Origin of the sequence: Acinetobacter sp. LoGeW2-3, from assembly GCF_002688565.1 — a bacterium.
Lineage (GTDB): Bacteria > Pseudomonadota > Gammaproteobacteria > Pseudomonadales > Moraxellaceae > Acinetobacter.
Genome location: NZ_CP024011.1, coordinates 2,130,329 through 2,591,701 on the forward strand (window position 1 = coordinate 2,130,329; position 461,373 = coordinate 2,591,701).

The window sequence follows — 461,373 nt, forward strand, 5'->3', positions numbered from 1 at the left end:
CTTTCTGGTACCGCTTCCAGCCTATGAAATTGAATACCGTAAACGCTGGGCAACACGCCAAGAAGTTTTTCTGAAACACATTCCAAGTACTGCAGTGTTAGGAGCGTAACTCATGAGCGAAATCGAAAATAAAACTCCAGAAGTCCCAGCTTACCTGCAGTGTGAACCACGTACTTATAAAGTGAAACTAAATCATTGGCATGAGGATACATGTGAACTGGAATTCACTGTAGTCATCAAATGTACAGATGAAGAACTACATGAACACAATAATTTTTGGTCGAATCATCAATCTCGTCTTGAAGAAAACAAAGGAGATATTGCAGCCGTAATCTTAAAAATGATTGGAAGCAGTGTCTTCTGGTGGTGCTATGAAAATAACTCTAATTCATTGCATGAAAAATATGGCGTTAATTCTATTTTCCACCAGGAAGGTTGGTCATCGAAATGCTTTGAAATTATCAAACTTTATTTTTCAAACAATGTAAGAGATGAAGATTTTGAATTTGAACCTGTAGTGGTGGAGGGTTAAGCCATGTCTGAACAAACAAATTTAGCCAAAGTTATGGCCATGCATGCAGAAATGCTTCAAACCAATCATTACTGCTACTTTGAATTAGCTTATACGCGCTACACGGAATGGATGGTCTGGATTTGCAGCAATGCTCGTGAGCAGGATCCGAACCGAAAAGTTTTATTGCGTGGGCAAGGCTCAACACCAGAGGAAGCTTGTACAGATGCTTTAAATAATTATGAACGGGAACAAAACCCATGAGCTTCAATTTTAAAAGTGCCTTATTCATCAACCTGTTTATTTCATGCCTTGCAGCATCTTTAACGCTTATCCTGGGAGATACCCTGTGAAAAAATTTCCAAAAAATCTATTAAATGACATGTATGACAATAATGTGCGCTTTGACAAGATTATGCACATTCCAACTTTGATTTGTTCTATTTCAGAGCGTGTATCTGATGAATTTCAGGATTTCTTGGGGGATGCATACCAGGAAAAACAAAGTGCAGATATTCTAGCTCAGTGCCCAACTCTTGAAAGAACTTTAAAAGAAATTCGTGAAAACGATGACATTGAAGACTTCGCTGGGGAAGTTGCTCAGGATCTCTATCGTGAATGCGGGGACTTTGAATTCCTGATCAATATCGAGATAGCTATTCCTTACAACTTTAAATTTAGTGAAGAAGGGAAGTATTTCTCTAATAGTCTAGGCGGGATTTATCAGATGCAATGGATCTTAGCCAAAGACATGGTAAATGCTGCTGAAATTGCGATTGAACGTGCAACAGCCCTTTGGGAAAAAGAATGTGAAAAAGCAAAACGTGAAAAAGGACTGGTGTAATGATGCAAAAAATAACAATGCCAGAAGTCCGCGAACTTCTTAAATCAGTAGAAACAATCGCAGTTCGTCCAGGCATGACAGTCGCAGGGGACTTACTCAAAGCACCTGCTTTATTTAAAAAGCTTATGGAATCACGTACTGAAGGTCTGATTCAGATCCAGGTTTTCATCGATGGCAAAGCAGTCGAATTTGAGGTGGCATGATGGGTATTAAAAAATTATTAACGCTAACCGTTGAAGTTGAGATTGAAATTGAACTTCCTGAACAACTAGCAAATCCATCTGCTGAAGACATTGAAGGCATTAAATACTGTGGTTTTGATGTTGAGAATGCTGACGATGTCTACAAGGAAGCTGCTCGCTTAATTCTTCTGGGGTATGACGACTGCAATAATGATGTATTTGGTTTTTTTCACCCATCTTGGAAAAAAGGTCGTATAGAAAATTCTGAAAGAGAATGCTTTTTCAATCTTAAAGAACTGTATGTCGAAGATTTTGAAATTGAAGAAATTAAGGAAAAGAAATAATGAAAACTCAATATCAAATGCGCGTACGCAAAGACCGTACAGCCGATTATCAGGACTTGCCTTTAGGAATTGGCAGTGCGACAGAAATCAGAACGTTCACTGTGAACCTGCCAAGCATCGAAGAAGTACTGCAAAAAACCAAAGACCTGGAAGCCATACAAGGTTATGAAATTATCTCAATTATTCTAATCCATGAGGATAACCGCGAGCAGCTGGGCGAAGACTTTGATTGGGAGGATGCCTAATGCAAGTCGTACTTGAACTCGTAGCGGTGACCAAAGAACAAATGCTGGCACTTTCCCAGTTTCTAAAACAGATCGGTCCTGAACAATGTGCTGTAAATGCTGAATCAGACCAGAAAGCTGTGCAGATCCACCTGGCAGTTTTGGCCCTACGTGAAGCACTGGAAAATGCAGGATATAAGGTGGCGTGATGGATATTCAAAAAGATCAAATTCTTGAAACTCGTGTTCGTTTAGAGCTTGATGCTAAAGACTTAAGAAATTATGCAAAGAAAGCTACTGGGTACTCATTTGCGCTTGAAGATATTGCTGAGCATCTTGAAAGTACTGTTGAGTTATTAAAATCAATTGAAAAACTCAAATCTCAAGAAGAACAAGATCAGTATCAGATCGGGCAACAAGTCGTTTATGTTGATGAATTCATGCCAGATACCGTTGAAATCATCACTTCTATAGTCGATGGATGGGTGTCTTTTAATAATGGTTCCCGTGGTTGCATCGCTGTAATGATTCGTCCGGCAAATCAGGATGAAATTAAAGCCAATAAAAGATTAATGGTGGCGTGATGGATACTAATAACAGAAAGAAATTTGAAGCTGAGTTTGTGAAAACTGCTTACTTTGCTACTGCCTATCGTATTAAAGGAATACATAATCCTTTTTCTTGGAATGATCAGGCCAATCGCTATGTATGGCATGACATACAAGCTGGGTGGGAAATGTGGGAAAAAGCTCAAGCGGTGCCGGAAGGCTTCATTGTTGTGCCAAAGGAATTAAGTACAGAAGAAGCTCGTAAGCACGCTGAAGCAATGTTCAATGAAGTTGAGCACATGATCAAATATGAACACCGTGATTTAAGTGAAGCTGAGTTCGAAACTTTTAAGAATCGCTGGCTTAATGCAAGAACCTTAAACATCCAGTTTAATTGGAAAGCCATGATCGAAGCTCAGGAGCAAAACTTATGACAGCTCTGATTTTTGATACTGAAACCCATAAGTTGCATGGCGAAATCATCGAAGCAGCTTGGATGAATGTGAAATTACAGGATAATCGCCTTTCATCTGACTTCCAGTACTACGGATCACAACGCTACAAACCGAGTGAACCTATCAACCTGGTAGCTATGGCAGTGCATAATATTGTGGATGAAGACCTGGAAGATTGCCTACCTTCATCAAAATTCCAATTTCCTGCAGGTGCAGAGGTTGAATATCTGATTGGTCATAACATTGATTACGACATCGAAGCTGTAAAACGTGTCGGTGTGGACACCAGTAACATTAAACCTATCTGTACCTTGGCCATGGCCCGGTACTTATGGCCAAAACTGGAATCATACAAATTATCTGTCCTGGCATACTTCATTCATCCAAGAAATGAACATAAAAATGCCCGGCAGTTAATCAAAGAAGCACACGGGGCTTTTACAGATGTTCAAATGACCTTGCTATTACTGGATGAAATCCGCAAACAGCGTGGCATTCATACATTTGAGGAACTTTACGAGTTTTCAGAAATGGCCAGATACCCAACCCATATATTTTATGGGAAATATAAAGGCTGGGCGATCAAGGACATGGATGACAAGGATATTCACTGGTTAATGGGCAAAACTGACGATGAATATCTGCGTACTTCATTAGAAAATGAACTACTGGAACGTTCTAATATTAATGAAAATGAGGAGCTTCCGTTCTAAGTTTTCCACACCTTTTATGCACCTCCATCCGGAGGTGCATTTCTCTAAAATATCTCTCAATATCTTAAAATTCTTAAATATAGGCTGAACTATGTCTGCAGGACTAGAAATCCGTGGCAAAAGCATGCGGATCTGGATGAAACCCATCTCGACTGAACCACCAGTCAAAGAAACCTTGAACTGGCCATTTACGCCTGAAAACGTAGAAAAAGCCAAAAAACTGGCCGGTTTGATCAAATTGGAAATTGAACTGGATCAGTTCAACCTGGCAAAACACTTCCCGCACTCAAAACATCTGAAAAAGAACCAGATGTCCTATTACATCACTCAATACAAAGAGATGATCCGTTTTGAAGTGGCACCAAGTACTTACGATGGCTATAACAGCCATATCAAAAGGCATGTATACCCACGCTGGGCCAAAACCCATCCAAAAGACATCGATACAGCTGCAGTAAAAAAATGGGTAAATGAACTGCATGAATACCTGGCACCAAAAACGATTCGTGAAGTGGTCACCCGTCTGGCGTCTATCCATGATTTATGGAGACAGGAAAATAAAGTCCCATATAACCCTTTTGAAACCATCGTGGTGAAGCAGCTGGACAACTTGGAGCCAGATCCGTTTACCAAAACAGAGATTTCCTTAATTTTAGGGACTGTATCCAGCTCAGATATTCAAAATTTACTGCCATGCGTATTCTGGACCGGTCTTTCTATTTCAGAACAGATCGCCATTGCCTGGGAAGATGTGGATCTCGAAAAGGGCACAATCCAGATCAACCGGAACTATGTCAAAGGGGTGTATAAAGTCACCAAAAACCGACGCAGAAAACGTGAAATCAAGCTTTTACAGCCAGCAATTCAGGCGCTCCGGAGACAATATGCGGTGACCGGCAACCGTTACAGCCAGGTTGTGAGCGTATTGCAACGGGATAACCGGACTCACAAACAGGAAAGGCTACATTTTGTCTGGATCAACCAGGAATATGACGAACCATTTAATTATTATGAGCTGCGTTATATCTGGAGAAGACATTTAAAGAAAGCCAGCGTACGATACCGAGGAATTAACCAGGGCCGGCATACCTTTGCCAGCCAGTTATTATCATCTGGCCAAGTCCCTCCGGAGTGGATCGCGGACCAGCTTGGCCACAGTGATACATCAATGATCTATAAGCATTACGGTAAATTGATTGCTGAAGACATTCCGGACTACCTAACCAAGATCAATAATTACATTAACCAGTAATTCCCGTTACTTTATTATTACTCCATTTATTACATTCAGATCCTGATCTAAGTGCTTAATTGTTTAAGCACTTTTTTTTGTGCCTTACTTTATTACTCCATACATTTACATAGCCCAAAACAAGAAAAATAAGCTCAAAGCCAGGTCACCAGAGCATATGGCCAAAATATGCATACAACAGAGAATCTATGCATTCCATTCCCATATAAGCCACATTTCAAACAGTTCAATCCGCTAAATCATTAAATTATATGAGCAATTATCAAAAATTATCTTGGGTTCGAGTCCCGCTGAGCGCACCATATTTTTATATTATTCTCTAGTCATCCTAAAAATATTCGTATTGATGATCTTCTTTGCTTAATTAATCTTAAAACTATTCATTTTAAATTTTTATATGTATAGGAAAGATTTATATAAAAGAACTTTATTGGTAGAAGAAACAAAATAGTCGTTAGTGATAAATAATTAATTTGAGTGGAGCAAAAATTAAAATACAAAAAAAGGAAGTCATCTATAAGATACTTCCTAATCGAAAAATAAATTCTATCGCAATCATTCATCAAAAATAGATCACGATTTAGGTTCAACCTTCTCTTTTAAAAGAAGGAAGTATACTTTAGAAAGAATTACATAATTCTTTCTTTAAACTTAAACAGCTCATTAGTTTGCGTATAGAAAGAACGACCATCCATATTTAAATTAACTTCAAGTCCTGACTGTAATAGAACTTTTTTACCAACTTCGACCCATTTAAAGCCTTGGCGGGTATTTTGCTGTTTATTTAAAGGAATAAGAGAAACCAGGATTTCAGTGCCATTGGCTGCTTTTGCAATTAAATTATTAAATTGATTCATTGTGTTACCTATTATTTTAATGTTTCTTCTATTTTTGGAAATAGAATAAAACTAGGGATTTTAAAAAGTAAGAGGGAGCCTGATTAAAGGCTCCCTCTTATGAATGTTGTCGATTAAAGAGCGACAATATTCACAGCATTCGGGCCTTTTTGACCTTCAACGATGCTGAAAGAAACCTGTTGGCCTTCAAATAGAGTTTTGAAACCTGAACTGCTAATTTCACGGAAATGAGCAAAAACGTCTGGACCTGATTCTTGTTGAATAAAGCCAAAACCTTTAGTTTCGTTGAACCATTTTACTGTGCCAGTAACTGTATTAGACATAAAATAACCTTATGATTTTTAGTATTTTTCGAATTAAATAAACGAAAATATGCTGCGGAATAGGAAAGAATTGAAATGATAATCTGAAAAAAACGAATGCTTAAAAATAATTAAAAACGACGATACTTAAAGAAAATAGAATAACAATACTTTGTATTTGATATCCATCATACACGTTATATCAAATTACTCAATAAAAATTTAAATTATTATATAAATAATTTATAAGGTATTGCTTATATACATTTTAATTCCCCACCTCATTTAAAAGATTCTAACTTAAAAAAGTTAATGACTAAATTTAGTTGGTTGAGTATCAGGACATTAAACTGATGAAAAGTTAAGAATAAAAAACGAAAAGAGCTATTTATACAATGAATCTACTCACGCCATGATATTAATTATCTTATGAACAGACTCTACATTATTGCTATTAAAACTATTCAAAGTCCTTTTTCAGTATGTCCTCCAATACAGACCTCACCTTAAACATTAAGTGATCTATACACAGTGTCACAAAGCGCTACAACTTTCTCAGATGCCCCATAGTATTTTAGATAGGCGCCTAATAAGCGATATAACTCCTTTGAATGTGAGTGAAGAATCGCAACCATTTAAATAATAGAAGATAAAAAACAAAAGCTTGAAGCCGTATTTGTTTTTTATCAAAAGGGTAATAATAAGGAAGTCACATGAAAGAGACCAAGAGTGAGCTAGCAGGTACTGATCGTCCGGACTTGAAAAATCATAATGAGAAGAATGCCCAGCTGGATGCATATCGTCGTGATGCAACGGGGCAGGCTCTGACCACCAATCAAGGGGTAAAAATTTCTGATAATCAGAATAGCCTGAAAGCTGGTGTGCGTGGCGGAACTTTACTGGAAGACTTTATCTTTCAGGAAAAAATGACCCATTTTGACCATGAACGTATTCCTGAACGTATTGTCCATGCTCGTGGTGTTGCAGCACATGGTGTATTTAAGGCTTATCCTGGAAATGAGCGTTTTACCAAGGCTGGATTCCTGACTGATACTGAGCGCGAAACGCCTATGTTTGTGCGTTTCTCGACCGTACAAGGTCCGCGTGGTTCCTCCGATACCGTCCGTGATATCCGTGGTTTTGCGATGAAGTTTTATACCCAAGAAGGGGTATATGACTTGGTGGGAAATAATGCACCAGTATTCTTTGTTCAGGACGGAATAAAATTTCCGGATTTTGTGCATGCGATGAAACCTGAGCCACATACTGAGATTCCTACTGCCCAGACTGCACATGATACATTCTGGGATTTTGTTTCCTTAGTGCCTGAAACTGCACACGCAGTAATGTGGGCGATGTCAGACCGTGCAATCCCACGTAACTTCCGTTCAATTCAAGGCTTTGGCGTCAATACCTTCCGTATGATCAATGCTGATGGTGAAGCAGTCTTTGTTAAATTTCACTGGACACCAAAACAAGGCTTAACGCAGTTGACTTGGGATGAAGCACAAAAACTGGCAGGCCGTGATCCTGATTTCCATCGCCGTGACTTATACGATGCAATTGAGTCAGGTAATTATCCGGAATGGGAACTGGGTGTACAGATCGTACCTGAAGAGGATGAGCATAAGTTTGATTTTGACCTGCTAGATGCAACGAAACTCATTCCTGAAGAACTTGTGCCAGTGACACCAATTGGTAGTTTTGTACTGAACCGTAATGTTGATAACTTCTTTGCGGAAACTGAACAAGTAGCATTCTGTCCTGCGCATATTGTTCCGGGGATTGATTTCTCGAATGACCCGCTATTGCAGGCACGTGTATTCTCTTATACGGATACTCAGTTGATCCGTTTGGGTGGACCAAACTTCCACCAGATTCCAATCAACCAGGCAGTTTGCCCATTCCACAATAATCAACGTGATGGTTACCATCAGCGTGCGATTCACCGTGGACAGGCATCTTATGAACCGAATTCGATTGATAATAACTGGCCAACGGAAACTACCCCGGCAGCATCGAATGGCGGTTTCGAAAGTTATGCAGAGCGTATTGATGGTCGTAAGATTCGTGAGCGCAGTCCATCATTCAGTGACCATTTTACCCAGGCAAGATTGTATTACCGCAGTCTGACTCCATATGAGCAACGACATGTGGTAAATGCCTATGTGTTTGAGCTGAGCAAGGTACAACGTGTAAATATTCGCGAGCGTGAAGTTCTAGAAATTCTGTGCAATATCGATTTAGATCTGGCACAGCAGGTAGCAACCAAACTGGGTATCGTGATTCCGCCAGAAAAACTGAATGTAGAGTTGCCAGAAGTGACCCCATCTCAACGTATTTCTTTGGAAGCGTTCCCGGCACCAGACATTAAAGGCAAGAAAATTGCTGTCTTGGTACATGACAAGGTCAATCAGGCCAATGTTGATGCGGTACTGGCATGGGCGAAAGAAGAAAGTGCGATTGCTGAAGTATTGGCACCAACACCAGCACCTGTGGTCAGCAATACTAATGTTACAGTGATAGCAGATGGTATGCAGCGTGGTGAGCCTTCGGTACTTTATGATGCTGTTGTTATGGTTGATGGCGATAACTATGACGTAGTGCTCAAAGATGGTACGGCGAAACATTACATCATTGAAGCTTATGTGCACTTGAAGCCAATTGTGTTATTGGGCGAGAAATTTGATTTGATTAATACCTTGGGCCTAGTCACAGATGAAGGTACATTAACTCATGAAGATTTTAAAGCAGTTGCTATGGAGTTTAAGCAACTGATTATGAAACATCGGGTTTGGGCGCGTGAACCAGTGTCTGAAATGATTCCTGGCTAAGACATCCAACTAAAAACTCCCTCAATTGAGGGAGTTTTTTATTGTGCCAAATTCTGTTAATCAATTAGATCGAATCTATATCTATCATAAATATGTTCTATTCAACGTCGATCTAATTTAAGTCAGATATCGCCTAATTCAAGGTGAATAAAATTGTATGATGGATGAACCTCTTTATTATCCCTTAATTGGCCAGCGGCGGTTTACCGAACCACCCGCATTATTGTAATGAATCACCTTGGCATAATTTCCTACAGCGGTTGCATTTTCAGGAATGTCTTTGGTCACCACGCTGCCTGCACCAATCGTGGCATTATTGCCAATTTTTACATCATCAATAATGCAGACATTCGGACCAATATAAACATTATCCCCGATATAAGCTGCATGTTTACCACCATTAGCACCAATGGTTGTAAATTGAGATAGATTCACATTATTACCAATCACTGTAGTGGGATTGACCACTAAAGGTCCACCATGGCCGATGTATAACCCATAGCCAATTTGTGTAGTGCAATGAATATCGATCCCGTATTTCTTTTTCTTATAATAAAAAATCGGGTAGGCCAATTTTGCAATAAATGATTTGGAAGATGCTAGACGCAGCCAGAAGCTGAAGTTAAAGCCGCGATTGAAAAGATAATTTTTAATGAGAGATTTTGCTGAAGTATTACCGCAATAGCGATACAGATCACTGAGAATAAGTTGCCAGATCATGACTGAGCATCGGATAGAAAAGACAGCGTATTTTGCGCTGAAATGAACAAATTCGGAAGTCTGCAAGACTAGCGGATTTTATATAAATCTCAATTGAAGAATTGTATGAATCTACTTTTAGAAATGTAATCAGGGCTTGCGCAGGGGAGAGGGGCAGCCTATATTAAGCTTACGGTAGGTCAAAAAACCATGCGACGCTACCATTAAGTTGGACGGATCAATGACAGTTAGTTGAGCTCGAACTTTGGTTCAGGCAATAAATCTAGCACTAGCCATCCAACACAGAGCCCGCAGCGATGCGGGCTTTTTAATGCTTAATTTTAACACTGTTTCAATTATATTCGCTGGATGAAAATAAATATCAGACTAATCATTTGATTCAGTATTCCATCTCATAATTAAAAAATACCTTGCTAAAAAATCTTACATATTCGTTTGAAAGGCTTCTAAATAACTATGTTATAAGAACTCTGATGACCAAAATTAATAAATCCAAATTAAAGAGAGGGCACCACGATGACAGAAGAGATGATTGATGTGCAAGTTAAAAATCAGTATGGCAAAATTCTTGATGTAAAAGCATTACTGCGTGCCGGTGCCCAGCACAGAGATCCCTCCCAACGCTTGGAACAGCAAGTTGAATATATTATGGTGGATGATGAAATTATCCGACCGTCGATTGAACTATTATTTGCTAGTGAGCAGACGGACTGTATTTACCGTGTCATAGAGCCAAAATAGAAAACTGTTTTTATTTAAGCCTAGAAATATAGAAGCTATAGCTCATCTTAGGATGAGCTATTTTTTTAATTATCTGGTTTCAGAGCAACTGATTAAAAATAAATGCTAACAGGTGATAACGAACTAAGGGATAGGGATCTGCTACTTCACTGCTGTTCACACGGATCTGTTGAAATACCTGTCCTAAATAATGTTTTTGCACCAGAAGATGTTCTTTGGATAAAGGGTCTGGTTTAAGCCTGATCTTACGATGCTGGGATTCTAAATTAAACGCATTCAAGCATTGTTCTATGCTTGGATAAAGCTGAAACAGGGCTAGGGCCTGAGTATTATGTTGATGAGCATAGCGCATAATTTTAATTGTATTTTTAGTTGTTATTATGCGCTTAGCTTAACGCAATTTTTAACTAAATGCCTGAATAATAGATAGTTCAAACATTTAGTAAAAAGCTCATAGATATGAGCTTAAGCTTAAAAACTTTTCAGAGTGACATTTACATCATAACGTCCGAATTCTTCAAGAATCTGCTGAAGAGTTTGTTGCCCCAGTTCATCTGAAGGTGCAATCTGTACTTCCTGGTTGGACTGGCTGTCAAAACATTCAATGGTCTGAATCAACCATTGATGTTCATGGAAAGTTTTTTCAATTAATACGCGGCGTGGTTGCAGGGCATCACTGATCTGGCGTGGCAAGACATAAGTGATTGCCAACTGAATATGATCATCATCGGCAGCACTAATAAAAGTAATCACCCAGTTTCCCACTTTACTGAGTTGCATGGGATTATCAAAAGCATCGAATTCAAGATAGTGTTGCATGAAAGTGATCTGAGTTTATTTGCATTGTTCTTTATATGAACCTGTTTAGGCAGATATGCTATGACGCTAAAGTATGAGAAAGACCTAATAGAATTAAGGAATAAAATTTAACTTATATAAAAACAATAATTTAGTATTTTGAGACATAAGATTTTTATTAGAGTTTTGAATCAGATCAGAGTTTTAAAGACTTAAAATACTGGCTTGAAGATTTAATGTTTTAGTTCAAAATACTTGGTTTGGAATAATGCCAAAAAGACTTCATTTCCTATGAATCATAACAACTGTTATCGACCTAGAATAAATAATGCCGCTTCTCCTCTGAATATGAAATAAAAATATTCAGAGGAAGGATAACCAGCTTTTATAAGGTAAGGATCGCCGTATTTTCTAGTGCTTTACGTAGGTAAGGATCCAGGTCCTCCTGACGGAGCAGCCATTGAACATAATCAGCAGGCAGTTCAGCAATCGCAGTACCACGGTGTTTACCGAAATTGATGGTACGAGGAATACGGGCATCTTCAGAAGCTTCATACAGTTCCTCAATACTGCTGATTTTCAGATGATGCACAATATGCATCAAGATATTGGCAGTTAAGATAATGTCCATATCGGCACGATGCGCTTTACGGATCATTTCACGGGCACGGTTACTACCACGTGTGATCATATAAATCAGTGCAGAGATATTATGTGCTTCAGCATCTGGCCAAACGCGACGAGCCAATGCGAGTGTACAAATCGCTTTAATATTGGATGAATCTACACCGCATTTTTCCAAGGCACGGATATCGTAATCAATATTATGACCAATGATATAAGTGGTTTCTTGGGGAAGTTTAAAGCTGCTGTAATGTGGCTGTCCTTCCAGATCTGATTCCAGAATATGATGCACAGCCATGGCTGCAAAAGAAATCGGTTCATCACAGCTATACAGCTGATCGAACAGTCGGCTTTTATCCAGACTGATTTTATGATCCAAGATGTCTACAGGCGCATAAGCAATTTCAATCGGCTGACCGTTCAGCGTATGGGTTTCAGTGTCGAGAATGATGGCCTGCATGGACGTATACCAGAAGAGAGAAGAAAGACAGTTAATATTAACTATAAATGACGGGAAAGATGGACTACAAGCCAGAATGAAAATTTATTGTAGGAAATGAGGACTAAACAGCCTTTTCTTGCTGATCCTATGATAAGAAAATGGATAAACCTCTATGATAACAATATTTACCTGACTTTATTTTAAGGGAACAGGCGTGTCGTCGAATAAAAAAAGAAGGAAAAGCGGGTTGAGCTTGAAGAAAACAAAGCATGTAAGACCTTCATTAATTAAAAATCATACAATGCTGATTATAAAGTTAAAGTAACTAAAATCTTCACAAACAATTCAATAATTTGATTTTACTGTATTTGGTTCAATTTTCCGGGGAAATGAATAAAATTTATAGAAAACTGAGTAAAGTTCGTGGTCGAAAATGGCAAAGTTCATGCTACAATACGCGCCAATCTTAGCACGGCTTAAAAGCCCTAATTTAATAGGACCTCGCTAATGTTTGCCAATATCTCTATTGCTGAATTTGATCCAGAAATCGCTCAAGCAATCTCTAACGAAGATGCTCGTCAAGAAGCGCACATCGAGTTAATTGCTTCTGAAAACTATTGCTCACCAGCAGTAATGGAAGCTCAAGGATCAAAACTCACTAACAAATACGCAGAAGGCTACCCAGGCAAACGCTACTATGGCGGTTGTGAATATGTAGACGTCATTGAACAATTGGCAATTGACCGTGCTAAAGAATTATTTGGTGCTGATTACGCTAACGTTCAGCCACATGCTGGTTCTCAAGCAAACTCTGCAGTTTACCTAGCGCTTCTTAACCCAGGCGACACAGTATTGGGTATGAGCCTGGCTCACGGTGGTCACTTGACTCACGGTGCGAAAGTAAGCTTCTCTGGTAAAACTTATAATGCAATTCAATACGGTCTAAACCCGGAAACTGGTGAGATCGATTATGAAGAAGTTGAACGTTTAGCGGTTGAACACAAACCACGTATGATCGTGGCTGGTTTCTCTGCGTACAGCCAAATCGTAGATTGGCAACGTTTCCGTGAAATCGCGGACAAAGTTGGCGCTTACCTGTTCGTAGATATGGCTCACGTGGCTGGTCTGGTTGCTGCTGGCGTTTACCCAAGCCCAGTTCAAATCGCTGACGTAACAACAACTACGACTCATAAAACTCTTCGTGGTCCACGTTCTGGTCTGATCCTTGCGAAAGCAAACGAAGAGATCGAGAAAAAACTTCAATCAGCTGTATTCCCAGGTAACCAAGGTGGTCCTTTAGTTCACGCTGTAGCGGCTAAAGCGATCTGCTTCAAAGAAGCAATGGCGCCTGAATATAAAGCTTATCAACAACAAGTTGTTAAGAACGCGCAAGCAATGGCTGAAGTTCTAATTGAACGCGGTTATGACGTTGTTTCTGGCGGTACGAAGAACCACCTGTTCTTGTTATCTCTAATTAAACAAGACATCACTGGTAAAGACGCTGATGCTTGGTTAGGTGCTGCTCACATTACTGTGAACAAAAACTCTGTACCAAACGATCCACGTTCTCCGTTCGTGACTTCAGGTATCCGTATTGGTACACCTGCTGTGACAACTCGTGGTTTCGGTGAAGCTGAAGTACGTGAACTTGCAGGCTGGATCGCTGATATCCTTGATGCAAAAGGCGACGAAGCTGTAATCGCTGCGGTTAAAGAAAAAGTTGCAGCTGTATGTGCAAAATTCCCTGTATACGCTAAATAATTTTAGCTAAAGCAGTAAAAAGCCCCCAATATGGGGGCTTTTTTTATTCTCAAACTTTTAATTAAAAAGCTAATCAGTCCTAGGACTTAATTATCCATCGCTATCTAGAAACTAAAGAATTCTCTTCTAACAAGTCATCCTTTAAATTTGGAATGTCGTAGAGTAATCGTGTTGATCATTGGCCTGCTGATGTTGATAATTAAAAATAAAAGTATGAACGTCTTCACTGATACTGGTCTGTGTTTCCATACTGAAAAAATGCGTCAAGACATAATCAATCGGAAACACGATCTGTCCGTGAAGCTCTAGACCATAATAATATTTCGAATTAGCAAACTCGGTACTTGGCGTTAAAGCCATCATCTGGAGTTCTTTTAGACTCAGCCAGTGTTCAGGACAGCCCAATTCAGAACTTATAAAATGGCCGATCTGGCTGGTGATCAAGAGCACGGTATTCAGCTTTTGAATAGACTTGTTAAAGTCAGCTGCCAAAGTTCCCAGATGCTTTTTAAATGCTAGGAAAAACTGGTCAAGACGATGCAAGCTTTCTGGACTATTATCAAAATTAATCGTCTGCAACGCTTCACTGACATAAAAGTTATATTCAGCATTCGGATGATGCAGCTGAACACGCAGACCTTGCATGAAATCCGTGGTACTGTATGTTGAAGTAGATTGTGCAACCGCCATCTTATTCTTCTTTTTATTTCGTTCTTATAGTTTTAAATATATTGCAAAGATTTTTAAATCAAGAATTTAATTTTAATGTATTTATGAAAATTCATTGAATTGCCCGATCAGGAGAGATTGCATGCAAAAAACCAAGATTATTTTGTCGGAACAGGATCTAAACCGTCTGGAAACGATGCTTGAGAATCAATCCAAGCTGACGCCCACTATGCAGCAGCTCGAGGATGAGCTGGCACGTGCGGAGGTGGTGAAACCCCAAGATATTCCTGCCAATATAGTCACCATGCATGCACGCGCCTTAGTCACCATTGCTAACCAGACCACTGAGATTACCCTGGTCTATCCGCATGAATTTAAGGGCGAACCGGGACAGCTGAATATTGTAGCGCCTGTCGGTGCTGCGATCCTTGGACTCGCTGAAGGTCAAACAATTGAATGGCCACAGCCGGATGGTGAAATAATGAAAGTCAAAATAGAAAAGGTGCTATATCAACCTGAGCGTGAAGGGGACTATTTATAAAGTCACTCTGATTCCTCGCATAATAAAAAAGCCCCGTATCAATGGGGCTTTTTGCAATTTGGCTTTAGTGTTTTGAGATTTTATTAAGATAGCCCATGATAAATGCTGAAAGAACAAAGGTCAGATGCATGATAACGTACCACATGATTTTGTCATTCTCGATATTACGGGCATCCATAAAGATCCGCAGCAAATGAATTGATGAAATAGCGACAATAGAAGCAGCAACTTTCAGTTTTAGTGAATTGGCATCCATAGTGCCTAACCAATTAAGACGGCCTTTATTCTCATCAATTTTGAGTTGCGAAACAAAGTTTTCATAACCTGAGAACATCACCATCACAATCAGACCACCCACCATAGTCATGTCAACCAGTGAAAGAATCACCAAAATCAGGTCTGCTTCGGTATATTCAAAGATATGCGGCAGGACATGCACCACTTCCTGAAAGAATTTAAGTGCCAGCAAGAGCAGGGCAAATGACAGCCCAAAATAGACAGGGGCTAAAATCCAGCGTGCTGCATACATCGTATTATGAAAAAACGTTCCATTTAACCCTCAAAAAATCATGCTTTATATTTTGCTTTGATCATAAAGAATCCAGTTTGAGAATTCGAGAATTATTTATGTTTTATAATGGCTTGCCGTTATTCATTTAGTTGTGGTTAGGGGGTGTAAATAGTGTGAAAAAGACTAAATCATGAAAATAAAATAACTCAGCAGCTATTGTGCTGATCACTGTCAAAGATTTGACAGTCTTTTATCCTCAGGCAATGCAAACTCTGTTTCAGTAAGTGAGTCAACATCATCATTGAATATACAGAGAACAGCCATGAGCCAAACACAATTACAGCACTATGATCCAAATTATCAATATCAACATATTCAGGTAAAACCTGTTACTGCACGAATTGGTGCAGAAATTTCCAATATCCGTTTAGGCGGCGATTTAGCAGCGGAAGTCGTTCAAGAACTTCAACATGCACTGGCTAAATACAAAGTGGTTTTTGTTCGTGAACAGCAGCATCTGACTGATCTGGAACAGGAAGCCTTTGCACGACTACTGGGTAATCCGCAGAATCATCCCAGTGTTCCGTTAAAAGATGGAACTTCACATACTTTGGCAATTGATTCACGCGGTGGACGCGCTGATTCATGGCATACCGATATTACCTTCTTACCGAATTATCCAAAGGCGACGATTCTACGTAATGTAATTGCCCCTGAAGTTGGGGGTGATACCGTTTGGGCCAATACCACAGCAGCTTATGAACATTTACCGGTTGAGTTAAAGGTATTGGCGGATAACCTGCGTGCAGTACATAGCAATGACTATGATTATGCCGCACGCGCTACAGATCAGGTGAATCTGGAAAACCGGAAATTATTTACCACTGCTGTCGAAATTGAAACGGAACATCCATTGGTTCGTGTTCATCCTGTAACGGGTGAAAAGACGTTGTTGCTCGGTCATTTCTTTAAACGTTTTGTAGGATTCAACAGTTCAGACTCACGCCGTTTGTTCGAACTGTATCAGGATCATATTACGCAATGGGAAAATGTCGTACGTTGGCGCTGGGCTGTCGGTGATGTGGCTATTTGGGATAACCGTGCTACGCAGCACCGTGCCATCAATGATTATGGTCAAGCGTTGCGTGTCGCGACCCGTGTCACGATTGAGGGTGATATTCCAGTCGGTGTAGATGGCCGACCAAGTGAAGTACTGAAACATATTGTTAATCAGGATATTTCTCGTTTACGTGCTGATAAAGGTGAAATCTACGAAAAAGCTTCTTAATCGACAACTCAGCTTTTAATAAAAATAACTATATAAAGATAAAAATATTGGTTCGAATTGAATCGATATAAACCTAGTATCAAGTGATATTAGGTTTTTTTACTTTTAACGAAGTCATTACAAACTGCGCAACAAAAACTAGAAAAACTTCTGCATGAAGCTGAGCTGTTTCAGGGCTTTACTGAGGTTGAAAAACAGCGCTTATTATCCTTATCTAAAATAGTTCGCTATTTGCCTGGTCAGCAAATTTTAAGGCAGCAACAGCAACTGGATTATCTTTATATTCTGCTTTCCGGAAGCCTACAGATTGGATGGTTGCAGGCCAATGGGGAATTAAAGACCAATGATTTTCTGGGGCATTATACCGCCTTTAATTTAGTGGCTTTATTACAAAACCAGCCAGTTAGTTTTGACTATTTCACGTTGGGGCGGGTGGAAGTCGCAATCATCTGCAAAACTGAGTTTTTGCAAATCTTGCAAACTAATGCCCAAGCTTCCTGGAGCATTCTGCAGGTATTGAGCAAGCGCATGTATAACCTGTTTGAGCAGAACCGTTATCTAAAAACGGCTAGTCTGAGTCAACGTATGGCACGGCATCTGCTCAGCTTGCAAAGCCAGTACGGTATTAAGCAAGGACAGAAAGGATTGATCCAGTTTAAAATTTCCCAGCAGGAATTTTCTGAACTGTTTAATGTCTCGCGGCAAACCATTAACAAACATCTGCAATATCTGATGCAGGATGGCTTGATCGAATGGAATTATAGTCAGGTCAAGATTCTAAATCTGGATAAATTACAGCAACTCAGTGAACTTTCTTAGAGGCTTGATACTTTTATCAAGATGGAGAAAATTCAGCGCTTCAAGGCATTCCTTTGCAAAATGCTACATGTTATGTTCAAAGAAAACACGTACTATAAAAATCGATTCAACTGAGTTTAAAGGGCTATGTCACAAATAGATGTTTTGATCCCGATCCAGGATATTGCAGCAGATCCGAGTGAGATTTTAAGCATCAAGCGTAATGAGCTTGTCCCGTTGCTCAGTGACCAGTATAGGCTGAATCACTATGCCGATCAGTTGATTCAGGCCCAAGCAGTTCTATTAAATGGAGTCGATCCGCAACTGACCCAGCAGCTCAGTCAGACTATTGAGAAAATTATTCAGGCATTGGCGGATTCTAAAAAATATCTGAAACAGCGTAAATTTAATGCCCTGCAAAAATGGCTTGGGATTGACCTGGATTATGGTTCCAGTCAGGTTGAATATTATAAGAATCTGGATCGCTTGCTGGATCAGGCCAGTCAGCTTAGTCGTAAACTCCAGATCGAAATCCAGAAATCCCAATCGCGTTTTCAACAACTGACTGGTTTACGTGAACAGATGGCTAAACACATTTTGGCGGCTGAAGAGTTCCTGCAGGAATATCCGCAGTTTGTGAAAAATCAGCATCCATTGGATAACTTTTCAGAGCGTTTATCCAAGAAAATCCATACCTTAAAAACCCTGCAAGCCAGTAATGATATTGCCATTACCCAGATGCAGCTGTCCCAACAGCTTTCCTTTAGCCTGCTGGACCGGTTTAAGGAGGCGCAACAGGTACTGATTCCTGCCTGGCAATATCATGTCAAACAAAGCAACAGTAAACACTCGACAAGTGATCTGGAAAAACTTGATAATAGTCGGGAAAATCTAATTAAAACGTTAAGAAAATCGCTCGAGAAACCCTCGAAAACATAACAAAATAAGGTGAACTATGACCAATCCTGATACTGTGAATCTGCCTGTAAAAAAAGACAATGAAATTGCTGAACAGAAATTTCAGCAAATGGACCTGAAAGAACTGGGCTTGCAGCCTGAAGACTTTCAAGAAGTGTTGGCAGTGCGCAAGGAATTGCAGGAGATGAGTCATAACGCCGTAGCAGAGTATGGCAAGAATATTGCCAGTAAGACTGCGACTTATACCGATGAGCTGCTAAATTTAGTTCAGAATCGTGATTTAGATGCGACAGGCCAGAAACTGAATCAGGTGGTTCAAGTTGCACAGCAACTGAATGCCTCCAGTATCTTGAGTAAAAATAAAACTTCGGGTTTCTTTGGTAATTTATTGAACAAGTTTAAGGGCGCCAAACAGAATTTTGACGCGCATTTTAATACCACCAAAGAACAGATTGATGTACTGGTCAAAGAGATTGAAACTTCACAATCTGGCCTTAAAGCACGTGTATCTACTTTGGACAAAATGTTTGATGGCGTGCAGGATGAATACAAACAGTTGGGGATTCATATTGCAGCAGGGCGTATTCGTGAACATGAGCTGCAACAGGACATTGCTGCATTGACAGCATTGCCACAAGATCGGACTACCACTCAGAAAATTTATGATCTGAATCATCTGGCAAATAATTTGGAAAAACGTATCAGTGATTTGCAGGTATTACAGCAATCTGCGATGCAGACTTTACCAATGATTCGCATCATTCAGTCAAATAACCTGATGCTGGTCGATAAGTTTTATGCGATTAAGAACATTACCTTGCCAGCCTGGAAAAACCAGATCAGCCTGGCGATTTCCCTGCATGAACAGAAAAACAGTGTCCAGCTAGCGAACAGTATTGATGATGCCACTAATGAGCTGTTGCGCCGTAATGCTGACCTACTACATCAGAACTCAGTAGATACCGCGCGTGCCAACCAACGTTCAGTCATTGACATAGAAACACTTGAACATGTCCAGAATACCCTTATTAATACAGTAAATGATGTGATTCAGATTCAGAAAGAAGGTATGCAGAAACGCACTGAAGCAACAGCGCGTTTAAAAGCCTTACAAGATAATCTGAATTATCTGGTCATTGAATCAAGTTCAGATAGGTCAGAATAATGTTGAAGACCTGTCCCCGGATCTAGAAGAGGAGTCAGGTTTGCCACCATTAGATGAGTATGCTGTAAATCCTCGTGAGATCGAGCAGGGTGTGGTTGCATTGAAAAAGCGTCAGAATCGCCTGACTTTGCTCAGTGTAACGACTGCCACTGTAGGTATTGCCTCCTTAGTGGGACTGTTTCTACATCAGGAACTGGTCTATGGATTTTTCGGGCTCAGTACCGAAGTTCAACAATTACATCTGCCGGTCAGTGTAGATGCTAATCTGGCCAGTATTGGTGATAGTCCAGATTATTTTTTCAGCTTACTAAGCTGGTTTGGCTGGCTGATCCTGAAACTGTTTGCTTCCTTCATTGGTGCATTTTTTGTGGTGCACTTCCTCAAAAAAATCCGTTATTTCTACGTCCGCTTTCAGTCCTTTGTGATGAAATTTGTGGGCTGGCTGATTGCTTTTATTCTGATTTGGGGTGGACTGAGCTATTGGCAGCATGACCTGAATGGTGATCATGATGACGCCTATCAAAAGGCGGTGTATTACGACAGTAATATCAATGACAGCGATGTGGCACGTTATTTAGCAGATGCAGAGGATATTGAAGCACCGGTGAAGTCTTATTTGCTGGCACAGACTGCATTATTGCATGAGCCAGCCGATTTATCGGCAGCTCGACCGCATGTACTACGACTGATTGAAGCGGAGAAGAACGACAAGCAGTTTGAGCAATATGGCTTTAAGTCAGAACAGCTGTGGACCATGCAACAGCAGGTCTATGGTAAGACCATGACGCCTGCAGCTGAATCAATCAGTACTCAGGTACAACAAGCCAATCAGCTGAGCGATATTGTTCAAGTGGTCATCAGCATTGTCTTGGCAGTGTCTGTAGTAATGAGTTTAATTTTCTTGGCATTGGCCAATACTATTAAAAAACGTTCTCTGCGAATTGAACAGCGGTTGCATTAATAAAGATAAAGCTCCAGTTATGGGGCCTTTCTTTTTTAAAATTTATCTTTATTGGAAAATAGATGAAATAAAACTATTTACTGGAATGGTTGACCTGCAATTTATTGAAGTTTAATTGACAATAAAACTATGATCTAAAAAAACGATCATTTGTATAAAAACAAACTGTTTTACCTGTATATTGATTTGGCCTATTATTCTTTTATCGAATAAATATTTACTCCCTTGGAGATGTTAGCAATGTTAGATCAAAATACAACAGCTCAATTAAAAGCCCTTTTAGAACGCCTTGAAGGTCCTATCGAACTGGTTGCCACTTTAGATGCTTCGGATAAATCTACAAAAATCAAAGAACTTGTAGAGGAAATCGCTGCACTGTCTGATTTAGTCACTGCCCGTTTCGATGGTCAAAATAAACGAGCACCAAGCTTTGGTGTGGCTAAAGCCGGTGAACAGCCTCGCGTGTTCTTCGCAGGTTTACCAATGGGTCATGAGTTCACTTCTTTGATCTTGGCATTGCTACAAACTTCTGGCTATGCACCGAAAGTGTCTGCTGAAGTTCTGGAGTCTATTAAAGGTTTAGGCATTCAATCTGACTTTGATGTATTCGTCTCTTTAAGCTGTCATAACTGTCCAGACGTGGTACAGGCACTCAACCTGATTGCGATCTACAACCCAGGCACAACTGCAACCATGATTGATGGTGCATTCTTCCAGGACGAAGTGGAAGAACGCAAAATCATGGCGGTTCCAATGGTATTCCAGGACAACGAACACATTGGTCAAGGTCGTATGACTTTGGAAGAAATCGTAGCAAAGTTAGACACTAACTCTGCTGCCAAAGATGCTGAAAAGTTAAATGCCAAAGAAGCGTTTGATGTCCTTGTGATTGGTGGTGGCCCTGCAGGGAATACCTCTGCGATCTATGCAGCACGTAAAGGCATCAAAACAGGTATCGTGGCTGAACGCATGGGCGGTCAGGTGATGGATACCATGGACATTGAGAACTTCACTTCAGTGCAGAAGACTCAAGGTCCTAAGTTTGCTGCTGAGATGGAAGCACACGTGCGTGAATATGGTGTCGATATCATGAACCTGCAACGTGTATCCAACATTAAAGGTGCTGATGAAACTGCCAATGGTTTAGTTGAAGTTACTTTGGAAAACGGTGCGAAACTTGAATCTAAAACCGTGATTCTATCTACCGGTGCACGTTGGAGAGAAATGAACGTTCCAGGTGAAGCAGAATACAAAACACGTGGCGTGGCTTACTGCCCACACTGTGATGGTCCACTGTTCAAAGGTAAACGCGTTGCAGTAATTGGTGGTGGTAACTCAGGTGTCGAAGCGGCGATTGACCTGGCGGGTATTGTTGAACATGTAACCTTGGTTGAATTTGACACTAAACTTCGTGCGGACCAAGTATTACAAGACAAACTGAACAGCTTGCCAAATACCACTGTGATCAAAAACGCGCTTTCTACAGAAGTTGTTGGTGATGGTTCACAAGTGACTGCACTGAAATACAAAGACCGTGCGACTGATGAAGAACACACTGTTGAACTGGCAGGGATCTTTGTGCAAATCGGTTTGTTACCAAACACTGATTTCTTAAAAGAAACAGCGGTTGAATTGACGAATCGTGGTGAGATCGTGATTAACGAACGCAACGAAACCAATGTAAAAGGTGTATTTGCTGCAGGTGACTGTACCACAGTGCCTTACAAACAGATTATCATCGCTACCGGTGAAGGCGCGAAAGCATCACTGTCTGCATTCGATTACATCATCCGTTCTGGTCAGTAATAAAGGAAAGCACCTGGGTTCCCCAAAACCCAGGTGCTAGAACATCAATCGACTCTATTTCTTATTCCCTTTTTACAGGAACTCCGGACGCTAACACCAGAGTTCCTTTTTTTATACTTGCTTTCCTTTATTTTAGATCAGCCAGAAGCATCCCCAATTGCTTCTGGCTGTTCCTTTCCTCTGCGCTGTTTTTGTTTTTAATTATTATTATGCCTTCTCCAAGGTTGTACTTTAGATGAGCATAAAATGTGCCATCTTTAAGATTTATTTAAGAGTTGAATAAATTCAGTCCCTTAAATTTCTCTATCAATTGTTCTTTGGTCTCCACATGTTCTGGATGAGGCACAATGCACTCAATTGGACACACGGATACACAAGTCTGATGATCATAGAAACCAACGCACTCCGTACAGCGATTGATATCAATTTCATAAATCTTGTTGCCTTCATAGATTGCATCGTTTGGACATTCCGGCAGGCACATATCGCAGTTGATGCATTTATCTGTGATCAAAAGAGCCATGCTTAGCTCGCCTGATAAGCCAGTGAAGAGGCGGAAATATCAGCAGTCGAAGTCGGCAGGTTACGGATCAGCAGGGCATACTGCATATCGACATCTGCTGGAACCGGAATTTCCACCACATGACCTGAACCTTTGGCATCTTCAATCAGATTGCCTTTACGGTCTTTGATCTCCGTCAAGCTAAAGGTGATGTTGCCTTTGGTGGTCATCAGTTCCAGTGAATCACCGACCACAAAACGATTTTTCACATCAATCTTGATGTAATCGCCATTTCGCTCTAATACTTCTCCGCAGAAAATTTGATGATCAAAACTGGAAGAACCATTTTCATAGTTTTGATATTCACTATGTACATGACGGCGTAAGAAACCTTCGGTATAACCGCGGTTTGCCAGGCCTTCAAGTTGAGTCATCAGTGAAGGGTCGAATGGCTTACCAGCAAGCGCATCATCAATGGCTTTACGGTAAATCTGGGCAGTACGCGCGCAATAAAAATAAGATTTGGTACGGCCTTCAATTTTCAGGGAGTGCACGCCAATCTTGGTCAGACGCTCTACATGCTGCACCGCACGCAAATCTTTGGAATTCATGAAATAAGTGCCATGTTCGTCTTCTTCTGCAGCAAACATGTCTTCATCATTGCGCTGGAGTAGAACCTGCTCGTCAAACTGGTGTTGTGCTACTTTATGAGTTTCATCCATGTCTTTAGAGCAGCAGCCTGAATCCAGATTTTTGACTGGAATCACATCGCCAGTTTCATCTTCCTTGGCATCCAGTACCTTGTATTCCCAGCGGCAGGCGTTGGTGCAAGCACCTTGGTTAGCATCTCGCTTGTTCATGTAGCCAGAAAGCATGCAACGGCCAGAGTAGGCCATGCACAGTGCACCATGTACGAAGACTTCAATCTCCATATCCGGCACTTGCTGTTTGATTTCTTTGATTTCTTCAATGGATAACTCACGTGACAGGATCACACGGGTCAAACCCATGTTTTTCCAGAACTTTACAGTTGCCCAGTTCACGGCATTGGCCTGTACAGACAGGTGAATATCCATGTGCGGGAAATGCTCACGTACCATCATAATCAGGCCGGGATCAGACATGATCAGTGCATCTGGCTGCATTGCCACCACAGGTTCAAGGTCACGGATAAAGTTTTTCAGCTTGGAGTTATGCGGCTGAATATTTACCACCACATAGAATTTTTTGCCAAGTTCATGCGCTTCTTTGATGCCAATCGCCAGATTATCATGATCAAATTCATTATTACGAACACGCAGGCTATAACGCGGCTGACCAGCATAGACAGCATCTGCACCATAAGCGAAAGCATAGCGCATGTTTTTCAGTGAGCCAGCAGGTGAGAGAAGTTCAGTAACAGTGGTTATGCTCATGATGAAATCGAAAGACATATAAAAAGTACGGCTTTATTTTATTCATCTAAAAAAAGGATTCAACCTAGTAAATCACTCGGAAATCATGGTTTTTGTTGATATTTTCAACATTATCAAATAAGTAAAATTGAAATAAAAATCGCTTTTATGCTTCCTCCGAATCGGTCTGTTCGAGCGTTTTTAGAATCTGGCAATGATCGACTGTGGTTGGTGTATTGCAGCTGTTGCGAAGTTCCGAAAGCTGGTTTTTAAAAGCCTCTAATTCTTTCATTTTTCTGGTGATATGCTCAAGATGCTGATCAATAATCTCGTTAACTGCTGCACAGTTCTGGTCAGGATTTTGCTCCAGTTCAATCAGGGTTTTGATTTCCTTTAAGGACATATCCAGATCTCGGCAACGCTTAATAAAAAGTAACCTTTTCAACGCTTCATCATCAAAATAACGGTACTGGTTGTTTGCTCGAAAATTAGGCTTGATAAAGCCACGTTTCTCGTAAAAGCGCACTGTATCCGTACTTAAATGGGCCTTTTTCGCCACTTCAGAAATTAAATAATAAGCCATGCGTACCTCGTGCTTGACCTTGGAGTTACTCCATAGTTTCTAATGACTGTATCGCATTAAAGATAAAAAATTATCGGAGAATAATATGGCCTGTAGCTGTAGTCATGAACCAGCACCGATCAAGCCAAACAGCAAGTTTCGTATGGCATTATGGATTGCCTTGTTCATTAATTTATTAATGTTTATTGTGGAACTCGTAGGTGGGGCGTATGCACATTCCTCTTCATTGTGGGCGGACTCACTGGACTTTTTTGGAGATGCTGTGAACTATGGTATTTCTCTCGCGGTACTGGGGGCAGGGTTATATTGGCGTGCCACTGTAGCTCTGGTCAAAGGGTTGACTATGGCTATCTTTGGTTTAGTCGTGGTAGCTAAAGTGATTTATGCCTATATGCTGGGCATTCCACCTGAAGCCATTATCATGGGGATTATCGGTGTTTTTGCTTTACTGGCGAATGTGATTACCGCCGTAATTCTATATGCCTTCCGCGAGGGAGATTCCAACATGAAGTCCGTATGGCTGTGTAGCCGTAATGATGCAATTGGCAATGTCGCAGTCATTCTGGCGGCGGTTGGTGTCTTTGGCACTGGCAGTTTATGGCCAGATATGATTGTCGCCGTGATTATGGCAAGCCTGGGATTAACAGCCGGATATCAGATTGTGAAGCAGGCGTTGGTCGAACGGGCAACAAGCCAACAATCCATTCGATTTTGATTTAAGAGAAAGCCACCTTCGGGTGGCTTTTTTATGGGCTATAGGGTTCAAAATAGTTGATAAATAAAGCTTTACAAATCCACTAAATTTAGAAAGAATCATCCGCGAAATTTATAGAATAGCTATATAACTAAACGATTTTAATTTTTATTGTTTTTGAGGGGGAATAATGAACTTCATAAAACTATTTTCAATTTCAACAATTGTGCTTATGACAGGCTGTAGCTCAATGGTTGTTACCTATGATGCAGCAGGTCAGGTGATTGGGTCATGTAAAGCAACACGTGGTTTACTTTCTACTGCGAGTGCTCATTGCGGTGGCTCAGGTGACGCGATCGGTGTGAATTACAATGCTGTAAATACAAAGACTGGTCTATTACCAGTACCACCAAGCAAAAATCAGATCAATTTAAAACCTTAATTATTCAGGGGGAATATTATGAAACTTACAGCACTTATCGCACTTGCAGCGACAGTTTTACTTACAGGTTGTGCATCTTCAGTTACCACATTTGATTCACAGGGTCGTATGATCGGTTCATGTAAAGCAGAGCGTGGTTTTATCATTGGTGGTGGTGCAGGCTGTTCTGGTTCTGCAAACCAGGAAGGTGCAAATCGTTAATTTGATTTTGATTCACTCTATATAGAAAAACCGAAGCCTAAGCTTCGGTTTTTTCTTTAACAGTCAAAAATTATTTTTGATCAGGTAAAGCAAAGGCAATGATATAGTCGCCCACATCTTTAGAGTGGCTTGCACCACCTGCAGAAATCACAACATATTGTTTGCCAGTTTTTGGAGATTTATAAATCAGCGGTGCAGCAACAGCAGCAACAGGAAGCTCAGCTTTCCACACTTCTTTACCAGTTTTTGAATCCAGTGCACGTAGGTAATAATCTTGAGTACCTGCGAAGAACACCAGACCAGAAGCGGTTGAAGTAGGACCACCCAGTGTAGGCATACCTAAAGGAATTGGCATATGGGTTTTTACACCTAATGGACCCAATTCTTTTGCTGTACCCATTGGTACTTCCCAAACGACTTTTTTAGATTTCAAGTCGATGGCAGTCATGGTACCAAACGGTGGTTTGTTACAAGGCACACCCAGTTTAGACTGCATGATGTCAATTTTCACACCGGCATAAGGACCAGCCAATTGCGGACGTACTGTACCCATGAATCCTGGAACTTCGTCAGTTGAGATATGGTATTTGCTCATATCTTCTTTACGAACAAGAGACATACGAAGTGGCATACGCATATCGTTGACGTACATCATGCCAGTCGATTCATCAATGGAGATACCACCCCAGTTGAAACCACCAAGCAGGCTAGGCCATTCAATATATGGTTTTTCACCAGGTGCAGTGTATAGACCGTTATAGACAGAGTCCTTAAAGTCGATACGACATGCCAATTGGTCAAAGGTTGAGATCCCCCACATATCCTGTTCAGTCAATGTGGCATTCCCAATTTGTGGCATGCCAACAGAGAATGGTTGGGTAGGAGAAAGTTTTTCGCCTTCAGCACCATTGGTGTCGACTGGACGTTCTTCAACTTTAGTCACTGGTTTACCAGTACGGCGGTCAAGAACGAAGATTTGACCCATTTTGGTAGTTTGAATCAACGCTGGAACTTTTTTGCCATGATTATCAGTCATGTCATAAAGCACAGGTTGTGACGGCAAGTCATAATCCCAGACATCATGGTGAACAGTTTGATATGTCCAAACAGTTTTACCAGTTAAGGCATTTACCGCAACAATCGCAGAACCGAATTTTTCTTTGGCTGTGTTACGGTCACCACCCCAGTAGTCAGGAGGACCATTACCTGTAGGCAAGTAAACCAGATTCAGGTCTTTGTCATAAGTCGGGATGGTCCACATGTTTGGTGTTTCTAAAGTAAAGCCTTTGCCATCTTTAGGTTCACCTACAAGTTCAGGATTACCGACATCCCAAGCCCAAGCCAATTTACCAGTACGAACGTCATAGGCACGTACGACACCAGATGGTTCGCCATGCACAATATCACGTACCCAGCCACCTAATACAGCAACATGACCTGCAATCAGTGGAGTAGAAGTTGGGTGGTAACGTTTACTTTGTTCGGTAGGACCCATGTCATGCAGAACATCGACTTGACCATTCACACCAAATTCTGGACATAAAGCACCAGTTTTAGCATTTAAGGCAATTAAACGACCATCAACAGTAGAAGTCAGGATACGTTGTGGACAAGCTTTAATACCAGGTGCTTGTAGGTCTACTGCAGTTAAAGATTTGTCTTTAGTTGCATCATAGTAACCGACACCACGGCAGGTAATATGCTCTGCAGTTTTTGCATGTGGATCATATTTCCAAAGTGCTTTACCGCTGTCACCATCAATTGCTGAAATGATGTTAGTTGGTGTACATGAATACAATGTGCTGCCAATTTGAATTGGTGTATTTTCATCGACACCGGCAGAAGTATCACGACCAGTGTGATAAGTCCAAGCCACTTTCAGATCTTTGACATTTTCAGGGGTAATGTCAGTGTACGGTGCAAAGCGGGTACCGTTACCATTACGACCGAAATATTCCCAGTTGTCCGGGTTTTCTGCATTCGGTTTAGCCAGTGCAGGGTCTTGTACGATATCCACTGGATTGAGAATTTTGCCGTGTGGGAAGAACGCAGCAATCAGGGCTGCGACACAGGCAAAGAAACCGGCAAAGCCAATGATATTGGCAGCTTTGATTTTTGCAGCATTGAGTGCTGGCAGATTTTTACTTGCCCACATGCTGAGGACAAATAAAATAGTTGGAACCACCAGACGTGGAATATATTGCCAGAAGCTTAAACCTTGAACTTCAGCAATCGCCCAGAGGATGGTTGCAATAAAAGTAACGATAGAAAGCCAGAAACCAAGGGCTTTTTTCATAGCATAGAAAATGGCGATTGCAACATAGGCAATCCCTGCAATGAGATAATAACTTGTACCACCAAGGCTGAGTAATTTAGCGCCTTGAATGATCAAGTACAGCGCAACAAGTAAAGTCAGTACGACAACAAAATATCGATAGACTTTAGATCCTGTACGCTCGATAGAGGAGGGTTGTTCAGTGCTCATACCTTGCCTATAAAAAACGGCTTGGTTGCATAAACGGTGAAACAGGAGAATGGGATCAAAACAGATCGAATTAAAAGTTTACAGAGTTTATGTAACTAAGTCTTTAGCGAGGATAAATCCTCAGGAGAAATCAATTACAGTTACATATTCTAACATTTAAGAAGGAATTTTTGACTAGAAAATATAATACAGGCATTGATATTTATCATTTATTTTATTGTTTTAACCAATTTTATTTTCCTAAATACGTTAATTATAAGAAATTTTAAGTAGAGAGTAGGTTGGGTTAATTCTTTCAGATTAAGACTTACTGGATATAAAAAACGCATGCTTTAAGCATGCGTTTTGAGTTGCAAAAGGTTTTTTTACAGTTTATTTTTCAACGAATGCACGTTCAATTACGTAATCGCCCAGAACCCCCATACGTGGAGATTCTTTCAGACCATGTTGGTCAAGAAGTGCAGCAACATCGTCAAGGAATGCAGGAGAACCACAAAGCATTGCACGGTCAGTTTCAGGATTGAAACGCGGCAGACCGATTTTCTCGAATAATTGACCAGACTCAATTGCAGTGGTTACACGACCTTGGGTATGGAACTCTTCACGAGTAACAGTTGGGTAATACACTAATTTTTCTTTAGCACCTAACTCACCAAAGAATTCGTGATTTGGAATTTCGTTCAAAATCAAATCTTGGTAAGCCAGTTCTGAAATGAAACGTGTACCGTGAACGACGATGATTTTTTCGAAACGTTCATAGGTTTCTGGATCGCGAATCACAGAAAGGAAAGGTGCAAGGCCGGTACCAGAAGAAAGCAGGTACAGGTTTTTACCTGGGTTTAAATCATCAAGAACCAGCGTACCTGTAGGTTTTTTAGAAACCAGAATTTCATCGCCTACTTTAACTTTTTGCAGGATAGAAGTAAGAGGACCATCTGGCACTTTAATAGAGAAAAACTCTAGCTCTTCTTCATAGTTTGCACTTGCGATTGAATACGCACGCATTAAAGGCTTGCCATTGACTTCAAGGCCGATCATCACAAACTGACCGTTTTTAAAACGTAATGCAGTGTCACGAGTCGTTTTAAAAGAGAATAATGTGTCATTCCAATGGTGGACGTGAGTAATCTTTTCGACGTTAAAAGCAGCCATTAAAGGTCTCAATAAGTTATCAAATTAGAACAGGTTGCTATTCTAAACCAAATTCATTCTCTATAAACTGAATATATTTAATTGAGCTTATCAAAAAAAGTGATTATGCAAGAATTAACCATACCCATAATTGGTATAATGAAATCTCCCTATAAAGAGAAGTTTGGCATCCCGCGTCAACCTAATCTGGTGGAGGTGGAATCCTATATTGAAATGCAGGGACCATACAATGACTTACTTGCTTTTGAAGGGATTGAGGCGTTTAGTCACTTATGGCTGCTGTGGCAGTTTCATGACAATAAGCATCAGGAAAACAGCAAGTTCCGTCCACAAGTCCGCCCGCCACGTTTAGGCGGTAACAAGAAAATTGGTGTTTTCGCTACCCGTAGCATGTATCGACCAGCACCGATTGGTTTATCGGTGGTGAAATTAAATCGTGTTGAGAAAGTCGGTAAATCGGTACACATCTATGTCACCGGCAGTGACCTGTTAGACGGCACCCCGATTATCGATATTAAACCTTATATCCAGTATTCCGACGTGGTGCTAGATGCACAAAGTGGTTATGCCCAGGATGAGCCAGTACGTAAATATGTGGTCTGGTCAGAACAGGCAGAGCTGGAAAGAGATCAGTTGATTAAAACCAAGGGTCTTTCAGAGCAGATTATTCGGGAACTGGCGGAAGTTCTATCCCTTGATCCGCGCCCGGCTTATCAGGATGATCCGGATCGGGTCTATGGGATGTCATTTGCTAATTTGAATGTGAAATTTCAGGTTATGAACGATACTTTAATCATAAGAGAGCTAATATAGCTCTCTTACAGGGTGAATATTATTGATAATTTACTAGCGTATTTTGAATAGCCGTTATGGCAGTTGGGTTATAAAGTGCGCATGAATTTTCAGCTAATAGTATTTGGTCATCAATTCTTGCATTCACTTCTGCTGGATTTGAGGATGATTTAAATGAATTCCATTCATTAATAATGTCACTTAAGTTGAATTCAACACCTTTTTTATAATATGTTGCTTCATAATATTGCTCATTATATTTCGCGAAGCCTTCATCATTTTCATCATCACTAAAATAAGCAATTGTGTTTTTAAAGACTTTCTGAATAGCATTTGGATCTGTGGCTAAAGTATTCCATGCCGCGGCAAGGAAACTTTGATTTTCGGGTTCATCAATTTCTAAATCTACATATTCTTCTGAATTTGAAATTTCTTGTAGTTGTAAGCAGGTAGATCCTTGAGGAAATTTAATAGGTTTTATACTGTTTATATAATTTGCAGCTATTGCAGATAAATCTGATTCATTCAGATTATATTTAAGATCTATATATTCTTGTGGAAGTATAGTTGGGAAAATTTCTTTATTACTAATATCTAATAATTTGTAAGTTGTCGTGATTTTTAAGTCTGTTGAGTTAATACTGGAATATGGACTATGAATCCATTGGTTACCATTAACAGTCAGAAGGCCTTGATAAGTTCCATATTGTGGATGTTCTTCACCATCTTCATAAACTCCATTAGGGGTTACAATAAAGCTATTATCTGCTTCACCAACAATTTGTTTAGAATAAGCCTTTCCATTATCAATCGTATTTTGTGAAATATTGATATCTAGATCATCAGAACCAGTAGACAAGTCTACAGCTGCCCATTGTTGAAAAGTAGTGCCTGGAATAGGCGTATTTCCAGTATTACTATTATTTGTACTAGTTGTAGATGATGAGCTGCTATCACTTCCACCACAGGCAGTTAACATACAAGCTGAAATTATCGACAACGAAAGTAGTTTAAGTTTCATTTATTATGACTCTATTAAATTTATTATTTTTAGAAGAAAAATAGACAAGAATAAAATTTGTCTATGATTATTATATAAAAATTGGTCCTTTTTCTAAAGCGCCCACCACAAAATCCCGATCAAAACCGCCATATGTAGAATCTGAATTGGTGCAAAATACATGGCGTATTTAAACCCACCGCTCAGACCTGCATTAATCGATTTCGCCAAAGCATGGGTACCCAGACCTATCAGTAATGCCTGAATTAGTCGGGGAGTGGAGGGATCACCTTGGATAACGACACTGGCCATGGCTGCATGAATTTCAAATAGTGAAGCGAACAGAGTGCCCACCAGTAACCCGGCATCACCAAGTAATAATTCCAGCGCATAAACTCCAGCCTGAATCAAGGTTAAGGTAACCGCAATAATGACTGCTTCTTTCAGACTAAACATCCGGCTATCTTCTTCTTTTTCACAATTTTCTTGCGGTTTGGCTTTACGTAATAGAAGAAATGCGCAGGAAGCCAGAATAAGAATAGCAACCAACGAAGGAAGAAAAAGAAGTTTAAGCCAGTCAAAAGACACGCCACCGACTACAATGAATAGCAGTACCAATGTCGAAATACAGGACATCAGGGCTGCACCGGCATTAGATCGGGCATCCATTTCACCTTTACGGACTTGTAGTCCCAACTGGGCAATGGTAGCGGTACTGGACACAAAGCCTGAGGCAATCGAAGACAGTATTAGTGCGTTTTTAGTTGAAAGTAAGCGTTTGGCGATATGTGCTAATGCTTGTACGACTAAAATTAAAGTTAAGAGTTTAAGAATCAGATAAGGATTAAGTACCTTACCCCAGAGAGGTGTATCTGGCGTTAGCGGTAAGCCAATAAGTACCAAGGCCAGTAACAATAAACCATCCCGGAATTCTGCTTCAGTAATCCATTTCCCAGCAATATTGTGCATGGAATGCTTGGCCATCAGAATGACAGTGATGAGTACTGCAAGCCCGGCCGCCAACGGAATATTCCATAGACAAATCGCCCCAATAAAATAGGTCATGACAAAGGCAAGTTCTGTCGTAATGCCGGGATCACTGGACTGATGCTGTATGGAAAAAATCACCATACCTCCAGTAATCAGCGCACCCACCAGACCAATCGCAGTTCCGAATAAAAAGCAGATAGCACCCAGCAAGGCACAGATGGCAAAGGAACGTAAGCCAGCAAAACTCGGCTGTTGCTCACGCTGTCTATGACGTTCCCGCTCCAGGCCGATCAATAAACCACAGCCCAATGCTGAAGTCAGAATCGTGAGCAGTTCCTGAAAAGAACTGTCATTCATAGGCATTGCGCTAAAATCCATACCTGACCTCAGCTGAGTAAATAATTATTATCAAATGTATATCTGAAATATAGGCGATAAGCTAAAGCATGAACAAGAGAGAAATGTGCGAGATGATGTAGGGGGAAGACAGCAGCTATGTTAAAGATTTACCTCATGCAGCAGAAACAGGCAGATGACGCAGCAGGATAATGCGAAAAATAGTAAAAACTTGTTATAGTGAAGGCAAGTTTGGGGACCTATAACAATGAAATTTGACTTTGAAATTGATACCGCCTGGTGTCTGGAGCAACTTTTTAAAGACGGCAAGATTACTGAGCGCGACCGTATGCTGGTACAAACCACGCATCGTCAGCGTGAACAACTGAAATGGCATCCTTTACAGTGGATTGCCAATTTTAATCTGGTCGATCGTTCCCATCCTCAAAGCACCCTTACTTTGAACCGTTTATGCCAATGGCTGTCAGAAAAAACCAATCTGCCTTTTTATATTATTGATCCTTTAAAAGCGGATGTTCAGGCACTGACCGCAGTGATGTCACAGGAATATGCACTGCGTAATCGTATTCTCGCTGTTGAAATCCAACCCGATAAAATTCTGATTGCTACAGATCAGCCTTATAAAACTGAATGGATGTCGAATCTGCAGCAGAATATCAGCCCACGCCGCATCGAGCGGGTACTGCTCAATCCAGAACAGTTGCAGCGCTATATTGTCGAATATTATCAGGTTAGTCGGGCAGTCAGTGGATCACAGAAATCTTCAGCCTATGACCGTGAAAACAAAGGTGTAGAAGCACTCTTACAGCTCGGTGATTCACAAAACCCAGATGCCAATGATCAGCATATTGTTAAACTGGTGGACTGGGTGCTGCAGTTTGCCTTTGAGCAGGGTGCCAGTGATATCCATATGGAACCACGCAAAGATACCGGGAAAATCCGTTTCCGTATTGATGGCGTTCTGCATACCATTTACAACATGCCAGCCAATACGCTGACTGCCGTCATTTCGCGGATTAAAATTCTCGGTCGGATGAATGTGGCCGAAAAGCGTAAGCCGCAAGATGGTCGTTTAAAAACTCGTACACCTAAAGGGCAGGAAACTGAGCTGCGTTTATCGACTTTACCGACAGCTTTTGGTGAAAAGTTGGTGATGCGTATTTTCGATCCAGAAGTCTTGGTACGCAGCTTCCAGCAACTCGGCTTTGAAGGGCATTTACTGAATGAATGGAACGCGTTAACCAGTCATAGTCATGGGATTATTCTGGTCACCGGACCGACCGGTTCGGGTAAAACTACGACTTTGTATTCGACTTTAAAGCAATTGGCAACGGAAGAGGTTAACGTTTGTACCATTGAAGATCCGATTGAGATGCTAGAGCCAAGCTTTAACCAAATGCAGGTCAATAACGGAATTGAGCTGGGCTTTGCCGATGGTGTAAGGGCGCTGATGCGTCAGGATCCAGACATCATCATGGTCGGTGAGATTCGTGATCAGGATACGGCGAATATGGCAATTCAGGCAGCTTTGACTGGGCATCTGGTATTATCAACATTACATACTAATGATGCGCCGTCGAGTCTGACTCGTTTGCATGATCTTGGTGTGCAACCGTTCTTGACTGCAGCGACGATCCTGGGTGTATTGGCGCAGCGTCTGGTACGTAAACTCTGTCCACACTGTAAAGAAGAAGGCTTTATGGATGAGCAGGAGTGGCAGCATTTAACTGCCGATTATCCATTGGCCCGCCCAGAATTCGTGTTCCGTCCAGTCGGTTGTGAAGAATGTCGTCATACTGGCTATAAAGGACGTGTAGGAATTTATGAGTTTATGCCACTCAGTTTGGCAACCAAGCAACTCATTGGTGCAGATGCTAACCTGAACCAGTTGCGTGCTCAGGCGAAAAAAGAGGGTGTAGAGCCCCTCAGAATCGCGGGTGCTCGAAAAGTCATTGAAGGCGTGACGACGCTTGAAGAAGTGCTGCGTGTGGTGCCACTGAATTAATTTTTAAAACACATTTTTAAAAAATGAAGATTTCTTAAGATTCAATTCATCTTCAGCTGTTTTAATGGCTTCATCGAAACAAGACAGCTCTAAAGGTACTGAATATGAAAAGTATGATGAAAGCATTTATCACAGTGGCATTAATTGGTTCAGCAACAACTGCAACTATGGCAGAGACTGCAGTAAACCAAAGCGCTTTTGCCAAAACTGTAACAGTAAAACAAGCCTTGACCATGAAAGATGACAGTAAGGTGCAAATCAAAGGTCATGTCGTGAAATCTGTAGGCGATGAGAAATATCAGTTCCGTGATAGCACTGGTACCATCAATGTCGAAATTGATGATGAATTATGGCAAGGAAAACCAATCTCTGCCAAAACCCCAGTTACTATCATTGGTGAAGTCGACATCGACTACAAACCAGCGAAACGTGTTGAAATCGATGTAGATGAAGTCCGTTTTAACTAAGTTAAAGATTTAGGCAGAAAAAGCCTGGACGAAAAAAGCCATATGCGATATTACACAAAGCATATGGCTTTTTTTATTGTCATTTCATCATGATAGCTTAAAACATCAGGGAAAAGTTTATGCGTATTCTTTTGGCAGAAGATGATGCCTCCCAGGCAGAAAGCATCCAGACCTGGCTGGAAATGGATGGCTATGTGATTGACTGGGTGGAGCGTGGGGATCATGCTATTCTGGCGATTGAACAGCATCAGTATGAGTGTGTGTTACTAGATCGTGGTTTGCCACAGACCAGTGGCGATCAGATTCTGACAACATTGCGTAAGCTGCAGAAAGATACGCCAGTCATTTTTATTACTGCACGCGACAGTATTGATGACCGGGTAAAAGGACTGGATCTGGGTGCTAATGATTATCTGGTCAAGCCTTTTAGCTTGGAAGAGTTATCTGCACGAATTCGTGCCCAGATTCGGTTGCAACAAAAAAATCAGAGTCATTTACTGATTTGGGAAGACCTGCAACTGGATATACAGGCCAAAACCCTGACCAAAGCCGGTAAATTGGTCAATTTAACCGCCAAAGAATTTCAGATTCTGCATAAGCTGATGCAAAAGCCAGAGCATGTCGTGACCCGGGAACAGCTGGAAGAATCTCTCTATGCTTGGGGTGATGAAATTGAGAGTAATGCCATTGAGGTATTTATTTATCAACTGCGTAAGAAGATCGGCACTCAGATGATCAAGACCATACGTGGTCTGGGTTATCGTATGCATAAGGCTGAAGGTTAGACTTATTTATGGCTCAAGTGATTTCACTGCAATACAAGCTGATCAAGAATGCCATGTATAGCTCCATTCTGGCCGGCTGTCTGGCCTGGTTGCTATTGCTGGGTATTTCTGGTTATCAATCGATGCAGATGCATGATGAGCTGATGGAAGAAATCTCGGAACTATTACTGGGTGATGTAACTCAAGCGCAGGGTCGAAATGTAGATGAGATTAGTGAAGAATTTGATATCCAGTATCGACTTTGGCTGGATCAGGATCTGCTAACCACTTCCGAAAAACAAGATCTATTGCAACATCAGCTGCGTCATTCTTCAGGTATCCATTTCCAGTTTGAACACGGTCAGTTATTACGAACCTTAGTCGCTGAAGATGAAGGACTCAAGGTACAAGTCATACAGCCTGTATCGATACGTTTTAAACGGATTTGGAATATTATTCTGGGCTTTGCAGTGATTCTTATCCTGCTATGGCTAGTGCAATGGTTGTTATTGCATTTATTGATCAAGCGTCAGTTAATGCCACTCAACCGGATTTCACAGGATATTGCTTCCAAGTCAGCGCAGGATTTGAGTCCAGTCCAATCGCCAACACCAGAAATTGCCGAACTGCAACCGATCATCAGTCAGCTCAACCGGATGCTGGGTCGGGTAGAACAGTCCTTGACTGCGGAACAGCGATTTACTGCGGATGCTTCACATGAACTACGCTCGCCACTTTCTGCAATTCAGATGCGCTTGCAGGTATTAAAACGCAAATATCAAGCACATGAAACATTGCCTCAGGATCTAATGCAGATTCAGAAAGATGTGAGTCGTGGGACACAGATTCTAGAAAATCTTTTATTACTAGCTCGATTGGATCCGGAACAGAATCAAAATCTGCCTCTACAAAAGGTTAATTTACCTGAACTGATTCAGGATGCATTAAAAACACTTGCGCCGTTTGTAGAAGAAAAACAGCTAAACCTAAAACTTGAGCTTAATCCCGCTGATATTTCAGGAAATGCTGAACTCATCTTTAGTTGCCTTCGAAACCTGATTGATAATGCCATTAAATATACGCCGTCTACTGGTACAGTGTTGATCCAGTGTGATCATCAGGGCAATAAAGCAGAGATAGTGATCGAAAATTCAGGAGAGGGAATTTCTGAGGAAACCTTACAGCGACTCGGTGAACGGTTTTATCGAGCTTTGGGCACTAAAACTCAAGGATCAGGTTTAGGGCTATCGATTTGTCAGAAAATCATGCAACTGCATCAAGGCGAGATCCAGTTTACACACTCTGAACTTGGTGGGCTCAAAGTAGTATTAATTTTTGATCAAAATTATTAAATTGATGGAATAAAAAAGCAGTACGCGCTGATTCATACTGCTGATTACCACGTTTGCTCTGGGCGTTATTTTAAATTATTTAGTGAGAATAAGGCGATTATTTCGGGTCAGACGTAAGCGGTATTCTTCACCGGCATGCATGATACGAATCTCGCGACCGAGGGCGAACAGATTATTTGAATGCAACATTGGTAAAGCATGCTGAGTGTCATTATTACGTGTAAAAAGGCTAAATGGTGCGTTCATTCCATCGACTCCGTGGTATGTTTTTGGATTGGTTTAAATGATAATCATTATCGAATAGATATGTCAATGCCGAACTTTTGTAATTCCTAAAAAAGCCATGATCGCTTACAATTTGTAATATTTCCAGCCATTTTAACTTCTTATGTCCAAACCAAATATTCATGTCGCAATTGCCTTATTATTTCATCAAAATCAGGTATTAGTGGGCTGGCGGGAAGCGAAACTGCATCAGGGGAATAAGCATGAATTCCCTGGCGGCAAAGTAGAGGATAATGAAACTCCTGTTCAGGCCTGTCGTCGTGAGATCCAGGAAGAAGTTGGCATTGATATCGAGCTTTGGCATGCTTTTGACTTTATTCGGCATGAATATGAAGATGTGATTGTACATCTGCATTTATTTCATGCCAGTGTTGCTGAGGCACAATTGGCCCAGATTCAACAGCCATGGAACTGGTATAGCCGTGAACAATTGCAACAGCTGAATTTTCCGAAAGCCAATGATGTGATTTTAGAAAAGCTGTTATGGCCGCAGATGATTAAAATCAGCAGTGAGCTGGTAGATCTGCAGCAATTAAGTTCAGAGCAAATGTTGTATTGGCGTGTAGATGCAAATCCAGAACAGACAGAAAAGCTAAAAATGATAGCTCCAGAACAATTATCAAAATTAATTATTAATTATGAGCTATATCTCCTGTTAAATGAACAGCAACAGCAAGGTATTAAAACTTTGCATCTTAAACAAGGACAATTGAATCAAGTGAGTGATAATGATCGGGTCATCGGTAAGCGTTATATTGCTGCCTGTCATGATCTTGAATCTGCACAGCGAGCAGAACAGCTTGGCTGTGAAGCAATTTTCCTGAGTCCTGTGCTGCCAACAGCAACCCACACGGAAGTAGAACCATTGGGTTGGGCTGCCTTTGATCAGATTACTATACAGATTCAGATTCCTGCCTATGCACTTGGTGGCATCAAAAAAGAAGATTTGAATCTAGCTCAATCCCATCATGCCTACGGAATCGCAGGCATTCGCGGAATATAGGTAAGTTAATTACTAAAAGTAATTAAGAGTTAAAGAACGCTTAAGGCCTTCTGTGCTTTTTGAATGGTCTGAGGATTCTTTTGCAGCTGACCTGCTTTAAGAATCACCTGCCAGAGCTGTTTTTTCATGGCATTACTTTGTGCATAAGTAAGACCACGCTGGGCAAAAGCCTGTGCATTGGCTGGTTTATTTTTGCGATTCGCTACCATACCTAAATATAGATAGGTTTCAGACGACTGCGGCGCCAGTCGTTGTGCCTGGGTGGCATAGGCTTCAGCCTGATCAAACTTTTGTGCTTTATATGCCGCCTGAGTTTGCTGCATCAATTTCTTGAAAGCAGGTAACTGACGGCCATCATCAAACTGCTGTGCTTTAGGCTTCTGCTGCGGCACCACCACTTTTTGGCGTTTGATTTCCGGATGATCATAAGGCGTAATCACCACGCCATCTGATTTCTGTACCCGTGGTTTTGCAGGCGCAGGTTTAGCGGGAACAGGTGGTTCCGGCTCTATTGCCTGACAGCCGACTAAAGCAACTAAAATTGTACCAATCAGGATTTTATGAAACATATATCTCACTCAATTAGTGTGAATAACTACCGCTTGAGATAATACGTGTATCTTGTGAAGAATCCCGTTGGTTTTCCGTTTCAGTTTCTTCAATCCAGATCCCAATTTCATCACTTTGATCAGAAGGGCCTTGTGGCTCCTCTGAATCGATTGTATGTGGAGCAGGGGCATAATGTGATGCACCACATGCAGTGGCCTGATTTGGCATGCTGTGACGCGTCAACGGAATATACATGGCACCTTCACAGCCTTGGGCAGACAAATGACCTGTCGCGCGATCGACCCATTGCCATTGCACTTCACTCGGTTGATGCAGATTCACTGGCTTCTGACGCAATTGCTTCATGACATTGGTCCAGACTGGTAATGCACCTGATGACCCGGTTAGACCAGTGACTTTATTATCATCTAGACCTAACCAGACCACAGTTAAATAATTACCTGAATAACCTGCAAACCATGAGTCACGCGTATCATTGGTAGTACCTGATTTACCTGCCAGACCCAGATTACGTGGTAGAGCGTTATAAGCAGATTGACCGGTACCACTGCTCATCACCTGTTGCAAACCATTGTTCAGAAGATAGGCATAAGCAGGATCAATTGTTGGTTGAACTGTCAGACCATAACGATCAACTAGACGACCATTAGCATCGACCACCGAACGAATAGCTTTGACTGGATATTTGAAACCGCCAGTAGCGAAGTTGCCATATAGGCTCATTACTTCCATCGGCGACATATCTACCGCACCCAGATAAATTGAAGGGTAGGATGGAATATCAGAGGTCACGCCAAATTTCTTCAGATGATTGATAAAGGTCGACATGCCAAATTCCTGCGCCAAACGTACTGCAGACAGGTTATAGGAATTTGCCAATGCCTGTGACATTGGAACCACACCATGCGGACGGCCACTATAGTTCTTTGGCGTCCAGGCTTTACCATCACTTTGAATGCTCAGCTCGCTATCTTCGATCGGACTACCCCAATGATAACGATTCGATTCAAGCGCAGTCAGGTAAATCACGGGTTTCAATAATGAACCGACCTGACGTTTAGCATCCAGGGCACGGTTAAAACCAGTAAAGTCTTGAGTCGAACCAACTGCGGCAATCAGTTCACCATTTTCAGGATGCGTTACCAGTACTGCGCCTTGTAGGTCCTTTAAGCGTTTCGGATTTGATTTGCTTAAGCTCGCAACAGTATTTTTAAAACTTTCCTGAATACGGGTCTGGGCTAATGGATCTAGCGTAGTAAAGATACGCAGGCCTTGATTGGTAATGTCACCTTCCTGATATTCAGTACGTAACTGACGACGCACGATATCCAGGAAGTCAGGGAAACGCGCTGGACCCATGGTTGGTTTTGTAATGACATTGAGAGGGCGTGCTTTCTCGGTTTCATACTGATCCTGGGTCAGATAACCCATCACCAGCATATTGTTTAGCACGATATCACGGCGTCTTTTCGCTGCTTCAGAATTACGCCAAGGGTTATATAGGGTAGGACCTTGAACCAAGCCAACCAGATAAGCCTGTTGAGCAATATTTAATTCACGCAGTGGCAAACCGAAGTAGAACTGGGAAGCTAGACCATAGCCATTAATGGAATAATTACCATTTTGACCCAAATTCACTTCATTTAAATAGGCTTCAAGGATTTCATCCTTGTCATAATGCAGTTCAATTAACAGCGCCATCAGCGCTTCATTGACTTTACGTTTGATGGTGCGTTCTGGTGTCAGATAGAAGTTCTTCACCAGCTGCTGGGTCAGAGTTGAACCACCCTGACGGGTACCACCAGTGATATTACTTACCACCGCACGTGCTAGTCCACGGATGGAAACACCATGATGACGATAGAAATTACGGTCTTCTGTCGCGATCAGGGCTTCAATTAAAGGCTTAGGCACTTTATTCAGCTTAATCAGTACCCGATCTTCATTATGTTGGGGATAAATTCCGCCAATTAATAAAGGCTCTAGACGGGCAATGCCGGAAGTCGATGGCTTGGTGGCACTGACATCATTAATCTGTTCAGCATTAAAGCTGACTTTCAAAATCTGCTCAGGTTCAACCCGATCACCGAAGTCAAAACCACGGGTATGGACATACATCGTATCGCCAGAAGTGACATAACTTCCGGACTGGGTATAGCTTGCAGCACTCTTATATCCGAGCAGTTTTAGCTCTTCCTGAAGATCCTGTTGGCTGACTGGTGCATTGACATAAATTTCCATCGGGCGTGCAAAGACTTTCGCAGGAATGTCCCAACGCTGGCCTTCAAATTTATCACGTACAATATTATCTAGACGAATCAGATAGATACTAAAGGCAACAAAGGCTGATATGACCAAAACGGAAAAGATTAAGGCAATAAACCCCAAACCACGTTCATACTTCATAAATTATGATAAGAGTCTGTAAAATTCTGCTAATCATGCGAAGCTTTTAGGGAATTTGCAATATTTAATAAGAAATTGGTTAAAAAATATCAATTAAAAAATACACTTAGTCTATGTAATATTATTTCGAACTTGCTCTACTTATACATAAAACCAAGGGAAAATTGTCAACCAACCAGAGCTTAATGCTATTATAGGGACGATTCGTAGCGGAGCGACGAGACTGGTGCTAATTTCACATAAGACATTTCGAAATATCGGGTTAGTAGGACGTCCTGATAAATCTTCAGTAGTTGAAACCTTATGTCTTATTCATGATCATTTGTTGAACCTGGGCCTGCATCCCGTTTTCGATGCAGATACCGCTGCGCTGGTACCTTATGAAAATACCCAGACGGTCAGCCGCGCCTTGCTGGGCGAAGTGGTCGATCTGGTAATCGTGGTCGGTGGTGATGGTTCATTGCTACATGCTGCCCGGGCACTGGTTAAATATAATATTCCTGTCATCGGTGTGAACCGTGGTCGCTTGGGCTTCCTGACCGATATCAAGCCGACAGAAGTGATCTTTAAGCTAGATCAGGTGCTCAAAGGTGAATTTCAGCTTGAGCGACGTTTCCTATTAGAACTGGAAATCCGGTCTAAAGGCGAGATCATTCATGATGCGATTGCCTTGAATGATGTGGTACTACACTCAGGTAAGTCCGTGCATATGATCGACTTTGAGCTGAATATTGATGGACAATATGTCTATCGTCAGCATAGTGATGGTCTGATTGTATCGACACCAACCGGCTCAACAGCTTATGCACTTTCCGGTGGTGGTCCAATTGTGCATCCAAGTATGGATGCGATTGTGCTGGTGCCGATGCATCCGCATACCCTGTCATCCCGACCAATTGTGGTTGGGGGGCAAAGCGAAATTAAACTGGTGATTCGTAAAAATCGCGTGATGCCGATGGTTAGTGCAGATGGACAACACAGTATCTCTTTGAATGTGGGAGATACGGTCCACATTCGCAAACACCCATTTAAACTGCAACTCTTACATCCACCGGGTTATGACTTCTATATGGCGTGTCGAACCAAGCTCGGCTGGAACCAAGACTTTGATTATCAGAATCGGGATTAAATCATGAATATTGAACAAATGCTTTCTATGCTCAATCCTGAGATTGTAGACCGACTGCGTACTGCGATTGAAATCGGTAAATGGCCAAATGGTGTGGCACTAACGGATGAGCAACGTAAGACGTGTATGCAAGCTGTGTATGCCTGGGAGATCAAACATCTGCCTGAAACTGAACGCAGTGGTTACATCGACCGTGGTACTAAAGAAGAAGGTGAACAATGTGATGATGACCATCACAAGAATGAACCGGAATTCAAGCCAATTCGTTTCGTTTAATTGAAACCCAAAAAAGACCACATTGGTGGTCTTTTTTAATGTCTGAAATAAATGACTTTGGTCAAACCGCAAGACGCGTATTCCAGAGCTCTTTAGCTTTCTGCATCGCTGCTTCGTAACTGTTACATACTTGCATCGTATATAGCGCAATACCGATAGTTTCAACCACCGCGATTTCGCCATACTCGTGTGAACGCTTGCCATCCCAGACTTCTTTAAAGATTGCCAGGTCCAGCTCTTCTTCAACTGGGCTACGGTTGTCGGTTAGTTTAGGCAATTCATGTTCATAAAGCTCACCATTCTTGATACCACAAATTAAAGTCTTGGCATCTGGATTACGCTCAAATTCACCACCTTCACCTTTAATCACGGCACTATTCTGATAACCGAGCTGGAAAGCAGCACGTTGATGTGACCCACGATAAGCCGGATGGAAAATTGCCTGTAAAGTCACCTTGGCATTAAATGGATTAATCAGACGAGCCAAAGTATGAATCGGGGAGCGCAGGCCCATGACATTACGTAGACTAATTAGCTCAGCCAGAATTGGTGAAATTACGTCTAAAGGCAGATAAGCAAAATGTCTTGCTTTAAGCTGTTGTTCAACTTCAGCATCACTCTGGCAAATTGAATAGCCTAAGTAGGCTAATACCTGTTCGGTATAGACCCGATTCAGGGTATGGCCTGAAGCGCCATGCATCACAATATTATAACCATGCTTGGCTAAGGTGAGGGCAGACAGAATAAACCATGGATAGTGCTTACGCTTACCTGCATAAGATGACCAGTCCAGATCTACATCCAAAGTTTTAAAGTTAAGCTGATCCTTGGTTGCTTGAACAAAACCTGCCAGTTCTTCAACTGATTCTTCTTTTACCCGAAGAAGCATCAGGAAGGCACCGAGTTGAACATCCAGCACTTCATTTTTCAAAATCATACTGAAGGCTTGATAGGCTTCATCATAGCTGAGCGAGCGTGCACCATTCTTTCCTTTGCCAATAATGCGGATAAATTGTGCAAATGGGTGCTCAGCATCTTTATAGATATTTCGTTTCGTGGTCATGATCATGCATCGATTATATTCATTAAATATCAACATATTTTACGCTGATATTGGTATTTCACTGCCTTATTTTGCAGGTTTATTATAGGGTAATAAGACTATAGTCTAAGATATATTGTTTATTATTTAATCAAATTTAACATTTAGGCTAGAACTAAAGTTGAAAAAGCAGGTAAAATTTATCCTAGTTATTTGTGTTTGCTTCATCTCCTGATCGATGCACTGACTTTTTGTTAAGCGTAGTGCTCCTGTGATTGTTAATCACACATACACATTCGATTTTTTAGTATCAGATTTTTCTCGGTACTTAGGCGCTTTTTGTCTCCGACAATCAAGGCATAGGACGTTTGTTATTTTTTAATAAACGAAAACTAAATATTACTTCCTCTCGAAGTAGATCGTGAATGAATATCATGGCTAAAAAACCTATTTATAAGTCACTTTATTTTCAAGTGATTGTTGCCATTATTGCCGGTATCCTTGTGGGTCACTTCTCACCAAGCGGTACGCAAATTATCAATGGTGCTGAGCAATATGTTCCGGGTCTAGGCGAACAGCTAAAACCGTTGGGTGATGGCTTTATTCGCTTGATCAAAATGATCATCGCACCAGTCATTTTCTGTACCGTGGTAAGTGGTATTGCAGGTATGGAAAGCATGAAATCTGTCGGTAAGACCGGTGGTATTGCTTTACTGTACTTTGAAATCGTATCAACGATTGCCTTGGTGATCGGCCTGTTCGTGATCAATGTGGTTAAGCCTGGTGCAGGCATGAACGTTGATCCAGCATCGCTAGACACTGCCGGAATTTCTAAATATGTAGAATCTGGTGCATCACAGTCTACGGTTGATTTCTTTATGAATATCATTCCAAACACCGTAGTGGGTGCATTCGCTGAAGGTGAAATCCTTCAGGTATTGCTATTCGCGATTCTGTTTGGTTTTGCCCTGCATCAATTGGGTGATAATGGTAGACCAGTACTTAAATTCATCGATCAAATTTCACATGTATTCTTTAACATCGTGAATATGATCATGAAACTTGCGCCAATCGGTGCATTCGGTGCTATGGCATTCACGATCGGTAAATATGGTATTGGTACTCTTGCGCAGCTGGGTCAATTGATCCTGTGCTTCTACCTGACCTGTGTGCTGTTTATCTTCCTTATTCTGGGTTCGATCGCACGTTTCACTGGCTTCAGTATCATGAAAATGATCCGTTTGATCCGCGAAGAGTTGCTGATTGTACTGGGTACCTCATCTTCTGAATCTGTATTGCCACGTATGCTGAAAAAGCTGGAACTGGCAGGTGCAGAAAAATCAGTCGTAGGTCTGGTGATTCCAACAGGTTATTCATTCAACCTGGATGGTACGTCTATTTACTTGACCATGGCTGCAGTCTTTATTGCACAAGCAACCAATACTCAGCTTGATGTATCACATCAGATCACTTTATTGCTGGTACTGCTGATTTCTTCTAAAGGTGCAGCAGGTGTAACAGGTTCTGGCTTTATCGTGATGGCTGCAACATTGTCTGCTGTAGGTCATATTCCAGTTGCTGGTCTGGCACTGATCTTGGGTATTGACCGTTTCATGTCTGAAGCACGTGCGCTGACTAACTTGATTGGTAACTCATTGGCAACGCTTGTAGTAGCAAAATGGGTAGGTCAATTAGATAAAGAAAAACTGGATTATGCATTGAATAATCCAGCTGAAATTGATGAATTAATGCAGCAAGAAGGCATTAAATCTCACTGATTTTAGTCTGTGTATAAAAAGGAAGCTTCGGCTTCCTTTTTTAATTTTTATTAAAATAAATTGACTGTAAAGTTTGAAAATAAATCATATCAGCCCATGACACTTCGACTAAAAATCGCTAGCCTGTCAGTGGAAGTATAATGATAAACACAACAAGGATAGAACAATGCTGGCATATGATGCAGACCTGGAATTATTCCGCGATAACTTTAAACGCTTCATGAGCGAACAGATTGCGCCGTACTATGAGCAATGGGAGCGTGAGGGCAAGATTCCACGTTCGGTCTGGAGTGCGCTGGGTGAAAATGGTTTTCTTTGCGTTGATATTCCAGAAGAATATGGTGGCTACGGCGTACCTACCCATTACTCATTAATGCTGCTTGAAGAATCTGCACGCGCAGGTTTTAGTGCCATCTCGATTGGTTTGTCATGTCACTCTGATATTGCTGCACCGTATATCCTGCATATCGCCACTGAAGAACAGAAGAAATACTGGCTGCCTAAAATGGTTACAGGTGAGGTGGTCGGTGCGATTGGTATGACCGAGCCGGGTGCCGGTTCTGATTTGCAGGCGATACGTACCAGCGCCATTTTGCAAGATGATCACTATCTGCTAAATGGTTCTAAAACCTTTATCTCTAATGGTCAACATGCAGATCTAGTCGTGCTTGCAGTGAAAACCGATCCACAGGCGCGTGCTAAAGGCGTTTCATTACTTTTAGTGGATACGCATCTGGACGGTTTTAAAAAGGGCACTAATCTGGACAAGATTGGCCTTCATTCACAGGATACTTCCGAGCTATTCTTTGATAATGTCAAAGTGCCGAAAGACCAGCTACTGGGGCAGCCAGGACAAGGCTTTGCTTATCTGATGCAAGAGTTACCACGTGAGCGTACTGCCATTGCTGCAACTGCTTTGGGGGCAATTCGTGGTTCGATTGATATCACCACAACTTATGTAAAAGAGCGTCAAGCTTTCGGTCAGCAGATTGGTCAGTTCCAGAATACCCGTTTTGTCCTAGCTCAAGCCAAGATTGATGAGCTGGCGACAGCGGCATTTTATAATCAGAATGTTGAGCTATATATGCAGGGCAAGCTTGATGTAGAAACGGCAGCGGCTTTAAAGAGCTTCTCGACCGATATGCAGATGAAAATCGCAGATAATTTGCTACAGCTGTTTGGTGGTTATGGCTATATGACGGAATATCCGATTTCACGTTTCTTTGTCGATGCGCGTATTCAGCGTATTTACGGCGGTACCAATGAGATCATGAAAGAGATCGTGGCGCGTAGCCTGTTAGGGCGCTAAGAGCCTTTAAAATTATATTTAATAAAAATGAGCCTATAAGGGCTCATTTTTATGCGAGGGAGCAAATCACTTTTATCATGTTTAAGACCTTAATACTTCCAAACACTCATCGATAAATACCGGTAAATCATCTGGTGCACGTGAAGAAATTAACTGATTATTGTCATTGACCAGCTCCACATCATAATAACGACCGCCGGCATCTTGCAGCCAATGTGCATGGTCACGAATGCTGGTAATGATTCGGTCTTTAAGGACATCCGCTGCACCCAAAAGCAGTGAGCCATCACAAATACTAAAAATGGTTTTATTGGCTGCATTAAATTCCTGAATCAGCTTGAGAACGACAGCATCTGAAGTGAAGCTAAGAGGTGATTCTCCGCCCGGAATCAGTAAAGCATCAAAATCATCGACGCAGATCTGGTCAACGCTTTCGTCTATCGTCACTGAAGCTGTATGTTCCCGACCATAAATCACTGTGCCTGCCTCATGGTCAATGTTACAGATGCTATGACTTGCAGCACGAAATGCTTCTACAGGTTCAAAATATTCCTGATCATCAAAATTATGCGTGACCAGCACGGCTATTCTTTTTGGCATGTATTTACTCCCGCCTAAGTTTTAAACAGACTAGCGAGAGAAGGTTTGAAAATCGTCTCTACTTTGTAAAGAAATACGTGTTAAATGTAAAAATGTCTGTTAAAACAAGTAAAAATCGCATAGAGGCAGGATTTTCAGCGGTGATTTTTAAATGAACTATGGATTATGTGAGAACTACCGTCTATCGCTGATTTAGAGCTGTGAGCATGATTTTTCTTATAGTTAAAACCGTTATATAGATTAAGAAATAGTGATAATTCATCTATCCTAAAATCAGTTAAGATGCTGAAGCAAACTTTACAATTTGATAATGTAATTTTTGCTGAAAATGCTGTGGAAAATGTTACCAAACATTGCAGATACGATGAGTGGTTAGGCGACGCATAAATAACTGACTTTTATAAGACAAAGTCATATTGCGTAACATTTCAAAGCTTACTATTGTTATACTGAAACAGTTACGGTTTATGAAGGGCGACATAACAATGATCAACGACGATCAAAACACTACGACTTCTCTTGATTTGGCTAAGATTCGTGAAGATATCGATTCAGTTGATCAGCAAATTCAGCAACTTATCAACCGCCGTGCGCGTTTAGCAGAAGCTGTAGCAAAGGCAAAGTTTGCTTCGGAAGAGAATCCACTGTTTTACCGTCCTGAACGTGAAGCGCAGGTTTTGCGTAATGTTATGGAACGCAATGAAGGCCCATTGTCAGATACGACCATGGCCCGTCTGTTCCGTGAAATCATGTCAGCTTGTTTAGCACTTGAAGCACCACAAAGTATTGCTTTCCTAGGGCCTGTTGGTACCTATACACATTCAGCAGTTTTAAAACACTTCGGTCATGATGCTGTGGTACGTCCATTGCCAACCATTGATGAAGTGTTCCGCGAAGTAGAAGCAGGCAGTGCGCATTATGGTCTGATACCTGTTGAAAACTCATCTGAAGGTGTGGTGAACCATACTTTAGATTGTTTCAAGACTTCGCATTTGAATGTGATTGGTGAAGTTGAACTACCGATTCACCATCAGTTCCTGATTTCCGAAAATACCCGTAAAGACAGCATCAAACAGATCTATGCGCACCAGCAAACACTTGCACAATGTCGTAAATGGTTAGATGCCCATTATCCAGGTGTGGAGCGTGTAGCGCTTAGCTCAAATGCTGAAGCAGCACGCCGTATTCAAAATGAGTGGCATTCTGCTGCGATTGCCTCTGAAATTGCTGCGAATATCTATAATCTAGAGATTATGCACAGCAATATCGAAGACAATCCGGAAAACACCACACGTTTCCTGGTGATTGGTCGTGAAAAAGTGCCACAAAGCGGTAATGACAAAACTTCACTGCTGGTGTCAGCACATGATCGTGCCGGTGCATTGCTTGAAATTCTTGCACCATTTGCCAAGCACAACATTAGTCTAACAAGTATTGAAACTCGTCCTGCACTTCCTGAAAAATGGGCTTATGTATTCTTTATCGATCTGGAAGGTCATATCGATCAGGAGCATGTTAAAGCTGCGATTGAAGAAATCCGCCCATTGGTGAAAGAAGTTCGCGTATTGGGTTCATATCCTCAAGCTGTACTTTAAGTCAGCCATCTGTGGTCAGTGCGAGGGTGCTGACCGCTGTTTCACACGTAAATCGGAAGTATAAAATGTCGTTCGTGCCAGCCAATCAAGGCATCTCAAAGTTAAAGCCATACCAACCAGGTAAGCCAATCAGTGAACTTGAACGTGAGTTAGGTATCACTGATATCGTGAAACTTGCTTCAAATGAAAACCCATTGGGTTGTTCCGATAAGGTCAAAGAAGCAGTCGCTGCAGAACTGGCAGAAATTGGGCGTTATCCTGATGGTGGTGGTTTTATCCTGAAAGATCAGATTAAGGCACAATTTGGTTTTAATCATGACCAGATTACTTTGGGTAATGGTTCAAACGACCTGCTGGAAATTTTTGCGCATACTTTTGTCTCAGATAAAGATTCAGTGATTTATAGCCAGCACGCCTTCGCAGTTTATGCATTGGTAACTCAAGCGATTAATGCTGAAGCGATTGAAGTGCCAGCAAAAGGTTTCTCGCATGACCTTGAAGCAATGGCGGCTGCAGTTAAAGACAATACCAAACTGATCTTCATCGCAAACCCAAACAACCCGACAGGGACATGGTTTGAAGAAGCTGAATTTGAAGCGTTCATGCAGAAAGTTCCTGCGAATGTGATCGTGGTGCTAGATGAAGCGTATGTAGAATATTTCCCTGAGAACTTCAACAGCCTGAAATTCCTTCAACAATATCCAAACCTGATCGTGAGCCGTACCTTATCTAAATGCTATGGTTTGGCTGCGCTTCGTGTTGGTTTTGCACTGGCATCTGTTGAAGTAACTGACTTCTTGAACCGTATCCGTCAGCCATTCAACGTTAACCATTTGGCGATGGTTGCTGCCGTTGCTGCACTGAAAGATGAAGCATTTATTGAGAAATCTCGTGAAGTGAATAAAGCGGGTATGGCACAGCTAGAAGCTGGCTTTAAAGCTTTGGGCCTGAACTATGTACCATCTCGTGCTAACTTCATCTTGGTCGATGTACAAGCTGATCCAGCAGAAACATTTAACAAGTTACTCAAAGAAGGTGTGATCGTACGTCCAGTCGGTATTCCGAATCACCTGCGCGTATCGATTGGTACGGAAGCTGAAAATGCCAAGTTCCTGACTGCATTGGGAAAAGTACTAGGTTTAGAGGCGAAAGCTTAAGTTATGTCGCAGCCACTGTTTGAAAAAGTTGCCTTTATCGGACTTGGCCTGATTGGTTCAAGTCTGGCGCGTGTCATCAAGGCCGAGCATTTAGCCAATGACATCGTGGCATCGACCCGCTCACAAAAAACCTTGGAAGATGCCAAAGCCTTGGGATTAATTTCCCAGGCATATGCGGATCCTGTGGACGCCGTCAAAGGTGCAGATCTGATCGTTCTGGCTTTACCGGTACGTGCAACGCAAAAGGTATTGGAAACCATCAAGCCATATTTAGCTGAAGGTACCATTATTACTGATGTGGGCAGTACCAAAGGCAATGTGGTAGATGCAGCCAAAGCTGTATTTGGTGACGCATTACCAGCAGGCTTTGTGCCGGGGCATCCAATTGCCGGTGCGGAACATACCGGTGTGCATGCAGGTAAGGTCGATCTGTTTGCCAATCACAAGGTGATTTTGACGCCGTTACCGACGAGTGCAGCGTGGGCCGTCGATAAACTGATTCAACTGTGGCAAGCGGCAAAAGCGGAAGTGATTTGCATGGATGTGGAAAAGCACGATGAAGTGCTGGCCCACACCAGTCATCTTCCGCATCTGATGGCCTTTAACCTGGTCGAACAACTGGCCAAGCGCGAAGACAATCTGGATATTTTTCGTTATGCTGCCGGTGGCTTCCGCGACTTTTCGCGCATCGCTGCCAGTGATCCACAAATGTGGCATGATATCTTTTTTGCCAATAAAAAAGCAATTCTCAGTGCCGTGGATGGCTTTGAGGCACAGCTGGCAATTATCCGCAAGCTGATCGAAGATGAAGATTCCCAAGCATTAATGGGCTTATTGGGACATGCACAGGCAGCTCGCCAGCATTTCAACCATATGCTCGCCAAGAAACCTTTCATGGAGAAAAATAACGTGACACAACAATTTACCATTCAGCCGGGTGCCAAGAAATTCCAAGGTAAATTTACTGTGCCAGGTGACAAATCTGTGTCACACCGTTCCATTATGTTTGGTGCCATCGCTGAAGGCACCACGCATGTGACCGGGTTCCTTGAAGGTGAAGATGCTTTAGCAACATTGCAAGCTTTCCGTGATATGGGTGTGAGCATTGAAGGCCCGAAAAATGGTGAAGTGACTATTCACGGTGTAGGCATGCAAGGCCTGAAAGCACCACAGTCTGCGCTATATATGGGTAACTCTGGTACGTCGATGCGTCTGCTTTCTGGCATGTTGTCAGCGCAGAAATTTGATTCGGTGATGACTGGTGATGCATCGCTGTCTAAACGTCCAATGGAGCGTATTGCCAAGCCATTACGTGAAATGGGTGCGCAAATCCAGACTACGGGTGAACGTGGTACACCACCAGTATCGATTACCGGTAATCAGAACTTAAAAGGCATTCAATACGACCTGCCAATGGCATCAGCTCAGGTGAAATCAGGGATCTTGCTGGCTGGTCTATGGGCGGAAGGTGAAACTTCTGTGACAGAACCAGAACCAACCCGTGACCATACTGAACGTATGTTACGTGCGTTTGGTTATGATGTGAAAACTGAAGGTAACCGTATTTCACTGCAAGGTGGTGGCAAGCTGGTAGGTACTAATATCCAAGTGCCATCGGATATTTCATCTGCGGCTTTCTTTATGGTCGGCGCGGCAATCACTGAAAATGCTGACGTGACTTTAGAAGCGGTAGGCATTAACCCGACTCGTACTGGTGTGATTGAAATTCTGAAACAGATGGGTGCCGACATCACAGTTGCAAACGAACGTATTGCCGGCGGTGAACCGATTGCTGATATTCGTATTCGTGGTACACGTACATTGAAAGGCATTCATATGCCGGAAGATCAAGTACCATTGGCAATTGATGAATTCCCGGCACTGTTCATTGCTGCGGCATGTGCAGAAGGTCAAACGATTCTAACTGGTGCGGCTGAGCTGCGTGTGAAAGAATCAGACCGAATCCAAGTTATGGCAGATGGCCTGAAAACCATGGGTATTGACTGCACACCAACTGATGACGGCATCATCATCGAAGGTAAAGGTAAGACAGGCGACTGGTCACCAATCTTTACTGGTGGTGAAATCGAATCACATCATGACCACCGTATTGCGATGAGCTTCTCGATTGCAGGCCTGCGTAACTCAGGTGAAATTAAGATTGTGGGCACTGAAACCGTCGCAACCAGCTTCCCGACGTTCACTGAACTGACTTCTCAAGCCGGACTGGCGATTGAAGTGACAGAATAATTCTAAAATTTATATGAAACAGCCAAGCTTTTGCTTGGCTGTTTTGTTTATATTGGCTTATGCTAAACCCATACAAGAAAAAAGCCATTTGGATGTAGCGATGCGAAAATTAAAATTTATGGCCAATACTCAAAGCCAGCAACAATTACAGGACAGTCGTGAGACCCAGGAGTATGTCGCGCAATTTCTTGCGGGCGAACTCGGAAAATATGGCTTTCAAACGCTGCCACAAAGTGGTGGACAAGTCGCTGTTGCAGTCGATGAGCATGCATTACCACTTTCAGTGAGCTGTGAAAGTCGTGACAGTGAAGGGCATTTTGTCTGTGAAATTGCATCTTATCCGGATGAAGGGCAAGATTGGCTGGATCGAATTACCGAACAGAGCCTGCTTAATCAGTTAGCGCAGGCAGTAGAAGCTTCACTCAAGGAACAAGAAAGCTTTACTGAATTCGAGTGGAAGAACTAAGTCTTTTCAAAACAAAAAAGCGGCCGTTAAGCCGCTTTTTTTATTGATATCATTTTACAACGTTAAAAAGCGCGTAATCGCAATACGCATCTGTTTTAGATAACCAGTAAAGAAATGGTTGGCACCAGGCAGGATGGTGAGCAAGTGGCGCTGCGGCTTGGCCCATTCGATCAGATCTGACAATAAGGTCACATCGTCGGCTTCGCCATGCAGGAATAGAATGTCACCTTTAATATGCGGTGTCACATAGTGGCGCAAACCTGCCACAGTCGCAGTTGGTAAGCCACATAAAATCATCTGCTTTGGTTGCAGTTCTACAGGCAAAACTGCATAGCTTTTGGCCATTACATGTGCACCAAAGCTAAAACCACCTGCATAAAATGGCAGACCGATATGCTGGCTACGAGCAAATTTAATGATTTCAAGCGTATCTTCAGTTTCACCATAGCCTTCATCGTGAACGCCTTCACTTTGACCGGAACCACGGAAACTTGGACGATAAACAACACAACCACGCTCTAAAAACATTTGTGCCAGCAATACTGGAACCTTATGTTGGGGCGTGCCGCCTTGCAATGGATGGGGGTGGCATACAACCGCGAATCCTTTCACTTCACCCTGAGGATAATCCACAAAAACTTCTATTTGACCTGCAGGACCCTGAAGGAAAATTTGCTCGGACATAGGAGAATCGATAAATGAGGGAGAGAAAGGTATATTTTAACGATTGTATTAAGCAAAAACATGAATTGGAATTAAAATAACTTGACTGATATAGTTTGATTAATCACTTTTTAACCAGGTTGGCTATGCTCGCATTAATTTCCCCTGCAAAAACTCTCGACTACGAAACATCTCTACCAACAGATCAGCATACCCAAGCAAGATTGCTGCAACATTCCCAGGAATTGATAGAAGTTGCTAGCAAGTTATCAGCAACAGAAATTGCCAGCCTGATGTCGGTAAGTGAAAAAATTGCCAAACTTAACGTTGAGCGTTTCCGTGACTGGCAACCAGAATTTGATCTGTCGAATGCACGACAAGCGATTTTTGCTTTTAAGGGTGATGTCTATACTGGCTTAGATGCTTATAACCTGAAAGATGATCATATTAATTATGCACAGGATCATCTGCGTATGCTTTCCGGTTTATATGGTCTGTTACGTCCACTTGATCTGATGATGCCATATCGACTGGAAATGGGAACTAAACTTGCTAATCCGCGTGGTCATAACTTGTATGAGTTCTGGGGGCATACCATTACTGAGCTGATTAATCATGATCTTGCAGCTGCGAATTCAGAGCTTTTGGTGAATATTGCTTCGGATGAATACTACAAATCTGTGAAGGAAAGCAAAATTCAAGCAGAGATTATCAAGCCAGTATTCCTAGATCAGAAAAATGGCAAATACAAAGTCATTAGCTTCTATGCCAAAAAAGCCCGTGGCCTGATGGCGCGTTTTATTATTGAAAACCAGATTGATCGGGTAGAAGGCTTGAAAGGTTTTAATACTGAAGGTTATTACTTTGATGCGGAGAGTTCCCTGAAAGGTGAACTGGTCTTTAAGCGTGATGAACAGCTGGCTGCTTAAGTAGACATAATGAATTAAAAAAGGATCACCTTTAGGTGGTCTTTTTTTATGCATGAATAATAAAGTATTAAAAAAGTGCATATTTTGAATTTTTATTTCTTGGAAATAAGAACTTTGCTATAAAAAGATGCATTAATTTCAAAGGGAAGCATTTAACTTTTGTTCAAATATCAGAGGGTAATGGTTGAAGATTCAAGTAGCACAAGGTAAATGGCTCTGTTAACGATTATGGCAAGCAATTAGAAGGGGATTAATTTAGTGCCCTAAAATAAATCAAATTACAGATTCATAACATAGATTACAATTCATATAAATTCTCACCTACTTTGTCACATGATTAATTGATAATTTGTCCACACAATCTTAAAAATGTAAAAGAATGCATATAATTATGAAAAGTTATGTAATCCCTGTTTGCGCGCTAGTGGTGGGTATTCTGGGGTATTGTGTCTATAAACAAATTGAAAATAAGCGCCAGCAAGCAGTGCTTCGCATCATTGAAGATGCCAAGAGTTCCTTGCAGGCAATTGAAGCCAAGCATATTCGTCATTAAGGTTTTATAGGGTTTAGAAGGCTGTTAACTGCATAAAATTAATTGCATTTATTAGATGACTGAACAGTTAAGAAGTGAATAGATAATTAAATTTAAATTTTAGAAACAATAAAAAATCAATGTGTTATAATTCTGAAAACGAAAAATTGGATCAGGTTTAAGTTATTGTAAATAATTGATTCAATTCATTTATTAATGAGCTGCATAAGGTTATGCAGCTTTTTTGTTTAGTTTTTTTGGATCTTAATTCACGGTTAATTTTTCACTGTGTTTTAAGATTACGTGACCCGTCGAATAGCGATGCTGGCATATTCGTTGCTAACTCATCCGCAAAATCCTTTACTTATAAAGTATATGGATTTTAAGGAATGCTCAGGCATAAAGTTTACTCAATAGGGGCTAGGTCATGACGACTCCTAATCCATCTTCCGAAAACATGCTGGAACGTCTGTTCAAACTGAGTGAAAACAAAACCAGTTTCCGTACAGAAGTTCTTGCAGGTGTGACTACATTCTTAACGATGTGTTACATCATTATTGTCAACCCGATGATCTTATCCGAAACAGGAATGGATCATGGGGCTGTCTTCGTTGCAACCTGTCTTGCAGCCGCGATCGGCTGTCTGGTGATGGGCCTTGTAGCGAACTATCCAATTGCGCTTGCACCCGGCATGGGCTTGAACGCTTTCTTTACCTATTCTGTGTGTTTGGGAATGGGTGTGCCATGGCAAACTGCATTGGGCGCAGTTTTTGTGTCAGGTCTGGTATTCATTGCCATCAGTATGTTCAAAATACGTGAGGCGATTGTCAATGCCATTCCAATGTCCTTAAAACTGGCGATTGGTGGTGGTATTGGTCTGTTCCTGGCGTTAGTTGCCCTGAAGAATGCAGGTATTATTGTTGATAATCCAGCGACCTTAGTCGGTCTGGGTGATTTGAAACAGCCAACAGTTATGCTTGCGCTATTAGGCTTCCTGCTCGTAGTCGTGATGCATCACTTCAAAGTGCGTGGCGCAATTATTATCAGTATTCTGGTGATCACTGCAATTTCTACAGCATTAGGCTATAACCAGTTCCAAGGCGTAGTTGGTGAGATTCCTTCACTTGCTCCGACCTTCCTGCAAATGGACTTCCAGGGGTTGTTTACTGCCAGCCTGATCGGCGTGATTTTCGTGTTCTTCCTGGTGGATCTGTTTGACTCGACTGGTACGCTGGTCGGTGTTTCACACCGTGCAGGCCTGTTAAAAGATGGCAAATTACCACGTCTGAAAAAAGCACTATTTGCCGATTCTTCTGCAATTGTTGCGGGTGCGGCACTTGGTACTTCATCAACAACACCTTATATCGAATCTTCTGCGGGTGTAGCAGCAGGTGGCCGTACTGGTTTGACTGCTGTTGTTGTTGGCTTACTGTTTATTGCCTGCTTGTTCTTGGCACCATTGGCACAATCCGTACCAGGCTTTGCAACTGCACCAGCCTTGCTGTTCGTTGGTGTGTTGATGATTCAGGGTATCGTTCATATTGATTGGGAAGATATCACTGAAGCAGTTCCAGCATTCTTGACCATTGTGTTTATGCCATTCACTTACTCAATTGCAGATGGTATCGCAATGGGCTTCATCAGCTATGCATTGATCAAATTGCTGACTGGTAAAGCATCAACTGTACCGTACATGGTATGGATTATTGCCGTATTATGGGCATTGAAGTTCTGGATGTTTGGCGGCTAATTTTTGTCAAATTCAGAAAGGGTGTAAACTCAGTTTGCGCCCTTTTTTATTTTTCTCAGGTTTAATCAGGAGTAGCGATGAACCGTCTTGAGTTGATTCAGGCGATGCCGAAGGCAGAGCTGCATGTGCATATTGAAGGTACTTTTGAACCTGAGTTAATGTTTGCGATTGCACAGCGTAATGAAATTGCCATTCCTTATCAGTCGGTAGAGGAAGTGCGACAGGCTTATAACTTCCATAACTTGCAATCCTTTTTGGATATCTATTATGCCGGTGCCAATGTTCTGATTCATGAACAGGATTTTTATGATCTGGCATGGGCATATTTTGAAAAATGCGCCGAAGACAATGTTGTGCATACCGAAATGTTCTTCGATCCACAAACCCATACTGATCGTGGTATTGCTTTTGAAACGGTACTCAATGGTTTGCAACGTGCCTGTGTGGATGCAGAGAACAAACTTGGCATTACTTCACATCTGATCATGTGTTTCCTGCGTCATCTCAGTGAAGAAGCAGCATTTGAAACATTAGAACAGGCTTTGCCATATAAAGATCAAATCATTGGGGTAGGGTTGGATTCGAGTGAAGTTGGCCATCCACCCTCTAAGTTTGAGCGTGTCTTCGCCAAAGCACGTGAAGCGGGTTTTCTGATCGTGGCGCATGCGGGTGAAGAAGGCCCGGCTGAATATGTTTGGGAAGCTTTGGATCTGCTGAAAGTGAATCGTATTGATCATGGTGTGCGTTCTGAGGAAGATCCGGCATTAATGCAACGTCTGATTACAGAAAAAATGCCACTGACGGTATGTCCACTATCCAACCTAAAGTTATGTGTAGTGGATGATATGAAAAAGCATAACATTCATCGCCTGTTACAGCAGGGTGTGCATGTAACTGTCAATTCAGATGATCCATCCTATTTTGGTGGTTATATGAATGACAACTTCATTGCCATTGCTGAGGCTTTAGATCTAAGTAATGACGAGCTAAAACAGTTGGCAATCAATTCATTTGAGGCTTCATTTATTAGTGAAGCGGACAAGGCAAACTGGATTAGCAAGATCAAAGCTTTAATTTTTAATTAAAATTGTTATAAAAGGTGGAGTTTGCTCTGCCTTTTTCTGTTGAATGAGTAGATTGATGAAAAAATATATTATGGCATTGTCCGTGGCTGGTTTGGCTTTCTGGACCAATAGCCATGCCGATATGAGCCTGACCCAGAAAGCTTTAAAACCAGTGATTGCCTATCAATGTGGTCAGGAACTAAAAGATTCCAAAGTCTGGAAGGTCTCGACCTTTCTAATGCAGGATGCCAATAAAGCTAAGCTGGAACACAATGTCTGCAACTGTGTCGGTGAAAAAGCGCTGAAAGATATTCCTGCAACGACTTTGCTTAAAGCCACGGTAAATGAAGAAGCCAAAAACCAATTGGCGCGTCAAGCCGTAGCGAATAGCCTGAAAGGCTGTGTACAGGAATTGATGAAATAGGGTGCTTTTAATACGAGCATTGTTTAATTGTGCAACTGACTGGCTAGACTGAAATAGTGATTTATTCACGCTGTAATTTTCGGCAAAATAGTGCATCTTTAATTCACCACATAGGATTTACAGTGAAAAAATTAGCAGCTGTACTTGCACCGATGGCTTTTGTTTTAACTGCTTGTGTTACCACTGACGGTACAACAGGTTCAACTGCTGCATCTACAGCGAACGGCTTGGCAATGGCTGCTGTGAAAGTAGGCGTGCAGGCAAAATGCGTCACTGAAATCAATAACAATACTTATTGGAAAACTGCTTCTAAAATCATGACTCAGACTCAACAGTCTGAACTGCAAACAGAAGTGTGTTCATGTGTTGCTGAAAAAGCGACTACCAGCGTAACTGCAGCGGATCTAGTTGTAGCAGCAATGGACAAAACTACCCAAGCAACTCTGGCTGCTAAAGTTGTGGCTAACTCGCTCAATGCTTGTGTTGTTGAAGTTTTGAAAAACTAAGCTGAATTTGCTTAAATTGGCGGCCACTTCGGCCGCTTTTATATTTGGGCTGAATAATTGAAGGAAAGATGATGCGAATTGCAGGTGTAGATGAGGCAGGGCGTGGCCCATTGGTCGGTTCAGTGGTGGCGGCTGCGGTCATTCTTGATCCAAATAATCCGATTGAAGGTCTGAATGACTCAAAAAAGCTCACCGAAAAGAAACGTGAGAAGCTGTTTGTCGAGATTCAGGAAAAATCGCTGGCCTGGGCAATTGCTGAAACATCTGCTGCAGAAATTGATGAGCATAATATCCTGCAAGCTTCCTTACTGGCGATGCGCCGCGCTGTAGAAGCTTTAAATATTCAGCCTGATCATGTACGGGTCGATGGCAACAAGATTCCTCAAGGTCTGGCGATGAGCTGTGATGCAGTAGTCGGTGGGGATGCACTCCATGCCGAGATTTCAGCAGCGAGTATTCTGGCTAAAGTGACTCGTGATCATCAGATGATTGAGATGGATCTGAAATTCCCACAATTCGGTTTCGCCAAGCACAAAGGTTATCCAACCAAGGCGCATTTTGAAGCAATTGCCTTACATGGGGTGATTGACGAACATCGACGCAGTTTTGGTCCAGTACGTAAAGCCATTGCAGCCATGCAGGAACAGAGTGAATTAGAGCTATAAGGTGTTTATAAAAAATACTTTATAAATACATATAATGTCTAAGTAAACTACGGTAAAAGTGCATAAAAAATTAAAGCGGCCTAGAGCCGCTTTATGGTTTTCCGCAGAAATTAACGATTAAAGTTATTCTGAGAAGAGGTATCGTCTTCGAATGAAGGTTGATAGTCCTGGTCAATATGTTGAAGATGTTCATGCATTGCACGTTCATGCTGAATACGTTGGTAAATTTCTTCACGGTGGACAGAAACTTCCTTTGGCGCATTCACCCCAATACGTACCTGGTTACCTTTTACGCCAAGCACAGTCACGCTGACTTGGTCTCCAATCATCAAAGTTTCTCCGACACGGCGAGTCAGAATCAGCATGTTTATCTCCTTGCAAAACGCTAAACGTGCATTCAATTTAGAATGTATGTTGAAACACAACTTGAAATCACAAGAGAAAATCGAACAGAGCACCACGCACCATCTTGGTTGGGATTATCATCTATTTAAATTTTCTATAAATCCTCGCCCTTAATATAACAGAGCCACTATAAAAAAAACTATAGTGGCTCTGATTTTTTATGAAGTTTTGCAAAATAATGTCTGACAGCGACAATAAATTACAAATCAATCATTAAGCACGTGCGCTTGATTCACCATGCTCGCGGTCAAGACCGAATGCAGTGTGTAGTGAGCGTACAGCAAGCTCCAAGTAGTTTTCCTCAATAATCACTGAAATCTTGATTTCAGAAGTAGAGATCATCAGGATATTGATGCCTTCATCCGCAAGTGATGTAAACATTTTGCTTGCCACACCAGCGTGAGAACGCATACCTACACCTACGATTGACACTTTCACGATGTCATCACGAGTTGCAACTTCACGTGCACCAATGTTGCGTGCAGTTTCTTCAAGAATCGCTTTCGCTTTCGCAAGTTCACCGCGGTTTACAGTGAATGTGAAATCAGTCGTACCATCTTCTTCTACGTTCTGGATGATCATATCGACTTCGATATTGGCATCACCAATCGGTTTAAGAATTTTAGAGGCAATACCTGGCTCATCTGGAACACCCAGAATAGTCAGTTTAGCTTCGTCGCGGTTGAACGCGATACCAGAGATAATTGGCTGTTCCATGTTGTCTTCCAGTTCAGTAGTAATAAGAGTTCCGACGTTATTTTTGAAGTCTTCGTCAAATGCACCATCATTGTCATTATCGAAGCTTGAGAGTACACGTAAAGGCACTTGGTACTTACCAGCAAATTCTACTGAACGAATTTGCAGGACTTTAGAACCTAGAGATGCCATTTCCAGCATTTCTTCAAAAGAAATTCGGTCAACCTTTTTCGCTTTTGGTGCAACACGAGGGTCAGTCGTATATACGCCATCTACGTCTGTGTAAATCTGGCATTCATCGGCTTTTAGGGCAGCGGCAAGTGCCACACCTGAAGTATCAGAACCACCACGGCCAAGCGTTGTTGTATTACCATTAGCATCAAAGCCCTGGAAACCAGCAACGACAATTACACGACCTGCATCCAGATTTTCAGTCAATACGTCAGTATCAATTGATTCAATGCGGGCTTTAGTAAATGCGCTGTCGGTTTTAATACCAACCTGGCGACCAGTCAAAGATTTAGCTTCAACACCGATCGAATTCAACGCCATTGCGAGCATGGAAATCGTTACCTGTTCACCCGTAGAAACCATTTGGTCAAGTTCACGTGGGTCAGGGGTTTCGGTAATGGCCTTCGCGAGAGCAAGCAGACGATTGGTTTCGCCACTCATTGCTGATACAACAACCACTACCTTGTGGCCGTGGTCATGCCAGCGCTTCACACGACGAGCAACATTGAGAATGCGCTCGGGAGTACCCATTGAGGTACCGCCATATTTTTGAACGATTAATGCCATAGTTGTTCCATATAAACCATGACCCTGATTTTCCGATCAGGGTCAGTTACACAAAATGAAGTTTTTATTTTGCTTCAAGCCAAGCTGCTAAATCAGCCATCACTGGAGCAAACTTCTCGTTAAGTGGCGCGCCACCTTGTGCCAAGTCAGGTTTACCACCACCTTTACCACCCAGCTCAGTTGCCAAGTGTTTGATGATGTCACCCGCTTTAATAGAAGCAGTAAAGTCTTTAGCCACAGATGCAATCAAGCTAACCTTGTCACCCTCTACACCTGCAAGAACAATGACTGCATTTTCTAATTTTGATTTCACACCGTCGTGCAGGTTACGTAGTGCTTTCGCATCCATACCCTGAACTGTAGTGATTAATGTTTTACGACCTGCAAGCTCTTGAACCTGACTTAAAAGTTCACCGGCTTGTAGGCTAGCAAGTTTTTGGTTCAGCTGTTCGATCTGTTTTTGCAATTGATGCGCAGTGTCCACCACAGCTTCAACTTTTTCGACTGTTTGATGGTTCTGTGCTTTTAACAAACCATTGATATATTGAACATCACGATCGACTTTCTGTACGGATTCAACAGCTTTAGTACCAGTTACTGCTTCAATACGACGTACACCTGCTGCGACACCACCTTCAGAAGTTATTTTAAACAGACCGATGTCACCAGTACGTTTGACGTGAATACCGCCACACAGTTCGATTGAGAAGTTTTTCTCGTCAATCACTGAACCCATAGAAAGTACGCGAACTTCTTCACCGTATTTCTCGCCGAACAGCATCATCGCACCTTTCGCTTTCGCAGATTCGATGTCAAGCAGTTCAGTGGTTACAGCTGTGTTGGCAATCACTTCGGCATTTACAAGACGTTCAATTTCTTGCAGCTGTTCAAATGTTACAGGTTGGTCGTTAGCAAAGTCGAAACGTAATACGTCAGAAGCTACCAATGAACCTTTTTGCTGTACGTGTGAACCCAGGATTTGACGCAGGGCAGCATGTAGCAAGTGAGTTGCAGAGTGGTTACGTGCAGTTGCGGCACGAATCTCAGCTTTAACCGTTGCTTCAACGTTTTGAGTAACTTTTAGATTACCCATAGTCACGATACCTTGGTGAACGAACGCACCACCAGATTTCTTGGTATCTTGAACTTCGAAAATGCCAGTATCGTTTTTGAAGAGTCCTGTATCACCGATTTGACCACCGCTTTCAGCATAGAAAGGAGTCTGGTTCAGAACGATTAATGCTTCGTCGCCTTCAACCACTTCGTCAACTTGCTCGCCATCTTTATAGATCGCGATGATTTGACCTTGACCTGCTGTCGCGTCATAACCTTCAAACTGAGTTTCGCCTTCAACTTTGACAACGCTGTTATAGTCGATTGCGAATTTACCTGCATCACGTGCACGTTGACGCTGAGCCGCCATTTCTTTTTCGAAGCCAGCTTCGTCAATGGTTAAATCACGTTCACGTGCGATGTCGGCAGTTAAGTCAGTTGGGAAGCCATAAGTGTCATAAAGTTTGAACACCACTTCGCCTGGAATCACAGAACCTTTCAGGTTGGCTAATTCACCTTCAAGCAATTTCAGACCTTGCTCAAGAGTTTTAGCAAACTGTTCTTCTTCTTTCAGTAAGGCAGCTTCGATCCGTGCTTTGTTTGCTTCAAGTTCAGGATAAGCAGCGCCCATCACATCAATTAAAGGCTGAAGCATTTTGTAGAAGAATGAACCAGTCGCACCCAGTTTGTTACCGTGACGAACTGCACGACGGATGATACGACGCAGTACATAACCACGACCTTCATTCGAAGGGTTCACGCCATCTGCAATCAGGAAGCAGCATGAACGTGCATGGTCAGCAACTACTTTTAACGACGCAGGGTATTCAACTGGTTTATTTTCAGCTTGTGCTTTTGCTTCAATGTCTGAAGTATCTAAACCAATGATTTCAGCAGCAGCCTTCAATAAGTTTTGGAACAGGTCAATTTCATAGTTTGAGTTCACGTGCTGAAGTACAGCAGAAATACGCTCAAGACCCATACCGGTATCTACAGAAGGCGCTGGAAGAGGGTGCAGTACGCCATCCGCAGTACGGTTGAACTGCATGAATACGTTGTTCCAGATTTCGATGAAACGGTCGCCATCTTCTTCAGGTGTGCCAGGCAGGCCACCCCAGATGTGATCACCATGGTCAAAGAAAATTTCAGAACATGGACCACAAGGACCTGTATCACCCATTGCCCAGAAGTTGTCAGAAGCGTATTTTTCACCTTTGTTATCACCGATACGGATGATACGGCTGGCATTTAGACCAACTTCTTTATTCCAGATGTCAAAAGCTTCGTCATCTGTGTGGTACACAGTTACGTATAATTTGTCTTTAGGCAGTGCTAGCCATTTGTCGCCAGTCAGGAATTCCCAGGCAAATTTGATTGCATCATGTTTGAAGTAATCACCAAACGAGAAGTTACCCAGCATTTCAAAGAATGTGTGGTGACGAGCTGTGTAGCCAACATTATCTAAGTCGTTGTGTTTACCACCGGCACGTACACATTTTTGTGATGTTGTTGCGCGAACATAATCACGTTTTTCCAGACCCAGGAAGCAGTCTTTAAACTGGTTCATACCAGCATTGGTGAACAATAATGTTGGGTCGTTGGCAGGAACCAGAGAACTCGACGCGACACGTGTATGCCCTTGCGATTCAAAGTAGCTTAAAAAAGCTTCGCGAATTTCAGCTGATGTCATAAAACGAGTACTCACAACCAAGTCACTCCATAATTTTCGATTTGGCAAAAGCAAGGCAGTCTGACAAGACGGTTGGTTCTTTGCTGCTATGCGGGGCTTAAATTTTTAAAAACGCCAAATTATAACGGAAAATGCCTGTTCGACCAATGATTTTCATATTTATAGATCATAAAACTCTAAGGAATGAATACCGGTGAATTCTGGAAAATGACCTGTAAAATCAAAAGCTATTGTCAGAACAGCGATTTATTTCAAATCTACCATGATGAAAGAGAGAATTGACTGTTGAAAAGCATGAATTATTCGGTGAAATATTGGACATGCTGTGTAAATTTTAAGGGATTTGGCTGAATAGTTATCAGTCAGCTGCATAATTCCATTAATATAGGGCGCTCAAAGTTTTATGCTGCTTAAGGGAATGTCGATGCAACGTATCGCAATTAATGGTTTTGGGCGAATCGGGCGCAATGTGTTACGTGCATGGTTTGAAAATCCGAAAGATTTTAATTTTAATATCGTAGCCATTAATGACATTGCTGACGTAGAAACCTTACTGCATTTGTTTAAATACGACACCACACATGGTCGCTTTCCAGGGCAGGTTGATCTGACTTATGAACAGGAACGTGTTTATCTGCATGTGTCTTATCAGGATGCCAGCTTAAAAGTCGAAGTTCTGCGTCAAGCCAGTCCAGCTCAGATGCCATGGCAGGAACTCAATGTTGATGTGGTGCTGGAATGTACCGGCCTGTTCCGTTCCCGTGAAGCGGCGACCCAGCATATTACTGCCGGAGCAAAACGCGTGATTATCGGTGCGGCACCGTTTGACAGTGTCGATGCCGCCATTGTTTATGGTGTAAACCATAATGATGTTAAAGACAGTGACCAGATCATTTCCAGCGTATCCTGTACTACACAGGCACTAGTACCACTGGTTAAAATTATTGATGATGCTTTTGGTATTGATACAGCATTGATGACTGAAATTCATGCGGTGACTGCGGATCAGTCTGTGCTGGATCACGCGCATCGTGACCTGCGTCGTGCCCGAGCTTCAGGGCAAAATATTATTCCGACCACATCTTCGGCTTTGGGTGCCTTAAAACGTGTCATGCCGAAAATGGAAAACCGTATTGATGGCTATTCGATCCGTGTGCCGACCATTAATGTGGCGGCGATTGATCTGACTTTTGTGACCCAAGCCAATATTACCGATCACCAGCTGAATGATGTATTAAGCAAAGCAGCGGCTCAGAATTATGCCGAGATCATGTCGATTACGGATGAGCCTTTGGTATCTTCAGATTTTAATCATTCCCCGTATTCACTCATTGTTGATATGACCCAGACCATGGTGGTGGGCAAGCAGGCAAAAGTGTTTGCCTGGTATGACAATGAATGGGGTTATGCCAACCGTTTACTGGATTTATGCCATTCTTTTAATGCATAAACCTCTTTAAGCTATGACTTAAGTAAATTCTGTGCTTAAGTATATTGATGTATAAAGAAAATTAAATTTCTATGCCAGTCGATATACGGGCTGGCATTCCGATAAAATCGTTACAATACCGCCGGTTTTTTTGATTAAGATAAAACTCAGGCGACTAACTAAAAGAGCAAAAGCAATGTTATTAATGTGGGGCTTTATTACACTCCTGACGCTGGCAGTGATTTTCCTGATCTGGTTGCAGTTCAATCAGGTTGATACTGGTCCTGAGTTTGAGGGAGTTGCGGTCGAGCAAAAGGTCGCAAATCTGGAAGATAATCTGAAAAAGACGCTGGAAATTATGCAAGATCTGGCAAAGAAGATGCATGTTCAGCAGGAAGTGCTGGATCAGACCACGACCAAGCTAAAACAGGTTGAGCTACAAAATGCCGAGCTAGTACATCTGCTGGCAAAAGTGGTAGAACCCAAGCAATAATTGATGGAATTAATATTCTGATTGAGCAGCCTAAATGAGTAGGCTGCGTAAAACTGCTGCGGAAATCATACTGATCAGGATGGTGGGCAGCATACCAAAGCGTGATGCAACAAATAAGGTCAAGACAATTCTAATCAGATCCGCCGGATTGTCCTTTAGAAAATATGGGGTAATCATCGAAATCAGCACACAGCCTGGCATGATTGCCAGAATTTTACGTTGCCGATTGTTTAAGGTTTTATTCTTTAATAAGGCATAGCCGAGTATTCGAGTGCAGTAAGTCGTCAGAGCAATCAATATGATTGCGATAAAAGTACTCATCTGAATCATGCTTCATCCTCCTGAATCAACCAGAAAGCAGAAGCAATCCCAGCAAGTGCACCAATCAGCACATACCAGTTGCCAGGCAGGTACAGATAAGCTAGCGCGGCGCAAATAAAACTGACCAGCCAAGGCCGGGCTTCACTAAAACCTTTCCACATGCCTCTCAGCAAGACCAGCACAATCGCAGGGAAGGCCATATCAAAACCAAAAAGGTTAATATCGCCTAACACTGGTCCCATCAAGGCACCTAGCGTGGTAAAACCAACCCACGCCAGATACAGCACAAAACACAGCCCGGCATAATAGGCCATACTAAAAGCATGACGTAAACCAAACTGTGCCAGTCGACGCTGTGCATCTGCCAAACCAAAGGCCCAGCTTTCATCTACCATGAAGAATAAAGCGGAATAAACTTTTCGGTTGGGAAGATGTCTTAAATAAGGCACCAAAGTTGCACCGAGCAGGATATAACGGCTGTTAATCAGAAAAGTAATAAAGATTAGGGTTAGTAGATGTGGTGGATCTGTCCAGGCTTCTAAGATCGCAAACTCGGAACCGCCAGCAAAGTTCAGCCCGGTTAGTAAAGGCACTTCAATCAGGCTAAAACCTTTCTGATTTGCAAGTGCACCCAAGACCAGTGCTAGAGGAACCACACCCAGCAGAATAGGCATACAGTCTTTCACACCACGTTGGAATTCACTCATAGGTGTTGCATCAAAATGAGTGGACTGTGGTTGAATGGAAGACATAGATGTGGTCTGAATTTACTGTCATAAAGAACTATTATTTTATAAGAAGTGCAGGGAGGTTGTACGGTTAATTTAAATCCTGCCTAACGCATGCTGTTTTCTTAGACATTCAGCTCCGTCTATAGAACTTTAGAACTTTTATGCTGGATTATTTTTAAGCATTTAAGGTTATTTTTGTGAAGTGCTTCCTGGTTGTTTAGGATAGAAAATAATTTAAGACGAGAATATGAAGTTTATTTTTATGGCATAAATATGATTTAAAAACATATTGATAGAATGGGTTTTTATATTTCAAAAATAGGATTAACTTCAGCCTTTATGGCTTGATTTAAATTATCGATATAAGTCATTTGATCAGTCAGAGAAAATTATAAAAATTGCGATGCACAGCCTAAACGATCGTGCTAGACTAGGAGAAATCGGGTGTGCTCCCGATTTTTTTATGCGGATTTGTTCCGCGCTGACAAGAATTTAGGTTTACAACATGCCCATTTCAGAGACATGGTTATTACCTGATGGTGTAGCTGATGTATTACCAGAACAAGCGCAAGTCATAGAATCTTTGCGCCGTAAGTCACTGGATTTCCTCGCATCTCGAGGTTATCAGCTGGTGTACACGCCATTCATTGAATACATTGAATCTCTATCTTCTCTCTCAGAATCGAATCAGGATTTAGACTTAGCCACTTTTAAAGTGATCGACCAGCTTTCTGGGCGTTTACTTGGTGTGCGTGCCGATATGACACCACAAGTGGCTCGTATCGATGCGCATGTACATCCAGTTGAAGGTGTGGCTCGTTACTGCTATGCAGGTACGGTTCTCCATACTAAACCGCAGGGTTTTAACACGACACGTGCGCCGCTACAGCTGGGTGCAGAATTGTTCGGTTCAGACAGTATTGATGCTGATGTAGAAATGATTGACCTGATGGTGAGTCTGATTCAGGAATCAGGTCTGGCGGATGGCATTCATCTTGACTTGGGTCATGTCGGTCTGTTCCGTAGCCTGGTTGCTCAAGCGGGCTTAAGCAAGGCTGCTGAACGTCAATTGTCTGATCTGTATCAGCGTAAAGCATTGCCAGAGCTGCAAGAGTTCACTGCAACACTGAACCATGGTCAAGATTTCTATGTATTGGGTCGCTACGCAAGTGACTTGAATGCATTACAAACACAACTCAGTGCAGAAGTACTGGCAAATCCAGACTTTAAACAGGCACTGGATGCATTGATTACCACTCAACAGGAAATTCAGGCACGCTGGCCGAATCTGGAAATTGGCGTCGATGTGGTTGAACTGCGTTCTTATCATTACCACACTGGCCTGATGTATGCCGTGTATGCACCAAACCGTGCTGCACCACTGGCACAAGGTGGTCGTTATGACGGTATTGGTCAACATTTTGGTCGTGCCCGTCCTGCAACCGGTTTCTCTTGTGACTTGTACTCATTGAGCGCAGGCAAGTTTGAAACTGCACAGATTATTGTTGCACCTAAAGGCAGTGATGCAGCGTTACTGAATGCGATTCAGATAACACGTGCACAAGGCTTAAGTGTAATTCAGTTATTGGGTAATGATGATTTAAACTCGGTACCGTATGCAACTCACCAGCTGGTGAATGTGGACGGTGAGTGGACAGTCGAAACAATTTAATGGTCAGGCTCAGTATTCATGTCGCTGAGCCAGGCTTTTCAACTTTAACAGCATGATGTAATGAGGCTATTATGGGCAAGAATGTTGTGGTACTTGGTACCCAATGGGGCGACGAAGGTAAGGGTAAAATCGTTGACCTGCTCACAGATCAAGCGGCAGCGGTCGTTCGTTACCAAGGCGGACATAACGCAGGTCATACACTTGTAGTTGGTGGTAAGAAAACTGTATTACACCTCATTCCATCGGGTATTTTACGTGAAAACGTATTGTGCTTAATTGGTAACGGTGTGGTTCTTTCACCTGAAGCGCTCATCAAAGAGATGGATATTCTTGAGAAAGAAGGCGTGCCAGTACGTGAACGTCTACGTATTTCTCCAAACTGTCCGTTGATTCTTCCTCACCACATCGCACTTGATCAAGCGCGTGAAATCAAACGTGGTAATGCGAAAATCGGTACAACTGGTCGTGGTATCGGTCCTGCTTACGAAGATAAAGTTGCTCGTCGTGCAATTCGTGTTGCTGACTTGGTACGTGGTGGTGAACATCTGAAAGCTCAGCTTGAAGAATTGCTTGAATACCATAACTTCCAATTGACTCAATTCTTCGGCGTTGAAGCAGTTAAAGTTGAAGACGTACTTGCGCTTTGTGACGAATGGCGCAAAGTGATTGCCCCTATGGTAATCGACGTAACTGGCGAACTTCATGCTTACCGTAAAGCTGGCAAGAAAATCATGTTTGAAGGCGCGCAAGGTTCATTGCTTGACGTTGACCACGGTACATACCCGTACGTGACTTCTTCAAATACAACTGCTGGTGGCGTAAGCTCTGGTTCAGGTCTTGGTCCATTACACCTTGACTATGTACTCGGTATTACTAAAGCGTATACGACTCGTGTAGGTGCAGGTCCATTCCCAACTGAGTTGGTATATGACGCTGCAACTGATACAGGTGATGCGATTGGTAAACACTTAGGTACTGTTGGTTCAGAATTTGGTGCGTCTACTGGCCGTCAACGCCGTTGTGGTTGGTTCGATGCTGAAATCCTGCGTCGTTCAGTAGAAGTGAACTCACTTTCTGGTATTTGCTTGACTAAACTTGACGTTCTTGACGGTTTAGAAGAAGTGAAAATCTGTGTAGGTTACGAAGCTGCTGATTCTGGTTGTGTAGGTTCTTCTGATGCGCTTGCATTCGAAACTTTAAAACCGATCTACGAAACTATGCCAGGCTGGTCTGAGTCTACTTTCGGTGCGAAATCACTAGATCAGTTGCCACAAGCTGCAATTAACTATGTGAAACGTCTTGAGCAATTGATTGAATGTCCAATCGACATCATTTCAACTGGTCCAGATCGTGAAGAAACGATCGTTCTTCGCCATCCATTTGATGCTTAATTCTTTAAGCTAAAAATGAGAAAAACCCTGTGAATTTCACAGGGTTTTTTTATTGCATAAACATAAGAAAATGCTAGCTCGCGACTAAAGTTGCATCGCAGAATGATGTGTATTGTCGCTGTGCTTGTTAGAATAAATATTAAAGAAAATCTAAGAGTTTGCAGGATGCAAAAAAATATCTCGGCAACCATGTTCTATTCGTTGCTGTTTGCCATGGGTGGGGCACCAACCATTGCCATGCTGATTATTCGTGCCCAAACTGATAATCCTGAAATTATTTATAATGCGCTGGTTGGCTTAAGTGTGATTATTGCCTGCATCTTGGTGCCAGTAATCCTGATCCAGAATGCGATTTTATATGCCAAGCGTAAAAGTGAAACTCTCGAACTGAAGATTAAACCCTTGAGCCAGTTTTATCTGGTTTTAAATGTACTTTGTCTAATTTATTGGCTTGGCATACAATTCATCACCTGAAATATTACATAAATGCTAAAAAGATGAAGTAATTACACGTTTAAGCTATAGCGATGTTTCAATTATAATTTTTATCAAGTATTGTGCCTTGAAACTGGGGTGGAGATTCGATAATGAAAAATAAATTTTTGTTTGGCATGTGTGCGGCAACAGTAGTGACTTTATCAGGTTGTACCACTGTTGCTGATATGGCGGGCGCGGATACATCAACGTTGAATGCTGTAGCGACCCAAGGCTTCAACAAGACCGTTCAGGAAGCGCGTGCTGCCAATACACTGGATACGTCTTCTGCTACCTATAGCCGCATCAATGCCGTATTTAATAAATTACGTCCTTATGCCGACCAGCTGAACCAGACCGGAACCAAATTCGACTGGCAGCTGGCTGTGCTGAAATCTGATCAGGTAAATGCTTATGTAGCGCCAGGCGGTAAGGTGGTGTTCTATACAGGTATCGTCAGCAAATTGAATCTGACTGATGCCGAAATTGCTGCAGTCATGGGCCATGAGATGGTGCATGCGTTAGAAGAGCATTCTAAACAAAAAATTGGCGCTCAAGCTTTAACTGACTTGGCTTTAGGAATCGGCTTAAGTGCAGCAGGTGTGGGACAGGGTGGTGCAGCAGCTGCACAGTTGGGTAGCCAGATTGGTATCGGCTTACCTTACTCACGTAACCTGGAAAGCCGTGCTGACCAAGGTGGCTTAATGTTGATGGCACGTGCGGGTTATAACCCGAATGCAGCGATTACCCTTTGGGAAAAAATGAACAAGCAAACCAGCAGTGGTGTTGCGTTCTTATCAACTCACCCATCAAACAGTCAGCGTATTGGCGCAATGCGTCAAAATCTGCCAGCGGCAATGCAGATTTATAATCAACGTAAATAATCGTTGCTTGAATCATAAAAAGCAGGGCAGTCGCTCTGCTTTTTTATTGCCGGATAAAAGATACGGGCAATAAAAAAGGCAAAGTTTTCACTTTGCCTTTTTCACTTCAGATCAATAGATCTTAGTGGTGGTGACCGCCTGCACCGTGTACGTGACCGTGGTCAAGTTCTTCTTGAGAAGCTTCACGGATTTCTACGATTTCAACGTCGAAAGTCAGGTCTTGGCCAGCAAGTGGGAAGTTCGCATCAACCACAACGTTTTCGCCTTCAACTGCTTTAACAGTTACGATTTGAACGCCGTCATCAGTTTGTGCTTGGAATTGCATACCAGGTTGGATGTTGTCCACGCCTTGGAACATTTTCGCAGGAACTTCTTGAACTAGTTCTGGGTTGTATTCGCCATAACCTTCAGCTGCTGGAACAGTTACAGTGAATTTGTCGCCTACAGTTTTACCAAGTAGTGCATTTTCAAGGCCAGGAATGATGTTGCCTGCACCATGCAAATATGCAAGTGGTTCACCTTGAGATTTATCGAGAGTTTCACCCTCTGCGTTAGTCAATGTGTAGTGGAAAGAAACCACGAGGTCATTTGCAACTGCAGTCATGATATTGATCCAATCAAATTTTTTAAGTGATACATCATAAAGTGAAATTGAGTTTTTGTAGACTAAAATTAGCAAAAAAAATGCAATTTCATTATATAAATGCTGGTTTTTTCATTAATTGGGGCGTATCTGTAAATTTCAATGCAATTTTAACTTCGGAGAGATTTTTCTTGTAACGAAGTCCTTTACCGTCAGTACCCCAGCCTGAGTATAGCCCAGGATTGTGGCCTGATGCAGCCGGTATAAGGAAACATACATCGACTTGGCGACGAAGCCCTGCACATTGACCTGACCCAGTAATTCACCTACGGCTTTATTTTCACTTAAGGACACCAGGGAGCCTTTATCTGAGAAATTGAACATGGGTAACTGAGTCTCACCATTGACCCGTAACCGCAAAGAATTAGCAAGGAAACTGGCCTGCTGACTGGCAACCTGTGCACGTGGTCCTAAGACCGGTTCATCGGCTCTTGGTTTGCAATGCGCGCAATCTCCAAAGGCAAATACATTCGGATCTGTGGTGGTCTGTAAAGTCGCATACACTTTCAGACGGTTGATATTGTCTCTTTCCAGTCCTTCCAGTTGGGTGAGTACCTCAGGCGCTTTGATCCCGGCTGCCCAGACTTTGACTTCTGCTTCCAGACTCGAGCCATCTGCAAAGTGAATATGATCTTCATCCACCTTAGCTACACGATGCTGAGTTAGTACATCAATACCCAGCTGTTTAAGCTGCTTCATGGTGTGCTCAGCAACTTTGGGAGATAGGGCAGGAAGAATACGATCTGCAGCTTCAATCAGGGTGATTTTGACCTTGTTCGGATCGATCTTGTTGAGACCATATTTATGAAAATTATTTTTGGTTGAAACCAGTTCTGCCGCCAGTTCAACGCCTGTCGCACCGGCACCAATAATGGCAATTTTCAATTCACGGCTATCCGCTTCATGCTGGGCATTTAAGTAAAGGTGCAGCAGGTCCTGCTGGAAAACATCGGCCTGTTCACGGCTGTCGAGGAAATGACAGAACTGTTTTACCCCTTTGGTATTAAAATCGTTTGAAGTTGAGCCTAAAGCTAACACCAAGGTGTCATAGTCAATATTTCTATTTTTGGTCGGTTGTGCTTTTTTAGAGAAGTACTCAGTTTCCACTAAGATCTGTTTGGCTTCACGATCGATATTTTTAAATGTACCCAAGACAAATTCATAATGATTTGCTGCAGCATGGGCAAAGTAATTGGTTTCTTCTTCATGCGGATTGAGCGTACCAGCTGCAACTTCGTGAAGCAGAGGTTTCCAGATATGAGTCAGCTTCTGGTCGATCAGCGTGATCTGTGCCTTGCCATTTCTGCCTAGAGTTTGTCCTAACTGAGTCGCCAGTTCCAGACCACCGGCACCACCACCTACAATCACAATTTTATGTGCTGTCATACGTTATTAACCTATTTATTTTTTTAATGAAATAGAACGAAAACATACTATGACAGGCAGAAAAGAAGGTCTTGATAAGAATTGTTATACAGCTTACAAAATGTAGCAATTCAAGGATATAACCTAATAGTATCTATGGAAAGGATTGTTTATTGCAAAATGAGTAAGAATACTAGGCAATAAAAAAGGATGGCTTATTGATAGAATTGCCATCCTTTTTAATCACAAATTTTATTTTGTAATTGGATACAGTTTGACGTCTGCAGTACTGCTTGAGAACAGGCTAGATAACCATTGCAGGAACTTTTCAAAGAAATTGGCTTCTTCAATATCAACCTGATCTTCAATTAAAATGGTACGGATCAGCTGATCATTCTGATAGACATTTACTGTCGCCAGTTGCATGACTTTCGCTAATGGCGCAGTCAATTTGTTTTCAGTCACTTCAATGTTTAGGTGAGTCTGAGTTTCACGTAATGGCTCAATGCTTTGCAGAACACCGTTACCTGTATCCAGCATCACACGTTGCGTGCTTTGGTCAAACTGGTTCAGGTCAATGCTATAGCTTTGATCATAGAGTGAAGTGGTAATCAGTTCTGGCTGTTTGGTCTCCACCTTAAACATTTTTAAGGTAGATTGAACCACAGGAAGTTCAGCTAGCACCTGCTTGTCTTTAAGTGCCACTTCATTGCGGGTATAGGTATACGCCAGGTTCATGAGCTTATGTGCAACTTCAGCTCGTTTTACACCGCTTTTAGTGCTCAGCACCACCACAATCAGGCGACGGTTAGGCATGTTCATTTCGATGCTTGGACGGATCGCAGTTGCAGCCAGGTTATAACCTGCGGCACGAGTAAAGCCAGTTTTCAAACCATCGACTGTAGGGTCCATCTTCAGCAATAGGTTTGTAGCACGGTGAAAGCGCTGGTTATAAGTGAAACTTGGTTGCTTGGAATAGTATAGATAGTCCGGGGTTTCATTGACTAAGGCTTGAGATAGTTTGGCTAAGTCAGCTGCCGTGGAGTAGTGCTCAGGCATGGTTACACCGGGTGGATTCTGGAAATGGGAATGGGTCATTCCTAAAGCTTGTGCTTCCTTGTTCATACGCTCGACAAACTTGGGTACGCTACCAGAAATTCTTTCTGCCAAAGTCACTGCAGCATCATTGGCAGACATTACAATCAAGCCAGCCAATAACTGATCTACGGAAATTTGCTCACCTTCTTTCAGGTACATCTGGGATTCATCCCACATCACCATATTCACCACAGGTGTCGCCGTAATTATTTCACTTTTACTTAATCTTCCTGCCTGAATTTCTTTTAAAGTGATATAGGCCACCATCATTTTGGTCAGGGAAGCTGGGGCACGTTGCAGGTCTTCATTGTGCGATGCAATGGTCTGACCGGTCTGACTGTCCAGAATGGTCCAAGCTTCGGCTTCAACGCTTTCAGGATTAATATTCAGTAGGGCAGCATGCGAAATTGCGGACACAAAAATGCACAATGTCGCAATCAGTGAGATGATAAATTTCAAGGGGGTTCCTTATTCGACCAATCCGTTGGCGAGCAAAAAAATTTTAGGCATGCTAAGCCTTTTTTTTTGCAATGACTAGTGCTCATTGTAGACATTTAAGACACTTCCGCAATGTATTGGAAAAAAATGTTAAGCTTAGCCATAACACATTCTAATTTATTTTGAATCGCCCATTATGTTGCATTATCAAATCGAATTTGACGATTATCGTCAGCATCTTGTTCACGTGACTGTTCGCTTTTTAGCAGACCCTACACAGGTGTTGTCTTTGCCAACGTGGATTCCGGGCAGTTATCTGATTCGTGAATTTTCTAAACACATTGAAGGGGTAAAAGCCTTTGATGAAGCTGGCCGTCAGCTGAAAATTCAGAAATTTGAAAAGAATAAATGGCGTCTGTTCAATACCGACCATGAACTAATCACGGTTGAGTACGATGTCTATGCCTATGACCTGTCGGTGCGCGGTGCTTATGTTGATGAAACGCGTCTATATGTGAACCCAGCCTGTGCCTGCATAGGACTGGAAGGTCAAGAAAATAAGGCCATTGAAGTTGAAATCTTCCTACCGGATGAATTGAAGCACTTCCAGTTGGCTACGGGCATGGCATCCAAGAGTCTGGTCAAAGGCCGTTATACGCTTAAAGCAGAAAACTATGCTGAACTGATCGATTCGCCATTTGAATTGGCAGAACAGAGCCGATTCAGCTTTGAAGCCAATGGTATTCCACATGAGTTCGTGGTTTCTGGCAAACATGAGATGAATGCTGAGCGTATGCAGCAGGATCTGGAAAAGATCTGTAGTACTGAAATTTCCATGTTCGGTTCAGTGCCATTTAGTAACTATACTTTTATGACCATGGCAACGGGCAACAGTTATGGCGGTCTGGAACATCCAAACTCAACTAGCCTGATTACGCCACGTGGTGATCTACCGAAAGCCAATGAGCCGGAAGAGCCATCTAAGGATTATCAACGTTTCTTGGGGCTATGCAGTCACGAATATTTCCACTCGTGGTTGGTAAAATTTATTCGTCCTGAAAACTTTGTGAATTATGATCTGAATCAGGAAGGCTATACCTCTTTGCTTTGGATCTTTGAAGGCTTCACGTCTTATTATGATGACCTGATCCTGCTACGCAGTGGCGTGATTAACCAAGAGTCATATATTGCTTTGCTGAAAGCTCAGATTGACCGTTATTTGCAAAATCCAGGTCGTTTTATTCAAAGCGTATCTGAGTCGAGCTTTGATGCTTGGGTGAAATTTTACCGTCAGGATGAAAACTCAAATAATGCTGGCACCAGTTACTACAACAAAGGTTGTTTGGTTGCGCTTTGCTTGGATTTAGGTTTGCGTTTACGTGGTTCAAGTCTTGATGCCTTAATGCGTAAGCTGTATGAAAATGCGCAAAATGGCGTTCAGGTCAATGAGCGTACTATTTTCGAATTATGTGAAGAATTGACTGGCGACAACTGGTTAGAACAGATCAATCATCTGATCAATACCACAGAAGAATTACCACTAGATCAGTTATTCCCTGAATTTGGTCTGTGCTATACCCTGAAAAATGACAAGTCTCTGCCATTTGGTCTAAAATTGGTTGATAAGCCTGAAGGTGTATTAATTCAATCGGCTCGTCGTGATAGTGCCGCCGCGAAAGCCGGCCTGTCAGCTAATGATGTGATCATTGCGATTGATGGTCTGAAAGCGACAATAAAACTTGCTGAGAAATATGCGAAGCAGGAAGGGACTTATACTGTTCATGCATTCCGTCGTGATGAGCTAATGACTTTTGAAGTTCCAGCGGCAGGTTCTGAACTGACTGAAGTTGAATTGAAAATTGAAGATCAAGCTAAAGCTGAGAAGTGGTTGAAAGCTTGATTTAGCATTTGCTGATTTAAAAAACCGGTGTTGATGCACCGGTTTTTTATTGCTAGGTAGAAATTTTATGACAATATAATAAGGATTAAAATTAATTAATTATCAATTATTTTTTAATAAATAATTTAGAAAAATAATAATATTATTAGTACAATATTTGTGTGATTTTGGGGGTCAAATGAAAATAATCGCTTTAAAAAAAATGTTTTTAATTAGTATGGTATGTGCTTATGTTCCAGTAGCTGGAGCTAGTAAGTGGTCTGAAGCTTTGGCTCAAGCGGGTAATATATTGCAACAGGTTAATGAAGTTGCTCAATATGCAAATAAAGTAAAAAGTGGAGCTATAGCGCCTAATGGAATGGATGAAATTGGAGCTTTATCATCAGTTAAAGTTGCAACAGATGCTAATGCTCTAAACAAAGGGTATTTTATAGATCCTTTAACGAATTTAACTTGGAGTCGTTGCCCAGTTCCGATGACATGGAATGGTTCGGGCTGCGTAGGTGAAACTGTTTATGCTATTTTTAATTATCGGCAGGTATTGGCGACAGTGAATGAAATGAATGCCAAAAACTATGCAGGTTATTCGGATTGGCGCTTACCTACTCTCAATGAAGTTTTATTAACTACATATGGAACTACAAAGCAAGGAACAGTTTTAAATAAAAGAAATGTTCGTGGGCTTGATATTTGGAAAAATAAGCTGATACGAGTTGGTCAAATTATTAATGGTGAATGTACGATTGGTTGTACATGGGGGAATCCATGGACATCATCAAATATGGTAACTGGTGCAGGACAAGAGTTTGCATATTTAAATTTATCACGAGCAGATTTATATGGAGAAATCTATGATCCCAATGAAACTGTTACAGTAGGCGATGGTATTGAATATGCGACGTATGATAGTGGACGAAGTGCACAAGAAGCTGTAGTTCGCTTAGTGCGTGGTGGAAATGGTCCTCAAGACAATGGTTTGAGTGCAGTAAAACAATATCAAACAGAACAAAGTGCTCGTTCAGCTGCATTTAATCAGGCATATGATCAAGCACAAGCTGAAACGAAACAATGCCAAAAAGAAAAAAACGCAGTGTGGCGTAAAAATATCAAAGTAGGCGATGTTTCTGATAAGGGAGGAGTAATAGCTGTTAATGGACCAATTATTACTGTGAATCTTAAAGATGGTAGCTTTAAAAACTTCACTCCATCACAATTGGAGAATGCACTAGAAAATACATTTTGTATGAGTAAGCAGTTCGAAGTGATTAAGCAATTTGAATAAATCAAATGTATTTTCTGAAGAATTTATGTGTTGATAACCGATGCCTATTCATCGGTTTTTTATTAAATATAGGAGGCAGACAATAGAGTAAAAAACACACTTACGTGGGCTTTAATTTAAATACTAAAAATTAACCGCGATTATGTCCATCTAGTGCCTTGGTATTTGAATACGTTGAACCATTGTTTCATGCTGGAGTTGGTGATGGTTAGATAATTAATATTTCTTAGCATTAATTAGTTTAAGTCCTTAATTCCCTCGATACGTTGAATATCCATAAGAACTTAACAACAGTGGAATATGGTAATGCTCCAAAGTACCATCGATTACAAATACGACCGGTACTTCAGGAAAGAATGTCCGTTGATTCTTTTCCTTAAACCAGTCACCAGTTTTAAAAGTGACTTTATAGATACCTTTTTGTAGGGCAGTGTCCTTCGGATAAAACTCTTTAATCCGGCCATCCTTATCTGTTTTGGCTTCATTGAGCTTGACCCATTTCTCACCTTGTTGGGCTTCTAAAGTCACTGTGACATTGGAAGAAGGCAAGCCAGTTTCCTGATTTAATACGTGAACACTTAGTGGATTGGCAAAGCTAAAAGTTGAGAGGGTAGTTGCAGTTAAGGCAAAAATTATTCTTTTCATGAGACTCATCGCAAAATGAATACTTAAAATTATTCTAATAGACTGAAAAATAAAAACTATTGAAGTTGTGTAATAAAAAAGCCCACCGAAGTGAGCTTTATAGAGAAGCTATTAAAACTTAGCCACGACCGCGTCCGCGACCACGCGGCGCTTTGGTATTTGGACGTGTTGTACCATTGGTCTTACGACGCGGTTTTTCACCTTCTTCCAGTTGCCAAACGCGTGGTGTACCGGTTTTTTTCTTGGTACCGTCTTTATTCACTTTTTTGTTGATTGGCTTGCCGCCTGTACCACCCGGTTTTTTCACATAAGAACGTGAACGGTATGGCTCTTCTGCAGGCACCTCTTTAAAGTCAGGGTAAAGCAAAGGTTCGATTTCTTTGGTCTCACCCGGTTGCAGACCCAATTGTACCAAATCAATAGAACCGATTTTGGTACGGATCAAACGCAAAGTAGGGAAACCTACTGCTGCAGTCATACGACGTACCTGACGGTTACGGCCTTCACAGATTGAGATTTCTACCCATGACGTTGGTACTGAAGCACGGAAACGAACTGGAGGATCACGATCCCATAACCATTCTGGTTGCTGAACCTTGATTGCTTTTGCAGGTAAGGTAATGCCATCTTTCAGCTCAACACCTTTACGTAACTGCTCAAGCGCTTCTTCAGTCACGTCGCCTTCAACCTGAACCAGGTAAGTCTTGAATTTTTTATTGGCTGGGTTGGTAATGAACTGGTTTAAACCACCATGATCGGTCAGGAATACCAGACCTTCCGAGTCCATATCGAGACGACCCGCCAAACGCAGTGTTGGATCATCTACGAAATCAGACATCGTCATGTGTGCTTCGTCTTTACGAAACTGGGAGAGGACGTCATAAGGTTTGTTAAGAATGACGATTTTCATAGGAAAAGACTTCTATAATTACAAAAATTTGAAAATAAGCAGATTTCTTCGATTGGGGATAGTCGTGATCTCCCATTGAAATCTAAAAAACGGTGGATTTATATATGGGTATTATGAGGGAAGACGGCTTTAAAGTGTTGCTTATCTCGAAATATTTTTGAAACAGCTGGCATGTGAATCAACTTTTATTTCATTGAAGAAGGACCTAATTCAGTAATAAGCGTAAATAAAATTAAAGTTGAATCTGTTTTAAAATTAAACGAAACAGCTCTGCCTGAAAGATCGCATCCTGAAGCGCATTATGATTGCCTCTAGTTTGAGGCTTTAAAATTTCAATAATATTTTTTGCTCGTGTCTCTGACCAACGTCCACCAAATGCACCTAAATACAGAGATTTAATATCCAGAGAGGAGACTCCGAAAGGATTGTGACCTATAAATTTATGGAAATAATAGTTCATAAAAGACCAGTCAAAACCGGCATTAAATCCGACAAATATTGGTGTTTCAGATTTTGATAGATGCTGCTCAAGCCATGTAGCGCAATTCTGCATAGCTGTGATGGGATCTATCCCATTTTTTGCCAAATCTTCTAAATTGAAACTGGCCACTGCTAAAGCTTTCGGATCAGCTTTATAGGAAATAGGCTGTAATTCACAATAAAACTGGATATCAGGATGATCCACCAGGCACATGCCTATAGAAAGTAAATCGTATTCACCGGGGATCGGGCCAGAAGCTTCGATATCGACGGAAATAAAAATTTCTTTTTTCATGTTTATTCTTCTGGTGATGAATCATAGCTGGGGTGACTTTATTATGAGGGTATCGAACTTCACTATCTATTTAATAATTTTTACTCGCTTTGCTTAAGCAATTGATTTATTTTTGTTTAGAAAATTAGTATCTTAAACATTCAATAATAAAGAAGAATTTCTATGAAAAAATTAATTTTAGCTGGGGTCATTGGGTTAATTTCTGCATCTTCTCAGGCAAATTCACCTGTATATGGTTATCAAACCAAGCCATACAATATTGGAGTAGCTGTAGGTTACTCGGGCTTTAATTTAAAGTCACATGACTGGTTTGAAGATGAAGCTTTTAATGGAGCATTTATCAACTTGGAATATCACAGTCATCCACGCGCAAGTATCTGGGCTGAATATAGCTATCTGAAAGATAAGTTTTGGCTAAGTGAGGGGACAGTAGGCTATAAATATAAATTTTATGAAAATAATGAGGTTTATACCGCAGGCTCTTTAGGGGTCGGCTATGCATATATGGAAGATAAATTTAGTGAGGCAGATATTGGCAGAACCAAAGTTGAACTCAAATATATTACTGTTCCGCTTTATGCCGAGCTAGGTTTTAAACCTTCATCACAAGTCGATCTGTTTGGCACACTGGGCTATAAGTGGATGTATAACCGCAAGACTCGTATTTGTATAGATGGAGATTGTGCAGAAGGAAAACTGCATGAAGTCGATCTGAATGGATTAATTTATAAACTGGGTGTGCGTTACAACTTCTAAGATTAAAACCATTTTAAAAAGTTCAAATATAAATAAGTTGAATGAATGAGAAACAGGGAAATTTTGCTCCCTGTTTTTTCATGTAAGAACATGTATTTTACGTAACTTTAGAAATTAAAAATAATATTAAAGTCATTATTTTAGTTCTTTGACCTATTACATTCACGTATTTTGATACAGCTATACGGTTGGAATATTTTGCATACAAGCTAGAGTAAATCATGCAACTTTAAGTGATAGAGAATTCTCTCTTAGGAGCTTTTATGGCTAGATCTCAGGCAAAACATAAGCAAGTTCAGCAGAAGGACAAAAAGGATTCTATGCAGGACGAGGATCAACAGCAACAGCAGCAACCTCAAAAATCTAAACCATCACGGGCAAAAAAACGTAAATAGTCCATGATCTTGAATCGGTGATAATTACAACAAAACCCTCTTTTAGAGGGTTTTGTTGTAATAGGTGGAAATATTCTTCAAGGGAATCATCAACAAAAATTACAAGAACAGCACGTGTGATCAGATTGAATTGAATAAGATTATTTTAAGAAGAATGAATGAGAAATTGTAGTGCCGAATATAAGAGCTTCCTTAATCCTGATTGCAGTATTGATACTCTTGAGCGGCTGTCAGCCGCCGCCGTCTGGTGAGTCGGCAGGTTGGAAAAGCCCATATCTATATTGGCAATTGAGGAAAGAAGCTTTATCTCAACCTTTAACGATTCCAGTAGAAGGGGTAACGCAAAGACAGCTCAATGATACGTGGGGTGCTGCACGGAGTGCAGGCCGCAAGCACGAAGGAATAGATATCTTTGCCAAACGCGGTACACCTGTACTGAGTGCCACCAAGGGCATTGTCAGGAATATTGGAACCAATAATTTGGGTGGTAAAGTGATCTGGATAACCGGGCCGGAGCTGAGCCAACACTATTATGCGCATCTGGAGGATTATGCCGAACATATACAGGAAGGTGACTGGGTAGAAGCGGGTGAGGTAATTGCCTATGTGGGCAATACCGGTAATGCCAAAACCACACCGCCACATCTGCATTATGGGATTTATTTTAGCGGGCAAGGCGCGACCAATCCTTATCCTTATTTAAAAGCTGAAGAATTAAAATAAACGCTGCAATGTAAGATAAATGTAAAAGAATGCAATCTGAAAAGTGAAAAGCATAAAATAGCTTATCTCCCGCTGTTCCTGTTTTTATGAGTATTGCCTACCGTCCAGATATCGATGGCCTACGTGCTATTGCGGTATCTCTGGTTATTTTCAATCATTTAGGCTGGTCACTATTTTCTGGTGGCTACATTGGTGTAGATATCTTCTTTGTGATTTCAGGTTATCTGATCACTATTATCTTGACGCGTGATATTCAGTCCAAGCAATTCTCAATCGCCCGATTCTATAAAAAACGTGTAGTCCGTTTGGCACCGGCATATTTTACTGTACTCGCCGTTGTCAGCTTGATTGCCTGGCAGGTGATGCTGCCGGGTGAGCTGACTGAATATTTTAATAGTGTCATGTATGCCACGGTGCTCATTGCCAATATCTATATGCGTAATGAGGTAGGGGATTACTTTAGCCCGAATGTAGAAAATGTGCCGCTGCTACATTTATGGTCACTGGGGGTGGAAGAGCAGTTTTATATTTTCTGGCCTTTACTGTTATGGCTGTTTCTGGCCAAGGCATCACGTAAATATCTCTGGTTAATGATCAGTACCTTCATCATCGTTTTACTGGCTTATGCGCAATATCAACTGACTCAAAATCCAGCCAAGGCCTATTACAGCATGCCGGTACGGGCGTTTGAGTTACTGATTGGTGCACTGATCACCTGTCTACCACAGCCAAAACTACCGAAGAAATTACTGCAAAGTCTGGTCTGGTTTGGGGTGATTGTTCTATTTGCAGCAGCGATTTATTTTGATCAACAGACGCCATTTCCCGGTGTTATGGCACTGATTCCATGTCTGGCAACAGCAGTGGTTATTTATCTGGGACAATCTGTACCTTCAAGCAATTTCTTGCTGAGTAATCAGCTGAGTACCTGGATCGGGAAAATTTCATATCCGCTGTATTTATGGCACTGGCCGATTATTGTGCTATTCGGCATTTATATGCTGCCACTCAATACAGAAAATCAGATCATCATTATTCTGCTGTCGCTGCTGTTAGCTTTCCTGACCTATCGATTGGCTGAAAAACCATTAAAACGCTTTGTAATGGCGGCGAATTACAAAGTGATTATTCTGGGCTTTCTGATTCCTGCAACCAGCTTTATCGCCATTGCTCAAACTATTAAAAGCAATGAAAGTTTTCCGGATCGGTTTCCACCGTCAGTTTATGCTAAGCAGGAAGCATTGCATGCCTATGCGCATGTGATCCGCAGTAATTGTATGGATACTGATCCAAAAACTTTACCAGATGCTAAAGATTGTGTATTGGGGCAGAAAAAAGAGGATATTGATTTCCTATTAATTGGGGATTCGCATGCCAATGCTTATACTGCAATGCTGGATGAATGGGCCAAAGATGCAAATTTACGTGGTTATGACATTGCCCAAAGTTCAACTTTCTATTTGCCGGGCGTGCAGCGTTCTGAGTTAAAGCTAGGACGTTGGGAAGAACTGTCTAAGTTCCAGAAACGGAATGGTGCCATTACCGAGCATCTGTCTAACACCCATTATCCAATGATTATTCTAGCCGGTTCCTATGCGCCGTATTTTGGCGATGAGGTCAAACTCAAAGATGGCATTCATCAGAATAATGAGGAGATCTTTAAAGCAGGTTTGATGAAAGCTTTGGAAATTGCCCACAAAGCTGGTGATCATATCATTCTATTGAATGATATACCTCGTCTGGATTGGGAAGGTATACCATCAGATTGTAATATCCGTAATGAGATTCTACATCGGCATGCGCAATGTACGGTTTCAAGGAAGAGTTATGAAAATCATCTCAAAGTATTTAATCAGATTCTGGTTGAAGCAAAGCTGAAATATCCTGATTTGAAAATCATTGATCCGACCCAAGTCATTTGTGATCAGCAGAACTGTAGAATAATGCTGAATGATGTGCCTTTATATCGTTTGAAAGATGACAATCATATTAATGATCAGGGTTCACGCCAGTTAGGCATTGAATATCTGAAACAGTTTGGCAATCCATTGAAAGATTTAAATACCGAATAAAAGGCGTAAAAAAACCGCGTTCTTAAACGCGGTCTTTTTATATTTTGAATTAACGCATTTTCGCCAGGAAGCGACCTAAACGGTTAATGGCTTCACGCAGTTCGTTTTCGGCTGGCAGGAATACCACACGGAAATGATCCGGAGTCGGCCAGTTAAAACCTGTACCTTGAACCAGTAATACTTTTTCAGCACGTAGCAGATCCAGCATCAGTTTCTCATCATCTTCAATCGGATAGATTTCCGGATCTAGACGTGGGAAGCAGTACATAGCACCTTCAGGTTTTACACACGTCACACCGGGGATTTCATTCAGCATTTCCCAAGCAATATTGCGCTGTTCATACAGGCGGCCACCCGGACGGATCAGATCATTAATCGACTGATAACCACCAAGCGCCGTTTGAATCGCATATTGAGCCTGATGATTGGCGCATAGACGCATAGACGCCAGCATGTCCAAACCTTCGATATAATCTGCTGCACGAGACTTATCGCCAGTAATCGCCATCCAGCCAGAACGGTAACCAGCAATACGGTAAGCTTTAGACAGACCATTGAAAGAAATACACAGCTGATCACCAGCAAGTGATGCAACCGAAACATGCTCAATACCGTCATAAACGATCTTGTCGTAGATTTCGTCAGCAAACAAAATCAGGTCATGCTTCTTCGCCAGATCCACGATTTGTTGTAAGACATGACGTGGATAAACTGAACCTGTCGGGTTGTTTGGATTGATGATCACGATACCACGGGTATTTGGCGTGATCTTGCTTTCCATATCCGCAATGTCTGGGTACCAGTAATTTTCTTCATCACATTTATAGTGAATCGCAGTACCGCCAGATAAATTCACGGCTGCAGTCCAAAGCGGGTAATCCGGCATTGGAATCAGCATTTCATCGCCATCATCCAGCAAGCCTTGCATTGCCATGACGATCAGCTCAGATACACCGTTACCGACATACACGTCATTCACGTGCATATTCAGAATGCTTTTTTGCTGGTAGTACTGGCAGATCGCCTTACGTGCCGGGAAAATACCTTTAGAGTCGGTATAACCAATCGCATTTGGCAGGTTCAGTGCCACATCATTAATAATTTCTTGTGGTGCTTCAAAGCCAAATGGGGCAGGGTTACCAATATTCAGCTTGATAATCTTATGTCCCGCTTCCTCCATCTCGTTGGCCGCTCGTAACACAGGTCCGCGAATGTCGTAGCATACATGCTCAAGCTTAGACGATTTTTTGATTTCGCGAGGTTTTTGGAAAGTGTTCGGCATTTTGATGTTCTCTGAAAGAGTGGAGGTCACTTTTGCATAACGATATAAATAACTTTTAAATGTCTCAGTTGTGACTAGATCGAGATCGTGCTCATCTCGGAGTAATGCAACAATTTTTTCATGCGTAAATCCAAGCTGTTGATATTGTTTGATCACCGGCAATAGATTTTTAAAAATTACGCTTTTTTTTTGCGACATTTTTTAATCCTGAGCAAATTTAGGACTAAGTCTACTACTAAAATTGCTCACAAAAAAGCATTTAATACATAAATTGCTTACTTTTATCTTCTATATTTGCTTACTTTTTGCTTTTTTGGGAATTATATGTCTTTTGTAAAATGTTAAACAAACACTAGAATTTTTAAAATGAATCACGTAAATATAGAATTATCCTATTTAAAATAGCAAGATAGAAAGGGCGGTCATCATGGGAAAACTCAGTAAATCAGACAGAGAATGGCAAAGAGAGTTATCACCTGAAGAATTCCGTATTACACGTCAAAAGGGAACTGAGCCAGCATTTACCGGTAAATACTGGAATACGAAACAAGATGGTATTTATGTATGCCGTTGCTGTGGTGAACCTTTATTTACTTCAGAAACCAAATTTGACAGTAGCTGTGGTTGGCCAAGTTTCTACAAGGCGATTAACGGTTCTGCGATTGAAGAGCATTTAGATACATCTCATGGTATGGTCAGAACAGAAATTGTTTGCCACCATTGTGATGCACACTTAGGGCATGTTTTCACTGACGGACCACAGCCTACAGGCTTGCGTTACTGTGTAAACTCCGCTTCATTAGAATTAAAAACACAAGAAAAAACCGATGAGGAAACTTATCCATGACCAACATATATCAGTTTGAAGCTGAATTGTTAGATGGAAAAAATAAACAATTTGCAGACTACGAGGGAAAGGTGCTACTGATCGTAAATACTGCGAGTAAGTGCGGTTTTACGCCACAGTTTGCCGGCTTGGAAAAGCTCTACGAGAAATATAAAGATCGTGGTCTGGAAGTGTTGGGTTTTCCTTGTAACCAGTTCGGCGGACAGGATCCGGGCAGTAATGAGCAAATTGGCGAATATTGCCAGAAGAACTATGGGGTAACCTTCCCAATGTTCTCCAAGATTGATGTGAAAGGTCCTGAGGCACATGCTATTTTTCGTTACTTGACTAATAATTCTAAAGGAATTCTGGGTAATGGTATCAAGTGGAACTTTACCAAGTTCCTGATTGGACGTGATGGCAAGGTGCTGAACCGTTTTGCCCCGACCACCAAGCCTGAAGACCTGGAAGCTGAGATCGAAAAAGCTCTATAATGAGCTTATTCCGGGCGGTCGCTGGCCGCCTGTCACGCTCTCCTCAAGTACTCCGCCATGCTGCAATCCAGAATCTTCATTCAAAGCCTGCTATTTAGTGCGTGTATAGGGCTGTTTTCATCTTCTGCTTATGCACAGGATGAAAAGACCCAGCAATTGTTAAAAAGACTGAAGCAGCCTGTTCCAGCTTATCAGCCGCCCACAGTTAAGAATGCTGTTCCGCCTCATCTACTAGCGAAGCATGGTTTTGAGGTTAGCTGGTTAAAAGCACCCTATCTCAGATTTAACGATGCGGAACTGCAACGTGCCAAGACAGCAAAAGTGAAAATGACCGTCATCGCCCATACAGGACAGATTACCGATGTTGAGATCATTCAAAGTTCTGGCGTGAGAGTGGTCGATGCCAAAATTAAAGAAGCAGTACTGGCTGCCAAGCTAGAGCCGATCAAAGGGGTAGATCGCAATCTGGTGTATAGCTTGGAGCATGAGATAGAAATAAAAAATCCACTGTAAATACAGTGGATTTTTTATTGTAAGGATAGACTTAGAGAATGGCTTTTAAGCGCTCAATCACTTGTTCACATTGTGCCAGATCCGCCACCAAAGCTAGACGTACATGGTTTTCACCTGGATTGCCTTGCTCAGTATCACGAGACAGGTAACGACCAGGAAGTACCTTGATATGTGCCTGTTCCATTAGACGTTTAGCAAATTCTTCATCATTATCAACTTTCAGCCAGTAGTAGAAACCTGCATCCGGTTTTTTCAGTGGTAGCAGATGCCCCAGTTCTTTTTGGAATAGGTCAAACTTGGCACGGTACTGTACGCGGTTTTCTTCAACATGCGTTTCATCATCCCAGGCAGCAATTGAAGCCAGTTGATGTTGAACCGGCATTGCCGCGCCGTGATAAGTACGGTATTGCAGATAAGGTTTTAACAGAGCTGCATCACCCGCAACAAAGCCTGAACGCATCCCTGGCAAGTTAGAACGTTTAGACAGTGAGTGGAACACCACGCAGTTTTTGTAGTCATCACGTCCGATTTCCGCACAGACTTCTAGTAAACCTACTGGTGCTTCATCAAACCATAATTCTGAGTAGCATTCATCTGAAGCAATCACAAAATTGTATTTATCAGAAAGTGCAATCAGCTTTTTAAACTGTTCTTTAGACAGCACGGCACCTGTTGGGTTACCCGGTGTGCAGACAAACAGTAATGCAGTTTTTTCCCAGACTTCAGCAGGCACTGTATCAAAATCACCCAGGTAATTATTTTCCTCAGTACAGTTGATGAAGTACGGTTTAGCACCTGCAAGCAGCGTTGCACCTTCATAAATCTGATAGAACGGGTTTGGCATCACCACATAGGGTGCATCTTCACGATTGATCAGAGCTTGAACAAAAGAGAAGATCGCTTCACGTGTACCTGATACAGGCAAGATATTGTTGTCTGCGCTGATGCTATTCAGTTTAAAACGGCGAGTGAGCCAGTTAGCGATACTGGTACGCAGTTCAGGCAAACCTTTAGAGTTCGGATAGGTCGACAGATGCTGGAAATTATCAATAATCGCCTGTTTCACAAACTCAGGAGCCGGATGCTTTGGTTCACCAATCGATAGGGGGATGAGTGGCATATTCGCAGGCTTGATATCCGCAAAAAGTTTATTCAACTTTTCAAATGGATAAGGATGCAATAAAGACAAGCTAGAGTTCATGAAAGAGTTACCGCGTTTTAATGTGAGTGTTGACTGTTGACCTGATGAGAGGCTTCATCCAGCGCTGCTTTTAAGGCAGCGGCAAATTCAGAAGATTCTTCAGGGTCCAACGGCATGCCATCTTTTTTGGTGACGAAGAAAATGTCTTCGGCACGTTCGCCAAGCGTGGCAATTTTGGCAGAGTGGATATCCAGACCACGCATCATAAATAATCCACCAACTTTAGCAAGCAGGCCGGGTTGGTCGAGCGTAGCGATTTCCACCATATTCTGGTTCAAAACAGGATTCAGGCTGATATCCACTGTATTTTCAATATCAAAATGACGCAGCTGGCGTGGAATACGACGCTGCATCAGACCTGGATATTTATCGGAATGGCTTAAGGCATTCTTAAGTGCATCAATGACTTTCAGTTCACGTTCCGGATCAGTCAACAGAGTGCCGAAACGGTCGAGGACGACATAGGTGTCCAGACTGAATGCTTTGGTCGCTGTAATAATTCGCGCATCCTGTACGTCCAGATCCATACGGTCCAGAACGGCTACTGTAGTAGCAAACAGGTTTGGCTTATCCTGGGTATAGATAAAGATCTGTACCGCATCTTGCGCATATTTACGATGTGGACGCATCAGCACCAGTGGTTCAGAGTTATCACCATGCTGCAAAATGGCACGGGTATGCCAGGCGATTTCATCTGGAGATTCTTTCAGGAAGTAGTCATCACCCAGTTCCTGCCAGATGGTTTCGACATCATACAAAGAGAAGTCCTGTACCAGTAGTTCGCTGGCAGCAAACTTGGTGTCTTCAATCAGCATTTGATAATCCACTGGACGACCTAGACCTGAACGGATCACATCACGTGCATGAGTATATAGCTGACGCATCAACGAGGCACGCCAGGTATTCCATAGTTTTGGATTGGTCGCATTGATATCAGCAACAGTCAAGGTATACAGATAATCCAGGTGTTCCATGTCACCCATTTGCTCGGCGAATTCTTTGACGACATCTGGATCGGAAATGTCTTTTTTCTGTGAAGTTACAGACATGATCAGGTGGTTTTGAATCAGCCATGCAACCAGATTGCATTCACGCTCGGTAAAGCCATGCGTGCGGCAGAATTCAATTGCATCAGTCGCACCGAGTTCACTATGGTCACCACCACGACCTTTGGCAATATCATGGAACAGGGCAGCCAAATAGACGATGTCCCGGCGAGCCAGACGCTGGAACACCGAACTCACCACCGGGAACTCTTTGGCGAATTCAGGTTCTTTAAAACGATTTAAGTTACGGAGCAATAATAAGGTGTGCGCATCTACGGTATAGATATGGAATAGGTCATATTGCATCAGCCCCATGATCTGACCAAAGGCTGGAATATAGTTTCCGAGCACGCCATAACGTTTCATCGCCACCAAGGTTTCATATAAACGATGTGGTGAACGGATAATTGCCATAAACAGCGCTTGATGCACAGGATTATTGCGATAGTCCTGATCAATTCGTTTTGCTGCTAGGGTTAATAGACGCAAGGTACGGGCACGGATGCCTTCAATCTCTGGACGATTTGCCAAGAGATAGAAAATTTCCAGAATCGCGCTTGGATTTTCCGAGAAAATTTTATGGTGTTGTACCGCGAGCTTGCCATCAACCAGTTTAAAGTTCTGGTTAATCTCTTCGATGTTACGTTCATAGTTGGGCAGTCGGGGGGTAATCACCGATTCATTGAAATAAGCCAATAGCATTTCATTCAGCGTCGATACCTGCTGGGCATTACGATAATAACGCTTCATGAACTGTTCAATCGGATAGTTTTGTGGCTGACCTTCTTCACGTACATAGCCAAACTTCGCAGCAATATCACGCTGATAGTCGAATAGCAGGCGGTTTTCATCACGTTTGGTAATGCGATGCAGATGATGGCGGATTTCCCACAGGAAGCTTTCAGCTTCTTCTAGAACGGCCAGTTCAAATTCAGAAATAAAACCCAGATGCACCAGGTCATAAATGCGGTTCACACGGAAATGCCGCTTGGCAATCCAGCCGATCTGGTTAATATCGCGAATACCCCCCGGCGCATTTTTAATATCCGGTTCGAGATTACTTTCAGTATTGTTATGTTGAGCATAGCGTTTTTGCTGCTCTTCCATTTTGGCATCAAAAAAGGTCTTATCGGTCCAGGACTGGGACACAATACGACGTGGCCATTTTGCCAGATTTTCATTACCAGTAATCAGGCGGGCTTCGATCAGGGTAGTTGCTACAGTCAGGTCACTGCTGGCCTGATTGACACATTCACTGATGGTACGGACGCTGATGCCCGGCTTGAAATTACCGACATCCCACAAGGATGAAATAAAGGTGGAAATCAGTTGTTCCTGTTCAGAAGTAATTTCATCTTCTGACAGAATCATGATATCGACATCAGAATAAGGCAGCATTTCGCGGCGGCCGTAGCCACCGACAGCAAATAGCCCCAGATCAGTCTGATCAAGTTCTGCATGCTTCCACAGGAATTGTAGTGCTTCATCGATCAGATTAGATCGGGTCAGGATAATGTCACGGATCGGTTCGCCATTTTCAAAACTTTCCTGCAACTGATGCTCAACATCACTTCGCCATTCATTAATGGCTTTAATGTCATGGTTACTTTTAGTGTAATTCAGCAATGGCAGGGTATTGATCATGAACAGTCGTCCGTTTGGTATTTCAGCTTAGTTTTGGTTGACACTGACTTGTTGAGCCACCTGTTGTGCAAGTTCACGTGCCTGATCTGTTGTTTCAGCACGTGCAGTTGCCACACCCATACGACGTCGTTTGAAGCCTTCAGGCTTGCCAAACAGGCGCAAGTCTGTGTTGCCGTCTGCTAAAGCAAGATCCAGGCCAGAATAAGAAAGATTCTGATCATCTACACCCGCATAAATCACAGCACTGGCTGCAACGCTATGACGAGTGGTATTCACCGGAAGACCCAGAATTGCACGTGCATGCAACTCAAATTCACTTTGGAACTGAGAAGCCAAAGTGACTAAACCAGTGTCGTGTGGACGAGGTGATACTTCACTAAACCATACTTTGTCGCCTTTGACAAAGAGTTCTACCCCAAAAATACCGCAACCACCGAGTGCAACGGTTACTTTATTGGCAATTCGCTTGGCTTCTTCCAATGCAACAGGTGTCATTGGTTGTGGCTGCCAGCTTTCTACATAGTCACCTGAGTCCTGACGATGTCCGATAGGATCACAGTAAGAGGTTTCGATTTCACCTGTTTTTGGGTTTTTGGCACGAACCGTGAGCAGGGTGATTTCAAAATCAAAATCAATCTGTGATTCAACAATGACTGTGCCTTGATTTACACGACCGCCAGTTTGGGCATATTCCCAAGCAGCATCAACTTCATCAAAGCTTTTGACACGGGATTGACCTTTACCTGAAGATGACATCACTGGCTTCACAAAGTTTGGATAACCAATATCATCACAAGCGGCACGGAAAGACTCTAAAGTATCGGCAAAGCGATAAGCAGACGTTGGCAGACCTAGTTCTTCAGCCGCTAAGCGACGGATGCCTTCACGGTTCATAGTCAGATTGACTGCTTTAGCCGAAGGAATCACAGTCGCAATATTCTGTTCCTCAATCTCAACCAGCACCTGGGTGGCAATTGCTTCGATTTCCGGAACAATCAGGTTTGGTTTCACCTGATCAATCAGTTTACGTAGTTCTTCAGGATCCGCCATATTCAGGGTGTGTGATTGATGGGCAACTTGCATTGCTGGTGCATGGTCATAACGGTCAGCAGCGTGAACCTCAACACCCAACCGTTGCAGGGAAATTACCACTTCCTTACCCAGTTCACCTGAACCCAGTAATAAGACTTTGAAGGCAGAAGCCTGTAGTGGGGTACCAATCGTCACGCTCATGTAAATCATCCATGCTTGATTTTATGGGCTTTTAGCATAGCAGAACTCTTTGCAGAGATAAGCCAAGTTTCATACAAAATTGTGATATTGACCAACAGTTTTATTTATAAAGTTCGTGAAATTTATATTAAGAAATCAGGCTGATATTTTCACTGGATGAGTTTGAGGATTTAAATGATAAATACGGCTTTGCGGATTCAATTTTTCCATTTTCAGAATCTGCTCCGGACTTAGATCCAGCAAGCGCAGAAGTTTCATGGTGTGATAGCGTTGCCAGTAAAGATATGGAGCGACAAAAGGGATGATGAAACCAACAGTAAATAATCCGAGTCCCATTAGACAGAGCATTAAAGCATCCAGCATTACTTTACCCAACTGAAAATGGCCGACAGAAAATGCTGCAAGGGAAAAGAAGAACGTTAGTAGGGCAAATACAAAGCCAAATAGTTGTAGTGCATTCGGTAATACTCGGTGTTTTAAACTCCAGAAACCAAAGATTAAATTCTGTGGATGCAGATGCACAATGTTTTGGGTTTGATTGAACATCGCAATTATTTTATTTTGGCCATTTTTCTGGATGTAGATAATGCGAACCTGATCTGCTGGTTCAGCATGTACTTCAATAAAATGACCGCTAAAATTCTGAGCATGAATAAAACATTCAAAATAACAGGCAGGAAAGCTGAATCGGGAATATAGCAATGGTTCATTCTGTCGCTGATGAATAAAGATTTTTCCTTCAATAAGCTGCTTTGGCTCAAACATGCCCATTTCCTTATTTTCTTATTGTCATTAAAAAAGGCTTATACCTGAATGTAGCATAAGCCTTTATTTATTTTAATTTAAGTTTTAGAAATGAATCGGCAGATAGGTATAGATCAAGCCATAGGTTAGGGCAGCTGTTAAAGTTGCCATCACAATGCGCTTAAACTTGAAATAAAGTACTGTGAGTACAATAAAACCAACCAGCATCGCTACACTTTTATCTGGCGTTTCTAGCAAAGGCGGCAGTGTCGCCACCACCAGCATTGAACTGATCGCTGCAATGCCAATTGCACCTAAGGCAATTTTCAGCCACAACGCACCACGTTTTTGTGAACCTTGCTGCAACTTCTGGATCACAAAGAAAGGACCAAAGCGGGAAGCAAAATTGGCAATCCCGACAATAATACCGACCAGAATAATCTCTAAATTCATAGTTCTTCTCCGATATGCTCAGGATCGGGACGTTTCAGTACATAGTGCTTGAACAGGCCTGCCAAAATACCGGAACTGATGCCGATAAAGATTGCAGCAGACAGATCAATCATGTAACAGGCAATCACTGAAACCACAATCGTTACAGCAACCACAAAAGTATGTTTCTTCTCAAACGCTGCCAGCAGAAAACTTAGGAACAGGGCCGGTAACAGGAAGTCCAGAGCTGCCTGTAGAAATTGCGGTAAGTTGCTGACCTGATCTGCGAATAATCCACCTAAGAATGACCCTGTTGCCCAAGACAGCCAGCTAAAAAAACTCAGCCCCAACATCCAGGATTCAGACCATTCCTGACGACGCTGGGACAGTTTGATCATGCCTGAGGCAAACACTTCATCGGTCAGGCCCCAAGCCCAGACGGCAGTTTTCTTCAGATTGAGCCGGTCTTGAATTAAATTCTGTAGGGCAGGACCATAAAGCAGATGTCGGATATCTAGCGCAATAACGGTTAAGGCGGTCATCCAGATGGAAGTGCCACTACCTAAGAGTGCAACAACTAGAAATTGACTGGCACCAGCATACATGGAGCAGGACAGGAACAGGGCTTCCCAGGCAGTAAAGCCAAACTGGGTCGCAGAAACCCCAAAGGCAAAAGAAACGGGCAAATAGGTAAAAATAATCGCCTGGCTGTCTTTGGCACCTTGCCAAAAACTGGCAGGTTTTACAGCGTGTTGATTCAGTTCGGACACAGCACACCTTGGAGGGAGAGTTGAACAAGGGGTCAAATGGTAATTGAGTATTGTACGTGAATTTAATAGCATAGTGCCGAATTGTTTAAGATGGCGAGCCTGATAATGTTAATGTTCAAGACACGTTACATACTGAGTGTTGCTTTAGTTAGCACAGCATTGTTGTTACAGGCATGTGGAAATGAAGGTGCGGGGAATCCAGCACCGGAAATTAAACCGGCTCCGAAACTGAGCAATGATGCGACTACTTATGCCCATGAAGCTTGGACATTTATGAATGAAGTAGATCCACTAGTCTACAATAAACAACTTGATCAGATTGAAAAACGCGTCCGTCAGCCTGCGCGTAAGTTGAGTACGGATTGGCGCATTAATGTGAAAATGACGGATTCCGTGACTGAAGGTAAATATGCATTATGCCGTAAAGCATTGACCAGTCTAGAAATCTGGGCACGTACCACGCTTGAAGATGGCAATGGTCTGGCACAAAAGCAGGCCGACTACGAGCGTGACAAAAAGCAGTGTGAAGGCGCCATTGCCCATCCACAACTGGGTAATACTGACCCGAAACAGGTGGGTGTGGCAAGCTAGCCCATATTTTGAAAGTATCAACTTAAGGCTGGGTCATGTACTCAGCCTTATTTATTTCTACGCCTAAAATTAATGCAATGGAACACCAGTTAATTGATGCAATCGTTGTACATCCAGAATTTCAATTTGCTTAAAAGCCGTTTTCAGGATATTCATTTTTTCCAGTTGTTGCAGTTCCTGATTGATGGTCTGGCGAGAACACATCAGCATTTGTGACAACTGTTCCTGAGAGAGCTGAATGGTACGGTTTTCGATAACCAGATGATTGCCATAACCCTGCAAGATAAACAGTAAACGTTGGGCTAGTCGTTGCTGCAAGGTCTGGGTTTGAATGGAAAATAATTCCAGAAAAACATAACGTAATTTCTGACTCATCAGTTGAGAGATGTGAAACCAGAATGTAGGGTGTTCAGTGACTAGTTTATAAATAAATTGCGCGGGGATATGTAAGAGTAGGGATCTCTTGCACGCAATAGCATGATGGGAACGCGGCTGCTCATCGACCAGTGAAATTTCACCGAACCAGACAATAGGTTCCACAATTGCTGAAACTGCTTCCTTGCCCTCAATATTGGTAGAACCTAGACCAATTGCCCCTTCTAATACAGCATAAATCCCATCAAACAAATCACCTGAATAGAACACGGCTTGGTCTTTATCGACGGAGAAGATAACGGCATGTTCCAGCAGGACGTTCTGGAAATGAGAAGGTAATTTTGAGAACCAGACATTCTTTTCTAATTCAACAAGATATTTTTCTTCCACTGGTTTTATTGCTCCATGCTTTATCAGTTGTCGTCCAGCTGACAACTTATCTTTTATTGTTGCGCTATAGTCCAATTCTATGGCCAGTCAAGGAAGAATAATATGACCAGAGTAGAACGACTATTAAGCCAATATGCAGCTTATCATTTAGACCGTAAGAATGTCATGACACATTTTATTGGGGTCCCACTCATTGTCTTTTCCATTATCTGTTTGACTGCGCGTGTATCCCTGATGATGTCTGGCTTTGAGGTGACTTTAGCCTTAGGACTTCTAATTGTTTCAATTCTTTATTATTTAAGTATTGACGTATTTTTTGCATTGATCATGGCTTTTATTTTTATGTTTGCCTACCCATATGCCTATAACGTGGCACAGTGGGATACTGGAACCTGGCTAAGTACCAGCGTTGGAATCTTTGTCATAGGGTGGGGTTTCCAGTTTGTGGGACATTTCTATGAAAAGAAAAAACCAGCATTTATGGATGATCTAATTGGGCTGGCAATTGGACCTTTATTTGTCCTGGCAGAACTAATTTTCCTGTTGGGCTTTCGCAAAGAACTAGAAGCGAAGATGTTACTCGAAGCACGTAAACAACGCTTGCTAATGGAACAGAATACACAATATGCGGAAGTTACAGCAGATTAATCTTTTTTAAAATATATAGAAAAGCCCCGATTATTCGGAGCTTTTTTTGATTTCAACTTATACGTTGAAACGGAAGTGTAGAACGTCGCCGTCCTGAACGATGTAAGTTTTACCTTCTAGACGCCATTTACCTGCTTCTTTAGCACCGGCTTCGCCGTTGTACTGTACGAAGTCATCGTAAGCAATACATTCTGCACGGATAAAGCCTTTTTCGAAGTCAGTGTGAATTACACCAGCCGCTTGAGGTGCTGTTGCGCCCACTTTAACAGTCCATGCACGAACTTCTTGTACACCGGCAGTAAAGTAAGTTTGCAGACCTAACAGTGAGTATCCTGCACGGATCACCACGTTCAGACCTGGTTCTTCCATACCCATTGCTTCTAGGAATTCAGCGCGGTCTTCATCTTCAAGCAATGAAATTTCAGCTTCGATCTGGTTACAAAGTGGAACAACGATTGCATTTTCAGTTGCCGCCAGTTCACGTACTGCATCAAGATGTGGGTTATTTTCAAAACCATCTTCCGCTACGTTGGCGATGTACATAGTTGGTTTTAAAGTTAATAAACCAAAACCACGAACCAGTTTACGTTCGTCATCATCAAGATCAGCTGCACGAGCAGGTTTGCCTTCGTCTAAAAGAGGAAGAATTTTATCCAGAACTGCTTTGGTTGCGATTGCTTCTTTATCGCCACCTTTTGCGGACTTCGCCAGACGAGTTACTGCTTTAGTGACAGTTTCCAAATCAGCAAGTGCAAGTTCAGTGTTGATGGTTGCGATATCATCAAGTGGGTCAATTTTACCATTGACGTGAATCACGTTTTCATCTTCGAAACAACGTACTACATGAGCAATTGCATCCGTTTCACGGATGTTTGCTAGGAACTGGTTGCCCAGACCTTCACCTTTAGATGCACCAGCCACTAGACCAGCAATATCTACGAATTCCATAGTTGTCGGAATCACGCGTTGTGGTTTTACGATTTCAGCCAGTTTGTCCAGGCGTGGATCTGGTACAGGCACAATACCGGTGTTTGGTTCAATCGTACAGAATGGGAAGTTTTCCGCAGCAATTGCAGCTTTAGTTAATGCATTGAAAAGCGTAGATTTACCAACGTTAGGCAGGCCTACAATACCACAATTAAAACCCATGAAATAACTCACAAAGCGTTATATAAAAATTGCCAGTGATTTTACATGAAAGCGGAGATAAAGTCAGTGGATATAAAAGGGCATTATTGCAATCAAATCCATAGGTGATATGTATTGCATATACCTTATTCATTGAATTCAATATTTGAAATGATCTAAAAGATAGAACATTTCCTTATCCGATTATCTGTATCGTGAAAATGATAGAAAAGCCGATTGTTTTTGTCGGATTGAATCACTAAAGTATTCATTATCATAAGGTCTGATTCAGACCATTCAGTCACGCTCAACAGGAGTATGCATGCGCACCTTATACCAGTTTCCTTTATCACATTTTTGTGAAAAAGCACGTTGGATGCTTGATCATAAAGAACTGGAATATGTCGCACAAAACTTAATGCCGGGTGCTCATCGTGCTTTTGCTCGCCTCAAGACTGGACAAAATCGTCTGCCGATTCTGCGTGATAGGGAAAAGTGGATTGCAGATTCGACGCAAATTGCACTATATCTGGATGAAAATTATCCTGAACATCGTTTACTGCCAGCAGAAGGGCGTTTACGCGAGAAAGTGTTGGAAATTGATGGAATGACTCAAGAACTGGGACGTCATGTTCGTCGCTGGATGTTGGCCCAAGCTTTATCCTATGATCATGAATCGATGGAGATCCTGATTGGTGAAAAAGGCTATCTGCGCCAGTTCGAAAAATTCTCCAAGCCTTTGCTCAAAACCATTCTCAGTAAAGGTTATGCCTTGACTGAAGATACACTTGCTCAGTCGCGAGAATATATTAAAGAAACCGTTGAACAACTGAATCAGATATTAACCGAGAATAACGGTGCTTATATTGCTGGTTCACGTTTTAGTCTGGCGGATATTGCAGTCTGTTCGATGTTGGCACCTTTGCTCGCGATTCCGGGTACACCGTGGGAGCGGGACAGTTTTGAATCTATGTCAGATGAATATCGGGATTATCAAACCTATCTGTCTGAATTGCCTTTAGGTCAATATATTAACGATATCTATCGTCATGAACGCAATGCTCGTGTCGATTGGCGCGGTGTATAAGTCAAAATGTGAAATAAAAAAACGCGCTTGAAGCGCGTTTTTTTATGAGATTAAGGTCACCCCCAAGGATTAGTATGATCAACATCACTCTGTTTGTTGAAGCTACTGAAGAGTGAGCTAAAGTCAAACTTCGGTAATGAACTACCGCTCGAGATGTTGGAAATTTTATCTTTAATGCTTGGAATGATTTCAGTAATACTGATATTCGAACTAGTATTGGTATTGCCAATACCAGAAATCAATTCACTCACATCAGGCAACTGTAGAGTCGAGTTTTCACCGATTAAATTGCCAAGACTATCTGTAAATGCATCCAGACCTAGACCATCTCCCAAGCTAGGTACGCCAGAACCGAGTGATCCGAGCAAGTCACCAATTTCAGGTAATTGAACACCATCCAGAATATCTGAGAATTGACCTTCACTATCAATAAGGGCAATAATTGGTTTCAATGCGGTAATCACATTGTTGATGTCACCGGATAAATTAAGCAGTGATGGGCTGCTGACAAAATCGAGTACCACTTGAACGCCATTCAGGACATCGTAAAGCGTATTTACGATTTCTGCTTGATCAGTATCAAGAACATCACTATTCGCTAACAGATTCAACAGTGGATTCACACCTTTTAGTACATCCGCGATGGTTTCAGGAATATTACCTGAACCAGCAGAACTGATTGCAGATACTAATGTCGTGACACTACCTACAACTGTTGGTAAAACCTGAGTGAGTTGTGCCATATCAATGGATGAATTGCCTGTATCGATAGAGGCAAGCAGCGACATCAGACTTTGCGTTACCGTTTGCGCAATTGTGCCTGCATCGATACTGCCTGAATTACTGATTAGGCCACTGAGTAAATTGGTAATTGCACTGATATCAAGATCACTTGTTGCATTGCTCATTAAGTCAGTTGCTAGCAAATTAACAGAGTTAGTATCTAAGGCACCCGTAGAGCCACTGATCAAGCCGCTCACCAAGTCAATAATTGCGCCAATGTCGAGATCGCTACCGGCATTACCACCAATGAGACCACCTACAAGGTTGGCAATTTGACCGATATCCACGCCATTGAGACCGCCAGAACCACCAATTAAGCCACCAACTAATTCAGCAATTTGAGCGATATCGATATCTCCATTACCGCCAATCAGATTGCCTACTAAACCTGCGATTGCACCAATATCAACACCACCGAGACCGCTAGATCCACCGATTAGACCGCCAACCAGTTGAGCAATTTGAGCGATATCAATATCACCGTTACCACCAATCAGGTTGCCGACCAAACCTGCGATTGCACCAATATCAATGCCATCAAGACCACCAGAGCCGCCAATTAAACCGCCAACCAGTTGAGCAATTTGTGCGATATCAATATCACCACCTTGGATCAAGCCACCAACTAATCCTGCGATTGCGCCAATATTAACACCACCGAGACCGCTAGAACCACCGATTAAGCCACCGACCAATTGTGCGATCTGAGCGATATCGATGTCGCCATTACCGCTAATCAAGTTACCAACTAATCCTGCGATTGCACCAATATCAACACCACCGAGACCGCCAGAGCCGCCGATTAAACCGCCAACGAGCTGAGCGATTTGAGCGATATCAATATCACCGCCTTGAATCAGACTACCAACAACGCCAGCAATTGCACTGATATCAACACCATCGAGACCACCAGAACCACCGATCAGGCCGCCAATGAGTTGTGTAATTTGTGTGAGATCAATGTCACCACTTTGCAGAAGGTTGCCGGCCAGATCAGCAATTTTTCCGAGATCTAAATTACCTGAGCTGCCACCAATTAATCCACTGACCAATTTGATCACGGCATTTAAATCTAGGTTTGATGTATTGCCACCCATTAAACCGCCAAGCAGATTACTGATCGAACCTAGATCAAAACTGCCACCATTAGCTTTCGTCAGTTGGCTAATTAAACTATTGATATCGAGTTTAGACGCATTTGAACCGGTGAATTGGGTAATTAAATCCGTGAGGGAGCTGGAAGTTAAACTTTTACCTGAAAGTAAGCTAGTTAAGAGGGAATCGAGGGAAGGCGTAGAGGGGGTAGAACCTGTAATAGATCCAATGATGCCAGAAAGACTGCCACTCAATAAACCGCTAAGTAAATTCGTGTTTTGTGTCTCTGTCGTGAGCACTGGACTGAGTTTACTTTTAATTGAACTAAGAAGACTGAAAGCCATAACCATTCCTTGCGTTTTTTATCTTGTTTTGATTATTTTGTTTTTAAATAAACGCTCAATTTTTATTCAATTTTTATACAAGTGTAAATTCAAGTATGAATAATCACATTTCGAAAACAGTATGATTAGACGGACTATGGTTTTGGAAAAATTAATTCATTATAAATAATAAGGATTTGTTAAATATTTACGTTTATCTAAAATGTAGTTTATTCGACGAATGACCATCAAGCTGACTTAAAGCCTTGTAAATCCTTATCTGGTATTATTTTTCAATTAACTAGTAATTTATGAAAAAAATATCAATACTATGCGTAGAATAATTATGTATTTTAATAAAGCGGCCAGAGATTAAAGATGGAATTAGATCGTTTTGATAAGCATATTCTTGAAATTTTGACCCATGAAGATGTCAATCTGAATGAACTCTCTGAACGGGTAAATCTTTCAGTCAGTTCGGTCCATCGCCGTATTAAGCAATTGATTGATCATAATATTATTAGCGGCTTGAAAAGAGAAATTAATTATCAAAAGCTAGGTTTTAGTCTGCATGTGTTGTTACAGGTATCTTTGAGCAAGCATGACAGTGATACTTTTGCCAAATTTCTGGGCGAGCTGGAAAGTATTCCTGAAGTGATTAATGCTTTTCTGGTGACAGGGCAGTCGGCAGATTTTATTGTAGAAGTGGTTGCACGTGATATGGAAAACTATAGTGAGATCTTGCTCAACAAGATTGGTAAAATTGAACATGTGGTCGCACTGCACTCTAGTTTCGTAATTAAAGAATATAATGTTTTTAACTGTAGCGGCTTACTCAATAAAGTTTAATGGATAGGGCGTAGCATCACCTAAACATTTAGCCTGTATGGGTAAGTGGATGTATTGAAATCAGATACAAGATCCTCCAATAAGTTAGATAGAAATAAAAAAACGCACCCGAAGGTGCGTTTTTGTCTTTATGAAGATTAAGCGTCTAGCTGAGCCAGTACTTCGTCAGAGAATTCAACATTGGTATAAACGTTTTGAACATCATCAAGATCTTCAAGCATATCAATCATTTTCATGATTTTTTTCGCTTGATCGATGTCAGTGATTTCAGCTTTAGTAGAAGGGCTCATGACAACTTCAGCATTATCAGATTTTAGACCTGCAGCAGTTAAAGCATCTTGAACTGTACCGAAGCTTTCTGGAGTCGTAATTACCAGAATTTCATCTTCATCAACTTCAATATCTTCAGCGCCAGCTTCCAGTGCAACTTCCATGATTTGATCTTCTAAAGACACATCTTCAAAAGTGATCTCACCACGTTTAGTGAACAGGAAGGCAACTGAACCGTTGGTACCTAAGTTGCCATCAGTTTTAGAGAAGCAGTGACGTACGTCAGGTACAGTACGGTTCAGGTTGTCTGTCATTGTTTCTACAATAACCGCAACACCACCTACGCCATAACCTTCATAGGTTACTTCTTTAAGATCGTCGTTATCTTCGCCGCCTGCACCACGTTGAATCGCACGGTTGATCACATCACGTGTCATGTTTACAGACAATGCTTTTTCGACAACAGCACGTAAACGTGGGTTGCTACCCGCATCTGGACCGCCGAGTTTTGCAGCAGTGGTTAATTCACGAATATATTTGGTAAAAAGTTTACCGCGGCTAGCATCTTGTTTTGCTTTACGATGCTTAATATTGGCCCACTTGGAATGACCCGCCATGCGAAATATGCTCCTTGTAGATTGGCTGTATGCCTATCGAATTGGGCAAATTCTACCATAAGGGCTTTTTTTAAAAAAAGAGCTTGGTTTTTAGATTTAACGATAATGACAAAAAATAGACGGACTGAGGAATCTAATTGAGCATCTAAAGGCAATAATTTAGCTTAAATATAGAAAATGATGATTTTTTAATAGATAGTAATAATGAGAGGAAAAAGTGAGATGTCATGTCATGCATAACATCTCATAGATATAAATTATTTCTTTTCAGGGATCACAATATCCAAACCAACATTGTCTTTATATAGCTGTTTAATTAAAGCCAAGTCATGTTCAAGGTCTGTTGGATAGATTTTTCCGAAAATACCGCCCTGTTTGGTTTTAGAGTTTGCATACAGTAAAACAATTGGTACATTCGCCGCTTTGGCAATATGCCAGAAACCGGTACGAATTGGTCGACGTTCTTCACCATTTTTGGCACGGGTCGCTTCAGGTGCAATCACCAGATTGAATTTTTCATTACTCTGAAAAAGTTCAACCATCTGGCTCACAATATCCTTGCTAGATTTGCGATCTACCGGAATACCACCAATGCTTTCTAACAATGGCTTAAATGGGCCCTTAAACAATTCTTTTTTAATCAGGGTATGAATTTTGATGTCGTACATTTGAAATAAAGCCAGAGAAAGCACGGCATCCATCATTGAAGTATGTTCGAAACCAACAATCACTTGCTTGTCTTCAAGTACATTTGGTTCAACGTGATACTGCCAGCCTGCAAGTTTAAACGCAGATTCGCCAATGAATTTCTTAAACATAGGGGAAGGAGTGTATGAAAAAACACATAATTTGTGCTTGTTCTTGCATCTCGTCAAGTAGAATTGCTTTAAAAGCCTTAAATACGTTCAGAAGCAAGTAAATAAATATATGTACTAAGGGATAATTAAGACCTAAAAGCAATAACTGATTTAAATTTAATCAACAGAATGTCTTATAAGAGATAAAAAAACTCTTAAAAATGCTAAAAAATGACTGTTCAGCACAAAAAATACTTATTAGACTTTTGTCGAAGCCGAAGGATATGTTTTGGCTTCAAGACACTTCCGATCATGTTTGCTAGAGATGATAAAGAATGACTTACTTAACGGCTTTGGTACTCTCATTGTTCATTTTTGCACTCATTGTTGTATGGTCTTTAATCGAAATTTATATGGATATACGCAAAGAAGAAAATTTGGAGCGCAAAGCTTAAGCTTTTAAATAATTAGATAGCTGAATTGATCTTAATATAGAAATTAATTCAGCCATTAAAATTGTCTGAATATTTAGATGTAAAAAGTATAAAAATATAGTCGAAACTTGATTTTCAAATATGCCCTTAACCCTCCTTTATTTTTAAAAGAAATGGAAATATTTCTTTTAAAGGATCATAAGGCTACTCCTAAAGTATTAGAAATTTCCTTGAAGATTTTTGTCCAGATTTATAATTGTCGATGAAGTGTGCAAGCAGGCACGAAAAGGCTTGTCTTTTAAAAAAATCTTAGCTAGTATTCTTGTCGCCTAAACCTATTGATAAATAAGGTTTTCGGCATATAGGGCCTATAGCTCAGTTGGTTAGAGCAGCGGACTCATAATCCGTTGGTCGACAGTTCAAGTCTGTCTGGGCCCACCATATTTTATAATCATATACACTCATATGAAATCTAAACCCTTAATTCTTAACGGATTAAGGGTTTTTTTATACTTAAAATAATCTTATATACACTCATACAGGAACTGCTCGTTTGTATCCTTGTTTGTATCCTAAATTTAAAATATAACTCAGGATACAAATTTTAAATAAATGTTAGGTAAATAAAGCGTTATGAGCAGAAATAAACTTTTATCTGATGTGGCATATGCTGCTTTAAAAGCAAAAGATAAAGAATATCGAAAGGCAGATATTTCGGGACTTTATATGAAAGTTCAAACTTCAGGTAAGAAGTCATGGCAACTTCGTTTGAAGAATAATGAAGGCAAATGGACATGGGTAGGTTTAGGTTCTTATCCAGAGGTCTCAGTTAAAATTGCTCGTTCACAAGCATTAAAATATCAGTCGGGTGAACTTCAAATTGTTACTCGTGCAGAACGTTTAAAACAAGCTTTATGTGATGAAAGTGAGTTGTTCGAAAACTTAATGCGGGATTGGATTGATACTAAGAAAAATACATGGGATCCAGCAACATTTAAGAAAGAGGTTCAATCTATTGAAAAGCATCTTCTGCCCGTTTTTGGTCAACGTAAATATAAAGATATTACTTCTGGAGAATGGCTTGAATTTTTCCAAACAAAACAACGTGAAGAAAAAATTCTTAATCGAATTGAAAAATTAATCTCATACTGCCGTAACGCATATGACCTTGCCCTGTTCAAAGATAAAGCACACCATAATCCACTTGTGGGAATTGGTAAGTTTTTAGATAAAGATAAATCTGAGCCTATGAAGCATGTCAAAAAGCATGAGCTACCTGAAATGCTTCAAAAAATAAGAAATTATTCTTCAGAGCAAATTAGTATCGCTTTAGAGTTATTGATCCTAATGTTCCCGAGACCTGGAGAATTAAGACAAGCTAAATGGGAACATTTTGACTTTGAAGAACGTGTTTGGATCAGACCAGGTGCAATGATGAAAATGGGTATAGAACATGGTATTCCGCTTTCTAATCAATCAATTAATTTATTGAAAAGGCTTAAGGCGATCTCAAATCGAGAGAGTGAGTACCTTTTTCCAGCACGTGACAGTGTGAACAAAACAATATCAAATTTAACTTTTAATGTGGCATTAAATCGACTTGGATATAGAGGTAAGCAAAATCCACATGGTTACCGCCATATCGCTTCAACGGAACTGAACGATCTTTATAGTGATAAAGCGCAAGTAATAGAATCAGCGTTATCTCACTTAAAGGCTGGAGTAAAGGGAGCATACGACAAGGGTGCTCACCTAAGGGAGCGGTATGAAATTATGCAAAATTGGGCAGATCAAATAGATCAACTTTGTGGACCGAGAGTGTTTCCTAAGGTTCATGCAAGCTAATTTTTGAGCAGTTTTTTTACTATTTTTCCATTTTTTTAACGTACAACAGGCCTTTTTTTTGAAGCATGCTAGTTTTGAAATTATCTATTAATCATTAGGGATAGAGATGATTTCAAATACTGCATTTGACATTGTTGTAAATGGTATCGTGTTAAAGCCTCTCAGATTAAAAAAGAAAGAAGTATGTGACTATCTGAAATTTTCAGTAGAGCAGTTAAGAAAAGTTTCGATGAATGATGAAAGCTTTCCAAGACCAATCAAAACTGGTAGTACACGACAATCTGGTGTTTATTATGATTTTAACGAGATCATGTTTTGGAAAGAGAAAAATTTATAATTAGTAAATTTTATCAAATAGGTCCTACAGGGCCTATTTTCTTATATAAAGATCTGGGACGTACTTTGAGTAGTTAATAATTAAACGAAAATGGTTTATTTTTTCCTTTTTTTAACGTCACGCAGGGATATTTTAGAGTTGATGCTAGATTAAATCTTTCAACAGATTTCAATTTAAGCAGGTTTAATAGTATCAATGAGTTCATGTAAAACGCATACTAAGTCTAAGGAGATTTGTCAGTTTTTGAATAAGAAAACAGTTTGTAAGCTCCTTAGAATTTCGATTAATGAGCTTCGAGAACAAGAATTAAATGATAATCTTTTTCCACGAGGAATCAAAAGTGGAACGAGCAAGCAGTGTGGAGTTAAGTATCGTTACGATGAGATTATTAATTGGCATTTAAGAAAGTTGGAGCAGCGTTGAATAATATCAAAGCTCACTGTTAAGTGGGCTTTGTAGCATAAGGCTTGTTGTTAACTCTAATTTGAATGCTTTGAGTTATCGTCATTTCAATATCTTTTATTGCATTCTGGGTTGCAAAATCGAGGGTCCCTGCTTCTCTCATAAATTCTAAATAAATCTCATCATTAGTTGAATATACTAAAGCATCATTACAACTAGCCTCAAAAAATCTATCTTCAATAGAAATATCCGAGGTGCTTAAATCACGGATAAAAAAAGTTGAACCAACTAATAGTACCTTGCTGATGATTAAAGCTGTCATGCAGAAAGTAGATAAGTTATACCAAGAAGGGACTCAATATAAGAAATGCGGAGTGATCTTAACCTGTATAGAGCTGAAATCATTTCATATACCAGATTTGCTAGCAGATATTGAGGTGATAGAAAGGTATGATTCTCTACAGAGTATGATTGAAGAAGTGAAGTCTAAATTTGGCGATCGCAAATTAGGGATTGGATCAGCTAACTTGCCTAGCCGAGACTGGATAATGACCCGAAATAATATAACCCAAAACTACTTCTCAAGAGATGGTCTATTAGAAATTACCAAATAAACCATATTTGGTACTGCTATTCACTGAAATGCTCAGGAATATCGGTTTTAAGCGCCGTATTACTTACACGCAGCGGCTTTTAAAGCAACAAAGTTACATAATTCAAAGTTACTTTTCCATCGGTGTTTTACCTTTAAAAGCTGAATGCGGTCTCATCGAGTTATAGTAATGTTGCCATTCGCCTAGCTTGTCTTGGATATCATCAGATTTTTGAACACTACCAAATAGTTGCCATTAAATAATATTTTGATAATTAATCAGTTCTTATAGGGAATATATCCTAGGTTTTTAGTCATATTGTATTTTTTTAGATATCTCTTTGATCAAGGCTTTTTAAAGGTTGAAACTTGAGCCTATGAGTTTTAATTTTCTCTATTGGATTCTCATAAATGACATTCCTTTCCACAGTAACTTCAAATGCGTTTCATAGAGAGATGCTCAGTTGTTAAAAGTTTATGCTGTTTAAGAATCACGACTGATGATCTCTTCACTATCTTCAGTTGTGATATTTGCGATATAGGATAAATTAAAATAAAGCATTCACTTGGTGCAAAATGGTGAAAGATTTTTGAGCGTGCTTCTATTTTTTGCATAATGGTAGGGCGAAATAAAATTTAAGCAATGCATCAAAAAAAAGCATAAAAAATAATTTAAAAAAATAATAGAATAAAAAACTAATATTTTGAATAAAATAAAATCCATTAATATTTTTTAAATAATTTTAAGTTATTGTATTTAAAAAAATAAAAATATTTATGATAATTTTTGGTGCCATTTTTTCTAACTCGTGCACTATTATTTTCGTCATAAAAAATAGTTGACATTTCAATCAAATAAATTAGTTTATTGTTTAATAAATCCACAATTTAAAAAACTTTTGGTGGGATATGAACAATATTTTTTTTGAAAAAATACAGTCAAAAAATAGTGGTCTGAAAGCCGCTATCAAAGATTCAATTGATATATCGGGGTACAAAACTGTTGCGGGTAGTCGAGCTTTATTAAATACAGAGCCTGCTATAAAAAATGCTGAGATTGTCGATCTACTTGAACAGCATCAGTGTCAAATTGTGGGTAAAACCAATCTTCATGAGTTGGCATTTGGTATTACGGGGATCAATCAATTTACCGGTACAGCAATCAACTCTAAATATCCAGAATTAATACCAGGCGGTTCATCAAGTGGTTCAGCGGCTGCCGTTGCAGCAGGACTTGTTGATTTTTCAATCGGAACTGATACAGGCGGATCAATTCGTATGCCGGCAGCATGTTGCGGTGTATATGGATTGAAACCAACCTTTGGCCGTGTGAGCCGCGTCGGTGTTTTGCCAATGGATACGACTTTGGATTGTGTGGGACCTTTTGCCAATTCACTCGACATGATTGTTGAAGCAATGGCGATTATTTGCCCGAACTTTAATAAATCATTAGCTAAGCAACGTATGGAGCCAAGACTTGCTGTCTTGGCTGTGGATGCTGATGCTGAAGTACAAAATACGATCCGATATTATCTTGAACAAAAAGAGATCATAGATCTGCCAGTTGTTGAATCTTCTTTATTTGATCAAGCCTATCACGCTGGCATGCAAATCATTAATGCTGAAACTTGGCAAGCTTATGGTGTGCTTACCGAAACTGGCCTGGTGGCCGAAGATGTCAATGTTCGCTTATTAAAGGCTGCATCAACTTCAGAAAAAGATGTAGCACAAGCAAATGAAATTCGTACCCAATTTACTCAAGAAATTGAGGCATTGCTAGATCAGTACGATGCGCTGTTGTTGCCTACATTACCGCAAGTTCCACCTTTACTAAAAGATGCAGCAAATACCGCAGCTTTTTTAAATATGACCGCTTTAATTCGACCTTTTAACTTGTCTGGTCATCCTGCAATCAGTATCCCGTTAGAGAGCGATACAGGCTTACCAGTAGGGTTGCAAATAATCACTAAACATAATGATGACGAAAAATTATGTGCAATAGCTCAATACATTGTGAATAAAAAATCGTCCCCAAAAGAGGAGTTGGATAAATGAGTGGTTTATCTCGCATGAGTATCAATACCCAAGTAAATAGCGATATCAATTTGGACGATTTGTGCAAAGAGATTCGCGATCGTGCCTGTACAGGAGAATTTGATGAGCAGGGTTATGTCTCTATAGACATTATCGATAAATTAAAAGCTCTAGGTGTTTATCGTGCTTTGGTGCCAATGCGCTTTGGTGGGGAAGAAGTTTCACCTCGTCAATTCTGTGAATTGATTGAACGTATTTCAATGGCTGATGGATCTGTGGGTTGGGTGGCAAGTTTTGGTATGAGCCCAGCTTACTTAGGGTGTTTGCCAGAAGAAACACTACATGAAATTTATCAGAATGGTCCAGATGTGGTTTTTGCGGCTGGTATTTTTCCACCCCAAGCTTCAGAAGTGACTGAAGAAGGCATTTTAGTTAAAGGACGTTGGAAATTTTCAAGTGGCTGTTTAGGTGCAGACATTATCGGTGTAGGCGTTGCGCCAATTAAAGACAACGAAACCCAAGGTTTGCCTCGTATTGCTGTATTACCTGCTGATCAAGTACAAGTTGAAATGACTTGGGACACAGTGGGCTTAAAGGGTACAGGCAGTCATGACTTAGTGGTAAATAATGTCTTAGTTAAAGAAGACTGGACCTTTGTGCGCGGTGTTGCATCAAGCTTGCCAGAACCATTTTTTAGATATCCATCATTGTCTTTTGCAACCCAGGTATTAACTGTTGTGGGCATTGGTGTTGCACATGCAGCATTAGAAGAATTCAAAATTTTGGCACCCGGAAAATCGTCTATTACAGGCGGTGCAGAAATTGCGAATCGTCCTGTAACCCAATATGAGTTTGCCCAAGCTGAAGCAGAGTTCCTAGCAGCTAAATCCTGGTTCTATCAAAGTATAGATGTGACTTGGGATACGATCTTAAAAGGTCAAAAGCCAACACCAGAACAGATCAGCAATATGCGCCTGTCTTGCACACATGCAGCACGTGTCGCAGCAAAAGTAACGCGCAAAATTCAAATGCTGGCAGGTATGACAGCCATTTATACAAATAATCCATTTAGCCGTTTTGTGAACGATACCAATGTCGTGACACAACATGCCTTCATGGGTGATGCCACTTTATTAAACGCAGGTGCAATGAGCTTTGGACTTAAGCCAACACCTGGCTATCTATAAACATAAATCAATAGGGGAAATTTCATGGAAAAAAAATCATCTTTACGCGTGTTGTTCTGCATGGGTATTAACCAAAACTTTTTCGATGCACAGCCAGATGAGGCTAAAGCGGTATGGGCTGCTTTCGGTGAAATGTGGAATGGTATTCATGACCTACCAGGTGTTCAGGTGTATGGCAACTTAGATGACGACCAGAGCATGGTAGGTCCAAGTACAGGATTCCCTTGGACGACATATCTCCTTGCGGATGTACCTGATATAGAAACAGTCCATGCAGCGTGCAATCTATTCCGCACCACGGTGGTTGGAGAAGGTCCTTACAAACTTTGGAAATATTGCAAAGTAGAAGCACGTGTAGGACGTGAACTTATTATTCAGCGCTAATGCAGTTTGAATCAAAGGGCTATCAAACATGACAGATCAACACATTTTAAATCGATTGGCGCAATTAGAAGCGGTGAATGAGATTCGCCACTGTCTAACCCGTTATATGGAAATCTGTGATGGTTTGAATGCCAACACTGACCTAGATGAGCTCATGGCACTGTTTAGTGAAAAAGCCATTTGGGAAGGTATAGGAGAGCGTTACAGCAAGGCATTTGGACGATATGAAGGCAAAGCCAAAATTGCTGCAATGTTTGAAAGTTATATGCGAAAAGATGCGCATTTTACCCTAAATGCCCATTTTCTAAATTCTGAAAATATACAGGTACAAGGACAGCAAGCAGTTGGTAAATGGCTCATGTTGCAAACATCGGCTTTTCATCAGGGCGGTGCACATTTTACTTCTGCCAAGCTGCATATCGATTTTGGTCTGACTTCAGACAATCGATGGGTAATGACGCATTTCCGTACAGAAAATATTTTTAGCCGAACCGTGAGCCACTGGAGTGATCAACAAGATTTACCTGTGCCTCAACAGTCCGCTGCAAATTAATTGGAGAAAAAGATGAACAGTTTGATTCCAATGACAGATGTCACGATGGATTATAATAGTTTAGTGCAAGCAGATCGTGTCCATACGTCTTTATATAAAGATGAAAAGATCTTTGATGAAGAGATGGAAAAAATCTTCTATAGCACTTGGGTTTGGGTTGCACATGCCAGTGAAATTCCAGAAGCAGGTAGCTTCAAGACCATCAACATTGGTAAACAGCCTGTCGTTGCTGTTCGTGACCGTAAGAAAAAAGTACATGTATTGCTAAACCGTTGCCGTCATCGTGCTGCGACTGTTTGTGAGCATAAAAAAGGAAAAACCAATAGTTTCGTTTGTCCATACCATGGCTGGAGTTATGCGCTTGACGGTACATTACGTGGCGTGCCTGCACCAGAGAGCTATGGCGAATGTCTAGATAAATCAGAACTGCCTTTAGTCAGCCTTCGTGTCGAAGAATATAACGGCATGATCTTCGCCTCGTTTAATCATGATATTGAACCTTTAGTTGATTTCCTTGGTCCTGCGAAAAAATGGATTGATTTATTCATGAAACAGGGTGGTGGCTATCCAATTAAAGTATTAGGTGAACACCGTTTCCGCTTCCCAGGGAACTGGAAAATTCAGCTTGAAAACACCACAGATGCTTATCACTTCCCATTAGTGCATAAATCTTTCTTGAGTTCTGTTGATGAAGAAACAGAACGCATGCTTGATTTCGTCGGTGGTCCAGGTTACGTCGAAGATCTAGGCAATGGTCATAGTGTCATGGTAATGATTCCTGAGCTGATCGATCTTGAAGAAGAATTAATGGAACGTCCAATTCCAGAACGCTTCACAGAACTGGCAGAAGAACTTCGTAAAGAAGGTCATGAAGAACTTCAAGTTCGCCGTATTGTTAGAGCAGTGGGTGGTTCTGGATTTAATTTAAATCTGTTCCCAAATATTGCATGTTCAATGGCATTTTTCCGAGTGTTACAGCCAATTTCTGTGACTGAAACTGAGATTCATCACTCTGTAATCACAATGGATGGTGGCCCTCAAATCGCCAACCAATATCGTCTACGTTTACATGAACATTTCCAAGGTCCATTAGGCTTCGGTACTCCAGATGATTCGGAAGCTTGGGAGCGTGTACAGAAAGGCTCATATGCAGGTAATGATTTATGGATTATGCTGCACCGTGGCTTACCAGGCGAAGTGAAAACTGAAGATGGTTTAAAAAGTGATGTAAGTGCAGAAACAGGCATGCGCGCTGCTTATCAGCAGTGGAAAAAGATGATGACGGCTTAAGGGAGAATAATAAACATGAATAGCACTTTAGATTTATTACATGAAGTTACTGCGTTTATTTGGACTGAAGCAGACATGCTTGACCATGCCGAATATGAAGAGTGGTTGAGCCTCTGGGATGAAGCAGGTAAGTACATTATTCCGATTGATCCGAGTTTGACAGATTACGAAAACAATCTGAATTACGCTTACGATGATCATCACATGCGAAAATTACGTGTCGAACGTCTGGTGAATGGGGAGGCAATTTCAACTTCACCGAAAGCCAATACAGTTCGCAGTATTTCTCGCGTACGCATTATTCATCAAGATGAAAATACAGTTCAACTTCGTTGTGCACAGAACTTACGTGAGTTCCGTAAAGAAAATTTACGCCACTACACAGCAGATGTGAATTATGTATTGCAACGAAAAGAAGATGGCAACTTTAAGATCCAACGTAAGATCATCAATTTAATTAACTCAACTGATACCTTGTCTGGTATCAGCTATATCTTGTAATGGAGTAATGATGAAACAAGTTGCTTTAGTTACAGGCGCTGCTTCTGGTTTGGGATGGACAATTGCTGAATATTTGGCGCAAGAAGGCTATCAGGTCGTAGTTTCGGATATCTCTCTTGAAACTGCTCAGCACAGTATTGCTCAAAGCCAGTATGCAGACCATCTTCATGCGCTGAAATTAGATATTGCACAACCTGAAGATTTTCATCAGGCATTGAATTGGATTAAGACTACTTTTGGCCGTCTAGATGTTGCAGTTAATAATGCAGCTGTAACCAAAGCAACGCCTGTACTTGAAATCAGTGCAGATGAATTTGATTGGGTCACCCAAATCAATCAACGCGGAACATTTACAGCATGCCAGTTGATCGGTCAGTTTATGGCTGATCAAAAGTACGGTCGGATTATTAATCTTGCCTCTTTAGCGGGTCAAAATGGGGGCACAGCGACAGGTGCACATTATGCAGCATCTAAGGGTGCTATTGTGACCCTCACCAAGATCTTTGCAAAACAGTTTGCAGCTCAGGGTGTAACTGTAAATGCGATTGCGCCCGGTCCTATGGACTCACCGATGGTTCATGAAGTTGTTGGTGCAGCGAGAATGCCGCAATTTATTGAAAATATTCCAGTCAAACAATTGGGTTCAATGCAGTTTATAGCCCAGACGGTAGCGTTATTGGCTAAACCAGAGGCTGCGTTTGTATCGGGTGCCACTTGGGATATTAATGGCGGCTTATTTATGCGTTGATTGCGCATCGTTTGGGGGAAAGAACATGACAGAACATTATGATGTAATTGTAAAAAAGCGCCAGGTTCAAGCAGATAACGTGGCGGTACTTGAGTTTGAATCAGTAAATGCATTGAAGCTACCAAAGATTGAAGCAGGGGCGCATATCGATGTGCACTTACCGAATGGTTTAGTGCGTCAGTATTCTTTGTGCCAGAATCCAAAACAGGAAGGTATATTCCGCTTAGGTATTTTGAAAGATCCAGAATCTCGTGGTGGCTCAATTTGTGCATTTGACGAGTTACAAGAAGGCATTCAGCTTAAAGTGAGTGCTCCACGTAACTTATTTGCTCTTGAGGATGCAGAGCATACAGTCCTCATTGGTGGCGGTATTGGTATTACACCGCTAATCAGTATGGCTTATGCACTGTATGAAGAAGGAAAATCCTTTGAGCTGCATTATTGTGGAAGCAGTATTGAGCGTGCGGCATTTGTGGAAGAATTACAACAAGGCCCATTAGCAGCATTCACAAAATTCTATTTTAAGCAGTCTGGTGATAACCATCGAGAGAGTTTATCGGCTCACTTTAAACAGTTAAAGCATACTAGTCATGTGTATACCTGTGGTCCAAATGGTTTTATGGACTGGGTCATCGATTTGGCTAAGCAAAACCAATTCGACGACAGTCATATTCATAAAGAATATTTCCAGGTTGAAACTGATGCAACAGGTGATGCCTTTGAAGTATATGCACAGCGAAGCGATAAAATCATCATGGTTTCTGCAGAAGAGACATTAATTGATGCTTTAGCTCGTGAAGGCATCAAAATTGAAAAGTCATGTGAACAAGGAGTTTGTGGAACATGTTTATGTGACGTACTTGAGGGTGAACCAGATCATCGAGATGTATATCTGACGGATGAAGAAAAGGCTGAGAATGACCAAATTCTAGTGTGCTGTTCGCGTTCTAAATCAGCTCGTCTTGTTCTCGATATTTAAGGAAATGCTCATGATTGAAACAAATGAATTTCGCAATGCCATGTCATTGTTAACTGGAGCAGTCAACGTTATCACAACGGCTGGAGCAACTGGACGTTTCGGTTTTACCGCTTCAGCAGTATGCAGTGTCACAGATAATCCGCCTACGTTATTGGTCTGTATGAATAAAAGTTCAAACTCCCATCAACATTTTTTGAATAACAAAATCTTGAGTGTGAATGTATTGCGTGCAGAACAGCAAAATGTATCACAAGCATTTGCTTCTAAACTCAGCGCAGAAGAGCGTTTTAATACGGGCGAATGGAGAACGTTAGAGACGGGGGCACCAATTTTAGAAAATGCATTGGTGAACTTTGACTGTAGCATTGACCAGATTCAGGAAGTAGGTACACATACCATTTTCATCTGTAAGATTGAGGCGATTCAGCAAGGTGAATGTGCTGAAGGATTGGTATATTTCAATCGTGCTTACCATCCCGTTGGACATTGCCAGCGAGCTTAATGCTCAAGAAAATGCTTTTTTATAGTCCTCCTTTTGACCACCAGTAATGGTGGTTTTTTTAATGAAAAATAAAGCATTTTTACAGTGCAGCAATAAATTAAATTATCCTCTATATGTAACCAAATATTACATAAAAATAAGTATTTTAAAGGATTTTAGCTTATATAGAGGCTTTTATTTACACTGAATATTCAATAAAAAATAAAAGGCTAATTAAGTGCACCAAAATGAAAATTAAATTCTTTTAATGCATTATTTTGATATTAAAAACAGTGATTTATAAAATTGACACCGTGCATAAAACAGCCCATATTTTGGTTGAAATATCTACTTTAATACTGTTTTCCCAGGGGGCATAATGAGTAATAACAAACAGGTGAATACGATATTCAAAATGAGCTGTATTGCACTGGCTTGTGCTGTGGTTGGTATTGAGCAAGCATCAGCTGCTTTTGTTGAGGACAGTAAAACGTCATTAAATTTTCGTAATTTTTATATTGAACGTGAATACCCAAATTCAAATGCTGAAAATATTGGAAGCTGGTCACAAGCGGCTATGTTACGTTTTGAATCAGGCTATACAGATACTCCGGTGCAAGTCGGACTTGATTTAAGTGGGCAATATGCTTACCGATTGAATGATCACAATGCGGAACGTTTAGACACGATCTTACCTTATGATGCTGATAAAGGAGAGCAGTACCAAGACTATGGTAAATATGGAGCAACCTTAAAACTGAAATACAGCAACACGGAACTGAAAATTGGTGAATTACGTCCAATGACTCCAGTTGCTTTCATTGATGATTCACGCCAGCTAGTGACAACTTATGCGGGTGTGATGCTTGAAAGTAAAGACATCAAAGACCTTAAAATTACAGCAGGTAAATTAACGCATATCAATTCGCGTGAAGATGACGATTACGAAAAATTAAGCTTATTTGCGGGTAATGCACCACGTTATGAAAGTGATGGGTTAAATTTTCTGGGTTTGGATTATAACTTTACACCAGCTGTATCTGGGGCATACTGGTATGGTCAATTAGAAGATATCTATCAACAGCACTATGCAAACTTGGCTTATGGAACCAAAGTCGGAGATACCAAAATCAAGTTAGATGCACGCTATTTTCATAACTCCGAAGATGGAGAAGCATTTTACGGAAAAATTGATAATCAGTCTTATGGCGTCATGACCACCATTGAAGATGGCAATCACCTACTTATGACGGGTGTACGTAAAAATGACGGTCCAAGCACTTTCCCAACATTGGCTGGCTATGCACCTCAACCATTTTTACATGCCTGGGCAAATCTTGGTTTTGTAAAACCAGATGAACTAACTTGGCATATTCTGTACGCTTATGATTTTAAAGGGCTAGGTGTAAATGGCTTAAGAGCGACAGCACGTTATTTACATGGTAGTGAAATTTCTCGTCCAGGTCTTGAAGATAATAGTGAAATTGAAAAAAGTTTAGCATTACGTTATGTGGTGCCTGAAGGTAAATTAAAAGGATTAGGTTTAGAGTTGATGCATATCCGTACCGATATCAAATATGGTACAGTTTATCAAAAAGGAACTGAGTACAATGAAAATCGTGCAATTGTGACTTATAACTATAAGTTTTAAAATCTAAGAATGAATAAAAAAGCCTGCATTAAGCAGGCTTTTTTTATGGGCATAAGCAATTAAATTTGGATTATAAAAGTGCGCTTTTTTTGATCATTTTAATATTATGAGATTATTATGATTTTATAATAGTTTCTTTAAACTAAGTTATTGATAAATATAGATAATAAAAATTTAATTTAAATTAATTTCTGGCATGAAAACTGCATTTTTAATCATGAAATAATTGCACTTTCAATTGATAGTTCAATTAATAAATTCGAAAAATTGAGTAGGGGTAGAATATGAAATTAAGCAAATTAATCACATTGGGAACTACAGCGCTTGTAGCAACACAAATGAGTTATGCCGATATCAAAATTGGTGTCGTTACTTCATCTACAGGTCCAGTTGCAATGGTAGGCATTCCACAGAAAAATACAGTGGCATTATTACCAAAACAAATTGGTGGTGAAAAAGTTCAATATATTTCACTTGATGATGGTAGTGACCCTACTGCGAGTGTAAAAGCAATTGCAAAGTTAATTACTGAAAATAATGTAGATGCAATTATTGGTCCATCAGGTTCGCCAAATGCAAACGCAGTTATTGGTGCTATTGCCAAAGCAGGCGTGCCATTGCTAGCACCAGTAGGGACTTCAACTGTTGTATTACCAATGGATGAACAGAAAAAGTGGGTATTTAAAACTACTCAAAATGACGAAATCATTGCTGAAGCATTAGTTCAGGATATGGTAAAGCGTAAAATTAAAACGCTTGGTTTTATTGGAACCGCTGACCCATATGGCGAAAACTGGAGCCGTGTGATCAGTCAACTAGCAGCTAAAAATGGCATTACTGTCGTACAAAAAGAGTCTTTCCAACGTCAGGATACGTCTTTAACAGGACAGGCACTCAAATTAATTTCAAAGAAACCACAAGCAATTTTGGTTGCTGCACCTGGCAGTTCAGCAGTTCCACCACAAACAGCATTATACGACCGAGGCTTCCGTGGTCAAGTTTATCAAACGCATGGAGCTGCACTTGACCAATTCCTGACCATGGGTGGCAAGAAAGTTGAAAATACAATTCTGGCTGCGAGTTTGATGTTGGTTTTGAAGGAGGTTTCGAGTCAACATCCTTCTAAAGCAATCGCAACTAAGTATATGAATGACTATAAAAAATTATATGGATCATATCCTGCAACTTTTGGTGCAAACGTTTATGACGCAGGTATTTTGTTAGAAAAAGCAATTCCGACAGCTTTGAAAGGTGGAAAACCTGGTACTGCAGAGTTTAGAAGTGCACTTCGTACTGCTTTAGAAAAAACTAAAAATGTGGCGGGTACACAAGGTGTATATAGCATGACACCAATGGATCACAGTGGTTTTGATAAACGTGGACGTGAAATGATCATTGTTAAAAATGGTACATGGAAGCTACTGAAGTAATTTTAATTTCTTCTTAAAAATCAAACAATTTTTTATTTGAGATGAAAATTCTCATTGGGGATTTTCGTCTCTAAAAAAAGCAAGGCAAAGTGTTATGGATCTAAATATCGCTCTAATACTTGGTCAAGACGGCATTACCAGCGGTGCGATTTATGCATTATTGGCACTCTGTATTTTGTTAGTCTTTACCGTTACTCGAATTTTACTTATTCCTTTAGGAGAGTTTAGTGTCTATGGCGCACTGACACTTGCTTCTATTCAGGCAGGGCAGCCAAGTAACGTCATTTGGCTACTTGTTGCCTTATTTATTACAAATGCCTTACTTGATGTTTATGTGAGTGTAAAAACAGGTAGTGCGTTCAATATTAAAGCAACAGTCATATGGGCGATCTATATTGCAGTAGTTGCAATAGCGCTTTTAATGATGCCATTAGCGACATTACCTGCAGTTCTCCAAGTCCTGTTAGCACTTGCGGTTATTACTCCCTTAGGGCCGCAAATATATCAATTTTTTTTCCAACCTTTGGTTGCAGCTAAACCACTAGTACTACTCATTGTATCTATTGCAGCACATGTGGCATTGGTGGGTATTGGCCTACTCCTATTCGGTCCAAATGGTGCACAGACAAAACCATTTAGTGATGCAAGTTTTGAGCTGGGTGTACTGAACATCAATAGCCAAACTTTATATATCTTATTTGCTTTCTTCCTCATGATTGCAGTGCTTTGGTACTTCTTTGGAAAGACCTTATACGGAAAAGCATTACGTGCGACAGCAGTTAACCGTGTTGGTGCCCAATTGATGGGGATTTCTCCAATCTTTGCAGGAAAAATCACTTTCGCCATGGCGGCATTTATGGGTGCTTTAGCAGGGATTTTAATGGCACCGATTACCACTTTGTATTATGACTCTGGTTTCTTAATCAGTCTAAAAGGCTTCGTAGGCGCCATTATAGGTGGCTTGGTCAGCTTCCCAATCGCTGCTGCTGGGTCAGTCGTCGTAGGCGTTATTGAATCTTTCTCCATGTTTTGGGCAAGTGACTATAAAGAGATCATTGTCTTCACATTAATTATTCCTTTTCTGCTTTGGAAATCCCTTACTTCCCGTCAAGTTGAGGAGGATCACGAATGAAATTCAAAAGTTTATTTTTAATTTTCGTAGCCATTATGGCGATCAGCCCTTTGGTGCTACCTGCATACCAAGTGACGTTGCTGAACTATATTGGCTTAAATGCCTTAGTGGTCTTGGGGCTGGTTTTATTGACAGGTGTAGGGGGAATGACCAGTTTCGGTCATGCAGCTTTAGTCGGGATCGGGGCTTATACCACCGCGTATATTACTGCTAGCCATGATTTACCCCATTTCTTACAATGGACAAATGGAAGTGTTTGGGTAGCACTCATTGTGGGAATTATCATTACTGTTATCTCTGCTCTGATAGTAGGTGGATTAACTTTAAAGTTATCAGGACATTATTTACCACTCGGGACTATCGCTTGGGGTATTTCACTGTACTACTTCTTCTCGACCATTGAGACATTAGGCGGTCACTCTGGTATTTCAAATATTCCAAGTATTGAAATTTTGGGTTATGCCTTAAATACCAGTAATAAGATGTTTTACCTGATTTGGTTGATTTTATTCATTGCCATTTTACTCACACGTAATTTACTTAATTCACGTGAAGGCCGTGCGATCAGAGCGCTAAAAGGTGGTCAGGTCATGGCAGAATCAATGGGTGTGAATACCTTTAGATCAAAAATGGTCGTATTTATTATTTCTTCTATTTTTGCATCGATTTCTGGTTGGCTATATGCGCATAACCAGTCTTTCATTAACCCAACTCCTTTTGGTCTGCAAATGGGTATTGATTACCTGTTTATGGCTTTGCTTGGTGGTGTAGGCAGTATTTGGGGCGCTATTCTGGGCTCAGGTATTTTCACCATGATGCGTCAGTGGTTACAAGATTACTTACCTATTTTCCTTGGCGATGATGGTCATTATGAAACCATCGTTTTTGGTTTGTTGATTGTGCTCATGATGCAAAAAGCACCTTCAGGTTTGTGGCCATTAATTCTGAAATTTGTTCCTGATCGCTTTAAGGCAAAAGATCAGCAAATTGTGATCACAGAACCGACTCGTGAATTACCGTCATTAGAATTGCCACTCAAAGGCACTCTGATTTTAGAAGCCAAAAATGTGACAAAACGCTTTGGCGGTTTAGTTGCAAACAATCAAATGAATCTAAAAATTCATGCAGGAGAGATTCTGGCACTGATTGGTCCTAATGGTGCAGGTAAAAGTACCATGTTTAACCAGATTTCAGGTGTTGATGTTCCTACAGAGGGCGAAGTACTGTTCAATGGGGAAAAAATAAACGGTATTCCATCGCGCGAGATTGCGAAGTTAGGTCTGAGTCGTACTTTCCAGCACGTCAAAATTCTGCCTGAAATGACAGTACTCGAAAATGTAGTCATCGGTGCTCATTTGCGTGGTCAAAAAGGGGTAGTGACTTCTTTGCTTCGACTGGATCGTGAAGAAGAAAATAATTTACTTAATGAAGCTAAGGCACAGTTAGAGCGTGTAGGTTTAGGCGACTATTTATATACAGAAGCTGGAAATCTAGCGCTTGGACAACAACGTATTTTAGAAATTGCGCGTGCTTTATGTGCTCGTCCAACATTACTTCTTTTAGATGAACCTGCAGCAGGTTTACGTTTCAAAGAGAAACAAGCCTTAGCAGAACTCTTAAGCAAATTACGTGCTGAAGGTATGGCGGTATTGCTTGTTGAACATGACATGGACTTCGTTATGAACCTCGTCGACCGTATTGTGGTCATGGAGTTCGGTCAAAAAATTGCTGAGGGCTTACCTGAAGAAATCCAGAAAGACCCAGCTGTATTGGAAGCTTATTTAGGGGGTGCCGCATGAAACTTGTAAGTGCAAATGATCAAGGCACATCATTGCTAGAAGTGAATAATTTGAGTGTTGCCTACGGTAAAGTCGAAGCACTCATGAACTTTAATATGCGAGTGAACCAGGGGCAAATCGTTTCTGTCGTTGGTCCCAATGGTGCAGGTAAAACAACGCTACTTTCTGCCATCATGGGTGTATTGGGTTCCAATGGCCAAGTTGAATTTGACGGCTCAGTAGAATCCAGCCCGCAGATTGAACGCATGGTGGTACGTGGATTAAATCTGGTACCAGAAAAACGCGAACTTTTTGGCACCATGAGCATTGAAGATAACTTACTCTTGGGCGCATTCCAGCGGTATCGACAAGGGGATAAAGCGTATAAAGATACCCTTGATGAGATTTACACGTTATTCCCACGTTTAAAAGAACGTCGTTTGCAAGAGGCGGGAACACTCTCCGGTGGTGAGCGTCAAATGCTCGCCGTAGGCCGTGCACTGATGGCCAAGCCTAAATTATTAATGCTTGATGAACCAAGTTTAGGTTTAGCCCCATTAATCACCCGTGAAATTTTTAAAATCATTGACCAGCTTCGTGGACAAGGTGTTTCTATTCTCTTGGTGGAACAAAACGCCCGAGCAGCATTAAAACTTGCTGACTATGCTTATGTACTTGAAATGGGTGAATTATCCATGGAAGGCAAAGGTAAGGATTTGGTTGAAGATCCGCGGATCATTGAAAGCTATTTAGGAATCAGCAGTAAACATCAGGCTGTCTTAGATATTTAGGGGTGAAGCGGTATGGATAAATCAGCATGTATTGCAATATTAGGTGCAGGCGCAATTGGTTGTACCGTTGCTGCTCGCCTAATTTTAGCAGGCTATTCCCGAGTGACCTTAATCGCTCGGGGGAGCAACTATGAGGTGTTAAAAACTAAGGGCATTCATCTGCAAGATTTAACAGGTGAATATCAAGTTCAGCCTTATTCAGTAGTTGAGAAATCTGCGGATTTAGAAGAGCAAGATATTATTTTTATTGCCACCAAAGCAGTATCGCTCAGTAGCTTAATTCCAGATATGGAAGTGTTATTGCACGAGGAAACATTACTGATACCGCTCATTAATGGGATTCCTTTTTGGTATTTTTACAAGGGGCAGAAGAAACAGTCAGAGATACGTGCTGTTCAAAGTTTGGATCCACAGCGAGTGCTGATTGACCATTTTCCATTAAAGCATTTGATTGGTGCGGTGGTATTTATTACTGCTGAACTGATTGAGTATGGAAAAGTCTATTCCAATAATCCTTATTTACTCATTTTTGGTGAGCCGAATGAAAAACTGAGTAAGCGTTTAAAAGCATTACAGTCTGTTTTTCAGGATACAGGCATTGAAGCACGTATCAGTAAACAAATCCGGGATCAGATTTGGACTAAAGTTATTGCCAATTTAAGTTCTAATCCTTTGTCTGTGATTACAGGTGCAACGTTAAAAGATATCTATTCACATCCGTATCTGCACGAAATCACTTTGCAAATGACACATGAAATACGGCAAGTGGCTGCTAGCTATGGGGCGAGAGTAAGTATTGATCCGCTGTCATTTTTACAGCTCGGCTCGGAGATGGGAGAAATTCACACCTCAATGTGGCACGACTACCAACGTAAACAGCCCTTGGAATTATCTGGTATAGCCGAGGCAGTTTTAGAACTTGGGGCTGAATTTGAGTGTGCTATGCCAATGACCCGACATATTTATCAACTGACACAATATTTAAGTGAAAAATCTCGTAAAGAGACTGCTGCATAATAGGAAAAATTGAATGAACACAGCATTTCAAAACCCTTTAAATGTGAGCGCAGAAGAGTGGGAGCTGCGCGTTAAATTAGCGAATTGTTATCATCTTGTTGATTATTTTGGCTGGACAGAAACTATTTTCAATCATATTTCAGCACGTCTGCCTGGTAATGAACATTATTACCTTGTGAATCCCTTCGGACTCAATTATGACGAAGTAACACCCGAAAATTTACTAAAAGTGGATTTAGACGGCAATAAAGTGATTGAATCTGAGTTTGATGCCAATCCTGCAGGTTTTGCGCTACACAGTGCTGTGCATGGTGCGCGAGAAGATATTCGTTGTCTTATTCATACGCACACCACACCAATTAGTGCCATTGCTCAAAAAAAATCGGGCTTTACTCATGATAGTTTTTACGGTGCGCAACTGTACGGTCGAGTGGGTTATCACAATTTTGAAGGTATTACGCTGTTCAAAGAAGAACGCGAACGCATGATCCAAAGTTTGGGTAACCATCACATTTTAGTGCTGCGCAATCATGGTATCGCAGTGGGTGAAAGCAGTATTGAGAAAGCCTTTTTCCTACTTTGGACAGTGCAGCGTGCTGCTGAAATTCAATGTCAATCAGATGCTATGGGAGGTGAGAACGTAGAACTTTCTCAAGAAGTCATCCAAAAATGCACTGATCTAACAGCAATGTTGATTCGTGAAAGTGGTTTTGCTACCAAATTCTTTAATGCCATGGTGCGCAAAATGCGCGCAGCGAAATCACCCGCGGTGTAGGAGAGACGATGAATACTATTTTAAAAAATCCTATTACTGAAAAATGCGCATGGTTAGGGACAGAATTAAAACAGCGAGAAGATTGGATTCATCATTTGTCTGATGAAGCGCTTCAGCAATTAGATCAGGCCCTACAGCAGCTACATGAGAAAGGCTTAAATGCTCCACATTTTAGCCAGCAGGATTTTAAGATTGAATCGGCACCAGTATTGGCTGAATTTGCAGCAATCATGGATGAAATTGAGAATGGCTATGGTTTCATTGTCATTCGTGGTTTGTCTAAGGACAAGTACAATGAACAGGATCTCACAGATTTATATTATGGTTTAGGTCTCTATTTTGGTCGTCCAGTGACACAAAATGCGCGTGGTGACTATATTGGTTATGTCGAAAATGTAGGTGATAAAAACAATAAATCAACACGTGTTTATGAAACCAACTCTTATTTGCCATACCACACTGATTTGTCTGATGTAGTGGGTTTAATTTGTATCCGTAAAGCTAAAGAGGGCGGTTTAAGCAGCTTAGTGAGTGCAGCAACGGTTTATAATAAAATTTTGCAGCATTATCCTGAATATTTAAGCTATTACTATCATCCCGCTTTTTGTGACCATTTGGGTGATGAAAAACCTACACTGACTCCTATCTTTAGTTATTACGATCAAAAATTAAGTTGTCGATACATGCGGGCTTATATTGAACTTGGCCATGAACGTTCAGGGATGCCCTTGTCTCAGGTACAAAAAGAAGCACTCGATATTTTTGACCAATTTATTCAGGATCCTGAATTACGTCTGGATATGATGCTTGAACCAGGTGATATGCAATTTTGTAACAACTACAGTGTGATGCATTCACGTACAGGTTTTGAAGATTATGATGAACTGGAAAAACGTCGTAAATTACTACGTCTTTGGTTGAAAATGCCGAATGCACGAATTTTATCCCCTGAATTCCCTGGTCGTAATGGAATTGCAGCTAAAGCTGCTTAGTCCTCTATCAAACTGTCACTTCTTTAGTGGAAGTGGCAATCACTTCAAATGAAAAAAATGATAATATCCATTTGGAAATAACGTGAATTATTAAGGAAAATGGATCACCCATGGCAAATAAGTTTTCAAAATTTTTTCCTGCACATAGTGAATTCAATCTTCACGAGTTTCCCTATTATTGGATTTCTCAAGTCCATGGTTTATACATTGCTAAAATGGATGAAGCACTTAAAAAATATGGCTTAGATAATTCACGTCGACGTATTTTATTGGCTTGTGCTGCAGAGAAAAATGCAAGTATTTCTACACTTGCCGATTTGGCAATTATTAAAATGCCAACAGCCACTAAAATTGTCTATCGTCTTAAGGACGAGGGCTTGGTTGATACCCAATTATGTGAAGAAGACAACCGGGTTACTCGCGTAAGTTTGACCGAGCAAGGCTGGAAAATGGTGAAAAAAATTAATGAAATTACTTCATTGCTTTTAGACGATAGCTTTAAAGGTTTAAAACCAAATGATTTGAAAAAATTAACAGAATTTTTAAAAGTCATTCGAACAAATCTAAGTTAAATAAGATGGTTTTTTTAAAATAGATAATTGAAATATCAATTAAATATTAAGCTAAAAATAGCGGAGAAATTAATCTAAATGGCTTAAAAATTGCTTGGTTAGCTCTATTGTATTGTGTCTTCAACAAGAGCTTCAAAAGTTATGAGTCAATACGCTAGAGCAGAAATTGAAAAATGGCATCAGCATATCCAACAAGTCTGTGGTCATTTTGAAGCTGATTTTCAAGGTGCTGGACAACTGTTTATTGGGGATGTGGAATCATATCTATTAGGTAAGACTGAAGTTGCGTTTATACGAAGTAATGCCAATAAAATTATACGCTATGCGGATCAACCGGATCGAGTTAGTCAGCGCTTCTGTTTCTTGATTTTACAGTATTCAGGCAAGATGCTACTGAAATATCAGGACCAAATGATTCAACTTAATGAAGGCGATATTGCATTACTTGATCCTGAGCAAGATATTACGATGTATCCACAAGGCTTGTTTAGTCACCTATCCATTCATTTATCGCGGGATAAACTCTTTGAACGGGGGATCAATCAGGCATATTTTGGGAAGTTGAATACTCAAAATATGAGTGGTTTTATGTTGCGTAATTTGCTGAGCAATATGTCAGCCGAAAATATTCGCTTGTGGTATGCCAACCAGGATGGTGATGCATTTGAGGAGGCGATTATTCCTTTAATTAAACCGACCATTCTTTATTCAAATATAGAGCACCAGCACCAATTTAAAATAAAAATTGAGCGCTTTATTATGGAGCATCTTACGCATCCAAATTTGTCACCCAAAATGATTGCTGAACACATGGGTGTGTCACTTCGGCATTTATATCGTTTCTTTGAAGAAAAGCAGCAATCAATTCATGGCTACATTCAGCAAAAACGCTTGGAAAAAATTGCTTATGAATTAAAGGATCAAAAAAATAAACATGTCTCTATCACAGAGATCGCAGGTCGTTGGGGTTTTAGTGACAGCTCTCATTTCTCAAAGATTTTTAAAAAATATTATCTGGTCACACCCAAACAATATCGTGAAAAACCGTATAGTTAAAACGATAAAATTCAATCAAAAAAGATGTCATTTTTTAACCATAAATCTGGCACAGATGAACAAGTTTTAAAGCCAGTTCCATGGTGCAATCGAAAGATAAAATTTCTTTTGAGTGTATGAAAAATGGAACAAATTTATGACTATGTTGTCATTGGGGCGGGTTCTGCTGGGTGTGTAGTTGCGACACGTTTATTGGAAGCAAAAGCCGGCTCTGTTTTATTACTTGAAGCGGGTGAAGTAGATAAAAGTATCTTGCACACCATTCCAGCGACAGTGGTAAAGGTCTTTCAACAAAAATCATGGCCATATATGACGGTTCCACAGCCACATTGTAATAACCGTCAAATGATTCTTGCACAAGGCAAAGTATTAGGTGGAGGCAGCTCTGTAAACGGAATGATCTATTGTCGTGGTCAGCGCCAGGACTATGATTTATGGGCATCGGAATGGGGTTGTGATGCTTGGGAATATAAGAAGGTCTTACCTTATTTTAAAAAATCTGAAGCGAATGAAGCTTTAGCAGATCAATACCATGGACAAGATGGTATTTTGCCTGTCAGTGAAAGCCGTTATCGTCATCCTTTGACTTTAGCTTGTATCCGAGCAGGTCAAGAAATGGGAATGAAATATATTACTGACATTAATGGTCATGACCAGGAAGGTGTCGGTTTTTATCAGACCACGACAAAAAATGGTGAACGCGCAAGTACCTCAAAGACGTTCCTTAAATCTGTCATCAATAAACCAGAATTAACGCTGCTCACACAAGCACTTGTCCATAAAATTGAAACCCAGAATGGTACAGCGACTGCAGTGCACTTTAGCCAAGAAGGTAAAGCGGTACAAACTGTAAAAGTCCGTAAAGAAGTGATTGTATCTGCTGGTGCGATTGGTAGCCCTAAAGTACTGCTGCTGTCAGGTATTGGCCCTAAACAACACCTCGATGAAGTGGGTATTGAATGTGTCAAGGAACTACCAGTAGGTGAAAACTTCCATGACCATTTGCATATGTCTGTGAATGCAACGATCACGACAGGAAATAGTATTTTAGGTGAGGATAAAGGTCTTAAAGCGATTAAACATGGTCTGCAATGGCAAATTGCTCGTAGTGGCCTGCTGACAAGTAATATTTTAGAAGGGGCTGGTTTTATTGATACATCAAATTTCGGCCGTCCAGATGTTCAATTCCATTTCTTACCAGTACTCGATAATTTTGATAATACCCCAGGTGAAAAAGTCGCGGCTGCGGAGCATGGTTTAACGATTAAAGTAGGGCATCTACAACCCAAAGCACGCGGTACTGTACGTTTAAGTAGCGCGAATCCAGCTGAACTGCCAGTGATTGATCCTAACTATTTAGGTAATGAGGATGATATCGCTGCCAACATTCGTGCAGTTCAGGCGGGTCTTCGTTTATTACAACAACCCGCACTCAAAAGTATTGTTAAAGAAGTAGTTGAGCCAGCCAATATTGATCCAGACGATAGTCAGGCGATTGATAAATGGATGCGCCAAAATATTAAAACGGTTTATCACCCAGTGGGTAGCTGCAAAATGGGGAATGACCCTAAGAATGCGGTAGTTGACCAAGAGTTAAAAGTTCATGGCTTTAATAATTTACGTGTAGTGGATTGCTCTATTTGTCCACAAGTACCAAGCGGCAATACAAATGCCGTTGCCATTATGATTGGTGAACGTGGTGCTGACTTTATTTTAAATCCTGTAAATCACTAATTTAACAGAAAATTAAAGAGTTAATAAATTCAGGAACATTGAAACCATGAGCAAAATCGAAATTCTAAATGAAGTAAAAACGTTTTTAGCACGTAAACACGGACATTTTATTGCAGGGAAAAGTTATGTTGATGAACACGAAGCACGTATAGATATTATTAATCCTGCTACAGAAGAATGTATTGCTACAGTTGCAGATGGATCAGAAGCGAGTGTAGCACTGGCAGCTCAAAGTGCCCATGAAAGCTTTAAAAATGTTTGGTCTAAGATCACACCCTATGAGCGTAGCCTGAAACTCAATAAATTAGCTGATTTAGTAGAGGCAAATGCTGATGAATTAGCACAACTTGAAACTTTGAGTGCGGGTAAACTCATTACCATTGCACAGCACTTGGAAGTAGCGCAAACAATCATTTTTTTACGACATTTCGCGAGTTGTGCCACTAAGATCGAAGGTAAAACGATACAGCCATCATTACCCTCTATGCAGGGAGAACAATATACTGCCTTCACCGTTCGTCAGCCCATCGGTGTAGTTGCTGGAATCGTACCATGGAATTTTAGTCTGATGATTGGCGCCTGGAAAATTGGTTCAGCGCTATCCACGGGTTGTACTATTGTTGTGAAGCCAAGTGAGTTTACAACGCTTTCTGTATTACGTTTGGCAGAACTTGCGATTGAAGCAGGTATTCCGGAAGGCGTGATTAACGTAGTGACTGGCTTAGGTAAAACAGGTCAATACTTAATAGACTCACCACTCATTAAAAAAGTTTCATTTACTGGGTCTGTGTCTACAGGTATTCGTATTGGTCAACAAGCAATGCAAAATGACCTCAAACGGGTTAGCTTGGAACTAGGTGGGAAAAATGCAGCAGCCTTACTCTCGGATGTGAATATTGACGAAATTTTACCAGTACTGATTCAATCAACTTTTGTTCATCAAGGACAAGTATGTGCAGCACCTGAGCGAATTTTTGTACATCAATCAAAATATGATGAATTCGTGGCTAAAGCATCAGCAGTATTAGCTAGTATGCCAATGGGTTCTCCCCTAGATGCATCTAACGTTTTTGGTCCTCTTTCAAATAAACCACACTACGAGAAAGTTAAGCATTATTTAAATTTGGCGCGTGAAAAAGGCCAAATTATTAGCGGTGGTGAAGCGGTTGAAGGTACAGGTTATTTCGTTAAACCTGCATTAATCAAAGTTGACGATTGTAAGGATCCTTTATTCATTGAAGAAACGTTTGGACCATTGATTTCAGTCATTCCTTTTGAAGATGAAGACAGCTTAGTCACTATGATGAATGACTCAAGATTTGGCTTGGCTGCAAGTGTTTGGTCAAATGATATGAGTAAAGTGTTCCGACTTATCCCACAAATTGATGCAGGTAGTGTTTGGATCAATATGCATACTTTCCTTGATCCTGCGGTTCCTTTTGGGGGAATGAAGGCTTCGGGAATCGGTCGTGAATTTTCCGATGCATATATAGATGATTACACAGAATTGAAATCTGTAATGATAAGGTTTTAAACTAGAAAATTCCGATATTCCTTTTTAAAATTTGAAGGGACACTGTAATAGGTTATGATAAAATTAATCTATTACAGCCTCTTTAATACAAGTTGATAAGGTTTAAATCTTCCGGATACCGCAGTAGAAACTAATCAAATAAAATTTCAGTCTTTCTGCACGCCATCCATTGATCAAGTATCTCATAGTAGGCTTATCGCCTTTCTACAATAATCACACAAGACGGATAGCCAGATTTAATTAACGCTCTCTGTGCTTATGTTATCCATTTGGATTGTGCTGGTGTGTGGGGTGTTCAAGTTCATAGAGAAATAGACTTAAACTAAAAATGATAAGAAGGCCCATAAATGGGCTTTGTTTATACAAGTTTTATTATTTTAAGTCTGTCTCAATGATAAAAGTGAAATATAGCCTATGAAAGCATAATCAAAAAACTTGGTAATAAAGGGACAGGTTTTTGTTGAAAAAAATTGTGTTTATAAAGTAGAAACAGTAAGACTTAAAATATTTATTTGCATTTATCATTTTGAAAATGAATATTATTTTAAATAAAAAATCTCTTTGGTTTTTAACCATATTGTATTTTACTCAAGCAACCAATAAATCAAATCAAAATTATCCTTTCCTTCTATCAAGGAGGAAAATATGGGAATTTTTCAAAAATATTTTAAAACTGCTCAATATGGTATTGAACTGAAATGGATGCAGGATTGCTCGTATAAGTTACAGCAAGATCTTAATAAGTTTAACCTGTTGCTACAACTAGCTTCACAAAAAGCAAATGATGAATTGTATTATTCCCAAGTCTTTGAACAGTTCTGTATTATTCTTATTCATCATAAAAGTGAATTAAAACTCGATAAAATTATTAAATTACAGCTATTAAAAGAGATTTCTCGCTGGATGCAATTGGAACAGGCAAATACTGTACAACGCTCTCTTAAATTATTAAGTGAAGAATTTATCTCTAACAATATTCATGAGGCCTATTCAGCTGAAGAGATTCAGGACTTATATTTTTTTTCTTATTTAGATGCCAATGATTTAGTTGATAGTTTGGCTGTGCAAGAACGCTTTATTTATAAACATGATGCACGACTAGAAATTTCCAGTGAAATACTCAATTTAACCCAACAGCTAAAAATCATTTTGTCTGCCCAAAAGCTTTCACTATTTTATACCCAACATAAGAAAGCACTCTTAAAGCATTTAATACAACCTGAATATAAATTTAATCATATTTATCAAGATATTAATTTTTTAATCAAATATCTAGTTAATTCATATATCACTCATTTAACCGAAACAAAGCTAGATCAGATTTAGAGGGTGGTGCACATGGTGCACATAAATACCAACTATTCTTGTCTGATTAGAAGAGGATTTGCCATGATGGCGCAGTAAATCTTGTATCCAGGACGGAACTATGACTGCGTATTTACATTGCATGTCACATACCCCTTTGGTTGGGATAGTTGATCCAGCCCAGACAATTTTAGATGCAATCACACAGACTGAAGCTAATATTCGTCAGCAGATTCAAGCTTTCGATCCAGAGCTCGTTATTTTATTCGGTCCAGACCATTACAATGGTTTTTTCTATGATGTGATGCCACAGTTCTGTATTGGCATGCAAGCTCGTGCAATTGGCGATTTTAATACCGCGGCAGGTGAACTTAGTGTACCTCAAGCTGATGCAGAAGCTTTAGCTACCCATATGATAGAAGCAGGTTTTGATTTGGCTGTATCTTATCAGATGCAAGTTGATCATGCCTTTGCTCAACCTCTTGAAACTAATTTCAGTTCACTGACTTCTGTACCAGTCATTCCTATTTTTATCAATTCAGTTGCTCCACCAATGCCGACATTCAAGCGTGCAATCGAATTTGGCGAAGCGCTAGGGCAGTATTTAAAAAATCTGAATAAAAGAGTATTACTGCTGGCCTCAGGTGGTTTGTCACACCAGCCGCCTGTACCTGAATTGGTCACCGCGAATGATCATATGAAAGACAGATTATTAGGTAGTGGAAAGAATCTACCAGCAGATGAACGTCAATTGCGTACCCAGCGTGTAATTGATGCAGCTCATGCATTTATCAAGGATCAAAACTGCTTGCATCCTCTAAATCCTGAATGGGATCAGATGTTTATAAAATGTCTGATCAACAGCGATTATCAAACACTTGCCAATATGAGCAATAAAGAGGTGTCTGAGATTGCAGGAAAGTCGACTCATGAAGTCAAAACATGGGTGGCGGCTGCCAGAGCATTCCAAAGTTTTGGCGATTTCAAAGTGCAATCACAATTTTATGAACCTATTCCAGAATGGATTGCTGGTTACGGCATTCTCTCAGCCAAATTAGTTTAAGGATTCTATTCATGACATATAGCTACGAGTCGACCTCGCGTTTTTTGCCTGTCCAAATTGAAGATAAAACCTATCAAGTCCATCTCAATGATATTGGTCAAGGCCAAGAGACGATTGTGATGCTGCATGGTTCTGGTCCAGGTGCGAATGGTTGGAGTAACTTTAATAAAAACGTAGACCATTTTGTGAATCTTGGCTATCGGGTGGTTCTGCTCGACTGTCTTGGCTGGGGTGAAAGTGACAGCATTCTATGTGCTGGCTCCCGTTCTCATTTAAATGCAGAACAACTGAAACAGGTTTTAGATCAGCTTGAGATTGAGAAAGCCCATTTGGTAGGTAATTCAATGGGAGCACACTCGTGTACGGTGTTCACCTTATTACATCCAGAGTGTGTGGATAAGTTGATTTTGATGGGCGGTGGTACTGGTGGTGTGAGCCTGTTTACTCCAATGCCAGCTGAAGGTATCAAACAGATTCAGAAAGTTTATCGTCAACCAACTCTTGAGCATTTGAAAGATTTAATGAATGTCTTTATTTACGATGCGAGTCAAATGACAGAAGAGTTATTGCAAGGTCGTTTAAAAAATATTTTAAGTAACCAAGCTCACCTCGATAACTTTATTGGTAGCTTTAAAGCTAATCCAAAACAGTTCCCTGATGTATCTGCACAGCTCGATCAAATCCAACACAAAACCTTGATCGTATGGGGACGTGATGACCGCTTCCTCCCACTCGATATTGGCTTACGCTTACTGAGCCTAATCAAAAACTCACAAATGCATATCTTTAACCGTTGTGGACATTGGGCACAGTGGGAACATGCGGCCGATTTTAATGCATTACTTACTCAATTCTTAGAGGATGAAAAGTAATGTTAGAAAATAGTCAGAGACTTGCAGATCTTCTCGCTTCAGTTGATAAAGATCCGATTGAAGTCGAAATCGTAAAACAGCTCTTAATTTCAGATGCAGAAGTTGAAGCCTATGCCATTCAAGCTAGAAATATTGAAAAGCAGTTACAGCAAAATGCCACGGTGACGGGTAAAAAAATTGGTTTAACCAATCCCAAAGTTCAGCAACAACTCGGTGTAGATCAGCCAGATTTTGGTGTGCTGCTCAATCATATGGATCTTTCTGAAGAGTCGGCGATTCTAGCAGAGCATTTTATTCAACCGAAAATTGAAGCCGAGTTAGCTTTCTTAATTAAAAAAAATATTGAGCAACCGATTCAAACGATTGAAGAAATGCAGCAATACATTTCCTATGTCATTCCATCTTTCGAAATCGTCGATAGTCGTATCCAGGATTGGAAAATTCGTTTTGTAGACACCGTTGCAGACAATGCTTCAAGTGCAGCCTATGTCCTATCAGGTGAGCGTAAAGCCATTGCAGAAGTGGACTGTGCAACAGTCAAGATGACACTGACACAAAATGGTGAACTGGTTTCTCAGGGTTCAGGTTTGGAATGCTTGGGTAATCCACTCAATGCTGCAATGTGGCTTGTGAACAAGATGTTGAGCCTTGGTACCCCAGTACAAGCTGGAGAAATTATTTTATCAGGTGCATTAGGACCAATGGTGAACGTGAAAGCCGGAGATGAGTTTGAAACTCAAATTGATGGCTTTGCACCCCTGAAGGTTAAATTTATCTAATTGGATACAAGAATGAGTAAGAAGCTAAAAGTAGCCATTATCGGTTCAGGAAATATTGGTACAGACTTGATGATCAAAGTGATCCGTCATGGTCAAAACCTTGAAATGGGTGCTTTCGTTGGAATCGACCCTAAATCAGAAGGTTTGGCACGCGCTGAACGTTTAGGTGTTAAAGCAATTTCGACTGGTGTACAAGGTCTTATTGCTGATCCTTTATTTCAGGAGATCGACATTGTTTTTGATGCAACATCAGCAGCAGCACATATTGAAAATGACAAGCTGCTCCGTGAAGTAAAACCAAATATCAAAATGGTAGATTTAACACCTGCTGCGATAGGACCTTACTGTGTGCCTGTCGTAAATGGTGAAGATCACCTGCAAGTCAATAATGTCAATATGGTGACTTGTGGCGGTCAGGCAACCATTCCAATGGTGCATGCAGTATCCCGCATTGCCAAAGTTCATTATGCAGAGATCATTGCATCGATTGCGAGCAAGTCTGCTGGTCCAGGTACTCGTGCCAATATTGATGAATTTACAGAAACTACATCTCAAGCGATTCAAGCAGTTGGTGGGGCAGAGAAAGGTAAAGCAATCATCATTATGAATCCTGCTGAACCTCCTTTAATGATGCGTGACACTGTCTTTGTTTTATCTGAATTAGCGGATCAAGAAGCCATTCGTGCATCTGTACAAAATTTAGTCGCCCAAGTTCAAGCTTATGTTCCTGGCTATCGTTTAAAACAAGATGTTCAGTTCGACATTATTCCAGAAGATAAACCCGTTCGTATTGAAGGCTTGGGCTATCGTTCAGGTTTAAAAACGTCAGTATTCCTTGAAGTTGAAGGTGCTGCAAACTTCCTTCCTGCCTATGCAGGGAATTTGGACATCATGACATCAGCAGGATTGGCTACAGCTGAAAAGATCGCGCAAGCGATTATGGCATAAGGAGATCATCATGGATTTAAACAAGAAAATTTACATCTCAGATGTAACCTTACGTGATGGTAGCCATGCCGTACGTCATCAGTATTCACTAGAAAACGTACGTCAGATTGCGCGTGAAGTGGATCTGGCGAAAGTTGACTCTATTGAGGTCGCTCATGGTGACGGCTTACAAGGTTCGAGCTTTAACTATGGCTTTGGTGCTCACAGTGACATTGAATGGATTGAAGCAGTTCGTGACGTGATTTCACATTCCAAAATTGCGACCCTGCTACTACCGGGCATTGCTACGATTCATGACCTGAAAAATGCTCATGCAGCAGGGGCATCAATTGTACGTGTGGCAACCCACTGTACCGAAGCCGATGTATCTAAACAGCACATCGAATATGCCCGTAATTTGGGAATGGATACTGTCGGTTTTTTGATGATGAGTCATATGCAGACTCCACAAGGTTTGGCAGAACAGGCAAAACTGATGGAAAACTATGGTGCGACTTGTATCTACGTTGTGGATTCGGGTGGTGCTATGGGCATGCAGGATATTCGCGATCGTTTCCGTGCTCTGAAAGATGTATTGAAACCTGAAACCGAAACAGGTATTCACGCACATCACAACTTGTCACTTGGTGTTGCCAACTCAATCGTAGCGCTTGAAGAAGGTTGTGATCGTGTTGATGCAAGCCTGGCAGGTATGGGTGCAGGTGCTGGTAATGCACCTTTAGAAGCATTCATTGCTGCAGTAGACAAAATGGGTGTAAATCATGGCACTGACCTATACCGCTTAATGAATGCGGCAGATGACATTGTGCGTCCATTACAGGACCGTCCAGTACGTGTAGACCGTGAAACTCTGGCACTTGGCTATGCTGGTGTGTATTCAAGCTTCTTGCGTCATTCAGAAATTGCAGCAGAAAAATACGGTGTGTCGACTGTAGACATTCTTCTTGAGCTAGGTAAACGCCGTATGGTCGGTGGTCAGGAAGATATGATTGTTGATGTAGCGTTAGATCTGCTTTCTAAAAAATAACCTTTTCTCTTTTCTCCAAACTTCCTCGCATGAGGGAGTTTGGAGCTTTTTTACTTTTTATTTTCAGGGAACGATGTATGTTGTTTAAAAAGATTGTATTAGCTGCTTTTATAGTAGCGGCTTCAGAGGGTGTTTTGGCAGAGGATAATCTTGCTCAAGAAATCCAGGTACTCAAGGAAAAACTGGAGTTTTTAGAACAAAAATCCAAGCAGCAAGAGTTGGAGTTGTCACAAGTTCAGGCTACACAGCAAGCAACTAAGCCAGCTACAGTAGCTAAGAATATAGAATTTAAACCTTATGGTTTTATTCGTGCAGATGTGGCTCATCATTTTGAAGGTGCAGATGCAATCTTCAATAAGATCAGTACAGTGCCTTTAGATTCTAGTCCAAACAATGTCAATGGACGTACATTGTTTAATGTCAATGCGAGTCGTTTTGGCTTAGATATTAATACCAAAGTTAATGACCAAGATATTAACGGGAAAATTGAAGTCGATTTCCGTGGTGGTTCAACTCAGGATCAACTGCGTATTCGTCATGCTTATGTGAAAGTAAATAACTGGTTATTCGGTCAAACTACATCCCCATTCGTTTCTGCTGACGTACTTCCAGAAATGGTAGATTTTATGGCTAACGTGGGTGGTGGTATTCAGCGTAACCCAATGATCCAGTACCAACACAGTTTCGATAAAAACCTTAAATCCTGGATTGCACTGGAAGATGGTAGTAATAGTAAAAATACCGATGACCAAACCCGTTTACCCGCTTTAACAACCAAAACCCAAATTAAGTCTAATGATGGCAAAAGTATCCTGAACTTCAGAACTTTGGCAATGCAAAAGAAAACCAGTGAGGACGAGGCGTTTGCTTGGGGCTTGGGATTAGGTGGAATCTATCAGTTAAATGAATCCAATAAGCTGCATGCTGACTACTACCATGTGAAAGGCGACAGTAAATATATGCTGTTTGCCAATGATGCCTACGTCTTAGACCAAGACAAGGATATCGTGGAAAACGAGTATGATTCTCTAGCACTAGGCCTTACCCATAACTGGAATGCAAAATGGCGTTCTACACTTGGTGTTGGTGCAATGCTTGCTGAAGATGGTGAATATGCGCGTTTAAAACCAGAAGCGAATGAAAGCCTGTACCAAGGTTGGGCAAACTTGTTCTATGCACCAAATAAATCGTTAAGCTACGCTGTAGAATACGTCTATGGTGAGCGTAAAGATTTCCTAGGTCGTCAAGGTACAGATAGTCGTTTAGAAGGTATGGTGAAATATTCATTCTAAGTTATATGCGACTAAAGTTTAATGAGTTTTTTCTTAGCTCATCTTGCAATTTTTGAACATAAACCCTGCATGTATGCGGGGTTTATTTTTTCTACAAAGTATGGTGCACATAGTGCACCACTATTGCTGAATTGATTGAATGATAAGTCCTAGCTTTCTAGTATGAATTAACCCCAGTCAAACCAAATCACCAAAGTTTTCGTGCTTGGTTAACAAGGAAGCGTAGTATGAACATTAAGTTAATTGAGTCACCAGTGCTCGGCATTGTAGATGAAAAAGAAGCAGAATTTCGCGTAAATACGGCAGCATACCGTGGACAAGAAATCTTTGAATTAGAGATGAATAACATTTTCTATAAGACCTGGATTTATCTATGTCATGAAAGTGAAATTGCTAAAGCAAATGACTATAAGTCTACGCAAATTGGTACACGTCCAGTTGTAGTAACCCGTAGCCGTGATGGCAGTATTTCTGCATTTTTAAATGCCTGTCCGCATCGTGGTGCAACTGTATGTCGTACTGAAAAGGGTAATACCCGTGCTTTTGTTTGTCCTTACCACGGCTGGTCTTTCCGTCCAAACGGTGAATTGATTGGTATTCCAGATGAACAGCGTTACCACGACTGTTTCGATAAGTCTGATAAAAACCTGAAAATGGTGCCACGTATTGCATCTTATGGCGGTTTAGTATTTGGTTCTTTCAATGAAAATGTTGAGCCTTTGGAAGACTTCCTAGGTGGCATTAAAGAACATATTGATATCTGGTTACAACGTACTGCAGGTTCAACTTATAAAGCATGCACACCACATCGTTATGGCTATGATGGTAACTGGAAATTCCAGGCTGAAAATGTATATGACGGCTATCACCCAGGGTTTGTACACCGCTCAGCATTTAACACAGTAAAAAAATTCGCAGGTTCTTTTGAAAACCGTGCATTAGATGTAGCAGTTCGCCAAGAAGGATATACACGCGGTTATCCAGAAGGACACGGTACATTAGAAGCGGGTGCGCCTTTAGAATCAGGTAATGTTGATCCACAAGCACGTGCTGAATATAGCCAAAAACTGGTTGATTTATTCGGTGAGCAAGGTGCAGCGGATACTCTAACAAACCGCCAGTTCCTGATTTTCCCTAACCTAGTGATCTTTGACTTCAATATCCGTGTGATTCAGCCAATTTCTCACGACAAAACTGAAGTGTATTCATACCCATTGATGATTGACGGCGCTCATGAATCGATCAATGCGAACCGTATGCTCGATGCGCAAACACGTGTTGGTACAGCAGGGATTCTGTCTGCTGATGATACTGATGTCTTCAATGGTAACCAAAATGCATTGAATGCTATTGGTATGGATTGGATTACCTTAAGCCGTGGCTTAGGTAAAGAAGAAGTCAAAGAAACAGGTGAGCGTGTAGGTGTTTACAGTGATGAAGCTCCTCAACGTGCGTTCTGGCGTAAATGGACAACAATGTTATCTAAATAAGGGACTGAAACTGTGAAAAATGAAATTCAAGCACTAATCCATAAAGAAGCAGCTTTACTTGACCAGACTAAACTGGATGACTGGTTAGAGCTTTATGCTGAAGATGGCAGCTACTGGATTCCAATGGATGAAAACTGTGATCCATTAAAAGATTCATCCATTATTTATGATGACATCGAACGTTTGAAAATGCGTGTTGAACAGATTATGCGTCAACACCGTGTTGCTCAAGATCCAGCATCACAAACACTTCGTATGATCAGCAATATTGATATTCAGGTTGTAGAAGGTGAAGAACAAGCATCTGCAACATTCGCAATGTTGTTGATGGAAATGCGTTCAGGTGACTGGCGTCAACGTGGCTTGGGTAATATTAACCATTATCCAGCGCATTGCACGGCAACTTTTACCAAAGTAAACGGTGAATGGAAGATCAAAGACAAAGTGATCAAACTGTTAAATCGTCATCAGCCAATTTTTGGTTTGTCTTTCCTTATGTAATTTCTATTGCTGGGCATTTTGCCCAGCATCTTTTTATAGAGAATTTTTATGCTCGCGCTAAATAAAGTAGCTAGCGGAATGGGGAATATCACACTTCAACATGTGGATGTGCGACAACCAAATCCTGGCGAAATGCTGATTAAGATCAAGGCAAGTGGTCTCTGTGGCACTGATATGAGTGTCTATAAAGGTGCAGGCACTTATGCTCAGCGTATGAATTTTCCAACCACTTTAGGTCATGAAGCTGTTGGGGAAATTGTTGAATTAGGTGATCAAAACAGCGGCTTAAAAATTGGTGATTTGGTCAGTCTGGAAAGTCATATCCCATGTTGGGTATGTCCTGCATGTAAAGCGGGTGACACTCACATCTGCCCAAATACGCGTTATCCAGGGATCGATATTAACGGTACATTTGCTGAATATGCAACAGTTCCGACCTGTATTGCCTGGGTTAATCCACTTGATATTTCTATTGAACATGCAGCACTGCTTGAACCTTTAGGTATTGCGGTCAATGCCACGCTAGAAGGTAAAGGTGTCGCGGGTAAAACTGTAGTCGTTAATGGCTGTGGTCCGATCGGTTTAATGAATATTGCGGTCGCCAAACACTTTGGTGCATCTAAAGTCATAGCAGTAGACACCAATGACTATCGATTGCAAGTCGCTCAGGAAATGGGTGCGGACGAAGCAGTCAATCCTCTGAAATTTGATGCTGTAGCCACTGTAAAAGCTTTGACTCAGGGCTCGGGTGCTCAAGTGGTATTTGAATATACAGGCAGTGTGGAAGGAGCTAAAAATGCCTTTCAATTCCTTGCCATTGGTGCAGAGCTGAAATGGTGTGCGACACCAAATCAGGCTTTTGAATTCGATTTTGGCATCTGGCGTAAATCACGTCCGACCATTTACAACATTCATGGCCGAAAAATCTGGAGTACGTGGCAAGTCGCGTCCCAATTGGTCTATGACAAAAAAATTAATCTGGATCCTGTGATTAGTCACCGTCTTGAACTCAATGATGCAGCACGTGCATTTGAGCTGGTGTTGGCAGGTGAAGCGATTAAACCTGTAATTATTTGTGAGTAAGGAGGATATATGGAACACAATATCCTATTGAAAGTTGCAAGCATCAAGGATGTAGCACAAGACATTCGTGAGATTGAATTTGTTTCAGCTGATACAAATTTTGAATTACCAAAATTTGAAGCTGGTGCACATATTGAGATCAAACTAAAAGAAGATCTTTACCGTAGTTATTCATTAGCGAATGATTGCAGTGAAGCACATCGTTATGTGGTTGCAGTACATCGTTCTCCTGTAAGTAAAGGTGGTTCATCTTATATTCACCAATCGCTAAAAGAAGGCGATCTGATATTTTCAACTGCTCCACGTAATAATTTTCCCCTAGATGAAAGCACAGAGAATTATGTCCTGATTGCCGGTGGTATTGGTATTACTCCAATTTTGGCCATGGCTTATCGTTTAAATGCTTTAGGTAAAGCTTGGACTGTACATTACTGTGCACGTACACGTCAGCATGCAGCATATCAAGATCAACTTACTGAATTATCTGAAAAATCTGGAAATAAAGTACAGTACTACTTTGACCATGAAGCAGATGGTCAAAGCTTAAACTTGGCTGAATTGGCACGAAGTACGGCGGCTGAATCACATTTTTATTGTTGTGGTCCGAAAGGCATGTTGAATGCATTTGAGGCAGCAACTGAACATCGTAAAGATACTGCACATTTAGAGTACTTCTCTGCAAAAGAAGAAGCTGCTCTAGATGGTGGTTATGAAATCGAATTAGCGAAATCTAATTTGATTTTAAAAGTGCCTGCTGGAAAGTCTATTTTGGATGTGGTGTTTGAAGCGGGTGTGTCAGTTCCATCTTCATGTCGTGAAGGTATCTGCGGTAGCTGTGAAACCACAATTATTAGTGGTGAAGCAGACCATCGCGATGCACTTTTATCAGATGAAGAAAAAGTAAGCAATCAGACCATGATGATCTGTTGTTCAGGTGCAAAATCTAAGAAATTAGTACTTGACCTTTAAACACTTCAAATGGATTTGACTATGTCTTCAAGTGATCAAGAAAGTCCGTATAAAACCTGTCAAACCTTACAACGAGGTTTACAGCTAATCCAGTGCTTTAACAATATGACCAATACGGCGAGCCGTGTTTCAGAACTGAGTAAAGATACTGGGTTACACCGTACAACTGTCAAGCGATTACTAGAGACATTAAGAGAAAGTGGTTTCGTTAAATACGATTCAATTACAGGGTTATATAGCTTGACCTATCAGGTTAAAAGCTTGAGCTGTGGTTATCGGGATACGGTGGAAGTGGTTGAAATAGCATGGCCAATCATGAAGGAGGTTTCTAAACAGATTGTTTGGCCGTGTTCAATATTAACCTTTGATAAAGATGAAATGGTGGCGCGTAACAGTACACGTCCATATAGCCGTTTATCTTTTCACTCTGCGATTCCTGGTCGTCGCATGCCTGTGCTAAAAACAGCTGCAGGTCGTGCATTTTTATCATTTGTATCCCAACAGGAGCGGGAGCTAATTCTACAACTGTTGCAAGATAAAAATGATGAGTACTCAAGTTATGCTAAAGACCCTGAATATATCAAGAAAGTAATTAATGAAACTCGAACAAGAGGGTATGGGATTAATAGTGGGGATTGGGAAGATGAGCCGAAATTTGGTGCCATAGCTTTCCCGATTATTAAAAACCATGAAGTGATTGCCTGTTTGAATTGTGTCTATCTTCTGAGTGCTGTTAAGAAATTGAAAAATTTCCAGACGTTGGTAGATACAATGAAAGCAGGTAAAAACCAGATAGAACAGTTGATTAATTCAGAGTAACTGTTCTGTGCAAAGGATTTTGCCAAATGGAAAACAATCAAATGATAGATTCGAGGGCTTTGGATAAAAAAGTGGCATTAAGGTCGATGCCACTTATTATCCTATGTGCAATTTTTGCAAATTTAGACCGAATGAACGTCGGTTTCGCAAAACTGCAAATGACATCAGATTTAGGATTCAGTGAAACCATGTTTGGTTTCGGTGCTGGTCTGTTCTTTATTGCTTATGCAGCATTTGGTCTGCCGAGTAATATAGCTTTAGACAAATTTGGCGCAAAGCGTTGGATTTGTACCATTATGATTATTTGGGGTGCTTTGACTGCCATTATGTATATGGTCCAAACACCTGAACAGTTCTATGCAGTCCGTTTTCTTTTAGGTGCGGCAGAGGCTGGTTTCTTCCCAGGTATCGTTCTATATATTTCACGTTGGTTCCCTAAGCGTCGCCGTGCAACCATGACAGCCTGGTATACGATTGCTATTCCAATTGCAGGTATTATTGGTGGACCGATTTCAGGCCTCATTATTGATAGTATGGACATGACCAATGGCTTACGTGGTTGGCAATGGATGTTCATCCTGGAAGGTGTACCTGTAATCTTCCTTGCTTTAATTGTATTAAAGTATCTTCCAAACACAGTTCAAGATTCTCACTGGTTAACACCTGCTGAGAAACAATACATCTTGAGTGAACTGCAATCAGAAGAAAAAGCCAAAGTTGAATCGATCACTTCATTCTCAGCAATTTTCTTCAACAAGTATATTTGGATTCTAGTGCTGATTTACTTCTCACTACGTCTAAGCTTAAATACATTGCAACTATGGACACCGACGTTTATTCACGGTGCGGGTATCTCAAGCAACTTCTCTGTAGGCTTGTTAAGTGCTTTACCGTATATCGTAGGCGTAGCATTCATGTTCTACATCGGTAAATCCTCAGATACAAAAGGTGAGCGTCGTTGGCACTTATTCATTCCAATGATGTTGACTGCTATTGGATTGTGTCTTGCAGGTGCGATGTCAACAAATGTTGTATTTGTTGTGATTGGCTTAATGTTAGCTGGTATGGGTTCCACAGCTGCATTACCACTATATTGGCAGTTCCCTCAATCCTTCTTGTCAACAGCAACGTTGGCTGCAGGTTTAGGTATTATCAGCTCGTTTGGTAGTGTTGCATCATTCGGTGCACCATATATGATTGGTTGGATGCGTGACCATATTGCCGATCCTGGTATGGCACTGTATGTAATTTCATTTGTCATTGTATTAGGTTCATTAACTATCTTTACGATTCCTGCTAAATCAGTAAATCAAAGAGATGCGAAAAAAACAGCTGATGAAGCAGTATCTGGTGCTGAATCTAAAGCTTAAGAATCAAATGCTGTATGCATAATACAAATGCCCAATGTGAATTCATTGGGCATTTTTAATTGAGACGGTCATGACAAATTTAAGAAAACAACCACTTTCTAATTACCTGGTTCTGATGATGGCGATTGCCTGTGGACTCTGTACGGGAAGCAATTATTACAATCAACCTTTGTTAAGTTCCATCGCTCATGATTTTGATGTGACTATGACAGTGGCAGCATATTCTAGTGTTATTGCACAGACTATGTTTACTATAGGTTTAGTATTACTTGTACCATTAGGTGACTATTTCGAAACTAAAAAAACAATTACTGGGTTTATGGCTATAGCAGCCCTTGGCCAATTAATTTGTTACCTATCATGGGATATACAGGTATTTTTCATTGGTACAGCTATCAGTAGTTTATTTGTGGTCGCAGCACAGATTCTGATCCCGTTTTCTACGATTCTTGCCTTACCTCAGCAATCCGCCAAAGTGGTAGGTACGCTTATGAGCGGTTTAATGATGGGGATTTTGCTGGCAAGAACTGCAGCGGGTTTTATTTCATCAATTGGGGAGTGGCATTATGTGTATTTGATCAGTGGTGTCTTGTTGCTTATCTTTGCCATGATTTTACAATTGAAATTACCATCACATTTTCCAAAAAAGATTCAATACTTTTCTATCTTTCATTCGATGTATGTGCTGATTAAAACTAAACCTTTACTACGTCAGCGTTCAATTCTAGGTTTTTTATGTTTTGGCACAGTGAGTACAGTATTCACTACGATGGCATTATTATTATCAGAGCAACCATATGAGTACAGTGATTTTCAGATTGGTTTAGTAGGGCTGGTGGGAATTGCAGGAATCATCATTGGACCCTCTATTGGGAAGTTTTTCCAGAAGGGCAAAGAACAACAGCTCACTCATTATTCATTAATTTTATTAATTTTGAGTTGGTGTGTTTTATATTTTGCCCAGGTTAATCTGCTTATTTATGTGATCGGGCTGATCATGATATATATAGCCTTAACTGTATTGCACATTACTAATCAGAACGTGGTATATGGAATTGATCCAAATTCAAAATCACGTCTGAATGCCATTTATATGGGTTTGTACTTCAGCGGGGCTGCTATTGGCTCAGTAATTGCAATCTATCTATGGAATCATTTTGGCTGGGTAGGGTGCTGTTCGTATGGAATGATCTGTGCTATCGCATGCTATGTAATTAATAAAATAGCTGAAAACAAATAATATGTATATTTCTTAAAGGCGACTTATGAAAGTGAAGCTTAAATCTAGGTCTAAGTCTAGGTTTAAGCAGAATTATTAAATCTATTTTTAAAAATCTAATTTATTCTTATTTAAAATATTTATTTCGAAATAATTTCCAGTTCTTTCTGTGTCTTTATCATATTGAAATTTTGCTTTTCCCATTAGCCAGAAATAATTCATCAAATCATCAATTTTTTTTAAATTTTTTGAAATCATCAATTTTAATTAGATAATTTTATTTAAATATGTTTTAAAAACAAATACTTATTTGTTGGCACACTCCTTGCGAAGTACCTAAAAGCTTAGATAGGAAATTTAAGCAAAAGGATAATTCGAGAACATTGGAGAAGTTTCATGGACAATTTAAATATTTTAATGAAAGGTGTTGATACATTAGTAACGGTAGTTGGCGCAGGATTCACTGGACTATATTCATTATATAAACTGCGTGATCAGATGAAAGTGCCTGTTAGAGTTTTTGAAAGTGCTCCGGATGTTGGTGGAACATGGTACTGGAATAATTATCCTGGCGCACGCTGTGATATCGAGAGTGTGCATTACTCTTATTCATTTGATCAACAGTTACAGCAGGAATGGACCTGGAGTGAGAAATTTGCGGCCCAGCCAGAAATTCTAAAATATCTCAACCATGTTGCAGACCGTTTTGATCTTAGAAAAGATATTACTTTTAACACTAAAGTAAATTCTGTAGTGTGGAACGAGCAGGAAAAATACTGGCTGGTTACTACCAATCAAGGCGAAGCCATTAAATCCCGCTTTTTTATTTCCGGTGTAGGTACATTATCAGTACCTAAAAAACCAGAGTTCCCAGGTGTAGAAAACTTCAAAGGTCCTACCTTGATTACAGGCAACTGGCCTAAAGAACCAATCAGCTTAAAAGGTAAGCGTGTAGGTGTAATTGGAACTGGATCTACAGGTATCCAGCTGATTACAGAAATTGCCAAAGAAGTAGGTGAGTTATATGTTTTCCAGCGTACACCTAACTATTCAACCCCTTTGGGCAACGGACTGAATCAGCCAGCAGAAGACCAGGCCAATAAGAAACAGTATTCCCTGATTCGTTCTAACTCGCGTAATCATTTTCTAGGCGTCCCTTATAACGAAGTTCAGCCGTCTGCCTTGGCTGTACCGGAAGAAGAGCGTCTAAAAGTCTATGAAGATCGCTATCGCCGTGGAGGATTCCGACTCTTTATCGACAGTTATCAGGATATTCTGTTTGACCCAAAAGCCAATGAGACTGTGTCAGAATTTATCCGCCAGAAAATTCACCAGCGTGTGAAAAAAGCAGAAGTGGCTGATCTACTTGCTCCGAAAGACTATTGTTACGGTACAAAACGTCCACCGATGGAAAGCGGCTATTATGAGGTTTATAACCAAGACAATGCCCATTTAGTTGATGTGAAAAAAACACCAATTACCCGAATTGAAGAAAATGGTGTGGTAGTAGGCGATAAGCTTTATGAAGTGGATGTCCTGATTTTAGCGACCGGCTTTGATGCCATGACTGGGCCACTGTTCGCCTTAGGTCTGCAAGGCAAAAATCAAGAAAAGCTAACAGATAAATGGAAAGACGGGCCGCGTACCTATCTAGGCCATACGGTTAACGGCTTCCCGAATCTGTTCTTGGTGACGGGTCCACAAAGTCCTTCCGTGCTGTATAACATGCCGCTTGCGATAGAAGACCATGTCGATCTGGCTACAGGCATTATTAAGCACATGCTGGACCAACAGCTGCTGGAGGTAGATGCTGAGGCTCAAGCGGAAGAAGAGTGGGTCAACCATGCCAATGAGCTGGCGCAAGCGAGTCTGCTACCAAATACTGATTCCTGGTATATGGGGGCTAACATACCGGGCAAACCGCGCCGTTGTTTAGTCTATTTAGGCGGTGCTCCAAAGTATCGTGAGATCTGCGATGAGGTGGTTTCAGCAAATTATAAAGGATTTAAATTTGTTACCGCCGATACTCAGCGCACTTCACTTCAACAAGTATCTTAATTTGCAGGGAGCAAAAAGTTATGCCAATTACCGCAGAAATTGAAACATTATTAGGCCAGATTCAGGCTGCAGGCATTAAACCTTTTCATCAAAGTCAGGTAGACGAAGTAAGAGGGGTAGTCGCTTCTTTTCAAACCATGCAAAAACCGGTGGAGAGAAAAAGCCAAACTATGGATATCGAATACCGGCCCGGGACGTATCTACGCATTTATCAGCCAAACATATCTTCAGAGAATTTACCGGTACTAGTTTATTACCACGGCGGTGGTTTCGTCGCAGGTAATTTGGAAGTTGCGGATGAAACCTGTCATGTGCTTGCAGAAATGAACCAGCATATTGTGGTGTCTGTTGACTATCGTCTGGCACCAGAACATCCATTTCCCGCTGCGCACTTGGATGCACGGGAAGGATTAGTTTGGACGTTGGAAAACATTCAATATTATGGAGGCGATCCTAAGCAAATTTCACTCATTGGTGACAGTGCTGGCGGAAATCTGGCAGCAACAACTGCTTTGTGGGCAAAATCTGAAGGCATTGCAATTAAAAAGCAAATTTTAATTTATCCAGTAATTCAGCCGGATATGGAATCTGCCTCACGGACCGAGGAAAATGGTTATCTAATTTCACAGCAGGATATGGATTGGTTCTGGAAGAACTACCAGGTACAGGACGGTCATACCGTCCAATATTCTCCACTGCAATTCAAAAATTTGAATGAGGCTCCGGAAACACTAATTATTACCACTGAATATGAAGTCTCACGGGATGATGCTGAATATTATGGCCTGTGCTTAATCGAAAAAGGAGTGAGCACTACGATTAAACGTATTCAGGGTGGAGTGCATGGCATTTTCTGGCTGTCTGCTGTGGTCCCGGAACATCAGCTGATTCGGGCAGAAATTGCGAAATTTTTAAGATAGTTTTCCCTAAGATAGAAAAACCAGCATTCATTGAATGCTGGTTTTTTATTATTTGAATGTCACTAAATGCAAAGTAAAAGTCTTGACGCCGTCGTTATCTGAAACAGATTTAGTAGAGATGTTGAAACGTTTAAATTTGTAATTTTAGACCTAGGTCGTCTGTATTTCCATATAACCGACCGATACACTAGGTTTTGGAAAATAGTATTAAATTAAAATAAAAACAAAAAGATATTAATACATTTTAGGTGTTTTAAGGTTCGATTGAGGTATGGAGAAATACTCAATGAAAAATTATATGGATATTTCAGTAAATGATTTTATTAGTAAAATTTCTTTCGACAGTGAAGATGGAAAAATCTGGTTCGATGGCGACCGTTCGTTGTTATTCAATGCCAACAGTTTGTATACCCTGAAACAATTTTTAATAGATGAATATGGCTTAGATGTCGCTAAAAAAATCATTTACCGCTGGGGGTATGAAATTGGTATTGAAGATGCTGTACGTGCTTTAAAGCTCCGCGCCGATGACCTTCTGTCTGCCTTTGTCGCTGGACCACAGCTAGCGAAAATACGCGGCATGGTGAACGTAGACATTGAAACTTTAGATTTCAATCCACACCAGAACAAGTTCAAAGGTATTTTTAAATGGAATGATTCTTATGAGGCTTATGCGCAAATCAAAAATCGCTCTTATGCGCCATACTGTTGTTGCTGGTGGCTGACCGGATATTCCAGTGGCTATACATCAAAGTTTTTGAATACGCCATATCACTATATTGAAACCCATTGTGTTGCCAAAGGCGATGAATGCTGCCGGATTGAAAGTCATGAAGGGCAAGACAGCCATTATGGGTTGAAATCTGAATATTTTATAGAAACTATAAAGCCATTATTTTTAAACAGCTATTTTGATGCTATTGGCAAGTCCAAGACCTTTGCTCGGGTATGTCAATTACTGCTGAAAGCCGCTGAATCTGATATTACAGTACTGCTGCAAGGAAGTACCGGCGTCGGTAAAGAAGCTTTTGCACGGGGTATTCATCAGAACAGTGCACGTAAGGACAAAGAATTTATTGCAATCAATTGTGCCTGCCTGCCAGAACAATTAATCGAAGCTGAGTTATTTGGAAGCAACAAAGGCGCATTTACCGGCGCAACAGAAAACCGCATGGGGAAATTTGAACGGGCAGATGGCGGTACTATCTTTTTAGACGAAATTATTGAACTTTCACCGAAGGCGCAGGCTTCTTTACTACGTGTACTGCAAACTGGCGAGTTTGAGCGAGTAGGGGATACGAAAACCAGAAAAACCAATGTTCGGGTAGTGGTGGCCTGTAATGAAAGCCTAAAAAAAGCAGTGGAAGAAGGCCGTTTCCGTAGTGACCTATATTACCGCTTAGCTACCTATCCGGTTTTGATTCCTTCTTTGAAAGAACGTCGTGAAGATATCAATCTGCTGGTTGAATACTATATCCACTTCTTTGAAAAGCAGTATGACAAGACATTTAATGGCTTCAGTGACCGGGTGTATGCCTTTTTTAACAGCTATGACTGGCCGGGAAATATACGTGAATTAAGAAATATCTTGGAACGTTCGGTGCTTTTATCTAATGATACGGCACTTGATTTAGAAGATTTAATGCTGGAGGAACAGATCATTCAGGATTTCCTAAGCCAGAATAAACAAAAATTTAATGAGATTCAGGGTATTGTGACTAAAAGCGATTTAAATCAACTGATTGAACACTTGATGCAAAGTTCTGAACAGGTTGATATGGAATATGTTGAAGCGACCATTTTACAGACGGCATTAAATAAATACCGAGGTAATGTTTCCAAAGCTGCCCGCTATTTGAATATGACACGCAGTGCACTGGAATACCGTTTGAAAAAGCATGAAGTGATTTAATCCTCTTCTTGAAAAAAAGTATGAGGATACTTTTTAAAGTAAGAGCCGTAATTTAATTAGGCTCTATATTTCTTCAGACGGTAGTCCAAGGTCGCACGGCTGATTCCCAATATACGTGCCGCTTCAGACACATTATGCTGGCTTTGATGTAGCGCATGTAGAATGATCTGCTGTTCATATTTTTCTAATGAAAAATCCGCTTTGAATAGTTCAGATATTTTCTGCTGTTCTTGCATAGAAGAGGTGTGTTCTAGAGTATGCATAGAATCAGAAGAGTTAAATTCTGGAAATAAATGGCGCAGCTTAATTTCCTGTTGGTCATCAGCAAGTAGGGAGGCTCGTTCTAGGACATTCTCCAGTTCGCGAATGTTGCCGGGCCAGGAATAATTCATAAAATAATGCGTAGCTTTGTTGCTGAGTCCATTGAATTTCTTGTCATACATATTTTCAAAGCGTTTTAAAAAATGTTTGACCAACAATGGAATATCTTCCTTACGTTCACGTAAAGGTGGAATTTTGACTGGAAAAATATTTAAGCGGAAATATAAATCTGAGCGGAAACGTCCTTCTTTAACTGCTTGCTCAAGATTTTCATTGGTAGCTGCCACTACTCGAACATCTACTTTCCGAGTCTGATAATCACCTACACGTTCAAATTCGCCTTCCTGCAACATACGAAGAAGGGCAGCTTGTGCGCGTGGAGATAATTCGGCCAATTCATCCAGGAAAATGGTACCCTGATGCGCTCGTTCAAATTTGCCGATACGCTGACTAACAGCACCTGTGAATGCTCCTTTTTCTACGCCAAATAACTCGGCTTCAATTAAGTCATGTGGGATGCAGGCACAATTGACCGCAATAAATGGTTTGTCTCTTCGTGGGCTTGCATAATGAATGCCGCGGGCAAAAGCTTCCTTGCCAACACCGGTTTCTCCAGAAAGTAAAACTGCGACTTTGCTGCCGGCAGCTTTTTTCAGCAGATCACAGACATAGCGGTAAGCAGCCGATTCGCCTACTGCATTAAACATGCTGTAGTCAGCTTCAGCTCGAGTATAAATGTCTTGTTTTAGCTGGTTCAGCTCGGCTCTTAGCGCAATAATTTCATCTGAAATAGGGTCAGGAGACATGAACTGAATTAGTTCATCGGCATTCTCCCATTCACTCAGCGGTTTGCCGATAATACGGCAATGGTCGTGCCCTTGTGCAATGCACTGGGTTTCTTGGTAAATAATAGTTTGGCCCATCACATAGCTGCTGTAGCCGCATGCATAACCTAGCTGCAGCCAGCAAGCGGGTTCATCCGATTTGCCAAATTCATTAAGATGCACCTCACCTTCGAAGGAGTGCAGCCAATTAAAATCGGCATAAAACTCATGGTGCTTATGACTTAATTCTAAAGCATTGACTTCTACCTGAACCATACCGCGGATCCCATGCATTTGCGGTCCGGCCATAAAAGCTTCAGTTTCATTTAAGTCTGGTCTAAGTTGGGCGGTGGCTTCTGCGTCTCGCATACCAGCTTGATAGCCACATCGAATAAAGAAGCGTTTAGCGGGTTCATAGCCCAGCATGTCGTGCAGATCTTTGCGTAAAAAGCCAAAAATGTCGGTATGCAACAATAGCATACGATTTTCCTCGAACCAGATCTGGCCATGATCTGCATCAAATTTGATACAGTTGATGAGGTCCTGAATTTCATGCTTCGGCTTTAAATAATTCTGCATTGTGCTATGTCCTTTGCCTTCTTATTGTTCTCAAAATCCCTTGAGTAACCCTTTTAATCTACAGGGTTATGGCATAAGAATGTACTGCAAAAAACGCCAATCACCATACTGAAAAAATAGGCATTTGGGAATTCAAAGGCTTATCTCAAACTCTTATTGCATCCGATCTTTTCTACAATTCACCATTTGATGAATCTATCAAAAAAAAATTCATGGATTGATGAAATTTTATAGATAAATTTAACTTAAATTTTAAATATTTTAATAAAAAACAATCACATAAAATGTTGGCATGCTAATTGATATATATCTTATAGCAAGGAAATTTGTCCATGAAGAAGGATTCTCAGCCATGACAAATCAAGCAGCGATGCCACAGCTGACCAAATATATTCGGGTAACCGGTGACCGGAACGCAAAATTTGTAGAGTTCGATTTTGCCATTCACGATCCGACTTTATTTGTTGAGCTGGTACTGCCGCGCGATGCGTTTCAAAAATTCTGCGAGGTGAACCATGTCGTTGAAATGAATGAAGCGCAAAAAGCCAGAAATGATGCGGAAGAAGAAAAATGGCGCTACGGGACTGAAGCAACTTTAGTCGGTGCGCAGCGATATATCCCGGATCATGAAGATCCATTGAAATAGCTTAAGGAGATAGCCATGTCATTAGAAATTAAAACTTCCAGCATTGAACCGATACGCCAGAGTTATGCTTATATCGAACGCCGTTTTGGCAATAAGCCGGCAACTCGCTATCAGGAAGTGAGTTTTGATATTCAGGCGGAAACCAATTTTCATTACCGACCTTTATGGAAGCCGGAAAAAACTTTAAATGATAAAACCCATACTGCGCTGGTAATGCAAGATTGGTATGCATTTAAAGATCCACGCCAGTTTTACTACGGAACTTATGTGCAGCACCGTGCACGTTTACAAGATACCGCTGAAGCGAATTTTAGCTTTTTTGAAAAGCGTCGGTTGGCAGAACATATTTCTGAAGAAGTCAAAGCCAAAGTTATTGCCTTGTTTATTCCGTTCCGTCATATCGAACAGACTGCCAATCTGCATATGATGTCTGGCAGTGCTTATGGTTACGGCACAGTACTGACACAAGCCTGTATTTATGCCGCTATGGACCGATTAGGCATGGCACAGTACATCTCACGGATTGGACTTGCGCTGGATGGTGGCACAGGGGAGTCCTTAATTCCAGCCAAGCACGCCTGGATGCAGGATGAAGCTTGGCAAGGACTACGTAAGTTATGTGAGCAAAGCCTGACAGAACAGGATTATTTCAAACTGTTTTTATTGCAGAACCTAGTAATTGACAGCTTTATGTCAGAGCTGGTTTATACCCAGTTTGATCAATGGCTGGGAGAGCATCAGGCGCGTGATTTGGCGATGCTGACCGAATTTATGCAGGAAGCACTAGTAGATTTACGCAAATGGTCGGACAGTGTTTTTAAAACTGCTGCAACAGAATCTGTCCAAAACAAGCAATTACTCAGCCAGTGGCTAGCAGAATATCTGCCGGTAGTAAAAGCAGCATTTACGCCGTGGGCAGCACAGGTTTTACCATTAGATGCCATAGAAGTAGCAGAACAAAAACTGCTGGAACGCAGTAAAAAATTGGGCATTGAACTCGAACAAATTGAACAGGCTTAAGGAGAAGCAGCATGTCTAAAGTTTATCTCGCATTACAGGACAATGATACTTCACGCTACATCATCGAGGCGATTGAAGCAGACAATCCTGAAGCCAACATTCAATATCTACCGGCCATGATCCGAGTGGAAAGCGAAACAGATTTGATTGTCCGTGCAGAAACGGTTTCAGAGAAGCTGGGACAGGATTGGGATATTCAATCCCTTCAACTCAATATGATTACGCTGGGCGGCAATGTTGAAGAGGATGATGATACCTTCCGCCTGCATTGGAACTGAGCCCTAAATAAGAATTGCACCGCATAGAGGCCGTGCATCTGAAAAAGACATTAAGGACGACAAGAATGAACTCTAAAATCAATGCGATTGGCAAAAAGCTGAATGCCAAAGACCGTTACCGTGCACTGACCCGTGATCTGGACTGGGAGTTTTCTTACGCAGACCGTAAAGAAGCTTTTCCTTATGAAGAATTTGAGGGTATTAAAATTACAGACTGGTCCAAGTGGGAAGATCCATTCCGCTTAACCATGGATGCTTACTGGAAATATCAGGCGGAAAAAGAGAAAAAGCTATATGCCATTTTTGATGCTTTTGCACAGAACAATGGCCAGCTGAATGTGACCAATGAGCGCTATTTAAATGCCATTAAACTATTTTTAACTGCTGTAACACCTTTGGAATATCAGGCTTTCCAAGGCTATGCACATGTCGGACGCCAGTTCAGTGGGGTAGGTGCACGTATTGCATCACAGATGCAGTCGATTGATGAATTGCGTCATGTGCAGACCCAGATCCATGCCATGAGCCATTACAATAAATTCTTTGATGGTTTTCAGGACTGGTCACATATGCATGACCGTGTTTGGTACCTGTCTGTACCTAAATCCTTCTTCGAAGATGCACGTTCTGCAGGTCCGTTTGAATTTTTACTTTCAATCAGCTTTGCCTTTGAATATGTGTTGACGAATCTTTTGTTTGTGCCATTCATGTCCGGTGCTGCTCATAATGGCGATATGGCAACGGTGACTTTTGGCTTCAGCGCACAGTCTGATGAAGCTCGCCATATGACATTAGGTCTGGAAATTGTGAAATTCCTGCTGGAACAGCATGAAGATAATGTGCCGATTGTGCAGGAATGGATTGATAAATGGTTCTGGCGGGGTACACGCCTGCTGTCGATTGTCGGCATGATGATGGACTACATGTTGCCAAACAAAGTTATGTCGTGGAAAGAGGCCTGGGAAACCTATTTTGAAGAAGCCGGGGGCGCACTGTTCAAAGATTTGAGCCGTTACGGCATTCGCATGCCGAAATATTCGGAAGTGATTGAAAAAGAGAAAGAGCACGTTTCACATCAGGCCTGGTGGATTTTCTATAACTTTGGACATGCGGCAGGTTTCCATACCTGGATTCCAACCGATGAAGAAATGGATTGGTTATCTGAAAAATATCCGGACACATTCGATAAGTATTACCGTCCACGCTGGGAATTAGCGCGCAAGATGGAAGCCGAAGGTAAACGTTTTTACAGCGCCGGGCTGCCGCAATTGTGCCAGATCTGTCAGATTCCAATGACATTTACCGAAATGGATGGTGACCCAACTGCGTTCAGTTATCGCAGTAGTGTGTATAAAGGTGAGCGCTACCACACCTGTTCCGATGGCTGTCATGACATCTTCGAACGTGAACCAGAGAAATATATTCAGGCTTGGCTGCCAGTTAACCAAATTTTGCAAGGCAACTGTGGCGGACCTGATCTTGAAGTCATGCTACGGGAGTACTACCGCTTTAATGTCGGCGCTGACAATCTGGACATTGAAGGCTCGCCAGATCAGGAACGCTGGAAAAAATGGAAAGGCGTGGCTTAAGCAACGCCATAGATCAGGATTGTCTGTAGAGATTTGGGGCAATCCTTCTTACTCAAGGAATTTAGGAGTTTACTGTTATGCCTGTTAAAGCGATTAACGACCAATACCAATTTGAACCACGCGATCTGCAATTCCACTATGGCGACAATATGCTGATTTATGTGGGCTGGGATCAGCATACCTTGTTCTGTGCAGCGCATGCCCTAGTGGTATCGCCGAAGCAGAGCTTTCAAGATCTGATCGACCAACAACTTCAAGGTGGATTCCATCAGCATCCAGACTTCGTAAATATTGACTGGTCCAAGGTGCAGTATTTACTGGATGGTCAGGCCTTTACGCCTGTTTTGGATCAAACGTTAGAAAGCCAAAATATAGGTCATAAGTCTCTGTTGCGCTTTGCTACGCCAGGTCTAGACGGCTACCAACATAGTCATGTCTAAGGAGAGTGCTCATGAGTTATCAAGTAACAATTGAACCGGTGGGAATGACCATTGAAGTAGAAGAAGATCAAACTATTCTAGATGCGGCATTGCGTCAAGGCGTATGGCTGCCTTTTGCTTGTGGTCATGGCACTTGTGGTACTTGTAAAGTCCAAGTGACAGATGGTTTTTATGATGTGGGTGAGGCTTCACCTTTTGCTCTAATGGATATTGAGCGTGAGGAAAATAAAGTCTTAGCCTGCTGCTGCAAGCCTGAGTCTGATATGGTCATTGAAGCCGATGTGGATGAAAACGAAGACTTCCTTGGCTATCTGGTTCAAGACTACGATGCTGAAGTCTTAGAAATAAAAGATCTTTCTCCAACCATTAAAGGTATACGCCTGTCCATTGACCGCCCAATGCAGTTTCAGGCCGGGCAGTACATCAATGTCCAATTTCCGGGCATTGAAGGTACCCGAGCTTTTTCCATTGCCAATCCACCGAGTGAAGAAGGCATTGTTGAGCTGCATATACGCCAGGTTCCGGGCGGTGCAGCAACCACTTATGTACATGAGTCATTACAGCAGGGGGATAAGCTCGCAGTCTCTGGACCTTATGGACAATTCTTTGTGCGTAAATCAGATACACAGGATGCTATTTTTATTGCAGGCGGATCAGGTCTATCCAGTCCTCAATCCATGATTCAGGATTTATTGGAGCAGGGAGATACTCGCACCATCTACTTATTTCAAGGCGCACGTGATGTAGCCGAGCTGTATAACCGTGAGCTGTTTGAAACTTGGGTGAAGCAATATCCAAACTTCCGCTATATTCCAGCTTTAAATGCTCCGAAGGCAGAAGATGACTGGCAGGGCTTTACTGGTTTCGTGCATGAGGCAGTGGCTGATTATTTTGAAAATAAATGTGCAGGACATAAGGCTTATTTATGCGGCCCACCCCTGATGATTGATGCTGCGATTTCAACCTTAATGCAAAGTCGATTATTTGAGCGCGATATCCATACAGAACGTTTTTTAAGTGCAGCTGATGGTGCAGCTGATCAATCCAGATCAGCATTGTTTAAGCATATTTAATCTATTCAATTATTCTAATTTTTTGCTAGAGCAGCTGATACATCATTCTGTCTCACTGCCTTAGCTCACACTCACTCAAGGAAAAGAGTATGAACCATCAAGACATCGAAAATTTAGTTAAAAGAATTAATGTAGATACTGCCAATGGTCCTGTAGATCAGCGTGTTCAGCAGGTGGTAGTACGTTTAGTTTCAGATTTATTTAAGGCTATTGAAGACTTAGACTTGCAGCCTTCTGAAGTATGGAAAGGTCTGGAATATCTGACTGATGCCGGACAGGCCAATGAGTTAGGTCTATTGGCTGCCGGTATCGGGCTGGAGCATTTCCTGGATTTGCGTGCAGATGAAGCGGATGCAAAAGCAGGTGTCACTGGCGGCACACCGCGGACAATTGAAGGTCCACTTTATGTTGCCGGAGCACCTGAAAGTGTGGGTTTTGCACGCATGGATGATGGCACTGAGTCAGATCATGTTGATACATTAATTATCGAAGGTGTCGTAACAGATACTGAAGGCCAAATTCTGCCGAATGCAAAAGTTGAAATCTGGCATGCTAACAGCTTGGGGAATTACTCCTTTTTTGATAAATCCCAGTCAGATTTTAATTTGCGACGTACCATTTATACTGATGAAAATGGCCGTTATACCGCATTAACTACAATGCCAGTAGGTTATGGCTGTCCGCCAGATGGTACTACACAAGCTTTATTGAATAAGTTGGGACGTCATGGAAACCGACCGTCACATGTGCATTATTTTATTTCTGCACCTAGTTTCCGTAAATTAACTACCCAATTCAATATTGAAGGCGATCAGTACCTGTGGGATGATTTTGCCTTTGCGACACGTGATGGATTAGTTGCTACAGCAGTAGAGGTGAAAGAGCCTGCTGAAATTCAGCGCCGTGGCTTAGACAAACCATTTAAACATATTCAGTTTGATATCAAGTTAGTTAAAGAGGCTGCGCAAATACCATCTGCGGAAGTAGAACGCCGCCGTGCCAGTGCTTGAACTGAAGTAAATAAAAAAACAGCCAATAGGCTGTTTTTTTATTTGGACTATATTTTAAGACTGTATTTAAAAATGGTAACCCAGCGTTAGGCTGTATAGGCTAGGATCAATTTTTAAATTGCCTGCATATGCGCCGTCAATTTTGACATCGCTGTCGACTTTTACATAACGGTAGTCAAAACCAAGACTGAACTTTTTATTCACGAAATACTCAAAACCGGCATTTAATGCTACACCATGGGAATTGGATAGATCGACATCCGAACCATCTACTGTTTCAGTATCATAAAAATATACGTAGTTATAGCCAACGCCAAGATAAGGATTGAATGATCCATTCTTATTGAAATGGTATTGTAGACTTAACGTCGGTGGTAAATATTTGGTACTACCCAACTTTACACCGTCACCATAAAAATTATGCTGCGGCGGGACACCAGCCAATAAATCTACACTAATATGTTCATTCAAAAATATACCCATAGCTAAAGTCGGTCGGTAACTTTCACTGATGGACGTTTCTACACTATTGAATAACTGACCAGGATGATCATCAGCTTCAATTTTAGTGATGCCGAAGCGCAGATATTTATCATTTTCAAGCAGAGGGGCGGCATGTGCTGCCGCACTGACCGTTAAGCAAAGACTAAGACACAGCATTGTTTTTTTCATCGGGTTTATTCCTTTAAATATTCAATGTTCCAACTCTTTAGAACATAGGGAATATTGCAAGGCCCATACCACTTATATAAAGTTTTTAAAAACAAAAACTTATATTTAAATGACTTTTAGAAATTTCATTATTTAATTAAATATGAAGATTAAAATAATTTTTTTTCTAGAAATGATTAAAAATTTTAAAGAAGTTTTTGTGTTTTATCGGACATTTTCTCAGCGGGATATTTTTTACTTTAAGGGCTGCATTTGTAGGCATGGCGTAGTATCTTTCAAACAATTAGCACCACTGTAGATATGCTGGCATTTTTCTTGTTCCGTTTTCCACCGGCAGAGCCTTATATTACAGCATTATACTATTCCAAACCTCTCGAAAGTGTGGTGCATTTACGTTAAGATTCTGATGATCTGGGCCTGATTAAATACCTGTATCTATAATAATAAAAAAAGCCACGATATTCCGTGGCTTTTTGATTTTCTAAAACTAATCAGACTGAAATAAATTCTTTTACTGCCTGATTAAAGGCTTCTGGCTGTTCAACATTGGAAATATGCGAAGCATCTATTCCATATAGCTGGCTGTTCGCAATACGTTGCTGCATAAACTGGCCATCTGCAACGGTGGTCACCGAATCCTGCTGACCCGCAATAATCAGCACAGGCACGGTGATACTGTTTAATTGATCACGGACATCCGCTTTAGCCAGAGCTTCACAGCAGCTTGCATAGCCTTCTGGGCTGCCAGCTCCGAGGTCGTTTGAAAGCTCTGCTACGACTGCCGGGTTGCTCTGGATAAAGGGATTGGTAAACCAGCGTGATGCCGCAGTTGCGGCAATTGGTGCAAGGCCTTGCTCACGGACAAGCGCAGCACGATCTTGCCATGCCTGTTCCTGGCCAATTTTGGCTGCAGTATTGCAGACAATCACGTGGCTAAAACGTTCTGGCTTATGAATCGCTAACCATTGACCGGTTAAGCCACCCATAGAAATACCACAGAATGTAGCTTTTGCAATGTTCAAATGATCCAGTAGATTCACGACATCCTGACCCAGCTGCTCCAGGCTATATGGGCCTTGCGGCGCAGATGATGCACCATGACCACGGGTGTCATAGCAGATTACATAATAATCCTGCTGGAAATGTTCAATCTGTGGCTGCCACATGCTGTATTTGGTACCCAGTGAGTTGGAGAAAATCAGAGCAGGCTTACTAGCGTCACCAAAGGTCTGGTAATTAATCTGGGCATCATTCGATGTAAATGTTGGCATTAAAATTCCTCCCGGCCTCCCTTTCTTGCATTTGATTCAAAGCCGTACTTTGAATCTACATTCAGGGAGGGGTTCATATTTTTAATTGTGCATTACACATGTTCAATAATCAGCGCGATCCCTTGACCCACACCGATACACATAGAGCAGAGAGCATATTTACCACCGGTCTGTTCCAGCTGGTTCAAGGCAGTGGTCACCAGACGCCCCCCGGAAGCACCGAGTGGGTGGCCTATCGCAATGGCACCACCATTCGGGTTGACATGTGCGGCATCATCAGGAAGTCCAAGGTCACGGGTCACGGCCAGTGCCTGTGCCGCAAAGGCTTCATTCAGCTCAATCACATCCATCTGATCCAGCGTTAGCCCAGTCTGAGCCAGCAACTTTTTGATCGCCGGTGCCGGACCAAAGCCCATAATGCGTGGCTCAACACCGACAACTGTAGAGCCAATCACTTTGGCACGCGCTTTCAGGCCATATTCTGCAACTGCTTCATCGGATGCAATCAGGAGTGCAGCAGCACCATCATTGATGCCGGATGCATTGCCTGCCGTCACCGTACCATCTGCTTTGACGACTGGTTTTAACTTGGTTAAACCTTCTAGTGTTGTAGAAGCACGAGGATGTTCATCGGTATCAACAACCACAGGTTCGCCTTTACGCTGTGGAATAACTACCGGAATGATTTCATTTTGAAAGAAACCTTTGGCTTGTGCCGCTGCAGTACGTTGCTGGCTGGTCAGGGCAAACTTGTCCTGATCTTCACGGTTGATATTGAACTGTGCTGCCACATTTTCCGCAGTTTCTGGCATGGTTTCCACGCCATACAGTTCTTTCAGTTTTGGATTGATAAAGCGCCAACCCATGGTGGTGTCTTCAATCTTTTGTGTACGACCATAAGCCGTTTCGGCTTTACCCATGACAAAAGGGGCACGTGACATGGATTCCACACCGCCAGCCACAATCAGATTCGCCTCACCAGCTTTAATCGCACGAGCAGCAATGGCTAATGCATCCAGGGAGGATCCGCAGAGACGGTTAATCGTGGTTGCTGGCACTTGATAAGGTACACCAGCAAGCAATGCTGACATACGGCCCACGTTGCGGTTATCTTCACCGGCCTGGTTGGCACAGCCGTAGATAATGTCATCAACTTTTTCCCAGTTGATACTTGGGTTGCGTTCCATCAAGGCTTTAATTGGAATCGCACCCAGGTCATCGGCACGGACAGGTGCCAGACCGCCCGCATAGCGGCCAAATGGGGTACGAATGGCATCGATGATATATGCGTTTTTCATTTATTAAATTCCTTGTTCCTTTAAATCCCTCTAAATCCCCCTTTATAAAAGGGGGACTTTTCCTCTCTTTCTTGCGCTGAGTTTTAAAAGCGGTGCTTTAAAACTCGCTCAGGGAGGTTAGGAGGGATTATTAACCCTGTGTCGCATCAATTAGTGGTGCACCGGTCATAGACTGCAATTCTTCAAATGACAGGCCTTCAACTTTTTCAATGACTTTCATGCCTTCAGCAGTGACATCAATCACACATAGGTCGGTATAGATGCGGTCCACACATTTCAGGCCAGTGGCCGGATAAGTCAGTTCAGCCACAATCTTAGGTTCGCCTTTTTTGGTGACATGATCTGTTGTGATAAAGACTTTCTTGGCACCGACGGCCAGATCCATGGCTCCGCCGACGGCAGGAATTGCATCCGGTGCACCGGTATGCCAGTTGGCCAGATCACCATTGGCCGCGACCTGGAAAGCTCCGAGTACCGCAATGTCCAGGTGACCACCACGCATCATCGCGAAAGAGTCTCCATGGTGGAAGAAAGCACCACCGGTCAACATGGTCACGTATTCTTTCCCGGCATTGATCAGTTCAGGGTCTTCTTCACCTTTGGCTGGAGGGGGACCGAAAGCCAGCAAGCCATTTTCAGAATGCAGGAAAACATCCTTGTCTGCTGGCAGATAACTGGCAATCTTGGTCGGCAGGCCGATGCCGAGGTTGACATAGGCACCATCCGGAATGTCCTGGGCAACACGTTCAGCAATCTGGTCACGGGTCAGTTTGTTATAGCTCATCTTTTATCTCCTAATCCGTGATTACTGTGCAGGCTGTACTTGTACAACGTGTTGAACAAAAATACCCGGGGTAATGATGTGTTCAGGATCGAGTGCACCGAGTTCAACCACTTCGGATACTTGAGCAATGGTCACATCTGCCGCCATCGCCATAATTGGACCGAAGTTACGGGCAGATTTTCGATACACCAGATTGCCCCAACGGTCACCTTTAGAAGCCTTGATCAGTGCAAAATCTGCCTTGATTGGATTTTCTAAAACGTAATCTTTACCTTCGTAGTTCATAGTCTGTTTGCCTTCAGCCAGCAAAGTACCAAAACCAGTTGGTGTGTAGATTGGGCCTAGGCCCATACCCGCTGCCTGAATACGACAAGCCAGATTACCTTGCGGAACCAGTTCCAACTCGATCTTGCCCGCACGATACAGTTCGTCAAATACCCAGGAATCAGACTGACGTGGGAAAGAACAGATAATCTTACGTACTGCGCCAGCTTTAAGAAGCTTTGCCAGACCATAGTCCCCGTTACCGGCGTTATTATTGACAATGACGAGATCTTTAATACCCAGCTCAATTAAGCCATCAATCAGTTCAGCCGGCTGACCTGCTGTACCAAAACCGCCAATCATGATGGTTGAACCATCTTTAATTTGGGAAAGAGCTGCTCGTAATGATGCTGATTTATCAATCATAAAAATTACTCAAACAAATATAAATTTATATTTAAATCATTATTAATCATTATTAATCATTATCTTATTAATAGTGATTAGTAATGATTTAATTGAATTAGAGTAGGGGGAAAGAATGGATAGTGGAGACTACCCATTCTTGAAGAATGATTAAGCGCTTACGCGGCGACGCTCAATTTCAGTCGTAGGTGCAGTCTCTGTTTCTTTTACAAGTTCAACATTGAACTGAATGTGTTTGAATGGTTTGTCTACACCGCGACGAGCAATTTCAGCTTCATCGGTCACGTCAACAGCAGTTGCCACCAGACCATCACGTGTAGCGAATGCAAAATCGTCCCAAAGATATTCATCACCTTCAATATTAAATTGAGTTGTCAATTTTCGGTAACCTGGTGCAGATACGAAATAATGAACATGAGAAGGACGGTTACCGTGTCGGCCAAGTTTATTTAACACAAACTGGGTGGTCCCTTCTGGAGGGCAACCATAACCGACTGGCATAGTCGTTTGAGCGACATATTTACCATCTTGATCAGTAAAAATTGTGCGACGGAGGTTAAAGTCTGATTGAGACTTATCAAAGAAGGAATAATTCCCTAAGCTGTTGGCATGCCATACTTCAACTTTAGCACCTTCAATAATATTGCCTTCAGCATCCGTTACGGTACCTTCAATAAGTAAGGTATCGACTGTATCTGATTCTGATCCATCATCCATACGTGCGAAGCCTACAGACTCAGGTGCCCCAGCAACGTAAAGAGGGCCTTCGATGGTACGTGGTGTACCGCCAGTAATACCTGCTTTAGCATCCGCTTCATCCGCACGAAGGTCTAAGAAATGTTCTAAGCCTAAACCAGCAGCAAGAAGTCCAAGTTCATTGGCTTGGCCTGCATCTGTAAAATATTCAAGACCTTTCCAAACTTCTGATTGGGATAAGTCTAGATCTTCAATTGCTTTAAATAGATCTGAAACCAAACGAACAACAACTTGCTGTACACGCGCATCTACAGGTCCAGTTGCAGTGTCTACGTTCATTTTTTTAACTAAAGCATCGATTTCTTGATGGTTCATGCTACTTACTCCTTAAGTATTTTTTGTTAATTAGGACAATTTTTACTTTTGAAAAAAATCTTGTCCTGGTCCTTATTGCTAACTGTTTTTCGTGTTTATAAAATGATCTCAAAATTTTGAAATAAATTAAGTATCATCATCTCGAATTGAAGATGGATGACGATTTAATGCCATGACTTCAATCTTCATAAACGGATAAAGTGGCAAACCTTGTAAAAGGTTATGTAGCTCTTCATTACTTTCGACATCAAAAATACTGATATTCGAGTACTGCCCTGTAACTCGCCAGATATGACGCCATTTGCCTTGGCGTTGCAACTCTTGTGAATATGCTTTTTCAACAGCTTTAATTTCGTTGACTTGCGCTTCAGGCAAGTCACGAGGAATATTTACATCCATTCGTACATGAAACAGCATGTTCCACTCCTTAATCCGTTATGTGTCGCTTATATGCGGCGAAGGTTATCGATTTTGTCTTCATCCATTTCAATGCCGAGCCCTGTGCCTTGAGGCAGGTGTAATGCAAAGTCATGGTATTGCAATGGTGTTTTCAGAATTTCTTCAGTGAGCAGTAATGGGCCAAAAAGTTCGGTACCAAATGCCAGATTTTCAAAGGTCGAGAACAGGTGAGCAGAAGCAATCGTTCCTACAGAACCTTCTAGCATGGTGCCACCATACAGGTCGATTCCTGCAAGGTTAGCCACAGTGGCTACATCACGGCCTTCAAGCAAACCACCAGATTGCGCCACTTTCACTGCAAATACCGATGCTGCATTGGTACGCGCCAGCTTATAAGCACTACTTGGCCCCATTAGTGATTCATCGGCCATGATGGCAATATCAAAGCGACGAGTCAGACGCTCCATGGCATCAATATTGTCAATCGCACATGGCTGTTCAATCAGATCGACACCACCGTCTTGTAGCAGGGTAATGCCTTTAATAGCATCCAGTTCTGACCAGGCACGGTTCACATCAACACGGATAGATACTTTATCGCCAAGGGCTTTTTTAATCGCCAGTACATGTTCAACATCGGCTTCAACCGCACGGGAACCAATTTTTAGCTTGAAGAAGTTATGGCGTTTCGCTGCCAGCATTTTCTGTGCTTCTGCGATATCTTTTTCTGTATCCCCAGAGGCCAGTACCCAAAGCACTGGAACACTATCACGCAAACGGCCACCGAGCAGTTCAGATAAAGGCAAACCTAGACGCTGTGCCTGAATATCTAGCAGGGCTGTTTGAATAGCACATTTTGCAAAACGGTTACCATTGATGTTCTTTTTTAGAACTTGCATGGTTTGTGCAATATTCTGTTTATTCAGCGACTTCAGTAGTGGGCTAAAATAAGTATCAATATTGGTTTTGATACTTTCTGGGCTTTCTTCACCATAGCCCAGGCCACCGATTGTGGTTGCTTCACCCCAGCCAATCAACCCGTCCTGAGTTTCAATTTTGATCAGCACCAATGTCTGGGTCTGCATTGTCGCTACTGCCATTTTATGAGGGCGGATGGTTGGGATATCGATAAGCAACGTTTCTATTGATCTGAACATATCGCTATATAATCCATTATTCGATATTACATACCATATTTGAATTTATTTTGCGAAAATAGGCTATAAATAGTATTTTAATATACTTAAAAGGTATTTAATGGGGCGATTCAATGGAACTGAAAACTTTAAAATATTTTGTAGCAGTAGTAGAAGAAAAAAGTATAACTAAAGCTGCCTCGAAATTGTGTATGGCACAACCTCCTTTAACTCGTCAAATTAAAAATTTAGAGGCTGAACTAGGGGTAACGTTATTTGAACGAGGAATACGTCCAGTAAAAACAACAGAAGTAGGACAATATTTTTATCAGTATGCTGTTCAAATATTAACCTTGTCTGCACATGCTAAATCAATGGTAAATAGATATAAAGTAACCGATAAAACAGTACGAATAGGATATGTAAGCTCTTTATTTTACTGGAAATTACCAGAATTAATTGATTATCTAAGAAGCCACATTGATGGTATTAAAGTTGAGTTGGTTGAGTGTGGAACAAGAGATCAAGTTGAAGCTTTAAAACTTGGAAAAATTGATATGGGATTTGGAAGACTAGGAATTAGTGATCCTTCAATAAAAAGAAAAATTCTAGAACATGAAAAGCTTTTACTTGCAGTACATAATGATCATGCACTAGGCCATTATCATAATGAAGGCATTTATTTATCACAAATATTAAATGAAATCATATATATGTACCCCAATACGCCTAAACCAAATTTTTCAACTTTTATTCAAAATATTTTCTCCGAATTAGATCTAATACCACAAAATTTGACTGAAGTAAGGGAAATTCATATGGCACTCGGATTGGTTTCATCAGGAGAGGGAGTATGTATTATTCCAAAAAGTGCAAGCGCGATTGGTATAAAAAACTTAAAGTTTCTTCCCATCCTAGATGAGGAAGCATATAGCCCAATCACATTGGCTTATCGAAGTATAGATAATAATGAATATATTCAGCAGATTTTAGAATACATGAGTGATTTTTAGAAATATTTGAAATTGTATTTCTACTATTTAATAAACTCTATGAAGGAGCTGTTGATATTTCATAATGGTAACTAGTCAATTGATAATCTAAATTTTATAAAATCTTAAGCTTTGTTATGAAACTAGGAAGGAAGAGTATTTAATCTTCCACTTTATATTTAAGCAATGATGATAAAATTCCTATAATGTTGATTTTATTTATTAAATTTAGTGGATATTCAAAAATTACACTTTTATGAAACGCCTCCCTTAAGCGATCCCCCAGAATTCATGCTAAAAAAATGTAGGTTTGAAGCATGGATCTAAAGAGTTTAAGAAATTGAGCTCGCAGCGTATTACATTTTTTGGCACGATTTCCTAAGTTATCCAAGGATTTCATGCTTAAAAATGTAATATTTTTCTTGTAGAAAAGCTGTTTTGAGAGGACTTGCTGTATTTAATTACTAAATTTTAGATTGAATAGCCACCGATTTTGTAGACACCTTTTAGTTAGATATGGACTGCCACCACTCTCCTAGACAAATTTCGTCTATTCTTTTTGCATAGGAGAGAACATTATGAGTGGACAACGATACACCCCAGAATTTAAAGATGAAGCTGTTAAATTGATTACTGAACGTGGATATTCTGTCACCGATGTGGCAGAACGTTTAGGTGTATCACAGCACAGCATTTATAAATGGCTAAAGGCCGTACAGCCTTTACGCAACAACCCTGATGAACATGAACTACTCGAAGCAAAGAAAGAAATCCTTCGCCTTAAAAGTCAGCTCAAACAAACTGAAGAGGAACGGGATATTCTAAAAAAGGCCGCAAGGTACTTTGCAAGCCTGCCCGAGTAAAGTATCAGTTTATCCTGGAATACAGCCATCAATTTAAGATTAAAACGATGTGTCGGGTTCTTAAGATTGCTCGTGCTGGCTACTATGCTTGGTTGCATGAACCCGAATCAGGCAGGACTATTGAAGATAAGCGGTTATTACAGCTCATCCGTTCTTCTTATGATGCCAGTTATGGCATCTACGGTTATCGTCGCATTACGCTGGATCTTAAAGAGCTAGGTGAAAGCTGTGGACCTAATCGTGTGCTGAAGATCATGAAGCACAATGGTATTGCCGCTGTTCGAGGATATAAGAAGCATAAAAGCTATGGTCGTGGTCGTCCTCAGATTGTGCCACCTAACCATTTAAATCGAGAATTTGTTGTAAACACACCGGATACCTCTTGGGTGACTGATATTACCTACATCCGCACCTGGCAAGGCTGGTTATATCTGGCTGTGGTTCTCGATTTATATTCGAGAAAAGTCATCGGTTGGTCAATGAAACCTACGCTTGCCAAGGATATCGTTTTGGATGCACTTTTAATGGCGGTATGGCGACGCAGACCCAATGAACCTGTGATCATACACTCAGACCAAGGCTCACAATACAGTAGCGGAGACTGGCAGAAATTCTGTCAGAAGCATAATTTAGTTCCGAGTATGAGTCGTCGTGGAAACTGTTGGGACAATGCTGTTGCTGAATCCTTTTTTAGCAGCTTGAAGAAGGAAAGAATTAAAAAGAGGATCTATAAAACACGAGAAATGGCTCGTGCAGATGTATTTGATTACATCGAGATGTTTTACAATCGAATCAGGCGTCATTCGCATCTCGATGGGATGAGTCCGGAAGCCTTTGAGGCAGCTTCAAAATGAGGCCGTCTCGTGTCTAGGATACTGGGAGCAGTCCAATAAAATGGCTAATTAACGAGGTGCTTATGAGCAGTAAACGATACCCTGAAGAATTCAAAATTGAAGCAGTAAAACAAGTCACTGAGAAAGGTCATAGTGTGGCTGAAGTTGCTACACGTTTAGGAACCACTACACATAGTCTGTATGCTTGGATCAAACGTTATGATCCACAGCAGCCCAAGACAACAGAATCTAGTGATCCAACTACAGAATTAGCGAAATTAAAAAAAGAGCTGCAAAGGGTCACTGAAGAAAGGGACATATTAAAAAAGGCCGCGGTGTACTTCGCAAGCCAGTCCAAATGAGGTACGCCTTTATTCGGGACAACCAACATATATGGTCTGTTCGTCGTTTATGTTCAACGTTAGATGTTCATCACAGTGGTTATTACGCCTGGTTAAAGAAACCTACCAGTATAACTGCGAGGAAGCGGCAACAGCTTTCAGGATTAATTAAACAGTTCTGGTTGGAATCTGGCGGAGTCTACGGTTATCGCAAGATTCATTGTGATTTGAAAGACGTTGGCGAAAGTTGCGGTATCAATCGAGTACATCGACTCATGAAGGCGAATGGTCTCAAGTCACAGCGTGGCTATCGCAAACCTAGAGCTAATGTTAGTACTCCATCGATTGTGGCTCGAAATACTTTAGACAGACAGTTTAACCCCACCCAGCCCAACCAGTTGTGGGTGACTGACATCACTTATATTCGCACTCATGAAGGATGGCTGTATCTTGCAGTAGTAATCGACCTATTCTCACGGCTAGTCGTTGGCTGGTCTATGAAGTCGAGAATCACAACAGATCTGGTTTTAGATGCTCTACTGATGGCTTTGTGGCGAAGAAGCCCAAAGAACAAAGTCCTGATTCATTCTGATCAAGGTAGCCAATACACCAGTCATGAATGGCAGACATTTCTCAAGCATCACAACCTTGAAAGCAGTATGAGCCGGCGTGGAAACTGCCATGATAATGCTGTTGCTGAGAGCTTCTTTCAGCTGTTAAAGCGAGAGAGGATCAAGAAGAAAACCTATGTGACAAGAACTGAAGCAAGGTCGGATATCTTTGAATATATAGAGATGTTCTATAACTCAAAACGCAGACATGGTTCCAATGGTCAGCGTTCTCCATTAGATTATGAAAAGGCCCATCAAAAGATGGTTATGTGTGTCTAGAATTTTGGTGGCTATTCAGATGCTAGTAAAGGATATAATTTAATTGTAAATTAAATTATAATTAAGAGAATTGTAATATTTAAAATTATGAATTAAAAAATGGTAAATATGGAAGAAATTTTTTTACAAATTAAAAATATGGAAGAAAGTCAAGTTTTTACTATTAATGATCTTAATTATTCTTGTTCTAAAAGTAATTTATATAAAATCTTAAGAAAACTGAAGAAAGATAATATTATTAATTTAGCATTTAAGGGTATTTACTATAAGGTATATATTTCTGATTTTTTAAATAAACCAATACCTCCTAATATTATGGATGTGGTAAGGAAGATAGTAGAAAAAAATGGAGAAATAATACAATATCATGGTGCCGATATTGCAAATAAATTTCGAATAAGTACACAAATGCCATTAACTTATGTATTTCTAACAAGTGGATATTCAAGACAAATAATAATATGTGGAGGAGTAGTGAAATTTATACATACAAGTAATAAGAAAATTTTACAGTATTCTATGCAGCCTTTAGGTAAAGCTATCTCCTGTTTATATTATCTGGGAGAAGATATTGTTAATGATGAAATCATTTCAAAAATTAAGATTAGTATTGGGGAGAAAGATTTTGAACATTTAAGAAAATTAAATTTAGAAAAATGGATAAATGAAAAGTTGGAAAATTATGAAAATAGTTAATATACTAAGGTTATATTTATTTATCTTTGATACCTTTTATAGAAAGATAATAATTAAATCTTACAGGGTAAGTAGATTTTTTAATTTTTATACTGTAGTGAACGAATCTAAAGCTAAACTGTGTAATATCTGAAACAAAGTGAAGTTAAGGGTGGAAAAAAGTATAACTTTTATGTTTATTAACTGATATAAAAGCTTAGTAAATCTGTGTCAAAAGTGTGCTGAAAATTTTTTTCAAAATTTTAAAATGTAAATGAAGTGATTTAACTTATTGTAAAAGAATAAAGGTATAGGTTTAAATCATTAAATATTTTTATTTATTATTTTGGTTTTATGTGGTTGTTGGTAAATTACATATAAAATAAGGTTGTTAATAAAAAATATAATTTATGAATTATATTTATGTTGTTAATTTAAGATTTTATGTGATTTAAAATATAGTCGTTGGTTTAAATTTAAATAATGCTTATTTGGTGAATAATAATAGGTGCTTATAATAATCTCATAAATTTTGCTAAATTTTATGACGTAACACTGCTCGATATTTGATCTGTTTATGACGTAACAAAACTTTTTTCTCAATTTTATGACGTAACAAAGATTACTTTTTATACAGTTTATGACGTAACACCGATTAAAATTTAACCTGTTTATGACGTAACAAAAAAAATGTAGAAAAATTTTTCGGTGAGTAACAGTAGTCTTGGTTATTATTTAATCAATAATGTTTCGACTACAGCTTAGATATGTGAATTGCCTAATCAGTACACGAGTTGTGACGAAATTGGAGTGATCTGGAATCAAAGTGTAAAGGTTAGTCTTGCTATTAGATAATATATTATTTAAAATTTTATATAAATAAAATTTATAGTTAAAAATTGTTTTTTATTAGTATAAAAATATAATTAAAAATTTTATTATTTATAATTTTAACTAATGAGATAAATAAAATTTGAGAGTTTTGGTAATGTATTTTTTTTATTTTTCCTCTTTTGGTTAATGTGTATATCTATAGTTAGAACAATAATTTAAATAAATAAAATACTGTATAAAATTCAATGGAAAATGTTTTTTAAATTAAAAATTTCATAAGTAAATAAGTAAAGATGCGACACCACGTCGCATCATTATAAAGAGTGAAGATATAGGTAGGTGAATGATCCTATAAAAAATAAAAACAAAACATAGTGAAGCAGTATACTAACTTTACCTGATAAAAAAGGAAAAATTTTCTGACCAAGCCATCATTCAATACATTTTAAATCTATTTTTTTTATTAGAATAAAAAGCATGTGACTTGGTGTGGAACTTTGATTTTATTTATTTTTAATAATCTTAATTATATTTTATCTATAAAACTAATATTTTTAAATCATGAATAATTGTTCATAAATAAAGTCTGGTAATTCTTGAAATGGTGGGTTAATGATTTCTTGCTTTGTTGATTCCTTTAGATTTCATCAAATAATCTGCCAATACAAATTAAGATTGCGCTATAGTTGGTGTGATAGCTATTAATCTATAGGTATTTATTTAATTCGAAACCATTTTGAATGTTTAGTTCATTAATTGATTAAAGTCTATCTTTTTTGCTTGTATATTAATGAAAATTTGGTTTTTAATATTTAATTCCTGAATTAATAAACTTAAAATTTAAACTGATTTTCTAATATTTTATTCGTATTATGATTTTAGAGATTAAAAAATACAAAAGATAGAAAAAAGAATCGATTAAAATTTTAGTAATTGTAGTTTTTTATAATTTAATTTAAATTTCGATGGATCTACAGTTATTTATTAATATTTTAAGAATCATCAATACTTATGAGAATATTTTTTAAGAAATTTAATATAGATAAAAATGTTTCACTGATTAAAAAATTTTGTAGAATTGATAGTACCTCACAGGACGATTTGGAAAAATGAGCACTATCGACTATTACAATAATTATGCTTCTCAATTTATTGAAAATACGCTTCACGTAGATATGGAAAGTCTATATCAACTATTTTGTGAGCAACTTCCAATGAATGCTGTAATTCTCGACCTAGGGTGTGGATCTGGTCGGGATAGCTTAGCATTTAAAAAAAAAGGCTATACTGTTGAAGCGATTGATTATTCTAAAGCAATGGTTGAGCAAGCTACGGCATTAACGGGGCTCCAAGTACGTCATGAAAGTTTTTATGTGCTTTCAGCTTCGAATCAATATGATGGTGTGTGGGCATGTGCATCATTACTTCACTGTGAGCGAAGTCGACTCCCTGATGTATTAAAGCGAATATATAAAGCGCTACGCTGTGGAGCTGTTTGCTATATGTCTTTTAAATACGGTACACATGATCGGGAAAAAGACGGTAGAACATTTACAGATCTAGATAAACAACAAGCTCAGGAATTGCTGGATCAGCTGGGAGGGGTTACGGTATTAAAACAGTGGATCACTGTAGATAAACGTCCTGATCGCAATGAAAATTGGTTGAACATACTTTGGAAGAAAATAAAATAACAAGGAATCATTTTTATGTCCGAGTTCTATGAGATTGAACCATCATTAGAAAATTATTGGCGTGCCATTATTCTATTCGGACGTAATGTTGCTTCCTACAAATTTGCCTTAGCCAAATCACTGTATGATCTGAAAATTGAAGGCAATACAGTCATTACTTTGGATCAATTGGCAGATCCCTTTAGCCAGCATATTTGTGAACATTTAAAACTCGTAGATAAACAAGCGACTTCAAGTTCAAGTCGATTTTTAGATTTTTGTCGTTCTTATAATGCAGGTGAAATTGATCAGCAAACCTTGATTGCAAAAACTGTGCAGTTTGGCTTTGCCAATGTCATCGATGCTTTTCATAATGTGCATGGACAAGAGTTACCGAAAAGATTCTTTATGGATGCCCGTAAAACCCATGGTGGCATTATTCTGACAGATGAAGTATTTCAGTTATTTCAAACTCAAAATTCCAAAGATTTAGTTGATGAAACTGAAGCAAGATGGCGTCTAGTCGAAACAGCCTGGGACATGAATTTGCCAAAGCATTTGGTTCAGATCGAGCATGATGACCATGGAATTTTGATAGCTAATAATAAGATTCGAAGAGTTAATGTTACAACGGCGAAGTCAGCTTTAAATGGATATCAAAAGAGTAGATGCTTTTATTGCTTTTCGCCTATCATAATCGAACAGATGCAAGAACTATCAGCAGATGTTGATCACTTTTTTCCTCATAAACTTCGTGAGTGTGATATTCAAAAGCCTATTAACGGCGTGGCTAATTTAGTACTCGCTTGCCCTTCATGCAACCGGGGGCAACAAGGGAAGTTTGATAGGTTGCCATCAGTAAACTTGTTGGAAAGATTACATAAGCGTAATGAGTATCTTATAACTAGTCACCATCCTTTGAGAGAAACTTTAATTGCTCAAACAGGATTTACAGAGCAAGCACGGCGAGGCTTTCTACAGGATGCCTATAACTGTGCCAATTTAACTATGGGGGGAGGAATGAAATGGGAGCCTCAGCGACAGGGGCTGCAACTTTTTTAATTATTTATTATTGATAGCATATCTTTCAGTGGTTATAGGACGTATAAACAGTATTCTTGTAGAGTGCCAAAGGAATTTATGTGCAAGCATGAAAAAATAATTATTCTATTTGGTCTATAGGCTGCTGAAAACAATATTTAAAAGAAGAAGAAAATTATATTATTTGATACTTCAGATAAAAAATTTAAATACGTATTAAGAGCGGTGGGTAAATTAGGAATGGCTTCGTTATATCTAAACAGATTGAACTTCAATGAAAGAGAAAAATTAATTCATGATCTTCATTTAGCACAAAAAGGAATGTGTTTTATTTGTGAAAAGCCAATTGATTTAGTTATTCACTCTGACAGTCTCGATATCGATCATGTGATCCCATCTGCTCATAATGGTAAAGATGATCCTAGTAACTTTGCAGTAACACATGCAAGTTGTAATCGGTCAAAACAGGCAAGCAACCTTGAAGTTGCTCGAATATTACAACGCTTTAAACAATTAAAAGAAGACTTACAGCAGGATAATAAAGTTCCGAATTTAGCGCATATTCTAGATAGAGCTAATGGTGGGAAGCATGAACTTAGTTTTAAAATTGAAGGCGACAACGTTCAGTTCAGCTTATCTAGTATAGGTGATGAAAAAATTTACCAATTGCCACTCTATCAAGATGACCTAAGTGGATTCAAATATTTTTTCGCGAAAATGCCAATAGAATATTTACATCATGATCAACGAATTAATCCAAGATCAATTGGTCCTAATATTGGTAAATTGGTTGAAGAGTTTTATCAAAAGAGACCACAACTACATATTCCTTTAGCATGGATGAAGAGTGAAAATAATAAATCAGGTATCTTTATCTTTGATGGTCAACATAAGGCGGCGGCGCAAATCATGTTAGGGGTACGTTCATTACCTGTACGGGTTTTTGTTGATGTAGATGCTGATGTTTTAATAACGACAAACTTTAATGCTGGGACAACTTTAAAGCAGGTAGCTTTTGACAAATCAGTTCAACGACATTTAGGTAGTACGTTATATCAAGATAAATTACAGCGTTACCGTATAGATACGGCACGAGACGTAAATGATTTCACCTTTTCAGAAAAGGATTTAGCTGCTCACTTTAAAGGTCAGTCTCGAGAGATCAAACGCTATGTTCTAGATGCCGTTCGTAATGCTGTGATTACTAGCCCAGACAATAAGTTGCGTGACTATATTGATATGGCAGGTAAGGCAACTGAAAAACCAATTTCATATAGCAGTGTAGAACGGACATTCTATTCATTTTTTATTCATTCAGATCTATTAGAAACGCGCTTAGATTATAAAACTGATATAGGGGAAAATCCTCGAGAGCTTGAGATTAGTCAATTGGTTCAGTTGATGAATATCATTGCTGAGGAGTTTTATATCGATAAATATAACTTTGATATTGGAACAGGTCAGATTGAAAGTAAAATTCAAAAAGGTCAGGTCATTCCACTCGAGCACTTAAAAGCTTTTCGTTTGAGTAAAGAAGAGATTGTTTATAACTGGCTGTCATTTGTGAGAGATGTAATAAATAATTATTACAGTACGGTAGGTGGTGCTTATTATTCCAATAAACCGTTTCAAACAAAGTTCCCTGATCAACTTTGGGTGAATATCCGCAATTTTCTAAGAAATTTTGCAGCGCTTCCATTTTTAGTGAATACACAACTGTCATCTACGATTTTTAGTGGAAAACGTTCTACTGATTACTGGCAGACGATTTTGAAAACTGGTGAAAGTAATGATGGTATTAAAGTGATGCCTCATGGGATTATTATTATCCAAATGCAACAACCAAGCTGATTAGATGCCCTTTGTAGCCTTATGACTGCAAAGGGCAATACTTAAAACTTGGAAATACCACTAATATTTTTTAGTGCTGTTGCTTCTATGCTGGTGGCTTTTCTCAAGCCAGGTCTTTTGGTCAGGAATTTTTGATGGATTAGCTGCCAGTCTTCATTTGATTTATTCCATTCTATAGGTAAGGTTAGTAGAGATTTTTTGCCTGTATAAGCATACATAAAATCATCCGAAACCATAGTAGGTGGTGTTGTTTTTGCATGAACGGTAAAACAATCAACTAAGGTATATCGAGTTTCTTTATTACTTATTTTGTCGCCCTGAATCATCCAAATGATATCACCTGCATTAAGGTGAAATTCTTCTTTCGAGTAGACAATAGATTGCTCAAGAGCAGCGTAAGGGAAGGGATTTTCTTCAGAATGTGATTGATGATAAGCAAGCCAATGTTGAGCCATTTTATTAAGACCTTTGAGGTTACATTGTAATATTAAGCTATTCATTATAATCGACTTAAATAGTGAAAAATTATTCAATCATTCATCTTAATTTTGTTGACTAAATGACTGTAAAAATAACTCAAAATAACAGTTGTCCTATATGCTCAAATTACCGAGAATATGGGCAATTGATTGGTCTGAATTGACAGACTATAACCTTTTTTAAGCATCTTAGAATGCTCTAATATTTGATTAAATGTAGACCACCTATGAACAAGCAACAACTCGCTTCCAAAATTTGGGAATCAGCCAATAAAATGCGCTCAAAGATTGAGGCAAATGAATATAAAGACTATATCCTAGGGTTCATGTTCTACAAATTCTTGTCTGATAAAGAACAAAGCTTTTTAGAAGCCAATGACTTTGCACAATCAGATATTGAAGCACTGACAGAAGAAGATGCTGAAACTGTAGAATTTATTAAAAATGGTATCGGTTATTTCATCGCTTATGATGACCTGTTTTCAACATGGCTTAATAAGGGCTTAGACTTTACTGTTGCCGATGTTCGTGATGCGCTTTCGGCTTTTTCACGCCACATTCACAGCTCTCACAAAAAAGTATTTGATGGTATTTTTAAGACATTAGAGACAGGTCTGAGCAAGCTTGGCGATAACTCAAATAGCCAGACCAAAGCGATCAGTGATTTGTTGCAATTGATCAAAGTCATTCCAATGAACAACAAGCAAGACTATGACGTGCTTGGATTCATTTATGAATACTTAATTGGATCATTTGCTGCGAATGCAGGTAAAAAAGCAGGTGAGTTCTATACACCACATGAAGTTTCAGTTCTCATGTCTGAAATCATTGCGCATCATTTAAAAGATCAGCCTGAAATCAAAATTTACGATCCAACAAGTGGTTCGGGGTCGTTGCTGATTAATATTGGTAGCTCTGTGGCGAAGCATGTGAATGATGCCAATAAAATCAAATACTATGCACAAGAGTTAAAGGAAAATACCTATAACTTAACCCGTATGAACTTGGTGATGCGTGGTATCTTGCCTGCCAATATTGTGGCGAGAAATGCCGATACTTTAGAAGATGATTGGCCATTTTTTGAAGACAATGATCCAATCAATACTTACGAACCACTTTATGTAGATGCAGTGGTATCCAATCCACCATATTCACAGGCTTGGGATCCAGCAAATAAAGATGCAGATCCTCGATACAAAGAGTTTGGTTTAGCCCCTAAAACCAAAGCGGATTACGCGTTCCTGCTGCATGACTTATATCATTTAAAACCAAACGGTATTATGGCGATTGTCTTACCACATGGCGTGTTGTTCCGTGGTGGTGAAGAAGAGCGTATTCGTACCAATTTGATTAAGAAAAATCATATCGATGCGATTATTGGTTTACCTGCCAATATTTTCTTTGGTACGGGTATTCCAACGGTCATCATTATTTTAAAACAACAACGTCCAACCACAGACGTGTTGATCGTTGATGCGTCTAAAGGCTTTGTGAAGCAAGGTAAAAACAACCATCTACAAGCATCGAATATCAAGAAAATTGTCGATGCTGTGATTGAGCGTAAAGACGTTGAACAGTTCTCACGTGTAGTGACGCAAAAAGAAATTCAAGATCAGGGCTATAACCTCAATATTCCTCGTTATGTGGATTCTTCAGCAACGGCTGAAACATGGGATATTTATGCCACGATGTTTGGCGGTATTCCGAAAAAAGAAATTGATGCACATGTTGCATATTGGAAAGCATTCCCACAGTTACGCCAAGACTTATTTACCGACAGCGATACGCCTTATGTCAATTTAGCGACGGCTGAAATTAGCCAAGCGATTCAAGGCCATCAAGATGTGAAGGGCTTTGTAACTCAGTTTAATACCGCATTTGCTGATTTTCAGGATTACTTGAAGGGTGAACTCATTGGCAAAATGCAAAGCTTGCATATTGCTCAGCAAGAAGATGTTTTAAGTAAAGACATCTTTAAACGTTTAGCCGATATCCCACTAGTGGATAAATATCAGGCCTACCAAGCTTTAGATGATCAATGGCAAGGTATTGCAGGTGATTTGGAGATTATTCAATCTGAAGGTTTGAATGCTGCCAAAATCGTTAATCCAAATATCGTGATTAAAAAGAAAGATGGTAAAGAGCATGAAGTACAAGAAGGTTGGGTAGGCTATGTATTGCCATTTGATCTAGTACAGCAGCGTTTATTGTCTAAAGAGTTGGAAGCATTAAAAGCCAAAGAGCGTGAACTTGCAGAAGCCAGTGCAGAGATTGAGTCTTTGATGGAGTCTTTATCTGAAGAAGATAAAGAGCAGTTGTTAAATGAAGCCAATGATGCTTTTGTGCCTGCCGAAATTGCTAAAGCCTTAAAGCAAGCTTATGCGGAAATTGAAACGCCTGAAATTGTTGCACTCAATGAGTATCTTGAGTTTTTAGGTACAGACCCTAAACCGAAAAAGCCTCAAAAAGAGCAGTTTGTAAAAGACCATACAGAAGTGCAATGGTCAAACATTGAAGCAAATAAAGATGGCACTTATGCAGCCCCAAAAGTTAAAGCGTATTTAAAGCAATTACGTTCAGGCTTTAGTTTTGAAGAAGGAAGCCTAGAAGCGACTTTGGTGCAGGTAGATGAGTTACTTGCACAAGAGAAAGAGTTAAAAGCACAGATCAATGATGATGCTAAAACACTTCATCTTTTAACGAAAACCACTATTGAAGCTCTAGAAGAAACTCAAGTGAAAGCGTTGCTAGAAGCGAAGTGGGTTGAACCAATTGTGTCTGCGATTTTGGCATTGCCTAATGAAGTGATTGAGCATTTGACTGATACGGTACAGGCTTTAGCAGATAAATATGCAGTGACTTATACAGAAACTACGCAAAAGCTGACTGAGGCAGAGCATAGCCTTGCAGACTTGATTGATGACTTAACTGGTGATGAGTTTGATATGAAAGGCTTGGCACAGTTTCAAGCATTGTTAAAAGGGGCGTAATGTGGAAAAGCAAAAATGCCCTGAATTAAGATTTGAAGGTTTTGATGATGGTTGGCAGCAAAAAGCTTTGAATGAAATGTTTATTCCATTGCCAAATAATACGCTTTCAAGAGCGGATTTGAATTATGACAATGGAGATATCAAAAATATTCATTATGGGGATATTCTTGTAAAATATACAGCTGTGCTGGATTACAAGAAAGACAAGATACCATTTATTACAGATGGGAAAATTTCCGACTTTAAAAGCCAATTTTTACAGAATGGCGATGTTATTTTTGCTGATACGGCAGAGGATGAAAGTGCTGGAAAAGCAATCGAAATAAGTGGAGTAGACGATAATTATATTGTATCTGGTCTGCATACTATGGCATATCGTCCGAGAATAAAATTATCACCTTATTACTTGGGACATTATCTCAATTCAAATGCTTATCACCATCAACTTTTGTCATTGATGCAAGGTATTAAAGTACTATCTGTTAGTCGGACTAATCTTGCTAAGACGATTGTTAAATATCCTGCTTCTGAAAAAGAACAAGCTCAAATTGGTGAATTTTTCCAAAACCTTGATCAATCAATTGCTTTACATGAAAAAAAATTGGCACAAACACAAAACTTTAAAAAAGCGATGTTGGAAAAAATGTTTCCAAAACAGGGAAGTAAGCGTCCTGAAATTCGTTTAAACAGTTTTAGAGGGGATTGGTATAGCTCAAAATTAACAGATTATATTTCGATTAAGCATGGTTATGCATTTAATGGTGAATTTTTTAGCGATAAAGAAACCGATTATTGTTTATTAACGCCGGGTAACTTTATGATTGGTGGTGGATTCAAAGCTGAAAAATTTATCTATTACAAGGGTGGAGTTCCTAAGAATTATATCCTTAAGGAAAATGATCTTATTGTAACTATGACTGACTTAAGTAAAGAAAGTGATACTTTAGGTTTACCTGCATTATTACCATCAATTGAAGGAAAAATCTTACTTCATAATCAGCGATTAGGATTAATTACTTTTGAAAATTTAGAGTTAGAAAAAGAGTTTCTATTTTACCTATTACAGACCAAATCCTACCATAAATATATCGTACTATCGGCAACAGGTACGACAGTAAAACATACTTCTCCAAGTAAAATTTTAGGATTTACTTGTAAAATTCCAGAGCCAACTGAACAGAAAAAAATAGGTGGATTCTTCAAAAAAATTGATGAAAAGATCAATTTACATCAGCAACAGCTGCAAACTTTAAAAAACCTAAAACAAGCATTTTTAGAAAAAATGTTTGTTTAATCACTGCTATATCCCCCTTTATTTAAGGGGGATTTAAGAATCTAAATACTGACTTTATAACACCAAACAAATATGACTTTTAAAAGCGAAACAGCATTTGAACAAGCACTCATTGACCTCCTTTTACAAAAAGGTTGGCAAGATGTCATTAAAAATCCAACGCAACAGGATCTCATCGATAACTGGGCAGAGATTCTTTTTCAAAATAACCGAGAAATTGATCGACTGAATAATCAGCCTTTAACTCAAGGGGAAATGGATCAGATTATTGAACAGATCAATACACTGCGCACGCCTTTTGCCCTCAATGGCTTTATTAACGGTAAAACCGTATCCATTAAACGTGACAATCCAAATGACGAACTACATTTTGGCAAAGAAGTCAGTTTAACCATTTACGACCGTCAGGAAATTGCAGCAGGTAAAAGCCGTTATCAGATTGCTCAACAACCAAAATTCTTAACCAAATCTAATATTCTCAATGACCGTCGTGGCGACTTGATGCTCCTCATTAATGGCATGCCCGTGTTTCATATCGAGCTAAAACGTTCAGGCGTACCTGTCAGTCAGGCAGCACACCAAATTGAAAACTATGCACGTTCGGGCATCTTTACAGGCCTATTTGCATTGGTTCAAATCTTCGTAGCAATGAACCCAGATGAAACATGGTACTTTGCCAACCCAGGGCCTGATGGCACATTTAACTCAGACTTCTATTTCAATTGGGCAGACTTTAATAACGAACCCGTGAACTATTGGAAAGATATTGCAGGGAAGCTGCTTTCGATACCAATGGCACATCAACTTATTGGTTTCTATACCATTGCAGATAAAACTGATGGGGTTCTCAAAGTGATGCGTAGCTATCAGTGTTTTGCTGTACAAAAAATTACCAATCGGGTAGCTATGATTGACTGGGATGGTCGAGATCGTTTAGGTGGCTATATTTGGCATACCACAGGATCTGGTAAAACCATGACTAGCTTTAAAGCAGCACATTTGATTGCTCTGAGCAAAGATGCAGATAAAGTGATTTTCTTAATGGATCGTATTGAATTGGGTGTACAATCACTTGAGCAATATAACAACTTTGCTGATATCAAAGACTTTGTCCAAGCCACTGAAAATACACATGCTTTGGTGAGTAAACTCAAAAGTACAGCTGCGAATGAAATCTTGATTGTAAGCTCAATCCAAAAAATGAGTAATATCAAAGATGAAGAGGGTGGTTTAAATGCACATGACATTGAACTGATCAACAAAAAACGTATTGTCATCATTGTAGATGAAGCACATCGAGCTACATTTGGTGAAATGATGATGACCATTAAAGACACCTTCCCAAAGGCTGTATTTTTGGTTTTACAGGGACACCGATTCAAGAAGAAAACGAGAAAAATATGAATACCACGGCAACGGTATTCGGCAATGAATTGCACCGTTATAGTATTGCAGACGGTATTCGAGATAAAAACGTTTTAGGTTTTGACCCGTATTTGGTTGCAACCTATAAAGATGCTAAGTTGCGTGAAGCAGTTGCATTACATCAAGCAAAAGCCAATACGGTAAAAGAAGCCCTAGATGATCCTGAGAAAAAAGCAGTCTATCAACACTTCATGGACAGTAAGCAAGTTGAAATGGCAGGGCGTACAGATAAGTCAGGAAAATACATCAAAGGAATCGAAGACTACCTACCAACATCACAATATCATCGTACTGAGCATCGCAATAAAGTGGTCGAAGATATTAAAGAAAATTGGATGCAGTTTAGCCAAAATCATAAATTCCATGCCATGTTTGCAACCAGTAGTATTCCTGAAGCGATTGAGTATTATCGACTGATTAAAAAGGCGATGCCAGAGCTAAAAGTCACAGCCTTATTTGATCCAAATATTGATAACAATGGTAATGCTGCCTTTAAACAGGATGGCTTAGTTGAAATTATTCAAGACTACAATGCACTTTATGGTGTGGACTTTAGCTTAGCTAATCATGCCAAGATGAAGAGAGATATTGCAGATCGGCTATCACACAAAGAAGCCTATAAACGCATCGAGAATACGCCTGAAAAACAGCTTGATCTGTTAATTGTAGTGGATCAAATGCTGACAGGTTTTGACTCAAAATGGGTTAATACGTTGTATTTAGATAAGATGTTAGAATATGCAAACCTAATCCAAGCCTTCTCACGTACCAATCGTTTGTTTGGCAAAGATAAGCCATTTGGCATTATTCGTTATTATCGTCGTCCGCACACCATGAAGCGTAATATCGACGCTGCAGTAAAATTATATTCAGGTGATAAGCCATTGGCTTTATTTGTCGATAAATTACCAAGCAATTTAAAAAACATCAATGAAATCTTCGAAAAAATTGATGATCTATTTAAAAATGCCCATGTGTCTAATTTTGATAAGTTACCAGAAGATGACCAGTCATGTGCATTATTTGCAAAACTGTTTAAACAACTCAACGAATATCTTGAAGCAGCTAAAATTCAGGGCTTTAAATGGGATAAGTTGAGTTATGAATTTAGTGATGAGCATAAAAAGAAATTAAACATTCAATTAAAGTTGGATGAACAAACCTTCTTAATTTTGGCACTACGTTATAAAGAATTGTTCTCGAATGGTGGCAGTGGTGGTGGATCTGATGGGGGTAACATACCTTTTGAAGTAGAAGGCTACTTAACAGAAATCGATACAGATAAAATCGATTCAGATTACATGAACAGTCGTTTTGATAAATATCTGAAAGCACTGCGTAATGGTGATTTAGAGCTTACTATTGAAGATGCTTTAAATGAATTGCATAAGAGTTTTGCAATGCTCAGTGCTGAAGAGCAGAAGTTTGCTAATATCTTCTTGCATGATGTACAGAGTGGAGATGTGACTCTTGTTGCTGGTAAGTCATTCAGGGATTACATCACTGAGTATCAATTCCAAGCACAAGAAGATGGAATTCATGATCTTGCAGAAGCACTAGGACTAGACGAGACAAAGTTAAGACAACTCATGAATACTCAGGTTACGGTAAATAACATCAATGAGTTTGGACGTTTTGATGAACTTTTAGCTACGGTAGAAAAAGTCAAAGCAAAACAGTATTTAGAAGCTAAAGATGGAGCAACCATTCCTCCCTTCAAAGTGAATATTCGACTGGATGCAATGTTGCGAAAATTCATATTAAGTAATGGCAAAGAATTAGCATAGTAATATAAGACAAGGCCATATGGCCTTGTCTTATTTTGATTCTATTGTTATTGCTTCAGCTTCTAGTAGGTATAACTCATTGATCAATAAAAACTCTCGGTATTGATGAATTAAGTTTTCATCTTTTTCTCGATGTGCACGAGCGTTCCGGAAAGCCATATACGCACCTGTAAATAAATTTACTCGACCTTTGATCTCAGCACTGTCTGGTACATCCCAAGTGAGAAGAGCATTTTCACCTTGAAAGGCTTGAGCGAATAGTTTGGTGCTATGCTCATGAATACCTGTACGTGTACGAACAATATCTTCAAGACGCTTATATGCTTTTGTTAAAGCAGAGTCGGGATCTTGCTTAAACAGTAATGCTAATTCAAAAATTCTGTCATCAATAATCGAGTAGGGTAGTTCTAATGGGTAGTAACGCTTTGACTTGACGGTTTGAGCTACTTCATTTTCGAAAGGATAAATATAGTCGTGCAAGCGGATAGGGCGAATAATCTTCTGTTGAAAAATAAAATCGATATCCTGATCACTCAATGATGAGCTATTCAATCTATTGAGAAATTTCGTGGGTATTAGAATTTCTTCAGTTTTAATTCGATGGTTACTTAAAATAGCTAATGCTTTCGCTAGACCTTTAGGTCCTTCTCCGAAATAACCCGATGTAAAGCCAGAGCGAATGACATAATAATTTTCGGTTAGATCTTTCAGGATAAAGGCATGAGATTGTTCACTGGTAAGCAATAGAGCGTAACTTAGATCTGCGTGAGTTTGGATTAAATTGTGCAGGCTAAAGAGACATGATTCAGTAATTCCTGCTTCACCTAAATAATCGACATGAAAGTAGTTTTTAGTTCTGAACATTTTTGAATGATATTTTAAAAATTTAGTTAATCATGAGATATAAAAAGATAGAAATCTAGAATTTATATCAGATAATTTAAAAATTTAATTAAATTATAAATATTGAGAGTAGTTGATAAACAGTATTTATTTGCAAATAGATAGAAGATATTCAAGAAGGAAGATAAATTAAAATTAGAAGATAATTATATATTTGAATTGCGATATAAGAAGAGATTGGTATGAGGCACTTTAATTAGTAATTTATTAATTAAAGTGCTGAATACAAATAAATAGGAATTAAAACCTATGAATAAGTTCCAAAAATATTTAATTTTGGTTTTTTAGGAATGGGTAAATGACTAGGATATATACTAGTTATATAATTAATCATTAGTCTAAAATAAATCTTATCAGGTGAGTTTAAATCAATTTTAGTGATGAGATGGAAAGCTATATAGAGATTTACAAATAGTGAAATCTCATAGTAATTATCTCCTAAAGCAGCCAAAGGATCATTTGAATAGAATTTAAAACGTTGTTCTCGATTAATCATTAAAAGACCATTTTTATCAAAATAACATTCAGTAGCTCTAAGAATAAGAAACTGGTCAGATTGCTTAATACATTCTTTTGCAAGTGTTAATGCATGATGAGCATAAGGTATTGTGAATTCCCTCCACAAAAGATTTGACATACTTTCTTTGGGTTCAGCTTGATACCAATCAGATAATGAGCCCGTAATTACAGGATTCAGGTGATGTAAATTAGAAATCAGTTGCTCTATGATATTTTTAGATAAATTTTTAGTTGTATCTTCAAGATTTATAGCATTATCGATAGCGGTTTGTGTCTTGTGAGATACTAAATCATATTCTATATTAAGCTTAGGACATTCTTCTCTTTTTTTGAATTCTGTAAGCATTGCATATAATCGTGGCCCGATGGAAAAATTGATTTTAAGCGAAGATATATTATCAGATCCTGAATAAGAATAAATATTAAGTTCTTGGGTATTAACTTCATTATATAAATGGGAATTCCTTTCTATGTTGGGTAATAAATTTAATAATTTGACATAATAAAGATTAGATCCGATTGATAAGTCATTGAAAAATTCTGCAATATCAGTCAGAAAAACATTGCGATTTATATTATTTCCAAAAAAATGGGAAATTGGTAAAGAGATTTCAGAATAAATAACGTTTTTAATACAAACTCTCGCATGTGATAAAAGCTGATTCAAAATATTTACGCGAATTAAGCGATCTATATATGAATATTCATAAATATCATGGTCAGATGATCTAAAGTCTGGATTAACAATTAATGGTTTTAATACAGGATCCCATTTGTTTATTTGAAGATAGCGCATAGTTAATAAGAAACTAGATTTTTGACTATCTGAATCCAGACAGATAAAAGAGGGTAGGTTTGATTTTTTGAAATAGTCTTTTAGAGTCTTGAAAGAAGCTTTGATAAATAGATGCTCTATTGGTAACTTATAAATTCTAGACAATCGATATAAAATTTTTGAGTCAATGTTATTAGAAGGCTTTATAACCGCTGTTTTCTTAACAAACGATGTCAGTGCACCAAAATCATTGAAACCATACTGAACAGAAATTAACACTAAACAATTACAAAGTGTCGCTGAATTAGCAATAGCCAAATCTTCATGGCAAATATTAAAAGCTTCTTGTGTAAGTTTAAGAATCTTTTTTAGAGATTGTGCATGTTCTTTTATTAAAATTAATGAAGGATGTTGAATTTCTAAATCATTCATAAGTCAATCCATAAAATTTTAGCTAGATGGTGTGAAGTTTTGTCATCAGCTATTACAATGAATAGACTAAAGGAATTCGAGAAATCAGAAGTTGCAATGCGATTTAGCTCTCACACAAGCTCGGCTCGCTAAGCCGAAATAGGAATAGAAAATAATATTTTAAATTTAAAAAGTCAACAATGTTGGTGAAGGGAGAAAGTTTTTTTTTAATAAAATAGGAAATTCTTAAAGTAAAGTCGGACATTAATTACACAAGGATCTATATAGTTTTAATCCCTATTTTCTTAATTGAGGCGATCTAGAGCAGCAGGAAGTGTTACATAATTTTTAATTTCAGTTAGATAATGACCCTTTAACTAATATTCTCTGCTCTGTGTACGAAATTTTTACGTATATATTAATTTAGTAAAAACAATAGAGTAAGGGGGTATTTTCTTCCGATGGGGAACCTATCTTATTCGTTTATCCAGGCCATGGTTAAAATATAAAAGTAGTGCTTAGAGCTGTTTCATCATATTAAGACTAATCAGATTTCGATCATGCGGGAAAATGTAAATTGTGTAGGTAAATTAGTAGTTTTATAATATAAAGTTAATAGAAGTGATTTAATGGTTTGAAAAAATCTATTATTTTAAATTAAATGTTTTTTAGGAATTAGTTAAATATTTTAAGTTGTTGTGAAAAATGAATGTACTAAAGATTAGTAATAAAAAATTTAATTCATGTTTTATTGTTGGGGATCTCCATGGCTGCTATAGCCTATTGATGCAAGAATTAAAAACAATAAATTTCAATTTTGATAATGATTTACTCATTTGTACAGGGGACCTGATCGATCGAGGTAATGAAAATCTTGAGTGTATTTCTTTATTAGAGCAGCCATGGTTTCGTGCTGTGCGTGGAAATCATGAAGAGATGTGTATTAAAGGTCAATATGACACTAAGATTAGAGAAATACATATGCGAAGTGGAGGGGAATGGTTTTACGCGTTACCTCTCCAAAAGCAACTAGAAATTAGTAATCATTTTATAGAATTGCCTCTAGTCATAGAAATTGAATTGGAAAGCAAAAAGATTGGTATAGTTCATGCTGACATTGATATCCATGACTGGAATATCTTTAAGCAAGACATTTCTAAAGGTGACTATAAAATTCCAGGAATTACATCATCATATTCAAATACACTTTGGGGTAGAGGGCGAATACGTAATTACTCAAATCAATATGATATTGTAGATAATATCGATGAAATCTATTTAGGTCATACGATCGTAAAAGAACATACTCAAATTGACAATTGCCATTATATTGATGTTGGATCATCCTTCACTTCTAAGCTCTGTATTGTGAAAGTTCAATAAAAGAATTGGTGTAGTGGGGGAGTAAAGTGGTGCTAAAAAGTTTGATTGCTCAAAAAAACAACACTTAAATCGTGTATCCTGCTTTGTATCCTACTTTTTTTATTTATTAAATAATTTATTAAAAACAATAGGGTAGGTAATTGTTTTCGTCCGTGTGGGCCCACCTAATTCTTAAGCATCTAGAATATTCATTCTAGATGCTTTTTTATTTTTTGAGCTATTAAAAATAAATACCTTAGAAATTTAAAAAAATAATGAAAAACTCTAATCCTCATAAAAGGTAGGATTTTGGTAGGTAGGATTTTTTACTGCTTTATTTAATACTTCTATTACGGTGAAAATCTCCAGTAATAAAAGACGAATAGTAGAAGGAATCAAGCTAAAACTCTTAAGAATGTCGCAGATTAAATAAACGGTTTTTATATCCCTTATGTCTATCTCATAAGGCCTGATATTTACAAGTAGTAAAATTTGTTAAAACGGCGCTGTAAGCCTCTATGTAAGTCCTCTCTCCACTCAACTGACTTACATTTTCATGCAACCCTGTTCACACTTCTTGATGAAGTATACCAAGAGAAACGTATCCCCATTCGATGATCTTGGTTTATCCTTGAGCCCTTGAAAGGATAAAGAGCAGGTGTTGTTATTTTTTTTGCCAAATATATTGTTAGCTTAAAGAATAGATTGTAGATATTTATATCTTGGTTTAATTATCCAAATAGAATGAACTCTATAAGAATGAAAATGATTTCACTTGATATAAGGTCAATCTCAGTACGGGCTTAAAAATAAAGCTGTATATTATATTTTTAAAGTAACTCATATTTATAATGAGTAGGAAATTTTCTATCTATGGTTGACTTAAAAGATAACAGCTAAATTTATCCCAATTTTTACATATCCTGAATGTTAATGAGTGTCTGATGTACAGGGTGATTTTTCGGCATTAATTCAATCAGACGTTCCACTGCATTAATTGCTTCAGGAAAACGTGCCACATGCTTGAGTAGGGCCTCAGATTCATTAGCTTTAAAAATCGCATCACTAAGACGAGATTCCAGAGAATCCCGCCATGCACATAAAAATGGACTTTGCGTTTTTGCCAGGAATATCCCCGTATATAATTTCAAGGCAGAATCGATATAACCGGCATCTAAGGATTGCTCTGTTTGTAGGAAATCTGCTTCCACATGCGCGAGTAGGCGATAAGGACGGGAACCGAGCATACCGCCTAATACATCTCTAAGCTGTGACATTTCCGCTTTTAAGGTGCCGATACTGACTTTACGTTCGCCATAAAGAGCCCGATGTAGACTATCCAAACTTAAACCTTGTGGGCATAAAGCTAAAATTGCCAGAATTTCGGTCTGACGTGGCGTTATTGTCAGGGCCTTTCCATTAAAAATGACCTGAGGTACGGTAAAGGCGCGAATATATAAATGCTGTCTTTGAGATTCCAGTAAAGCTGACTGAATAATCGAGGCACAGCGTTCCGCTGCTAATAAACCCAAGCTATTATGCTTTTGCCAGTCAGTGGATAGAGCAATTACACCCAGAATTTGTTTGGAATACGGATCATTAATCGGTGCAGCATAACAGGCCATATCTTGGACCGAAGGCATGTAATGTTCACTGGAAAATACACAGCTAGATTGTTGAGTTTTGATCGATAAGGAAATGGCATTAGTACCGACTAGTTCCTCTCGCCATTGACCACCTTCCACCAGGTGCACATTTTCTGCAGTTTTATGTAATTCGGGACAGGAGGCTGTCCAAAGAACAGTACTACCAAGATCTCCCACCGCTAATACCATAGAAGACTGTTCGGCAATATGTTTTAAATTTTCAGCACAATATTGCAAAGCGTGACTTAAAGCCGAGGAGGATCTAATTTTCTTGATATCGATGAGCGGGGCTGCCAGACGATCTTCGGGTATATTTGCTGATGATGAGCGTTGCCAGGAGCTGGCAATGCTTTGCTCTAATTGTGCGGCATGTGCAGGCGATAAACTGCTGCTTTGACGAAGCTGGTCAATTTTTTGCCTGTGTTCTATTAAGCTTTGTTTTATCATCATTCTTTATTCTCACAATAATCATTCCTGATTTACATCCGATGTAATCGTTATTGTTTTTATGAAGAATCAAAAGAAATGCAAACCTACTGAGACCTAACCTTTTCCAATCTAACGCTGGATATTTTAATCAAATAATGTACTGCTGTCCCTTATACCAAAGCTGTAAATGCTGCTTTTTTAAATATTAAAATATGCAAAGGAAATACATAGATGTTATATCGATCAGAATCAGCACGATTCAAACGCTCATTCCAACGTTTAGTATAAAAATTTCATAGGAAATTGATGGATCGCTTTAATCACAGAGGCATATAACTCTTGAAAATGGATAATTGCGACATACATCACATGAGAGGATTAAAAGTAGGAATTAATTGAAAATTAACTTTATCGGAAAGTTGAAAAAACGCATGAAATTGATTTTACATTTTCAAAAAAGATGTTTATAAGTAAGAGGTGGTTTTTTAATCAAAACAACAATGGACACTCAGGAAGAGTGGGCTACAGAAGCGTATTTAAATAATGATGAAACGGGAGTTTTAACAATGCTTCAGCTTTTGAAAAAAATATTTTGCTTGCACATTTATGAATATCAACACATGGAAGAGATTGGCACACATCGAGAATGTCGTAAGTGTGGCGTCAATAAAGATTAAAATCTACCCTCTAGAAAAAGTGAGCATCTGCTCGCTTTTTTTATGCCTGAAATTAAGGATATTCCGTTAAAATAGAACATATATAAAGAGCTTAAACGGGTGTGCAATGAGCAAAGACTTTCAGGCTGAAACCTATATCGTTGATGAAAATCTGGCAGATACCTTGCACTGGCTGAGCCTGCATCAGGAGAGTTTCGACTCATTGCAATATGATGCGATTACTCAGACTCTTACCGTTGACCATGCTAATGGCAGCGATGTGATTCGAGTGGGGGACTATCTTAATGCGAAATATGGCATCCTGATTACGGCACATAATTTTGCTGCTATAGAAAGCAAAGAATAATTTTCCTGATTCAGAAAAAGATATTTATATGAAATTTGAATCAAGTTTTTTATAAAATTAATTTCTTATCATTAGGTTTTTTCTTTCTTAATCAATAAACAAAGCCCGCACAAGGCGAGCTTTGAAAAAGAATAGTCTGAGATTATTCACGATGATTTCCGTGAATATTCTGATTTTGCAGATCACTACGATGCTGTTTATTAAACACACGTTGATCCTGTTCGTGTTGATTATTTTTTGGTGAATTTAGGGGTCCATGTTGAGGCTGCTGCTGTTGCTGCATTTGATCTTTTTGATGCTCCTGCTGCAACTGTTCCAATAGCTCTTGATTTGGATTTTGTGATGACATCATCGTCCCTCCATTTCATTCCTGAGACTATTTAAATTTATGCCATAGTCTGAAACTTAGGTGTGTAAGGCTTTGAAGGGAATCTGTGACACGAAGTAAAGATAGAAAATTATCTGGATTTGGAAAGTTGTTCCTGAATCGCCCAACCGATATGCACCTGTACAATCTCATCATGCTGAGCTCGGGAATCTTGCAAGGCTTCAACAATTGCCGGATTAAACGGGGCATTGCCTAAACCAATGGCGATATTACGCATAAAGCTTTGATAACCGGTACGCCGTAGCGGGCTACCTTCAGTCGAAGCTAAGAAAGTGGTTTCATCCCACTGCCATAAATCCAGCAAACTGGCCTGATCCAGTCCATGTCGTGGATGAAAATCAGCAATGGTTGTGGTTTTTGCAAAGCTGTTCCAAGGGCAAATCAGCTGGCAGTCATCACAACCAAAGATACGATTGCCAATGCCACGTCGCAGTTCTTCAGGAATAATGCCTTTGTATTCGATGGTCAGATAGGCAATACAGCGTCTCGCATCCAGTAGATAAGGTTCTACAATCGCCTGTGTCGGGCAGATATCAATACACGCTGTACACGAACCACAATGTTTGCTGGCTGGCTCATCAAAAGGCAAATCCAGTGAAGTAAACAGTTCACCCAAAACAAAGAAAGAACCAGCTTTTTGATGAATCAGCAGAGTATGTTTTCCGGTCCAGCCCATACCGGCATTTTCTGCCAAAGACTTTTCAAACACGGGGGCAGAGTCGGCAAAAGGGCGTGATTCAAAATCTCCGACCTTTTCCCGGATTTTCGCTGCCAGCATTTTCAACCGGCCACGCATGGTTTTGTGATAGTCACGACCACGAGCGTAACGGGCAATGATGGCAGAATTCGGTTCTTCAGGCACGGTTCGTGGTTCTGGTATTTCTACCAGATAATCTATACGTACACAGATTACTGATTTGGTATCTGGAATCAACAAAGTAGGATCAGCGCGTTTTTCCAGATTTTCTTCCAGAAATTTCATATCGCCATGATAACCACGATCCAGATATTCTTGTAGACGTGGCAATTCTGCTTGAGCATCCGGACGTGCAATGACACAATCAGAAAAACCCAATTCCAGCGCCTGAGCCTTGATCCATGCTTTAAGAGCTTCTGAATCCTCTTGAAAAACCTGAATTTGCGCGGGAGAATCGGGTGTAGTCATAAACCGGGAATAAGGAATAAAAAATGCAGCGACAAGTTTACCATAGCCCTGTTTATCATAGCCAAAGTATTCAAGCATGGGAGCAGCGCTGGTTTGCTCAGCAAAATAGTTCTTATGGTTTGATGCAGCAGGTCGCTTGGGGAATTACACAACATTTGATTCCTTTATTTGCCCAAGGGAATATTCAAAAGATCGCAGTTTGCTGTGGACAGGGAAATAATGCTGGAGATGGCTATCTGGTTGGAAAATATCTGAAACAGGCCGGTTTTCAGGTTGAGATTTATGTAGCTGAAAAGGGTTGTTCGCAGGATCTGGCTTTAGCTTGTCAGGAAGCGATCGATGCTGGAATAACAGTCTATCCAAATTTTGAATTTCAAGCTGAATATGATGCCTATATCGATGCACTGTTTGGGATTGGTCTGAACCGTGAGCTGAATGAAGAATGGCAACGAATTATTCAAAGCATTAATCCTCAAAATGGCCTAAAAATCGCGGTGGATATTCCAAGCGGTCTCAATGCCAATACCGGGCAGCCTTTACCAGTCTCTATTGAGGCGGACTATACTTATACTGCACTTGGACTTAAGGTGGGCTTATTTACCGGGCAGGGTCAAGCCTACGCGGGAAAGGTGGAATGTATTTCTGCGATTCCAATCGATGCGGAATTAAAGCCAGTCGCTTATTTATCTAATACTCACATCCATTTACCAAAACGTTTGGCTTTTGGGCATAAGGGCAGTTATGGGCATGTACTGGTCATTGGTGGTCATGCCGATATGGGGGGTGCGGTGATCATGGCAGCTGAATCTGCATTTGCAGCAGGTGCGGGAAAGGTCACAGTAATCTGTGATGCCAAACATCATATGGCGATTCTGTCTCGTGCACCAAATATTATGCTACGAGATATTAATGCTATAGATGAAGATCAACGGGATCACTTGCTACAACAAGTTGATGCAGTTTGTTTTGGCATGGGCTTGGGACGTGATCTATGGGCTGAGCAGCATTACCAGTTCTGGTTTTCTGCTATTCAGCAGTCCGATCTGGAAATTGTCCTGGATGCTGATGCATTGTGGTTTTTATCAAAGCAACCAGAAAAGCTAAATTCACGAACCTATTGCACGCCACATCCAGGTGAAGCTGCGACTTTATTAGGATCTAAAACTCAGGACATTGAGGCCGATCGTATCACTGCCATTCATGCCTTGCAGCAGAAGTATGCGGGGCAGTGGGTGTTAAAAGGTTCAGGCAGCCTGATTCTGGAAGATCAGTTGTATATCTGTACTGCAGGTAATCCGGGAATGGGGACAGGTGGTATGGGAGACGTACTTGCCGGCATGATTGCCAGCCTGAAAGCCCAGTTTCATGAGGATATTCATCTGCATGAAATCGTGACTTTACATGCCTTGGCTGGAGATGAATTGGCTAAACATGGTCAGCGTGGTCTACAGGCACAGTACATGAAGCAGGCAATTTATAAAGTGGTTAATCTTTAAGGATGGAATGATGCAGGCAGTCAAATTAACCATTTCAGGCAAAGTACAAAAAGTGGGTTATCGTAATTGGTTCGAATCTCATGCACTAGAACTTGGGCTGAAAGGCTATGTGCGTAATCTTCCTACAAGTCAGGTTGAAGCCATTGTTGTCGGAGATAGGGAGAAAATTCAAGAGATGATTTCGCGTAGCAAACAAGGACCGGTTCACGCAGATGTAACTGACATCCAGCGACTTGAATTAAACTCAGCTGAATATCAGTTTGAAGATTTTCAGATCAGGCGTTAATTCAATGATTAACGTCGTCTGCTGACACGGCTACGTCCGCGTGCCATACCGCCTAAGGCATTCAGTACCGCCATTTTACTCATGCTGCCGGAAGCATGAGCATGACAAATCGCTGCAGCCAAGGCATCGGCAGCATCCTGCTGCGGTTTGATGCTCAGATTTAGAATCTTCATGACCATCATCTGCACCTGTTCTTTTTCTGCTGCGCCGTAGCCGACTACAGATTGCTTGATCTGACGTGCCGTATATTCAGCGACTTGCAGATCCAGATTAACCAATGCCGCAATGGCTGCGCCACGGGCCTGACCGAGCTTCAGGGCAGAGTCCGGATTTTGAGCCATAAATACCTGTTCTACAGCCGCTTCCGTCGGACCATAGAATTTCACAATACGTTCAACCCCGGCAAAAATTCTCTTTAATCGTTCAGGCATTTCCGCAGTTTCTGTCCTGATGGTTCCTGCATCTACAAAAGACAGTTTAGAACCTTCTTTCTGAATAATGCCGTACCCCGTAAGACGTGAACCTGGGTCAATCCCAATAATTAATGACATGCCTGCACTTTAAAAATAAAATAATGCCCATATTGTTACATAAGCGTATCAAAAAAGCTTGATCCTGATGAAGCAGTTGATTACATCCTTAATTATTGAATAGAGATTAGATTAATTTTCATGAAATTATTTCTTATTATCCTTGCTGGCGTAATCCTGGAAGTATTTGTGTGGATTGGCGTGGGCGACCTCGTCGGGAGCATGTGGTACGTATTTTTCTGGTTCGTGGCCGCATTCTTTATTGGTATGAACCTGATTCGCAAATATTCCACCGGACTCATGCCGCAAATGCAACAAATGCAAATGGGCCAGATGAGTACCGATCCGGCGATGACCAACAATCTGCCCAAAATTCTGGCGGGTTTCTTCCTGCTGGTTCCAGGTCTGATTACAGACGTGCTGGCGGTATTGATGCTGATTCCACCTGTACAGCAGGCATTTAAAGCAGCAATGATGAAAATCATGATGAAACGTCAGCAAGCCATGATGGAAAAAATGATGGGTGGCATGATGGGCGATATGGGCGGTGCTCAAGGTCAAAACCCATTTGCGGAAATGATGCGTCAGATGCAGGACATGCAAAACCAGCAAGGTGGTCGTGGCGATTCAACCATTATTGACGGTGAAGCACGTGAAGTGACACCAGAAGCGAAAAAAATTGAAATGAAAGATGTAAATCCAAAATAATTCAGATTTACACAGGTGAAGCCGGATCACATGATTCGGCTTTTTTATACGAGTAAATTAAGATAAAAGTACTGCGAAAATTTAAACAAAAGTTATAATGCTGCAGTCTTAATAGTTACTAAAAAATATGTCTTTGCTATTAACCATTTGCGGTTTACATTTTATTGCTCAACTGAGTCCGGGCCCGGACGTACTCCTGATTGCAAGAAGTGCAGCGTCTACTTCGCGTGCTAATGCCCTGAAGATTATTGCCGGTATCTCAGCTGGAATTGTGGTTTGGGTGGTATTAACCTTGGCTGGTTTCACCGTGCTGATTGACCAATTCCCGTGGATTCAACAAGTCCTCATGATCGTGGGTGGAGTGTTTCTGGCGAAGATGGGCTGGGCAATGTTAAATGGTGGACTACAGGCATTTAAACAACGTCATGAAACTAGCGACGATCAGATAGTAATGAATGAACCGAAAAATTATTTTACTTTGGGTTTATTGACCAATCTATCTAATCCTAAAACACTAATTTATTTTAGCAGTGTATTTTCGCTGGCATTGAGCTCATCTGCTTCAGATTATTTGAAATCACAACTGGCGGTGATTATTCCATTACAAACCTTTTTGACTTTTGCTTTACTGATGCTGCTTATTTCACAGCCTAAAATCAAAGTGCTGTACCAACGTGCGGGCAACTATATTGATCTGATTTCAGGCGTACTGTTCCTGATCTTTGCGATCTGGCTTTGGTATGATGCATTAGTATTGATGAATTAAGACGATCAATCCTGACGAGATGAATCTTGATCAGCCGGAACAGGGGAAACCGCAGTTTCCTCTTTTTTTTCTTCTGTTTTTTGTGAATTGCTGTATCGGTTTGGCTTGAGCGTGGCTTCTGTATTTTCTGAACCCTGATAGCTACGACTGCGATTGGCACGTTCTCTTAAACCACCTTTGCGAATTAACTGCACCATACTCAATACCTCAATAAGACTCGCATTATTGTAAATCAACTAGGCAGAGTGTTGCTGAATTTCTAAGGGATATAGCTAGGCTTTTGAGAATCAGTGTTTATAAAATGATTAGGCCTGATACTCAATATCAGGCCCCTGAGGAGAACGAACCGTGAAAATGAATCGTTATTAGAATTATGAAGATTGTTGTTTTACTTCAAGTTGTAATGCATTAAAAATCACATCTTTGGTGGGTACATCCTGATGTTCTTGTGAATAGACATGAACCACTTTAAACACGACTGCTGCAGCTAAGCAGGTCAATAAGCAAAACATCCAGAAACCATAGGGACTTCTGATGCTATGTGAGCCACAATTCGGGCATGAAGTATCAGTGGATGTAACAGCTTTATTGCAGCATGCACAATGATATTGATACTGCATATTTTTCTCCTTATTTTACTAGTTTTTATGATTATTATTTTTAAACATCAATCCTTGGATGTTTGTTTATATTATGTGAGAGATTGTTTGTATTCGATAGCGTGTAATGAGGTTAAACGTGTAAGCGATTGTGGACAATCCTTTATTCAGAAAGAATGCTGCTTGAATTTAATGATTTGATAGTTAAAAGAATAATTGCCAAGAAATTATAGTCACTTAATTCAATTATGTCGTCCATTTAGCATGATCTCGAAATAGCAAAAAGCCTGCATAAAGCAGGCTTTTTGTTTCGCTCTGGCTTATTGACCAGAACGGATGATGTAATCAAATGCAGACAGTGATGCTTTAGCACCTTCACCTGTAGCGATAATGATCTGCTTGTAAGGCACTGTGGTACAGTCGCCTGCAGCAAATACACCTTTCACATTGGTTTCGTTACGTTCGTTAATCACAATCTCGCCACGGTTAGTTAACTCAACTTTAGTTTCTTTTAAGAAATCAGTGTTAGGTAATAAACCGATCTGAACAAAGATCCCTGCAAGCTCAACAGTGTGCTCTTCATCAGTCGCACGGTCTTTGTATTTCAATGCAGTCACTTGTTGACCATCACCCACCACTTCAGTCGACAAGGCATTTTTAATGACTGTTGTGTTTGACAAACTGTTCAATTTGTCTTGCAGTACTTGGTCAGCACGAAGTTTAGTGTCGAACTCCACCAGAGTCACATGCTCAACGATACCAGCCAGGTCAATCGCCGCTTCTACACCTGAGTTACCACCACCAATCACGGCAACACGTTTGCCTTTGAACAGTGGACCGTCACAGTGTGGGCAGTATGCTACACCACGAGTTTTGTATTCCGTTTCACCTGGAACATTCATTTCTCTCCAGCGTGCACCAGTAGACAGAATCACAGTTTTGGATTCAAGTTTTGCACCATTTTCTAAAGTGACTTCAACCAGACCGTTGGCAGTTTCATCTGCACCTTTGATGTTCGATACACGTTGCAGGTTCATGATATCAACACCATATTCACGAACGTGTGCTTCCATCTCAGCCGCAAATTTAGGACCTTGAGTCTTTTGCACTGAAGTGAAGTTCTCAATGTCCATGGTATCCATTACCTGACCGCCCATGCGTTCAGCGACGATCCCGGTTTTAATGCCTTTACGAGCAGCGTAGATTGCAGAGGTATTCCCTGCAGGACCACCACCGATCACCAATACATCAAATGCTTCTTTGGCATTGAGCTTTTCAGCATCTTTGGCTGCAGAGTTGGTATCCAGTTTGGCTACGATTTCTTCCAAAGTCATGCGGCCTTGACCGATATGTTCATTGTCCTGGAACACCATTGGCACTGCCATGATTTTGCGTTCTTCTACTTCGTCCTGGAAGAAAGCACCATCAATCATGGTTGCTGTTGTACCTGGGTTATAGATCGCAATAAGGTTGAGTGCTTGAACCACATCTGGACAGTTATGACAGCTTAAAGAGACGAATACATCAAAGTCAGATTTGATGCCTAGACCTTTGATTGATTCAAGTACTTCTGCGGAGACTTTTGGTGCATAGCCTGAAGTTTGTAGCAGTGCCAGAATTAAAGACGTGAACTCATGACCCATTGGTAAGCCTGCGAAGAACACGCGAGGTTGCTCTCCGGCTTTAGCCACACCAAAGCTTGGTGCACGTTTGTTAGTACCATCAAAACGGGCAGTTACTAGATCAGACAGTGCAGCGATTTCCTCTACAAGTTCTTTGATTTTTGCAGATTTATCTGAAGCATCTAAAGTGGCTACCAGTTCGATAGGACCTTCAAGGCGTTCTAAAAGGGCTTTTAATTGAGCTGTTGTATTTTGATCTAACATTGCTAACTTCCCCATAGGAGTAATAATTCATTCGATGAAGTCATATTACGTGAAATAGATGAATAGGTAAAACAGGTAGTTTTTATTTATTCAATCGGATTTACAGATAAAGTGAAAATTTCATCATTTATTTCAATCTCCTATATATGGGTAATGTTGGAAATTTCAAGTGTTCTGCTGGTCTGAAACGGATTTTCAGTTAAGATGAGCACTATCGGAATTAACGAGTATAACTATGGAACTTCAGCGCGGCATTTATCAACATTACAAAGGTAAACTTTATCAGGTCTTGCATGTAGCGACCCATAGTGAAACCGAAGAAAAGCTGGTAGTTTATCAATGCCTGTATGGTGATTATTCGATTTGGGTACGTCCACTCAGTATGTTCACTGAAACAATCACTTTAGATGATGACCGTGAATTAGAGCGCTTTAAATTGATCAAGCCACTATAAAAAATAATTTGAATAAGAGAGTAAAGCATGGAGCAGCTAAATAATTTTCAGAACTATGTCAGTGAATTATATGCACGCTTTAGTGCGCATGATGCTGGCCTGACTGACCGACTACAACGCTATCGTAATATCGAGCCGGAATCAGCGCAGTTCCTCTCTATTCTTATTCGTGCTCAGCAATCTAAACGAGTTTTAGAAATTGGAACTTCTACAGGTTATTCCACTTTATGGCTGGCTGAAGCCTTATCGGATACCCAAGGTCATATGGTGACTTTGGAGATTGATGCCGAACGCTCGAAAGAAGCTGAGCAACATGCCCAGCATCTAAAGCTGGATCATTGTATTGATTTTCAGGTAATGGATGCTTTGAACTATTTAAAGTCCTGTCAGAAACAGTTTGATTTTATTCTGCTCGATGCTGAGCGTAATGCGTATGTCGAGTACTGGAATTACCTGCCGCAACTGTTGCAACGGCAGGGTGGTTTATTAGTGGTAGATAATGTCCTTTCCCACACAGAACAAGTGGCAGAATTTAAGGAACTGGTCGATCAGGATAAGCGCTTCGTGTCTTCTACACTTAATATTGGTGCAGGATTACTGCTGATTACTTTCCAATAGTAGTATTTAATAAATGACCGGTTTTAATCACTATAAATCCGGGTGAAATTAAGATCATATTCTAGGTATTTTTTCACAAAGGCAGCTTTATCATGACGCCTGAGCAGATTGTCATAAATATATTCAGGCACTGGATGATAGAGCTCGGTCAAGCCATTGTCGTAGAAAATTTTAAGGTGGCGGCTAGAAGAATTATATTTCCAGGAAATTACCGTTAAAAGTAGAGCCATACTGCACCTCCAATAGATAGGAAGATTTAGATTTAATTCTTATTGGTCTATATCTTGAACTTAATTCAAGGGCACTGATTTCTATATAGTCGCTTTGTAAATTGTGTATCTTTCTCAGACTTTCCAAAATCATTAATTCAATAAATACAGCATGGCAAAGTCTTTATCAAGAAACTATACATTTCCATTAAGAAAAAAATATGCAAACTCTCGATACCTATTGCAAGAAAATGCTACAAAAAATTTAAGGTAGGTCAAAAAAACTGCTTTAAGATGAAGGGAAAACAAGAACGAATCAGAGTTTTTTAACATGCAATTATTCAAGTGCTCCCACTGTCATCAACCTGTTTATTTTGATAATAATTACTGTACTGCATGTCAGCATATGCTGGGCTTTGATAGCTCAACTATGTTGATTGTGGCCTTAGAACCTGATGCAGATGGATCAATTCTGACAGAGCCGGATACGCAGGCTAAATACCGTTATTGTTCCAATGCTGAATATGCTGTGTGTAACTGGGTCATTCCGCAAGAAGATCCACATGATTTCTGTCTGGCTTGCCGTTTGAATCGTGTGATTCCTAATTTAAATGAACCGCAGTATCGACTGCGCTGGCATAAAATTGAGCTCGCGAAACATCGTCTGGTTTATTCCTTATTACGCTGGAAGTTGCCGTTGCAGTCCCGACAGGAAAATCCTGAATCCGGTCTGGCCTTTGATTTTAAAGCCAATCCAAATAGCCCGGATGAACCCAAGGTCATGACAGGACATGATAATGGCGTGATTACCCTGAATATTGCAGAAGCTGATGATGTTGAACGCGCCATGGAACGCAAGAATATGGAGGAGCTTTATCGTACCTTGCTTGGGCATTTCCGGCATGAAATTGGACATTATTATTGGGATGTGCTGGTTGATAACACCGAATTTCTGGAACCATGTCGGCAACTGTTTGGTGACGAACGTATGGATTATCAGGAAGCTTTAGACCGACATTATCATCAAGGGCCCCCTGCAGACTGGATGGAGCGTTATATCAGTACTTATGCCACCATGCATCCATGGGAGGATTGGGCAGAAACCTGGGCACATTACCTACATATCGTTGATGTTCTGGAAACGGCAGATTCCTTCGGCATGCAGATTCGTCCGCATGTCGTCGAAGAACGTGATGATCAGTTAATGACATTAACGAAACGGATTAATCCTTATTACACCTCTAGCTTTGATGAAATTTACCAGGCCTGGTTACCCGTAGCATTTGCCATGAATAGCCTAAATCGCAGTATGGGGCAGGAGGATTTTTATCCTTTCCTGATCAATCCGGTGGTGCAACAGAAATTGAAATTCATCCATGATGTGATTCAGAAAACAGCGGGTGCGCAGCGTAAAGTTGCTTAAAATCTTGCCAATAAAAAAGCCACGCAAAATGCGTGGCTTTTTCGAATCAGTTTAATCTAATACAGATTAGATTTTACCAACTAGGTCGATTGAAGGAGCAAGAGTTGCATCGCCTTCTTTCCATTTAGCTGGGCAAACTTCGCCTGGGTGAGCGTGTACGTATTGAGCTGCTTTAACTTTACGAAGAAGTTCTTGAGCATCACGACCGATACCACCAGCGTTGATTTCAACGATTTGGATTTTACCTTCTGGATCGATAACGAAAGTACCACGGTCAGCAAGGCCGTCAGCTTCGATTAGTACGTCGAAGTTTTTAGCAAGAGTCCAAGTAGGATCACCAACCATTACGTATTGGATTTTTTTGATTTCTTCAGAAGAATCGTGCCAAGCTTTGTGAGTGAAGTGAGTGTCAGTAGAAACTGAGTAGATTTCAACACCAAGTTTTTTGAATTCTTCGTAGTTGTCAGCAAGGTCACCAAGTTCAGTTGGGCAAACAAAAGTGAAGTCAGCTGGGTAGAAGAATACTACAGACCATTTACCTTTAAGGTCAGCTTCAGTAACTTCAACAAATTGGCCATTTTGGAATGCAGTTGCTTTAAATGGTTTAACTTCAGTATTAATCAAGCTCATCATTGTCTCCATGATTGAGGTTAGTCTTTAATTTTGAATAAGAATAGCGAACTTTGGGTCTTAGCTAAAATGGTATTTTTACATTACAAGAATCGGAAAAACCGAATTATGTAACTGACGCCAGTTTACCCAAGTCTTCTTTATGTACATTCGGCACAGCCAAAGCTGTCTGGATGACAAATCATGTTCGGTCATCAACCCGCATAAGAACATGATGTTTTACGAAGCAAAATTCAAGGGTAAAACTTAAAAAATTCATATTTTTTTTAAATAAATTTATCGGATTTGGAAATATTAATAGATACAAACTACTGATTTTATAAATATATTTCATTGTTATAATAGGTGAAAAGTGAAGTATGTTAGACGTAAGCAAAGGTGTCTTATTTAAATAGCCTAAGCATTATTATCGCTTATTTCAAATTTTGACTTGAAATGAATAGTTCGAGGTATTGAAAAAGAGGGTGGAGTATTTGTTTACTTGCTGTAATATTTTAAAAATACGAATCAGCTCCAGATCCAAGCGCAATGTAAATCATGGCTTTTAGTCACGCGGCGACAACTGAATTACGATCTAAGTGCACATAAGTACATTGGGAAAATGCATGAAAGTGAGTAGAATACTGTGTTTTAGAATAGTTGTAGGGCGCTGACTTGGCTGCGAAAGGTTTAAATGTCGAAAACTGGGTGATGGCACGTGACCTTCATCGTTTAAATCGTTTACGTAAAGGTAAGGACGCCAATGAAAAACAATACCAAGAATTATTCGAAAAATCGCATTTAAAAGTTTTGGAACGTGTTGAACGCATTCCCAATATCAAGCTGAATCAGGATTTGCCGGTTACCCAATATGCCGATAAACTGATTGAAGCCATTCAAAAGCACCAGGTCATTATTGTTGCCGGTGAAACCGGTTCTGGTAAAACCACGCAGTTACCCCAAATTGCCATGCTGGCAGGACGAGGCCTGACTGGTCTGATTGGTCATACCCAGCCACGTCGTCTGGCGGCACGTAGCGTATCACAGCGTATTGCGGAAGAAGTGGGAGAAAAGCTCGGTGAGTCGATTTCCTTTAAAGTCCGTTTTAATGAGCAGGGTTCACAGGACTCTTTAGTTCGTTTGATGACAGACGGTATTCTGTTAGCAGAGCTGGCGAATGACCGCTTCCTGACCAAATATGACACCATCATTATCGATGAAGCGCATGAACGTTCATTAAACATCGACTTCATCATGGGTTATCTGAAGCAGTTGCTGCCACGTCGTAAAGACCTAAAAGTCATCATTACGTCGGCCACGCTGGATGTAAATCGCTTTAGTAATTATTTCAATGGCGCGCCAATCTTTGAAGTAGAAGGCCGTAGCTATCCGGTTGAATTGCGTTATCGCCCAATTTCAGAAATGACCATCGGTGGCAGTGATGACGATGAATTTGATGATTTCGAAGAAAACCTGCCCCGTGCAGTCGTAGCCGCTGTAGAAGAATGTTTTCAGGATGCACAAGATAAAGGTCATCCGGAACATGCAGATATCCTGATTTTTGCCAGTACTGAACAGGAAATTCGCGAGTTACAGGAAACCCTGATCAAGCATGGTCCAAGACATACAGAAGTTCTGCCTTTGTATGCACGTCTGGCTTTGGCTGAACAGCAAAAAATCTTTAATCCATCTGGTGGCGGGCGACGCATTATCATCGCGACCAACGTGGCAGAAACTGCGCTCACAGTTCCGAATATCCGTTATGTGATCGATAGCGGTTTTGCTCGTATTTCGCGCTATAACTATCGCTCACGTGTTCAGCGTCTACCGATTGAAGCGATTTCCCAAGCAGCAGCGAACCAGCGTAAAGGCCGTTGTGGTCGTATTGCACCGGGTGTGTGTATTCGCCTTTATTCCGAAGAAGACTTTTTAAGTCGTCCGGAATTTACTGAACCGGAAATCAAGCGTACCAACCTGGCATCGGTGATTCTGCAAATGCAGAGCCTGAAACTGGGTTCACTGGAAGAATTCGATTTTATTGAACCACCAGATCACCGTCTGGTGAATGATGGTCGCAAACTCTTAATTGAGCTTGGGGCGATGACGGAAAAGAATCCCCCTAAAGTTGCCGACGAAAAGCAGTCGACAACTTCTTCCCCCTTTAACAAAGGGGGAACACAAGGGGGATTAACCAAAATCGGCTATCAAATGGCGAAAATGCCGATTGATCCACGCTTGGCGCGAATGATTCTGGGTGGAGCACATTTCGGTGTTTTAAATGAAGTGCTGGTGATTGTTGCTGCGCTTGCCGTGCAAGATCCGCGTGAACGTCCCGCTGATAAGCAGATGCAGGCTGATCAAAAACATGCACTTTTCCGTGAAGCGGATTCCGATTTCCTGTTTTATATCAAACTGTGGGAAACCTTACATAATAACCGCGAAAGTATGAGCGAGAATAAACGCCGTACTTTTGCGCGTAATCATTTCCTCAGCTGGCTGCGTCTACGTGAATGGAAGAAAACCCATGAGCAATTGGTTGACCTCGCGAAGGGACTGAATCTGTCCTTTAATGAAAAGAAAGCCAGTTATGAAAATCTGCATCGTGCATTGTTAACTGGTTTGTTATCTTTCATTGCCAATAAGACCGATGAGCGTAACGTGTTTATGGCCGTGCGTCAGCAGAAGGCGCGTGTCTTCCCGGCATCTACTTTGCACAAGACCAATACCCCTTGGGTGATGGCTTTTGAAATGGTCGAAACCTCGCAGGTGTATTTGCGTACGCTTGCCAAGATTGAGCCGGAATGGATTTTGCTGGCTGCACGAGATCTGGTCAAACACCATTACTTTGAACCACATTGGTCGAAGAAAGCCGGTGTAGTGAATGCCTATGACCAGATTTCGCTCTTCGGTCTGATCATTGAACCGAAACGTCAAATTAATTATGAGAAAGTGGATCAGGAAGCTGCGCATGAAATCTTCCTGCGAGATGCACTGACCACAGGGTATTTGGGTATTACTCCGCCATTTTTAAAGCATAACCTGCTCAAACTTGAAGAAGTGGAACGGGTAGAAGACAAACTGCGCCGTCGCGATCTGGTGGTGGATGAAGAAACTATTTATCAGTTCTATGCCTCCAAAGTACCGCCAGAAGTGGCAAGTCGTCGTAGCTTTGAGGACTGGCGGGCTACGGTAGAACCGCAAGATCCCCGTTATCTGTTTATTGATGATGATGCCTTGTGGCTGAATGATCGTCCGACCACACAGCAATTCCCGGACTATCTGCGTAATGGTGAATTGCGTCTGGCGGCCAGCTATCGTTTTGATCCAAGCCATGATGAAGATGGGGCGACCGTTCGTATTCCGCTACAGGCCTTGCCGCAGGTAGATGAAAACCTCTGGTCTTGGGGAATTCCAGGCTGGCGTCAGGATCTCATTGAAGCCTTGTTAAAAGCTTTACCAAAAGACAAACGCCGTAATCTGGTACCGATTCCGGATACAGCACGTAAGCTGATGGCACGCATTGATGCGACCGATTTGCAAAAGCATATCTTTAGCTTCCTGGCATTCCAGTTGCGTGGTGAACAGATCACCGAGAAAGACTTTTCACTGGAACGTGTCGAGCAGTATCTATTGCCTTTAATCAAGGTGATCGATGAGAAAGGTCGTGTAATTGAACAGGGCCGTGATCTGGAAGAGTTAAAAGCCCGTTGTCGTACAGAAACGCATAGTCCAGTCAAACAGCTGAAAGGCGAACACAAAACCTTCCCGGAAAGCTTTGTCTTTGAAGCATCGCAAAAAGTGACAGGCGTGGTGGTGAAGCAGTATCAGGCACTGGTACCAACTAAAGACTTTGCTGCGCTAGAACAGAAAGATGAATCTGGTGTGGTCATTCAGACCTTTAATGACCAGGCTGAAGCGATTCGTCAGCACCGTGCCGGTGTCATTCGTCTGGTGCACATGCAGCTGGGTGATCTGATTCGTCAACTGAAAAAACAGATTTCCAAGCCATTGGCATTGGCATATTCCCCATTGGGTGATAAAGCCAAATTGGAACAAATGTTAGTTTATGCCACACTGCAGATGGCAATAAAAGAGCTTCCTGTCAATGCGCAAGAGTTCCAAAAGTTGTTGGAAGATGTAAAAAAATCTTTCTTAACGCATGGTCAAACTGCCTTGCGCGATATCACTGATATCTATACCCAGTGGCAGGAAATACGCCGGAAATTGTTGGTTTTAGACGGTTCTGTCTTTGGCAAGAACATTGATGACATTGAGGATCAGCTGGATTTGATGAATCTTTCTGACTTTGTTTATTCAGTGCCAGCGGATGTCTGGATTGAATTTCCACGTTATCTCAAAGCACTGATTTTGCGTCTTGACCGTTTGCCAAATAATTTACAAAGGGATGATTCTGCCATTGATCAAATTGACCCTTGGATGGAAAAATTGTTCCAGTTTAAAAATGACGCTCGCCTGAAAGAACTGTATTTCATGGTTGAGGAATTGCGGATCTCTTTATTTTCACAACCGATGAAAACTAAAGCACCAGTTTCTCCGAATCGCCTACAAAAAGTATGGGATCGTCTTGGAATCAGTTAACATATAGGTAATTTCTAAAAGGAGTTTTACATGGGCATCCGCATTACAGGTACTGGTCTGTTTCATCCGACAGATTTCATTACCAATGAAGAGTTAGTTGAAAGTTTAAATGCTTATGTGGAACAGTATAACCAGGATAATGCTGACAAAATCGCTGCGGGCGAAATTGAAGCATTGCGTGGTTCAAGTGCAGAATTTATTGAAAAAGCTTCTGGCATCAAACGCCGTTATGTAGCTGAGAAAACCGGTATTCTGGATCCAAAACGTCTTCGTCCTTTGTTACATGAACGTTCAAATGAAGAACTGTCTATTCAGGCAGAGTGGGGCGTGGCTGCAGCAAAACAGGCGATGGAAAATGCAGGTGTAACTGCAGAAGACATCGATGTTGTGATTTTATCATGTTCAAATATTCAACGTGCTTATCCAGCGCTTGCCATTGAAATCCAAACCGCTTTGGGCATCCAAGGCTATGCATATGACATGAATGTTGCATGTTCTGCAGCAACTTTTGGGATCAAACAAGCGGCTGATGCGATCAAGTCTGGCGCGCGCCGTGTATTGCTGATCAATGTTGAAATCACCTCTGGTCATACCGATTTCCGTTCACGTGACTGTCACTTCATTTTCGGTGATGTAGCGACCGCTTCAATCATTGAAGACACTGAGACTAAAACTGGTTTCGAAGTTGAAGATATCGAACTATTCACGCAGTTCTCGAATAACATCCGTAACAACTTCGGCTATCTAAACATGAGCGAAGTGGATGCTGATATCGACAATAACCGTTTCCGTCAGGACGGTCGTAAGGTGTTCAAAGAAGTTTGTCCACTGGTTGCCAAGATGATCACCAAGCAACTGGAAAAGAATCAAATTGAACCAACCAATGTAAAACGTTTCTGGTTGCACCAGGCGAACGTGAACATGAATGAATTGATCCTGAAACTGATCGTGGGTAAAGAACACGCCAAGTCAGAATTGGTTCCATTGATTCTGGATGAGTTCGCAAATACATCTTCAGCGGGTGTGATCATTGCATTACACCGTACTGCACATGAAGTGAATGACGGTGAATATGGCGTATTGTGTTCATTCGGTGCGGGCTACTCTGTAGGCTCAATCCTGGTGAAAAAGCACGTCGCTTAAGCCGGAGCAGACATCTTGCAAGTGAAGCATGATGCAGCCTGGATCAAACGCCTAAGCGGATTGTCCAAGCTGTATTTCACGCCGACCTTTTTGGGCGCTGAGCATATCGATGCTTCACGACCTGCAATGTATGTCGGTAATCATTCGATCTATGGGGTGTTTGATTCACCGATGATTATTGATTACCTGTACAACGAACATAAAGTGGCTGTGGTTAGTATTGCGGATCACAGCCATTTTTATATTCCGCTGTGGCGTGAAATCTTCAAGAAGTTCGGTGCGATTGATGGCGTGCAGGAATATGTGCGCAAAGTCATGCGTCAGGGCTATTCGATTCTGGTCTTTCCGGGCGGTGGACGTGAAGTCCTGAAACGCGAAGGCGAGCAGTACCAGCTGATCTGGAAACAGCGCTATGGCTTTTTAAAGCTGGCCCAAGAGTTTGACTACGATATCATCCCGTTTGCCGCGCTTGGCGGTGATGAAATATTCGAGATTGGTTTTGATGCCCGTCAGGTCGTAGAAAATAAATATTTTCAGAAACTCCTCAAAGTCCCTACACTGAATAAACTTTTGCGTAAAGGCGATGTCATTCCTTCCTTGCCGAAAAATCTGTTTCCCAAGCGTCTACCTTTCTATTTTCAGTTTCAGCCATCGTTATCAATCTCTGCTATACAAAACCAAGACGATATGACCCTATTCCGGGATCAGATTCAGCAACAGATCTATCAGGCACTTGAAGAATTAAAAAATATCCGGGAATCTGAGCTGCAATCGAATTCCTCATAAAATAAAAATGAAGGCTAAATGCGTGTTGTTTGTCTGATTTATTTTATTTTGTGATTTATCTTTCTATCTAAACTGCATTACTGGTCTGTGTCAGGCGGCTCGAATATGCTTAAATGGGTTCATAGTCCATTTTAGGTGCGTGTATGGAACAGGAGAGTTTAGTACCGCAGTATCAGCAGCTCGCCCGGCAGTTGCTCCGTATTTCACATCGCTTACATGATATTTATCAGGATCAGTGGGATATTGTGGGGGATTTAACCGCTCAGAATATGTTTAAACTGGATCATGAGCAATATCGGATTGTCTTGGCAAATGGTCTGTTTCATATTCAGCTGAATACACCTCAGCATGTTGAGCAGGGTATAGCCCAATGTCTGGCTGAACCCCATTTCCGTGTGCGGCATCATAAGTCAGAAAGTCTGGAAGAATTTTTTCTACAGGATATCTATTTCCTGACTGGTGATTTAAAACCTCAGCATTCTCTATTCTTGCGTGATAAAGCCCAGCAGTTACGCAAGCTATTGATCGAACAAGTCTATGAATGGGTCAATGGATCTGCACGTGTGCTGAAATTCTTACAGCAACTCTCCGCGGTACAGGCGGAAATCATTGATCATCTGATGATAAAAGCAGGGCTATATACCACGCCCGTGATGAGCGATTATGTCTTACATGGACAGGATATTCCTCAACATATCTTGCAGCAAATGCAGAAGATTTTTTCCTTAGAATATTTAACGCCTCCTGACTTTCTCTCAATTCAAGGACTGATGTGCAGTCTGGATGAATTCTGTTTTAGCGCAGCACAGTTCTTGCATCCTGCAATTTACCGGATTATGAGTTTGTCCTTTGAGGAGCGCTTTAATCTGCATGAGCTCAATGATCATGTAAATGACATTGAGCTCTTGTTTAGACATGCGCTAGAGCATCGCAATATGCTGGGTTTTGTGCGCTTGATGAATCGTGATACATGGGGACGAGATGATCTGCTCAGCAAGAAGCATTTCCTAGAAAATAATCATCAGCTCTGGCAGAAAAAAGTCGCGAAATTGCCTTTGTTTGACTGTAATCGGGTGGTTAACTGGCTGTTTAAGCAATCTGCTGAAGTACTGGACTGGATTAGTATGAATATCCAGCACAGCAGTGTGCGTGTTGCTGTTACAGCGATCAGCTTTGTGGATACGCATCAGATTCATCCACAGGTCCTACTGTCGACTTTGCAATATTTTCAATATGCTTCGGCACGGTTATTTATTCATAGCGCGCATCAGCATGCCATACAGCATAAATGGTTTACTCATTCTGATAATCAATCCGTAGTATTAAAAGGAACACGTCAGGCGATTGATGATCAGCGTGTCGCGATCAGTCCTTCAATTCTGTATCTGGATGAATGGATCGGCTTGATGCGTGATGTGGTCAAGATGGATGACTGCGCGACCAAGAAGGTTTATCTGGGCTTAAGTCGAGTGATGCAGGCTTATATGCAGCATTTGCATAAAGCGACTGCACATTTGCCTGAAGCAGTACAGCAATATATCTGGCCATCTACCCAGCAGAACCGCGATTTTTATACTGAGCTACAGCGTTATCGGATTCAACTGACTGAATTTCGGCAGCTGTTTTATCTGCAAGATGCCAATGTGCGTGAATCGCTCTTTGATAGTTATGTACGTGACTATCTGGCTGAATATTTTATGATTCATAAGGACATTCCAAAGAGCCTGACCTGGAAAGGATTATTTATTCAAGCAGTTGCCTGGCATGACCAGATCCAGAAGCAGGAAATTATTGCCCGGCTGAAAAAGGACTTTGCACTTAAAGACTGGAAAAGTCTGACGGATGAAGCAAGTTTTTATTATTTTGACTGGAAATTTGAGGAGCTGAAAAATATCGATCAGATTATTGAGGAAGCAAAGATATTCCGGAATTGTCTGGCGGCCAGTTATGCACAGCGAATCATTGAAGGGGAGTATGTCGCTTTCCATGTCAGCCATACAGAGTTATCTTCACCACTGCTCTTGGGCTGTCATGTGCGAGATCGGGAAATTATTTTCGATCAGCTGGAATATCCCAATAACCAGAAAGCAGATCTGCAATATATCAATATGGCAATTCATTTCACTACCTGGTTTAACAGGCGACTGCATACGTCGTGTCAGACTCCCGATTTGAACCTGAATACTTAACTTTTGCTAGAAAAGTCGTTAGGCTATAGCCGTTCTTTCACGGTATAGGTCATATGAAACAGGAAACTGCACTCAAATTACTCAAAGCGGGCGAAAATGTATTTTTAACAGGCTCGGCTGGTGCGGGGAAAACCTATACCCTGAATCAATATATCAATTATTTAAAAGCGCGTAAGGTATCTGTCGCTATTACAGCCTCTACAGGGATTGCCGCCACGCATATGAATGGCATGACGATTCATACCTGGGCGGGTATCGGGATCAAGGATTTCTTGTCAGAAGAAGACCTGAAACGCATGAAAGAGCGCAAATACCTGAAGGAACACCTGGAAAATGCGCAGGTATTAATTATCGACGAGATTTCCATGCTGCATGCCAAGCAGCTGAATCTGGTCAATCAGGTACTCAAATATTTCAAAGAATCTGATGAAGCTTTTGGTGGGATTCAGGTCATTGTGGCCGGGGATTTCTTTCAGTTACCGCCTGTAGGCAAAAATGATGAACGTAACCGGGATAAATTCTGCTTTATGTCGGATGCCTGGGTCGAAGCGAAATTCCGAGTTTGCTATCTGACTGAACAGCACCGTCAGGGCAATGACTATCTGAATGATATTCTGAATGCGATTCGTGCGCAGGCGATTGGTACAGAGCACCGAACTGCCTTGCAAGGAACGCGTCATCAGGAGATTGGCGAAACCTATACCCGTTTGTATACCCATAATATGGATGTGGACAGCATTAATTTCCGACACTTAAATGAAATTGATAATGAACCACGCCAGTTTGATGCTCAGTGTGATGGCAATGACAAGCTGATTGAAACCTTGAAATCTTCAGTGCGTGCCCCAGAAACCCTGACTTTGAAAAAACATGCCAAAGTGATGTTTGTCAAAAACAACTTTGATCTGGGTTATATCAATGGCAGCTTGGGTGAAGTCATTGGCTTTGAAGAAGACGATGAATTTGGTGTATTGCCTAAAGTCAAACTGACAGATGGAACGACTTTGCTGGTAGAGCCAGAAACCTGGTCTGTGGACAATGAAGCGGGTAAGACCATTGCCAGTTTTCAGCAGATTCCATTACGTCTGGCATGGGCGATTACTATTCATAAATCACAGGGGATGACGCTGGAAGCTGCCGAAATTGACCTGAGCCATACCTTTGAAAAAGGTCAGGGCTATGTGGCACTTTCCCGGTTAAAAACTCTAGATGGTTTACGCCTGAAAGGCTTTAATGAACAGGCACTGGAACTGGATAGTCTGGCCATTAAGGCAGACCGTCGTTTTCAGGAATTATCGAGTGAAGCCGAAGAGCATTTTGAAAATATCGATTTAACCAAGCAGCACAATGCCTTTATTCGTCATTGTGGCGGTACGCTGAATGAAACTGAAATTCAGCGTAATGAGAAGAAACTGGCGAAAAATGGTGGTAAGCAAAATTATGCGGCTGCAACGTTAGATGAAACTCGCGAGCTGTTTGAATCGGGTTATGATATTGCTGACATCGCTACTGAGCGTGGCTTAACCCCGGCAACGATTATTAATCATCTGGGCCGACTGCAAAAAGAGCAAGGTTTAGATATCTCTGTGGCTCATCCAGGTGAAGAAGTCGTTGAGCAGGTACGTAAGATTTATAAACGCCTGACTAAGCGTCAAAATTCGGATCATTTCAATGATGATGGATCTATTAAACTGCGTCCGATTGTGGAATTGACCAGTCCACGTATGGGTTATGATCAGGTGCGTTTGGCTTTACTGTTTGTTGAATAAATTCTATGAGGTTTAAGGTTAGATGCGATGACCTTGGTTATTAAAAAGCTCTAAGCAATCACTCGCGCATAATAAAGGGATTAATTTTAAGTTGTGATGGGTAGCGACCTCTTACTTTTGAAAGATGAACGGTACTGCTGTGCAAGGTAACAAAAATCTTTTGTTAGATTGAAGGCGCATCCTAAGCTAGCTTTAAGCACTGCTTTAAAGCTCGCGCAAGGCAATTCAACGAGCGACCTCCATGTCGCTAATCATGTGATTTGATATCGAAATATTTTTAGAAATTCTAGAAGGATGGATGTTTGAGTTAGTGTTAACTAAATAGGAATTTTATTTCAAACTTATTGCGTACTAATCAATAACGACAAAATCCCAGCGGCAATCAAAGGTCCGACCGGAACACCTCTTAAAAAAGCCACACCTGCAACAGTCCCAATCAATAAGCCAGTAACCACATTGGGTTGATTGGTCATCAGTTTCACTCCACGGCCACCTAACCAGGCGACAAAGATCCCTACTGCAATTGCCAGTAAAGATTTCCAGCTCAAAAAGGATTTTAGAATACTGTCACCTGAAATTTTGCCACTGGCAATTGGCGCCAATACGCCAATAGTTAAAATAATCACCCCGATATTCAGGCCATGCGTCTGGACATAGGGTAGCATTTCATTCAGTGGGGTAATTTTTAAGACTAATAACACACCGGCCGCAATGGTCACAGCGGTATTGTGGCTGAAGATACCACAGGCCAGTAAAATCAAAAGAACCAGCAAATTCAGATCAAATTGAGGCATAAGAGAGGAGTTGAGAGAATAATCACGCTATTGTAGCGATTTTCAGCAACCGAGACTAACCCTATATAAAGCTGAATCGAGCACACAGTTTCAGTATAGAATAAAGCCTGAATGAAATAGTAGAGATTGAGATTCATGCTTCTGGAAAAGATGTTGCAGTCACAAGGTTTTGGCTCGCGTAAGTATTGCCAGCAACTGATCAAGAATGGCGCTGTGAGCATCCAGGGGGAAGTGATCGATAATCCAAAGCATAAACTGGATCTGAATCAACTGGAATTCAATGTGTATGACGAAACATATCAATACCGGGAAAAAGTTTATATTGTCTTAAATAAACCACAAGGTTATGAATGTTCGCATCAGGCAACCCATCATTTCAGCGTGTTTGATTTGTTTGATGATCTACTCATGAATCGTGGTATCCAGTGTGTGGGGCGATTGGATCAGGACACAACAGGTTTGCTGTTACTGACTGATGATGGTCAATTTTTGCAGGCATTAACCCATCCTAAAAAGCATGTTGCCAAGGTTTATCAAATGGAGACGGTTGATCCTGTTACAGATGAACAGATCCAGCAATTGCAACAAGGTGTCGAGCTGCGCAATGAAAAAGGTATTTATGCGGCAACTGATGTGATCCGCTTGGATGAAAAATCCTTACAAATGACAGTACATCAAGGTGTGTATCATCAGGTGAAACGTATGCTAGCCGCCGTAGGCAATAAAGTAGAAAAGCTGCACCGTGCTCAAATCGGACAACTCGTACTGAATGATCTACCTGAAGGCGAGTGGATCTATCTGACTGAAGAGCAAGTTACACAAGCTAAATTTCGAGCTGAATAAGCACTAGGGTTTATTTAAGGAAACAATGGAAAGTAACAAATTCATCATCCCGCATAAATCCCATGGATTCATAAAGTTGATGCGATTGATGGTTGTTTTTCTGTGTTTCCAGGCTAATGCGTAGTGCATTTTCATGCCGGGCAAATAAAATTGCAGTATCAATCAATTGTCGTGCTGCGCCATGACGACGATAAGGCGGGCTGATATAGACATCATCCAGTACATAAAAGCTTGAACACGCCACTGAGGAAAATCTGAGATAAAGTAGAATAAATCCAGTAACGATATCATCCTTGGTATTGATAAAAATCACCGTTTGCTGATCTTCAAAACGCTGTTTTAGAAACTGATAGGAAAGTTCCTGATTCGAAGAAGCACCATAAAACTGGCGATATTCATCAAATAAAACTGAAAGTTTTTGTAGGTCTTCTACCTGAGCACGTCGAACAAGCATCCATTACTCCATGTCTGTTTATTATTATGTATGCATGGAGCATAACGAAGTTTGGGGAGATGTAGCGTACGAAATTGTTTGAAAATGCGACAGTGTTAAATTTTGTCACTCTCGCCAAGAATGGCATTCAGTTCTTCAAATAAATCAAAATGATCGTCATCAGCATGCAGATCCAATGCTTCTTGTTCTGCACTGTCTGCAATCAAACCAGCAGAGGCAGGTTTAGATTCATTTTGTTTTAGTTTACGTAACTTGATCAGTTGTTCAAGGTTGATATTTTGATTCTCAATCGAGAAGGGGATAGATTTCGTTAGTACCACCTGCTTGAAAAACAGTCGAACTGCTTGTGCTGGTGTGATCCCTAATTGCTTAAATACGGCAAAGGCTTGTTTCTTTTCTTGAGAATCTAGGCGTATTTGGTAGACTTCAGTTTTTCTCATAATATATTCAAGACTTTAAAATACTTAACTTTTCGCATTCATTTTAATCCATTACATTTGAAATACAATCCTTATACGAAGCAATTCTGAAAATAAATCGTAATGACAGCTACATTACAGTGTCAGCACTTGCTCGGAAGAAAATTGCATCAATTGCTGGGTGATTGGGTCAATAAACTCGATATGTTTGGCTAATAATTGCAAAGGCGCAGAAAAATCATCTTCTGCTTTATGTGCAACACTAGGATAAAACGGATCATTCAGAATCGGTATACCCAAAAAGTTTAAGTGCACGCGTAATTGATGCTGTTTCCCGGTATGTGGTTTTAATTCGTATTTGGCTAACTGATCTTGCTGTTCTAATAACGTGATTTCGGTTTCACTATTGGCTTCCCCTTCCAAAACCTGCATCGTATAGAAAGGTTCTCCTTTATCCATACGCAGACGCACAATCTGTGGAAAGTTAAGTTCCTTGCGGTGACCTGCAATGGCATGATAGGTCTTTTGTACTTGGCGTGTTGCAAATAGCTGTTGATACAGTCCGCGTGAGGCTAAATTTTTGGATATCAATACCACCCCAGCAGTTTCACGATCCAGTCGATGTATTGGGGTTAAATGTTCAATCCCAGTCTGTTTCTTTAGGCGCACCAACAAGGTTTCCTGTACATATTGTCCAGTCGGACTCATGGTCAGAAAATGCGGTTTATCAATCACCATAAAGTCATCATTTTCGAACAGGATTTGATGTTCAAAAGGCACATGAATTTCATGTGCTAAAAAGCGATAATAAAAACAGTGGCTATTCGCCTGAAAAGGGCTATCTATATTTAATTTATTTCCCTGCGCATCATATACCAGACCGTCCTGGAAACGGGATTGCCATTCGCTGGCTTTAATATGTGAAAACTCTGTACATAAATAATCGTAGACTGTTGCAGCAGTTGAAGGTTGCAAGAAAACTTTGCTGGCACTGACGCCATTCATCATCGGTGGGGTAAATTCAGCAGCAGTATTCATGTAGGTCGGTGAATCTCGGTCAGGAAACAAATGCTATGAAAAAATACAGTTTCTCATGCAGTGGAATAGGCTTTTAAACTGCGGCGATGCTATCATATTTGTTCCTTTGAATCATGTCGTGAGTCATATGCCTTATTCATTTACCGTCACTTTAAATCATGAAGAAGACACCCAGCAGCTGGCCAAAGTATTGGCAGCCAATTTTAGTACGGGAGTGATCTATCTGATCGGTGATCTGGGGGCAGGAAAGACAACATTGACACGCTATTATTTGCAGCAGCTCGGTCATCAGGGTTCAGTCAAAAGTCCAACGTATACACTGGTAGAACCTTATAATATTCAAGGGAAAGATATTTTCCACTTTGATTTGTACCGTTTGAATGACCCCTATGAACTGGAACTGATGGGTATTCGGGATTATCTTGAAACGCCAAATGCATTATTCTTGTTTGAATGGCCTTCTAAGGGCGGTGATGAAATACCTGAAGCCGATCTGGTCATTGAAATCCTTAAATCCGAAGATGAGTTAACCCGTACAGCAACGTTGACTTCATCAAACTCAGCATTACAACAGGCCTTGGAGCAGCAATTCCCACATGTCGAATGATTTAAGCGTACGCCGTATCCGTTCACTTGACCCTGCGTTGGCGAACCAGATTGCAGCAGGTGAAGTGATTGAACGACCTGCATCCGTAGTGAAAGAGTTGCTCGAAAACTCGATTGATGCGGGCGCGACTGAACTGATTATCCGTGTGGAACAGGGCGGCAGTACACTGATTGAAATTATTGACAATGGTCGTGGGATTCATCCAGAAGACTTAGCGCTAGCGGTAATGCGTCATGCCACCAGTAAAATTCAGACGGCTGAAGAATTGCATGCCATTACCAGTCTGGGCTTCCGTGGTGAGGCACTCGCTTCAATTGCAGCGGTATCGCGTTTAACTTTAATCAGTAGTCAAAGTGAAGATGGCATCGGCTATCAGGTTGAAGTTAATGGTACTGCTTTTGACCATCAGGAAATTCAGGCGGTTGCCACTTCACGCGGTACGCATATCCGGGTGCAGGATCTGTTCTTTAATGTCCCGGCGCGCCGTAAATTCCTGAAAAAACCGGGAACTGAATTTGGGCATATTGAAGAGATTGTCCGCCGTCTGGCGCTGACCCATTTCGATATCCGGTTTGTGCTGGAACATAATGAAAGTATCAAGCTGAATTTGCCTGTTGCAGACAGTGGTGCATTACGTTTCCAGCGTGTACAGCAATTATTGGGTCGCCAGTTTACTGAAAATGCTTACTGGATCGATGCAGATAGTATCAACATGCGTTTATCAGGCTGGTTGGGTCATCCTTCTGATGCGCGTGCGCAAGCCGATATGCAATATGTCTATGTAAATGGGCGTATCGTACGAGACAAGACTATTTCGCATGCTTTACGTATGGCTTATGATGGAATTCTGCATGGGCATCAGCATGCAGCATATCTACTGTTTCTGGAAGTGGATCAGGAAAATATTGATGTCAATGTGCATCCGACCAAACATGAAATTCGTTTCTTAAATCAGCGTGAAGTACATGAATTTGTACGTCACTATGCCAAGGAAACTTTGGCACAGTTCCAGACCGCAACAGCTGATCTGGCTGAAGCCATGAAAACTGAGCAGGAATCTGTACAGCTTACGCCACAGCCACGTTATCAAGAACAGTTTAGCCTGCATCAGGCTGCACAACCGTCCCATGCAGAAGCTTATGCAGTTCAGCAGCATGCGCATCCGCAGAATACTCATCAATATGTAGCAGCCGAAACTTCGGATGTGTTGACTGATTTTGAATCATCTCGACCGCAGACCGTACATTATGCACAGGATTACACCAAGTCTTATGGTGGTTCACAACAGCTGAATAATGCTTTGAAAAGTTATTTAGCGCCACTGAGAGAAAATTCTGAAACTGAGCAGCAGAGTTCTGAGCAGTCTTTCCAGGCGCATGTACAGACCAAAGTCGATGAGCATCCTTTAGGAATTGCGATTGCCCAGTTGCATGGGATTTATATTCTGGCACAGAACACAGAAGGCTTGATTATTGTGGATATGCATGCAGCGCACGAGCGTATCGTACTACAACAAATGAAATCTGCATGGGATAAACCGGAATTCTGGACCTCACAACAGCTTTTGATCCCAAAAGTGGTGTCTATCAGTCGTATGCAAGCTATGCGCGTGGAAGAGTTGAAAGAGCAGCTGGCCCGATTTGGTCTAGAGATCGACCAATATGGTGATGAGCAGGTGATTGTACGTGGCGTTCCAGCGATCCTGCATAAGGCTGATTTTGATGCTCTGATTCCTGAATTGCTCGATGATCTGGATCCGACAGATCAGGCACAAGGTCTGTTGCAAAAGCGTGACCAGATCCTGGCAGGTATGGCCTGTCATGGCGCTGTACGTGCACATCGTATTCTACGCTTGTCTGAAATGAATGCTTTATTACGTCAGATGGAACAAACCGAATTTGCCAGCCAGTGCAATCATGGTCGCCCGACTTGGCGTGCTTTCCCACTGGCACAACTAGATAAACTTTTTGCTCGAGGAGAGTAGTGGTACATGTCAAATCAATTGCCGGTCATCAATTTAATGGGACCAACTGCAAGTGGTAAAACCGCTTTGGCATGTGAACTTTATGAGCAAGGAAATTTTGAACTGATTTCTGTCGATTCTGCGCTGGTTTACCGTGAAATGGACATAGGTACAGCCAAGCCCACTAAAGCTGAACTGGAGCAGTATCCGCATCATCTGATCGATATTATTAGCCCGCTAGAAGTGTACTCTGCAGCAAACTTTGTTGAAGATGCTTGTTGGCTGATTGATGATATGCATGCACGTGGTAAAACCCCAATTTTGGTTGGTGGTACTATGTTGTATTTTAAAGCTTTACTCGAAGGTTTGTCTGATAATTTGCCAAGTGCAGATTATGCGGTGCGTGCAGAAATTGAAGCAAAGGCCGAGCAAGAAGGCTGGGAAGCGGTCTATGCGGAATTATGTGCTGTAGACTCACTTGCAGGTCAAAAATTTAAAGTGAGTGACAAACAGCGTATTATTCGTGCTTTAGAAGTCTATAAACTGACAGGGCTACCAATAACAAAACTACAAGCAGAACAACCAAAAAATCAACCATATCGATACAGTTTTCATAATTACGCGCTAATACCAGACCGAGTAGAATTACATAAGCGTATTGAAAAACGATTAGAGATTATGTGGAAAATCGGTTTTTTAAATGAAGTAGAAAACTTGATGAAAAAATACGATTTCGATGAGAATCTTCCATCTATGCGTTCCGTTGGTTATCGTCAGGCGATCGAATTTTTAAAAAAGCGTGATCGAAGTATTGAAAAACAGCGAGAAATGGAAGACAAGGCATTGTTTGCAACACGACAACTTGCTAAACGTCAATACACATGGTTAAGATCTTTGCAAGATAAGCATAAATTTACTACATATTTTACCGCACAGCAGGCTCAAGAAGACTTGCGAAACTGTTACGGATAAAGCAAAATTTACAGACTATCTTTTTTATAATTTTTAATTGAAAAATAAAGATAGTTTTTTGCGCTGATTTTAAAATTTTTTGGAGTTATAACATGTCTAAAGGTCAAACTTTACAAGATCCGTTCTTGAATTCCCTACGTAAAGAACGTATTCCTGTTTCTATCTTCCTAGTTAACGGTATCAAACTACAAGGTCATATCGAATCATTTGATCAATATGTTGTATTATTAAAAAATACAGTAAGCCAAATGGTTTACAAACACGCGATTTCTACAGTAGTTCCTGCACGTAACCCACGCCCAGCTGGTGCTCCTGCTGGTCCTCAAGGCGCTGGCTTTGGTGGTCAAGGTGGCTTCGGCGGCGGTCAACCTGGCGGCTTCGGTGGTCAAGGTGGCTTCGGTGGCGGTCAACCAGGTGGTTTCGGTGGTCAAGGTGGCTTCGGTGGCGGTCAACCTGGTGGCTTCGGTGGTCAAGGTGGCTTCGGTGGTCAAGGTGGCGGCTTCGGCGGTCAAGGCGGCTTCGGTGGCGGTCAACCTGGTTTCGGTGGTCAAGGCGCTGGCTTTACTGACGATGCAAAATTCGAAGATTCTCAAGATGACGAAAATAATCGTTAATCTGATCTAAGAATCTAAAAAACCTCTCAGTAATGAGAGGTTTTTTTTATTACGAGGCTTTTATAAAAATAATAAAAAACCGGCATGAAGCCGGTTTTTAAAAGAACTGAATATCAATTCTGTTTACGATCCAGTTGAGGATCTTTAATCTCAACAAAGGCATTACTACGTGTCTCACGTAACCAGCTATCTAGTTCTGTATCAAATTGACGTTCGCCTAAAAGCTGGCGTGCCATACGTTCTTGATATTCTGATGTCATATCCTGTTGGCGCGTATCTGTCACCTGTAGAATGTGCCAACCAAACTGAGTCTGGAATGGTGCGCTGATTTGACCTACAGGCGTCTTTTTCATTTGTTCTTCAAACTCAGGCACCATCACACCGGGGCTTACCCAACCAAGGCTGCCACTGTCGCGAGCTGAACCTGGATCATTGGAGAAAGTGGCTGCCAATACCGCAAAGTCTTCGCCATTTTTTAGACGGGTATATAGGCTGTCAATCATCTGCTTGGCATTTTCAGGACTCACCACTTCTGAAGGCTGAATCAGAATATGACGGGTCTGATACTGCTGTACCAGAGCTCGCTTTTCACCTGCTTTACGATCAATCAGTTTAAGAATATGCGCACCATCACGAGCTTCAATCAACTCAGAAGTTTGACCAGGTTGTAGGGTAGTGACACGCGATGCAAGCTCATCCGGAATATCGGAAATATTACGGAAACCCATGTCAGCAGCTTCAACTTTAACGCCATCTTTAGAATATCTCTTCTCAATTGCCTTTAGATCAGTAGAGCTTTCTAACTCTTGCTTCACTTCTGCTGCAACTTGAGTTGCATTAGTACCGGAAACACGAATGTGTTGAACATGAACCTGGCTGCCAAGCAGTGCCTGACCTTGAGGAGTTTTCAGGAAGTTTTCTACATCCTGATCGCTGATCTTAATACGTGAGGTTACAACCTGTTGACGTAAACGGTTAATCACTAGATCTTCTGCAATACGATTACGTAGAGAAGCATAGGTATTTGGTGCAATTGAATCCAGTTTTTGCTGGAAAGCTTCTAGGCTAGAAGAACCTGAATCACGTGCAACTTTTAATACAGCATCATTCAGTGCTTTTTCATCAGGACGGATGTTATAGCGCTTAACCTGTTCAAGTTGAGCCTGACGCACAATCAGTTGTTCTAATGCCTGTTGTTGTAGAATTTGTTGTGGTGGTGCAGGCTTTTTTTGCTTCTCGAGTTGATGAGAAATCTCCGCAACACTTTGCTCTAGGTCACTGCGAAGAATCACGCTACTGTCGACAACAGCTACAACTTCATCCTTGGTCTGTGCAACAGCAAAAGTCTGTATTGCTGCAGAAAGGCATAGCGCAAGTGTGGTTGCTTTAAAAAAATGTTTTAACTGTTTTGTCTTCATTAACGTTCTGTCCAAGTCTGATTGATATTATTAAAGCCCAGAATACGGTTTTCCAGTAGTGATGCCAATTTATTATTGAATCCACCCAGGCCTCTCAGGCTGAGTTCCGCCATAATCATGCGTTTTGGTTTAACGCCAGCTTCATTGACGTCATCCAGGTCATTGTAATATGAGCGACCATATACGGAAACACCCCAACAGCATGACTCATAGTTCACGCCAAGTAAATATTCACGTGCAACGTTGTTGTCCAGATCATATTGGGCATGGCCAATCAGACGCCAGTTGTTGAAAACAGGCTGAATGAATGAACCAACGACCTGATCATAGCTTTTTTGACGGTCTGTAATTTCATTGCGGTAGAAATAGCCCACATTGTAGAGATTACCTTGTTCGCCCGTGTAATAGGCTTGAACGTCACGCTGAGCATTCTGACCATTCGACATCCATGCTGAATTAAGATTGACATGGAAGTTGTTAGAGAGCTGGCTTGATAATTGAATCACAGGACCAGTATGCGTTTCACGATCATATTCATCAGCATCGCGTTCCAAAGTTACACGACGGTCTTCAAAAAAGAAGCTTTGGCCAATACTGGCACGCAGACGTTCTAGACCGATATCATTGAACAGGCTATAGCTTAAGCCTACTGATGCAAAGTTATTGTCTTCTAAGCGGTCATGACCATAGAAACGACGTGGGCTAAATAGCTGATCATAACTGATTGAGGCATTCACAGAATCGAAGTTCGGTTGACCTACTTGATTTTCGTAAGGCGCGTAGGCATAAAACAGACGAGGTGTTAGTGTCTGTAAGTAGCGTCCTTCTTTTTCAAAAATCAAACCGGCATCTAAGGTGAATTCTGGCACGACAATTGAGGTACTTTCGCTTGAACTATTGATGCTGTTTAAATTGTCTCGTGTATCCTGATCATAAAAAGTATTCACATTACGCAATGAGGCTTGTGGAATCAGGAAAGCGCCTGGCGTGCGATAGTTATAGCGTACAGCTAAATCATTATAGATACGGGTACCACTAGGTTCATAACTCTCAAATGCTGGGTTGAGATTGCGAATATCTTTTTTGAAATAAGCAGTATCGTGATTGGCCTCGAATTGCCAACCAAGTGGGTTGCCAGTTTTATAGTTAACCAGGAATTGTGGCAAACGCGCATATGGACGATCTTCATCATCTACATTTGGATCAAGCGTTTGGAAGTCCTCAACTTTAAGCTGAGCTTTTAAGCCTGGAATGCCATTTTTATAGTTAACTTCCCACGCACGACGTAAATTCAGGTCGGTCTTAGAGTCTGGACTATTATTTAAATCAGAGAAGAAATCTTTATCTGAAGCATAGTTATATTCTAGATTGGTCGAGAATTGTTCATTAATCTGCCAGTCATGGCGGAAATGCAGATTTTTTCGGTCCTCATCATTATAACTTTTATCTGAAGGTAAAATGCCTCCCCAGATCTGACCATAACCAAAATTTTCGGTCAGATAACGGAATTCACCGTCCAGCATGGCACCACGATCTGCAATAAAACGTGGGGTGATTGTTGCATCATAATTTGGTGCCAAGTTTAAATAAACGGGAATACCAAGTTCTAAACCGCCATCATTGGTAAAACCAAAACTTGGTGTCAAAATCCCTGTAGTACGACGGTCATCAATTGGGAAGTTGAAATACGGTAATGATAAAACTGGAACTTCTTTTACATAGATTTTGGTATTACGAGTTTCACCGCGACCAGTTTCCTGATTTAACTTGATTCGATCTGCTTGAATCTTCCAAGTTGGCTTCTGATCTGGCGGGCAGGTGGTATAAGTGGCATTTTCCAGTTCGACAGTTTCAGTTGAAGTTTTGGCAATTTTTTCTGCACGACCATGTGCATGTTGCTCTTCTGAAATGTAAAAACTGTTGTTCAGGTCGCCTTGCTGGGTTTTCAGGTTGTAATTAATATCATCACTTTGAGACAGTAGACCTGCTTGTGCCAGCTGTACCCGACCTTGAGCTTTTGCGTAGGTCTGGGTTTGGTCAATGGTGACTTTGTCTGCACGAATCTGGCGACCTTGCTGGTCAATGACGACATTACCTTCTAAATAAGAATCGCCATTTGGATTATAGTGACCATAATCAGCAGTTACGGTAGAAGTGGCTTGATCTGGGTCAACGGCTTCAACTTCAGGGGAAACAGGCGTAATCCAAGTGCCTTTACAATAGGCTGAACTTAAATATTGTCCCTGACGTTGTTGTGCTTCAGGTGTGGATTTGTCGACATAATATTGAGAGAAAAATGCTTCACCAGGATAGGTTTCCTGCAGGCTTTCGTTAAGCTGCTGATTGTTGATGTTGGATGAGTCATTTTCTGCAGCATAGCCTGAAATTGAGCTACCACATAACAAAGTTAAGATCGCAGTCGCTAAAGGATTGTATTTAAACTGATGCTTCATTTGTCTCATTAACCAATCATGCTTAATCGCAATTAATTATTGTCGCATCATAGAGAAAAAGTTGATAAGTAGCTACACTTAGCACTTTAAAAACTCAGCCTGTACTAGAATTTATTGCAAATGAATACTCAACGCGAACAATTGATACAATCTTGGATTGCTTCTGTACTCGGTTCAGATCAATTTGAAACTCATTTTTTAGCAGGCGATGCCAGTTTTCGTCGTTATGCACGAATCAAACTGAATAATAAAACATTTATGCTAATGGATGCACCACCAGAAAAAGAAGATTGTGTGCCTTTTGTGACCATAGATGAATTTTTTGATGCGAATGGTGTTCGCGTGCCGCATATCGTGGCAAAAGACCTGGAAAATGGCCTGTTGCTACTTGAAGACTTCGGTAATGTTATGCTGTCTGATCTGCTCAATGACAACACTGTAGATTCTTATTATGAACAAAGTTTTAAACAGTTAGTCCAGTTGCAGTCTATTCAAGGTGTAGGATATTTCCCTGAGTATTCTTATGAGAAGCTGATCTCGGAAATGGAATTGCTCACCGACTGGATGTTGCCGGCTTTAAAAGTGATTCCGACCGAAGCTGAAAGTGCGCTGATTAAACGTACTTTTGCCATCCTTGCGAATACTGCGTTGGCTCAGCCACAAGTGATTGTACATCGTGATTTTCATAGTCGTAACCTGATGCAGATTGCGGGTGAAACTGATCTGGGTGTGATTGATTTTCAGGATGCTGTGATTGGTGCAGATACTTATGACCTGATCTCAATCACCCGTGATGCTTATGTGCAGTGGAATGCGGATCGTGTATATCGCTGGTTTGAAGCTTTCTATCACTTGTTGCCAGCTTCTGCTAAAGAAGATCGTGACTTTGAACAGTTCAAGAAAGATGCTGACATGATGGCGATTCAGCGTCATATTAAGATTCTGGGTATTTTTGTGCGCTTGTTTGAGCGTGATGGTAAATCAGGTTACCTCAAAGACTTGCCACGTGTGATGTGGTATCTGCTGGAAGAATCTAAACCTTATTCTGAATTGCAGCCATTTATGCAATTTATCAATGAGCGTGTACTACCTGCCTTTGAAGCCAAATATGGTACTTATGAGGTGGCTGCATAAATGAAAGCGATGATTCTTGCTGCTGGCTTGGGCAACCGCATGCGCCCTTTGACACTGCATACCCCAAAACCACTCTTAGAAGTAGGTGATAAACCTTTAATCGTCTGGCATATTGAAAAGCTAGCAGAGATTGGTATCACTGAAATTGTCATTAATACCGCTTGGCTGGGTGAAAAACTAGCTCAGGCCTTGGGTGATGGTTCGCAGTTTGGCATCAAGATTTTATGGTCACATGAAGGCGAAGGGTTGGAAACGGCCGGCGGTATTATTAATGCCTTGCCTTTATTGGGAGATCAACCTTTTATTCTGGTTAATGGCGATGTCTGGACTACTATGGACTTTGCGCCATTATTACAAGTAGATTTAGGCGAAAACCTGGCGCATCTGGTATTGGTACAAAACCCATCTCAGCATCCTCAAGGTGACTTTAGCTTGGCTGAAGGTAAGGCTTATACCTTCGAACAGAATGTTCAGGGTGAAAACCTGACTTTTAGTGGTGTTTCAGTGATTAACCCTAAAATGTTTGCAGGTCTGGAAGCTGGTAAGCGTCCACTCGCACCATTACTCAAGGAAGCCATGCTGGCAAATCAAGTTGCTGCTTCTAAACTCATCGGTGACTGGGTCGACGTAGGAACGCCAGAACGCTTATCCGCACTGGATGCTGCAATTCGTGAAGGGAAATATGTTTAAGTGAATATTCACTAAGCACTCCCTACTGTGCCAATATAGAGAAAGCGGTATACTTTCTTCTAATTTTTTCGAGCGTTTATTGTTTATGCATACGTTTTTTCAGGAATTAAAGCAGGGTAGCCAGGCTTTAGGTTTAGCATTGAGTGATGAAACTTTAAATTTATTACTCAAGTACCAGGACGCTTTGGTGCTGTGGAATAAGGCATACAATTTGACGGCCATTCGTGACCCGAAGGAAATGCTAGTCAAGCATCTGCTGGACAGTTTAAGTATTTTAAAGGATCTGCCATCTGGTCGTTTGCTCGATATTGGTACCGGTGGCGGGATGCCGGGCATGATCATTGCATTGTGTCAGCTTGAGCGTGATTGCGTGCTCTTAGATTCAAATGGTAAGAAGATCCGTTTCTTAAAACAGTTTATTGCTGATCTGAAACTGCAAAATGTGATTGCAGTGCAAACACGCGTTGAAAATGAAGACAGTATTAATGAGCTTGGTCAGTTTGATGTGATTACCAGTCGTGCCTTTGCATCCCTGACCGATTTTGTTGATGCATCAAAACCTTATATGCATGAGCAAAGTATTATTGCTTCCATGAAAGGGCTAATTCCACAAGATGAAGTTAATGCTTTAAAAGATGAATTCAGTTGTGAGATTATTGAACTAAAAGTTCCGCGCTTAGACGAACAACGTCATTTACTTTTATTAAAACGTATTTAAGATTTTCAAAGGAATTGGGGTCAACATGGCACAAATTATTGCGATTGCAAACCAGAAGGGTGGCGTTGGCAAAACCACAACCGCAGTAAATTTGGCGGCATCTCTCGCAGTATTAAAAAAACGTGTGCTGCTTGTAGATATGGATTCACAAGGCAATGCCACAATGGGTTCGGGCATTCAGAAGAATGACTTAATCTATTCAGTCACAGATGTGCTACTCGGTGAAGTGCCAATTGAAACGGCAATTACCAAGGCGGAAGTGGGTTATAAAGTATTAGGTGCTAACCGTGATCTGGCTGGGGTAGAGCTGGCAATCGCTGAACAGGAAGGTCGTGAGTTTATTCTGCGAGGTGCTCTGCAGGAAATTGAATCTTCATATGATTATATCATTGTCGACTGTGCACCAAGTCTGAGCCTGATTACTGTAAATGCGCTTGCAGCGGTAGATGGGGTGCTCATCCCAATGCAATGTGAATATTATGCATTAGAAGGTTTAGCGGATTTGACGCAAACTATCGACCGCATTCAGCAAGCTCTTAATCCAGATCTACAAATTGTAGGTGTATTGCGTACCATGTATGATGCACGTAATGCGCTGACACGCGATGTTTCTGAAGAATTACAACAATATTTTGGCAAGAAACTTTACGATACCGTGATTCCGCGTAATATTCGTCTGGCTGAAGCACCAGCGCATGGTTTACCAGTAATCTATTTTGAAAAAAGTTCAAAGGGTGCAGTTGCTTACCTTAATCTGGCGGCTGAAGTGTTAAAGAAAAGTAAAGTGAAAAAAGGAAGTAAAGCATGACCGTGAAGAAACGTGGACTCGCCAAAGGTCGTGGTTTGGATGCATTACTGGGGTCAATTCAAAAAGAAAAACTACAGCTAGAAGCACAAGGGCTGGATCATGGTCAGCTAAAACAGATTGATGTCAATCTGTTGAAACGTGGTGAATATCAGCCACGCCGCTATATCAATGAACAGGATTTGCAGGAACTGGCTGCTTCAATTGAGAAGCATGGCATCATGCAGCCGATCGTAATCCGTCCAGTGGATGATGAACGTCATCCTTATGAGATTATCGCCGGTGAACGTCGCTGGCGCGCAGCACAACTGGCAGGCTTAACTGAAGTGCCTGCGATTGTTCGTGAACTTCAAGACCAAGTTGCAATTGCATTAGCATTAATTGAAAACATTCAGCGTCAGGATTTAAATCCGATTGATCAAGCAATGGCACTACAGCGTTTCCATGAAGAATTTGGTCTAAGCCATCAGGAAATTGCCGATACTGTTGGTAAGGCACGTACCACTGTTAGTAACTTACTGCGTCTGTTAACCTTAGCTGAAGAAGTTAAAGACTTCATGCAACAAGGTCTGCTAGACATGGGCCATGCCCGTGCGATCCTGACTTTAAAAGCCAAAGATCAGCTTAAAGTGGCTGAAATGGTCATCGAAAAGAGCTTATCTGTGCGTCAGACTGAACAATTGGTACGTGATTTCAATGCACCAAAACAGGATAAGCCGAAAGCAGTTGTAGCACCGGATATTCAACAACTGACACAACGTTTGTCAGAACGCTTTAGTGCAGAAGTAAAAATTGATTATAACAAGCAGGGCAAAGGAAAGCTCGTCATTAGCTATCACTCATTGGAAGAGCTGGACGGTATCCTTTCGATCCTGGATGATGAATAAGATTATTCTTGATTGGGGGTAAATCAGATGTGGGAATTGGTAAAAGCAGGTGGGTGGCTGATGCTACCCTTGGTGTTGTGTTCGATTTTCATGGTGGCTATTTCATTAGAGCGCTTTATTCGCCTGAAAAAGAACTTGGTATTGCCTAAAACACTTCTGATAGGTCCAAGTCAAAATGCTCGTCAGGTGATGCAAAAGCTAAATGCAGATGCATCCCTGCAACGCAGTACATTAGGGCGTGTTTTTGCAGCAGGTGCTGCAAGTCAGCAACAGACTGAGCAATATGCACGTGCCCAGATGGAAGTGGTTGCTTCACAGGAAATTGGTTATCTGGAAAGAAATATTAATTTTCTAGGAACCTTGAGTGCAGTCGCACCTTTGCTGGGTTTGCTCGGTACTGTAATCGGGATTATTGAATCTTTTCTGATGATCGATGTAGGTACGACTAGTGATCCAGTCTTGATGATGCCGGGTATTTCCAAGGCATTGATTACCACAGCTGCCGGGATGCTGATCGCCATTCCAGCCTTGTTTGCGCATCGTTATTTTCAGCGTCTGGTACAGGAATATGTGGCGGAGTTGGAGCAGCAGGCAACTCTATTCCATGCTGACCTGTTTTATTTGCATGGTTCAAAAGCTGATGAAAGCATTCAGAAAGCGAGCTGAGGTGAGTAATGAAATTCAAACGCAATCAGGTTGAAGATGTTCATATCAATCTCACGCCGATGATTGACTGTCTGTTATTCATCTTGGTGTTTCTATTGCTTTCTACGACTTTTAGTCAGCTCAGTCGGATGAACTTAACCTTGCCAGATGCACAAGGGGTGCCACCAAAGAACTTTGATCAGAAGGTTGAAGTTACTGTGGATGCCAATGGACACTATGCGGTAAATGGGCAGTCATTGGCGAGCAAAGAAGTGGCTGATTTAAATACTGCAATTAAACAGATTTCCAACGAACGACGTGATTTAATGTTCGTGATTGCAGCTGACGCAAAAGCAGCACATCAAGATGTAATTCGTGTGATGGATGTTGCAGGGCAATTGGGCTTTGTGAATATCAATATCAGTACCAAGGTACCAACTAGAGGTTATTAGTGAAGCAAGATTTTAAAGTCTATTTTCGCCTGCTGAGTTATCTAAAACAGTTTTGGGGAATAGCGTTATTGGTCGTGCTTGGCTTCTCGATTAATGCCGCTACAGAGGTTTCTGTCGCCAAGTTGTTAGAGAAAATCATTGATGCGATTCAACATCGAGATCAAGGTTTTACAACACTATTTCCCTTCTTAGTTGTACTGTTGATGTTTTTCCGAGGACTTGGTTTGTTCTTGGGGGGATATTTTACTGCAGTCATTTCTCGTAATTTAGTCTTTAATATTCGTCAAGAAGTCTTTGGCAAGCTACTCCGTTTACCATCACAGTATTATTTAGATAATACCAGTGGTCATATTACCGCTAAAATTATGTACAACGTTGAGCAGTTGACTGCTGCTTCAACAGAAGCACTCAAAACCTTAATTCAACAAGGTTTAATTACACTCGCACTATTGGGCTACTTGTTGTATACCAATTGGCGTTTAACCATGTGTATTCTGATCTTTGCGCCAGTGATCGGCTTTATTATTCGTAAAGCTGCAAAGCGCATGCGTAAATTATCAAATCAAGTACAAGACACCATGGGTGATGTCAATCACGTGGTGCAAGAAACGGTCAATGCCAATATGGTGGTCAAAGCTTTTGGTGGTCAGCACTATGAGCAAGAACGTTTTCGTCAAAATTCACTTGAAAACTTACGTCGTGGTTTGAAAATGGTAGTGGTACAACAGCTGAATAGTCCGGTTGTTCAGCTCATCATGTCATTTTCACTCAGTATTGTGATGTTTATTGCATTGCGTCCGGAAATTCTGCGAGATACCTCTGCCGGTGAGTTCGTGGCTTATATTACTGCAGCAGGGATGCTTGCGAAGCCAATCAAAGCATTAACCGATGTCAATGAAAAAATTCAACGAGGTATGGCTGCAGCGCATTCGGTGTTTGAATTATTGGATTTACCAGAAGAAAAGAACCAGGGCATCTTAACCGATACGCTCAAAGGTCAAATCCAATTTAAAGATGTGGGTTTAACTTATTCAGATGGTCATCAAGCGATTCGAGGCTTTAATCTTGAGATTCAGCCGGGTCAAACTGTGGCTTTGGTCGGACGTTCCGGTGCGGGTAAGAGTTCCCTAGTAAACCTGCTGATGCGCTATCAAGAGACAACCTCTGGTAAGATTCTGTTTGATGGCAAAGATATAACCGAATTTGAATTGAATGCATTACGTACCCAAATTGCGATGGTGAATCAGCAAGTAGTGTTATTTAACCGCACAGTGCGTGAAAACATTGCTTATGGCCAGCTAGAAGGTGCTGCAGAAGAAGATATTATTGCTGCAGCTAAAGCAGCTTATGCACATGATTTTATTATGGTATTACCACAGGGTTATGATACGCCACTGGGTGCACAAGGTTTGAATTTGTCTGGTGGTCAGCGTCAGCGTATTGCCATTGCACGTGCAATTTTAAAAAATGCACCGATCTTGATTTTAGATGAAGCGACAAGTGCGCTGGATAATGAATCTGAATACTTTATTCAGCGTGCCTTTGATACTGCAATGCAAGATCGAACCACCATTGTGATTGCTCACCGTCTGTCGACTATTGAAAATGCCGATGTGATTGTAGTGATGGATCAAGGTCAAATTGTGGAGCAAGGCTCACATCAAGAACTGATGACACGACAAGGTGCTTATTACCAATTACACCAACGTAATTTCGAGGAACATTAATTCATGTCCTTGGCACAGGTGATTCAAGATGCATGGAATGCGCAATCTAAGTGGTTAGTGTTACTGCGCCCATTGTCATGCTTGTACAGTACGGCATTTAATCTGAATAAATCTTTGTATCAGCAAGGCATTAAAAAGTCTTATACAGCACCTGTGCCGGTGATGGTAATTGGGAATATTACGGTCGGTGGAAGTGGTAAAACACCTCTCTTGATTCATTTGGTCGAATACTTGACTAAGAAAGATGTCAAGGTAGGCGTTATTAGTCGTGGTTATGGTGGTACGGGCCCATTTCCATGCTATGTCGATACGCTAGCAACCGCAGAAACTGTTGGAGATGAGCCGGCACTCATCGTACAGTCTACGGGTGTACCGATGGCGGTCGGACCAAATCGCCAGCAGAGTATTGAGCTTTTACTTTCCAAGCATGAATTAGACTTGATCATTTGTGATGATGGGCTACAACACTGGGCTTTAAACCGTCAGATTGAATGGATCGTACTGGATAATAATCGTGGTCTGGGTAATCAGAAGTTATTGCCGGAAGGTTATCTACGTGAACCGGTTGAACGTTTAAAAACCGGAACCGTGATTGAGCATACCGCTCAGCCAGAATCTGATTTACATATGCATTTGGCTCCATCGCAGCCATATTTACTGAATCGGGCAGAGTTGCAGGACTTCGATCCTAATTTACCTTTTTATGCTGTTGTCGGCATTGGTTTTCCACAACGTTTCTATCAGACTTTGGAAAGCTTGGGTATTCAGCAGTTCCAGTGCCACGAATTCCCAGATCATCATGATTATGAAATTGAAGATCTAGAGTTTGAAGATCAATATCCGATCATTACCACTGAGAAAGATGCAGTAAAAATCATGGCATTGCTTAAACAGAATCCGGAATTTAAACGTGATATTTGGGTGGTGCCTGTTGAGGCAGTGTTATCACCAGCCTGTTATGAAGTTTTGCAGCAACAACTTAATGAACATGGTATTTCTATTTCTTAAGGCTTATTCACTATGAAACATATTGTCATTCCCGCACGCTTTGCCAGCTCCCGCCTGCCGGGTAAACCTTTACTGGAGATTCATGGTAGCCCAATGATTTTACGTGTGGTGGATCAGGCACGTAAAGTGGAAGGCTTTGATGACTTATGTGTGGCGACGGATGATGAACGTATTGCAGAAGTATGTCGTGCCGAAGGTATAGATGTTGTCATTACATCGCCAAATCATCCATCAGGTACGGATCGTTTGAGTGAAGTCGCTCGGATCAAAGGCTGGGACAGCAATGACATTATTGTCAATGTGCAGGGTGATGAGCCTTTATTACCTGCGCAACTAGTACAGCAAGTAGCCCAGTTGCTGGTAGATCAACCAGAATCATCTATGTCGACACTATGTGAGCCTATCCATCAACTTGAAGAGTTCCAGCGTGACAGTATCGTGAAAGTGGTGATGTCAAAGCATAATCAGGCGCTGTATTTTAGTCGTTCGACAATTCCTTATGACCGTGATGGTGCTAAACAGGCAGAACAAACATTGCATGATCAAGCCTATCGCCATTTAGGCTTGTACGCTTACCGTGTAAAGCTGCTTCAGGAATACGTAACTTGGGATATGGGTGTGCTAGAAAAGCTAGAATCTCTAGAACAGTTGCGTGTGCTGGAAAATGGCCATCGTATTGCCATTTCAGTTGCAGAAGTCAGCCTGCCACCTGGGGTAGATACCCAGCAGGATCTGGATCGTCTAAACCAACTTGATCCATCTGTATTTGCCTAATTTGAGAATTGACTATGCCGCTTGATGCCACCGCACAAATCTATCCCTGGCAACAACAAGTTTGGGATACGCTCACTGGGCGTTTTCCCCAGCTGGGGCATGGTTTGCTGTTTTATGGCAAAAAGGGCTGTGGCAAAGAAGCCTTTACTCAACAATTTCTAGCATGGGTGTTGTGTCAAAATCGTCATGCACGAAATTTACCTTGTGGTGAATGTGGTAGTTGTCAGTGGCTGAAGGCAGATACCCATCCCAACTATGTCTATATCAGTACCGATGAAGAAAACAAAAAGCAGAATGCCAAAATCAAGATTGAAAAGATCCGGGATTTATTACCATTTGTGCAACAAACTGTAGATGGTTGGCGGGTTATTGTGATTGAACCTGCTGAAGCACTGAATATTGCTTCTTCTAATGCTTTGCTGAAAACACTGGAAGAGCCGGGTGAAACTATTGTCATTATTCTCCTGGCGGATCATTACCTCAAATTACCAGCTACGATTCGTAGCCGTTTACAGCATTTTGCACTGGACCGTATTACGCCAGATCAGGCGACAAATTATCTAAGTGAAAATCTACCGGAAGCAGGATCTTCACAACAACAATTATTAATGAATCTGGCAAATCAGATGCCGTTACAAGCCATCGAAGTGGCACAAAGCGCTTGGATGCCAATGCGTCAAGATTTTCTGCAAGACTGGAAAAAACTGGTCATAGAAAAAAATATGCCGATCGCAATTGCAACTCGATGGAACAAAAGCTTAAGTTTTAGTGACTTCGGGCAGATGTTTGAGTACTTGTTGTCGGATTTGATTTGTGTCAAGCTAAATCAAGCCATTAAAAACATCGATTTAGAATTTGATGTACTGGCTGCACAATATTCATTAGAACAGCTTTTTGATATTTATGGGGAATTTCAGCAGTCTAAACAGTATCTGGAACAGAATGTACAAAGCAATCTGGTTCTGGACCAACTCTGTATTCGACTGATGAATCTTTAAAAGAAGGAGAAGAATATGCAATCACGTATGGGGGGATTATTCAGGCGAATATTCCTGATATAGAAACTCTATTTGCCAGCTATATGCCATTTGTTGCAGGCGGCGGTCTTTTTATTCCTTCCAAGCAGGCGGTGAATCTGGGGGATGAAGTTTTCGTCCTGACCACTTTGCCTGAACAATCTCAAAAAATTCCTTTAACTGGTAAAGTGATCTGGGTATCACAAAAACAAAATGGCATTAAACCACAAGGTTTTGGCATCCAGTTGAGTGGGGAAAAAGGCGTTTTCTTTAAAAATGAGGCCGAACGATTGGTTGCGGGGCTTAAATCTGCAGGGCGTAGAAGCTACACTATGTAGATTCTCCCTGCTGAAAGGACTGCACCGTGTTTGTAGATACGCATTGTCATTTAACCTTACTCGACTTAACGCCTTACAACGGTGATCTGGATCTGGCGCTGGCACAAGCGCGTGAAGCAGGTGTCTCCAAATTTATGAGTATTTCGGTAGATCTTGATGATCATATCGAACTGGCCAAGATTGCCGCACGACATGCTGATGTGGGTTATACCGTCGGTGTGCATCCTTGTGAAGATGCCACAACCATGGCGCGTGCTACCACTGATTATCTAGTTGAGCTGGCGCAGCCGGAAAAAGTCTGGGCCTTAGGTGAAACAGGTCTGGATTATTTCCATAGCACCGATTTTATTGCAGAACAAAAAGATTGTTTTGCACGTCATATCCATGCATCTCAAATCGTGAAAAAACCAGTGGTGGTTCATACCCGTTCTGCCAAACATGACACGGTAGATATTATTCGTGCGGAAAAATCTACACATGGTATTTTGCATTGCTTTACTGAAGATTGGGAAACAGCCAAAGCAGTTTTGGACTGCGGTTATTATGTGTCTTTTTCAGGTATTGTCTCTTTCAAAAATGCCCAGGATTTACGTGATGTCGCGAAGCAAGTTCCACTGGATCGTGTGCTAATTGAAACTGATAGTCCTTATCTGGCACCCGTACCGTATCGTGGTAAATCTAATGAACCGAAATACGTTCCATTTGTAGCCAAAGCCTTATGTGATGTATATGATAAGAGCTTGGAAGAAATGGCTGCAATCACAATGCAGAATTTTGAAAATCTTCTAAATTTTAAGTAATACATGAATTAAATAAGAGCAGAAGAGAGTTTATAGGGTGAAGATGGATCGTCAGGCTCAGTTTCGAGCAAGAGAAACCTTAATTTTTCAAGTCTCAGAACAGCTGTTACTGGAAAATGGTGAAGCAGGTATGACGCTAGATGCGTTGGCTGCAGAACTGGATTTGGCCAAAGGTACACTCTATAAACATTTCCAGAGTAAGGATGAGCTGTACATGCTACTCATCATTCGTAATGAACGCATGCTACTGGAAATGATTCAGGATGCGGAAAAGGCTTTTCCAGAACACTTGGCTTTCTTTATGTTGCACCATCTTCACCATCCAGAACGTACGGTATTGTTCCATCAGATTGAGGAACGCTTATCAACGACTGGGGTGGGTATTCAGCAACTATTTACTGAGCTTTACCAGATTCGTAAACAGCGTTTGCGTTTAATTATTCGTATGACAGAAAGCTATCTGGAATCGATTCAAAGCAGTATGCCGGTGCGTGATTATCTTGCTTCGATCTGGTCACTTACGCATGGTGCAGCCGCAATTTTGAATTCAAGTTTCTATCAACGTTATCTCGGTTCTCGTGATACGTTACGCGTGGCCTATATCGACCAGGCACTGGCTTTGCCAAAGAAAATCAATTCGGTTGAGCAATTTGCTTAAAGGCATTCCATGAAAATCCAGTCACTGCCATCAAGTCGTGGTTTTACGCTCATCGAATTGATGGTGGTGATTGTCATTATGGGGATTCTGGCCTCCTTGGTGATGTTGAATATTGGTGGGGTGGATCAGCGCAAAGCTATGCAGGCACGTGAAGTATTTATGCTGGATCTGCAACGTATTTTACGTGAAGCCAATGATCAGGCTCGGGTGCTGGCCTTACAGACTCAGACTGCAACGGATGTCAGTCCATTTCAATATACTGTCGTGGAATATCAGAAGAATCCACCCAACACAGATTTTAAATTGAGTAGCACACCGCAGAAGTGGATTCCCTATACCGAATTTAAAACCCAAACTTTGCCAGATAAAGTATCTTTGCAGATTCAGCCTTTGGATCAGCGTTATAAAAATGCACAAAATCGCGATCTGACCATGCAGGATGCGCCAAAATTGATTTGGCTAGGTAATGGAGAAGTGAAGCCGGTACGGATTCAATTTTATTTTGATAATAATGAAGTCGGTTCTGCGATTGAAATCGACCACTTGGGTAAGATTGTTGATGAAGAATAAATCACTTTCAGCTAATTCATCCTCTTTTCAAGCTAAGAAAGAAAATAGGCTTGTTTTATGCTCCTCAAACACAGCTTTCGGACTTTCGCCACGATCGAGCAGTGCTCGACGTGGCTCAGGCTTTACCTTACTAGAAGTCATGGTCGCACTTGCTATTTTTGCGACCGCAGCAATGGCATTAACCAAAGTGGCGATGCAATACACTCAGTCAACAACGCATGCTATTTTACGCACTAAAGCCCAATTTGTTGCTTTAAATGAAGCTGCGCAGATGGAAATTAATCAGGAATGGCTCACGGGAACTTCATCCCGGCAAATTACCCAGCAGGGTGAGACCTGGCAGATTGATAAGAAATCTGAACCAACCATCAGTCCGAATGTGCAGCGTGTCGATATTCAGGTTGGTATTGTGAATGCTGATACTGGTCAACTGGAATCCGGCGTCAGCAGTCTGGTGTTCTTTAATCATCGGGTGAATCAGGTACAATGAAAAAGAATGGATTTACCCTGGTTGAGCTTCTGGTTGCGATTGCGATCTTTGCTATATTGTCTGCATTGGGCTGGCAGGTCTTTGACCATATTCGGGTTACACGTGATCAGAATACCGTCCATGAACAAAAACTGAATCAATTACAGCAGGGCTATCAGCAGATTCTGCGCGATACGGTGCAAACTGTGCCATTAACCGCAAATGTGAATGGTGATATCCAGCCAGCTTTGGTGCTGCAAGATGGTCGTTTAAACTTTAGTAAAACCGGAGTTACCGATCCACTGGAGCAGGGCATCGCACCGGATGAGCGAGTGGAATATCAATATCGGGCGGATGAGCAGAAAGTTTATCGACTTAAATTCAGAAATTTGAACCAGACCGGACGTGACCAGCCTGAATCGAGCGTGTTACTGAATGATGTGGAGCAGTTTCAGATTACCGTACTTAATCCCAATGAACTCAATCAGTGGCCGGACAGTGGGCAAGATTTAAATCGAATTGAAAACAAGCAGATTTTACCGAAAGGCATCAAGATCAATCTGATTGTACAGGGTGTGCAGTATGAGTGGCTGTTTAGTTTGCTGAATACAGACTATCTTTCAAATAATACCAATAATATGGGCGGCGCTTAGAGTATAAGTATGAAGCAGCAACAGGGCATCGCATTAATAACTATTCTGGTGATGGTCGCATTAGCAACCATTCTGGCAGCAACGATTGCCAAACGTCAGGCAGCGACCGCTGAAAGCACAGCTTATCTGATGCGCCAAAATCAGTCCCTGATGTACGCAAAAAGTGCTGAAGCCTTTTTTTCTGAGCTGCTTGTGGATGATGCTGAAAATGCAGCAGATGTGGATCATCTGAATGAAACCTGGGCACAACAGATGCCACCTTTTCCGGTGGATGATGGTTATGTCGCTGGCAAGCTTGAAGATGAATCAGGTAAGTTTAATCTGAACAGTTTGGTGGCTGAAGATGGAACCGTAAATGAACCCGCCAAGAAGTGGTTTGAGCTGATTCTGAAACGGGTAGGTCTATCCGAACAATTGAGTGAAGCAGTAATTGACTGGCAGGATCAGGATGAATTGCCAATTGGACCGATGGGGGCAGAATCGAATTATTATCAAGGTCTGCCGAATGCTGCATTGCCACCAAATGCCAAGTTTCATAGTGTGGAACAACTCAAGCTGGTACGTGGGTTTGAAGAAAATCGCTATAAACTGCTCCTACCATATGTAACAGCAGTACCTTTGAGTGACACACAGGTGAATATCAATACGGCACCAGCCGCTGTACTGGCGAGTCTAGATGACAAACTGGATGTCAATGCAGTACAACAGGCATTAGATCTTAAATTTGGCAATCAGGAACACTTTGCTAACGTGTCTGAGCTTTGGCAAGTGGCTCCTTTTGACCAGGTCGCTGCTGAAAATCGCAACCTGTTTGCCAATCTATTAGGGGTGAAATCCCAGTTCTTTAAAGCGCGGATCGAAGTGATGTTGAGCGAACGTAAACGTCAGTTTAGTAGCGATCTGGTTCGGGAAGATAAACAGGTATATGTCTCGTACCGTAATATGGCGCCATTTTAACTCATCTTCATACTTAAGCCTGAGTGCGTAGAAGCTGTATGTGATCCGTTTTGTCTATTAACGTGAACTGCAAAATTAATCCTCATCCCTATAGTTTTGCTTTATAATTGCAGTGAATTCACCTATTTTTTGACGACATTACGGCACATGTTAATTCGTAAGTTATTTAAGTTTGAAAATGCTCATATCGTGCGAAATTGCACATCGGATCGCTGTAAGCGTTCGATCCATGGTCATAGTTATAAAGTAGAATTACTGCTGAAAGCCTCTAAGCTCGATCATGGCCAGATGGTATATGACTTTGGCTTGCTCAAAGGTGTCATCAAAGACTTTTTTGATTCATTCGATCACGCCATCTGTTTTTGGCAGGATGATAATGCCGAATATATTCAGGCTTGTAAAAATTTTAGTGCACGTTGGGTGTCATTACCGGTATCGCCGTCCGCTGAACAGTTCTCCCGTATTTTCTTCTTTATAGCGCAGCAAGTGTTGGCTTCAACCATTACCCAAAATGGTGAAGGCGATGTCGAGGTGTATTCAGTGATTGTTCATGAAACCGATACCGGTTATGCGCAAAGTTTCCTGGAAGATATCGAGAATGAGCAAATGGGTTTACTCAGCCTGGATCAGATTGAATTCTCTGAACAGGTGCAAATTGAATGGACTGATCCTGATATGTTCAATAAATTGAAGCAGGGTACGCCGTTCCATAATCCAACTGTAGACCTACAGGTAAAAGTTTAAGCTGTTTTAGTTTTAAACTGCATGACATCAATTTAGGATGAACTAATGTCTTTATTAACTGAACAGCAAATTGCAAAACTCAATAAAGTACAGCTAGATGAAAGCTGGAAATATGGACTGAGTGATTTTCTGCTTGGTCCAAAAATGGATGCGCTTAAAAATTTTCTGATTGAAGAAAAAAAAGCAGATAAAGTTATTTATCCACCGAACCACATGATTTTTAATGCACTAAATACCACGCCGCTAGATCAAGTGAAAGTGGTGATTTTAGGACAAGATCCTTATCATGGACCGAATCAAGCGCATGGCTTGAGTTTCTCGGTGCAAAAAGGGGTTGCATTGCCTCCATCTTTGCGTAATATTTTTCATGAGTTACATTCAGATTTAGGCGTAGCGATTCCTAAACATGGCAACTTGACCCATTGGGCAGAACAGGGTGTATTACTTCTGAATGCAGTATTGACTGTAGAAGCAGGTCAGCCAACCTCGCATCAAAAACGTGGCTGGGAAGAATTTACCGATCACGTGATTGATGTCATTAATGAACAACGTGAAAATGTGGTCTTTATTCTTTGGGGTGCTTACGCGCAGCGTAAAGGACAACGCATTGATGAGAATAAACACCTTGTACTTAAAGCCGCACACCCATCGCCTTTGTCGGCAAACCGTGGCGGATTCTTTGGTTGTAAAGTTTTTTCCAAAGCAAACAATTATCTTAAACAACATGGCATTGAGCCTATAGATTGGCAGCTGGACGCATGACATATTCTCCCGTATCAAAACAATATCACTCGGATCTGATTGTCGAAGAAGCCCAAAATGGATGGCGCATCGTTCGATTAAATCGTCCAAAATCATTACATGCATTGGATGAAACCATTGCAACTGCCTTGCTTGAGGTCTTTGAAGATTTTCATCACGATGACAATGTAAAGGCAATCTGGTTCGATTCGACCACACCTAAAGCATTTTGTGCGGGTGGAGATGTACGTAAGTTGCGCCAATTGGTCATCAATGACGAAGTTGCAACTGCGAACAAATTCTTTGAACAGGAATACGCATTAGACCTATTGCTACATAACTATGCTAAACCCGTATTAGTTTGGGGCGAAGGTTATGTGATGGGCGGTGGCCTAGGTCTGTTTATGGCGGCACCGTTCCGTTTAGTAACCCCATATTCACGTTTAGCAATGCCGGAAATCAATATTGGTCTATATCCGGATGTAGGCGCAACGCGCTTTCTGGCAGACCGTGGTGCGATTGGCTTGTTTACCGGTTTGACTGGTTCAATCATGACTGCGGCTGGTGCTTATGGTATCGGTTGGGCAACCCATATCTGTGATATTCAGCGTGATGCAGTACTGGATAAAATGGTGAATATTGACTGGGATCATTATCCTGCAGGTGATTTCCGTGCCATTGATGACACGCTCAACAGCATGCATCGTCCAGTCGGTCCTGGACCGCTACAAAACTCACTCGATGTGATCCACAGTGTTTGTCGTGGTGTGAACTTCGAGCATGACTATGAAGCCATTGTTGGTTTAAAAGATGCGCGTAGTGACTGGTTACGTCAAGCCAGTGAAAATTTGCAAAAAGGTTCTCCGGCGACTGCTGCATTAACCTGGTTGTTATGGCAATGGGGTAAGAAATTACCTTCTTGGAATGAAGTGTTTGAACTGGAAATCCAGATTTCGGACTGGAAAATTCGTCATCCTGACTTTGTGGAAGGGGTACGTGCACGTCTTGTCGACAAAGACCTGTCTCCAGAATGGAATAAAGGTAGTGATCTAAGCCTGAAAGGTATCCTTGGCGATAATCCCCCAGTGACTAATATTGATAGCTGGAATGCTCTGTTAAGACAGTATGGTGTGATCAGCTGATTCATGACTGAACACATTAAAACCGATGAAGAATGGATGCAGTTTGCCTATGAGCAGGCTGCATTAGCGGCAGCACAGGGAGAAATCCCTGTAGGTGCTATCATTGTCAGTAATAACAAGATTATTGGTCGAGGCTTCAATTCTCCAATTTCATTGAATGATCCCACTGCACATGCGGAGATCGTGGCGATTCGTGAAGCCTGTCAGGCGATTCAAAATTACCGCCTTCCTGAAGATGCTGTTCTCTACGTCACCTTGGAACCTTGCACGATGTGTGTTGGGGCACTGGTACATTCACGTATTTCTAAAGTCGTGTTTGGTGCTACGGAGCCAAAAGCGGGTTCATTGGTCAGTGTGCGTCAGTTGTTCGAAACTGGTTATTACAATCATGTATTCGAATTTTCAGGCGGCTGTTTGCAGGAAGAATGTTCGCAGCAATTAAGTGCATTTTTTAAAATGCGTCGGGAACAGAAAAAACAATTAAAGTTACAAGAAAGGCAAGTCAATGATCAGAATCAGGCATGAATTCTGTTTAATATGAGCTCTTGAAAATAACAACCCTAATCAGGACTTACGATGAACGCTATACAAGTAAAAAAAGAATTTCCTGCACCTTTAGCACAGGTGTTTGATCTGCTGTCTAAACATGCAACTTACAATGTCGCCTTTGCACCGATTCAGGTGGAACGTATCAAGGATTCTACTGATCCAGAACGTCCTGATGGTTTGGGATCAGTACGCAGCTTAGGTATTGGTCCGATTAAACCGTTAAAGGAACAGATCACGCTGCTTGAACCGAATTCTCGTATTGAATACAAAATTATTAAAAATCCTTTAGTGAAACATCACTTGGGAATTATCGAGTTTGAAGCCGTTTCAGAGGATAAAACTCTAGTGACCTACACCATCGAATTGCAGGCGCGTGCACCTTTTGTTAGTAAATTAATCCTTGCACAGCTGAAAGCAGGGATTAAACTAGGCTTCGCAAAACTCGCAAAATCTGTATAAACAACAATGGAAAAGCAATGACAGTTCAAATTATTACCATTGATGGACCAAGTGGTTCGGGCAAGGGAACACTCGCTGCAAAAATCGCAGCGCATTATGGTTTCCATCTGCTAGATTCAGGTGCGCTGTACCGTCTGCTTGGATTGTCATTGCATCAGCAGGATTTACTTGAATCACTGGATACTGAACTGGAAAAATGCGTACACATTGCTACAAATTTAGACATCCAGTTTACAAGTACTGAAACCGGGATCCAGGTGTGGTTAGAGGGTGAAGATGTGACCCATACTATCCGTACCGAACGCGTGGGGGAGTTTGCTTCAAAAGTTGCGGCAATTCCTGAACTTAGAGCAGCTTTAGTGGGTCGTCAGCATGCTTTTGCACAAGCACCTGGTCTGGTTGCAGATGGTCGTGACATGGCGACCAGCATCTTCCCAGATGCCCAAGCCAAGATATATTTGACTGCATCGGCTGAATCACGTGCGAACAGACGTGTAAAGCAGTTGCAGGGTATGGGGCTGGATGCTAAAATAAACGACATTTTAGCTAATATACAGGCTCGAGATAAACGAGATATGGAACGCACAGTCGCTCCGCTCAAGCCGGCAGCAGATGCTTATATCATCGACAGCTCAGAACTGGGTATCGATGAAGTATTTAATCTGATGACCGCTTATATCGACAGCCAGTTAGCTCGTTAAACCGAATTATCAAATTCAGCAGAAGCATAGCTCGATCAGATTTATATGGGACTATGTAGACGCTTAACTAAACCGGCCTTGTCTGATCCAAGACCGCTGACTTTATCGGATATATCATGACCGAATCTTTTGCAGCCCTCTTTGAAGAAAGCGAATTAAACCTCAACGTTGAAAAGGGTGCAGTCATCCAAGGCGTTGTGGTAAGCATCGACTCTGACTGGGTAACTGTTGACACTGGCCTTAAATCTGAAGGCGTTGTTGACCGTGCTGAGTTCTTAAATGAACAACGCGAACTTGAAGTTCAAGTTGGCGACACTGTAGACGTAGTTGTTGAAGCACTTGACAATGGTATGGGTCAAACTGTTCTTTCTCGCGAAAAAGCTAAACGCGCTGAGACTTGGACTAAACTTGAAAAAATCTTTGAAGACGGCGAAATCGTTACTGGTGTTATCTCTGGTAAAGTTAAAGGCGGTTTCACTGTTGACATCGGTCCAGTTCGTGCGTTCCTTCCAGGTTCTTTAGTTGATACTCGTCCTATTCGTGATACTACTCACTTAGAAGGCAAAGAGTTAGAATTCAAAGTAATCAAACTTGACGCTAAACGTAACAACGTTGTTGTTTCACGTCGTGCAGTTATGGAAGCTGAATCTTCAGCTGACCGTGAAGCTCTTCTTGCTCAGCTTGAAGAAGGTCAAACAGTTACTGGTACGATTAAGAACCTTACTGACTACGGCGCGTTCGTTGACCTTGGCGGTATCGATGGTCTTCTTCACATCACTGACATGGCTTGGAAACGTATCAAGCACCCATCAGAAGTTGTTGAAGTTGGTCAAGAAGTTACTGTTAAAGTACTTAAATTCGACCGTGAACGTAACCGCGTATCTTTAGGCCTTAAACAATTAGGCGAAGATCCATGGTTAGCGATCATGAGCCGTTACCCTAAAGGTTCTATCGTTAAAGCTCGCGTAACTAACCTGACTGACTACGGCTGTTTCGCAGAAATCGCTGAAGGCGTTGAAGGTCTAGTACACGTTTCTGAAATGGACCACACTAACAAAAACATCCACCCATCTAAAGTTGTTCAGATCGGTGACGAAGTTGACGTTATGGTTCTTGAAGTGGACGAAGAGCGTCGTCGTATCTCTCTTGGTATCAAACAAACTCGTGCTAACCCATGGGAAGAGTTTGCTAAGAACCACGACAAAGGCGAAAAAGTATCCGGTACTATCAAGTCAATCACTGACTTCGGTATCTTCATCGGTTTACCAGGCGGTATCGATGGTCTAGTTCACTTGTCTGACATTTCTTGGAACGAACAAGGCGAAGAAGCGATTCGTCGTTACAAGAAAGGTGACACTGTTGAAGCGGTTATCCTGTCTGTAGACGCTGAAGGCAACCGTATCAGCCTTGGTATCAAACAATTGAACAGCGATCCATTCAACGATTTCTTAGCTGCTAACGAACGCGGTGCGCTTGTTAAAGGTACTGTAACTGCTGTTGACGCTAAAGGCGCTACAGTTAAGTTAGCTGACGAAGTTGAAGCGACTCTTAAAGCATCTGAAATCAACCGCGACCGCGTTGAAGATGCAACTAAGTTCCTTGAAGTTGGTCAAGAAGTTGAAGCTAAGATCATCAATGTAGATCGTAAATCTCGCTCTATCAATTTGTCTATCAAAGCGAAAGACGAAGCTGAAGAGAAAGAAGCTGTAGCTAACTTGAAAACAGCTGCTGCTGGTCAAGAAAATGGTCCTAAGACTATTGGTGACCTGATCAAGGCGCAAATGAGCAACTAAGTAAGCACAGGAAATGTATTGTTAATGTAAGTTAACTAATATTTTCTGCACGATTACTGTAAACGGTAGCGTAGTATTTAATTATTGCGCTACCGTTTTGTATTTAAACAGGTTATTATCGGAATAGAGAGTCCAAGTAGCTTGATAATTAAAGAGGTCGCAGATGACTACTGAAGCACTTAATAAGTCTGATTTAATAGAGCGTATTTCCCTAAAGAACCCGCATTTAGCTGAGCCTTTAGTTGAAGAAGCTGTGAAAATCATGATCGATCAAATGATCGAAGCATTGTCTACAGACAATCGTATTGAGATTCGTGGGTTTGGCAGCTTCGCATTGCATCATCGCGAGCCACGTATCGGCCGCAATCCGAAAACTGGTAAGTCTGTTGAAGTCGCAGCAAAAGCGGTTCCACACTTCAAACCAGGTAAGGCATTACGTGATGCTGTAAACGAATCGGCAAACAAATAATTCAAGGGGCGTTCTATGCGTTACGTACTCGTCGTTTTATTACTCGTCGTCTTTGGGTATTCACTGGCACTGGTATTGCAAAATGGAACTGAACTATCTGTAGACCTGTTATTTACCCAGGTTCCTGCAATGCGTTTAGGCCTGTTATTGTTGTTGACACTGTCATTGGGTGTCATTCTTGGCCTACTGCTGGGTGTACAGGTATTTAAAGTTTTCCAAAACAGCTGGGAAATTAAACGACTGCGTAAAGACATAGACCACCTGCGTAAAGAGCAGTTAAATACAGCGAAGCTGATGGCAGCAGAAGCAGCTGCTCATTCACGCCATGAAAAGACAGTTGTTGATATCCATCCCCAGGATCGACCTTCTACACCTTTATAAGGATGTGATGTCATAACTTTGAATATTTATAGTTCTCCTGACTGTATTTAAGGCACTCTGAGTCATGCTCAGGGTGTTTTTTTATACTTGAAGATTGATAAGTCTATTAAAATTATAAGAAATTAGAATAATCGCATTAGGAATAAGATACTTAAATTGAACTAAGGAGCGGTTTTTATAATTTATATATTTGTTCAGGCAGTTGAAATCCGTATAATGCCTTAATTTTGTCAATTTGAAGGGTCTTGTTATGAGTATTATCGTTGCCTTGGATGCAAAAAGCCAATATGACGCATTAACGATTGCCGAGCAATTAGACCCTGCGCTTTGCCGTGTCAAAGTTGGTAAAGAACTATTTACCCATGAAGGTCCATCTGTTGTCAAAGCACTGCAAGATAAAGGCTTTGAAGTGTTTCTTGACCTGAAATTTCATGATATTCCAAATACCACTGCACAGGCAGTGTGTGCTGCTGCTGATTTAGGTGTATGGATGGTGAATGTACACGCATCTGGTGGCCGTAAAATGATGGAAACCTGCGTGGAGCGTCTTAAAGCTGGCAACTACAATACTCAACTGATTGCAGTGACAGTATTAACGTCTATGGGCCGTGAAGACTTAAAAGATATCGGCCTAGATATTGAGCCATTCGAGCATGTTAAACGTCTTGCAAGTTTGACTAAAGATAGTGGTTTGGACGGTGTAGTCTGTTCAGCACAAGAAGCAAAAATGCTGCGTGAAACTTTAGGTAAAGATTTCGCATTGGTAACGCCAGGCATTCGTCCAGAAGGCTCAAATGCAGATGACCAGAAACGTATCGTAACGCCGAAACAGGCAATGCTGGATGGTTCGACTCATTTAGTGATCGGTCGTCCGATTACCAAGTCTGAAAACCCGCGTCAGACATTAAAAGATATTCTGGCAACTTTGTAATTCTGCCAATCCGATGAAAAGCCTTTCATGTGAAAGGCTTTTTTTATACATTCAGAAAGGAAGGATAAAAATAAAAAAGGAATTAAAATGAAAACAAGGAAGACGCCAGAACAAAAATGGTTAGAACAAAGTATTGAATTGGAAAAAATAGCTGAGCAGCTGGAACAACAGCAATTCCAGAAGCAGTATAACCCAGCAAGTTCATGGAATTGGATGTCAGGGCTTGATGGCATTGACCTTGTGGAACTTGCTTCAGAGATGATGGATACGGCAGGGGATTCTTTGGGTAGGGTTGATTTGAATTTTTAATATTTCGCAGTTTATTTTTCTTTCTAATTGAATCCCCCTAAATCCCCCTTTATGAAAGGGGGACTTCTCCTCCCTTTTTTAAAGGGAGGTCGGGAGGGATTTTTAAATCACCGCCAATATACTCACCGCCACTGGCGCCAATACCGATAGAATAAAACCACTCAACATGGCATGCGGGATAAAATCATTACCACAGGCCTGTTTTACCATCGGTAAGGTGACATCCATAGAGGTTGCACCTGCTGCTGCAATTGCAGCGCGTGGATAACGCCAGCCGATACAATACATTAGCAAAATCGCAAAGATTTCCCGGAACAGATCATTCATCAGTGCAATGCTGCCTAGTTCGGCATTTCGTAGTTCGGTCACCACAATTCCACTCATAGAATAGAAGCCGTAACCTTGGGACAGCATGATTAGATCTTGTAGTTTAATATCAGATTGCCAAGTTGCATAAAGCAGCACACCCAGTAATGAACCGAGAATACAACCGAGTGGTACCAGTAGAATCTTCCAGTTTATCCATGACCGATCCAGTGGTGAAAAAGCAAGATCTAGTCCGATCAAGAACATAAATACCAGTAGTAAATGCCAGGTACTAATCTCTGCCTGAATATTAAAGCTATTTAAACCTGCATTTAGCAAATAACCTATAGCGAGCGCAATAAAAGCATAACTGATATTGAGCAGGGATTTAATCACTAGCTCTGAAGATACCCGTCCGGATGAGGGTTGATAACCTGCCCACTTAAACAGCAGATAACAACAGGCAAAAGCGCCGAGAGAGGTTATCGCTGCAATATTGAGAGAGGTACTCAGTATCTGATAAGGATGCTGTAACTCATCTAGCAATTGAGAGAACTCAAAGGCAATAGCGATTAGTAGTACATAACTAAAATAGGGCAGAACAGCGAAAGAGACTTTAAGAACAGCTTGAGGTAACTTTTTGGCAAATAGAAAGCCGATCGCCAGACAGAACAGTAATTGGAAGATAAGCCAGAAGGATTGCATAATTAGGAAAAATAAAAATTTTCTGTATTATGCCATTCCTTTAATGAATATGTTGTTGCTTTAACTGGCTTTGCTCAGCAAACGGTAATCTGCTGGATTAGCCCATTTGGTTTTCAGCCAGTATTTCCAGGTATAAGTTGGCCATAAGGCAAAATTCTTACCGCTATCCTGTTGATACCAGCTGACACAGCCGGATTGCCAAACCGTATTCTCCATCATCTGTTGTACTTGATCATTAAAGTGACCATGAACTTCATCTTTCACTACGACCGCTTCTGTATGTGAATGATCTACCATCTGGATCAGCTGCAGGATATATTCCACCTGTGCTTCGATCATGAATAACACCGAGTTATGTGCCAGCACGGTATTTGGACCGAGAAGCTGGAACAAGTTCGGGAAGTTCTTGATACAGATACCATAATAGCTTTCTGCTCCATCTTTCCAGACTTCATTTAACTTAATGCCATTCAAGCCAGTACATTCAAAGTTCTTTAGGTAAATACGTGGGTCAGTAATAAAGCCCGTGCCATAGATCAGGCAATCAATCGGACGTCTTTTGCCATCCGCGGTAATAATACTGTCTTCAGTAAGTTTCTGAATTTTGTCTGTAACTAGCTCGACATTCGGCTGGTTAAAAGTCGGGAAATATTTATTGGAAACCAGAATACGTTTACAACCCATGATGTAATCTGGAATCAGCTTTTGGGCAAGTTTCTTATCTTTAATCTGATAACGGATATAGGCTTCAGCCAGTTTCTGGGTATATTTCATCACGGTCGGTTTTACGATGGGGACAACGCGTGATTCATTCGACCAGTACAGACGAACACGATGTAATTTCCGAAACCAGTCGTATCGCGTAAACAGTTTCTTTTCCAGATTATGATACTGTCGCTCATCCCGCGGAATCACCCATGCTGCGGTGCGCTGCATCACATACAGTTGTTTACATTGTGGTGCGATTTCTGGAATGTATTGAATGGCACTACCACCCGTTCCAATCGAAGCGACATTCTTGCCGGTCAGATCATAGTTGTGATCCCATTGTGAGGAATGGAAGGCCTTACCTTTAAATTTCTCGATTCCCGTAATATGAGGAATATGTGGTACATGCAAAGGACCGGAAGCAAAAATGACATATTGTGCTTCCAGCTGTTCATCTTCATTTAGCGTCAATAACCAGCGACAGCGTTTCTCATCATAATGTGCAGCTTTGACTTCAGTATTGAGTTGAGTAAAGGCGGCAATATTAAATTCTTTGACCAAGTGCTGAATATAGGCAAAGATTTCGGGCGCTTCCGCGTAACGTTTGGACCAGTCGGCTTTCGGTGCATAAGAAAGGGAATATAAATGTGATTGCACATCACAGGCTGCGCCGGGATACTGATTTTCACGCCAAGTACCACCAAAATCATTAGATTTTTCTAGAATTATAAAGTCAGTAATTCCTTGTTGTTGCAAACGAATTGCCATTGCAATTCCGCCAAAACCTGTACCAATAATGGCAACTTTAGTTGTGTGATTTTTCTGTGCCGTTTTCATCTTATGCCTGTCTATGTTGATTTGTAATTTTAAATATTGCAAATATCAACTTTCTAGCTCATTTCATAAGATGACAAAATTGATCAGAACGGCAATAGAGAATTTGTAAAATTTATAGTAAAACAGGAACAATCCTATTTAATTCAAATCGCAATGAAGAGATCTATACTCAGTTTGATGTACTTGATTCAGGGGATGCGCAAGGCAGGCATTGCATTGGAGCATAAGCTGGACAATATCGGGCTACGTATAGACGATCTTGATCCTACGTCGATCATTCATCCCAGTCTGGAATATGATGTTCTTAAAGTGGTAGGTGAAGGAATTGCACCAGAAACGGGGATCTCGATTGGACAGCATTATGCATTAGCAGGATATGGTCCCTTGTTAATGCTATTGGTGACCAGTCCTACTGTGAAAGATGCACTGATCCACGGTATCCGTTTTCAACAGTTAACACATTTGACTGGGAAAATGAGTTTTAAGCAAGCAGAACATCGCATTGCACTTTGCTACCGTCCTAATAATATGCAGGATTCATTAGGTCAATTAGTTGCCCAAGCTGAAATTTCTGGCACTTATAAGTTTATTCAGGACCTGTACAAGATGATGGGTCTTTCGGTGCCTGAGGTACGGATTGAATTGCCATTTTCTAAACCAGAGGAAATGCAACAGTTACAGCTTTACTATGACTATTATGGTCATCAGGTACAGTTTGATGCTGAACAGGCTGCTTTTGGGTTTGATGAAGCGGTGCTGGATGTCAAGATTCCATCTGCGGATGAAGCAACCTTCAAGCTGTATGAAGAGAAATGTATCGCAGAACTGGAACGATTACATGAAGATGAGCAGACACCCTCACTGATTCAACGGGTGCAGGATTATCTAGAACTGCAAAGTGGTGGCATGCCGACCATGGCGGAAACCGCGCAGGCACTGAATATTCCTGAACGTACCTTACGGCATCAATTGCAGCAATTGAATACCAGTTATAAGCAAATCCGTGAAGATATCATCAAGGATAAAGCTTTAAGAATGATTGAATATAAACAATATTCAATTGAAATGATTGCGGAATTGCTGGGATACTCCGAGCCGGCAGCATTTAATCATGCATTTAAACGCTGGTTTGGGCAGAGTCCGCGCCAATATGTAAAATAGCCTAAGTTTGCTAATGCCAAAGTGTTATGGCTTGAAGTTAAATCTTCGCTATAATTTTTATGAATCTCAATAGTAATGAACCTTATGTCCGACTTAAATTCACATCAGCACAATGCCTTTAGCCCTATATCTCCTGCAGAACGTTATGCACAGGCGCTGTCTTCGGGACAGTTCATGCCTGATGATGCACAGGCGGTCGCAGTACATGAGCTAGACCGTGTCTGGGTGGAGTTAATTCAACGCTTTAAGGCTTCTAAGAAAGCATTCCGCCGTTTCCGCCGTCAAACTTCACCGAAAGGTGTCTATATGTGGGGTGGTGTCGGTCGTGGTAAAACCTGGCTGATGGATCAATTCTATGATTCCATTCCATTCCGCCGTAAGACCCGGATGCATTTCCATCACTTCATGCAGCATGTGCATCGTGAACTAAACAAGCTTTCTGGTCAGCGTAACCCATTAGATATGGTGGCAGATCAGATTTATAAAGATGCGGTCGTGATCTGCTTTGATGAATTCTTCGTATCCAACGTAACCGATGCTATGATCCTGAGTGATCTGTTCCAGAAACTATTCGAACGTGGCATTACTTTGGTCGCAACCTCGAATATTGCACCAGATGGTCTGTATAAAAACGGTATCCACCGTGACCGTTTTATTCCAACGATTGAGTTGGTAAAAAAGAACTGTGTGATTCTGAATGTTGATGCGGGTGTGGATTATCGTCTGCGTGTGTTAAAGCAAGCTCAACTGTTCAAGTTCCCATTAACACATGACAATAAAAACTGGATGGCACAGCGTTTTAGCGCCTTGACTCAGACTCAACAAAAGTCTGATGAACCGATTATCATCAATAACCGTATTGTAGAAACCGTAGCCCATACCGAAGATGTATTGTGGTGTGAATTTTCAGAACTGTGCCTGAAACCGCGTAGTCCGGCAGACTTTATTGAAATCGCCAACATCTACAATACTGTACTGGTTAGCAATGTACCGCACCTGACTGACTTCCTGAATGATGGTACGCGCCGTTTTATTTATATGGTCGATGAATTTTACGACCGTGGTGTAAAACTGTTGCTTACTTCTGAAGATAATATCATTGATATCTACCAAGGTGAGAAACTGGCTTTTGAGATTGAACGGACCCGTTCGCGCCTGCTGGAAATGCAATCAGATGAATACTTGCATTCAGAGCATCGACAGATTGAGAAACTTGCCTCCAACACTGCTGAATAAAGCATCAAAAAGCGCCAGTCATCTGGCGCTTTTTTCATCTAAAATTACTGGTCAGTTTATCGACAACACGTGCATTTCATGGCTTAATCGGGCTTCAAGAATGACAATGTATATGGAAATGCGTGATTTTTGCGCGAAAATCTGAACTTAAGTCTAATTTCTACATTTTGAAAACTTTATACACTGTCATTAGGGTATTTACTGAATTGATGACTACATATTCTGATCACAATTAGCGGACATGAGGGTGACGCTAAATAAAATGATCATTATTTAGGAATGTGATAGTACTATTCAGCTAAATTTTAATCGTTATACTAGAATCTCTTGTATAAAAAGTAGCAATATCAGGAAAGACAATGACTGCACGTATTCAAAAAGGCAAGTTAGCGATTGCTAAAGAACTTTACGATTTCATCGAAAATGAAGCACTACCAGGTTCTGGTTTGGACAGCGAAACGTACTGGAAGAACTTTGAACAAGTCGTTGTTGATCTTAGCCCTAAAAACAAAGCACTTTTGGCTAAGCGTGATGACATTCAGGCGAAAATCGATGAATGGCACCGCAATAACACATTTGAATTACAAGCTTACAAAGCTTTCTTGACTGAAATTGGCTACTTGCTACCAGAAGTAGAAGATTTTCAAATCACCACTGAAAATGTAGATGAAGAAATTGCATTGATCGCGGGTCCACAGCTGGTGGTTCCTGTACGTAATGCACGTTACTGCTTGAACGCTGCCAACGCGCGTTGGGGTTCATTGTACGATGCACTTTATGGCTTCGACGTGATCTCTGAAGAAGATGGCGCAGAAAAAGGCAAGGGCTATAACCCGAAACGTGGTGAGAAAGTCATTGCGTTCGCGAAAAACTATCTCGACGAAACTTTCCCACTAGCGCAAGGTTCACATGCCGATGCAACTCAATATGCAGTTGAAGGCAATGCACTGGTTGTAACGCTGAAAGACGGCTCTACTACAACTGTTGCTGATGCATCTAAATTTGTTGGTTATAACGGCGAAGCTGCTGTACCGACTGAAGTTGTACTGAAAAATAACGGCCTACACGCAATCATCCAGATTGATGCAGCAAGCGCGATTGGTCAAACAGACGCAGCTGGCGTAAAAGACGTAGTACTTGAAGCAGCTGTAACAACAATCCAAGACTTGGAAGACTCTGTTGCAGCAGTTGATGCTGAAGAGAAAGTAGAAGGCTACCGTAACTGGTTAGGCTTAATGCGCGGTACGCTTGAAGAGTCTATCGAGAAAAATGGCAAAACTATTACTCGTAAACTCAATGCTGACCGTACTTTCAAAAATGTTGAAGGCGGCGAAACCAAGGTTCACGGTCGTTCATTGATGCTGCTTCGTAACGTTGGTCACTTGATGACGAATCCAGCGATCCTTGTAGATGGCGAAGAAATCTATGAAGGCATCATGGATGCATTAGTAACTCCGCTGCTTTCAGTTGCTGATATCCGTGGTGAAAACACCATCAAGAACTCACGCAAAGGTTCAATGTACATCGTTAAGCCGAAAATGCATGGTCCTGAAGAAGTGGCATTCGCAGTAGAATTGTTTGAGCGTGCTGAACAGGCGCTTGGCTTGCCAGCAAAATCAATCAAAATCGGGATCATGGATGAAGAACGCCGTACGTCTGTTAACCTGAAAAACTGTATTGCTCAGGCCAAAGACCGTACTATCTTCATTAATACTGGCTTCATGGACCGTACGGGTGACGAAATACATACCTTCATGGAAGCAGGTCCATTCGTTCGTAAAGGCGAAATCAAAGGCCAAAAATGGTTCCCAGCTTACGAAAACCGTAACGTGATGGTTGGTCTGCAAACCGGTCTACGTGGTAAAGCACAGATTGGTAAAGGCATGTGGCCAAAACCAGACATGCTATTAGACATGTACAAAACCAAGACTGAACATCCAGAAGCTGGTGCAAGCTGTGCATGGGTTCCATCTCCTACAGGTGCGGTGATCCACGCGATTCACTACCATCAAATCAATGTGGCAAACCGTCAGCAAGAACTTCTTGCCACTGAAGCTTTACCGCTTGAAGATTTGTTAACTCCACCATTGGCGACAAATACCAATTGGACTGAAGAAGAGAAACTGAAAGAACTTGAAAATAACTGTCAGGGTATTCTGGGTTATGTCGTTCGTTGGGTTGATCTGGGGGTAGGTTGTTCAAAAGTACCTGATATCAACGATGTTGGCTTGATGGAAGACCGTGCAACTTTACGTATTTCTTCTCAGCACGTTGCAAACTGGTTACGTCACGGTATCGTGACACGCGAACAGGTTGAAGAAGTAATGCAGCGTATGGCGAAAATCGTGGATGAGCAAAATGCCAATGATCCACTGTACACGCCAATGGCTGCTGACTTTGCGAACAGCATTGCATTCCAGGCAGCTTCTGACCTGATCTTCAAGGGTGGTGAGCAACCTGCAGGTTATACCGAGCCGCTTCTACACGCAGCGCGTTTAAAATTAAAAGGTTATACAGGTGATTAATCCTGTCTGATCTAAAAAAGCCTCTTCGGGGGCTTTTTTATTGTCTGGCTAAAATAGAATCTACCCGTAAAAATAGTGAACATATAACTTTGTCTATAAAAGCGTAACATTTCGTCGCTCAACTCTGATCTGTAAATTTGTTCTGATAAAGTAGAGGAAAATTGACAAGTTGCAGGGATGGAAATGACAGCCTATCAAAATCTAGATCAACAATTTATTGGCGGGCAATGGCAACAAGGCGGCTCGATCCACACCATTCAAAACCTGAATCCCTATACTCAACAGGAAATTTTTACCCTACAGGCAGCAAGTCCAGAAGATGTAGATGCTGCTTATCAAGCAGCGCTTGAGGCATTTGAACAAGGTGCCTTAACTTCGGTAGAGGTGCGTAAGGGCTTGATTCAAAACCTGTCCACTATTATTCAAAGACGCCGCGAAGAGATTATAGATTGGTTAATTCAGGAATCAGGGAGCACTCGGTTTAAGGCGAATCTTGAAGTAGATGCATCGCTGGGAATTATCCAGGAAAGTGCCAAATTCCCAGATTTGATTCAGCCAGAGGAGCTGGAAAGCCGAGATCCTGAACGTAGAAGCATTGTGGTACGCAAACCACTGGGTGTAATTGCAGTAATAAGTCCCTGGAATTTCCCATTTCATTTATCTATGCGTTCAGTCATTACTGCAATTGCATGTGGTAATACAGTAGTCCTTAAGCCTGCCAGCGATACGCCTGTTACAGGTGGAACGTTACTTGGCAAGCTTTTGGAAGAAGCCGGTACGCCACATGGGGTATTCAATGTTGTAGTCGGTGCGGGTAAAGAAATCGGTGATTACTTTGTTGAACACCCGATTCCAAAAATGATTTCCTTTACCGGATCAACTGAAGTTGGGCAGGGCGTTGGTAGTAAGGCGCTAGCCAGTTCCCGGATGAAACGTCTCGCTCTAGAATTAGGCGGTAATGCACCATTGGTGATTCTGGATGATGCAGACCTAGATCTGGCAGTAGAACTCACGGTAATGGGCCGTTTTATGCATCAAGGGCAGATTTGCATGAGCACTAACCGTGTCATTGTCGATCAAAGCCTGCATGATGCCTATGTAGATAAGCTGATAGAGCGCGTCAAAACCATTCCAGTCGGTGATCCAAACCTGCCAGATACGATTATTGGTCCAATTATTAATCAAAGTCAGGTCGAGAAACACCGTAAGATTATTGAGCATGCCAAACAGCTAGATGCACAATTGGTTTATGAGGGTGGCATCGAAGGGAATGTGGTCGCACCGCATATCTTTACCCATGTCGATCCATACTTTGATATCGCTCAGGAAGAAAGCTTTGGTCCGATTTTACCCATCCTAAAAGCAGACGATGAAGAGCATGCTTTAAATCTGGCCAATAACTCTCGATTCGGTCTTTCTAGCGCAGTCTGTACCTCAAATATTGAACGGGGTGAACGTTTTGCAGCGCAAATAGATGCAGGTATGACCCATATCAATGGGATTACCGTAGCTGACCAGCCAAATGCGCCTTTTGGTGGAGAGAAAAACTCAGGCTTAGGCCGTTTTAATGGACGCTGGATTTTTGAAGAGTTTACCCGTACGCATTGGATGACCTTGCCAAAGCAATAACTCTGGTAGCAAAAACACACAGGCTTAGAATCACCGAAGCGCTATAATACTTCGGTGATTTTTTGTTTTTAAAGACTCTATGTGCGCTAACTTTAAACCGCTCACCTTGCAGCAATTGCATGCTCTGAACCTACCTGAAATTCCTTTTGAATACCCAGAAGAAGTCTATCCAAATTATCAGCTGCCTTTATTGTTTAAATCGGATCAGGGCTTGGAATGGCGCTCAGTCAATTTTGGTCTGATTCCTAAATGGGCTGAAGATAAAACCATTGGTACACGCACTTATAATGCGCGGAATGAAACACTGTTGCAGAAACCCAGCTTTGCCGAGGCGACATCGAAATGTAAGTTTGGCGTGATTCCGGTATCGGAGTTTTATGAGTCTAAATATTTTGACAATAAGCCGCAGCGTTGGGGTGTAAGACGTAAGGATGGACAGGCGTTTTATATTGCTGCCTTATATGAAATTGCACGCGTTCAAGATGAAATCGTTCGTTCAAGTACTATGATTACCATGGACGCAATTGATCATCCCATGATGAAGGATTTTCATGAGCCGGGAAATATCAAACGCTCTGTTATCGTGATTCCACATCAGCGTATGGATGAATGGCTAAATCTGAAATCACCGAATATACAACCTTTCGTTGAGGGATTTCCCGTCGAGGAGTTCGAATGTTTACATGTACCCAAGGAAGTGGTCAAAAAAACCAGTCCCCAAATGAATTTCTTTGACTAATCCCTTGAGAAGCAGAAAGATAAATCTAGCCTAATGAATTTATCTTTCTGCTAAATCACGCTAGTACCCGTTTAGTTTTTTATTTTGGGGATTAGCGCGCAAGGTTTTTAAAGATGTGACGTAAACTTTCCATGGTCTTTTCAATTTGAAGCGGTGTTAAGCCTTCAAATGATTGCTCCAGAACAACGTTGGTCAGGTCGTTAATCTTATGGGTCATTTCCTGTCCTTTATCTGTGAGAACTACACGGGTAATACGTGCATCATCTTCACAAGAATAAGTATCGACCAAGCCTTCATCTTTTAGACGATAGACAATTTTTGTGGTCGTCGACATTTTAGAAACCACCATCTCTGAAAGATCAGACACACTTGCATGAGGTTTTGCTTTAAGGGCAAGCAGAATACGACGACGTGAGTTATCAACGCCATATTTCTTAAGCGCGTGATCAACATTTAAAACATATTGTGCGTGGACTTGAGTAACCCAATAATAGGGAAAATTTTCTAAGGTAAATTCTTCAGTTGAAGGTAAAAACTTCGCATACTTTTTGGTCATGGTAGATTCCTTGTTATTTATTTTTGTAAGGCAGTTACATTCTATGAAAATGTTTATATAAGTTTCAACCATTATTTAAAAAAAATGCGACAAAATGTGAGTCAATGTTTTTAATAATGCTAATCATTGACAAAAATTGTCGAATGGTCGAGAAAGGCTTAAGTTTACCTATTTTTAACCCGACTATTACATAGTCTTTTCTGCCATACGTCGGGAAATTTGAAATAAAGTGTGAATTAATTTGCAATAAGTTTATAGGAAATAAAGACTTAGTAATCAGACTGACACTAAATGGTGCATTAAACCCGATGAATGTCACTTTGATTTTTTAAATTAAATAAGCAAAGCAGAGAGAGAATCACGGATTCGCTATCAGTATTATCTTTGTTTAGCTCTTCTTTATCTCAATACTCAAAAACTTGTGATTTGGAATCATGGTTAATATATCTTCAGGCATTATCTATGTTTAAGGATATCTCTTAGAAAAGCGTGGATTGATATTTCTGATAAGTTAATGATTGTTTATGAAAACTGATGAATGACTTGGAAAGCAACACAATTTTTTTATTGCATTAACTATACCAATATTATGAGGCAGACTTAATAAAGAATTTATAAATAATCCTAGCTTTTATAGCTGTCTACCAACACAGACTTCCGTATAAACAAGCATTTACCTAATTCATATAAAAAGGCCATTACAACTTAAAGGCTTTATGCATAATAAGAAGGTCTTAAGTCAAAAAGGTTAAAATTATGGATCCCTCGCCGTGCGTAGGTTTCTGCTCTATATTTCCAGTTAGTCAAAACGGAGTGTGTATCTAGTGGAATTTTTATTAGATCCTTCGATTTGGGTAGGTTTAATAACTCTTATTATTCTGGAAATTGTCCTTGGGATTGATAATCTCGTTTTTATTGCCATTCTTGCTGAAAAACTCCCTCCAGAACAACGTGATAAGGCCCGAATACTTGGTCTATCTCTTGCCTTGTTTATGCGTTTGGGTTTGTTGTTCGCAATTTCGTGGTTAGTGACTTTAACCCAACCTCTGATCAATATATTTGACTTTAGTTTTTCCGGGCGGGATCTGATCCTGTTAGGTGGTGGTCTGTTTCTGCTGTATAAGGCCGTTACAGAACTACATGAAAAAATTGAAGGAAAACCAGAAGTTAATCTTTCTACCAAGGTAGCTTATGCCAGCTTCGCAGCAGTAGTAGCCCAGATTGTGATCCTGGATGCGGTGTTCTCACTTGACTCAGTGATTACTGCAATTGGTATGGTCGACAATATTTACGTCATGATGGCGGCAATGGTGATTGCCATGGCAGTGATGCTATTGGCATCCAAACCATTAACAGCCTTTGTGAACCGTCATCCAACCGTGGTTATTTTATGTCTCAGCTTCCTGTTACTGATTGGTATTAGCCTGATTGCTGAAGGGTTTGGTTTCCATATTCCGAAAGGCTATATCTATTCCGGTATTGGCGTCGCTATTGCGATTGAAGCCTTTAACCAGTTTAGCCAAAGAAATGCGGCGAAACATGAAGCTAAAATTCCACTGCGTAACCGTACTGCGGACTCTATTCTGAAACTGATGGGTGGAAGAATTGAAACTCATGCCACAGAAAAAAATGAAGCACAACAAACCTTTGCTAATGAAGAACGCTATATGATCGGTGGTGTGCTGACTTTGGCGGAGCGTTCCGTTGCTTCAATTATGACACCGCGTGGCCAGATTTCATGGGTAGATCTGGATGACAGCCCAGAACAGATCCGTGAAAAAATCCTGTCGGTACCGCATAGTCTGTTTCCAGTTTGCCGAGGTAGTCTAGATAAGGTAATTAGTGTGGTTCGTGCCAAAGAGTTACTGGACGTACTGGAAGAGCCAGAAGCGTTAAAAGCATTGTTAAAGCGTCATCGTCCAATCTATATCTTTGAAAAGATGAAAGTTATTGATGCAATTAATACTTTGCGTACTTCAAAGGGTTCTTTGGTTCTAGTCAGTGATGAATTTGGTCATGTACAGGGGTTGATTTCACCGCTGGATGTGTTTGAAGCGATTGCCGGGGAATTCCCTGATGCAGATGAACAACTGGATTTGGTTCGGGTTGATGACATGCATTGGATCGCTTCAGGCATGTTGGATCTGTATCAGCTGGAATTAGAGCTGGGTATGCTGGATCTGATTGAAGAAGATGCAGGTTATATCAGCGTTGCAGGGCTAATACTGGATAAAACTAATGGTCATGTTGAAGTTGGAACCACACTGGAATACCAACAGGTTAATTTCCAAGTGACTGAAATGGAAGGTAATCGTATTAAGTCGGTGAGTATCCATTATCAAGCTTAAATCTTATGCTCTGACTTAATTTTGTTCAGAGTTAAGAAAAGCCGGTGAGGAGCTGCTCACTGGCTTTTTTGTATCCAATTACTGTGATACAGGAAGCAGAATATTTTTAAGACCAAAATAAATCATGCCAATAAAAAACTTTAAAAATGGCTTACTTCATCTGGAAAATTTAGACTCAAGTTGCTTAATTGATAAAAAGCTTGATGTAAGCCACATTAACTCTATATAATAGCTATTAATTTCAATAACTTAAATTTATAGTGAACTATTTGGTAACTGGTGAGTTTTATATTGTGTATAAGAACTTAAAAATCCTGTGCTAACCTGCCAAACCAGAAGATTTACTAATCACACGCTTTTAGCTCAGAAACAGTAGAAAAGTATCATGAATTAAATGATGCAACTGCCGCTTCAATGGATGAAATACATGAAAATCAGAGAAACCGTCATTGATTTTGCAACATTGCCAGCCCAGCAGAAACATGATTTTTTTCAGCAGATGCTGGAATTTGACCAACTGATTTTTCCCTTTGCATCGGTCGAGCAGCTTTATCAATATGTTTATGATCCGGAAGCGGTATCTGTGCCTGTCATACAGTATTTCGTCGGAGAACAGCTGATTGGCCAGAATATTATGCCGATTCTCAAATTACAGCTGCAGGATAATCCGATATTTGTAGTGACGTCTCGTGCTGGTGTGCTGGAACAATATCGTCGTGGTAATTTGACTTTGAAGACTGCCATTCGTGTAGCTGTGCGTCATCGTCTACGCTATCCAGGCATTCCGATGTGGTTTGTCACCACCTTGATGCAACCGAAGGTCTATACCTTGTTTGCATCACGCAGCCGTTATTTCTATCCAAGAAAAGGCTACAACATGCCGACAGCTCATCAATCTGTACTTGAGTTGATGCATAGATATAAGTCTCAGGTAGATGAGCGTGGGCAGGGCATTCATGTTGCACCAGCGCTAATGCCTAAAGTTACTCCTGATCAGTTGATCCGACTGCGCAAACGCAGTGATGATCATTACCAGTTCTTTATGCAGCATGTGCCTGACTATTTTGACGGGAAAGGATTGATGTGTGTTTGCCGGCTAGATTTTAAAACGATTTTTGAAACTACAATGAATCTGGCTTTTGGGAAATCTGTGCACTAGGCACAGTTTCCCTTAATGAGGATAAATAAATCAAAGCAGTTTGAAGTCTGCATGTTGACGAATGATTTCAGGATTCAGTAAATGAATCTGATCAATAAACGCCACATTAAAACTGCCTAGTGTAGATGTTATTTCAGCAGCTCGTTTACCGGCAATCGCAAAATGTAGATGTGCAGCAGTTGCAGCAATGACCGGTGTCGCCACAGCACTATAAGCTGCGATCAATGCACCCAAGGCACAACCTGTTGCAGTCACGCGCGGCTGTAACTCTGATCCACCTATCACTTGAATCACCGGATAATCTTGCGAGATGATGTAATCGGACTCTCCGGAAATAGCCACGCACCGGCATTGTGTCAGTAATGATTGAGCCTGCTGGTAGACTTCTGAACTGTCCAATGTGGTACCTACACCTTTGCCTGTGACCTGCTTACCTGCGAGCGTACCAATCTCAGAAGCATTGCCACGCAGGATCGTTGGTTCAAATGCCATCAATTGATCAGTCACTTCCGAGCGCCAGTGCAGAATTGCCCCATAACCGACTGGATCTAGCACCCAAGGGGTTTGGGTGGTATTTGCGGTCTGTGCGGCAATCAACATCGCTTGGACTTGTTCAGACGTTGGTGTGCCCAGATTCAGACTGACTGCTGCTGCAATGCGGGCAAAATTTTCAGCTTCAAACGGATTATCAATCATGGCAGGCGCAGCATTGGCAGCCAGTAGTACATTGGCTACATAGTTGCTGGCGACTACATTGGTCATGATATGCACCAAAGGTTGCTGTTGTTGCAATGCTGTCCAGGCATCACAAACGTCATTTAGAATGTCATGGTGCAGTTGGGAAAGGTTTGTATTCATGTTGATATTCACAGTGCATCTGAGCTGAATCCATCAGCGGGTAAAATAATGATCTTGGTGTTTGCAATTACGGCAGAATAAGCTGACATAATCCGTCGCATCATAATCCACGGTCAGTTCTTCGGAACCACAATGAATGCAGCGTTTATTGGAATAGAATTTTAAACGAGGCTCAATCTGTTGCCAGGAACGCCAGATCGGCTGGAAGAAAATATTTTCATCATAGCCAAGAAAATGGAAGAATAGAATTGCACTCATTTTGCTTAAAGGCAATTGCGGTGGACGCGGCAGGGTAGAGGTTTCCCATTTTTCGGTGATTGCGCGTTCACGATACTGCTGCAAGGTCTTTTTCAGCAAATTGGTATTAATGAAATTTTCATTACGTGGTTGCAGCGCTTTCTGTTTGTATAAGTATTCCAGCGCTGTTTGCACCAAATAATAAATCTGGCCTACGGCTAATACATCTAGCATGCGGTAGCAGAAGGTTTGAAAGCTTTTATTACCGGCAATTTGGATACCCCAGCTACGACAATAGAATTGGGCAAACTGGATCACTTCTTGATACAGCAGAAAATAAAGCGTCTCTTTGACTTCATCTGCACTTTTAAAGGGCACGCCTTTGCTTAAGTTTTCATAGAACCAGTGACGTAATTGCTGGGTAATACTAAAGAGACTTGGTTCTGAATAACCATCCAGACGTACATTAATATAATAGTGCTGCTGATCAGCATTAAAGTCTTTCAGACTGAGAATATTTTCCTTGCTGAGTCGTTTCACCAAGGCATTCTGCATCAGATAATTGGGACTGATGTTGTGATATTTGATGCTATCCCAGTCAATATATTCGGCGTGCTGACTGTGTTCATGTACCTGATCATCCAGAATGGCGAGGAGAAACAGCTTGTTTAAAAAGCTGAGCTGCCCCAGTTCATATTGATGCACATCCTGTTTGCTTTTTTGATGCTGACGATTTTCCTGTAGACGTGTTTCCTTCATTTGACGTCTACGATTGGCCAGGCATTTTTCACAGAAACAATTGTGCTTTTGATCCGGATAAAGCTGATGATGACAGTGACTGCATTCATGATAATTCAGTTCCTGATCAAATTGTTCTGCTTCAACCCAGTACATCGCTGCCTGACACAAGGGGCATGCTGTACTTTCATCAAGCTGTTTCTGCAAAACATTAAGCGTCATATCAACTAACAATCGAAAAATGAAGAAGGAAAATCATTATACACAGTGCAGCTTGAGCGGGTGAGATTCAGGATAAAGATTTCATTATGAACTGAACATCTGATACAAAAAAGGACCACTCAAGTGGTCCTTCATTTATAGTTAAAAATTGGTCTTTAGACTGGGCAAGGCAGGGTATCGTCTTCTTCACCCAGATGTTTGGCATTGATGAGCGCCTGTACTTTTTTAGGCTGAATCTTCTTGGAACCGAGTGCATCATAGCTATTTAGAATGGCGCCAACTTCATAGTCTTTCATTTTGATGCCTTCACAGCTCATGAACAGGGCAATTACTTTATGGTCAATATTGGCTTGATCGAGTGCTTGTAGTGTCTTGATATTTTCAACACGTACGATATGGTCTTTTAAATACATGTGTTACCTCATTTTTTGTTGTATTCATTCAATGTATTGTCGTATTTTTTTGCCTGTATTGGGTGGGCGAGTACGTCATACTGCTACGTGTATTAATCTAGCAAAAACCATGCTCAAAACTTGATAAAAAGATCTGCATAACTTATTCATCTATATTAAATAATTTAAAATCATTTATTTATCTAAGTGTAAAAAAATATGACATTGTCAAAATGATTGCTATATTCAACATTTAAGCAAAGTAACTGCTGCTGTTTTAGGCAGAATGAATTGAAACTGGTGCAAAGAATGCCCATATTAGTTTCAAACAGTGAATGACACAGACAGTGTTTGCAACTTGGCGTATGATTTAAAGACTATAAATGTCGATTTCGACAAGATAATCAGGACATGATATGAATATTGCGGCTAATCCAGCGATCGAAGCAGATCAAACCATTTATTTAAAAGACTATCAAAAACCTTCTTATATCGTTGACTCGATTGAGCTGAATATTCAGGTGTATGCAGATCATACACTGGTCAGCTCTACACTGGTAATGCAGCGTCAGACTGAAGGTGATCTGGTTTTACTCGGACGCGATCTGGAACTGCAATCTATTCATCTTAATAGTAAGCCACTTTCTGAAAGTGAGTATAAGATCGATGCTGAACAGCTAGTGATTAGCAATGCACCAGATCATGCCACCATTGAAACTGTTGTCCGTATTCATCCTGAATCGAATACCCAATTAGAAGGTCTGTATCAAGCCAGTTCGGATCTGTTCGTAACCCAGAATGAACCAGAAGGTTTCCGTAAAATTACCTTCTATCCAGACCGTCCAGATGTCTTATCTGTTTTTACTACACGCGTTGAAGCAGATAAGAAATTCCCGGTTCTGCTTGCCAACGGTAACCTGATTGAAACTGGTGATGCAGGTGAAGGCCGTCACTATGCCATCTGGCAAGATCCGACCAAGAAACCAAGTTATTTATTTGCCTGTGTGATTGGTGATCTGGCGGTAATGAAAGATCGCTATACCACTTCTGAAGGTCGTGATGTAGCACTGGAAATTTACGCTGAAGAAAAAGACATTCCAAAATGTAAAATTGCCATGGAAGCCTTAAAGCATTCTATGCGTTGGGATGAAGAGCATTATGGCCGTCCTTATGACCTTGACAATTATATGATTGTTGCCACCAGCGCGTTCAACATGGGTGCAATGGAAAATAAAGGCTTAAACATCTTCAATACCTCATGTGTACTGGCAGATGAAGAATTTACCACTGATGCTGCAATCATGCGGGTACAGTCCGTGATTGCGCATGAATATTTCCATAACTGGACTGGTAACCGTATTACTTGTCGTGACTGGTTCCAGCTCTGTCTAAAAGAAGGTTTGACTGTATTCCGTGATCAATCATTCTCGGAAGATTTACAGTCTGCAGCTGTTCAGCGTATTGATGATGTTGCTGTACTTAAGGCACATCAGTTCCCTGAAGATTCTGGTCCATTGTCACATCCGCCACGTCCAGACCATTTTGTTGAAATTAACAACTTCTATACCGCGACGGTGTATGAAAAAGGTGCGGAAATTAACCGCATGATGGCCACCTTACTTGGTAAGGCTAAATTCCGTATGGGCACGGATGAATATTTCCGCCGTCATGATGGGGAAGCGGTAACAGTAGAAGACTGGGTTGCAGCATTAAGTGCAGGGTCTGGTGTCGATCTGTCTAACTTCCTGATCTGGTATAACCAACCGGGTACACCAAAACTGGAAGTACATGGCGAGTATGATGCAGAAGCACAGTCTTATTGCCTGAACTTTAAACAAAGTTTGAAGTCACATCCGAAATATCCAAATCTGAAAGCTGTCCCGATTCCAGTGGCATTGGCGTTATTTGATGCAGAAAGCGGTGAACAGCTAACCTTAAATTCAAAGGCACTATTTGAAAATGGTGTGAAAGATGGGGTGTACCTGTTTGATCAGGATCAGGCACGTATCGAGTTTACGGGCGTAAAAGCTAAACCTATCGTGTCTTTACTGCGTAATTTCTCGGCGCCGGTGAATCTGGAATTTAACTATTCTGATAAAGAACTCGCTTTCCTGCTGCAGCATGAAACCAATGGTTTTAACCGCTGGCAGGCGACCCAGACTTTACTTGAACGTATTCTTTTGAATGATCAGTCTGCAGCAGACATCTATGTTCAGGCAATGCTGAATACTTTACCGGGTGTTATTGAACAGGATCCATTACTGGCATCACGTCTGTTTGATGTACCTACTGAAGGCTATCTGGGCAGTCGTATCGATGTTGATTATCGTCCAAGCAAGGTTCAGGAAAAACGTAATGCCTTGCTGAATAAACTGGCGCGTGCTTTTGGTGATACGGCTAAAGAAATTTACCTGTCTCTTGATCCGGATCTGCAATCCGATTTTTCTCAGGCGATGGGTACCCGTGCATTAAGAAACATCATGCTGACTATGATGGCACGCCATGGGGATGAATCTGCCTTTGATTTAGCTTATGAGCAGTATCATACTGGCAATATGTCTGAACGTTTGGGAGCGCTTAAAGTCCTGGTTTGGAATGATGCACCACAAGCCCAAGAAGTTTTGGCAGACTTCTATAGCCGCTTTGAAGATGAAGCTTTATCTCTAGATCAATGGTTCATGGTTCAGGCTGCACATCCTCAAGCCACCGCTGAAACAATTGCTTATCTGACCCAGCATCCTGATTATGATCTGGCTGTGCCAAACCGTATCCGTGCAGTGAGCGGTGGCCTGAATGCAAACCCAGTCAATACATGGAGCTTTGGTGTACAACATTACATTACACTGGCGAAGTATCTGGATGAGAAAAACCCGATTGTTGGTTCACGTCTGCTGCAAGTATTATCTCGTTGGTACACTTTGGCTGAACCACAACGTGGTGAAGTGAAGGCGCAACTTGAAGCATTAAAACCTTTGGTAAAATCTAAAAATGTCTGTGAAACCCTGAACAGTATGCTTAGTGTTTAATTTATAAAAAGTAAAAAGCCGGATTTAATATCCGGCTTTTTTATTTCGTTAATCAGTAATATTTATTCAATATGTTATTAAAGAAAGCATGTATTAAATTTTGCTTTAACATGGGAACACATATCGGAGTATGTGTGACGCCATTTTCAGGCGCTCACGATGTAAAGATCAAGATGATCTGATAATTGGGCGAATTGAAATGTTATTGAAAATTGAAGATGGATTTTATTTAAATACGCAACATATTATTGGTGTGCGAGTTATCAAGGATAGTACGCGTGGAGTGTTCGAGGTTCATTTAGAATACACACCAAATTCGGTACAGAAGTCTGGCGAATATATCAAAGTGTTCAGCTCCCAGTTGGAAGCGGAAATGTTCCTCAACCAATTGAACCAGAAAATTCGCTAGCTTCTAGAAATGCAAAAAGCCTGTCATTTGAGACAGGCTTTTTGTTTAGAAAATAAATTTATTCTTTCACGATCAGTACTGGAATATCAGCCAAGCCAAGTACATTTTGTGCCACGCTGCCTAAAATCAGTTTTTGCAACCCTTTACGGCCATGTGAACCCATTACAATCAAATCCACAGGTATTTCATGGCTGGTTTGCAGAATACCATCCGATGGTGAAATGCCATGCAAAATCCGAATATCCAGATCTATACCTTCACGGGTAAAGGTATGTTTTAAATCATTGAGCCGATCCAGCGCATTTTGCTCAGCCTGCATAAAATAATCGGTGACTGCTGGTGCAACCTTGTAAAAATCCACTCCAGAAAAAGGGTCAACCGCAATGACGCTGATCAAAGTCACTTTGCTGCTAAACACTTTTGCAATATCGAGTGCATGTTCCGCAGCAGCATATGAGATAGGCGATTCATCAATTGCGACCAGGATGTGGTGATAATGTGCCATAAGAATTCCTGATAATGATGCACGCTTGGAAACAGAACACAGCTGTAGCTGGCGTGATGAATGATTGCAGTGCGTTAAACCATAATTTTTCGTACTGCGCATCTAGTGACACGCACATACTGATTATTTTTTAATGATCAGCACAGGGATTTCAGAAACACCCAGAACGTCTTGTGCAAAGCTACCCAGAATGATTTTTTGGAAGCCTTTACGACCATGTGAACCCATCACAATCAAATCTGCACCCGTTTCTTCTGCAGTGTTTGAAACATGTTCGGCATTGACCAAACCGGTCACAATATGTGATTCAGCTTCCACACCTTCCTCTTGAGCAATGATGGTTGCTTGCTTCAATGCTTTCTTGGCATTGGCATGTGCTTCTACAAAATATTCTTTCATAATGGCAGAGCTATAGTAGAAATCTGCCTCAGTAAATGGGTTTTCTGCAATCAGACTCACGACTGTCAGTCTGCTACCAAATGCTTTTGCAATTTTCGCAGCATGACGTACTGCTGAAAAGGAAATTTCTGAACCGTCCACAGGGACTAAAATATGTTGATAGGCCATCTTATTTATACTCCGCTTTCGTTGTTGTCTTGCTTTAAACTATTGATAGCACAGTGATGATGGGGGTTCAATTGCAAAATATAAAAAAATCTGAAAATTCATTAAATTACAGTGATATATTTACAAAAAACTGTAGACTGCTTGGCAGATAAAATAGACTAAAACACCCGGATTTTTAGCAGATTTCATAAATCTGTATTAAGCTGGCTGGGTTTAAATTTATAGAGCATTGAAACTTAGAAAATTATTACTGGAAATATTTTGAATATGGTTAAAACGCATATCATCAGTGGAAGAACAGGACTATTGAGTCTCATCTTTTTATGGGGATTATATGGCTGTCAGAGTACAGCGCAGAACAGCAAAATTATTGCGACTGCTTTTAATATGACTACCGCCGTTCAACAGAAAATCATGGACCGTTATGCACCGGATGATGTCATTGTGCAGCAAAATATTCTCTATGATTCTGATCGGCAGCTGGGTCTGGACCTATATCAGCCACCAAATATTGCTCAACTTGAAACGCGTCCAACGGTGATCTGGATTCATGGCGGTGGCTGGATTTCCGGATCGCGGGAACATGCACGAGGTTATTTTAAGCTGCTGGCATCAAAAGGGTATAACGTAGTATCTGTACAATATCAGCTTGCTCCAAAGTCACAATATCCAAGTCAGCTTCAGCAGATTAATACAGCTTTGGCTTATTTGCAGAAACATGCAGATCAATACAATATTAATCCAGAACAACTCTATTTGGCAGGAGATTCGGCAGGTGCCAATCTTGCCAGTCATTATGCCGCCTTGTTGACTAATCCAGTGTTTGCGCAAAATTCTAATTTTATTCCTTCGATTCAGCCTGCACAACTCAAAGGTCTGATTCTGCACTGTGGTATTTATGATCTGAATGCGTTTGTCGATACAGCACCGGAAGAAATCAAGCTGGTCGAATGGGGTGTTTATAATATGGTGCAGGCCTATACGGGTGATCGACGACAAGATGCAGCCTTCCTGAAACAGATTTCACCGATTCAGCATATTACCCCGAATTATCCACCTGTGTTAATTAGTGGCGGAAACAAGGACTTTCTCACTGAAACGCAATCTTATCCATTTGTGCAGGTCTTGAAAGCCAATCAGGTGCCGGTACAGGAAGTCTTTTATCCAGAATCGAAAACCTGGCTGATTCATGAATATCAATTTTATATGGGCAAAAAAGAAAGCCAGCAAACCTTTGAGCGGACACTACAATTTCTGCAATCACCCATTGGTGTGTCATCTACACCTAACCGAAGATAAAGATCTTAATAGGTTTTACGCCATTTAAAGAACAGGTGTACGACCAGGCCAAATAATAGTCCCCAGAATGCAGAGCCAATTCCAAGGAACTGCACCCCTGAAGCGCTGAACAGGAAGGTCAATAACGCCGCTTCACGTTCATCTATCTGGTTAAAAGCAAGCGCAATGTTATGACCAATGGTGCCAAGCAGGGCAATACCGGCCAGCGCAGTAATAAATACAGCCGGGAAGGCTAAAAGAATACTGGTGAGGGTTGCTGCAAATAATCCCATCAAAATATAGAAGAAACCACAGCTCATGCCTGCGATATAACGCTTCTTGCTATCTGGATGGGCCTGATCATCAAGACTGATGGCGGCACTGATCGCAGCAATATTCACGGCAAAGCAACCGAACGGAGCCAATAAGGTTTGAGCAGTACCGGTCCAGCCAATCAGCTGATTAACATGTGGGGTATAACCATAACTTTTAATCATCGCCAGGCCGGGTAGATATTGCGAGGCCATGTTGATAACAAAGAGTGGCAAAGCCAGACCAAGAATCGCAGTCCAGGAAAATTCAGGATTCACCCAGGCTGGATGAGCCAGTGACCAATGCAGGCTTGGTGGATGAAAGTCCAGAAATATTGGACATAGGGCTACACCAGCAATCACGGTAACGACAATGCTATAACGCGGTGACAGGCGTTTGGCAATGATATAGGCAGCCAGTAGAGACAGGATAAAACCCAGTTCATGCTGCAAGCTGGCAAACAGACCAATCCCGAATTTAAGCAAAACCCCGGCTAACATTGCGCTGGTTAAACTTTGTGGAATGGCATGCAGGACTTTTTCAAAAATACCCAGAAAACCCAATACTGCGGTGACGAGTCCGCAAATCAGAAAAGCACCTAATGCTTCAGGTAGGCTATAACCCGTTCCAGTCGCCAAGATTAAGGCCAGACCTGCCGTCGACCAGGACGTCGCAACTGGATATTTAAACTTCCAGGACAGAATCAGTCCACAAAGACCAATCCCGATGCCTAAGGCCCAGAACCAGGAGGTGATTTCAGCTGTATTCGCGCCCAAGAGCTGTGCGGCTTGAATCACCAGCACGGAGGAAACACTGATACCCACTAAAAAAGTAATAAAACCAGCAAAAACTGCGGGTAGGGAGACGTCTTGAAGAAATTTTTGCATATCCATTGCAGAGATAATCAGTATGAGTGAAAAGTGCACTCATCATACGCCCATCAGGAATATCCTTAAAGGCAGAAACAACCTAAATCACGTGTGATTTAAAGTTGTTGGAGTGTGATGCAGTTTATAAAGTTGAGGTTGCCAGTTTAAGGCCAAAGCCACAAAACAGGATCGCTACGCTGGCTACACAGAGCGAAGTCAGGCGATCACGATGACCAAAGAATTGGGCCAGACTGGCACCTGAGAAAATCAGAATACTCAGATAAGACATGCTAATCATCTGTAATATGATGGCCAAAATGGTAAAAGTCAGCGCTGGATAGGAATAGGCGGGATCAACAAACTGCACAAAGAAGGAGAGATAAAACAGAATCGCTTTGGGATTCAAAATACTGATGGTCATCGCGGTACGGAAAGGATGTAGCTGTTCTAGACTCTGTTCAGCTTGCTGGATATGTGCATTGCTATGTGTGGTATTCCAGGTGTGGTAAGCCGCAATCAGCAGTTTAATACCCAGATAACTTAAGTAAATTGCACCGATTATTTTCAGAATAGTAAATAAGACCGGAAAGGCATGCAGTAAAGATGCAGCACCGAGTGCGGTCAGGAAAATTAAGACCATATCTCCGGCATAGACGCCGAAAGCGGCCCGATAGCCAGTTTTAATCCCATAGCGAGAAGCTACCGACATGACATACAGGGAATTTGGTCCGGGTAACATCACAATTAACGTTGTGCCAATGATAAAGGTCGTTAAATCAGTGATACCAAACACACAAAAACCACATACAAAAAAGCCGATGCGGCATTATACCCGCATCGGCTCATGACTGAATTAAGATTTAAGCCTTAATTTCTGAATCTGCTGTAAAACTTTGCTTTAACAGGGTAGACAGCTGTTCACGTGCCTTAATAAAGCCCTGAATACCAGCCTCCAATAACTGAGATGCCATTGGATCTTGTTGCAATTGTTGCTTAAAGTCTTCTTGGCTAATTGGCGTTAAAGAGCCTTGCTCTGTCACATGATTTGCAGATAACTGTGGCTCAACGACACGGTTATCCTGTTCCAGCTGATCAAGTAGGTTTGGCGCAACAGTCAGTAGATCACATCCAGTCAGACCAAGAACCTGATCAATACTCCGGAAGCTGGCACCCATCACTTCAGTCTGAATACCGTGTGATTTATAGAAGTTATAAATACTTTTCACCGATAACACGCCAGGATCTTTTTCAATCGGGTAGTGATCTACGCCTTCGGCTTTTTTGTACCAGTCCAGAATACGGCCAACGAATGGAGAAATCAGGGTAACTTTGGCATCTGCACAAGCTTGTGCCTGATGCTGACCAAAGAGTAGGGTCAAGTTGGTATGAATACTTTCAGCTTCAAGGGCGCGGGCAGCCTGAATACCTTCCCAGGTCGATGCGATCTTGATCAGAATACGGTTTGAAGAAACACCGTATTGTGCATACAATGCCAACAATTCTTTGGCTTTGGCAATTGTTGCTTCAATGTCATAAGACAGGGATGCATCCACTTCAGTTGAAACACGGCCTTCAATCAGTTTAAGAATTTCTACACCGAATTTAACGGTCAAAATATCAATTGTGCGTTCAATCAGTTCATTGCCCACATAACCTTCAGTTTTAGCTTGAGCGTAAGCATCTTCAATAAGCGCCTTGTTTTCAGCCTGATTCGCCGCCGCAGTAATCAGTGAAGGATTGGTGGTCGCATCGAGTGGACGGAACTTTTCAATTGCAGCTAAGTCACTACTGTCTGCAACAATGGTGGTGAATTGTTTTAATTGGTTTAACGCACTTTGAGTCATTTGGATCTAGTTCTTAGGTTATTGCTTATGCATTCTGTTATATCACAAAGTGCTTATTTCCCAAGCGTTCACCGACTAATTTCGGTAACTAAACTGTGTTTTTACGTTGATTTCTGATGTGATTAATCAAAAAATGTGCAGCTTTGCCGAGTTTAGTTTCACGGCTCCAGACCAGATCGACAAAATAGTCAAACTTTGGTGTGAAATCATACAAATCCAGAATATGCAGCTGTTCCCGAATATGCGGATGCTCCTGCAGCATTTCTATTGGTAAAATTCCCCAACCCAGCCCCTGTTTAATCTGTCGATAGGCTGAATGATGATTGTCAGTACGCCAATAATGTTTTGAAAATAACAGTTCCGGCTTGATCTGACGATCACGGCTAGCCACTACAATCTGGCGGCTATTCAGAATCTGCTCATAACTGACCTGTTCAAGCTGACTTAAGGGATGGGATTTCGCTGCTACAGCGACCAGACTTTCTTTTTTTAACTCGACAAATTGTTCTCGGGTTTCCAGTTGTTCCCGCTCAAACATCAATGCCAACTGTGCCGAGCCTTCAAATAGCATCCGATGCGCATCTTCCTGCGGGGCAGAGAAAACATTGATCTGTAAATCCGGAAATTGTTGCTCCAGCAATACCACATAATCGGTCCATCGCGTATGTAATAGCTCAGAGACGATCACAATATTCAGTTCAGATTCTAGACCTGAACTTAATGCTTGAGCATGTTGCTTCCACTGATTCATTTCCACCAATAGCTGTTCTGTTTTTTTATACAGCGCTTGAGCAGCTGCTGTTGGTTGCGGCTCACGACCAATTCGTTCAAATAATTGTAGATCTAGATCAATTTCCATATTGGCAATCGCCATACTCACGGCAGAGGGCACTTTGCCGAGCTTACGTGCAGCCGCAGAGAAAGAACCAGTTTCTATAACCGCTTTAAATAACAGTAATTGTTCTTGATTGATGTTCATCTTTTAATCTATCAATATTTTTGAAAGATTCTAACTCGAATAATCAAATAATTGGAAATAAACTAACCAACATCATTTAAGTTATTTGAGTAAGCAGAGATGTTAATTTCAAGCAGAAGGATTGTGCATGCGCTGAGCTATGAGATTATTCTGTTGGTCATTATTGCGATTGCCCTGAGTTATATTTTTCATATGCCGATGGAAGTGACTGGAACTTTAGGTATTGCCATGGCAGTTACTTCAGTCTTCTGGAACATGCTGTTTAACCATTATTTTGAAAAGATCGAAGCTAAACATCAGCTGAAAAGAACCATTAAGATACGTATTGCCCATGCCATCGGTTTTGAAGGTGGTCTGATGTTGGCAACTATTCCAATGGTGGCTTATGCCTTAGAGATGAGCTTGTGGCAGGCAATTTTGACTGATCTAAGTTTGACGCTGTGTATTTTGGTTTATACCTTCATTTTCCAGTGGTTTTATGACCAGATTGAGCTAAAAATGGGAATTCGCCCTGAATATGCTAAAAGTTAATCTGCTTTAAGGCATTTCATAACCCATAAAAAAGCACCTTAAATAAGGTGCTTTTTTAGTAAAGTTTAAAGATTATTTTTCAATAATCGCAGTGACACCTTGACCACCCGCTGCACAGATCGATACCAGTACACGACCTGAACCTTTCTGGTTTAATAATTTTGCAGCAGTCGCGATGATACGACCACCTGTTGCAGCAAATGGGTGACCCGCAGCCAGTGAAGAACCTTTTACGTTCAATTTCGCGCGGTCAATTGAACCCAATGGTGCATCCAGGCCTAAACGTTCTTTGCAGAATTTCGGATCTTCCCATGCTTTCAAGGTTGAAAGGACTTGAGATGCAAATGCCTCATGGATTTCATAGTAATCGAAGTCTTGAAGTTTCAGGCCAGCACGTTCCAACATACGTGGAACTGCATAAGCAGGTGCCATTAATAGACCTTCTTTCTTCTCAACGAAATCAACTGCAGCAGTTTCCTGGAAAGTCAGGTAAGCAAGTACTTCATGACCATTGGCTTTTGCCCATTCTTCAGATGCTAACAGTACACAAGATGCACCATCAGTCAGTGGAGTAGAGTTACCTGCAGTCATGGTACGTGCATCGCCCTTACCAAAAGCTGGTTTAAGTTTTGCCAGTTTTTCAACTGAAGAATCTGGACGCAGGTTATTGTCACGTTCTAAACCTAGGAAGGGGGTGATCAGGTCATCAAAGAAACCTTCTTCATAAGCAGCAGCCATTTTCTGGTGAGAAGATGCAGCCAGTTCATCCTGTGCTTCACGAGAAATGCCCCATTCCAGTGTCGTAATCGCCTGATGATCACCCATAGACAGACCAGTACGCGGCTCACCATTTTTTGGTGCATCCATCAGGTCTTTCACATTAATTTTTGTTAAAGCTTTCAAACGGTCTTTTGCAGTTTTTGCAATGTTCAGTTCAAGTAAAGCTTTACGTAAACCATCACCAAATGCGATTGGCGCATCAGAAGTAGTATCTACACCACCAGCCACACCCACTTCGATTTGACCTAGGGCAATTTTATTGGCAACCAGAAATGCAGCTTGCAGACCCGTACCACATGCTTGTTGAATGTCATAAGCAGGGGTTTCAGGTGCTAGTGCTGTATTCAATACGCACTCACGGGTCATGTTAAAGTCACGGCTGTGTTTCAATACCGCACCCGCAACCACTTCACCCAGGCGTTGACCTTGTAAATTAAAACGTTCAATCAGGCCATTCAGGGCTGCGGTGAACATATCAGTATTGGATGCCGTAAAGTAAGCACCGTTAGAACGTGCAAAGGGAATGCGGTTACCACCGATAATAGCAACGCGGCGAACTGTGTTTTGGCTCATGTTTTGGTCCTGTTGAACAGAAATCTGTGTTTTTGGTGTTGAGGTTTTATTGCTTGAAGTCGTTTTTTCCGCACGATTAGACGCAGCACGGGTGCGCGTGGTTTTCGTCGGACTTTTTTCTACAGGCGTTGCACTCGTCGTTTTGCTGGTGCGTTTGCGTGCTGTTGATGGTTTTGACACGCTTTCGACTGCAGGATTCTCGACCGCTGGATTTTCTTGAGTTGTTTTGCTCATAAGGCTTAACCAGGCAAATTGATCATCTTCTTGGCAGGTACATTAGCATAGAAGGCTATAGGCTGAATTGACTAGAATGACATTACAGACTGCGCTTAGGTCAAGTCATCTGCTTATTATCTCAAGTATTATTGACCGGAATCTGATGGATCTATTGAAATATAAGTATCTGACATCATATTGAAGTTAAAGGATAACTTTAGATCAATCAAAAATTAATTTGTAAGAGAGATAATAATCATGACTGACCAGTACCAAGCGTTCGCAAAATCTCCTATTGGTAAATTTGTCATCAAAAACCTGGGGCTTCCATCCCCAACTTTTCTTGAGCGCTATGAGTCTGCAACGCCTGTAGTAAAAGGTGCTGTTTTAGTAGGTGCTGCACCTGGTAGTACTTTGACCGGTTCAATTGCACATGTTTTGGCAAATATTCATGCCAATAGTTATGCAGGTAATAATGCTGAGCTTCAGCAAGCAGCAGCACAAGCAGGTCTGAATCTGAGTGCATTTAACCAGGGTGATAAAGAGTCAAAATTCAAAGTGGCAATTTTTGATGCGTCAGGTATTCAAAATTCTGATGACTTAAAAGCACTATACGATTTCTTTAATCCGATTGCGCGTCAAATTCAGGCATCTGGTCGTGTGGTGATTGTAGGAACAACTCCTGAATCTGCAACTTCAGTGAAACAGGCAATTGCACAACGCGCACTTGAAGGTTTTGTGAAATCAGTCGGTAAAGAATTCAAGAAAGGCATCGCAGCGAACCTGATCTATGTCGACAATGGTGCTGAAGCAAATCTTGAGTCTGCACTACGTTTTGCGATTTCTCCGCGTTCTGCTTATGTGTCTGGTCAGGTGATTCGCGTATCTCCAGCAGCAACTCAAGATGTAGATTGGACTAAACCATTGGCAGGTAAAACTGCAGTGGTGACAGGTGCAAGTCGTGGGATCGGTGAAGCGATTGCACATGTACTTGCACGTGATGGCGCGCATGTAATCTGTTTAGATGTTCCACAACAGCAAGCAGATCTTGACCGTGTAGCTGGTGAAATTGGTGGATCTACACTGGCAATCGACATCACTGCAGCTGATGCAGGCGAGAAAATCAAAGCTGCTGCAGCTGCACAGGGTGGTTTAGATATCATCGTACATAATGCTGGTATTACCCGTGACAAGACACTGGCAAACATGAAGCCTGAGCTGTGGGATCTGGTGATCAATATCAACCTGTCAGCAATTGAACGTGTAAATGACTATCTATTGTCGAATGATGGTCTGAATGCCAATGGCCGTATTATCTGTGTATCTTCAATTTCTGGTATTGCAGGTAACTTGGGGCAAACTAACTATGCAGCGTCTAAAGCGGGTGTGGTCGGTATTGTGAAATATACAGCACCAACGTTAAGCAATGGCATTACCATTAACGCTGTTGCTCCTGGTTTTATTGAGACTCAAATGACTGCAGCGATTCCATTTGCGATTCGTGAAGCTGGCCGCCGTATGAACTCGATGAGTCAAGGTGGCTTGCCGGTTGACGTAGCAGAAACAATTGCGATGTTTGCTTCAACGGCATCTACAGGTCTGAATGGCAACGTGGTTCGTGTTTGTGGTCAGAGTCTGTTAGGGGCTTAATGGAATCTCTCCCGACCTCTCTTTTATAAAGAGAGGAGAAGTCCCCCTTTTATAAAGGGGGACTTAGGGGGATTAAAACTCCAAGCATTCTCAAAACCTCTCCAGTACTTCACTTTCATACAATGATTGAAGTATGCTCAGGAGAGGTCACTTTATAAAGATAATATTTCCAAAGGTTCAGTATGCATACTCGCCATTTTAGTCAACTTCCAAAGCCGTATCTTGCTTATCCAAAAATCATTCAGGGCTTGATTGCGAAAAAGCCAAAGGGTGAAAAAGTTCTGCTGCAAGTTGAATATGTGGTGGATTCATTCAAGGTCGATCAAAAGCATTTAAAAGCTTATAACGCTGTATGTGGCTTTAAGAACAATGGCTATATTCCAGCGATCTATCTGGCGGTACTGTCACAAAGCCTGCAAATGCACATGATGACCTCTGAAGCTTTCCCATTCCCAATTTTGGGTCTGGTACATATTCGTAATCAGGTCAAGCAATACCGTAAAGTGGGCTTAAATGAACAGCTGACTTTGTCTTGCAAGTTTGGTGAATTACAGCCACATGATAAAGGCGTACAGTTTGATTTCATCACTACCGTGAAAGTGGGTAATGATGTTGTAGTAGAAGCATTGACGACTTATCTGTCACGTCAGAAAACTGATGGTAAAGCGGCTGTAAAAGCTGCTGAAAGCAAGACACCAAATTATGAAGTGAATGCAGAATGGGACATCTCTGAAAACACGGGCCGTCGTTATGCCATGTCTTCAGGCGATTTCAACTTGATCCATATTCATGCGCTAACAGCTAAAGCTTTTGGCTTCAAACAGGCGATTGCACATGGCATGTGGAGCAAGGCAAGAGCCTTGGCGAGCCTGACTTTACCAGATGCTTATGAAGCAGATGTCTGGTTCAAGTTGCCAATGTATCTGCCATCTAAAGTACAATTCATGACCGAAAAATCAGGTAATGATACCGAGTTTCTAATCCGTAACTCGAAAAGTCAGAAACCACATGTTTCGGGAAGCATCAAAGCACTGTAAAGATTTAGAAAAAGCCTAAACTTGATTTAGGCTTTTTTATTTGGATTCCTAATAAATATTCGATTTCAGTTACAACATGAGCCAAGGAAGGACACATGAAACCGATTAAAGAATTTTTGACTGTCAGTACTGATAATTATCAGGGCTATGTATATCCACGTTTTCATGATTTGGCAGTACAGTTTAGCTGTTTTCAGGATGCCCGTGCCGGACAGGGTGGTGCAGCATTAGTGGTCTACCATCAGGGTGAAAAGGTGCTAGATATCTATACTGGCAAGAAATCTGAACAGGAACCGTGGCAGCCAGATACCATGTCGGTATGTTATTCCACCGGGAAAGGTGTACTCGCGACTTTGGCACATATTCTGGTGAGTCGTGGATTAATCAGTTATGACACGCCTGTAGCAGAATACTGGCCAGAATTTGCCCAGCAGAGTAAAGGCCAGATCACGCTGGCACACATGCTGAGTCATCAAAGTGGTCTTTATGATATTCGCAATATCATTGATGATGCCCGCGAGATGCTAGACTGGTCGCATATGCTGGAACGGATTGCTGCAACTAAGCCACGTTTTGAACTAGGTACAGCTGCGGCTTATCAGCCCTTGACCTTTGGTTGGCAAGTGGGTGGAGCATTAGAAAAAGCCACCGGCAAAACGCTAGCTAAATTGATGAACGAATATCTGGTAAAGCCATTACAGTTGGATGGCGCTTATTTTGGTGTGCCTGAACATGAGTTTTCACGTGTAGCGCGACCAATTCATCGTAAGAAAACAGAGATCCAACCACGAGCAGAAAAGACTCAGCCGAGAGCAAGAAAACCAAATCTGATGGAACGAGTCTTGCAATGGAGTGGGCAGAATCCACAGGATTTTCAGGATGCCATGATTCCCAAAGGCATGAAGAAGCTGAATTTCTTTAGTGATGAAGGGTTAAAAGCCATTATACCTGCTGCAACGGGTGTATTTACGGCGAACAGTCTGGCAAGAGTCTACGCCATGCTGGCACAGCAAGGCCAATGGCAAGAACAAGAACTGATTTCACAAGATATTTTTAAGCGTTTAAGCACGGTGAAATATACCCATCGTGACCGGATCATGCCACTTCCGATGCATTGGCGTCTGGGTTACCACCGTATCTTAACTTTGGGCAAATCGACTAAAGGCTTTGGTCATGTCGGTTTTAATGGTTCTGGAGCTTGGTGTGATCCAGATCGGAACCTGAGTTTTGCCTATACCCATAATTTTCCAGTAGCTTCCATTACAGGGGATTATCGTCTTTGGGGGTTAACCCAGGAAGCTTTACGCTGTGCTGATCAGATCCAGACTGGACGAAAGGGTTGGTTTTAGGATTCTAGATAAATTAATGCAATTTACCTAACGCTATTCACTATGCTATGTTGCCGCACAATGAACTTGCTGAATCTAGAGTCATGAAGAAAGTTGTTTTGATTCCATTGGTCGCAACTGCTGCACTGTGGGGTTGTCAGGAGACAAAGCAGGATAAGGCCCAAACTGCAGTTGAAGCAAAGGCAATGCAAACAGCTTGGGCAGGTGAATATCAAGGGACCACACCCTGTATGGGATGTTTATCCAGCTGTGAAGATTGCCCGGGCATGGCAGTGAAACTTCGACTGAATGAAAATGAAACCTTTGTGCTGGAACGTGAAAGTCTAAGTGGTCATAACGAGATCGAAATCATCACCGGTAAAATCCGTTTCCGGGATGATAGTCGCCAGAAGATTGAGCTGGTCAATGTCGCTAAACGTAATTTACTGTTTGTTGATCTGGAAAAGGGCTTGCTAGAAATACGTGAAGATCAAACAGGCAAACGCTACCAGATGCAAAGTGATTTTATTTTAGCTGAAAGTCTCAATTCTTAATAAAAGCTTCTGTTTTATATCCCTTTTTTAGTCTGAATAGAAAAGGGATTTTTATTTATTCAATTCCTGCATTTATTTCACTATTTATCAAAAAAACAGTATGCTTAGACCTGTAAAAAGGAGCATACATGTATCAGGTACTTGCGCGAAAATATCGTCCTCGTAATTTCAATGAATTGGTGGGTCAAAACCACGTTTCTCGTGCTTTAACCAGTGCACTAGAACGCGGTCGTCTGCACCACGCCTATTTGTTTACGGGCACGCGCGGTGTGGGTAAGACTACAATTGCACGTATTCTTGCAAAATGTCTGAACTGTGAAACTGGCGTGACTTCGACCCCATGTGAAGTATGTCCAACCTGTACAGCAGTAAATGAAGGCCGTTTTATCGACTTGATCGAAATTGATGCTGCTTCACGTACAAAAGTTGAAGATACACGTGAACTGTTAGATAACGTTCCCTATGCACCGACTCAAGGTCGCTTTAAGGTCTACCTGATCGATGAAGTGCACATGCTCTCCACCCATTCTTTCAATGCCTTGTTAAAAACGCTGGAAGAACCGCCTGAACATGTGAAGTTCCTGTTTGCAACCACAGATCCGCAAAAGCTCCCGATTACCGTGATTTCGCGCTGCCTGCAGTTTACTTTGCGCCCATTGGCAGTCGATGAAATTACCGATCACTTGGGCCATATTTTACAAAAAGAAAGTATCCAGGCGGATCAAGATGCGATCTGGCAAATTGCCGAATCAGCACAAGGCTCGCTCCGTGATGCACTGTCTTTGACTGATCAGGCGATTGCCTATGGTCAGGGTGCGATTCAGCATCAAGACGTGAAAGATATGCTGGGTCTGATTGATCGTACCATTATCTATGACCTGATTTTGGCAATTCACCAAAACCAGAAAGCACGTGTTAGTGAACTGTTATTCCAGTTCCGCCAGCAGGCACTGGATGTTTCACTGGTATTGGATCAGTTGATTTCAACCTTGCATGAACTGGCACTTTTACAATACCTGCCAGATTTAAGCCTGAAATATAGCGCTGAAATTAACCAGAAAATCATGCAGCTCTCAGGGCTGATCTCAGCACAAGATCTACAGCTATATTATCAAATTGCTTGTAAGGGTCGTGCTGATCTGCAAATGGCAGTGACACAGGAACAAGGTTTTGAAATGACTGTGCTGCGATTGTTAGCATTCCGACCATTGCAGCCGAATGAAATTCCAGCCAATACCGTACAAATACAACAAATTTCACCGCAACAAGCAGCAGTATCTCAGCAAAGTGTGGCGCCACAACAGGAAAGTGCCCCAGTGGCACCAGCTGTAGTCGAAGATTTCCCATTAGATGATGGTTATGAGGATGAGCCTGAATATAGCCCAGCATCGGCACAGTCTGAGCCATCTTCCGATGATTTTCTTGATGATGAAGCTGAACCAGATCTAAATACAGCACCTGCTGAAGTGCAGCCAGTAGAAACAGCTCCAGTTGAGCAGCCAAGTGCAGATCAGATTATGTTTGATCCAAGCGTGGAAGACGGACTGTTTGGTTTTGATGATGTGCCGTCAGAACCAGCTGAAGCAAGTTCTGAAGCTAGCAGTGATGATTTCCTATTGGAAGAATATCTTCCTGAGGATCAGGTTGCTGTACTAGAAGAACAGAATAAGCCTGAATTGAATTTGTCAGCAGAACCTGAACAAGAAACTGCTACGAATACAGCAGTTGAAATTCAGACAGAAGCTGTCCCTCTCCAGACAGCAAATGTGGATATTTCAACAGATCGTAACTTAATGCCACAGGATATCCTGCAAATTCCGGTACAGGACATGCAGGGTGAATGGACGGTTGAAAAATGGGAATTCTGGTTCCGGAATAGTCAACTTTCACCAGCCGTACAGGAACTGGCGCAGTACGGCATCATGACTGGACAGATTGGGGAAGAATCAGTTTTTCATATTCCAGAACGTTACCAGCAGCTACTGACTCAGTTACAACATAAACTAGAAGAAGCACTGAAACAGCAGTGGGCAGGTACGCACTTCAAGGTGAAATTTGAAGATGTCAATGAACTGACACCGTACACCATGCAGCATGAACGGAAGGCACGTGCATATAAACGTGCCGAAGAATTGCTACATGCAGAACCAGCCGTGAAAGATCTGGTACAAAACTTCGATGCTGAATTAAAGAATATTCAGCTGAAATAAGTTCTAGATTGCACAGCTGCTCCGTATAAACGGACATAAAGCATCCCGCATTTCATTGGAAATTGGGGTGCTTTTTCGTGTCTGGCGATCGACAAAAACATGTACAAAACTGCCTTGAGCTGCGGCTTGATCATGACCTTGCTTAAAGATGGCCAGATCATACGTCAGGGAAGAACCTCCGAGCTTAGCAATATTTACACCAACCTCAATCACTTCAGGATAGGACAGCTCCTGATTAAACTGACAGCTAGAATTCACGACTAGTCCGATATTAGGAGACGTCCGTGGATCAAACCCAGTATGTTGGATCAGTAGGGCATTGGCCGCAGTGTCAAAATAGCTGTAATAGGTGACATTATTGACATGCCCATACAGATCATTATCCGCCCAGCGGGTCTGGATACTAAAGAAAAAATTATATTGCTCACGCGTTTTGATAGTTGCTTTGCTCATGAATCCGTTCTTATGAAAATTAATATTAATTGAAGCTTCTACTTCTAATAGGTGGGCGTTAGACATAAATCGCCTGATAGATCTGCAAGGCATCTTCAACCGTCATATCACGCGGGTTATTTTGCAATAGACGTGTTTGTTTCATGGCATCTTCTGCCAGTAGCATCAGCATATGTTCAGGAATATCCAGCTGACCAAGTTTCAAAGGCAAACCGCTGCGTTCTAGATGATTATTAAAATGGTCAATGAATAGGTCGGTTAAGCCATCATGACAGCCTTTACTGTAAGGATCGAGCCAGGTCATCAGTTCGGCATATTTCTGTTTGGCTGCAGGCGCATTAAATTTCAGTACTTCCGTTAGCACAATGGCATTACTATGCCCATGAGACAAATGGAAATGTCCGCCGAGTGGATAAGCAAGCGCATGTACAGCACCGACTGGCGCATTGGCAAATGCCTGACCAGCGAGCATCGAACCGACCAGCATATTCTGACGTGCTTCTAGATCATCACCATCTTCTAGGACACGAGACAGGTTATTGTTTAGGAGCTTCAAAGCCTGTTTAGCCAGCATATCTGAATAAGGATTTTTCTTGATTTTGGAGGTATAGGCTTCGATGGCATGAACCATAGCATCGATGCCGGTGGCTGCGGTGATATGTCGCGGTAAGCCTCGGGTAAGCGTTGCATCTAAAATTGCAGTATCAGCGAATAAAAATGGGGAAACAATTCCAGTTTTAGTGATTTCACCTGTAGTCACAATCGAGATAGGCGTGACTTCCGAACCGGTGCCTGCCGTCGTTGGAATCAGGATCAGGGGGAGACGTGGGCCTTCAACCTGATCTATACCATATAGCTCATTCAGACATTGGCTTTGCTGTGGATTGCTCAAAACAGCAATAATCTTAGCGACATCGAGTGAACTACCGCCACCAAAGCCAATCACCACATCAATCTGTTCCTGACGGGCGAAGGAAACCGCATCCGCCACAATATGTTCCGGTGGGTCGGCTTGTACATCGGCATAGATCGCATAATCCAGACCTGCTTCATTGATAATGTATAAAATTTCCTCATGCAGATTCTGCGCAATCATGCCTTGGTCGGTCACCAGCAACACACGTACATATTTACCTTTCTGTAGAATTTGGTGCAGCTCACGTATCGTGCCCAGTCCGGCAATGATGTTGGGAACAGTCTGGAATTGAAATCTTTGCATGCTGCTTCCTTAATTTTTATCCAAATTCATATTATTGTGGCGATGTGATATAGGATTCACTATACAAATAACTTAACATAAGAATCCTGAAAATAAAGTAGTGCTGAGGTTGTTTATGTCATCCAGAACGCCATATAAGGTGTTATGTGTTTGTTTGGGAAATATTTGTCGTTCTCCCACGGCAGAAGTGGTCCTCAGACATTATTGCGATGTACATAATCTCAATATCATGGTCGATTCGGCGGGAACCAGTAATTATCACCCGGGCAAAGCACCCGATTTGCGCAGTCAGGAACATGCTTTGAAGCGTGGTTATGATCTATCCGCATTGCGTGCCCGTCAGCTGACTCTTCAGGATTTCCTTGATTTTGATCTGATTCTTGCAATGGATGAAGATAATCTCAGTGATATTCTTGCGCTTCAGAAACGTGCCAAAGATGCACTTGGTCAATTACGTGCCGAAGTCGCCCTGATGAGCGAATATGATCTTGACTATCCAAAACAGGCTGTACCTGATCCTTATTATGGCGGTGCAGCTGGTTTTGAACGCGTGCTGAATCAGTGTGAATCCAGCAGTCTGGCGTGGATCAATATTTTTAAAATGCAACAAAAACGAGCTTAAGGTTTAAGTCATGCAAATCCAAACACAGGTTCAACTTAAACCTTTTAATACCCTCAGTCTGGATGCAGTTGCATCACATTACTGCAAAATTCAATCAACTGATGACCTGATTCAGGCACTAGAATTCGCCAAACAGCAACAGCTAAATATCCTGATTCTCTCGGGTGGCAGCAATATGCTATTACCGGAACAGATTCATGCCCTCGTGCTGCATATGAATATTCAAGGCATTGAACTTCTAGATGCTGATGATCAAGTGCAACGCCTTTGCGTTGGTAGCGGTCAGGTCTGGCATGATTTTGTACTGTGGACGACGCAACAAGGTTTTTATGGTCTGCAAAATCTAGCCTTGATTCCAGGTCTGGTAGGTGCTTCACCAGTACAGAATATTGGTGCTTATGGGGTAGAAGTCGGTGAATTCATCGAAAGCGTTGAAGTCTATGACCGTGAAAATCACACTTTCAGTTTAATCACAGCTGCTGATTGTGACTTTGCCTACCGTCATAGTATTTTCAAGGATCATCCAGGCCGATACATCATCACCCATGTAATTTTCCGCCTGTTAAAACAGCCACAATTGAAGCTCAATTATGGTGACCTGAAAACAGCAGTGGGTGATGAACAGACCCCAGAAAATCTGGAACGTCAGGTGATTCAGATCCGTCAGAGCAAATTGCCTGATCCTAAAGATTATCCCAATGTCGGCAGTTTCTTTAAAAATCCAATAGTTGATTTACAATTCTTTGACCAAATTGCTCAACAATTCCCGAATTTACCTCATTATCCGCAGCCGAATAATCAAGTTAAAATGGCAGCCGGCTGGCTAATTGACCAAAGTGGATGGAAAGGCAAACAGCTGGGTTCGGTCGGTATGTTCCATAAGCAGGCGCTGGTGCTAGTGAATTATGCCAATGCCTCGCTCAAGGATGTCCGTGCCACCTATCAGGCTGTACAGGCCGATGTTCGGGAAAAATTTGGTGTTCTGCTTGAGCCGGAACCGGTTTTATTTGGTGAAGATGGCCTGATCAGATCACATCAGGATTAAAGGATAAATAGATGGATAAAGCACACTGGATGGTTCGAATAGTTCAAATAGTCTCTGTACTATTTGTGCTGCTTGCACTGTTCATGGTCTTTCTTTATTCGCCTTTTTATTCGCATCTGGTGGTTAAAGGCCTGAACTATTTCGTTCCGGTTGAAGTCAATCAGATTGCTGCTGAAAGCCAGAAACAGGCATCTTTAAGTGTCAATGAAACACTGGAGCCGGGTTCTGAGTTGTGGATTGCGCGCCAAGCCTATCTCAAAGTCATGGAAGAAGATATTTCCAAGAATCAGTCACAGAATTTGTCCCTGATACAGGCACGGTATAAAGCTTTACAGCAGTTACTTGAAGATGAGCGTGAGGCTGAAGCAGAAAAATCTGAACAGCAAAAAGTTCAGGTGCCTTTGCTGGTGACTGAAACAGAAGCAGATGATGACATTGAACAAGATGCTCTTCCTGAACTATTGAGTTTAAGCAGTGATGAAAATGCTGCCCAGATGGAGCAGTTTGTGGAATTCCTGAAAAGCTACGATATTGAGCAGCATCAGGAAAATATCGCGCAGATGAGCAATGTTGAATTTGCCGAAGACCTTGAGACTTTGAATCATGATCAAGCCCAGCCAGTTCAGGATGGAATATCTAAACCTTATGCCATTGTAGTTCTGGGTGGTGGTTTGACCCTGCATGAAAATGGCAAAGATATCATCGTTAATGACTATACCCGTCTGCGTCTTGAAAAAACTTTAGAAGTTGAAAAGCAGTATGATCTACCGATTGTATTAAGCGGTGTAGAAGCGCCCTATATGCAGCGCTGGTTACAGGCCTATGATGTAGATGCCAAATTGCTTGAAGACCGCAGTATGAACACCTGTGAGAATTCCCGCTTTAGCTCGTTACTGTTACAGAAGAAGGGTGGAGCACCTACGGTGATCCTGATTACGGACCGCTATCATATGCCACGAACCCGCCGTCTGTTCGCGCTAAACGGTATCCAGACCATTCCAGTGGAAGCTCCAATGCCAAGTACACTCACCGCATGGCGTCCAAGTGTGAAAAACTATGACCATAGCCGACGGGCTAACTATGAACTCTTAGCAACACTGCGAGATGTGTGGTTTGGATCAAGTGACTGTCGGGAGGTACCTTAATGTCAGATATCCCATTTTTAAACCCGACGATCCTGAAACAGCTGGAATTACCGGTTCCCAATCGGGAGAGTACGCCACAGCTGCTGCAACCGCTGAATCTGAATCGGGATATGCAGCCTACACTGGAATTACAGGCGTATCAGAAACTGTATGGCTTTGACCTGCTGAATGCCAAACACTGGCAAGGCTATGTGCAGATGCCATTGTTCAAGCTGCATGTACAGGTATTTGAGCCTGATCTGACTGAAAGCCGCTTTGATAAAATTCAGGGTACCGTGTTCTTGTTGCATGGTTATCTGGAACATAGCGGGATCTATCAGCCAATTGTCAAAGAATTGCTAGAAGAAGGGTTTAGCGTCCTGACTTTTGACTTGCCGGGACATGGCCTGAGTAATGGCTCATCTGCCAATATCCAGAACTTTGACCATTACCAGCAGGTATTGCATGCGGTGCATCGTTATGTACGTCATGCGACTCAATTACCGAAACCTTGGCTGGGCATTGGACAAAGTACTGGTGGTGCGATCTGGATGCATCATTTGCTGGAATTTGCTGAACGCCGTGAAAATCCGTTTGTAGATCGTGTATTGCTACTATCTCCTTTAATTCGTCCAGCCAAAACAGCCTGGTGGCATAATTCTGTGGGTCTTGGCATTATTCGTCGGATCAAACGTGAAGTGCCACGTCATTTCAGACGTAATAACCATAATCCTGAATTCTTGCGTTTTGTCCGACTTAAAGACCCATTACAGCCACGCATGATGGGTATGGACTGGATTCTGGCAATGTCACGCTGGATGCAGCAGATGGAAGATCGTCCAGCTTGCCGTATCCCGGTATGGTTGGCGCAGGGGGCACAGGATCAGACGGTAGACTGGCGTTATAACATCGAGTTCATTCGACGTAAATTCCGCTTACAGACACTGTTGATGCTCGAAGAAGGCTCTCATCAGCTGATTAATGAACGTGCTGACATTCGTGCAGCACTGACAGGTCTGATTCCCGCCTTCCTGCATGCCCAAGGTGGACGTGCCTATTATTAAGTTCAGATGATTAATATTATGGAAAGGCGATTCTGTGGGATCGCCTTTTTTATTTAGCTATATTTAAAATTTTTCTGCAGTTGCGATATTCCACATGCGGTAATAAAAGTTTTCTTCATCGCGGTTTTCACAGTTCAATAGCTCATTTTCCTTCATCCAGAAGTGCAATTGAGCATAGTTTTTAATCTCATGACTGTTAATTCGCTGGGCCAGTTGATGAGGTTTAATGTCAGATGGATGACAAACACCTGCGGAAGCAATCATTTCAGAGAAGCCTTTTAGGGTATTTCGATGGTAGTTATAGACTCGTTCAGCCTTAGTAGGCACGTGCAACGCCTTTTGGCGGCTCTTATCCTGGGTAGTTACACCGACTGGACATTGGTTGGTATGACAGCTTTGTGCCTGAATACAGCCCACAGCAAACATAAAACCACGTGCTGAATTGACCCAATCTGCCCCAATAGCGAGCGTACTGGCAATATCAAACGCACTAATGATTTTACCGCTTGCACCAATTTTGACATGTTTGCGAAGTCCAGCACCCACTAAGGTGTTATGAACGAACAATAAACCTTCACGAAGTGGGACGCCAATATTGTCAATCATCTCAATCGGTGCTGCTCCCGTACCACCTTCTGAACCATCAACTACAATAAAGTCCGGTAGAATTTTGGTATGTAGCATGGCTTTGACGATACTCATAAATTGCCAGGGCTGCCCCAGACACAGTTTAAATCCAACTGGTTTTCCACCAGAAAGTTCTCGTAATTGCTGAATAAATTCCATCATCTCAATTGGCGTACCAAATGCAGGGTGACTGGCAGGCGATACACAGTCACGTTCTCGGCTAACACCACGAATCTCGGCAATTTCTTCAGAAATTTTGGCTTTAGGCAAGATACCCCCGTGCCCAGGTTTGGCACCTTGAGATAACTTGATCTCAATCATTTTTACTTCGGGAAGTTTTGCTTTTTCAACAAATTTGACTGGATCAAACTGACCATCCAGCGTTCGGCAACCAAAGTAAGCACTGCCGATTTCCCAAACCAGGTCACCCCCATTTTCCAGATGATAGGGGCTGATACTGCCTTCACCGGTGTCATGATAGAAATTACCCATTTTCGCACCCAGATTAAGCGCACGGATGGCATTGGCACTCATACTGCCAAAGCTCATCGCTGAAATATTCATAATCGAAGCACTATAAGGTTGCTTGCATTGTTCGTTACCAATGGTGATCCGGAACGTGGCTGGATCTGCAGGCTGACAAGGAATGATCGAATGGGTAACAAACTTATAATCATGATGATAGACATCAATGATCGAACCAAAAGGCTTGTCAGAATTTTCATTTTTGGCGCGTTGATAGACCAGACTGCGCTGCATACGGGAGAAAGGCAGAGCATCCTGATCGGCTTCAATGAAGTATTGACGAATTTCCGGTCGGAACTCTTCAAACAGGAAACGGAAATGTCCCATGATCGGATAGTTTCTGAGAATAGAATGCCGGCGTTGCAGCACATCATAGAGCCCTACCACACTCAATACTGCTGTGATGATCCACAGCGTATTGACCAGCGTTTGCGGCATGAAATAATAAATATAGCGGGGTGAATAGCCGATATGAAAGCCGGTAAATACCAGCGCGATAAAGATGCAAAGGAACCAGATTGAATAGCGTGAAAAGAAGGTATTCAGCAGTTTATGCCGGACAAGTTGTGCTGGATTTGCCATAAAATTTTGATTCCCTGTTGTTCTTATCAGACATTCAAATTCTCAAGGCTTGGTGCTTTTATACAAGAGCAAAATTGTTATTGGATTTTATAGGTTTAAGTTGGAAAATTATTTAGGTTGAAATTTAAGCAAAATAGATATGTTTAGCAGGATAAATCCTATGCAAAAAATCTGCAAAAAGCATCGCTTCTTTTTATTTCACATGCTGGAAAAGCTGACTTAAAGTAATCTTATTCAATAACGGAGGAGAAGGTATGACGAAGAAAGCGATCCGGTTCAATACTGCAGAGCTGGCGTGCTCATGTATGTAATGACCTTTACTATGAAACTTCCAAACTGCATATATCTGGGGGAACGAGACAGATATATGCAGGATCAGCAGCAGATCAACCAGAACAATGACAAAAAGAATATAAAAAATTATGAGTCCCGGGAATGGGACTTTTTTTATGTCTATTTTATGCTTCGTCTTGCTGATATACAGCTCGAGCCACTTGCTCAGGCTCAATTTTTTGAATCTTGTTGCCAAAACTACGTAACCACCACACTAGCTGAGACGTGAAAGGGACAGTTGCACTAATGAGAGCCATGCCATTATCAAGCTTTTCAATCTGTTGATCGCGGCTAAGCTGACTTTCTTCAAAGTAGTGCGCATCTGCTTCAGGCATGTGCAGTTTCAGCAGGACATTTTCAGTCGGCTGATCGAAGTTGACCCGGAAGCCCAAAGCACCGGATTCAATATATTCATCAATGTCAAAGTTCACTGGATGCAGAGCACGAGTATTCAATACATTGGCAGACTTGAAGCGATGCAGGGCAAAGGTTTGAATATCGGATTTGTCATGGCGGGTACATACCAGATAAATGATCGAACCTTTTTGTACCAAGGCTAATGGATTAAGAATATAGGTTTTCTCTTCGCTATTTTGCCCACGGCCCTGATAGATACATTCCAGCTGTTTATCCTGCAATAAACCTTCATAAACTGCCTGTTGTGCCTGACGGTCAACGACTGGTGGAATTAGCGGTTGAGTCGCAGGAACGATACGAACCCGGTTAATCCACTGACGTACATTGTTTTGTGTCGACAGGCTGCGACGTGCCAGATCAAACCAGGGGTTCATTTCCTCGATCAGGCTAGGCGGTAACAGGTGTTTCAGATGTTCCTCAACCATCATAAAGGTTACTGCCTGTGAACTGGTCATATGAGGCAAACTTTGAATCGGGGCATCGGAACGCCAGCGCCAGCCCTGAGGAATGGTCTTGCTGCTTTCAATTGGAAATCGCTGTGCAATCTGGTTCAGGTCACGCTGAATAGTTCGCAAACTGATTTCTACACCTTCACGTTCCAGGATTTCCTGCAATTCGCGAGTGCCCATCCATTTTCCGGTCGTCAGGCGCGATAAAATCTGCCATTGGCGATAAAGGCTATTCGAAGTTTCTTTTTCTTGTCCGGTCATAAGCTGAAATCAGGATCTGTAAATTGAGAAAAAATCATTAACACAATAAAAAAACTCTATTTTTTTCGCAAGTATTTTACGTAATCGAGAATAGCAGAATAAATACATATTGGTGCAAAAATGCCATTGAGTCACTGGTGAATAAAGGGATTAATGGTAAGTACAAAAATACCGCATGGCATGGATATTGCTTTGTTTAATATACAATTTGATTACAATACGACGAGGTTTGTATGCTAAAAGAAACCCAGGATACAAATGTCACAACGACTATAGAAAATTTTTCAACAACGGCGATTAGTACCAATATTTCAGAAGCGAAGGATGCGGTAGCAATTCAAACAGCTAAACCACTACAAGTGCTACAGCAGATGTCATCTAAATTTTTTAATGAAATGCGTGATGACCAGAATATGAATGGTCAGGCTGGACAGAAAATCGAAGAGTGGTTGTCGAAACACACTTTAGATGAGCTTAACGCGTTAAATAAAGCAGCGAAAGAACATTTTCTTTATGAAGGAATTACCTTCACGGTTTACGGTGATGAAGAAGGCACCGAACGTACCATTCCTTTTGACATCATTCCACGTGTAATTGCACGCAAGCAATGGAATATGGTGGCACTTGGCTGTGAACAGCGTGTTAAAGCACTAAATCTGTTTTTGCATGATATCTATCATCAGCAGGATATTCTGAAAGCAGGGATTGTGCCTGAACTGCAAGTGCTCACCCATGAGGCTTATCAGCCACATATGTATCAGCATAGCCTAAAAGGCGGAATCTACAGCCAGATTAGCGGCGTAGATATCATTCGCGATTCGAAAGGTGAATTCTATGTACTGGAAGATAACCTGAGAACACCTTCAGGCGTGTCTTACATGCTGGAAAGTCGCAAGATTAGTGAAAAGCTGATGCCAGGTCTGTTTGAACAGACACCTATTGCCGGTGTAGAACAATACCCACATTTACTCAGAGAAATTCTGGCAGAAAACTCAGCTATCGATAATCCATTTATTGTGGTGCTAACTCCGGGTCGCTTCAATAGCGCTTACTATGAACATGCTTTCTTGGCAAGGGAAATGGATGTGCCTTTGGTGACATCACGTGATCTTTATGTAGAGAACGCGAAAGTTTATGTAAAAACGATTCGTGGTCGTCAGCAGGTGGATGTTATTTATAGACGTGTCGATGATGCCTATCTCGATCCGCTTTGCTTTAAACCTGATAGTACCCTTGGCGTACCAGGCTTAATGTCTGCCTATTTGCAGAATAATGTTGTCATTGCCAATGCGCCAGGAACCGGTGTGGCAGATGACAAATCCATCTATCCTTATGTAGATAAGATGATCAATTTCTATCTTGGTGAACAACCCATTCTGAAGAATGTTCCAACCTACCAATGCCGTGAAGCTGAAGATCTCAGTTATGTATTGGCGCATCTTGACCAGCTGGTTGTAAAAGAAGCCCAAGGTTCAGGTGGCTACGGCATGCTGATCGGTCCACAGGCGTCTAGACAGCAGATTGAAACCTTTAGAGAGAAAATCATGGCTGCGCCACATTTATATATTGCCCAACCAACGCTGGATCTTTCCGTTAGTCCAACCATGACCAATTATGGCATTGCAGAACGCCATATTGATTTGCGTCCATTTGTACTCAGCTCGCCTTACCGTACTGAAATCGTACCAGGTGGCTTAACACGTGTGGCAATGCAAGCAGGTTCGCTGGTGGTAAATTCCTCTCAGGGCGGTGGCATCAAGGACACCTGGATTGTCGATAACCTCCATTCATAAAAATAGCAAAGAAGGAATTCAAAATGCTTTTACTTAATTCCAATGCGCAGTATATTTTTTGGTTGGGTCGTTACTTATCAAGAACGCAGTTTTTATGTGCCCATTTTCCATTCTTAGAAGATGATGCAGCAGTTGCCTATGCGCATGCATTCTGCCTGCCAGCCTTTGATGCCAGTTCATTGAATGAAATGGTGCTGGATCAGGCTCAGCCATATTCATTCCATCAGCAGTTTAAAGTGGCTCGTGACAATATTCAGGAGTTACGCGGTGTGCTGTCTGCCAAAGCCTATGCAGAACTGAATCATCTGATTCGTACTGCCGACCAGAATGCGGGTTATATCTGTGATGTAGTCACAGATTGTCAGGATATTCTGGAAGGTGAATCTCCAGATGTGTTCCTGTTCTTTAGCTTAGGTCAATGTCTGGAAAAGCTCGATCAAGAGTTGCGCCTAGGTGAAGATACCGCCACTACAATTGCAAAAGTTGATTATGTGATTGACACTCTGGTGGAGATGGGCTGGTCTGATCTGGATGAATACTGGAATCAGCTACGTGAAAATACGGATCTGAATAATTTCTATCAGTTCAGTGATTATATTCATCACATGTTTGAGATTAATGTATGAAGTTGATGGTGAATCACCAAACACACTATAACTATACCGAGACGGTCACCAGCAGTATTCAGTACATTAAGATGATGCCTTCCACTAATGTACATCAGCAGGTGCATTCTTGGGATATCAGTGTGCCGGGCAGTCGTGAGTTAAGTCGGGATGCTTTTCACAATCTGTGGATTACCAGTACCCAGCGTACGCCTTACCAGCATTTAAGCATTATGGCGCAAGGCATTGTCGAGTTAAATCCGCTGAATCATGATCATGGGATGAATGACCAGATCAATCCAAACCTGTTTTTGCAACCAACTTCAACTACTCAGTGTAATGAGGAAATGAAGGACTTTGTAAAACAGTATGTGCCAGTTCCAACGCGTCTAAATCTGATCGCATTGGCTCAGGCTGTATTGGAGCATGTACCGTATATCACCAATAGTAGCTCTGTGCATGGATCAGCCATTGACGCTTTTGAGGCAAAACAGGGCGTTTGCCAGGATCATGCGCATATTTTCATTGCGATGTGTAAGTATCTTGGCTTACCGGCACGTTATGTTTCAGGTTATCTGTTTGCACAAAATACCTCTCACTTGGCCAGTCATGCCTGGGCAGAGGTATTTATTGACCAGGCTTGGTATTGCTTTGATGTAAGTAATCAGTTATTTGTACCTAGTGCACATATTTATGTTGCTATTGGGCGTGACTATTGGGACGTTGCGCCGGTACGTGGGGTAAGAGAAAAGGGCGGAGTGGAATCAATGTACTCCATCGTCCAGGTTCTAAGTTGTTAGTAAGGACAAAAAATGACTTATTGTTGTGCGCTCCGTTTGGAGCAGGGGATGGTGTTCATTAGCGACACACGGACAAATGCGGGTGTCGATCACATCTCGGTGTTTCGCAAGTTGTATACCTTTGGTATTCCGGGTGAGCGCGTCATTGTTATTCAGGCATCAGGAAATCTGGCCACGACACAGGCAGTAATCGGGCATATTAAAAATCAACTGGAGTTGAATCAGGAACCAAATATTCTGACTTTACATACCATGTTTGAAGTGGCTGAACTGGTCGGCCATACCTTGAAGCATGTCATTGAAAGTGTCACTTCAGATACCATGGAACAGAGTAATTATTATTGCAGTTTGTTGGTCGGTGGGCAGATTGCCGGACAGGATATGCAGCTTTATCACATCTATCCGCAAGGTAACTTTATTTGTGCAACCAGCGATACGCCGTATTTCCAGATTGGGGAAAGTAAATATGGCAAGCCGATTCTGGATCGTGCACTCAGCTATGACATGCCGCTAGATGAAGCACTGCGATGCTCGCTGATTTCTTTTGCGTCTACCTTACGTTCTAATGTTTCTGTGGGAATGCCTTTAGATGTACTGGTCTACAATAAGGACTCATTTGAAATTCCGGCAGGTAAGCGTATTCAGGAGGATGATGAATACTTTACCAAAATTAGCAAACAATGGTCGGATACATTGAAGAAAGGTTTGCAAGAATTACCTAAGCCAACTTTAGATTATTTTCAATAAAACTATCTATCTGATTGATATCCCGTTACAGTGGTCGTGCTACATTTAAGAAAACTTAAATAACAGAGGTTAGCATGCATCATTTTTGTTATGCCAGCCAGAGTACCTCTGCTAAGTCGAATTTGCTCGATGACTTAACGGATATTCTGGCCGAGGCTCGAGATTTTAATCATCATCATGGTATTACCGGGGTGTTGTATTTTGCAGATGGCTATTTCTTTCAATGCCTTGAAGGAAAATTAGAACATCTGAATGTATTGTTTGAAAAGCTGAGCAAAGATCCACGGCATGAGAATATCAAACGTTTTGAAATGCGTCCGCTGGAGCAGATTAATTTTGCCGGCTGGTCGATGAAGTATATTTCACGACGTGATGAAATCCGGGATTTCTGCACCAGCATGGGCTTTGAGGAATTTACGCCACATAGTTTTGAACAAGTTCATGTAGATGCACTTTTAGAACAGTTGCGCTCACAGGATGAAGAAGCAGCTTAAAGTAAAAAATCCCATAAAAAAGCCCGTTTAAAAACGGGCTTTTTTATTCTCGGAATTAATTATTTAAACCAGTTTACGCACTGGACGTGCAGACATACGACATAGCAATTCATAACCGATGGTGCCATTGGCTTCAGCAACATCATCAACCAGACGGGTTTTACCCCATAGTTCGACTTCAGTGCCCAGCTGCAGATTTAGATCTGTTGCATCAATGGCGATCATATCCATCGCCACACGGCCAATCACACGTGTTTGCTGGCCATTAATTGCCACATAGTTCTGTTTCGGGAAGGCACGTGGATAACCATCACCATAGCCAATTGAAACAATAGCTAAAGTCATGTCTTGATCCGCTGTGAAAGTCGAACCATAACCGACATGCTCACCGGCTTTAATATCATTTAATGCAATCACTTCAGCAGTAAAAGTCATCACAGGTTTGATATCTAGGTCATGCACGGTTTTGTTAGCAAATGGGGTTGCACCGTAAAGCATGATGCCCGGACGAACAAAGTCAAAATGCAATTCTGGATATTTATAGATTGCCGCTGAGTTACAGCAAGAACCCATTAAAGGTGCACAGTCATTTTTCACTTCAAGGAACTGCTGGATTTGCTGTTCATTGAGCGGATGGTCAGCATCGGCATTGGCAAAGTGCATCGCAAGGACACAAGTAAAACCTTCAGCTTTGAGTTGATTGATCACATCTTTAATTACATCAATTTTAAAGCCCAGACGGTTCATGCCGCTGTTCAGTTTTACCCAGACTTTTAGGCCCTTTGCAATATAGGCATCTTTATTCGCAAGTAACCAGTCGAGTTGTGCCTGATGATGCACGATCACTTCAACATTCTGGTCAATCACCACCTGCATTTCATCAGCACAGAATACGCCTTCAATCAAGGTGATTGGTTGCTGATAACCAAGCTCACGAATTTCTAGGGCTTCCTGAAGGCAGGCGACACCAAAGGCATCGCTATCTTTTAAGGCTGCTAAGCAGTCTTTAACTCCATGTCCGTAAGCATTGGCTTTGACCATGCTGACGATTTTAGCGGTTGGGGCAAGTTGTTTGACACGGTTTAAATTATATTGCAGTGCTGCACTGTCAATATAAACTGTTGCTTGGCGCACCCTAGATACTCCTGCGGGATGACAAAAATAATATCGTGTGGAATACACAAAAGAGGGAGAGAAATAACTTAATCGTTAAAACAAAATCGGTCATTTCAAAATTGCCAATATTGTATTCCTATCTACCGTAAATGGACATGCTGATTTGTACAATTTCGCTTAAACCTTTGCTCAGCAATAAAAAAGAGACCATTTCGGCCTCTTTTTAGAATCAGATCAAAGCGAGATGCTTATTCTTCATCATCATACTGCGCATAGAATTCAGGAGAAAGGTTACTAAAGCGCGTATATTGACCTTCGAAGGCAAGACGTACCGTACCAATAGGGCCGTTACGCTGTTTACCAATAATAATTTCAGCCGTACCAGCTTCTTTGGATTCTTTGTTATAGACCTCATCACGATAAATAAACATGATCAAATCGGCATCCTGCTCGATCGCGCCTGATTCACGCAAGTCCGACATTACTGGACGTTTGTTTGGACGGTTTTCCAGAGAGCGGTTCAACTGTGACAAGGCAATCACAGGGCATTGCATTTCTTTGGCCAATGCTTTTAAGCTTCGGGAAATTTCCGAGATCTCGCCAACACGGTTATCGCCCATACCAGGTACTTTCATTAACTGAAGGTAATCGACCATGATACAGCCGAGCTTGCCGCCATGCATTTTGGCAATACGACGCGCACGAGAACGTAATTCTGTCGGTGGCAGAGCAGAGGAGTCATCAATATACAGATTCTTTTCCTGTAAATGCACAATGGTACTGGTGACTTTCGACCATTCATCACTGTCCATTTTACCGGCACGTAAATGTCCTTGATGCACACGACCAAATGATGAAATCAAACGCATCGCAATCGAGTCTGCTGGCATCTCCATAGAGAATACAAGGGCAGGCAAGTTATTATTAAACAGTACACTTTCCACCAGATTCATGGCAAAGGTGGTTTTACCCATGGATGGACGTGCGGCAACAATAATCAAGTCACCGGATTGCATCCCAGATGTTTTGTTATCGAGTTCGACAAAGCCTGTAGTTAAACCGGTAATAGAACCTTCCATTTGCGAAAGTTCATTCAATTTATCAAAGACATCTGCCACAACGGTATTAATGGCTTTAGGGCCTTGTGCTTTGGCATTATTGTTATGTTGCTCAGCAATCGAGAAAATTGTAGTTTCGGCTAAATCCAGAATTTCGCTGACTGTCCGACCTTTGGTGTCATAGGCATTTTGCAGGATCTCGGAACTGACCTTGATCATGCTGCGCAGCGTCGAGAATTCCTTAATCTTGTTTGCATAGGTTTCTAAGTTATAGAAACTTGATGGTGAATCGGCCATCAATTGCATTAAGTATTCTTCACCGCCAACGGCATCAAGTAAATTTTGTTTTATGAGCCAATCGTGGACGAGTACCGCATCATAAGGTGAGCTTTCTTTCGAGAGTTGATCAATGGCACGGAAAATATATTTATGGCGGGTAGCATAAAAATCATTTTCAGTCAGCACATCACCGACTTGTTCAAAAGATTCGGCAACAGTCATCAAGGCAGCAAGTACAGCTTGTTCAATCGCTAAATTGTGAGGTGGTGTGCGAAATTCTTTTAGCTGACCAGACTCAATGGGTGTTTCTGTTTTAGCGGTAGTTTGCTTTTTACTAGCAGTCGCCTGTGACATATAAAGCCCTGATTTCTAATATAGTAAAGGGTATAACAATGAATAGAATTGATTCTACGACAGTTAAAATTACAATCAAGAAACAATAGCCACTCTAACAAAAAAATATGGGCTGTGTAATGAATAATTTATGGGTAAATTCCATCGTGAAAACAGCTTGATTTTTTTTAAGGATAAAAAAAGAGCATGCTAAAAGCATGCTCTTTTTCTTGGTGAGAAATTACTCAGCTACGATAGTAACCAGAACTTCTGCAGCAACATCATGGTGCAATTGGATTGCGATGTTGAATTCACCAGTGTTGCGAAGTGCGCCATTTGGAAGACGAACTTCAGCACGGTCTACTTCTAAACCAGCATTTGTCAACGCGTCAGCGATGTCACGAGTACCGATAGAACCGAATAGTTTACCTTCGTCACCAGCTTTCGCAGTGATAACGATGTTAACTTCGTTCAATTGGTCAGCACGTGCTTGAGCAGCAGCTAAAATATCAGCTTCAGCTTTCTCAAGTTCAGCACGACGAGCTTCAAAAGCAGCAGTGTTAGCTTCAGTAGCTGCAACTGCTTTACCTTGTGGGATCAAGAAGTTACGGCCGTAACCAGCTTTAACTGAAACTTTATCACCAAGTTTACCAAGGTTTTTAATGCGTTGTAATAAGATAATATCCACAGCTCAACCTCACTTATGATTGTCAGTGTAAGGGATCAAAGACAAGTAGCGAGCTTGTTTGATAGCAAGCGCTAATTGACGTTGGTAACGAGCTTTAGTACCTGTAATACGGCTAGGAACAATCTTGCCGTTTTCAGTGATGTACTGTTTTAAAGTGTCGATATCTTTGTAGTCGATGTACGTAACGTTCTCAGCTGTAAAGCGGCAGAACTTGCGACGACGGTAAAAACGTGCCATGTTAGGTTCTCCTTATGCTTCAGCAGAGTCTTGAGCTTGTTGTGCTTCTTCACGTTGAGCTTTACGCGCACGTTTTTCTTCAGCACTCTTAGCCAATAGTGACTCTTCAGTGATAGCGTTTTCACGACGGATGATAAGGCTACGAATGATTGCGTCGTTATAACGGAATAATTCTTCAAGCTCATCAAGAGTAGTTTGACCACACTCAACATTCATAAGAATGTAGTGAGCTTTGTGGATCTTGTTGATTGGGTAAGCCAATTGACGACGGCCCCAGTCTTCAAGACGGTGGATTTGACCTTCAGCTTCTTTGATGTGAGTTAGGTAACGTTCTACCATACCCACAACTTGATCGCTTTGGTCTGGATGTACCAATAGTACGATTTCGTAGTGACGCATTGTCAGCTCCTTACGGTTTAAACAGCCCCAATTATTAAGTTAATTGAAGCAAGGAGTCACAACCAAGGTTGTGTCGCAATATTTGCGAAGCGTGAAGTTTAGTGGGTTTTAGGAAGAATTACAACCAGATTGGCAGGAATTGCACAATTAAACAGCGGTTTTGTGCAAGTTGGAATTAGTAACACTTAATCAGATTGAAAAAGCCATATTAGATTGGATTTGTTAGAGACTGTACCTAATTACAGTGAGTTTTATAAAAGAGCCTTTACCTGGGTCATACTGCATATCCTCTTATTCACCGCAGATCTTATTTATTGAGTTATATGTGCTCTGGAAAAATCAAAGAAGATTTAAAAAAACTGGCTTGGAGAGAACTAAGAGAAGGCGAGAGTAAATGTATTTATTAAAAGAGAGCTAAGGAAATAAAAGGCTCGAATAAAAAAAGATAGAGTAAAACTCTATCTTCTTAGAAAATGATATAGGGCATTTTCGGAGCAGTGGAGGTAAAGCAGAACAGAATACTAATAACAGTAATCAGTTTCACAGAATACATAAAATACTGCTTCGCCCAGGCCTGATCATCTTCAGCCTTAAAGCCCTGAATACTTAAATAGATCCAGTACAGGGTTAAGAGATTCAACACCACCATATAGAGCCAGTTGGCATAGCCAAATACAAACAGACCATTCATGACAACACCAAACAGAATCACATAAATCAGTGACTCCACTTTAGTACGGTGAATTGAACGTGCTACAGGTAAAATTGGAATACCTGCATTTTTGTAATCTTCAAAACGATAGACTGCAATTCCCCACGAATGAGGCATTTGCCAGAAGGCATACCCAACGAAGATCAGTAGGGCACCTAAGTCAAACTGACTTGCAACTGCGGTATAACCGATCACAGGCGGAGCTGCGCCAGAAATACTGCCTACCAGTGTCTGGTGAATAGTTGTTCGTTTTGTCCATAAGCTGTAGAAACCAACGTATACGACAAAACCAATAACTGCGAATAGGAAAGCGTATGCATTTACCCAAAACCATAGAACATTAAAACCGATCAGGCCTAATACTAAAGCAAAGGCAAGCGCGACAGGTTCAGAAATGGTTTTTTTAACAAGAGCACGGTTTTTTGTGCGTTGCATTTTCTGGTCGATGTCCTGGTCAATGACATTGTTGACCACACATCCTGATGCCACAACGAAGGTGGTACCAAAAAGGGTAAGGAGCAGGAGAAGGAAATCTACAGAACCTTGAGCGGCTACAAAGTAGCCGCCCAAAGTGGTAACAAAGTTACCAAAGAGAATTCCTGGCTTAGTCAGGAATAAATACTTTTTCAGCATGACAACCAGTTTAGATCATCATGTTGTAGTGAAGGTAGTTCATGATCCATACAGAACCCACTAAAAGAATAGCGATGGTTAAGATGGTATACACAAATGCAATTACGTTCCAGCGTTGCTCTGAAGAAGAGTTCATGTGCAGGAAGTAAACCAGCTGTACAAGAATCTGAGCAACCGCAGTAATCGCGATCGCAGTGATCAATGTACCACGGCCAAAACCGCCTGCCATAACCATACCGAATGGAATTACAGTAAGGACAACAGACAGGATGAAGCCGACAGTGTATTGCTTCACGTTACCGTGTGATTCGCCAGTAGCGTTATGATCATGACTCATTACAGAACTCCCATCAAGTAAACTACGCTGAATACACAGATCCATACGATGTCAAGGAAGTGCCAGAACAAGCTTAGGCACGCAAGACGACGAGTGTTTGGAAGAGTCAAACCATATTTCTTGATTTGAATCATTAACACGATCATCCATACCAAACCTGAAGTCACGTGGATACCGTGCGTACCCACTAGCGTAAAGAACGCAGACAGGAACGCAGAAGTGCTAGGGCCGTGACCAGCGTGAACTAGATGATTGAATTCATAAAGTTCCATACCGATAAAGGCAGCACCGAATACCCAAGTAATCGCTAACCAAGTAAGCACCTGACCAACGTTTTTCTTGTATGCAGCAAGAACGGCAAAACCAAACGTAACAGAAGAGATCAAGAGGGCAAACGTTTCAGTTAAAACGAAGCCTAATGAATCACCAAACAGCTCTTGCGCGCTTGGTGTACCTACTGGAACGTGGCTGCTTAAAACAGCGAATGCAATGAAGAGTGTACCGAAAAGGATAAGGTCACTCATCAAGTAAGACCAGAAACCAAAGACAGTGATGTCAGTATCATCGTGATGATGATGCTCATCGTGTCCGTGGTTGTCGTGATGAAGTACTTCAGCCATGTCTTAGTCCTTCTTCAAGTGTTTTTCAAGGATCGCATAGCGTTCATTTTCGATGCGTTCAACTTCAGCAGCTGGAACATAGTAGTCCACTTTCTTCGTAAACGAAGAGTTGATGAAGCTGATGATAGCGCCAACGAAAGCAACAACTACTAACCACCAGATGTGCCAGATTAACGCGAAGCCCATAACTGTGATGAACATAGCGATAACGAAGCCAGCAGCACGGTTAGTCGGCATATGGATGTCTTCGTACTTGGTTGGTTTTGCGTACGCAACGCCATTCTCTTTGTCAGTCCAGAAAGTATCAATACCATTGATCTTTGGAATGTAAGCAAAGTTATAGAATGGAGCTGGAGATGAAGTCGCCCACTCAAGTGTACGGCCATCCCAGATGTCGCCAGTATGGTCAGTGCCTTTTTCACGTTGAAGGAAACCAACAACGATCTGCATAACGAAACTTGCGATACCAAGTGCAATAAGAATCGCACCGAACATAGCGATATTTACATATGGGTCCCATTCAGGGTTATCAAATGTATTCAGACGACGAGTCATACCCATGAAACCAAGGATATAAAGTGGCATGAATGCAAAGTAGAAACCGAAGAACCAGAACCAGAACGCTGCTTTACCCCAAGTTTCATTTAGCTTCCAACCAAACATTTTTGGCCAGTAGAAAATGATACCTGCGAACATCGCGAATACTACACCACCGATAATTACGTTATGGAAGTGAGCGATCAGGAATAAAGAGTTGTGTACCAGGAAGTCCGCTGGTGGAACTGCCATCAATACACCTGTTAAACCACCGATACCGAAAGTCACAAGGAAGCCAAGTGTCCACAGCATTGGGGTAGTGTAAGTGATGCGGCCCTTGTACATGGTGAATAACCAAGAGAAGATTTTTACACCAGTCGGGATCGCAATAATCATGGTCATGATACCGAAGAACGCGTTAACGTTGGCACCAGCACCCATTGTAAAGAAGTGGTGAACCCAAACAACCAGTGAAAGAACACCAATTGCTACAGTTGCGTACACCATAGATTTGTAGCCGAACAATGCCTTGCGTGAGAACACAGCAGTAACTTCTGAGTAAATACCAAAAGCTGGTAATACCAAGATGTACACTTCTGGGTGACCCCAAGTCCAGATCAAGTTCACGTACAACATTGGGCTACCACCCATGTCATTTGTGAAGAAATGGAAACCGAAGTAACGGTCAAGAGACAGCATTGCAAGCGTTGCAGTTAACACTGGGAATGTCGCAACGATTAACACTACAGTAACTAAAGAAGTCCAAGTGAAAATTGGCATATCCATCATTTTCATGCCAGGCGCACGCATTTTGATGATGGTAACGAAGAAGTTAACACCAGTAAGAAGCGTACCTAGACCTGAAACCTGAAGTGCCCAGATATAGTAGTCAACACCAACGCCTGGAGAATATTCAATGCCTGATAGTGGAGGGTATGCCATCCAACCAGTCGCGGCGAATTCACCAAGAGCCAGAGATACCATCATCAGACCCGCAGCACCAGCGAATAGCCAGAAGCTTAGAGAGTTCAATAATGGGAATGCAACGTCACGTGCACCGATTTGAAGCGGTACAGAGATGTTCATCAAGCCAACAACAAGACCCATAGCTACGAAGAAGATCATGATCACGCCGTGCGCGGTGAAGATCTGGTCATAGTGTTCTGGGTGCAAGTAACCTTCACCACCACCTTTTGCAAGGAACTGCTGAAGACGCATCATGATCGCATCGGCGAAACCACGCACAAGCATGACAATCGACACGAGGATATACATGATACCGATTTTTTTATGGTCTACAGATGTGAACCATTCGTTCCACAGGTAGCCCCATTTTTTGAAATAAGTGATACCCGCAACAGCAGCGATACCACCTAAGATCATCATTGCAACAGTAACCAATACGATTGGATCGTAAGGAATTGCATCTGGACCTAACTTACCTAATAAGTTCATGTCTTATTCCCCTTGAGAAGCAGTCGCATGTGCATCCGCTACATGTGCTTCAGAAGCAGCAGCTTCTTCGTGCGCAACACCGTGCTCTGCAGCAGGAGCTGAATGGTCAGCACCGTGGTAGTTGCTCATGTAGTGATTGATCACAGATTCAAACAAACCTTGCTCTACAGAAGAGTAATAAGTCACTGGATGTGGCTTAGATGGGTAAGGCTTCAATGCTTCTGCAGCAGCCTTCTCTTCAGGAGTTTTTGCTTTTGCGATTAGCGCTTCAATCTGATGTTTACCACGGTTGCCATCACGCAAAGACGCGAATTCAGCCTGGTCTAATACAGATTTTTGAACAGCTTCTGGATTTACTGAAGTACCGTTACCTGCTTGAACAGCAGAAACCCATTCAGCAAACTGAGCATCAGTCACAGAGTGAGCGCGGAAGCGCATTTGTGAGAAGCCGTAACCAGAATAGTTAGAAGAGAAACCGCGGTAGCCTTCAGCTGGGCTAGTTTCGTCTGCCAACAAGTTCAGGTGAGTTTGCATACCCGCCATTGCATAGATCTGACCACTTAACGCTGGGATGAAGAATGAGTTCATCGTGAAGTTAGAAGTGATACGAAGGCTTACCGGAGTTTTCTCTGGGAAACGGATTTCGTTAACAGTCGCAATGCCTTGCTCAGGGTAAACAAAGATCCATTTGAACTGTTCAGCAATAACTTGAACGGTCAATGGTGCCTTGTCAGACTCAAGCGGACGGTATGGGTCGTACTTGTGGGAACCCCACCAAGTTAACCAGGCAAGAATAGCAATAATAATAACTGGGATACCCCAAACTACAATTTCAATTGCAGTAGAGTGTGCCCAAGTAGGTTTATAGTCTGCGTCTTTATTCGATGCGCGATATTTCCAACCGAACCATAATGCCATGATTGCTGATGGAATAACCACCAATAGCATTAAGTAAATCGCAGTCATCATCAGGCTACTTTGGCCTGCTGCAACTGGACCTTTAGAGTTCAGAAGTACTAAATCACCACCACACCCTGTTAAAAGTGCGGACATCGCAGATAAAGACAATACAGCTAAAATCGTTTGTCTCATTTTACAACCTCGGTGAAGAGTCCCATTCCCTAATTTAATATGGGATAGCGATTAAAGTGTCGCATGATTAAAAAGATTCATTTTTTAACGAAAAATCTTCCTAATCATGAGACACCGCTACGTTGTAGGGCATTATGCCTGATTACAGCGAACTAAGCTATATATAAAGAGGCTTTAAATGACTGTAATAAAAACCGATTTTACTGCTCGGGATTGGCGAATATTTATAGTAATTTTATTTTAATTTCAAAGTTATGAGCGAAAAAAAGGGATGAAGATCATCCCTTTAAATAGACATTATTTTATTGCTTGATAACCTTGGTTTTTGCCAGTTTATCGTGCAAAGTTTGGCGGTTTTTGCCCAATCCAAAGATCCAGTCCAACAGAGAGAACAGTGGAATGAAGTAAATTGTCGGCAAAATAAACACGATACTACGTAGAGTAAAGGCACGCATCAGTGAGGTTTGAGAACCAGTTTCAGCATCTACAATCTTAATTTTAGTCAGTTTTTTACCAATACTTTGACCAGATTTTGCAATCAGGTAACCCTGAATGACCAGCATGATGAGCAGGTATAAACCCGCCGCTGTCCATGCCTGAGTCGAGAACATATCTAGCATCTGAGACTGTAGTTCCAGCACACGGTTCTGATCTGGATTACCACCCATCGCCTGCGTCATGATCTGTTCATTTAGCTGGGTAAAGCGAATTTTTTCTTCCGCTGTAAAGAACGCAGTCAAAATAAAAGTCGCTGGAATCCAGAGCAGCAGATCAACGAATTTGGCAAAAATACGGGCGGGGATACCTGCCAGTTCGAAGGTATTTGCCTTTGCTGTAGTGCGCGCATAAGTATTGGTTGGAGCAGCAACAGGTTGCTCAAATGGTGCTGTCTCAGCAACTGGTGCAGGTGTAACATAGCCCTCAGGTTGATAAACGAATTTACCCTGCGTAAGCTCACCCAAAGCCTTCCATTCGGTCATGCCTTGATGCCAAGCCAAATCAGTTAATAATACTTGCTGGCTGGCAAGCATCTGATTTAGCTGTTCAAGGGTATATGGTCCAGCTTGTTGATTGTTTCGTGCCAGGTAAATCTGCATAAAGACTGAATCTCAAAATGTACGTTGAAAAAGGTTAACTTTGATTTTATTGAATTATAGCCATAACACAAACAAAATCTTAAGCTAAACATGCGGATATGTCGGACATTTTTAGGCGAAGTACAACCAGAACCATACAAAAGAATACAGATGAACTTTTTAAATTAGTGAGAATCCTGAATTCTTAAGCTCATATATCAAAATAAAGTATTCAAGATTCGTAATTAAAAAGATGTAATTTTAATGTAATTACCAATAAGTTTTTATTGATAAAAATCAAAGAAATTATCAGAAGAGACTTGGCTCAAAAATTTATATTTATAAATTGCTAAAACAAAAAAAGACCCTCATGTGAGGGTCTTTTTTATCTACTGAATATCAGCTTATTTCGCTTCTTGGTCAGCAAGGAAGAACCAGGTATCCAATACTGAGTCTGGGTTTAGAGACACAGATTCAATACCTTGTTGCATTAACCATTTAGCAAGGTCTGGGTGATCTGAAGGACCTTGACCACAGATACCTACATATTTACCTGCTTTACGGCAAGCTTGGATTGCCATAGAAAGAAGAACTTTCACAGCTGCATCACGTTCGTCGAACAGGTGAGAAACGATACCAGAGTCACGGTCAAGACCAAGTGTTAACTGAGTCAAGTCGTTAGAACCAATAGAGAAACCGTCGAAGTGTTCAAGGAACTGTTCAGCTAACAATGCGTTAGTTGGCAATTCACACATCATGATCACTTTAAGGCCATTTTCGCCACGTTTCAGACCATTTAACTCTAGCAGTTCAATTACACGTTTCGCTTCGTTTACAGTACGTACGAAAGGAATCATGATTTGAACGTTAGTCAAGCCCATTTCGTCACGAACTTTTTTCAGTGCACGGCATTCAAGTTCGAAGCAGTCACGGAAGTTGTCAGAAACGTAGCGGCTCGCACCACGGAAGCCCAGCATTGGGTTTTCTTCTTCTGGTTCGTACAACTTACCACCGATCAGGTTCGCATATTCATTTGACTTGAAGTCAGACATACGAACAATCACTGGTTTGTCAGCGAATGCAGCAGCAAGAGTAGAAATACCTTCAACCAGTTTTTCTACATAGAATTCGATTGGAGATGCATAACCTGCAGTACGCGCCATTACAGCAGCACGAGTTTCACGTGGCAGGCTGTCAATGTTCAATAATGCTTTAGGATGCACACCGATCATACGGTTAATGATGAACTCAAGACGAGCTAGACCAATACCTGCGTTAGGAATTTGCGCGAAAGAGAATGCGCGGTCTGGGTTACCTACGTTCATCATCACTTTGAACGGAAGGTCAGGCATAGATTCGATTGAGTTGGTTTGAACTTCGAAATCAAGCGCGCCTTCGTAGATGAAGCCAGTATCACCTTCAGCACAAGATACAGTCACGTCTTGACCGTCAACAAGTACTTCAGTTGCATTACCACAACCAACGATTGCTGGAACACCCAGTTCACGTGCAATGATCGCAGCGTGACAAGTACGACCACCACGGTTAGTAACAATCGCAGCAGCACGTTTCATTACTGGTTCCCAGTCCGGGTCAGTCATGTCAGATACAAGTACGTCACCGTCTTGTACTTTGTCCATTTCTTTAATAGAAGTAACGATACGAACTTTACCAGCACCAATACGTTGACCAATTGAACGGCCTTCACATACTACAGTACCTTTTTGTTTAAGCAGATAGCGTTCCATAGTGCCGACATTTTCACGGCTCTTCACAGTTTCAGGACGCGCCTGAACGATGTACAGTTTGCCGTCATCACCGTCTTTCGCCCACTCGATGTCCATTGGTGCACCGTAGTGTTTTTCGATGATTAATGCTTGTTTAGCAAGTTCATGCAATTCTGCATCAGTTAAAGCGAATTGTTGACGATCTGCTTTTTCAACGTCTACAACAACAACTGATTTACCCGCAGAAGCTTCTTCACCGTAAATCATTTTTTGGTGTTTAGAACCCAGGTTGCGACGAAGAATCGCGTGTTTACCTGCGTTTAAAAGCGGTTTAGAGATATAGAATTCGTCAGGGTTTACTGCGCCCTGTACTACCATCTCACCCAGACCGTAAGAAGCAGTGATAAATACTGCATCACGGAAGCCTGATTCTGTATCTAGTGTGAACATTACACCAGCAGCGCCAGTTTCTGAGCGAACCATACGTTGTACGCCAGCAGAAAGGGCAACGACGTCATGCGCAAAGTTTTGGTGTACACGGTAAGAGATCGCACGGTCGTTATATAGAGATGCGAATACTTCTTTGATCGCGATCAGAACGTTATCGATGCCGCGGATGTTCAAGAAAGTTTCTTGCTGACCAGCAAAAGATGCATCTGGTAAGTCTTCTGCAGTTGCAGATGAACGAACGGCAACCGCGATGTCAGGGTTGCCGTTAGAAAGTGCGTCAAATGCTGCACGAACTTCTTGTTCTAATGCTGCAGTAAGCGGAGTCTCTACAATCCATTGGCGGATTTTAGCGCCAGTTTCAGCAAGAGCATTTACGTCATCAACGTTTAGGCTAGCAAGCTCTGCATTGATTTTAGCGTTTAGGCCGCTTTGCTCGAGAAATTCACGATATGCACCAGCAGTAGTTGCAAAACCACCTGGTACAGATACGCCAGCGTTTGCTAGGTGGCTGATCATTTCGCCTAGAGATGAGTTTTTCCCACCAACAAGCTCAACATCGTGTTTCCCTAATTTTTCCAGACCAATTACGCGCGCTTCCAAAGTTGTTACTCCACTTTTGCAGTATTAATCATTATCTTGGCATGAGAATATAGCAAACCATCTAGGTGGATGATTTTACTAAGCGACAGTCATGTAAGATCGGTTTACTATAAAGATTATATAGTACGAAGACAAATGTTTGAGGAGAATTTTAATGTCGGAAGGTAAACAGATAAAGCGCAGTGTTTTCTTTGTTTCTGATGGTACTGCGATCACCGCAGAGACGCTGGGACACTCACTTTTGGCACAGTTCCCTCATGTCGATTTTGATATACATATCATTCCCTATATAAGCTCCGAAGAAGCTGCGACCAATGTCGTAGCAGAGATCAATGCACGTGCCCAGGCAGAAGGGCAGAAACCACTGGTTTTTGATACCCTGGTGGACCCATATGTGCGTGACATTATCAATACTGCAAATGCAGTAAATCTTGATGTATTTGAAGGACTTATAAGCAAACTTTCAGAAGAATTAGGCACTGAGCCGACGACGCTGGTAGGGCAAACTCACGCAGTAACGGACTCAGAATCCTATAAAGCACGTATTGATGCGGTGCATTTTGCTTTAGATAACGATGATGGTGCACGTACCCGTCATTATGACAAGGCCGATCTGATCCTGATTGGGGTATCGCGTTCAGGTAAAACACCGACTTCAATCTATCTTTCTCTGCAATTTGGAATTCGTGTTGCGAACTATCCATTAACCGAAGAAGATCTGGATGACAACCGCCTGCCAGCGGTGCTGCGCCCGCATAAACACAAGCTTTTCGGCCTGATGATTGATGCTGACCGCCTTGTGGCTATTCGTACTGAACGCAAAGCAAATAGTCGATATGCGAGCTTTAATCAGTGTCAAATGGAGTTGCGTGCGATTGAAGGAATTTACATTTCTGAAGGCATTAAATACTTAAATGTATCCGAGATGTCGATTGAAGAAATCTCCACACGTGTCCTGCAAATGACCGGTTTAAAACGTCGTATTGGCTAAAGCATTTTTGATGGAGTCAAAGCCAGTTTTGGCTCCATTTTTTATCAAAATTTATCCATCAAAATAATGAATCATAGAAAATAACGATAATATGATAGCTAAAATCAATCGCTATTATTTCGCTACGAAATACCTCATAGAAAAATTATAAACGTGTTAGGTTCTCAAAATTGTTTAAAAATTATTCAATAAATTTAAAGTCATTATTCCTTTTTAGCATTTTTTTTGAAATAAATATCAAAAAAAAATAAATAGAAATTTACTTAAAGGTTTGAATGATCACGTCAACTTGGTAATTTTCACCATGCACACAATGAATTGCTTGCTCAGAAATTTTTAAAATTGGCCAAGTAATGAGCTGGCAGTTCTCCCGTTGCAGGGCAATATAAAAACTATCCGATTTAAAGTAATTACGATTAGATGCTGCCAGGTTGGGCATCAGTTGACGTCTTAGCCAGGGATTTTTGACTTGTTGTTCCAAAAAGCGTAAAGAAAGTAGTCCTTTAATCCGGTTACTGATCAGACTTTTATTCTTGCTAATGAGTGGATGATTCACCACACGTTGTAAAGTTCGACTGGTACTGGGCATCACAAATTGCGGTTCGATCTGAAAGACTTTCACTGATGCTGCCTGCTGGCAAATCCGGTCAAGATGACTCACAGTAGACTGGTCAAGACCAATCACGGCTACATGTTGATCCTGAAAATCCATGTCTTTAAGGTCGGCAGAATCGACTTTAGTCCCACTAAACTGTTTAAAGTGCTCAGGGTGATTTTCAAAAATACCAGCACCTGCATCCTGCTTAACGCCCATGTTGATGTCCTGTAATTGCTTAATTTTTATTCTGTTAGGATAGATATAGACAATATCGGCAGGAGCGTAAAGCAGCTTTCATAGAATCCCGAGTCATTAATAATTCGACATTTTAAAATCTACTTCAGTTATAGATTTTTGAAATTAGCATAATCTTTATAAAGCTATTTATGGGTTGTGCTCATGCTGTTGGATATCAATGCTGTCAGGCAATACCAGTGTTTCTTTAAGCTGATGCTGACGCAGATATTCCATATCCCGGATATTTTTCTGAACAGCAACGGCGCCGAATAAACTGAGTAAAAATGCCATGATATAAAAGCCTTTCTCACTCAGTAGCAGTTCAGCATTAAACAGGCCAATGGATAGCAGGGCGATACAGATCCCAATTGAAGCCCAACACAGACCATAATAAATTGCTGTGACTTTTAGACCTTCGAGCCGGTCACGTACAACTTTTTGTAGAGATACAGCGGCGAACAATCCATACAGAATTATCACCAGATAATAGCCTTTTTCATTCAACGGCATATTGGCATTAAACAGTCCGATCCCATACGCAGCAGCCCCAATAAGTAAAGCTACCCAACTGGCTGCGACAAAGGCTGGGGTAGGTTTATTAATGTATTGATTCATATTCTTATCCTGAACTTATAATTGTTTATTTTTTATTCATTATGCAAAATAAAGCTAAGGAATCAATATTTTATTTTTCCAAAAAGAAACCGCTATCAGTCAGCGGTTTCTTTAACTTATATAAGTAGAAATTAGATTTCTTGTTTCGCCTGCATCAGCAGGTCAAAGTTATGTAGGCGCTTATCTGTGTCATAGATGTCACAGGTAAAGATAAACTCATCTACTTCATATTTCGCTAGAAGTGCTTCCAGTCCAGCTTTGACGGTTTTCTTAGAACCGACCTGAGCCATCGCAAAGAAATTATCTACGGACATTTTTTCAGGTGGTGACCATAAACCTTCCATTGAATCAATCGGGGCTTTCAGTTTCAGGCTTTGGCCACGGATCAGTGCCAGTACACGCTGATAGGCACTGGTTGCTAGATATTGTGCTTCTTCATCCGTATCTGCGACACAGGTCGGCACGCCCATAGAGACATAAGGACGGTCCAGATATTCAGACGGTTCAAAATTCTCACGATAAAGTTGAATGGCTTGACCCAGCATACGCGGCGAAAAATGTGATGCAAATGAATATGGCAAACCGAGTTTCGCTGCCAGCTGGGCGCTAAACAGGCTAGAGCCAAGTAGCCAAACCGGAACATGAGTGCTTTGACCTGGCGTTGCTACAATACGTTGACCCGGAATTGGATCTTTAAAATACTGCAAAATTTCCAGTACATCTTGCGGGAACTGATCTTCAGTTTCCTGACGGCCACGACGTAAGGCTCGCATAGTCATTTGATCAGTACCCGGTGCACGACCCAAACCGAGTTCAACGCGTTCCGGATATAAGGTTGCTAAAGTGCCAAATTGCTCGGCAACGACCAAAGGTGCATGATTGGGTAACATGATGCCACCTGAGCCTAAGGTCAGAGTTTTGGTGTTTGCCAGTAAATAGCCGAGTAGGACAGCGGTGGCTGAACTGGCAATACCGTCCATATTGTGATGTTCGGCTAACCACATGCGGCGATAACCCAGCTTTTCTGCGGTTTGTGCCAGTTCCAAGGCATGCTGTAGGGAGAATTGAATGGTTTTATCGTCACGAACAGGAACCAGTTCAAGAATAGAGAACTGAGTATCGTTAAGCGTACGCATAATATTACTCTTTATTTGACATGGCTAAGAGCATACGACGTTCAACTGGATTTGTATATCGAAAAAAAACGATATAAGTGTAAACAAAATGTAGAGGCAAAAAAATAAGCATCCGAAGATGCTTAAAAAGAGGGAAGAGTTGTAAAAGAGACTTAGCTTTTATTTTTAACGATTAACGACGACGGTTGTTGTAGCGGTAGTCGTTATAACGGTAGTTACGTGAAGAGTTATAACGGCGGTCATAACGGTCATCGTAACGACGGTCTTCACTTACTTTTTTACCAAGTGCAGAACCACCAGCAGAACCCAATGCTGCACCAATTAAACCGCCATTGCTACCAGCCATATTTTTACCTACGGCATAACCTGCACCGCCACCTAATGCACCACCGATAATGGCACCGTTACGGTCACGTTTATTTGCAGAAACTGCTGCACCTGCACCACCACCGATTGCAGAACCGATTGTTGCGCCAGTTGTACCGCCAACTTTATTACCTACAGCAGCACCCACTACGCCACCGAGAGCAGAAGCAAGAGCAGTATTTGTTGTATTACCCGCATTCGCTGCTGTCATACCCATACCCATAGCTGAGGTAGCAACAACTGCGATCATTAGAGATTTGTAGTTCATGAGTACACCTTTTATATATTTGGCTGTATTTGTCTATGAGTTAAATTTAATCTAGCAAGAGCAAAACAGCATGGAGAGTCTGTAGACGAAATGTGTTTTTTCTCTCCTTAATTTATTCATAATTGCTAAACAATAATTTTCACGTATTACAGCAAGTTGGCATCATTTAGCGGCAATTAAAAAAGCACCCGAAGGTGCTTTTGAGTCAAATGTAATATGCGATTTAAAGGTTATACGCACTGAATTAACGGTAACGTTTTTTCCAGTGTTTTGAGCGTTTTTCAGCAGCTTTATCTTTAGAGATTTTATTACCTAGTGCTGCACCACCTGCTGCACCTAGTGCAGAACCGATGTAGCCACCGTTTGAACCCCCCATGCTTTTACCTACGGTGTAGCCTGTACCACCACCTAAAGCACCACCAATTGCAGAGGAAGTACGGTTTTTCTTGTTACTTGCTACAGCTGCACCACCAGCACCACCAAGTGCTGCACCGATTGTTGCACCTGTGTTGCCCCCCATGTTTTTACCCAAAGCTGTACCAGCCACACTACCTAACGCACTTGCTGCAGCAACACGAGCAGTGCTGTCGGCATGAGCATTAACGGTCATCATTGACCCAGCGGCTAAAGCGGTACTTAATAAAACTGCGCTCAGTTTCATGTTGGAACTCCATATCCGTGATCGGATTGTGTTGTGTTTCGATGGCAGAAAATGTAACAAAACATCGCCATTACATTGTGAAGAAATATCTCCATATTTAGATGCTTTATTTGCGAGTTTGTAAAATAAGTAAAGAATGCGGATTAAATTGATTAAAAAAGCGACGTTAGCTTGAATTTTGAGCTTTTAAAGCGCGGCTTATTAAGATGCTTTAAACACAGAAGGCTTGTACTGAATAAAGATGTTCTTTATGCCTGAGAATCGTTAAACTAGGCGCAATTTTTGATTTCGCTGTGCTAAGACCTTTATTTAGCTATAGCCTTTGTTTGAGATACTTTGAAAAATGAAAGAATCGTTACGTTTACGATTAGACCAACTCTCCGACCGTCACGAAGAATTAACTGCCTTATTGGCAGACGCGGAAGTCATTTCAGATAACAAACGCTTTCGCCAGCTTTCCCGCGAGCATAATGACCTGACCGAAATTACTGAAGTATGGACCAAGTACAGGCAGGCTGAAGAAGATATCGAAACTGCCCAAGCCATGCTCAGCGATCCAGACTTTAAAGAAATGGCACAGGAAGAGATTAAGGAAAATAAATCCCTGATCGAACAGCTTGAAGCTGATTTGAACATCCTGATGATTCCAAAAGATCCAAATGATGCTAACTCGGCTTATCTTGAAATCCGTGCTGGAACGGGCGGTGATGAAGCAGCAATCTTCTCAGGTGATTTGTACCGTATGTACAGTAAATATGCGGAGTCTCAAGGTTGGCGTATCGAAATCTTGTCTGAAAATGAAGGCGAGCATGGCGGTTATAAAGAAGTCATTTGCCTGATTAATGGTGAAGGTGTATATGGCCGTCTGAAATTCGAAAGTGGTGCACACCGTGTTCAACGTGTACCTGCAACTGAATCACAAGGTCGTGTTCATACTTCAGCTTGTACGGTGGCGATTCTTCCAGAAGTCGATGTTGATACTTCAGTCGACATTAACCCATCGGATCTGCGTATTGATACCTATCGTGCGTCGGGTGCCGGTGGTCAGCACATTAACAAAACCGACTCTGCCGTACGTATTACCCATATTCCAACTGGTACTGTGGTGGAATGTCAGGATGAACGTTCACAGCATAAGAACAAAGCTAAAGCGATGGCGCTTTTGGTTTCACGTCTGGAAAATGCCAAACGTGCAGCAGCAGATGCCGCAACTTCTGAAATGCGTCGTGACTTGGTGGGTTCAGGTGATCGTTCAGAACGTATTCGTACCTATAACTATCCGCAAGGCCGTATGACCGATCACCGTATTAACCTGACTTTATATAAGTTAGATGCAGTGATGGAAGGTGACCTGACTGAACTGTTAGACAGCTTACATCGTGAATATCAGGCCGATCAGCTTGCCATGCTTGCACAGCAGAATGGTGGATAATGAATATTTCACAAGCCTTGGCTTTACGTGGTGAACCGGAAAGCTATGAACGCCAGGAAAATGCCTGGTTACTGGAACACATTACCAAGATTGATTCTTTTGATCTGGTGATGAAAAAGGATCAGGAACTAACGTCTGAACAAGAACAGGCGTATGTCGATGGTCTAGCGCGTATTGCGGCGGGTGAGCCATTGGCTTATGTGACAGGATCACAGCCATTCTGGACACTGGATCTGAAAGTGACCAAAGATACCTTGGTGCCACGTCCTGATACTGAAGTACTGGTTGAAACTGTTTTAAAGCTAGACTTGCCTGAAGATGCCCGTGTCGTAGATTTGGGTACAGGCACGGGTGCGATTGCTTTATCTTTGGCTTCTGAACGTCCAGAGTGGTCAGTCACTGCAACTGATATTTACGAGCCTACTTTAGAAGTAGCGAAGTTCAATGCTGAACAGCATAACTTGTCACAGGTGCAGTTTGTATTGGGTTCATGGTTCAAGCCATTAGGTCGTCAGTTCTTTGATGTGATTGTTTCTAATCCACCATATATCGATCCAGCTGATGCACATATGCAGGGTCTTGCGACTGAGCCGGAACGTGCTTTAGTGGCAGATAATAAAGGCTTGGCTGATCTAGAACAGATTATTATTCAAGCTAAAAAACACCTGACTGTGAATGGTTGGGTAGTGCTAGAACATGGTTATGATCAGGGTGATGCGGTTCGTCATCTATTTACTCAGGCTGGTTATAAACAGGTACGTACTGTGAAGGATTATGGCGGCAATGACCGTGTGACCTTGGCGCAGTGGCCACATTAATTTTCAAAATCTATTTCAATAAAAAAGCGACCTAAATAGGTCGCTTTTTTTTAATTCATATTTTTACATAGGGTAATCTTGCAGACAGTCAGAAACTTCCACCTGATCCAGTGTATTGGTTTCCATAGCCAGACAGAGTGTGACCACTTTCAATGTATCTGCAATGAACTGTTCATCTTTCAGTGCAATCCCTTGCTTCAGGCTTTCAATACGTTCAGCTGAGATTTCAAGTGCCGCAGCTGCATCAAGAACATCAATACGGTTAAGGAAAGCAATTACTGCATCTTTCAAAGCTGAATCAGATGCGTTTAGAATCCCTTGATTGAGCTGTTCAGAAAGAAGGTCTGCAGAATGAAATAAAGCATTAGAGAAGTTTTGAACCAGGTTTTGGCCAAGAACGTCAGTCATCTTTAACATAAGAGTACCTTAAGTAGGGAAGGTGGATGGGCAACTGAAGAGATGCATCAAATTGTGTGAAAAATAATCCAAATTAACGATAAATACAAAGGTATTGGGATGACCGAAGAGTCTCATTTTTTTTGGTGATAAAGCTTGAAAACTAGATGTTCTGAAAAAATAAAAACTTAAATAAAATAAGGTATAAATAATCGTTTTTAAGTCTAAATAAATAGATTTAGTTAATAAATAAACCGCTGCGGTCACAGTTCGATTTGCTTCCCATTTGAGCAAAGATTAGTCTAAGAAAAATTCAAAATAACATGGATCAGATATGGATATTCAAAATAAAGTCTTTGTAGTGACAGGTGGAGCTTCTGGATTAGGGGCGGCGACATCACGCTATCTGGTTGAGCAGGGTGCTCAAGTAATTATGGTGGATATGAATCAGGAACTCGGACAGAGTCTGGCACAAGAACTGGGAGAGCAAGCACAATTCGAGCAACTAGATGTCACCGATGAAACAGCAGTCAGTGCATTTTTTAAGACATTGGAACAAACGCATGGACAGCTCAATGGATTAGTGAACTGTGCTGGAATTGCGCCGTCAGCTAAAGTGCTAGGCCGTGAAGGTTTGCATGATCTGGCAATGTTCCAGCGTGTGTTGAATATAAATGTTACGGGAACCTTTAACATGCTGCGTTATGCTGCAGAGTTGATTGCCAAATATGAATTAAAGGAAGGCGAAGAAGAACGCGGTGTAATTATCAATACAGCATCAGTAGCTGCATTTGATGGGCAGATCGGTCAGGCTGCCTACTCAGCATCTAAGGGGGCAGTGGTTGCAATGACTTTGCCTTTGGCACGTGAACTTGCCAAGAATGCGATACGTGTCATGACCATCGCTCCAGGCATTATGGAAACACCGATGCTTAAAGGTTTACCGCAAAATGTACAGGACTCTCTTGGACAAATGGTGCCATTCCCGCCACGTTTAGCCAAGCCATCTGAATATGCAAAATTAGTCGGCCATATTCTTGAGAATCCTTATCTGAATGGTGAAGTGATCCGTCTGGATGGTGCAATTCGCATGGCAGCAAAATAGCCTAAGTTTTATTGATTATTTGGGGTCACTATTCAGGCCTAACCATAGAGTGGATGTGGTCATTTTATTAAAGAAGCTCAAAATTTATTTAGTGATTATTGATTTCTACTGAATTGAGAATATTTTTTCTAAAAATTTAGCCTCTTATTTAAGAGGCTAAATGACAAAGAAAAGTCGCTTTGATTTTTATAATTGCACTTTATTATGCTCAGCATCTGGTTCATCAGGATTGCCAGTAATGTTGCCTTTTAAAACTTTCAGCAGGTGAGTGACCTTATTATCGGTTACATTCCAGTATTCCGCGCTTACTGCTTTGGCAATAAGTATTCGTACACTTGGATCATCCTTGCCTTCGAACCAGTTTTCTGCCCAAGGATTCCATAACTCTTCAATCAGGATACGATCAGTACTGATTTCTCCATGTGCACTGATAGACACATAGATATCATCTGATGGTTTAGCGAAGGACAAACCTAAATGCTGACGACCAGCATTGATGGCTTTGATGATATCATTGGTATCTTTCATGATGAAATACAGGTTCTGACTTTCATGCATCTTTTCAGAATTGAGCATGGTCATTGGCTGGGAATGAATTTCCTGAGTTTCAGTTTGATGGCTGATCATGGTGAAACGTACATCTTTAATGAGTTCCCATAATTTTTCACGATCATTATGTTCTGAATATTGTTCTGTCATATGCTGCTCCATCTTCTTGTTAAACGTTAAACTTAGATAACGTTAAGCAGCTTAGTCATATTTATAACTGGATACAGCAAGTCTCACTGAACTCGTACATTTCCATACTCAAATAAGAGGAGAGGCTACAGAAGCCATAAATAAACTGGTTCCAGTTACAGCGCAGTAAAAATTAAGGGAACAAAGCAGTTCGCTGAAATGCAAAAGGAATAAGAGATTTCAAGTGAGTAAAATACTTATACAAGAAAAGATCAATATATGTGGCAACCACTTCATTGAAGCTGATGTATAGCTAAGGTAATAACAATGCAATTACAGTTATATATCTAATACTAATAATTCAATAAGTTTCGAGTGGTCTAGATTCTTTATCAGTAATAGAGACACTAATCGGCGATATAGGTAAAATCTGCCAAGGCTATATAATCAGATCAGTACATAAATAATGAATAGTTTTGGCATTGCACGATTTTTAGTTGCTGTCATAATTCAATGAGATTCGTATATAAAAAAGCAGCACTTTATGAATTTTTAAGTTTCTTAAGTTAGGGGGAGTTGCAATGTCTAAACTTGGTCGCCCAGTGGTGATGACAGCAGAAGAACGCCGAACAGAAATTTTAAATGTGGCAGAGCAGCTATTTGGGGAAAAAGGTTTTGAAAGTGTGACCATGTCTGAAATTGCTGAAGCTGCAGGCATGTCCAAAAAAACCTTATATGTGCATTTTACTGATAAGCAGGAACTGTTTAAGTCTTTGGTGACTTGTTCCTATATTTGGTCAGAAGATGCTTTTCAGGATGTTTCTGAAGATCCAGTTGATCAGCTAAAAGAAAGTTTATATATGATTGCTAAGCATGTGCTTTCAGAAAGACATATTAAATTATGTCGTCTCACGATTGTGGGACAACTCGGTATGGAAGGTTTAGCTGATACTTTTTATGAAATGGGAATTTCGACCAGTCGTAATCATTTGATTTCGTGTGTTGAGCGGATTCCTGAGCAACAGAAAACATTAAAGCTTTCTAGTGAAATTCTGGTAGATATGTTATTCGGTGCCGGTATTGCCAAAGCTTTTATTGATTCGCTGTTCAAGAAACAACATATCGATCTACAAGAAATATATAGGCTGATTGATAGTTCAGTGAATGCCTTATTCCGAGCTTAATTTGGTAGATAATTAAATTTCTTCTAGTTATGACGTTATTCTAGCCGAATGGTTTTAATAGAAGTTATTTACGCTTTAAACGAAATAAGATGAATGGAAATAATTGATTCATCTTTTAATGAACACGGACGGTATTGTGGTAGACGCTCCAAACGCTGAATTTGAACTCACTGATGCGGAAATGCATCTCTATGCACGTCAAATCTTATTAGACGGCTGGGACATTGAAGCTCAGGAAAAATTGAAATATTCCGATGTTTGTATTATTGGTTGTGGCGGTATTGGTTGTGCCTTAGCTGAACTGCTTGCACGGGCAGGTGTTGGAAAGATCGCCCTGATTGATCCAGATACGATTGAGATCAGTAATCTGCAGCGTCAACTGGCTTTTACTCCGCAGGATATTGGTTTTTATAAAGCAGAAACACTGGCGAAACGTCTGCAACAGATTAATCCGCATCTGCAAATTGAATATCATAATCAGGCAATTTCTAAAGATAATGCTCAAGCCCTGATTCAGCATCAGGATTTAGTTTTAGATGGTTGTGATCAGTTTGAAACCCGTTATCTGGTCAATCAAACTTGTCGACAATTTGATGTGCCACTGATCAGTGCATCTGCCATTGGTCTGCAAGGCCAACTGTTTATGGTCGAAGGTGATTCAGCCTGCTATAACTGCCTGTTCCCACAAGAAGATCAAACTGATACAGCTATGCGCTGTGCGGATTCTGGTGTACTGGCAACGACACCGAATGTTATGGCATGCTTGCAAGCGCACCATGCTTTACTTTATCTGGGATTGGGCAAAATGCCATTACGACAAAAGTTGTTATTATGGGATGGTAATAGTATGCAGCAACGTATTCTTAAGTTTGAGAAAGATACGAATTGTCCAATTTGTCAGGCAAGATAGAACAGATTGGCCTGAATATTTGTTACACTCGAGAAAATTTGAAATTACGCTGACATTATGAAAAATAATATCTTCCTGGATGGTTTGCGTTCTGTGGCGCGTGTCGGTGAAACGGCCGTCATTGCAGCACGTGCAGGCATCAAGTACGCAACTGAAAAACCAAGTAATGCCAAACTGATGCGTGAAACATTTGAATCTTTAGGTTCAACTTATATCAAATTAGGGCAGTTTATTGCCTCTACACCATCGTTATTTCCTCGTGAATTTGTTGAAGAATTTCAGGGCTGTTTAGACCAGACACCAAGTTTGCCTTTTAGCTATGTACAACAAGTATTGGCATCCGAGTTTGAAGGCCGTAATCTGGATGAAATCTTTGCCTCCATTGAGGAAAAGCCACTCGCTTCGGCATCAATCGCACAGGTTCACGCAGCAAAGTTAGTCTCTGGTGAAAATGTTGTCATCAAGGTGCAAAAACCGGGTGTAGAAACCATTCTTTACACGGATCTGAATGTACTGCACTGGGCAACTAAGCTGCTTGAGAAAGCGGTGCCAAAAGTGAAGTTTGCATCTTTGGCAGATATCGTAGAAGAGATCAAAACACGTATGGTGCGTGAGGTTGATTTTATCGAAGAAGCCAAAAATCTGGATGACTTTGTTAATTATTTGAATGTCACAAATAATCGTGCAGCAACAGCGCCAAAAGTTTATCATCAGTATTCAACCCGTCGTGTACTGACGATGCAACGCTTATATGGTGTTTCATTGACAGATTTTGATGTGGTGAAACAGGTGGCTAAAGATCCTTCTCAGGTGCTGATTACCGCCATGAACACCTGGTTCGGTAGTCTGATGATGTGTGAAAGCTTCCATGCAGATCTGCATGCCGGTAACCTGATGCTGCTTGAAGACGGTCGTGTAGGTTTTATTGATTTTGGTATTGTGGGTCAGCTCAAGCCAGAAGTCTGGACAGCATGTATTGCTTTTATGGATGCGCTCCAAAATACCAATTACGATTTGATGGCAGAAAACATGCTGAAAATGGGTATGACTGCGGTTGCAATCGACACCAAAGTGCTGGCAGCAGATCTAGAACGTTTATTCAGTGGTGTCATTATGGCAGATCCACAAGAACTGCTGAGCACGAATCCAAGTGATTTAAATGATGTGATGATGGATATGGTAGCGGTAGGAGAGCGTCACGGTATTCGCTTCCCGCGTGACTTCGCATTGTTATTCAAGCAAATGCTGTATTTCGATCGCTTCATGCGTATCTTGGCGCCGTATACCGATATCTATGCGGATCAACGCTTGCAGATGATTCAGACCATGGATCCGAATTTGTTGTTGAAGAATTAATTTATCTTTAATCCTTCCCGACCTTCCTTTGATAAAGGGAGAAGTTCCTTATTGATGAATACTATTTAAGGGATAAAAGTCCCTCTTTATTAAAGAGGGACTTAGGGAGATTTTTTATATATCAAACTTCCGAGTGGTCAAATGGACGCAATTATCATTGAAGGTTTGAAGGTTGAAACAGTGATTGGCTGTTTTGACTGGGAACGTCAGATTATTCAACCTTTAATGCTGGATATAATCATTCAGACTGATTTGGAACAGGCTTCCAATTCTGATGCTTTGGCAGATACGCTGAATTATGCCGAGATTTGTGAAATTTCTGCACAAACAATTCAGCAGGCACAGCCAGAATTGATTGAACATGCAGCAAAGTTAGTGCTAAACGCACTTTTTACTACCTTTGCAGCAATTGAATCGATTAAGATTACGATTCGTAAGCCTGCCATTATCGCGCAAGCCAATTCTGTAGGGATACGTCTTGAACGCCACCGAAACGATATTCGCCTTAGCACTGGCGAGTAATTGTCATCCTCAGCAACATTTTCAAGCTGCACAACAACGTATTGCCACTTGGGGAGAAGTTCAGTTTTCTCCCATCTATATTATTCCGTGCCGTGACGGGATTGGTGAGGATTACTGGAATTCAGCATGTCTGTTAAAAGCTGAAATGACTGCCGAAGAAATGGTTCAGCAGCTTAAACAGATGGAAGCCGATTCAGGACGAGTTCGTCCATCGCATCAGATCAGTCTGGATATCGACTTGATTGCCTGGGGTAGTGATCTCAGTGAGATGGAATTTAATCCAAAAAAATTACCGCTGGCCTTAGATGTCAAAATTCCAATGCATGATATCTGGTCACATCCAGCCTTTGAATATAATCGCCAACTACAGTATCCAAAGGTTAAGGCTTAAATCTGCGCTTTAAATCCTGAGTTTAAGCCCGATAAAAAATGTGCTTTGAAATCCTTAAATAAAATATAAACTTATGTAGTTAATAAAATTTGAATTTTCACACTATCAAGATTATTTAGGGGGAAGCTTGATGCGTCTGGTGCATGTTGTATTGACGGCTTCAGTTTTATTACTTAGTGGCTGTACGGTGATGTCCGTCAAGGAATGTCAGGTTGCGGACTGGATGGACGTGGGTCAACGTGATGGTGCAGCAGGGCGCTATAACCGCTTTACTCAATATGAAAAGGCCTGCGCAAAAGGAAATATCCAGCCCAACCAAAGTTTATATGACGTGGGTTATACCAAGGGGCGTTTTGATTACTGTCAGCCTGTAAACATATTTCATGCCAGTCTTAATGGTGGCGGTTCCTATCAGGTCTGTCCTTATGCACAGCATGCAGAACTGAAACCTTATCATGAGGTTGCAGCTCAATATTATCAGGCTAAAAAAGCTCAAGATGAGTGGTTTGATGAGTTGGAGCGTTATCAAAGCTATTTACTTGATCCAAAGCTAACCAAGGAAAATCGGGATAGTTATATTCACCGTATCCGTGAACTGAAAATTAAACAGGAACGGATCGAATTTAATTATTTTGATGCAGAGCGTAAACTGGCACGTTTTAAACGTGAGCATGACCTGTAGTCAGTCCTAAATCTTCAAAAGCCTAAGCCCGTAGGCTTCTTTATTTGTATAAGGCTGGAACAGATTGTTGAATTTAGAAGATCCGGATTCATCAAAAATGGCTGACTATTTTTTCTTATTATAAAAAATTATTAATAGCACAACGATCGCTAACAAAATACCAAGAATAATGCCCGTTTCCATAACTTACCTCTGAATCGTTATTTTTGTTGTTACGTTGGTAATGGGTATTGAGTCACTGTATATAGTTTCAATTATTTTATAGTTCTATTGAACCTAAGTACTGAGCAATTTTAATCATATCATCTTCATTGAAGAATAAAGGCTGAATGAAAGATGAACCGATATTCTGTAATGAGACATTTGAATTGATGGATCAGCTCTTTAAAACTTATCAATAAGTTATCTAGATCAAGACATAATCATCAGAATAAAAAAAGCCCACATGATCGTGGGCTTTTCTACGTGACGGCTTAAATATAATAACTGGTCTTGGTCATTAATTTTGAAATACCGGTCATGGCAATTTTTACGGGTAAGGGTAGATCCACACCACCTGCAGCCAGAGCCGTATCACGGTGATGTAATTCATCTTCATTCATCTGTTCCAGAATGCAACGTGAACGTTCATCATGTGGTGGTAACTGGCTAATATGATGTTGCAAGTGCATACTGACCTGACGTTCTGTTTCTGCAACAAAACCAAGACTGTATTTGTCGCCAGCAATTCCGGCAATCGCACCCATGCCGAAAGAAAGACCGTACCATACTGGATTCAACAAGCTGGTATGACTCTCTAATTCTTTTAAACGGTCTTCACACCAAGCCAGATGATCCTGTTCTTCAATCGCAGCCTGTTCCATCTCACGACGTACATTTGGCAATTTAGCAGTCAGCGCCTGACCATGATACAGCGCCTGTGCACAAACTTCACCGCTATGATTTACACGCATTAGACCCGCAACATGACGTGCATCGGAAACCGCGAGTTGGGTTTCAGTATTTTCGGCAGGATTGCTGCGTTGTGCGGAAGTCGTACCTGGAACAAGACTACGTAATGCCTGGTCAAAAGAATGAATGAGCTTATCGACACCTGTAAATTGACGCATGCATTAATCCTCCAATGATGCTTGTGCAGAGTTGATCATCGGTTTAAGACTCAGCAATAACCATAAGGTAAAGATGCCGCTTAAGACCGCTGTAATACAGAAAAGTATTTTAAGATCAAACTTTAAGACACTTAAAATGATAATCGAGAATATAGCAGAAGATACCATGAAAATTGCATTCAAAATGTTATTTGCTGCAACCACTCGTGCACGATGTGAGCGGGGAGAATGCGCCTGCATCATGGCATACAGCGGAACAATATAAAAACCACCGCTAATGCCCAATAAAGTGACTGCAAACATGACATGGTAATAGCTCCAGCCCTCATGGAACACGTCCGCTAAACCCAGTAACTCGCCAGTACGTTCAGGCACAAAAGCCATGCTCACAGCCAGATAAATTGCAAAAACCGTCAGTCCGACTGCACCAATCGGTACCATACGAATATTGACTTCTGTACCGCCCAATTTACGACATAAATAAGATCCCAAACCAATTCCGATCGAGAAGAAGGTTAATAGTAGGCTTGCGACATTTTCAGAGGCATGTAGATTCTGCAGGGTCAGTTGTGGAATCTGGGTTAAGTAGGTCGCGCCGTAGAACCAGTACCATGAGTTGCCAATCAGAATCAGAAAAACCAAAGGTAAACTTTTGGCATATTTCAGGGTTTGAAAACTGGTGCGGAAAAAGTTCCAGTCAATTTGAATATCAGGTGCTGGAATGCTTTGCTTTAAAATAAAACGGCTGGAAATATAACCTAGCACTGCAATAATCAGTACGGTCAGGCTGATCCAAAGTAAATTACCTTCCGATGCTGCAATCACGGCACCGCCTAGAATCATACCGAACAGGATTGCCAAGGAAGTTCCAGACTGGAATAGCGCATTACCAGACATTAATTCGTCTTTTTTCAGCACTTCAGGCAAAATCGCATATTTAATCGGCCCAAAGAAGGTGGACTGTGTCCCCATCAGAAACAATGCAAACATGAGAATCCACAGGTTGCCCATCAGGAAACCAATGGTTCCAAGTACCATAATGACAATTTCTAAAATTTTGATATAGCGGATCAGATGTGAGCGTTCGTATTTATCGGCAATTTGTCCGGCAGTCGCAGAAAAAATAAAATAAGGCAAAATAAATAGTAATGCAGCAAGGTTATTTAAGGTGCTGATGCTCGCGCTTTGCTGAATCCATCCATAGGTGATGACCAGCAATAATGCCTGTTTGAATACATTATCATTCAATGCCCCGAAAAATTGCGTCAAAAACATGGGTAAAAAACGACGTGAGCCTAACAAATGTTCGTTGTTGTTCATATTGGACGTGCTACATTAAGATTTATTAAGAAATGTCAGTGATGCGTGAACATCATGAAAAATCATGTAAGATACGCTTGACCACGGAAATGGCAAAATCCTATAGATTCAAGTTTCTTAGCTTATATTTTTCGGTCAAATAATCAATTAAAGAATGTATTCGTTTAGAGTTTGCTATGCCTGCAAAGAGAAAATTTAAAGAAACAATGCTCAGTCAGAGTATGAGTCCACTCATATCTGCACATACAGGCGGTCGTCTGTGTATGAGCATTTTCTTCATGATGTTAACCCAATATAGCATGGCACAAACTCCACAGACGGAAACGCCAGTGGCAGTTTCACAGGCAGAAATGATTGATGAACTGTCCAAGCAGGCGGTTCAACAAGGTGTTGCGAATTCTGAAGATGAAGCCGCCGAGAAAATCGAACAGGTGTTGCAGCCAGAAAATCAAGTAGACAGTCTGGAAATGCTAAAGCAGCAGGAACAGCAAGGTGCACAGCTCGATGTCTTTAAGCCGATTGAATTTGAAGATCTAGAAGAACTACCAGTGCAACCGATTGATCAGTCGATGGCGGATGAAATTTACCGTGTCGCTGAACAAGCTAAACAGGAAGCGCAAAGCTACCGTCAGACCCAGCAAACAGAAACTGTAGTTGCTGATATCAGTCAGCAGGAATTACTGGAAATCAATCAGGCACCAGTGAATGTCGATCAACTGATGCAAAGCATTCAGTCTGATAGTCAGATCATTGTGCAGGCGAATGAAGCAGGCAGTACCTTGCCGGAAATCTCTCCACGACAACTTACGCCGCAAGATGACAAAAAGCCGAATATTTTTAAACGACTCTTCTATAAGATCCGTCCACCTCGTCAGATTATGACGGCTAAAGTGCCGCGTATTGATGCAGACGTGGTGATTCGTAATGGTGAAATTAATACTCAATCGAGTAATGAGTTAAGCGCGACTGCACGTGCAGAGGCGTATGAAAACCTGGCAGAGAACATTGAAAATAAACTGTCAAGTTTTACCCAAGAATCCTTTAGTGATTTCCAGTCAGCTTTGCCACAATTGCGAAGTCTATCTAATCAGGCTGCTCAGGCAGTCGGTTTTTATAATGCTGAATTCCGTTTTGAAAAACTTTCTGAATCACGGGTGAGAGTTCATGTCACACCGAATGAACCAGTGATTATCCAAAGTCAGAATGTAGAATTTACCGGTGCGGGTGCTGAGCAACCACAGTTCCAGGTAATTGGTGTATTGCCAGATCAGGAAGTGGGTGACGTATTTAATCATGGCAATTATGAAAAAACCAAGGAACGTATCGTCGAAGCAGCGAGTAATAACGGCTACTTTGATGCGTTCTGGCGTCTGCATGATGCCAAGGTGGCACAGCCACAGAATACGGCTGATGTGAATCTGCGTTATGAAACTGGCGATCCGTACAAGCTTGGACCGGTAACTTTCCGGATGAGTGATCCGGATGAAGAATTCCCGCTAGATCCAGATATCCTGCAAAGTCTTGTGCCGTGGCAAGAAGATGCTGATTACCGTTTCTGGCGGGTAAATACGCTGGCGAATAACCTGACCAACTCACGGTATTTTAACTATACCTTGGTCGATGCGGTAAAACCGGATCCAGTCGAAGCAGAACTTGAACTGCCACCTGATCTGCAGCTGCTGGTCGATCAGCAAAAAATCTCTGAAGCCACTTTGACACAAGAGAAAAAAGCGGTGGCTTCTACCCAGGAAGTGACTCAAAGTGTTGTCGATGAAAGCCAGTTCGCGGGTAGTCGAGAGGAAGAAAGTCCGGATCTACGTGCCCTGCGTACTGCACAGGAAACTAAGGCTAATGAACAGGAACGTCTGAAAGCACAGGCACGTGAGGAGAAAGTTGTTCCGGTAATCGTGACCTTAAATGCTGACAAGTTGAATAGTGCTGAAGCGGGTCTAGGTTATGGAACTGATACCGGAACACGTGTACGTGGTCAGTACCGTCGTGCCATCGTTAATAAGCGTGGACATTCTTTCGATGCCAACGTCGAGCTGTCACAAATCCGTCAATCTATTGATGGCCGCTATAATATTCCATATAAGCATCCACTGAATGATTACATCAGTATTGTTGGTGGTTATGAGCGTGAAGAACGTGATGATGTCGCACAAGGCAATGGCCTATTGATTGAGTCTGCGGTTGTTGGTGCTGATCGCTTTATTAAAAATCCACGTGGCAGCTGGCAACATACTTATGGCGTACGTTATCGTTTAGATCGCTTAACCCAGGATGGCACAGTAGACGCGTCTGATATTCCAGATGCATTCTTGGGAAGTGCTGCAGAAGAACAACAATCGCTGTTATTTGGTTATGAAGTCGCTCGTACCACCAGTGACCGTCGGGTAAACCCAACCAAAGGCTTTAAACAGACCTATAAGCTTGAGGTGGGCAGTGAAGCACTACTATCCGATGCAGATATGGCGATTGCCAATGCTGGATGGCGCTTTATCTATTCACTGGGTGAAAATGCCGATCACCAATTTGTTGGTCGTGCCGACGCAGGCTATATTTTTACTGAAGATTTTACCAAAGTGCCGTATAACCTGAGATACTTCACCGGTGGTGATCAAAGTATTCGTGGTTTTGACTATAAGAGTTTGTCACCAGAAATTGATGGCTTTAAAGTGGGCGGTCAGGCCTTGGCAATTGGCTCCCTGGAATATAACTACCAATTCAAGGAAGGCTGGCGTGCAGCAGTATTTGCTGATGCCGGGAATGCTTATGACAAGGACTTCAGTAACCCAACAGAATATGGGGTAGGCCTTGGTGTGCGTTGGGCATCTCCTATTGGCCCGATTCGTATTGATGTGGCTTCAGGCATATCGGATGATAACCATCCAATCCGCCTGCATTTCTTTATTGGCTCACAGCTATAAAACAAACTGATTTAAAATTTTTAGATATTTGGGAAGAACATGGTCGAGAACCAGCAACCACAAGACGCAGAACCAGAAAATACGCCTTTGCCTAAGAAGCGCCGTGTTTTAAGAAGCATCTTATTGTCGGTGCTGTTTTCGATTCTGTTTTTACTCGCAGCACTGGCGATCATGTTCTCGACGGATCGCGGCAGTAAGTTTCTGCTGGATCAGGTACTGCAACGCCAGCAGATTATTCATTATGAATATGAGGGCGGAAACCTGTGGCGCGGGATTATCCTGCGTAATGTACTGGTCACCCTGAAACCGGTTGATGTCAAAATTGATCGTGCCGATGTCACTTTGGGCTGGCGGGCGATTATTAAGCGGGAAATTCACCTGAATACTGCCGATGTACGTAATCTACAGATCATTACCAAGAATCCACCGAGTGATAAGCCCTTTGCCTATAATGACATCCGTCTGCCATTCGTGTTGCGAGTCGATCATCTGGATCTGGATCACCTGCTGATTAAAACCCATAGCTCGTCAGTCGACTTTTACGATGTAGTGATCAATGACGGACTCTGGTCGGGAACCAAGCTGACCTTTGAAAAATCACGCATGAACATGGGTTATCTGTATGTCTATAATGCCAGCGGTGATATGGATTTCCATGGTAAATACCCACTGAATGCTACGGGTGTCTTGAATATCCCATCACTGAATAATAGCCTGAACATTCGTGATATTCGTGTCGCAGCACGCGGTACGCTAGAAACCATTGAAGCGGGTGTCGCGACGTATACCCCAGACTTGTTGACCGGATGGGCCGTGATTCATCCGATGAATCCGTATGTGCCGATGTTCGGTAAACTCAAATTTAACCAGTATCACTGGCCAATATTAGAAGATCAAAAATTATTCTCCAAAGATGGTATGGCTGAGTTTAATGGTGATATCCAGCGACTTAATATCAATCTTAATACTGACCTCAGCGGCAAAGATATTCCTGAAGGTCAGTACAATGCGATGATGTATACGGATCTGGTCAATCAGCTGAATATCACTGATTTTAATGGTCAGCTGATGAAAGGCTCAGTCAGTCTTGCAGGTATGGTTGGTTGGCATGATCAGGTCACCTGGGATGTGTCTGGACGTGTAAATCACCTTAATCCTAAGGACAAAGTGATTCCGCAGGTCGTACAGGACTTCCTGCCACCAAGCCTGGATGGAAATGTTGCTTCCAAAGGGACACTGGAAAAAGGTTTACATCTGACAGCGCTGGTTGATTTTGATCGCTATGAAACCTGGAACATCAAGCTGGATCAGAATGAGGCGAAAAATAAAAAAGCCCAACCGATGCTAATGAATGTGGCTTGGAAAAATATCGACCGTGCTGTGCCTTATGTGGGCTGGTTAAAGAGCGAATCTGGAGATGTGAATCTGGCACTGACTGAAGGTCAGCAGGACATCTTTGTAGCAACACGTGTCGCCGCGCATGAGCAAGGTATGCTGCCACCTGGTATGTATCAGGCTAAACTGAATCTGAAGAATAATATTCTTAAAGTACCAAGCTTTAACTATAGCGCGCAAAGTGGCAATCTCTCTGGCAACGCCGTAGTAGAGCTGCCGGATAAAAAGCGCCAGTTAAAATGGAGCGCAGTACTCAATGCAAAAGATCTAAATACTCAGGCACTGGCAGCTGCTTCTCCAGTAGATCGTCTCAATGGCCGAGTTACAGCGAGTGGTTATGCCAAGCCAAATCAGCAGATTATTAACTTAAAAGCAGTAGATTTAACGGGTCGTCTGGCAGGCCAAAATGAAACTGTTCGACTCACCGGGACTAGTACTGCAGCCTTGTTGTTCCATGATGAAAAACATGGTGGTGGCTTTAAAGGCTATGCAGTGAATTATGATGGTAATTTAAATGCCAGCCAGTTTGCTGCCAGCAAAGGTCTACTTAAATTGAAGGTATCTGGTACGCCTGAATTACTAAAAATTAATGAATTTAAGCATGATGGTATCGCGGGCAAGATCAATGCTAGTGGTCTGGTCAACCTGGCGAATGGTTTTGGCTGGGATATCAATGCCTCACTGGTTCGCTTTAAGCCGCAATATTTTGCTTCAAGTGTTAAAGGTGAGCTTTCAGGGAATGTGAAAACCCGCGGTGTATGGTCAGATGCCTTGAAACGGATTCAGATTGAACGTCTGAATCTTGCCGGAATGCTGAATAATAAGCCGGTACGTGGTACAGGTAATCTGTCGATGATTATTGATACCAAACAGAGTGGATTTGTACCACAGCAGTTTGAAGCCAATAATCTGTTCCTGTCATATGCCAATAACCAACTTCAGGCGACGGGTAATGCACAGAATCTTCAGTTGAAGGTCAATGCACCAGCACTATATGAGTTATATCTAGGACTACGTGGTCGTGCATACGGTTATATCAATATGCAGGCACAACCGCGTCTACGTGCATCTACTAATCTGGCAGTTGACGATTTTGCCTTTAATAACTTGTTCAGTGTGCAGAAAATTCGGGTACAAGGCCAGTTGCCAACCTCACAGAGTGCACCAACTTTGCTGACTGCAATCATGGATAACCTGCGTAGTGGTAATCGTCAGATTACTCGAGGTGAAATATCTTTAGCTGGGACGCGTGCAGCACATATCTTAAAAGTTCAGGCAGAAAATAAACTGTCTAAATTCTATGTGCAGCTGGCGGGCGGTTTTAATGCGCAAGATAACTGGCTAGGCCAGATTCAAAATGGTGATTTTGATTCTTTACGTACCCGTTTAGTACAACGTCAGAATGCCTCTGTAATCTATAACACAGCACAATCAGATCTATTTATTGGTGCGCATTGCTGGATGAGTCAGCAAAGTCAGCTGTGCTTTGATCAGCCAATTCGTGTCAATAAAACCCGTGGCAGTGTTTCTTTCCAAACCCAAAACTTGGACCTAAACGATTTCAGTGCTTTCTTGCCTGAAGGTTTGGCGATTACTGGTAAGGTCAACGGATATGCACGTGCGTCATGGGCGCAAGGTGCCAAACCAAAAATTGATGCACGACTGGTGACACGTAATGGTGTAGTTGGACTGGCTGCTGAAGATCCACAATATCTGGGTCAAACCCTGAAATATGATGAAGTTGGACTGGTCGCGAAAAGTGTGGCTGAAGGCTTACAGATCCGTCTGGATGTAAAAACACCGGATATCGGGACTGGTTATGCCAATGTCATTATTGATCCATATCGTGACAGCAAGCCGATGCGTGGTGAAGTGGCCTTTAATCAGGTGCAGCTGAAAGTATTTAAGCCATTTATTCAGGATGTACGTACGCTAGAAGGTACCTTGTCTTATGCCGGCAAGATCAGTGGTACTTTGACTCAGCCATTGTTAAACGGTGAAATTCGGGTGAAGGACGGGGCAATCAGCATGATTTCCCTGCCGGTGAATCTGACCAATGTGCAGTTGTATTCATCTGTACGGCAGGACTCTGCAACGATTAATGGCGCATTCAATAGTGGTCGTGGTGTAGGTCGATTGACCGGTTCGGTAGACTGGAAAAATGATCCACGTGTTCAGTTGCGTTTGAAAGGTGAAAACCTGTTAATCCGTCAAGCGCCGCTGATTACCGCAGTTGTCACACCAGATCTGGCTTTGGATCTTTATCCATTGAACAAGAAACTGAGTCTGAACGGTTCGGTTGATGTTCCGCGCGCGCTGATTTCTATGCCTGAAGCTTCTAAACCAGTGGTTGGTGTATCTTCAGATGTGCGCGTGGTGCAGGAAGGTCAGGACCAATTGGCGATTCTAAAATCAGCACGTCCATGGGATATCCGCGCCGATGTTGCAGTGTCACTGGGTAATCAGGTAATTTTCCAGGGCTTTGATAGCCGTATTCCATTGCTTGGCCGAGTGAATCTGTCCCAGCGTGGTCTGGAAACAGCAATGCGTGCCAATGGCGCGATTGGTGTATCTCAGCGCGTGAAAATTGAAGCCTATGGCCAGAGTCTGGATCTGAACCGTGCCATTGCCCGTTTCAATGGTCCATTGTCTAATCCGACACTGGATATTGATGCCAATAAGGCTGTACAGGGCAGCACCGTAGGTGTACGTGTCACTGGTACAGCTTCAAGTCCGGCTATTCAGGTTTATAACGATGCAGGTCTATCTGAACAGGAAGCATTGAATGCCTTGATCACTGGCCGTATCAATGAAGGTAGTTCAGCATTGAGTCAATCTGATAGTTTCAGGTCTGATGTCAACAATACCATTGCTGCTGCAGGGATTAGTCTGGGCTTGGGCGGTACACGTGCATTGACCAATCAGATCGGTCGTACGTTTGGTCTGAGTGGTTTGGCACTGGATGCACAGGGTACAGGGGATGATACGCAGGTGTCTGTTACTGGTTATATCACGCCAGATCTGTTTATCCGTTATGGTGTCGGTGTCTTTACTCCAGTGAATAAACTGACCTTGCGTTATCAAATGAATCAGCGTCTGTATCTGGAAGCCAGCCAATCCCTCGAACGAGCCATCGACTTGTTCTATAACTGGCGATTCTAAAGTAATAAAGCCCTCATAATTGGGGGCTTTGTTGTTTTAGATCAATTAATCTGATTTGATGCCATTTATTATTGATTAATCGCTTATGAACATGCTGTTTATAAGCCGTAGGTGAAAGAGCTTTTTTTGATTTGTTGCGTGTATTATTGCAGTACTTACAGGCTGTAACGATATTAAACTTGGCATCTTTTCCTCCATCTTTACGAGCATTTAAATGTTCGGCAGTCGATTTCAATAGGGATGCTTTAGAAGGATTTATTTTGTATTGAGATATAAATGACTGGAGATCATTTTCCCACATCGGTTGATTACAGTAGTAACACAAACCGAATTGCTCTTGATAAGCTAGAGAACGAATTTTTTGAAGTGAAGAATATCTTTTTTAGACATAGCAGTACCTACAAATTGAATATGCATTAACAAAAGTTAGTTACATATCCATTCCGATATCTGCTAGGCGTGGAATGAATAAATAATGCCAAAAGGCATATTTAAAAATTATCCGAAATTTATTTTGAAATCAATCGCTAAATGATAAACGTAAATTGAATAATTATCTGATGAGATAGAAATCCTTTATTCAAGAATTACTAAGCTGATTTAATGCCTCATGAATGTGCAAAAGAGATCTATGGGTAAGGGTTCTAGCGAGTTTATTTAATACTAAAGAGACAACATTTCTATCATTGATGTTGGCTCTCATTCTGTCATATCTATTAAGTAAGCATATTCAAAAAGGGAACACGCATATTATGACGAAGCTAACAGAAGAATCAGATAAAGACGTAACACCGCACAAAGAATCCAATGACGATAAGGGCAATCAGGCTTCTTATAAGAATGTTAAACCAGAGAAAAAACCCGATGCTGAACCTGAACATCCGCTGAGAGAGCAAAAGTAATTTGTGAAAATTTTAAAAGCCTTCGAGAAGAAGGCTTTTAAATAGGGAAATAGCCTAAGCTATACTTTAAGGTTTATCGTATGAGGTAATAGAGCAACATGACAGGGGATGAAACTTAAAGCTTATTCCTTAAAAGTTTCATCTAATGCCTGTTGCACTGCATCCACACGTGTCTTACAGGCTTTATACGCTGCCATGGATTCCTCAACAATCTTCATCAGATTATCAATGTCAGGTTCCTGCTGGGCATCCAATAATTCTGCATTACGCTTTAGGATTTCATAGCCTTCTTTGAAGCTTAAAGTAGTGTCATTGCTCATGTGGATTTACCTGTGTGATATGGGCGACAAAAGTACCATCCTGCATCTCGACCTGAACCTCATTCTTGAGTTCACGTACAGATCGCACAGCATGACCTTGTTGGCGGACGATGGCATAACCTTTGGAAAGTACAGTTTTTGGATTCTGGATCAGGGTTTCGCGGAGTAGTGCTTCAATCTGTTGCTGTGCAATACGCGTTTGCTGTCGTGCTAGATTGCCAATATTGGATTTCAACTGCGTGATTTCTTTGAAGGCATCTGAAACTCTGGTATTGGCAATACTTTGAATCAATGTCATCAGTTGATCATTTTGGCTTTGATAGGCTTGAATCTGCTGTTGGGAACTACGTTGAATGGTTTGCAGGTTTGTAATGACATCCTGCACACGTTCCACAATATGATTGCGAATCCCGGCGATGACTTTACTCGGGGTATCAAAGGAACGATGCGCAATTTCATCCAGGATGGTTCGGTCTTTTTCATGCCCAATACCAACCCAGATCGGCACGCTGCGTTTACACAGTAGCACAGCCAGATCATAGTCATTCAAATAAGCCAGATCATTGACTGCGCCACCACCACGAATGATCACGATTAAATCAGGCGCCGTCGTATAATCTTCCGCCCACTGTTTTAGCCCTTGAGCCAGGCTTTGACGAATACTTTGTGGTGCAGTATTTCCCTGAAACGTCGCCGAGTGGTAAATAAATTCGCAGACCTTGGCATCGGCAAGTGCATCAGCATCTTTTTTGAAGTCACCGAGTCCAGCTGCATTTTCAGGGGCGATCACCAGAATGCGGTTGAGGTCAAATGGTGTGGGTAATTGTCGGTTACGTTCAATCAAGCCTTCAATAGTCAATCGCTGCACAATTTCCTGATAACGTCGGGCAATATCACCCAAAGTATAGCTGGGATCAATTTCAACGATATTTAGAGAAAATCCATATTGTGGATCAAAACTGGCTTTGACTTTAATCAGAACATTTAAGTCACGGCTTAATTCAATCCCGCTTTCGCGCTCAAATGGCGTCACAATTTTCTGTGCAGCAAATTTCCAGATGGTGGCACGGCAGCTGGCAATCACCTGATCATTGTCCGGATCTTTTTCCGCCAGCTCCAGATAGTAATGACCAGCCTTAATATTTAGATTGCGGATCTCTGCCTTGACCCACACCGGTGTATCGAAGGTGAGTTTAACTACCTTCTGCACAGTAGAGAGGTATTCTTTCAGGGAGAATTGAGGATCTTGCATGGCCGCAGAAAATTTTAAAATTCAACTAAATCTTAGCGTATACGCATATATCACTCAAACCAGATTACTGAGTATTCTTGTGTATCAATTGCAGCAGAGCGATATCGTAGTATTCTAATTTATTGCTAATAGATGCTTCCACATTGATTTACATACATTTAGATAAACTTTCTTGGGCATGACTATGCTAAATTAATCCGGAATGATCCTTAGAAGAAGATCGCCTATGAAAAGAATCATATATCTGGGTATGTTGATTGCAGCATTAACTGGATGTGCCGCGCAGCAGCCGGACGAAACACCGCGTATTGGCATGCCAAATCCAGCCAGTGCTTATTGTGTGGATCAGGGCGGTAAGCTTGAAATCCATAATGAAGTCGATGGTCAGGTCGGCTATTGTCATCTGCCAGATGGTAAAGTCGTGGAGGAGTGGGCCTTGTATCGGAGTAATCAGGACATCTGCCTGTCTGAGGCAGCGCATAGTCTGATTGGTCAGTCTGGGCTGAGTGAAGCGCAAATTAAAGCCAAAACCAAAGCTAAAATTGTGCGAATGGTCAAACCGGGACAAGCAGTGACTATGGATTTTCGTGAAGACCGTGTTACTGTTACCGTTGACCCGAAAACTGGAAAAATTGTCCAGTCCACTTGTGGTTAAATCATTTTAAATAAGAAAGCCCTATACAGGGCTTTTTTGTTGTGGGCTGATTTTGCAAATTAAATGACAAATGCGCTGTGATCTTTTATATTGCCCTGCGTAAGGAGAAGTTCATGAAAAAGTTATTCGCTTTATCTGTTTTGGTGGCTTTGGTTGGCTGTGCCGAAAAGAAACCACTCACCCCTGAAGAGCAGTGGCAAGGTTATTGTCGTAGTGTGGGCAATGCGGCTCGCAGTATCATGCTGGACCGTCAAAATGGCATCGAGAAAGAAAAAGCTGTTGAACATGCCAGCAAGGTTGAAGATGAAACCACCAAGACCTTTGTCATGACCATTATTGATGAAGTTTATAAAATGCCATTGGATGAAATCACCAAAGATGTGAAAGAATCCCGTGAAAAAATCCGTGCCGAATATACCGAGAAATGTATTGCGACACCGCATGATGAATTGCCAGATTATAAACCGTTCTAATGAACGGTTTTTTTATGCCTTTGCCATGCTCAAAGCATTTTAGGAGAGTTAAATAAGTTATTTATGCGATTCTAATAAATAATAAAAATAGCCTAAGCAATACGTACAATTTGTGACAAATTCTAAATCTAAAATATAGCAATACTTATCTGAATATCGAATAATGAAAGCATCTCCAGAATAACTAGAAAGGAGCAGCAATATGAACGTTGTTGGTTATTTACATCATGCAGATCTGTTGCTCGAAGATGAACAGGGCATGGCCATCATTGGTGGTGGAAACTACGTGCTCAGCGTCGGTGATAAAGTCAGTTTAAAACGTATTCTCGATCAAAACAAAAAACTCTATCTGGTGGATATTTCCTTTGCCAGTAACAATCACAATGGCAGTTATGAAGACCAGTGTGTCCTCAAATTTGAGGGCTGTCGTGATGCATTTAATCAATATTTGAGCACAAGCACAGTACACTAAGGTGGAGTATCTTTTTTCTTATAACTCAGGCAACATTCGTGTTGCCTTTTTTATAAGTGAAATTCAGCTAAAAGTGCTCAAATAGAGCTTAATTTATGCAAGAAAATGGACTTTTGATTATCAAATAATCATTATGCACATCATTTATTTACAAAATAATGAGCATCACAAAGAAACACTGTACTTGCATTAACTTTTAACTGGAATTTTAGTAAAATTTGAGAGTCCATATTATTTGTGAAGCTTTAAAAAGTAGGAATTCACAGATAATTTTTTAAAAAAGAGGAATAAACCGTGCTAGAAGCTTACCGCCAACACGTTGAAGAACGTGCCGCACTCGGAGTCCCACCGAAGCCACTTGACGATGCTCAAACTGCTGCATTAGTTGAATTATTAAAAAATCCACCAGCGGGTGAAGAAGCATACCTAGTTGACTTGCTTGAAAACCGTGTTCCTGCAGGTGTTGACCAAGCTGCATACGTAAAAGCTGCGTTCTTAGCTGCATTGGCAAAAGGCGAAGCGACTTCTCCATTAGTTTCTAAAGAACGTGCGGTTTACCTACTGGGCACTATGCTTGGTGGTTATAACGTTGCTCCTTTAGTTGAACTTCTAGATGACGCTGCACTAGGTGAACTTGCTGCAGAAGCGTTGAAGAAAACTCTTCTTGTATTTGATGCGTTCCACGACGTAGCTGACAAAGCTAAAGCGGGCAATGCAAATGCGCAAGCAGTTCTTCAATCTTGGGCTGACGCTGAATGGTTCACAAACCGTAAAGACGTTCCTGAAGAAATCAAACTGACAGTTTTCAAAGTAACTGGCGAAACTAACACTGATGACTTGTCTCCAGCACAAGATGCGTGGAGCCGTCCAGACATTCCATTGCACGCAAATGCAATGTTGAAAAACGTACGTGATGGCATCAACCCAGAAGTTCCTGGTGAAGTTGGTCCATTAAACCAAATCAAAGAACTGATCGCGAAAGGCAACCAAGTTGCTTACGTAGGTGACGTTGTTGGTACAGGTTCTTCTCGTAAGTCTGCTACTAACTCTGTACTTTGGTTCTTTGGTGACGAAATCGCTCACATTCCTAACAAGAAAGAAGGCGGTTACTGCTTAGGTTCTAAAATTGCTCCGATTTTCTTCAACACTATGGAAGACGCTGGTGCGTTACCAGTTGAAATCGACGTAGCAAACATGAACATGGGCGACGAAATCACCCTTAAGATTGACAAAGCTGCTGCTAAAGTTACTGCGTTCAAAGACGGCGCTCAAATCGCTGAAGCTGAACTTAAAACTCCAGTTCTTCTTGACGAAGTTCGCGCTGGCGGCCGTATCAACCTGATCATTGGTCGTGGCTTGACTACTAAAGCACGTGAAGAATTAGGTCTTCCTGTATCTACATTGTTCCGTACTCCAGTACAACCTGCTGCAACTGGCAAAGGCTTCACCCTTGCTCAGAAGATGGTTGGTCGTGCTTGTGGTCTTCCAGAAGGTCAAGGTGTTGTTCCAGGTACTTACTGTGAACCACGTATGACAACTGTTGGTTCTCAAGATACAACTGGTCCAATGACTCGTGACGAACTTAAAGACCTTGCTTGCCTAGGCTTCTCTGCTGACCTGGTAATGCAATCTTTCTGTCACACAGCTGCGTATCCAAAACCAGTTGACGTTCAAATGCAACACACGCTTCCTGATTTCATCATGAACCGTGGTGGTGTTTCTCTACGTCCAGGTGACGGTATTATCCACTCTTGGTTAAACCGTATGCTTCTTCCAGATACCGTTGGTACTGGTGGTGACTCACATACTCGTTTCCCGATCGGTATTTCATTCCCAGCGGGTTCTGGTCTTGTAGCGTTCGCTGCAGCAACTGGTGTTATGCCACTTGATATGCCTGAATCAGTTCTTGTGAAGTTCAAAGGTAAAATGCAACCTGGTATCACTCTACGTGACCTAGTACATGCAATTCCTTACGTAGCGATCCAAGAAGGTGACCTGACTGTAGAGAAGAAAGGTAAGAAAAACATCTTCTCTGGCCGTATCCTTGAGATCGACCTGACAGAAATGGAAACTGACCTGACTGTTGAGCAAGCATTCGAACTTTCTGATGCTTCTGCTGAACGTTCTGCTGCTGGTTGTGCGATCACGCTTTCTGAAGAGAAAGTTGCTGAATACCTACGTTCTAACATCACTATGCTTAAGTGGATGATTTCACAAGGCTATGGCGATGCTCGTACTATGGCGCGCCGTGTTGAGAACATGGAAAAATGGTTGGCTAACCCATCACTTCTTAAAGCTGATGCTGACGCTGAATACACTAAAGTGTATGAAATCGACCTAGCAACTATTACTGAACCAGTTCTTTGCTGCCCGAACGACCCAGATGATGCGAAACTTCTTTCTGACGTTCAAGGCGTGAAAATTGACGAAGTATTCGTTGGTTCATGTATGACTAACATCGGTCACTTCCGTGCTGCTGGTAAATTACTTGATAAAGTACCTGGTGGTTCATTGTCTACTCGTCTATGGTTGGCTCCACCAACTCGTATGGACGAGCACCAATTGATGGAAGAAGGTTTCTATAACATTTATGGTAAAGCTGGCGCTCGTACTGAAATGCCAGGTTGTTCATTATGTATGGGTAACCAAGCACGTGTAGCTCCAAACACAACTTGTGTGTCTACATCTACTCGTAACTTCCCGAACCGTCTTGGACAAGGTGCTAACGTTTACCTAGCATCTGCTGAGCTTGCTTCTGTTGCTGCTGTATTGGGTAAATTACCTTCTCCAGAAGAATACCAACAGTACGCTGCTCAAATCGACAGCATGTCTGCTGACATCTACCAATACTTGAACTTCGACAAGATGGGCGAGTATACAGATGCTGCTAAAGACATCGATACTAAGAAAATTGCTGCTGCTCAATTAGCTTAATTTGTTGAAAAATAAATTAAATTGAGTTAGAAATAAGGGCTGATTAATCAGCCCTTATTCTTTGTGTATAGAAAAATGAAAAAATATTTAATGGTCAGAAGTCCGGAATCTTTAATCAAAGAGAATAAAATTGGGTATGGGTGGAAACAAATAAATTTCGCTAATCACATTAATGCGGATTCTCTCATAAAAGAAATTATTCAGAAAAATGGTTCTATTGGTCGGATGACAAACCAGGTTAAAAATTACTTTAACTTAAAACAAGATGATATTGTTATTGTGCCTTTAGGAAAAAGTATTGCCATAGCAAAGGTATTAGGTGAAAAATTTTTTGAGCCATCATTCACTGGTGGGCATGGTGCTAATCAGATCAAAGTAGACTTCTTTAGAAAAGACAATAAAATCATTCGAATTCCACGATCTACATTGAAACAGAATTTAGAGAGCCGATTAAAACTTCGGACTACGATAGGGGATTTGTCCCGATTCTATGAAGAAATAGAGCATTTAATACAAAACCTGAATAATTATGGAAATTTTGAAATCAATAATAGTTTTCAAGAAAAAGCAGGTTTTTATGAACAGGAATTTAAAAAAGAATTATTAAATGCAATATGTAAAGGTAATACCAGATTAAAAGCTGGTGGACGAGGCTTAGAGGAGCTAGTAAAAGAACTTTTAAAAATTGAAGGATATTCACAAGTAGATATTTTAGATAAGAAAAATGGTGAAGGTATAGCTGATGTGGATATTCAGGCAACATCTGAAAATAATCCATTCCTAAAAGATATTCTTGTTCAAGTGAAACACCATAATGGTGAGACCAGTAACCATGCTATTAATCAGTTGATTGCCTATGAGGCTGAGGCAACATCTAATGCATATAAGTGGGTAATAACGACTGGTCATATTTCAGATGAGTCTAAACTTTACGCTGAAGAAAATCAGATAAATATTATGGAAGGCGAGCAATTTGTAGATTGGATTTATACCAATTTGGATAAACTTAAAAAAACTACGAAAGAAAGTTTAGGTATTGTTGACGTACCGAAGCTAAGTTGGACATAAGATTTTAATATTTAAAAAATAATATGGTGTTTAATGAAAGATCTATTGGATGCAATTAATACGCGTGTTAAAGAGCCATACTGGGGATTTTTTCTACTATCTTTTTTAGCATTTAATTGGCGAGCTTTGTTTTTATTATGCTTCACAAATGGAACGGCACAAGCACGATTAGATATTTTTGACTTAAATACTTCTTTTACAAATTTATTTGTATATCCAATTTTAGTTGCTCTTACTATTACTTTATTAACACCTTGGTTAAAGGTTTTATTTGGGCGGATCTCAAGATCAGCTTATGAGCAATTAAATTCGCAAGAATTAGTAAGAGAACATAAATATTTAGCTGAAAAAAATAAATTAGAAAAAGAGAGAGCTATTGAGCTAGGAAATAAAGAAAAGGAGTTAATTGAGCAAGCGAAACGAGACGAGGATATCGATAAAATTGAAGATGAGAAACTTAAAGAGAGTTTGAAGCGTGAGATTGATCAACTTAGAAAAAATAGAAATGAATTAGTACATAATAATAGTAATTTTGAGCACAAAATATTAAAGAGTTTATCAACTTATGAAAAACAATTGATTAAAGAAATTAATCAAAGTAAAGATGGTTGTATCCAAAAGAAAAGAGTAAATGGCCAAAATTTTGTTTTATTAAATGGAAAGCAGATAAATGAAAGTGATAATGCACCAACCTATTTTAGATACGTTGATTCAATAACTTCATTAGTTAAAAAAGGATTGTTAAAAGATCTTAGTAGTGAAGGTAAGTTATTTGAATTAATGCCTAATTTTAATAATATTTTGGAAGAACAATTATAAGGATACTTTGTTGGCATTAACTTAATAATACGTTTAATCTAAGATATCTTTTTTTTAAATTTTTAAAAATGTCCAAACAATCCCGATTCCTCTGTATTGGTGGTTTCCTCAATGGAACTCAGGTTAAAGACCAAGGCGACAGCTTTGTCTGTGTTGAGAATGGTAAACAGGTGACTTACTATAAAAAGGAAATCTTCCATCAAGATGCATGGGATCATGACTATTATGTCTGTGAAACCACCACAGACCAACAAGCCAAAAATTGGGTTTATGATATTCAATAATTTTTCTTAAAAGATAGGCATTAAAAAGCCCCATGGTTAGGGGCTAGTCGTATGCACATCTAAGGCACATACTGTAAGAGGCTCATCTCATACTGAGAGTATTAAAGCACATTAACCTGTAAATAACTATTTAAATCATCTTTAGGTAGATAACTGTTGTTCAATTACCGGCCATAAATTCTGGTGACTACGTTTAAACATCAGCATATGACCAATCGCTTTATGTCCAAAAGCGGAAGGCTTGAGTTCTTTATGATTGGCTTTGGCATTTGGATATAAGCGAATCAAATCCTTTACATTGGCTTCAGTCGCAATCTCATCATCGGAACTCCAAAGCACCGTAATTGGACAGGTAATGCGTTCATGATGATCTTCAGTTTTTGGCACAGTCTTACCAATGGCATTAATGACATAACCCGGCTTACTACAGAACTGTGCCCATTGTTTCGCCACATCTTTCGGCAGGTTTTCACCCATACCAATTTTACTGGTTGGACCATAACCTAGAGTAAAACGTGAAAGCGGGAAGATTACATCAAACATGACAGGGGCGAGTAGTTTGGTTCGACCTTTTAGACCTTTCACATGACCCGTTGAGCCAGAAACAGCGACGACTTTCGCTACTTTGTCATAGTTTGGCACGATACCGAGTAACTGACCGCCAGCACTATGACCGACCAGAATCACTTTTTCTGCTTTGGTTTTATCCAGTAAAGCATCAATCGCTGCTGGAATATCTAACTGCCCCCATTGCACGATGCTGGCTTTGGATTTCTTTAAAGATCCATTCAGCGATTGTCCAATACCACGGAAGTCGAAACATAAGACATCATAGCCTTGCGCTTGCAGCCAGACATTAAAGCTGTGGTAGAACTGAGCTGTGATCCCAGTCGCCGGACAGATCAATACCGGTAAAGCTTTTCGGGCGGCTTCATTGGCTGCATAAAAACGTGCTATCAATGGATAGCCATCTTTGCACCTAATGGTCAATGTTTCGAATTCGGACATGCGCTACACTATATTTTTGGAATCATTATCAAGAATTAATCTACACCAGTTCCAAATAGGAACGGCTTTAAAATATGACTAAAAAGTCAAAATAATGAATGTAATGGAATAGAGTTATGCAGCCAATGGAACTTAGTCTGGCAGTCAAGCTGGCAATTTTATTTAGTGGAATTTTCTTGTGGGTGGGCATGCTGACAGGAGTGTGGAAATATTTGCAGATCCGCAGTTCAGCTCAGTCACGGGCACATTATTATGTGGATATCGCGCATCGTAGTAGTTTGCTGTATGCACCGGCAGCGCTGATTCTTGCGGTGCTGGCTTATTATTCTCAATTTTCAGACAATATAAATTTAATTTGCGTGGTATCGAATCTGGCATTTTTCAGCTTTTCAATTGGCGCTTATATCTTGCATGGCATCTTGAAAGATACCACCAACCAATTCAGAAAACCGCATCAATTGGGCAAATTTCAATTACCAGGCATATTGATGACTTTGGCGATGATCGGATTAATTTTGGCGGAACTGGGTGGAACAGGAGTTTTGCTTTGGGGCGCAGCGCAGGGACTTTTTTAGGTTATTTTTATTCTAAGTTGGAAGAGACAATACTTGAATTGGACTTTTCTTTTTCTTCTACCATATGGATGAGTGGCCAAGTCATCCATATGGTTCAACACCGGTGTTGATTAGCGATATTTCTGGTCAATGACCACCCACAGGTAAAATGCAGCCGAGACGATCAGCGCATACGCTAAGTACTCTGGCTTTAAATTTCCTTGAATTACGCAATGCACGATTAAAGTCAACATAAGCGCAAAGGTGGTGCTTAAAAACACCACAAGGTTTGAATTGGCTTTAAGAGCGTCAATGAAGACTTGCTTATTGAAATGTATTGATAACATCTCCATCCCTCCTATTTTTAGTGTTATTGATGTCCAAAACTGAGTGAATTAATCAGAATTGAACATACAGTTGTACTGCGAATACTAGAACTTTTCAATAGCTCCGGATGACTGTGTTAGAGAAATACAGAAACTTTAGTCTTAGAGCCAAAAAAAATATCAAAGTACAGCAATTTATCTGGACCATTTAAGCGCTTAAATTGGGGTTTAAGGGTGGATTAGTGAATAAAACTTAAATGGTACAAGCGGAAAAATGCAAATTGTACGCCACAATCTGTGATTTACTGGGAAGAGAGTGTAAGCACGTGTATATGGAATGCGTAAGAATAATAAATTGTGTTGGAATATTGATATAAGTTAATGAAATTGAATAATTTTGAAAATGATTGTAGCGGTTTGGTCAAATGAATATCTGGATTGTTTCATAGATGGGTTTTCATCAACTTCATTTAATTAAACGCTTTCGGATGAAACATTATGCAGTGAATTGAACCAATAAATGTCCGTTTGGGTAAAACCTGACAATTATTGATCATGCTTAAATCGTGTTTTGGGTAAAAAGACGATTTACTGACACTGCCCAGAAAGATTAGTTTCTGATACGGTCAATCACAGCTGAAATCACGAGAATAATCAGGGCTGGGATAAGCCATGCCATGTTTTGTTCAGAAAGCGGTAAATTCTGTAGTACTTCAGGTAAATCAAAGCCGGCAACTTTAAGACCATCAAATACACCGAAAATGAATGCAACCAGTGTGGTTGGTGCAACGACTTGAGCAGGCTTTTTAAAGAAATGTCCGCAGAAGCTCAGCAGGATCACTGCAATGGCAGGCGGATAAATCGCGCTCAGTACAGGCACAGAAACAGCAATCAGTTTGGTCAAACCGAGGTTTGAAATCACCAGCGAAAAGCCAACCAGAACAAATACAAATGCTTTATATGGCAAGCGGGTAATCGACGAGAAGTATTCAGCACATGCGCAGGTCAAGCCAATCGCCGTTACCATGCAAGCAATAAAGATCATGGTGGCAAGGAAATATGCACCCATATCACCAAAGGCATGCTGTACATAAGCGTGCAGAATAATCGCACCATTGGCAGCATTCGGTGCAATTTCATGACTGCCTAGGCCTAATTTAAACAGGCTTAGATAAACCAGAGTCAGGCCGATGCCGGAAATAATGGCAGCATTTACCGCATATTTGGTAATCAGTTTGCGGTCAGTTACGCCCCGAGAAGTAATAGCGCGGACAATCACAATACCAAACACCAATGCACCTAAAGTATCCATGGTCAGATAACCATTGACGATGCCTTCAGTAACCGGACTGGTGACATAGTTGCCTACTGCCGCAGGTGGATTGCTGGCTGGAATAAACACTGCAGCCACACCTAAAATGATTAAAGCGATAATTTTTAATGGAGACAGGAAATAACCTACAGTATCCAGAATTTTGTTTGGATAAAGAGATACCAATGTCACCACAGCAAAATAGATCACGCTATAGATCAGCAGGTTGCTTGGTTCATTGCCAAAATAAGATGAGAAACCAATTTCATAAGAAACGGTTGCAGTACGTGGTGTTGCGAATAAAGGTCCAACAGTTAGATAACAGACCACTGTCAGTAAAAGACTTGCAGCTTTACCTAAAGGAGAACTTAAGATCTGGATTGAACCTTCAACACGAGACAACGCCACGATGGTGATAACAGGCAGGCCAACTGCAGTAACCAGGAAACCTAGGGCAGCTAACCATACATGCTCACCGGCTTGTTGAGCCACAATCGGTGGAAAGATAATGTTGCCGGCACCAATGAACAGTGCAAAGGTCATAAAACCTAAGGCAACAATATCCCGGGTACGGAGACTTGTCATAGAGGGAGAATAAACAGATAAAAGAAAGCGATTTTAGAGGAAATGGGCTAATTTTTGCAGTCTATTTTGTGGCTGCAAGCCTTGATTTTACTGATCGCCATCATCGTAAAACCGATCATTCAAATTCTGGTAGAAATATATAATTGAAATTTATTAATAATTAAACTTTTAGTGTGTTCTAATTTTAAAAATGCTAAAAACAAGAAGATATTCAGTTGTACAAATAGTCAACGATTTTATTTTTCAGTTGAAGCGTACTACACGATAGTAGCAATTGATGTGCGACATTGATCACTAAAAAGGACTATAATTCATCTATTCAAACTGAGGATAAGCACATGAGAGCTTCTACGATAAGTCTTAAAACTGAACAAGATATCGAAAAACTTCGTATATCGGGCCGTCTGGCGGCTGAGGTTTTAGCGATGATCGGGGAGCATGTGAAGCCGGGTGTCACGACTGAATATCTGGATGATATCTGTAATGACTTTATCGTGAATACCCTCAAGGTGATTCCGGCGAATGTGGGTTATTACGGTTATACCAAAACCACCTGTATTTCACCAAATGAAGTGGTCTGTCATGGGATCCCATCACCAACGACTATCTTAAAAGATGGCGATATTATCAATATCGACGTTGCAATTATTAAAGATGGCTATTTTGGTGATACCAGCCGTATGTATTACGTGGGTACACCTTCAGCTGAAGCGAAAAAACTGGTTGAAACCACTTATGAGGCGATGGTTGCTGGTATTCATGCAGTCAAACCGGGTGCAACTTTGGGTGATATCGGTTATGCGATTCAGTCTGTTGCTCATCGTGAAGGTTATAGCATTGTACGAGAATACTGTGGTCATGGCATTGGTAAGGTATACCATGAACAGCCAAACGTGCTGCACTATGGTCAACCAGGTCAGGGCATTGTGCTGAAAAAAGGCATGGTGTTTACCATTGAGCCAATGGTCAATCTGGGGAAAGCGCGTGTGAAAGAACTTAAAGATGGCTGGACAGTTGTCACTGCAGATAAATCATTATCTGCGCAATGGGAACACATGGTTTATGTGACTGATACCGGCTTTGAATTGTTATCACCTTGGCCAGAAGGTACAGGCTCTTATCCTGAAATCTAAATAAAAGATCATTATCTAACTATAGAAAGCACTGATTTTGAAGGAATCAGTGTTTTTTTATTGTAAATGAGCATATACACACGATTTCAAAACGATACAAAATACTACAGCCCGCAGTGGAGTAAATGATATTCATTCTCTATATTTATATGAAGTAAATAGATATGTCCTATCAGTCTTTCTTATTCACTATTTTCATAACACTAAGTGATTCAAGCTGCAAAGAAAGATAAAGATATCATATTCATATTTTTGTTTTCCAGAGTAGTTGTATACCCCTTAATGCTGTAGTGACTCTGAGTAGCTCATCCCTGGTGGATGGGCTTTTTTTTTTGTTAATTGAAAATTACGGTTTTCTAAAGGCCAATGCATTTTTTATCACAATACCTGTAAGAGCTATCGTTAAAATAGCAATAAACCATATATTTTCAGATATATCATCTCCTCTCAGTGAAAGTAAGCCAACAGCTAAGAAAGGAGAGGTTATAGCTAATAAAATTGATCTAATGAGTCTCATCTGTTTATCATTTTTTGCAATTTCTGGTCTTGAAGCTTTAATCAAAAATTCACTAGTAAAAATTAATCCTATAGAAATTATTAGTAGCCACATATATTTCCCCTCTCAAATACTCTAAATAAATATTGTTCTATTTCCCCAATGGAAAGCCATGAAACATCCATTGCATTGCCCATAAAATGATTAAAACTATAATTATTAAAAAGACAATTTCCAATTTTTTCATTTTTTACTATCAAAATAAAATCTTAATTGATTCAGGTAAGAGTATTTCGCAAAAAGTCCTTTTCTAGTCATGATGCAGATGTTCAACTAGATAATCAATAAATACCCGAACTGCAGGTAGTAAGCCACGACGCGATGGATAAACCATATGGAAAATCCCGTGTGCTGCTTTCCATTCTGGGAGAACGCGTACCAGTTCACCGCGTTCAACATATTGCTGCACCACGTTATCCGGTAACAGGGTAATGCCACAGCCCGAAGCTGCCAGTTGTGCCAGCATGCTCAGATCGGAACCGAGTACAGTAGGCGTGACACGAATTTTTTTCTGTTCCAGATGACCGTTATTTAAAACCAAAAACTGCTCGGTATGTTCATCAGCCATACTCAGGATTTTATGGTCAGAAAGTTCTTCTGGATTTTTCAGATGACCAAATTCATTTAAATAACCTTGGCTAGAAAATAGATGCTGCTCGATCTGGTCAAACTGGCGGATCACCAGATTTGGATCATCATCCAGACTGGAACGTACACGTAGGGCAATATCAAAACCCTCATTAATAATATCCACACGGCGGTTGGTCACCATCATCTGAATCTTGATTTCAGGATATTGCTTCAGGAAAGTGGGAAGGATTCGTGCAATTTCGTTTTGTGCGATAGATACGGGTAGACTAAGCTTAATAATGCCGCGTGGTTCAGTACTTAGATGATCGACCAGATCATGAGCGGCTTGAGCAGCATTGAGCATAACCTGCGCATGGCGATAGATATTCATACCGATATCAGTGACAGCAAAATGGCGTGAACTGCGCTGGATCAGACGCACACCCAGCCGTTCTTCCAGATTATAGACCCGGCGACTCAGCTTAGATTTGGGAATATCAGTCGCACGCTCTGCTGCACTAAAGCCACCATGCTCCACCACTTGAGCAAAACAGTAAAAATCATCTAGATCCGTTAGCATCAGTTCATTCCATATACGCAACAATGAAGTGATTAAAAAATTATTGTTGCAATGTGTCAATGCTGGCTTTGTCTTTTTATCACTTAGGTAACTTCATTCAGTAGCTTATCTTTGAGATATTGCATGCCTTGAGTTGCTGTCATGACAATCTTTTCAAACTGAGGAGGTAAGTGCTGCTGATTGGCTTTTGGATCAATATAGTAAGCGGTGCAATTTGGTGGAATTTCATGAATTAAACCAGCGACCGGATAGACCTGTAAGCTGGTACCTATCACGATAAAAATATCGGCATCCTGGACGCAGTCCTGTGCTTCTTCATAAGCTGGAACCGCTTCACCAAACCAGACCACATGTGGACGCAATGGATAGCCATCCTTACAGAAATGTTTGTTGAGATCCAGTTCAGCACCTTCAATCGGATAAAATTCGGTGCTGTATTGAGCCTTCGGTCCAGAGGTTTTCGCAAGACGGATATTGCCATGTAGATGAATGACCTTCGAGCTTCCGGCACGTTCATGCAGGTCATCAATATTCTGGGTAATTACATGTACATCATAGGCATCTTCTAGTTCGGCAATCAGTTGATGCGCGGCATTCGGTTGAGCAGCCAGAATCTTTTTACGCCGTTCATTATAGAAACGTTGTACCAGAGCAGGGTCACGTCGCCAGGCTTCAGGTGTCGCTACATCTTCGACACGGTGCTGTTCCCAAAGACCATCACTATCACGAAAAGTATTAATCCCACTTTCGGCACTCATGCCCGCACCTGAAAAGACCACCAGTTTTTTCATCTTGCTTCCTTATTCCTTTAAGCTGTGTGATAGCTAGACTTGGCATTAGCTTTTAAGAATGCTGAAATTTCCTTACCAAATTTGACTGGTTCAGTAAGCAGCGGAGTATGCCCGGATTTCTCAAAACGCACATGTTTGGCATGCGGAATGCTCTGGGCAATCAGAGTTTGACCTTCAACGGGATACAGCTTGGACTGTGCACCGCTTAGGAACGTCACTGGACATTGCAGTTTCTGGATCGCAGTACGGTAATCTTCCCGATGATAGAGATAATTATTGATATACCAAGCCATATAGTCGACCAGATTCGACGGCAATAACAGGCTTTGCAGGCGTGGCTGATTTAAAATCCATTCAAAGGCTTTCAGACTGTATTTATTGTTATTTTGCAGGCCAATAAACTGCAGCCAGAGCTTGGCGATCTGATGGCGGGTGTTGCTGTCCAGATCTTTAATGTATTTCACATCCTGATGCTGTGCCAGTAATTCTGAAATCTGGGTCAACAGAGAAATAAAGACCGGATGATGTTCGCCAAACAGGCCATAAGCCCAGCTGTCATCGACTGGAATTTTCGGCGTCTGGTCAATATGCAGATAGGCAGTGACATGCTCGGCAAAATCTGCATATTGCATGCCATGCATGGCGGTTGTTGCACCCATGGAATAGGCAATCACAATCACCTTATCGAGATTTAACTGTTGCATCACGGATTGTACATCCAGCCAGTGACTGGAAATCGCATCCATCTCTGGAATCTTGCAATCACTGGAGGCGCCAAAACCGCGCCATTCTGGAATAATAAATCTAAACTGATGCCGGTGTGGATAGAGAAATGCCGCCCATTGCCAGCTCAACATCCCTAGACCAGACAACACCAGCACAGGCTGACCCTGTCCATATTCGCGTACAAAAAGCTTTTCGCCGTCGGGCATTTTGTAATATGACATAGACTGAGTCCTTATTGTTCTATGCTAGCCAGCAGCTGTATCATTGAATTGTTTTAATTTTGGAATAATGGTTTCTAACCAGGCAATCCAGCCTTCTTCCAGGTCGATGCCGAGTTGCAGAATCATTTTATGAATATACAAGGTGCGGTTCTGTTCGTCTGCTGTTGCAAAATCTTTAGTAAAAATTTGCTGGTAAATATTGAGCTTTTCTTTGTGCAGTTCCAGATGTCTTTCCAGCTCCGGCAAGATGGTATTGCTCCCCATTTGGGCTTCAGCACGTAGGCGCACCATCAACTCCTCACGTAGCTGGGCTGGGGGACTTTGTTCTAGCATCCAGTTAGCTAGTTCTTCACGTCCTGGACGTTCCACTTTATAAGTCTTTTTGCGTGAGCCGCTGTCTTCTTCTTCAATGGTCGAGATCCAGCCTTTTTGTAACATGGCATTCAATTCACGATAGATCTGCTGATGGGAAGCATTCCAGAAAAAGCCCATCGAACGGTCAAAGCGGCGTCCTAACTCAATACCGGTACTTGGTTTTTCCAGTAAACTGGTCAATAGAACATGCGATAAAGACATAAACGTCTCAAGAAAAATGACTCAGGATTATTATGCAACATGTTGCATAAAAATCAATTCTGAACTATAAATTAATGCAACAAGTTGCATAAAAGCTGGTGATTGAGGGGAAATTTCACATCAGCCGATATAAAAATAGCCAGCTGACAGGCACGCTAAGGAGTCAAAATGTCAAAGTATCCGCATTTACTTGCCCCATTAGATCTGGGCTTTACCACCTTAAAAAACCGGGTCCTAATGGGTTCCATGCATGTCGGGTTAGAGGAAGCACCGGGTGGTTATGATCGTATGGCGGCATTCTATGCTGAACGTGCCAAAGGTGGTGTGGCATTGATCGTAACAGGTGGTATTTCACCAAATGATCATGGTGTAACTTTTCAGGGCGGCTCTAAGCTCGACACCATAGAAGAAGCCGAAAAGCATAAGGTGATTACCCAGGCGGTACATGACGCGGGTGGCAAGATTGCCATGCAGATTCTGCATACTGGCCGTTATTCTTATCAGGCTGAAAATGTTGCACCATCCTCAATTCAGGCGCCAATTAATCCAGTTAAACCGCATGCCTTAACTTCTGCTGAAGTACAACAGACCATTGATGATTTCGCCAATTGTGCTCGTTTAGCCCAATATGCCGGCTATGACGGTGTAGAAATCATGGGCTCGGAAGGTTATCTGATTAATGAGTTTATTGCCGCCCGTACCAACCATCGTGATGATGAATGGGGTGGCAGCTACGAAAACCGCATCCGGTTCCCGATTGAGATTGTGCGCCGTACCCGTGAAAGTGTGGGTGAGAACTTTATTATCATCTACCGTCTGTCGATGCTGGATTTAGTTGAAGGTGGATCGACTTTAGAAGAAGTGATTCAACTGGCACAGGAAATCGAAAAAGCCGGCGCGACGATTATTAATACTGGTATTGGCTGGCATGAGGCACGTATTCCAACCATTGCCACCAAAGTGCCGCGTGCTGCATTTACCTGGGTGACTGAAAAGCTGAAAGGTTCAGTAAAAGTTCCTTTAATTACCTCGAACCGTATCAATACGCCGGAAATGGCAGAGTATGTCTTGGCTGCGGGCCATGCTGATATGGTATCCATGGCACGTCCGATGCTGGCCGATGCAGAGTTTGTAGTAAAAGCGGAACAGGGCCGTAGTGATGAAATCAATACCTGTATTGGTTGTAATCAGGCCTGTCTGGATCATATCTTCTCGATGAAGATTGCGACCTGTCTGGTCAATCCACGTGCCTGCTATGAAACTGAACTGAACTTTAAAGAAGTCTCGACACCGAAAAATATTGCGGTGATTGGTGCAGGTCCAGCCGGTTTAAGTTTTGCCATTTATGCTGCAGGTCGTGGTCATAATGTCACTGTCCTCGAGGCATCGAATCAGATTGGTGGGCAGTTTAATATTGCTAAAACTGTTCCGGGCAAAGAGGAATTCTACGAAACGATCCGTTATTTCAAACGCCAGATTGAACTGCAACCGCGTATTCAGCTTAAACTGAATCATACCGCCACTTTTGAGCAGCTAGTATCATCGGAATTTGATGATATTGTGGTGGCGACTGGGGTGACTCCACGTCAACTGGATATTCCAGGCATTGACCATTCAAAAGTGTTGTCTTATCTGGACGTTTTAAAGGATCGTAAACCAGTAGGTCAACGTATTGCCATTATCGGTGCCGGTGGTATTGGTTTTGATACCGCGGAATACTTAAGCCATGAAGGTGAAAGTGGCAGTGTTAATCCGAAGAAATTCTATGATGAATGGGGTATTGATACGGATTATGACAATATCGGTGGTTTAAAACAGCCGAGTGTAGAGCAGCCAAGTCGTGAGATTTACCTGATGCAGCGTAAAGCGAAATCTGTAGGTGCTGATTTAGGTAAAACCACAGGCTGGATTCATCGTACTGGCTTAAAACACCGAAATGTGAAAATGCTTCCAGGTGTCAGCTATGAAAAAATTGACGACCAAGGTTTGCATATCACAGTCAATGGTCAGCCAACTGTACTGGAAGTGGATAACGTGATTATCTGTGCCGGTCAGGAATCCTATACTGCAATGTATGATGACTTGAAACAGGCAGGTAAAAATGTGCATCTGATTGGCGGTGCCAAAGAAGCTGGTGAGTTAGATGCCAAACGAGCGATTCGTCAGGGTGCTGAATTGGCGGCGAGGATTTAATTCTTCAATACTCCCTCTCCCTATGGGAGAGGGCTGGGGTGAGGGTAAATATAATTTCAATCTTTTTAGAGCGTTAAAAAAGTAAAAATTTGTCCTTATATAAATGACCTCTCCCTTGCGCAGCAGTGCCGCTCATCTCCTGAAAGGAGAGGGAACTTTGATCTTTAGGCAGGAGTTGCTCTATAGAAAACTCCTCCCTTTTTCTAAGGGTGAGAAGCACTGCTTCGCAAGAAGGGATTTCAAATTAAAATAATCCCCCTAAGTCCCCCTTTTTCAAAGGGGGACTCTACTTAATTAAAAATACTAAAACAAAAAAGGACCCCAACATGACTCTACAAACCACCCAAGCCTCACTTGCACGCTGGCACGAAATGCTAGAAAACCGTGACATGAATATCCTGAATGAACTGCTCGCAGATGAAGTCGTGTTTCGATCACCAATCGCGTTTAACCCTTACTCAGGCAAACCAGTTGTCTTTTTCATTCTGACCAATGTAATACAGGTGTTTGAGAACTTTACTTATCACCGAACTTTCTATTCAGAAGACGGTAACCATGTTGTACTTGAGTTTTCTGCCAATGTGGGGGATAAGAAATTAAAAGGTATTGATATGATTCAGTTCGATGATGAAGGTAAGATGATCGACTTTGAAGTGATGATTCGACCGAAGTCAGGTCTTGAAGCACTTGCTGCACAAATGGGGCAGAGGATGATGACCTTTCAAAACTAGTCTGATTCAGGAGCAATCATACAATCCGGCATGAAATTTGTAAGTCACTGAAGGATAACTGGATGGAAAGACAAATGAAAATGTTGATAAAAAATGTAGTTCAGCTTTCAGGTGAATATTTGGATCGTATGATTGGTGCGGATACGCCTACTTTATATTACAACCCAAATGGCGTTTTTCAGGATCTGATTGATCATTTGCCTCAGTTAAAGCAAAAATACCGTCCTACACCGTGGCTGTGTAATGCGCATGCACATATCTTGTATTTTGATCTGATCAAAAAGAAAACGATTAAACTTAAATATGATGCCATTGAACAGCTGAACATGTCTGATGGCGGGATCACCGGCATTGCCTGGTATGGACTTAACCTGCCCGCAGATACACCAACCATTGTACTTCTACATACTATTACCGGTTCACCAGAATCAATGAGTGAACTGGTTCGGGATCTGCATCTGCATACTGGTTGGAGAGTGGCACTGTGTTTACGCCGTGGTCATGCTGATTTACCCATGCCTGTTCCGAAAATGAACCTGTTTGGTTCCACTCAAGATTTACGTGAACAGTTACTTTATATTCAGGATAAATTCCCGCAATCTGAACTATATGGTGTAGGTTCATCGGCTGGAACAGGTTTATTGGTGCGTTATCTGGGCGAAGAAGGTGCGCAGACCCCGCTCAAAGCTGCCTTTGCACTGTGTCCAGGCTATAATACTGAAAGTGGTTTTGCTTATGTGCATCCATTTTACAGCAAGGTTATGGCTAAAAAATTACTGAAAAAATTTATTCATCCTTATCAAGACACATGGAAAAATATTCCTTCCTGGGAGCAGATTCTTTCTGTCCAGAACCTGGCTGATTTTGAAAAATTGTATTTTCAGCTGACTGGTTATGAAGACTATGAAACCTATACCAAAGCTACCAATCCAATCTATGTATTTGAAAATGTTAAAATCCCACTGATGATTTTAAATGCAGAAGATGATCCGGTCTGTCATATCAATAACCTGCATCCTTATAAAGACCGTATTCGTGCCATGCCGAATATTATTGTGGTGACTACGAAGAAGGGCAGTCATTGTGGGTTTTATCAAGGCCTAACCAAAACCGAATCATGGGCGACTCGCCTGATGGCACAATATCTGAAACAGCTTTCTGTTACAGCAGAGAAAATGGAAGAAGCTGAACCGGAATATGTGGCATTAAAAAACCCAGCATAAGCTGGGTTTTTTAATGAAAACAGCAAATCAGTTTTCAAGTGCTGGTGTAGCTGCTGCAATGGCAGCTGCCACAGCATCATCTTCAGACTGTTCTGAACTTGAATTGGCTTTTGGCTTGTTGTTCGTTTCAGAATCTTGGGCTTTCGGTGCTTGAGCAGGTTGTGATGCTGCTGGTGCTGTAGCCGCTGGAGTAGGATTGCTTTGAGCAGGGCGAGTTTCACGACGAATTTCAGTTGTGGTATTCGGTGTTTCTTCACGAATCACTTCAACTGTTTCAGGAACTTCTTCAATTAAAGGCTGATCCTGTTCTGCTGTTTCCAGTGTTTCAAACTTTGGCTGTTCTGCTGGTGTTGCTTCCGATGCTGCAGCAACTTCAGTCTGTTCTTCTTCCTTGGGAGCTTCTTTCTTGACACATGCCGTGAGTAATAGTCCGGTTGCAAGTGCGCCACAGATTAAAAGTTTCTTATTCATCATTACTTCATACGTAAATGTAGATGGGATTACAGTATTATAGCAGTAATTTACCAGATAGAAATGATCCGAACTTACTCTAATTTTTTATCGGAAATGCTGCTAGAATAGCCAATTGTTTATTGTTCTTTGAATTGATGCGGATTGACTTTGCTTTCTAGGCACAAGGTAAAGTAAAATTGCGCAACATTGCAGGCCGATTTAGGCTCGATTGTACGAGAAACCCAATGACCCATTTTATTTTCGTTACTGGTGGTGTTGTTTCATCACTAGGTAAAGGTATTTCAGCTGCTTCTGTTGCTGCACTTTTAGAAGCCCGTGGTTTAAAAGTGACCATGGTAAAAATGGATCCATACATTAATGTCGATCCGGGGACCATGAGCCCATTCCAACATGGTGAAGTTTTTGTTACAGAAGATGGTGCTGAAACAGACTTAGACTTGGGTTACTACGAACGTTTCTTACGTCGTGCGAAAATGACCAAACTGAATAACTTCACATCAGGTCGTGTTTACCAGGATGTTCTGAATAAAGAACGTCGTGGTGACTACCTGGGTGGTACTGTGCAAGTTATTCCACACATTACTGACAACATTAAAGAACGTGTACTTCGCGCTGGTGAAGGTTATGACGTTGCGATCGTTGAGATCGGCGGTACAGTAGGTGACATTGAATCTCTCCCATTCATGGAATCTGTACGTCAGTTAATGGTTGAACTTGGTCACAAGCGTACGATGCTTATGCATTTAACGTTACTCCCATACATTAAGTCTGCAGCAGAATTAAAAACCAAACCAACACAGCACTCTGTTAAAGAACTTCTGTCAATTGGTATTCAGCCAGACATTCTGATCTGTCGTACTGAACACGATGTTGATGCAGATACTACCCGTAAAATTGCACTGTTCACGAATGTTGAAGCACGTGCGGTTGTGGTATGTAAAGATGCGCGTACGATTTACCAGATTCCACGTACCTTCTATGAACAAAATGTTGATGATCTCATCTGTGAACGTTTTGGTTATAACGACCTTCCTGAAGCTGACTTAACAGATTGGGATAACGTGGTAGAAGCTTTACTAAATCCTGAATACACAGTACGTGTTGCGATGGTGGGTAAATACGTTGAACTTCCAGATGCATACAAATCTGTGAACGAAGCGCTTTTACATGCTGGTATTCAAAACCGCGTTAAAGTTCAGATTGACTATGTCAATGCAGAAGAGCTTGAAAGCCAAGACGTAAACGAAGTACTGAAAGATGCGGACGCGATTCTGGTTCCGGGTGGTTTCGGTGAACGTGGTACTGAAGGCAAGATGCAGGCAATTAAATACGCTCGTGAAAATGGTGTGCCATTCCTAGGTATTTGTTTAGGTATGCAGTTAGCTGTAATTGAATATGCTCGTAACGTGGCTGGTATCACAGACGCGACATCGACTGAATTCAACCGTTCAACCAAATCTCCATTGATTGGTCTGATCACTGAATGGTTAGATGAGCGTGGTGAAGTACAGCAACGTTCTGTCGATTCTGACCTTGGCGGCACCATGCGTCTAGGCGCACAGAAATCTGAACTGGTATCAGGTACTAAGACAGCTGCTGTTTACGGTTCTGATGAAATCATCGAACGTCACCGTCACCGTTACGAAATGAACAACCGTTATATCCCAGTGCTGGAAGAGAAAGGCATGAAGATTTCAGGTTATTCACCAGTACAACATTTAGTAGAAACTGTTGAAATACCTGAACATCCTTGGTTTATTGCGGTACAATTCCACCCGGAATTTACAAGTTCACCACGTGATGGTCACCCATTATTTGCTGGCTTTATCGACGCTGCGAAAAAACAGCATCAAAAAGCATAATAATTGGTGTTAGGACACAACTAGGAAGTTTAAATGTCGCAGTTAAAACCACAAGAAATTGTACGTTTAGGCGATATACAAATGGCAAATCATTTGCCATTTGTATTATTCGGCGGAATGAACGTACTCGAGTCCAAAGACTTGGCTTTTGAAATTGCAGAAACCTACGTGGATATCTGTAAACGTTTGGGTATTCCATACGTGTTTAAGGCAAGTTTTGATAAAGCCAACCGTTCAAGTTTGAACTCTTACCGTGGGCCTGGCCTCGAAAAAGGGATCGAGTGGTTAGCTGATATTAAAAAACACTTTAATGTGCCGATCATTACTGATGTACACGAGCCGTACCAAGCGGCTCCTGTAGCAGAAGTTGCGGACATTATTCAGCTGCCAGCTTTCCTAAGCCGTCAGACTGACCTGGTTGAAGCAATGGCAAAAACTGATGCCATTATCAACATCAAGAAAGCCCAGTTCCTTGCTCCGCATGAAATGCGTCATATTTTGCATAAATGTCTGGAAGCCGGGAATGACAAACTGATTCTTTGTGAACGTGGTTCAGCATTTGGCTATAACAACCTGGTTGTTGACATGCTGGGCTTCGACATCATGAAAGAAATGAATGTGCCTGTGTTCTTTGACGTGACCCATGCGCTGCAAACCCCGGGCGGTCGTGCTGACTCTGCCGGTGGTCGTCGTGCCCAGATCACGACACTTGCACGTGCAGGTATGGCAACAGGACTGGCAGGTTTGTTCCTGGAAGCCCATCCTGATCCAGAAAAAGCCAAATGTGATGGTCCTTGCGCATTGCGCCTGTCACAGCTTGAGCCTTTCCTGGCACAGCTGAAAGAATTGGATACCTTGGTAAAAGGTTTCGACAAGTTAGATACACACTAAGAATGTACCCCCATGAGCTGCCTTTAAAAAGCAGCTCTTTTAATTGACTGAGGAATTGTTCATGAGCCAAATCGTTGACATCCGTGCACGTGAAATTTTGGACTCTCGTGGTAACCCTACCATCGAAGCTGACGTAATCTTAGCATCTGGCGTAGTTGGCCGTGCATGTGCACCATCTGGTGCTTCAACTGGTTCTCGTGAAGCTTTAGAACTTCGTGATGGCGACAAGGCACGTTACCTGGGTAAAGGTGTTAAAACTGCGGTTAACAACGTAAACACTTTGATTCGTGACGCTTTGGTTGGTAAATCAGTATTTGAACAAAAAGACATCGATAACACGATGATTGCTTTAGATGGTACTGAAAACAAAGAAAAACTAGGTGCAAATGCAACTTTGGCAGTTTCACTTGCTGCTGCACGTGCTGCTGCTGAAGAAAAGAAACTTCCTCTTTTCCAATACATCGCAGATCTTCGTAATAACAGCATTTTGACTATGCCTGTTCCAATGATGAACATCCTGAACGGTGGTTCACACGCGGACAACAATGTTGATATTCAAGAGTTCATGATTGAGCCTGTTGGTTTCACTTCATTCTCTGAAGCACTTCGTGCTGGCGCGGAAATTTTCCACTCACTTAAATCAGTACTTAAAAAACAAGGTTTAAATACTGCTGTTGGTGATGAAGGTGGTTTCGCTCCGAACTTACGTTCAAACGAAGAAGCAATCACTGTTATTCTTGAAGCAATTGAAAAAACTGGCTACAAAGCGGGTTCTGACATTATGCTTGCGCTTGACTGTGCATCTTCAGAATTCTACAAAGATGGTCAATACATCCTGGCTGGTGAAGGCAACAAAGCATTCACGAACAACCAGTTCTCTGACTACCTTGCAGGTCTTGTAAACCAATATCCAATTATCTCAATCGAAGATGGTCTGGACGAATCTGACTGGGAAGGCTGGTCTTACCTGACTTCTATTCTTGGTGACAAAATCCAGTTGGTTGGTGATGATCTGTTCGTTACGAATCCTAAGATTCTTCAACGTGGTATCAACGAAAAAGTTGCTAACTCAATTCTGATCAAGTACAACCAGATCGGTACATTGACTGAAACTTTAGATGCAATCTACCTTGCTAAAGCAAATGGTTATTCTACAGTTATTTCTCACCGTTCTGGTGAAACTGAAGATTCTACAATTGCGGATCTTGCAGTAGGTACTGGCGCAGGTCAAATCAAAACTGGTTCACTTTGCCGTTCTGACCGTGTAGCGAAATATAATCAATTACTTCGTATCGAAGAATTGACTAATGCTGCATATCGCGGTAAAGCTGAATTCAAAGGTTTGAACTAAGCGATTATCGTTGATGTTAAATGTATTCGACTCTTTGATGAGTAAAGTACTGTTGGGCCTTGCGATCCTTGTGATCGCAGGGTTTCAATATTTATACTGGTTTGGTGAGGGTGGTTATCGAGACCATCAGGCACTGACTCAGAAAATACAACAACAAGTAGAATTGAATGAAGAGCTGAAAGAGCGCAACCGTGTGCTAGCAGCTGAAGTCTATGATCTGAAAAATGGTGATCAAGCCATTGAAGAACATGCACGTCTGGATCTCGGCCTGATCAAGCCACATGAAACCTTTGTTCAGATGAGTACCATCAGTACTCAATATAAGCCGATTTATCTCGAAAATTCTAAAGTAGACCTACGTACCAATGAGTCAGCTGACACCCCAAGCACACCATAAATTATGGGCCATTATTCCAGCTGCAGGTTCGGGTAGTCGATTCTCTAAAACAGAACTAAAGCAATATCAAATGATTCAAGAACGGACCGTTCTTGAACATACAGTTGCACGTCTGAATCAATTACCTCTGGCTGGCTATGTGCTAGCAATTAGCAGTCAGGATGATGTTGCCAAAACTCTACCATTCTCGAATAAAGACAAAGCACATTTCTGTGCCGGTGGTGCAGAGCGGGTCAATTCTGTCCTTAATGCACTGACTTACTTGTCTGAAATCACTTCGGAAGAGGATTGGGTATTGGTTCATGATGCAGCACGTCCATGTGTCAGTCAAAATGCACTGATTGATCTAGTCAATACTGCAACTGAAACTGCCCAAGCTGCGATTTTGGCGATTCCGGTACGGGATACCTTAAAGCGAGTCGTGCAAGATCATGATATTGAAACTACGGTCGATCGCTCAACTTTGTGGCAGGCGCAAACCCCACAAATGGCGAAACTGGGTCAGCTAAAGCGTGCCATTGAACAGGCACTTAAAGATGGTGCTAATATCACCGATGAGGCCAGTGCACTTGAGCATATAGGTGAAACGGTGCGCGTGGTACAAGGGCGATCTGATAATCTGAAGATCACCTATCCAGATGACCTGGAACTGGCGCGCCTGATTCTGGCCGCGCAAGCGTAAATTTATTTGAAGAAATACATAATAAATAGAGCAGTGGCACTCAATTCTCCGCTGCTTTCACTTATAATTTTGCCATTGTTAATTTTGAACCCTTTGTCACAATGATACCTTCACAGCAGTATCGATTTTTACGACAATCCGCACGCGATGGATTGAGTATAAAACACGATTCCTCAAGATGGGCCAAGCTCCATCTGGACCCATGGTTGCTATGCTTCCTGTTGCTTAATGCTGCCTTGGGGTTGATGGTGGTCTATAGTGCAACCTCAGAAAATTCTGGCATGGTGATCCGTCAGGCGATCAGTTTTGGTGTGGGTTTTGTGGTGATGTTCATCTGTGCGCAGGTTCCGCCAAAAGTGTATCAAGCAGCAAGCCCGTACTTTTACGCCTTCGGAATCTTCATGCTGTTGCTGGTCTTTGTGATTGGTGAAAGACGACTTGGGGCGACACGCTGGATTACGCTACCGGGTGTAGGAAGTATGCAGCCGAGTGAAGTGATGAAATTTGCCATGCCGCTGATGATGGCTTGGTATTTTGCTCGGAAACCATTTCCACCGAAATTCATTCATATTGTTGGTGCCTTGATTTTACTCGGTATTCCATTTGTACTCGTGGCATTGCAACCCGACTTGAATATTGGTCTGGTGATTCCAGGAATCTTTGTTTTATTTCTGAGTGGTATGTCCTGGCGTTTGATCGGTGGGGCAATGGCAGCATTGGCTGTGGTTGCACCCTTGTTGTGGATGTTTTTATTGCAGGAATACCAAAAAAAACGTGTCCTGACCTTGTTTGATCCTGAATCGGATGCCTTGGGTGCAGGCTGGAATATTATTCAGTCCAAAATCGCCATCGGTTCTGGTGGGATGACGGGTAAAGGATACTCGCAAGGGACGCAGTCACATCTCGGTTATCTGCCAGAACATCACACTGACTTTATTATGTCGACTTATGCCGAAGAATTTGGCTTTATTGGGGTGTTTTTACTATTTAGCTTATTTACCGCCATTATTGTCCGTTGCTTGATGATTGGGATGAACAGTTTCCATAACTTTGGCCGTCTTTATGCGGGTGCGACAGGTTTAACTTTCTTCTTCTTTGTGTTTCTGAACTCTGGCATGGTTAGCGGGATTCTTCCAGTGACAGGTGACCCATTACCACTGATGAGTTACGGCGGCACCGCGGTGATTTCCTTGCTTGCTGGTATGGGCATCGTCATGTCGATTCATACCCATCGATAAATAATAGAAGAAAAGAAAAAGCCAGATTGATCCTGGCTTTTTTATTGTCTGAAATTTTATGTTATAAATATTCAATAACTTAGATAAAAATTTATATTTTCATATTGGGGGAACTATGAAGAAAATAATATTGATGCTGGGACTGATAGGATTATCAGCGACTATCTGGGCACAGCCATTGAGTCAAACTGAATTTAAGTCTCAAGTGAAACAGTACTATAATGCACTGGAACAGAAACAGGCAGCGCTCAATGCATCCTTGGATCGTCGCGAACATCCATCCATCATGATTGCCAAGGCATGTGATTACTCAAAAGGCCTGAAACAGCTTAAGCATCTTTCTGAGCAAAATCTGCATCTGGCAGAAGCTAAAGATGAGTTGCAATTTATTAGCTCACTAGATATAGGTTTTAATCAGTCTTTACAGGATTTAGGCACGACTTATGAAACAGGTTGCGTGAAAAAATAAAAAAGCCCAAATGGGCTTTTTTTAATTCGCTTGCTTACGCTTCTGACGGGTATCCGTGACTTTCTTCAATAATGGTCCTTTTTGTTCAAGAATTTTGTTGATCATAAAGTCACGCGGTAAAACCAGGCGTACAGGTGTAGGCAGTAATTCATAAACCTTGGTAATGATAGCGCGAATTTCAGTTTCATTGACCAGTTTGTCTTCAGCTAAATCTAATAAACCATCGACAACAAGACTTTCAATTTTTCTTCTCTGTTGTTTCCATAGTTCAGCAGGGTTGGCTTGACTCACTTGGACTTTGGCTTTGTCGAGTAGGTTATTTAACATGAGAATATAACTTTAAAAAACTTGAATCATGCATCTTAGCTAAACTTATTGAAAATTCTAGTATTTATATAAAATTAAACCCTCCGAAGAGGGTTTAATTGATTTGATTCAGGCAATGAACCAGGTGTAATAGCCCCAAAGCATCAGCGGCCAAGAAAGGATAGGGCTAAATAGCCATTTCCAGACTTCATGGCGGGGCACAAAACCAACGCCATGAATAAAACCACCTGAAATGCCAATCATGATAAACATCAAGGTACGATGACTATATGCTCCACTGTCATCCAGCATCATAGCCGGATGAACCAATAACACTGCTGCGAGTGGAAATGCCAACAGGCAGGAAATCACCATCGCAAACTTGTTTGGTTTAGGATCTACAACTGTTTTTTCCATCGCTAGCTCTGTCATGTGTTAGTTCTCATCCAGGTCTTGATGATTTTCAATATAAAGTGCACTTAGTACACCGGCAAAACATGCCATTAAAATGCCGAGAATCCATGCAAAATACCACATAATTTCGTCTCCTTAGGACACAGACTTAGTACAGGCTGTGTGAATTCTCTTGAATGTGTTTGTTGGTGATGACGCCCCACATCTTGTAATAACACCAAGTGGTGTAAAGCAGGATGATTGGAACGAAGATGCACGCAGCAACAGTCATCACGGTTAAGGTATTTTTACTAGATACCGCATCCCACATGGTTAAGCTAGCAACAGGATTGATGCTAGAAGGCATTAGGAATGGGAACAAGGCAAAACCAGCAGTTAAGATTGCACCGATCACCACCATAGATGAACCCAGGAAAGTTAATCCAGCTTTAGCTTTAGATGCAGCCAGCACGACAATCATGCCACCAAGGATACCCATAATTGGCGCAATCATGGTGATTGGATAAGTTGTATAGTTATTCATCCAGCCAGGGTTACCATTAGTCAGTACTTCTTTCGCTAATGGATTTGCAACACCATTGGTATCGTATGGAGTCACCAATGTATAACCCTGGATACCACCGAAATACAACCATGCGCCAGCAGCCAGGAAAGTCACCAGATAAACAAGCCCCATGATCTTGGTTGCTTTCGCAGAACGTTCACGTAACGCACCATCAGTACGTAGCATTAACCATGCACCGCCGTGTGCACATAGCATTGATAAGCTGACTAGGCCACAAACAATTGCAAATGGATTCAGCAGAGCAAAGAAACTACCAGAATAAGTTGAACGAACAGTTTCATCTAAAGTGAATGGTACGCCGAGGAACATGTTGCCGAATGCGACACCAAAGACTAATGCAGGAACTGCGCCACCAACTGCCAGACCCCAATCCCAAGCATTACGCCATTTGGTATTTTCCAGCTTTGAGCGGTAGTCGAAGCCGACTGGACGCAGGAACAACGCAAATAGCACTAATAGCAGTGCCCAATACATACCTGAGAAGGCAGTCGCATAAACCATTGGCCATGCAGCAAACAGGGCACCACCGGCAGTAATGAACCAGACCTGGTTACCGTCCCAGTGTGGGGCAATCGTATTGATTGCCGCACGACGTTCCTGATCATTTTTACCCACAAATGGCATGATCGCCATTGAGCCCATATCGAAGCCATCGGTCAGGGCAAAGCCAATCAGCAAGACACCAACCAGTACCCACCAGATAATTTTGAGCAGTTCGTATTCAATCATGATTGAACCTCGCCAGTTACGCCTTCTGGAAGAGCTGTGTCTTCTTGCTCGGCTGTTACTTGAGAATTAGGTTTTTCGAAATGGTATTTACCAGTGTGTAATGAACTTGGTCCTAAACGAGAGAACTTGATCATCAGGTACATTTCAATGATTAGTAATACTGTGTAGAACGCAGCTAGTGCAAAGATAGAGCCCATTACATCGCCAGTGCTCAATGTAGAAGCAGACAGGTGTGTAGGCAGTACTTCACCAATCGTCCATGGTTGACGACCTACTTCGGCTACATACCAACCGGTTTGCGCTGCAATCCAAGGTAGTGGTAAAGAGAACAGGGCAAATTTCAATAACCAAGGTTTGTTTTCTGCATTACGTTTAGCAACTGCAAAGGCAGCAAGAACGAACAGAAGTAGCATCAAGAAACCAGAACCCACCATGGCACGGAATGCCCAGAACAGACTTGGTACATGTGGAATAGTGTCTTTAGCAGCAGCTTTAATGTGTTCGTCAGAAGCATCTACTACATTTTCTGTATATTTTTTCAGAAGTAAGCCGTAGCCAAGATCTTTTTGAGTATTTTCAAATGCCGCTTTTACTTCAGCAGACTGATCGCCTGCACGTAATTTTTCCAGTTGTTCGTAAGCCAGCATACCATTACGGATACGACCTTCATGTTCAACTAATAGATCCTTGATCCCCATCACTGGAGTGTCGATTGAACGGGTTGCAATGATGCCCATTACATAAGGAATTTTTACTGCATAATCGGTACGCATGGTTTCTTGATTTGGGAAGCCAAATAAAGTGAATGCAGCGGGTGCAGGTTCTGTTTCCCATTCTGCTTCAATCGCAGCCAGTTTGGTTTTTTGAACGTCACCGATTTCGTAACCAGATTCATCACCCAGTAAAATTACAGATAGGGTAGATGCCAGACCGAACACTGCTGCAATCGCGAAAGAACGGCGTGCAAAAGGAACATCGCGTTTTTTCAGCAAGTAAAAACTTGAAATTGCCAGAACGAAGATTGCACCTGTGACATAGCCTGCAGAAACGGTGTGAACGAATTTCACCTGAGCAACCGGGTTAAAGATCAGTGCCCCGAAATCAACCAGTTCCATGCGCATGGTTTCGTAGTTGAATTTCGAGCCAACCGGGTTTTGCATCCAGCCATTAGCAACCAGAATCCACAATGCAGACATGTTAGAGCCAAGCGCCACTAACCAGGTCACGCAAAGGTGCTGAACCTTAGATAAGCGATCCCATCCGAAAAAGAACAGACCAATAAAGGTAGATTCCAGGAAGAATGCCATTAAGCCTTCAATCGCCAGCGGTGCACCAAAAATGTCACCGACATAGTGTGAATAGTAGGCCCAGTTGGTACCGAACTGGAATTCCATGGTCAGACCAGTAGTTACCCCGAGTGCAAAGTTAATCCCGAAAAGTTTCCCCCAGAATTTGGTCATGTCCCGGTAAATTTCCTTGCCGGAAACCACATAAGTGGTTTCCATAATAGCCAGGATAAAGGCCAGACCTAAGGTCAGCGGAACGAAAATAAAATGATACATCGCAGTCATAGCGAACTGGAACCGCGAAAGATCGACCACGCTTTCAGCAATCATCAACGTGTCTCCTTGATTTGGGAAGGACTGCCAGCGATACGCTCGGCAACTTGAGAGTCAAAATTTTTAGGAATTGTGGGCGCATCGAACCAGATATGTTTGATTGTCAGTAATAGAATGACCTTGATAATTAAAATCAAGGTGATCTCTCTGACCACTTTTTGATTTAGATTTTCTGGAACTAAGCTCATATAAATAAGCCTGTTGTTAAAACGTGTTAATTTATTATTAATCTAATGTGGTAAAAAATAAATAGACCAAACAGTTTAAATAAATATATATTTATAAATATTTGAATATTAATAATTTAAAAATTTAATTTTTTAAAAATTATTCAAAAAATCTGTGATTATTTTGTGTAACTGAGTGATTTTTAAATCCGACCTTTTTGCTTATATTTATTATTTTAAATCCAATTAAAATACTTGGTTTAATATTAAATTTTTATCAATTTAAATCTTATTATTACAGTTGGTTTATTCTATTATTAGTCAAACTTAATATTGACTAAAATACTTGGAATTAATAAATCTAGATTTTTAAAATAATAGTGATTGTTAGATAGGATTGTTTAATGTTTAAGCAGAATTGGTTTTATGGCCAGTAAATAGGCAAGAACAGATATGAATATGTTCCTTAAGTTTGATTAAAGAGTTGCACCAAAGTAGTGCTTGGTAGTCGTAACGAATATCAATAAACAGTCTGAGGGTGGTTTCCCTAGCGGCATTGATGCCTTGTACTAAATCCTTGTTATTATTGTTTGTCTATGAGCACTGGGTGAGATTAGCCTTGTGATTCTTCAGCTTATTAAAAGTGAAGCTATCAAAAAGACACAAACAAAAAAAAATGGAGCCGAAGCTCCATTCTTATATTGGTTTAAACCAGATTTATAGGGCTGCTTTGATTTTCTCAGCCAGAGCTTTGATCTTCTCCTGATCACCCATCACCAAGGCATGCTTGCCCAGATTATGGAGTGAAGTAGGTACCAGATGGAAATGAACGTGTGGTACAGTTTGACCCGCTGCAGCACCAGAAAGCTGCATTAACACGATACCTTCCACACCTAAGCCTTTTTCAATAGCTTTGGCAATCTTTTGTACGATCTTGATAGTATATGCAGCCACTTCAGGATCTAAATCAAGCAGCGTCACCGCAGGCGATTTAGGAATGACCAATGTATGACCGTCTGCCTGAGGCATGATGTCCATAAATGCAAGAACCTGGTCGTCTTCATACACCTTGATTGCGGGCAATTCACCACGCAGAATTCGTGCAAAAATATTTTGATCATCGTAAGTCATGAGGGCATTCCTTGAACGTCATTGAATTAAATTATTTACAGTTCAATTCTTTCTGACGATCTTTGATCGCGTCAAGACGTTGTTGCTCTTTTTCTGAAAATTTTGGCTTGGTGGTAAAGCAATTGTCATTACCGTACTTTGCTTTTGCTTCAGGATCTTTAAAACAGAAGCCTTTAGACGCGTAAATCACATCATGATCATTTTTCAGTTTTTTGCATTCCTGCTCAGAAGCTAAAACTGAAGTTGAAGCCCCTAGCAATGCTGCAAAACTCATCACTGTCGCAACAGTCAATTTTTTCATGCGGGTTTCCTCTGGTGTTAAACCATGTGTCTATACCTAAACACAATATTGGGTTTTGTTCTCACGATTCAATGGCGATATATTACTCAATGGTAATTTTACTCCACGATTCATACATTTTTACCGCAGCAGAAAAGTCGCTATTTTCGTCTGCCTGTAGGTTGGCTGCCTGAATCAGGTTCTGGGTCAGCGACAGCAACGGCGCAGATAGCTTGGCATCACGAACCAGATCCACGGCAATGCCAGTATCTTTGGCAAGTAGTGGTAAAGCAAAGGTAAGTGGGAAGCTGCGGTTTAAAATACGCTGTGGCATTACAGTCTCAGTCACGTTACTTTTACCGCTTGATGCATTGATACATTCCAGCGCTTCATTCAGACTTACCCCATGCGCTTTTAACGTCGTAAAGCCTTCTGCAACTGCACACAGGTTTACAGCCATTAACATATTATTGACCGCTTTTACTGCAAAACCCGCGCCAGATTCACCGACATGCTTGATCAGCTTGCCAAATGCCTGAATAGCCGGAAGGGCTTGTTCAAAACCTGCTGCGCTACCCCCAATCATAACAGTTAATGTGCCATTTTCAGCACCGATCGTCTGACCGCTGACAGGTGCATCCAGGAAAATCACACCCTGATCTGCCAAAGCTTCTTCCAGGCGACGAGCGGCATCTGGTACACCACTAGTGCAATCCACCCAGATACTGCCAGATTTTAATTCCAGACCTTGAACTAAAGCTTCAACATCGGCACTGGTTGGCAGGCAGGAAAAGATGATATCTGCCTGAATGGCCTGTTCCAGATTCACTGCTTGCGTACCATATTCAGCTGCATGTTGCTCCGCCTTTGCAGCAGTACGGTTCCATACATAGACCGTATCAAAATGCTTTGGTAAATGTGCAGCCATGCGATAGCCCATAGCACCCAAGCCGAGAAATGCAACTGATTGAATCATGATAACCCTCAAAATCTTTTCATTAAAAAGTATAAGCTTGAGGGCATCTCTCGAATTATTGCTCTAGTCGAGTAGAACGCTGCTCAAGCCAAGTCGTTAGTTTAGGCCAAAAAGTATTGGCTGTCTTTTGATTTGACATGAGTCCAAGGTGTCCACCGGGAATCAGGGTGAAAGTCACATCCTTGCTACTGGTGAGTTGGGTCAGAGGCTCCGCAGCTTCTTGGGTAACAATCTGATCCGATAAACCGGCACCCACCAGCAGCGAACAGGAAATATTTTTTAGGTCAACATGCTTGCCATGCAGATCAATTGAACCGTGTTTCAGCGGATTCTGTAGCCATAGGTGTAGCACCATATCCTGATTAATCCCACCCGGGTAATCGATCATTTTATTCAGGAAATTACCCATAGTGGCATGTTCATAGACATGTTCCGGTTTTTCCAGATTCAATAAAAATTGCTTCTGACTCTTAAACCAGCCCACAGGATCTAAAAGTTTGAAGCCTAAGGCATTCAAAATTCCCGGGGTATGAATATACTGCTTGGGAATAAGACCTTTATGTACCGTGTCTCGAATCGCTGGGTTTTGTGAAATGAGTTTATTGGTGGCTTCAAACAGTTTACCGACACGGCCAGAAGCATAACTGTCAATCGGACTGCCCATGACCATCAGGTTTTTCACGTGTTCGGGAGAATGTAGCGCGGTATACAGGATTACAAAGACACCGGCCATACTCCAGCCATGTAGGGAAATATATGGGCTGTCCGAATGTTCACAAATACGTTCTATGGCATCCGGAATGGCCTGATCGATAAAAGATAAGAAATTCAGGTTTTTGTGTTTGAAGCTAAAACGGTTCCATTCCACTAGATACACTTCAAAACCGCTGTGCTGAAAATGCTTCACTAAAGAACGGTAGGGATACAGGTCATAGATATCCATATTAATCGCCAGCGGTGCGACAAAGACCAAAGGTTCCTTAAACTGTCTCTCTGGTGCTGGATAATGCCGGACTTTATATAATTCAGTTTCCTTGATGTACTCAAATGGGGTTTTCTGAGACAGCACCAGTGAAGAGCTATTGAAAAACCGTGCACCCAGATGTTTGAGTTTTTTTCGTTGACGTTGCAGATTTTGTTTTAACTGAATCATAAAGATATTTTGTCCGTGTCCGGTAGGGAGTGATCGAAGTCTAAGCAATAATTGCTTATTATGCCTTGACCTGAAATAGCATAGGCGCTCAAAATGTTGGCAATTTTTTACAACAGGCAGCCTTTAGGGGTTGATGAGCGCAATGAGCCAACACGACGAGATCGAATATCAATTAGACACTTTGGCGATTCGTACCGGTCATACACGTACAGCTGAAGGTGAGCATAGCGAGCCAATCTTCCTGACATCATCATTTGTATGTGAAAGTGCGGCGGATGCAGCAGCAAAGTTCTCTGGGCAAATTGAAGGGAATACCTACTCTCGTTATACCAATCCAACGGTACAAACCTTTGAAAAGCGTTTAGCGGTGCTTGATGGGGCTGAAGCAGCAGTCGCAACCAGTTCAGGTATGGCAGGTGTGCATGCCATCACATTGGCCTATTTGAAATCCGGTGATCATGTCGTTTGTTCACGTGCCGTATTTGGTTCAATTATCTCACTATTTGAAAAATATGTAGTGAAATTTGGTGTTGAAGTTACTTTTGTTGACTTGGAAGATGTTGACGCATGGAAACAGGCGATTCGTCCAAATACGCGTTTATTGTTTATTGAAACTCCGTCAAATCCATTGGCGCAAGTAGGTGACTTACAAGCAATTGCAGATATTGCACATGAAGCCAATGCCTTATTTGCGGTCGACAATACTTTCTGTACACCAGTGTTACAACAACCGATTAAATTTGGTGCAGATTTAGTAGTGTACTCATCAACCAAGTATATTGATGGTCAAGGTCGTGCTTTAGGTGGTGCAGTTGTTGGTTCTGCAAAACTGATGGAAGAAATTACTGGTGTGATTCGTACACTGGGTAATTCAATGAGCCCATTCAATGCCTGGATTTTCTTAAAAGGTTTAGAAACTTTAAATCTACGTATGAAAGCACATTGTGCGAGCGCACAAAAACTTGCAGAATGGCTCGATGCACATCCAAACGTAGAAAAAGTTTACTATGCTGGTTTACCAAACCATCCTGGACATGACCTGGCGAAAAAACAACAATCTGGCTTCGGTGGCGTGGTTTCATTTGTTGTGAAAGGCGAGCGTCAAGGGGCTTGGACTGTTATCGACAATACGCGTTTCTTGTCGATTACAAGTAACTTGGGTGACGTGAAGTCAACCATTACTCATCCAGCGACAACATCACATGGCAGAATGTCTGCAGAAGCAAAACAAGCAGCGGGAATTTCTGAAGGTTTAATTCGTGTTTCTGTTGGTTTAGAAGATATTGATGATATTATCCGTGACATTCAGCGTGGTTTAGATCTGATTTAATTTTTATAAATTTATGTTCGGAGATTTTTATGAACATTAACATGTTAATGCAGCAAGCCCAGCGCATGCAAAAGGAAGTGGAAAATAACCTGAAAAAAGCCAAAGAAGAGCTTGCACTGGTAGAAGTACATGCTGAAGCAGGTGGTGGTCTGGTGAAAGTGACCATGACTGCACGTAATGTAGTGAAACGCATTCAGATCGATCCAGAACTTCTGCAAGATGATCCGGATATGATCGAAGACCTGATCGCTGCAGCAATGAATGATGCGGCGCGTCAGGCTGAAGCCATCTCTGAAGAACGTATGAAGTCTGCAAACCAAGGCATGGGTTTACCTCCAGGTCTGGCTGGCTTGTTCTAAGGAAATATGCGCAATGTTTAGTGATCGTTTTGATCAACTGGTTCAAGCATTACGCATCTTGCCAAGCGTTGGGCCGAAATCGGCTCAACGTATGGCATTGCACCTGATCATGAAAAACCGTGAAGGTGCGATTGGTCTGGCGCATGCATTGACTGAAGCGACCAACCATATTCATGAATGTTCGGTCTGTCATTCATTGACTGAAGATGAAGTCTGTAATATCTGTACATCGACTGAACGTGATGATGAACTGCTTTGTGTGGTGGAATCACCGGCTGATGTCATGGCAATTGAACAGAGTGGCAGCTTTCGTGGTAAGTACCATGTGTTGGGCGGACATTTGTCACCGCTGGATGGTATTGGACCAGAAGAAATCGGTATTCCGTATCTGCTGGAGCGTTTAAACAGAGGTCAGATCCGTGAAGTGATTCTGGCAACGAATGCTACTGTAGAAGGCCAGGCCACTGCACATTATCTGATGGAAGCCAGCAAGCATTTGCCGATTCAGATTACCCGGATCGCCCAAGGTGTACCGCAAGGTGGTGAACTGGAATATGTGGACAGTCATACCTTGAGTCAGGCTGTACATAACCGCATGCGGATGAAATAAAATCGTTTCTCCGCAGGCGTTTTACTAAATAGAAGAACAAGTTAGAAAAATACAAGAATATTCATTCATTTTATCGATATTGTGATCATTAAATTTTATAGCTAAATGTTTATTATTTTGTCATAAATATGAGAAATATCAGTTAATATAACTGCATTCGGACATCCAATTACGTTGACTCAGTCATTTATGTTTCAATTTATTCAAGATCAAGCTGGACTCGATCAAGTACTTGCACAAATGGATCAAAGCTCAGTTTATGCTTTGGATACAGAGTTCATCAAGGTCGATACTTTATGGCCGAAACTTGGTGTGTTCCAGATTAATGTCTGTGGCAATGTCTATCTACTCGATGGTACGACATTAGATCTGACTGAGTTCTTCAAGCGTCTCTTTGCTGCACAACAGAATATTTTCCATGCTTGCGGTGAAGATATTGATCTGATCTATCACTATACCCAGCAAAAATCTCTGAGTAATGTGTTTGATACTCAAGTAGGCATGGCATTCCTGGGTCATGGTCTACAGGTCAGCTATCAGAATGCCTTAAAGCAAATGCTGGACGTGGAGATTGAAAAAGATCAGACCCGTTCAAACTGGTTGGCACGTCCTTTAAGTCATGAACAATTGCTGTATGCGGCTAATGATGTGCATTATCTGGTACATCTGGGTGACCAGATCAAAACAGAGCTGAAGCAAAAGCATTTACTGGATTTTGCTCTGGAAGATTGCCGTTTTATGACTCAGGAAATTGGTCAAGAAACGCCAATCGAGTTGCTGTATCAGGATGTAGGCAACTATCGCCATTCACGCCGTCAACTGATGCAGCTGCAACAGCTTGCAGTATGGCGTGAGCAGATTGCCAAGGCGCTGAATATTCCACGCAGCTTTATCATGAGAAACTCAACCATGATTAACCTGGTGGAAAAGAATCCGAAAAATATGTTCCAGCTCAGCACTGTGAAGGACCTACGTGCCAATATCATCCGTGATCATGGAAAATGTATTCTGGATCTGCTGAAATTCCTGCCAGATCAATCTGAATGGCCGCTACGTTTGGCACGCCCAATCCGTCATTCTTCTAATGACATCGGTACAAAAATTGATGCCATTATTCAAAATGTGGTGGATGAGACCTCAATTCCAAAAGAAGTGCTGATGCGCAAGAAATGGATGAGCGCGTTGTACCAGCATGTTGTATTCCATAATGATGAACAGGATCTGCCGGACTTCCTGCTTGGCTGGCGTTATGAACATCTGACCAAGCCATTAGTTCAGTTGCTACGCCAGGATGAATCCTATCTTTCTACGCAAATGAAAGTTGTCGACTAAATCCGAAGTGGATGCTCGCCTGAAAAATTGATTAAAGAAAGAGCAATTATACAAAATCACGACTGATGCGTTAATTATGGCTAATGCCTCAAAGGATGTTTTGAGGTATCCTTGCCACTGATTTTTCTAAATTGTTGTCTGAATCAAAATCATGCAAGTGTCTATCTACAAATCGAGCAAAAAGGACGAAATGTACCTTTATGTGTCTCGTCCGGCTGATGAAAATGAAGCTGAAACTTTCGATCCACTTCAGGTACTGGGCGATGCTGTCCGCGTAGCGTTTGGTCGTGCGACTTTTGTCATGCATCTTGAACTGAGCGAAACCCGTAAGCTGGCACGTGCCAATGTGCTGCATGTGATGGACTCTATTGAAACTCGTGGTTTCTTCCTGCAAATGCCGCCTGAAGGTTTAATTAATCCGAATGCTGTAGAGCCAGAAGGTCTGCGTGGTGCTTAATGTTTATTCAGGAGTTGTAAAATGAATGGTTATGTAACTGTATTAGATTCAATTCCTGAAGAATCGATTGCCATCACGGTGTATCTGATTGGCAGCGCGATTGCATTGCTGTGCTGGTACGGCGTGACCAAGCGCCTGCCAAAACCGGCAGGTGGCTTTCTCTGGATTGTCGGATTTGCCATTCTGCTGACACCGACGGTATCTGAAGGTCCGAATGCTTCATTGGCGCCGGCAATTTTTGGATTGATGTTTGGTGTATTGACCAAGGAACAAGAACTGGTCTGGATCAATGCCTCACTGATTCTGTTCGTGATAGGGATCGCGTCACTGATCGGCTATTGCTGGTCAACTTATGTAACGAATAAAGCAAAAACTGCTGTAAATACTGTAAACAAAAATACTTCACCGCTGTAAATAGAAAAATAAGGTTAAATCATGTCTGTGGATCATCAACAGTTTTCGGGTACAAGTCAGTACATTGCAACTGACAGTTTAAAATTGGCTGTAAAAGCCGCACGCAGCTTACAAAAACCGCTGCTGGTCAAAGGCGAACCCGGTACAGGTAAAACCCTGTTGGCAGAGCAGGTGGCTGAAAGCCTGGGGATGAAACTCATCACCTGGCATATCAAGTCCACCACCAAAGCCCAGCAAGGTTTGTATGAATATGATGCAGTATCGCGTCTGCGTGATAGCCAGTTGGGTGATGATCGTGTCTATGACATCAAGAACTACATCAAGCCTGGAAAATTGTGGGAAGCCTTTGCCAGTGAAGAGCGTTGTGTCTTACTGATTGATGAAATTGACAAGGCCGATATTGAATTCCCGAATGACCTGTTGCATGAACTTGATAAGATGTCGTTCTTTGTGTATGAAACAGGCGAGACCATTACTGCAAAACAGCGTCCAATCGTCATCATCACCTCGAATAATGAGAAAGAACTACCAGATGCTTTCCTGCGCCGTTGTTTCTTCCATTACATTGAATTTCCGGATGAAGCGACCATGCGCGAAATCATTGATGTGCATTTCGAGAATATCTCGGCGACATTGGTCAATGAGGCGCTGCAAGTCTTCTTTAAATTGCGTCAGATTCCGGGCCTGAAAAAACCGCCTTCAACATCAGAATTGATCGACTGGTTAAGTCTGCTCATGGCAGATGATATGCCAGAAGATATTTTAAGAAATACCGACAAGTCTAAAGCCATTCCACCGTTGTATGGTGCGCTGATCAAAAATGAGCAGGATGTCCAGCTGCTTGAACGCCTAGCATTTATGTCACGCCGCTAAGGGAGAAACACGCATGTTCGTGCGACTGTTTTATACCTTGCGCAAATACGGTGTGCCGGTTTCAACGCGTGAGCTGATTGATCTGAATCAGGCAGTGGCTGCCGGAATCGTCTTTGCTGATCAGGATGAATTCTATCAGCTCGCTAAAACTGTGATGGTGAAAGACGAGCGTTACTTCGATAAGTTCGACCGCGCCATGAAAGACTACTTTGATGGCATTCAGTCCTTTGATCTTGATGAACTGCTGAATCAAGTCCAGAAGTTACCGAAAGACTGGTTTGATCTGGAATTGCTGGAAAAGCACCTGACCCCTGAACAGCGTGAAGAGCTGAAAAAAGCTGGATCGCTGGAAGAACTGATGAAAATGCTGGAAGAGCGTCTGCGCGAACAGCATAAGAAACATCAGGGTGGCAACAAGATGATTGGTACCGGTGGTACTTCACCGTTTGGTGCTTATGGCGATCATCCGGAAGGTGTACGTATTGGCGGGCCGGGACGTAAACGTTCAGCAGTCAAAGTCTGGGAACAGCGTCAATACCGTAATCTGGATGATGAACAGATTCTGGGTAGCCGTCAGATGCAACTGGCACTACGTCGCCTGCGTAAGTTTGCCCGTCAAGGTGCTGCCGAAGAACTGGATATTGATGGTACTATTCGTGAAACTGCCAAACAGGGCATTCTGGATGTGCAGCTGGTGCCGGAACGTCGTAACCGTATCAAAGTGTTGATGCTATTTGATGTCGGTGGTTCTATGGATGCGCATATTGCCCAGTGTGAAAAACTGTTTAGTGCTGCCAAAACTGAATTCAAAACACTTGAATATTTCTATTTCCATAACTGTCTGTATGACTACGTCTGGAAAGATAATTTCCGTCGTTCTAGTACGCGGATGAATACTTGGGATTTGCTCAATACTTATGGTCGCGATTATCGGGTGATTGTCGTGGGTGATGCCAGCATGGCACCGTATGAACTGCATTCAGTCGGTGGGTCGGTGGAATATATGAATGATGAAGCAGGACAAGTCTGGTTACAACGTCTGCGTCAGCATTTTGAAAAAACTGCCTGGCTGAATCCCGAAGAAGAACGCTACTGGCACTATACCCAGACTATCGGAATGATTCAGCAGATCTTCGAAAGTCATATGTATCCAATGACCTTAAGAGGCATTGAAGATATGACCAAATATCTGGCGCGTTGATTCCATTTATCTATTGATCACCTTATTTATAGTGATTAGTTCTTCAAAATAAAACAATTTAATATAAAGTGGTTTTTATAAATTTAATCCAGATTGTTAGGGATCATTATGGGTCATCAAATAAATGGCATTGCATTGCCAAATGAAGAGGGTTTTTTTGGGAACTATGGCGGCCAGTTTATTCCGCCAGATCTGAAGCAGGCAATGGATGACATTAATGTTGCCTATCAGGAAATTCGTCAAACTGCTGAATTCCAGAATGAACTGAAAGATCTGTTTGCAAATTATGTTGGTCGCCCAAGTCCATTATTTCATGCTAAACGCCTATCTGATCAGCTCGGTGGTGCACAAATCTACCTGAAACGTGAAGACCTAAACCATACAGGTGCGCACAAAATCAATCACTGCCTCGGCGAAGCACTGTTAGCAAAATACATGGGTAAAACCAAAGTGATTGCTGAAACGGGAGCAGGTCAGCATGGTGTTGCATTGGCAACGGCATGTGCATTGGTCGGTATTCCATGTGAAATTCATATGGGTCAGGTGGATATCGAGAAAGAACACCCGAATGTGGTGAAAATGAAAATTCTCGGTGCCAAACTGATTTCTGTGACGCGTGGTACGGCAACTCTAAAAGATGCGGTGGATAGTGCCTTTGAAGAATACCTAAAAGATCCTAAAAACTATATCTATGCGATTGGTTCGGTGGTGGGTCCACATCCTTTCCCGATGATGGTGCGTGATTTCCAATCGATTATCGGTGATGAAATCAAAGTACAAAGTCATGATCGTTTTGGTGCAAACCCAGATTATATTGTCGCTTGTGTGGGTGGTGGTTCCAATGCACTCGGTGCGTTTACTGCTTTTCTGAATGATGCTGATGTCAAATTGGTTGGTGTAGAGCCGGCAGGTCATGGTCTGGATACTGACAAGCATTCTGCAACGCTGACTCTAGGCAAACCAAGCCAGATTCACGGCATGGCATGCTATGTATTGGAAGACGAGCAGGGTGAACCTTTACCGGTACATTCAATTGCTTCTGGTCTTGATTATCCGGGTGTAGGTCCGCAGCATAGTTTGCTTAAAGATTTAGGGCGTGTGGAATATACTACGGCAACGGATCAAGAATGTCTGGATGCTTTTATGACTCTTTCACGTGTTGAAGGTATTGTTCCTGCACTGGAAAGCTCACATGCGGTGGCTTGGGCAATTCGTGAAGCCGGTAAATTGCCAAAAGAGGTGAAGATAGTCGTAAACCTGTCAGGGCGTGGCGATAAAGATTCTGACTACGTGGCTGAAAAACTGGGTCTAAACTAATTTAGCTCTCAATAAAAAAACCGCTCGATTTGAGCGGTTTTTTTATGTTTGTTATTGCTTTGTCAGTTTAACGTCATTACAAAATGGCTTTTAGAACTTAATATTAACCTGAAATGTACTGTTGTAGCTGATCAATCAGTATTTGCTGATCATTCATTGCTGCTTTGACCAAGTCACCAATTGAAGCCAAACCTACCAATTTCCCTGCTTCCACCACCGGTAAATGACGCAAGTGTTTATTAGTCATCAGGCTAAGACAGTCTGGCACAGAAGTGTGACAATCTACCGTGATGACATTGGAAGTCATGATCTGGCTGACAGTGGTATTAAAGGAAGTACGTTCCATCAGCACGATCTTTCGGGTGTAATCACGTTCGGAAAGAATCCCGACCACTTTATCTTCTTCCATAACCACAATCGCACCGATGTCTTTATCCGCCATTAAAGTAATGGCTTCAAGAACCGTGGCTTCTGGATGGATAGTATAAATTTCCTGACTTGGCTTGTCTTTGAGTACTTGGGCTACATTCGTCATTATTAAGTCCTTAGCTGTTATTATTTATCCTGAAGTTTAAGCTGTTTATCTTCAGGTAGTTGTTGTCCTGACTCTATAAATAACATGTTATGCAGCGAAGTGCAGCCCTTGTCCTGAAAAAAAGAAATGACGCACCTGTCCAATTGTCAGCTTGATTTGTTTGCCACTGCCACGTACCAGAACAGGGTTAACATTGAAACGTTGTAGGGTAGGTAAAAGTACCTGCTCAAAATCCTCAGGGGTAATTTTTCGAGGGGTGTAGTTTGGCCAGTGTTTCTTGGCATAGTTTTCTGCATGCGAAGAATTGAGCCAGAACGGGAATAGGTTTTCATCCTGATCTCGCATCATGCCCCAACCCTCATGAAATAGTCCCCAAAGTACCCCGCAATACATCATCGATTTCAGGATAGTAAGTTTAACTGCAAGGTCTTTAGGTAATGGTTGAATATCTTTAATATTTGGCATTTTCATTATGATCAAGTTATGGTGGAACAACGCTGTCATTGTAAGAAAATTAGATAAAACTAGTGTTTTAGCTTTGCAAGGAATCGTTACAGTAATGCTTCATCATGTATAAGTAATATTGTAGATATAAAAAAACGCCACCGCGGTGACGTTTATTTAGGCTTGCATGGTGGCCATGCTTTGCCAGTATTGAGCTTTCATTGAATCGCGTTCGACGCGGAAACCTTGATAGTAAAGTTCAGCTAAAAAAAGCGCCGCTTTACCATGTCCTGCACGTGCAGCATCTTCTAACTGTTTAACTGCATCTGAAAAGTTCATTTGTGACTGGATTGTATTCACAGCTTCAGCATACAGATGTTCAAGTTCATGTGGAGAGAATTGTTGAATCATATAAAACTCCTTAATTTTAATTATGATTACGGATAGACTTTTTAGTCTAGCTTCAAATATAACTGAGTAATGTTAAACTAATATTACAGAATGATTGAAATGTCAATTATTTCGTCGGATCTTGTTCTTGTTTTACAGTTTACATGATTAAACTATCATCAAAAATATTTTTTATTAGTATATAAAGTAACTATTAAGCTAACAACAAGGAGAATAACATGTCGCGTACATTAGATGGAATTGATTTTGATATCCCTCCGACAGCTGGACAAGTGATGGCATTGGCTCAACTGCACCGAAAAAAATTAGATGCAGCCATTTTCCATAAGGAGATCCATTTAGGGGAGTACAGTCTGACACAGCGTAAGGCAGTTTATGATTTTACTCGTCAGCTAGATGAGAACCAGCGTGAGCAATTCTACAAACTTTATAATTCAGAACTGGTACGTCTTGCTGATCCGGATCGTTTGCATCCAGCCAGTGCCGAGTCTGGAGTAAGCAAGTTTGCGATTTTCCTGATTCTGGCGATTACTGCCGGTATGTTGGGAAGTACTGTTTTTATTGGTTTATTTAAATAAGCGGGCAGAATACTGTACAGGATCAGCCATCTGCTAATAGAGTGAATTTCCAGTCAATTACTTGAACTTATTCGAATGCAGCCATACACTACTTTGAATTAGAGGTAGTGTATGGCTATTGATTTAGAAAAAATCAGGACGTTTTTGTCCAAATTAACGCTAGAGCAAATCTATAACAGCGTTTTTGTCTTTATTGTTTTATTTATTATTGTGTTGGCAAGTGTCGCTCTCTATCGTCCTGTCACTATGGTTCAATCTGAACAAATTCAGCAACTTTCCATACAACAGCAGTTGCCACAAACACAGGACATGGCTATCACTTTACTTGAACAGCCATCAATTTATCGTGGACAATACCTTAAGCTAATGCAGGCTTATCAACAGGAATCAGTCCGCGCACATCAGTTACCTCCAGTAGAAGCGGACCAACCTTAAAATTTTAAGGGGTGGATATTAATCCATCAGTTGTAGCTGTATTTTCTAAATTTGCTTTCAAAGCCGCTTTCAATTCCTCTTTATCTAATGTCTGACTAACGACGACTATAGTTAGACGGTCTGGATGTAGATGTCTACGTACTGCATTTTCTACATCTTTTGCAGTGATTTTGGCTAAGCGTTCTGGGTAAGTCGCCAAATAATCGCGTGGTTCTGTATAAAAACCGATAGTACCGAGCTGGGCATTGATGGTGGCATTGCTGCTGTAGTTATTCGGAAATGCCCTTAACATGCCAGATTTGGTTTCTTCGAGCCGTTTTTTATCAATCGGCTGATTCACAAAGTTAATAAAGGCTTGATGTGCGACCTGAATGCTATCAAGTAGCTGGTCTTGACGAGTGGAATAGCGAAAACTGAAGACACCCGGTGCCTGACTAAAGCTAAAAGTGCTATAAGCTCCATAGGTAAAGCCGCGTTTAATCCTGAGTTCCTGCATCAGTACCGCATTAAAGCCACTGCCACCAAAGATACGATTTGCCACTTCTAAAGCCAGTTTTTCTTCAGTAAAACGGCTTGGTCCGATATGACCAAACATCACATGGGCTTGACTGGAATTGTAGGGAATATGCACCACCTCAATATCATCTTTTAATTGCGGATCAGGCAATGGCTGTGCACGTGTACCTTGTTTGAGGTTGCCTGCAATACGTTCTGATAGGTCTAATGCTTCTTTAGGGTTAAGTTTCCCGGTAATGGCGATATTCATATTTTGTGCGACCAGAAACTGATCCCGGAACTTTTTAAGGTGTTCAGGATTTACTTTTTGAGTGCCGCCAATGGTGCCTGTAATTGGTTGTGCGTAAGGATGCTGTCCATACAGGGTGTGATAGAAGCGGATATCCATTAGGCGACCTGGATTTTCCTGTAGCTGTTTCTGACCGACATTGGTGTTACTCACTGCCAGGCTGATGCTCTGATTTTTAAAAGATGCATGTTTAAGCACTTCCACCATCATTGCTAAAGCAGGTTCCAGTTTTTTCGGATCAGACATGACACGTAAGCGGATGACAAACATATCCCGGTAGGCTTGGGCACTAAACTGAGCACCGCTTTGATCAAATACATCTGCAATTTGCCGGGCCGTATATTGATCGGTTCCTTCACGGATCAGCTTGGCTGCCATGCTGGACAAGCCGAATAAGCCTTTCTGGATTTCTTCATCCCGGGCTGAACCAGCATTAAAGGTCAGCTGAATATCAACCATCGGCATGTCTTTGGTTTCGACAAATAACGTACGGACTTTGAAGCGGTTATTTAAATCATGTACATAAGGTGCCTGAAACTGCTTTTCGCTATTCAAATTTTTTAAGCTTTGTAGCAGGGGAATTGACTGTAATAGGCTAGGATTATCTTCTGATAGGTCTTCAGTGTTTTGAAAGCTCTCAGCCCAGACCTGAGAAGTACAGCTTAATGCGGCAAGTAAAAGACCGTTTGAAAATATTGACTTGAACTTATCCTTCATTGTGCTTTTGCTTCCGGTGCGAGATAAAGCGTGCTGAGATTTGCACGAATGAAATAGTTATTCGCGACCCGTTGAATATCACTCATGCTGACATTTTCATAATGTTTAGGCAGTTCATCCATGAGTCGGTAACTTAAACCATTCACTTCCAGATTGCCGATCATCTTGGCTTGCCCGGCAATATTATCTTGACTATAAATAAGACTGGAAACAAAGCGGGTAATAATTCGATCCAGTTCATGTTGAGGAATATCTTCAGTTTTTAAGGCATCAACTTCTGCCTGAATGGCTTTTTGCGCATCTTCAAAGCTGACACCAGTCGCGGGAAGTGCGGAAATGCTAAATAGACTGTCACCACGATTATATGGGTCATAAGACACGCTCACGGAAGTCAGCAGCTTACGATCACGGACCAAGCGGTCTTGCAGGCGCGAGGAAATACCACTGTCCAGCAAGCTCCGGATAATCGTCAGTGCATAAGCATCTTGATGATTGATTGCTGAAGCCAGTGATTTGACATTCCAGGTCATGTATAAGTTTGGCACTTGTACATCGGTACTGATTTCCATATGGCGATAGCCTAAGCGTTCAAACTCAACTACATCATTGCGTGGCGGCGTAGTACGCGAAGGTGTATCAGCAAAGTATTTCTGGACTTGCAGCAGCGCTTTTTCAGACTCGACATCACCGACAATGACCAGAATGGCATTGTTCGGGGTGTACCAGGTCTTGTACCACTGCTTTACATCGCTGATCTCGATATTATTCAGGGTTTTCATATGCCCAATTACCGGCTGGCGGTAATGACTGGTTGGATAGCTGATCCATTTAAAACGTTCAAAGGCCCGTGAACGCGGATTGTCATCAGTGCGCTGGCGGCGTTCTTCCATTACGACTTTAATTTCTGGTTCAAAATCCTGCTGGCGTAGTAGCAGATTACTCATTCGATCTGCTTCAAGTTCTAATGCCATTGGGAAATAGGCTTTAGGATAAAGCTGATAATAATTGGTGTAGTTGGTGGAGGTTGCCGCATTCACGCTGCCGCCGTAGATCCGGCTGATGCGAGTAAATTCATCATTTGGAACTTTGTTGGTGCCCTTAAACATCATATGTTCCAGTACATGCGATACACCGAGGGTGTTGCCGGACTCATCCGCACTGCCAACTTTATACCAGATCTGAGTCATCACCATCGGTGCGCGATGATCTTCCCGAATAATCACTTTAAGACCATTTTTTAAGGTGGTTTCAAAAGTGCTGCGCGTCAGCTCAGATTGGGTTTTTTGTGTAGTTTGTGCCTGAATTTGACTACTGCTTAAACACATTAGTACTGCACCAAGCGAATACAGATATCGCTTAAGCTGGAGTGGACGAGCGTGCATAGAAATAAGTGATTTGGACACGAATTATTCCAAAATAAGCGGATGTATTTATAAGCCATTTTAAGATTTGTGTAATTGAAAGCAATCCACTGTTGTTGCTTTTTGGTGTAATAGAAATGGAAGTTTAATCTAAAGCTAAAACTTTATAACTTATGGTAGAATCCCATTTTTTAACGCAATGCTTTTCAAGGATTCGGCATGCAACAGCAATCTAATGGGCAAAACAAATTTTTGATTGATGCTGATATCGGAGATGACGATGTCACATTACCGAGTTTACCTGCGGTCAATGTGCCAATTATAGAAACGCCACGCGAACAAGCCGTTGTTTCAGCGCCTGCCGCAACAGAAACGTCGAGTGAAGAATCTACTGCCAAAGGTGGTTTCTTTAGCCGTATGAAGGAAGGTTTGACCAAGACCCGCAAGAACTTTGCAGACGGTATGGTAAATATCCTGATCGGTGGCAAGGAAATTGATGACGAATTACTAGAAGAAGTAGAAGAGCAATTGCTGGTTGCAGATATTGGTGTAGATGCAACCAAGACCATTATTGCCAATCTAACCGAACGTACTGCTCGTGGTGATTTGATTTACTCTCATTCGCTGTACAAAGCGCTTCAGGAAGAATTGGTTGCTTTATTGGCACCGCGTGTAAAACCGTTGCACATTGACCCGAACAAAAATCCTTATGTGATTCTTGTTGTCGGTGTAAATGGTGTCGGTAAAACCACTACTATCGGTAAGCTGGCGAAGCGTTTACAAGGTGAAGGCAAGAAAGTCATGCTGGCAGCGGGTGATACCTTCCGTGCTGCGGCAACTGAACAGCTGCAAATCTGGGGTGAGCGCAATAACATCGCTGTGGTTGCTCAAGGTCACGGTGCAGATTCAGCCTCTGTAATTTTTGATGCTTTTGAAAGTGCGCGTGCCAAAGGTGTAGATGTCCTGATCGCAGATACAGCTGGTCGTTTGCACAACAAGAGCAACCTGATGCAAGAGCTGACCAAAGTAAAACGCGTGATGCAGAAGATTGATGCCACTGCACCACATGAAGTGATGCTGGTGGTTGACGCGGGTACAGGTCAGAACGCGATTAATCAGGTAGAAATGTTTGATGAAGCTGTAGGTCTGACTGGTATTACTATTACTAAGTTAGATGGTACTGCCAAAGGTGGTGTGCTATTTAATATTGCCAGCCGCAGTCATGTGCCAATTCGCTTTATTGGTGTGGGTGAGAAAATTGACGATCTTCGTCCATTCTCTGCCAAGTCATTTGTTGCTGCATTATTTGAAACTGAAAATAAATAATCGTGCAATAAGTCACAAAAACTCCGCCTAGTGCGGAGTTTTTTGTTTTTAAATGAATTGATTGCTGTAAAAAGAAACAGCCTTGAACGCTTATGCCATAAGCCTTTAGGCCAAAGCCATTACAATAAACAGGTCTAGCCTTTGGCTGGCATGTGTTGATTGGGGAAAGTGTAAATGGCGTTATTAGATAAGATTGGGCATGTACTGACGACAGACCTGACTAAAGATTTTAAATTTTCAAAAAAGAGCAAAACTGAACAAGGGGATGAGCTGACATTTGTTGATCAGCTGAAAAAGCGCCGTAGTATTTATGCCTTGGGGAAGCGGGTGCATTATAGCCAGGCGTATATTGCTGAACTGATTCAGGCTGCAGTACGTAGCTGTCCTTCGGCATTCAATTCTCAAAGTGCACGAATCGTGATTCTGTTTGGGGATTCACATTTTAAATTCTGGGAAATCGTGAAAGAGGTTAAGCGCCAAGACATGCCTGCTCAGGTATTTGAAGGGAGTGAAATCAAGATCGATCAATGTGCTAGAGCTTTTGGAACAGTGCTGTTCTATGAAGATCAAACGGTGATTCATCAGTTGCAGAAAAAAATGCCAATGAGTGCGGATGATTTTCCGGTCTGGTCTGAGCAGACTTCCGGTATGGCACAGTTTGCTGTCTGGACAGCTCTGGCAGATTCAGGTTTAGGGGCATCACTACAGCACTATAATCCAACGGTGGATCAGGCAGTCGCAGCACATTTTAAAATTGATGGAAACTGGCAGCTACGCGCGCAACTTTGTTTTGGTTCTATTGAGCAGCCTGCAGAACCGCGTCCGGAGACTAACTTTCAGGATCGCTTCCGCGTATTTGCTTAAAATCATAAAGATAAAGAACCTGCTGGAAATACGTGCCAGTGGGTTCAATACAAATATTAAACGTTAAAAATCCTCTTATTGTTCTATAAATAAAACACTACGTTTCTTATATGCGCCTGTTTTTGGGTGATAAAAAGATTAATCTTTCTTTATCGATTTTGAACAAGACAAGATATACAAGAGGTTCTTCATGGCATTTTTAGATCAAATCAAACAACGTCGCACCATTTATGCAATTGGCAATAACGTAACCTTAGATCAGGCAGAAATTGAAAATACAATTAAAGAAGCAGTACGTCATAGTCCATCTTCTTTTAACTCACAAACTTCTCGTGTGGTGATTCTGTTTGGTGAATCACATCAAAATTTCTGGGACATTGTCCGTGATACGTTGAAGAAAATTGTGCCAGCCGATGCGTTTGAAGCTACGAACAATAAAATCAATAGTTTTGCAGCAGGCTATGGTACTGCGTTGTTTTATGAAGATCAGGAAGTGGTAAAAGAACTGCAAGCACAATTTCCATTGTATGCAGATAATTTCCCAGTATGGTCAGAACACTCTTCAGCAATTGCCCAATTTTCGACTTGGACAGCACTAGCGGAGAAAAATATTGGTGCATCGCTACAGCACTATAATCCGATCATTGATGATGAAGTTGCCATTGCTTTTGATGTGCCTTCAAGCTGGAAGCTACGCGCTCAACTAGTCTTTGGTTCAATTGAGGCGCCAGCAGGTGAGAAAACCTTTATGAATGATGAAGAGCGTTTTAAAACCTTTAACTAAGACTTAGTGGAATAATAAAAAGGAGTGCTTCGGTGCTCCTTTTTATTTTGCTCTTATTTAAGTCTAGGTACTTAGCTGAATAAATCAGATGGATATACAGATATATGCTTGAAGTACTGGCTGTTTGTCTAAGTGATTTATCATAAAATTGTCACGTATACTCCACATAGTGCAAACAGACTTAAATAATCAGGAAGAATGAGGCAAATGAATTTACGTATTGCGATCGCAGCAGCGGCTTTAATGGGAAGTACTTCTGTTTTTTCTGCAGTGACTTTGACGGCACCGGAAGAAATCAACATTGTTGCGGTAAATGAGCAAGAGGTGAATAGTGGATTAATACGTAAAAACCAGACCTATAAAATAGATCCAGGTTCAAATAGTATTAGTGTGCGTTATACAGAATTCTTTGAGCATACGGACAGTACTCATGACATTTTAAAATCAGGCGTAGTAACCGTAAAAACACCAGAACTGAAAGATGGAGAAAGTTACCGTCTGGCTTTGATTAATGCACCTAAAGATTTTAATGTAGCACAAAAATATAAAGACCAACCGATTATTGGTTTATATGATGCTAAAAATCAGCTACTGGTACAGCAGGTAGGGGCAAATAGCGAAGCCAAACCATTATTGGGCAAGAGTGTGCTGGGTAAAGCGGTAGACCTGACCACTAAAACACTTACACCAGTGAATCAGCCTGCGCCAGTTTATACCCAGGCAGCAGTTGCACCTGTAGTTGCTAAAGTAAATACTGCTCAAACTGCAGCACAAACCTCAACTGATCAAGCACTCATTCAGCTTTGGCAAAAAGCATCTAAAGCAGAACGTCAGAAATTTATGAGCTGGCTGGCTGAACAGGCTGATTAGAAAGCAATTAATAATCACATGATAAAGATCGAAGCTATTTCGGTCTTTTTTGTTTTGAAGGGTGGTTACATTTTGAAAATACATTACAGGCTGAAATGATGGATTTATACCCACAAAGCTGCTAAAAATACGCATTCAGGATAAAAAATGAACGACCAAATCATATTTTCATATATTTTTATGAAAAGCACTTGCGCTCATTGTGAAACTGTATAGAATACGCAGCACACCAACGCAATGCACGAAACGAAACGTTAAGTGATTGAGTTGGAACTTAAAGCTGATGAGGTTTTAAGTGAGATCATTAAGAGATTATGAAGAACAACTTGTGTGGATTTTTACTGGTTGATCGATCGAAATTATTTTCATTGATTGATGGTAGAAATTACTCGAAGTTTATTTGAGAAATATTTGTCAGAAAATTGATGAGCCAAGATTGGTACCCTTTAAAGGTACTACTGATTTTAAACTGAAGAGTTTGATCATGGCTCAGATTGAACGCTGGCGGCAGGCTTAACACATGCAAGTCGAGCGGGAATAGGTAGCTTGCTACTGATTTCTAGCGGCGGACGGGTGAGTAATGCTTAGGAATCTGCCTATTAGTGGGGGACAACGTTCCGAAAGGAACGCTAATACCGCATACGTCCTACGGGAGAAAGCAGGGGATCTTCGGACCTTGCGCTAATAGATGAGCCTAAGTCGGATTAGCTAGTTGGTGGGGTAAAGGCCTACCAAGGCGACGATCTGTAGCGGGTCTGAGAGGATGATCCGCCACACTGGGACTGAGACACGGCCCAGACTCCTACGGGAGGCAGCAGTGGGGAATATTGGACAATGGGGGGAACCCTGATCCAGCCATGCCGCGTGTGTGAAGAAGGCCTTTTGGTTGTAAAGCACTTTAAGCGAGGAGGAGGCTACTCTAGTTAATACCTAGAGATAGTGGACGTTACTCGCAGAATAAGCACCGGCTAACTCTGTGCCAGCAGCCGCGGTAATACAGAGGGTGCGAGCGTTAATCGGATTTACTGGGCGTAAAGCGTGCGTAGGCGGCTTTTTAAGTCGGATGTGAAATCCCTGAGCTTAACTTAGGAATTGCATTCGATACTGGAAAGCTAGAGTATGGGAGAGGATGGTAGAATTCCAGGTGTAGCGGTGAAATGCGTAGAGATCTGGAGGAATACCGATGGCGAAGGCAGCCATCTGGCCTAATACTGACGCTGAGGTACGAAAGCATGGGGAGCAAACAGGATTAGATACCCTGGTAGTCCATGCCGTAAACGATGTCTACTAGCCGTTGGGGCCTTTGAGGCTTTAGTGGCGCAGCTAACGCGATAAGTAGACCGCCTGGGGAGTACGGTCGCAAGACTAAAACTCAAATGAATTGACGGGGGCCCGCACAAGCGGTGGAGCATGTGGTTTAATTCGATGCAACGCGAAGAACCTTACCTGGCCTTGACATACTAAGAACTTTCCAGAGATGGATTGGTGCCTTCGGGAACTTAGATACAGGTGCTGCATGGCTGTCGTCAGCTCGTGTCGTGAGATGTTGGGTTAAGTCCCGCAACGAGCGCAACCCTTTTCCTTATTTGCCAGCGAGTAATGTCGGGAACTTTAAGGATACTGCCAGTGACAAACTGGAGGAAGGCGGGGACGACGTCAAGTCATCATGGCCCTTACGGCCAGGGCTACACACGTGCTACAATGGTCGGTACAAAGGGTTGCTACTGCGCGAGCAGATGCTAATCTCAAAAAGCCGATCGTAGTCCGGATCGCAGTCTGCAACTCGACTGCGTGAAGTCGGAATCGCTAGTAATCGCGGATCAGAATGCCGCGGTGAATACGTTCCCGGGCCTTGTACACACCGCCCGTCACACCATGGGAGTTTGTTGCACCAGAAGTAGGTAGTCTAACCGCAAGGAGGACGCTTACCACGGTGTGGCCGATGACTGGGGTGAAGTCGTAACAAGGTAGCCGTAGGGGAACCTGCGGCTGGATCACCTCCTTAACGAAAGATTGACGATTGGTAAGAATCCACAACAAGTTGTTCTTCATGACGATGTATCTGAGGGTCTGTAGCTCAGTTGGTTAGAGCACACGCTTGATAAGCGTGGGGTCACAAGTTCAAGTCTTGTCAGACCCACCACTACTGACGAAGCAAGCAATTGCAGAGCGAATAGAAAATCAGAACATTGACTTAATTGATAAGCTGGGGACTTAGCTTAGTTGGTAGAGCGCCTGCTTTGCACGCAGGAGGTCAGGAGTTCGACTCTCCTAGTCTCCACCAAATTTCAAGATCATAAAAGCACTGCTTTTACTTGAAATTTAAGCAAGAAGCTACGCTTCGCGCAGTATGTGAACATACGGCAGCGATGTTGTTTAGTTCCTAAGCGATCAAGTGCGTAGATCCTAGAGATTAACAAGTAGAAGCGTTAAGATACGCACCACTTGATAATCTCTGTGATTTATCACAGTAATGTACTCCGACGAGGATGCATTAAATCATTAACAGAATATATTTGAGTTGAAATAATTTGTTCAAACTCGTTGAAAGCAACACAGGCAACTGTGAAGCGATTAAATGAGTTCTAGCGATTAAACTGAATCAAGCGTTTTGGTATATGAATCTAATTGAAGCTGTACAGTGATTAAGTTCACGAAACTCTAACTGTGTAATTAACTGAGTGATCGGTTGATTATGTTGTTTATCCTACTTGTAGGGATGAACGACTGTTTGGGGTTGTATAGTCAAGTAATTAAGTGCATGTGGTGGATGCCTTGGCAGTCAGAGGCGATGAAAGACGTGATAGCCTGCGAAAAGCTCCGGGGAGGCGGCAAATATCCTGTGATCCGGAGATGTCTGAATGGGGAAACCCACCGGCTATAAGGTCGGTATCGCAACATGAATACATAGTGTTGCGAGGCGAACGGAGGGAAGTGAAACATCTCAGTACCTCTAGGAAAAGAAATCAATTGAGATTCCCTCAGTAGCGGCGAGCGAACGGGGAACAGCCCATTAAGTCATATCAGTTTTAGTGGAATGCTCTGGGAAGTGCAACCATAGTGGGTGATAGTCCTGTACACGAAAGGGCTGATATGATGATGTCGAGTAGGGCGAGGCACGTGAAACCTTGTCTGAATATGGGGGGACCATCCTCCAAGGCTAAATACTCCTGACTGACCGATAGTGAACCAGTACCGTGAGGGAAAGGCGAAAAGAACCCCTGTGAGGGGAGTGAAATAGATCCTGAAACCGCATGCATACAAGCAGTGGGAGCCACGTCAAGTGGTGACTGCGTACCTTTTGTATAATGGGTCAGCGACTTATATTCAGTAGCGAGGTTAACCGTATAGGGGAGCCGTAGGGAAACCGAGTCTTAATAGGGCGTTTAGTTGCTGGGTATAGACCCGAAACCGGGTGATCTATCCATGAGCAGGTTGAAGGTTAGGTAACACTGACTGGAGGACCGAACCCACTGTCGTTGAAAAGCCAGGGGATGACTTGTGGATAGGGGTGAAAGGCTAATCAAACTCGGTGATAGCTGGTTCTCCCCGAAAGCTATTTAGGTAGCGCCTCGGACGAATACCATTGGGGGTAGAGCACTGTTTCGGCTAGGGGGTCATCCCGACTTACCAAACCGATGCAAACTCCGAATACCAATGAGTACTATCCGGGAGACAGACTGCGGGTGCTAACGTCCGTAGTCAAGAGGAAAACAATCCAGACCGCCAGCTAAGGCCCCTAAATTATAGTTAAGTGGGAAACGATGTGGGAAGGCATAGACAGCTAGGAGGTTGGCTTAGAAGCAGCCACCCTTTAAAGAAAGCGTAATAGCTCACTAGTCGAGTCGGCCTGCGCGGAAGATGTAACGGGGCTAAAACTATATGCCGAAGCTGCGGATTTGCAATTTATTGCAAGTGGTAGGGGAGCGTTCTGTAAGCCGATGAAGGTGGATTGAGAAGTCTGCTGGAGGTATCAGAAGTGCGAATGCTGACGTGAGTAACGACAAAACGGGTGAAAAACCCGTTCGCTGAAAGACCAAGGGTTCCAGTCCAACGTTAATCGGGGCTGGGTGAGTCGACCCCTAAGGCGAGGCCGAGAGGCGTAGTCGATGGGAAATTGGTTAATATTCCAATACTTCTGTTTAATGCGATGAGAGGACGGAGAAGGTTAAGTCAGCCTGGCGTTGGTTGTCCAGGTGGAAGACTGTAGGCATGCATCTTAGGCAAATCCGGGGTGCTCTATGCTGAGAGTTGATAGCAAGCTGTACTTGTACAGTGAAGTGGCTGATACCATACTTCCAGGAAAAGTCTCTAAGCTTCAGTTAAACAGGAATCGTACCCGAAACCGACACAGGTGGTCAGGTCGAGTAGACCAAAGCGCTTGAGAGAACTCTGCTGAAGGAACTAGGCAAAATGGTACCGTAACTTCGGGAGAAGGTACGCTGCCGGCGGTGATAGGACTTGCTCCTTGAGCTGTTGGCAGCCTCAGAAACCAGGCCCCTGCAACTGTTTATTAAAAACATAGCACTCTGCAAACACGAAAGTGGACGTATAGGGTGTGATGCCTGCCCGGTGCTGGAAGGTTAATTGATGTGGTTAGCGCAAGCGAAGCTATTGATCGAAGCCCCAGTAAACGGCGGCCGTAACTATAACGGTCCTAAGGTAGCGAAATTCCTTGTCGGGTAAGTTCCGACCTGCACGAATGGCATAATGATGGGGGCGCTGTCTCCAGCAGAGGCTCAGTGAAATCGAATTCGCCGTGAAGATGCGGTGTACCCGCGGCTAGACGGAAAGACCCCGTGAACCTTTACTGCAGCTTGACATTGAACTTTGATCTTACTTGTGTAGGATAGGTGGGAGGCTTTGAAGTGGCGACGCTAGTTGCCATGGAGCCGTCCTTGAAATACCACCCTGGTAATATTGAGGTTCTAACTCTGTCCCGTTATCCGGGACGAGGACCATGTCTGGTGGGTAGTTTGACTGGGGCGGTCTCCTCCTAAAGAGTAACGGAGGAGTACGAAGGTGCGCTCAGCGTGGTCGGAAATCACGCGTAGAGTATAAAGGCAAAAGCGCGCTTAACTGCGAGACCCACAAGTCGAGCAGGTACGAAAGTAGGTCTTAGTGATCCGGTGGTTCTGTATGGAAGGGCCATCGCTCAACGGATAAAAGGTACTCTGGGGATAACAGGCTGATACCGCCCAAGAGTTCATATCGACGGCGGTGTTTGGCACCTCGATGTCGGCTCATCTCATCCTGGGGCTGAAGCAGGTCCCAAGGGTATGGCTGTTCGCCATTTAAAGAGGTACGCGAGCTGGGTTTAGAACGTCGTGAGACAGTTCGGTCCCTATCTACCGTGGGCGCTGGAAATTTGAGAGGATCTGCTCCTAGTACGAGAGGACCAGAGTGGACGAACCTCTGGTGTACCGGTTGTGACGCCAGTCGCATCGCCGGGTAGCTATGTTCGGAAGGGATAACCGCTGAAAGCATCTAAGCGGGAAGCCTACCTCAAGATAAGATTTCCCCGAGACTTTATGTCCACTAAAGAGCCGTTGAAGACTACGACGTTGATAGGTTGGATGTGGAAGTGCAGTGATGCATGAAGCTGACCAATACTAATTGCTCGTGAGGCTTGACTATACAACACCCAAGCAGTTGTATACGAACTTCGAAAGAAGTGAGCATCAATTGATTTCATATTGATCTAACGATCAGACAAAAACTTGATTTAGTGAACGCTAAAGCGCAAACTACGACAACTCAGATACATCTGTTAATGAATTCTATTTGAAGAAAGCTAGGCACGAAGAGCACTGCTCTGAGAGAAGACCATAGCGAGTAAGCATACCAGTTGTGCTGGCGACCATAGCAAGAGTGAACCACCTGATCCCTTCCCGAACTCAGAAGTGAAACCTCTTAGCGCTGATGGTAGTGTGGGGTTTCCCATGTGAGAGTAAGTCATCGCCAGCTCATTATTCCAAAAGCCCCCTGCTAGCCAGGGGGCTTTTTTTATGGGTGATAAAATTAGTTAAACTCACATAATGATTAAAACAGAATATTCATATGTATCCAAAATATTATCTTAATTATTTCTTAGCCAATATTGTGGGATGTAATTTTTATATTACTTGTATAAGCCTTATTAAAAATATTACTTATCATAAGGGGATATTGATGGCTGCATGAGTCTTTGGTGTAGTCATAATGCATATAATAATTATCCGTTTACCTTTTTTTAATAAATATTATTTGAATCGAAAAAATAAAAAATACTGTGGTTCCAGATCGTGCTGGAAATCTCGCAGAAGCTAAAGCTGCCTTTGTGTTATCGGCAGTGTAAAAATGACCCCCTAACGGCATTTAAAAACTGACCCCCTTGGTTAATATAGCGGTCATTTTGGACTGCTCAACATGTTAACTTTGGAGCAAGCAGTGACAATCCAAATTCTTCATCAACAAGGTCTATCCATTAAAGGGATCAGTCGTGAACTTGGGGTGTCCCGAAATACTGTGCGTAAATATTTACGGCACAAGGAAACACCTCAGTATCGGCGTACACAACCTAGAACTAGTATTCTTGATCCATATAAACCCTATTTACTCCAACGTGTAAATGCAGCACATCCTGAATGGATTCCTGCCGTTGTGCTCTACCAGGAAATTTTAAGGTTTGGATATCCAGGAAAGATCAGGATATTGAGGCAATATCTTGCAACATTAAAACCAGTCGCCAAACCGGAACCCGTTATTCGTTTTGAAACTCAACCTGGCCAACAAATGCAGGTTGACTTCACCACGATTCGACGCAACAACACGACTTTAAAAGCATTTGTAGCCACATTGGGTTACTCCAGAGCAACCTTTGTCAAATTTTATGATCACGAACGCACTGAAGCATGGATTGATGGATTGGAAAATGCATTCCAATTCTTTGGCGGAGTGCCTCAGGAAATCCTGTTTGATAATGCCAAAACTATTATGATTGAGCGGGATGCTTATCAAGAGGGGCAGCATAAATGGAACCCCAAACTGCTCGACTGTGCCAAGAATTATGGCTTTCGCCCCCGCGTATGTAAGCCCTACCGTGCACAAACCAAAGGTAAAGTTGAACGTTTTAACAGCTATCTAAAATCCAGTTTTATTGTGCCATTGAAGGCAACTTTAAAGACTGCAGGATTGACTTTAGATGTGGTGACCGCCAACGCACATATTGGTCGATGGCTACATGAAACAGCCAATCAGCGAATCCATGCCACCACACAAGCAAAACCGGTTATTCGTCTGCAGCAGGAGCAGGAAAGATTTGCGCCATTACCGCAATCAAATACGGTTTCCGGCACTGTGCCTATTGCAGCGGCACAGCATGTAATGCCCTACGAAAGTCTGCAGCATCCATTATCAGTCTATGACCAATTGCTGGGAGCTTCATGATGAATCTGCAATACGAACGTATAGAGCAGCTTTGCCAAAAGCTCAATCTACCCGCCATCGCATCACAATGGTCACATCATGCACAACAAACATTAGGTCAGGATGGAAGTTATGCTGACTTTGTTGAAGCCATGCTGATGCATGAATATGCTGCTAGGCAACAGCGTAGTCAGCAGGTATTAATGAAACTTTCAGGGCTGCCTCAAGTGAAAACGCTGGAAGGCTACGATTTTAATTATGCACTGGGTGCTCCCAAATCACAGGTGGTTGAGTTGTTCAACCTGAGCTTTATCCCGAGAGCAGAAAATGTGGTGTTTCTTGGTGCTAGTGGTGTTGGAAAAACGCATTTATCCATGGCATTGGGCTATAAGGCCATCATGAACAATATCAAAACCAAGTTTATTACCGCTGCTGATCTCATGCTGCAACTTAGTACAGCCTATCAGCAAGGTAAATTGAAAAGCTATATGCAGCGCGTGATACTCGCCCCGAAATTACTGATTATCGATGAAATTGGTTATTTGCCCTTTGGGCGTGAAGAAGCGAATCTGTTCTTTAACGTGATTGCCAAGCGTTATGAAAAAGGCAGTACGATATTGACGAGTAACTTACCATTTAGCCAGTGGGCAAAATCCTTTGCAGATGATGTGACATTGACTGCTGCAATGTTAGATCGGTTACTGCATCATTGTAATGTCGTACAAATATCAGGTGAGAGTTATCGTTTGAAGGATAAAAAAAGAATTGGGATTCAGCCTCAGGTTGAAACTTAATAGGAAATCAAAGGGGTCAATTTTACTTTGCCATTCGTAAGGTAAAAGGGGTCAGTTTTTAAATGCCGTTGACATTTGCAATAAGTGGTTTATTTTCAGCGAGTGTATTCTGTTTGATTTTAATTAGTATTGGAGTTCCTGATCATATATTTGAATATGCTTTTCTTGCAGGAATTTCAACAGCCATCATTAGTGGTTATTATGAACCTTAAGCTCAAGTTAGAATAATATTTAAAGCCTGAGTTTTCAGGCTTTAAATATTTAAAAAGATATTAAATCTGAAAGCCAGAAATATCTTGAGCGATTTTTTTAGTACAGTATAGTAGCTGTCCTAAAAGTACGTCACTGGATGTCATTATTAATATTAGCATAGGGTATTTTTGATGAGGAATAGCAGTTAAGATTGCTTTACCATTATTAGCATCTAGTGTAATGCTTTGGCAGCCTTCAAGTTGTAATTCCTGCATAAATGCTTGAACCATAGCCACAATGGAACTACTTACTGCAGCAAGTTTTCCTTTACCATTGGTTTTGATTTTCTCAAATGAAGCCAATTCAAATCCATCTGAAGAGCAGAGCATAGTGAGTTCTACGCCTTGCACATTCAGTAAGAGTTCTTGAATCTGCTTGGCTGCAAATTCTGTTAATTCCTGTGGAGCAGTGCGTTTTGCGAGATCATTTAAGGACATGGACTTTTCTTTAGGCAGTGAGTTGGACTTCAGCTTTTGCGATTAGAGCATCAACTAGCATTAACACATCATTTTTTTCACGGGCATCAATAAAGAACATTGGATGAATGCAGTCCTGATTTTCAGCCCAGTCATGATAGAGCGCAGCATTATTTTTAGCTTTTTTATCAATATGGGTAATGCCAATGACAACGTTTTTAACTTTATCCTTAAAATAATCTAGGTAAAATTCTAACTCTTGTAATGGCTCATCAATACTGTCATCAATGAGGAGGATTACTCCAATTGCTCCTTGTGTGATCACGTTCCAGATAAAGTCAAAGCGTTGTTGGCCTGGCGTGCCGTATAAGCCCACTTTGATGCCATCCTCTAGCACGAGTTCACCGTAATCGATTCCCACTGTAGTTAGTGACTTTTGGTGGGCCTCAAGATCGGTATTAATTGCTTCGGTACTTAATACATCAATATTAGAGATGGTACGAATAGCTGTGGTTTTGCCAGCACCCATGCTACCAGCAAATACCAATTTAAATTGGTGCAGGATCAAACTAAATTACTCCTAGATACCGAGCTTCTTGCGTAATTTGCTAAAGAAACTCATCATTTTATTACCTTGCTTTTGAATAGGATCGGTTGCATTTTTGAAGAATTTGGCTTGATCGGATGATATAGGTTCAAGCATATTGGCGAGTTGTGCAGTGCATAAGAATTGATGAATATATTTTTCACCTAATTTCAGCTGTTGTTGTGCATAAGCAACAGATGAACCTTCGCTAAAAAGCGCAGCTAATTTGAATAAGTCTTTGCGTTCTTCAAAGTTCTTGATCTGTGGCCATTTTGTTAATCTGTAATAGTCTGGATATTCAAGGTTTACAAACTGCAGGTGACACCATACAAAATTCCAGATTCCTTGATTGAGGTCTTCTGGGCGTGTTTGTGTACGGAATTGTACAATACTATTTAGATCTGCAGGTTCTATGCTTAATTCTGTATTGGAATTTGGATACCAGTCATTTGCTGGATAGAAACAATGTTGTTCTAGATCGATAAGTGCAACACGTTCATCACCATTTTTGATCATGTATTTGCTATGACCTGAGGATTGAAATAGCTCATCCAATATTGATCTAAATGACTGATACGCTATTTTTGCACTGTACGTCGAAGTTGTTGGTGTTAGTTGTGTGATTGTATGAAGTCTTTGAGCACCTGACAAAAACTCATCTTGTAGCCATTCAACTAAAGCATGGGGCTGTTCAAAAGGTAAGAACAATGTGTCCTCAATCACCTGAGATGACAGCGCAGGATTCTTTTCGACTTGAAGAATTGTAAGATTATTATCTTTAATTTTTTGAATATGGGGTAAATCAATAAAGTCCTTATTTACTAATAAAAGCTGCAATTTCTGGTCAGTAAGATTAGTCCATACCAGATTATATTTTTCACTCAAAACATTCATCATTGTACTTTTAAATACATTGATTAAAGAGAGGCTGAGTCCAAAAATGGAAATATGGAGAGTATCTTTCATAATGATGTACTCAGTTTAAGAGCTACCGGAAAAGTAGCTCTTAAATGGCTTAATTAAGCGAAATCTAAACCTTTTTCAAAGCGTTTTAATTCGTGACGCGCCATGGCAAGGTTGGCACGGCTACGGTCAAGAACTAAGTAAAGGAACAAAGTTTCGTTTGAATCAAGTGGACGTAGCAAGTGATATTGCTTGCCTAAAGTGATTAGAATGTCTTCGATTGAATCATTCAGATTCAGGCTTGCTGCTACACGACGTTTCGCACGTACAACTTCTGTGTTACCTGCAGCTGCAAGTTCAAGATCAATTGTATTGTTGCCAAGAGTTGCCAATGCAAGACCGCTGTCGCTGTCTACAAGTGCTGCTGCAACGAAACCATCAGTATCTGTAAGTGCATCTAAAGTAAGCTTAGCCATAATATCCCCGGTAAAATTTTGAATAATCAAGATAAATAAATTTATCGCAAGAATGGTTATATAAAAAAACCAACAATACAAGTTGGAATATAATCGAAAATATTTAAAAATTAGCTTATAGCAATATTATAGATTGAATTATAGCGTTATTAAAAATAATTGAAGAATGATTTAAGGTGATATGGATCTTAGTATTTTTTTAGTATTAACATCATATTATGATGTCTATGTGTAGAAATATTTAGAGGTATTTAAAGTTAATCATTTAAATTAAGACTAATATAAAAAAAATATAATTAAAGAATTTAAGTGTTGTATTACTAAACAATATAGGTTTTTGTATATTTAGAATAAAAAGTGATGGGGATATTATGTAGCTAATTAATGGTGAATTACATCAAATAATACTTTAAAAGTGTGGAATTGATATTATGATTATTAATTAAGCATAATATGGTATTATGCTTAATTATATTATTTAGAAAAATTAAAAAGAGTTTTTTAAAATATCTTTATGATTCATTACCTGTTGAGCATATTTTTTACCCTGTTTACGCATATTGCGGTTTTTCTCATAATTGGTTGGACCAACATTATAGTAACCAAGCGCTTTTTTAATATCACCAGCAGATTGATGATAGTGAGAAAGGATGTAAGCACCACATTGAATATTGGCAGCTTCATCATAAAGATTATTACCACAAGTAGATTGCCAATAACGTGGAATCACTTGCATGAGTCCAACAGCACCAGCCGGTGAAGTCACTTGGCTACGATAGGTCGACTCTTGACGGATAATCGCAGCAACAATCAGCGGATCCAGACTATTTTTTTCTGCATGCTGGATAATCAGCGGTGAAACACGATCTGCAGTAGATGCTGGAACAGCATATGCATTTTGTATACCTTGAGATAACTTTGCAGAGCGTTTTTCAAGGGAATTGCCTCCAAAAGAGGTACAGGCGCTGAGTAAAACCGTACTCAAGCCCAGTAATCCCATTTTAAAAGTCATCTTATTAAAGAAAGATAAAAAATATTTTTTGACAGAAAATGCGCCCAACAATTTTCAGTTTCCATGTGTTTTAAAATCAGTTTGATCTTAGGTAGCTGTATACAAATCGTCAAGAAATTAGATGAAATGTTTACAAAGCAAGGATAGAGGTGACTGAATCATGGAGCGTTTATGAAGGAATTGACTAAATAATATTTGATCAGGAAAGCCCTAACTGGAATCATATTTTTCTTGTTATATAGAACTTTCCTAAGCGTCATTATTTGGCTTGTTTCAAACTAAAGTTTTTAGCATCCAGATTTCACAGGCTTCACTATGACCCGTATTGCCTTCAGGATGAGCTAGATGTTCAAAGCCTAGTTTTTCATATAATTTGACCGCTTGCCAAAGTGATTTTGTCGTTTCCAAATAAATCTTATTAAAGTTCTGCTGTTGAGCGAAATTAAAAGCCAGATTTAAAATCTGTTTGGCAAAACCATGTTGACGAATTGCTGGCAGGAAATACATCTTCTGGATTTCTAGAATGCTGTCATCACCTTGTAGAAGCGCAATACCACCACCACCATAGACTTGATCTTGTTCATCAACAATCACCCAGTAAGCAGCATTTGGTTGTTGATAGACTTGATACAGGGTATCCAGAATAGAATCTCCAACTGCAAAACCAGAGTCAGCAGCGAGACCAAACTCCACAGAAACTTCACGAATAATTTTTGCAATTTGAGGATTATCTTGCGGCTGGATCAGGCGAATAGAATACATAAGTCATGACAATAAAAAAGATGGAAATTTTATAGTCCGAAAACTGTAAAAAATCCATCTTTTTAGCTTATAAATCCTTCAAGAAACTCTCAATTTTAGGATTTTGAGTTTCACTTCAGCTCACTGGATGATTTACCTAGTTCACGACGAGCAATAATCAGCTGCTGGATTTGCTGTGTACCTTCAAAAATATCCAGAATCTTAGAATCACGCGCCCATTTTTCCAGTAATTCTGTTTCGTTATAACCTACAGAGGAAGCCAGTTCGACACATTTCAGTGTAATTTCATTGGCCATACGCCCGGCTTTGGCTTTAGCAATCGAAGCTTCACGTGAGTTTGGCTTACGGTTATCTGCCATCCATGCAGCTTTTAGCATTAATAGACGTGCTGCTTCCCATTCTGCTTCCATACGATAAATTTGCGCAGCAATATTGGAAGTTTGTAGATAAGGCGTGCCGTAGTCTTGATCGAGATGATCTTTAAAGATTTCCTTGATATGTTCTAGAGATGCTTTAGAGCAACCAATCGCCATTGCCGCAACCAGTGGACGCGTATTATCAAAGGTTTCCATTACGCCAGCAAAACCTTTAGCGACATCAATCTCGGCATTACCTAATAGATTAGACGCAGGCACACGACAGTCGACAAAACTGATTGCAGCAGTATCAGAAGCTTTGATGCCAAGTTTGTGTTCCAGGCGCTCGACTTTCATGCCTGGTGTACCTTTAAATACGACAAAGGATTTAATTGCTGCACGGCCCAGACTTTTATCTAAAGTTGCCCATACCACCACAGAGTCTGCACGTTCACCTGAGGTGACAAAGATTTTTTCGCCATTCAGGATATAATCATTACCATCTTTGGTGGCAGTGGTACGGATCGCAGCGGAGTCTGAACCACAACCCGGTTCAGTAATTGCCATGGCCGCCCAAGTGCCTTCAAAACGAGTTAACTGTTCATCATTTGCCACTGCTGCAATCGCTGAGTTACCCAGACCTTGACGTGGCATGGACAGGAGCAGACCTGTATCACCATAACACATCTCGATAATACTCAGTGCAGTCGACATGTTGACGCCATTTTTATTCGAGGTATCGGTATCACCACGCTTATTTACTGCAGCACCGGCATTCATACCTTCACTACCTGCATTCATGCCATCTACGACAGAAGCCAGCATATCCAGCTCTTTCGGATAGGCATGTTCAGCCTTATCATATTTACGGGAAATAGGGCGTAGGACATTTAAAGCTACTTCATGGGCCTGATCGATCAGTAATTTAAATTTTTTTGGATTTTGCAGATTCATTATAATTATTCCATATGAACGTCAATGATCAGGCATGTAGCCCACTTTGAAGGACAGCAGTCGCACGCAGGTCGCGGTACCAGCGCTCTACCGGATGTTCACGCGTATAGCCATGTCCACCTAAGATTTGCACGCCATCTGTTCCAATCTTCATTGACTTTTCTGCACATAAAATACGGGCTAAATAAGCCTCTCGATGGAAAGGTTTGCCTGCTTCTGCAAGACTGGCTGCATTGAGTATCAGCATACGCATAGCATCTGTTTCAATCGCCATATCGGCAATCATGAAAGCCACGCCTTGACGGTGTGAAATCGGTTCACCAAAAGCGGTACGTTCATTGGCATATTGAATACAGTATTTCTTAACTGCCTCGCAGGTACCAACCGCCATGGCACACCACATCAGGTTACCCAAATCGATAAATGCGCTGTAATCAAAGTCTTCATCACCGAGGCGTTGTGCTGGCGTATTGTCGAAATGCAGTGTGGCTGTTTCATTCGCTTTAAGCCCCATCGCAGGTGACTTCTGAATGCTGATGCTTGAGTCACGTTGCACCACAAAGATATCCGGTTGACCATTGAGCATCGCACTGACCAGATAGAGATCTGCGGTCGCTGCGAGTAAAACCAATGTTTTTTCCCCTTGAATCAGATAATGGTCTGCATGCGGTGTTGCTTGGGTTTTTAAGGTGAATGGATTGAAAGCCGGTGTATTTTCCTGAGTTGCAAATGTGGCTCGAATATCAGCATCATTCGCGAAAGTTGGGAGATAATCCGATTGAACCTGTTCTGAACCCCATTGGGTCAGGGCATTAATCACACTAAATGTTGAAAGCAAGCCCGCAGTCAGGCTGAAATCACCTTTGGCCAAATGCTCTGCAATCAGTACATTGCTCACAATATTCTTTTCAGTCGCGACACCACCTAGGGATTCAGGTAAAGCATAGAAGTTAAGACCTAAATCGGTACTATGCTGCCACAGAATTTCTGGAAAGGTCTCGGTGTAATCTGCATCATGTGCAAGAGGATAAAGTACTTCAGTCGAGAACTGTTCCATCGCATCTACAGTCATCTGTTGTTCTTCGGTCAGACTGAGATCAAATAAAGATTTATTCTGGCTTGGCAAACGCTGTTTTTTGATTTTTTTTCCAGATTTCAGCAACTTTTGCGTCTGGCTCAAGGTTTTGAAACCTGCCTTTGAGCTTTGGTAGAGAGATTTTTCAACAAATTTGCGTAGCTTAAACTGATCCAGCAGCTCACTGCCTGCAATCTTAGTCAGTATGGATAAGCCAACTCCTTGGGCCTTATTCACCATATTGCTCATTATCATTATCCTGTTGTAAATGTTTTTAGGTATTTTCAGGATTATGCTGACAGGTTGTTGATTAAAAAACCATGTCAGGAATGACATGAATGGTGGATAATAATTAAGCGGATTTATTTTATTAAAATTGATATCAAGCTAATGAAATAATTCATAAAAAACTATAATTAGAAAATATTAAAGTACAAAAAGTTGACCCGAATGACAGAATCATTCGGGTCAACTTATAACATCAAGTGAAAAGATTTATAGATGTTTTTTGATCATGGCGCGGACATTGGTTTTGGCATCAATCACGGTCATAAAGGTATAGGCACCAATAAATTTACGGCTGATAAACATAAACTCTTTCGGTGGTACGCTGAAATAACGTGATGCCATCGACTTAGAGGCTTGCTGCATGACACGGCTATGCAACTGACTCTTTTTCCAGTCATAACGATCTTGTGAATCCATTACGCCAGCAGGTAAGTCTTTATTGTTCATTGGCGAGCTAAATGCTTCAGTTGCTAATAAGAAAACTTTGGCCATATCCGGTTTGATGCTTTGCGGAATTGAGTCAAAGAATTCATAGCCGGTCATCGCTTTGACCATCATGTCTGAATCATGGTGATAACCTGCTTCAATCAGATTGCGTGCCACACTGAGCAGATGCTGGTCAAACTGACGAATCGCACCGAAGTCGAGCAGGACAATTTTATCCTGTGCATCATCACCATTACCTAGACGTACCAGATAATTCCCGAAGTTAGGGTCGGTTTGCATTTCGCCCCATTCAAAAATCTCGCGTACTGCGATTTCTAAAGAAGCTTCGCCAAGTTTGTTACGACGTTCCTGCGGCAGCGATAGCATCACCGGACTATTGATGGGTACGCCATGTTCGTAAGTCATGCACAGCACGCGATCGGTCGAATAATTTTCGATAATGGTCGGTACAATATAGCGTGGATCATTCTGCAGACGTTGGCAGAAACGGCGGGTAGTAGCCGCTTCAATCTTATAATCCACTTCACGATGCATCATTTCGCGGACTTCATCAAACCACTGATCGAACTCGCGAGTTTGGGGAACCATGCGGGTCAGCTTGAGCATATTCTTAAACAGGCTCATATCCGAATCAATGGCTTCTGCCACACCTGGATACTGAATTTTCAGAACCAGTTCTAGTCCATCAGACTTGCGTTTGGCACGATGTACCTGAGCCAGTGAAGCAGTACCTAAAGGTTCATGATCAATAATCAGATCATCAAGCTTTGAACCGAGCTGAGCTTGCAGTTGAGCTTTAATTGCAGGCCAAGCAAGGGCTACAGTCTGGTTGTTTAGGGTATTGAGTGCCTGGGTAATTTCTTCAGGCAGGAAGTGTTCGCCATAGAGCGCCATCATCTGGCCAATCTTAACGATTGAACCTTTCAGCTTGCCGATTTCAGCAACCAGATAATCAGCCTGTTCTTTCATGGCTTTTTTGCGTTTTTTCTCTTTATCTTCTTCGCTTGAGAACATCGAAGTCGCATTCGATGCTGCCCAGCGGGTGCCTGCAAGTAGGGATGCCTTGGCGATCGATAAGCGTCGATCCATGGATGAAGTTTTCAGTTGTTTGAGCTTATCGTTCTGATCTGACATGTAGAATAAATCCTTTCCCAGCATATAGCAGAAGTAAATCATTGTAGCGGATATTAACCTGTCTTCACGTATTAAAAAAGTTTTAACAGATTGAATTTACGCTGAACAATGATCAGGTTGAATGACCTGTATTTATATTAGCCAAGGCATTATGGCATCTGAAATTGAATTTTTAATTCAGTTCTTTGTTGTAACTGTTGGATATTTGTTTGAATGTGCTGTTGAATCAATGTAATCACGGATTTATGTTGAAAGCCTAGGGCATAACCTTTAACGATCACGATACTTGGCAGGCTAAAAAACAGATAACGAGCATCATCCAGGGTTGCTTGTTGAAAAACACCTTGCTGAATCAGGAGGGTTTGTAAAAATGCTTTTTCTTGCTGCACGTTATGAGACTGTACATCATTCCAATAATTCTGGCGCATAGCCATCAGGTTGTTATGCTTGTAGCTCATAACATTCAACTCGTTTACTTGTTTATGTTCACTATATAATGGAGGCAATTGTAAGAGTTTCAATTGCGCATGTACGTAAAATTGGTACTTATAAAGGAATAGGAATTTTCACTGGACTCAGGTAGTATCAGAACATAATTTACAACAAAAATGATGATTGCGATTGTGAGCATCATGCCAATTTGGCAAAGGGGAATGTATGCGTTTTGCATGGTTATTAACTGCCGTTCTGGTAGGTACAGCTTTAAATACACAGGCAGCTCAGGATTATTCCAAGGAATATTCACAATGTATGAAGTTCACTTATGGTGATCGTGCCAAGACTGAAAAGTGTGTCGCCAAGGAATTAAAAGGTCAGACTAAAATCCTGAAAAAAAGCTATAAAAATTATCTTAAATTAAACGCAAATAATGCTGCTGTGGTGAAAAATCAGCATGTGTTGTTTGAATCCAGATTGAATAAACAATGTGGTCGGATCCGCGCTGGAAACTATACCAAAATCCAGCAAGGTCAATGTGCACTAGCGATGGTGATTGAGCAGAGCAATTATTACCAATCTCGCTCATTTGTCGCTAAACGCTAATCATCTCATCGAGATTTAAAAGCATAACTGGCTAGTCGGCTGGTTATGCTTTTTTATTAGAAGGCAGGAAAAATCTCTGTATTAGCTCGGCAATATTTTCATTAATTTATTCATGACAGAATCAGGTTATGTCTCATAATTTAAGGTATTCAAATTCTGGTTTAAGAGACCTATTACTGATCATTCTCATCATCAAAAACTTAGGTTTCTAGAATCAGATTGAGCAAGTGCTAAGTCGTGCTGTTTTCGTATTTTTCATGGTTTTAGCATTATAAAAGCAGGCGAAACAAGGTATCATAAGGCGTTTTAAAATATGACTCTGGAGACGCCTTAAGTGGATCGACCGACTATTAGCCCTGAACATTTGCAGGAAGCTGCTGAAAATTTAACAACCATTCGTGATTTTATTCGCTTTGGTGTTACAGCATTACGTCAATACGATGCGCACTTGGGCCAAGGCACAGAAGATTATTTTGCTGAAAGTTCAGCACTGGTTTTACAAACACTTTCTCTGGACTGGAATGCTGATCCAGAAATTCTGGATTCAAAACTGCTTCCAAGCGAAAAAGAAGAGTATTTGAATCTGTTAGGTCGTCGTATCAATGAAAGAATGCCGACGTCTTATCTATTAAATCTGGCTTATTTCTTCGGCAAGCCATTCTATGTGGATGAGCGTGTGCTGATTCCACGTTCTCCAATCGTTGAACTGATTGAAAACCGCTTTGCTCCTTATTGCCTGACTGAAAATGGTGAAATGGGCGCAGCAGTAAATAACCTGCCAGAAAACCCGAATCCAAAAACTCCACAACGTATTTTAGATATGTGTACTGGTTCAGGTTGTATCGCGATTGCATTGGCATATGCTTTCCCTGATTCTGAAGTGGATGCAACTGATTTGTCTAAAGATGCTTTGGAAGTAGCGCAGATCAACTGTGAACATCACAACAAGCAATATCAAATTGCTTTGCTTGAATCTGACCTGTTCGCAAAAATCCCTGCTGAAAATCAGTATGACTTGATTGTGTCTAATCCGCCGTATGTAGATGCTGAAGACATGGCAGACCTTCCAGATGAATTCCACCATGAACCTGAAATGGCATTGGCTGCAGGTCAGGATGGTCTGGACTTAGTACGTAAAATGCTGGCTCAAGCAGCAGATTACCTGACTGAAGATGGTCTGATCGTGATTGAAGTCGGTAACTCTGAATGGGCAATGAAGCAAAACTTCAATACTGTTGATTTCTACTGGTTGCAATTCCAACGTGGTGGTTCAGGTATCTTTGCATTGACTGCAGCACAATGCCGTCAATACCGTGATTTATTCATTCAATCTGTTAATTCATAAGGAGTCGTTGGCATGGCAGGTAATAGTATAGGGCAACTCTTCCGTGTAACGACTTGTGGTGAATCTCATGGTGTTGGCCTGATGGCCATTGTTGATGGGGTTCCACCAGGAATTGAACTGTCTGAAGCTGATTTGCAAAAGGATCTAGACCGCCGTAAGCCGGGTACATCGAAATTTGCAACGCAGCGTAAAGAGCCAGATGAAGTTGAAATTATTTCAGGTGTGTTTGAGGGTAAAACTACCGGTACTTCAATCGGTCTTTTAATCCGTAATACGGATCAGAAATCGAAAGATTATGGCAATATCGCGCAAACCTTCCGTCCGGGACATGCAGACTATACCTATACCCAAAAGTATGGTTTCCGTGACTACCGTGGCGGTGGCCGTTCAAGTGCGCGTGAAACTGCGATGCGTGTGGCAGCGGGTGCGATTGCCAAGAAATTCCTGTTTGAAAAATTTGGGATAGAAATCCGTGGTCATGTCACACAAATCGGTACTGAAAAAGCAGAAAAACTGGACTGGAACGAAGTTCCAAACAACCCGTTCTTCTGTGGTGATGTTGATGCGGTGCCGCGCTTTGAAGCGCTAGTAACATCGCTTCGTGAACAAGGCACAAGCTGTGGTGCACGCCTTGAAATTATTGCCTCTAAAGTCCCAGTGGGTTGGGGTGAGCCAGTATTCGATCGTTTAGATGCTGATATTGCACATGCCATGATGTCAATCAATGCCGTGAAAGGCGTGGAAATTGGTGATGGTTTTGGTGTCGCTGAGCAGTTCGGTCATGAAACCCGTGATGAACTCACAACAGATGGCTTCCTGGCAAACCATGCAGGCGGTATCTTGGGTGGTATTTCTAGCGGTCAGGACATTCGTGTTTCGATTGCACTAAAACCAACCGCTTCTATCACGACTCCAGGTAAAACCATTACCATTAACCGTGAAGATACTGACGTTCTAACTAAAGGCCGTCATGATCCTTGCGTAGGTGTGCGTGCGACACCGATTGCTGAAGCGATGCTAGCAATTGTGTTGATGGATCATTTCATGCGTCATCGTGCGCAAAATGCTGATGTGGTTGCGCCGTTTACACCGATTGAACCAAAATAATTTGCTTTGTATTTGAAGTGAATACGATTAAAGTCAGACTTCGGTCTGGCTTTTTTATATCTATACAATGAAAAATAATAATATTCGTTTGGCGACATTACAAGAAATTGAAGCCCTAGTTGCACTCATCAATAATGCATATCGCTCCAATCTTGGTTGGACCCATGAACATAGCATTGTTTCAGGTGATCGAATTAATGAGGCTCAGTTAAGCGAACTTTTAATACAACCTGATTATGAGCTTTATGTCTTAGAAAAACATGGTCAAGTTATTGGGTTGACTGAATTAGTGGATGCGATCGAAATTGGCAGTTTTGCTATAGATCCTGAACGGCAAAATTCAGGTTATGGTCGAGTGTTATTAGATTTTGCTGAGGCTTATACAAAGCAGAAGCCACCTTTTAAAACTTTAAGAATGTCGGTGCTAAATGTTCGAACTGAATTAATTGCTTATTATGAGCGCCGTGGCTATAGCAAAACAGGAGAAATAAAGGATTATCCCTTAGATGCAAATGTAGGATGGCCTTTGCTTGATTTAAATTTAGTGGTTTTAGAAAAGTGCTTAGATTAGGAGTATCTTTTAGTAGATAAGTTTAGATTGTTTCTCTAATTTTTTGGGGTTTCTTGAAGTATTTGAATAAGCACTAAAAATTAATTACTATGTACAATATTGTAAGATATCCCTAAACCTACATCTGATAATAAGGATAATGTTTTAGGTGTAAACTCTATTAAGTTATTTTGATCTATCTTGTCCTCATAAATAAGTAAAAGATAGGAAGATTCTAAGAAATAAGATTTCATTAAACTTAAGTTTTTAAATTTTTCAATAAATTGACAAAGTACTTCATTTATCTTTATATGATTAGTTAGTGGATCAGCATTTAATAAAATATTCAAGTTTTCTGTTTTTGAGTAAAAATGTATCAATCTGCTGATATCTCTTTTTAAGTAATAATTAGGGACATGTTCCGATATAATTCCTTTTGGATCTACAAAGATAGAGTGCTGCGTTATTAAGAATTGAATTATATCCTTATGTCTAGCATCAACAGCCAAAACAATTGCAAAACCTTTAAGCATTTTGGTTTCTTCTTTTAAATTAATTTTCTAAGTTTAATCGAATAGATTCTTTAGAATAAAACACTATTACATGCATATAAAGATATATTGTTAAATAATTCATCGAGATGTCTAGCATCAACAGCCAAAACAATTGCAAAACCTTTAAGCATTTTGGTTTCTTCTTTTAAATTAATTTTCTAAGTTTAATCGAATAGATTCTTTAGAATAAAACACTATTACATGCATATAAAGATATATTGTTAAATAATTCATCGAGTTGCTGTGATGTAAAAGCTCACGCTAACTTAATTAGTTTTTATTTTTCTGTATATGTACTATTTAGTATTAATAAATACTATCAGGCTGAAAGTAATTCAAATTTGAAAAAAGAACTTGGTGTCTAAAGCATTTTACAATATTTTATTATCTATTGATTTTTCCAATATTTTTTTAGCGAGTAACAACAAGGTGTTGTATCCTTAACCACTGATAGGCAGTTGAGTTCGATTGCCACAAAACTGCATATCACGAGTTGCTTAATGCTTCAGACTATCTTCACTGTACTATTTCCACTGATTGCCTTAATTACATTGGGCTATGGATTAAAACAAAGAAAATGGTTAGAAGACGGATTTTGGCGTGGTGCAGAAAAACTAAATTATTATGTGCTATTCCCAATCATGCTATTTCTGAATCTGGCCACGGCCCAGATTCAAATGGACATTATTCATGACGTAGTGCTAGTGATCTCGCTGACTACCGTACTGGTCTGTGCAGGACTTTATAGCTTAAAAGCGATTTACCAGATTAGTTTTGCCCGATTTGGGGTCTACGTACAAAGTATCCTGCGTTTTAATACCTATATTGGGATCGCCGCGGTCAGTACCTTATTCGGTCAGGCTGGCATGACAGTATTCGCCGTCATCATGGTGTTCTTTATTCCAGTCGTAAATACCATTTCTGTGCTGGCATTTACTAAACCGGCTGATATGCAGTTTGGAAAAATCTTGATATCTCTTGCAAAAAATCCGCTGATATTAGGCTGCCTGGTAGGTGGTCTATATAACCTGACTGGATTAGGTGTTTGGCAGGGCATGAACCAATTGCTGAAACAGATGGCAGCTTGCAGTTTGCCATTAGGCTTGATGTGTGTCGGAGCCGCATTAAAGTTTGGTCAAATTAATCTGGACTTATGGCGGATTATTTGGAACACAACTGGGCGCATGATTTTAATGCCGCTGCTTGGCTTGGCTATGTGCAAGATGCTTGGGATTTCTACACTGACAACTCAAGTATTGGTGCTATTTTTTGCTTTACCGACAGCTTCAGCTTCCTATGTATTAACCAAAGTTTTAGGTGGTGATAGTGAACTGATGGCGAAAGTCATTAGTGTGCAAACCGTCGTTGCAGCATTGACCTTGCCCATATTTTTAACTTTTCTGATTTAAGTGAAAAAAATCAGAATAAGGAATTCTTAACTAAAATAGCCTAAGCAAATTATAATTTTTAATCATTACCGATAGCTCATACACCTTTTATTTAATTATCTAAGCCCAAATATCACTTCAATCTAGAGGTGAACAAGTAAAGAGAATGTATTTTTAATTGCTGTATCTTTACAACTTTGCACAGTAATTTTCTTTCAATCTCTTTAGCATGGTATATAAATTGCAAAACAACAATCATGCACATTATTGCGGGAGAGAAATGCATCTGCATTCGCCGAAGGAGCAACGACCCCGGAAACTCTCAGGCAAAAGGACTGTAATAATGCAAAACTCTGGAGAGAAGTGTTAAATCACTCACCGAAGGGGAAGGTTTAAGTATTGATATCCAATACGATAATCAAAGCTCTCAGGTATAAATGACAGATGGGGCGGACATCATAATAAAAAAGGAGATGTCTATGCGTCATGTGATTGTCATTGGTGCCGGGATTACCGGCGTAACTACAGCTTATGAACTGGCCTTGTTAGGCTATCAAGTTACTGTTGTCGACCAGCATCTTTATCCCGCGATGGAAACGTCTTATGCCAATGGTGGGCAGCTTTCTGCCTGTAACGCAGAAGTCTGGAATCAGAAAGCCACCGTACTGAAAGGCTTAAAATGGATGTCGCAAAAAACTGCACCATTACTGCTCAATCCGTCTTTTAGCATGCATAAATATAGCTGGCTGATGGAATTCATGGGACATATCCGCCACTATGAAACCAATACCCGTGAAACGGTAAAAATGGCTTTATTGGCTCGAAAACGTTTATTTGAAATCGCAGAAACTGAAAAAATTGAGTTTGATTTAGAAAAAAGGGGAATCTTGCATTTTTATCATACCGAGCAGGACTATAAAGTCGCGATGAAGGTTAATGATCTGCTCTGTAGTGGCGGGTTAGAACGTAGTGCCATTTCCAATGAAGAAATTAAACAGATCGAACCGACTTTAACCGGTGATTATTATGCAGGTTTCTTTAGCAGTAGCGATGCGACCGGGGATATTCATAAATTCACCACCGGTTTAGCCAAAGCTTGTGCCGATAAAGGTGTACTGTTCCTGTTCGGTCAGAATGTACAGACAGTTGAACAGAAGGATGACTATATCGGGGTCCATTGTGCACCGAGTAGCGAGAATACCAATGCCAATCCAGAAGAGCGTTTGGAACTTAAAGCCGATGCTATTGTGGTCTGTGCGGGTGTAGGAAGTTATCAATTATCCTATCTGCTGGGCGATCGGGTGAATGTCTATCCAGTGAAAGGATATTCGATTACTGTACAGCTTAATGATGAACAAAGTCAGCAAAATGCGCCGTGGGTCAGTCTGCTAGATGAAAGTGCCAAAATTGTACTTTCCCGTCTGGGTAAAGACCGACTACGTATTGCGGGTACGGCAGAGTTCAATGGCTATAACCGCGACATTCGTGCAGACCGAATTCAGCCTTTAATTGACTGGACGCATCGCAATTTTGATATTTCTACTGAGCATGTAGTTCCTTGGACGGGATTAAGACCGATGATGCCGAACATGATGCCGGTAGTAAAACAAGGGAAAGACAAACGGGTGTTTTATAATACTGGGCATGGACATTTGGGTTGGACGCTCTCTGCTGTGACAGCAGCGATGATCAGTCAGCAGGTTGCTCAAGCCTATCTAGTGGCTTAAATAAAAAAGATCATCATCCGATGATCTTTTTTAACTCTATATGAGTCTAATCATACAGGCGGTAGATCCCACTAAAGCGTTCACAGCCTTTTTGTTGAGTTTTTACCGAAAGAATGGCCTTGGTATACTGGAATTCATATTTACAGTCATTTTCATTGTCAGTAATTTCAGTCTTAGCTTCAGGTGTTGTGTACGCTAAAAAGGGAATAGTCTGGGTATCTATACGGTTTTTGGGACTGCGGTAGGCAATGCCTTCAATCTTGATCCGGTCTTTGCTCAGCTGATGGATTTTTAGATGCACCGGCTGTTTGGCAATCTGACCCTGTTCAAATTTTAAATAATGCTGGGTCAAACTCTGATTCAGGGAAATAAAAATATTCAGATCATCCAGACGAACATCAAACTGCTGTTTATAACAGTCTACAGTTTTGCATTGTTGTAAGCGGTGCAACCAGAGTTGATGGGTATCCTGAACAATACTTAGTGGCGCATCAGTAATCAGATAGGCTGTGAGATACTGGTTAGCCAGATTTTTTCGAAACTCAGTCAAAGGTGCAGAACACAGGGGTGAAGTAGTTTTACTGGCCTGTGGGCTATCTGAACATTCTAGTGGCTGCACGGATGCTGAAGCACCTGTTGCCAAAGTACCCAAACCCAGCATGAGACCCAGAAGTTTCATCATTTTTATATCAGTTTTCAGCAGCATGATCGCTTATACTTTCACTGTGTTACGCTTGGTCTAACTATATCGAAATAGAAACGAAGTGTACAAGATTTCAATTGGTTATTTCTGAGGATGAAAGCAGTGGTTGCACAAATTCGTATTGGTCAGGGGCTGGATGTGCATGCATTCGAAGAAGGTAATTTTGTCACACTGGCAGGCGTGAAAATTCCACATACCCATGGTCTTAAAGCACACTCGGATGGTGACGTGGTTTTACATGCCTTGTGTGATGCTTTACTCGGTGCATTGGCGCTGGGTGATATTGGTCAGCATTTCCCGGATACCGACCCGAACTTTAAAGGTGCCGATAGTCGCGTGTTGCTGAAGCATGTGTATCAGCTGATATTGGATCGTGGTTATGTATTAAATAATGCCGATATTACTGTGGCCTGTGAACGCCCAAAACTGGCAAAGCATAATCTGGAAATGCGTCAAAGTATTGCAGATGTCTTAGATGTCGATGTGACTCAGATCAGTGTTAAAGCGACTACCACTGAAAAACTGGGCTTTACTGGCCGTCAGGAAGGCATTTTGTCTATGGCAACAGTCCTGATCGCTCACGCAAAGTGATCAGGATTAATCATTGCCAGTTTGACTTCTTCTGTTGCTTTACGGCCTTGTAGCTGTAGGGCAACCGCATGGATCAGTCCGGTCCAGGTATCATTCGGTTCCCAAACCTGATGCAGCAATTCTTGCGCCGTTGGTAGGTCCATATCCATATAGTACTGGCGATATAAATATATTAGGCTGGAAACACGGAAATTTTTCGCGCAGTGAATCCAGACCATCTGTTCTTGTACCAAATGATTGATCATATCTAGGATCAGCAGACATTGCTCGTCTGATGGCATTTCCCAGGAAATTGGCAGATGGATATAATTTAAGCCAAGATCCAGGCAGATTTTATCTTCATGATCTAGATGAGGTTCTGCATCAGTCAACGCGACATTGATAACAGTTGAAACGCCGTATTCCTTAATCAGCTGCAGCTCCTCAGCTGTTGGTTGCCCCGAAGTAAACAGGTGTTCATGGATGAATTGAAAATTATTGATTTGACTGAGTGCAGTTTCAATTTCATTCATCAGATCATTTTCCTTATGTAGAAATGCAAACGCCATCTTTCGATGGCGTTTTGATCAATCGCTTAGCGATTTGGTAAAACGTCCTTTAACGCTTCATGCATATCAAGTAATGCCTTTTCAGTCGTTTCCCAGTCGATACAGCCATCAGTCACTGATTTGCCGTATTCTAGATCGCAAAGGTTCGCCGGGATATCCTGACGGCCACCTTTGAGATGACTTTCTACCATAATACCAACAATTGATTTATTTCCATCAATAATTTGTTCAGTAATATTTTTCAATACTAATGGTTGTAAGTACGGGTCTTTGTTCGAGTTTGCATGACTGGTATCAATCATGATTTTGGTGCTTACTTTAGCTTTTGCCAGCGCTTGCTCAGCTTCAGCCACAGAACCTGCATCGTAGTTAGGCTTGCCATTACCACCACGTAGAACCACGTGTGCGTATGGGTTACCTGAAGTACGGATCACCGCAACCTGACCTTGATCATTCAAACCGAGGAAGCTATGACCGTGTTTTACTGATTGCATCGCATTGGTAGCCACAGTTAGACCGCCATCCGTACCATTTTTGAAACCAACTGGTGAAGACAGGCCAGATGACATTTCACGGTGAGTCTGACTTTCAGTGGTACGTGCACCGATCGCTGACCATGAAATTAAATCTTGATAGTACTGTGGAGAGTTTGGATCAAGTGCTTCAGTGGCACACGGCAAACCTTTTTCATTCAGTTCAAGCAGAAGTTTACGGCCAATGCGCAGACCTTTCTCAATGTTGAAAGAATCATTCATGTCTGGGTCATTTATCAGACCTTTCCAGCCAATCGTGGTACGTGGTTTTTCAAAATACACACGCATCACTAGATACAAGGTATCTTTTACTTTTTCGCTGATCACTTTCAGGCGTTCAGCATATTCTTTAGCAGCTTCAGGATCGTGAATTGAACATGGGCCAATCACGACAAAAAGACGTTTATCTTTGCCATCTAGAATATTGCGAATCGTTTCACGACCTTTCAGTACGGTTTGATAAGCATTTTCAGTCAAAGGCAACTCAGTCTTTAATTGCGCTGGAGTTACAAGAGGAATCATGCTTTGGATATTCACATCATCAATATCTGATTGTGAAATAGGATTTGACTGTAGTGTATTCATTGCCGTCACTGGTTTGATCATACAAAAGATTGTTTAATAGCCTGAATATAACATGAATGATGCGTCACTTTGTTATAAAAAAGATGAATAAATCTTTGAAAAAAAAGTGATGAATCTGAGGTTTAGTTTAAACGGCCTGTGTTTTTTCTACTGCCGTTGCCAGCTCGGGTTGAGTAGGTTGGGCAGGTTTAGACTTGACTGGATTTACGATAAAGTTCACACCTAGACAGAACAATGTAATACCCAGAATTTTACGGATAATTTTCTCAGGCATACGTGAACTGATCAGCGTGCCGATCACGATCGCTGGAATAGAACCACAAAGTAACCAGCCTAACAAGCTAAAGTCTACATTACCTGCGCTCATATGGCCCAAGCCTGCGACTAAAGTTAGAAGTACGGCATGCACCACATCAGAACCGATAATACGGATCATCGGTAAATTCGGGAACATTAGAATCAGCGCCATAATACCGAAAGCACCAGCACCGACTGAAGACAAAGTCACAAATACACCCAGCACGATCCCCATGATGATAATCAGCGCGCGTTTTTTACCAGATTTGAAGTCAACCTTTGATAGATCCTGAGTCATATCTGGCAGTTCTTGTTTACGGTATTTATTAAAGAACTTTTCAATTGAACCACGGAACACAATTGAAATACCGGTTAGTGTCAGCATAAAGCCAAGAACCATGGTCAATGTGGCTTTATAATTCGTAGATTGACTCAGGTAATTTTCCAGTACCCAGTGTGTTACTAATGATGCAGGAATACTGCCAATAGCTAGCCAGATTACGATTGGCCAGACAATATTCATTTTTTTGGCATGCACCATTGAGCCACAGAATTTAGAAATTGCGGCATAGAGTAGATCGGTACCAATGGCAATATGCGGTTCGACCTTAAGCAGGGTAATCAGAATCGGGGTCATTAAAGAACCACCACCGACGCCGGTAATTCCGACACAGAAACCTACCAAAACACCTGCCAAAATAAATTCAATCGGACCAAACATCTATATATGCCAATATCTAAAAACGAGCATATGTTATGACTTTTAAAGATAAGTAGTTGTCTTGATTAGTGAATTGCTTATTCCAAAAAAAGATAAAGCATGTGATTAAATAAGTATTTTAGAATCTAATAATTTGGTCTGAATGATAGGATTGATAAGGTTTCACAAGAAGTTTCTTATAGTTAGAAAACACTATGAAGATGAATAGGCCTAAATCCATAGAATTTGATTAAAAGGATGAAATTTCTTCTTTATCGGAATATAAAGGTTTGTTTGATTTAAAAACAGGCTTTAAGTGATAAGCGTGATTGGATTTTGGGAGATTCATTTATCCCTATTAATTTTTTAATTGAGCTTTTTAAATCATATTATGATTCCGGTAAAACTTGTCAAAATTTAGCCTAAGCAATCTTCATATATTACTATCTCCATAGATATAAAACTTTAAATTTTCATACTTATAGTTTTTAAACGATTTCATACAGATCGGAATCAAGTTCAACTTTAAATTTTTCGTCTTATGTTAATATGCTGACAGCAATTCTTTGAGGATCACATCTTGCAAAAACGGAAGCTTAAAATTGGAATCGTCGTAGGTGAAGTATCGGGAGATACCTTAGGTGCCAGTCTGATTCGTCGTTTTCGTGAGCAGGGCATTGATGCTGAATTTGAAGGTATTGGTGGTCCACAGATGATTGCAGAAGGTTTTAAAAGCTATTATCCGATGGATATTCTATCGGTTATGGGTATTGTCGAAGTCCTTAAAGATATTCGTAAGCTGTTTGCGGTACGTGACGGACTGGTTGAAACCTGGACGAAAGATCCAGTCGATGTATTTATTGGTATTGATGCGCCGGACTTTAACCTGCGTTTATCCAAGAGCATCAAGCAAGGTCAGTTGCCGATCAAAACTGTTCAGTATGTTAGTCCATCCGTTTGGGCATGGCGTCAGGGTCGTGTGCATGGCATTAAAGCCAGTATAGATCTGGTACTGTGTTTATTCCCATTTGAAAAAGCTTTTTATCAAAAATGGCACGTGCCAGCGGCATTTGTTGGACATCCTTTAGCAAGCCAGTTACCAATACAAAATCCATTGGCTGAAGCGAAGCAGGAACTTGGTCTTGATCCTGCCCAGAAATATATTGCTTTGCTGCCCGGCAGTCGCCGTGGTGAAATCGAACGTCTTGGACCATTGGTACTGGAAGCAGCACAGATTCTGCAACAGAAGCATCCTGAGTATATTTTCCTGGTTCCAGCGATCAATGACGCACGCAAGCAGCAGATTGAAGCTTTATTAAATAGCTATCCAGACAGTCTTAAAGCCAAAATTAAACTGATGGAAAATACCAGTAGCGATTCCAAAATTGGTCGTCAGGTGATGAATGCAGCGGATATTGTGGCATTGGCTTCGGGTACTGCAACCTTGGAAGCCATGTTGTTACATCGTCCAATGGTAACGTTCTATAAGCTACATTGGCTGACCTATCGCATTGCTAAACTCTTGGTGAAAATTCAGTACTATTCATTGCCAAATATTATTGCGGGCAAGAAAGTGATTCAGGAGTTGATCCAATCTGAGGCAACGCCTGAAAAGCTTGCTGCCGAGATTGAAGCATTAATGAATGTAGAAACAGCTCAAATTCAGGCAATGCAACATCTAACCATGCATAAGCAACTGCTTTCAGGTAATAGTGAAGATCCTGTTGCTGCTATTCTAGAGCTGGTTAAATAATCTTATAAATCTTTATTGACCCTGATGCTGCTGACGATATTGACTCGGGGTCAGTTCAAAGTGCTTTTTAAAGCTTTGGCTAAAGGCCGTTTCTGAAGAATATCCCACACGATGTGCAATCTGTTGCACGGTCAGTAAGCCATCTCTTAAATAACGTGCTGCCAGACGCATACGATGCTGTTGCAGATAAGCCAAAGGTGTTTCACCCACCACTTGGGTAAAGAGCTGGGCAAACTTGGAACGTGACATATGACACTGTTCTGCCAGGCTTTCGACAGTCCAGCTCTGTTCAGGCTGACCATGAATAGCAGCTAAAGCACTAGAGAGTTCAGGGTGGCTTAAGGCATTCAACCAGCTCGAAGCATGCTGGGCATTTAAAATATAATCTCGCACACATTCAATAAGTAAAATACTGACCAGATGATCGAGAATCCGGTCACGGCCTGGACGTGTGTGCTGGGTTTCTAGCGCGAGGAACTGTAATCCGACCTGTAACCATTCCGGTGCGGAATCACTCAAAATATGCTGGATATGCAGATAATCTGGTAGTGAGGCAATCAGCGGACGCGCCATCTGGATATCCATTTTGGAACGAATTGCCAAAATAAAACTGCGCTGTGGCTGAATTTGACCGAAATCAATATTTTGCTGGGAATGTGTGGTAAAGAAGTTATTAATCGGACTATGTTCTGTCAGTTCATGATCATTTAGGCAATGCAGCTGATGGGCTTTAGCTGAAGGAAGCAGAACCAGATCACCTTGCTTTAGAGCAATTATGTTTTCTGAATCTTCAAAGCTGAGTTGTGCTTGTCCATGCAAAATCACATAGGCCAGCATCGACGGCTCATGCTTATACGTCAGTCGATATGGGTGATAGACATTCAGATAGATGTATTCTGATCTGGCCAGATGTATATCATCAAAAATTTTACTAAGCGCATCCATGCGTGTTCTATTCTGAATTTGAAGGATATTTTTATTTAAGTCCGCATGTGAATTGGGGTCAGAAATAGGCTAATCAGGACAAAGACGCTGACATAGCTTTTCTGGACGCTAACAACTGTGCACATACGCTGAATTATTCAACTATAGGGGCAGGGTAACATAAAACAGGAGGGTCGCAATGAATGCCCCTGCAAAAATTTCAAATATTCGCCTGGAGCAGGATGCTCAGTTGCTGAAAGGTCGTCAGCTAGATAAAAAGCGTTTTGGATGGCTGTTGAGCCCCGGTCTACCCGTCATTGGTATGGGAATTCTGGCTGGCTACCATTTTGGACCGAAAGCCACCAAGAAAGTTTTTGCCATGGGAGGGCCGTTATTATTACACGTGATTATTCCGACATTGGATGCATTGATTGGCGAAGATGAAAATAATCCCAGTGATGATCAGATCAAGGCTTTGGTCAAAGATCCTTATTATGACCGTATCGTAAAAATGTTTATTCCTTTGCAAATGGCGGCAAATGCATTTGCAGGCTATGTCGTGACCCGCCAGAATGTCTCTTTACTGGATCAAGTATTATTGGGTATTTCCATGGGCGCGATTAATGGAGTTGGGATTAATACGGCTCATGAGTTATGTCACCGTCCAGCGAAGAAAGACCATTACCTGTCGCATTTAACTTTAATGCCAGTTGCTTATAACCATTTTCGTATTGAGCATCCATATGGGCATCATAAACGTGTGGCAACGCCTGAAGATCCAGCATCTTCTCAAATGGGCGAATCTTTCTATCGCTTTTTACCAAGAACTGTCATCGGTGGTATTAAGTCTGCCCTTGATATTGAAACGCGTCGTTTAAAACGTAAAGGGCTAAAATTCTTTTCTAAAGAAAATGAGCTGTTTCATGGCTGGGCAATGAGTGCCAGTTATCATGCATTAATGGTGAAAACCTTCGGAAAACAAGTGATTCCATATTCAATTACACAAGCTCTTTATGGTATTTCACTCTTTGAAATTGTGAATTATATTGAGCATTATGGTTTAAAGCGTGCCAAAAATGCAGATGGAAAATATGAGCGCACTTTGCCTGAGCACAGCTGGAATAATAACAATATCGTGACCAATTTATTCCTGTATCAGTTACAGCGCCATTCTGATCACCATGCTTTTCCAAGCCGGCCATTTCAGGCATTACGCAATTTTAAAGAAGCACCGGTTTTGCCAAGCGGTTATGCCACCATGCTGATTCCGGCTTTGGTGCCGCCGTTGTGGTACAAAATGATGGATAAGCGTGTATATGCGCATTATCAAGGTGATCTGATGAAGGCTAATATTTTCCCGTCTAAGCGCAACCAGATTTTTAAGAAGTTTGGTGTACAAGACAACGCTGCTTAAGTATTTCTATTTCTTGCTTCCAATAAAAAAATGCGCCTATAGAGGCGCATTTTTTTGTACTAATTAAATTTTAAAACTAGTCTTACTAAATATTCAGAGGTATCAAATTACAATAAGAGTCGTGCCTGATTGGCCATTCCCAGTGATGATTAAGACTGCTATTAAGCGTTAACTGCTTTAACTTTGACTTTACGGCCATGCAGCAGGTAATACCAAAGCAGGCAGCTAAGTGTAATGATCGCACTATATAAGTACAGATGCTGGTAACCCATCTGATCTAGAAACTGACCAATAAAATACGGTCCAAAACCAAGTGCTGCATCCAGTGCAATAAAGAAGGTCGATGTTGCCAAACCCATACGCTCAATAGTGGTACTTTTTACCGCAATGGTCTGACAAATCGATTGAATATTGCCATAACCAAAACCTAATAAAGCTGCACTCGTGAGCAGCATCCATGAATTATGTGCTTGACTAAGCAAGCCAATCCCAATCGCCATGAGCACAATCGCTGGATACATAATGATGTTTTCGCCTTTACGATCCATTAATGGTCCAGTAAATGGACGAGAAATCAGAATCGCTGCGGCATACATCAGAAAGAAGAACGAAGCTGCCTGCAACAGGTCAATTTCTTTAGCATACAGATTAAGGAAGGAAAGTACACCGGAATAACATGCACCAGCAATCAGGATAATCACCGCAATAGGAAAAGCTTTAGGCTCAACAAATTGCGCTAGACGAGAAGTCGGCTGTGTAGATTGTTGCGTACCCGATTTTGGAGCTAGTTTTACTTTTGAAGTATCCACACCCAAACTGAAGAGCAGACAGGTCAGTGCTACAAATGAAGTAAAAGCAAAAATCACCTTATAGTCATATTCTGACATGAGCCAAATCGCCAGGAATGGACCGATTGCAGTGGCGAGCGTACTACTTGTACTAAAATAGCCAATACCTTCACCACGACGAGTTGCTGGAATGGTCTGAGCAATAACAGTCCCAATGACAGTCCCAGCAACACCCATCATAAAACCATGCGCAAAACGCAGAGCGATCAGATAAGGAATCTCCATAGGAATAAAATACAGACCCGAGAACAAGAAAAAGCCCAAGGCACCGGCAACCAGACTGGCTTTGGCGCCCAGATTCGGCAGAAATTTCCCGATGAGCAAACGACCGACCAAAGTCCCGACCACGAACACACCGGAGATTAAGCCTGCTTGTGCAGTGGTGGCATTCAGCTCAGCTAAGGCATAACCCACACTGACAATGACCAATAGATAGAACACCAGAACCAGCTGGAAGTTCATTGCACTGAGAAAAATAAAATTTTTCGTCCAAAGTTTAGATTGAGCTTCAGCCATGGTGTTGGTCCTTTCTACTTTGAAGGGAATTCATAAAATCTAAAATAAAAGCATGCGCCTGTTTTAGTTGGCTTTTGTCAAAACCATGTAGCAATTCAGTTTCTAAATCATCGATCTTGTCGCTACATTGCTGGAATTGCTGTTCACCTAGGGTAGATAGCTGTAACAGCTTCTGGCGTTTGTCTGTCGTCGGAAGTGATTCAATCAGATTCATTTCAATTAAAGTATTTAAACGTTTAGTTACTGCCGGTTTGGAAATTTGCAGTTCATGCGCAATATCCAGCGCGGTGCATTGCCCATTCATCTTGATAATGACCAGGCTTTGCCATAGCGAATAATTCAAGTCATGCTCAAGCAATACAGCATTGACTTCATCGCCAAGCAGACGGGCACAGCGTAGCAGTGCAAAACGGAAGCGGGAGGAAGTATCCATAAGGAATAATGTTAACCAGGTTAACTAAATATGGGTAATGTACGCCTATAAAATTGAAAATTCAAGATATGTATCAGTAGTTTCGATATCACTTAACAGATATTTCAAGGATGAAAAGCACTAATCTGGTGGGAAAAACCTCTGATTTTCTTTAAGATGCAAATCTTGATGGGTACAGTGGAAAAGGTGAATTGATGCAGGATCTAGAGCTAACAACAATGATAAGTAATTGCTTAACAAGCAGTTCCAATTTGATAGCAGACTTGGTTCAACCTGCAATGACTTCATCTGAACAGCTGATCCAAGCATTTAAAGACGTGGCAGAAAAACGCGCTCATACTGAAACGATTCATCATGTGATGTTGCTGGATCAATTTGATGCTTCACGACTCAGTTATGTCTTTAGCCCGCTGATATTATCCGTTTTAAAACACAAAACCATCTTTATCAGTCCAGCCAATGCTGAACTGCAACAGGTATTAGGAGAATATTTCCGGGTAGAAGCACTGCAACTAAAACATACGCAGGCTTTGCAAGAAATGGATATCTGTTTTAATTTAGCAGTTGATAGTTGTTCTGTGCAAGATTTACAGCGCTATGCCGTATTTAAAGCTTTACTCGATCCACATTGTAAGAGTCTGATTGTCATTGGAACTGAATTGGACAGTTCGCTAAAAATCTTAGTCGAATCATTTGGTGTTCAAGTTATTCAGCAAAAATTGATGCAACAGCATTTCGATTTAACTGAAATCGAATTTAGAAAACTATTATGGAAAAGAAAAACTGATCCAGTGGCTGAAGTTTGTAAAGAGATCACGACTGCCAATATTGAACTGGTGACCCAGTTAAGTGGAATACAAAACTCAGATGCTGAGCGTTTGATTGATGACTTAATGTATAGCGAGCATCTATTTGAAAAAGTCTCTGTATTTGGAGAATTTACTGAGACTATCTACAAGCATCAGTTGAAATAAAGAAAAGAGCCGAAAAGGCTCTTTTTTATGTTCAGGATTTTTTCTGTTTACGGTATACGCTTGGTCGTACTGGATGTGTACCACGCCAGAGACCTTTCTTATTTTTCTTGGCATTGCTTTGCAAGTTCATCAGATAGGAGAGGTGTTTCTTGTCACGGATATATTCTTCATAAACCCAAGCTGCACCACGCTTGATGAGTTCTTCATTGACATTTTTACGACGTCGGTAAATGACACCGACGCAACGGCCATAACGGTCAATATCGGTAATTTGCACACGGATCAATCGATTCTTGATCATTTTGGCGACCAATTGCTGGGATTCCTTGCCATAGGCCTGGCTGGATTCCGGTGCATCCACATAGGCAAAGCGTAAGCGGGTTTCCGAACGACGGATATTGAAACGGTAGCAGGTGAGGGTATCGCCATCACTGACTGCTTTGACGCGACACCAGTATTTTTTTCCCTTTTTAAAAGGACGGAACAGTTCCTGCAAAAATACTACAAGTTTATGCAGCAAATAATAAGAGAAACACAAAGCCACAAGGCCAAGCACAATTTGCCAAGAAGTCGAGAGATGCAACAAAAGTAAAATCCAAAACTAGCGCAGTCAGACGAAGTAATAGCTGACTTAGAACGCTCATTTTAGAGCAAAGCGCTGTGGCATAAGGCTTTGTAACCGTTTGCATGGAGGTTTTTTAGGCAAATAAAATAGCCTAAGCAATTGTCTAAAACTGAATTTCAATCTCTGAAAATTTCCCTTTTAAGACTTTTACAAATAGCCTAAGCAAAATTTAATATCTACTTATCAAAATAGCCTAAGCAAAAATTTTATTAATTTCACTTCTTAAAAATTGATGTCTTTTATTCTGTTGCAGTTCCTTATACCAATACATTCCCATATTTATTTTCGGCAGTTTTACAGGAACTTCAAAAATTTTCAGAATTTCATCAACATGCAGATGACTTAAAACATTTCTCGGGATGGTGAGCATTGCTGATGGATGCTGCTGCAAAATTTGTAACGCCGTAGAGTAATGCTGGCAGCGTAAGAAAATTTGCCGGGATAATTGTTTACGGTTTAAATATAGATCTTCGACTAATACACCCGTACGGCGCGAAGATACACCAATATGTGGAGAGGCGAGATAACTTTTTTCTGTCACTTGTTGCTGTTGAGTACAGACCACAAATTCATCTTGATCAAGTAATTCAAAATGGATTTTGTCTCCCAAAGACTGTTCCAGATCTACTACAAAATCCACTTGCTGTGTTGCAAGATCAGACACAATATTTTTCCGGTCCAGTTTAATACTCATGAACTGGATATCCAGATTAAAACGCTGAAAATGTTCAATCAGTTTCGGTAGAATCATCGGTTCAATTTCATCATGTACAGCAATTTTCAAACTCTGCACCATGCTTGGTTCAAACAGCTGGTGCTGCATCGAAATATTCTGAATCGTAATAAGAGCATGTTTAATTTGAGGGTAAATTTGATCTGCAAACGGCGTAGGCTGCATCTTGCTACCAGTCCGAACAAACAGATCATCCTGTAAATGCTGTCTAAGACGTTGTAAAGCATGACTGGCAGCAGACTGGGTAATCGACAATATTTGTGCAGCACGGGAAATGCTTTTCTGTTCAAAGATGGCGACAAAAAGTGGATATAAATTGATATCAATATGATGAAAACTGCGAATATCGATACTCTTTTTATTATGAATCTGCTGCATATTGAACTATGGAATTAAATCATTTTATTCATAATAGATTTTGGGTTAAGGTCTTGTAAAGCAGAATAATCATATCCAGAGGGAAGTTGCCATGTTTGAACTATCAGCACGTGCACAGGACTACGTCGAACGTACCAGCAAATTTATCAGAGATGAGATCGAACCGATTGAGGCAGATTTCTGGGCTAAAGTGCACGAACTGAATCAGGGCGGTGACTGGACTAAATGGCAATGGCCAGCAGAAATAGAAAATTTAAAAACGAAAGCCAAAGCAGCAGAGCTTTGGAACATGTTCTTACCTTGTCCTGATTTAGGTCAAGGTTTGTCAGTACAGGAATACGCACATATTGCTGAACTGACTGGACGTAGTCTCATCGCGCCAACAGTATTTAACTGTAATGCGCCTGATAGTGGCAATATGGAAGTATTATGGCGTTATGGGTCTGATGAACAAAAACAACAATGGCTAATGCCACTTCTTGATGGGAAAATTCGCTCAGTATTCTGTATGACCGAACCTGCTGTTGCCTCCAGCGATGCCACTAATATGCAGGCAACGGCGGTTATCGAAGGTGATGAAATTGTTTTAAATGGCCGTAAATGGTGGTCATCTGGTCTAGGTGATCCCAATGCCAAGATCATTATTTTTATGGCACATACTCCGGACGAAACCAAAGACCGTCATCATCAACATTCCATGGTGCTAGTCCCAGTAGATACTGCAGGCGTGAAAATTGAACGCATGCTACCAGTCTTTGGTGACTACGATGCACCACATGGCCACGGCGAAGTCAGTTTTGATAATGTCCGTGTGCCTGTCTCCAATTTCATTGGCGGTGCTGGTCAAGGTTTTGAAATTGCCCAGGGCCGTTTAGGCCCAGGTCGGATCCATCACTGTATGCGCTGCATCGGAGCGGCTGAAAAATCGCTGGAATTGATGATTGACCGTGGCATGAGCCGGACGGCGTTTGGCAAAGAAATTCTCAAACTTGGTGGCAATCTGGAACGTGTCGCAGAAGCACGAGTGGCGATTGACCAGGCTCGATTATTAACCTTGTATGCTGCTTATAAAATGGATACTTTAGGGAATATGGCGGCTTTAACAGAAATTTCTGCAATTAAAGTTGTGGCACCAAGTGTGCTGGAAAAAGTCGTAGATATGGCAATCCAGATTCATGGCGGTGCTGGAGTTTCCCGTGATACACCATTGACTGGTTTCTTTGCTCAGGCACGTGCGCTACGTTTGGCGGATGGTCCAGATGAAGTGCATAAAGGTATGATTGCAAAATTAGAACTGGCAAAACGTGGTTATAGTACGCGCCATAAAAAATAAGTTTTAAGTTTAAAGATATTTAGATCGTAGAAAGATTTTAAGGAAAAATTATGGCAGTCATTGATGTCGGTGGAAAAGTTCGTGAGGGTGAAGAACTGGATGTTCGCGCTGTAGGAAACTGGCTGATTGAACACGGTGAAAATATTGAAGGTCCGGTTGAAGTGACCCAATATTCTGGTGGTGCTTCGAACTGGACATATCGTCTGAAATATAGCAATGCTGATTTAATTCTACGTCGTCCACCAAAAGGCACTAAAGCCAAATCTGCACATGACATGGCGCGTGAGTATCATGTACAACATGCACTGGCTGATCATTATCCAGTTATTCCGGAAATGCTGCTGCTATGTCAGGATGAATCCGTGATCGGATGTGACTTCTATGTGATGAAACGCATTGAAGGCATTATTCCACGTGCCAATTTGCCTAAAGAGTTAAATTTTAGTGAAGCTCAGGTACGTGAACTGTGTATCAATGTCATTGATAAACTGATCGAGCTGCATCAAGTACCGTATCAAGGTACTGAACTGGAAAAAATAGGTAAAGGTGAAGGTTATTGCCGACGACAGGTAGAAGGTTGGGATAGTCGTTATGATAAAGCTAAAACCATTAATGTGCCTTCATTTAAATATGTACGTAACTGGCTCAAGGATAATATTCCTGCCGATTCCAAAACCTGTGTAATTCATAATGACTGGCGTTTTGATAATGTCATTCTGGATCCTAATAACCCAACACAGGTGATTGGTGTACTGGATTGGGAAATGGCAACGCTCGGTGATCCGTTGATGGATTTAGGTTCTGCTTTAGCATATTGGGTTGAAGAGACTGACAATGCCATTTTTAAAGCAACCCGCCGTCAACCTACTAATCTGAAAGGTATGTTCACCCGTAAGGAAGTGGTGGATTACTATCTGGAAAAAACTGGATTACAGCCTGAGAATTGGACTTTCTATGAAGTATTTGGGGTTTTCCGTTTAGCCGTTATTGCCCAGCAGATCTATTACCGTTACTACCATAAGCAAACCAATAACCCAGCGTTTAAAGATTTCTGGGTGGTGATTCATGCACTGCATATCCGTGCATTAAAGCTGATTGGTAAGCAGAAAATTGAAGCCAATGATCTGGCTCAGAAGTATATGAACAAATTTAAAGAGTTAATGCCAAAATGACCACCATTTACCTGATTCGACATGGCCAGGCATCTTTTGGGGCAGAAAGCTATGATCAACTTTCTCCCAATGGTGAACTACAAGCCAAGTTACTCGGTCGCTATTTTGATTCTATTCTTAAGGAAGCACCGGTTGTGGTGGCTGGATCCATGCAGCGTCATCAGCAAACGGCGCAACTTTGTTTAGATGAGTGTTTTCCTGAAAATGAAATCATCACGAACCCTGCCTGGAATGAGTTTAACCATACTCAGGTTTTTGCCAAATATGAGCCGCGATTTAATCAGCCAGAATTATTAAAGGAAGATGTTGCTCAGCATGCCAATCCACGAGCGTATTTAAGCAAAATCTTTGAAGGGGCGATTGAACGCTGGACGGGTGGAGATTATCACCATGAATATGAAGAATCTTGGCCAGATTTTAAAAACCGTGTCGAATCGGCATTGCAAGATCTATGCGATCAACTTTCTGAAAGTAAACCACGTTATGCAGTAGTGTTTACTTCAGGTGGAGTAATTTCTGTAGCAGCAGGGAAAATTTTAGGCTTGAGCCCCAACAAAACCTTTGCCTTAAACTGGGCGATTGCTAATACCAGCATGACTACTTTACGCCTCGTGGGTAATGAACCACAGTTACTCAGTTTGAACGAGCATCATTTTATTAAAGCAAATCAACCAGAATTACTCACTTGGATCTAAACGATTCGGAACAGAATAATTTTAAAGGAATAAAAAATGGCGAAAACAATTCTAATTACCGGGGCAAGTTCAGGAATCGGTGCAGGTATGGCACGTGAATTTGCACAAAAAGGCTATAACCTGGCAATCTGCGCACGTCGTTTAGAACGTTTAGAGGCTTTAAAAGAAGAACTGGAAAGCCAGTATGGTATTCAGGTCATTGCCAAAACTTTGGATGTGACCAATTACGACCAAGTCTTTGAAGTATTTCGTGCCTTTAAGGAAGAGTTTGGCACGATTGACCGGATTATTGTCAATGCAGGTGTCGGTAAAGGCCGTCGTATCGGTAAAGGTAATTTTGCCATCAATAAAGCCACAGTCGAAACCAACTTTATTTCTGCACTGGCACAATGTGAAGCTGCAGTGGAAATTTTTCGTGCACAAAACTCAGGTCATCTAGTGATGATCTCTTCCATGAGTGCTATGCGGGGTATGCCAAAACATCTGACAGCTTATGGTGCAAGCAAGGCAGGAGTGGCTCATTTGGCGGAAGGGATCCGTGCAGAATTAATTGATACACCAATTAAAGTGACGACGATCTTCCCGGGTTATATCCGTACCGAAATCAATGAAGGCGCAAACAAGCTGCCGTTTGAAGTGGATGAAAAAACCGGTTCACGTTTATTGGCTGCTGAAATTGAAAAAGCACCTGTCAAAGCCTATGTGCCAAAGTGGCCTTGGTTACCTTTAGGATTAGCCATGAAGGTATTGCCATTAAAACTCGTAAATAAACTAGGGTAATTCATCTTTGGAATAATAAAAAAGCTCCAAATGGGGCTTTTTTACTTTTGGAATTGAAACATTCTGACTATAAAAATAAGAAAATAATATGTATGGAGATTGTTTTTTATACATATCACCATCCATTATGGTTTAGCATAGCTGATAGTTGGCGAATATCTGTTTTATAGGTTTATAAGTAAATGAAAAAAATAGCTTTTATTATTGCTATGTGGGTAATGGTAGTGCCAATTGCTCAAGCAGCATCTGATGAAAGAAAAATTCCAGACACGACCCGATTATGTGAGGGAAAAGGGCCGCATGTAAAACTCACCACAAAAATAGATGGCCGTACTGTAAAAGGTTCATGTCAGATTGGCTTTAAACCTGTTCAAGCGAATGTATTAGATCATAAGGCCATGAATGATCTAGCAGCACGAAATGCATGTAAAGGTAAAGCACGTGGTACGGTTATGGTCGTCAACGTAAATGGTAAACAGATATCAGGTAAATGTGATCTGATTTTTAAAGGCAATAATCGTTAATAAATATATTTAGCCATCAATTATTTCACTTCAAATAACTAACAGTCACTACGTCAAATGGATGGTTTTTTAATACGAATGACTAGAGATTTTCTTCAGCCAAATATGCCTTTAACTCTTGAGTACGTAACTTTGTTTTTTTAGTTAAACAGCTATTCAGTATAAGCGATTGAATTGAACCGCCTTCATATGCAGAAGCTTCATATTTACAGTCGCTGTCTTTATATTTGATCCAATTTAACTGTACCGCTTTTACTTGGCTTTTTCGTGTATGATCTAATTTTACAGTATAAGCAGCATATACTTTATTCAATTCTTGATCAGCCTTCTTATATTCATTCATTGTACAAATATTAAGGTCTGTCTGATTGATATTAGGGTTGCATACTGCAAAAGCAGTACCACTACAAAATAATGCTGAAAGGAATAATGACTTTTTCATAATTTTAATCACCATGAATGTTCTAAAACTTTTAAAAATAAATCCAGTTCTTTCACAAGTGAAACGAGCATGTTTCTATAGCTAGCTTGTAAGTTACTATGAATAAGATTAAATATTAATTAAAATTCAAAATGATTCCTAGGAATTAAAATTTCATAGTTATTTAATATTATTTATTCGGAAATTTAAGGCTTTACTTCTATTGGTAAGCTTTCAACTCTATAAATCCTTAATTTAGAAACTGATATTTATATACAAAATTAGTGTATTTACTCAATTTTTAAAGGTGAATTGATTAAATTAAATACATGTTTAAGGAAGAAAAATTTATTTTGTAACAACTGCTGTTTTTCTAAACATCCTGCTTTAAAAACGGGAAATATCAACTTTTATTTTCTGTATTTTCCTTTAATGTACACCTGTCCATAAATTAAAGGTTGTACATATGTCTTCATCCTCCGATATGACCAGTCAGCAGCGGATTGCCAAAGTCAGAACTGTTGTCATGCAGGCTGGCGAAGACCTGCGAGCACGATATCCTATCCTGAAACATCAAAATTTCATTGGTGCAAGTATCTTGGCTTTTGCCTGGTCGGGAATGGTTGTATCGGCATTGGCCTTTTATTATGGATATTTATCGGCATGGATGACCATTCCATTAATTGCGATATTTGCTTCTTTAACGCATGAATTGGAACATGATCTGATCCACTATATGTATTTTAAAAAAATGCCATGGGCACATCATTTGATGCTGGCTCTGGTCTGGTTAGCACGTCCGAATACGATCAGTCCATGGGCGCGTCGTCGCATGCATTTACATCACCATAAATTTTCAGGAACTGAAAGTGACCTTGAAGAACGTGGCATCAGTAATGGTATGCCGTGGGGTATTCGTCGTGTTCTGGTGATCAGTGACCAATTAATGTCTGTGTACCTGCGTCCATTTCGCATGTACAAAATGATTCATGCTTTTTTAGAAAAACAACCAGAAAATGAACGTAAAACTGCACAGATTTCTCAGCTATTTGGCTTTTTGCCTTTAAGTATTATCTATTATGGTTTGTGCTATTTATTTGCAGTATTTCATATCTCTAATGCCATCATACCGATGTTTGGTTATGACATGCTGTGGTCACAAAGCATTATCGATGCCATGCCATGGGTGAATTTAATGGCAGTGATTTGGGTATTACCAAACTACCTGCGTTCATTCTGCCTCCAATTTGTCAGCTCAAATATGCATTATTACGGTGATATCGACCCGCGTGATGTGATCAAACAGACCCAAGTGCTGAATCCATGGTGGATGACGCCATTCCAGTTGTTCTGCTTTAACTTTGGTGCAACGCATGCGATCCATCACTTTGTGGTAAAAGAACCATTTTATATCCGTCAGATGACCGCCAAAACAGCGCATAAAGTCATGAAAGAAGTGGGGGTTCGCTTTAATGATATTGGCACATTCCGTCGTTTAAACCGCTGGAATGATATCAAAGTCAAATAAAAAATGGACCACTGAAAATCCTGCTAATTGCAGGATTTTTTATATCTATAATTTAATTTTTTCCAAGGAAATGCTGCAAGGTATCCTATATAAGGATTTATCGGAACTCATAGATATGTTCACAGGGGGTCTTTAGGTCTTGTGCCAAGATCGGTGAGGTTTACAACATAATGAATTCATTATTACGGGAAGGTATATAGCTGTTAGATAAATTATAAAATGTGAATATTCATCAAAAGTGACTATGGAGTTATTACTCGAAAATCTTAAATTACGGTAAAATTCTTTTTATCTTCATATAAATTAAATCATTATGTTGCTCAAAGCTGCCACTCTTGCCTTAATTCCTGCGCTCGTCATCCAAGGGAATCGCGTAAAGAAAAATACCTTACGTCTGCCAGAGCCTGTTGGTGATCGTGAAGGTCTGATTGGACAGGGGAAACCTTTATCCATCCTGATAGTTGGGGATTCAGCAGCAGCGGGTGTGGGCGTGGATCATCAGGAAGAAGCTTTAACTGGCGCGATCCTAAGTCAGCTTCAGCAGGACTATCAGATTCGCTGGAAACTTCAAGCCAAAACTGGGGATACCACGTCTAAAGTGATTCGTGTATTGGAAGAAATTCCGGCTGAGCATTATGATGTCGTGGTGACTTCAGTGGGTGTGAATGATGTCACCAAGCTGATGCCAGCAGATGTCTGGATCAAAAAACAGCAAAAACTTTACTCAGCGATTGAAACTCGCTTTAGCCCTGAAATGATTATTGCTGCTGGTGTTCCGCCAATGAACATGTTCCCAGCTTTACCAAATCCATTAGCGTGGCTATTTGGTCGTTATGCCAAAGCCATGAACTGTGAGCTGGAAAAATTTGTCAGCAAGAAAGCCAATATGCAGTGGATTGAATACGATATCAAACAATATCGGGCACTCAATCTGGAAATGGCCAAAGATGGTTTTCACCCGAGTAAAGAAGTTTATACGCTTTGGGGACAGGAAGTTGCTACAAAAATCCGCCAAAAATTCTAGAATAGAATTTCTATACGCCAATTTAGTGGAATTTTATGTCGGATATTGAAACTCATCCTCTAGAACCTTTTCTACCTGAAAATGCCAAACTTCTGATGATGGGCAGTTTTCCACCACCAGCAACTCGATGGAAAATGCATTTCTATTATCCGAATTATCAAAATGATATGTGGCGGATTTTTGGATTAATTTTCTTTCATAATAAAGATTATTTTCTGGATCTCGCCAATAAGAATTTTCAGGAAATGCTGATCCGGGAATTTCTGCTGGAAAAAGGGATTGCCATTTTTGATACGGCTTATCAGATCCGACGTTTGAAGGGCAATGCTTCAGATAAATTCCTTGAAATCGTTACACCAACTGACCTGAACAAACTGCTTTCCCAAATGCCTTTATGTCATAGCATTATGACCACAGGCGATAAAGCGACAGAAACCCTGATGCTGTCCATGCCAGAAGGTACAGAAAAACCTATGATTGGACAGCCAAGTGATGCGATCTTTGCCGGACGTGACCTAAAGCTATATCGAATGCCATCATCATCACGAGCCTATCCATTAGCTTTGGAGAAAAAGGCAGAGGCTTACCGTGAGCTATTTTTAGATGCTGGGCTGATTTAGGTTTTAGTTATAAGCGTTAAGTACTAAGGCTTATCTATAAATTGAAAAGATCGCAATTGCATCGGATTCTTCACTATTCAGCTCAGCCGACAAAGCATTCAAACTTAGAAAAGCTGCTTATGAAAAATTATAGTTATTTAATTACTGATAGTAAGTTTTAATTTAGGTAGCAGGCATCATCTGTGGATATTCGACCCATTTAAAGCCATGCACCTGAATATCTCTAACATGGGTAAAGTCAGACCAGACCAGGCGGCTGCCTTTGGTCCATTTCAGTGGTTTAATCCTGCGGTTAACCAAATCCAATTCAGCTTGAGTTGCAAGACGCAGCTCACCAATTTCTGCATACAAACGTACACCGGGATAATTGCTAAATTTTCCTTTCACTAAAGATGTAAGCCAAAATGAGCGGCTACTGTTTACAGCTTGAATACAAGCTTTTGAACTATGCGGTAGATTCTGTTCCAGACTGGTACAGTAGCAGTCAAAGAAAAAACCAGCTGGCTTATGTTGATCTAAAAATAAAGTGCCGATTGGACTACTTGTAGGAAATCCATGGGGAGTGATGTCGAGATAGAGCAGTGCATAGCAGCGCGCTGTGCATCAGCAACAACGTTTCTGATCTTAAGCCAATCATGAGGCTGAATATCTATCATCATATGCTGTACTCATTATTATTTTCATTAACATAGCATAAGATAAAAAATAAAATCTCTGAGATACCACGACTTGGCATTCATCTCAATATAGAATTTTAAAAATAAAATAAGGCGAGTAGATCGCCTTTAAAATTTTAGATTACAGCTTTCAAGCTTAACCATCATATTCAACATAGTCCCAAAGATTTAAACGGGATTTAATGTCACGACGAATATTCGGCAATAAAGGTAATAGAGTGCCATCAATCCATAAACTCAAAGCTTGCGAAGACAATAATTGTTGCTGTTCATCCACCAGTTGAGCGCCTTTGACCACAACCAGAGTTTCTTCACTGGCATCAGTTTCTATACCCTTAAATAACACTTGCAGATCATAGCCAGAATCCTGAATCAACCATTCCAGTTCAATCTGAATATTTTCATTAGATTGAATAATAGCCTGACCCTCAACCACTTCTGTATCATTAATACAGTCATGCTCTACGCGGATTTTGGCGAGAAACCATTCCTGACCGGATAATTCTTGAAGAGTTTTGGTCGGCGTAAGAATATCACTCAGCTTAAACTGACGGCTTAAATCAAAAAATTGCATGGGAGTGTGGCGAAAAAACTTCGCATAAAACTAGAAAAGTGTAATTTTAAGGCAATCTTTTGCTCTGGTATAGATCATCACCACATTGATCGAATAAACGTCTAAAAGCTACACAATTTTCAATTAATCAATCAGTCAAATAAGTGGAAATTTAATTGAAAATTCACCTTTGTCATCTTCTTGTCATTACATTGCCCATTCAGCCGGAAAAGTAGTGACCAGATGCATCATAAAACGCTGGAATCGGGTTGTTTCAGGATCATGTAGGAATTCCAATGTTTTCCCATCCTCCTGTTGATCCAGCCAGATAATTTCACCCTGATCATTCAGTTTAAGCTGATAGGCAATCTGTGGCAGATATTTATCCAATGCTTTGGTAATTTCATCCTGAAGTTTATCCGATTCAATCACTAGTCCGACTTCTGTATTCAGGCGTGCGGAACGAGGATCAAAATTAAAGGAACCAATAAAGACCTTGCCGTCCGTATAGAAAAACTTGGCATGTAGACTCGAGCTATTTTTGTTTTTAGCCGGGATCACATTACCTGTCATTTTCTCATACCAGGTACGTTCCCGACGTTCAATATATGGTTTAAATTCCCAAATTTCGATGCCATTTTTAAGCAGCTGGGTACGGTATTGCTGGTAATAAGCATGTACTACAGGCACATCATTGGCCAAAAATGAATTGGTAACCACCCGTACTTTTAAGCCATTACGGGCGCGCTTGCTCAGATAATCGGTTCCCCATTGAGTCGGTACAAAATAGGAAGATACTAATTCTAGCTGCTTCTTCGGTTCACCCATCAAATCCAGCATCTGGGTATAGATGAAATCCTCGTCATTAATGGTATGACGAGCCTTGATCGGGGCATCTGCGACAAAATGTGCTTTGGCCCATTGCACTGGACGTGTTTGTAATTGCTTGGCTATCTCTTGTTCCGCAGCATTGACACGACGCTGGGTTTTCTCGGCATCAAAGCGGGTTTGAGCAAATAATTTGCGTAAGTTAACGAGATCCTTTGGCTCAGATTTTTCATTTAAAACCTGCTGAATATCATAGCTCAGCGTATCATTCCAGAAATTGATAAAAGACTGATTGGCATTTTTTACTGCATTTCCAGCAAAGAAAATATCGACATCGGTAAACTGGAAATCATTGCTCGCTTCGAAATATTCACTGCTGATATTGCGTCCACCAGTGACAGCTACACTGCCATCAGCAATAATCAGCTTATTGTGCATACGGTGATTTACTTTCTTTAAACGCAGCCCATAATCCAAGGCACGAAAAGAACGGAATTTATAGGGATTAAATAATTTGGTTTCGATATTGGGATGCTGACTCAGTGCAAGCAGCTTGTCATCCAGCTGGTTTCCATTCTGGTCATCAATTAACAGTCGGACTTTTACGCCGCGATCGGCAGCTTTCAATAATTGTGACAAGACCAGGTTGCCAATAAAGTCATCATTCCAGATGTAATATTGCAGATCGAGATGATGCTTGGCGTGATTAATTAGATGCAGACGTGCAGCAATACTCATAAAACCGTCATATAGTGGTAAATAAGCGGTTAAACCTTCTTGTACATTTTCCCGAGCTTCAGCCTTTTGGATCCAGTGTTGGGATTGAACTGGGGTAATCTTTGCTTTAGTCGATGTGTTTGGATCTAACTCACAGCCTGTCAAAAAAATGGATACGCTAATAAAACTGATACAAAGTGTGTTAGTGCGGTGAGTCATTGAGTTTCCATCAATTATTGGTCTTTATTCTTCCTATATTCTTGATGTTAATAGTTGAATCTCAGAATAGAAAGAGGTTACTGTTAGTCATCTGTTAAAACAGCATACAAAGGATAGTTGTAAATGAAATCACGTGCAGCGGTAGCGTTCGGTCCAGGCGAGCCATTAAAGATTGTTGAAGTGGATGTCGCACCACCAAAAGCTGGCGAAGTTCTGGTTAAAATTAGCCATACAGGCGTATGTCATACTGATGCCTTCACTTTATCGGGTGAAGATCCTGAAGGGGTATTCCCGGCAATTCTTGGCCATGAAGGTGCAGGTGTGGTGGTTGAAGTGGGTGAAGGTGTCACCAGCTTGAAACCAGGCGATCACGTGATTCCTCTCTATACCGCTGAATGTGGTGAATGCCTATTTTGTAAATCTGGCAAAACCAACTTGTGTGTAGCTGTACGTGCTACCCAAGGTAAAGGTGTAATGCCAGACGGTACAACGCGTTTTTCTTATAATGGTGAGCCAATTTACCACTACATGGGCTGTTCAACTTTCTCTGAATATACCGTAGTGGCTGAAGTATCTTTGGCGAAAATTAATCCGGAAGCCAATCATGAACACGTTTGTTTATTAGGTTGTGGCGTAACAACTGGTATTGGCGCAGTGCATAACACTGCGAAAGTACAGGAAGGCGATACTGTTGCTGTATTCGGTCTCGGTGGTATCGGTCTTGCAGTCGTACAAGGAGCACATCAAGCCAAAGCAGGCCGTATTATTGCGGTAGATACCAATGCGGATAAATTTGAACTGGCGAAACAGTTTGGTGCAACCGACTTCCTGAATCCAAAAGACTATGACAAGCCAATTCAGCAAGTGATTGTAGAAATGACTGGCTGGGGCGTAGACCATTCATTTGAATGTATCGGTAATGTTGATGTGATGCGTTCTGCACTGGAATGTGCACACCGTGGCTGGGGTCAATCTGTGATTATTGGCGTTGCTGGTGCAGGTAAAGAAATTTCGACTCGTCCGTTCCAGCTGGTGACCGGTCGTAAATGGATGGGAACAGCGTTTGGTGGTGTGAAAGGTCGTTCGCAATTACCAGGTATGGTAGAACAAGCCATGAAAGGTGATATTCAGCTTGAACCATTTGTAACGCACACCATGCCGCTTGAACAGATTAATGAAGCATTTGATCTGATGCATGAAGGCAAGTCGATCCGCACAGTCATTCACTTCGACTAAGCTGATCAATAATGAAAGGCCGGTAAATACCGGTCTTTTTTATGTTTATTTCATTTTATTTTGGATACATTTGCCACTTAAACTCTCACAGAGCTTAACTGAATCCGCACAAGCCTTCTAAAGTCATTCCAGCTTAGCCCTTTATAGTGGTGGAAGCATATTGATATGCGTTAAGAAAACCATTTTCAACAATAAGGATAAGCTCTATGTCGAATGATAATTTTGATCGTGATGTAATTAAGAATTCTCCAAAAGATGTACGTGATGATTTAAATGCCGATCCGATTACTGGTGAACCAGGTGCGCATCCGGTGGGTACTGGTATCGGTGCTGCAGGTGGTGCAGCTGCTGGTGCAGCGATAGGTACTGCTGCTGGACCAGTCGGCACTGCTGTCGGTGGTGTAGTCGGTGCAGTGGTTGGGGGACTTGCTGGCCACGGTGTTGGTGAAGCAGTAAACCCAACCGAAGAAGAAGCCTATTGGCGTGAAAACTCAATCAATGCACCTTATTATGCTGAAGCACGTACCAGCTATAGCGATCTAAATTATGACCGCGATTATCATACGGCGTATCAGGTTGGTTATGAAAACCGTGCTCATTATGATGCCAATACCCGTTTTGAAGATGCCGAAACAGATTTACGTGTCAAATGGGAACAGGTGAAAGGCGAGTCGCGTTTAACTTGGGAACAGGCTAAATACGCGATGCGTGATGCCTGGAATCGTGTTTCACGTTAATCCTGATTCAGGATTAAATCGCTAAATGTTGGCAAGGCCGGATGTATATTTGGGTCTTGCCAATCTTAGATAGATCTATGACAAACAAATGGATTGATAAATAGAAATAGGCACACTAATAAATATTTTTTTTACAATTATCTCTTGTCAAATATCGATATACCGCGTATTTTAAATTTCATATTCACATTTTTTTGAATGACATAACATGCTCAAGCAACCTGTAAACTCAAACGCTTATTATTATTTCTGGCAGTTTAGATGATTGCCTGAACGCGTTCGGGCAAGTAAAAGGTTGCCCACCCAGTTTATACCTGATCGGCAACCCTGATCAGGTTTTTTTATGCTTGTTATATTTACAAATTTTGGAGACAACCATGACTTACTTTAACTATTCATACTTTAGCAACTTTTATTGGTTCTACTTTAATCAGGTGATGAACCTTAGTACACAGACACATAGACCCATAAAGCTCAAATAAAAGTTCGGACTGTATCGATCAGTCCAAAGGATGAAAGTCATGAATAGCGTTATTACCTCACAACAACAGCATACTGAAACTTTATTAAGCCTACCGGCTCAACTCAAGGCACAATTGCCATTGTCTCCACAATTAGCTGAACAGATTGCCGGACAGCGACAAACTATACAAAACATTTTAGAGGGTAAAGATCACCGCCTGATGGTGATTACCGGACCTTGCTCCATTCATGATGAAGCCTCCGCACTCGAATACGCAGAAAAATTAAAACAGTTACAGGCACAAATTTCTGACCAGATTTTTCTGGTGATGCGTACTTACATTGAAAAACCACGTACAACTGTTGGCTGGAAAGGTTTCTTATATGATCCGGAGCTAGATGGTTCATCCAATATGCAGCAGGGGCTGGAAAAATCCCGCGATCTTTACCTGAAAATTATCGGTATGGGTTTACCGATTGCTTCGGAAATTTTGAGTCCAATAGCAACGGCGTACTTCGACGATTTACTGGCTTGGGGCGCAATTGGCGCGCGTACCAGTGAATCTCAGATCCATCGTGAAATTTCTAGTCACATGCCGTACAGCATAGGCTTCAAAAATGGCACCGACGGTTCGATTCAGATTGCTTTAGATGCGATTCAGTCTGCCTCTCATTCACACCAGTTCATAGGCATGAGTCAATCAGGTTTACCATGTATTCTGCATTCTAAAGGGAATCCAAAAGCGCATCTGATTCTGCGTGGCTCAAATAGTGGTCCGAACTACCAGTTATCTGAAATTGAAAAAATCAAAGCCAAACATTCAGCAGAATTGCCGGCATTGGTAATTGACTGTAGTCATGGTAATAGCTCAAAAAATCCGACGCTGCAACCTGAAGTGCTGGCGCAGATCGTGGCAGAACGTTTACAAACCAATATTCGCGGTGTGATGCTGGAAAGCCATCTAGTTGATGGGAATCAGAAAATTTCAGAAGATATGGTTTATGGTCAGTCAGTTACAGATGGATGTCTGGGCTGGACAAAAACCGAGCAACTGTTGTTAAATATGACAGATTCATTGCGACTGGAAGGTTTAAAGCGTAGTGCTTAAATCAGTAGTCAGGCCTTTCCTCAAGCTGTTGGGGAAAGGCAATAGCGAATGTAACTGAGATGAATAAAGCTTAAAGATTTTCACTCAGTGTATTCTCTAAGTTAAAAATACAAAATAATGATGATTAAAACAATTTAATAGAACTATCAAAATAATAATTGATTCAACAATAACAATAATTTTTCAGGATCTGCATCAAGCCATTTTAAGTTGCGAGATAAATATGATCCGAGGGACTTTGATATGTATACACCCGAATTGCTCGATGAAGCACGTAAATTTATGCACCATATGCTGACCAAAGTGGTTGAATATGGCGGCTCAGATCTTTTTATTACTGCTGATTTTCCGCCGAGTATCAAACAGCAGGGTTTGATGAAGCCTTTTGGTCAGCAGAAACTGGCGGCAGATAAAACCCGCCTGTTTGCCTATGCCTTGATGAATGATCGGCAGATCAAAGAATTTGAATCAGTCATGGATTGCAATTTTGGGATCAGTGTACCGGGTGTATCTCGTTTCAGGGTGAATGTCTTTCAGCAACAGCATAACGTTGGCATGGTGATCAGGACCATTACTACGGATATTCCAAGTTTTCAGCAATTAGGGCTACCGAATTCGCTGCAACAGGTCGTTATGGAAAAACGCGGACTAGTGTTGATCGTGGGCGCAACAGGTGTGGGTAAATCGACTACGCTGGCAGCCATGATTGATCATCGGAATACTTACTCAGAAGGACATATCGTTACCATAGAAGATCCGGTGGAATATGTTTATCAGCATAAAAAGTCCATGATTACCCAACGTGAAATTGGTGTAGATTGCATCTCTTGGCATAATGCCCTGATCAATACCATGCGTCAGGCTCCGGATGTCATCGTGATTGGTGAAATTCGGGATACTGACAGTATGGAGCAGGCAATTGCCTTTGCGGAATCCGGTCACTTGTGTTTGGCCACCTTGCATTCTAATAATGCTGATCAGGCTCTGGATCGTATTATCAACTTCTTTCCGGAAGAGCGCCGCAATCAGCTGTTATTGGATTTATCTGCCAATATGAAAGCTGTGATTTCTCAACGTCTGATTCGTACCGAGGATGGTCAAGGTCGCCGTGCGGCTGTAGAAATTCTGCTGAATACGCCGTTGGTCTCAGACTTTATCCGTAAAGGAGATTTTTACGAGCTGAAAACCATTATGGCGCGCTCGCGTGAACTGGGCATGCAGACCTTTGATCAGGCACTTTTTGATCTATATAACCAGGGTATTATTTCTTATGACGAAGCCTTGCGTAATGCAGATTCGAGTAATGAAATGCGTTTGCAAATTAAATTAAAAAGCAGTCGCATCAATCCGGCTCTTCAGGAAGAAGGCAGCAAGATGACGATACTGGAACAGTCTAAAGAAACGACACTCTCTAGAAGCTAAGCTATAGCATTTTGATAAAAAAATGAAGTTTAGTTAATGATGTATTCTCTGTGGTGGCTTAAAGCTCGCCAAGCTTTAGCCACCCATGTTTTTAATTTTCTTTCTAAAAATAAAACCCATCTTGATTCGCTTGAATGAATTCCTCATTCTTTTTTCAAAAATATGAAATCAAATTATTTTTATAGTTAAAAATAGATTCTAGATACATCTAGATCATTACCCTTTATTTTTATTTTCTTTGAATCAGGTCACAGAATGCTTTTAAAAATTAATCTTTATAAATCAAATCTATTTGAGCCTTTTGCAAAAACGCTGCACAATAAAAATCAAAATTTATAGGCATGAATCTGTTTTGAAGATTCATACAGTTGTGCATTGCAGGGGGAAACATGTTCACGGCAGAGTTATTAGAAGAAGCACGTAAATTTATGCACCATATGTTGACCAAAGTGGTTGAATATGGTGGTTCAGACTTGTTCATTACCGCGGACTTTCCACCTAGTATTAAACATCAGGGCTTAATGAAGCCTTTTGGGCAACAGGAACTTACCCCAGAGAAAACCAAACTGTTTGCTTATGCGTTAATGAATGAAAAGCAGCGTAAGGAATATGAAACCGAACTGGAATGTAACTTTGCCATTACCGTACCGGGAGTTTCACGTTTCCGTGTCAACGTGTTCCAGCAGCAGCTGAATGTTGGCATGGTCATTCGTACCATTACCGCAGAAATTCCAAATTTCCAGAAACTAAAATTACCAGAATCGCTCAAGCATGTGATTATGGAAAAACGCGGTTTGGTACTGGTGGTAGGCGGTACAGGTTCAGGTAAGTCAACCTCACTGGCTGCGTTGATCGATTATCGTAATGAAAACTCTGCTGGGCATATCATTACTGTAGAAGACCCGGTGGAATATGTACATAAACATAAGAAATCGATGATCACGCATCGCGAAGTCGGTGTAGATAGCCATTCCTGGCACAATGCTTTAAAAAATACCTTGCGTCAGGCACCAGATGTAATTCTGATTGGTGAGATTCGTGATACCGAAACCATGGAACATGCGATTGCTTTTGCTGAAACTGGGCATTTATGTTTGGGTACGCTGCATTCCAATAATGCCAACCAGACACTGGACCGCATTATTAACTTTTTCCCGGAAGAACGCCGTAACCAGTTGCTCATGGATCTGTCTTCCAATATGAAAGCGATTGTCTCTCAACGATTGATCCGAACGGAAGATGGCAAGGGACGTCGTGCCGCAGTCGAGATCATGCTGAATACGCCGTTGGTATCTGACCTGATTTTGAAAGGCGATTTCCATGAGCTGAAAGCGATTATGGGCAAATCACGTGAACTCGGAATGCAGACTTTTGACCAGGCCTTATTTGATCTGTATAACGAAGGTGCGATTTCTTATGAAGAAGCATTGCGTAATGCTGACTCGACCAATGAATTACGTCTGCAAATCAAACTGAAAAGTTCTCGTGCCAATGCAGCCGCGAATAATACAGCAACTGCATTTAGCATGGTTGAAGAGAAAAAGCCGGATGATGAAACTGACGAAGATAAAAGTACAGCAGAACAAGCTTAATAAATCTTCGAAGTGCTAAATAAAAAACCGACATGAAATGATGTCGGTTTTTTATTGCAGGATTAAGCCAAAACAGTTTTATGTTGAACCACGAATTTAAAATACAGCAGACTTAAGGCGGTTAAAACTGCACAAATAATAAAAGCGAAACTAAAGCTTTGCTGGGCAATCATCATCCCAACCACCAAGGAGCCAATCGCAATTCCAATATCATAACAGGTATAGAAAGTTGACGTCGCATAGCCGATTCGGTGTTTAGGCGCACGCTGAATGGCAAGAGTTTGCAGACAAGGCTGAGCACTACCAAAACCCAATCCAATCAGCACCGCTGCCAGCATAAAACCAGTCAATGTATGAATCTGACTTAAGACCAGTAAACCCATACTAAAAGTGAAAATAGCAGGATAAATCACATATTGTGGACCTTTACGGTCATAAATTTTCCCAGTAATCGGACGTAAGCTCATCATGGAAATGGCAAAGACTACAAAAAATAAGCCTGCGTACTGCATCAGATGAATCGTGCTGGCAAAAGGCGCGATAAAGGACATGATGCTGGCATAAGAGAAGGAAATCATCATGACCATCAAGGCAACAGTCAGAGATTTTTTTTCAACAAAATCACTTAAGCCCAGTTTAGACTTTTCAGCTTCTCTGACAGGTTGCTTGACTTCCTGAACCGGAATTAGAAAGCAGAAGATATAACCAATAAAGATCATGGCTACAAGTACAGCAGTTACCATGGTATAGCTTAAATAAGGAATTAACCCTAAGCCAATCAGTGGTCCAAGTACAATGCCGAGATTCACCGACATAGCATAATAACCCATGCCTTCACCACGGCGACTGTCTGGAATAAACTGGTTTACCACTGGAACACAGACGGTAGTGAGAATACTAAACCAGACCCCATGCATTAAACGCAGCACATATAAACTGGTCATGTTGCTAATAAATAAATAGCCAAAAGCGATGAAACAGAACATGGTTGCCGAGATAATTAAAGTACGGCGCTGTCCAAATTTTTCAATAATCAAGCCACTGAATGGGCGGATCACAATAGCTGAAACCATAAAGAGTGTCAGGGTTAAACCGGCTTCTGTTACAGTGCCACCAAGTTCTTTCAGGATATAAATCGGTAAAATTGTGGTTTGAGCAAAATAAAAAATGAATAAAAACATATTATTTGCCAGACAAAGCAAAAACGGCTTCGTCCACAACGGCATTACTGTTGCGTTCATAGTTGTCCTAAATTTTTAATGTGAGACGCTAGGCCAAAATCAGTATTTTTTTTATGGAGTATGCTGAATCTATGTTCAGCATCGAAGCGCGTCACGATGACTATATGGGAGAATATGTGAATAATACAATAAAATCGAATGAATGTGGCGTCATTTTAATCTGTATGAGGTCTTAAAAATTCAGATATAAAAAAATCAGCCCGCAGGCTGATTCTTAAAAACAGGTTAAATTATAGACCTGCTTCATAGTCGGTATTGCTTAACAGTTTTTCAACATCAGCGATATTGTCTGGCTTGATTTTGTAGATCCAGCCTTTGCCATACGGATCGTCATTAATGAAATCTGGGTCATCTTCAAGTGCAGGGTTGATTTCAACCACGATACCCGAAACAGGTGCATGGATGTCTGATGCTGTTTTTACAGATTCAACAACACCTGCTTGCTGACCTGCGGTCACGTGTGAATCAAGATCTGGCGCTTCAACATAGACCAGGTCACCTAAAGCATCCTGTGCATGGTCAGAAATACCAGTCACCACAAGATCACCCTCAATGCGTACCCATTCATGTGTACTTGCGTACTTTAATTCTGAAGGATGATTCATTGATAACTCCTTAAATCGCTTAGGTTCATTTTTGACATGATTTATACATTCTTTTGCTGCAAAACAAAAGGCTTATAGGTATGGATCTTTACGCCAGTTGCTTGGACTACGACCACTCCAGCGTTTAAAGGCACGACTGAAGTTGGCGACATCACTATAACCGAGCTCATCGGCAATCTGTTCCAGCGTGAAATCAGTTCGTGAAAGCAGGGAAGTCGCATGTCGATAACGCACCTCATCCACCAAGGTAGAGAAAGAAGTACCTTCAGCCGCCAGCTGACGTTTCAGAGTACGATCAGACATATGCAGACGGTCTGCGACGGCTTCAATACTGAGATAATGCTGTTCTGAATTGGTTAGAATATCCCGCACACGCATGGCAATACGATGGCGTTCACCCAAGGCAGAAAGTTCAGCTTCACATTGGTTAATCGCAATTTGGCTGGCAATCGGGTCAGCATGTACCAGCTTGTTCATCAGATAGCTTTTATCAAAGCTGAGTAACAGATGGGGCTGTTCAAAACGGAACTGATGGGTGGGAAACTTCGCCATAAAGCGTTCAAAGCCTTCCGGCTTTTTAAAATCGAAGTCGACTTCACCAGTTGCATCACTAATTCCAGTAATGGCTTTGGCCATACTGATCAGTCCAATCATCAGAGCAATCGAAATTTCTGTACGCAGCGGTTCCATCTGAATATCAGTTTGCAGCTGTACCGTTGCCTTGACCCCAAAAGTCGAGAAAAACAGTTGCAGGAATGGCAAGCGCAGCTGGATAAAACGGTTCGCCAATACCAAAGCTTCAGTAATATTGTTTGCCGTCATGATGGCATAGCCAATAAAGCCATGAATAGAAATACGCATCTGTGTACCCAGGTGATAGCCCAAGGTGGGTTCACCAGTCAGCTTGAGTGCGTGCTTGACCATATCATTGGCAATGACGGTAGGAATGCGGAACTCAGGATCTGCCAACTGTTCACTGGTCAGTCCAAAAGGTTTGAATAGCGACTCATCGTTATAGCCCCAGCGGGAGATAACGTCGAGAAGCAAAAGGCCATAAACGCCGGGGATGCCTTGGTCTTGGCGTGGAGCAATCATCTTCATGCGCGATCCGTTGCACTCAGTCAAATTTTTTCTATTTATTTGCCCATATTGGCATGAAACAGCCAGTTTTATCTTTAAAATTGTTGGACAAAATGCTGAGCCTTACCCAAACACTTCAAGCAGATTAGCCTGAAATGTGGGTGAAAATCAAACTAAACTGCTGTAAATTCTTGCTTAAATACTAAAATATTGGTCGTCGAATTAAATAGAACCTGATCTTTCTGGTTCAATGCCTGAGTTTCATAACGAACAATGCCACGATCTGGTTTACGCTGTGAAGGTTTAATGTCTGTAATGGTGACAATGACCCGAATCTCATCATCAGGACGGGTTGGACAAGGCCAACGTACGTGTGAATCTGTACCAACCAGGCCATAGGCAATCGGAAAACATTCACTCCATAAACGCATCACCACCGCAGCAGTATGCCAGCCACTTGCTGCCAGACCTTTAAAGATGGGATGTTTTTGTGCCTGCTGTGCATCAGTATGAAAGGTTTGGGGGTCAAATTTTTCAGCAAACTGTAAAATTTCTGCCTCAGTCATACGATAACTACGGCTTTTAAACTCATCACCAATCTTCAGGTCTTCCAGATATAACATGTTCTATCCTTGTTCTTTTGTATCGTGTTCCATTAAAAATCCGCCAGTCTGACGCTGCCAGAGATGCGCATAAATTCTATTTAATGCTACCAATTCGTCATGCGTACCTTGCTCGACGATCTTGCCTTGATCCAGCACAATCAATCGGTCCATTTGTGCAATGGTAGAAAGACGATGTGCGATTGCAATGACAGTCTTGCCTTTCATCAGCTCATCCAAACTGCTCTGAATCGCGGCTTCAACTTCTGAATCCAGCGCGCTGGTCGCTTCATCCAGAATTAAAATCGGTGCATCTTTCAGGAAGACACGGGCAATCGCAATACGCTGACGCTGACCACCAGACAGCTTCACGCCGCGTTCGCCAACGTAGGCATCATAGCCACGTTTGCCACGCAGATCGCTGAGTTGTGGAATGAATTCTTCTGCCTCAGCTTTACGCACTGCTGCAAACATTTCTTCATCGGTCGCACTTGGACGGCCATATTTAATGTTTTCAGCCACACTACGATGCAGCAGTGACGTGTCCTGCGTCACCATGGCAATATTCTTGCGCAGGCTATCTTGAGTCACATCTTCAATATTTTGCCCATCGATTAAAATACGACCTTGGTCAATACGATAGAAATTCAGCAAGAGTTGAATTAGGGTGGATTTACCCGCACCGGAACGACCCACCACACCGATTTTTTCGCCCGGTCGAATGGTCAGGTTCAAGCCATCAATTACATTTTTATCATTATAGGCAAAGCTGACATTATCAAACTTGATTTCGCCTCGTTGCAATTGCAGTTCTTTGGCATCCGGTTTGTCCTGAATCGAAATGGATTTACCCAAAGTGCCCATACCATCTTGAATAGTTCCGACATTTTCAAAAAGTTGCGAGGTCTGCCACATCAGGAATTCAGCAATACTGTTCAGTTTCAGAACCATCGCCGTAGTTGCAGCAATAATCCCGAGCTGGGCTTGACCTTCCATCCATAGCCAGATTGCTGTGCCTAATACGCCACCATATAGTACGACACTGAGCAATAGAATACTGATTTCATACTGCGCACCCAGTCGCATCTGTTTATAGACCGTGACCATAAACTCTTGCATAGAGGCTTTGGCATACTGGCTTTCACGACCTGCATGGGCAAACAGTTTGACGGTCTGAATATTGGTATAGGCATCAGTCACGCGACCAGTCATTACCGCACGGGCATCGGCCTGTTGATGAGAGATTTTGCTCAGTCGTGGAATAAAATAGCTGGCTGCAATAATAAATAGTACAAGCCAAACCATGAGCGGAATAATCAGATAGGCAGAAATTGAACCGAGTACGACATTAATGGTAATGAAGTAAATCACTACATAAGCCAGCATATCGCCAAGAATGACCCAGAATTCACGGATCGCCAGTGAGGTTTGCATGACCTTAGCCGATAAACGGCCGGCAAAGTCATTATGGAAGAAATCCAGACTTTGTTTAAGCAGCAGATTATGGAAACGCCAGCGCAGACGCATCGGGAAGTTGCTGTATAAAATTTGATGCTTGATTAAAGACTGGGCACTGGCAAAGAAGATATTCGCCAGTAAGACCACTGCAAGTAGGGTCAGATTGGTCGTGTGTTGTTCCAGAAAAGTTTCCGGCTGGCTTTGGCTGAGCCAATTCACCAGATCACCAATTTTGGAATATAACAAGGCTTCAAAACTGGCTGCACCTGCAGTACACAGTACAAGAATCAACAGATAACGGCGTACGCCATAAGCCGCCTGCCAGACAAAGGGGAAAAACTTGGTGGGCAAGGGTTGGTTCAGGTTTTTGGTCGGATAGGGATCCACCAGCCGTTCAAGCCATCGAAACATTTGTGTACTCTTTTATCATGCATTTTGCTTTTCACGGATTATAAAGGATTCTGTTTTTATAAGCCTGAAATAAGGTGAAATTGCCACAAAATGATTAACTAAATCAAACTTTAGGTTGCAAACCCTAAAACCTGGAAAAGTTAATGTTGTTTGGATAGAAATCTTAATAAGATATTGAAACGGCTTAATAGAGAGCCCAGTAAAAAGCCTGAAATGACACAATATTTCAGGCTCAGATTAGGCAAGTTTAGATTAAGTGATAATTGGAGAAGAAGGCGCTGTAAATGCTTCTTTAAAATCGCTGCCCGAAGGTGCCTGATACACTTTCAGACCGAATTCCGGAATAATCGCCAGTACATGATCCATGATGTCAGACTGAATATTTTCATACTCTGTCCATACCGTGGTATTGGTAAAGGCATAGATTTCCAGGGGCAAACCTTCACTAGTCGGTTGGAGTTGACGCACCATTAGAGAAAAGTTTTTAGCAATACCAGGATGTTGTTGCAGGTAAAACTCCAGATAGGCACGAAAGGTGCCTAAATTGGTTAGACGGCGCTGGTTATATTGTGAATGATGCTGCAGTTGCTGGTTAAATTTAACCAGTTCTTCAGTCTTGGTATTCAGGTAATGATCGAGCAGAATGAAGTTTTTCAGTTTGGTTTGTTCTTCCTCAGTCATAAAATGTACGCTGCTTTGATCAATATGAATCGAACGTTTAATACGACGTGCACCGGCTTCCTGCATCCCTCGCCAGTTTTTGAAAGTATCAGTCACCAGTTTATTGGTTGGAATAGTGGTAACCGTCTTATCAAAGTTTTGCACGGTCACAGTATGTAATGACATATCAATCACATCACCATCGGCATTCAGCGAAGGCATTTCGATCCAGTCGCCAATGCGTACCATGTCATAAGATGAAATTTGTACCGAAGCCACCAGAGACAAAATGGTATTTTGAAATACCAACATCAGTACAGCAGCCATCGCACCAAAACCAGCCAGCAAGGTAAATACATCCTTTTTCAGGAAAGTCCCCAGAATCATTAAACCGCAGACGATAAAAATCAGCAGTTTAACCAGCTGCAAATAGCCTTTAATCGGCTTATTGCGTGATTTAGGATTACGCTGATAAATCAGATTGAAAATATTCAGTAATTCACCCAATGCCAAAGCAATGGTCAGGAAAATAAAGGCCTGCGCGCCCATTTGTACAAAGGTCTGAACTTTGTCTGATAAGTGCGGCACGGTAACGATGCCATTCATGATCACGATAGCCGGTACGATATTGGCAATCCGACGAATGACGCTGTGTTCAGCAAAGATTGTATTGTTGGCAAAAGACAGCTTGGAAATCAGTTTACGAATTCCGCGAACAACCACTTGTTTGGCAAACAGATTGGCGATAAATGCCAGTACAAGAACAATGCTTAAGGAAGACAGCATTTCCAACCAGGGATATTGATCCGCCCAATCTTGAATGTTCCGAATAAAACTAAACTGTTCCAACTGATCTTTCTCTTGAATATAAAAATTCCATACAGTTTATATGCTTAGTGATTATTTATTAACCTTGGATAACGTTTTAAAACATATCTTTCTTAGTGAAGTATTTTGATCCATCAATATTATTCTTATAAAAAGAGATAGAAATGGGTAGAGCATCAGGTTCTATTGTTTAGAGATTTATTAATCAGCGATCAGGCTGATGCTTTGCTTAACGCATCAAGAATCTCTTTAAAGATAATAATTACATCAGGCGAACATGAGACTTTATCGGCATTTTATGGCAGCTCATAAGTAGCCCAGCTATGATACAGAGGAATATCTAAAGATCACCCTCCTACAAGAATACCAAGGGGCGAATCATGCAAAAACAGTTAGCAATTATTAGTCTAGCCTTGGTGCTGAATGCCTGCGGTGATGGCAATGATGATATTTTTAGAGGTGTAGATGGATCATCTTCGAGCCGGTTAATGGGTATTTATAACGGCAGTTTGACAGATGGGAATCTGAGCCAACGCTCAATATTGGGCGTGATTGAGAAAAACAGTAATTTCTGGTTATTGTATTCACCGCCCGGTAGTGATGGTTATACGGGTATCATGCATGGGCGTTTTTCTTTATCGGGTAATACCGTTAGTGCTTCTGATATTCGAGACTATAATTTTGCGCTGAATCAAATTGCCAGTGTAGCGTTAAATGGTACCTATACAGCGGACAGAAACCTGCAGGGTAATCTTAATAATGTAGCTAATCAGCCTTTTAACCTTATTTATAACGTTAATTTTAGTCGTGACAATACAAGTATATCCAGCCTTGTAGGAAGTTATAGTGGTCGAACCACGACTTTATCCAATGATGTCGTTACTGCGGTCAATATTAGTAGCAGCGGAGTGATTACAGGAACTGTCGGGAATCAGGAGCCGTGCGCATTTGCAGGAAGAGTGAGCACGGAAAATAATGCGCCATATTATACTATCAACCTAGTTTTTACAGATTCTGCGAGTTCCAGTTGTCTGAACGGGACACAGGAAGTTAATGGCATTCTGCTGAGCCAGAGTCAACAAGAAAGGCAAACCATTTATATCCTTGCAGAAAACACTGATCAACGGGATGCAGTCTTGTTCATTGGAGAATAGAATCTAAACTAATAATCAGAAAAGTTTTTAGAAAAGCGCCTATGGGTGCTTTTTCTTTTTCAGATTTCAATGAATTTTGACTTTTTAAGTGAAATCGTTCATTTTAAAACCATAATTATTTTAAGTATTTAATGCAATCTTTTTAAATTAAAAATGGGGAAATAAATATGACGATTTTTGTGGTGACCAGCCCGAAACGAGGTTCAGGTAAAAGTACCTTAGCGATGAACCTGACAGAATATCTACGTTTGCAGGGCAGCACCTTGTATATTGACACTGATGACAACAAGCAGAATTTTGAATGGGTAGCGTTACATCGTAAAGGTTTTGGCTTTGAACATATCTCTTTAAAAGACCATCCAGATGAGTTGGCGCATCGTATTGAAAAAGCAAAATCTCAATATGATGATATCGTCATTGATATCGCTGGGCATGATACTTACGCATTACGCTCGGTGCTGCTGCAAGCAGATAAACTGATTATTCCTTTATCAGTAGATGCTGAAGATCAGGAGATGTATAGCGAGATGCTGCAGCTGGCAATTAGCGTTTCACAGTTCAACACTCGGTTAAAGGTATATGGGATGCTGATGCGTGCACCACAGCAGATTGAAATAGAGCAGATGGCAGCGAATCAGAATTTACTTAAAGACATTCCAGGCGCACATTTTCTAAATACTATTATTTATGAGGATGAAGCTTTCGACGAAGCTAAGTATTTAGGACGCAGCATCTGGGAGCATTCGCCTGAGCAAGGGCAACGCTTTGATCAATTTATTCAGGAGCTGATGGCGGATACAATGCAGCCAGTTTGATTTTTTACCTCGAATTATTATTTTAATCGACATTAAAAAAGCTCCCGATCTGGGAGCTTTTTGTTTTAACGGATTACCACATCAGGTCATCAGGAATCACATAAGCTGCATATGGATCTTCTTCATCGGTGGTTTGTTCATTCTTCTCAGAATTATTGACGATGATAAAGCCTTCCATTTTGGCATTGATACGGTCTGCCAGTGCTTTAGGCAGGAAAGCATAGCTTTCATTTTCGCGGGCAATCACCAGGCTGCCTGCAACGAGGGCATTATAAATTTGCTGATTCAGATAAACTTTCTTGATTTTTGAATCATCAATAAACTGATAGGAAATTTCGCCGTCGGTATCACGAATTTTATGCTGATTGATCATTTGCATGATAGACGCTTTAAGTTCTTTCTCTTGTAATGCTGCTTTTTTCTCTTGCTCAATCGCCTGATCTTTAGCTAGCTTTTCCTGTTTGGCTTTTTCGATTTGTGCCTTGATTTCAGCTTCGCTGCTATCACCAGTGCGCTTTTCATGTACGGCCTGTTTCGACAGTTTTTTTGCTTTCTTATTATCGACCAGACCTGCCTTTAACAATTGTGCCTGTAATGCGTTTTTAACCATGAGAATTTCCAGAAAATTAATGCTGTAAGTGTCGATAACGTAAATAGATGATCCAGTAAATCAGACTTAGACTAAGGCTGAGTGCTGCCGGGATCAGGAATGCGTTTAATTTTAAAGAAGGATAAATCCAGCTGGCAAGCACACCGCCAATTAAAAATCCGATCAAGATTAGCAAATGCAGGATAGTACGCCGGGATTCAACCTCCAGTCCACGCAACTTGTAGCCTAATGACAGTCCTAGATCGGTCAATACACCGGATAAATGCGTAGTACGGATAATCGTACCTTTATAGTGGCTGACCATGGCATTTTGCACACCCATGGCTGTACACGCCCAAAGCAGACCATAACGAGGAAAATAAGGCAGTAATACCCAGCTCAGCAGAATAAAAAAAGCCACCAAGCTAAGCGGATAGCCATAAAGGCGTCCTAGCTGAAAGTGGCTATTTCCCAGAATGAGTCCGCTGTACATTGAGCCAATGACATAACATGCCGTCACCAGAACCAGATACACAATATGATTCGGTTCCCAATTTACCAGTGCCATCGCTAGCATGCTGACATTGCCGGTCATATGGGAAACGGATTGGTGCAGGACGGTGATCAGACCGAGTACATTAATCATGCCGGCATTCACGGCAAGAAAAAATGCACCCAGTTGAACCCAGATGGGTAAACGCTGTAATGGCATAACAACTCAACATCTAATGACAAAAATATTGAATTATCAATATAAGATCAATTAGATGCGCGGTCTACAGCTGTTGTAAATAAAACGTCAGTTGATGAGTTGAGTGCAGTTTCAGTTGAATCCTGCAATACGCTGATCACCATACCAATAGCAACGACTTGCATTGCGATATCAGAAGAAATACCGAACAGGCCACATGCCACAGGAATTAACAGTAATGAACCGCCAGCGACACCTGAAGCACCACATGCAGATACAGTCGCCACCACAGACAGAATGATCATAGTGGTGAAATCAACATTGATGCCCAGTGTATTTACAGCTGCGAGAGACAATACAGTGATGGTCACAGATGCGCCAGCCATGTTGATGGCTGCACCCAGTGGAATCGCGACACTTGAAGTTGATTCAGACACACCTAGGCGTTTCGCAAGATCCATATTCACCGGAATATTTGCAGCTGAACTACGGGTAAAGAATGCCGTAATGCCACTTTCGCGTAAGCAGGTAAATACCAGTGGATAAGGATTAGCACGTGTCACTAAAGCAACAAGCAATGGGTTGATCACGAGTGCAACAAAAGCCATCGTACCGAGCAATACTGCGAGTAAATGGCCGTAGCTTTCCAGCGTTTCCAGACCTGCTTCCGCAAAAGTAACCGCTACCAGACCAAAAATACCCACAGGTGCAAAGCTAATCACCAGACGAATTACATAGTTAATGGCATTCGCTGCATCATTTAAAACGGTTTTTGTAGTTTCAGATGCATGGCGGAAAGCAATACCTAATGCGACTGACCAAGCCAGAATACCAATAAAGTTCGCTTCAGAGATGGCAACAACCGGGTTAGAAACAAAGCTGAGCAGCAGATTTTTCAAGATTTCACTTAAGCTGCCTGGTGGCTGTAAGTCACCTTGCGCGGCAACGTCCAGGAACAGCGTACTTGGAAACACGATGCTGGCAACTACAGCACTGACTGCAGCTAGGAACATGCCAATCGCATACAAGTACATAATCGGACGCATACGGGAGTTGCCTTGACCAACTTTAAAGTTAGCAATGGAAGCCAGGACTAAAATGAAAACCAGGATAGGCGCGACAGATTTAAGCGCTTTAATAAACAGGTCGCCTAGCAGGCTGAGGTAGGGCGCATATTCTGGAAAAACCAGCGCGACACCAACACCAAGAATAATGGCGATGATGATTCGGGAGACTAAACTCATACGCGAAAGGGCAGAAAACATAAGGTTGCCTTGTGTAAATTACGAGGGCTAAATGCGGAAAAAATTTGCGTTATTTTATACTTAAAATTCTATGTGCTTAAAATATATTTTTAGTTTAAATATAAGTTTATGAAAATAAATAATAATTACAGAAAACCAAATCATTTATTTGTCTATATTTTACTCAAAATCAGGTCATAAACAAAATTTTAAGATGAAAATGTATATGCCATATTTTCTATAAAAATGCTTTAAGAAAAAGAATCAATTCTGTTGATATTTGTAGAGACTTTCTGATTTGATCCTTTCATTTTAATAGTTGTCAAAAGACTTAAATAGAATAGTCCTTAGTGCGATCGCTAAACAGATCCGGAGATAAATCCCGAATCGCCTGATAATGGGTCAGATAAATCCGTCCACTAAGATGCTTGAGCAATTTGGATTCCTGTAAGCGATCCATGACGGGTCCTTTAACTTCAGCAAAGTGCAGACGGATATGGAGCTTAGACAGCTCGGTATTAATATCTTCCAACATTTCTAAAGCGCTCAGATCAATATCGCTAATACTTGAACAATTCAGGATCACATGTTCAAGCTGTTCTTTGCCACTGACTGCATTAATCAAAAAACCCTTAAAGGCATTGGCATTCAGGAAAGTCAAGTTTTCATCAATACGCAGGGAAAGCACTTGATCCGAAGTTAGTACCTGATGGCGCTGTACGTTACGGAAATGTTGCGTACCTTCAATCAGACCGACTACCGCGATATGCGGACGGCTAATACGCCAAAGCATCAGCACAAAGGTAGAAATAATCCCGATGATCAAACCGGTCGAAATATCAATCAGCACCACGCCAAAGAAGGTCACCCACATGGCAATACCGTCTGCTTTAGAATAACGCCAGGCATTCATAAAGGGCTGGAAGTCGACCAGCTTCCAGATCGACACGATGATCGTCGCTGCAAGAATTGCAAGCGGTAGATCTTCAAAAAAACCGGTAAAGAACAGGCTGACGATAATAATCAGCAGGGAGGACAGCACACCCGCCATTGGTGTTCTGGCACCAGCATCAGCATTCACCACGGTCCGCGATAAGCTGCCGGTGACTGGAAAGGCAGAACTAATGCCAGCACTGATGTTGGCAATGCCTAGTGCAATCAGTTCCTGATTACTATTGAGTTGACTACGTTGTTGCAACGCTGTTGCCTGAGCAATCGAGAGTGACTCCACAAAGCTGATCATAGCAATCATGGTCGCACCAGGAAGTAAGGTCATGACCAGTTCCCAGTTCCAGTGCGGAAAACTTAAGGGCGGAAAGCCGGAAGGAATCGCACCAACGGTTTTAATGCCTTCAGTCTGCAGGTTTAAATACACCACAGCAACAATACCTAAAGCGACCAGCATTAGCGGTACAGCACGTACCAAAAAATCCGTTGATCCAATCCGGCTTTGGACTGCCTGAGATTTGAGAATTTTCGGAATATAGATTAGCAAGCCAATAGACAGTAGCCCAAAGACAAGGCTTGGCCAGTGAATCAAATGGATATATTCAAGCAGGCTAAGCACAAACTGCTGAAGGTTATTGGCCTGTAAGGGCACATCGACCAGAAACTTAAACTGGCCAATGGCAATCAAGAGAGCAGAAGCGATGATAAAACTCTGAATCACCGGATGGCTGATCAGCTGAATCAGGAAGCCAAAACGTAGCAAGCCTAATAATAGGGAAATAATACCGACCATCAGAGCTAATAAGGTGGCGGCTTCGATATAGACTGGCGAACCGACTTCAAACAACGGATTCAGCGTAGCAAAGGTCATCATGGAAATGATGGCTACAGGACCAATTGACAAGGTACTGCTACTGCCCAGCATGGCGTATAGAATCATCGGCAGGATGCTGGCATACAACCCCATGATCGGCGGCAATCCGGCCAACATGGCATAAGCCATGCCTTGTGGTACCAGCATGGCGACTACAATCAACGAAGCCAGTACATCGGACTTGAATTTAACCGGACTATAATGGCTTAACCATGACCAGGCCGGTAATAATTGCAGTAGTTTTGGCTTCGAATTGGACATATAAGAGTCTAAATCACAAATATAGATATATTATGCATATTTTCTGCTAAGAAATCATGGCTTAAAGTAGCCCTTGATCAACCCTCATGCAAAAAATGATCTGACCAGACCTTAGCATCACTTAGTTATAAAAGGGATTATCTGAATCTGAAAGACAATCCCCAAAGACTAAGGTAGAAGTTTAGACTCTAGATGAAATGCTTAAGCTTTTACACAGTAAAGTTGATATAGCGTATTCAGGATCACCACCAGATTTTGATCTTTAATGGAATAGAAAATTTGCTTGCCATCGCGGCGGGTACTGACCACATCACTTTTACGTAACATCATCAGTTGTTGGGAAAGTGTAGGTTGCTGGATATGGGTAAGGTTTTCGATTTGGGAAACGTTAAGTTCAGCCTGGGAAAGATGACATAGGATGATAAGACGGTCAGTGTTTGCAAGAGATTTCAGGATGCCAACCACCTGATCAGCTGAATCACGCATGGTGGTGATTTCAAGATCGGTATTCATTCAGAATGTCCATAGAGATAAAATACAGCGCGAACGATTATAAAGGTCTGAAAGCCTTATAAATCGGTAAAAGTCACTTATTTCTATGGCTTTTTGTGAATTAAAATATCAATAAAAATTATATATTTGCCATTGAATAATCAGTTATTTTTATTGCATATTAATGACTTATACAGCAGTTGATTTGCCATAATAGAGTGCAGATTCCACTATCTTCTACAAAATCCGGAAATACTTGTATGATGATAGTGCAATTCGAGCTAATAACATCAGGGATATTCTAATGAGTACAGATTCAGCATTTCCTACTCCCAACAACTTGGGAATAGCGGTTTACAGCAACAATGCAGAAGCAATTGGCAATACACCGCTTGTACGCATTAACCGTGCAATCACAGGCGAGGCGACTGTACTCGCGAAGGTTGAAAGCCGTAACCCGGCATTTTCGGTGAAATGTCGTATCGGAGCAGCACTGATCGCAGACGCTGAAAAATCTGGCAAATTAAAACCAGGTATGCACATTGTTGAGCCAACCAGCGGTAATACTGGTATTGCGCTGGCGTTTGTTGCTGCAGCAAAAGGCTACCCATTAACATTGACTATGCCAGCCAGCATGAGTGTTGAACGTCGTAAAGTGGTAAAAGCCTTTGGTGCGAATCTGATTCTGACTGAACCAGCGAAAGGCATGAAAGGCGCAGTCGATGAAGCAGTTCGTCTGGTAACTGAACAGCCTGAAACATATTTCTTGCCACAACAGTTTGAAAATCCAGCTAACCCGAAAATTCACGAAGAGACCACAGGTCCTGAAATCTGGGAAGCGACTGGCGGTAAGGTCGATATTCTGGTAGCGGGTGTAGGTACTGGCGGTACCATTTCTGGTATTTCACGTTACTTCGAAAAAGTACGTAACCAGCCGATCTACTCGGTAGCTGTTGAACCAGCTGAGTCACCAATTATTGGTCAGGCGAAACGCGGTGAAAATCTGACACCTGGACCACACAAAATCCAGGGGATCGGTGCCAACTTCATTCCGGGTAACCTCGATTTGGATTTGGTTGATGAAGTGATCGCGATCGAAAGTGGCGAAGCAGTAGAATGGGCACGTAAAACTGCATCTCAGGAAGGCATCTTGGTCGGTATCTCAAGTGGTGCGGCAATGGCGGCAGCAGCAAAACTAGCTGCTCGTCCAGAAAATGCAGGCAAAAACATTGTGGTGATCCTGCCAGACGGTGGTGAACGCTATCTATCTTCAATATTGTTTGAAGATATTTCTGCGGAATAATTCTTAGTAATTATTCAGTAGTACAGCAAAAAGCCTGGATCTGTGATTCGGGCTTTTTTTATTTTCATTGTTAAATACTTGACCTTCCAACCATAGGAAGGTTTAAGCTATAGGCTAGATTTAAAGCATCAATAAAATGAAGGAGATGTGCCATGCAGGAACAGTCTTACAATCAGCTGTATCAATACACTGTACAGATTGAAGGCATGACCTGTGCATCTTGCGTGGCGCGGGTCGAAAAAACCCTAAAGAAAATCGAAGGCGTGGTTTCTGCCAATGTGAACCTATCTACGGAAAAGGCTTCGATCAGTGCTGAACGCGTGATTCCATATTCTGAGATTATCCAGAAAATAGAACGAACTGGCTTTAGTGTGGCGCAGCAGAAATTCGAGCTGGATATTGAAGGCATGACTTGTGCTTCCTGTGCAGCACGAATTGAAAAAGCCCTCAAGAAAATACCAGAAGTGCTTGAAGCAAATGTGAATTTGTCTACTGAAAAGGCTTATGTTACTTCGGTTGGTTTCTTACAACAGCAAACCTTAGTCAAAGCCATTCAAAAAGCAGGTTTTGATGTCAAGGCGGATCAGCTGGAATTCAGTATTGATGGTATGACCTGTGCATCTTGTGTCGCACGGGTGGAAAAGGCACTAAACAAGGTAGAAGGAGTCACTGCTGCACGCGTGAATCTGGCGACCGAAACGGCACAGGTATCTGGTTCAAAATTAAATGCTGCCGATCTGATTCAAGCGGTGAAAAAAGCTGGCTATGAGGCACAGCTGAAAACAACAAAAGTGAATTTTGCCGAACAGCAAAATTTCCAGCAGAAAAAAGTTGAAGAAACCGCAGCGCTGTATCGGGATTTATGGATTGCTTTGGCACTGGCACTGCCAGTATTTATTCTGGAAATGGGATCGCATCTGATTCCGGCCTTCCATCATTGGATTGCACACAATATTGGTACCCAGAATAGCTGGTATATCCAGTTTGTACTGACCACGTTGGTATTACTATTTCCGGGACGGCGCTTCTACCAGCATGGGATTCCAGCCTTGCTGCGTCTGGCACCGGATATGAATTCGCTGGTCACAGTCGGTACATCGGCAGCTTATCTGTTCTCAGTAATTGCAACTTTCTTCCCGTCCTTGCTGCCACAAGCCACGGTGCATGTCTATTTTGAAGCGGCAGCCGTGATTATTGCCTTGATTCTGCTCGGGCGTTATCTGGAAGCACGTGCCAAGGGGAAAACATCACAAGCGATTCAATATCTCATTGGACTTCAACCTAAAACGGCACGAGTATTACAGGATGGACAATGGCTAGACCTGCCGATTTCTGCAGTGCAGCAAGGCATGACCATTGAAATCCGTCCGGGTGAGAAAGTCGCGGTGGATGGCGTAGTGATTTCCGGTCAGAGCTATGTGGATGAAGCGATGGTCACTGGTGAACCAGTACCGGTTGCAAAAAATATTGAAGACAAAGTGGTAGGTGGCACCATTAACCAGAATGGTACTTTGCAAATTCGTGCCACTGCTGTGGGTGAAGATTCAGTACTGGCGCAGATCATTAAAATGGTGGAGCAGGCACAGGGTGCCAAGCTGCCAATTCAGGCAGCGGTGGACAAAGTCACCTTGTGGTTTGTACCTGCTGTGATGGGTTTGGCTCTATTGACCTTTATTATCTGGTTTCTGGTTGGACCTGAACCTCAGCTGACTTATGCTCTGGTTAGCGCCGTAGCCGTGTTAATTATTGCCTGTCCTTGTGCCATGGGGCTGGCTACCCCAACCTCGATCATGGTCGGAACCGGGCGTGCTGCCGAACTTGGTGTGCTGTTCCGTAAAGGTGAAGCTTTGCAACTGCTGCAACAAACCAAAGTGGTAGCAGTCGATAAAACCGGAACCCTTACAGAAGGTAAACCAGTACTCACCGATTTTCAGATACAAGAAGGTTTTAATGAACAGCAGGTATTGCAACTAATTGCTTCAGTCGAAGCCAAATCTGAACATCCGATTGCCTATGCGATTGTGCAGGCTGCTAAAGAGTTGCAGATTGAATTACTCGAAGTCAGTGAATTTGATTCAATTACCGGTGCTGGCATTAAAGCACAAATTGGTGATCAAGAAATTCAGATCGGTGCAGAACGCTTGATGCAGCAGCTCGGTTTAAACACTGCAAGTTTTGCTGAAATTGCGGCTAAATTAGGGCGAGAAGGAAAAACGCCACTCTATGCTGCAATGAATAGTCAGCTGGCAGCGATTATTGCTGTAGCTGATCCGATTAAAGATACGACCTTTAAAGCCATTGAAGAGCTGCATCGTCAGGGACTGAAAGTGGCGATGATTACGGGTGATAATCCACATACAGCCAATGCTGTCGCACAACAACTCAAAATTGACCATGTGATTGCCGAAGTGCTACCACATGAAAAAGTTGATGCGGTTAAAGTGTTGCAAGAACAGCATGGCATTGTGACTTTTGTTGGTGATGGTATTAATGATGCACCGGCACTGGCACAGGCGGATGTCGGTATGGCGATAGGGACAGGCACTGATGTAGCAATTGAAGCTGCCGATGTGGTGCTGATGTCAGGCAATCTGCAGCATGTGGCGACCGGGATTGGTATCAGTCAGGCCACGATCAAGAATATCCGACAGAACCTGTTCTGGGCCTTTGTTTATAATATTGCGCTGATTCCAATTGCTGCCGGTATCTTGTATCCATTCTTTGGCATCTTGCTTTCGCCAATGTTTGCTGCAGGTGCGATGGCATTATCTTCGGTATTTGTCGTGAGTAATGCTTTGCGTTTAAAGCTGTATCAGCCGGTATCAGCGCAGGAGTAGATCAATGAATATTGGACAAGCCGCCAAACGTTCTGGTATTGCGGCCAAAATGATTCGCTATTATGAAGAGATTGGTCTGTTACCAAAGCCGAAACGTAGCGAAAGCGGCTATCGTGATTATAGTGAAGCAGATATTCGTATGCTCAGTTTTATTCAGCATGCACGCGAGCTTGGTTTTTCCTCAGATCAAATGAAAGAACTGTTGGGATTATGGCGAAATGAATTGCGGCAGAGCAGCGAAGTGAAAGCTCTGGCACAAAAGCATATCACTACAATGGAACAGAGAATCCAGGACATGCAAGCCATGGTGGAAATTCTCAAGCAGTCTGTGGCACGTTGTGCTGGTAATGAACAGTCAGACTGTGCAATTTTACAGGGCATTGAGCAGGGGCTGGATACAAATCAATAACCTGCAAAAGTACAAGCTTCAAGATAAAATTGAATTAACTTTAAGGAGTAAATACATGAAATTTCATATTGAAAATATGACTTGTGGCGGTTGTGCACGTAGTGTCACTGCAACCATCAAGGATCTGGATGAACATGCACACGTTGAAATTGACGTGGAGAAAAAGCTGGTTGAAGTAGAGACTGGTGTTCATCAGGATGAAATCGTTGCCGCGTTGACTGAAGATGGTTTTCCACCTGTAGCAGTATAAGCAGCGATATAAACTGCTAGCCTGACATGAATGTCAGGCTTTTTTATGCAGTGGTACTTGGTGCAAGCATCAGCGCTTGATTGACATATAGTTCAATCAGACGTTCCCGTGAACCAATCGCTTTTTGATAGCTGGTGGAATTGAGTAACAGCGACGCACCATAAGTCACCGTCCAGATAAAGGACAGGTAATCACGGATTGACATGCTGCTATGGTTGGCATCCAGATAGTCACGGGTAATGTCACGGATACTCAGAATACGTTCTTCACGGACCTGATACAGTTCCTGAAACAGCTCCTTCAAACCTTTTTCAGTATTGGTCAGGCGCTCTTCAATCATATGCAATAGAATGGTCCGATTGGAATTATGCAAATGATAGAGCATATATTCCGACACATAGGTACGGAAATCGGCATTAAAACGTTTGGAAATCTCTAGCAGACGTTTTTCATTTAAAATAATCAATTCCAGATATAACTGGTTTTTACTTTTAAAATGCTTGTAAATGGTCCCCTTGGCAATATCCATTTCACTGGCAAGTTCATTCAGCGTAATATCTTCGTTATTATCCAGCAGCAAGCTTTCGGCCATGCTGAGGATTTTTTCTTTACGCAAAAGAAAGTTCTGTTGTCTTACACTGCTCATCTTATCTTTACTAACGTGTCGAAAAAGAACAATAACAGCCTAATTATTTTCAGATTAAATGACTATCAAACTATGGTCGTGCATCGTGATAAAATAGTTTAATAATTAATCGTATATTCACTAAATTTCTGAAAATTACCAGGATCTGGTCATTAAATTGCAATTTAGAGGGAAATTATTTTCCTTTAATGATGCTGCTGTGATTCTGGCTATCTGTTTTCTGATTCACCTTCCTTAAACATTTTATCCAGCACATGGCGGTGGATAAAACGCAGCTTGTCTTTCACCACTTCAGTGAGCGTAAATGGATAAGCATCTTCTAGGCCCATACTTCGATTTAGGGCATTCAGGTTGAAAGTTAAAGTGATCCAATTATCCAGAATGTGCTCAAAATCTTTGCCGCCAATCGGACATTCTTTAAAGGACATGCTCGCTAGAGTTTTACCATTTCCATCTACACGCAAACCGGCATAGAAAGCGGTTTCCAATGTTTCCATGATATGCAGATAATGCGCCCAAGTTTCTGCCCAGTCTTCCCATGGATGTGAGGTGGCATAGGTACTAATGTATTTTTCCTGCCAATCTTCTGGCGCACCTTTTTCATAATGGCGCTGCAGTGCAGCTGCATAGTCCTGACGCTCATCTCCAAAATAAAGTCTAAATTCTTCAATAAGTTCTGGATGCAGATGTTGCATGACACTCAGATAAAAATGCCCACTTTCATGGCGGAAGTGACCCAAAAGAGTGCGATAATTTTCGCCCATATCAATACGCGTGGTTTCCCGATACACCACATCTGCTTCAATGGCATTCATAGTAATCAGGCCATTGGAATGTCCGGTTAAAACCGGTTTCCCATCCATCGGCAATAGAAAATTAAAACGTAGGCCAAACTTATCATCATCCGAACGTTTGGGACGCGGCATCATGTTCATGCGCTGGGTGAGATATAAAAAGCGCCGTTTTGCCTGTTCCAGGCGGGACCAATATGTGATGACCTCAGGATCGTCCAGATTCGGAATGATATGGGTCAGCTGACAAGATTCACAGTAATCCTCGTCACAATCCCCCGGAATCATCCAGTTACAGACCTGATAGTGGGTATAGTTATAGCAGGGCTTATAGTGCGTGGCGCG

448 protein-coding genes, 3 tRNA genes, 3 rRNA genes, 2 pseudogenes and 1 riboswitch (2 of these 457 only partly in view) are annotated in these 461,373 nt (G+C 41.5%); of the genes and pseudogenes, 281 read left to right on the plus strand and 175 right to left on the minus strand.

Annotation, left to right across the window (positions count from 1 at the left end):
- From BS636_RS10320 to BS636_RS10375, 12 genes are all read left to right on the plus strand, one after another.
- Positions 1-109 carry the 3' portion of a hypothetical protein gene (locus tag BS636_RS10320; RefSeq protein ID WP_099338680.1) on the plus strand. 146 nt of this gene lie to the left of the window's left edge, so only the last 109 of its 255 coding nucleotides appear in the window; its start codon lies off the left edge, out of view; the stop codon is at positions 107-109.
- A 3-nt stretch (positions 110-112) separates the two neighbouring features.
- On the plus strand, positions 113-532 hold the full coding sequence (locus BS636_RS10325; protein WP_099338681.1) for a DUF2528 family protein: 420 nt from the start codon (positions 113-115) through the stop codon (positions 530-532).
- A gap of 3 nt (positions 533-535) precedes the next feature.
- Positions 536-775: a hypothetical protein gene (locus BS636_RS10330; RefSeq protein WP_099338682.1), complete on the plus strand. Its 240-nt coding sequence runs from the start codon at positions 536-538 to the stop codon at positions 773-775.
- A gap of 85 nt (positions 776-860) precedes the next feature.
- Positions 861-1,355: a hypothetical protein gene (locus tag BS636_RS10335; protein ID WP_228206894.1), complete on the plus strand. Its 495-nt coding sequence runs from the start codon at positions 861-863 to the stop codon at positions 1,353-1,355.
- On the plus strand, positions 1,355-1,558 hold the full coding sequence (locus BS636_RS10340) for a hypothetical protein (protein ID WP_228206895.1): 204 nt from the start codon (positions 1,355-1,357) through the stop codon (positions 1,556-1,558). Before BS636_RS10335 ends, BS636_RS10340 begins: the two co-directional genes overlap by 1 nt.
- Positions 1,555-1,881, plus strand: a complete 327-nt coding sequence (locus tag BS636_RS10345) for a hypothetical protein (protein ID WP_228206896.1) — start codon at positions 1,555-1,557, stop codon at positions 1,879-1,881. Before BS636_RS10340 ends, BS636_RS10345 begins: the two co-directional genes overlap by 4 nt.
- The gene (locus BS636_RS10350) at positions 1,881-2,126 is read left to right on the plus strand and encodes a hypothetical protein (RefSeq protein ID WP_099338685.1); all 246 of its coding nucleotides are present in this window, start codon (positions 1,881-1,883) and stop codon (positions 2,124-2,126) included. Before BS636_RS10345 ends, BS636_RS10350 begins: the two co-directional genes overlap by 1 nt.
- Positions 2,126-2,314, plus strand: a complete 189-nt coding sequence (locus tag BS636_RS10355) for a hypothetical protein (RefSeq protein ID WP_099338686.1) — start codon at positions 2,126-2,128, stop codon at positions 2,312-2,314. Before BS636_RS10350 ends, BS636_RS10355 begins: the two co-directional genes overlap by 1 nt.
- A complete protein-coding gene (locus BS636_RS10360) occupies positions 2,314-2,688 on the plus strand; it encodes a hypothetical protein (RefSeq protein WP_099338687.1) in 375 nt (124 codons plus the stop codon). Before BS636_RS10355 ends, BS636_RS10360 begins: the two co-directional genes overlap by 1 nt.
- A complete protein-coding gene (locus tag BS636_RS16300; RefSeq protein WP_099338688.1) occupies positions 2,688-3,086 on the plus strand; it encodes a hypothetical protein in 399 nt (132 codons plus the stop codon). Before BS636_RS10360 ends, BS636_RS16300 begins: the two co-directional genes overlap by 1 nt.
- Positions 3,083-3,820 carry a 3'-5' exonuclease gene (locus BS636_RS10370; RefSeq protein ID WP_099338689.1) on the plus strand — a complete coding sequence of 246 codons (738 nt, stop codon included), beginning with the start codon at positions 3,083-3,085 and terminating at the stop codon, positions 3,818-3,820. The genes BS636_RS16300 and BS636_RS10370 overlap by 4 nt, the downstream gene beginning before the upstream one ends.
- 91 nt (positions 3,821-3,911) lie before the next feature.
- Positions 3,912-5,072, plus strand: coding sequence for a tyrosine-type recombinase/integrase (locus BS636_RS10375; RefSeq protein ID WP_099338690.1), 1,161 nt, complete (start codon positions 3,912-3,914; stop codon positions 5,070-5,072).
- A gap of 629 nt (positions 5,073-5,701) precedes the next feature.
- Here BS636_RS10375 and BS636_RS10380 read toward each other — a convergent pair.
- A complete protein-coding gene (locus BS636_RS10380; protein WP_099338691.1) occupies positions 5,702-5,929 on the minus strand; it encodes a hypothetical protein in 228 nt (75 codons plus the stop codon).
- Between the two features lie 113 nt (positions 5,930-6,042).
- Positions 6,043-6,252 (minus strand): cold-shock protein, encoded by a 210-nt coding sequence (locus BS636_RS10385; RefSeq protein ID WP_004815299.1) that lies wholly within the window; start codon positions 6,250-6,252, stop codon positions 6,043-6,045.
- A 692-nt stretch (positions 6,253-6,944) separates the two neighbouring features.
- On the opposite strand from BS636_RS10385, the gene katE reads away from it, so the two are divergent.
- Positions 6,945-9,065: a catalase HPII gene (gene katE / locus BS636_RS10390; RefSeq protein WP_099338692.1), complete on the plus strand. Its 2,121-nt coding sequence runs from the start codon at positions 6,945-6,947 to the stop codon at positions 9,063-9,065.
- Positions 9,066-9,242: 177 nt separating this feature from the next.
- On the opposite strand, the gene BS636_RS10395 is transcribed toward katE, so the two are convergent.
- Positions 9,243-9,785, minus strand: a complete 543-nt coding sequence (locus BS636_RS10395) for a serine O-acetyltransferase (RefSeq protein ID WP_099338693.1) — start codon at positions 9,783-9,785, stop codon at positions 9,243-9,245.
- Between the two features lie 516 nt (positions 9,786-10,301).
- On the opposite strand from BS636_RS10395, the gene BS636_RS10405 reads away from it, so the two are divergent.
- Positions 10,302-10,526 carry a hypothetical protein gene (locus BS636_RS10405; protein WP_099338694.1) on the plus strand — a complete coding sequence of 75 codons (225 nt, stop codon included), beginning with the start codon at positions 10,302-10,304 and terminating at the stop codon, positions 10,524-10,526.
- A gap of 79 nt (positions 10,527-10,605) precedes the next feature.
- Here the strand turns inward: BS636_RS10405 and BS636_RS10410 are convergent, their stop codons facing one another.
- The 3 genes from BS636_RS10410 to BS636_RS10420 form a co-directional block, all read right to left on the minus strand.
- A complete protein-coding gene (locus BS636_RS10410) occupies positions 10,606-10,878 on the minus strand; it encodes a hypothetical protein (protein WP_099338695.1) in 273 nt (90 codons plus the stop codon).
- Between the two features lie 119 nt (positions 10,879-10,997).
- A complete protein-coding gene (locus tag BS636_RS10415; RefSeq protein ID WP_099338696.1) occupies positions 10,998-11,345 on the minus strand; it encodes a hypothetical protein in 348 nt (115 codons plus the stop codon).
- A 364-nt stretch (positions 11,346-11,709) separates the two neighbouring features.
- Positions 11,710-12,408, minus strand: coding sequence for a DUF3820 family protein (locus BS636_RS10420; protein ID WP_099338697.1), 699 nt, complete (start codon positions 12,406-12,408; stop codon positions 11,710-11,712).
- 489 nt (positions 12,409-12,897) lie between these two features.
- On the opposite strand from BS636_RS10420, the gene glyA reads away from it, so the two are divergent.
- Positions 12,898-14,151 carry a serine hydroxymethyltransferase gene (gene glyA / locus BS636_RS10425; protein ID WP_099338698.1) on the plus strand — a complete coding sequence of 418 codons (1,254 nt, stop codon included), beginning with the start codon at positions 12,898-12,900 and terminating at the stop codon, positions 14,149-14,151.
- A 141-nt stretch (positions 14,152-14,292) separates the two neighbouring features.
- On the opposite strand, the gene BS636_RS10430 is transcribed toward glyA, so the two are convergent.
- A complete protein-coding gene (locus BS636_RS10430; RefSeq protein ID WP_099338699.1) occupies positions 14,293-14,841 on the minus strand; it encodes a hypothetical protein in 549 nt (182 codons plus the stop codon).
- 121 nt (positions 14,842-14,962) lie between these two features.
- Here BS636_RS10430 and rnk point away from each other — a divergent pair, with 121 nt between their 5' ends.
- Positions 14,963-15,361: a nucleoside diphosphate kinase regulator gene (gene rnk, locus BS636_RS10435; RefSeq protein WP_099338700.1), complete on the plus strand. Its 399-nt coding sequence runs from the start codon at positions 14,963-14,965 to the stop codon at positions 15,359-15,361.
- Positions 15,362-15,425: 64 nt separating this feature from the next.
- Here the strand turns inward: rnk and BS636_RS10440 are convergent, their stop codons facing one another.
- Positions 15,426-15,890, minus strand: a complete 465-nt coding sequence (locus BS636_RS10440) for a TIGR00645 family protein (protein WP_099338701.1) — start codon at positions 15,888-15,890, stop codon at positions 15,426-15,428.
- Positions 15,891-16,194: 304 nt separating this feature from the next.
- Here BS636_RS10440 and BS636_RS10445 point away from each other — a divergent pair, with 304 nt between their 5' ends.
- The 6 genes from BS636_RS10445 to ahpF (BS636_RS10470) all read left to right on the plus strand — a co-directional run bounded on the left by BS636_RS10445 (position 16,195) and on the right by ahpF (BS636_RS10470) (position 22,808).
- Positions 16,195-17,160: a TauD/TfdA dioxygenase family protein gene (locus BS636_RS10445; RefSeq protein ID WP_099338702.1), complete on the plus strand. Its 966-nt coding sequence runs from the start codon at positions 16,195-16,197 to the stop codon at positions 17,158-17,160.
- Between the two features lie 231 nt (positions 17,161-17,391).
- Complete coding sequence (locus tag BS636_RS10450; RefSeq protein WP_099338703.1) at positions 17,392-17,979, plus strand: Crp/Fnr family transcriptional regulator; 588 nt, start codon at positions 17,392-17,394, stop codon at positions 17,977-17,979.
- 126 nt (positions 17,980-18,105) lie between these two features.
- Positions 18,106-18,897 carry a tellurium resistance protein gene (locus BS636_RS10455; RefSeq protein ID WP_099338704.1) on the plus strand — a complete coding sequence of 264 codons (792 nt, stop codon included), beginning with the start codon at positions 18,106-18,108 and terminating at the stop codon, positions 18,895-18,897.
- A 16-nt stretch (positions 18,898-18,913) separates the two neighbouring features.
- Complete coding sequence (locus tag BS636_RS10460) at positions 18,914-20,041, plus strand: toxic anion resistance protein (protein ID WP_099338705.1); 1,128 nt, start codon at positions 18,914-18,916, stop codon at positions 20,039-20,041.
- 40 nt (positions 20,042-20,081) lie between these two features.
- Positions 20,082-21,002 (plus strand): hypothetical protein, encoded by a 921-nt coding sequence (locus BS636_RS10465; RefSeq protein WP_099339648.1) that lies wholly within the window; start codon positions 20,082-20,084, stop codon positions 21,000-21,002.
- Positions 21,003-21,242: 240 nt separating this feature from the next.
- Positions 21,243-22,808: an alkyl hydroperoxide reductase subunit F gene (gene ahpF, locus BS636_RS10470; protein ID WP_099338706.1), complete on the plus strand. Its 1,566-nt coding sequence runs from the start codon at positions 21,243-21,245 to the stop codon at positions 22,806-22,808.
- Between the two features lie 268 nt (positions 22,809-23,076).
- Here ahpF (BS636_RS10470) and BS636_RS10475 read toward each other — a convergent pair whose 3' ends face one another.
- The 3 genes from BS636_RS10475 to BS636_RS10485 all read right to left on the minus strand — a co-directional run bounded on the left by BS636_RS10475 (position 23,077) and on the right by BS636_RS10485 (position 25,287).
- Complete coding sequence (locus tag BS636_RS10475; protein WP_099338707.1) at positions 23,077-23,331, minus strand: YfhL family 4Fe-4S dicluster ferredoxin; 255 nt, start codon at positions 23,329-23,331, stop codon at positions 23,077-23,079.
- Between the two features lie 2 nt (positions 23,332-23,333).
- The gene (yegQ, locus tag BS636_RS10480) at positions 23,334-24,743 is read right to left on the minus strand and encodes a tRNA 5-hydroxyuridine modification protein YegQ (RefSeq protein WP_099338708.1); all 1,410 of its coding nucleotides are present in this window, start codon (positions 24,741-24,743) and stop codon (positions 23,334-23,336) included.
- A 127-nt stretch (positions 24,744-24,870) separates the two neighbouring features.
- Positions 24,871-25,287: a Cd(II)/Pb(II)-responsive transcriptional regulator gene (locus tag BS636_RS10485; RefSeq protein ID WP_099338709.1), complete on the minus strand. Its 417-nt coding sequence runs from the start codon at positions 25,285-25,287 to the stop codon at positions 24,871-24,873.
- A gap of 85 nt (positions 25,288-25,372) precedes the next feature.
- On the opposite strand from BS636_RS10485, the gene BS636_RS10490 reads away from it, so the two are divergent.
- From BS636_RS10490 to BS636_RS10500, 3 genes are all read left to right on the plus strand, one after another.
- Positions 25,373-26,002 (plus strand): cation transporter, encoded by a 630-nt coding sequence (locus BS636_RS10490; RefSeq protein ID WP_099338710.1) that lies wholly within the window; start codon positions 25,373-25,375, stop codon positions 26,000-26,002.
- A gap of 169 nt (positions 26,003-26,171) precedes the next feature.
- On the plus strand, positions 26,172-26,423 hold the full coding sequence (locus BS636_RS10495; RefSeq protein ID WP_099338711.1) for a hypothetical protein: 252 nt from the start codon (positions 26,172-26,174) through the stop codon (positions 26,421-26,423).
- An 18-nt stretch (positions 26,424-26,441) separates the two neighbouring features.
- Positions 26,442-26,624, plus strand: a complete 183-nt coding sequence (locus BS636_RS10500; protein WP_099338712.1) for a hypothetical protein — start codon at positions 26,442-26,444, stop codon at positions 26,622-26,624.
- A 70-nt stretch (positions 26,625-26,694) separates the two neighbouring features.
- Here BS636_RS10500 and BS636_RS10505 read toward each other — a convergent pair whose 3' ends face one another.
- The gene (locus BS636_RS10505; protein WP_099338713.1) at positions 26,695-29,109 is read right to left on the minus strand and encodes a membrane-bound PQQ-dependent dehydrogenase, glucose/quinate/shikimate family; all 2,415 of its coding nucleotides are present in this window, start codon (positions 29,107-29,109) and stop codon (positions 26,695-26,697) included.
- Positions 29,110-29,481: 372 nt separating this feature from the next.
- A complete protein-coding gene (locus BS636_RS10510) occupies positions 29,482-30,261 on the minus strand; it encodes a ferredoxin--NADP reductase (RefSeq protein WP_005236496.1) in 780 nt (259 codons plus the stop codon).
- 105 nt (positions 30,262-30,366) lie between these two features.
- Here BS636_RS10510 and tsaA point away from each other — a divergent pair, with 105 nt between their 5' ends.
- Positions 30,367-31,074 (plus strand): tRNA (N6-threonylcarbamoyladenosine(37)-N6)-methyltransferase TrmO, encoded by a 708-nt coding sequence (gene tsaA / locus BS636_RS10515; RefSeq protein WP_099339649.1) that lies wholly within the window; start codon positions 30,367-30,369, stop codon positions 31,072-31,074.
- 19 nt (positions 31,075-31,093) lie between these two features.
- On the opposite strand, the gene BS636_RS10520 is transcribed toward tsaA, so the two are convergent.
- Together BS636_RS10520 and BS636_RS10525 are read right to left on the minus strand one after the other, a co-directional pair.
- On the minus strand, positions 31,094-32,074 hold the full coding sequence (locus tag BS636_RS10520) for a hypothetical protein (RefSeq protein ID WP_150128998.1): 981 nt from the start codon (positions 32,072-32,074) through the stop codon (positions 31,094-31,096).
- 93 nt (positions 32,075-32,167) lie between these two features.
- Complete coding sequence (locus BS636_RS10525) at positions 32,168-33,421, minus strand: MgtC/SapB family protein (protein WP_099338715.1); 1,254 nt, start codon at positions 33,419-33,421, stop codon at positions 32,168-32,170.
- 226 nt (positions 33,422-33,647) lie between these two features.
- Here BS636_RS10525 and BS636_RS10530 point away from each other — a divergent pair, with 226 nt between their 5' ends.
- The 4 genes from BS636_RS10530 to BS636_RS10545 all read left to right on the plus strand — a co-directional run bounded on the left by BS636_RS10530 (position 33,648) and on the right by BS636_RS10545 (position 37,988).
- Positions 33,648-35,405 (plus strand): GspE/PulE family protein, encoded by a 1,758-nt coding sequence (locus tag BS636_RS10530; RefSeq protein ID WP_099338716.1) that lies wholly within the window; start codon positions 33,648-33,650, stop codon positions 35,403-35,405.
- Between the two features lie 104 nt (positions 35,406-35,509).
- Complete coding sequence (locus tag BS636_RS10535; protein ID WP_099338717.1) at positions 35,510-35,872, plus strand: NirD/YgiW/YdeI family stress tolerance protein; 363 nt, start codon at positions 35,510-35,512, stop codon at positions 35,870-35,872.
- 119 nt (positions 35,873-35,991) lie between these two features.
- Positions 35,992-36,657 carry a response regulator transcription factor gene (locus tag BS636_RS10540; protein ID WP_099338718.1) on the plus strand — a complete coding sequence of 222 codons (666 nt, stop codon included), beginning with the start codon at positions 35,992-35,994 and terminating at the stop codon, positions 36,655-36,657.
- A gap of 8 nt (positions 36,658-36,665) precedes the next feature.
- The gene (locus BS636_RS10545; RefSeq protein WP_099338719.1) at positions 36,666-37,988 is read left to right on the plus strand and encodes a sensor histidine kinase; all 1,323 of its coding nucleotides are present in this window, start codon (positions 36,666-36,668) and stop codon (positions 37,986-37,988) included.
- Positions 37,989-38,063: 75 nt separating this feature from the next.
- Here BS636_RS10545 and hemP read toward each other — a convergent pair whose 3' ends face one another.
- The gene (gene hemP / locus BS636_RS10550) at positions 38,064-38,234 is read right to left on the minus strand and encodes a hemin uptake protein HemP (protein ID WP_004784247.1); all 171 of its coding nucleotides are present in this window, start codon (positions 38,232-38,234) and stop codon (positions 38,064-38,066) included.
- Positions 38,235-38,376: 142 nt separating this feature from the next.
- Between hemP and BS636_RS10555 the strand changes: the two genes are divergently transcribed.
- Positions 38,377-39,276 carry a thiamine phosphate synthase gene (locus BS636_RS10555; RefSeq protein WP_099338720.1) on the plus strand — a complete coding sequence of 300 codons (900 nt, stop codon included), beginning with the start codon at positions 38,377-38,379 and terminating at the stop codon, positions 39,274-39,276.
- A 29-nt stretch (positions 39,277-39,305) separates the two neighbouring features.
- Here BS636_RS10555 and BS636_RS10560 read toward each other — a convergent pair whose 3' ends face one another.
- A complete protein-coding gene (locus BS636_RS10560) occupies positions 39,306-39,845 on the minus strand; it encodes a hypothetical protein (protein ID WP_099338721.1) in 540 nt (179 codons plus the stop codon).
- Between the two features lie 13 nt (positions 39,846-39,858).
- Positions 39,859-42,252: a penicillin-binding protein 1B gene (mrcB, locus tag BS636_RS10565; RefSeq protein ID WP_099338722.1), complete on the minus strand. Its 2,394-nt coding sequence runs from the start codon at positions 42,250-42,252 to the stop codon at positions 39,859-39,861.
- Between the two features lie 226 nt (positions 42,253-42,478).
- Here mrcB and BS636_RS10570 point away from each other — a divergent pair, with 226 nt between their 5' ends.
- Together BS636_RS10570 and BS636_RS10575 are read left to right on the plus strand one after the other, a co-directional pair.
- The gene (locus BS636_RS10570) at positions 42,479-43,381 is read left to right on the plus strand and encodes an NAD(+) kinase (RefSeq protein ID WP_228206897.1); all 903 of its coding nucleotides are present in this window, start codon (positions 42,479-42,481) and stop codon (positions 43,379-43,381) included.
- A 3-nt stretch (positions 43,382-43,384) separates the two neighbouring features.
- Positions 43,385-43,657: a YeaC family protein gene (locus tag BS636_RS10575; RefSeq protein ID WP_099338724.1), complete on the plus strand. Its 273-nt coding sequence runs from the start codon at positions 43,385-43,387 to the stop codon at positions 43,655-43,657.
- Between the two features lie 61 nt (positions 43,658-43,718).
- On the opposite strand, the gene BS636_RS10580 is transcribed toward BS636_RS10575, so the two are convergent.
- Complete coding sequence (locus tag BS636_RS10580) at positions 43,719-44,720, minus strand: glycosyl transferase family protein (protein ID WP_099339650.1); 1,002 nt, start codon at positions 44,718-44,720, stop codon at positions 43,719-43,721.
- 413 nt (positions 44,721-45,133) lie between these two features.
- On the opposite strand from BS636_RS10580, the gene BS636_RS10585 reads away from it, so the two are divergent.
- Together BS636_RS10585 and BS636_RS10590 are read left to right on the plus strand one after the other, a co-directional pair.
- On the plus strand, positions 45,134-46,477 hold the full coding sequence (locus BS636_RS10585) for a dicarboxylate/amino acid:cation symporter (RefSeq protein WP_099338725.1): 1,344 nt from the start codon (positions 45,134-45,136) through the stop codon (positions 46,475-46,477).
- A 166-nt stretch (positions 46,478-46,643) separates the two neighbouring features.
- Entirely contained in the window at positions 46,644-47,786 is a 1,143-nt protein-coding gene (locus BS636_RS10590) for an acyl-CoA dehydrogenase family protein (protein ID WP_099338726.1), read from the plus strand.
- 81 nt (positions 47,787-47,867) lie between these two features.
- Here the strand turns inward: BS636_RS10590 and BS636_RS10595 are convergent, their stop codons facing one another.
- Positions 47,868-48,386, minus strand: coding sequence for a DJ-1/PfpI family protein (locus tag BS636_RS10595; protein WP_099338727.1), 519 nt, complete (start codon positions 48,384-48,386; stop codon positions 47,868-47,870).
- A 485-nt stretch (positions 48,387-48,871) separates the two neighbouring features.
- On the opposite strand from BS636_RS10595, the gene pheA reads away from it, so the two are divergent.
- The 4 genes from pheA (at position 48,872) to BS636_RS10615 (ending at position 53,854) form a co-directional block, all read left to right on the plus strand.
- Complete coding sequence (pheA, locus tag BS636_RS10600; RefSeq protein WP_099338728.1) at positions 48,872-49,981, plus strand: prephenate dehydratase; 1,110 nt, start codon at positions 48,872-48,874, stop codon at positions 49,979-49,981.
- A gap of 65 nt (positions 49,982-50,046) precedes the next feature.
- The gene (hisC, locus tag BS636_RS10605; protein WP_099338729.1) at positions 50,047-51,138 is read left to right on the plus strand and encodes a histidinol-phosphate transaminase; all 1,092 of its coding nucleotides are present in this window, start codon (positions 50,047-50,049) and stop codon (positions 51,136-51,138) included.
- Positions 51,139-51,141: 3 nt separating this feature from the next.
- Complete coding sequence (locus tag BS636_RS10610; protein ID WP_099338730.1) at positions 51,142-53,388, plus strand: bifunctional prephenate dehydrogenase/3-phosphoshikimate 1-carboxyvinyltransferase; 2,247 nt, start codon at positions 51,142-51,144, stop codon at positions 53,386-53,388.
- A gap of 100 nt (positions 53,389-53,488) precedes the next feature.
- Complete coding sequence (locus tag BS636_RS10615; RefSeq protein ID WP_099338731.1) at positions 53,489-53,854, plus strand: hypothetical protein; 366 nt, start codon at positions 53,489-53,491, stop codon at positions 53,852-53,854.
- 54 nt (positions 53,855-53,908) lie between these two features.
- On the opposite strand, the gene BS636_RS10620 is transcribed toward BS636_RS10615, so the two are convergent.
- Positions 53,909-54,538: an alpha/beta hydrolase gene (locus BS636_RS10620; protein WP_099338732.1), complete on the minus strand. Its 630-nt coding sequence runs from the start codon at positions 54,536-54,538 to the stop codon at positions 53,909-53,911.
- A 125-nt stretch (positions 54,539-54,663) separates the two neighbouring features.
- On the opposite strand from BS636_RS10620, the gene yaaA reads away from it, so the two are divergent.
- The 7 genes from yaaA (at position 54,664) to rnhB (ending at position 60,387) form a co-directional block, all read left to right on the plus strand.
- Positions 54,664-55,446, plus strand: a complete 783-nt coding sequence (gene yaaA / locus BS636_RS10625) for a peroxide stress protein YaaA (protein WP_099338733.1) — start codon at positions 54,664-54,666, stop codon at positions 55,444-55,446.
- Positions 55,447-55,837: 391 nt separating this feature from the next.
- On the plus strand, positions 55,838-55,999 hold the full coding sequence (locus BS636_RS16305) for a hypothetical protein (protein ID WP_171266010.1): 162 nt from the start codon (positions 55,838-55,840) through the stop codon (positions 55,997-55,999).
- Positions 56,000-56,405: 406 nt separating this feature from the next.
- Positions 56,406-57,728, plus strand: a complete 1,323-nt coding sequence (locus BS636_RS10630) for an NCS2 family permease (protein ID WP_099338734.1) — start codon at positions 56,406-56,408, stop codon at positions 57,726-57,728.
- A gap of 77 nt (positions 57,729-57,805) precedes the next feature.
- Positions 57,806-58,813: an adenosine deaminase gene (locus BS636_RS10635; RefSeq protein ID WP_099338735.1), complete on the plus strand. Its 1,008-nt coding sequence runs from the start codon at positions 57,806-57,808 to the stop codon at positions 58,811-58,813.
- A gap of 55 nt (positions 58,814-58,868) precedes the next feature.
- Entirely contained in the window at positions 58,869-59,216 is a 348-nt protein-coding gene (locus BS636_RS10640; RefSeq protein ID WP_099338736.1) for a hypothetical protein, read from the plus strand.
- Between the two features lie 122 nt (positions 59,217-59,338).
- On the plus strand, positions 59,339-59,722 hold the full coding sequence (locus BS636_RS10645) for a hypothetical protein (RefSeq protein WP_099338737.1): 384 nt from the start codon (positions 59,339-59,341) through the stop codon (positions 59,720-59,722).
- A gap of 71 nt (positions 59,723-59,793) precedes the next feature.
- Positions 59,794-60,387, plus strand: a complete 594-nt coding sequence (gene rnhB, locus BS636_RS10650; RefSeq protein WP_099338738.1) for a ribonuclease HII — start codon at positions 59,794-59,796, stop codon at positions 60,385-60,387.
- Between the two features lie 110 nt (positions 60,388-60,497).
- On the opposite strand, the gene csrA is transcribed toward rnhB, so the two are convergent.
- From csrA to alaS, 3 genes are all read right to left on the minus strand, one after another.
- Positions 60,498-60,752, minus strand: coding sequence for a carbon storage regulator CsrA (gene csrA, locus BS636_RS10655; RefSeq protein ID WP_004892562.1), 255 nt, complete (start codon positions 60,750-60,752; stop codon positions 60,498-60,500).
- Between the two features lie 253 nt (positions 60,753-61,005).
- A complete protein-coding gene (locus BS636_RS10660) occupies positions 61,006-62,286 on the minus strand; it encodes an aspartate kinase (RefSeq protein ID WP_099338739.1) in 1,281 nt (426 codons plus the stop codon).
- A gap of 64 nt (positions 62,287-62,350) precedes the next feature.
- A complete protein-coding gene (alaS, locus tag BS636_RS10665; protein ID WP_171266011.1) occupies positions 62,351-65,044 on the minus strand; it encodes an alanine--tRNA ligase in 2,694 nt (897 codons plus the stop codon).
- 409 nt (positions 65,045-65,453) lie between these two features.
- On the opposite strand from alaS, the gene BS636_RS10670 reads away from it, so the two are divergent.
- Complete coding sequence (locus BS636_RS10670) at positions 65,454-66,479, plus strand: type I glyceraldehyde-3-phosphate dehydrogenase (RefSeq protein WP_099338741.1); 1,026 nt, start codon at positions 65,454-65,456, stop codon at positions 66,477-66,479.
- A 175-nt stretch (positions 66,480-66,654) separates the two neighbouring features.
- Positions 66,655-66,951: a hypothetical protein gene (locus BS636_RS10675; RefSeq protein ID WP_099338742.1), complete on the plus strand. Its 297-nt coding sequence runs from the start codon at positions 66,655-66,657 to the stop codon at positions 66,949-66,951.
- Positions 66,952-66,981: 30 nt separating this feature from the next.
- Here the strand turns inward: BS636_RS10675 and BS636_RS10680 are convergent, their stop codons facing one another.
- Both BS636_RS10680 and BS636_RS10685 read right to left on the minus strand, forming a co-directional pair.
- Positions 66,982-67,281, minus strand: a complete 300-nt coding sequence (locus tag BS636_RS10680; protein WP_099338743.1) for an AzlD family protein — start codon at positions 67,279-67,281, stop codon at positions 66,982-66,984.
- Positions 67,278-68,024 carry an AzlC family ABC transporter permease gene (locus BS636_RS10685; protein WP_099338744.1) on the minus strand — a complete coding sequence of 249 codons (747 nt, stop codon included), beginning with the start codon at positions 68,022-68,024 and terminating at the stop codon, positions 67,278-67,280. The genes BS636_RS10680 and BS636_RS10685 overlap by 4 nt, the downstream gene beginning before the upstream one ends.
- A 484-nt stretch (positions 68,025-68,508) precedes the next feature.
- Here BS636_RS10685 and BS636_RS10690 point away from each other — a divergent pair, with 484 nt between their 5' ends.
- From BS636_RS10690 to BS636_RS10705, 4 genes are all read left to right on the plus strand, one after another.
- Positions 68,509-69,675, plus strand: a complete 1,167-nt coding sequence (locus BS636_RS10690; RefSeq protein WP_099338745.1) for an ATP phosphoribosyltransferase regulatory subunit — start codon at positions 68,509-68,511, stop codon at positions 69,673-69,675.
- 71 nt (positions 69,676-69,746) lie between these two features.
- A complete protein-coding gene (locus BS636_RS10695; protein WP_099338746.1) occupies positions 69,747-71,066 on the plus strand; it encodes an adenylosuccinate synthase in 1,320 nt (439 codons plus the stop codon).
- 165 nt (positions 71,067-71,231) lie between these two features.
- Positions 71,232-71,540 carry a hypothetical protein gene (locus BS636_RS10700; protein WP_099338747.1) on the plus strand — a complete coding sequence of 103 codons (309 nt, stop codon included), beginning with the start codon at positions 71,232-71,234 and terminating at the stop codon, positions 71,538-71,540.
- 113 nt (positions 71,541-71,653) lie between these two features.
- Complete coding sequence (locus BS636_RS10705) at positions 71,654-72,424, plus strand: M48 family metallopeptidase (RefSeq protein ID WP_099338748.1); 771 nt, start codon at positions 71,654-71,656, stop codon at positions 72,422-72,424.
- Positions 72,425-72,545: 121 nt separating this feature from the next.
- Here the strand turns inward: BS636_RS10705 and slyD are convergent, their stop codons facing one another.
- The 3 genes from slyD to BS636_RS10720 form a co-directional block, all read right to left on the minus strand.
- Positions 72,546-73,028 carry a peptidylprolyl isomerase gene (gene slyD, locus BS636_RS10710; protein ID WP_004892585.1) on the minus strand — a complete coding sequence of 161 codons (483 nt, stop codon included), beginning with the start codon at positions 73,026-73,028 and terminating at the stop codon, positions 72,546-72,548.
- Positions 73,029-73,166: 138 nt separating this feature from the next.
- The gene (locus tag BS636_RS10715; RefSeq protein WP_099338749.1) at positions 73,167-74,453 is read right to left on the minus strand and encodes an NAD(P)/FAD-dependent oxidoreductase; all 1,287 of its coding nucleotides are present in this window, start codon (positions 74,451-74,453) and stop codon (positions 73,167-73,169) included.
- A 231-nt stretch (positions 74,454-74,684) separates the two neighbouring features.
- The gene (locus BS636_RS10720) at positions 74,685-75,989 is read right to left on the minus strand and encodes a D-alanyl-D-alanine carboxypeptidase PBP6B (protein WP_099338750.1); all 1,305 of its coding nucleotides are present in this window, start codon (positions 75,987-75,989) and stop codon (positions 74,685-74,687) included.
- A 175-nt stretch (positions 75,990-76,164) separates the two neighbouring features.
- Here BS636_RS10720 and BS636_RS10725 point away from each other — a divergent pair, with 175 nt between their 5' ends.
- Positions 76,165-77,868, plus strand: coding sequence for a M61 family metallopeptidase (locus BS636_RS10725; protein ID WP_099338751.1), 1,704 nt, complete (start codon positions 76,165-76,167; stop codon positions 77,866-77,868).
- A gap of 178 nt (positions 77,869-78,046) precedes the next feature.
- Positions 78,047-79,150 carry a DUF1566 domain-containing protein gene (locus BS636_RS10730; RefSeq protein ID WP_099338752.1) on the plus strand — a complete coding sequence of 368 codons (1,104 nt, stop codon included), beginning with the start codon at positions 78,047-78,049 and terminating at the stop codon, positions 79,148-79,150.
- A 249-nt stretch (positions 79,151-79,399) separates the two neighbouring features.
- On the opposite strand, the gene uraH is transcribed toward BS636_RS10730, so the two are convergent.
- From uraH to BS636_RS10745, 3 genes are all read right to left on the minus strand, one after another.
- On the minus strand, positions 79,400-79,795 hold the full coding sequence (gene uraH / locus BS636_RS10735; RefSeq protein ID WP_099338753.1) for a hydroxyisourate hydrolase: 396 nt from the start codon (positions 79,793-79,795) through the stop codon (positions 79,400-79,402).
- A gap of 118 nt (positions 79,796-79,913) precedes the next feature.
- Positions 79,914-80,705 carry an rRNA large subunit pseudouridine synthase E gene (locus tag BS636_RS10740; protein WP_099338754.1) on the minus strand — a complete coding sequence of 264 codons (792 nt, stop codon included), beginning with the start codon at positions 80,703-80,705 and terminating at the stop codon, positions 79,914-79,916.
- Between the two features lie 232 nt (positions 80,706-80,937).
- Positions 80,938-81,480, minus strand: coding sequence for an exonuclease domain-containing protein (locus BS636_RS10745; RefSeq protein WP_099338755.1), 543 nt, complete (start codon positions 81,478-81,480; stop codon positions 80,938-80,940).
- Between the two features lie 162 nt (positions 81,481-81,642).
- On the opposite strand from BS636_RS10745, the gene BS636_RS10750 reads away from it, so the two are divergent.
- From BS636_RS10750 to BS636_RS10760, 4 genes are all read left to right on the plus strand, one after another.
- Positions 81,643-82,236 carry a hypothetical protein gene (locus BS636_RS10750; protein WP_099338756.1) on the plus strand — a complete coding sequence of 198 codons (594 nt, stop codon included), beginning with the start codon at positions 81,643-81,645 and terminating at the stop codon, positions 82,234-82,236.
- 263 nt (positions 82,237-82,499) lie between these two features.
- The gene (locus tag BS636_RS16570) at positions 82,500-82,631 is read left to right on the plus strand and encodes a hypothetical protein (protein ID WP_265735283.1); all 132 of its coding nucleotides are present in this window, start codon (positions 82,500-82,502) and stop codon (positions 82,629-82,631) included.
- Positions 82,632-82,802: 171 nt separating this feature from the next.
- Positions 82,803-83,354, plus strand: a complete 552-nt coding sequence (locus BS636_RS10755) for a M23 family metallopeptidase (protein ID WP_099338757.1) — start codon at positions 82,803-82,805, stop codon at positions 83,352-83,354.
- A gap of 86 nt (positions 83,355-83,440) precedes the next feature.
- A complete protein-coding gene (locus BS636_RS10760) occupies positions 83,441-85,426 on the plus strand; it encodes an acyltransferase family protein (RefSeq protein WP_099338758.1) in 1,986 nt (661 codons plus the stop codon).
- A gap of 49 nt (positions 85,427-85,475) precedes the next feature.
- Here the strand turns inward: BS636_RS10760 and BS636_RS10765 are convergent, their stop codons facing one another.
- Positions 85,476-86,906, minus strand: coding sequence for a pyridoxal phosphate-dependent aminotransferase (locus tag BS636_RS10765; protein ID WP_099338759.1), 1,431 nt, complete (start codon positions 86,904-86,906; stop codon positions 85,476-85,478).
- Between the two features lie 229 nt (positions 86,907-87,135).
- On the opposite strand from BS636_RS10765, the gene msrB reads away from it, so the two are divergent.
- Genes msrB through BS636_RS10780 form a run of 3 tightly spaced genes read left to right on the plus strand, consistent with a single transcriptional unit; the run spans position 87,136 to position 88,541 of the window.
- Positions 87,136-87,555 (plus strand): peptide-methionine (R)-S-oxide reductase MsrB, encoded by a 420-nt coding sequence (gene msrB, locus BS636_RS10770; RefSeq protein WP_099338760.1) that lies wholly within the window; start codon positions 87,136-87,138, stop codon positions 87,553-87,555.
- Positions 87,552-88,028 carry a glutathione peroxidase gene (locus BS636_RS10775; RefSeq protein WP_004892622.1) on the plus strand — a complete coding sequence of 159 codons (477 nt, stop codon included), beginning with the start codon at positions 87,552-87,554 and terminating at the stop codon, positions 88,026-88,028. Before msrB ends, BS636_RS10775 begins: the two co-directional genes overlap by 4 nt.
- 57 nt (positions 88,029-88,085) lie before the next feature.
- Positions 88,086-88,541 (plus strand): energy transducer TonB family protein, encoded by a 456-nt coding sequence (locus BS636_RS10780; RefSeq protein ID WP_228206898.1) that lies wholly within the window; start codon positions 88,086-88,088, stop codon positions 88,539-88,541.
- Positions 88,542-88,572: 31 nt separating this feature from the next.
- On the opposite strand, the gene dapC is transcribed toward BS636_RS10780, so the two are convergent.
- The 6 genes from dapC to BS636_RS10810 form a co-directional block, all read right to left on the minus strand.
- The gene (dapC, locus tag BS636_RS10785) at positions 88,573-89,742 is read right to left on the minus strand and encodes a succinyldiaminopimelate transaminase (protein ID WP_099338761.1); all 1,170 of its coding nucleotides are present in this window, start codon (positions 89,740-89,742) and stop codon (positions 88,573-88,575) included.
- Positions 89,743-89,759: 17 nt separating this feature from the next.
- Positions 89,760-92,432, minus strand: a complete 2,673-nt coding sequence (glnD, locus tag BS636_RS10790) for a [protein-PII] uridylyltransferase (protein WP_099338762.1) — start codon at positions 92,430-92,432, stop codon at positions 89,760-89,762.
- Between the two features lie 27 nt (positions 92,433-92,459).
- Positions 92,460-93,674 (minus strand): formate-dependent phosphoribosylglycinamide formyltransferase, encoded by a 1,215-nt coding sequence (purT, locus tag BS636_RS10795; RefSeq protein WP_171266012.1) that lies wholly within the window; start codon positions 93,672-93,674, stop codon positions 92,460-92,462.
- A 126-nt stretch (positions 93,675-93,800) separates the two neighbouring features.
- Positions 93,801-94,430 carry a hypothetical protein gene (locus BS636_RS10800; protein WP_171266013.1) on the minus strand — a complete coding sequence of 210 codons (630 nt, stop codon included), beginning with the start codon at positions 94,428-94,430 and terminating at the stop codon, positions 93,801-93,803.
- Between the two features lie 84 nt (positions 94,431-94,514).
- Positions 94,515-94,862: an L-valine transporter subunit YgaH gene (gene ygaH, locus BS636_RS10805; protein WP_099338765.1), complete on the minus strand. Its 348-nt coding sequence runs from the start codon at positions 94,860-94,862 to the stop codon at positions 94,515-94,517.
- Positions 94,859-95,611, minus strand: coding sequence for an AzlC family ABC transporter permease (locus BS636_RS10810; protein ID WP_099338766.1), 753 nt, complete (start codon positions 95,609-95,611; stop codon positions 94,859-94,861). The genes ygaH and BS636_RS10810 overlap by 4 nt, the downstream gene beginning before the upstream one ends.
- A gap of 105 nt (positions 95,612-95,716) precedes the next feature.
- Between BS636_RS10810 and BS636_RS10815 the strand changes: the two genes are divergently transcribed.
- Positions 95,717-96,202: a hypothetical protein gene (locus BS636_RS10815; RefSeq protein ID WP_099338767.1), complete on the plus strand. Its 486-nt coding sequence runs from the start codon at positions 95,717-95,719 to the stop codon at positions 96,200-96,202.
- A gap of 69 nt (positions 96,203-96,271) precedes the next feature.
- Here the strand turns inward: BS636_RS10815 and BS636_RS10820 are convergent, their stop codons facing one another.
- Positions 96,272-96,967 (minus strand): Crp/Fnr family transcriptional regulator, encoded by a 696-nt coding sequence (locus BS636_RS10820; RefSeq protein ID WP_099338768.1) that lies wholly within the window; start codon positions 96,965-96,967, stop codon positions 96,272-96,274.
- 102 nt (positions 96,968-97,069) lie between these two features.
- Here BS636_RS10820 and BS636_RS10825 point away from each other — a divergent pair, with 102 nt between their 5' ends.
- Positions 97,070-97,615, plus strand: coding sequence for a DUF962 domain-containing protein (locus BS636_RS10825; protein WP_099338769.1), 546 nt, complete (start codon positions 97,070-97,072; stop codon positions 97,613-97,615).
- Between the two features lie 57 nt (positions 97,616-97,672).
- Here BS636_RS10825 and ychF read toward each other — a convergent pair whose 3' ends face one another.
- The gene (gene ychF / locus BS636_RS10830; protein ID WP_099338770.1) at positions 97,673-98,764 is read right to left on the minus strand and encodes a redox-regulated ATPase YchF; all 1,092 of its coding nucleotides are present in this window, start codon (positions 98,762-98,764) and stop codon (positions 97,673-97,675) included.
- 301 nt (positions 98,765-99,065) lie between these two features.
- On the opposite strand from ychF, the gene BS636_RS10835 reads away from it, so the two are divergent.
- Entirely contained in the window at positions 99,066-99,830 is a 765-nt protein-coding gene (locus BS636_RS10835) for a glutathione S-transferase family protein (protein ID WP_099338771.1), read from the plus strand.
- A 56-nt stretch (positions 99,831-99,886) separates the two neighbouring features.
- On the opposite strand, the gene BS636_RS10840 is transcribed toward BS636_RS10835, so the two are convergent.
- Positions 99,887-102,052: a beta strand repeat-containing protein gene (locus BS636_RS10840; RefSeq protein ID WP_099338772.1), complete on the minus strand. Its 2,166-nt coding sequence runs from the start codon at positions 102,050-102,052 to the stop codon at positions 99,887-99,889.
- Positions 102,053-102,409: 357 nt separating this feature from the next.
- On the opposite strand from BS636_RS10840, the gene BS636_RS10845 reads away from it, so the two are divergent.
- Positions 102,410-102,880: an Lrp/AsnC family transcriptional regulator gene (locus tag BS636_RS10845; protein ID WP_004815486.1), complete on the plus strand. Its 471-nt coding sequence runs from the start codon at positions 102,410-102,412 to the stop codon at positions 102,878-102,880.
- A gap of 137 nt (positions 102,881-103,017) precedes the next feature.
- On the opposite strand, the gene BS636_RS10850 is transcribed toward BS636_RS10845, so the two are convergent.
- Complete coding sequence (locus BS636_RS10850) at positions 103,018-103,767, minus strand: YebC/PmpR family DNA-binding transcriptional regulator (RefSeq protein WP_099338773.1); 750 nt, start codon at positions 103,765-103,767, stop codon at positions 103,018-103,020.
- Positions 103,768-104,024: 257 nt separating this feature from the next.
- Positions 104,025-104,585, minus strand: a complete 561-nt coding sequence (locus BS636_RS10855; RefSeq protein ID WP_099338774.1) for a 1-acyl-sn-glycerol-3-phosphate acyltransferase — start codon at positions 104,583-104,585, stop codon at positions 104,025-104,027.
- 777 nt (positions 104,586-105,362) lie between these two features.
- Between BS636_RS10855 and BS636_RS10860 the strand changes: the two genes are divergently transcribed.
- The 3 genes from BS636_RS10860 to BS636_RS10870 all read left to right on the plus strand — a co-directional run bounded on the left by BS636_RS10860 (position 105,363) and on the right by BS636_RS10870 (position 107,180).
- Positions 105,363-105,439 (plus strand) — tRNA-Ile (locus tag BS636_RS10860).
- Between the two features lie 192 nt (positions 105,440-105,631).
- Complete coding sequence (locus BS636_RS10865; protein ID WP_099338775.1) at positions 105,632-106,843, plus strand: tyrosine-type recombinase/integrase; 1,212 nt, start codon at positions 105,632-105,634, stop codon at positions 106,841-106,843.
- Between the two features lie 106 nt (positions 106,844-106,949).
- Positions 106,950-107,180: an AlpA family transcriptional regulator gene (locus BS636_RS10870; protein WP_099338776.1), complete on the plus strand. Its 231-nt coding sequence runs from the start codon at positions 106,950-106,952 to the stop codon at positions 107,178-107,180.
- 442 nt (positions 107,181-107,622) lie between these two features.
- Here the strand turns inward: BS636_RS10870 and BS636_RS10880 are convergent, their stop codons facing one another.
- Positions 107,623-107,904, minus strand: a complete 282-nt coding sequence (locus BS636_RS10880; RefSeq protein WP_099338778.1) for a hypothetical protein — start codon at positions 107,902-107,904, stop codon at positions 107,623-107,625.
- On the opposite strand from BS636_RS10880, the gene BS636_RS10885 reads away from it, so the two are divergent.
- Positions 107,903-108,196: a hypothetical protein gene (locus BS636_RS10885; protein ID WP_150128999.1), complete on the plus strand. Its 294-nt coding sequence runs from the start codon at positions 107,903-107,905 to the stop codon at positions 108,194-108,196. The genes BS636_RS10880 and BS636_RS10885 overlap by 2 nt on opposite strands.
- Before the next feature lie 108 nt (positions 108,197-108,304).
- Here BS636_RS10885 and BS636_RS10890 read toward each other — a convergent pair whose 3' ends face one another.
- A complete protein-coding gene (locus BS636_RS10890; RefSeq protein ID WP_416202913.1) occupies positions 108,305-108,394 on the minus strand; it encodes an integrase core domain-containing protein in 90 nt (29 codons plus the stop codon).
- Between the two features lie 689 nt (positions 108,395-109,083).
- Between BS636_RS10890 and BS636_RS10895 the strand changes: the two genes are divergently transcribed.
- The 38 genes from BS636_RS10895 (at position 109,084) to BS636_RS11080 (ending at position 150,420) form a co-directional block, all read left to right on the plus strand.
- Complete coding sequence (locus tag BS636_RS10895; RefSeq protein WP_099338780.1) at positions 109,084-110,229, plus strand: amidase; 1,146 nt, start codon at positions 109,084-109,086, stop codon at positions 110,227-110,229.
- Positions 110,226-111,395: an acyl-CoA dehydrogenase family protein gene (locus BS636_RS10900; protein WP_370459254.1), complete on the plus strand. Its 1,170-nt coding sequence runs from the start codon at positions 110,226-110,228 to the stop codon at positions 111,393-111,395. The genes BS636_RS10895 and BS636_RS10900 overlap by 4 nt, the downstream gene beginning before the upstream one ends.
- A 24-nt stretch (positions 111,396-111,419) precedes the next feature.
- Positions 111,420-111,779 (plus strand): IacB protein, encoded by a 360-nt coding sequence (locus tag BS636_RS10905; RefSeq protein ID WP_099338781.1) that lies wholly within the window; start codon positions 111,420-111,422, stop codon positions 111,777-111,779.
- Positions 111,780-111,807: 28 nt separating this feature from the next.
- Entirely contained in the window at positions 111,808-112,332 is a 525-nt protein-coding gene (locus tag BS636_RS10910) for a nuclear transport factor 2 family protein (protein ID WP_099338782.1), read from the plus strand.
- 12 nt (positions 112,333-112,344) lie between these two features.
- Positions 112,345-113,622, plus strand: a complete 1,278-nt coding sequence (locus BS636_RS10915; RefSeq protein ID WP_099338783.1) for an aromatic ring-hydroxylating oxygenase subunit alpha — start codon at positions 112,345-112,347, stop codon at positions 113,620-113,622.
- A 15-nt stretch (positions 113,623-113,637) separates the two neighbouring features.
- Positions 113,638-114,123, plus strand: a complete 486-nt coding sequence (locus BS636_RS10920; protein WP_099338784.1) for an aromatic-ring-hydroxylating dioxygenase subunit beta — start codon at positions 113,638-113,640, stop codon at positions 114,121-114,123.
- 10 nt (positions 114,124-114,133) lie between these two features.
- The gene (locus BS636_RS10925) at positions 114,134-114,871 is read left to right on the plus strand and encodes an SDR family NAD(P)-dependent oxidoreductase (RefSeq protein WP_099338785.1); all 738 of its coding nucleotides are present in this window, start codon (positions 114,134-114,136) and stop codon (positions 114,869-114,871) included.
- A gap of 25 nt (positions 114,872-114,896) precedes the next feature.
- Complete coding sequence (locus BS636_RS10930) at positions 114,897-115,850, plus strand: PDR/VanB family oxidoreductase (RefSeq protein WP_099338786.1); 954 nt, start codon at positions 114,897-114,899, stop codon at positions 115,848-115,850.
- A 10-nt stretch (positions 115,851-115,860) separates the two neighbouring features.
- Entirely contained in the window at positions 115,861-116,352 is a 492-nt protein-coding gene (locus BS636_RS10935) for a flavin reductase (protein ID WP_099338787.1), read from the plus strand.
- Between the two features lie 358 nt (positions 116,353-116,710).
- The gene (locus BS636_RS10940) at positions 116,711-117,982 is read left to right on the plus strand and encodes an OprD family outer membrane porin (protein ID WP_099338788.1); all 1,272 of its coding nucleotides are present in this window, start codon (positions 116,711-116,713) and stop codon (positions 117,980-117,982) included.
- Positions 117,983-118,266: 284 nt separating this feature from the next.
- Positions 118,267-119,412, plus strand: coding sequence for an ABC transporter substrate-binding protein (locus BS636_RS10945; RefSeq protein ID WP_099338789.1), 1,146 nt, complete (start codon positions 118,267-118,269; stop codon positions 119,410-119,412).
- Positions 119,413-119,506: 94 nt separating this feature from the next.
- Positions 119,507-120,544, plus strand: coding sequence for a branched-chain amino acid ABC transporter permease (locus tag BS636_RS10950; RefSeq protein WP_099338790.1), 1,038 nt, complete (start codon positions 119,507-119,509; stop codon positions 120,542-120,544).
- Positions 120,541-122,343, plus strand: a complete 1,803-nt coding sequence (locus BS636_RS10955; RefSeq protein ID WP_099338791.1) for an ABC transporter permease subunit — start codon at positions 120,541-120,543, stop codon at positions 122,341-122,343. Before BS636_RS10950 ends, BS636_RS10955 begins: the two co-directional genes overlap by 4 nt.
- Positions 122,344-122,375: 32 nt before the next feature.
- Complete coding sequence (locus BS636_RS10960) at positions 122,376-123,113, plus strand: ABC transporter ATP-binding protein (protein ID WP_322872226.1); 738 nt, start codon at positions 122,376-122,378, stop codon at positions 123,111-123,113.
- Positions 123,114-123,125: 12 nt separating this feature from the next.
- Positions 123,126-124,130, plus strand: coding sequence for a ketopantoate reductase family protein (locus BS636_RS10965; RefSeq protein WP_099338793.1), 1,005 nt, complete (start codon positions 123,126-123,128; stop codon positions 124,128-124,130).
- Positions 124,131-124,143: 13 nt separating this feature from the next.
- Positions 124,144-124,905: a class II aldolase/adducin family protein gene (locus tag BS636_RS10970; RefSeq protein WP_099338794.1), complete on the plus strand. Its 762-nt coding sequence runs from the start codon at positions 124,144-124,146 to the stop codon at positions 124,903-124,905.
- Between the two features lie 8 nt (positions 124,906-124,913).
- Complete coding sequence (locus BS636_RS10975) at positions 124,914-125,897, plus strand: TauD/TfdA family dioxygenase (RefSeq protein WP_099338795.1); 984 nt, start codon at positions 124,914-124,916, stop codon at positions 125,895-125,897.
- Between the two features lie 110 nt (positions 125,898-126,007).
- Positions 126,008-126,469, plus strand: coding sequence for a MarR family winged helix-turn-helix transcriptional regulator (locus BS636_RS10980; protein ID WP_099338796.1), 462 nt, complete (start codon positions 126,008-126,010; stop codon positions 126,467-126,469).
- Between the two features lie 141 nt (positions 126,470-126,610).
- Positions 126,611-127,525, plus strand: a complete 915-nt coding sequence (gene feaR / locus BS636_RS10985; RefSeq protein ID WP_099338797.1) for a transcriptional regulator FeaR — start codon at positions 126,611-126,613, stop codon at positions 127,523-127,525.
- Between the two features lie 123 nt (positions 127,526-127,648).
- Positions 127,649-129,259, plus strand: coding sequence for a GMC family oxidoreductase (locus BS636_RS10990; RefSeq protein ID WP_099338798.1), 1,611 nt, complete (start codon positions 127,649-127,651; stop codon positions 129,257-129,259).
- A gap of 46 nt (positions 129,260-129,305) precedes the next feature.
- Complete coding sequence (locus BS636_RS10995; RefSeq protein ID WP_099338799.1) at positions 129,306-130,793, plus strand: aldehyde dehydrogenase family protein; 1,488 nt, start codon at positions 129,306-129,308, stop codon at positions 130,791-130,793.
- Between the two features lie 645 nt (positions 130,794-131,438).
- Complete coding sequence (locus tag BS636_RS11000) at positions 131,439-132,119, plus strand: hypothetical protein (RefSeq protein ID WP_099338800.1); 681 nt, start codon at positions 131,439-131,441, stop codon at positions 132,117-132,119.
- 100 nt (positions 132,120-132,219) lie between these two features.
- Positions 132,220-133,161 carry a 3-carboxyethylcatechol 2,3-dioxygenase gene (locus tag BS636_RS11005; protein ID WP_099338801.1) on the plus strand — a complete coding sequence of 314 codons (942 nt, stop codon included), beginning with the start codon at positions 132,220-132,222 and terminating at the stop codon, positions 133,159-133,161.
- Between the two features lie 11 nt (positions 133,162-133,172).
- Entirely contained in the window at positions 133,173-134,033 is an 861-nt protein-coding gene (locus BS636_RS11010; RefSeq protein ID WP_099338802.1) for an alpha/beta fold hydrolase, read from the plus strand.
- The gene (locus BS636_RS11015; RefSeq protein WP_099338803.1) at positions 134,033-134,812 is read left to right on the plus strand and encodes a 2-keto-4-pentenoate hydratase; all 780 of its coding nucleotides are present in this window, start codon (positions 134,033-134,035) and stop codon (positions 134,810-134,812) included. Before BS636_RS11010 ends, BS636_RS11015 begins: the two co-directional genes overlap by 1 nt.
- 12 nt (positions 134,813-134,824) lie before the next feature.
- Positions 134,825-135,760: an acetaldehyde dehydrogenase (acetylating) gene (locus BS636_RS11020; protein WP_099338804.1), complete on the plus strand. Its 936-nt coding sequence runs from the start codon at positions 134,825-134,827 to the stop codon at positions 135,758-135,760.
- A 10-nt stretch (positions 135,761-135,770) separates the two neighbouring features.
- Complete coding sequence (gene dmpG / locus BS636_RS11025) at positions 135,771-136,787, plus strand: 4-hydroxy-2-oxovalerate aldolase (protein WP_099338805.1); 1,017 nt, start codon at positions 135,771-135,773, stop codon at positions 136,785-136,787.
- A 77-nt stretch (positions 136,788-136,864) separates the two neighbouring features.
- Complete coding sequence (locus BS636_RS11030) at positions 136,865-138,079, plus strand: DcaP family trimeric outer membrane transporter (protein ID WP_099338806.1); 1,215 nt, start codon at positions 136,865-136,867, stop codon at positions 138,077-138,079.
- Positions 138,080-138,306: 227 nt separating this feature from the next.
- Complete coding sequence (locus BS636_RS11035) at positions 138,307-139,569, plus strand: aromatic ring-hydroxylating oxygenase subunit alpha (protein WP_099338807.1); 1,263 nt, start codon at positions 138,307-138,309, stop codon at positions 139,567-139,569.
- 12 nt (positions 139,570-139,581) lie between these two features.
- Positions 139,582-140,070, plus strand: coding sequence for an aromatic-ring-hydroxylating dioxygenase subunit beta (locus tag BS636_RS11040; protein WP_099338808.1), 489 nt, complete (start codon positions 139,582-139,584; stop codon positions 140,068-140,070).
- 48 nt (positions 140,071-140,118) lie between these two features.
- Positions 140,119-141,153, plus strand: coding sequence for an alcohol dehydrogenase catalytic domain-containing protein (locus BS636_RS11045; RefSeq protein ID WP_099338809.1), 1,035 nt, complete (start codon positions 140,119-140,121; stop codon positions 141,151-141,153).
- Between the two features lie 9 nt (positions 141,154-141,162).
- Positions 141,163-142,122 carry a PDR/VanB family oxidoreductase gene (locus BS636_RS11050; RefSeq protein ID WP_099338810.1) on the plus strand — a complete coding sequence of 320 codons (960 nt, stop codon included), beginning with the start codon at positions 141,163-141,165 and terminating at the stop codon, positions 142,120-142,122.
- 21 nt (positions 142,123-142,143) lie between these two features.
- Positions 142,144-142,941, plus strand: a complete 798-nt coding sequence (locus BS636_RS11055) for a helix-turn-helix domain-containing protein (RefSeq protein WP_171266014.1) — start codon at positions 142,144-142,146, stop codon at positions 142,939-142,941.
- An 86-nt stretch (positions 142,942-143,027) separates the two neighbouring features.
- Positions 143,028-144,311, plus strand: a complete 1,284-nt coding sequence (locus BS636_RS11060) for an MFS transporter (RefSeq protein ID WP_228206899.1) — start codon at positions 143,028-143,030, stop codon at positions 144,309-144,311.
- 70 nt (positions 144,312-144,381) lie between these two features.
- The gene (locus BS636_RS11065; RefSeq protein ID WP_099338813.1) at positions 144,382-145,551 is read left to right on the plus strand and encodes an MFS transporter; all 1,170 of its coding nucleotides are present in this window, start codon (positions 144,382-144,384) and stop codon (positions 145,549-145,551) included.
- Between the two features lie 375 nt (positions 145,552-145,926).
- Entirely contained in the window at positions 145,927-147,588 is a 1,662-nt protein-coding gene (locus BS636_RS11070) for a flavin-containing monooxygenase (RefSeq protein WP_213064222.1), read from the plus strand.
- 20 nt (positions 147,589-147,608) lie between these two features.
- Positions 147,609-148,508 (plus strand): alpha/beta hydrolase, encoded by a 900-nt coding sequence (locus BS636_RS11075; protein WP_099338814.1) that lies wholly within the window; start codon positions 147,609-147,611, stop codon positions 148,506-148,508.
- A 286-nt stretch (positions 148,509-148,794) separates the two neighbouring features.
- The gene (locus BS636_RS11080) at positions 148,795-150,420 is read left to right on the plus strand and encodes a sigma-54-dependent Fis family transcriptional regulator (RefSeq protein WP_228206900.1); all 1,626 of its coding nucleotides are present in this window, start codon (positions 148,795-148,797) and stop codon (positions 150,418-150,420) included.
- 56 nt (positions 150,421-150,476) lie between these two features.
- Here BS636_RS11080 and mobR read toward each other — a convergent pair whose 3' ends face one another.
- Positions 150,477-152,144 (minus strand): phenol degradation transcriptional regulator MobR, encoded by a 1,668-nt coding sequence (gene mobR / locus BS636_RS11085; protein WP_099338816.1) that lies wholly within the window; start codon positions 152,142-152,144, stop codon positions 150,477-150,479.
- 352 nt (positions 152,145-152,496) lie between these two features.
- Between mobR and BS636_RS11090 the strand changes: the two genes are divergently transcribed.
- The 7 genes from BS636_RS11090 to catA (BS636_RS11120) all read left to right on the plus strand — a co-directional run bounded on the left by BS636_RS11090 (position 152,497) and on the right by catA (BS636_RS11120) (position 158,200).
- Positions 152,497-152,790: a phenol hydroxylase subunit gene (locus BS636_RS11090; RefSeq protein WP_416202896.1), complete on the plus strand. Its 294-nt coding sequence runs from the start codon at positions 152,497-152,499 to the stop codon at positions 152,788-152,790.
- Positions 152,791-152,805: 15 nt separating this feature from the next.
- A complete protein-coding gene (locus tag BS636_RS11095; protein WP_099338817.1) occupies positions 152,806-153,810 on the plus strand; it encodes an aromatic/alkene monooxygenase hydroxylase subunit beta in 1,005 nt (334 codons plus the stop codon).
- 11 nt (positions 153,811-153,821) lie between these two features.
- On the plus strand, positions 153,822-154,088 hold the full coding sequence (locus tag BS636_RS11100; RefSeq protein WP_099338818.1) for an MmoB/DmpM family protein: 267 nt from the start codon (positions 153,822-153,824) through the stop codon (positions 154,086-154,088).
- Between the two features lie 65 nt (positions 154,089-154,153).
- The gene (locus BS636_RS11105; RefSeq protein WP_099338819.1) at positions 154,154-155,677 is read left to right on the plus strand and encodes an aromatic/alkene/methane monooxygenase hydroxylase/oxygenase subunit alpha; all 1,524 of its coding nucleotides are present in this window, start codon (positions 154,154-154,156) and stop codon (positions 155,675-155,677) included.
- A 77-nt stretch (positions 155,678-155,754) separates the two neighbouring features.
- Positions 155,755-156,117, plus strand: coding sequence for a phenol hydroxylase subunit P4 (locus tag BS636_RS11110; RefSeq protein WP_099338820.1), 363 nt, complete (start codon positions 155,755-155,757; stop codon positions 156,115-156,117).
- An 11-nt stretch (positions 156,118-156,128) separates the two neighbouring features.
- Positions 156,129-157,190: an NADH:ubiquinone reductase (Na(+)-transporting) subunit F gene (locus BS636_RS11115; RefSeq protein WP_099338821.1), complete on the plus strand. Its 1,062-nt coding sequence runs from the start codon at positions 156,129-156,131 to the stop codon at positions 157,188-157,190.
- Positions 157,191-157,279: 89 nt separating this feature from the next.
- Positions 157,280-158,200 (plus strand): catechol 1,2-dioxygenase, encoded by a 921-nt coding sequence (gene catA, locus BS636_RS11120; RefSeq protein WP_099338822.1) that lies wholly within the window; start codon positions 157,280-157,282, stop codon positions 158,198-158,200.
- A 66-nt stretch (positions 158,201-158,266) separates the two neighbouring features.
- Here the strand turns inward: catA (BS636_RS11120) and BS636_RS11125 are convergent, their stop codons facing one another.
- The 8 genes from BS636_RS11125 to BS636_RS11160 all read right to left on the minus strand — a co-directional run bounded on the left by BS636_RS11125 (position 158,267) and on the right by BS636_RS11160 (position 165,542).
- Positions 158,267-158,860 carry an OmpW/AlkL family protein gene (locus BS636_RS11125; protein ID WP_171266015.1) on the minus strand — a complete coding sequence of 198 codons (594 nt, stop codon included), beginning with the start codon at positions 158,858-158,860 and terminating at the stop codon, positions 158,267-158,269.
- Positions 158,861-159,363: 503 nt separating this feature from the next.
- A complete protein-coding gene (gene pcaD / locus BS636_RS11130; protein ID WP_099338824.1) occupies positions 159,364-160,143 on the minus strand; it encodes a 3-oxoadipate enol-lactonase in 780 nt (259 codons plus the stop codon).
- 92 nt (positions 160,144-160,235) lie between these two features.
- Positions 160,236-161,441, minus strand: coding sequence for a 3-oxoadipyl-CoA thiolase (pcaF, locus tag BS636_RS11135; RefSeq protein ID WP_099338825.1), 1,206 nt, complete (start codon positions 161,439-161,441; stop codon positions 160,236-160,238).
- Between the two features lie 130 nt (positions 161,442-161,571).
- Positions 161,572-162,225, minus strand: coding sequence for a 3-oxoacid CoA-transferase subunit B (locus BS636_RS11140; protein WP_099338826.1), 654 nt, complete (start codon positions 162,223-162,225; stop codon positions 161,572-161,574).
- A gap of 21 nt (positions 162,226-162,246) precedes the next feature.
- Positions 162,247-162,915 carry a 3-oxoacid CoA-transferase subunit A gene (locus BS636_RS11145; protein WP_099338827.1) on the minus strand — a complete coding sequence of 223 codons (669 nt, stop codon included), beginning with the start codon at positions 162,913-162,915 and terminating at the stop codon, positions 162,247-162,249.
- 150 nt (positions 162,916-163,065) lie between these two features.
- A complete protein-coding gene (catA, locus tag BS636_RS11150) occupies positions 163,066-163,986 on the minus strand; it encodes a catechol 1,2-dioxygenase (protein WP_099338828.1) in 921 nt (306 codons plus the stop codon).
- Between the two features lie 126 nt (positions 163,987-164,112).
- Positions 164,113-164,403, minus strand: a complete 291-nt coding sequence (catC, locus tag BS636_RS11155; protein WP_099338829.1) for a muconolactone Delta-isomerase — start codon at positions 164,401-164,403, stop codon at positions 164,113-164,115.
- A 29-nt stretch (positions 164,404-164,432) separates the two neighbouring features.
- A complete protein-coding gene (locus BS636_RS11160) occupies positions 164,433-165,542 on the minus strand; it encodes a muconate/chloromuconate family cycloisomerase (protein WP_099338830.1) in 1,110 nt (369 codons plus the stop codon).
- A 113-nt stretch (positions 165,543-165,655) separates the two neighbouring features.
- Here BS636_RS11160 and BS636_RS11165 point away from each other — a divergent pair, with 113 nt between their 5' ends.
- The 7 genes from BS636_RS11165 to BS636_RS11195 all read left to right on the plus strand — a co-directional run bounded on the left by BS636_RS11165 (position 165,656) and on the right by BS636_RS11195 (position 175,514).
- Entirely contained in the window at positions 165,656-166,534 is an 879-nt protein-coding gene (locus tag BS636_RS11165; protein ID WP_099338831.1) for a LysR family transcriptional regulator, read from the plus strand.
- Positions 166,535-167,091: 557 nt separating this feature from the next.
- A protein-coding gene (locus tag BS636_RS11170; RefSeq protein ID WP_099337213.1) for an IS3 family transposase occupies positions 167,092-168,230 on the plus strand; the annotation gives its coding sequence in 2 pieces (ribosomal slippage) (positions 167,092-167,350 and positions 167,350-168,230; 1,140 coding nt in all).
- Positions 168,231-168,292: 62 nt separating this feature from the next.
- Positions 168,293-169,440 (plus strand): IS3 family transposase gene (locus BS636_RS11175; protein WP_099338832.1). Its coding sequence is split into 2 segments (ribosomal slippage): positions 168,293-168,539 and positions 168,539-169,440, totalling 1,149 coding nucleotides; the frame shifts between segments, so codons are not numbered across the junction.
- A 99-nt stretch (positions 169,441-169,539) separates the two neighbouring features.
- Positions 169,540-170,136, plus strand: coding sequence for a DUF6088 family protein (locus BS636_RS11180; RefSeq protein WP_099338833.1), 597 nt, complete (start codon positions 169,540-169,542; stop codon positions 170,134-170,136).
- Between the two features lie 1,922 nt (positions 170,137-172,058).
- Positions 172,059-172,643 (plus strand): class I SAM-dependent methyltransferase, encoded by a 585-nt coding sequence (locus tag BS636_RS11185; protein WP_099338834.1) that lies wholly within the window; start codon positions 172,059-172,061, stop codon positions 172,641-172,643.
- A 15-nt stretch (positions 172,644-172,658) separates the two neighbouring features.
- Complete coding sequence (locus BS636_RS11190) at positions 172,659-173,684, plus strand: HNH endonuclease domain-containing protein (RefSeq protein ID WP_099338835.1); 1,026 nt, start codon at positions 172,659-172,661, stop codon at positions 173,682-173,684.
- A 219-nt stretch (positions 173,685-173,903) separates the two neighbouring features.
- Positions 173,904-175,514, plus strand: coding sequence for an HNH endonuclease (locus BS636_RS11195; protein ID WP_099338836.1), 1,611 nt, complete (start codon positions 173,904-173,906; stop codon positions 175,512-175,514).
- A gap of 41 nt (positions 175,515-175,555) precedes the next feature.
- Here the strand turns inward: BS636_RS11195 and BS636_RS11200 are convergent, their stop codons facing one another.
- A complete protein-coding gene (locus BS636_RS11200; RefSeq protein ID WP_099338837.1) occupies positions 175,556-175,969 on the minus strand; it encodes a hypothetical protein in 414 nt (137 codons plus the stop codon).
- A 251-nt stretch (positions 175,970-176,220) separates the two neighbouring features.
- Here BS636_RS11200 and BS636_RS11205 point away from each other — a divergent pair, with 251 nt between their 5' ends.
- From BS636_RS11205 to BS636_RS16635, 3 genes and pseudogenes are all read left to right on the plus strand, one after another.
- Complete coding sequence (locus BS636_RS11205; RefSeq protein WP_099338838.1) at positions 176,221-178,983, plus strand: type I restriction-modification system subunit M; 2,763 nt, start codon at positions 176,221-176,223, stop codon at positions 178,981-178,983.
- Position 178,984: 1 nt separating this feature from the next.
- A complete protein-coding gene (locus BS636_RS11210) occupies positions 178,985-180,277 on the plus strand; it encodes a restriction endonuclease subunit S (RefSeq protein ID WP_099338839.1) in 1,293 nt (430 codons plus the stop codon).
- A 134-nt stretch (positions 180,278-180,411) separates the two neighbouring features.
- Positions 180,412-183,486 (plus strand): annotated as a pseudogene (locus BS636_RS16635) (DEAD/DEAH box helicase family protein); the annotation flags it as partial.
- Positions 183,487-183,519: 33 nt separating this feature from the next.
- Here BS636_RS16635 and BS636_RS11220 read toward each other — a convergent pair.
- Both BS636_RS11220 and BS636_RS11225 read right to left on the minus strand, forming a co-directional pair.
- On the minus strand, positions 183,520-184,353 hold the full coding sequence (locus BS636_RS11220; protein ID WP_099338840.1) for a TIGR02391 family protein: 834 nt from the start codon (positions 184,351-184,353) through the stop codon (positions 183,520-183,522).
- Positions 184,354-184,639: 286 nt separating this feature from the next.
- A complete protein-coding gene (locus BS636_RS11225; RefSeq protein ID WP_099338841.1) occupies positions 184,640-186,118 on the minus strand; it encodes a hypothetical protein in 1,479 nt (492 codons plus the stop codon).
- Between the two features lie 684 nt (positions 186,119-186,802).
- On the opposite strand from BS636_RS11225, the gene BS636_RS11230 reads away from it, so the two are divergent.
- Positions 186,803-187,480 (plus strand): metallophosphoesterase, encoded by a 678-nt coding sequence (locus BS636_RS11230; protein ID WP_099338842.1) that lies wholly within the window; start codon positions 186,803-186,805, stop codon positions 187,478-187,480.
- Between the two features lie 893 nt (positions 187,481-188,373).
- On the opposite strand, the gene BS636_RS11235 is transcribed toward BS636_RS11230, so the two are convergent.
- Positions 188,374-189,555, minus strand: a complete 1,182-nt coding sequence (locus BS636_RS11235) for a transcriptional regulator (protein ID WP_099338843.1) — start codon at positions 189,553-189,555, stop codon at positions 188,374-188,376.
- A gap of 479 nt (positions 189,556-190,034) precedes the next feature.
- Between BS636_RS11235 and BS636_RS16310 the strand changes: the two genes are divergently transcribed.
- Positions 190,035-190,211 carry a hypothetical protein gene (locus BS636_RS16310; protein ID WP_171265966.1) on the plus strand — a complete coding sequence of 59 codons (177 nt, stop codon included), beginning with the start codon at positions 190,035-190,037 and terminating at the stop codon, positions 190,209-190,211.
- 106 nt (positions 190,212-190,317) lie between these two features.
- A complete protein-coding gene (locus BS636_RS11240; protein ID WP_099338844.1) occupies positions 190,318-190,557 on the plus strand; it encodes a hypothetical protein in 240 nt (79 codons plus the stop codon).
- 142 nt (positions 190,558-190,699) lie between these two features.
- On the opposite strand, the gene BS636_RS11245 is transcribed toward BS636_RS11240, so the two are convergent.
- The gene (locus BS636_RS11245) at positions 190,700-190,909 is read right to left on the minus strand and encodes a hypothetical protein (RefSeq protein ID WP_099338845.1); all 210 of its coding nucleotides are present in this window, start codon (positions 190,907-190,909) and stop codon (positions 190,700-190,702) included.
- A 106-nt stretch (positions 190,910-191,015) separates the two neighbouring features.
- The gene (gene queG, locus BS636_RS11250; RefSeq protein ID WP_099338846.1) at positions 191,016-192,110 is read right to left on the minus strand and encodes a tRNA epoxyqueuosine(34) reductase QueG; all 1,095 of its coding nucleotides are present in this window, start codon (positions 192,108-192,110) and stop codon (positions 191,016-191,018) included.
- 23 nt (positions 192,111-192,133) lie between these two features.
- On the opposite strand from queG, the gene BS636_RS11255 reads away from it, so the two are divergent.
- Both BS636_RS11255 and BS636_RS11260 read left to right on the plus strand, forming a co-directional pair.
- Positions 192,134-193,606 (plus strand): NAD(P)H-hydrate dehydratase, encoded by a 1,473-nt coding sequence (locus BS636_RS11255; RefSeq protein ID WP_099338847.1) that lies wholly within the window; start codon positions 192,134-192,136, stop codon positions 193,604-193,606.
- A 10-nt stretch (positions 193,607-193,616) separates the two neighbouring features.
- The gene (locus BS636_RS11260; protein WP_171266085.1) at positions 193,617-193,892 is read left to right on the plus strand and encodes an acylphosphatase; all 276 of its coding nucleotides are present in this window, start codon (positions 193,617-193,619) and stop codon (positions 193,890-193,892) included.
- 8 nt (positions 193,893-193,900) lie between these two features.
- Here BS636_RS11260 and ruvC read toward each other — a convergent pair whose 3' ends face one another.
- Positions 193,901-194,443 carry a crossover junction endodeoxyribonuclease RuvC gene (ruvC, locus tag BS636_RS11265; RefSeq protein WP_004815506.1) on the minus strand — a complete coding sequence of 181 codons (543 nt, stop codon included), beginning with the start codon at positions 194,441-194,443 and terminating at the stop codon, positions 193,901-193,903.
- Between the two features lie 120 nt (positions 194,444-194,563).
- On the opposite strand from ruvC, the gene BS636_RS11270 reads away from it, so the two are divergent.
- Together BS636_RS11270 and BS636_RS11275 are read left to right on the plus strand one after the other, a co-directional pair.
- Positions 194,564-195,130, plus strand: a complete 567-nt coding sequence (locus tag BS636_RS11270; protein ID WP_099338849.1) for an FxsA family protein — start codon at positions 194,564-194,566, stop codon at positions 195,128-195,130.
- Positions 195,131-195,257: 127 nt separating this feature from the next.
- Positions 195,258-195,896: a LysE family transporter gene (locus tag BS636_RS11275; RefSeq protein WP_099338850.1), complete on the plus strand. Its 639-nt coding sequence runs from the start codon at positions 195,258-195,260 to the stop codon at positions 195,894-195,896.
- Positions 195,897-195,901: 5 nt separating this feature from the next.
- On the opposite strand, the gene BS636_RS11280 is transcribed toward BS636_RS11275, so the two are convergent.
- From BS636_RS11280 to ahpF (BS636_RS11290), 3 genes are all read right to left on the minus strand, one after another.
- Entirely contained in the window at positions 195,902-196,093 is a 192-nt protein-coding gene (locus tag BS636_RS11280; RefSeq protein WP_005222584.1) for a hypothetical protein, read from the minus strand.
- A gap of 174 nt (positions 196,094-196,267) precedes the next feature.
- Positions 196,268-196,516, minus strand: coding sequence for a hypothetical protein (locus BS636_RS11285; RefSeq protein WP_005222579.1), 249 nt, complete (start codon positions 196,514-196,516; stop codon positions 196,268-196,270).
- Positions 196,517-196,815: 299 nt separating this feature from the next.
- Positions 196,816-198,381 (minus strand): alkyl hydroperoxide reductase subunit F, encoded by a 1,566-nt coding sequence (gene ahpF, locus BS636_RS11290; RefSeq protein WP_099338851.1) that lies wholly within the window; start codon positions 198,379-198,381, stop codon positions 196,816-196,818.
- A gap of 235 nt (positions 198,382-198,616) precedes the next feature.
- On the opposite strand from ahpF (BS636_RS11290), the gene BS636_RS11295 reads away from it, so the two are divergent.
- The gene (locus BS636_RS11295) at positions 198,617-198,835 is read left to right on the plus strand and encodes a DUF1653 domain-containing protein (RefSeq protein ID WP_099338852.1); all 219 of its coding nucleotides are present in this window, start codon (positions 198,617-198,619) and stop codon (positions 198,833-198,835) included.
- 27 nt (positions 198,836-198,862) lie between these two features.
- Positions 198,863-199,453 carry an O-methyltransferase gene (locus BS636_RS11300; protein WP_099338853.1) on the plus strand — a complete coding sequence of 197 codons (591 nt, stop codon included), beginning with the start codon at positions 198,863-198,865 and terminating at the stop codon, positions 199,451-199,453.
- A 23-nt stretch (positions 199,454-199,476) separates the two neighbouring features.
- Here BS636_RS11300 and BS636_RS11305 read toward each other — a convergent pair whose 3' ends face one another.
- Positions 199,477-199,683: a KTSC domain-containing protein gene (locus BS636_RS11305; protein WP_099338854.1), complete on the minus strand. Its 207-nt coding sequence runs from the start codon at positions 199,681-199,683 to the stop codon at positions 199,477-199,479.
- Between the two features lie 310 nt (positions 199,684-199,993).
- Here BS636_RS11305 and BS636_RS11310 point away from each other — a divergent pair, with 310 nt between their 5' ends.
- Entirely contained in the window at positions 199,994-201,085 is a 1,092-nt protein-coding gene (locus BS636_RS11310) for a zinc-binding metallopeptidase family protein (RefSeq protein ID WP_099338855.1), read from the plus strand.
- A 66-nt stretch (positions 201,086-201,151) separates the two neighbouring features.
- On the opposite strand, the gene ahpC is transcribed toward BS636_RS11310, so the two are convergent.
- A complete protein-coding gene (gene ahpC / locus BS636_RS11315) occupies positions 201,152-201,715 on the minus strand; it encodes an alkyl hydroperoxide reductase subunit C (RefSeq protein ID WP_005222564.1) in 564 nt (187 codons plus the stop codon).
- A gap of 690 nt (positions 201,716-202,405) precedes the next feature.
- On the opposite strand from ahpC, the gene hrpA reads away from it, so the two are divergent.
- The 5 genes from hrpA (at position 202,406) to BS636_RS11340 (ending at position 212,180) form a co-directional block, all read left to right on the plus strand.
- Positions 202,406-206,293: an ATP-dependent RNA helicase HrpA gene (gene hrpA, locus BS636_RS11320; RefSeq protein WP_099339655.1), complete on the plus strand. Its 3,888-nt coding sequence runs from the start codon at positions 202,406-202,408 to the stop codon at positions 206,291-206,293.
- A 30-nt stretch (positions 206,294-206,323) separates the two neighbouring features.
- Complete coding sequence (locus tag BS636_RS11325) at positions 206,324-207,436, plus strand: beta-ketoacyl-ACP synthase III (RefSeq protein ID WP_099338856.1); 1,113 nt, start codon at positions 206,324-206,326, stop codon at positions 207,434-207,436.
- Between the two features lie 15 nt (positions 207,437-207,451).
- Positions 207,452-208,222 carry a lysophospholipid acyltransferase family protein gene (locus BS636_RS11330; RefSeq protein WP_099338857.1) on the plus strand — a complete coding sequence of 257 codons (771 nt, stop codon included), beginning with the start codon at positions 207,452-207,454 and terminating at the stop codon, positions 208,220-208,222.
- Positions 208,223-208,365: 143 nt separating this feature from the next.
- Positions 208,366-210,411 carry a hypothetical protein gene (locus tag BS636_RS11335; RefSeq protein ID WP_099338858.1) on the plus strand — a complete coding sequence of 682 codons (2,046 nt, stop codon included), beginning with the start codon at positions 208,366-208,368 and terminating at the stop codon, positions 210,409-210,411.
- Positions 210,412-210,464: 53 nt separating this feature from the next.
- Positions 210,465-212,180, plus strand: a complete 1,716-nt coding sequence (locus tag BS636_RS11340) for an AAA family ATPase (protein ID WP_099338859.1) — start codon at positions 210,465-210,467, stop codon at positions 212,178-212,180.
- A 341-nt stretch (positions 212,181-212,521) separates the two neighbouring features.
- Here BS636_RS11340 and BS636_RS11345 read toward each other — a convergent pair whose 3' ends face one another.
- Positions 212,522-212,974, minus strand: a complete 453-nt coding sequence (locus BS636_RS11345; protein WP_099338860.1) for a DUF441 domain-containing protein — start codon at positions 212,972-212,974, stop codon at positions 212,522-212,524.
- A gap of 135 nt (positions 212,975-213,109) precedes the next feature.
- On the opposite strand from BS636_RS11345, the gene BS636_RS11350 reads away from it, so the two are divergent.
- Entirely contained in the window at positions 213,110-213,817 is a 708-nt protein-coding gene (locus BS636_RS11350) for a pseudouridine synthase (RefSeq protein WP_099338861.1), read from the plus strand.
- 10 nt (positions 213,818-213,827) lie between these two features.
- On the opposite strand, the gene BS636_RS11355 is transcribed toward BS636_RS11350, so the two are convergent.
- The 3 genes from BS636_RS11355 to BS636_RS11365 all read right to left on the minus strand — a co-directional run bounded on the left by BS636_RS11355 (position 213,828) and on the right by BS636_RS11365 (position 215,728).
- Positions 213,828-214,271 (minus strand): GNAT family N-acetyltransferase, encoded by a 444-nt coding sequence (locus BS636_RS11355; RefSeq protein ID WP_099338862.1) that lies wholly within the window; start codon positions 214,269-214,271, stop codon positions 213,828-213,830.
- A 95-nt stretch (positions 214,272-214,366) separates the two neighbouring features.
- Positions 214,367-214,711: a type II toxin-antitoxin system RelB/DinJ family antitoxin gene (locus BS636_RS11360; protein WP_099338863.1), complete on the minus strand. Its 345-nt coding sequence runs from the start codon at positions 214,709-214,711 to the stop codon at positions 214,367-214,369.
- Between the two features lie 114 nt (positions 214,712-214,825).
- Positions 214,826-215,728 (minus strand): pseudouridine synthase, encoded by a 903-nt coding sequence (locus BS636_RS11365; protein ID WP_099338864.1) that lies wholly within the window; start codon positions 215,726-215,728, stop codon positions 214,826-214,828.
- A 127-nt stretch (positions 215,729-215,855) separates the two neighbouring features.
- Here BS636_RS11365 and tsaE point away from each other — a divergent pair, with 127 nt between their 5' ends.
- The 4 genes from tsaE to hfq all read left to right on the plus strand — a co-directional run bounded on the left by tsaE (position 215,856) and on the right by hfq (position 219,884).
- Positions 215,856-216,335: a tRNA (adenosine(37)-N6)-threonylcarbamoyltransferase complex ATPase subunit type 1 TsaE gene (gene tsaE / locus BS636_RS11370; protein ID WP_099338865.1), complete on the plus strand. Its 480-nt coding sequence runs from the start codon at positions 215,856-215,858 to the stop codon at positions 216,333-216,335.
- Complete coding sequence (gene mutL / locus BS636_RS11375; RefSeq protein ID WP_099338866.1) at positions 216,325-218,319, plus strand: DNA mismatch repair endonuclease MutL; 1,995 nt, start codon at positions 216,325-216,327, stop codon at positions 218,317-218,319. Before tsaE ends, mutL begins: the two co-directional genes overlap by 11 nt.
- A gap of 6 nt (positions 218,320-218,325) precedes the next feature.
- Complete coding sequence (gene miaA, locus BS636_RS11380) at positions 218,326-219,270, plus strand: tRNA (adenosine(37)-N6)-dimethylallyltransferase MiaA (protein WP_099338867.1); 945 nt, start codon at positions 218,326-218,328, stop codon at positions 219,268-219,270.
- Between the two features lie 92 nt (positions 219,271-219,362).
- Complete coding sequence (gene hfq, locus BS636_RS11385; RefSeq protein WP_099338868.1) at positions 219,363-219,884, plus strand: RNA chaperone Hfq; 522 nt, start codon at positions 219,363-219,365, stop codon at positions 219,882-219,884.
- 113 nt (positions 219,885-219,997) lie between these two features.
- Here hfq and BS636_RS11390 read toward each other — a convergent pair whose 3' ends face one another.
- Together BS636_RS11390 and BS636_RS11395 are read right to left on the minus strand one after the other, a co-directional pair.
- Positions 219,998-221,302: a peptidylprolyl isomerase gene (locus tag BS636_RS11390; protein WP_099338869.1), complete on the minus strand. Its 1,305-nt coding sequence runs from the start codon at positions 221,300-221,302 to the stop codon at positions 219,998-220,000.
- Positions 221,302-223,755 carry an LPS-assembly protein LptD gene (locus tag BS636_RS11395; RefSeq protein ID WP_099338870.1) on the minus strand — a complete coding sequence of 818 codons (2,454 nt, stop codon included), beginning with the start codon at positions 223,753-223,755 and terminating at the stop codon, positions 221,302-221,304. The genes BS636_RS11390 and BS636_RS11395 overlap by 1 nt, the downstream gene beginning before the upstream one ends.
- A gap of 120 nt (positions 223,756-223,875) precedes the next feature.
- Here BS636_RS11395 and BS636_RS11400 point away from each other — a divergent pair, with 120 nt between their 5' ends.
- From BS636_RS11400 to BS636_RS11540, 29 genes are all read left to right on the plus strand, one after another.
- Positions 223,876-224,889: an aminoglycoside phosphotransferase family protein gene (locus BS636_RS11400; protein WP_099338871.1), complete on the plus strand. Its 1,014-nt coding sequence runs from the start codon at positions 223,876-223,878 to the stop codon at positions 224,887-224,889.
- Positions 224,890-225,579, plus strand: a complete 690-nt coding sequence (gene murU / locus BS636_RS11405; protein WP_099338872.1) for an N-acetylmuramate alpha-1-phosphate uridylyltransferase MurU — start codon at positions 224,890-224,892, stop codon at positions 225,577-225,579. It begins immediately after the preceding gene.
- Positions 225,580-225,664: 85 nt separating this feature from the next.
- Complete coding sequence (rsmG, locus tag BS636_RS11410) at positions 225,665-226,297, plus strand: 16S rRNA (guanine(527)-N(7))-methyltransferase RsmG (RefSeq protein WP_099338873.1); 633 nt, start codon at positions 225,665-225,667, stop codon at positions 226,295-226,297.
- Positions 226,298-226,322: 25 nt separating this feature from the next.
- The gene (locus tag BS636_RS11415) at positions 226,323-227,105 is read left to right on the plus strand and encodes a ParA family protein (RefSeq protein WP_099338874.1); all 783 of its coding nucleotides are present in this window, start codon (positions 226,323-226,325) and stop codon (positions 227,103-227,105) included.
- On the plus strand, positions 227,102-227,989 hold the full coding sequence (locus BS636_RS11420) for a ParB/RepB/Spo0J family partition protein (RefSeq protein WP_099338875.1): 888 nt from the start codon (positions 227,102-227,104) through the stop codon (positions 227,987-227,989). Before BS636_RS11415 ends, BS636_RS11420 begins: the two co-directional genes overlap by 4 nt.
- Before the next feature lie 27 nt (positions 227,990-228,016).
- A complete protein-coding gene (locus BS636_RS11425) occupies positions 228,017-228,655 on the plus strand; it encodes a MotA/TolQ/ExbB proton channel family protein (RefSeq protein ID WP_099338876.1) in 639 nt (212 codons plus the stop codon).
- Positions 228,656-228,663: 8 nt separating this feature from the next.
- Positions 228,664-229,086 (plus strand): ExbD/TolR family protein, encoded by a 423-nt coding sequence (locus BS636_RS11430; RefSeq protein WP_004815566.1) that lies wholly within the window; start codon positions 228,664-228,666, stop codon positions 229,084-229,086.
- Positions 229,086-230,813 (plus strand): lipid A export permease/ATP-binding protein MsbA, encoded by a 1,728-nt coding sequence (msbA, locus tag BS636_RS11435; RefSeq protein ID WP_099338877.1) that lies wholly within the window; start codon positions 229,086-229,088, stop codon positions 230,811-230,813. Before BS636_RS11430 ends, msbA begins: the two co-directional genes overlap by 1 nt.
- 3 nt (positions 230,814-230,816) lie before the next feature.
- Positions 230,817-231,821, plus strand: a complete 1,005-nt coding sequence (gene lpxK, locus BS636_RS11440; RefSeq protein WP_099338878.1) for a tetraacyldisaccharide 4'-kinase — start codon at positions 230,817-230,819, stop codon at positions 231,819-231,821.
- A gap of 12 nt (positions 231,822-231,833) precedes the next feature.
- Positions 231,834-232,595 (plus strand): 3-deoxy-manno-octulosonate cytidylyltransferase, encoded by a 762-nt coding sequence (gene kdsB / locus BS636_RS11445; RefSeq protein ID WP_099338879.1) that lies wholly within the window; start codon positions 231,834-231,836, stop codon positions 232,593-232,595.
- A 14-nt stretch (positions 232,596-232,609) separates the two neighbouring features.
- The gene (locus BS636_RS11450; protein WP_099338880.1) at positions 232,610-233,593 is read left to right on the plus strand and encodes a DNA polymerase III subunit delta'; all 984 of its coding nucleotides are present in this window, start codon (positions 232,610-232,612) and stop codon (positions 233,591-233,593) included.
- Positions 233,594-233,613: 20 nt separating this feature from the next.
- Complete coding sequence (locus BS636_RS11455) at positions 233,614-233,949, plus strand: PilZ domain-containing protein (RefSeq protein WP_099338881.1); 336 nt, start codon at positions 233,614-233,616, stop codon at positions 233,947-233,949.
- Between the two features lie 26 nt (positions 233,950-233,975).
- Positions 233,976-234,749 carry a TatD family hydrolase gene (locus BS636_RS11460; RefSeq protein ID WP_099338882.1) on the plus strand — a complete coding sequence of 258 codons (774 nt, stop codon included), beginning with the start codon at positions 233,976-233,978 and terminating at the stop codon, positions 234,747-234,749.
- A 43-nt stretch (positions 234,750-234,792) separates the two neighbouring features.
- Positions 234,793-235,407 carry a TetR/AcrR family transcriptional regulator gene (locus tag BS636_RS11465; RefSeq protein WP_099338883.1) on the plus strand — a complete coding sequence of 205 codons (615 nt, stop codon included), beginning with the start codon at positions 234,793-234,795 and terminating at the stop codon, positions 235,405-235,407.
- Between the two features lie 9 nt (positions 235,408-235,416).
- Positions 235,417-235,977, plus strand: a complete 561-nt coding sequence (locus tag BS636_RS11470) for a pilus assembly FimT family protein (protein WP_099338884.1) — start codon at positions 235,417-235,419, stop codon at positions 235,975-235,977.
- Positions 235,967-236,467 carry a type II secretion system minor pseudopilin GspI gene (gene gspI, locus BS636_RS11475; RefSeq protein WP_099338885.1) on the plus strand — a complete coding sequence of 167 codons (501 nt, stop codon included), beginning with the start codon at positions 235,967-235,969 and terminating at the stop codon, positions 236,465-236,467. The genes BS636_RS11470 and gspI overlap by 11 nt, the downstream gene beginning before the upstream one ends.
- Positions 236,464-237,099 carry a type II secretion system minor pseudopilin GspJ gene (gspJ, locus tag BS636_RS11480; protein ID WP_099338886.1) on the plus strand — a complete coding sequence of 212 codons (636 nt, stop codon included), beginning with the start codon at positions 236,464-236,466 and terminating at the stop codon, positions 237,097-237,099. Before gspI ends, gspJ begins: the two co-directional genes overlap by 4 nt.
- Before the next feature lie 9 nt (positions 237,100-237,108).
- A complete protein-coding gene (gspK, locus tag BS636_RS11485) occupies positions 237,109-238,056 on the plus strand; it encodes a type II secretion system minor pseudopilin GspK (protein ID WP_099338887.1) in 948 nt (315 codons plus the stop codon).
- 147 nt (positions 238,057-238,203) lie between these two features.
- Positions 238,204-238,800 (plus strand): 6-pyruvoyl trahydropterin synthase family protein, encoded by a 597-nt coding sequence (locus BS636_RS11490; RefSeq protein ID WP_099338888.1) that lies wholly within the window; start codon positions 238,204-238,206, stop codon positions 238,798-238,800.
- A 45-nt stretch (positions 238,801-238,845) separates the two neighbouring features.
- Complete coding sequence (gene ung / locus BS636_RS11495) at positions 238,846-239,562, plus strand: uracil-DNA glycosylase (protein ID WP_099338889.1); 717 nt, start codon at positions 238,846-238,848, stop codon at positions 239,560-239,562.
- On the plus strand, positions 239,559-240,683 hold the full coding sequence (locus BS636_RS11500) for an enoyl-CoA hydratase/isomerase family protein (protein ID WP_099338890.1): 1,125 nt from the start codon (positions 239,559-239,561) through the stop codon (positions 240,681-240,683). The genes ung and BS636_RS11500 overlap by 4 nt, the downstream gene beginning before the upstream one ends.
- Positions 240,684-240,686: 3 nt before the next feature.
- Complete coding sequence (gene tadA / locus BS636_RS11505; protein ID WP_099338891.1) at positions 240,687-241,208, plus strand: tRNA adenosine(34) deaminase TadA; 522 nt, start codon at positions 240,687-240,689, stop codon at positions 241,206-241,208.
- Between the two features lie 51 nt (positions 241,209-241,259).
- Positions 241,260-241,691 (plus strand): SRPBCC family protein, encoded by a 432-nt coding sequence (locus BS636_RS11510; RefSeq protein WP_099338892.1) that lies wholly within the window; start codon positions 241,260-241,262, stop codon positions 241,689-241,691.
- 17 nt (positions 241,692-241,708) lie between these two features.
- Positions 241,709-242,392 carry a (d)CMP kinase gene (gene cmk, locus BS636_RS11515; protein ID WP_099338893.1) on the plus strand — a complete coding sequence of 228 codons (684 nt, stop codon included), beginning with the start codon at positions 241,709-241,711 and terminating at the stop codon, positions 242,390-242,392.
- A 116-nt stretch (positions 242,393-242,508) separates the two neighbouring features.
- Entirely contained in the window at positions 242,509-244,185 is a 1,677-nt protein-coding gene (rpsA, locus tag BS636_RS11520) for a 30S ribosomal protein S1 (protein ID WP_004815604.1), read from the plus strand.
- Positions 244,186-244,348: 163 nt separating this feature from the next.
- Complete coding sequence (locus tag BS636_RS11525) at positions 244,349-244,654, plus strand: integration host factor subunit beta (protein WP_004815605.1); 306 nt, start codon at positions 244,349-244,351, stop codon at positions 244,652-244,654.
- Positions 244,655-244,669: 15 nt separating this feature from the next.
- The gene (locus tag BS636_RS11530; RefSeq protein WP_004815608.1) at positions 244,670-245,035 is read left to right on the plus strand and encodes a lipopolysaccharide assembly protein LapA domain-containing protein; all 366 of its coding nucleotides are present in this window, start codon (positions 244,670-244,672) and stop codon (positions 245,033-245,035) included.
- Between the two features lie 250 nt (positions 245,036-245,285).
- Positions 245,286-245,966 (plus strand): orotidine-5'-phosphate decarboxylase, encoded by a 681-nt coding sequence (gene pyrF / locus BS636_RS11535; protein ID WP_099338894.1) that lies wholly within the window; start codon positions 245,286-245,288, stop codon positions 245,964-245,966.
- 87 nt (positions 245,967-246,053) lie between these two features.
- Positions 246,054-246,275 carry a hypothetical protein gene (locus BS636_RS11540; protein ID WP_099338895.1) on the plus strand — a complete coding sequence of 74 codons (222 nt, stop codon included), beginning with the start codon at positions 246,054-246,056 and terminating at the stop codon, positions 246,273-246,275.
- A gap of 102 nt (positions 246,276-246,377) precedes the next feature.
- On the opposite strand, the gene BS636_RS11545 is transcribed toward BS636_RS11540, so the two are convergent.
- Entirely contained in the window at positions 246,378-247,286 is a 909-nt protein-coding gene (locus tag BS636_RS11545; protein WP_099338896.1) for a lysine exporter LysO family protein, read from the minus strand.
- Between the two features lie 60 nt (positions 247,287-247,346).
- On the minus strand, positions 247,347-248,831 hold the full coding sequence (locus BS636_RS11550; protein WP_099338897.1) for a flavin-containing monooxygenase: 1,485 nt from the start codon (positions 248,829-248,831) through the stop codon (positions 247,347-247,349).
- 153 nt (positions 248,832-248,984) lie between these two features.
- Between BS636_RS11550 and BS636_RS11555 the strand changes: the two genes are divergently transcribed.
- The 5 genes from BS636_RS11555 to BS636_RS11575 all read left to right on the plus strand — a co-directional run bounded on the left by BS636_RS11555 (position 248,985) and on the right by BS636_RS11575 (position 256,121).
- The gene (locus tag BS636_RS11555; RefSeq protein WP_099338898.1) at positions 248,985-249,992 is read left to right on the plus strand and encodes an AraC family transcriptional regulator; all 1,008 of its coding nucleotides are present in this window, start codon (positions 248,985-248,987) and stop codon (positions 249,990-249,992) included.
- 84 nt (positions 249,993-250,076) lie between these two features.
- Positions 250,077-251,228, plus strand: a complete 1,152-nt coding sequence (zapE, locus tag BS636_RS11560; RefSeq protein WP_099339656.1) for a cell division protein ZapE — start codon at positions 250,077-250,079, stop codon at positions 251,226-251,228.
- A gap of 359 nt (positions 251,229-251,587) precedes the next feature.
- Positions 251,588-253,753, plus strand: a complete 2,166-nt coding sequence (locus BS636_RS11565) for a malate synthase G (protein WP_099338899.1) — start codon at positions 251,588-251,590, stop codon at positions 253,751-253,753.
- A 183-nt stretch (positions 253,754-253,936) separates the two neighbouring features.
- Positions 253,937-255,382 (plus strand): aldehyde dehydrogenase family protein, encoded by a 1,446-nt coding sequence (locus tag BS636_RS11570; protein ID WP_099339657.1) that lies wholly within the window; start codon positions 253,937-253,939, stop codon positions 255,380-255,382.
- 79 nt (positions 255,383-255,461) lie between these two features.
- A complete protein-coding gene (locus tag BS636_RS11575; protein WP_099338900.1) occupies positions 255,462-256,121 on the plus strand; it encodes an SOS response-associated peptidase in 660 nt (219 codons plus the stop codon).
- A gap of 91 nt (positions 256,122-256,212) precedes the next feature.
- Here BS636_RS11575 and BS636_RS11580 read toward each other — a convergent pair whose 3' ends face one another.
- Positions 256,213-256,677, minus strand: coding sequence for a MarR family winged helix-turn-helix transcriptional regulator (locus tag BS636_RS11580; RefSeq protein ID WP_099338901.1), 465 nt, complete (start codon positions 256,675-256,677; stop codon positions 256,213-256,215).
- Positions 256,678-257,501: 824 nt separating this feature from the next.
- Between BS636_RS11580 and BS636_RS11585 the strand changes: the two genes are divergently transcribed.
- Entirely contained in the window at positions 257,502-259,025 is a 1,524-nt protein-coding gene (locus BS636_RS11585) for a TerC family protein (protein WP_099338902.1), read from the plus strand.
- A 427-nt stretch (positions 259,026-259,452) separates the two neighbouring features.
- On the plus strand, positions 259,453-260,184 hold the full coding sequence (locus BS636_RS11590; RefSeq protein ID WP_099339658.1) for a hypothetical protein: 732 nt from the start codon (positions 259,453-259,455) through the stop codon (positions 260,182-260,184).
- Between the two features lie 30 nt (positions 260,185-260,214).
- Here BS636_RS11590 and thiM read toward each other — a convergent pair whose 3' ends face one another.
- The 3 genes from thiM to BS636_RS11605 form a co-directional block, all read right to left on the minus strand.
- Positions 260,215-261,042 (minus strand): hydroxyethylthiazole kinase, encoded by an 828-nt coding sequence (gene thiM, locus BS636_RS11595; RefSeq protein ID WP_099338903.1) that lies wholly within the window; start codon positions 261,040-261,042, stop codon positions 260,215-260,217.
- Between the two features lie 33 nt (positions 261,043-261,075).
- Positions 261,076-262,239, minus strand: coding sequence for a hypothetical protein (locus BS636_RS11600; RefSeq protein WP_099338904.1), 1,164 nt, complete (start codon positions 262,237-262,239; stop codon positions 261,076-261,078).
- Between the two features lie 155 nt (positions 262,240-262,394).
- Positions 262,395-262,652 carry a hypothetical protein gene (locus tag BS636_RS11605; protein ID WP_099338905.1) on the minus strand — a complete coding sequence of 86 codons (258 nt, stop codon included), beginning with the start codon at positions 262,650-262,652 and terminating at the stop codon, positions 262,395-262,397.
- A gap of 395 nt (positions 262,653-263,047) precedes the next feature.
- Between BS636_RS11605 and pepN the strand changes: the two genes are divergently transcribed.
- Entirely contained in the window at positions 263,048-265,657 is a 2,610-nt protein-coding gene (gene pepN / locus BS636_RS11610; protein ID WP_099338906.1) for an aminopeptidase N, read from the plus strand.
- 199 nt (positions 265,658-265,856) lie between these two features.
- Positions 265,857-266,066: a hypothetical protein gene (locus BS636_RS16595; protein WP_322871827.1), complete on the plus strand. Its 210-nt coding sequence runs from the start codon at positions 265,857-265,859 to the stop codon at positions 266,064-266,066.
- A gap of 58 nt (positions 266,067-266,124) precedes the next feature.
- Here the strand turns inward: BS636_RS16595 and BS636_RS11620 are convergent, their stop codons facing one another.
- Both BS636_RS11620 and BS636_RS11625 read right to left on the minus strand, forming a co-directional pair.
- Entirely contained in the window at positions 266,125-266,571 is a 447-nt protein-coding gene (locus BS636_RS11620; RefSeq protein ID WP_099338908.1) for a universal stress protein, read from the minus strand.
- Between the two features lie 123 nt (positions 266,572-266,694).
- Entirely contained in the window at positions 266,695-267,138 is a 444-nt protein-coding gene (locus BS636_RS11625; RefSeq protein ID WP_099338909.1) for a universal stress protein, read from the minus strand.
- Positions 267,139-267,405: 267 nt separating this feature from the next.
- Between BS636_RS11625 and BS636_RS11630 the strand changes: the two genes are divergently transcribed.
- Complete coding sequence (locus BS636_RS11630) at positions 267,406-268,437, plus strand: alpha/beta hydrolase (RefSeq protein WP_099338910.1); 1,032 nt, start codon at positions 267,406-267,408, stop codon at positions 268,435-268,437.
- A gap of 5 nt (positions 268,438-268,442) precedes the next feature.
- Here the strand turns inward: BS636_RS11630 and BS636_RS11635 are convergent, their stop codons facing one another.
- The 4 genes from BS636_RS11635 to BS636_RS11650 form a co-directional block, all read right to left on the minus strand.
- Entirely contained in the window at positions 268,443-269,615 is a 1,173-nt protein-coding gene (locus BS636_RS11635; RefSeq protein WP_099338911.1) for a benzoate/H(+) symporter BenE family transporter, read from the minus strand.
- 124 nt (positions 269,616-269,739) lie between these two features.
- Positions 269,740-270,390: a leucine efflux protein LeuE gene (gene leuE, locus BS636_RS11640; RefSeq protein ID WP_099338912.1), complete on the minus strand. Its 651-nt coding sequence runs from the start codon at positions 270,388-270,390 to the stop codon at positions 269,740-269,742.
- A 67-nt stretch (positions 270,391-270,457) separates the two neighbouring features.
- On the minus strand, positions 270,458-271,441 hold the full coding sequence (gene tal, locus BS636_RS11645; protein WP_099338913.1) for a transaldolase: 984 nt from the start codon (positions 271,439-271,441) through the stop codon (positions 270,458-270,460).
- An 88-nt stretch (positions 271,442-271,529) separates the two neighbouring features.
- Positions 271,530-272,420: a LysR family transcriptional regulator gene (locus BS636_RS11650; RefSeq protein ID WP_099338914.1), complete on the minus strand. Its 891-nt coding sequence runs from the start codon at positions 272,418-272,420 to the stop codon at positions 271,530-271,532.
- Positions 272,421-272,519: 99 nt separating this feature from the next.
- Here BS636_RS11650 and aceI point away from each other — a divergent pair, with 99 nt between their 5' ends.
- Positions 272,520-272,951, plus strand: coding sequence for a chlorhexidine efflux PACE transporter AceI (aceI, locus tag BS636_RS11655; protein ID WP_099338915.1), 432 nt, complete (start codon positions 272,520-272,522; stop codon positions 272,949-272,951).
- Positions 272,952-273,023: 72 nt separating this feature from the next.
- Here aceI and BS636_RS11660 read toward each other — a convergent pair whose 3' ends face one another.
- Positions 273,024-274,538: an acetyl-CoA C-acetyltransferase gene (locus tag BS636_RS11660; RefSeq protein WP_099338916.1), complete on the minus strand. Its 1,515-nt coding sequence runs from the start codon at positions 274,536-274,538 to the stop codon at positions 273,024-273,026.
- 240 nt (positions 274,539-274,778) lie between these two features.
- On the opposite strand from BS636_RS11660, the gene BS636_RS11665 reads away from it, so the two are divergent.
- The 5 genes from BS636_RS11665 (at position 274,779) to dnaX (ending at position 281,299) form a co-directional block, all read left to right on the plus strand.
- Positions 274,779-276,170 carry a 3-oxoacyl-ACP reductase gene (locus tag BS636_RS11665; RefSeq protein ID WP_099338917.1) on the plus strand — a complete coding sequence of 464 codons (1,392 nt, stop codon included), beginning with the start codon at positions 274,779-274,781 and terminating at the stop codon, positions 276,168-276,170.
- Positions 276,171-276,352: 182 nt separating this feature from the next.
- Positions 276,353-277,207 (plus strand): MaoC family dehydratase, encoded by an 855-nt coding sequence (locus BS636_RS11670; protein WP_099338918.1) that lies wholly within the window; start codon positions 276,353-276,355, stop codon positions 277,205-277,207.
- Positions 277,208-277,302: 95 nt separating this feature from the next.
- Positions 277,303-278,556, plus strand: a complete 1,254-nt coding sequence (locus tag BS636_RS11675; RefSeq protein WP_099338919.1) for a serine hydrolase domain-containing protein — start codon at positions 277,303-277,305, stop codon at positions 278,554-278,556.
- A gap of 83 nt (positions 278,557-278,639) precedes the next feature.
- Positions 278,640-279,089 (plus strand): copper resistance protein NlpE N-terminal domain-containing protein, encoded by a 450-nt coding sequence (locus tag BS636_RS11680; RefSeq protein WP_099339659.1) that lies wholly within the window; start codon positions 278,640-278,642, stop codon positions 279,087-279,089.
- A gap of 128 nt (positions 279,090-279,217) precedes the next feature.
- Entirely contained in the window at positions 279,218-281,299 is a 2,082-nt protein-coding gene (gene dnaX / locus BS636_RS11685) for a DNA polymerase III subunit gamma/tau (RefSeq protein WP_099338920.1), read from the plus strand.
- Positions 281,300-281,302: 3 nt separating this feature from the next.
- Here dnaX and BS636_RS11690 read toward each other — a convergent pair whose 3' ends face one another.
- Positions 281,303-281,752 carry an acyl-CoA thioesterase gene (locus tag BS636_RS11690; RefSeq protein ID WP_099338921.1) on the minus strand — a complete coding sequence of 150 codons (450 nt, stop codon included), beginning with the start codon at positions 281,750-281,752 and terminating at the stop codon, positions 281,303-281,305.
- A gap of 58 nt (positions 281,753-281,810) precedes the next feature.
- Positions 281,811-282,971 carry an iron-containing alcohol dehydrogenase gene (locus BS636_RS11695; RefSeq protein WP_099338922.1) on the minus strand — a complete coding sequence of 387 codons (1,161 nt, stop codon included), beginning with the start codon at positions 282,969-282,971 and terminating at the stop codon, positions 281,811-281,813.
- A 115-nt stretch (positions 282,972-283,086) separates the two neighbouring features.
- Here BS636_RS11695 and BS636_RS11700 point away from each other — a divergent pair, with 115 nt between their 5' ends.
- From BS636_RS11700 to BS636_RS11715, 4 genes are read left to right on the plus strand one after another with little or no spacing between them, the layout of a single operon-like run.
- Complete coding sequence (locus tag BS636_RS11700; RefSeq protein WP_099338923.1) at positions 283,087-283,593, plus strand: low molecular weight protein-tyrosine-phosphatase; 507 nt, start codon at positions 283,087-283,089, stop codon at positions 283,591-283,593.
- Between the two features lie 10 nt (positions 283,594-283,603).
- Positions 283,604-284,638, plus strand: a complete 1,035-nt coding sequence (gene murB, locus BS636_RS11705) for a UDP-N-acetylmuramate dehydrogenase (RefSeq protein WP_099338924.1) — start codon at positions 283,604-283,606, stop codon at positions 284,636-284,638.
- Positions 284,639-284,649: 11 nt separating this feature from the next.
- On the plus strand, positions 284,650-285,783 hold the full coding sequence (locus BS636_RS11710) for a YdcF family protein (RefSeq protein WP_099338925.1): 1,134 nt from the start codon (positions 284,650-284,652) through the stop codon (positions 285,781-285,783).
- On the plus strand, positions 285,783-286,826 hold the full coding sequence (locus BS636_RS11715) for an alpha/beta hydrolase (protein WP_099338926.1): 1,044 nt from the start codon (positions 285,783-285,785) through the stop codon (positions 286,824-286,826). Before BS636_RS11710 ends, BS636_RS11715 begins: the two co-directional genes overlap by 1 nt.
- Before the next feature lie 63 nt (positions 286,827-286,889).
- Here BS636_RS11715 and BS636_RS11720 read toward each other — a convergent pair whose 3' ends face one another.
- Both BS636_RS11720 and BS636_RS11725 read right to left on the minus strand, forming a co-directional pair.
- The gene (locus BS636_RS11720) at positions 286,890-288,560 is read right to left on the minus strand and encodes an FMN-binding glutamate synthase family protein (RefSeq protein ID WP_099338927.1); all 1,671 of its coding nucleotides are present in this window, start codon (positions 288,558-288,560) and stop codon (positions 286,890-286,892) included.
- A gap of 458 nt (positions 288,561-289,018) precedes the next feature.
- Positions 289,019-290,020 (minus strand): helix-turn-helix transcriptional regulator, encoded by a 1,002-nt coding sequence (locus BS636_RS11725; protein ID WP_099338928.1) that lies wholly within the window; start codon positions 290,018-290,020, stop codon positions 289,019-289,021.
- A 233-nt stretch (positions 290,021-290,253) separates the two neighbouring features.
- On the opposite strand from BS636_RS11725, the gene BS636_RS11730 reads away from it, so the two are divergent.
- From BS636_RS11730 to BS636_RS11750, 5 genes are all read left to right on the plus strand, one after another.
- Complete coding sequence (locus BS636_RS11730) at positions 290,254-291,813, plus strand: circularly permuted type 2 ATP-grasp protein (protein WP_099338929.1); 1,560 nt, start codon at positions 290,254-290,256, stop codon at positions 291,811-291,813.
- 23 nt (positions 291,814-291,836) lie between these two features.
- On the plus strand, positions 291,837-292,439 hold the full coding sequence (locus tag BS636_RS11735; RefSeq protein ID WP_099338930.1) for an alpha-E domain-containing protein: 603 nt from the start codon (positions 291,837-291,839) through the stop codon (positions 292,437-292,439).
- A complete protein-coding gene (locus BS636_RS11740) occupies positions 292,436-293,218 on the plus strand; it encodes a transglutaminase family protein (protein WP_099338931.1) in 783 nt (260 codons plus the stop codon). The genes BS636_RS11735 and BS636_RS11740 overlap by 4 nt, the downstream gene beginning before the upstream one ends.
- Positions 293,219-293,230: 12 nt before the next feature.
- A complete protein-coding gene (locus BS636_RS11745; RefSeq protein ID WP_099338932.1) occupies positions 293,231-293,965 on the plus strand; it encodes a proteasome-type protease in 735 nt (244 codons plus the stop codon).
- A 74-nt stretch (positions 293,966-294,039) separates the two neighbouring features.
- Positions 294,040-294,459: a BLUF domain-containing protein gene (locus BS636_RS11750; RefSeq protein WP_099338933.1), complete on the plus strand. Its 420-nt coding sequence runs from the start codon at positions 294,040-294,042 to the stop codon at positions 294,457-294,459.
- Positions 294,460-294,522: 63 nt separating this feature from the next.
- Here BS636_RS11750 and alr read toward each other — a convergent pair whose 3' ends face one another.
- From alr to ppsA, 12 genes are all read right to left on the minus strand, one after another.
- Positions 294,523-295,593, minus strand: coding sequence for an alanine racemase (gene alr / locus BS636_RS11755; RefSeq protein ID WP_099338934.1), 1,071 nt, complete (start codon positions 295,591-295,593; stop codon positions 294,523-294,525).
- Between the two features lie 230 nt (positions 295,594-295,823).
- Complete coding sequence (dnaB, locus tag BS636_RS11760) at positions 295,824-297,266, minus strand: replicative DNA helicase (protein ID WP_099338935.1); 1,443 nt, start codon at positions 297,264-297,266, stop codon at positions 295,824-295,826.
- A gap of 220 nt (positions 297,267-297,486) precedes the next feature.
- On the minus strand, positions 297,487-297,933 hold the full coding sequence (gene rplI, locus BS636_RS11765) for a 50S ribosomal protein L9 (RefSeq protein WP_099338936.1): 447 nt from the start codon (positions 297,931-297,933) through the stop codon (positions 297,487-297,489).
- A gap of 9 nt (positions 297,934-297,942) precedes the next feature.
- Positions 297,943-298,170 carry a 30S ribosomal protein S18 gene (gene rpsR, locus BS636_RS11770; protein WP_004278792.1) on the minus strand — a complete coding sequence of 76 codons (228 nt, stop codon included), beginning with the start codon at positions 298,168-298,170 and terminating at the stop codon, positions 297,943-297,945.
- 12 nt (positions 298,171-298,182) lie between these two features.
- Positions 298,183-298,569 (minus strand): 30S ribosomal protein S6, encoded by a 387-nt coding sequence (gene rpsF / locus BS636_RS11775; protein ID WP_004696436.1) that lies wholly within the window; start codon positions 298,567-298,569, stop codon positions 298,183-298,185.
- 466 nt (positions 298,570-299,035) lie between these two features.
- The gene (gene cyoE, locus BS636_RS11780) at positions 299,036-299,914 is read right to left on the minus strand and encodes a heme o synthase (protein ID WP_099338937.1); all 879 of its coding nucleotides are present in this window, start codon (positions 299,912-299,914) and stop codon (positions 299,036-299,038) included.
- Between the two features lie 10 nt (positions 299,915-299,924).
- Complete coding sequence (locus tag BS636_RS11785; protein WP_099338938.1) at positions 299,925-300,251, minus strand: cytochrome o ubiquinol oxidase subunit IV; 327 nt, start codon at positions 300,249-300,251, stop codon at positions 299,925-299,927.
- Positions 300,251-300,871 (minus strand): cytochrome o ubiquinol oxidase subunit III, encoded by a 621-nt coding sequence (gene cyoC, locus BS636_RS11790; protein ID WP_099338939.1) that lies wholly within the window; start codon positions 300,869-300,871, stop codon positions 300,251-300,253. Before cyoC ends, BS636_RS11785 begins: the two co-directional genes overlap by 1 nt.
- Positions 300,872-300,874: 3 nt before the next feature.
- Complete coding sequence (cyoB, locus tag BS636_RS11795) at positions 300,875-302,863, minus strand: cytochrome o ubiquinol oxidase subunit I (protein ID WP_099338940.1); 1,989 nt, start codon at positions 302,861-302,863, stop codon at positions 300,875-300,877.
- 3 nt (positions 302,864-302,866) lie between these two features.
- Entirely contained in the window at positions 302,867-303,955 is a 1,089-nt protein-coding gene (gene cyoA / locus BS636_RS11800; RefSeq protein WP_099338941.1) for a ubiquinol oxidase subunit II, read from the minus strand.
- 302 nt (positions 303,956-304,257) lie between these two features.
- Positions 304,258-305,052, minus strand: coding sequence for an RDD family protein (locus tag BS636_RS11805; protein WP_099338942.1), 795 nt, complete (start codon positions 305,050-305,052; stop codon positions 304,258-304,260).
- A gap of 383 nt (positions 305,053-305,435) precedes the next feature.
- Positions 305,436-307,808 (minus strand): phosphoenolpyruvate synthase, encoded by a 2,373-nt coding sequence (ppsA, locus tag BS636_RS11810; protein ID WP_099338943.1) that lies wholly within the window; start codon positions 307,806-307,808, stop codon positions 305,436-305,438.
- 154 nt (positions 307,809-307,962) lie between these two features.
- Here ppsA and BS636_RS11815 point away from each other — a divergent pair, with 154 nt between their 5' ends.
- A complete protein-coding gene (locus tag BS636_RS11815) occupies positions 307,963-308,799 on the plus strand; it encodes a pyruvate, water dikinase regulatory protein (protein ID WP_099338944.1) in 837 nt (278 codons plus the stop codon).
- Positions 308,800-309,058: 259 nt separating this feature from the next.
- Here BS636_RS11815 and BS636_RS11820 read toward each other — a convergent pair whose 3' ends face one another.
- The 5 genes from BS636_RS11820 to BS636_RS11840 form a co-directional block, all read right to left on the minus strand.
- Positions 309,059-309,613: a flavoprotein gene (locus tag BS636_RS11820; protein ID WP_099338945.1), complete on the minus strand. Its 555-nt coding sequence runs from the start codon at positions 309,611-309,613 to the stop codon at positions 309,059-309,061.
- A 168-nt stretch (positions 309,614-309,781) separates the two neighbouring features.
- Positions 309,782-310,249, minus strand: coding sequence for an inner membrane protein YiaA (gene yiaA, locus BS636_RS11825; RefSeq protein WP_099338946.1), 468 nt, complete (start codon positions 310,247-310,249; stop codon positions 309,782-309,784).
- Positions 310,250-310,380: 131 nt separating this feature from the next.
- Positions 310,381-311,385 (minus strand): LLM class flavin-dependent oxidoreductase, encoded by a 1,005-nt coding sequence (locus BS636_RS11830; RefSeq protein ID WP_099338947.1) that lies wholly within the window; start codon positions 311,383-311,385, stop codon positions 310,381-310,383.
- A 172-nt stretch (positions 311,386-311,557) separates the two neighbouring features.
- Positions 311,558-312,019, minus strand: a complete 462-nt coding sequence (locus BS636_RS11835; protein ID WP_099338948.1) for a hypothetical protein — start codon at positions 312,017-312,019, stop codon at positions 311,558-311,560.
- A gap of 244 nt (positions 312,020-312,263) precedes the next feature.
- Entirely contained in the window at positions 312,264-312,680 is a 417-nt protein-coding gene (locus BS636_RS11840; protein WP_099338949.1) for a glycine zipper domain-containing protein, read from the minus strand.
- Between the two features lie 343 nt (positions 312,681-313,023).
- On the opposite strand from BS636_RS11840, the gene prfA reads away from it, so the two are divergent.
- Complete coding sequence (prfA, locus tag BS636_RS11845; RefSeq protein ID WP_099338950.1) at positions 313,024-314,112, plus strand: peptide chain release factor 1; 1,089 nt, start codon at positions 313,024-313,026, stop codon at positions 314,110-314,112.
- Positions 314,112-314,930 carry a peptide chain release factor N(5)-glutamine methyltransferase gene (prmC, locus tag BS636_RS11850; RefSeq protein WP_099338951.1) on the plus strand — a complete coding sequence of 273 codons (819 nt, stop codon included), beginning with the start codon at positions 314,112-314,114 and terminating at the stop codon, positions 314,928-314,930. Before prfA ends, prmC begins: the two co-directional genes overlap by 1 nt.
- A gap of 63 nt (positions 314,931-314,993) precedes the next feature.
- Here prmC and BS636_RS11855 read toward each other — a convergent pair whose 3' ends face one another.
- Positions 314,994-315,347, minus strand: a complete 354-nt coding sequence (locus BS636_RS11855) for a hypothetical protein (protein ID WP_099338952.1) — start codon at positions 315,345-315,347, stop codon at positions 314,994-314,996.
- 313 nt (positions 315,348-315,660) lie between these two features.
- Between BS636_RS11855 and BS636_RS11860 the strand changes: the two genes are divergently transcribed.
- Positions 315,661-316,431, plus strand: a complete 771-nt coding sequence (locus BS636_RS11860; protein ID WP_099338953.1) for a 3-hydroxyacyl-CoA dehydrogenase — start codon at positions 315,661-315,663, stop codon at positions 316,429-316,431.
- A 186-nt stretch (positions 316,432-316,617) separates the two neighbouring features.
- Here BS636_RS11860 and BS636_RS11865 read toward each other — a convergent pair whose 3' ends face one another.
- Positions 316,618-317,130 carry a pyridoxamine 5'-phosphate oxidase family protein gene (locus tag BS636_RS11865; RefSeq protein ID WP_099339660.1) on the minus strand — a complete coding sequence of 171 codons (513 nt, stop codon included), beginning with the start codon at positions 317,128-317,130 and terminating at the stop codon, positions 316,618-316,620.
- Positions 317,131-317,690: 560 nt separating this feature from the next.
- On the opposite strand from BS636_RS11865, the gene BS636_RS11870 reads away from it, so the two are divergent.
- From BS636_RS11870 to BS636_RS11895, 6 genes are all read left to right on the plus strand, one after another.
- Positions 317,691-318,293 carry a TetR/AcrR family transcriptional regulator gene (locus BS636_RS11870; protein WP_099338954.1) on the plus strand — a complete coding sequence of 201 codons (603 nt, stop codon included), beginning with the start codon at positions 317,691-317,693 and terminating at the stop codon, positions 318,291-318,293.
- Positions 318,294-318,411: 118 nt separating this feature from the next.
- A complete protein-coding gene (locus BS636_RS11875; RefSeq protein ID WP_171266088.1) occupies positions 318,412-319,203 on the plus strand; it encodes a HesA/MoeB/ThiF family protein in 792 nt (263 codons plus the stop codon).
- 57 nt (positions 319,204-319,260) lie between these two features.
- Positions 319,261-320,559 (plus strand): ABC1 kinase family protein, encoded by a 1,299-nt coding sequence (locus BS636_RS11880; RefSeq protein WP_099338955.1) that lies wholly within the window; start codon positions 319,261-319,263, stop codon positions 320,557-320,559.
- 141 nt (positions 320,560-320,700) lie between these two features.
- The gene (gene folB / locus BS636_RS11885; RefSeq protein WP_099338956.1) at positions 320,701-321,081 is read left to right on the plus strand and encodes a dihydroneopterin aldolase; all 381 of its coding nucleotides are present in this window, start codon (positions 320,701-320,703) and stop codon (positions 321,079-321,081) included.
- Complete coding sequence (locus BS636_RS11890) at positions 321,038-321,472, plus strand: 2-amino-4-hydroxy-6-hydroxymethyldihydropteridine diphosphokinase (RefSeq protein ID WP_099338957.1); 435 nt, start codon at positions 321,038-321,040, stop codon at positions 321,470-321,472. The genes folB and BS636_RS11890 overlap by 44 nt, the downstream gene beginning before the upstream one ends.
- Before the next feature lie 130 nt (positions 321,473-321,602).
- On the plus strand, positions 321,603-322,154 hold the full coding sequence (locus tag BS636_RS11895; RefSeq protein ID WP_099338958.1) for a DUF2799 domain-containing protein: 552 nt from the start codon (positions 321,603-321,605) through the stop codon (positions 322,152-322,154).
- Between the two features lie 473 nt (positions 322,155-322,627).
- Here BS636_RS11895 and coq7 read toward each other — a convergent pair whose 3' ends face one another.
- Together coq7 and BS636_RS11905 are read right to left on the minus strand one after the other, a co-directional pair.
- On the minus strand, positions 322,628-323,263 hold the full coding sequence (coq7, locus tag BS636_RS11900; protein ID WP_099338959.1) for a 2-polyprenyl-3-methyl-6-methoxy-1,4-benzoquinone monooxygenase: 636 nt from the start codon (positions 323,261-323,263) through the stop codon (positions 322,628-322,630).
- A gap of 3 nt (positions 323,264-323,266) precedes the next feature.
- A complete protein-coding gene (locus tag BS636_RS11905; protein ID WP_099338960.1) occupies positions 323,267-324,583 on the minus strand; it encodes an MFS transporter in 1,317 nt (438 codons plus the stop codon).
- A 176-nt stretch (positions 324,584-324,759) separates the two neighbouring features.
- Between BS636_RS11905 and BS636_RS11910 the strand changes: the two genes are divergently transcribed.
- Both BS636_RS11910 and BS636_RS11915 read left to right on the plus strand, forming a co-directional pair.
- A complete protein-coding gene (locus tag BS636_RS11910) occupies positions 324,760-327,513 on the plus strand; it encodes an autotransporter assembly complex protein TamA (protein WP_099338961.1) in 2,754 nt (917 codons plus the stop codon).
- A 39-nt stretch (positions 327,514-327,552) separates the two neighbouring features.
- Positions 327,553-332,070, plus strand: coding sequence for a translocation/assembly module TamB domain-containing protein (locus BS636_RS11915; protein ID WP_099338962.1), 4,518 nt, complete (start codon positions 327,553-327,555; stop codon positions 332,068-332,070).
- Between the two features lie 13 nt (positions 332,071-332,083).
- Here the strand turns inward: BS636_RS11915 and BS636_RS16640 are convergent, their stop codons facing one another.
- Complete coding sequence (locus tag BS636_RS16640; protein ID WP_099338963.1) at positions 332,084-332,371, minus strand: HNH endonuclease; 288 nt, start codon at positions 332,369-332,371, stop codon at positions 332,084-332,086.
- A gap of 451 nt (positions 332,372-332,822) precedes the next feature.
- Between BS636_RS16640 and BS636_RS16315 the strand changes: the two genes are divergently transcribed.
- Complete coding sequence (locus tag BS636_RS16315) at positions 332,823-332,972, plus strand: hypothetical protein (RefSeq protein ID WP_171266017.1); 150 nt, start codon at positions 332,823-332,825, stop codon at positions 332,970-332,972.
- Positions 332,973-333,094: 122 nt separating this feature from the next.
- Here BS636_RS16315 and xseB read toward each other — a convergent pair whose 3' ends face one another.
- Positions 333,095-333,292: an exodeoxyribonuclease VII small subunit gene (gene xseB / locus BS636_RS11930; protein ID WP_099338965.1), complete on the minus strand. Its 198-nt coding sequence runs from the start codon at positions 333,290-333,292 to the stop codon at positions 333,095-333,097.
- Positions 333,282-334,544: an exodeoxyribonuclease VII large subunit gene (gene xseA, locus BS636_RS11935; protein WP_099338966.1), complete on the minus strand. Its 1,263-nt coding sequence runs from the start codon at positions 334,542-334,544 to the stop codon at positions 333,282-333,284. Before xseA ends, xseB begins: the two co-directional genes overlap by 11 nt.
- Positions 334,545-334,770: 226 nt before the next feature.
- On the opposite strand from xseA, the gene BS636_RS11940 reads away from it, so the two are divergent.
- From BS636_RS11940 to BS636_RS11970, 7 genes are all read left to right on the plus strand, one after another.
- A complete protein-coding gene (locus BS636_RS11940) occupies positions 334,771-335,199 on the plus strand; it encodes an I78 family peptidase inhibitor (protein ID WP_099338967.1) in 429 nt (142 codons plus the stop codon).
- A 113-nt stretch (positions 335,200-335,312) separates the two neighbouring features.
- Positions 335,313-335,672 carry a hypothetical protein gene (locus BS636_RS11945; protein WP_099338968.1) on the plus strand — a complete coding sequence of 120 codons (360 nt, stop codon included), beginning with the start codon at positions 335,313-335,315 and terminating at the stop codon, positions 335,670-335,672.
- Between the two features lie 202 nt (positions 335,673-335,874).
- A complete protein-coding gene (locus BS636_RS11950) occupies positions 335,875-336,144 on the plus strand; it encodes a hypothetical protein (protein WP_099338969.1) in 270 nt (89 codons plus the stop codon).
- Positions 336,145-336,438: 294 nt separating this feature from the next.
- Positions 336,439-339,078: a bifunctional aconitate hydratase 2/2-methylisocitrate dehydratase gene (locus tag BS636_RS11955; RefSeq protein ID WP_099338970.1), complete on the plus strand. Its 2,640-nt coding sequence runs from the start codon at positions 336,439-336,441 to the stop codon at positions 339,076-339,078.
- Between the two features lie 75 nt (positions 339,079-339,153).
- The gene (locus BS636_RS11960) at positions 339,154-340,146 is read left to right on the plus strand and encodes a restriction endonuclease (RefSeq protein WP_099338971.1); all 993 of its coding nucleotides are present in this window, start codon (positions 339,154-339,156) and stop codon (positions 340,144-340,146) included.
- 33 nt (positions 340,147-340,179) lie between these two features.
- Positions 340,180-340,965 (plus strand): hypothetical protein, encoded by a 786-nt coding sequence (locus BS636_RS11965; protein ID WP_099338972.1) that lies wholly within the window; start codon positions 340,180-340,182, stop codon positions 340,963-340,965.
- A gap of 68 nt (positions 340,966-341,033) precedes the next feature.
- Positions 341,034-341,249, plus strand: a complete 216-nt coding sequence (locus tag BS636_RS11970) for a hypothetical protein (RefSeq protein WP_099338973.1) — start codon at positions 341,034-341,036, stop codon at positions 341,247-341,249.
- Positions 341,250-341,390: 141 nt separating this feature from the next.
- Here the strand turns inward: BS636_RS11970 and BS636_RS11975 are convergent, their stop codons facing one another.
- The gene (locus tag BS636_RS11975; protein WP_099338974.1) at positions 341,391-342,257 is read right to left on the minus strand and encodes an alpha/beta fold hydrolase; all 867 of its coding nucleotides are present in this window, start codon (positions 342,255-342,257) and stop codon (positions 341,391-341,393) included.
- A 116-nt stretch (positions 342,258-342,373) separates the two neighbouring features.
- Between BS636_RS11975 and BS636_RS11980 the strand changes: the two genes are divergently transcribed.
- Positions 342,374-342,832, plus strand: a complete 459-nt coding sequence (locus BS636_RS11980) for a hypothetical protein (RefSeq protein WP_099338975.1) — start codon at positions 342,374-342,376, stop codon at positions 342,830-342,832.
- A 110-nt stretch (positions 342,833-342,942) separates the two neighbouring features.
- Here the strand turns inward: BS636_RS11980 and BS636_RS11985 are convergent, their stop codons facing one another.
- Positions 342,943-343,158, minus strand: a complete 216-nt coding sequence (locus BS636_RS11985) for a hypothetical protein (protein ID WP_099338976.1) — start codon at positions 343,156-343,158, stop codon at positions 342,943-342,945.
- A 589-nt stretch (positions 343,159-343,747) separates the two neighbouring features.
- On the minus strand, positions 343,748-345,034 hold the full coding sequence (gene brnQ, locus BS636_RS11990; RefSeq protein WP_099338977.1) for a branched-chain amino acid transport system II carrier protein: 1,287 nt from the start codon (positions 345,032-345,034) through the stop codon (positions 343,748-343,750).
- Between the two features lie 338 nt (positions 345,035-345,372).
- Here brnQ and map point away from each other — a divergent pair, with 338 nt between their 5' ends.
- Positions 345,373-346,167: a type I methionyl aminopeptidase gene (gene map, locus BS636_RS11995; protein WP_099338978.1), complete on the plus strand. Its 795-nt coding sequence runs from the start codon at positions 345,373-345,375 to the stop codon at positions 346,165-346,167.
- 346 nt (positions 346,168-346,513) lie between these two features.
- Here map and BS636_RS12000 read toward each other — a convergent pair whose 3' ends face one another.
- The 5 genes from BS636_RS12000 to BS636_RS12020 form a co-directional block, all read right to left on the minus strand.
- Entirely contained in the window at positions 346,514-346,777 is a 264-nt protein-coding gene (locus BS636_RS12000; protein WP_099338979.1) for a hypothetical protein, read from the minus strand.
- A 196-nt stretch (positions 346,778-346,973) separates the two neighbouring features.
- A complete protein-coding gene (locus BS636_RS12005) occupies positions 346,974-347,873 on the minus strand; it encodes a LysR substrate-binding domain-containing protein (RefSeq protein WP_099338980.1) in 900 nt (299 codons plus the stop codon).
- An 83-nt stretch (positions 347,874-347,956) separates the two neighbouring features.
- The gene (locus BS636_RS12010; protein WP_099338981.1) at positions 347,957-348,664 is read right to left on the minus strand and encodes an SIR2 family NAD-dependent protein deacylase; all 708 of its coding nucleotides are present in this window, start codon (positions 348,662-348,664) and stop codon (positions 347,957-347,959) included.
- A gap of 17 nt (positions 348,665-348,681) precedes the next feature.
- Positions 348,682-349,611, minus strand: coding sequence for an alpha/beta fold hydrolase (locus BS636_RS12015; protein WP_099338982.1), 930 nt, complete (start codon positions 349,609-349,611; stop codon positions 348,682-348,684).
- A gap of 24 nt (positions 349,612-349,635) precedes the next feature.
- Positions 349,636-350,187, minus strand: coding sequence for a PadR family transcriptional regulator (locus BS636_RS12020; protein WP_099338983.1), 552 nt, complete (start codon positions 350,185-350,187; stop codon positions 349,636-349,638).
- Between the two features lie 168 nt (positions 350,188-350,355).
- Here BS636_RS12020 and BS636_RS12025 point away from each other — a divergent pair, with 168 nt between their 5' ends.
- From BS636_RS12025 to BS636_RS12035, 3 genes are all read left to right on the plus strand, one after another.
- Positions 350,356-352,380, plus strand: coding sequence for an NADPH-dependent 2,4-dienoyl-CoA reductase (locus tag BS636_RS12025; RefSeq protein ID WP_099338984.1), 2,025 nt, complete (start codon positions 350,356-350,358; stop codon positions 352,378-352,380).
- A gap of 326 nt (positions 352,381-352,706) precedes the next feature.
- Complete coding sequence (locus BS636_RS12030) at positions 352,707-353,111, plus strand: nuclear transport factor 2 family protein (RefSeq protein ID WP_099338985.1); 405 nt, start codon at positions 352,707-352,709, stop codon at positions 353,109-353,111.
- Positions 353,112-353,185: 74 nt separating this feature from the next.
- Positions 353,186-354,334: a YheT family hydrolase gene (locus BS636_RS12035; RefSeq protein ID WP_099339662.1), complete on the plus strand. Its 1,149-nt coding sequence runs from the start codon at positions 353,186-353,188 to the stop codon at positions 354,332-354,334.
- Between the two features lie 27 nt (positions 354,335-354,361).
- Here the strand turns inward: BS636_RS12035 and BS636_RS12040 are convergent, their stop codons facing one another.
- Positions 354,362-354,808 carry an internalin gene (locus tag BS636_RS12040; protein WP_099338986.1) on the minus strand — a complete coding sequence of 149 codons (447 nt, stop codon included), beginning with the start codon at positions 354,806-354,808 and terminating at the stop codon, positions 354,362-354,364.
- 224 nt (positions 354,809-355,032) lie between these two features.
- Here BS636_RS12040 and BS636_RS12045 point away from each other — a divergent pair, with 224 nt between their 5' ends.
- From BS636_RS12045 to BS636_RS16320, 7 genes are all read left to right on the plus strand, one after another.
- Positions 355,033-356,670, plus strand: a complete 1,638-nt coding sequence (locus tag BS636_RS12045) for a CTP synthase (protein ID WP_099338987.1) — start codon at positions 355,033-355,035, stop codon at positions 356,668-356,670.
- A 33-nt stretch (positions 356,671-356,703) separates the two neighbouring features.
- Positions 356,704-357,561 (plus strand): 3-deoxy-8-phosphooctulonate synthase, encoded by an 858-nt coding sequence (gene kdsA / locus BS636_RS12050; RefSeq protein ID WP_099338988.1) that lies wholly within the window; start codon positions 356,704-356,706, stop codon positions 357,559-357,561.
- 61 nt (positions 357,562-357,622) lie between these two features.
- A complete protein-coding gene (eno, locus tag BS636_RS12055) occupies positions 357,623-358,912 on the plus strand; it encodes a phosphopyruvate hydratase (RefSeq protein ID WP_099338989.1) in 1,290 nt (429 codons plus the stop codon).
- A gap of 13 nt (positions 358,913-358,925) precedes the next feature.
- Entirely contained in the window at positions 358,926-359,309 is a 384-nt protein-coding gene (locus BS636_RS12060; RefSeq protein WP_099338990.1) for a septum formation initiator family protein, read from the plus strand.
- A complete protein-coding gene (ispD, locus tag BS636_RS12065; RefSeq protein WP_099338991.1) occupies positions 359,278-359,991 on the plus strand; it encodes a 2-C-methyl-D-erythritol 4-phosphate cytidylyltransferase in 714 nt (237 codons plus the stop codon). Before BS636_RS12060 ends, ispD begins: the two co-directional genes overlap by 32 nt.
- Before the next feature lie 101 nt (positions 359,992-360,092).
- A complete protein-coding gene (gene rodA, locus BS636_RS12070) occupies positions 360,093-361,229 on the plus strand; it encodes a rod shape-determining protein RodA (RefSeq protein ID WP_099338992.1) in 1,137 nt (378 codons plus the stop codon).
- Positions 361,230-361,344: 115 nt separating this feature from the next.
- Entirely contained in the window at positions 361,345-361,698 is a 354-nt protein-coding gene (locus BS636_RS16320; protein WP_228206901.1) for a hypothetical protein, read from the plus strand.
- A 21-nt stretch (positions 361,699-361,719) separates the two neighbouring features.
- Here the strand turns inward: BS636_RS16320 and BS636_RS12080 are convergent, their stop codons facing one another.
- The 10 genes from BS636_RS12080 to BS636_RS12125 all read right to left on the minus strand — a co-directional run bounded on the left by BS636_RS12080 (position 361,720) and on the right by BS636_RS12125 (position 369,038).
- The gene (locus tag BS636_RS12080; RefSeq protein WP_099338993.1) at positions 361,720-362,025 is read right to left on the minus strand and encodes a hypothetical protein; all 306 of its coding nucleotides are present in this window, start codon (positions 362,023-362,025) and stop codon (positions 361,720-361,722) included.
- 108 nt (positions 362,026-362,133) lie between these two features.
- Positions 362,134-362,436 carry a cyd operon YbgE family protein gene (locus tag BS636_RS12085; protein ID WP_099338994.1) on the minus strand — a complete coding sequence of 101 codons (303 nt, stop codon included), beginning with the start codon at positions 362,434-362,436 and terminating at the stop codon, positions 362,134-362,136.
- Between the two features lie 3 nt (positions 362,437-362,439).
- Positions 362,440-362,541 carry a cytochrome bd-I oxidase subunit CydX gene (gene cydX, locus BS636_RS12090; RefSeq protein WP_034582150.1) on the minus strand — a complete coding sequence of 34 codons (102 nt, stop codon included), beginning with the start codon at positions 362,539-362,541 and terminating at the stop codon, positions 362,440-362,442.
- Between the two features lie 25 nt (positions 362,542-362,566).
- On the minus strand, positions 362,567-363,712 hold the full coding sequence (cydB, locus tag BS636_RS12095; protein ID WP_099338995.1) for a cytochrome d ubiquinol oxidase subunit II: 1,146 nt from the start codon (positions 363,710-363,712) through the stop codon (positions 362,567-362,569).
- Entirely contained in the window at positions 363,709-365,328 is a 1,620-nt protein-coding gene (locus tag BS636_RS12100; RefSeq protein WP_099338996.1) for a cytochrome ubiquinol oxidase subunit I, read from the minus strand. Before BS636_RS12100 ends, cydB begins: the two co-directional genes overlap by 4 nt.
- Positions 365,328-365,519: a cytochrome oxidase putative small subunit CydP gene (gene cydP / locus BS636_RS12105; RefSeq protein WP_004893080.1), complete on the minus strand. Its 192-nt coding sequence runs from the start codon at positions 365,517-365,519 to the stop codon at positions 365,328-365,330. The genes BS636_RS12100 and cydP overlap by 1 nt, the downstream gene beginning before the upstream one ends.
- Positions 365,520-366,215: 696 nt before the next feature.
- Positions 366,216-366,629: an HIT family protein gene (locus BS636_RS12110; protein ID WP_099338997.1), complete on the minus strand. Its 414-nt coding sequence runs from the start codon at positions 366,627-366,629 to the stop codon at positions 366,216-366,218.
- A gap of 31 nt (positions 366,630-366,660) precedes the next feature.
- The gene (locus BS636_RS12115; RefSeq protein ID WP_416202914.1) at positions 366,661-366,903 is read right to left on the minus strand and encodes a YARHG domain-containing protein; all 243 of its coding nucleotides are present in this window, start codon (positions 366,901-366,903) and stop codon (positions 366,661-366,663) included.
- A 109-nt stretch (positions 366,904-367,012) separates the two neighbouring features.
- A complete protein-coding gene (locus BS636_RS12120) occupies positions 367,013-367,885 on the minus strand; it encodes an NAD(P)-dependent oxidoreductase (protein ID WP_099338999.1) in 873 nt (290 codons plus the stop codon).
- Between the two features lie 55 nt (positions 367,886-367,940).
- Positions 367,941-369,038, minus strand: a complete 1,098-nt coding sequence (locus BS636_RS12125; protein WP_099339000.1) for an alpha/beta fold hydrolase — start codon at positions 369,036-369,038, stop codon at positions 367,941-367,943.
- A 142-nt stretch (positions 369,039-369,180) separates the two neighbouring features.
- On the opposite strand from BS636_RS12125, the gene BS636_RS12130 reads away from it, so the two are divergent.
- The 9 genes from BS636_RS12130 to trpB all read left to right on the plus strand — a co-directional run bounded on the left by BS636_RS12130 (position 369,181) and on the right by trpB (position 376,931).
- Positions 369,181-370,368, plus strand: coding sequence for an O-succinylhomoserine sulfhydrylase (locus BS636_RS12130; protein WP_099339664.1), 1,188 nt, complete (start codon positions 369,181-369,183; stop codon positions 370,366-370,368).
- Positions 370,369-370,397: 29 nt separating this feature from the next.
- On the plus strand, positions 370,398-370,727 hold the full coding sequence (locus tag BS636_RS12135; protein WP_099339001.1) for a YbaB/EbfC family nucleoid-associated protein: 330 nt from the start codon (positions 370,398-370,400) through the stop codon (positions 370,725-370,727).
- 13 nt (positions 370,728-370,740) lie between these two features.
- Positions 370,741-371,337 (plus strand): recombination mediator RecR, encoded by a 597-nt coding sequence (gene recR, locus BS636_RS12140; RefSeq protein ID WP_099339002.1) that lies wholly within the window; start codon positions 370,741-370,743, stop codon positions 371,335-371,337.
- A 189-nt stretch (positions 371,338-371,526) separates the two neighbouring features.
- A complete protein-coding gene (locus BS636_RS12145; protein WP_099339003.1) occupies positions 371,527-372,669 on the plus strand; it encodes a ribonuclease D in 1,143 nt (380 codons plus the stop codon).
- A 151-nt stretch (positions 372,670-372,820) separates the two neighbouring features.
- Entirely contained in the window at positions 372,821-373,126 is a 306-nt protein-coding gene (locus tag BS636_RS12150) for a YcgL domain-containing protein (protein WP_099339004.1), read from the plus strand.
- Positions 373,127-373,147: 21 nt separating this feature from the next.
- Complete coding sequence (locus BS636_RS12155) at positions 373,148-373,540, plus strand: hypothetical protein (RefSeq protein ID WP_099339005.1); 393 nt, start codon at positions 373,148-373,150, stop codon at positions 373,538-373,540.
- Between the two features lie 21 nt (positions 373,541-373,561).
- Positions 373,562-374,413 (plus strand): AAA family ATPase, encoded by an 852-nt coding sequence (locus tag BS636_RS12160; RefSeq protein ID WP_099339006.1) that lies wholly within the window; start codon positions 373,562-373,564, stop codon positions 374,411-374,413.
- 13 nt (positions 374,414-374,426) lie between these two features.
- The gene (locus BS636_RS12165) at positions 374,427-375,614 is read left to right on the plus strand and encodes a vWA domain-containing protein (RefSeq protein WP_099339007.1); all 1,188 of its coding nucleotides are present in this window, start codon (positions 374,427-374,429) and stop codon (positions 375,612-375,614) included.
- Positions 375,615-375,722: 108 nt separating this feature from the next.
- Positions 375,723-376,931 (plus strand): tryptophan synthase subunit beta, encoded by a 1,209-nt coding sequence (trpB, locus tag BS636_RS12170; RefSeq protein WP_099339008.1) that lies wholly within the window; start codon positions 375,723-375,725, stop codon positions 376,929-376,931.
- A gap of 103 nt (positions 376,932-377,034) precedes the next feature.
- Here the strand turns inward: trpB and BS636_RS12175 are convergent, their stop codons facing one another.
- The 3 genes from BS636_RS12175 to BS636_RS12185 all read right to left on the minus strand — a co-directional run bounded on the left by BS636_RS12175 (position 377,035) and on the right by BS636_RS12185 (position 378,321).
- Entirely contained in the window at positions 377,035-377,466 is a 432-nt protein-coding gene (locus BS636_RS12175) for a CBS domain-containing protein (RefSeq protein WP_099339009.1), read from the minus strand.
- 87 nt (positions 377,467-377,553) lie between these two features.
- Complete coding sequence (locus BS636_RS12180; protein WP_213064223.1) at positions 377,554-377,937, minus strand: DUF2750 domain-containing protein; 384 nt, start codon at positions 377,935-377,937, stop codon at positions 377,554-377,556.
- A gap of 150 nt (positions 377,938-378,087) precedes the next feature.
- Positions 378,088-378,321: a hypothetical protein gene (locus BS636_RS12185; RefSeq protein ID WP_099339011.1), complete on the minus strand. Its 234-nt coding sequence runs from the start codon at positions 378,319-378,321 to the stop codon at positions 378,088-378,090.
- A 218-nt stretch (positions 378,322-378,539) separates the two neighbouring features.
- On the opposite strand from BS636_RS12185, the gene BS636_RS12190 reads away from it, so the two are divergent.
- Positions 378,540-378,899: a hypothetical protein gene (locus BS636_RS12190; protein WP_099339012.1), complete on the plus strand. Its 360-nt coding sequence runs from the start codon at positions 378,540-378,542 to the stop codon at positions 378,897-378,899.
- Positions 378,900-379,010: 111 nt separating this feature from the next.
- Entirely contained in the window at positions 379,011-379,334 is a 324-nt protein-coding gene (locus BS636_RS12195) for a hypothetical protein (RefSeq protein ID WP_099339013.1), read from the plus strand.
- Positions 379,335-379,338: 4 nt separating this feature from the next.
- On the opposite strand, the gene BS636_RS12200 is transcribed toward BS636_RS12195, so the two are convergent.
- A complete protein-coding gene (locus tag BS636_RS12200) occupies positions 379,339-380,856 on the minus strand; it encodes a M16 family metallopeptidase (RefSeq protein ID WP_099339014.1) in 1,518 nt (505 codons plus the stop codon).
- Entirely contained in the window at positions 380,853-382,181 is a 1,329-nt protein-coding gene (locus tag BS636_RS12205; RefSeq protein WP_228206950.1) for a M16 family metallopeptidase, read from the minus strand. The genes BS636_RS12200 and BS636_RS12205 overlap by 4 nt, the downstream gene beginning before the upstream one ends.
- A 255-nt stretch (positions 382,182-382,436) precedes the next feature.
- Here BS636_RS12205 and ftsY point away from each other — a divergent pair, with 255 nt between their 5' ends.
- The 11 genes from ftsY to istB all read left to right on the plus strand — a co-directional run bounded on the left by ftsY (position 382,437) and on the right by istB (position 394,262).
- A complete protein-coding gene (gene ftsY, locus BS636_RS12210) occupies positions 382,437-383,543 on the plus strand; it encodes a signal recognition particle-docking protein FtsY (RefSeq protein WP_099339016.1) in 1,107 nt (368 codons plus the stop codon).
- A gap of 174 nt (positions 383,544-383,717) precedes the next feature.
- Complete coding sequence (locus BS636_RS12215) at positions 383,718-384,407, plus strand: nitroreductase family protein (protein WP_099339017.1); 690 nt, start codon at positions 383,718-383,720, stop codon at positions 384,405-384,407.
- A 190-nt stretch (positions 384,408-384,597) separates the two neighbouring features.
- Positions 384,598-385,191, plus strand: a complete 594-nt coding sequence (locus BS636_RS12220) for a nitroreductase family protein (protein WP_099339018.1) — start codon at positions 384,598-384,600, stop codon at positions 385,189-385,191.
- A 207-nt stretch (positions 385,192-385,398) separates the two neighbouring features.
- Positions 385,399-386,061, plus strand: coding sequence for a DUF2057 family protein (locus BS636_RS12225; protein ID WP_099339019.1), 663 nt, complete (start codon positions 385,399-385,401; stop codon positions 386,059-386,061).
- Positions 386,062-386,527: 466 nt separating this feature from the next.
- Positions 386,528-388,066 (plus strand): 16S ribosomal RNA (locus BS636_RS12230).
- 61 nt (positions 388,067-388,127) lie between these two features.
- Positions 388,128-388,204, plus strand: a tRNA-Ile gene (locus tag BS636_RS12235).
- A gap of 65 nt (positions 388,205-388,269) precedes the next feature.
- Positions 388,270-388,345 (plus strand) — tRNA-Ala (locus BS636_RS12240).
- A gap of 459 nt (positions 388,346-388,804) precedes the next feature.
- Positions 388,805-391,698: ribosomal RNA gene (locus BS636_RS12245) — 23S ribosomal RNA — on the plus strand.
- A 215-nt stretch (positions 391,699-391,913) separates the two neighbouring features.
- Positions 391,914-392,028 (plus strand): 5S ribosomal RNA (gene rrf / locus BS636_RS12250).
- Together the 16S, 23S and 5S rRNA genes with 2 tRNA genes alongside form the textbook arrangement of a ribosomal RNA operon.
- 441 nt (positions 392,029-392,469) lie before the next feature.
- On the plus strand, positions 392,470-393,489 hold the full coding sequence (gene istA, locus BS636_RS12255) for an IS21 family transposase (protein WP_099338251.1): 1,020 nt from the start codon (positions 392,470-392,472) through the stop codon (positions 393,487-393,489).
- Complete coding sequence (istB, locus tag BS636_RS12260) at positions 393,489-394,262, plus strand: IS21-like element ISAba8 family helper ATPase IstB (RefSeq protein WP_099339628.1); 774 nt, start codon at positions 393,489-393,491, stop codon at positions 394,260-394,262. Before istA ends, istB begins: the two co-directional genes overlap by 1 nt.
- A 272-nt stretch (positions 394,263-394,534) precedes the next feature.
- Here the strand turns inward: istB and BS636_RS12265 are convergent, their stop codons facing one another.
- The 10 genes from BS636_RS12265 to BS636_RS12310 form a co-directional block, all read right to left on the minus strand.
- On the minus strand, positions 394,535-394,951 hold the full coding sequence (locus BS636_RS12265; RefSeq protein WP_099339020.1) for a roadblock/LC7 domain-containing protein: 417 nt from the start codon (positions 394,949-394,951) through the stop codon (positions 394,535-394,537).
- A 10-nt stretch (positions 394,952-394,961) separates the two neighbouring features.
- Positions 394,962-395,498 carry a GTP-binding protein gene (locus BS636_RS12270; protein ID WP_099339021.1) on the minus strand — a complete coding sequence of 179 codons (537 nt, stop codon included), beginning with the start codon at positions 395,496-395,498 and terminating at the stop codon, positions 394,962-394,964.
- 12 nt (positions 395,499-395,510) lie between these two features.
- Positions 395,511-396,482, minus strand: coding sequence for a hypothetical protein (locus tag BS636_RS12275; RefSeq protein ID WP_099339022.1), 972 nt, complete (start codon positions 396,480-396,482; stop codon positions 395,511-395,513).
- Positions 396,483-396,535: 53 nt separating this feature from the next.
- Entirely contained in the window at positions 396,536-396,895 is a 360-nt protein-coding gene (locus tag BS636_RS12280; protein WP_099339023.1) for a hypothetical protein, read from the minus strand.
- Between the two features lie 487 nt (positions 396,896-397,382).
- Positions 397,383-397,907, minus strand: coding sequence for a lytic transglycosylase domain-containing protein (locus BS636_RS12285; protein ID WP_099339665.1), 525 nt, complete (start codon positions 397,905-397,907; stop codon positions 397,383-397,385).
- Between the two features lie 273 nt (positions 397,908-398,180).
- Positions 398,181-398,669 carry a GNAT family N-acetyltransferase gene (locus BS636_RS12290; protein WP_099339024.1) on the minus strand — a complete coding sequence of 163 codons (489 nt, stop codon included), beginning with the start codon at positions 398,667-398,669 and terminating at the stop codon, positions 398,181-398,183.
- A 110-nt stretch (positions 398,670-398,779) separates the two neighbouring features.
- Positions 398,780-399,979, minus strand: coding sequence for an acyl-CoA dehydrogenase family protein (locus BS636_RS12295; protein ID WP_099339025.1), 1,200 nt, complete (start codon positions 399,977-399,979; stop codon positions 398,780-398,782).
- 28 nt (positions 399,980-400,007) lie between these two features.
- A complete protein-coding gene (locus BS636_RS12300; RefSeq protein ID WP_171266090.1) occupies positions 400,008-401,294 on the minus strand; it encodes an acyl-CoA dehydrogenase family protein in 1,287 nt (428 codons plus the stop codon).
- A 255-nt stretch (positions 401,295-401,549) separates the two neighbouring features.
- Positions 401,550-402,923 carry an ABC1 kinase family protein gene (locus tag BS636_RS12305; RefSeq protein ID WP_099339027.1) on the minus strand — a complete coding sequence of 458 codons (1,374 nt, stop codon included), beginning with the start codon at positions 402,921-402,923 and terminating at the stop codon, positions 401,550-401,552.
- Between the two features lie 149 nt (positions 402,924-403,072).
- Entirely contained in the window at positions 403,073-403,381 is a 309-nt protein-coding gene (locus tag BS636_RS12310; RefSeq protein WP_099339028.1) for a hypothetical protein, read from the minus strand.
- A 199-nt stretch (positions 403,382-403,580) separates the two neighbouring features.
- On the opposite strand from BS636_RS12310, the gene BS636_RS12315 reads away from it, so the two are divergent.
- The 4 genes from BS636_RS12315 to BS636_RS12330 all read left to right on the plus strand — a co-directional run bounded on the left by BS636_RS12315 (position 403,581) and on the right by BS636_RS12330 (position 406,987).
- On the plus strand, positions 403,581-403,964 hold the full coding sequence (locus tag BS636_RS12315) for a DUF1311 domain-containing protein (protein ID WP_099339029.1): 384 nt from the start codon (positions 403,581-403,583) through the stop codon (positions 403,962-403,964).
- Between the two features lie 334 nt (positions 403,965-404,298).
- The gene (gene prmB / locus BS636_RS12320; RefSeq protein ID WP_099339030.1) at positions 404,299-405,309 is read left to right on the plus strand and encodes a 50S ribosomal protein L3 N(5)-glutamine methyltransferase; all 1,011 of its coding nucleotides are present in this window, start codon (positions 404,299-404,301) and stop codon (positions 405,307-405,309) included.
- Between the two features lie 12 nt (positions 405,310-405,321).
- Entirely contained in the window at positions 405,322-406,416 is a 1,095-nt protein-coding gene (gene aroC, locus BS636_RS12325; RefSeq protein ID WP_099339031.1) for a chorismate synthase, read from the plus strand.
- A 67-nt stretch (positions 406,417-406,483) separates the two neighbouring features.
- Positions 406,484-406,987, plus strand: coding sequence for a GNAT family N-acetyltransferase (locus tag BS636_RS12330; RefSeq protein WP_099339032.1), 504 nt, complete (start codon positions 406,484-406,486; stop codon positions 406,985-406,987).
- Between the two features lie 80 nt (positions 406,988-407,067).
- Here BS636_RS12330 and BS636_RS12335 read toward each other — a convergent pair whose 3' ends face one another.
- Positions 407,068-407,499: a hypothetical protein gene (locus BS636_RS12335; RefSeq protein WP_099339033.1), complete on the minus strand. Its 432-nt coding sequence runs from the start codon at positions 407,497-407,499 to the stop codon at positions 407,068-407,070.
- Positions 407,500-408,020: 521 nt separating this feature from the next.
- On the opposite strand from BS636_RS12335, the gene BS636_RS12340 reads away from it, so the two are divergent.
- The gene (locus tag BS636_RS12340; RefSeq protein ID WP_099339034.1) at positions 408,021-408,929 is read left to right on the plus strand and encodes an AEC family transporter; all 909 of its coding nucleotides are present in this window, start codon (positions 408,021-408,023) and stop codon (positions 408,927-408,929) included.
- A 239-nt stretch (positions 408,930-409,168) separates the two neighbouring features.
- A riboswitch (glycine riboswitch) is annotated at positions 409,169-409,256 on the plus strand.
- Positions 409,257-409,387: 131 nt separating this feature from the next.
- On the plus strand, positions 409,388-410,635 hold the full coding sequence (locus BS636_RS12345) for a D-amino acid dehydrogenase (protein ID WP_099339035.1): 1,248 nt from the start codon (positions 409,388-409,390) through the stop codon (positions 410,633-410,635).
- A 46-nt stretch (positions 410,636-410,681) separates the two neighbouring features.
- Here BS636_RS12345 and BS636_RS12350 read toward each other — a convergent pair whose 3' ends face one another.
- Complete coding sequence (locus BS636_RS12350) at positions 410,682-411,341, minus strand: hypothetical protein (protein ID WP_099339036.1); 660 nt, start codon at positions 411,339-411,341, stop codon at positions 410,682-410,684.
- Positions 411,342-411,440: 99 nt separating this feature from the next.
- On the opposite strand from BS636_RS12350, the gene ispF reads away from it, so the two are divergent.
- Positions 411,441-411,929: a 2-C-methyl-D-erythritol 2,4-cyclodiphosphate synthase gene (ispF, locus tag BS636_RS12355; RefSeq protein WP_099339666.1), complete on the plus strand. Its 489-nt coding sequence runs from the start codon at positions 411,441-411,443 to the stop codon at positions 411,927-411,929.
- Here ispF and BS636_RS12360 read toward each other — a convergent pair.
- The 3 genes from BS636_RS12360 to BS636_RS12370 form a co-directional block, all read right to left on the minus strand.
- Complete coding sequence (locus BS636_RS12360) at positions 411,917-412,441, minus strand: protein tyrosine phosphatase family protein (protein ID WP_099339667.1); 525 nt, start codon at positions 412,439-412,441, stop codon at positions 411,917-411,919. The two genes, ispF and BS636_RS12360, sit on opposite strands and share 13 nt — an antisense overlap.
- A gap of 62 nt (positions 412,442-412,503) precedes the next feature.
- Positions 412,504-413,595, minus strand: a complete 1,092-nt coding sequence (locus BS636_RS12365; RefSeq protein WP_150129000.1) for a 3-deoxy-7-phosphoheptulonate synthase — start codon at positions 413,593-413,595, stop codon at positions 412,504-412,506.
- A 127-nt stretch (positions 413,596-413,722) separates the two neighbouring features.
- Positions 413,723-414,613, minus strand: coding sequence for a sulfite exporter TauE/SafE family protein (locus BS636_RS12370; protein WP_099339038.1), 891 nt, complete (start codon positions 414,611-414,613; stop codon positions 413,723-413,725).
- A gap of 559 nt (positions 414,614-415,172) precedes the next feature.
- Here BS636_RS12370 and lpxB point away from each other — a divergent pair.
- Positions 415,173-416,345: a lipid-A-disaccharide synthase gene (lpxB, locus tag BS636_RS12375; RefSeq protein WP_099339039.1), complete on the plus strand. Its 1,173-nt coding sequence runs from the start codon at positions 415,173-415,175 to the stop codon at positions 416,343-416,345.
- Positions 416,346-416,357: 12 nt separating this feature from the next.
- Here lpxB and BS636_RS12380 read toward each other — a convergent pair whose 3' ends face one another.
- Positions 416,358-417,290, minus strand: a complete 933-nt coding sequence (locus BS636_RS12380; protein ID WP_099339040.1) for an AraC family transcriptional regulator — start codon at positions 417,288-417,290, stop codon at positions 416,358-416,360.
- A 178-nt stretch (positions 417,291-417,468) separates the two neighbouring features.
- Here BS636_RS12380 and BS636_RS12385 point away from each other — a divergent pair, with 178 nt between their 5' ends.
- The gene (locus BS636_RS12385; RefSeq protein WP_099339041.1) at positions 417,469-418,683 is read left to right on the plus strand and encodes an alkane 1-monooxygenase; all 1,215 of its coding nucleotides are present in this window, start codon (positions 417,469-417,471) and stop codon (positions 418,681-418,683) included.
- A 161-nt stretch (positions 418,684-418,844) separates the two neighbouring features.
- Here BS636_RS12385 and BS636_RS12390 read toward each other — a convergent pair whose 3' ends face one another.
- Together BS636_RS12390 and BS636_RS12395 are read right to left on the minus strand one after the other, a co-directional pair.
- Positions 418,845-420,047, minus strand: a complete 1,203-nt coding sequence (locus tag BS636_RS12390; protein WP_099339042.1) for an MFS transporter — start codon at positions 420,045-420,047, stop codon at positions 418,845-418,847.
- On the minus strand, positions 420,040-420,480 hold the full coding sequence (locus tag BS636_RS12395; protein WP_099339043.1) for a MarR family winged helix-turn-helix transcriptional regulator: 441 nt from the start codon (positions 420,478-420,480) through the stop codon (positions 420,040-420,042). Before BS636_RS12395 ends, BS636_RS12390 begins: the two co-directional genes overlap by 8 nt.
- 251 nt (positions 420,481-420,731) lie before the next feature.
- On the opposite strand from BS636_RS12395, the gene BS636_RS12400 reads away from it, so the two are divergent.
- The gene (locus BS636_RS12400; protein ID WP_228206904.1) at positions 420,732-421,454 is read left to right on the plus strand and encodes a hypothetical protein; all 723 of its coding nucleotides are present in this window, start codon (positions 420,732-420,734) and stop codon (positions 421,452-421,454) included.
- A 31-nt stretch (positions 421,455-421,485) separates the two neighbouring features.
- Here BS636_RS12400 and BS636_RS12405 read toward each other — a convergent pair whose 3' ends face one another.
- Positions 421,486-422,040, minus strand: a complete 555-nt coding sequence (locus BS636_RS12405) for a thermonuclease family protein (protein WP_099339045.1) — start codon at positions 422,038-422,040, stop codon at positions 421,486-421,488.
- 232 nt (positions 422,041-422,272) lie between these two features.
- Entirely contained in the window at positions 422,273-423,190 is a 918-nt protein-coding gene (locus tag BS636_RS12410; RefSeq protein WP_099339046.1) for a LysR family transcriptional regulator, read from the minus strand.
- A 91-nt stretch (positions 423,191-423,281) separates the two neighbouring features.
- Between BS636_RS12410 and BS636_RS12415 the strand changes: the two genes are divergently transcribed.
- The 5 genes from BS636_RS12415 (at position 423,282) to BS636_RS12435 (ending at position 427,694) form a co-directional block, all read left to right on the plus strand.
- Entirely contained in the window at positions 423,282-424,523 is a 1,242-nt protein-coding gene (locus BS636_RS12415; RefSeq protein WP_099339047.1) for an acyl-CoA dehydrogenase family protein, read from the plus strand.
- A 50-nt stretch (positions 424,524-424,573) separates the two neighbouring features.
- Positions 424,574-425,695: a phosphotransferase family protein gene (locus tag BS636_RS12420; protein ID WP_099339048.1), complete on the plus strand. Its 1,122-nt coding sequence runs from the start codon at positions 424,574-424,576 to the stop codon at positions 425,693-425,695.
- Positions 425,692-426,390, plus strand: a complete 699-nt coding sequence (locus tag BS636_RS12425; protein ID WP_099339049.1) for a histidine phosphatase family protein — start codon at positions 425,692-425,694, stop codon at positions 426,388-426,390. The genes BS636_RS12420 and BS636_RS12425 overlap by 4 nt, the downstream gene beginning before the upstream one ends.
- 36 nt (positions 426,391-426,426) lie before the next feature.
- Positions 426,427-427,170 carry an SDR family oxidoreductase gene (locus tag BS636_RS12430; protein WP_099339050.1) on the plus strand — a complete coding sequence of 248 codons (744 nt, stop codon included), beginning with the start codon at positions 426,427-426,429 and terminating at the stop codon, positions 427,168-427,170.
- Positions 427,171-427,352: 182 nt separating this feature from the next.
- A complete protein-coding gene (locus tag BS636_RS12435; protein ID WP_099339051.1) occupies positions 427,353-427,694 on the plus strand; it encodes a hypothetical protein in 342 nt (113 codons plus the stop codon).
- An 82-nt stretch (positions 427,695-427,776) separates the two neighbouring features.
- Here BS636_RS12435 and BS636_RS12440 read toward each other — a convergent pair whose 3' ends face one another.
- A complete protein-coding gene (locus BS636_RS12440) occupies positions 427,777-428,136 on the minus strand; it encodes a lysozyme inhibitor LprI family protein (protein WP_171266020.1) in 360 nt (119 codons plus the stop codon).
- A 445-nt stretch (positions 428,137-428,581) separates the two neighbouring features.
- On the opposite strand from BS636_RS12440, the gene BS636_RS12445 reads away from it, so the two are divergent.
- The 3 genes from BS636_RS12445 (at position 428,582) to BS636_RS12455 (ending at position 431,287) form a co-directional block, all read left to right on the plus strand.
- Positions 428,582-429,643 (plus strand): fatty acid desaturase, encoded by a 1,062-nt coding sequence (locus tag BS636_RS12445; protein ID WP_099339053.1) that lies wholly within the window; start codon positions 428,582-428,584, stop codon positions 429,641-429,643.
- Positions 429,644-429,956: 313 nt separating this feature from the next.
- Positions 429,957-430,667: an SGNH/GDSL hydrolase family protein gene (locus BS636_RS12450; protein WP_099339054.1), complete on the plus strand. Its 711-nt coding sequence runs from the start codon at positions 429,957-429,959 to the stop codon at positions 430,665-430,667.
- Between the two features lie 35 nt (positions 430,668-430,702).
- Positions 430,703-431,287, plus strand: coding sequence for a uracil-DNA glycosylase family protein (locus BS636_RS12455; RefSeq protein ID WP_099339055.1), 585 nt, complete (start codon positions 430,703-430,705; stop codon positions 431,285-431,287).
- A gap of 162 nt (positions 431,288-431,449) precedes the next feature.
- Here the strand turns inward: BS636_RS12455 and BS636_RS12460 are convergent.
- The 3 genes and pseudogenes from BS636_RS12460 to BS636_RS12470 all read right to left on the minus strand — a co-directional run bounded on the left by BS636_RS12460 (position 431,450) and on the right by BS636_RS12470 (position 434,281).
- Positions 431,450-432,023: pseudogene (locus tag BS636_RS12460) on the minus strand (pyridoxamine 5'-phosphate oxidase family protein).
- A gap of 77 nt (positions 432,024-432,100) precedes the next feature.
- Entirely contained in the window at positions 432,101-432,538 is a 438-nt protein-coding gene (locus tag BS636_RS12465) for a hypothetical protein (RefSeq protein ID WP_099339056.1), read from the minus strand.
- Positions 432,539-432,724: 186 nt separating this feature from the next.
- Positions 432,725-434,281 (minus strand): phospholipase D-like domain-containing protein, encoded by a 1,557-nt coding sequence (locus BS636_RS12470; protein WP_099339057.1) that lies wholly within the window; start codon positions 434,279-434,281, stop codon positions 432,725-432,727.
- 123 nt (positions 434,282-434,404) lie between these two features.
- Here BS636_RS12470 and BS636_RS12475 point away from each other — a divergent pair, with 123 nt between their 5' ends.
- The 5 genes from BS636_RS12475 (at position 434,405) to BS636_RS12495 (ending at position 440,839) form a co-directional block, all read left to right on the plus strand.
- Positions 434,405-435,517 carry an S-(hydroxymethyl)glutathione dehydrogenase/class III alcohol dehydrogenase gene (locus BS636_RS12475; RefSeq protein ID WP_099339058.1) on the plus strand — a complete coding sequence of 371 codons (1,113 nt, stop codon included), beginning with the start codon at positions 434,405-434,407 and terminating at the stop codon, positions 435,515-435,517.
- A gap of 206 nt (positions 435,518-435,723) precedes the next feature.
- Positions 435,724-436,254 carry a glycine zipper domain-containing protein gene (locus tag BS636_RS12480; RefSeq protein WP_099339059.1) on the plus strand — a complete coding sequence of 177 codons (531 nt, stop codon included), beginning with the start codon at positions 435,724-435,726 and terminating at the stop codon, positions 436,252-436,254.
- Positions 436,255-436,775: 521 nt separating this feature from the next.
- Positions 436,776-437,825: a 3-deoxy-7-phosphoheptulonate synthase gene (locus BS636_RS12485; RefSeq protein ID WP_099339060.1), complete on the plus strand. Its 1,050-nt coding sequence runs from the start codon at positions 436,776-436,778 to the stop codon at positions 437,823-437,825.
- A gap of 243 nt (positions 437,826-438,068) precedes the next feature.
- Positions 438,069-439,247: a PilT/PilU family type 4a pilus ATPase gene (locus BS636_RS12490; protein ID WP_099339061.1), complete on the plus strand. Its 1,179-nt coding sequence runs from the start codon at positions 438,069-438,071 to the stop codon at positions 439,245-439,247.
- A 389-nt stretch (positions 439,248-439,636) separates the two neighbouring features.
- Positions 439,637-440,839 (plus strand): PilT/PilU family type 4a pilus ATPase, encoded by a 1,203-nt coding sequence (locus tag BS636_RS12495; RefSeq protein ID WP_099339062.1) that lies wholly within the window; start codon positions 439,637-439,639, stop codon positions 440,837-440,839.
- 62 nt (positions 440,840-440,901) lie between these two features.
- Here the strand turns inward: BS636_RS12495 and BS636_RS12500 are convergent, their stop codons facing one another.
- The 6 genes from BS636_RS12500 to BS636_RS12525 all read right to left on the minus strand — a co-directional run bounded on the left by BS636_RS12500 (position 440,902) and on the right by BS636_RS12525 (position 447,745).
- Positions 440,902-442,080, minus strand: a complete 1,179-nt coding sequence (locus tag BS636_RS12500) for an MFS transporter (RefSeq protein WP_099339063.1) — start codon at positions 442,078-442,080, stop codon at positions 440,902-440,904.
- A gap of 230 nt (positions 442,081-442,310) precedes the next feature.
- On the minus strand, positions 442,311-442,685 hold the full coding sequence (gcvH, locus tag BS636_RS12505; RefSeq protein WP_099339064.1) for a glycine cleavage system protein GcvH: 375 nt from the start codon (positions 442,683-442,685) through the stop codon (positions 442,311-442,313).
- A 72-nt stretch (positions 442,686-442,757) separates the two neighbouring features.
- Positions 442,758-443,786 carry an AraC family transcriptional regulator gene (locus BS636_RS12510; RefSeq protein ID WP_099339065.1) on the minus strand — a complete coding sequence of 343 codons (1,029 nt, stop codon included), beginning with the start codon at positions 443,784-443,786 and terminating at the stop codon, positions 442,758-442,760.
- A gap of 152 nt (positions 443,787-443,938) precedes the next feature.
- Positions 443,939-444,388 (minus strand): MaoC family dehydratase, encoded by a 450-nt coding sequence (locus BS636_RS12515; protein ID WP_099339066.1) that lies wholly within the window; start codon positions 444,386-444,388, stop codon positions 443,939-443,941.
- Between the two features lie 3 nt (positions 444,389-444,391).
- Positions 444,392-446,236, minus strand: coding sequence for an ABC transporter ATP-binding protein (locus BS636_RS12520; RefSeq protein WP_099339067.1), 1,845 nt, complete (start codon positions 446,234-446,236; stop codon positions 444,392-444,394).
- 252 nt (positions 446,237-446,488) lie between these two features.
- On the minus strand, positions 446,489-447,745 hold the full coding sequence (locus BS636_RS12525) for a mechanosensitive ion channel family protein (RefSeq protein WP_099339068.1): 1,257 nt from the start codon (positions 447,743-447,745) through the stop codon (positions 446,489-446,491).
- 359 nt (positions 447,746-448,104) lie between these two features.
- Between BS636_RS12525 and BS636_RS12530 the strand changes: the two genes are divergently transcribed.
- Both BS636_RS12530 and BS636_RS12535 read left to right on the plus strand, forming a co-directional pair.
- Positions 448,105-448,878 (plus strand): hypothetical protein, encoded by a 774-nt coding sequence (locus BS636_RS12530; protein WP_099339069.1) that lies wholly within the window; start codon positions 448,105-448,107, stop codon positions 448,876-448,878.
- Between the two features lie 167 nt (positions 448,879-449,045).
- A complete protein-coding gene (locus tag BS636_RS12535; RefSeq protein WP_099339070.1) occupies positions 449,046-449,693 on the plus strand; it encodes a ParA family protein in 648 nt (215 codons plus the stop codon).
- A gap of 73 nt (positions 449,694-449,766) precedes the next feature.
- Here the strand turns inward: BS636_RS12535 and BS636_RS12540 are convergent, their stop codons facing one another.
- From BS636_RS12540 to BS636_RS12560, 5 genes are all read right to left on the minus strand, one after another.
- Positions 449,767-450,303 (minus strand): DUF2058 domain-containing protein, encoded by a 537-nt coding sequence (locus BS636_RS12540; protein WP_099339071.1) that lies wholly within the window; start codon positions 450,301-450,303, stop codon positions 449,767-449,769.
- A gap of 16 nt (positions 450,304-450,319) precedes the next feature.
- Positions 450,320-450,994 carry a YoaK family protein gene (locus BS636_RS12545; protein ID WP_099339072.1) on the minus strand — a complete coding sequence of 225 codons (675 nt, stop codon included), beginning with the start codon at positions 450,992-450,994 and terminating at the stop codon, positions 450,320-450,322.
- Positions 450,995-451,041: 47 nt separating this feature from the next.
- Positions 451,042-452,238: a serine/threonine transporter SstT gene (gene sstT / locus BS636_RS12550; RefSeq protein ID WP_099339073.1), complete on the minus strand. Its 1,197-nt coding sequence runs from the start codon at positions 452,236-452,238 to the stop codon at positions 451,042-451,044.
- Positions 452,239-452,548: 310 nt separating this feature from the next.
- Positions 452,549-454,300 (minus strand): SulP family inorganic anion transporter, encoded by a 1,752-nt coding sequence (locus tag BS636_RS12555; protein ID WP_099339074.1) that lies wholly within the window; start codon positions 454,298-454,300, stop codon positions 452,549-452,551.
- A gap of 201 nt (positions 454,301-454,501) precedes the next feature.
- On the minus strand, positions 454,502-454,813 hold the full coding sequence (locus BS636_RS12560; RefSeq protein WP_099339075.1) for an ArsR/SmtB family transcription factor: 312 nt from the start codon (positions 454,811-454,813) through the stop codon (positions 454,502-454,504).
- Between the two features lie 283 nt (positions 454,814-455,096).
- On the opposite strand from BS636_RS12560, the gene cysK reads away from it, so the two are divergent.
- The 4 genes from cysK to BS636_RS12580 all read left to right on the plus strand — a co-directional run bounded on the left by cysK (position 455,097) and on the right by BS636_RS12580 (position 459,591).
- Positions 455,097-456,095 carry a cysteine synthase A gene (cysK, locus tag BS636_RS12565; protein ID WP_099339076.1) on the plus strand — a complete coding sequence of 333 codons (999 nt, stop codon included), beginning with the start codon at positions 455,097-455,099 and terminating at the stop codon, positions 456,093-456,095.
- Between the two features lie 152 nt (positions 456,096-456,247).
- Positions 456,248-458,932 carry a heavy metal translocating P-type ATPase gene (locus BS636_RS12570; RefSeq protein WP_099339077.1) on the plus strand — a complete coding sequence of 895 codons (2,685 nt, stop codon included), beginning with the start codon at positions 456,248-456,250 and terminating at the stop codon, positions 458,930-458,932.
- A 4-nt stretch (positions 458,933-458,936) separates the two neighbouring features.
- Positions 458,937-459,341 carry a Cu(I)-responsive transcriptional regulator gene (gene cueR, locus BS636_RS12575; protein ID WP_099339078.1) on the plus strand — a complete coding sequence of 135 codons (405 nt, stop codon included), beginning with the start codon at positions 458,937-458,939 and terminating at the stop codon, positions 459,339-459,341.
- A gap of 55 nt (positions 459,342-459,396) precedes the next feature.
- The gene (locus BS636_RS12580) at positions 459,397-459,591 is read left to right on the plus strand and encodes a heavy-metal-associated domain-containing protein (RefSeq protein WP_099339079.1); all 195 of its coding nucleotides are present in this window, start codon (positions 459,397-459,399) and stop codon (positions 459,589-459,591) included.
- Positions 459,592-459,634: 43 nt separating this feature from the next.
- Here BS636_RS12580 and BS636_RS12585 read toward each other — a convergent pair whose 3' ends face one another.
- Together BS636_RS12585 and BS636_RS12590 are read right to left on the minus strand one after the other, a co-directional pair.
- On the minus strand, positions 459,635-460,237 hold the full coding sequence (locus BS636_RS12585; protein ID WP_099339080.1) for a TetR/AcrR family transcriptional regulator: 603 nt from the start codon (positions 460,235-460,237) through the stop codon (positions 459,635-459,637).
- A gap of 209 nt (positions 460,238-460,446) precedes the next feature.
- On the minus strand, positions 460,447-461,373 hold the 3' portion of the coding sequence (locus BS636_RS12590) for a zinc-binding metallopeptidase family protein (protein WP_099339081.1). Its footprint extends 162 nt past the window's final position; 927 of the gene's 1,089 nt are visible here — the last part of the coding sequence; its start codon lies beyond the right edge, outside the window; its stop codon occupies positions 460,447-460,449.

Coding starts and splice junctions, on each gene's coding strand:
- BS636_RS10325 (WP_099338681.1), top strand. CDS start 113: ATGAGCGAAATCGAAAATAAAACTCCAGAAGTCCCAGCTTACCTGCAG.
- BS636_RS10330 (WP_099338682.1), top strand. CDS start 536: ATGTCTGAACAAACAAATTTAGCCAAAGTTATGGCCATGCATGCAGAA.
- BS636_RS10340 (WP_228206895.1), top strand. CDS start 1,355: ATGATGCAAAAAATAACAATGCCAGAAGTCCGCGAACTTCTTAAATCA.
- BS636_RS10345 (WP_228206896.1), top strand. CDS start 1,555: ATGATGGGTATTAAAAAATTATTAACGCTAACCGTTGAAGTTGAGATT.
- BS636_RS10350 (WP_099338685.1), top strand. CDS start 1,881: ATGAAAACTCAATATCAAATGCGCGTACGCAAAGACCGTACAGCCGAT.
- BS636_RS10355 (WP_099338686.1), top strand. CDS start 2,126: ATGCAAGTCGTACTTGAACTCGTAGCGGTGACCAAAGAACAAATGCTG.
- BS636_RS10360 (WP_099338687.1), top strand. CDS start 2,314: ATGGATATTCAAAAAGATCAAATTCTTGAAACTCGTGTTCGTTTAGAG.
- BS636_RS16300 (WP_099338688.1), top strand. CDS start 2,688: ATGGATACTAATAACAGAAAGAAATTTGAAGCTGAGTTTGTGAAAACT.
- BS636_RS10370 (WP_099338689.1), top strand. CDS start 3,083: ATGACAGCTCTGATTTTTGATACTGAAACCCATAAGTTGCATGGCGAA.
- BS636_RS10375 (WP_099338690.1), top strand. CDS start 3,912: ATGTCTGCAGGACTAGAAATCCGTGGCAAAAGCATGCGGATCTGGATG.
- BS636_RS10380 (WP_099338691.1), bottom strand. CDS start 5,929: ATGAATCAATTTAATAATTTAATTGCAAAAGCAGCCAATGGCACTGAA.
- BS636_RS10385 (WP_004815299.1), bottom strand. CDS start 6,252: ATGTCTAATACAGTTACTGGCACAGTAAAATGGTTCAACGAAACTAAA.
- katE (WP_099338692.1), top strand. CDS start 6,945: ATGAAAGAGACCAAGAGTGAGCTAGCAGGTACTGATCGTCCGGACTTG.
- BS636_RS10395 (WP_099338693.1), bottom strand. CDS start 9,785: ATGATCTGGCAACTTATTCTCAGTGATCTGTATCGCTATTGCGGTAAT.
- BS636_RS10405 (WP_099338694.1), top strand. CDS start 10,302: ATGACAGAAGAGATGATTGATGTGCAAGTTAAAAATCAGTATGGCAAA.
- BS636_RS10410 (WP_099338695.1), bottom strand. CDS start 10,878: ATGCGCTATGCTCATCAACATAATACTCAGGCCCTAGCCCTGTTTCAG.
- BS636_RS10415 (WP_099338696.1), bottom strand. CDS start 11,345: ATGCAACACTATCTTGAATTCGATGCTTTTGATAATCCCATGCAACTC.
- BS636_RS10420 (WP_099338697.1), bottom strand. CDS start 12,408: ATGCAGGCCATCATTCTCGACACTGAAACCCATACGCTGAACGGTCAG.
- glyA (WP_099338698.1), top strand. CDS start 12,898: ATGTTTGCCAATATCTCTATTGCTGAATTTGATCCAGAAATCGCTCAA.
- BS636_RS10430 (WP_099338699.1), bottom strand. CDS start 14,841: ATGGCGGTTGCACAATCTACTTCAACATACAGTACCACGGATTTCATG.
- rnk (WP_099338700.1), top strand. CDS start 14,963: ATGCAAAAAACCAAGATTATTTTGTCGGAACAGGATCTAAACCGTCTG.
- BS636_RS10440 (WP_099338701.1), bottom strand. CDS start 15,890: ATGTATGCAGCACGCTGGATTTTAGCCCCTGTCTATTTTGGGCTGTCA.
- BS636_RS10445 (WP_099338702.1), top strand. CDS start 16,195: ATGAGCCAAACACAATTACAGCACTATGATCCAAATTATCAATATCAA.
- BS636_RS10455 (WP_099338704.1), top strand. CDS start 18,106: ATGTCACAAATAGATGTTTTGATCCCGATCCAGGATATTGCAGCAGAT.
- BS636_RS10460 (WP_099338705.1), top strand. CDS start 18,914: ATGACCAATCCTGATACTGTGAATCTGCCTGTAAAAAAAGACAATGAA.
- ahpF (WP_099338706.1), top strand. CDS start 21,243: ATGTTAGATCAAAATACAACAGCTCAATTAAAAGCCCTTTTAGAACGC.
- BS636_RS10475 (WP_099338707.1), bottom strand. CDS start 23,331: ATGGCTCTTTTGATCACAGATAAATGCATCAACTGCGATATGTGCCTG.
- yegQ (WP_099338708.1), bottom strand. CDS start 24,743: ATGTCTTTCGATTTCATCATGAGCATAACCACTGTTACTGAACTTCTC.
- BS636_RS10485 (WP_099338709.1), bottom strand. CDS start 25,287: ATGGCTTATTATTTAATTTCTGAAGTGGCGAAAAAGGCCCATTTAAGT.
- BS636_RS10490 (WP_099338710.1), top strand. CDS start 25,373: ATGGCCTGTAGCTGTAGTCATGAACCAGCACCGATCAAGCCAAACAGC.
- BS636_RS10495 (WP_099338711.1), top strand. CDS start 26,172: ATGAACTTCATAAAACTATTTTCAATTTCAACAATTGTGCTTATGACA.
- BS636_RS10500 (WP_099338712.1), top strand. CDS start 26,442: ATGAAACTTACAGCACTTATCGCACTTGCAGCGACAGTTTTACTTACA.
- BS636_RS10505 (WP_099338713.1), bottom strand. CDS start 29,109: ATGAGCACTGAACAACCCTCCTCTATCGAGCGTACAGGATCTAAAGTC.
- BS636_RS10510 (WP_005236496.1), bottom strand. CDS start 30,261: ATGGCTGCTTTTAACGTCGAAAAGATTACTCACGTCCACCATTGGAAT.
- tsaA (WP_099339649.1), top strand. CDS start 30,367: ATGCAAGAATTAACCATACCCATAATTGGTATAATGAAATCTCCCTAT.
- BS636_RS10520 (WP_150128998.1), bottom strand. CDS start 32,074: ATGAAACTTAAACTACTTTCGTTGTCGATAATTTCAGCTTGTATGTTA.
- BS636_RS10525 (WP_099338715.1), bottom strand. CDS start 33,421: ATGGATTTTAGCGCAATGCCTATGAATGACAGTTCTTTTCAGGAACTG.
- BS636_RS10530 (WP_099338716.1), top strand. CDS start 33,648: ATGAAATTTGACTTTGAAATTGATACCGCCTGGTGTCTGGAGCAACTT.
- BS636_RS10535 (WP_099338717.1), top strand. CDS start 35,510: ATGAAAAGTATGATGAAAGCATTTATCACAGTGGCATTAATTGGTTCA.
- BS636_RS10540 (WP_099338718.1), top strand. CDS start 35,992: ATGCGTATTCTTTTGGCAGAAGATGATGCCTCCCAGGCAGAAAGCATC.
- BS636_RS10545 (WP_099338719.1), top strand. CDS start 36,666: ATGGCTCAAGTGATTTCACTGCAATACAAGCTGATCAAGAATGCCATG.
- hemP (WP_004784247.1), bottom strand. CDS start 38,234: ATGAACGCACCATTTAGCCTTTTTACACGTAATAATGACACTCAGCAT.
- BS636_RS10555 (WP_099338720.1), top strand. CDS start 38,377: ATGTCCAAACCAAATATTCATGTCGCAATTGCCTTATTATTTCATCAA.
- BS636_RS10560 (WP_099338721.1), bottom strand. CDS start 39,845: ATGTTTCATAAAATCCTGATTGGTACAATTTTAGTTGCTTTAGTCGGC.
- mrcB (WP_099338722.1), bottom strand. CDS start 42,252: ATGAAGTATGAACGTGGTTTGGGGTTTATTGCCTTAATCTTTTCCGTT.
- BS636_RS10575 (WP_099338724.1), top strand. CDS start 43,385: ATGAATATTGAACAAATGCTTTCTATGCTCAATCCTGAGATTGTAGAC.
- BS636_RS10580 (WP_099339650.1), bottom strand. CDS start 44,720: ATGACCACGAAACGAAATATCTATAAAGATGCTGAGCACCCATTTGCA.
- BS636_RS10585 (WP_099338725.1), top strand. CDS start 45,134: ATGGCTAAAAAACCTATTTATAAGTCACTTTATTTTCAAGTGATTGTT.
- BS636_RS10590 (WP_099338726.1), top strand. CDS start 46,644: ATGCTGGCATATGATGCAGACCTGGAATTATTCCGCGATAACTTTAAA.
- BS636_RS10595 (WP_099338727.1), bottom strand. CDS start 48,386: ATGCCAAAAAGAATAGCCGTGCTGGTCACGCATAATTTTGATGATCAG.
- pheA (WP_099338728.1), top strand. CDS start 48,872: ATGATCAACGACGATCAAAACACTACGACTTCTCTTGATTTGGCTAAG.
- hisC (WP_099338729.1), top strand. CDS start 50,047: ATGTCGTTCGTGCCAGCCAATCAAGGCATCTCAAAGTTAAAGCCATAC.
- BS636_RS10610 (WP_099338730.1), top strand. CDS start 51,142: ATGTCGCAGCCACTGTTTGAAAAAGTTGCCTTTATCGGACTTGGCCTG.
- BS636_RS10615 (WP_099338731.1), top strand. CDS start 53,489: ATGCGAAAATTAAAATTTATGGCCAATACTCAAAGCCAGCAACAATTA.
- BS636_RS10620 (WP_099338732.1), bottom strand. CDS start 54,538: ATGTCCGAGCAAATTTTCCTTCAGGGTCCTGCAGGTCAAATAGAAGTT.
- yaaA (WP_099338733.1), top strand. CDS start 54,664: ATGCTCGCATTAATTTCCCCTGCAAAAACTCTCGACTACGAAACATCT.
- BS636_RS16305 (WP_171266010.1), top strand. CDS start 55,838: ATGAAAAGTTATGTAATCCCTGTTTGCGCGCTAGTGGTGGGTATTCTG.
- BS636_RS10630 (WP_099338734.1), top strand. CDS start 56,406: ATGACGACTCCTAATCCATCTTCCGAAAACATGCTGGAACGTCTGTTC.
- BS636_RS10635 (WP_099338735.1), top strand. CDS start 57,806: ATGAACCGTCTTGAGTTGATTCAGGCGATGCCGAAGGCAGAGCTGCAT.
- BS636_RS10640 (WP_099338736.1), top strand. CDS start 58,869: ATGAAAAAATATATTATGGCATTGTCCGTGGCTGGTTTGGCTTTCTGG.
- rnhB (WP_099338738.1), top strand. CDS start 59,794: ATGCGAATTGCAGGTGTAGATGAGGCAGGGCGTGGCCCATTGGTCGGT.
- csrA (WP_004892562.1), bottom strand. CDS start 60,752: ATGCTGATTCTGACTCGCCGTGTCGGAGAAACTTTGATGATTGGAGAC.
- BS636_RS10660 (WP_099338739.1), bottom strand. CDS start 62,286: ATGGCATTAATCGTTCAAAAATATGGCGGTACCTCAATGGGTACTCCC.
- BS636_RS10670 (WP_099338741.1), top strand. CDS start 65,454: ATGCAACGTATCGCAATTAATGGTTTTGGGCGAATCGGGCGCAATGTG.
- BS636_RS10675 (WP_099338742.1), top strand. CDS start 66,655: ATGTTATTAATGTGGGGCTTTATTACACTCCTGACGCTGGCAGTGATT.
- BS636_RS10680 (WP_099338743.1), bottom strand. CDS start 67,281: ATGATTCAGATGAGTACTTTTATCGCAATCATATTGATTGCTCTGACG.
- BS636_RS10685 (WP_099338744.1), bottom strand. CDS start 68,024: ATGTCTTCCATTCAACCACAGTCCACTCATTTTGATGCAACACCTATG.
- BS636_RS10690 (WP_099338745.1), top strand. CDS start 68,509: ATGCCCATTTCAGAGACATGGTTATTACCTGATGGTGTAGCTGATGTA.
- BS636_RS10695 (WP_099338746.1), top strand. CDS start 69,747: ATGGGCAAGAATGTTGTGGTACTTGGTACCCAATGGGGCGACGAAGGT.
- BS636_RS10700 (WP_099338747.1), top strand. CDS start 71,232: ATGCAAAAAAATATCTCGGCAACCATGTTCTATTCGTTGCTGTTTGCC.
- BS636_RS10705 (WP_099338748.1), top strand. CDS start 71,654: ATGAAAAATAAATTTTTGTTTGGCATGTGTGCGGCAACAGTAGTGACT.
- slyD (WP_004892585.1), bottom strand. CDS start 73,028: ATGACTGCAGTTGCAAATGACCTCGTGGTTTCTTTCCACTACACATTG.
- BS636_RS10715 (WP_099338749.1), bottom strand. CDS start 74,453: ATGACAGCACATAAAATTGTGATTGTAGGTGGTGGTGCCGGTGGTCTG.
- BS636_RS10725 (WP_099338751.1), top strand. CDS start 76,165: ATGTTGCATTATCAAATCGAATTTGACGATTATCGTCAGCATCTTGTT.
- BS636_RS10730 (WP_099338752.1), top strand. CDS start 78,047: ATGAAAATAATCGCTTTAAAAAAAATGTTTTTAATTAGTATGGTATGT.
- uraH (WP_099338753.1), bottom strand. CDS start 79,795: ATGAAAAGAATAATTTTTGCCTTAACTGCAACTACCCTCTCAACTTTT.
- BS636_RS10740 (WP_099338754.1), bottom strand. CDS start 80,705: ATGAAAATCGTCATTCTTAACAAACCTTATGACGTCCTCTCCCAGTTT.
- BS636_RS10745 (WP_099338755.1), bottom strand. CDS start 81,480: ATGAAAAAAGAAATTTTTATTTCCGTCGATATCGAAGCTTCTGGCCCG.
- BS636_RS10750 (WP_099338756.1), top strand. CDS start 81,643: ATGAAAAAATTAATTTTAGCTGGGGTCATTGGGTTAATTTCTGCATCT.
- BS636_RS16570 (WP_265735283.1), top strand. CDS start 82,500: ATGGCTAGATCTCAGGCAAAACATAAGCAAGTTCAGCAGAAGGACAAA.
- BS636_RS10760 (WP_099338758.1), top strand. CDS start 83,441: ATGAGTATTGCCTACCGTCCAGATATCGATGGCCTACGTGCTATTGCG.
- BS636_RS10765 (WP_099338759.1), bottom strand. CDS start 86,906: ATGTCGCAAAAAAAAAGCGTAATTTTTAAAAATCTATTGCCGGTGATC.
- msrB (WP_099338760.1), top strand. CDS start 87,136: ATGGGAAAACTCAGTAAATCAGACAGAGAATGGCAAAGAGAGTTATCA.
- BS636_RS10775 (WP_004892622.1), top strand. CDS start 87,552: ATGACCAACATATATCAGTTTGAAGCTGAATTGTTAGATGGAAAAAAT.
- BS636_RS10780 (WP_228206898.1), top strand. CDS start 88,086: ATGCTGCAATCCAGAATCTTCATTCAAAGCCTGCTATTTAGTGCGTGT.
- dapC (WP_099338761.1), bottom strand. CDS start 89,742: ATGAACTCTAGCTTGTCTTTATTGCATCCTTATCCATTTGAAAAGTTG.
- glnD (WP_099338762.1), bottom strand. CDS start 92,432: ATGATCAATACCCTGCCATTGCTGAATTACACTAAAAGTAACCATGAC.
- purT (WP_171266012.1), bottom strand. CDS start 93,674: ATGATTTACATGAGCGTGACGATTGGTACCCCACTACAGGCTTCTGCC.
- BS636_RS10800 (WP_171266013.1), bottom strand. CDS start 94,430: ATGTTTGAGCCAAAGCAGCTTATTGAAGGAAAAATCTTTATTCATCAG.
- ygaH (WP_099338765.1), bottom strand. CDS start 94,862: ATGAATTTAGAGATTATTCTGGTCGGTATTATTGTCGGGATTGCCAAT.
- BS636_RS10815 (WP_099338767.1), top strand. CDS start 95,717: ATGTTAATGTTCAAGACACGTTACATACTGAGTGTTGCTTTAGTTAGC.
- BS636_RS10825 (WP_099338769.1), top strand. CDS start 97,070: ATGACCAGAGTAGAACGACTATTAAGCCAATATGCAGCTTATCATTTA.
- ychF (WP_099338770.1), bottom strand. CDS start 98,764: ATGGGTTTTAATTGTGGTATTGTAGGCCTGCCTAACGTTGGTAAATCT.
- BS636_RS10835 (WP_099338771.1), top strand. CDS start 99,066: ATGCGCACCTTATACCAGTTTCCTTTATCACATTTTTGTGAAAAAGCA.
- BS636_RS10840 (WP_099338772.1), bottom strand. CDS start 102,052: ATGGCTTTCAGTCTTCTTAGTTCAATTAAAAGTAAACTCAGTCCAGTG.
- BS636_RS10845 (WP_004815486.1), top strand. CDS start 102,410: ATGGAATTAGATCGTTTTGATAAGCATATTCTTGAAATTTTGACCCAT.
- BS636_RS10850 (WP_099338773.1), bottom strand. CDS start 103,767: ATGGCGGGTCATTCCAAGTGGGCCAATATTAAGCATCGTAAAGCAAAA.
- BS636_RS10855 (WP_099338774.1), bottom strand. CDS start 104,585: ATGTTTAAGAAATTCATTGGCGAATCTGCGTTTAAACTTGCAGGCTGG.
- BS636_RS10865 (WP_099338775.1), top strand. CDS start 105,632: ATGAGCAGAAATAAACTTTTATCTGATGTGGCATATGCTGCTTTAAAA.
- BS636_RS10870 (WP_099338776.1), top strand. CDS start 106,950: ATGATTTCAAATACTGCATTTGACATTGTTGTAAATGGTATCGTGTTA.
- BS636_RS10885 (WP_150128999.1), top strand. CDS start 107,903: ATGCAGAAAGTAGATAAGTTATACCAAGAAGGGACTCAATATAAGAAA.
- BS636_RS10880 (WP_099338778.1), bottom strand. CDS start 107,904: ATGACAGCTTTAATCATCAGCAAGGTACTATTAGTTGGTTCAACTTTT.
- BS636_RS10895 (WP_099338780.1), top strand. CDS start 109,084: ATGAACAATATTTTTTTTGAAAAAATACAGTCAAAAAATAGTGGTCTG.
- BS636_RS10900 (WP_370459254.1), top strand. CDS start 110,226: ATGAGTGGTTTATCTCGCATGAGTATCAATACCCAAGTAAATAGCGAT.
- BS636_RS10905 (WP_099338781.1), top strand. CDS start 111,420: ATGGAAAAAAAATCATCTTTACGCGTGTTGTTCTGCATGGGTATTAAC.
- BS636_RS10910 (WP_099338782.1), top strand. CDS start 111,808: ATGACAGATCAACACATTTTAAATCGATTGGCGCAATTAGAAGCGGTG.
- BS636_RS10915 (WP_099338783.1), top strand. CDS start 112,345: ATGAACAGTTTGATTCCAATGACAGATGTCACGATGGATTATAATAGT.
- BS636_RS10920 (WP_099338784.1), top strand. CDS start 113,638: ATGAATAGCACTTTAGATTTATTACATGAAGTTACTGCGTTTATTTGG.
- BS636_RS10925 (WP_099338785.1), top strand. CDS start 114,134: ATGAAACAAGTTGCTTTAGTTACAGGCGCTGCTTCTGGTTTGGGATGG.
- BS636_RS10930 (WP_099338786.1), top strand. CDS start 114,897: ATGACAGAACATTATGATGTAATTGTAAAAAAGCGCCAGGTTCAAGCA.
- BS636_RS10935 (WP_099338787.1), top strand. CDS start 115,861: ATGATTGAAACAAATGAATTTCGCAATGCCATGTCATTGTTAACTGGA.
- BS636_RS10940 (WP_099338788.1), top strand. CDS start 116,711: ATGAGTAATAACAAACAGGTGAATACGATATTCAAAATGAGCTGTATT.
- BS636_RS10945 (WP_099338789.1), top strand. CDS start 118,267: ATGAAATTAAGCAAATTAATCACATTGGGAACTACAGCGCTTGTAGCA.
- BS636_RS10950 (WP_099338790.1), top strand. CDS start 119,507: ATGGATCTAAATATCGCTCTAATACTTGGTCAAGACGGCATTACCAGC.
- BS636_RS10955 (WP_099338791.1), top strand. CDS start 120,541: ATGAAATTCAAAAGTTTATTTTTAATTTTCGTAGCCATTATGGCGATC.
- BS636_RS10965 (WP_099338793.1), top strand. CDS start 123,126: ATGGATAAATCAGCATGTATTGCAATATTAGGTGCAGGCGCAATTGGT.
- BS636_RS10970 (WP_099338794.1), top strand. CDS start 124,144: ATGAACACAGCATTTCAAAACCCTTTAAATGTGAGCGCAGAAGAGTGG.
- BS636_RS10975 (WP_099338795.1), top strand. CDS start 124,914: ATGAATACTATTTTAAAAAATCCTATTACTGAAAAATGCGCATGGTTA.
- BS636_RS10980 (WP_099338796.1), top strand. CDS start 126,008: ATGGCAAATAAGTTTTCAAAATTTTTTCCTGCACATAGTGAATTCAAT.
- feaR (WP_099338797.1), top strand. CDS start 126,611: ATGAGTCAATACGCTAGAGCAGAAATTGAAAAATGGCATCAGCATATC.
- BS636_RS10990 (WP_099338798.1), top strand. CDS start 127,649: ATGGAACAAATTTATGACTATGTTGTCATTGGGGCGGGTTCTGCTGGG.
- BS636_RS10995 (WP_099338799.1), top strand. CDS start 129,306: ATGAGCAAAATCGAAATTCTAAATGAAGTAAAAACGTTTTTAGCACGT.
- BS636_RS11000 (WP_099338800.1), top strand. CDS start 131,439: ATGGGAATTTTTCAAAAATATTTTAAAACTGCTCAATATGGTATTGAA.
- BS636_RS11005 (WP_099338801.1), top strand. CDS start 132,220: ATGACTGCGTATTTACATTGCATGTCACATACCCCTTTGGTTGGGATA.
- BS636_RS11010 (WP_099338802.1), top strand. CDS start 133,173: ATGACATATAGCTACGAGTCGACCTCGCGTTTTTTGCCTGTCCAAATT.
- BS636_RS11015 (WP_099338803.1), top strand. CDS start 134,033: ATGTTAGAAAATAGTCAGAGACTTGCAGATCTTCTCGCTTCAGTTGAT.
- BS636_RS11020 (WP_099338804.1), top strand. CDS start 134,825: ATGAGTAAGAAGCTAAAAGTAGCCATTATCGGTTCAGGAAATATTGGT.
- dmpG (WP_099338805.1), top strand. CDS start 135,771: ATGGATTTAAACAAGAAAATTTACATCTCAGATGTAACCTTACGTGAT.
- BS636_RS11030 (WP_099338806.1), top strand. CDS start 136,865: ATGTTGTTTAAAAAGATTGTATTAGCTGCTTTTATAGTAGCGGCTTCA.
- BS636_RS11035 (WP_099338807.1), top strand. CDS start 138,307: ATGAACATTAAGTTAATTGAGTCACCAGTGCTCGGCATTGTAGATGAA.
- BS636_RS11045 (WP_099338809.1), top strand. CDS start 140,119: ATGCTCGCGCTAAATAAAGTAGCTAGCGGAATGGGGAATATCACACTT.
- BS636_RS11050 (WP_099338810.1), top strand. CDS start 141,163: ATGGAACACAATATCCTATTGAAAGTTGCAAGCATCAAGGATGTAGCA.
- BS636_RS11055 (WP_171266014.1), top strand. CDS start 142,144: ATGTCTTCAAGTGATCAAGAAAGTCCGTATAAAACCTGTCAAACCTTA.
- BS636_RS11060 (WP_228206899.1), top strand. CDS start 143,028: ATGCCACTTATTATCCTATGTGCAATTTTTGCAAATTTAGACCGAATG.
- BS636_RS11065 (WP_099338813.1), top strand. CDS start 144,382: ATGACAAATTTAAGAAAACAACCACTTTCTAATTACCTGGTTCTGATG.
- BS636_RS11070 (WP_213064222.1), top strand. CDS start 145,927: ATGGACAATTTAAATATTTTAATGAAAGGTGTTGATACATTAGTAACG.
- BS636_RS11075 (WP_099338814.1), top strand. CDS start 147,609: ATGCCAATTACCGCAGAAATTGAAACATTATTAGGCCAGATTCAGGCT.
- BS636_RS11080 (WP_228206900.1), top strand. CDS start 148,795: ATGAAAAATTATATGGATATTTCAGTAAATGATTTTATTAGTAAAATT.
- mobR (WP_099338816.1), bottom strand. CDS start 152,144: ATGCAGAATTATTTAAAGCCGAAGCATGAAATTCAGGACCTCATCAAC.
- BS636_RS11090 (WP_416202896.1), top strand. CDS start 152,497: ATGACAAATCAAGCAGCGATGCCACAGCTGACCAAATATATTCGGGTA.
- BS636_RS11095 (WP_099338817.1), top strand. CDS start 152,806: ATGTCATTAGAAATTAAAACTTCCAGCATTGAACCGATACGCCAGAGT.
- BS636_RS11100 (WP_099338818.1), top strand. CDS start 153,822: ATGTCTAAAGTTTATCTCGCATTACAGGACAATGATACTTCACGCTAC.
- BS636_RS11105 (WP_099338819.1), top strand. CDS start 154,154: ATGAACTCTAAAATCAATGCGATTGGCAAAAAGCTGAATGCCAAAGAC.
- BS636_RS11110 (WP_099338820.1), top strand. CDS start 155,755: ATGCCTGTTAAAGCGATTAACGACCAATACCAATTTGAACCACGCGAT.
- BS636_RS11115 (WP_099338821.1), top strand. CDS start 156,129: ATGAGTTATCAAGTAACAATTGAACCGGTGGGAATGACCATTGAAGTA.
- catA (WP_099338822.1), top strand. CDS start 157,280: ATGAACCATCAAGACATCGAAAATTTAGTTAAAAGAATTAATGTAGAT.
- BS636_RS11125 (WP_171266015.1), bottom strand. CDS start 158,860: ATGCTGTGTCTTAGTCTTTGCTTAACGGTCAGTGCGGCAGCACATGCC.
- pcaD (WP_099338824.1), bottom strand. CDS start 160,143: ATGCCAACATTTACATCGAATGATGCCCAGATTAATTACCAGACCTTT.
- pcaF (WP_099338825.1), bottom strand. CDS start 161,441: ATGAAAAACGCATATATCATCGATGCCATTCGTACCCCATTTGGCCGC.
- BS636_RS11140 (WP_099338826.1), bottom strand. CDS start 162,225: ATGAGCTATAACAAACTGACCCGTGACCAGATTGCTGAACGTGTTGCC.
- BS636_RS11145 (WP_099338827.1), bottom strand. CDS start 162,915: ATGATTGATAAATCAGCATCATTACGAGCAGCTCTTTCCCAAATTAAA.
- catA (WP_099338828.1), bottom strand. CDS start 163,986: ATGAACCATCAAGAAATCGATGCTTTAGTTAAAAAAATGAACGTAGAC.
- catC (WP_099338829.1), bottom strand. CDS start 164,403: ATGCTGTTTCATGTACGAATGGATGTAAATATTCCTCGTGACTTGCCT.
- BS636_RS11160 (WP_099338830.1), bottom strand. CDS start 165,542: ATGTTCAGATCAATAGAAACGTTGCTTATCGATATCCCAACCATCCGC.
- BS636_RS11165 (WP_099338831.1), top strand. CDS start 165,656: ATGGAACTGAAAACTTTAAAATATTTTGTAGCAGTAGTAGAAGAAAAA.
- BS636_RS11180 (WP_099338833.1), top strand. CDS start 169,540: ATGGTAAATATGGAAGAAATTTTTTTACAAATTAAAAATATGGAAGAA.
- BS636_RS11185 (WP_099338834.1), top strand. CDS start 172,059: ATGAGCACTATCGACTATTACAATAATTATGCTTCTCAATTTATTGAA.
- BS636_RS11190 (WP_099338835.1), top strand. CDS start 172,659: ATGTCCGAGTTCTATGAGATTGAACCATCATTAGAAAATTATTGGCGT.
- BS636_RS11195 (WP_099338836.1), top strand. CDS start 173,904: ATGGCTTCGTTATATCTAAACAGATTGAACTTCAATGAAAGAGAAAAA.
- BS636_RS11200 (WP_099338837.1), bottom strand. CDS start 175,969: ATGGCTCAACATTGGCTTGCTTATCATCAATCACATTCTGAAGAAAAT.
- BS636_RS11205 (WP_099338838.1), top strand. CDS start 176,221: ATGAACAAGCAACAACTCGCTTCCAAAATTTGGGAATCAGCCAATAAA.
- BS636_RS11220 (WP_099338840.1), bottom strand. CDS start 184,353: ATGTTCAGAACTAAAAACTACTTTCATGTCGATTATTTAGGTGAAGCA.
- BS636_RS11225 (WP_099338841.1), bottom strand. CDS start 186,118: ATGAATGATTTAGAAATTCAACATCCTTCATTAATTTTAATAAAAGAA.
- BS636_RS11230 (WP_099338842.1), top strand. CDS start 186,803: ATGAATGTACTAAAGATTAGTAATAAAAAATTTAATTCATGTTTTATT.
- BS636_RS11235 (WP_099338843.1), bottom strand. CDS start 189,555: ATGATGATAAAACAAAGCTTAATAGAACACAGGCAAAAAATTGACCAG.
- BS636_RS16310 (WP_171265966.1), top strand. CDS start 190,035: ATGGACACTCAGGAAGAGTGGGCTACAGAAGCGTATTTAAATAATGAT.
- BS636_RS11240 (WP_099338844.1), top strand. CDS start 190,318: ATGAGCAAAGACTTTCAGGCTGAAACCTATATCGTTGATGAAAATCTG.
- BS636_RS11245 (WP_099338845.1), bottom strand. CDS start 190,909: ATGATGTCATCACAAAATCCAAATCAAGAGCTATTGGAACAGTTGCAG.
- queG (WP_099338846.1), bottom strand. CDS start 192,110: ATGACTACACCCGATTCTCCCGCGCAAATTCAGGTTTTTCAAGAGGAT.
- BS636_RS11255 (WP_099338847.1), top strand. CDS start 192,134: ATGCAGCGACAAGTTTACCATAGCCCTGTTTATCATAGCCAAAGTATT.
- BS636_RS11260 (WP_171266085.1), top strand. CDS start 193,617: ATGCAGGCAGTCAAATTAACCATTTCAGGCAAAGTACAAAAAGTGGGT.
- ruvC (WP_004815506.1), bottom strand. CDS start 194,443: ATGTCATTAATTATTGGGATTGACCCAGGTTCACGTCTTACGGGGTAC.
- BS636_RS11270 (WP_099338849.1), top strand. CDS start 194,564: ATGAAATTATTTCTTATTATCCTTGCTGGCGTAATCCTGGAAGTATTT.
- BS636_RS11275 (WP_099338850.1), top strand. CDS start 195,258: ATGTCTTTGCTATTAACCATTTGCGGTTTACATTTTATTGCTCAACTG.
- BS636_RS11280 (WP_005222584.1), bottom strand. CDS start 196,093: ATGGTGCAGTTAATTCGCAAAGGTGGTTTAAGAGAACGTGCCAATCGC.
- BS636_RS11285 (WP_005222579.1), bottom strand. CDS start 196,516: ATGCAGTATCAATATCATTGTGCATGCTGCAATAAAGCTGTTACATCC.
- ahpF (WP_099338851.1), bottom strand. CDS start 198,381: ATGTTAGATCAAAATACAACAGCTCAATTAAAAGCCCTTTTAGAACGC.
- BS636_RS11295 (WP_099338852.1), top strand. CDS start 198,617: ATGGAACTTCAGCGCGGCATTTATCAACATTACAAAGGTAAACTTTAT.
- BS636_RS11300 (WP_099338853.1), top strand. CDS start 198,863: ATGGAGCAGCTAAATAATTTTCAGAACTATGTCAGTGAATTATATGCA.
- BS636_RS11305 (WP_099338854.1), bottom strand. CDS start 199,683: ATGGCTCTACTTTTAACGGTAATTTCCTGGAAATATAATTCTTCTAGC.
- BS636_RS11310 (WP_099338855.1), top strand. CDS start 199,994: ATGCAATTATTCAAGTGCTCCCACTGTCATCAACCTGTTTATTTTGAT.
- ahpC (WP_005222564.1), bottom strand. CDS start 201,715: ATGAGCTTGATTAATACTGAAGTTAAACCATTTAAAGCAACTGCATTC.
- hrpA (WP_099339655.1), top strand. CDS start 202,406: ATGGCACGTGACCTTCATCGTTTAAATCGTTTACGTAAAGGTAAGGAC.
- BS636_RS11325 (WP_099338856.1), top strand. CDS start 206,324: ATGGGCATCCGCATTACAGGTACTGGTCTGTTTCATCCGACAGATTTC.
- BS636_RS11335 (WP_099338858.1), top strand. CDS start 208,366: ATGGAACAGGAGAGTTTAGTACCGCAGTATCAGCAGCTCGCCCGGCAG.
- BS636_RS11340 (WP_099338859.1), top strand. CDS start 210,465: ATGAAACAGGAAACTGCACTCAAATTACTCAAAGCGGGCGAAAATGTA.
- BS636_RS11345 (WP_099338860.1), bottom strand. CDS start 212,974: ATGCCTCAATTTGATCTGAATTTGCTGGTTCTTTTGATTTTACTGGCC.
- BS636_RS11350 (WP_099338861.1), top strand. CDS start 213,110: ATGCTTCTGGAAAAGATGTTGCAGTCACAAGGTTTTGGCTCGCGTAAG.
- BS636_RS11355 (WP_099338862.1), bottom strand. CDS start 214,271: ATGCTTGTTCGACGTGCTCAGGTAGAAGACCTACAAAAACTTTCAGTT.
- BS636_RS11360 (WP_099338863.1), bottom strand. CDS start 214,711: ATGAGAAAAACTGAAGTCTACCAAATACGCCTAGATTCTCAAGAAAAG.
- BS636_RS11365 (WP_099338864.1), bottom strand. CDS start 215,728: ATGAATACTGCTGCTGAATTTACCCCACCGATGATGAATGGCGTCAGT.
- tsaE (WP_099338865.1), top strand. CDS start 215,856: ATGCCTTATTCATTTACCGTCACTTTAAATCATGAAGAAGACACCCAG.
- mutL (WP_099338866.1), top strand. CDS start 216,325: ATGTCGAATGATTTAAGCGTACGCCGTATCCGTTCACTTGACCCTGCG.
- miaA (WP_099338867.1), top strand. CDS start 218,326: ATGTCAAATCAATTGCCGGTCATCAATTTAATGGGACCAACTGCAAGT.
- hfq (WP_099338868.1), top strand. CDS start 219,363: ATGTCTAAAGGTCAAACTTTACAAGATCCGTTCTTGAATTCCCTACGT.
- BS636_RS11390 (WP_099338869.1), bottom strand. CDS start 221,302: ATGAAGACAAAACAGTTAAAACATTTTTTTAAAGCAACCACACTTGCG.
- BS636_RS11395 (WP_099338870.1), bottom strand. CDS start 223,755: ATGAAGCATCAGTTTAAATACAATCCTTTAGCGACTGCGATCTTAACT.
- BS636_RS11400 (WP_099338871.1), top strand. CDS start 223,876: ATGAATACTCAACGCGAACAATTGATACAATCTTGGATTGCTTCTGTA.
- murU (WP_099338872.1), top strand. CDS start 224,890: ATGAAAGCGATGATTCTTGCTGCTGGCTTGGGCAACCGCATGCGCCCT.
- rsmG (WP_099338873.1), top strand. CDS start 225,665: ATGCATACGTTTTTTCAGGAATTAAAGCAGGGTAGCCAGGCTTTAGGT.
- BS636_RS11415 (WP_099338874.1), top strand. CDS start 226,323: ATGGCACAAATTATTGCGATTGCAAACCAGAAGGGTGGCGTTGGCAAA.
- BS636_RS11420 (WP_099338875.1), top strand. CDS start 227,102: ATGACCGTGAAGAAACGTGGACTCGCCAAAGGTCGTGGTTTGGATGCA.
- BS636_RS11425 (WP_099338876.1), top strand. CDS start 228,017: ATGTGGGAATTGGTAAAAGCAGGTGGGTGGCTGATGCTACCCTTGGTG.
- BS636_RS11430 (WP_004815566.1), top strand. CDS start 228,664: ATGAAATTCAAACGCAATCAGGTTGAAGATGTTCATATCAATCTCACG.
- lpxK (WP_099338878.1), top strand. CDS start 230,817: ATGTCCTTGGCACAGGTGATTCAAGATGCATGGAATGCGCAATCTAAG.
- kdsB (WP_099338879.1), top strand. CDS start 231,834: ATGAAACATATTGTCATTCCCGCACGCTTTGCCAGCTCCCGCCTGCCG.
- BS636_RS11450 (WP_099338880.1), top strand. CDS start 232,610: ATGCCGCTTGATGCCACCGCACAAATCTATCCCTGGCAACAACAAGTT.
- BS636_RS11465 (WP_099338883.1), top strand. CDS start 234,793: ATGGATCGTCAGGCTCAGTTTCGAGCAAGAGAAACCTTAATTTTTCAA.
- BS636_RS11470 (WP_099338884.1), top strand. CDS start 235,417: ATGAAAATCCAGTCACTGCCATCAAGTCGTGGTTTTACGCTCATCGAA.
- gspI (WP_099338885.1), top strand. CDS start 235,967: ATGAAGAATAAATCACTTTCAGCTAATTCATCCTCTTTTCAAGCTAAG.
- gspJ (WP_099338886.1), top strand. CDS start 236,464: ATGAAAAAGAATGGATTTACCCTGGTTGAGCTTCTGGTTGCGATTGCG.
- gspK (WP_099338887.1), top strand. CDS start 237,109: ATGAAGCAGCAACAGGGCATCGCATTAATAACTATTCTGGTGATGGTC.
- BS636_RS11490 (WP_099338888.1), top strand. CDS start 238,204: ATGTTAATTCGTAAGTTATTTAAGTTTGAAAATGCTCATATCGTGCGA.
- ung (WP_099338889.1), top strand. CDS start 238,846: ATGTCTTTATTAACTGAACAGCAAATTGCAAAACTCAATAAAGTACAG.
- BS636_RS11500 (WP_099338890.1), top strand. CDS start 239,559: ATGACATATTCTCCCGTATCAAAACAATATCACTCGGATCTGATTGTC.
- tadA (WP_099338891.1), top strand. CDS start 240,687: ATGACTGAACACATTAAAACCGATGAAGAATGGATGCAGTTTGCCTAT.
- BS636_RS11510 (WP_099338892.1), top strand. CDS start 241,260: ATGAACGCTATACAAGTAAAAAAAGAATTTCCTGCACCTTTAGCACAG.
- cmk (WP_099338893.1), top strand. CDS start 241,709: ATGACAGTTCAAATTATTACCATTGATGGACCAAGTGGTTCGGGCAAG.
- rpsA (WP_004815604.1), top strand. CDS start 242,509: ATGACCGAATCTTTTGCAGCCCTCTTTGAAGAAAGCGAATTAAACCTC.
- BS636_RS11525 (WP_004815605.1), top strand. CDS start 244,349: ATGACTACTGAAGCACTTAATAAGTCTGATTTAATAGAGCGTATTTCC.
- BS636_RS11530 (WP_004815608.1), top strand. CDS start 244,670: ATGCGTTACGTACTCGTCGTTTTATTACTCGTCGTCTTTGGGTATTCA.
- pyrF (WP_099338894.1), top strand. CDS start 245,286: ATGAGTATTATCGTTGCCTTGGATGCAAAAAGCCAATATGACGCATTA.
- BS636_RS11540 (WP_099338895.1), top strand. CDS start 246,054: ATGAAAACAAGGAAGACGCCAGAACAAAAATGGTTAGAACAAAGTATT.
- BS636_RS11545 (WP_099338896.1), bottom strand. CDS start 247,286: ATGCAATCCTTCTGGCTTATCTTCCAATTACTGTTCTGTCTGGCGATC.
- BS636_RS11550 (WP_099338897.1), bottom strand. CDS start 248,831: ATGAAAACGGCACAGAAAAATCACACAACTAAAGTTGCCATTATTGGT.
- BS636_RS11555 (WP_099338898.1), top strand. CDS start 248,985: ATGAAGAGATCTATACTCAGTTTGATGTACTTGATTCAGGGGATGCGC.
- zapE (WP_099339656.1), top strand. CDS start 250,077: ATGTCCGACTTAAATTCACATCAGCACAATGCCTTTAGCCCTATATCT.
- BS636_RS11565 (WP_099338899.1), top strand. CDS start 251,588: ATGACTGCACGTATTCAAAAAGGCAAGTTAGCGATTGCTAAAGAACTT.
- BS636_RS11570 (WP_099339657.1), top strand. CDS start 253,937: ATGACAGCCTATCAAAATCTAGATCAACAATTTATTGGCGGGCAATGG.
- BS636_RS11575 (WP_099338900.1), top strand. CDS start 255,462: ATGTGCGCTAACTTTAAACCGCTCACCTTGCAGCAATTGCATGCTCTG.
- BS636_RS11580 (WP_099338901.1), bottom strand. CDS start 256,677: ATGACCAAAAAGTATGCGAAGTTTTTACCTTCAACTGAAGAATTTACC.
- BS636_RS11590 (WP_099339658.1), top strand. CDS start 259,453: ATGAAAATCAGAGAAACCGTCATTGATTTTGCAACATTGCCAGCCCAG.
- thiM (WP_099338903.1), bottom strand. CDS start 261,042: ATGAATACAAACCTTTCCCAACTGCACCATGACATTCTAAATGACGTT.
- BS636_RS11600 (WP_099338904.1), bottom strand. CDS start 262,239: ATGACGCTTAATGTTTTGCAGAAACAGCTTGATGAAAGTACAGCATGC.
- BS636_RS11605 (WP_099338905.1), bottom strand. CDS start 262,652: ATGTATTTAAAAGACCATATCGTACGTGTTGAAAATATCAAGACACTA.
- pepN (WP_099338906.1), top strand. CDS start 263,048: ATGAATATTGCGGCTAATCCAGCGATCGAAGCAGATCAAACCATTTAT.
- BS636_RS16595 (WP_322871827.1), top strand. CDS start 265,857: ATGTTATTGAAAATTGAAGATGGATTTTATTTAAATACGCAACATATT.
- BS636_RS11620 (WP_099338908.1), bottom strand. CDS start 266,571: ATGGCACATTATCACCACATCCTGGTCGCAATTGATGAATCGCCTATC.
- BS636_RS11625 (WP_099338909.1), bottom strand. CDS start 267,138: ATGGCCTATCAACATATTTTAGTCCCTGTGGACGGTTCAGAAATTTCC.
- BS636_RS11630 (WP_099338910.1), top strand. CDS start 267,406: ATGGTTAAAACGCATATCATCAGTGGAAGAACAGGACTATTGAGTCTC.
- BS636_RS11635 (WP_099338911.1), bottom strand. CDS start 269,615: ATGCAAAAATTTCTTCAAGACGTCTCCCTACCCGCAGTTTTTGCTGGT.
- tal (WP_099338913.1), bottom strand. CDS start 271,441: ATGACTCAAAGTGCGTTAAACCAATTAAAACAATTCACCACCATTGTT.
- BS636_RS11650 (WP_099338914.1), bottom strand. CDS start 272,420: ATGAACATCAATCAAGAACAATTACTGTTATTTAAAGCGGTTATAGAA.
- aceI (WP_099338915.1), top strand. CDS start 272,520: ATGTTAATTTCAAGCAGAAGGATTGTGCATGCGCTGAGCTATGAGATT.
- BS636_RS11660 (WP_099338916.1), bottom strand. CDS start 274,538: ATGAGCAAAACAACTCAAGAAAATCCAGCGGTCGAGAATCCTGCAGTC.
- BS636_RS11665 (WP_099338917.1), top strand. CDS start 274,779: ATGACTGACCAGTACCAAGCGTTCGCAAAATCTCCTATTGGTAAATTT.
- BS636_RS11670 (WP_099338918.1), top strand. CDS start 276,353: ATGCATACTCGCCATTTTAGTCAACTTCCAAAGCCGTATCTTGCTTAT.
- BS636_RS11675 (WP_099338919.1), top strand. CDS start 277,303: ATGAAACCGATTAAAGAATTTTTGACTGTCAGTACTGATAATTATCAG.
- BS636_RS11680 (WP_099339659.1), top strand. CDS start 278,640: ATGAAGAAAGTTGTTTTGATTCCATTGGTCGCAACTGCTGCACTGTGG.
- dnaX (WP_099338920.1), top strand. CDS start 279,218: ATGTATCAGGTACTTGCGCGAAAATATCGTCCTCGTAATTTCAATGAA.
- BS636_RS11690 (WP_099338921.1), bottom strand. CDS start 281,752: ATGAGCAAAGCAACTATCAAAACGCGTGAGCAATATAATTTTTTCTTT.
- BS636_RS11695 (WP_099338922.1), bottom strand. CDS start 282,971: ATGCAAAGATTTCAATTCCAGACTGTTCCCAACATCATTGCCGGACTG.
- BS636_RS11700 (WP_099338923.1), top strand. CDS start 283,087: ATGTCATCCAGAACGCCATATAAGGTGTTATGTGTTTGTTTGGGAAAT.
- murB (WP_099338924.1), top strand. CDS start 283,604: ATGCAAATCCAAACACAGGTTCAACTTAAACCTTTTAATACCCTCAGT.
- BS636_RS11710 (WP_099338925.1), top strand. CDS start 284,650: ATGGATAAAGCACACTGGATGGTTCGAATAGTTCAAATAGTCTCTGTA.
- BS636_RS11715 (WP_099338926.1), top strand. CDS start 285,783: ATGTCAGATATCCCATTTTTAAACCCGACGATCCTGAAACAGCTGGAA.
- BS636_RS11720 (WP_099338927.1), bottom strand. CDS start 288,560: ATGGCAAATCCAGCACAACTTGTCCGGCATAAACTGCTGAATACCTTC.
- BS636_RS11725 (WP_099338928.1), bottom strand. CDS start 290,020: ATGACCGGACAAGAAAAAGAAACTTCGAATAGCCTTTATCGCCAATGG.
- BS636_RS11730 (WP_099338929.1), top strand. CDS start 290,254: ATGCTAAAAGAAACCCAGGATACAAATGTCACAACGACTATAGAAAAT.
- BS636_RS11735 (WP_099338930.1), top strand. CDS start 291,837: ATGCTTTTACTTAATTCCAATGCGCAGTATATTTTTTGGTTGGGTCGT.
- BS636_RS11740 (WP_099338931.1), top strand. CDS start 292,436: ATGAAGTTGATGGTGAATCACCAAACACACTATAACTATACCGAGACG.
- BS636_RS11745 (WP_099338932.1), top strand. CDS start 293,231: ATGACTTATTGTTGTGCGCTCCGTTTGGAGCAGGGGATGGTGTTCATT.
- BS636_RS11750 (WP_099338933.1), top strand. CDS start 294,040: ATGCATCATTTTTGTTATGCCAGCCAGAGTACCTCTGCTAAGTCGAAT.
- dnaB (WP_099338935.1), bottom strand. CDS start 297,266: ATGTCACAGGCGACTGCTAGTAAAAAGCAAACTACCGCTAAAACAGAA.
- rpsR (WP_004278792.1), bottom strand. CDS start 298,170: ATGGCACGTTTTTACCGTCGTCGCAAGTTCTGCCGCTTTACAGCTGAG.
- rpsF (WP_004696436.1), bottom strand. CDS start 298,569: ATGCGTCACTACGAAATCGTACTATTGGTACATCCAGACCAAAGCGAT.
- cyoE (WP_099338937.1), bottom strand. CDS start 299,914: ATGCTGAAAAAGTATTTATTCCTGACTAAGCCAGGAATTCTCTTTGGT.
- BS636_RS11785 (WP_099338938.1), bottom strand. CDS start 300,251: ATGAGTCATGATCATAACGCTACTGGCGAATCACACGGTAACGTGAAG.
- cyoC (WP_099338939.1), bottom strand. CDS start 300,871: ATGGCTGAAGTACTTCATCACGACAACCACGGACACGATGAGCATCAT.
- cyoB (WP_099338940.1), bottom strand. CDS start 302,863: ATGAACTTATTAGGTAAGTTAGGTCCAGATGCAATTCCTTACGATCCA.
- cyoA (WP_099338941.1), bottom strand. CDS start 303,955: ATGAGACAAACGATTTTAGCTGTATTGTCTTTATCTGCGATGTCCGCA.
- BS636_RS11805 (WP_099338942.1), bottom strand. CDS start 305,052: ATGCAGATTTACCTGGCACGAAACAATCAACAAGCTGGACCATATACC.
- BS636_RS11815 (WP_099338944.1), top strand. CDS start 307,963: ATGTCGGAAGGTAAACAGATAAAGCGCAGTGTTTTCTTTGTTTCTGAT.
- BS636_RS11820 (WP_099338945.1), bottom strand. CDS start 309,613: ATGGGCGTTAAGCAGGATGCAGGTGCTGGTATTTTTGAAAATCACCCT.
- yiaA (WP_099338946.1), bottom strand. CDS start 310,249: ATGAATCAATACATTAATAAACCTACCCCAGCCTTTGTCGCAGCCAGT.
- BS636_RS11830 (WP_099338947.1), bottom strand. CDS start 311,385: ATGCGTACGCTTAACGATACTCAGTTCTCTATTCTTGAACTGGTTCCT.
- BS636_RS11835 (WP_099338948.1), bottom strand. CDS start 312,019: ATGAACTACAAATCTCTAATGATCGCAGTTGTTGCTACCTCAGCTATG.
- BS636_RS11840 (WP_099338949.1), bottom strand. CDS start 312,680: ATGAAACTGAGCGCAGTTTTATTAAGTACCGCTTTAGCCGCTGGGTCA.
- prfA (WP_099338950.1), top strand. CDS start 313,024: ATGAAAGAATCGTTACGTTTACGATTAGACCAACTCTCCGACCGTCAC.
- prmC (WP_099338951.1), top strand. CDS start 314,112: ATGAATATTTCACAAGCCTTGGCTTTACGTGGTGAACCGGAAAGCTAT.
- BS636_RS11855 (WP_099338952.1), bottom strand. CDS start 315,347: ATGTTAAAGATGACTGACGTTCTTGGCCAAAACCTGGTTCAAAACTTC.
- BS636_RS11860 (WP_099338953.1), top strand. CDS start 315,661: ATGGATATTCAAAATAAAGTCTTTGTAGTGACAGGTGGAGCTTCTGGA.
- BS636_RS11865 (WP_099339660.1), bottom strand. CDS start 317,130: ATGACAGAACAATATTCAGAACATAATGATCGTGAAAAATTATGGGAA.
- BS636_RS11870 (WP_099338954.1), top strand. CDS start 317,691: ATGTCTAAACTTGGTCGCCCAGTGGTGATGACAGCAGAAGAACGCCGA.
- BS636_RS11875 (WP_171266088.1), top strand. CDS start 318,412: ATGAACACGGACGGTATTGTGGTAGACGCTCCAAACGCTGAATTTGAA.
- BS636_RS11880 (WP_099338955.1), top strand. CDS start 319,261: ATGAAAAATAATATCTTCCTGGATGGTTTGCGTTCTGTGGCGCGTGTC.
- folB (WP_099338956.1), top strand. CDS start 320,701: ATGGACGCAATTATCATTGAAGGTTTGAAGGTTGAAACAGTGATTGGC.
- BS636_RS11895 (WP_099338958.1), top strand. CDS start 321,603: ATGCGTCTGGTGCATGTTGTATTGACGGCTTCAGTTTTATTACTTAGT.
- coq7 (WP_099338959.1), bottom strand. CDS start 323,263: ATGCGTCAATTTACAGGTGTCGATAAGCTCATTCATTCTTTTGACCAG.
- BS636_RS11905 (WP_099338960.1), bottom strand. CDS start 324,583: ATGAACAACAACGAACATTTGTTAGGCTCACGTCGTTTTTTACCCATG.
- BS636_RS11910 (WP_099338961.1), top strand. CDS start 324,760: ATGCCTGCAAAGAGAAAATTTAAAGAAACAATGCTCAGTCAGAGTATG.
- BS636_RS11915 (WP_099338962.1), top strand. CDS start 327,553: ATGGTCGAGAACCAGCAACCACAAGACGCAGAACCAGAAAATACGCCT.
- BS636_RS16640 (WP_099338963.1), bottom strand. CDS start 332,371: ATGTGGGAAAATGATCTCCAGTCATTTATATCTCAATACAAAATAAAT.
- BS636_RS16315 (WP_171266017.1), top strand. CDS start 332,823: ATGACGAAGCTAACAGAAGAATCAGATAAAGACGTAACACCGCACAAA.
- xseB (WP_099338965.1), bottom strand. CDS start 333,292: ATGAGCAATGACACTACTTTAAGCTTCAAAGAAGGCTATGAAATCCTA.
- xseA (WP_099338966.1), bottom strand. CDS start 334,544: ATGCAAGATCCTCAATTCTCCCTGAAAGAATACCTCTCTACTGTGCAG.
- BS636_RS11940 (WP_099338967.1), top strand. CDS start 334,771: ATGAAAAGAATCATATATCTGGGTATGTTGATTGCAGCATTAACTGGA.
- BS636_RS11945 (WP_099338968.1), top strand. CDS start 335,313: ATGAAAAAGTTATTCGCTTTATCTGTTTTGGTGGCTTTGGTTGGCTGT.
- BS636_RS11950 (WP_099338969.1), top strand. CDS start 335,875: ATGAACGTTGTTGGTTATTTACATCATGCAGATCTGTTGCTCGAAGAT.
- BS636_RS11960 (WP_099338971.1), top strand. CDS start 339,154: ATGAAAAAATATTTAATGGTCAGAAGTCCGGAATCTTTAATCAAAGAG.
- BS636_RS11965 (WP_099338972.1), top strand. CDS start 340,180: ATGAAAGATCTATTGGATGCAATTAATACGCGTGTTAAAGAGCCATAC.
- BS636_RS11970 (WP_099338973.1), top strand. CDS start 341,034: ATGTCCAAACAATCCCGATTCCTCTGTATTGGTGGTTTCCTCAATGGA.
- BS636_RS11975 (WP_099338974.1), bottom strand. CDS start 342,257: ATGTCCGAATTCGAAACATTGACCATTAGGTGCAAAGATGGCTATCCA.
- BS636_RS11980 (WP_099338975.1), top strand. CDS start 342,374: ATGCAGCCAATGGAACTTAGTCTGGCAGTCAAGCTGGCAATTTTATTT.
- BS636_RS11985 (WP_099338976.1), bottom strand. CDS start 343,158: ATGTTATCAATACATTTCAATAAGCAAGTCTTCATTGACGCTCTTAAA.
- brnQ (WP_099338977.1), bottom strand. CDS start 345,034: ATGACAAGTCTCCGTACCCGGGATATTGTTGCCTTAGGTTTTATGACC.
- map (WP_099338978.1), top strand. CDS start 345,373: ATGAGAGCTTCTACGATAAGTCTTAAAACTGAACAAGATATCGAAAAA.
- BS636_RS12000 (WP_099338979.1), bottom strand. CDS start 346,777: ATGTGGCTACTAATAATTTCTATAGGATTAATTTTTACTAGTGAATTT.
- BS636_RS12005 (WP_099338980.1), bottom strand. CDS start 347,873: ATGCTAACGGATCTAGATGATTTTTACTGTTTTGCTCAAGTGGTGGAG.
- BS636_RS12010 (WP_099338981.1), bottom strand. CDS start 348,664: ATGAAAAAACTGGTGGTCTTTTCAGGTGCGGGCATGAGTGCCGAAAGT.
- BS636_RS12015 (WP_099338982.1), bottom strand. CDS start 349,611: ATGTCATATTACAAAATGCCCGACGGCGAAAAGCTTTTTGTACGCGAA.
- BS636_RS12020 (WP_099338983.1), bottom strand. CDS start 350,187: ATGTCTTTATCGCATGTTCTATTGACCAGTTTACTGGAAAAACCAAGT.
- BS636_RS12025 (WP_099338984.1), top strand. CDS start 350,356: ATGTCAAAGTATCCGCATTTACTTGCCCCATTAGATCTGGGCTTTACC.
- BS636_RS12030 (WP_099338985.1), top strand. CDS start 352,707: ATGACTCTACAAACCACCCAAGCCTCACTTGCACGCTGGCACGAAATG.
- BS636_RS12035 (WP_099339662.1), top strand. CDS start 353,186: ATGAAAATGTTGATAAAAAATGTAGTTCAGCTTTCAGGTGAATATTTG.
- BS636_RS12040 (WP_099338986.1), bottom strand. CDS start 354,808: ATGATGAATAAGAAACTTTTAATCTGTGGCGCACTTGCAACCGGACTA.
- BS636_RS12045 (WP_099338987.1), top strand. CDS start 355,033: ATGACCCATTTTATTTTCGTTACTGGTGGTGTTGTTTCATCACTAGGT.
- kdsA (WP_099338988.1), top strand. CDS start 356,704: ATGTCGCAGTTAAAACCACAAGAAATTGTACGTTTAGGCGATATACAA.
- eno (WP_099338989.1), top strand. CDS start 357,623: ATGAGCCAAATCGTTGACATCCGTGCACGTGAAATTTTGGACTCTCGT.
- BS636_RS12060 (WP_099338990.1), top strand. CDS start 358,926: ATGTTAAATGTATTCGACTCTTTGATGAGTAAAGTACTGTTGGGCCTT.
- ispD (WP_099338991.1), top strand. CDS start 359,278: ATGAGTCAGCTGACACCCCAAGCACACCATAAATTATGGGCCATTATT.
- rodA (WP_099338992.1), top strand. CDS start 360,093: ATGATACCTTCACAGCAGTATCGATTTTTACGACAATCCGCACGCGAT.
- BS636_RS16320 (WP_228206901.1), top strand. CDS start 361,345: ATGAAGAAAATAATATTGATGCTGGGACTGATAGGATTATCAGCGACT.
- BS636_RS12080 (WP_099338993.1), bottom strand. CDS start 362,025: ATGTTAAATAACCTACTCGACAAAGCCAAAGTCCAAGTGAGTCAAGCC.
- BS636_RS12085 (WP_099338994.1), bottom strand. CDS start 362,436: ATGACAGAGCTAGCGATGGAAAAAACAGTTGTAGATCCTAAACCAAAC.
- cydX (WP_034582150.1), bottom strand. CDS start 362,541: ATGTGGTATTTTGCATGGATTCTCGGCATTTTAATGGCATGTTTTGCC.
- cydB (WP_099338995.1), bottom strand. CDS start 363,712: ATGATTGAATACGAACTGCTCAAAATTATCTGGTGGGTACTGGTTGGT.
- BS636_RS12100 (WP_099338996.1), bottom strand. CDS start 365,328: ATGATTGCTGAAAGCGTGGTCGATCTTTCGCGGTTCCAGTTCGCTATG.
- cydP (WP_004893080.1), bottom strand. CDS start 365,519: ATGAGCTTAGTTCCAGAAAATCTAAATCAAAAAGTGGTCAGAGAGATC.
- BS636_RS12110 (WP_099338997.1), bottom strand. CDS start 366,629: ATGACTTACGATGATCAAAATATTTTTGCACGAATTCTGCGTGGTGAA.
- BS636_RS12115 (WP_416202914.1), bottom strand. CDS start 366,903: ATGAGTTTTGCAGCATTGCTAGGGGCTTCAACTTCAGTTTTAGCTTCT.
- BS636_RS12120 (WP_099338999.1), bottom strand. CDS start 367,885: ATGATTCAATCAGTTGCATTTCTCGGCTTGGGTGCTATGGGCTATCGC.
- BS636_RS12125 (WP_099339000.1), bottom strand. CDS start 369,038: ATGATTCAGTTAAAACAAAATCTGCAACGTCAACGAAAAAAACTCAAA.
- BS636_RS12130 (WP_099339664.1), top strand. CDS start 369,181: ATGAGCCAACACGACGAGATCGAATATCAATTAGACACTTTGGCGATT.
- BS636_RS12135 (WP_099339001.1), top strand. CDS start 370,398: ATGAACATTAACATGTTAATGCAGCAAGCCCAGCGCATGCAAAAGGAA.
- recR (WP_099339002.1), top strand. CDS start 370,741: ATGTTTAGTGATCGTTTTGATCAACTGGTTCAAGCATTACGCATCTTG.
- BS636_RS12145 (WP_099339003.1), top strand. CDS start 371,527: ATGTTTCAATTTATTCAAGATCAAGCTGGACTCGATCAAGTACTTGCA.
- BS636_RS12150 (WP_099339004.1), top strand. CDS start 372,821: ATGCAAGTGTCTATCTACAAATCGAGCAAAAAGGACGAAATGTACCTT.
- BS636_RS12155 (WP_099339005.1), top strand. CDS start 373,148: ATGAATGGTTATGTAACTGTATTAGATTCAATTCCTGAAGAATCGATT.
- BS636_RS12160 (WP_099339006.1), top strand. CDS start 373,562: ATGTCTGTGGATCATCAACAGTTTTCGGGTACAAGTCAGTACATTGCA.
- BS636_RS12165 (WP_099339007.1), top strand. CDS start 374,427: ATGTTCGTGCGACTGTTTTATACCTTGCGCAAATACGGTGTGCCGGTT.
- trpB (WP_099339008.1), top strand. CDS start 375,723: ATGGGTCATCAAATAAATGGCATTGCATTGCCAAATGAAGAGGGTTTT.
- BS636_RS12175 (WP_099339009.1), bottom strand. CDS start 377,466: ATGACGAATGTAGCCCAAGTACTCAAAGACAAGCCAAGTCAGGAAATT.
- BS636_RS12180 (WP_213064223.1), bottom strand. CDS start 377,937: ATGAAAATGCCAAATATTAAAGATATTCAACCATTACCTAAAGACCTT.
- BS636_RS12185 (WP_099339011.1), bottom strand. CDS start 378,321: ATGATTCAACAATTCTCTCCACATGAACTTGAACATCTGTATGCTGAA.
- BS636_RS12190 (WP_099339012.1), top strand. CDS start 378,540: ATGTCGCGTACATTAGATGGAATTGATTTTGATATCCCTCCGACAGCT.
- BS636_RS12195 (WP_099339013.1), top strand. CDS start 379,011: ATGGCTATTGATTTAGAAAAAATCAGGACGTTTTTGTCCAAATTAACG.
- BS636_RS12200 (WP_099339014.1), bottom strand. CDS start 380,856: ATGAAGGATAAGTTCAAGTCAATATTTTCAAACGGTCTTTTACTTGCC.
- BS636_RS12205 (WP_228206950.1), bottom strand. CDS start 382,181: ATGTGTTTAAGCAGTAGTCAAATTCAGGCACAAACTACACAAAAAACC.
- ftsY (WP_099339016.1), top strand. CDS start 382,437: ATGCAACAGCAATCTAATGGGCAAAACAAATTTTTGATTGATGCTGAT.
- BS636_RS12215 (WP_099339017.1), top strand. CDS start 383,718: ATGGCGTTATTAGATAAGATTGGGCATGTACTGACGACAGACCTGACT.
- BS636_RS12220 (WP_099339018.1), top strand. CDS start 384,598: ATGGCATTTTTAGATCAAATCAAACAACGTCGCACCATTTATGCAATT.
- BS636_RS12225 (WP_099339019.1), top strand. CDS start 385,399: ATGAATTTACGTATTGCGATCGCAGCAGCGGCTTTAATGGGAAGTACT.
- istA (WP_099338251.1), top strand. CDS start 392,470: ATGTTAACTTTGGAGCAAGCAGTGACAATCCAAATTCTTCATCAACAA.
- istB (WP_099339628.1), top strand. CDS start 393,489: ATGAATCTGCAATACGAACGTATAGAGCAGCTTTGCCAAAAGCTCAAT.
- BS636_RS12265 (WP_099339020.1), bottom strand. CDS start 394,951: ATGTCCTTAAATGATCTCGCAAAACGCACTGCTCCACAGGAATTAACA.
- BS636_RS12275 (WP_099339022.1), bottom strand. CDS start 396,482: ATGAAAGATACTCTCCATATTTCCATTTTTGGACTCAGCCTCTCTTTA.
- BS636_RS12280 (WP_099339023.1), bottom strand. CDS start 396,895: ATGGCTAAGCTTACTTTAGATGCACTTACAGATACTGATGGTTTCGTT.
- BS636_RS12285 (WP_099339665.1), bottom strand. CDS start 397,907: ATGACTTTTAAAATGGGATTACTGGGCTTGAGTACGGTTTTACTCAGC.
- BS636_RS12290 (WP_099339024.1), bottom strand. CDS start 398,669: ATGTATTCTATTCGCCTGATCCAGCCGCAAGATAATCCTCAAATTGCA.
- BS636_RS12295 (WP_099339025.1), bottom strand. CDS start 399,979: ATGAATCTGCAAAATCCAAAAAAATTTAAATTACTGATCGATCAGGCC.
- BS636_RS12300 (WP_171266090.1), bottom strand. CDS start 401,294: ATGGTGAATAAGGCCCAAGGAGTTGGCTTATCCATACTGACTAAGATT.
- BS636_RS12305 (WP_099339027.1), bottom strand. CDS start 402,923: ATGTCAGATCAGAACGATAAGCTCAAACAACTGAAAACTTCATCCATG.
- BS636_RS12310 (WP_099339028.1), bottom strand. CDS start 403,381: ATGAGCTACAAGCATAACAACCTGATGGCTATGCGCCAGAATTATTGG.
- BS636_RS12315 (WP_099339029.1), top strand. CDS start 403,581: ATGCGTTTTGCATGGTTATTAACTGCCGTTCTGGTAGGTACAGCTTTA.
- aroC (WP_099339031.1), top strand. CDS start 405,322: ATGGCAGGTAATAGTATAGGGCAACTCTTCCGTGTAACGACTTGTGGT.
- BS636_RS12330 (WP_099339032.1), top strand. CDS start 406,484: ATGAAAAATAATAATATTCGTTTGGCGACATTACAAGAAATTGAAGCC.
- BS636_RS12335 (WP_099339033.1), bottom strand. CDS start 407,499: ATGCTTAAAGGTTTTGCAATTGTTTTGGCTGTTGATGCTAGACATAAG.
- BS636_RS12340 (WP_099339034.1), top strand. CDS start 408,021: ATGCTTCAGACTATCTTCACTGTACTATTTCCACTGATTGCCTTAATT.
- BS636_RS12345 (WP_099339035.1), top strand. CDS start 409,388: ATGCGTCATGTGATTGTCATTGGTGCCGGGATTACCGGCGTAACTACA.
- BS636_RS12350 (WP_099339036.1), bottom strand. CDS start 411,341: ATGCTGCTGAAAACTGATATAAAAATGATGAAACTTCTGGGTCTCATG.
- BS636_RS12360 (WP_099339667.1), bottom strand. CDS start 412,441: ATGAATGAAATTGAAACTGCACTCAGTCAAATCAATAATTTTCAATTC.
- BS636_RS12365 (WP_150129000.1), bottom strand. CDS start 413,595: ATGAATACACTACAGTCAAATCCTATTTCACAATCAGATATTGATGAT.
- BS636_RS12370 (WP_099339038.1), bottom strand. CDS start 414,613: ATGTTTGGTCCGATTGAATTTATTTTGGCAGGTGTTTTGGTAGGTTTC.
- BS636_RS12380 (WP_099339040.1), bottom strand. CDS start 417,290: ATGGATGCGCTTAGTAAAATTTTTGATGATATACATCTGGCCAGATCA.
- BS636_RS12385 (WP_099339041.1), top strand. CDS start 417,469: ATGAATGCCCCTGCAAAAATTTCAAATATTCGCCTGGAGCAGGATGCT.
- BS636_RS12390 (WP_099339042.1), bottom strand. CDS start 420,047: ATGGCTGAAGCTCAATCTAAACTTTGGACGAAAAATTTTATTTTTCTC.
- BS636_RS12395 (WP_099339043.1), bottom strand. CDS start 420,480: ATGGATACTTCCTCCCGCTTCCGTTTTGCACTGCTACGCTGTGCCCGT.
- BS636_RS12410 (WP_099339046.1), bottom strand. CDS start 423,190: ATGCAGCAGATTCATAATAAAAAGAGTATCGATATTCGCAGTTTTCAT.
- BS636_RS12415 (WP_099339047.1), top strand. CDS start 423,282: ATGTTTGAACTATCAGCACGTGCACAGGACTACGTCGAACGTACCAGC.
- BS636_RS12420 (WP_099339048.1), top strand. CDS start 424,574: ATGGCAGTCATTGATGTCGGTGGAAAAGTTCGTGAGGGTGAAGAACTG.
- BS636_RS12425 (WP_099339049.1), top strand. CDS start 425,692: ATGACCACCATTTACCTGATTCGACATGGCCAGGCATCTTTTGGGGCA.
- BS636_RS12430 (WP_099339050.1), top strand. CDS start 426,427: ATGGCGAAAACAATTCTAATTACCGGGGCAAGTTCAGGAATCGGTGCA.
- BS636_RS12435 (WP_099339051.1), top strand. CDS start 427,353: ATGAAAAAAATAGCTTTTATTATTGCTATGTGGGTAATGGTAGTGCCA.
- BS636_RS12440 (WP_171266020.1), bottom strand. CDS start 428,136: ATGAAAAAGTCATTATTCCTTTCAGCATTATTTTGTAGTGGTACTGCT.
- BS636_RS12445 (WP_099339053.1), top strand. CDS start 428,582: ATGTCTTCATCCTCCGATATGACCAGTCAGCAGCGGATTGCCAAAGTC.
- BS636_RS12450 (WP_099339054.1), top strand. CDS start 429,957: ATGTTGCTCAAAGCTGCCACTCTTGCCTTAATTCCTGCGCTCGTCATC.
- BS636_RS12455 (WP_099339055.1), top strand. CDS start 430,703: ATGTCGGATATTGAAACTCATCCTCTAGAACCTTTTCTACCTGAAAAT.
- BS636_RS12465 (WP_099339056.1), bottom strand. CDS start 432,538: ATGCAATTTTTTGATTTAAGCCGTCAGTTTAAGCTGAGTGATATTCTT.
- BS636_RS12470 (WP_099339057.1), bottom strand. CDS start 434,281: ATGACTCACCGCACTAACACACTTTGTATCAGTTTTATTAGCGTATCC.
- BS636_RS12475 (WP_099339058.1), top strand. CDS start 434,405: ATGAAATCACGTGCAGCGGTAGCGTTCGGTCCAGGCGAGCCATTAAAG.
- BS636_RS12480 (WP_099339059.1), top strand. CDS start 435,724: ATGTCGAATGATAATTTTGATCGTGATGTAATTAAGAATTCTCCAAAA.
- BS636_RS12485 (WP_099339060.1), top strand. CDS start 436,776: ATGAATAGCGTTATTACCTCACAACAACAGCATACTGAAACTTTATTA.
- BS636_RS12490 (WP_099339061.1), top strand. CDS start 438,069: ATGTATACACCCGAATTGCTCGATGAAGCACGTAAATTTATGCACCAT.
- BS636_RS12495 (WP_099339062.1), top strand. CDS start 439,637: ATGTTCACGGCAGAGTTATTAGAAGAAGCACGTAAATTTATGCACCAT.
- BS636_RS12500 (WP_099339063.1), bottom strand. CDS start 442,080: ATGAACGCAACAGTAATGCCGTTGTGGACGAAGCCGTTTTTGCTTTGT.
- gcvH (WP_099339064.1), bottom strand. CDS start 442,685: ATGAATCATCCTTCAGAATTAAAGTACGCAAGTACACATGAATGGGTA.
- BS636_RS12510 (WP_099339065.1), bottom strand. CDS start 443,786: ATGAAGATGATTGCTCCACGCCAAGACCAAGGCATCCCCGGCGTTTAT.
- BS636_RS12515 (WP_099339066.1), bottom strand. CDS start 444,388: ATGTTATATCTGGAAGACCTGAAGATTGGTGATGAGTTTAAAAGCCGT.
- BS636_RS12520 (WP_099339067.1), bottom strand. CDS start 446,236: ATGTTTCGATGGCTTGAACGGCTGGTGGATCCCTATCCGACCAAAAAC.
- BS636_RS12530 (WP_099339069.1), top strand. CDS start 448,105: ATGCAAAAACAGTTAGCAATTATTAGTCTAGCCTTGGTGCTGAATGCC.
- BS636_RS12535 (WP_099339070.1), top strand. CDS start 449,046: ATGACGATTTTTGTGGTGACCAGCCCGAAACGAGGTTCAGGTAAAAGT.
- BS636_RS12540 (WP_099339071.1), bottom strand. CDS start 450,303: ATGGTTAAAAACGCATTACAGGCACAATTGTTAAAGGCAGGTCTGGTC.
- BS636_RS12545 (WP_099339072.1), bottom strand. CDS start 450,994: ATGCCATTACAGCGTTTACCCATCTGGGTTCAACTGGGTGCATTTTTT.
- sstT (WP_099339073.1), bottom strand. CDS start 452,238: ATGTTTTCTGCCCTTTCGCGTATGAGTTTAGTCTCCCGAATCATCATC.
- BS636_RS12555 (WP_099339074.1), bottom strand. CDS start 454,300: ATGTCCAATTCGAAGCCAAAACTACTGCAATTATTACCGGCCTGGTCA.
- BS636_RS12560 (WP_099339075.1), bottom strand. CDS start 454,813: ATGAATACCGATCTTGAAATCACCACCATGCGTGATTCAGCTGATCAG.
- cysK (WP_099339076.1), top strand. CDS start 455,097: ATGAGTACAGATTCAGCATTTCCTACTCCCAACAACTTGGGAATAGCG.
- BS636_RS12570 (WP_099339077.1), top strand. CDS start 456,248: ATGCAGGAACAGTCTTACAATCAGCTGTATCAATACACTGTACAGATT.
- cueR (WP_099339078.1), top strand. CDS start 458,937: ATGAATATTGGACAAGCCGCCAAACGTTCTGGTATTGCGGCCAAAATG.
- BS636_RS12580 (WP_099339079.1), top strand. CDS start 459,397: ATGAAATTTCATATTGAAAATATGACTTGTGGCGGTTGTGCACGTAGT.
- BS636_RS12585 (WP_099339080.1), bottom strand. CDS start 460,237: ATGAGCAGTGTAAGACAACAGAACTTTCTTTTGCGTAAAGAAAAAATC.